Source organism: Micromonospora polyrhachis (genome assembly GCF_014203835.1).
In the GTDB taxonomy this organism is placed as follows: Bacteria; Actinomycetota; Actinomycetes; order Mycobacteriales; family Micromonosporaceae; genus Micromonospora_H; species Micromonospora_H polyrhachis.
Genome location: NZ_JACHJW010000001.1, coordinates 1,095,759 through 1,557,131 on the forward strand (window position 1 = coordinate 1,095,759; position 461,373 = coordinate 1,557,131).

401 protein-coding genes, 3 tRNA genes and 14 pseudogenes (1 of these 418 cut by a window edge) are annotated in these 461,373 nt (G+C 69.8%); 156 read left to right on the forward strand and 262 right to left on the reverse strand.

Going from position 1 to position 461,373, the window contains the following annotated elements:
• Both FHR38_RS04190 and FHR38_RS04195 read right to left on the reverse strand, forming a co-directional pair.
• A protein-coding gene (locus FHR38_RS04190) for a WXG100-like domain-containing protein (RefSeq protein ID WP_184532934.1) crosses the window boundary here: on the reverse strand, positions 1–1,211 show its 5' portion. The gene continues 40,252 nt to the left of window position 1, outside the view; the window shows 1,211 of its 41,463 coding nt (coding positions 1–1,211); it begins with the start codon at positions 1,209–1,211; its stop codon lies beyond the left edge, outside the window.
• A gap of 11 nt (positions 1,212–1,222) precedes the next feature.
• On the reverse strand, positions 1,223–1,534 hold the full coding sequence (locus FHR38_RS04195) for a hypothetical protein (RefSeq protein WP_184532936.1): 312 nt from the start codon (positions 1,532–1,534) through the stop codon (positions 1,223–1,225).
• Positions 1,535–1,803: 269 nt separating this feature from the next.
• Between FHR38_RS04195 and FHR38_RS04200 the strand changes: the two genes are divergently transcribed.
• The 4 genes from FHR38_RS04200 (at position 1,804) to FHR38_RS04215 (ending at position 5,997) form a co-directional block, all read left to right on the forward strand.
• Entirely contained in the window at positions 1,804–2,379 is a 576-nt protein-coding gene (locus tag FHR38_RS04200; protein WP_184532938.1) for a hypothetical protein, read from the forward strand.
• Positions 2,376–3,026 carry an SUKH-4 family immunity protein gene (locus FHR38_RS31930; protein ID WP_184532940.1) on the forward strand — a complete coding sequence of 217 codons (651 nt, stop codon included), beginning with the start codon at positions 2,376–2,378 and terminating at the stop codon, positions 3,024–3,026. Before FHR38_RS04200 ends, FHR38_RS31930 begins: the two co-directional genes overlap by 4 nt.
• A gap of 773 nt (positions 3,027–3,799) precedes the next feature.
• On the forward strand, positions 3,800–4,345 hold the full coding sequence (locus FHR38_RS04210; protein WP_184532942.1) for a hypothetical protein: 546 nt from the start codon (positions 3,800–3,802) through the stop codon (positions 4,343–4,345).
• Positions 4,342–5,997: a right-handed parallel beta-helix repeat-containing protein gene (locus FHR38_RS04215; RefSeq protein WP_184532944.1), complete on the forward strand. Its 1,656-nt coding sequence runs from the start codon at positions 4,342–4,344 to the stop codon at positions 5,995–5,997. Before FHR38_RS04210 ends, FHR38_RS04215 begins: the two co-directional genes overlap by 4 nt.
• 81 nt (positions 5,998–6,078) lie before the next feature.
• Here the strand turns inward: FHR38_RS04215 and FHR38_RS32765 are convergent, their stop codons facing one another.
• Genes FHR38_RS32765 through eccCa form a run of 3 tightly spaced genes read right to left on the reverse strand, consistent with a single transcriptional unit; the run spans position 6,079 to position 13,982 of the window.
• Positions 6,079–8,163 (reverse strand): WXG100 family type VII secretion target, encoded by a 2,085-nt coding sequence (locus tag FHR38_RS32765; protein ID WP_184532946.1) that lies wholly within the window; start codon positions 8,161–8,163, stop codon positions 6,079–6,081.
• Positions 8,153–10,006, reverse strand: a complete 1,854-nt coding sequence (locus FHR38_RS04225) for a hypothetical protein (RefSeq protein WP_184532948.1) — start codon at positions 10,004–10,006, stop codon at positions 8,153–8,155. Before FHR38_RS04225 ends, FHR38_RS32765 begins: the two co-directional genes overlap by 11 nt.
• A gap of 31 nt (positions 10,007–10,037) precedes the next feature.
• Positions 10,038–13,982 (reverse strand): type VII secretion protein EccCa, encoded by a 3,945-nt coding sequence (eccCa, locus tag FHR38_RS04230; protein WP_184532949.1) that lies wholly within the window; start codon positions 13,980–13,982, stop codon positions 10,038–10,040.
• 68 nt (positions 13,983–14,050) lie between these two features.
• On the opposite strand from eccCa, the gene eccD reads away from it, so the two are divergent.
• The 4 genes from eccD to FHR38_RS04250 all read left to right on the forward strand — a co-directional run bounded on the left by eccD (position 14,051) and on the right by FHR38_RS04250 (position 17,574).
• Positions 14,051–15,421: a type VII secretion integral membrane protein EccD gene (eccD, locus tag FHR38_RS04235; RefSeq protein WP_184532951.1), complete on the forward strand. Its 1,371-nt coding sequence runs from the start codon at positions 14,051–14,053 to the stop codon at positions 15,419–15,421.
• Positions 15,422–15,424: 3 nt separating this feature from the next.
• Positions 15,425–16,810 carry a type VII secretion protein EccB gene (eccB, locus tag FHR38_RS04240; RefSeq protein ID WP_184532953.1) on the forward strand — a complete coding sequence of 462 codons (1,386 nt, stop codon included), beginning with the start codon at positions 15,425–15,427 and terminating at the stop codon, positions 16,808–16,810.
• A gap of 120 nt (positions 16,811–16,930) precedes the next feature.
• Entirely contained in the window at positions 16,931–17,272 is a 342-nt protein-coding gene (locus tag FHR38_RS04245; RefSeq protein WP_184532955.1) for a WXG100 family type VII secretion target, read from the forward strand.
• A 2-nt stretch (positions 17,273–17,274) separates the two neighbouring features.
• Positions 17,275–17,574, forward strand: coding sequence for a WXG100 family type VII secretion target (locus FHR38_RS04250; protein ID WP_184532957.1), 300 nt, complete (start codon positions 17,275–17,277; stop codon positions 17,572–17,574).
• 130 nt (positions 17,575–17,704) lie between these two features.
• Here FHR38_RS04250 and FHR38_RS04255 read toward each other — a convergent pair whose 3' ends face one another.
• The gene (locus tag FHR38_RS04255) at positions 17,705–18,103 is read right to left on the reverse strand and encodes a YbaB/EbfC family nucleoid-associated protein (RefSeq protein ID WP_184532959.1); all 399 of its coding nucleotides are present in this window, start codon (positions 18,101–18,103) and stop codon (positions 17,705–17,707) included.
• A gap of 58 nt (positions 18,104–18,161) precedes the next feature.
• Here FHR38_RS04255 and FHR38_RS04260 point away from each other — a divergent pair, with 58 nt between their 5' ends.
• Positions 18,162–19,301 (forward strand): S8 family serine peptidase, encoded by a 1,140-nt coding sequence (locus FHR38_RS04260; RefSeq protein WP_184532961.1) that lies wholly within the window; start codon positions 18,162–18,164, stop codon positions 19,299–19,301.
• Between the two features lie 88 nt (positions 19,302–19,389).
• Here the strand turns inward: FHR38_RS04260 and FHR38_RS04265 are convergent, their stop codons facing one another.
• A complete protein-coding gene (locus tag FHR38_RS04265) occupies positions 19,390–20,196 on the reverse strand; it encodes an alpha/beta fold hydrolase (protein ID WP_221449369.1) in 807 nt (268 codons plus the stop codon).
• Between the two features lie 316 nt (positions 20,197–20,512).
• Between FHR38_RS04265 and FHR38_RS04270 the strand changes: the two genes are divergently transcribed.
• Positions 20,513–21,472, forward strand: a complete 960-nt coding sequence (locus FHR38_RS04270) for a sigma-70 family RNA polymerase sigma factor (RefSeq protein WP_184532965.1) — start codon at positions 20,513–20,515, stop codon at positions 21,470–21,472.
• A gap of 8 nt (positions 21,473–21,480) precedes the next feature.
• Here FHR38_RS04270 and FHR38_RS04275 read toward each other — a convergent pair whose 3' ends face one another.
• From FHR38_RS04275 to FHR38_RS04290, 4 genes are all read right to left on the reverse strand, one after another.
• Positions 21,481–22,140 carry a DedA family protein gene (locus FHR38_RS04275; RefSeq protein ID WP_184532967.1) on the reverse strand — a complete coding sequence of 220 codons (660 nt, stop codon included), beginning with the start codon at positions 22,138–22,140 and terminating at the stop codon, positions 21,481–21,483.
• A gap of 253 nt (positions 22,141–22,393) precedes the next feature.
• A complete protein-coding gene (locus tag FHR38_RS04280) occupies positions 22,394–24,070 on the reverse strand; it encodes an ABC-F family ATP-binding cassette domain-containing protein (RefSeq protein WP_184532969.1) in 1,677 nt (558 codons plus the stop codon).
• Between the two features lie 74 nt (positions 24,071–24,144).
• Positions 24,145–25,782: a ribosomal protection-like ABC-F family protein gene (gene abc-f / locus FHR38_RS04285; RefSeq protein WP_184532971.1), complete on the reverse strand. Its 1,638-nt coding sequence runs from the start codon at positions 25,780–25,782 to the stop codon at positions 24,145–24,147.
• A gap of 576 nt (positions 25,783–26,358) precedes the next feature.
• Positions 26,359–27,336 (reverse strand): helix-turn-helix transcriptional regulator, encoded by a 978-nt coding sequence (locus tag FHR38_RS04290; RefSeq protein ID WP_184532973.1) that lies wholly within the window; start codon positions 27,334–27,336, stop codon positions 26,359–26,361.
• A gap of 130 nt (positions 27,337–27,466) precedes the next feature.
• Between FHR38_RS04290 and FHR38_RS04295 the strand changes: the two genes are divergently transcribed.
• The gene (locus FHR38_RS04295) at positions 27,467–27,868 is read left to right on the forward strand and encodes a RidA family protein (protein WP_246446297.1); all 402 of its coding nucleotides are present in this window, start codon (positions 27,467–27,469) and stop codon (positions 27,866–27,868) included.
• 217 nt (positions 27,869–28,085) lie between these two features.
• Here the strand turns inward: FHR38_RS04295 and FHR38_RS04300 are convergent, their stop codons facing one another.
• From FHR38_RS04300 to FHR38_RS04310, 3 genes are all read right to left on the reverse strand, one after another.
• On the reverse strand, positions 28,086–29,381 hold the full coding sequence (locus tag FHR38_RS04300; RefSeq protein WP_184532976.1) for an NYN domain-containing protein: 1,296 nt from the start codon (positions 29,379–29,381) through the stop codon (positions 28,086–28,088).
• Between the two features lie 129 nt (positions 29,382–29,510).
• Entirely contained in the window at positions 29,511–30,005 is a 495-nt protein-coding gene (locus tag FHR38_RS04305; protein ID WP_184532977.1) for a cupin domain-containing protein, read from the reverse strand.
• A gap of 25 nt (positions 30,006–30,030) precedes the next feature.
• A complete protein-coding gene (locus tag FHR38_RS04310) occupies positions 30,031–30,402 on the reverse strand; it encodes a DUF4267 domain-containing protein (protein ID WP_184532978.1) in 372 nt (123 codons plus the stop codon).
• 86 nt (positions 30,403–30,488) lie between these two features.
• Here FHR38_RS04310 and FHR38_RS04315 point away from each other — a divergent pair, with 86 nt between their 5' ends.
• Entirely contained in the window at positions 30,489–31,067 is a 579-nt protein-coding gene (locus FHR38_RS04315) for a TetR/AcrR family transcriptional regulator (protein ID WP_184532979.1), read from the forward strand.
• Between the two features lie 134 nt (positions 31,068–31,201).
• On the opposite strand, the gene sigJ is transcribed toward FHR38_RS04315, so the two are convergent.
• Entirely contained in the window at positions 31,202–32,119 is a 918-nt protein-coding gene (sigJ, locus tag FHR38_RS04320) for an RNA polymerase sigma factor SigJ (RefSeq protein ID WP_184532980.1), read from the reverse strand.
• Positions 32,120–32,219: 100 nt separating this feature from the next.
• Between sigJ and FHR38_RS04325 the strand changes: the two genes are divergently transcribed.
• On the forward strand, positions 32,220–32,588 hold the full coding sequence (locus tag FHR38_RS04325; protein WP_184532982.1) for a hypothetical protein: 369 nt from the start codon (positions 32,220–32,222) through the stop codon (positions 32,586–32,588).
• 133 nt (positions 32,589–32,721) lie between these two features.
• Here the strand turns inward: FHR38_RS04325 and FHR38_RS04330 are convergent, their stop codons facing one another.
• Entirely contained in the window at positions 32,722–34,266 is a 1,545-nt protein-coding gene (locus tag FHR38_RS04330) for a hypothetical protein (RefSeq protein ID WP_184532984.1), read from the reverse strand.
• A gap of 269 nt (positions 34,267–34,535) precedes the next feature.
• Here FHR38_RS04330 and FHR38_RS04335 point away from each other — a divergent pair, with 269 nt between their 5' ends.
• From FHR38_RS04335 to FHR38_RS04345, 3 genes are all read left to right on the forward strand, one after another.
• The gene (locus FHR38_RS04335) at positions 34,536–35,630 is read left to right on the forward strand and encodes a lysylphosphatidylglycerol synthase domain-containing protein (protein WP_184532986.1); all 1,095 of its coding nucleotides are present in this window, start codon (positions 34,536–34,538) and stop codon (positions 35,628–35,630) included.
• Positions 35,631–36,057: 427 nt separating this feature from the next.
• On the forward strand, positions 36,058–37,074 hold the full coding sequence (locus FHR38_RS04340; RefSeq protein ID WP_184532988.1) for a glycosyltransferase family 2 protein: 1,017 nt from the start codon (positions 36,058–36,060) through the stop codon (positions 37,072–37,074).
• 37 nt (positions 37,075–37,111) lie between these two features.
• Positions 37,112–38,977 (forward strand): AfsR/SARP family transcriptional regulator, encoded by a 1,866-nt coding sequence (locus FHR38_RS04345; protein ID WP_184532990.1) that lies wholly within the window; start codon positions 37,112–37,114, stop codon positions 38,975–38,977.
• A gap of 411 nt (positions 38,978–39,388) precedes the next feature.
• Here the strand turns inward: FHR38_RS04345 and FHR38_RS04350 are convergent, their stop codons facing one another.
• Together FHR38_RS04350 and FHR38_RS04355 are read right to left on the reverse strand one after the other, a co-directional pair.
• Positions 39,389–40,444, reverse strand: a complete 1,056-nt coding sequence (locus tag FHR38_RS04350; RefSeq protein WP_184532992.1) for an MFS transporter — start codon at positions 40,442–40,444, stop codon at positions 39,389–39,391.
• A gap of 52 nt (positions 40,445–40,496) precedes the next feature.
• On the reverse strand, positions 40,497–40,754 hold the full coding sequence (locus FHR38_RS04355) for a hypothetical protein (protein ID WP_184532994.1): 258 nt from the start codon (positions 40,752–40,754) through the stop codon (positions 40,497–40,499).
• A 298-nt stretch (positions 40,755–41,052) separates the two neighbouring features.
• On the opposite strand from FHR38_RS04355, the gene FHR38_RS04360 reads away from it, so the two are divergent.
• The 4 genes from FHR38_RS04360 (at position 41,053) to FHR38_RS04375 (ending at position 45,308) form a co-directional block, all read left to right on the forward strand.
• Positions 41,053–42,003 (forward strand): UbiA prenyltransferase family protein, encoded by a 951-nt coding sequence (locus tag FHR38_RS04360; RefSeq protein WP_312881822.1) that lies wholly within the window; start codon positions 41,053–41,055, stop codon positions 42,001–42,003.
• Positions 42,004–42,093: 90 nt separating this feature from the next.
• Positions 42,094–43,218: a glycosyltransferase family 4 protein gene (locus tag FHR38_RS04365; protein ID WP_184532996.1), complete on the forward strand. Its 1,125-nt coding sequence runs from the start codon at positions 42,094–42,096 to the stop codon at positions 43,216–43,218.
• Positions 43,219–43,233: 15 nt separating this feature from the next.
• On the forward strand, positions 43,234–44,247 hold the full coding sequence (locus FHR38_RS04370) for a glycosyltransferase family 2 protein (RefSeq protein ID WP_184532997.1): 1,014 nt from the start codon (positions 43,234–43,236) through the stop codon (positions 44,245–44,247).
• A complete protein-coding gene (locus FHR38_RS04375; RefSeq protein ID WP_184532998.1) occupies positions 44,244–45,308 on the forward strand; it encodes an NAD-dependent epimerase/dehydratase family protein in 1,065 nt (354 codons plus the stop codon). The genes FHR38_RS04370 and FHR38_RS04375 overlap by 4 nt, the downstream gene beginning before the upstream one ends.
• A gap of 49 nt (positions 45,309–45,357) precedes the next feature.
• Here the strand turns inward: FHR38_RS04375 and FHR38_RS04380 are convergent, their stop codons facing one another.
• Entirely contained in the window at positions 45,358–46,353 is a 996-nt protein-coding gene (locus FHR38_RS04380; RefSeq protein ID WP_246446299.1) for an SDR family NAD(P)-dependent oxidoreductase, read from the reverse strand.
• A 90-nt stretch (positions 46,354–46,443) separates the two neighbouring features.
• On the opposite strand from FHR38_RS04380, the gene FHR38_RS04385 reads away from it, so the two are divergent.
• The 7 genes from FHR38_RS04385 (at position 46,444) to FHR38_RS04415 (ending at position 55,439) form a co-directional block, all read left to right on the forward strand.
• The gene (locus FHR38_RS04385) at positions 46,444–47,622 is read left to right on the forward strand and encodes an exonuclease/endonuclease/phosphatase family protein (RefSeq protein WP_184532999.1); all 1,179 of its coding nucleotides are present in this window, start codon (positions 46,444–46,446) and stop codon (positions 47,620–47,622) included.
• Positions 47,623–47,800: 178 nt separating this feature from the next.
• Entirely contained in the window at positions 47,801–49,894 is a 2,094-nt protein-coding gene (locus FHR38_RS04390; protein ID WP_184533000.1) for a thiamine pyrophosphate-binding protein, read from the forward strand.
• A gap of 79 nt (positions 49,895–49,973) precedes the next feature.
• The gene (locus FHR38_RS04395; protein ID WP_184533001.1) at positions 49,974–51,185 is read left to right on the forward strand and encodes a glycosyltransferase family 2 protein; all 1,212 of its coding nucleotides are present in this window, start codon (positions 49,974–49,976) and stop codon (positions 51,183–51,185) included.
• Positions 51,186–51,327: 142 nt separating this feature from the next.
• Positions 51,328–52,227 carry a gluconeogenesis factor YvcK family protein gene (locus FHR38_RS04400; protein WP_184533002.1) on the forward strand — a complete coding sequence of 300 codons (900 nt, stop codon included), beginning with the start codon at positions 51,328–51,330 and terminating at the stop codon, positions 52,225–52,227.
• Positions 52,228–52,263: 36 nt separating this feature from the next.
• Entirely contained in the window at positions 52,264–53,058 is a 795-nt protein-coding gene (locus FHR38_RS04405) for a glycosyltransferase family protein (protein ID WP_184533004.1), read from the forward strand.
• Positions 53,059–53,076: 18 nt separating this feature from the next.
• Positions 53,077–54,093 carry a GDP-mannose 4,6-dehydratase gene (locus FHR38_RS04410; RefSeq protein WP_246446937.1) on the forward strand — a complete coding sequence of 339 codons (1,017 nt, stop codon included), beginning with the start codon at positions 53,077–53,079 and terminating at the stop codon, positions 54,091–54,093.
• 5 nt (positions 54,094–54,098) lie between these two features.
• The gene (locus FHR38_RS04415) at positions 54,099–55,439 is read left to right on the forward strand and encodes a UDP-glucose dehydrogenase family protein (RefSeq protein ID WP_221448905.1); all 1,341 of its coding nucleotides are present in this window, start codon (positions 54,099–54,101) and stop codon (positions 55,437–55,439) included.
• 26 nt (positions 55,440–55,465) lie between these two features.
• Here FHR38_RS04415 and FHR38_RS04420 read toward each other — a convergent pair whose 3' ends face one another.
• From FHR38_RS04420 to FHR38_RS04470, 12 genes and pseudogenes are all read right to left on the reverse strand, one after another.
• Positions 55,466–56,368, reverse strand: coding sequence for an IS982 family transposase (locus FHR38_RS04420; RefSeq protein WP_184533005.1), 903 nt, complete (start codon positions 56,366–56,368; stop codon positions 55,466–55,468).
• A gap of 160 nt (positions 56,369–56,528) precedes the next feature.
• Complete coding sequence (locus tag FHR38_RS04425; protein WP_184539218.1) at positions 56,529–58,385, reverse strand: ABC transporter ATP-binding protein; 1,857 nt, start codon at positions 58,383–58,385, stop codon at positions 56,529–56,531.
• A 661-nt stretch (positions 58,386–59,046) separates the two neighbouring features.
• Positions 59,047–59,568 carry a hypothetical protein gene (locus FHR38_RS04430; protein WP_184533006.1) on the reverse strand — a complete coding sequence of 174 codons (522 nt, stop codon included), beginning with the start codon at positions 59,566–59,568 and terminating at the stop codon, positions 59,047–59,049.
• Positions 59,569–59,874: 306 nt separating this feature from the next.
• Positions 59,875–60,587: pseudogene (locus FHR38_RS04435) on the reverse strand (DUF5996 family protein).
• 21 nt (positions 60,588–60,608) lie between these two features.
• Positions 60,609–61,127: pseudogene (locus FHR38_RS31940) on the reverse strand (transposase family protein); the annotation flags it as partial.
• Between the two features lie 128 nt (positions 61,128–61,255).
• Positions 61,256–62,866 carry a hypothetical protein gene (locus FHR38_RS04440; RefSeq protein ID WP_184533008.1) on the reverse strand — a complete coding sequence of 537 codons (1,611 nt, stop codon included), beginning with the start codon at positions 62,864–62,866 and terminating at the stop codon, positions 61,256–61,258.
• Positions 62,863–63,624: an ABC transporter ATP-binding protein gene (locus FHR38_RS04445; RefSeq protein WP_184533009.1), complete on the reverse strand. Its 762-nt coding sequence runs from the start codon at positions 63,622–63,624 to the stop codon at positions 62,863–62,865. The genes FHR38_RS04440 and FHR38_RS04445 overlap by 4 nt, the downstream gene beginning before the upstream one ends.
• Positions 63,625–63,970: 346 nt before the next feature.
• Complete coding sequence (locus FHR38_RS04450) at positions 63,971–64,849, reverse strand: alpha/beta fold hydrolase (RefSeq protein ID WP_184533011.1); 879 nt, start codon at positions 64,847–64,849, stop codon at positions 63,971–63,973.
• Positions 64,850–64,852: 3 nt separating this feature from the next.
• Positions 64,853–67,552, reverse strand: coding sequence for an ATP-binding protein (locus tag FHR38_RS04455; protein WP_184533013.1), 2,700 nt, complete (start codon positions 67,550–67,552; stop codon positions 64,853–64,855).
• Between the two features lie 438 nt (positions 67,553–67,990).
• Positions 67,991–68,065: transfer RNA gene (locus tag FHR38_RS04460), tRNA-Val, on the reverse strand.
• Positions 68,066–68,079: 14 nt separating this feature from the next.
• Positions 68,080–68,150: transfer RNA gene (locus FHR38_RS04465), tRNA-Cys, on the reverse strand.
• Between the two features lie 33 nt (positions 68,151–68,183).
• A tRNA-Gly gene (locus tag FHR38_RS04470) sits at positions 68,184–68,256 on the reverse strand.
• A 226-nt stretch (positions 68,257–68,482) separates the two neighbouring features.
• Between FHR38_RS04470 and FHR38_RS04475 the strand changes: the two genes are divergently transcribed.
• The 7 genes and pseudogenes from FHR38_RS04475 to FHR38_RS04505 all read left to right on the forward strand — a co-directional run bounded on the left by FHR38_RS04475 (position 68,483) and on the right by FHR38_RS04505 (position 74,934).
• A complete protein-coding gene (locus FHR38_RS04475; protein WP_184533015.1) occupies positions 68,483–69,085 on the forward strand; it encodes a TetR/AcrR family transcriptional regulator in 603 nt (200 codons plus the stop codon).
• Between the two features lie 151 nt (positions 69,086–69,236).
• Positions 69,237–69,818, forward strand: a complete 582-nt coding sequence (locus FHR38_RS04480) for a TIGR03086 family metal-binding protein (protein ID WP_184533017.1) — start codon at positions 69,237–69,239, stop codon at positions 69,816–69,818.
• Positions 69,819–69,912: 94 nt separating this feature from the next.
• On the forward strand, positions 69,913–70,599 hold the full coding sequence (locus tag FHR38_RS04485; RefSeq protein ID WP_184533018.1) for a class I SAM-dependent methyltransferase: 687 nt from the start codon (positions 69,913–69,915) through the stop codon (positions 70,597–70,599).
• A 9-nt stretch (positions 70,600–70,608) separates the two neighbouring features.
• A pseudogene (locus FHR38_RS04490) lies at positions 70,609–71,766 on the forward strand (cytochrome P450); the annotation flags it as partial.
• A 219-nt stretch (positions 71,767–71,985) separates the two neighbouring features.
• The gene (locus FHR38_RS04495; RefSeq protein ID WP_184533020.1) at positions 71,986–72,927 is read left to right on the forward strand and encodes an ATP-binding cassette domain-containing protein; all 942 of its coding nucleotides are present in this window, start codon (positions 71,986–71,988) and stop codon (positions 72,925–72,927) included.
• Positions 72,920–74,083 carry an alpha/beta hydrolase family protein gene (locus tag FHR38_RS04500; protein ID WP_184533021.1) on the forward strand — a complete coding sequence of 388 codons (1,164 nt, stop codon included), beginning with the start codon at positions 72,920–72,922 and terminating at the stop codon, positions 74,081–74,083. Before FHR38_RS04495 ends, FHR38_RS04500 begins: the two co-directional genes overlap by 8 nt.
• Positions 74,080–74,934, forward strand: a complete 855-nt coding sequence (locus FHR38_RS04505) for an ABC transporter permease (RefSeq protein WP_221448908.1) — start codon at positions 74,080–74,082, stop codon at positions 74,932–74,934. Before FHR38_RS04500 ends, FHR38_RS04505 begins: the two co-directional genes overlap by 4 nt.
• A gap of 83 nt (positions 74,935–75,017) precedes the next feature.
• On the opposite strand, the gene FHR38_RS04510 is transcribed toward FHR38_RS04505, so the two are convergent.
• The 4 genes from FHR38_RS04510 to FHR38_RS04525 form a co-directional block, all read right to left on the reverse strand.
• Positions 75,018–75,638: a response regulator gene (locus FHR38_RS04510; RefSeq protein ID WP_221449376.1), complete on the reverse strand. Its 621-nt coding sequence runs from the start codon at positions 75,636–75,638 to the stop codon at positions 75,018–75,020.
• Between the two features lie 138 nt (positions 75,639–75,776).
• Positions 75,777–77,522 (reverse strand): sensor histidine kinase, encoded by a 1,746-nt coding sequence (locus FHR38_RS04515; protein ID WP_246446301.1) that lies wholly within the window; start codon positions 77,520–77,522, stop codon positions 75,777–75,779.
• A 101-nt stretch (positions 77,523–77,623) separates the two neighbouring features.
• Positions 77,624–78,592, reverse strand: coding sequence for a helix-turn-helix domain-containing protein (locus FHR38_RS33105; protein ID WP_221448909.1), 969 nt, complete (start codon positions 78,590–78,592; stop codon positions 77,624–77,626).
• Positions 78,593–78,600: 8 nt separating this feature from the next.
• Positions 78,601–78,756 (reverse strand): hypothetical protein, encoded by a 156-nt coding sequence (locus FHR38_RS04525; protein ID WP_184533023.1) that lies wholly within the window; start codon positions 78,754–78,756, stop codon positions 78,601–78,603.
• A gap of 199 nt (positions 78,757–78,955) precedes the next feature.
• Between FHR38_RS04525 and FHR38_RS04530 the strand changes: the two genes are divergently transcribed.
• Entirely contained in the window at positions 78,956–79,543 is a 588-nt protein-coding gene (locus FHR38_RS04530; RefSeq protein WP_184533025.1) for a TIGR03086 family metal-binding protein, read from the forward strand.
• A 57-nt stretch (positions 79,544–79,600) separates the two neighbouring features.
• Here FHR38_RS04530 and bioD read toward each other — a convergent pair whose 3' ends face one another.
• Both bioD and FHR38_RS04540 read right to left on the reverse strand, forming a co-directional pair.
• Positions 79,601–80,332 (reverse strand): dethiobiotin synthase, encoded by a 732-nt coding sequence (bioD, locus tag FHR38_RS04535; RefSeq protein WP_184533027.1) that lies wholly within the window; start codon positions 80,330–80,332, stop codon positions 79,601–79,603.
• 34 nt (positions 80,333–80,366) lie between these two features.
• Complete coding sequence (locus FHR38_RS04540; RefSeq protein WP_184533028.1) at positions 80,367–81,590, reverse strand: 8-amino-7-oxononanoate synthase; 1,224 nt, start codon at positions 81,588–81,590, stop codon at positions 80,367–80,369.
• A 137-nt stretch (positions 81,591–81,727) separates the two neighbouring features.
• On the opposite strand from FHR38_RS04540, the gene bioB reads away from it, so the two are divergent.
• Positions 81,728–82,723: a biotin synthase BioB gene (gene bioB, locus FHR38_RS04545; RefSeq protein WP_184533029.1), complete on the forward strand. Its 996-nt coding sequence runs from the start codon at positions 81,728–81,730 to the stop codon at positions 82,721–82,723.
• A 10-nt stretch (positions 82,724–82,733) separates the two neighbouring features.
• Positions 82,734–82,910: a biotin synthase auxiliary protein BsaP gene (bsaP, locus tag FHR38_RS33715; protein ID WP_446685666.1), complete on the forward strand. Its 177-nt coding sequence runs from the start codon at positions 82,734–82,736 to the stop codon at positions 82,908–82,910.
• A gap of 40 nt (positions 82,911–82,950) precedes the next feature.
• Here the strand turns inward: bsaP and FHR38_RS33110 are convergent, their stop codons facing one another.
• The 3 genes from FHR38_RS33110 to FHR38_RS04560 form a co-directional block, all read right to left on the reverse strand.
• The gene (locus FHR38_RS33110; RefSeq protein WP_184533030.1) at positions 82,951–84,582 is read right to left on the reverse strand and encodes a DUF4132 domain-containing protein; all 1,632 of its coding nucleotides are present in this window, start codon (positions 84,580–84,582) and stop codon (positions 82,951–82,953) included.
• A 105-nt stretch (positions 84,583–84,687) separates the two neighbouring features.
• Positions 84,688–86,241 (reverse strand): carboxylesterase/lipase family protein, encoded by a 1,554-nt coding sequence (locus FHR38_RS04555; protein WP_184533031.1) that lies wholly within the window; start codon positions 86,239–86,241, stop codon positions 84,688–84,690.
• Positions 86,229–87,863: a DUF1349 domain-containing protein gene (locus tag FHR38_RS04560; RefSeq protein WP_221448910.1), complete on the reverse strand. Its 1,635-nt coding sequence runs from the start codon at positions 87,861–87,863 to the stop codon at positions 86,229–86,231. Before FHR38_RS04560 ends, FHR38_RS04555 begins: the two co-directional genes overlap by 13 nt.
• Before the next feature lie 112 nt (positions 87,864–87,975).
• Between FHR38_RS04560 and FHR38_RS04565 the strand changes: the two genes are divergently transcribed.
• From FHR38_RS04565 to FHR38_RS04575, 3 genes are all read left to right on the forward strand, one after another.
• The gene (locus tag FHR38_RS04565; RefSeq protein WP_184533032.1) at positions 87,976–89,187 is read left to right on the forward strand and encodes a sensor histidine kinase; all 1,212 of its coding nucleotides are present in this window, start codon (positions 87,976–87,978) and stop codon (positions 89,185–89,187) included.
• Positions 89,184–89,843 (forward strand): response regulator transcription factor, encoded by a 660-nt coding sequence (locus FHR38_RS04570; protein WP_184533033.1) that lies wholly within the window; start codon positions 89,184–89,186, stop codon positions 89,841–89,843. Before FHR38_RS04565 ends, FHR38_RS04570 begins: the two co-directional genes overlap by 4 nt.
• Before the next feature lie 112 nt (positions 89,844–89,955).
• Positions 89,956–91,290 carry a hypothetical protein gene (locus FHR38_RS04575; RefSeq protein ID WP_184533035.1) on the forward strand — a complete coding sequence of 445 codons (1,335 nt, stop codon included), beginning with the start codon at positions 89,956–89,958 and terminating at the stop codon, positions 91,288–91,290.
• Here FHR38_RS04575 and FHR38_RS04580 read toward each other — a convergent pair whose 3' ends face one another.
• Genes FHR38_RS04580 through FHR38_RS04590 form a run of 3 tightly spaced genes read right to left on the reverse strand, consistent with a single transcriptional unit; the run spans position 91,291 to position 93,616 of the window.
• On the reverse strand, positions 91,291–92,526 hold the full coding sequence (locus tag FHR38_RS04580; protein ID WP_312881833.1) for an RNA polymerase sigma factor: 1,236 nt from the start codon (positions 92,524–92,526) through the stop codon (positions 91,291–91,293).
• A gap of 39 nt (positions 92,527–92,565) precedes the next feature.
• Positions 92,566–92,937 carry a YciI family protein gene (locus FHR38_RS04585; RefSeq protein ID WP_184533039.1) on the reverse strand — a complete coding sequence of 124 codons (372 nt, stop codon included), beginning with the start codon at positions 92,935–92,937 and terminating at the stop codon, positions 92,566–92,568.
• 31 nt (positions 92,938–92,968) lie between these two features.
• Positions 92,969–93,616, reverse strand: a complete 648-nt coding sequence (locus FHR38_RS04590) for a DUF998 domain-containing protein (protein WP_184533041.1) — start codon at positions 93,614–93,616, stop codon at positions 92,969–92,971.
• Between the two features lie 280 nt (positions 93,617–93,896).
• On the opposite strand from FHR38_RS04590, the gene FHR38_RS04595 reads away from it, so the two are divergent.
• Positions 93,897–95,477 carry an aldehyde dehydrogenase family protein gene (locus FHR38_RS04595; protein WP_184533042.1) on the forward strand — a complete coding sequence of 527 codons (1,581 nt, stop codon included), beginning with the start codon at positions 93,897–93,899 and terminating at the stop codon, positions 95,475–95,477.
• Positions 95,478–95,581: 104 nt separating this feature from the next.
• Positions 95,582–95,923, forward strand: coding sequence for a hypothetical protein (locus FHR38_RS04600; protein WP_184533045.1), 342 nt, complete (start codon positions 95,582–95,584; stop codon positions 95,921–95,923).
• A gap of 53 nt (positions 95,924–95,976) precedes the next feature.
• On the opposite strand, the gene FHR38_RS04605 is transcribed toward FHR38_RS04600, so the two are convergent.
• The 8 genes from FHR38_RS04605 to FHR38_RS04640 all read right to left on the reverse strand — a co-directional run bounded on the left by FHR38_RS04605 (position 95,977) and on the right by FHR38_RS04640 (position 105,117).
• Positions 95,977–97,116 carry a GNAT family N-acetyltransferase gene (locus FHR38_RS04605; protein WP_184533047.1) on the reverse strand — a complete coding sequence of 380 codons (1,140 nt, stop codon included), beginning with the start codon at positions 97,114–97,116 and terminating at the stop codon, positions 95,977–95,979.
• Positions 97,113–97,868, reverse strand: coding sequence for an ACT domain-containing protein (locus FHR38_RS04610; protein WP_246446304.1), 756 nt, complete (start codon positions 97,866–97,868; stop codon positions 97,113–97,115). The genes FHR38_RS04605 and FHR38_RS04610 overlap by 4 nt, the downstream gene beginning before the upstream one ends.
• Before the next feature lie 318 nt (positions 97,869–98,186).
• On the reverse strand, positions 98,187–99,233 hold the full coding sequence (locus tag FHR38_RS04615; RefSeq protein ID WP_184533049.1) for a LacI family DNA-binding transcriptional regulator: 1,047 nt from the start codon (positions 99,231–99,233) through the stop codon (positions 98,187–98,189).
• A gap of 85 nt (positions 99,234–99,318) precedes the next feature.
• Positions 99,319–100,737, reverse strand: coding sequence for a GH1 family beta-glucosidase (locus tag FHR38_RS04620; protein ID WP_184539226.1), 1,419 nt, complete (start codon positions 100,735–100,737; stop codon positions 99,319–99,321).
• Positions 100,738–100,775: 38 nt separating this feature from the next.
• On the reverse strand, positions 100,776–101,600 hold the full coding sequence (locus FHR38_RS04625) for a carbohydrate ABC transporter permease (RefSeq protein WP_184539228.1): 825 nt from the start codon (positions 101,598–101,600) through the stop codon (positions 100,776–100,778).
• Positions 101,601–101,725: 125 nt separating this feature from the next.
• On the reverse strand, positions 101,726–102,721 hold the full coding sequence (locus FHR38_RS04630) for a carbohydrate ABC transporter permease (protein WP_184533050.1): 996 nt from the start codon (positions 102,719–102,721) through the stop codon (positions 101,726–101,728).
• Between the two features lie 159 nt (positions 102,722–102,880).
• Positions 102,881–104,185 (reverse strand): ABC transporter substrate-binding protein, encoded by a 1,305-nt coding sequence (locus tag FHR38_RS04635; protein WP_184533052.1) that lies wholly within the window; start codon positions 104,183–104,185, stop codon positions 102,881–102,883.
• 383 nt (positions 104,186–104,568) lie between these two features.
• Complete coding sequence (locus FHR38_RS04640) at positions 104,569–105,117, reverse strand: plasmid pRiA4b ORF-3 family protein (RefSeq protein WP_184533055.1); 549 nt, start codon at positions 105,115–105,117, stop codon at positions 104,569–104,571.
• A 147-nt stretch (positions 105,118–105,264) separates the two neighbouring features.
• Here FHR38_RS04640 and FHR38_RS04645 point away from each other — a divergent pair, with 147 nt between their 5' ends.
• The gene (locus FHR38_RS04645; RefSeq protein ID WP_184539230.1) at positions 105,265–106,008 is read left to right on the forward strand and encodes a pyrimidine reductase family protein; all 744 of its coding nucleotides are present in this window, start codon (positions 105,265–105,267) and stop codon (positions 106,006–106,008) included.
• Here the strand turns inward: FHR38_RS04645 and FHR38_RS04650 are convergent.
• Positions 105,985–107,253, reverse strand: a complete 1,269-nt coding sequence (locus tag FHR38_RS04650) for an RNA polymerase sigma factor (protein WP_184533057.1) — start codon at positions 107,251–107,253, stop codon at positions 105,985–105,987. The two genes, FHR38_RS04645 and FHR38_RS04650, sit on opposite strands and share 24 nt — an antisense overlap.
• Positions 107,250–107,612 carry a YciI family protein gene (locus FHR38_RS04655; RefSeq protein WP_184533059.1) on the reverse strand — a complete coding sequence of 121 codons (363 nt, stop codon included), beginning with the start codon at positions 107,610–107,612 and terminating at the stop codon, positions 107,250–107,252. The genes FHR38_RS04650 and FHR38_RS04655 overlap by 4 nt, the downstream gene beginning before the upstream one ends.
• Before the next feature lie 188 nt (positions 107,613–107,800).
• On the opposite strand from FHR38_RS04655, the gene FHR38_RS04660 reads away from it, so the two are divergent.
• From FHR38_RS04660 to FHR38_RS04685, 6 genes are all read left to right on the forward strand, one after another.
• Positions 107,801–109,399, forward strand: coding sequence for an MFS transporter (locus FHR38_RS04660; protein ID WP_184533061.1), 1,599 nt, complete (start codon positions 107,801–107,803; stop codon positions 109,397–109,399).
• Between the two features lie 44 nt (positions 109,400–109,443).
• The gene (locus tag FHR38_RS04665; RefSeq protein WP_184533063.1) at positions 109,444–110,244 is read left to right on the forward strand and encodes an alpha/beta fold hydrolase; all 801 of its coding nucleotides are present in this window, start codon (positions 109,444–109,446) and stop codon (positions 110,242–110,244) included.
• 170 nt (positions 110,245–110,414) lie between these two features.
• A complete protein-coding gene (locus tag FHR38_RS04670) occupies positions 110,415–112,169 on the forward strand; it encodes an ATP-binding protein (RefSeq protein ID WP_184533065.1) in 1,755 nt (584 codons plus the stop codon).
• A 12-nt stretch (positions 112,170–112,181) separates the two neighbouring features.
• Positions 112,182–113,327: an exonuclease SbcCD subunit D gene (locus FHR38_RS04675; RefSeq protein ID WP_184533067.1), complete on the forward strand. Its 1,146-nt coding sequence runs from the start codon at positions 112,182–112,184 to the stop codon at positions 113,325–113,327.
• Complete coding sequence (locus FHR38_RS04680) at positions 113,327–115,801, forward strand: AAA family ATPase (protein WP_184533069.1); 2,475 nt, start codon at positions 113,327–113,329, stop codon at positions 115,799–115,801. Before FHR38_RS04675 ends, FHR38_RS04680 begins: the two co-directional genes overlap by 1 nt.
• A gap of 17 nt (positions 115,802–115,818) precedes the next feature.
• Positions 115,819–116,784 (forward strand): hypothetical protein, encoded by a 966-nt coding sequence (locus FHR38_RS04685; protein WP_184533071.1) that lies wholly within the window; start codon positions 115,819–115,821, stop codon positions 116,782–116,784.
• A 21-nt stretch (positions 116,785–116,805) separates the two neighbouring features.
• On the opposite strand, the gene FHR38_RS04690 is transcribed toward FHR38_RS04685, so the two are convergent.
• Positions 116,806–118,332: an RtcB family protein gene (locus tag FHR38_RS04690; RefSeq protein WP_184533073.1), complete on the reverse strand. Its 1,527-nt coding sequence runs from the start codon at positions 118,330–118,332 to the stop codon at positions 116,806–116,808.
• Positions 118,333–118,609: 277 nt separating this feature from the next.
• Between FHR38_RS04690 and FHR38_RS04695 the strand changes: the two genes are divergently transcribed.
• From FHR38_RS04695 to FHR38_RS04705, 3 genes are all read left to right on the forward strand, one after another.
• Positions 118,610–119,467: a spermidine synthase gene (locus FHR38_RS04695; protein ID WP_184533075.1), complete on the forward strand. Its 858-nt coding sequence runs from the start codon at positions 118,610–118,612 to the stop codon at positions 119,465–119,467.
• Positions 119,468–119,543: 76 nt separating this feature from the next.
• Entirely contained in the window at positions 119,544–120,464 is a 921-nt protein-coding gene (locus FHR38_RS04700; protein WP_184533078.1) for a DNA-3-methyladenine glycosylase family protein, read from the forward strand.
• Between the two features lie 353 nt (positions 120,465–120,817).
• Entirely contained in the window at positions 120,818–122,371 is a 1,554-nt protein-coding gene (locus FHR38_RS04705; protein WP_184533080.1) for a hypothetical protein, read from the forward strand.
• Positions 122,372–122,523: 152 nt separating this feature from the next.
• Here FHR38_RS04705 and FHR38_RS04710 read toward each other — a convergent pair whose 3' ends face one another.
• Positions 122,524–122,952, reverse strand: a complete 429-nt coding sequence (locus tag FHR38_RS04710; protein ID WP_184533082.1) for an SRPBCC family protein — start codon at positions 122,950–122,952, stop codon at positions 122,524–122,526.
• Between the two features lie 99 nt (positions 122,953–123,051).
• Complete coding sequence (locus FHR38_RS04715; RefSeq protein WP_184533084.1) at positions 123,052–123,264, reverse strand: hypothetical protein; 213 nt, start codon at positions 123,262–123,264, stop codon at positions 123,052–123,054.
• Between the two features lie 279 nt (positions 123,265–123,543).
• Here FHR38_RS04715 and FHR38_RS04720 point away from each other — a divergent pair, with 279 nt between their 5' ends.
• Entirely contained in the window at positions 123,544–124,635 is a 1,092-nt protein-coding gene (locus FHR38_RS04720; RefSeq protein WP_184533086.1) for an ATP-dependent DNA ligase, read from the forward strand.
• Positions 124,636–124,687: 52 nt separating this feature from the next.
• Positions 124,688–126,301, forward strand: a complete 1,614-nt coding sequence (locus tag FHR38_RS04725) for an alpha/beta hydrolase (RefSeq protein WP_312881837.1) — start codon at positions 124,688–124,690, stop codon at positions 126,299–126,301.
• An 8-nt stretch (positions 126,302–126,309) separates the two neighbouring features.
• Here FHR38_RS04725 and FHR38_RS04730 read toward each other — a convergent pair whose 3' ends face one another.
• Entirely contained in the window at positions 126,310–126,618 is a 309-nt protein-coding gene (locus tag FHR38_RS04730; RefSeq protein ID WP_184533090.1) for a hypothetical protein, read from the reverse strand.
• A gap of 62 nt (positions 126,619–126,680) precedes the next feature.
• Between FHR38_RS04730 and FHR38_RS04735 the strand changes: the two genes are divergently transcribed.
• Positions 126,681–127,139, forward strand: coding sequence for a GNAT family N-acetyltransferase (locus FHR38_RS04735; protein WP_184533092.1), 459 nt, complete (start codon positions 126,681–126,683; stop codon positions 127,137–127,139).
• A 79-nt stretch (positions 127,140–127,218) separates the two neighbouring features.
• Here the strand turns inward: FHR38_RS04735 and FHR38_RS04740 are convergent, their stop codons facing one another.
• From FHR38_RS04740 to FHR38_RS04775, 8 genes are all read right to left on the reverse strand, one after another.
• Entirely contained in the window at positions 127,219–127,590 is a 372-nt protein-coding gene (locus FHR38_RS04740; RefSeq protein WP_184533094.1) for a hypothetical protein, read from the reverse strand.
• Positions 127,591–127,628: 38 nt separating this feature from the next.
• Positions 127,629–127,847 carry a DUF6767 domain-containing protein gene (locus tag FHR38_RS33115; RefSeq protein WP_184533096.1) on the reverse strand — a complete coding sequence of 73 codons (219 nt, stop codon included), beginning with the start codon at positions 127,845–127,847 and terminating at the stop codon, positions 127,629–127,631.
• 158 nt (positions 127,848–128,005) lie between these two features.
• Positions 128,006–129,934 carry a LamG-like jellyroll fold domain-containing protein gene (locus tag FHR38_RS04750; protein ID WP_184533098.1) on the reverse strand — a complete coding sequence of 643 codons (1,929 nt, stop codon included), beginning with the start codon at positions 129,932–129,934 and terminating at the stop codon, positions 128,006–128,008.
• 230 nt (positions 129,935–130,164) lie between these two features.
• Positions 130,165–130,845, reverse strand: a complete 681-nt coding sequence (locus tag FHR38_RS04755; RefSeq protein WP_184533100.1) for an ABC transporter ATP-binding protein — start codon at positions 130,843–130,845, stop codon at positions 130,165–130,167.
• On the reverse strand, positions 130,842–131,840 hold the full coding sequence (locus tag FHR38_RS04760; protein ID WP_184539232.1) for an ABC transporter ATP-binding protein: 999 nt from the start codon (positions 131,838–131,840) through the stop codon (positions 130,842–130,844). Before FHR38_RS04760 ends, FHR38_RS04755 begins: the two co-directional genes overlap by 4 nt.
• 5 nt (positions 131,841–131,845) lie before the next feature.
• Positions 131,846–134,527 carry an ABC transporter permease family protein gene (locus FHR38_RS04765; RefSeq protein WP_184533102.1) on the reverse strand — a complete coding sequence of 894 codons (2,682 nt, stop codon included), beginning with the start codon at positions 134,525–134,527 and terminating at the stop codon, positions 131,846–131,848.
• Complete coding sequence (locus FHR38_RS04770; protein WP_184533104.1) at positions 134,524–137,712, reverse strand: FtsX-like permease family protein; 3,189 nt, start codon at positions 137,710–137,712, stop codon at positions 134,524–134,526. Before FHR38_RS04770 ends, FHR38_RS04765 begins: the two co-directional genes overlap by 4 nt.
• Before the next feature lie 236 nt (positions 137,713–137,948).
• On the reverse strand, positions 137,949–138,158 hold the full coding sequence (locus FHR38_RS04775; protein ID WP_184533106.1) for a hypothetical protein: 210 nt from the start codon (positions 138,156–138,158) through the stop codon (positions 137,949–137,951).
• 159 nt (positions 138,159–138,317) lie between these two features.
• Between FHR38_RS04775 and FHR38_RS04780 the strand changes: the two genes are divergently transcribed.
• Positions 138,318–139,301: an LLM class flavin-dependent oxidoreductase gene (locus FHR38_RS04780; protein WP_221448912.1), complete on the forward strand. Its 984-nt coding sequence runs from the start codon at positions 138,318–138,320 to the stop codon at positions 139,299–139,301.
• Between the two features lie 245 nt (positions 139,302–139,546).
• Here the strand turns inward: FHR38_RS04780 and ligD are convergent, their stop codons facing one another.
• Positions 139,547–140,575: a non-homologous end-joining DNA ligase gene (gene ligD, locus FHR38_RS04785; protein WP_184533108.1), complete on the reverse strand. Its 1,029-nt coding sequence runs from the start codon at positions 140,573–140,575 to the stop codon at positions 139,547–139,549.
• 112 nt (positions 140,576–140,687) lie between these two features.
• Between ligD and msrB the strand changes: the two genes are divergently transcribed.
• The 7 genes from msrB to FHR38_RS04820 all read left to right on the forward strand — a co-directional run bounded on the left by msrB (position 140,688) and on the right by FHR38_RS04820 (position 147,440).
• Entirely contained in the window at positions 140,688–141,101 is a 414-nt protein-coding gene (gene msrB / locus FHR38_RS04790; RefSeq protein ID WP_184533110.1) for a peptide-methionine (R)-S-oxide reductase MsrB, read from the forward strand.
• A 171-nt stretch (positions 141,102–141,272) separates the two neighbouring features.
• The gene (locus tag FHR38_RS04795) at positions 141,273–141,533 is read left to right on the forward strand and encodes a metallothionein (protein WP_184533112.1); all 261 of its coding nucleotides are present in this window, start codon (positions 141,273–141,275) and stop codon (positions 141,531–141,533) included.
• Positions 141,534–141,578: 45 nt separating this feature from the next.
• Entirely contained in the window at positions 141,579–142,139 is a 561-nt protein-coding gene (locus tag FHR38_RS04800) for a GNAT family N-acetyltransferase (RefSeq protein WP_184533114.1), read from the forward strand.
• Positions 142,140–142,168: 29 nt separating this feature from the next.
• Complete coding sequence (locus tag FHR38_RS04805) at positions 142,169–142,618, forward strand: helix-turn-helix transcriptional regulator (RefSeq protein WP_184533116.1); 450 nt, start codon at positions 142,169–142,171, stop codon at positions 142,616–142,618.
• A gap of 5 nt (positions 142,619–142,623) precedes the next feature.
• Positions 142,624–143,034, forward strand: a complete 411-nt coding sequence (locus FHR38_RS04810) for a VOC family protein (protein ID WP_184533118.1) — start codon at positions 142,624–142,626, stop codon at positions 143,032–143,034.
• 244 nt (positions 143,035–143,278) lie between these two features.
• Entirely contained in the window at positions 143,279–145,675 is a 2,397-nt protein-coding gene (locus FHR38_RS04815; protein WP_184533120.1) for an ATP-binding cassette domain-containing protein, read from the forward strand.
• 241 nt (positions 145,676–145,916) lie between these two features.
• A complete protein-coding gene (locus FHR38_RS04820; RefSeq protein WP_184533121.1) occupies positions 145,917–147,440 on the forward strand; it encodes a glycerophosphodiester phosphodiesterase in 1,524 nt (507 codons plus the stop codon).
• 82 nt (positions 147,441–147,522) lie between these two features.
• Here FHR38_RS04820 and FHR38_RS04825 read toward each other — a convergent pair whose 3' ends face one another.
• Entirely contained in the window at positions 147,523–147,720 is a 198-nt protein-coding gene (locus FHR38_RS04825) for a DUF397 domain-containing protein (RefSeq protein ID WP_184539237.1), read from the reverse strand.
• 47 nt (positions 147,721–147,767) lie between these two features.
• On the reverse strand, positions 147,768–148,643 hold the full coding sequence (locus tag FHR38_RS04830; protein WP_184533124.1) for a helix-turn-helix domain-containing protein: 876 nt from the start codon (positions 148,641–148,643) through the stop codon (positions 147,768–147,770).
• Positions 148,644–148,919: 276 nt separating this feature from the next.
• On the opposite strand from FHR38_RS04830, the gene FHR38_RS04835 reads away from it, so the two are divergent.
• Complete coding sequence (locus tag FHR38_RS04835; RefSeq protein WP_312881840.1) at positions 148,920–149,774, forward strand: MerR family transcriptional regulator; 855 nt, start codon at positions 148,920–148,922, stop codon at positions 149,772–149,774.
• A gap of 222 nt (positions 149,775–149,996) precedes the next feature.
• Positions 149,997–150,896, forward strand: a complete 900-nt coding sequence (locus tag FHR38_RS04840; protein ID WP_184533126.1) for a TrmH family RNA methyltransferase — start codon at positions 149,997–149,999, stop codon at positions 150,894–150,896.
• Positions 150,897–150,986: 90 nt separating this feature from the next.
• Here the strand turns inward: FHR38_RS04840 and FHR38_RS04845 are convergent, their stop codons facing one another.
• The 4 genes from FHR38_RS04845 to hemE form a co-directional block, all read right to left on the reverse strand.
• Positions 150,987–152,195, reverse strand: a complete 1,209-nt coding sequence (locus FHR38_RS04845; RefSeq protein WP_376771379.1) for an IS30 family transposase — start codon at positions 152,193–152,195, stop codon at positions 150,987–150,989.
• 82 nt (positions 152,196–152,277) lie between these two features.
• Positions 152,278–152,982, reverse strand: a complete 705-nt coding sequence (gene hemQ, locus FHR38_RS04850) for a hydrogen peroxide-dependent heme synthase (protein WP_184533128.1) — start codon at positions 152,980–152,982, stop codon at positions 152,278–152,280.
• A gap of 4 nt (positions 152,983–152,986) precedes the next feature.
• Positions 152,987–154,453, reverse strand: coding sequence for a protoporphyrinogen oxidase (gene hemG / locus FHR38_RS04855; protein WP_184533130.1), 1,467 nt, complete (start codon positions 154,451–154,453; stop codon positions 152,987–152,989).
• A gap of 114 nt (positions 154,454–154,567) precedes the next feature.
• Entirely contained in the window at positions 154,568–155,653 is a 1,086-nt protein-coding gene (hemE, locus tag FHR38_RS04860; RefSeq protein ID WP_376771380.1) for a uroporphyrinogen decarboxylase, read from the reverse strand.
• Positions 155,654–155,789: 136 nt separating this feature from the next.
• Between hemE and FHR38_RS04865 the strand changes: the two genes are divergently transcribed.
• Positions 155,790–156,362 carry a DUF3000 domain-containing protein gene (locus FHR38_RS04865; protein WP_184533134.1) on the forward strand — a complete coding sequence of 191 codons (573 nt, stop codon included), beginning with the start codon at positions 155,790–155,792 and terminating at the stop codon, positions 156,360–156,362.
• 230 nt (positions 156,363–156,592) lie between these two features.
• Here the strand turns inward: FHR38_RS04865 and FHR38_RS04870 are convergent, their stop codons facing one another.
• Entirely contained in the window at positions 156,593–157,417 is an 825-nt protein-coding gene (locus FHR38_RS04870; RefSeq protein WP_184533136.1) for a hypothetical protein, read from the reverse strand.
• A gap of 77 nt (positions 157,418–157,494) precedes the next feature.
• Positions 157,495–158,649, reverse strand: a complete 1,155-nt coding sequence (locus tag FHR38_RS04875) for a S1C family serine protease (protein ID WP_446685684.1) — start codon at positions 158,647–158,649, stop codon at positions 157,495–157,497.
• Positions 158,650–159,126: 477 nt separating this feature from the next.
• Between FHR38_RS04875 and FHR38_RS04880 the strand changes: the two genes are divergently transcribed.
• Positions 159,127–160,449, forward strand: a complete 1,323-nt coding sequence (locus FHR38_RS04880; RefSeq protein ID WP_184533138.1) for a ribonuclease D — start codon at positions 159,127–159,129, stop codon at positions 160,447–160,449.
• Between the two features lie 60 nt (positions 160,450–160,509).
• Here the strand turns inward: FHR38_RS04880 and FHR38_RS04885 are convergent, their stop codons facing one another.
• The 6 genes from FHR38_RS04885 to FHR38_RS04910 form a co-directional block, all read right to left on the reverse strand.
• A complete protein-coding gene (locus FHR38_RS04885; RefSeq protein ID WP_184533140.1) occupies positions 160,510–161,877 on the reverse strand; it encodes an SGNH/GDSL hydrolase family protein in 1,368 nt (455 codons plus the stop codon).
• Positions 161,878–162,037: 160 nt separating this feature from the next.
• The gene (locus tag FHR38_RS04890) at positions 162,038–162,541 is read right to left on the reverse strand and encodes an SRPBCC domain-containing protein (RefSeq protein ID WP_184533142.1); all 504 of its coding nucleotides are present in this window, start codon (positions 162,539–162,541) and stop codon (positions 162,038–162,040) included.
• Positions 162,542–162,807: 266 nt separating this feature from the next.
• Positions 162,808–165,642 carry an ATP-binding protein gene (locus tag FHR38_RS04895; RefSeq protein WP_184533144.1) on the reverse strand — a complete coding sequence of 945 codons (2,835 nt, stop codon included), beginning with the start codon at positions 165,640–165,642 and terminating at the stop codon, positions 162,808–162,810.
• A gap of 108 nt (positions 165,643–165,750) precedes the next feature.
• On the reverse strand, positions 165,751–167,385 hold the full coding sequence (locus tag FHR38_RS04900; RefSeq protein WP_184533146.1) for a flagellar basal body L-ring protein FlgH: 1,635 nt from the start codon (positions 167,383–167,385) through the stop codon (positions 165,751–165,753).
• On the reverse strand, positions 167,382–168,284 hold the full coding sequence (locus FHR38_RS04905) for an ATP-binding cassette domain-containing protein (RefSeq protein ID WP_312881842.1): 903 nt from the start codon (positions 168,282–168,284) through the stop codon (positions 167,382–167,384). The genes FHR38_RS04900 and FHR38_RS04905 overlap by 4 nt, the downstream gene beginning before the upstream one ends.
• An 11-nt stretch (positions 168,285–168,295) precedes the next feature.
• On the reverse strand, positions 168,296–169,120 hold the full coding sequence (locus FHR38_RS04910) for a DUF4097 family beta strand repeat-containing protein (protein WP_184533148.1): 825 nt from the start codon (positions 169,118–169,120) through the stop codon (positions 168,296–168,298).
• A gap of 168 nt (positions 169,121–169,288) precedes the next feature.
• Between FHR38_RS04910 and FHR38_RS04915 the strand changes: the two genes are divergently transcribed.
• Together FHR38_RS04915 and FHR38_RS04920 are read left to right on the forward strand one after the other, a co-directional pair.
• Positions 169,289–170,614, forward strand: coding sequence for a sensor histidine kinase (locus tag FHR38_RS04915; protein ID WP_184533149.1), 1,326 nt, complete (start codon positions 169,289–169,291; stop codon positions 170,612–170,614).
• Positions 170,605–171,285, forward strand: a complete 681-nt coding sequence (locus FHR38_RS04920; protein WP_312881844.1) for a response regulator transcription factor — start codon at positions 170,605–170,607, stop codon at positions 171,283–171,285. The genes FHR38_RS04915 and FHR38_RS04920 overlap by 10 nt, the downstream gene beginning before the upstream one ends.
• Positions 171,286–171,359: 74 nt before the next feature.
• Here FHR38_RS04920 and galE read toward each other — a convergent pair whose 3' ends face one another.
• Positions 171,360–172,373, reverse strand: coding sequence for a UDP-glucose 4-epimerase GalE (gene galE / locus FHR38_RS04925; protein ID WP_184533153.1), 1,014 nt, complete (start codon positions 172,371–172,373; stop codon positions 171,360–171,362).
• Between the two features lie 220 nt (positions 172,374–172,593).
• Between galE and FHR38_RS04930 the strand changes: the two genes are divergently transcribed.
• Together FHR38_RS04930 and FHR38_RS04935 are read left to right on the forward strand one after the other, a co-directional pair.
• Positions 172,594–173,814: a thiolase family protein gene (locus tag FHR38_RS04930; protein WP_184533155.1), complete on the forward strand. Its 1,221-nt coding sequence runs from the start codon at positions 172,594–172,596 to the stop codon at positions 173,812–173,814.
• A complete protein-coding gene (locus FHR38_RS04935) occupies positions 173,811–175,907 on the forward strand; it encodes a 3-hydroxyacyl-CoA dehydrogenase NAD-binding domain-containing protein (protein WP_376771381.1) in 2,097 nt (698 codons plus the stop codon). Before FHR38_RS04930 ends, FHR38_RS04935 begins: the two co-directional genes overlap by 4 nt.
• Before the next feature lie 64 nt (positions 175,908–175,971).
• Here the strand turns inward: FHR38_RS04935 and FHR38_RS04940 are convergent, their stop codons facing one another.
• From FHR38_RS04940 to FHR38_RS04950, 3 genes and pseudogenes are all read right to left on the reverse strand, one after another.
• Positions 175,972–176,361 (reverse strand): VOC family protein, encoded by a 390-nt coding sequence (locus tag FHR38_RS04940; protein WP_184533156.1) that lies wholly within the window; start codon positions 176,359–176,361, stop codon positions 175,972–175,974.
• Positions 176,362–176,635: 274 nt separating this feature from the next.
• Positions 176,636–177,808 (reverse strand): annotated as a pseudogene (locus FHR38_RS04945) (sensor histidine kinase); the annotation flags it as partial.
• The gene (locus tag FHR38_RS04950; RefSeq protein ID WP_184533160.1) at positions 177,805–178,491 is read right to left on the reverse strand and encodes a response regulator transcription factor; all 687 of its coding nucleotides are present in this window, start codon (positions 178,489–178,491) and stop codon (positions 177,805–177,807) included. The pseudogene FHR38_RS04945 and the gene FHR38_RS04950, both read right to left, overlap by 4 nt.
• Positions 178,492–178,720: 229 nt before the next feature.
• On the opposite strand from FHR38_RS04950, the gene FHR38_RS04955 reads away from it, so the two are divergent.
• A complete protein-coding gene (locus FHR38_RS04955; RefSeq protein ID WP_312881845.1) occupies positions 178,721–179,908 on the forward strand; it encodes a C39 family peptidase in 1,188 nt (395 codons plus the stop codon).
• A gap of 142 nt (positions 179,909–180,050) precedes the next feature.
• Here the strand turns inward: FHR38_RS04955 and FHR38_RS04960 are convergent, their stop codons facing one another.
• Positions 180,051–181,361: an outer membrane protein assembly factor BamB family protein gene (locus FHR38_RS04960; protein WP_184533162.1), complete on the reverse strand. Its 1,311-nt coding sequence runs from the start codon at positions 181,359–181,361 to the stop codon at positions 180,051–180,053.
• Positions 181,362–181,464: 103 nt separating this feature from the next.
• Here FHR38_RS04960 and FHR38_RS04965 point away from each other — a divergent pair, with 103 nt between their 5' ends.
• Positions 181,465–183,309: a hypothetical protein gene (locus tag FHR38_RS04965; protein WP_184533163.1), complete on the forward strand. Its 1,845-nt coding sequence runs from the start codon at positions 181,465–181,467 to the stop codon at positions 183,307–183,309.
• A gap of 71 nt (positions 183,310–183,380) precedes the next feature.
• Here FHR38_RS04965 and FHR38_RS04970 read toward each other — a convergent pair whose 3' ends face one another.
• Together FHR38_RS04970 and FHR38_RS04975 are read right to left on the reverse strand one after the other, a co-directional pair.
• On the reverse strand, positions 183,381–185,300 hold the full coding sequence (locus tag FHR38_RS04970; RefSeq protein WP_184533165.1) for a DUF6311 domain-containing protein: 1,920 nt from the start codon (positions 185,298–185,300) through the stop codon (positions 183,381–183,383).
• A 57-nt stretch (positions 185,301–185,357) separates the two neighbouring features.
• Positions 185,358–187,286: a DUF6311 domain-containing protein gene (locus FHR38_RS04975; RefSeq protein ID WP_376771382.1), complete on the reverse strand. Its 1,929-nt coding sequence runs from the start codon at positions 187,284–187,286 to the stop codon at positions 185,358–185,360.
• A 202-nt stretch (positions 187,287–187,488) separates the two neighbouring features.
• On the opposite strand from FHR38_RS04975, the gene FHR38_RS04980 reads away from it, so the two are divergent.
• The gene (locus FHR38_RS04980; protein ID WP_376771383.1) at positions 187,489–188,679 is read left to right on the forward strand and encodes a hypothetical protein; all 1,191 of its coding nucleotides are present in this window, start codon (positions 187,489–187,491) and stop codon (positions 188,677–188,679) included.
• A 99-nt stretch (positions 188,680–188,778) separates the two neighbouring features.
• Here FHR38_RS04980 and dxs read toward each other — a convergent pair whose 3' ends face one another.
• From dxs to FHR38_RS05000, 4 genes are all read right to left on the reverse strand, one after another.
• A complete protein-coding gene (gene dxs / locus FHR38_RS04985; protein ID WP_184533170.1) occupies positions 188,779–190,746 on the reverse strand; it encodes a 1-deoxy-D-xylulose-5-phosphate synthase in 1,968 nt (655 codons plus the stop codon).
• Between the two features lie 216 nt (positions 190,747–190,962).
• The gene (locus FHR38_RS04990) at positions 190,963–192,132 is read right to left on the reverse strand and encodes a right-handed parallel beta-helix repeat-containing protein (protein ID WP_246446318.1); all 1,170 of its coding nucleotides are present in this window, start codon (positions 192,130–192,132) and stop codon (positions 190,963–190,965) included.
• A 108-nt stretch (positions 192,133–192,240) separates the two neighbouring features.
• The gene (locus FHR38_RS04995) at positions 192,241–193,599 is read right to left on the reverse strand and encodes a class I SAM-dependent RNA methyltransferase (RefSeq protein WP_184533171.1); all 1,359 of its coding nucleotides are present in this window, start codon (positions 193,597–193,599) and stop codon (positions 192,241–192,243) included.
• Entirely contained in the window at positions 193,596–195,686 is a 2,091-nt protein-coding gene (locus tag FHR38_RS05000; RefSeq protein WP_184533173.1) for an APC family permease, read from the reverse strand. Before FHR38_RS05000 ends, FHR38_RS04995 begins: the two co-directional genes overlap by 4 nt.
• A 201-nt stretch (positions 195,687–195,887) precedes the next feature.
• On the opposite strand from FHR38_RS05000, the gene FHR38_RS05005 reads away from it, so the two are divergent.
• Positions 195,888–196,553 (forward strand): potassium channel family protein, encoded by a 666-nt coding sequence (locus FHR38_RS05005; protein ID WP_184533175.1) that lies wholly within the window; start codon positions 195,888–195,890, stop codon positions 196,551–196,553.
• Positions 196,554–196,555: 2 nt separating this feature from the next.
• Complete coding sequence (locus FHR38_RS05010; RefSeq protein WP_184539255.1) at positions 196,556–197,248, forward strand: potassium channel family protein; 693 nt, start codon at positions 196,556–196,558, stop codon at positions 197,246–197,248.
• A 52-nt stretch (positions 197,249–197,300) separates the two neighbouring features.
• On the opposite strand, the gene FHR38_RS05015 is transcribed toward FHR38_RS05010, so the two are convergent.
• From FHR38_RS05015 to dut, 4 genes are all read right to left on the reverse strand, one after another.
• Complete coding sequence (locus tag FHR38_RS05015; protein WP_184533177.1) at positions 197,301–197,978, reverse strand: DUF3159 domain-containing protein; 678 nt, start codon at positions 197,976–197,978, stop codon at positions 197,301–197,303.
• Positions 197,979–198,066: 88 nt separating this feature from the next.
• A complete protein-coding gene (locus FHR38_RS05020) occupies positions 198,067–198,447 on the reverse strand; it encodes an OB-fold nucleic acid binding domain-containing protein (protein ID WP_184533179.1) in 381 nt (126 codons plus the stop codon).
• Positions 198,448–198,693: 246 nt separating this feature from the next.
• On the reverse strand, positions 198,694–199,431 hold the full coding sequence (locus FHR38_RS05025) for a DUF3710 domain-containing protein (protein WP_184533181.1): 738 nt from the start codon (positions 199,429–199,431) through the stop codon (positions 198,694–198,696).
• A gap of 19 nt (positions 199,432–199,450) precedes the next feature.
• Entirely contained in the window at positions 199,451–199,936 is a 486-nt protein-coding gene (gene dut / locus FHR38_RS05030; RefSeq protein ID WP_184533183.1) for a dUTP diphosphatase, read from the reverse strand.
• A gap of 84 nt (positions 199,937–200,020) precedes the next feature.
• Between dut and FHR38_RS05035 the strand changes: the two genes are divergently transcribed.
• Positions 200,021–200,521, forward strand: coding sequence for a DUF3093 domain-containing protein (locus tag FHR38_RS05035; RefSeq protein ID WP_184539257.1), 501 nt, complete (start codon positions 200,021–200,023; stop codon positions 200,519–200,521).
• Positions 200,522–200,576: 55 nt separating this feature from the next.
• On the opposite strand, the gene FHR38_RS05040 is transcribed toward FHR38_RS05035, so the two are convergent.
• The gene (locus tag FHR38_RS05040) at positions 200,577–201,455 is read right to left on the reverse strand and encodes a hypothetical protein (protein WP_246446320.1); all 879 of its coding nucleotides are present in this window, start codon (positions 201,453–201,455) and stop codon (positions 200,577–200,579) included.
• A gap of 171 nt (positions 201,456–201,626) precedes the next feature.
• Entirely contained in the window at positions 201,627–201,923 is a 297-nt protein-coding gene (locus tag FHR38_RS05045; protein ID WP_184533185.1) for a DUF4193 domain-containing protein, read from the reverse strand.
• A 439-nt stretch (positions 201,924–202,362) separates the two neighbouring features.
• Here FHR38_RS05045 and FHR38_RS05050 point away from each other — a divergent pair, with 439 nt between their 5' ends.
• Complete coding sequence (locus FHR38_RS05050) at positions 202,363–202,878, forward strand: LytR C-terminal domain-containing protein (RefSeq protein ID WP_184533187.1); 516 nt, start codon at positions 202,363–202,365, stop codon at positions 202,876–202,878.
• Between the two features lie 95 nt (positions 202,879–202,973).
• Here FHR38_RS05050 and FHR38_RS05055 read toward each other — a convergent pair whose 3' ends face one another.
• Positions 202,974–203,801 carry an inositol monophosphatase family protein gene (locus FHR38_RS05055; protein ID WP_184533189.1) on the reverse strand — a complete coding sequence of 276 codons (828 nt, stop codon included), beginning with the start codon at positions 203,799–203,801 and terminating at the stop codon, positions 202,974–202,976.
• Between the two features lie 288 nt (positions 203,802–204,089).
• Between FHR38_RS05055 and FHR38_RS05060 the strand changes: the two genes are divergently transcribed.
• Positions 204,090–205,670 carry an RNA polymerase sigma factor gene (locus FHR38_RS05060; protein WP_184533191.1) on the forward strand — a complete coding sequence of 527 codons (1,581 nt, stop codon included), beginning with the start codon at positions 204,090–204,092 and terminating at the stop codon, positions 205,668–205,670.
• A gap of 244 nt (positions 205,671–205,914) precedes the next feature.
• Positions 205,915–206,148: a DUF7455 domain-containing protein gene (locus FHR38_RS05065; protein WP_184533193.1), complete on the forward strand. Its 234-nt coding sequence runs from the start codon at positions 205,915–205,917 to the stop codon at positions 206,146–206,148.
• Positions 206,149–206,425: 277 nt separating this feature from the next.
• On the opposite strand, the gene FHR38_RS05070 is transcribed toward FHR38_RS05065, so the two are convergent.
• The 3 genes and pseudogenes from FHR38_RS05070 to FHR38_RS05080 form a co-directional block, all read right to left on the reverse strand.
• Positions 206,426–208,150 (reverse strand): DEAD/DEAH box helicase, encoded by a 1,725-nt coding sequence (locus tag FHR38_RS05070; protein ID WP_184533195.1) that lies wholly within the window; start codon positions 208,148–208,150, stop codon positions 206,426–206,428.
• A gap of 454 nt (positions 208,151–208,604) precedes the next feature.
• Positions 208,605–209,219: pseudogene (locus FHR38_RS05075) on the reverse strand (trimeric intracellular cation channel family protein); the annotation flags it as partial.
• A gap of 40 nt (positions 209,220–209,259) precedes the next feature.
• Complete coding sequence (locus tag FHR38_RS05080; protein WP_184533199.1) at positions 209,260–209,496, reverse strand: DUF3039 domain-containing protein; 237 nt, start codon at positions 209,494–209,496, stop codon at positions 209,260–209,262.
• A 70-nt stretch (positions 209,497–209,566) separates the two neighbouring features.
• Between FHR38_RS05080 and FHR38_RS05085 the strand changes: the two genes are divergently transcribed.
• Positions 209,567–210,499, forward strand: a complete 933-nt coding sequence (locus tag FHR38_RS05085; protein WP_184533201.1) for a pseudouridine-5'-phosphate glycosidase — start codon at positions 209,567–209,569, stop codon at positions 210,497–210,499.
• Complete coding sequence (locus tag FHR38_RS05090; RefSeq protein ID WP_184533203.1) at positions 210,499–211,419, forward strand: carbohydrate kinase family protein; 921 nt, start codon at positions 210,499–210,501, stop codon at positions 211,417–211,419. The genes FHR38_RS05085 and FHR38_RS05090 overlap by 1 nt, the downstream gene beginning before the upstream one ends.
• Before the next feature lie 263 nt (positions 211,420–211,682).
• On the opposite strand, the gene FHR38_RS05095 is transcribed toward FHR38_RS05090, so the two are convergent.
• The gene (locus FHR38_RS05095; RefSeq protein ID WP_184533205.1) at positions 211,683–212,039 is read right to left on the reverse strand and encodes a DUF3099 domain-containing protein; all 357 of its coding nucleotides are present in this window, start codon (positions 212,037–212,039) and stop codon (positions 211,683–211,685) included.
• A gap of 109 nt (positions 212,040–212,148) precedes the next feature.
• Between FHR38_RS05095 and FHR38_RS05100 the strand changes: the two genes are divergently transcribed.
• Both FHR38_RS05100 and FHR38_RS05105 read left to right on the forward strand, forming a co-directional pair.
• Complete coding sequence (locus FHR38_RS05100) at positions 212,149–212,436, forward strand: hypothetical protein (protein ID WP_312881850.1); 288 nt, start codon at positions 212,149–212,151, stop codon at positions 212,434–212,436.
• A 13-nt stretch (positions 212,437–212,449) separates the two neighbouring features.
• Positions 212,450–212,761 (forward strand): YlcI/YnfO family protein, encoded by a 312-nt coding sequence (locus FHR38_RS05105; RefSeq protein ID WP_184533209.1) that lies wholly within the window; start codon positions 212,450–212,452, stop codon positions 212,759–212,761.
• 138 nt (positions 212,762–212,899) lie between these two features.
• On the opposite strand, the gene FHR38_RS05110 is transcribed toward FHR38_RS05105, so the two are convergent.
• The 3 genes from FHR38_RS05110 to FHR38_RS05120 form a co-directional block, all read right to left on the reverse strand.
• Complete coding sequence (locus tag FHR38_RS05110; RefSeq protein WP_184533211.1) at positions 212,900–214,165, reverse strand: DUF6395 domain-containing protein; 1,266 nt, start codon at positions 214,163–214,165, stop codon at positions 212,900–212,902.
• Positions 214,162–214,407: a hypothetical protein gene (locus FHR38_RS05115; RefSeq protein WP_184533213.1), complete on the reverse strand. Its 246-nt coding sequence runs from the start codon at positions 214,405–214,407 to the stop codon at positions 214,162–214,164. Before FHR38_RS05115 ends, FHR38_RS05110 begins: the two co-directional genes overlap by 4 nt.
• A 90-nt stretch (positions 214,408–214,497) precedes the next feature.
• Positions 214,498–215,073, reverse strand: coding sequence for an HhH-GPD-type base excision DNA repair protein (locus FHR38_RS05120; protein WP_184533215.1), 576 nt, complete (start codon positions 215,071–215,073; stop codon positions 214,498–214,500).
• 165 nt (positions 215,074–215,238) lie between these two features.
• Between FHR38_RS05120 and FHR38_RS05125 the strand changes: the two genes are divergently transcribed.
• Together FHR38_RS05125 and dtd are read left to right on the forward strand one after the other, a co-directional pair.
• On the forward strand, positions 215,239–216,720 hold the full coding sequence (locus tag FHR38_RS05125) for a DUF7782 domain-containing protein (RefSeq protein WP_184533217.1): 1,482 nt from the start codon (positions 215,239–215,241) through the stop codon (positions 216,718–216,720).
• 220 nt (positions 216,721–216,940) lie between these two features.
• Positions 216,941–217,363, forward strand: a complete 423-nt coding sequence (gene dtd, locus FHR38_RS05130; protein ID WP_184533219.1) for a D-aminoacyl-tRNA deacylase — start codon at positions 216,941–216,943, stop codon at positions 217,361–217,363.
• A gap of 135 nt (positions 217,364–217,498) precedes the next feature.
• Here the strand turns inward: dtd and FHR38_RS05135 are convergent, their stop codons facing one another.
• A complete protein-coding gene (locus FHR38_RS05135; protein WP_184533221.1) occupies positions 217,499–218,287 on the reverse strand; it encodes a sporulation protein in 789 nt (262 codons plus the stop codon).
• Between the two features lie 300 nt (positions 218,288–218,587).
• Between FHR38_RS05135 and sigB the strand changes: the two genes are divergently transcribed.
• Positions 218,588–219,577: an RNA polymerase sigma factor SigB gene (sigB, locus tag FHR38_RS05140; protein WP_246446954.1), complete on the forward strand. Its 990-nt coding sequence runs from the start codon at positions 218,588–218,590 to the stop codon at positions 219,575–219,577.
• Positions 219,578–219,658: 81 nt separating this feature from the next.
• The gene (locus tag FHR38_RS05145; RefSeq protein WP_184533225.1) at positions 219,659–220,048 is read left to right on the forward strand and encodes a YrdB family protein; all 390 of its coding nucleotides are present in this window, start codon (positions 219,659–219,661) and stop codon (positions 220,046–220,048) included.
• Here the strand turns inward: FHR38_RS05145 and FHR38_RS05150 are convergent, their stop codons facing one another.
• From FHR38_RS05150 to FHR38_RS05160, 3 genes are all read right to left on the reverse strand, one after another.
• Positions 220,049–222,607, reverse strand: a complete 2,559-nt coding sequence (locus tag FHR38_RS05150) for a bifunctional acetate--CoA ligase family protein/GNAT family N-acetyltransferase (RefSeq protein ID WP_184533227.1) — start codon at positions 222,605–222,607, stop codon at positions 220,049–220,051. It lies immediately after the preceding gene.
• A 102-nt stretch (positions 222,608–222,709) separates the two neighbouring features.
• A complete protein-coding gene (locus tag FHR38_RS05155; RefSeq protein ID WP_184533229.1) occupies positions 222,710–223,891 on the reverse strand; it encodes an acetoin utilization protein AcuC in 1,182 nt (393 codons plus the stop codon).
• Positions 223,892–224,038: 147 nt separating this feature from the next.
• A complete protein-coding gene (locus FHR38_RS05160) occupies positions 224,039–224,905 on the reverse strand; it encodes a sulfurtransferase (protein ID WP_184533231.1) in 867 nt (288 codons plus the stop codon).
• A 97-nt stretch (positions 224,906–225,002) separates the two neighbouring features.
• On the opposite strand from FHR38_RS05160, the gene FHR38_RS05165 reads away from it, so the two are divergent.
• On the forward strand, positions 225,003–225,686 hold the full coding sequence (locus tag FHR38_RS05165) for an iron-dependent transcriptional repressor DtxR (RefSeq protein WP_184533233.1): 684 nt from the start codon (positions 225,003–225,005) through the stop codon (positions 225,684–225,686).
• A gap of 64 nt (positions 225,687–225,750) precedes the next feature.
• Here FHR38_RS05165 and FHR38_RS05170 read toward each other — a convergent pair whose 3' ends face one another.
• From FHR38_RS05170 to FHR38_RS05180, 3 genes are read right to left on the reverse strand one after another with little or no spacing between them, the layout of a single operon-like run.
• Positions 225,751–226,401: a hypothetical protein gene (locus FHR38_RS05170; protein WP_184533235.1), complete on the reverse strand. Its 651-nt coding sequence runs from the start codon at positions 226,399–226,401 to the stop codon at positions 225,751–225,753.
• Positions 226,402–226,432: 31 nt separating this feature from the next.
• A complete protein-coding gene (gene lhgD / locus FHR38_RS05175; RefSeq protein ID WP_184533237.1) occupies positions 226,433–227,632 on the reverse strand; it encodes an L-2-hydroxyglutarate dehydrogenase in 1,200 nt (399 codons plus the stop codon).
• Between the two features lie 11 nt (positions 227,633–227,643).
• Positions 227,644–227,937, reverse strand: a complete 294-nt coding sequence (locus tag FHR38_RS05180) for a C1orf53 family protein (protein WP_184533239.1) — start codon at positions 227,935–227,937, stop codon at positions 227,644–227,646.
• A 225-nt stretch (positions 227,938–228,162) separates the two neighbouring features.
• Here FHR38_RS05180 and FHR38_RS05185 point away from each other — a divergent pair, with 225 nt between their 5' ends.
• Positions 228,163–228,825, forward strand: coding sequence for a C39 family peptidase (locus tag FHR38_RS05185; protein ID WP_312881854.1), 663 nt, complete (start codon positions 228,163–228,165; stop codon positions 228,823–228,825).
• On the opposite strand, the gene FHR38_RS05190 is transcribed toward FHR38_RS05185, so the two are convergent.
• A complete protein-coding gene (locus FHR38_RS05190; RefSeq protein ID WP_184533241.1) occupies positions 228,813–229,925 on the reverse strand; it encodes an outer membrane protein assembly factor BamB family protein in 1,113 nt (370 codons plus the stop codon). The two genes, FHR38_RS05185 and FHR38_RS05190, sit on opposite strands and share 13 nt — an antisense overlap.
• Before the next feature lie 207 nt (positions 229,926–230,132).
• On the opposite strand from FHR38_RS05190, the gene FHR38_RS05195 reads away from it, so the two are divergent.
• Complete coding sequence (locus tag FHR38_RS05195; protein WP_184533243.1) at positions 230,133–235,721, forward strand: ATP-binding protein; 5,589 nt, start codon at positions 230,133–230,135, stop codon at positions 235,719–235,721.
• A gap of 137 nt (positions 235,722–235,858) precedes the next feature.
• On the opposite strand, the gene FHR38_RS05200 is transcribed toward FHR38_RS05195, so the two are convergent.
• Positions 235,859–236,647: a hypothetical protein gene (locus FHR38_RS05200; protein ID WP_184533245.1), complete on the reverse strand. Its 789-nt coding sequence runs from the start codon at positions 236,645–236,647 to the stop codon at positions 235,859–235,861.
• Positions 236,648–236,821: 174 nt separating this feature from the next.
• Positions 236,822–238,285 carry a hypothetical protein gene (locus FHR38_RS05205; RefSeq protein ID WP_184533247.1) on the reverse strand — a complete coding sequence of 488 codons (1,464 nt, stop codon included), beginning with the start codon at positions 238,283–238,285 and terminating at the stop codon, positions 236,822–236,824.
• A gap of 54 nt (positions 238,286–238,339) precedes the next feature.
• Between FHR38_RS05205 and FHR38_RS05210 the strand changes: the two genes are divergently transcribed.
• Positions 238,340–238,522, forward strand: a complete 183-nt coding sequence (locus FHR38_RS05210) for a hypothetical protein (protein WP_184533249.1) — start codon at positions 238,340–238,342, stop codon at positions 238,520–238,522.
• Between the two features lie 207 nt (positions 238,523–238,729).
• On the opposite strand, the pseudogene FHR38_RS33120 reads toward FHR38_RS05210, so the two are convergent.
• The 4 genes and pseudogenes from FHR38_RS33120 to nrdR form a co-directional block, all read right to left on the reverse strand.
• Positions 238,730–241,138, reverse strand: a pseudogene (locus tag FHR38_RS33120) (vitamin B12-dependent ribonucleotide reductase); the annotation flags it as partial.
• A gap of 177 nt (positions 241,139–241,315) precedes the next feature.
• Positions 241,316–242,197, reverse strand: a pseudogene (locus tag FHR38_RS33125) (LAGLIDADG family homing endonuclease); the annotation flags it as partial.
• Positions 242,198–242,665: pseudogene (locus FHR38_RS33130) on the reverse strand (vitamin B12-dependent ribonucleotide reductase); the annotation flags it as partial.
• A 67-nt stretch (positions 242,666–242,732) separates the two neighbouring features.
• On the reverse strand, positions 242,733–243,284 hold the full coding sequence (nrdR, locus tag FHR38_RS05220) for a transcriptional regulator NrdR (RefSeq protein WP_184539262.1): 552 nt from the start codon (positions 243,282–243,284) through the stop codon (positions 242,733–242,735).
• A 265-nt stretch (positions 243,285–243,549) separates the two neighbouring features.
• On the opposite strand from nrdR, the gene FHR38_RS05225 reads away from it, so the two are divergent.
• Both FHR38_RS05225 and lexA read left to right on the forward strand, forming a co-directional pair.
• Positions 243,550–243,726 (forward strand): hypothetical protein, encoded by a 177-nt coding sequence (locus FHR38_RS05225; protein ID WP_184533253.1) that lies wholly within the window; start codon positions 243,550–243,552, stop codon positions 243,724–243,726.
• Between the two features lie 256 nt (positions 243,727–243,982).
• Entirely contained in the window at positions 243,983–244,768 is a 786-nt protein-coding gene (gene lexA / locus FHR38_RS05230; RefSeq protein ID WP_376771384.1) for a transcriptional repressor LexA, read from the forward strand.
• 66 nt (positions 244,769–244,834) lie between these two features.
• On the opposite strand, the gene FHR38_RS05235 is transcribed toward lexA, so the two are convergent.
• Positions 244,835–246,505 (reverse strand): hypothetical protein, encoded by a 1,671-nt coding sequence (locus tag FHR38_RS05235; RefSeq protein ID WP_246446323.1) that lies wholly within the window; start codon positions 246,503–246,505, stop codon positions 244,835–244,837.
• 64 nt (positions 246,506–246,569) lie between these two features.
• On the reverse strand, positions 246,570–248,006 hold the full coding sequence (gene hflX, locus FHR38_RS05240) for a GTPase HflX (protein WP_184533255.1): 1,437 nt from the start codon (positions 248,004–248,006) through the stop codon (positions 246,570–246,572).
• Between the two features lie 341 nt (positions 248,007–248,347).
• Here hflX and FHR38_RS05245 point away from each other — a divergent pair, with 341 nt between their 5' ends.
• Entirely contained in the window at positions 248,348–249,829 is a 1,482-nt protein-coding gene (locus FHR38_RS05245) for an NAD-dependent malic enzyme (protein ID WP_184533257.1), read from the forward strand.
• A gap of 111 nt (positions 249,830–249,940) precedes the next feature.
• Here the strand turns inward: FHR38_RS05245 and dapF are convergent, their stop codons facing one another.
• The 3 genes from dapF to FHR38_RS05260 are packed head-to-tail and all read right to left on the reverse strand — an operon-like array spanning position 249,941 to position 252,638.
• Positions 249,941–250,894 (reverse strand): diaminopimelate epimerase, encoded by a 954-nt coding sequence (gene dapF / locus FHR38_RS05250; RefSeq protein WP_184533258.1) that lies wholly within the window; start codon positions 250,892–250,894, stop codon positions 249,941–249,943.
• A gap of 47 nt (positions 250,895–250,941) precedes the next feature.
• A complete protein-coding gene (gene miaA / locus FHR38_RS05255) occupies positions 250,942–251,859 on the reverse strand; it encodes a tRNA (adenosine(37)-N6)-dimethylallyltransferase MiaA (protein ID WP_184533260.1) in 918 nt (305 codons plus the stop codon).
• Positions 251,844–252,638, reverse strand: coding sequence for a class III extradiol dioxygenase subunit B-like domain-containing protein (locus tag FHR38_RS05260; RefSeq protein ID WP_184539266.1), 795 nt, complete (start codon positions 252,636–252,638; stop codon positions 251,844–251,846). Before FHR38_RS05260 ends, miaA begins: the two co-directional genes overlap by 16 nt.
• Before the next feature lie 211 nt (positions 252,639–252,849).
• On the opposite strand from FHR38_RS05260, the gene FHR38_RS05265 reads away from it, so the two are divergent.
• Entirely contained in the window at positions 252,850–254,058 is a 1,209-nt protein-coding gene (locus FHR38_RS05265; protein WP_184533263.1) for a DUF349 domain-containing protein, read from the forward strand.
• A 209-nt stretch (positions 254,059–254,267) separates the two neighbouring features.
• Here the strand turns inward: FHR38_RS05265 and miaB are convergent, their stop codons facing one another.
• Positions 254,268–255,767 carry a tRNA (N6-isopentenyl adenosine(37)-C2)-methylthiotransferase MiaB gene (gene miaB / locus FHR38_RS05270; RefSeq protein WP_184533265.1) on the reverse strand — a complete coding sequence of 500 codons (1,500 nt, stop codon included), beginning with the start codon at positions 255,765–255,767 and terminating at the stop codon, positions 254,268–254,270.
• Between the two features lie 170 nt (positions 255,768–255,937).
• Here miaB and FHR38_RS05275 point away from each other — a divergent pair, with 170 nt between their 5' ends.
• On the forward strand, positions 255,938–256,198 hold the full coding sequence (locus FHR38_RS05275) for a DUF2277 family protein (protein ID WP_184533267.1): 261 nt from the start codon (positions 255,938–255,940) through the stop codon (positions 256,196–256,198).
• Here the strand turns inward: FHR38_RS05275 and FHR38_RS05280 are convergent.
• Entirely contained in the window at positions 256,147–256,629 is a 483-nt protein-coding gene (locus FHR38_RS05280) for a hypothetical protein (protein WP_184533268.1), read from the reverse strand. The genes FHR38_RS05275 and FHR38_RS05280 overlap by 52 nt on opposite strands.
• A 313-nt stretch (positions 256,630–256,942) precedes the next feature.
• Positions 256,943–257,959, reverse strand: a complete 1,017-nt coding sequence (gene selD, locus FHR38_RS05285) for a selenide, water dikinase SelD (RefSeq protein ID WP_184533270.1) — start codon at positions 257,957–257,959, stop codon at positions 256,943–256,945.
• 235 nt (positions 257,960–258,194) lie between these two features.
• Here selD and FHR38_RS05290 point away from each other — a divergent pair, with 235 nt between their 5' ends.
• The 4 genes from FHR38_RS05290 (at position 258,195) to FHR38_RS05305 (ending at position 261,483) form a co-directional block, all read left to right on the forward strand.
• Positions 258,195–258,923 (forward strand): amino acid ABC transporter ATP-binding protein, encoded by a 729-nt coding sequence (locus FHR38_RS05290; RefSeq protein ID WP_184539268.1) that lies wholly within the window; start codon positions 258,195–258,197, stop codon positions 258,921–258,923.
• Between the two features lie 58 nt (positions 258,924–258,981).
• On the forward strand, positions 258,982–259,833 hold the full coding sequence (locus FHR38_RS05295) for a glutamate ABC transporter substrate-binding protein (protein WP_184533272.1): 852 nt from the start codon (positions 258,982–258,984) through the stop codon (positions 259,831–259,833).
• Positions 259,834–259,915: 82 nt separating this feature from the next.
• Entirely contained in the window at positions 259,916–260,590 is a 675-nt protein-coding gene (locus FHR38_RS05300; protein ID WP_184533274.1) for an amino acid ABC transporter permease, read from the forward strand.
• Positions 260,590–261,483, forward strand: coding sequence for an amino acid ABC transporter permease (locus FHR38_RS05305; protein ID WP_184533276.1), 894 nt, complete (start codon positions 260,590–260,592; stop codon positions 261,481–261,483). The genes FHR38_RS05300 and FHR38_RS05305 overlap by 1 nt, the downstream gene beginning before the upstream one ends.
• Before the next feature lie 692 nt (positions 261,484–262,175).
• On the opposite strand, the gene rny is transcribed toward FHR38_RS05305, so the two are convergent.
• The 10 genes and pseudogenes from rny to FHR38_RS05345 form a co-directional block, all read right to left on the reverse strand.
• The gene (gene rny, locus FHR38_RS05310; RefSeq protein ID WP_184533278.1) at positions 262,176–263,945 is read right to left on the reverse strand and encodes a ribonuclease Y; all 1,770 of its coding nucleotides are present in this window, start codon (positions 263,943–263,945) and stop codon (positions 262,176–262,178) included.
• Positions 263,946–264,394: 449 nt separating this feature from the next.
• Entirely contained in the window at positions 264,395–265,099 is a 705-nt protein-coding gene (locus tag FHR38_RS05315; protein ID WP_184533280.1) for a 3-keto-5-aminohexanoate cleavage protein, read from the reverse strand.
• Positions 265,100–265,158: 59 nt separating this feature from the next.
• Complete coding sequence (locus tag FHR38_RS05320) at positions 265,159–265,878, reverse strand: regulatory protein RecX (RefSeq protein WP_184533282.1); 720 nt, start codon at positions 265,876–265,878, stop codon at positions 265,159–265,161.
• A 23-nt stretch (positions 265,879–265,901) separates the two neighbouring features.
• A pseudogene (locus FHR38_RS32775) lies at positions 265,902–266,354 on the reverse strand (recombinase RecA family protein); the annotation flags it as partial.
• A gap of 222 nt (positions 266,355–266,576) precedes the next feature.
• Positions 266,577–267,131 (reverse strand): annotated as a pseudogene (locus FHR38_RS32780) (LAGLIDADG endonuclease); the annotation flags it as partial.
• Between the two features lie 60 nt (positions 267,132–267,191).
• A pseudogene (recA, locus tag FHR38_RS32785) lies at positions 267,192–268,043 on the reverse strand (recombinase RecA); the annotation flags it as partial.
• A 184-nt stretch (positions 268,044–268,227) separates the two neighbouring features.
• Positions 268,228–268,428 carry a DUF3046 domain-containing protein gene (locus FHR38_RS05330; protein ID WP_184539270.1) on the reverse strand — a complete coding sequence of 67 codons (201 nt, stop codon included), beginning with the start codon at positions 268,426–268,428 and terminating at the stop codon, positions 268,228–268,230.
• A 2-nt stretch (positions 268,429–268,430) separates the two neighbouring features.
• Positions 268,431–269,747, reverse strand: coding sequence for an MFS transporter (locus tag FHR38_RS05335; protein ID WP_221448916.1), 1,317 nt, complete (start codon positions 269,745–269,747; stop codon positions 268,431–268,433).
• 213 nt (positions 269,748–269,960) lie between these two features.
• A complete protein-coding gene (locus FHR38_RS05340) occupies positions 269,961–270,746 on the reverse strand; it encodes an ABC transporter permease subunit (RefSeq protein WP_184533287.1) in 786 nt (261 codons plus the stop codon).
• Positions 270,739–271,656, reverse strand: a complete 918-nt coding sequence (locus FHR38_RS05345) for an ABC transporter ATP-binding protein (protein WP_184533289.1) — start codon at positions 271,654–271,656, stop codon at positions 270,739–270,741. Before FHR38_RS05345 ends, FHR38_RS05340 begins: the two co-directional genes overlap by 8 nt.
• A gap of 85 nt (positions 271,657–271,741) precedes the next feature.
• Here FHR38_RS05345 and FHR38_RS05350 point away from each other — a divergent pair, with 85 nt between their 5' ends.
• Together FHR38_RS05350 and FHR38_RS05355 are read left to right on the forward strand one after the other, a co-directional pair.
• Positions 271,742–272,197 carry a GbsR/MarR family transcriptional regulator gene (locus tag FHR38_RS05350; RefSeq protein WP_184533291.1) on the forward strand — a complete coding sequence of 152 codons (456 nt, stop codon included), beginning with the start codon at positions 271,742–271,744 and terminating at the stop codon, positions 272,195–272,197.
• A gap of 310 nt (positions 272,198–272,507) precedes the next feature.
• The gene (locus tag FHR38_RS05355; protein ID WP_221449414.1) at positions 272,508–272,921 is read left to right on the forward strand and encodes a TrmH family RNA methyltransferase; all 414 of its coding nucleotides are present in this window, start codon (positions 272,508–272,510) and stop codon (positions 272,919–272,921) included.
• Positions 272,922–272,959: 38 nt separating this feature from the next.
• On the opposite strand, the gene FHR38_RS05360 is transcribed toward FHR38_RS05355, so the two are convergent.
• Positions 272,960–273,661, reverse strand: coding sequence for a UdgX family uracil-DNA binding protein (locus FHR38_RS05360; protein ID WP_184533295.1), 702 nt, complete (start codon positions 273,659–273,661; stop codon positions 272,960–272,962).
• Between the two features lie 144 nt (positions 273,662–273,805).
• Positions 273,806–275,146, reverse strand: a complete 1,341-nt coding sequence (locus tag FHR38_RS05365) for an aminotransferase class I/II-fold pyridoxal phosphate-dependent enzyme (RefSeq protein WP_184533297.1) — start codon at positions 275,144–275,146, stop codon at positions 273,806–273,808.
• Positions 275,147–275,185: 39 nt separating this feature from the next.
• On the opposite strand from FHR38_RS05365, the gene FHR38_RS05370 reads away from it, so the two are divergent.
• The gene (locus tag FHR38_RS05370) at positions 275,186–276,433 is read left to right on the forward strand and encodes a bifunctional pyridoxamine 5'-phosphate oxidase family protein/GNAT family N-acetyltransferase (RefSeq protein ID WP_184533299.1); all 1,248 of its coding nucleotides are present in this window, start codon (positions 275,186–275,188) and stop codon (positions 276,431–276,433) included.
• Positions 276,430–277,101 (forward strand): leucine efflux protein LeuE, encoded by a 672-nt coding sequence (gene leuE / locus FHR38_RS05375; RefSeq protein ID WP_184533301.1) that lies wholly within the window; start codon positions 276,430–276,432, stop codon positions 277,099–277,101. Before FHR38_RS05370 ends, leuE begins: the two co-directional genes overlap by 4 nt.
• A 14-nt stretch (positions 277,102–277,115) precedes the next feature.
• On the opposite strand, the gene FHR38_RS05380 is transcribed toward leuE, so the two are convergent.
• The 11 genes from FHR38_RS05380 to FHR38_RS05430 all read right to left on the reverse strand — a co-directional run bounded on the left by FHR38_RS05380 (position 277,116) and on the right by FHR38_RS05430 (position 287,834).
• On the reverse strand, positions 277,116–278,042 hold the full coding sequence (locus tag FHR38_RS05380) for a sporulation protein (protein WP_184539272.1): 927 nt from the start codon (positions 278,040–278,042) through the stop codon (positions 277,116–277,118).
• 62 nt (positions 278,043–278,104) lie between these two features.
• Positions 278,105–279,169 (reverse strand): hemolysin family protein, encoded by a 1,065-nt coding sequence (locus FHR38_RS05385; protein ID WP_184533304.1) that lies wholly within the window; start codon positions 279,167–279,169, stop codon positions 278,105–278,107.
• The gene (locus FHR38_RS05390; protein WP_184533306.1) at positions 279,166–280,494 is read right to left on the reverse strand and encodes a hemolysin family protein; all 1,329 of its coding nucleotides are present in this window, start codon (positions 280,492–280,494) and stop codon (positions 279,166–279,168) included. The genes FHR38_RS05385 and FHR38_RS05390 overlap by 4 nt, the downstream gene beginning before the upstream one ends.
• A 206-nt stretch (positions 280,495–280,700) precedes the next feature.
• The gene (mnhG, locus tag FHR38_RS05395; protein WP_184533309.1) at positions 280,701–281,057 is read right to left on the reverse strand and encodes a monovalent cation/H(+) antiporter subunit G; all 357 of its coding nucleotides are present in this window, start codon (positions 281,055–281,057) and stop codon (positions 280,701–280,703) included.
• On the reverse strand, positions 281,054–281,314 hold the full coding sequence (locus FHR38_RS05400) for an MrpF/PhaF family protein (protein WP_184533311.1): 261 nt from the start codon (positions 281,312–281,314) through the stop codon (positions 281,054–281,056). Before FHR38_RS05400 ends, mnhG begins: the two co-directional genes overlap by 4 nt.
• Entirely contained in the window at positions 281,311–282,024 is a 714-nt protein-coding gene (locus FHR38_RS05405; protein WP_376771385.1) for a Na+/H+ antiporter subunit E, read from the reverse strand. The genes FHR38_RS05400 and FHR38_RS05405 overlap by 4 nt, the downstream gene beginning before the upstream one ends.
• Complete coding sequence (locus tag FHR38_RS05410; RefSeq protein WP_184533313.1) at positions 282,021–283,526, reverse strand: Na+/H+ antiporter subunit D; 1,506 nt, start codon at positions 283,524–283,526, stop codon at positions 282,021–282,023. Before FHR38_RS05410 ends, FHR38_RS05405 begins: the two co-directional genes overlap by 4 nt.
• On the reverse strand, positions 283,523–284,005 hold the full coding sequence (locus FHR38_RS05415) for a Na(+)/H(+) antiporter subunit C (RefSeq protein ID WP_184533315.1): 483 nt from the start codon (positions 284,003–284,005) through the stop codon (positions 283,523–283,525). Before FHR38_RS05415 ends, FHR38_RS05410 begins: the two co-directional genes overlap by 4 nt.
• Positions 284,002–286,797, reverse strand: coding sequence for a Na+/H+ antiporter subunit A (locus tag FHR38_RS05420; RefSeq protein WP_184533317.1), 2,796 nt, complete (start codon positions 286,795–286,797; stop codon positions 284,002–284,004). Before FHR38_RS05420 ends, FHR38_RS05415 begins: the two co-directional genes overlap by 4 nt.
• A 168-nt stretch (positions 286,798–286,965) precedes the next feature.
• The gene (locus FHR38_RS05425) at positions 286,966–287,367 is read right to left on the reverse strand and encodes a hypothetical protein (protein ID WP_184533319.1); all 402 of its coding nucleotides are present in this window, start codon (positions 287,365–287,367) and stop codon (positions 286,966–286,968) included.
• Between the two features lie 137 nt (positions 287,368–287,504).
• Positions 287,505–287,834, reverse strand: a complete 330-nt coding sequence (locus FHR38_RS05430; protein WP_184533321.1) for a hypothetical protein — start codon at positions 287,832–287,834, stop codon at positions 287,505–287,507.
• Between the two features lie 213 nt (positions 287,835–288,047).
• On the opposite strand from FHR38_RS05430, the gene FHR38_RS05435 reads away from it, so the two are divergent.
• Positions 288,048–292,664 (forward strand): ATP-dependent helicase, encoded by a 4,617-nt coding sequence (locus FHR38_RS05435; protein WP_184533323.1) that lies wholly within the window; start codon positions 288,048–288,050, stop codon positions 292,662–292,664.
• Between the two features lie 83 nt (positions 292,665–292,747).
• Here the strand turns inward: FHR38_RS05435 and FHR38_RS05440 are convergent, their stop codons facing one another.
• Complete coding sequence (locus tag FHR38_RS05440; protein ID WP_184533325.1) at positions 292,748–293,104, reverse strand: MerR family transcriptional regulator; 357 nt, start codon at positions 293,102–293,104, stop codon at positions 292,748–292,750.
• Positions 293,105–293,162: 58 nt separating this feature from the next.
• Here FHR38_RS05440 and FHR38_RS05445 point away from each other — a divergent pair, with 58 nt between their 5' ends.
• Positions 293,163–294,431 carry an MFS transporter gene (locus FHR38_RS05445; protein WP_184533327.1) on the forward strand — a complete coding sequence of 423 codons (1,269 nt, stop codon included), beginning with the start codon at positions 293,163–293,165 and terminating at the stop codon, positions 294,429–294,431.
• A 298-nt stretch (positions 294,432–294,729) separates the two neighbouring features.
• Here FHR38_RS05445 and FHR38_RS05455 read toward each other — a convergent pair whose 3' ends face one another.
• The gene (locus FHR38_RS05455) at positions 294,730–295,254 is read right to left on the reverse strand and encodes a GNAT family N-acetyltransferase (RefSeq protein WP_312881862.1); all 525 of its coding nucleotides are present in this window, start codon (positions 295,252–295,254) and stop codon (positions 294,730–294,732) included.
• A 136-nt stretch (positions 295,255–295,390) separates the two neighbouring features.
• Complete coding sequence (locus tag FHR38_RS05460; protein WP_184533329.1) at positions 295,391–296,677, reverse strand: DUF6236 family protein; 1,287 nt, start codon at positions 296,675–296,677, stop codon at positions 295,391–295,393.
• 262 nt (positions 296,678–296,939) lie between these two features.
• Between FHR38_RS05460 and FHR38_RS05465 the strand changes: the two genes are divergently transcribed.
• Positions 296,940–297,185 (forward strand): CPCC family cysteine-rich protein, encoded by a 246-nt coding sequence (locus FHR38_RS05465; RefSeq protein WP_312881863.1) that lies wholly within the window; start codon positions 296,940–296,942, stop codon positions 297,183–297,185.
• 161 nt (positions 297,186–297,346) lie between these two features.
• A complete protein-coding gene (locus FHR38_RS05470) occupies positions 297,347–298,150 on the forward strand; it encodes an Fpg/Nei family DNA glycosylase (RefSeq protein ID WP_184533331.1) in 804 nt (267 codons plus the stop codon).
• A 63-nt stretch (positions 298,151–298,213) separates the two neighbouring features.
• On the opposite strand, the gene FHR38_RS05475 is transcribed toward FHR38_RS05470, so the two are convergent.
• Entirely contained in the window at positions 298,214–299,047 is an 834-nt protein-coding gene (locus FHR38_RS05475; RefSeq protein ID WP_184533333.1) for a DUF8814 domain-containing protein, read from the reverse strand.
• Positions 299,048–299,208: 161 nt separating this feature from the next.
• Between FHR38_RS05475 and FHR38_RS05480 the strand changes: the two genes are divergently transcribed.
• A complete protein-coding gene (locus FHR38_RS05480; protein WP_184533335.1) occupies positions 299,209–299,703 on the forward strand; it encodes a type II toxin-antitoxin system PemK/MazF family toxin in 495 nt (164 codons plus the stop codon).
• Positions 299,704–299,916: 213 nt separating this feature from the next.
• Positions 299,917–303,573, forward strand: coding sequence for a hypothetical protein (locus FHR38_RS05485; RefSeq protein WP_376771386.1), 3,657 nt, complete (start codon positions 299,917–299,919; stop codon positions 303,571–303,573).
• A 27-nt stretch (positions 303,574–303,600) separates the two neighbouring features.
• Here the strand turns inward: FHR38_RS05485 and pspM are convergent, their stop codons facing one another.
• The 7 genes from pspM to FHR38_RS05520 form a co-directional block, all read right to left on the reverse strand.
• A complete protein-coding gene (gene pspM, locus FHR38_RS05490) occupies positions 303,601–304,401 on the reverse strand; it encodes a phage shock envelope stress response protein PspM (protein ID WP_312881864.1) in 801 nt (266 codons plus the stop codon).
• A 29-nt stretch (positions 304,402–304,430) separates the two neighbouring features.
• On the reverse strand, positions 304,431–305,294 hold the full coding sequence (locus tag FHR38_RS05495; protein ID WP_184533339.1) for a PspA/IM30 family protein: 864 nt from the start codon (positions 305,292–305,294) through the stop codon (positions 304,431–304,433).
• 216 nt (positions 305,295–305,510) lie between these two features.
• The gene (locus FHR38_RS05500) at positions 305,511–306,074 is read right to left on the reverse strand and encodes a helix-turn-helix domain-containing protein (RefSeq protein WP_184533341.1); all 564 of its coding nucleotides are present in this window, start codon (positions 306,072–306,074) and stop codon (positions 305,511–305,513) included.
• A gap of 251 nt (positions 306,075–306,325) precedes the next feature.
• Complete coding sequence (locus FHR38_RS05505; protein ID WP_184533344.1) at positions 306,326–306,832, reverse strand: CinA family protein; 507 nt, start codon at positions 306,830–306,832, stop codon at positions 306,326–306,328.
• A 10-nt stretch (positions 306,833–306,842) separates the two neighbouring features.
• The gene (gene pgsA / locus FHR38_RS05510) at positions 306,843–307,436 is read right to left on the reverse strand and encodes a CDP-diacylglycerol--glycerol-3-phosphate 3-phosphatidyltransferase (RefSeq protein ID WP_184533346.1); all 594 of its coding nucleotides are present in this window, start codon (positions 307,434–307,436) and stop codon (positions 306,843–306,845) included.
• 4 nt (positions 307,437–307,440) lie between these two features.
• Positions 307,441–308,949, reverse strand: a complete 1,509-nt coding sequence (rimO, locus tag FHR38_RS05515) for a 30S ribosomal protein S12 methylthiotransferase RimO (RefSeq protein ID WP_184533348.1) — start codon at positions 308,947–308,949, stop codon at positions 307,441–307,443.
• A 63-nt stretch (positions 308,950–309,012) separates the two neighbouring features.
• Positions 309,013–309,936, reverse strand: a complete 924-nt coding sequence (locus FHR38_RS05520; protein ID WP_184533350.1) for an ornithine cyclodeaminase family protein — start codon at positions 309,934–309,936, stop codon at positions 309,013–309,015.
• A 320-nt stretch (positions 309,937–310,256) separates the two neighbouring features.
• Here FHR38_RS05520 and FHR38_RS05525 point away from each other — a divergent pair, with 320 nt between their 5' ends.
• Positions 310,257–310,571 carry a DMT family transporter gene (locus FHR38_RS05525; protein WP_184533352.1) on the forward strand — a complete coding sequence of 105 codons (315 nt, stop codon included), beginning with the start codon at positions 310,257–310,259 and terminating at the stop codon, positions 310,569–310,571.
• Between the two features lie 90 nt (positions 310,572–310,661).
• Here FHR38_RS05525 and FHR38_RS33500 read toward each other — a convergent pair.
• Positions 310,662–314,678 (reverse strand): annotated as a pseudogene (locus FHR38_RS33500) (DNA translocase FtsK 4TM domain-containing protein); the annotation flags it as partial.
• Between the two features lie 116 nt (positions 314,679–314,794).
• On the opposite strand from FHR38_RS33500, the gene FHR38_RS05535 reads away from it, so the two are divergent.
• From FHR38_RS05535 to FHR38_RS05545, 3 genes are read left to right on the forward strand one after another with little or no spacing between them, the layout of a single operon-like run.
• The gene (locus FHR38_RS05535) at positions 314,795–315,265 is read left to right on the forward strand and encodes a type III secretion system chaperone family protein (RefSeq protein WP_184533356.1); all 471 of its coding nucleotides are present in this window, start codon (positions 314,795–314,797) and stop codon (positions 315,263–315,265) included.
• A 26-nt stretch (positions 315,266–315,291) separates the two neighbouring features.
• Positions 315,292–317,172, forward strand: coding sequence for an HSP90 family protein (locus tag FHR38_RS05540; protein ID WP_184533358.1), 1,881 nt, complete (start codon positions 315,292–315,294; stop codon positions 317,170–317,172).
• A 25-nt stretch (positions 317,173–317,197) separates the two neighbouring features.
• Positions 317,198–318,796 (forward strand): type III secretion system chaperone family protein, encoded by a 1,599-nt coding sequence (locus tag FHR38_RS05545; protein ID WP_312881866.1) that lies wholly within the window; start codon positions 317,198–317,200, stop codon positions 318,794–318,796.
• A gap of 20 nt (positions 318,797–318,816) precedes the next feature.
• On the opposite strand, the gene FHR38_RS05550 is transcribed toward FHR38_RS05545, so the two are convergent.
• Complete coding sequence (locus FHR38_RS05550; RefSeq protein ID WP_184533361.1) at positions 318,817–319,911, reverse strand: TetR/AcrR family transcriptional regulator C-terminal domain-containing protein; 1,095 nt, start codon at positions 319,909–319,911, stop codon at positions 318,817–318,819.
• Positions 319,912–320,009: 98 nt separating this feature from the next.
• On the opposite strand from FHR38_RS05550, the gene FHR38_RS31965 reads away from it, so the two are divergent.
• On the forward strand, positions 320,010–320,687 hold the full coding sequence (locus FHR38_RS31965) for a GNAT family N-acetyltransferase (RefSeq protein ID WP_184533363.1): 678 nt from the start codon (positions 320,010–320,012) through the stop codon (positions 320,685–320,687).
• On the opposite strand, the gene FHR38_RS05560 is transcribed toward FHR38_RS31965, so the two are convergent.
• Positions 320,645–321,682, reverse strand: a complete 1,038-nt coding sequence (locus FHR38_RS05560; RefSeq protein ID WP_312881868.1) for a threonine ammonia-lyase — start codon at positions 321,680–321,682, stop codon at positions 320,645–320,647. The two genes, FHR38_RS31965 and FHR38_RS05560, sit on opposite strands and share 43 nt — an antisense overlap.
• A gap of 86 nt (positions 321,683–321,768) precedes the next feature.
• On the opposite strand from FHR38_RS05560, the gene FHR38_RS05565 reads away from it, so the two are divergent.
• Complete coding sequence (locus FHR38_RS05565; protein WP_184533366.1) at positions 321,769–322,683, forward strand: LysR family transcriptional regulator; 915 nt, start codon at positions 321,769–321,771, stop codon at positions 322,681–322,683.
• Here FHR38_RS05565 and FHR38_RS05570 read toward each other — a convergent pair.
• From FHR38_RS05570 to FHR38_RS05595, 6 genes are all read right to left on the reverse strand, one after another.
• Positions 322,671–323,060 (reverse strand): DUF2784 domain-containing protein, encoded by a 390-nt coding sequence (locus FHR38_RS05570; RefSeq protein ID WP_184533369.1) that lies wholly within the window; start codon positions 323,058–323,060, stop codon positions 322,671–322,673. The two genes, FHR38_RS05565 and FHR38_RS05570, sit on opposite strands and share 13 nt — an antisense overlap.
• A gap of 63 nt (positions 323,061–323,123) precedes the next feature.
• Positions 323,124–324,812, reverse strand: a complete 1,689-nt coding sequence (locus FHR38_RS05575; RefSeq protein WP_184533371.1) for a ribonuclease J — start codon at positions 324,810–324,812, stop codon at positions 323,124–323,126.
• 163 nt (positions 324,813–324,975) lie between these two features.
• Positions 324,976–325,902, reverse strand: coding sequence for a 4-hydroxy-tetrahydrodipicolinate synthase (gene dapA / locus FHR38_RS05580; RefSeq protein WP_184533373.1), 927 nt, complete (start codon positions 325,900–325,902; stop codon positions 324,976–324,978).
• A gap of 69 nt (positions 325,903–325,971) precedes the next feature.
• A complete protein-coding gene (gene thyX, locus FHR38_RS05585; protein WP_184533375.1) occupies positions 325,972–326,724 on the reverse strand; it encodes an FAD-dependent thymidylate synthase in 753 nt (250 codons plus the stop codon).
• Positions 326,725–326,865: 141 nt separating this feature from the next.
• Positions 326,866–327,507 (reverse strand): DUF2752 domain-containing protein, encoded by a 642-nt coding sequence (locus FHR38_RS05590; RefSeq protein ID WP_184533377.1) that lies wholly within the window; start codon positions 327,505–327,507, stop codon positions 326,866–326,868.
• Positions 327,508–327,538: 31 nt separating this feature from the next.
• On the reverse strand, positions 327,539–328,768 hold the full coding sequence (locus tag FHR38_RS05595) for a winged helix-turn-helix domain-containing protein (RefSeq protein ID WP_184533379.1): 1,230 nt from the start codon (positions 328,766–328,768) through the stop codon (positions 327,539–327,541).
• A 181-nt stretch (positions 328,769–328,949) separates the two neighbouring features.
• Here FHR38_RS05595 and FHR38_RS31970 point away from each other — a divergent pair.
• A pseudogene (locus FHR38_RS31970) lies at positions 328,950–329,327 on the forward strand (GNAT family N-acetyltransferase); the annotation flags it as partial.
• Between the two features lie 12 nt (positions 329,328–329,339).
• Here the strand turns inward: FHR38_RS31970 and FHR38_RS05605 are convergent.
• Positions 329,340–330,719 carry a glycosyltransferase 87 family protein gene (locus FHR38_RS05605; RefSeq protein WP_246446962.1) on the reverse strand — a complete coding sequence of 460 codons (1,380 nt, stop codon included), beginning with the start codon at positions 330,717–330,719 and terminating at the stop codon, positions 329,340–329,342.
• 35 nt (positions 330,720–330,754) lie between these two features.
• Here FHR38_RS05605 and FHR38_RS05610 point away from each other — a divergent pair, with 35 nt between their 5' ends.
• Positions 330,755–331,345 (forward strand): GNAT family N-acetyltransferase, encoded by a 591-nt coding sequence (locus FHR38_RS05610; RefSeq protein ID WP_184533383.1) that lies wholly within the window; start codon positions 330,755–330,757, stop codon positions 331,343–331,345.
• Here the strand turns inward: FHR38_RS05610 and FHR38_RS05615 are convergent, their stop codons facing one another.
• The gene (locus FHR38_RS05615) at positions 331,346–331,999 is read right to left on the reverse strand and encodes an RBBP9/YdeN family alpha/beta hydrolase (protein WP_312881870.1); all 654 of its coding nucleotides are present in this window, start codon (positions 331,997–331,999) and stop codon (positions 331,346–331,348) included. It abuts the gene before it with no gap.
• Between the two features lie 54 nt (positions 332,000–332,053).
• Here FHR38_RS05615 and FHR38_RS05620 point away from each other — a divergent pair, with 54 nt between their 5' ends.
• Positions 332,054–332,407 carry a MerR family transcriptional regulator gene (locus tag FHR38_RS05620; RefSeq protein ID WP_184533385.1) on the forward strand — a complete coding sequence of 118 codons (354 nt, stop codon included), beginning with the start codon at positions 332,054–332,056 and terminating at the stop codon, positions 332,405–332,407.
• Here the strand turns inward: FHR38_RS05620 and dapB are convergent.
• The 8 genes from dapB to truB form a co-directional block, all read right to left on the reverse strand.
• The gene (gene dapB / locus FHR38_RS05625) at positions 332,404–333,195 is read right to left on the reverse strand and encodes a 4-hydroxy-tetrahydrodipicolinate reductase (RefSeq protein ID WP_221448918.1); all 792 of its coding nucleotides are present in this window, start codon (positions 333,193–333,195) and stop codon (positions 332,404–332,406) included. The two genes, FHR38_RS05620 and dapB, sit on opposite strands and share 4 nt — an antisense overlap.
• A 39-nt stretch (positions 333,196–333,234) precedes the next feature.
• On the reverse strand, positions 333,235–333,729 hold the full coding sequence (locus FHR38_RS05630; RefSeq protein WP_184533389.1) for an SRPBCC family protein: 495 nt from the start codon (positions 333,727–333,729) through the stop codon (positions 333,235–333,237).
• 4 nt (positions 333,730–333,733) lie between these two features.
• Positions 333,734–334,078, reverse strand: a complete 345-nt coding sequence (locus FHR38_RS05635) for an ArsR/SmtB family transcription factor (RefSeq protein ID WP_184533391.1) — start codon at positions 334,076–334,078, stop codon at positions 333,734–333,736.
• Positions 334,079–334,204: 126 nt separating this feature from the next.
• A complete protein-coding gene (locus tag FHR38_RS05640) occupies positions 334,205–335,644 on the reverse strand; it encodes a M16 family metallopeptidase (protein ID WP_376771466.1) in 1,440 nt (479 codons plus the stop codon).
• Between the two features lie 94 nt (positions 335,645–335,738).
• Positions 335,739–338,114 carry a polyribonucleotide nucleotidyltransferase gene (locus tag FHR38_RS05645; RefSeq protein ID WP_184533395.1) on the reverse strand — a complete coding sequence of 792 codons (2,376 nt, stop codon included), beginning with the start codon at positions 338,112–338,114 and terminating at the stop codon, positions 335,739–335,741.
• 230 nt (positions 338,115–338,344) lie between these two features.
• Positions 338,345–338,614, reverse strand: a complete 270-nt coding sequence (gene rpsO, locus FHR38_RS05650) for a 30S ribosomal protein S15 (protein WP_184533397.1) — start codon at positions 338,612–338,614, stop codon at positions 338,345–338,347.
• Positions 338,615–338,870: 256 nt separating this feature from the next.
• Entirely contained in the window at positions 338,871–339,833 is a 963-nt protein-coding gene (locus FHR38_RS05655) for a bifunctional riboflavin kinase/FAD synthetase (RefSeq protein ID WP_184533399.1), read from the reverse strand.
• Positions 339,834–339,917: 84 nt separating this feature from the next.
• Positions 339,918–340,802 (reverse strand): tRNA pseudouridine(55) synthase TruB, encoded by an 885-nt coding sequence (gene truB / locus FHR38_RS05660; RefSeq protein WP_184533401.1) that lies wholly within the window; start codon positions 340,800–340,802, stop codon positions 339,918–339,920.
• A gap of 142 nt (positions 340,803–340,944) precedes the next feature.
• Here truB and FHR38_RS05665 point away from each other — a divergent pair, with 142 nt between their 5' ends.
• Complete coding sequence (locus tag FHR38_RS05665; RefSeq protein WP_184533403.1) at positions 340,945–341,994, forward strand: hypothetical protein; 1,050 nt, start codon at positions 340,945–340,947, stop codon at positions 341,992–341,994.
• 18 nt (positions 341,995–342,012) lie between these two features.
• On the opposite strand, the gene FHR38_RS05670 is transcribed toward FHR38_RS05665, so the two are convergent.
• Both FHR38_RS05670 and FHR38_RS05675 read right to left on the reverse strand, forming a co-directional pair.
• On the reverse strand, positions 342,013–343,344 hold the full coding sequence (locus FHR38_RS05670; protein ID WP_184533405.1) for an MATE family efflux transporter: 1,332 nt from the start codon (positions 343,342–343,344) through the stop codon (positions 342,013–342,015).
• A 135-nt stretch (positions 343,345–343,479) separates the two neighbouring features.
• On the reverse strand, positions 343,480–344,958 hold the full coding sequence (locus tag FHR38_RS05675) for a S41 family peptidase (protein ID WP_184533407.1): 1,479 nt from the start codon (positions 344,956–344,958) through the stop codon (positions 343,480–343,482).
• An 87-nt stretch (positions 344,959–345,045) separates the two neighbouring features.
• On the opposite strand from FHR38_RS05675, the gene FHR38_RS05680 reads away from it, so the two are divergent.
• Positions 345,046–345,699 carry a response regulator transcription factor gene (locus FHR38_RS05680; RefSeq protein WP_184533409.1) on the forward strand — a complete coding sequence of 218 codons (654 nt, stop codon included), beginning with the start codon at positions 345,046–345,048 and terminating at the stop codon, positions 345,697–345,699.
• Entirely contained in the window at positions 345,699–346,829 is a 1,131-nt protein-coding gene (locus FHR38_RS05685; protein WP_184533411.1) for a HAMP domain-containing sensor histidine kinase, read from the forward strand. The genes FHR38_RS05680 and FHR38_RS05685 overlap by 1 nt, the downstream gene beginning before the upstream one ends.
• 502 nt (positions 346,830–347,331) lie before the next feature.
• On the opposite strand, the gene FHR38_RS05690 is transcribed toward FHR38_RS05685, so the two are convergent.
• The 9 genes from FHR38_RS05690 to rimP form a co-directional block, all read right to left on the reverse strand.
• The gene (locus tag FHR38_RS05690; RefSeq protein WP_184533413.1) at positions 347,332–347,550 is read right to left on the reverse strand and encodes a DUF6186 family protein; all 219 of its coding nucleotides are present in this window, start codon (positions 347,548–347,550) and stop codon (positions 347,332–347,334) included.
• Positions 347,547–347,957: a hypothetical protein gene (locus FHR38_RS05695; protein ID WP_184533415.1), complete on the reverse strand. Its 411-nt coding sequence runs from the start codon at positions 347,955–347,957 to the stop codon at positions 347,547–347,549. Before FHR38_RS05695 ends, FHR38_RS05690 begins: the two co-directional genes overlap by 4 nt.
• 53 nt (positions 347,958–348,010) lie before the next feature.
• Positions 348,011–349,087 carry a DHH family phosphoesterase gene (locus FHR38_RS05700; protein ID WP_376771467.1) on the reverse strand — a complete coding sequence of 359 codons (1,077 nt, stop codon included), beginning with the start codon at positions 349,085–349,087 and terminating at the stop codon, positions 348,011–348,013.
• Between the two features lie 5 nt (positions 349,088–349,092).
• Entirely contained in the window at positions 349,093–349,569 is a 477-nt protein-coding gene (rbfA, locus tag FHR38_RS05705) for a 30S ribosome-binding factor RbfA (RefSeq protein WP_184533416.1), read from the reverse strand.
• Positions 349,570–349,724: 155 nt separating this feature from the next.
• Positions 349,725–350,018, reverse strand: coding sequence for a DUF503 domain-containing protein (locus FHR38_RS05710; protein WP_184533418.1), 294 nt, complete (start codon positions 350,016–350,018; stop codon positions 349,725–349,727).
• A gap of 88 nt (positions 350,019–350,106) precedes the next feature.
• Positions 350,107–353,115 carry a translation initiation factor IF-2 gene (gene infB, locus FHR38_RS05715; protein WP_184533420.1) on the reverse strand — a complete coding sequence of 1,003 codons (3,009 nt, stop codon included), beginning with the start codon at positions 353,113–353,115 and terminating at the stop codon, positions 350,107–350,109.
• 82 nt (positions 353,116–353,197) lie between these two features.
• Positions 353,198–353,545 (reverse strand): YlxR family protein, encoded by a 348-nt coding sequence (locus FHR38_RS05720; RefSeq protein WP_184533422.1) that lies wholly within the window; start codon positions 353,543–353,545, stop codon positions 353,198–353,200.
• 15 nt (positions 353,546–353,560) lie between these two features.
• Positions 353,561–354,616, reverse strand: a complete 1,056-nt coding sequence (nusA, locus tag FHR38_RS05725) for a transcription termination factor NusA (RefSeq protein ID WP_184533424.1) — start codon at positions 354,614–354,616, stop codon at positions 353,561–353,563.
• On the reverse strand, positions 354,613–355,272 hold the full coding sequence (gene rimP, locus FHR38_RS05730; protein ID WP_184533426.1) for a ribosome maturation factor RimP: 660 nt from the start codon (positions 355,270–355,272) through the stop codon (positions 354,613–354,615). The genes nusA and rimP overlap by 4 nt, the downstream gene beginning before the upstream one ends.
• Before the next feature lie 288 nt (positions 355,273–355,560).
• Between rimP and FHR38_RS05735 the strand changes: the two genes are divergently transcribed.
• From FHR38_RS05735 to FHR38_RS05750, 4 genes are all read left to right on the forward strand, one after another.
• Positions 355,561–355,992 (forward strand): hypothetical protein, encoded by a 432-nt coding sequence (locus FHR38_RS05735; protein ID WP_312881873.1) that lies wholly within the window; start codon positions 355,561–355,563, stop codon positions 355,990–355,992.
• Between the two features lie 91 nt (positions 355,993–356,083).
• On the forward strand, positions 356,084–356,506 hold the full coding sequence (locus tag FHR38_RS05740; protein WP_184533428.1) for a ferritin-like domain-containing protein: 423 nt from the start codon (positions 356,084–356,086) through the stop codon (positions 356,504–356,506).
• A 126-nt stretch (positions 356,507–356,632) separates the two neighbouring features.
• Positions 356,633–357,133 carry a nitroreductase family deazaflavin-dependent oxidoreductase gene (locus tag FHR38_RS05745; protein ID WP_184533430.1) on the forward strand — a complete coding sequence of 167 codons (501 nt, stop codon included), beginning with the start codon at positions 356,633–356,635 and terminating at the stop codon, positions 357,131–357,133.
• 8 nt (positions 357,134–357,141) lie between these two features.
• Positions 357,142–358,707, forward strand: coding sequence for an ArnT family glycosyltransferase (locus tag FHR38_RS05750; protein WP_184533432.1), 1,566 nt, complete (start codon positions 357,142–357,144; stop codon positions 358,705–358,707).
• A gap of 87 nt (positions 358,708–358,794) precedes the next feature.
• Here FHR38_RS05750 and FHR38_RS05755 read toward each other — a convergent pair whose 3' ends face one another.
• The 10 genes from FHR38_RS05755 to FHR38_RS05800 form a co-directional block, all read right to left on the reverse strand.
• A complete protein-coding gene (locus tag FHR38_RS05755; RefSeq protein ID WP_184533434.1) occupies positions 358,795–359,511 on the reverse strand; it encodes a VIT1/CCC1 transporter family protein in 717 nt (238 codons plus the stop codon).
• Positions 359,511–360,368 carry a type I methionyl aminopeptidase gene (gene map, locus FHR38_RS05760; protein ID WP_184533436.1) on the reverse strand — a complete coding sequence of 286 codons (858 nt, stop codon included), beginning with the start codon at positions 360,366–360,368 and terminating at the stop codon, positions 359,511–359,513. Before map ends, FHR38_RS05755 begins: the two co-directional genes overlap by 1 nt.
• A 100-nt stretch (positions 360,369–360,468) precedes the next feature.
• A complete protein-coding gene (locus FHR38_RS05765; RefSeq protein ID WP_184533438.1) occupies positions 360,469–361,236 on the reverse strand; it encodes a 3-oxoacyl-ACP reductase in 768 nt (255 codons plus the stop codon).
• A gap of 13 nt (positions 361,237–361,249) precedes the next feature.
• Positions 361,250–362,620: an aldehyde dehydrogenase family protein gene (locus FHR38_RS05770; protein ID WP_184539289.1), complete on the reverse strand. Its 1,371-nt coding sequence runs from the start codon at positions 362,618–362,620 to the stop codon at positions 361,250–361,252.
• Positions 362,621–362,666: 46 nt separating this feature from the next.
• Positions 362,667–364,097 (reverse strand): glutamine synthetase family protein, encoded by a 1,431-nt coding sequence (locus FHR38_RS05775; protein WP_184533440.1) that lies wholly within the window; start codon positions 364,095–364,097, stop codon positions 362,667–362,669.
• A complete protein-coding gene (locus FHR38_RS05780) occupies positions 364,094–365,650 on the reverse strand; it encodes an amino acid permease (protein ID WP_184533442.1) in 1,557 nt (518 codons plus the stop codon). Before FHR38_RS05780 ends, FHR38_RS05775 begins: the two co-directional genes overlap by 4 nt.
• A 747-nt stretch (positions 365,651–366,397) precedes the next feature.
• Positions 366,398–366,784 carry a hypothetical protein gene (locus tag FHR38_RS05785; protein ID WP_184533444.1) on the reverse strand — a complete coding sequence of 129 codons (387 nt, stop codon included), beginning with the start codon at positions 366,782–366,784 and terminating at the stop codon, positions 366,398–366,400.
• A 556-nt stretch (positions 366,785–367,340) separates the two neighbouring features.
• Complete coding sequence (locus FHR38_RS05790) at positions 367,341–367,799, reverse strand: hypothetical protein (RefSeq protein ID WP_446685667.1); 459 nt, start codon at positions 367,797–367,799, stop codon at positions 367,341–367,343.
• A 63-nt stretch (positions 367,800–367,862) separates the two neighbouring features.
• Entirely contained in the window at positions 367,863–368,168 is a 306-nt protein-coding gene (locus FHR38_RS05795) for a DUF397 domain-containing protein (RefSeq protein WP_312881876.1), read from the reverse strand.
• Positions 368,155–369,003, reverse strand: a complete 849-nt coding sequence (locus FHR38_RS05800; RefSeq protein WP_184533446.1) for a helix-turn-helix domain-containing protein — start codon at positions 369,001–369,003, stop codon at positions 368,155–368,157. The genes FHR38_RS05795 and FHR38_RS05800 overlap by 14 nt, the downstream gene beginning before the upstream one ends.
• Positions 369,004–369,237: 234 nt before the next feature.
• On the opposite strand from FHR38_RS05800, the gene FHR38_RS05805 reads away from it, so the two are divergent.
• The gene (locus tag FHR38_RS05805) at positions 369,238–369,585 is read left to right on the forward strand and encodes a hypothetical protein (protein WP_184533448.1); all 348 of its coding nucleotides are present in this window, start codon (positions 369,238–369,240) and stop codon (positions 369,583–369,585) included.
• Positions 369,586–369,883: 298 nt separating this feature from the next.
• Here the strand turns inward: FHR38_RS05805 and pcaF are convergent, their stop codons facing one another.
• Positions 369,884–371,086 (reverse strand): 3-oxoadipyl-CoA thiolase, encoded by a 1,203-nt coding sequence (gene pcaF, locus FHR38_RS05810; protein WP_184533450.1) that lies wholly within the window; start codon positions 371,084–371,086, stop codon positions 369,884–369,886.
• Positions 371,087–371,191: 105 nt separating this feature from the next.
• On the opposite strand from pcaF, the gene FHR38_RS05815 reads away from it, so the two are divergent.
• From FHR38_RS05815 to FHR38_RS05830, 4 genes are all read left to right on the forward strand, one after another.
• Entirely contained in the window at positions 371,192–372,157 is a 966-nt protein-coding gene (locus FHR38_RS05815; protein ID WP_184533452.1) for a glutathione S-transferase family protein, read from the forward strand.
• Positions 372,158–372,165: 8 nt separating this feature from the next.
• Positions 372,166–372,897: a DUF998 domain-containing protein gene (locus tag FHR38_RS05820; RefSeq protein ID WP_312881878.1), complete on the forward strand. Its 732-nt coding sequence runs from the start codon at positions 372,166–372,168 to the stop codon at positions 372,895–372,897.
• Positions 372,898–373,102: 205 nt separating this feature from the next.
• Entirely contained in the window at positions 373,103–374,437 is a 1,335-nt protein-coding gene (locus FHR38_RS05825) for a dicarboxylate/amino acid:cation symporter (RefSeq protein WP_184533454.1), read from the forward strand.
• 142 nt (positions 374,438–374,579) lie between these two features.
• Positions 374,580–375,200 carry a PadR family transcriptional regulator gene (locus FHR38_RS05830; protein ID WP_184533456.1) on the forward strand — a complete coding sequence of 207 codons (621 nt, stop codon included), beginning with the start codon at positions 374,580–374,582 and terminating at the stop codon, positions 375,198–375,200.
• A 173-nt stretch (positions 375,201–375,373) separates the two neighbouring features.
• Here the strand turns inward: FHR38_RS05830 and FHR38_RS05835 are convergent, their stop codons facing one another.
• From FHR38_RS05835 to FHR38_RS05870, 8 genes are all read right to left on the reverse strand, one after another.
• The gene (locus FHR38_RS05835; protein WP_184533458.1) at positions 375,374–376,213 is read right to left on the reverse strand and encodes a GNAT family N-acetyltransferase; all 840 of its coding nucleotides are present in this window, start codon (positions 376,211–376,213) and stop codon (positions 375,374–375,376) included.
• 91 nt (positions 376,214–376,304) lie between these two features.
• Positions 376,305–377,534 (reverse strand): MFS transporter, encoded by a 1,230-nt coding sequence (locus FHR38_RS05840; protein WP_184533460.1) that lies wholly within the window; start codon positions 377,532–377,534, stop codon positions 376,305–376,307.
• A gap of 123 nt (positions 377,535–377,657) precedes the next feature.
• Positions 377,658–378,833 carry a flavodoxin-dependent (E)-4-hydroxy-3-methylbut-2-enyl-diphosphate synthase gene (gene ispG / locus FHR38_RS05845; protein ID WP_184533462.1) on the reverse strand — a complete coding sequence of 392 codons (1,176 nt, stop codon included), beginning with the start codon at positions 378,831–378,833 and terminating at the stop codon, positions 377,658–377,660.
• Positions 378,834–378,841: 8 nt separating this feature from the next.
• Positions 378,842–380,086 carry a M50 family metallopeptidase gene (locus FHR38_RS05850; RefSeq protein WP_184533464.1) on the reverse strand — a complete coding sequence of 415 codons (1,245 nt, stop codon included), beginning with the start codon at positions 380,084–380,086 and terminating at the stop codon, positions 378,842–378,844.
• Positions 380,086–381,297, reverse strand: a complete 1,212-nt coding sequence (gene dxr / locus FHR38_RS05855; protein WP_184533467.1) for a 1-deoxy-D-xylulose-5-phosphate reductoisomerase — start codon at positions 381,295–381,297, stop codon at positions 380,086–380,088. Before dxr ends, FHR38_RS05850 begins: the two co-directional genes overlap by 1 nt.
• A gap of 75 nt (positions 381,298–381,372) precedes the next feature.
• Positions 381,373–381,915, reverse strand: coding sequence for a GNAT family N-acetyltransferase (locus tag FHR38_RS05860; RefSeq protein ID WP_184533469.1), 543 nt, complete (start codon positions 381,913–381,915; stop codon positions 381,373–381,375).
• A gap of 110 nt (positions 381,916–382,025) precedes the next feature.
• Complete coding sequence (locus FHR38_RS05865; RefSeq protein ID WP_184533472.1) at positions 382,026–383,303, reverse strand: alkaline phosphatase PhoX; 1,278 nt, start codon at positions 383,301–383,303, stop codon at positions 382,026–382,028.
• A 64-nt stretch (positions 383,304–383,367) separates the two neighbouring features.
• A complete protein-coding gene (locus tag FHR38_RS05870) occupies positions 383,368–385,602 on the reverse strand; it encodes an MMPL family transporter (RefSeq protein WP_184533474.1) in 2,235 nt (744 codons plus the stop codon).
• Between the two features lie 108 nt (positions 385,603–385,710).
• Between FHR38_RS05870 and FHR38_RS05875 the strand changes: the two genes are divergently transcribed.
• On the forward strand, positions 385,711–386,433 hold the full coding sequence (locus FHR38_RS05875) for a TetR/AcrR family transcriptional regulator (protein ID WP_184533476.1): 723 nt from the start codon (positions 385,711–385,713) through the stop codon (positions 386,431–386,433).
• A gap of 27 nt (positions 386,434–386,460) precedes the next feature.
• Here the strand turns inward: FHR38_RS05875 and FHR38_RS05880 are convergent, their stop codons facing one another.
• Positions 386,461–386,670: a hypothetical protein gene (locus FHR38_RS05880; protein WP_184533478.1), complete on the reverse strand. Its 210-nt coding sequence runs from the start codon at positions 386,668–386,670 to the stop codon at positions 386,461–386,463.
• A gap of 376 nt (positions 386,671–387,046) precedes the next feature.
• On the opposite strand from FHR38_RS05880, the gene FHR38_RS05885 reads away from it, so the two are divergent.
• Positions 387,047–388,645, forward strand: coding sequence for a phytoene desaturase family protein (locus FHR38_RS05885; RefSeq protein WP_184533480.1), 1,599 nt, complete (start codon positions 387,047–387,049; stop codon positions 388,643–388,645).
• A gap of 27 nt (positions 388,646–388,672) precedes the next feature.
• Here the strand turns inward: FHR38_RS05885 and FHR38_RS05890 are convergent, their stop codons facing one another.
• The 3 genes from FHR38_RS05890 to FHR38_RS05900 are packed head-to-tail and all read right to left on the reverse strand — an operon-like array spanning position 388,673 to position 391,270.
• The gene (locus FHR38_RS05890; protein ID WP_184533482.1) at positions 388,673–389,113 is read right to left on the reverse strand and encodes a hypothetical protein; all 441 of its coding nucleotides are present in this window, start codon (positions 389,111–389,113) and stop codon (positions 388,673–388,675) included.
• 48 nt (positions 389,114–389,161) lie between these two features.
• On the reverse strand, positions 389,162–389,647 hold the full coding sequence (locus tag FHR38_RS05895; protein WP_184533484.1) for a hypothetical protein: 486 nt from the start codon (positions 389,645–389,647) through the stop codon (positions 389,162–389,164).
• A gap of 9 nt (positions 389,648–389,656) precedes the next feature.
• On the reverse strand, positions 389,657–391,270 hold the full coding sequence (locus FHR38_RS05900; RefSeq protein ID WP_184533486.1) for a Rieske 2Fe-2S domain-containing protein: 1,614 nt from the start codon (positions 391,268–391,270) through the stop codon (positions 389,657–389,659).
• A gap of 181 nt (positions 391,271–391,451) precedes the next feature.
• On the opposite strand from FHR38_RS05900, the gene FHR38_RS05905 reads away from it, so the two are divergent.
• Positions 391,452–391,673, forward strand: a complete 222-nt coding sequence (locus tag FHR38_RS05905) for a DUF2631 domain-containing protein (RefSeq protein ID WP_184533488.1) — start codon at positions 391,452–391,454, stop codon at positions 391,671–391,673.
• 112 nt (positions 391,674–391,785) lie between these two features.
• Here the strand turns inward: FHR38_RS05905 and FHR38_RS05910 are convergent, their stop codons facing one another.
• The 8 genes from FHR38_RS05910 to FHR38_RS32790 form a co-directional block, all read right to left on the reverse strand.
• A complete protein-coding gene (locus FHR38_RS05910) occupies positions 391,786–393,096 on the reverse strand; it encodes a DivIVA domain-containing protein (protein WP_184533490.1) in 1,311 nt (436 codons plus the stop codon).
• Between the two features lie 46 nt (positions 393,097–393,142).
• Positions 393,143–394,282, reverse strand: coding sequence for a dual-specificity RNA methyltransferase RlmN (rlmN, locus tag FHR38_RS05915; RefSeq protein WP_184533492.1), 1,140 nt, complete (start codon positions 394,280–394,282; stop codon positions 393,143–393,145).
• A 116-nt stretch (positions 394,283–394,398) separates the two neighbouring features.
• Positions 394,399–395,649, reverse strand: a complete 1,251-nt coding sequence (locus tag FHR38_RS05920) for a phosphatidate cytidylyltransferase (protein ID WP_184533494.1) — start codon at positions 395,647–395,649, stop codon at positions 394,399–394,401.
• On the reverse strand, positions 395,649–396,206 hold the full coding sequence (frr, locus tag FHR38_RS05925; protein WP_184539297.1) for a ribosome recycling factor: 558 nt from the start codon (positions 396,204–396,206) through the stop codon (positions 395,649–395,651). Before frr ends, FHR38_RS05920 begins: the two co-directional genes overlap by 1 nt.
• Positions 396,207–396,461: 255 nt before the next feature.
• Complete coding sequence (gene pyrH / locus FHR38_RS05930; protein WP_184533496.1) at positions 396,462–397,229, reverse strand: UMP kinase; 768 nt, start codon at positions 397,227–397,229, stop codon at positions 396,462–396,464.
• Between the two features lie 174 nt (positions 397,230–397,403).
• Entirely contained in the window at positions 397,404–398,234 is an 831-nt protein-coding gene (gene tsf / locus FHR38_RS05935; RefSeq protein ID WP_184533498.1) for a translation elongation factor Ts, read from the reverse strand.
• A 144-nt stretch (positions 398,235–398,378) separates the two neighbouring features.
• Positions 398,379–399,206: a 30S ribosomal protein S2 gene (rpsB, locus tag FHR38_RS05940; RefSeq protein WP_184533500.1), complete on the reverse strand. Its 828-nt coding sequence runs from the start codon at positions 399,204–399,206 to the stop codon at positions 398,379–398,381.
• A 447-nt stretch (positions 399,207–399,653) separates the two neighbouring features.
• On the reverse strand, positions 399,654–399,788 hold the full coding sequence (locus FHR38_RS32790; RefSeq protein ID WP_281384814.1) for a hypothetical protein: 135 nt from the start codon (positions 399,786–399,788) through the stop codon (positions 399,654–399,656).
• Between the two features lie 148 nt (positions 399,789–399,936).
• Here FHR38_RS32790 and FHR38_RS05945 point away from each other — a divergent pair, with 148 nt between their 5' ends.
• Both FHR38_RS05945 and FHR38_RS31975 read left to right on the forward strand, forming a co-directional pair.
• Complete coding sequence (locus tag FHR38_RS05945) at positions 399,937–400,125, forward strand: hypothetical protein (protein ID WP_184533502.1); 189 nt, start codon at positions 399,937–399,939, stop codon at positions 400,123–400,125.
• 412 nt (positions 400,126–400,537) lie between these two features.
• Complete coding sequence (locus tag FHR38_RS31975; RefSeq protein WP_246446970.1) at positions 400,538–400,837, forward strand: hypothetical protein; 300 nt, start codon at positions 400,538–400,540, stop codon at positions 400,835–400,837.
• 130 nt (positions 400,838–400,967) lie between these two features.
• Here the strand turns inward: FHR38_RS31975 and FHR38_RS05955 are convergent, their stop codons facing one another.
• Complete coding sequence (locus FHR38_RS05955; protein WP_184533504.1) at positions 400,968–401,855, reverse strand: helix-turn-helix transcriptional regulator; 888 nt, start codon at positions 401,853–401,855, stop codon at positions 400,968–400,970.
• A gap of 159 nt (positions 401,856–402,014) precedes the next feature.
• Here FHR38_RS05955 and FHR38_RS05960 point away from each other — a divergent pair, with 159 nt between their 5' ends.
• The 6 genes from FHR38_RS05960 (at position 402,015) to FHR38_RS05985 (ending at position 409,981) form a co-directional block, all read left to right on the forward strand.
• Positions 402,015–403,577 (forward strand): MFS transporter, encoded by a 1,563-nt coding sequence (locus FHR38_RS05960; protein WP_184533507.1) that lies wholly within the window; start codon positions 402,015–402,017, stop codon positions 403,575–403,577.
• 88 nt (positions 403,578–403,665) lie between these two features.
• On the forward strand, positions 403,666–404,025 hold the full coding sequence (locus FHR38_RS05965) for a YraN family protein (protein ID WP_184533509.1): 360 nt from the start codon (positions 403,666–403,668) through the stop codon (positions 404,023–404,025).
• Between the two features lie 691 nt (positions 404,026–404,716).
• Complete coding sequence (locus FHR38_RS05970) at positions 404,717–406,234, forward strand: YifB family Mg chelatase-like AAA ATPase (protein ID WP_184533512.1); 1,518 nt, start codon at positions 404,717–404,719, stop codon at positions 406,232–406,234.
• Complete coding sequence (locus tag FHR38_RS05975) at positions 406,234–407,502, forward strand: DNA-processing protein DprA (RefSeq protein ID WP_184533514.1); 1,269 nt, start codon at positions 406,234–406,236, stop codon at positions 407,500–407,502. Before FHR38_RS05970 ends, FHR38_RS05975 begins: the two co-directional genes overlap by 1 nt.
• Positions 407,492–408,493, forward strand: a complete 1,002-nt coding sequence (locus FHR38_RS05980) for a tyrosine recombinase XerC (protein WP_184533517.1) — start codon at positions 407,492–407,494, stop codon at positions 408,491–408,493. Before FHR38_RS05975 ends, FHR38_RS05980 begins: the two co-directional genes overlap by 11 nt.
• A gap of 297 nt (positions 408,494–408,790) precedes the next feature.
• Positions 408,791–409,981, forward strand: coding sequence for an aminotransferase class V-fold PLP-dependent enzyme (locus FHR38_RS05985; protein WP_184533519.1), 1,191 nt, complete (start codon positions 408,791–408,793; stop codon positions 409,979–409,981).
• Positions 409,982–410,082: 101 nt separating this feature from the next.
• Here the strand turns inward: FHR38_RS05985 and FHR38_RS05990 are convergent.
• The 12 genes and pseudogenes from FHR38_RS05990 to FHR38_RS06045 form a co-directional block, all read right to left on the reverse strand.
• Positions 410,083–410,628, reverse strand: a pseudogene (locus tag FHR38_RS05990) (murein hydrolase activator EnvC family protein); the annotation flags it as partial.
• Positions 410,629–410,982: 354 nt separating this feature from the next.
• On the reverse strand, positions 410,983–411,306 hold the full coding sequence (locus FHR38_RS05995; protein ID WP_184533524.1) for a DUF2469 domain-containing protein: 324 nt from the start codon (positions 411,304–411,306) through the stop codon (positions 410,983–410,985).
• A 165-nt stretch (positions 411,307–411,471) separates the two neighbouring features.
• The gene (locus FHR38_RS06000) at positions 411,472–412,194 is read right to left on the reverse strand and encodes a ribonuclease HII (protein ID WP_184533526.1); all 723 of its coding nucleotides are present in this window, start codon (positions 412,192–412,194) and stop codon (positions 411,472–411,474) included.
• Positions 412,188–412,772, reverse strand: coding sequence for an NUDIX hydrolase (locus tag FHR38_RS06005; RefSeq protein WP_312881885.1), 585 nt, complete (start codon positions 412,770–412,772; stop codon positions 412,188–412,190). The genes FHR38_RS06000 and FHR38_RS06005 overlap by 7 nt, the downstream gene beginning before the upstream one ends.
• Before the next feature lie 42 nt (positions 412,773–412,814).
• Positions 412,815–413,456, reverse strand: coding sequence for a signal peptidase I (lepB, locus tag FHR38_RS06010; protein WP_184533528.1), 642 nt, complete (start codon positions 413,454–413,456; stop codon positions 412,815–412,817).
• Complete coding sequence (lepB, locus tag FHR38_RS06015) at positions 413,453–414,376, reverse strand: signal peptidase I (protein WP_184533530.1); 924 nt, start codon at positions 414,374–414,376, stop codon at positions 413,453–413,455. Before lepB (FHR38_RS06015) ends, lepB (FHR38_RS06010) begins: the two co-directional genes overlap by 4 nt.
• Positions 414,377–414,562: 186 nt before the next feature.
• Complete coding sequence (rplS, locus tag FHR38_RS06020) at positions 414,563–414,919, reverse strand: 50S ribosomal protein L19 (RefSeq protein WP_184533532.1); 357 nt, start codon at positions 414,917–414,919, stop codon at positions 414,563–414,565.
• A 204-nt stretch (positions 414,920–415,123) separates the two neighbouring features.
• A complete protein-coding gene (gene trmD, locus FHR38_RS06025) occupies positions 415,124–415,903 on the reverse strand; it encodes a tRNA (guanosine(37)-N1)-methyltransferase TrmD (protein ID WP_184533534.1) in 780 nt (259 codons plus the stop codon).
• Between the two features lie 6 nt (positions 415,904–415,909).
• Positions 415,910–416,473 carry a ribosome maturation factor RimM gene (gene rimM / locus FHR38_RS06030; protein ID WP_184533536.1) on the reverse strand — a complete coding sequence of 188 codons (564 nt, stop codon included), beginning with the start codon at positions 416,471–416,473 and terminating at the stop codon, positions 415,910–415,912.
• Entirely contained in the window at positions 416,473–416,706 is a 234-nt protein-coding gene (locus FHR38_RS06035; RefSeq protein WP_184539299.1) for an RNA-binding protein, read from the reverse strand. The genes rimM and FHR38_RS06035 overlap by 1 nt, the downstream gene beginning before the upstream one ends.
• A gap of 1 nt (position 416,707) precedes the next feature.
• The gene (gene rpsP, locus FHR38_RS06040; RefSeq protein WP_184533538.1) at positions 416,708–417,199 is read right to left on the reverse strand and encodes a 30S ribosomal protein S16; all 492 of its coding nucleotides are present in this window, start codon (positions 417,197–417,199) and stop codon (positions 416,708–416,710) included.
• Between the two features lie 227 nt (positions 417,200–417,426).
• Entirely contained in the window at positions 417,427–418,533 is a 1,107-nt protein-coding gene (locus FHR38_RS06045) for an NADH:flavin oxidoreductase/NADH oxidase (protein ID WP_312881888.1), read from the reverse strand.
• Positions 418,534–418,653: 120 nt separating this feature from the next.
• On the opposite strand from FHR38_RS06045, the gene FHR38_RS06050 reads away from it, so the two are divergent.
• Positions 418,654–419,028 carry an ArsR/SmtB family transcription factor gene (locus tag FHR38_RS06050; RefSeq protein ID WP_184533540.1) on the forward strand — a complete coding sequence of 125 codons (375 nt, stop codon included), beginning with the start codon at positions 418,654–418,656 and terminating at the stop codon, positions 419,026–419,028.
• Positions 419,029–419,163: 135 nt separating this feature from the next.
• Here the strand turns inward: FHR38_RS06050 and FHR38_RS06055 are convergent, their stop codons facing one another.
• Entirely contained in the window at positions 419,164–419,811 is a 648-nt protein-coding gene (locus tag FHR38_RS06055) for a ribonuclease FAU-1 family protein (RefSeq protein WP_184533542.1), read from the reverse strand.
• Positions 419,812–420,092: 281 nt separating this feature from the next.
• Between FHR38_RS06055 and FHR38_RS06060 the strand changes: the two genes are divergently transcribed.
• The gene (locus tag FHR38_RS06060; RefSeq protein WP_184533544.1) at positions 420,093–421,634 is read left to right on the forward strand and encodes a molybdopterin-dependent oxidoreductase; all 1,542 of its coding nucleotides are present in this window, start codon (positions 420,093–420,095) and stop codon (positions 421,632–421,634) included.
• Positions 421,635–421,792: 158 nt separating this feature from the next.
• On the opposite strand, the gene proS is transcribed toward FHR38_RS06060, so the two are convergent.
• Entirely contained in the window at positions 421,793–423,199 is a 1,407-nt protein-coding gene (proS, locus tag FHR38_RS06065; protein ID WP_184533547.1) for a proline--tRNA ligase, read from the reverse strand.
• 35 nt (positions 423,200–423,234) lie between these two features.
• Positions 423,235–424,266 carry an SDR family NAD(P)-dependent oxidoreductase gene (locus FHR38_RS06070; protein WP_184533549.1) on the reverse strand — a complete coding sequence of 344 codons (1,032 nt, stop codon included), beginning with the start codon at positions 424,264–424,266 and terminating at the stop codon, positions 423,235–423,237.
• Between the two features lie 179 nt (positions 424,267–424,445).
• Between FHR38_RS06070 and FHR38_RS06075 the strand changes: the two genes are divergently transcribed.
• Together FHR38_RS06075 and FHR38_RS06080 are read left to right on the forward strand one after the other, a co-directional pair.
• Entirely contained in the window at positions 424,446–425,681 is a 1,236-nt protein-coding gene (locus FHR38_RS06075) for a sensor histidine kinase (RefSeq protein WP_184533551.1), read from the forward strand.
• A complete protein-coding gene (locus tag FHR38_RS06080) occupies positions 425,678–426,328 on the forward strand; it encodes a response regulator (RefSeq protein WP_184533553.1) in 651 nt (216 codons plus the stop codon). Before FHR38_RS06075 ends, FHR38_RS06080 begins: the two co-directional genes overlap by 4 nt.
• Positions 426,329–426,426: 98 nt before the next feature.
• Here FHR38_RS06080 and FHR38_RS06085 read toward each other — a convergent pair whose 3' ends face one another.
• The 7 genes from FHR38_RS06085 to FHR38_RS06115 all read right to left on the reverse strand — a co-directional run bounded on the left by FHR38_RS06085 (position 426,427) and on the right by FHR38_RS06115 (position 434,759).
• Positions 426,427–427,506 (reverse strand): amidohydrolase family protein, encoded by a 1,080-nt coding sequence (locus tag FHR38_RS06085; RefSeq protein ID WP_184533555.1) that lies wholly within the window; start codon positions 427,504–427,506, stop codon positions 426,427–426,429.
• Between the two features lie 18 nt (positions 427,507–427,524).
• Positions 427,525–428,103, reverse strand: coding sequence for a Uma2 family endonuclease (locus FHR38_RS06090; RefSeq protein ID WP_184533557.1), 579 nt, complete (start codon positions 428,101–428,103; stop codon positions 427,525–427,527).
• 73 nt (positions 428,104–428,176) lie between these two features.
• A complete protein-coding gene (ffh, locus tag FHR38_RS06095) occupies positions 428,177–429,739 on the reverse strand; it encodes a signal recognition particle protein (protein ID WP_184533559.1) in 1,563 nt (520 codons plus the stop codon).
• 180 nt (positions 429,740–429,919) lie between these two features.
• On the reverse strand, positions 429,920–432,220 hold the full coding sequence (locus FHR38_RS06100) for a [protein-PII] uridylyltransferase (RefSeq protein ID WP_184533561.1): 2,301 nt from the start codon (positions 432,218–432,220) through the stop codon (positions 429,920–429,922).
• A 4-nt stretch (positions 432,221–432,224) separates the two neighbouring features.
• Complete coding sequence (locus tag FHR38_RS06105; protein ID WP_184539304.1) at positions 432,225–432,563, reverse strand: P-II family nitrogen regulator; 339 nt, start codon at positions 432,561–432,563, stop codon at positions 432,225–432,227.
• A gap of 24 nt (positions 432,564–432,587) precedes the next feature.
• Complete coding sequence (locus FHR38_RS06110; RefSeq protein ID WP_184533563.1) at positions 432,588–434,000, reverse strand: ammonium transporter; 1,413 nt, start codon at positions 433,998–434,000, stop codon at positions 432,588–432,590.
• Between the two features lie 153 nt (positions 434,001–434,153).
• Complete coding sequence (locus FHR38_RS06115; RefSeq protein WP_184533564.1) at positions 434,154–434,759, reverse strand: TetR/AcrR family transcriptional regulator; 606 nt, start codon at positions 434,757–434,759, stop codon at positions 434,154–434,156.
• Between the two features lie 85 nt (positions 434,760–434,844).
• On the opposite strand from FHR38_RS06115, the gene FHR38_RS06120 reads away from it, so the two are divergent.
• Both FHR38_RS06120 and FHR38_RS06125 read left to right on the forward strand, forming a co-directional pair.
• The gene (locus tag FHR38_RS06120) at positions 434,845–435,480 is read left to right on the forward strand and encodes an NAD(P)-dependent oxidoreductase (RefSeq protein ID WP_184533566.1); all 636 of its coding nucleotides are present in this window, start codon (positions 434,845–434,847) and stop codon (positions 435,478–435,480) included.
• 55 nt (positions 435,481–435,535) lie between these two features.
• Positions 435,536–436,510, forward strand: a complete 975-nt coding sequence (locus tag FHR38_RS06125; RefSeq protein WP_184533568.1) for an SGNH/GDSL hydrolase family protein — start codon at positions 435,536–435,538, stop codon at positions 436,508–436,510.
• 72 nt (positions 436,511–436,582) lie between these two features.
• Here the strand turns inward: FHR38_RS06125 and FHR38_RS06130 are convergent, their stop codons facing one another.
• Both FHR38_RS06130 and ftsY read right to left on the reverse strand, forming a co-directional pair.
• Complete coding sequence (locus FHR38_RS06130; protein WP_184533570.1) at positions 436,583–437,395, reverse strand: phosphotransferase; 813 nt, start codon at positions 437,393–437,395, stop codon at positions 436,583–436,585.
• A 23-nt stretch (positions 437,396–437,418) separates the two neighbouring features.
• A complete protein-coding gene (gene ftsY, locus FHR38_RS06135; protein ID WP_184533571.1) occupies positions 437,419–438,624 on the reverse strand; it encodes a signal recognition particle-docking protein FtsY in 1,206 nt (401 codons plus the stop codon).
• Between the two features lie 139 nt (positions 438,625–438,763).
• Between ftsY and FHR38_RS06140 the strand changes: the two genes are divergently transcribed.
• The 3 genes from FHR38_RS06140 (at position 438,764) to FHR38_RS06150 (ending at position 441,691) form a co-directional block, all read left to right on the forward strand.
• Positions 438,764–440,584, forward strand: coding sequence for an alkaline phosphatase D family protein (locus FHR38_RS06140; RefSeq protein ID WP_184533573.1), 1,821 nt, complete (start codon positions 438,764–438,766; stop codon positions 440,582–440,584).
• Positions 440,574–441,005, forward strand: coding sequence for a MarR family winged helix-turn-helix transcriptional regulator (locus FHR38_RS06145; RefSeq protein ID WP_184533575.1), 432 nt, complete (start codon positions 440,574–440,576; stop codon positions 441,003–441,005). Before FHR38_RS06140 ends, FHR38_RS06145 begins: the two co-directional genes overlap by 11 nt.
• A gap of 155 nt (positions 441,006–441,160) precedes the next feature.
• Positions 441,161–441,691 carry a DinB family protein gene (locus FHR38_RS06150; protein WP_184533576.1) on the forward strand — a complete coding sequence of 177 codons (531 nt, stop codon included), beginning with the start codon at positions 441,161–441,163 and terminating at the stop codon, positions 441,689–441,691.
• A 76-nt stretch (positions 441,692–441,767) separates the two neighbouring features.
• Here the strand turns inward: FHR38_RS06150 and FHR38_RS06155 are convergent, their stop codons facing one another.
• The 3 genes from FHR38_RS06155 to FHR38_RS06165 form a co-directional block, all read right to left on the reverse strand.
• A complete protein-coding gene (locus FHR38_RS06155; protein WP_184533578.1) occupies positions 441,768–442,388 on the reverse strand; it encodes an HAD family hydrolase in 621 nt (206 codons plus the stop codon).
• The gene (gene smc, locus FHR38_RS06160) at positions 442,388–445,969 is read right to left on the reverse strand and encodes a chromosome segregation protein SMC (protein WP_184533580.1); all 3,582 of its coding nucleotides are present in this window, start codon (positions 445,967–445,969) and stop codon (positions 442,388–442,390) included. Before smc ends, FHR38_RS06155 begins: the two co-directional genes overlap by 1 nt.
• A gap of 436 nt (positions 445,970–446,405) precedes the next feature.
• The gene (locus tag FHR38_RS06165) at positions 446,406–446,600 is read right to left on the reverse strand and encodes a hypothetical protein (protein ID WP_184533582.1); all 195 of its coding nucleotides are present in this window, start codon (positions 446,598–446,600) and stop codon (positions 446,406–446,408) included.
• Positions 446,601–446,978: 378 nt separating this feature from the next.
• Between FHR38_RS06165 and FHR38_RS06170 the strand changes: the two genes are divergently transcribed.
• On the forward strand, positions 446,979–447,812 hold the full coding sequence (locus tag FHR38_RS06170) for a CAP domain-containing protein (protein ID WP_184533584.1): 834 nt from the start codon (positions 446,979–446,981) through the stop codon (positions 447,810–447,812).
• Between the two features lie 76 nt (positions 447,813–447,888).
• Here the strand turns inward: FHR38_RS06170 and FHR38_RS06175 are convergent, their stop codons facing one another.
• Positions 447,889–448,764 carry an alpha/beta fold hydrolase gene (locus FHR38_RS06175; RefSeq protein ID WP_221448921.1) on the reverse strand — a complete coding sequence of 292 codons (876 nt, stop codon included), beginning with the start codon at positions 448,762–448,764 and terminating at the stop codon, positions 447,889–447,891.
• 143 nt (positions 448,765–448,907) lie between these two features.
• On the opposite strand from FHR38_RS06175, the gene FHR38_RS06180 reads away from it, so the two are divergent.
• The gene (locus FHR38_RS06180) at positions 448,908–449,759 is read left to right on the forward strand and encodes an endo alpha-1,4 polygalactosaminidase (RefSeq protein ID WP_184533586.1); all 852 of its coding nucleotides are present in this window, start codon (positions 448,908–448,910) and stop codon (positions 449,757–449,759) included.
• Positions 449,760–449,887: 128 nt separating this feature from the next.
• Positions 449,888–450,253 (forward strand): nuclear transport factor 2 family protein, encoded by a 366-nt coding sequence (locus FHR38_RS06185; RefSeq protein WP_184533588.1) that lies wholly within the window; start codon positions 449,888–449,890, stop codon positions 450,251–450,253.
• 208 nt (positions 450,254–450,461) lie between these two features.
• Here the strand turns inward: FHR38_RS06185 and FHR38_RS06190 are convergent, their stop codons facing one another.
• The 11 genes from FHR38_RS06190 to rsmD all read right to left on the reverse strand — a co-directional run bounded on the left by FHR38_RS06190 (position 450,462) and on the right by rsmD (position 459,309).
• Positions 450,462–450,788, reverse strand: coding sequence for a DUF4333 domain-containing protein (locus FHR38_RS06190; protein ID WP_184533590.1), 327 nt, complete (start codon positions 450,786–450,788; stop codon positions 450,462–450,464).
• 831 nt (positions 450,789–451,619) lie between these two features.
• Positions 451,620–452,540, reverse strand: coding sequence for a hypothetical protein (locus FHR38_RS06195; RefSeq protein ID WP_184533592.1), 921 nt, complete (start codon positions 452,538–452,540; stop codon positions 451,620–451,622).
• Entirely contained in the window at positions 452,537–453,547 is a 1,011-nt protein-coding gene (locus FHR38_RS06200) for a trypsin-like serine peptidase (protein ID WP_184533594.1), read from the reverse strand. The genes FHR38_RS06195 and FHR38_RS06200 overlap by 4 nt, the downstream gene beginning before the upstream one ends.
• Before the next feature lie 239 nt (positions 453,548–453,786).
• Positions 453,787–454,647, reverse strand: coding sequence for a bifunctional DNA-formamidopyrimidine glycosylase/DNA-(apurinic or apyrimidinic site) lyase (gene mutM, locus FHR38_RS06205; RefSeq protein ID WP_184533596.1), 861 nt, complete (start codon positions 454,645–454,647; stop codon positions 453,787–453,789).
• On the reverse strand, positions 454,640–455,500 hold the full coding sequence (rnc, locus tag FHR38_RS06210) for a ribonuclease III (protein WP_246446332.1): 861 nt from the start codon (positions 455,498–455,500) through the stop codon (positions 454,640–454,642). The genes mutM and rnc overlap by 8 nt, the downstream gene beginning before the upstream one ends.
• A gap of 22 nt (positions 455,501–455,522) precedes the next feature.
• Positions 455,523–456,497: a phosphate acyltransferase PlsX gene (locus tag FHR38_RS06215; protein ID WP_184539308.1), complete on the reverse strand. Its 975-nt coding sequence runs from the start codon at positions 456,495–456,497 to the stop codon at positions 455,523–455,525.
• A 115-nt stretch (positions 456,498–456,612) separates the two neighbouring features.
• The gene (rpmF, locus tag FHR38_RS06220; RefSeq protein WP_184533598.1) at positions 456,613–456,786 is read right to left on the reverse strand and encodes a 50S ribosomal protein L32; all 174 of its coding nucleotides are present in this window, start codon (positions 456,784–456,786) and stop codon (positions 456,613–456,615) included.
• A 5-nt stretch (positions 456,787–456,791) separates the two neighbouring features.
• Positions 456,792–457,355 (reverse strand): YceD family protein, encoded by a 564-nt coding sequence (locus tag FHR38_RS06225; RefSeq protein ID WP_184533600.1) that lies wholly within the window; start codon positions 457,353–457,355, stop codon positions 456,792–456,794.
• Between the two features lie 118 nt (positions 457,356–457,473).
• On the reverse strand, positions 457,474–457,971 hold the full coding sequence (locus FHR38_RS06230) for a F0F1 ATP synthase subunit B family protein (RefSeq protein ID WP_184539310.1): 498 nt from the start codon (positions 457,969–457,971) through the stop codon (positions 457,474–457,476).
• A 277-nt stretch (positions 457,972–458,248) separates the two neighbouring features.
• Positions 458,249–458,749, reverse strand: a complete 501-nt coding sequence (gene coaD, locus FHR38_RS06235; RefSeq protein ID WP_184533603.1) for a pantetheine-phosphate adenylyltransferase — start codon at positions 458,747–458,749, stop codon at positions 458,249–458,251.
• The gene (gene rsmD / locus FHR38_RS06240; protein WP_184533605.1) at positions 458,746–459,309 is read right to left on the reverse strand and encodes a 16S rRNA (guanine(966)-N(2))-methyltransferase RsmD; all 564 of its coding nucleotides are present in this window, start codon (positions 459,307–459,309) and stop codon (positions 458,746–458,748) included. The genes coaD and rsmD overlap by 4 nt, the downstream gene beginning before the upstream one ends.
• A gap of 300 nt (positions 459,310–459,609) precedes the next feature.
• Between rsmD and FHR38_RS06245 the strand changes: the two genes are divergently transcribed.
• Positions 459,610–461,109, forward strand: coding sequence for a cell wall anchor protein (locus tag FHR38_RS06245; RefSeq protein WP_184533607.1), 1,500 nt, complete (start codon positions 459,610–459,612; stop codon positions 461,107–461,109).
• The last annotated feature ends 264 nt before the right edge of the window (positions 461,110–461,373 follow it).

Here is a 461,373-nt window from a genome sequence, read left to right on the forward strand (position 1 = left end):
GTCGTGGCGTTGTTACCGGCGATGTCTATGGCGTTGTTATGGGCAGCGGTGGCAGCCTCTTCAAGCTGCCGGGTGATCGTGGAGACCTCATCCGCCCGACGGGCGGCGATGTCAGCCGCCTCCCGGGCGCGGCTAGCAAAGTGCTCCGCTCTACTCTGGGCCTGCTGCGCAGCTTCCTTGGCCGATTCGCGGGTCTCCAACTGTTGCCGGCTCTCGAACCCGAACTTCGTGCGGATCCAACCCTCCGTGCGCGGAGTGAGCCCGGCACCCTCGCTGACCTTGTCACGGACCATGCCGGCGGCGACCCGGTTGTGCAGGTTGTCGAGGTTGAGTTCCCACTTCCCGTAGACAAACCCGTTGGCAATGCTCTCCGCGCCGACCTCGGTGACAGCCTCGTCGACGGCTCGTGTGAAGGTATTGCCGGCGAACCGGATTGCCCATGAGTCGGCCCTCTTGGCCAGGGTGTGCCCGATCGGCGACAAGAACGACAACCCGGCACCTGCGGCGCCACCTATCGCCGCTGCCTTGAACTTGTCCACGTCGTATCCGGTACGGGTTTTCAGGACCTTTCTCTGGTATTCCTCAGTGGCAAGCTCGACGCCGCCCTCGGCAGCAACTTCGTTGAGCGCCTGACGGGGAAGACCCCAGGCGAACGCCTTCAGGGCGGTCCGAATGAGGCCCTTGACGCCCTCCTCTGCGAACGATTGGCCAGCCCGATCCACCAGGATCTGGAACATCTTGGCGATGGCCTCACGAGTGAAAGCGATCCGACCACCGGCGGCGACCACCGCCATTCCGAACGTCAACCACGCCGCCACGGCGAAGAAGAAGATCTCCAGAATCAGGACACAGGTCTCGATAAGCATCGATATTTTGCTGTGCTCGACGTCGAGCGCCGCCTGCTCGATACCGGAAATGATCTTCGACATGTCGGCCAGGACATCGTTGGGTACCTTGACCCCGATGTCCTGCCACGACTCGGCAAACGCAGAGCCCGAGTCGCCGCCCCAGGCACCCTGCAACGAAGCGGCGGCGACCTGCGCGGTGGCGATCTCGCTCTCCAGTTGGGCGCGCATCACCTTCCAGTCGGCGGCGAGCTGCCGGATCTGGTCCTCGTTACCCTCTGGCCACCCCTGTCCACCCGATCCGGCCCAGAGGACCGCGTCGCGAATCTGGTTCCAGGGATCGCCGAAGTCCGGTCGCTCGATCACTGAGCAGCCGGTCAGTTGGTGAAGTAACGAGGATCGTCAGCCTCCGCGATAGAGGTCACCGCGGTCTCTACCGACTTTCCGAGTTCGCCCAGCCCAGCGGCGAGCTGCACGATGTTCGGCCGAAGCTGCGCACCGAAGTCCGTGTAGTTCTGCCGAAACCGCCGCCCGCTCTCGTCGTTTCCCCACAGCGGTGCCATCTGCTCTGTCCGGGCGACAAGCGATGCCGCGCTGGAGACGGTATCGTTCAGTGCCGTCAGGGAAGCCATCAGCCGATGTGCCGCCGTGAGCGCGCCGACAGGGTCTCGGAGATCTGATTCAGCCATCTCTGCTCCAAAATGGAGTAACAGCCGAGGGCCCTGCCATCGACGTCTGTTACGCCAAGGTACGACACGTCTGCCTTCCACGGAACCCCTGAGCGCCCCGCGACGAGTCACACGTACGACTCGGTTTCGTAACCACCACGACGCCTGCGCTCGCACCTGGTGATCGACAGCGCGGGTCGCGGCGGCGGGACAACTTCCGTTGGGTGCCGGTAACAGTGAAGATGTGCAGTGCCATGGTCCCAGTGAATCGAGATCAGCGGGAGGACACGATGCTGCGAGCACGATCACCGGAGGAGTGCCACCTCTACATGGGCCTGCACCCGTGCACATGCGGGGCCGAACGGTTCGCGTGGCAGCGGCACTACCTGATTCCCGGCGCAGAGCAGACCTCCGTGTACGAGGGGGAATGCCCAGGCTGCGGTGAGGCACGCGAGTTCCGCTTCGCCGTACCGGACACGCTGGCTCCGCCGTTCACCTTCGGCGGCGACGAGCCCTCTCAGGTCCTCGATCCGTACCAGTTTCTGACGCGCTACCATCTGACGACGCGTGTGGTGCCGAGCGACCCCGCTGTCCTGCCCGAGTCGCAGCGGGCGCGCTACTACGCCGAGCTGCGCACCGGGATCGCGGCGCTGCGGGAGGTGCTGAAGTTCATCCCCGCCGACGCGGCTGCCATGCCAGCTGACGCCTTCACCTCAGAAGCGGGGCGCGCGGCGTTCGAAGCCGACCCCGAGCAGTTCGCGCGGGAGCGGCTCGAAGGGTTGCTCGATTCGCATCAGGAGACGTTGGCCGCGTACCAGGCGGCGGTGCGGGGAACGACCCCGGGCCAGTCGCCAGCCTCGTCGTGATCACTCCGGAGCAGGCAGAGGCGATCGCCGACAAGTGGGCACACGCGCTCCACCCAGATTCCACCGTCCAACTGGAACGCTTCGACCTCGGCTTCGTGGCACGACGGACGCTGCCTGAGCTGGCCGGGGTCACCGGCATAGTCATGGACGCGCCCGCGACTATGATCATTGACGGGACCACCGGTGTCACGACGCCCTGCCCCAACGTCGATACGGCCTCGCTGGTGCGCCTCTATACCGCTCAGGCTGCGGCCAGAGACCGATTCTCCGCACCGTTGTTGGGCCTGCTGCGCATGGCGGGCTGGCAGCCCGGCCGCGAGATGGGTGGCATCGCCGACGCGTGGTGGGCCCGCTGCGCGCCGGCCGGTGCCCCCTTCCCCGCCAGCGTACGAGCGGTCGTGTCCGAGTTCGGCGGAATCAACCTCCGGCCGGCGCGACTGTGGCTGGCACCGACCCCGGTCGACGTACCCGTCACATTCGTCCCGGTCGACGGTGGTGTCGCCGCCGGGGTCGGTGCCATCGGCGATCGGATCATCGCGGTCGACGAGCATGGCGGCATCCACCTGAGCCAGGACGGCACCGTCGAACGGGTGGGGGACACGTTCGACGCCGGACTGGCGCGGATGTTGAACCTTGCCGAGCGGTAGGCATCGCTGGAGTGGTGTCACGCATCCTTACGCGTGCCACAATCAGCCGCATGCAGAAACTGAGCTGCGTCGCGTGTGGACATACCGAGCATGGCGAGAGTTCATACTGCATGAATCCGAGCTGCGGTCAGCTGCTGCCCGTGCCGACCCGGGCCGCAGGCCAGCGCCCCACCCCCGCCGCACAGACGCGGTCTGTCGATGCCACCAAGACGGTCAAGGTGCGACCGGCCGAGCCGGCGAACGGAGCGCCGACCGAACCCGCATCGACACAACCAACCGAGCCCTGGACGGCGAAGCTGACCACGCTGGCGAAGGGGAGACTGACGAAGCGAGCAAAGACGGTCGCCACTGACCCAGCGACCAGCGCACCGCCTGGATCGGTCACCACCACGACCGACGAGCCTGAGCATCCGGCACCGGCACCGGCAGTGCCGAACGACTCAGGGACAAGGCAGGAGGCGAAGTCAGGCTCCGTGATGTCGTCGCGGCCGGTGCCCACCGAACTTGCGGCAGCGGATATCGCCAAAGCAGAAGAATCCGAGCCCACGCAAACCACCGAGCCGCGATCCGCCCTAGCTACGGACTCGACGATCGTGGAGCCGCTGCCTGCGGAGCCCACCGCACCCGCATCCGCAGAAGCGGCGCAGTCGTCGCCCGGGAGGCCAGCCAAGGCGCCGGACAAGCCCGTAAAGGCACCGACCGAGCTGCTGAAGCCGCCCCCCGAGCCGGTCAAGGCATCTGCTGATCCAAGGAAGGTGATCGACTCACCGCCGATGGCGACAACCGCCGCCCCGTCGAAGCCCGACGTCCCTGCGAAGATCGCACCACCCGCGCCACCGCCGGCCCAGCCGGTACCCGCCCCACCAAAGGCAGGCGATGCCGTCGCCTCCGTGATGAGGGCCCGACGGCTACTGCTCGGCGGCGCAGCACTGCTGGTGCTGATCGCCATCGCTGTCGCGTTCACCCGGGGTGTCGCCACACCCGAGGCGAAGTCGACCTCCCCTTCGGATTTGCCGCAGGCATCCCAGGCCACCGACCGTGCCCCGGAAATCACCAATATCCAGGACGAGCGGATCGCCGTGACGCTCACCTTCGTCGACCGTAGCGAGGGGGTCGCCGCCTTCTATGTCGTGGGCGGTCCCACCGGTCGGCAAGCGACGACGCTCGCCGAGGCACCGCGCGCATCGACATCCGTACGCGTCAACGCGGTCAATCCCGATGTCGACTACTGTTTCGTCGTGGTAGCTGTGCTATCGGTGGACAAGGTTGCTCCTTCGGTGCAGGTCTGCACCTCGCGATTCGGGACGGCGAAGCCATGACGACGTACTTCGTGTCGGCCGACCAGGCCGGTGCCTACCCCCGGATCAGCGACGCGCTGGCCATGGCCGGGCCGGGTGACCAGATCGTGGTCGGCCCCGGCGAATACCGGGAGAACCTGACACTGATCTCCCGGTCAGTTGCCATCGTGGCCGCCGAGCCCGACACCGTGACCCTGATCGCGCCAGACGGCCAGCGCCCGGCGGTGCAGTGCGAACGCAGCACAGTCGAGCTACGCCAACTGCGCATCGTCGCGGTCGACGCCGCTGCGGTGAGCGCAACGGACACGAAGCTCACCATGGCGGGTTGTGAGTGCTCGGCCGCCTCGGGCGCGGGCATCCAGCTCGGTGCCCGTACCGAGTTCGACCTCGACGGCTGCAAGGTCGTCGGTGCCCAGCTCGGCATCCAACTCGACGACTGCGCGGGCTCGATTTCCAACTGTACGGTGACGCAGATCGTCTCCGACGGCATCCTGGTCCGTTCGGCCGACCCGACCCTGCGAAACTGCCTGATCACCGATGCCGGCTATCGCGGTGTCTACGTGTACGACTACTCCCGCCCGACGCTGGAGAACTGCACCATCTCCCGTACGGGCGACATCGGTGTCGCCGTCGTCCAGGAGAGCAACGTGGTGTTGCGCCGGTGCCGGATCTCCGAGGCGGTCGGGGTGGGCATCAGCGTCGGTCCGGACTGCGGCGGCCAGATCACCGGCTGCACCGTCGAGCAGACCGCAGCACCCGGCATCCTGCTGGCCCCGGGCAGCCGGGTCGAGATGCAGGAGGCCGGCCGCCCGGCGGCCCGCGCCGAGCCGGTGACGATGCGTGCTCAGGACACGGTGCGCTCCGAGGAGCTGCTCGGCGAACTCGACGCGCTGGTCGGCCTGCCCGGTGTGAAGGCCGAGGTGCACGCCATCATCGACGAGTTGCAGGTCAACGAATGGCGACGCCGGGGTGGCCTGACCGTCGCTGCATCGACCAACCATCTGATCTTCGCGGGCTCCCCGGGCACCGGTAAGACCACGGTGGCCCGCATCTACGGAAAGCTGCTGGCCGCGCTGGGCATCCTGCCGCGTGGCGAGTTCGTCGAGGTGGCCCGGCGGGACCTGGTGGGTCAGTATCTCGGCCACACGGCGGAGAAGACGGCGGCAGCCTTCGAGAAGGCACTGGGCGGCGTGCTCTTCATCGACGAGGCGTACACGCTGTCCCGGTCGTTCGGGTCCGGCGGCGACTTCGGCCAGGAAGCCATCGACACGCTGGTCAAACTGATGGAGGACCACAGGCACGAAATCGCCGTGATCGCCGCCGGCTACACCGGCGAGATGGTGGAATTCCTGGACGCCAACCCTGGCCTCGCCTCCCGGTTCAACAAGACCATCGTCTTCGAGGACTACTCCCCACAGGAACTGGTCAACATCCTCGCCACCATGGCCGAGGCGCATGAATACCGGCTCTCCGACGAGTTGCACGCCTCGATCGGCGGCTACTTCGCGGCGATGTCCAAGGACCGCAACTTCGGCAACGCCCGCGAGGCGCGCAAGCTCTTCGACGGCATCCGCAAGGCCCAGGCGCAGCGGCTCCGGCAGCTACGCCGCGTCCCCAGCGGTGACGAGTTGCAGTTGCTCATCCTCGACGATTTGGCCGCCGTCATCGCGTAGCCAGCTCTGGCCGGTTCTCCACCGGTCAGAGCCACACCCTCGGCCGGTGGTCGCCCGACCGAGGGTTTCTTCTCGGACTACTTAAACCGCACCCGGTGTGGGCCGCACCTGCTGCTGCCGGGGTGCCTGCGCGGGCTCCTGCTCGGGGGTCCAACTCTCGGTCTCCACCTTGACGACCTTCGGCTGGTCGCGACGCTGATCCCGAGTTCGTCCACTGAGCGCGGACGGGCCGTTGCCCGTGTCCTGGTCGACGAGGCGCGGCCCACCACGGCGTACGGCACGCGGCGGCTGACCGCCTCCGCCGCTACCAGCAGCGGCACCCGGGTTCATGCCGCCCATCGGTGGCATGAACGGCATACCGCCGCCCCCGCCGCCGTCACCCGGGGCAAGGTTGGCCGCCTTTGGCCCGACGGTCAACGGGGTCTCCGGATCGGTGCCGTTGGCGGCGATCGGCAGCAAGCTCGTCTGGTCGTTACCACCGGGCCCCGGACCGGTCAGGCCTCCGCCTCGGCCCGGCAGTGTCACGCCACCGCCACCACCCGGGTTGGCGGAGAGCGAAGACGGTGTCCGGGTCCGACCGGTCAGGCTCGGCACATCCGGGCTCGTCGACGACCGGCCTGGAAGGGTGGGGATGACTCCGGGCGTGAGGGGGGTGGCTCCCGGACCGCTGAGCCCCGGGAGGTCATTCGCGCCTGGCAAGGTAGGACGAGTCAGTTCAGGCACCCCTGCCGGCATGGCGGTCGGGCCACCCGGCAACTGCGGCGATCCGGCGAGTGGATTCGCACCAAGCGACGGCGTGGGCAGTTGGGGAGTAGCGAGTTTCGGAGTCTGACTGGGGTTCGGAATCTGATTGGGGTTCAGGTTGGGAAGCGTGGGTTTGGCGAGGTTGGGGTTGGGAAGCGTGGGCTTGGGAAGATTGGAGTTGGGAAGGTTGGGCTTGGGGAGGTTGGGGTTAGCGTTTGGATTCTGCTTCGGACCGCCCGGCGGAGTGGACGGCCCAGGACCGGGACCAGCACCGGGACCAGCACCGGGACCGCCACCTGGGCCCGGACCTGGGGTAGCGAGCGCTCCCGCTATGATCAACCCTTCGTAGGGGCCGGTCTTTTTCCACTCGGAATTCTCACTCAACGCGGTGGAGAGTGTCCCGCCAATCTCGCGAAGCCTTCTGGCATGCTTGTCCATGGAGCTATGCACAGCATCGTTGTAAGACTTTCGGACGTCATCGGCCGAAACCCAGTTGGGGGTAGATTGATGACCCGATAGATCATCCATCATTTGTTGGTGACTTTTGGTAATTCTGTCGATATCGGCGGAGAGATCGTCGGCGACATCATTGGTTTCACTGCGAGCTTTCTCGATGGAAGCAGCGACTCTCGCGACCCTTTCACTGGCATCTTCGAGGCTCTCTGCCCAGTTTCGCATAAGCGAAGACGTCTTTTCAGCGCTCATCTTGAACGCAGTGGCCGCATCCCCCTCCCAATCATTTGGACCCACCGCGTCTACAACATAACGCATGAACTGTTCCTGATTATCCCGCATGGAATTGCTAATATTTCCAAGTCGAATCCCAGCGTCCCGGACCGACTCCGGGTGAGACTTCATGATCAGATAGTACGCCTGGACGTAATCGTACTGATTCCAGTCCGTCTTTGGCGGCACACCGACGGCATCGACATTTCCGAAGGTGGCATAAGCGGCCGAACTGGTATACGTAAGCGAGTCTTCTTTGAACAAAGGGTTTTTATCCGCGAATCCCACCTCGGCATACTTGGCACCCATGCGCTCCATCAAGCGTTCGTCAAGCTTCTCGAACTGCTTGCGAGCCAATCTCTCGTTCTCGTCGTAGGTATCGGCAGCAAACTCGACTGCCTTCCGATACGACGCGAGTCCCTCCCTGAGCGCCCGCACAATCCCCACAAGGCCCTTGCTCTCGCCGCCAACCAAGGCGCCGACCGCGTTCGCGAAATGGTGGAGCTCGGCAAGTTCAGAATCACCCTTGATTCTCGCACCGAACTCGGTGATATCTCCGACAGTGCCTGGCAGACCGCCGCCGAGCGCCCTGTCGATGCGCCTGGTAAATCTGTCTTCAACTCCACCGATCCCTTTGGCGGTGGTCAGTAAACCCTTGTTGGAAGGTGCCTGGACCAAGTCTTTCTTATCGCCCATATGCTTCCCCCTCGGACATCGTTGGAACGGTCCCGGCGTTACGCTGTGCGGGGGTTTCAGCTTCGGTTCGCGACCTGCCGGCAGTGGCGGGCGCAGTGTGAGTACCAGTTCCCAACTCACCTCGACGGGGCGTCCGTGGTGCCCGGATTGGCGAACGCCGGTCCGGCTCGTCGGATGCGCCCACCCGGGTCGGGGCCTCGCGTCCGGAGAGGTGAGTCGGCGCGGCCTGGGACTTCGTGCCGCGACGGGCGGACGTGGTCCGGGAAGCCGGTGGGTCCGACTGTCCCCGGCCGTACAAGCCGGGAACCATGGGCGGCATGACGCCGTCGTTCTCCCGCGCCGCCGCCGCCAGATCCTTCCGCGAGCCAAGCGTGGGCTCCCGAGTGTCGGTGCCCTCGGGCGCGGCGAGTTGCCGTACCGGAGGGTCACGGTCCGGCATCCGCCCGAGGGCCGGCACCCCCTGCCCCGATCCGGAGAGGGCATAGCCGCCGGCCAACCCGCGACCGGGCGGGACGGGGCCGAGCACACCGCCGGGCCCGAGCAGCCCGCCCGGCCCCGGGGCGGTGGGCAGCACGGCTGGCGGGAGCGCGGTGACCGGTCGCGGGGTCAGCGGGACGATGCCCGTACCCGGTGTGCCGGACGGAAGCGCGGCGGGCCGGAAGGCTCCCAGCGGACCAACACCCGGACCGGTGGGGCCGCCTCCCAGACCCGGCGGAACGCCGCCCGGACCGGGACTGGGCCCGATGCCCGGCGGCGCGGTAGGACCGAGGCCGGGGGGCGCGGTGCCCGGCGGCTCATCGAGTCCCGCTTCCGTCAACGGACGAACACCCCCGGGCTCGTCGGCCGCCGTCGGACCGCCGCCGGCTGTGGCGAGGCCGAGTAGACCCTGATACGGCGTGGCTGGCTGCCACTCGCGGAGTGCTTCCACCAGCTCTCCGCTGAGCCGTACCGCGATTTCCCGGGCCTCCCGGTCCGCCGTGTCCTCGACGCCTTTGATCTGCTTCTGGACGCCCGCCTGCCCCAGCGGGGAGATGGCGACTGCCAGGTCGATCCGCATGCCCTCCAACGCCGTGTCCCGGCGACGGATGACAGCGCGAAGGTCGTCCTGGGCCGTGCTGAGCGCCTTGGCCGCCGCCTCGTACCCGACGGCCCGGCTCCTCGTGTTCGCCTGCCACCGCTCGGTCGAGTCCACCGTACGCGTGACGGACCGACGAAACTCCCGGCCCCCCTCGCCGTACCAGTGCAGGGTCTTTGCCCGCGCCGCCAAGAGGTCGCCGGCGAGGCCGATCGACGCGCCGGCCGCACGCCAGTCGGTGGCCAGCTTCTCGGCACGCTCCGGCCGGGCGCCGATGACGAGGGCGAAGATCTGGTCGGCGTCGAGTCCGGCCCAGTCGGTGCGCTGCGGGCCCGGCCGGGCGTACGGGTAGCGTCGGCGGCCGGTCGTCGAGCCGGTGACCTGCGCTGTCGTACCGTCGCCATAGGACGGACCGGCGATGTCACCGTCCCGCAGCGACTCCTGGATGCGGCGGAGTTGCCGGGCGGAGCTGTCCTCGATCCCCTCGTACCACTGGGACGCCAGCTCCGCGCCACGGGCGGTGCTGGCCATGCCGTCGACGAGATCGTCCGAGAACGCGCGGAGCGCCGTCAGGTCGGTCCCGGCCAGCTCCGCGAACCACTGCATCTCGGCGAAACCGGCCGGCTGGCCGAGCTGCGTGGCGACTGCGGTGGCGGCGTCGAGTCGTGCTCGGGCGTCGCCCGCGTAGGCCGTGCCGGCGCCCGCCACCGCATCGGCGAAGGTCCGCAGGCCGGCCGACTCCACCTCGAGCAGGTCACTGTCGCCCACAATCGGTGAGCGTAAACGGTGGTTCGACGCATCACAATGGGTTGTCCAACCACGCCAGTTGCACCAGCCGGGCACCTTCCTTGCGGGTCACCATCCAGGCCCGGCCGGGCGGCAGTGCGCTCGGCCGGACCCCGCCGAGTAGCGGTCCCTCGTTGCGGTCGCCGGACATGACGAGCCCGGGGGCGTTGAGGTCGCGCAGCCGGCCGAGAACCGGGTCGTACATCGCTCGGGAGGCACCGCCGCTGCGCCGGACGACCACGATGTGCAGCCCCACCTCGCGGGCCTGTGGCAGCAGGCTCTGTAGCGCCAGCAGGGGGTTTCCGTCGCCCGCGACGAGGTCGTAGTCGTCGACGAGGACCCACAGTTCGGCGCCGCTCCACCAGCTCCGGGCGCGCAACTGCTCCGGGCGGATGTCGGGGCCGGGCAACCGCTCGCGGAGGGCGAGTAGGGCGTCCTTGAGCAAGGCGGTGCCGTACTCGGCGGTGGTGGCGGAGGCCATCAGATACTGCTCCGGTACCGCACCGAGCAGGCTTCGCCGGTAGTCGATGGTGATAATGCGCGCCTGCTCCGGTGTGTACCGCTGCGCGATGCCGGCCGCCACCACACGCAGGAACGACGACTTGCCGCACTCGGTGTCACCGAAGACGATGAAGTGCGGGTCGCTGTCGGGGTCGATGAAGACCGGGCCCAGGTCGGCTTCCGCGATGCCGATCGGCAGGCCAGGTTGGTCGACGCCCAGCCGGGACACCTCGGCGAGGGGGATCTCCGCGGGCAGCAGCCGTACCGGCGGCGCGACCGGGCCGGACCACGCTGCCCGCACGGCGGCGACCGCCTCGCTCACGGCGGTGTCCGTCGAGGTGGCCGAGTTGAGCTGCGGGCGGCTGGCCAGGAACTGGTACGTCTCGGGTGTGATGCCGCGTCCCGGTGCCTGCGTGGGGACGTTGGCGGCGGCCCGGCGGCCGATGGTGGAGTCGGAGGGGTCACCGAGGCGCAGTTCGAGGCGGCTACCGAAGGCGTCCCGGATGGCCGGTCGCAGGTCGAACCAGCGGCTGCCGGTGATGACGAGGTGCACACCGTAGGCGAGGCCACGGTTGGCTACCTCGATCGCCTTCTGCTCCAGGTCGTCGAAGTCGTTGCGCAATGTCAGCATGCCGTCGATGACCAGCAGTACGTCGGCGCAGTTCGCGGTGCCGAACTCGCCGGCGGCCGCCCGACGGCGGAACGCCGCGATCGAGTCGATCTGGTGGTCGAGGAAGAACTTCTCCCGCTCGACCAGCAGGTTCACCACCTCCGCGACGACGCGGCGCACCAGGTCGGGGTCCTGCCGGCTGGCCACCGCCGACACGTGCGGCAGGTCGGCGAGGACGGCGAGACCACCACCACCGAAGTCGAGGCAGGCGAACTGCACCTGTGCGGGGGTGTGCGTCAGCGCCAGGCTCAGCACCAGCGTGCGCAGCAGGGTGCTCTTGCCGGACTGCGGTGCGCCGATGAAGGCGGCATGCCCCGCCGCGCCGGCGAGCTGCAGTCGCAGCGCTTCCCGACGCTGCTCGAACGGGCGGTCCACGACGCCGACCACCACGTCGAGCGTGCCCCGCAGGCTCGGGTCGACCGTGGTGAGACCGAGATCGGGGTCGGTGACCAGGTCACCGAGAAGGTCGTGGAGGGTGTCCGACTCGCTCAGCGGCGGCAGCCACACCTGGTGTGCGGGCACACCGTGACCGACCAACCGTTCGGTCACCAGGTCGAGTAGCGTCTCGCCGGTCACCTCGTCCGGCACCTCCTCGGGCTCCTCCTTGGCCTCGACCCGCTCGGTGGGCTCGGCCACGTACGCCGACGTGAAGGCCGTCACGGCGCTCTCCTCGGTGGTGAGGGCCACCGGTGCGGTGTGGCGGTAGACGCCGGAGACGTACGCCGCCCGGAACCGCTCCAGCGTGTCGCTGCCGTACTTGAGGAACCCGTGGCCGGGGGCGCGCGGCAGCTCGTACGCGTCAGCGACGCCGAGGACCGCCCGGCTCTCCATCGGGGAGAACGTCCGCAACCCGATCCGGTACGAGAGATGGGTGTCGAGGCCGCGCAGTCGGCCTTCCTCCAGCCGCTGGCTCGCGAGCAGAAGGTGCACGCCGAGCGATCGACCGAGCCGTCCGATCTGCACGAACATGTCGATGAAGTCCGGCTTGGCGGAGAGCAGTTCGCTGAACTCGTCGCAGACGATCAGCAGGCTGGGCACCGGGCCCAGCGGTGCGCCTGCCGCCCGCGCTCGCTCGTAGTCGCGCAGCGACGCGTAGTTGCCGGCCCGACGCAGCAGTTCCTGGCGGCGGACCAGTTCGCCGTTGATGGCGTCGGCCATACGGTCGACCAGCGGCAGCTCGTCGGAGAGGTTGGTGATGACGGCGCTGGTGTGCGGTAGCCGGTCGAGCTTGGTGAAGGTCGCGCCGCCCTTGAAGTCGATGAGGACGAAGTTCAGCACCTCGGGTGAGTGCGTGATGGCCAGCGCCAGCACCAGCGTGCGCAGCAGTTCGGACTTGCCCGAACCGGTGGCACCGATGAGCAGGCCGTGTGGGCCCATTCCGTCCTGCGCGGCTTCCTTGAGGTCGAGTTCGATCCGTTCTCCGTCCGACAGCACGCCGATCGGCACCCGCAGGCGCAACCGGTTGGGCCGTGGCTGCCAGGTGCGCGCCGGGTCGACCTGCTCCGGCCCGTCGAGGTCGAGCAGGTCGGTGAGCTCGTGGGTGTAGTTCATCGACTGCTCGGCCCCGCCGGACTGGGCCAGCCGCAGTGGGGCGAGTTGGTGGGCCAAGCTCTCCGCCACCACCAGCGGCATCTGGTCGCCTCGCCCGAGCACCTGCTCACCGCCGTGGGTTATCGCGGTCATGGTGCCGTCCGCTGCCAGGTCGAGCACGAGACACGAGCGGTCGGGATGGCGGGGCGGCTCGCCGCAGACGTGGACGACGGTGACCCCTTCGAGCCCGACGTCGGCGACGAGGTGGTCCGAGCCGGCGCTCTCGGCCCCGTCGATGACGGCCACCAGGTGCGGCCCCTCGAAGCTGACCTCGCTCGCGCCCGGATTGAACCGGGGCCGGGCCACGAGCAGGTCCTCCACCATCGCCTCCAGCGCCACCACGGACGGGGCGATCAGGCGCAGCGGCCCCAACGCGTCGGTCTGTGACGGATGCGCGGCGTGCGGCAGCCACTTGCACCATTCCCAGAGGTACCGCCGCTCGTCGCCGACACAGGCCGCGATCATCATGTCGTTGGGCGCGTGGCCGAAGGCCGCCTGCGCGACGAGGGCGCGAGCGACCGCCCGGGCCCGGTCCGGGTCGCCGCAGAGGTGGATGGTGGCGAAACCGTCGAGCGCCACGACCACCGGCAGATCGTCCACCTGCCGGTACGTGGTCAGGAACCGGCGCAACGCCCCGGCGCTGACCGGTTCGGCCTTCTCCACCGGGACGAACGGCGGTGCCACCAGTGGGGCGGTCAGCTCGCGCGGACCCAGACCGATGCGGATCTGCCCGAAGTCCTGGTCACCGGGGAGCCGCTCCCACAGGCGCGTGGTGTCCACCATCGACCAGAGCATGCCGGGGTCGATGTGCCGGAAGTACTCCGCCGCGCGCTGGACCCGGATGGCCTCGCGCACGTTGCGCCGTACCCCGGAAAGCTCGAACAGGTAGGCTCGCCGCAGCCGGTTCATTTCGCCCTTGCCGGCACCGGAGGCCCGGCCCAGCTGGCTGCCGACCATGCCGAGCATGGCCACCCCGAGCAGCCCGCCGGTGATGATGCGCAGCATGCCACCGGAGTTGCCGGCAAAGAGCAGCATCATCGCGGCCGCGCCCGCGACCATCGGCAGGATCATCACCAGACGTCCCGCGAGTCCACCCTCAGGGTCGGGGATCTCCGAGGGCGGCTCCAGCATGATGTCGCCGGCGGGGAACGGAGGCGCTGCTCGGCGCGACCGGCGCCTGCGGATTGTGGTCGCCACCGGGCCATAGTAGTGACGCGGAAACCCGTCTTGTCTAACGTGGACATCGATCGAGGGGAGACCGAGGAGTGCAGCAGACCGGACTGGCACGCATCATCGTCATCGCGCCGGATCGCCGGATGGAGATGACCGTGCCGGAGCATGTCCCACTTGCCGGGATATTGCCGACGTTACTGCGTCACGCGGGCCCGACACTGGCCGAAGACGGGGTGGAGCGGGGTGGCTGGATCCTGCGTCGGGTCGACGGACGCCGGCTCGACAGCGCTCAGTCGTTGGCCATGCAGGACGTGTTGGACGGGGAGACCCTGGTCCTGTCACCCAACGACGCGACCTGGCCGGAACCCGCGTTCGACGACGTCGCGGAGGCCATCGCGCACGGTGCCAGCGGGCTCGGCGCGCAGTGGTCGCCGCACGCGACGCTGCGGGTGAGTCGCGGGTTCGCCGCGGCTGTCGTCGTCGCCGGCGCGGCGGCACTCCTCACCGGGCCGGCGTCCCCGCAGGCCGGCACCCTCGCCCTCGTCGGCGCGGCGGTGCTGTTGGGGGCCGCGGCGTTCGCGGAGCGCGTTCTCCGCGACCCACGGACCGCCCGGGTGGCCGACGCTCTCACCCTGCTGTACGCGGTGGTGGGCGCACTGCTGCTGGGCTCCGACGGTGACACCGTCACGTTGAACGCGTGGTCGATCGCCGGCGCCGCCGGTGCGCTGCTGTTCGTGTCCCTGGTCGGCCAACTCCTGCTGCCGGGCGTGACGTACGTGGCCGGCAGCGCCCTCGCGGTCGGCGCTGGCGCGATCACCCTGCTCGCCGCGACCTCCCTGACGACGGTCGAGGGTGCCGCCGCGGTCGTCGTCGGGCTCGTCGTCCTGTCGCTGTTCGCGCTCCCGCGCCTGGCCATGAGCATCGGTGGTGTCCCGACACCAGCCGTCCCATCCATCACCGGGGAGGTCGAGGGTCCGCCGCCGCCGGCCGCCGAACTGTCCGGGGCGGTCCGCCGCTCCGACGAACTGTTGACCGGTCTACTGCTGGGCACGATGGCGGTGGTCGCCGCCGGTCTCGTCCTCCTCGCCGACGCGCACACCACCAGCGGGCTGCTGCTCGTCGGCGCGGTCACACTCATCTGTGCCCTGCGGGCCCGGGCCTTTGCCGCCTCGCGCCACCGGGTCGCGCTGATCAGCGCCGCCATCACCGGTCTACTCAGCCTCGTCTGGTACGCCTGGACCGGCCCGATGCGCGCGCCGGTGCCGACGGCCCTGCTCGTGACCGCGCTGCTCGTCCTGGCGTTGTCCGCGCTGGCGCTTGGTCACCGGCTGTCCCGCCGGGCGTTTCCGCCCCGCCTCGGTCGGCTCGGCGACCTGCTGTCCCTGGTGCTGACGGCGGCGGTCCCGGTGCTGGTCGGGCTCGTGCTGGGGCTGTTCGGCTTCTTCCGTGGGTTGGGAGGCTGAGGCATGCTCAGCCGGCGCGATCTCATCCAGTCGCAGCAGTACCTGACGCTTCGCCAGGTGAAGGCCCTGCTCGCCCATCGCCCCGACCCGCTGGACTGGGCGGGACGCCACGGTGCGGCAACCGCCTTCGCCGGGGTCATGATTCTGGTCATCGCCTTGGCCGCAGCCGCGGTGATCGGCCTCATCTTTCCGGGCGGCTCGAAGAAGTGGCAGAGCTGCGACAGCATCATCGTCGAGCGCGACACGGGTGCCACCTATGTCTGCGACGCGACCTCGCGGACCCTCTACCCGGTGGCGAACTTCGGCTCCGCCGCGCTGATCATGGGATCGAGCACCTCGGTCCGGATCGCCAGTGAGTCGCTGACCTGGCCGCGTGGGGCCCTGCTCGGACTTCCGGGCGCGCCCGACGAGCTGGTGTCCGCCAAGAAGTACCTCAGCGGCGCGTGGAGCCTGTGCTCGGTGTCGCGCTCCGGTGCCGCCGCGCGCGGTGGTCCCGCCACCATCATCCTGGCCGGTGCGCAACCGGCCGCCGCCCAGCCGGTCGACGAGCGCGCGGTGTTGCTCGTCGGACCCGACGGCACCCGTTATCTGTTGTGGTCCGGGCACCGCTATCCGATCCGCGAACCGGAGCACGTGCTGCCGGTGCTCGGTTTCGCCGCCCAGGACGGGTTGGCGGTGGCCGATGCCTGGCTCGCGCCGATCCCGCTGGGTGCCGCGCTCGGTCCGATCGACGTGTCCGACCGGGGCGCCCGGCTCTTCGGGTTTCCGCACGCCACGGTCGGCCAACTGGTGCGCCTGCCCGGCGGCGACGGCGCGGACCGCGTCTATCTCGTCCGTCGGGAGGGCCTACAGGAGGTGACCCCGCTGCAGCAGGCGCTGGTCCGCGGCGGTGGCACGCCGCCGGTGGCGCTCACCCCCGCCGCGCTCGGCGGCACGCCCATCGTCGCGCGGATGTCGCTGGCCGGATTCCCCCCGCCGGAGAAGGTACCCGCCTTCGTCCGTCCGCAGGAGGGGCTGCTCTGCGCGGCGATGCTCGCCGACACGGTCACGGTCACCGTCGACGGCACGCTCCCGTCCAGCGCCGCCGGTGTCCTCGCCCGGCGCGGCGCCGCCCAGGGGGTGCCGCTCGCCGACGCCGTGCTTGTAGCCCCCGGGCATGCGGTGCTGGCCCGCAGCATGGCCAGCCCCGGCGCGACCGGCGGGCCGCTCGTGCTGCTCACGGACGTGGGCGTACGCCATGCCTGCGCGAACGACCAGGTGCCGAAGATGCTCGGCTTCGCCGGCACGCCCGTGTTGTTGCCTGCCGCGCTGTTGGAACGGGTGGAGGAAGGCGTGGCGCTCGACCCGGCGCAGGCCAGGCTTGCGGTGCCGCCGCGACCGCGTGCGTGATCAACGGTCGTACGCTCGTGATCAACCGTCGCAAATGGACACTGTTGCGCATGTCGAAGTGCCGCTATCGTCTCAGCTGAGCGGTCGATACGCACCCCGCCGACACTAGAAGGAGGCGCGATGGCCATTACCCAGGTAACCCCCGACGAGCTCAATGCGGCAGCCAAGGCGGTCTCGAACAGCTGGCAGAAGCTGACCGGCATCCAGAGCGCTCTCAACAACAATCTTCAGCCGGTCCTGTACGGCGGCTCTTGGGTGGGTAGCGCACAGAACGCGTTCGCCCAGCTCCACGTGGACGTCAACAAGCAGCTCACGAGGCTGCTCGAGTCGCTGGACGACCTCGGAAATCGAGTCCGTGGCGCGGGTGGCAACTACGAGAGCGCCGAGCAGGAGAACCAGCGTGCCTTCACCACCGGGGTGGACGTTCGCGGCGGGCTGGCAACACGGCCAGGATTGGGGTAGGCATGATCCGCTATGAGTTCGACGAGATCGACCGTTGCGCCCAGGCCATGAACCAGGCCATCGCCGACACGCAGGCAGAGGTAGACGCACTCCGCAACCAGCTGAACGGCTTCCTCGCCGGCTGGGAGGGTGACGGTAACTACGCCTACGCGGACGCGAAGCGCGCCTGGGACGAGGCAGACACGGCACTGCGCGAGGTTTCTGCAGGGATCGCGCAAAAGGTCCAGGTGGTCAACAACGCCATGCGGGACAACGAGGGCGGTATCACCAAGACCTTCCGGGACTTCACGCCGATGGCCTGACCGAGAGGTTCGTTTCCACGCCGGCCGCGGCCATCCAGCCGCGGCCGCGTCGTGCCTGTCATGTCCTCTCCCGCTGTTGGCACGGCCCAACCCTGCTGGTAGTGCCGGTCACCCTGCTGGTAGTGCCCGGTCAGCGCTCGCGGAGTTGGTCGGTGAAGCCGCCGATGATGCCGTCGGCGTCGCGGTTGAGGTGCGCGTCGATGAGCTCTTCTGGCACGTAGTCCTTCAGTACCGTCCTGACGCGATCCTGCGCACCGTTGACGGCGACCTCGATCGTCTCCTCGATGGTGCGCGCCAGGTGGTCGGCGTCAGACTGACGATAGATGGCGGGATCGAGCACGAGCCGACGCAGCCGGCCCTCGGCACCGACGGTGGCCGTCACGAGCCGATCCGCCGACACCGCTGTCACCTCCAGCCGACCAAAGTCCTCGGTGATCTTGTGAAAGGCACCGGTGGCACGCTCGACCTGGCCTCGCAACCGCTCGGCGCGCGCGCGAAGTGCCTCAACCTCTTCCGGCGTGGGTGACATGCGGTCAGCCTACCCGGACGATGACACTGTGGACATGGATCGGGGATACCATGCGGGCGTGCGACGGAGTCTCGTCTGGGTGGTCGCGGCGCTTGCCGCGTTGTGGCCGCTGACCGCCCCCGGCCCTGCGGCCGCCGCCGAGCCCTGCTCCCGAGGCCGGGCTGAGGGCACCGGACCCGCCCCGGGTGTTCCCTGGGAGCGTCAGTGGCTCGACCTCGACCGGGTCTGGGCAATGACCGGCACGGCACCGTCGGTGCTGGTCGCGGTCGTCGACACCGGGGTCGACCGGCGACACCCGCAGTTGCGGGGGGGCACGGTGACCGGCACCGACCTTGTGGACGGGGGTGACGGCAGCACCGACTGCACCGGTCACGGCACGGCGATCGCCTCCCTCATCGGTGCCCGCCACGACCGGACGGTCGCCTTCGCGGGTATCGCCCCGCAGACCAGGATCCTTCCGGTACGGGTTGCCGAGCGCATCGACGACGACATGAACCCCCGGTTGGTGGCCGCCGGGGTGGACTGGGCGGTGTCAAGGGGCGCGCAGATCGTGGTCATGGCGTACACGCTGCCCGCCGACAGTCAGGCCCTCCGCGCCGCGGTCGCCCGCGCGGTGGCGCGTGGCGTCCTGGTCGTCGCCTCCGCCGGACTGGTCGCGAACGGCGACGGGCCACAGGGCCCACCCGTCCCGGCGATCTACCCGGGGGTCCTCGGGGTGAGCGCCGTCAACGGCACCGGCTCCACCCACGAGGGGACACTGCCCGGTTCGCACGTCGACCTTGCCGCGCCGGGCGCGGACGTCACCGCCGCCGCACCGGTACGCGGCCACACGAACTACTCAAGCCCCGACATGGCCGCCGCCATCACCGCCGGTGTCGCCGCGCTGGTGTGGGCCGACCATCGGGACGCCGACGCGGTCACGGTGGTGCGGCGCCTGACCGCCACCGCCGACCCGTCCCCGGGCGGCTGGGGCAGCCCGTCCTACGGTGCCGGCATCCTCAACCCGGTACGCGCCCTCAGCGAGCCGATCGCTACCGCCGAGAACCGGGCAGCCACCGGCTTCACCCCGGTGGCTGCCCCGACCGAACCAAACCGCGCGCCTGGCCTCCTGGTGGGTGTCGGCTTCGCCATCGCCGCACTGGGAGCGCTCGGCATCGGCATTCTCCGCCGCGCCCGCCGACGCGCGACCGTTGACTAGCCTGGCTGGTCGACACCCACCGCGGACCAACCTGGCTGGTCGACGCGCACCGCCCCGGGGACCTGATCGATCTCGTCCCGCCCCGGATTCAGCCCTGCCGCTCGTCGAGGAAGGCAAGGGTGGCCGCGGCGAACAGCGGCGACAGGAACAGGTTGTAGTGGGTGCAGCCGGGCAGGATAGCCAGTGCGTGGCCGCCCTTCGGTCGGTTCTCGCCCATCCAGCCGCCGTCGCGCTGGCCGCCGTCGAGCAGGGCGAAGATCTCGACGAAGTGGCCGGGCGGAGCCATGTCGGCGTCGCCGGCCACGATCAGGGTGGGCACCTGGAGGCCGCTGATCTCCTCGGTGAGGTCGAAGTCCTTCGCCATCGATGCACCGATCTTGTCCAGTAGCCGAGGGAAGTCCTCCGGGCGCGGCGCGACCCGCTGGTACAGCTCGTACATCGGGGTGCCCTGCATGAACTCGGCGGCGGCCGCGTTCATCTGGCCCTGCTGCCCACGGATCTCCGGGTAGACGGCGTCCGACCGGATGTACGCCGAGGCCGCGACGATCCGGCCGATCTTGCTCGGATACCGGGCCGCGACGCGCAACGCCACCCCACCGCCCAGCGAGTAGCCGACGACGTCCGGGCGGTCCAGCCCGAGGTGGTCGATCAGTGCCGCTACGTCGTCGGCCATGAACTCCGGCTCCAGCGGCCGGTCGATGTCCGCGGTGCGCCCGTGCCCTTGCAGGTCGACGGCGATCACCTGGTGACGCTCGGCCAGCGTGGGCAGGATCGGGCCGAACATCTCACCCGAGCCGAGCCCGCCGTGCAGCAGGATCAGGGGGCTGCCCGTACCGCGCGTCTCGTAGTACAGGTTGACGCCGTTGACCTCCGCGTACCGGCCCGTACCCTGCATGTCGCCGCTCCACTCCGTCATGACGGTGCTCCTATCTCGTTCGTTGTTGTTGTCATACCGTCAGACCCCGGGTCCTTCCGAAACTCATCGGCGGTGCGCCAAGAAATTTTCGGCAATCGTCTCTTGTGCCGTGGCCCCGGCACACGAGCCCGCGCTCTGCGGCGTCTGGGCGCACGACCCTGCCGGCCATGGAGATCCGCACCGAAGTCGGCCACGGCACCCCACCGAAAACGTCATCGAAGGATCGGCCCGGGAGGTCGTACGCGGCCGGACGGCGGGTCCGAGTTGCTCCTGGCGTGTCGGGTACGTTGAGCCGATGAGCGGCGTGACGATCGCGGCCGACGAGCCGGCTGAGCTGCGCCTGGAGGCATTCCGAGGCGAGCTGACCGGCTACTGCTACCGGATGCTCGGCTCGGCGTTCGAGGCCGAGGACGCCGTACAGGACACGATGGTCCGGGCCTGGCGCGGCCTCGGCCGGTTCGAGGGCCGGGCAGCGCTCCGGTCCTGGTTGTACCGGATCGCGACCAACGTCTGCCTCACCATGCTCGGCAGCGCGCAGCGGCGCGCCCGCCCGATGGATCTCGGCCCGGCCGGCTCCGCCCGGTCCGCACCCGGCCAGCCGCTGCCGGAGAAGGTGTGGGTGGGTCCCATCCCGGACGCGCTGGTCGCCGCCGGCGACCCGGCCGAGGTGGCCGTCGCCCGGGAGTCCATCCGGCTCGCCTTCGTCGCGGCGCTCCAGCACCTGCCGGCACGGCAGCGAGCGGTGCTGATCCTGCGGGATGTGCTCGCCTGGTCGGCCGCCGAGGTGGCCGAGCTCCTCGACACGTCGGTCGCCTCCGTCAACAGCGCCCTCCAGCGGGCCCGCGCCGCGCTGGCCGACGCCGACCTCGGTGGGGACACCCTGCGCCGGATGGACCCGGACCAGTCCGAGTTGCTGGAGCGCTACGTCAGGGCGTTCGAGGGGTACGACATCGCCGCGCTCACGTCACTGCTGCACGAGGACGTCACGCTGAACATGCCGCCGCTGCCGCTGTGGCTGCGCGGGCCCGCCGACATCCGGGAGTGGATGCTCGGCACCGGCTGCGGGTGCCGCGGCTCCCGCCTGGTGCCCACCGTGGTGAACGGAACGCCCGCGTTCGGCCAGTACCGCACGACCGGACCGTGGGCGCTCATCGTCCTGGAAATCTCGGCCGGCCGGATCCGCACGATCACCAACTTCCTCGACGTGGAGCGACTGTTCCCGCTGGTCGGCCTCCCGATGCGGTTCGAGGGCTGAATGCGGGCTCAGCCCCGCCCTGCTGTCACCAGTTCACGCTCGGAAGCCTCGACCCGGGCAGGCTCGGGATCGGCTGGTCGGGCCGCGGCTCGCCGCTTCTCCACGGCGGCGTACAGGCCGGCCAGGATCATGCCGATCACCAATCCGAACACGGTTCCCAGCAGCGGCGAGTCGGCGAAGGTGGCGCCGCCCAGCCGACCCAGGCCAATCGCGTACGCGGCCCAGGCCGTGCTCGCCAGTGCGGTGAACAGCCGGAACCGACCCAGCGCCAGGGACACCGATCCGGCCGTCACGGCGGTGGCGGTGCGCCCGTACGGGAGGAACCGGCCAACCAGGATGGCCACTCCCCCGTACCGCAGCAGCGCCCGTTCCGCCTTTCCCCTGGCCTCCGCCAGCCGGCCGTTCGCCACGTGGAAGCCCGCCTTCCGGCCGAGCAGATACGAGATCCGGTCACCGGCGATCCCGCCGGCGACCACAGCCGTGGCCAGTGCGACGAGGTTCGGTGAGCCGGTCGCCGACATCGCGCCCAGGCCGATCACCATGACCTCGGACGGCATGACCGGGATGAACCCGTCGATCGTGACGGCCACGAAGACGATCAGGTAGAGCCACGGTGAGGAGAGCAACGGCATCAGGTGGTCCAGCATCGTCGTTGTCCCCTCCTCCATCGGTTGGCTGCCGTCAACGCTACGGATCCTGACGGCGCCACACGATAGTGCGAGCCCGTCGATTGGGGGTGGGGACAGCACCACCCCCGGGTCACGCCGGAACGTAGCGAACTCCCCCACAGAACGCGTAGCTACGCCGCAGGCAGCACCTTCCTCAAGAACGCCGGTGCGGGGATCTACACCGCCCAGATCGGGACCGATAGGCCGCTCACGGGCAGACCCAAAGCGGGTTCAGATCCTGGTGGGCACATGTTCAGGTGCCGCGTAGCTGGATCTCGCGGCCGGGCCACCTGGAACGCAGCCAGCGGTCATGGCTGGCTACCACCACCGCGCCGGGGCTGCCGCCAAGGGCGTCCTCCAACTCGTCGCAGAGTCGGGGCGAGAGGTGGTTGGTGGGCTCGTCGAGCAGCAGCAGGTCGGGTGGGTCGGCCACCAGCAGGGCCAGGGCGAGCCGGCGCCGCTGGCCGACCGACAGCTCGCCGATCGGTCGACGCGCGTCGTGGGCGGTGAGCAGGCCGAGGTCGTCCAGCGGTACCGCGTCGGCACGCGGATGTCCCAGCACGTCGGCGTAGATTTCCTCACCGGTGCGCGCGAGCCGGTCGAACACCGTGTCCTGCGTCAATGTGCCGATGCGTAGATCGGGGCGACGCCGGATCTGACCGGCCGGCTCGAGCCGGCCGGCGAGGACGGCGAGGAGCGTGGACTTGCCCGCACCGTTGGCCCCAGTGACCAGTAGCCGGTCGGTGGCGGTGAGGTCGAGACGGTCGAGGGTGAGTCGGCCGGGTATCCGCACCTGACGCAGGCTGACGACGGGCGCGTCGGTGGCGGCGGTCGAAATGGTGCTGGTGGTGGCGGCGAGCACGGTGGCGGCGAGCATGCTGGTGCTGGTGGTGGCGGCGAGCACGGTGGGACGAAACCGCAGCGGTTCGGGTGGCGACGGGACGGCGGTGCGTTCGAGTTCGTCGAGCCGGCGGCTGGCGGCGCGTACCCGTCGGGCGATCTGGTTCTGCACCCGGCCGGCGGTGTGGCCGTATCCCATCTTCTCGTTGTCGCGCCGGTCGCGCCCCGGCGCGACCTCGTGCGCGGTCACCGCGATCTGCCTGCGTAGCTCGGCCAGTTCCTCCTGCTGTTCGGCATGACGTCGGTACCAGCGCTCCCGCTCGTTGCGCTGGTGCTCCACATAGTCGCGGTAGGTACCGCCGAAGCGGACCGGGCCGGCGACGGCGGGGTCGAGGTCGATCAGGTCGGTACAGACCGCGTCGAGGAAGGCCCGATCGTGGCTGGCTACGACGACGGTTCCGGGCAGGTCGCGCAACTGCTGTTCGAGAAAGGCCGCTGCGGCGTCGTCGAGGTGGTTGGTGGGCTCGTCGAGCAGCAGCGCCGAGGGGAGGCGGATGAGCAGGGCGGCGAGCGCAAGGCGGCCGCGCTGGCCGCCGGAGAGCGCGGCGAGCGCCCGTTCCGGTGCCACATCACCGAGGCCGAGTGCCGCGAGGACCAGGCCAGCGTGTCGCTCGGCGTCCCAGGCATCGATGTCCTGGGCACGGTCGAGCAGGTCACCGTACTCGGCGAGCAGCCGTTCGTGGTCGGGTGTGTCCTCGGCGGTGCGGGCGAGTTGGTCGGCGAGCCGATCGAGGGTGGCGAGGACGGACCGGGCCTCGCGCAGGGCGTCGTCGCGCACCTGTGCCACGGTCGCGGTCGGGTCGTAGAGAGCTTCCTGCGGCAGGTAGCCAAGGTCTGCTGGACGGACGACGGTGCCGGCGTCCGGTTCGTCCGCACCGGCGAGCAGCCGGAGCAGGGTGGATTTGCCGGTGCCGTTCTCGCCGATCAGGCCGATACGGCGACCGGGGGCTGCGGTGAGGGAGACCCCATCCAGCACGCGGCGGCCGCCGAGGGTACGGACGAGGTCGTGAGCGAGCAGTGCTTCGGGCATGGAGGGTCACCTCGGGGTGCTCCGGGCCACCGGCCGTGCCGGCCGCTGGCCCAGAGCGGGACGGAGTCGGTGGTTCAGGCGTGGTCGGGTGCGGGAATCTCACGCAGGTGACCGCCGTCGAGGCGGAGCCACCGCTGCACACCGATATCGGTGAGGAACCGTTCATCGTGGCTGACCACCACGAACGCACCCCGATAGGCGGTAAGGGCGCTTTCCAGTTGGCCCACGCTGACCAGGTCGAGGTTGTTGGTGGGTTCGTCGAGCAGCAGCAGGTGGGGTGCCGGTTGGGCGTAGAGGACACAGGCGAGGGTGGCGCGCAGCCGTTCGCCGCCGGAGAGCACACCGGCCGGGAGATGGGCCCGGACACCGCGGAACAGGAACCGGGCGAGCAGGTTCATCCGTTGCGCCGGCGGCCGGTCGGGAGCGTACGCGGCGAAGTTCTCCGCCACCGTCCGGTCGAGATCCAGCAGGTCCAGGCGTTGCGACAGGTACGCGACGCGGCCGTCGGCGCGGTGCACCTGCCCGGCGTCCGGGGCGAGGTCACCCTGCAACAGGCGCAGCAGGGTGGACTTCCCGGCACCGTTGGGGCCGGTCAGCGCGATCCGCTCGGGTCCCCGGATGGTCAGGTCGACACCGTCGGTGGCGAAGACGGCCCGGTCGCCGTGGTGGACCTGCATCCGCTCGCCGGCAACCACCGTACGGCCGGCGGGGACGCTGGTGTCGGGCAGGTCCAGGGTCAGGGCCTGGTCGTCGCGCAGTGTCCGACTGGCCTCGTCGAGCCGGGCCTGGGCCTTGCCGACCCGGTCGGCGTGTGCCTGCTGTGCCCTGCCGGCCGACTCCTGGGCGCTGCGCTTGAGCCCACCGGCGACGATGCGGGCCAGGCCGGCGTTGCCGAGGTTGCGGGCCGCGTTGCTGGCGCGGCGTTCGGCTCGCTCGCGGGCCTGCTGCATCTCCCGCTTCTCCCGCTTCACATCCTGCTCGGCGCTGCGCACGGTCCGCTCCGCCGCCTCACGTGCCGCACGCACCGCCTCCTCGTACGCGGTGAAGTTCCCGCCGAACAGGCGCACCTCGACACGGTCGAGTTCGGCGACCCGGTCCATCCGGTCCAGCAGGGCCCGATCATGGCTGACCACCAGCAGACACCCGGACCAGCCCTCCAGTACCTCGTACAGCCGGTGCCGTGCGTCGATGTCGAGGTTGTTGGTCGGTTCATCCAGCAGCAGCACATCCGGACGCCTGAGCAGCTGCGCCGCCAGGCCGAGGGACACCACCTGCCCGCCGCTGAGCGTGTGCAGGTGGCGCTCCAACGCCACGTCACCGAGGCCCAGCCGGTCGAGTTCGGCGCGGCTACGCTCCTCCACGTCCCAGTCGTCGCCGACAGCCGTGAAGTGCTCCTCCGCCGCGTCACCCGCCTCGATGGCGCGCAGTGCCGCCAGTACCGCATCGATCCCGAGCACCTGCGCAACGGTCAGGTCACCGGCCAACGGCAGGTCCTGCGGCAGGTAGCCGAGGACACCCTCGACCGTCACGCTGCCACCCGTCGGAGTGAGGTCGCCCGCGATCAGGCGGAGCAGGGTCGTCTTGCCGGCGCCGTTCGAGGCGACCAGGCCCGTACGGCCGGGCGGCACGGTAAAGGACAGATCCCGGAAGACCGGAGTGTCGTCCGGCCAGGAAAAGGACAGGTTCGTACACACAATGCAGACGTCAGACATCGGGAGAAACCCTTGGGGAGAAAGCCGGGGACGCAACAGACACCCCGGTCAGGCAGACAGGGCTACGACAAGACAGGCCGCCGGCGGTGCAGGCCGGTAGGCGGCGGGGCCGCTCACCCCGAGATGTCGTCGTCCCCCGTCACCATGATCGCTCCCTCGCGTCCTCATCGCGGTCTCTCGCCGCGCGGCACTAGCCTAACAACTTCCTGGGTGCCACCGGCACGGCAACCGCCTCGCGCCCAGGGGTGACCGATGGGTCGCGTCCTGCGCGACCGGCGGCCGGCAACGGCAGCGCTGAACCTGGCGCTGTGATACGCCTTTGCCGTTCGGGCTGGGCGCGGTCAGGCACAGGCCGGTCGCGGTGACGGTGGGCGTCCGCCGAGCTATCGCCCACACCGAGCGGTTCGTCGGCGCCGCACGTCGCGAGGTTCCCCCGCCCAGTACGCTCCCCTGCAACCGGCGAGGATCACACCAGGCACTGAAAACGCCGCCCTAACGGTCCCACCGCCCCGCCGTCGATCTCATCCACGAACGGTTTGCAGCACGTCGGTGGCGGCCCGCAGAGGGCGACCGCTCTCAGGATGGCAGTCCGTAGCGGGTGGCGATCGCGGCGGCGCGGTTACGCAGGGAGGTGCGCAGCCACTGGGGCGCCAGGGCTTCCGCGTTCGTGGCGAGCTGCCACAGCGCCCATTCGGCGTGTCGCGAATCCTGGAAGGTGACCTCCAGCCGCAGCCAGCCGTCTGCGTCGGTTTCTTCGGCGAGTACGGCCAGCGCGGTGCCCACCAGGTCTCCCCGCCGCGCCGGGTTCACCCGTACCAGCACGGTGACTTGGTCGTCGCCGCCGGTCCGAAACTGTGTGCTGCGTTCCTGCCAGGCCCGGTCCAGATCGACCCGGTCTGGTCGCTGTGCGGGTTCGGCGAGTTCCTTGGCGGCCACGAGCCGGGACAGCCGGTAGGTGCGGTCCGCGCCCGATCTCGTGGCCAGCAAGTAGCCCTGGTCGCGTACCGTGACCAGGCCGATCGGGTCCACCGTGCGCCACTTCGGGGTCTGGTTCACAGCCGCGTAGTGGATGCGCAGCTTGTGTCCGGCGAGCACCGCGCTTCGCACCTCGGCCATTATGGTGTCGGGCACCTCCTCGGCGGCCAGCCGGCGCGAGAGGAGGTCGATCTCCGGGTCGATGAGCAATCGCTGGGCCGCGCCGGCTGCGGTGGCCCGATAGCTTTCGGGCAGCGCCTCGACCACCTTGCGCATGGCCGAAGCGAGCGCCGAGCCGAGACCGAATGCCCGCGCGCCGCTCCGCGATCCGGCGACCAGCAGGGCGAGCGCTTCGTCGTGGTTCAGTCCGGTGAGTTCGGTCTGAAAACCGGGCAACAATGCGAAACCGCCGTGCCGACCGCGTTCGGCGTAGACCGGAACACCGGCTGTGGACAGCGCCTCGATGTCGCGGAGCACCGTGCGAGTGGACACCTCCAGCTCACGGGCCAGCGTGTCCGCAGTCAACCGGCCACGCTGGCGGAGCAGTAGCACCAGCGAAACCAACCGGTCAGCACGCATCCGAGAACCTTATCGAAATACACGACACAGGATGTCGTGATTCGTTGGAAGGCTGATCAACACGACGTCAAGGATGGCGGCTACCGAGCCGATCGACGTCCGCACGCTCGATTGATCGAATGGAGCTGATATGGCGATGCAACGAACGGCAGTCAACCCGACAGCATGGTCGGTGGAGATGGGATTCAACCAGGGTGAGATCGTCTCCGGGCATAGCCGGACCCTGTACTGCTCCGGACAGACCGCGATGAGTGGCGACGGCAAGCCCCAGCATGACGGCGACATGGCGGCACAGTTGGCGCTGAGCCTCGACAACCTGGAGGCCGTGCTCGGCGAGGCTGGCATGTCCCTCGCGAACCTCGTCCGGCTCAACGTCTACACCACCGACGTCGACCTACTGTTCCCGCACTACCACGTGCTCGCGTCGCGGTTGGGTGCCGCCGGGGTGGCACCGACCACCACGATGCTCGGCGTGACACGACTGGCGATCCCCGGCCAGATGGTCGAACTCGAGGGAACCGCCGTCGCGTAGTACGGCCTCGCCGCCTCCGCTGCTCGTGCCGGTTGAAGCCGGCACGAGCAGCGGAAACGGGTTGTTCCGGTGTTCAAAGCTAGCCGAGTTACACAGCCTCGTGAACGTCGAGGACGACTTCGAAATGCTCTATACGACGCGATGGCAGACCACGGGGCCGAGCGAACCCGGACCCGGACTGGCGCGACGCGTCCCGGCACCCCTGTCCGACCGCCGCTCAGGACGCGAACGGGGGCTCACTGTCGGAGAACGCACCCAGCCAGGTCCGAATCGTCGTGATCTCGTCGTCGGAGAACGTCATCTCCGCGGCCTCGGCACGGCTGAGGACGTTACTGGCGAAGGCCTCACCGATCTCTACTCGGGTCGGCGGTGGCTGGCGATGCAAGGGGCACCCGCCGAAGGACGCCCCGCGCACGACGAACCCGACGGCACCGCGGCTGACGGGCAGTCCCTGATCCCGAAGCTGGTCTCGGGACCAGCCAGTGCACTGGGTCAGGTTGAACCGGTGGGAATGGGCATAGTCCGATAGCGTCTGGTAGATCGCCGGCCACCACGACTGGGGCAGCCGCGGCAGGTCAAGCTGGTCAGCCAGGCGCTCGATGGGCTCGGGAAGCGCGCTGCGTTGGGGCAGGGTGGCGGCGGGCTCGGGGGCCAGGTGGCGGCTGGTATCCCACAACAGGTGTTGCGACATCTGAAGGTTCGGCAAGTCCAGGCTTACCATGGCGCGGGCGAAACTGCCGAAACCAAACCAATTGCTGTCGCTCACCGAACGACCCAACTGAGTCCGCAGCCGGGACGCGAGCGAAGCCATGTTCAAGGGCTCCAACGCCTCGTTGTATTCGCGGGTGACGACCGCCCGGAACGCGTCGTACGCCTCACTCTGGCCCGCTGCAGCGGCGTGGACGACACGTTCGTCGAACTCGGCGTCCACCTCGTTGTCCGCATCCCCGTCGAGATCGACCGACTCGCCCTGGACCAGTGCCAGCAACTGATGGCTGTCAAGTACCTGGTCAGCGATCGCGGTAAAGGCCTCTGCCGCGTCAGCCGGTGACACGATCATGGTTCGTCGGTCAGAGCGGCGCAGCCTTTGCAGTAGCGGGGTCATGTCGGAGTCACCAGATGCGATGACGAACTCGTCGTAACGGGTGTCGACGGACAGAGCGTCGACGGCATCGACGACGATCCTGATGTCGGCTGCGTTCTTCGTCCCGCTGTAGCGGGGGCAGTCGATCACCTCGAAGCCGGCACGGACGAACCAGGGCCGGAACTTGGAGAAGAACAACCGTGTCTGCTCCCCAGCCGGGTCCGAGTGATAAACCCAGCCGGCGGGATTGAGGTAGCACCGTAGGAGCAACCAGCGGCGCGGCGCGTCTGTCGTCGGCATCGTCGCCAACCGCCGCAGCCACGCTCCCGGATCGCTTGCGAACTGGACCGCCACCTCCGGGTCCAGCTTGTAGAGCCCGCCGAAGACGTTGTCGAAGTCGAGGTAGAGCGCCGCTCGGACGTGACCCATGAGCGCAACCTACCAACGGACAACAAGTGTCGCCGTTACACCCCATGCCGAGCCGTCAGGTTCGGTCCGTCGCTGTCACGAACAGGCCCAGTGGCTGTGGCGGACGTTCCCCGCCGATATGGTCGCCAGTCAACGACGGGCGGCATCCCAGGCTGGGCTGCCCCGAAAGTACGTGTCGTACAACTCCTGCACCTCCAGCAGGCTCTCCGGCGGCACCTTGCCGTAGGCGATCCGCTCCAGGTGCCGGAAGTACTCGAACCGTTCAACGCCGGGGGTGATGACGATGAGGATGTCGGCGTTCTCGCCCGGGGCGGCGGCAAACGCGTGCGCCACGCCGGGCGGCACGATCACCAGGTCGCCGCGCCCGGCGGTGACGACCTGTTCACCGGAGAGCAGTTGCGCGGTGCCGTCCAGCAGGTAGAACAGTTCGGCCGAGTTGGCGTGGTGGTGCGGCCGGGCACCGTCCGCGCCGCCGGTCAGCGTGACCCGCTGGGTGGAGAGTGCCCCACCGGTGGCACTGCTGTCGGCGAGCAGCCGGATCGTGGTCGGGGCGCGTCCCACCACCTCGGCGTCCGCGTCACGGACGATGACGGATCGGTCGAAGTCGGGCGTGATCAGGGACATCGGTAACTCCAGTCGTCGGTTCGGGCTAGAGGGCGAACAGCAGGACGGCGTCGAGCAGGACGACCACTGCGGTGGCGAAGTGGATGCCGAAGGCGACGGCCTTCGTGCCGCCGTGTCGCAGCACGACGACGGTGTCTCCCAACGGGTTGAGCGCGACGATCAGCATGTACCACGCGACCGCGTCGGCGGTGGTGAAAGCGATCAGCGCGAGCCCGAGCAGGCCATAGCTAAGGTCGCGCAGGCCCTTGATCGTGAGGTAGGCGGGGTCCCCGTCCGGTTTGGCCGGGACGCCGTAGCCGGCGGCCGAGGCCCGGGGCACCAGAAGGAACCGGGCTCCGATGAAGACACAGAAGAGGCTGAGGACGACGGCGAGCCCGTAGGCGACGACGCTGAGCATGTTCGACTCCAGTTCTAGCGCTGCTAGGTTCGGGAGCGAAGCTAGCATAGCCACGACAGGTTGGCTAGCAGTGCTAGAGTCACGCCATGTCAATTCAGGCGCGGCGGGAGCGTGAGCGGGCGGAACGAGAGCGAGCAATCGTCGCCGCAGCCCGCGAGCTGGCCGAGTCGGAGGGCTGGGACGCGGTCACCACCCGTCGGCTCGCCGCCGAGATCGAGTACAGCCAACCCGTCCTCTACAGCCACTTCAAGGGCAAGGACGCCATCATGGCGGCGGTCGCCGTAGAAGGCTGCGGCGACCTGGCTGACGAACTCGCCGCCGCCCGGGCCGCCGCGACCGACCCGCGGCAGGCGGTGGCCGGCATCGCCACGGCGTACGCCGCGTTCGCCGAACGGCGGCCCGCCCTCTACGACGCGATGTTCAACCTGGCCGTCGAGCTGCCCTTCGCCAGCCGGGACGTACCGGTCGACCTGGCCCGGGCCTTCGCCGAACTGGCCGAGACCCTGCGCCCCTTCGCCGGCAACGACGACCTGGAGGCGTTCACCGAGACCTTCTGGAGCGGGCTGCACGGCCTCGTCACGCTGATGCGAAGCGGCCGGCTACGGCGGGAGCAACACGAGCAGCGGTTGGCCCTCCTGGTCGACCGGTTCGCCCGGCCAGAGTGAGCTGACCGCCAGGGACGCGTGCACCCGATGGCCGACCACGCACCCGTCACCGTCACCGTCACGACCGACACGCTGCTGCTCAGCTACCAGCAATTCTGGGACTGCCGTAGGCACCTCGGCGAACGGGCGCTGACTTAGCCCTCCCCCGCCCACGGACGCAGCTTCTCCGGGTTACGGACCGCCCAGATCCGCGTGACGCGCCCGCCGGCGACGTCGAACGAGGCCACGGTCACGACGACGCCGGCACGCTGGGCCACCAGGCCCGGCACACCGTTGACCGACCGCTCCAGGAGTTCGAGCCCCGGAGCCATATCGGCAATGGCGACCATGTACTGGCCGATACGCGCGCCACCCTCGACCGGACGCAGGACGGTGCCGACCATGCCGCCGCCATCGGCGGTCATCACGGCGGCCGGGTCGAGAAGGTCGACGAGGGCTGCGATGTCCTTGGTCTCCCATGCCTCCTTGACGTGCCGCACCACGTCGGCCTGGCCGGTCGCCGCCACCGGAGCCCGCGCGGCACGCACCCGCCGCCGGGCGGAGGCCGCGAGCTGCTTGCAGGCCGCAGGGGTCCGGCCGAGAATGCCGGCGACCTCGGCGAAGGGGTACCGGAAGACCTCGTGCAGGACGAACGCCACCCGCTCGGCGGGCGTCATCGACTCCAGGACGACGAGGAAGGCCATGGCCACCGACTCGTTCAGGACGATCTGGTCGGCGGGGTCTGCCCAGCCGGTGGGATCGACGCTGCCTGCGTGGTCCCACTCGGTACGGTCGGGCAGCGGCTCGGGCAGCCACACGCCGACATAGCGTTCCCGGCGGGCCCGCGCCGAGCCGAGCAGGTCCAGGCAGATCCGGCTGGTCACCGTCGTCAGCCAGGCACCGGGGGACAGGATCTCCTCCTGCTGGCTTCGCGGCAGCCCGTACCAGCGTGCGTAGGCATCCTGTACGGCGTCCTCGGCCTCGGTCAGGGAACCGAGCAACCGGTAAGCAACATTGATCAGTTGGCGTCGCTCGCCGACTGTCCCATCCGGGCTGGTCGCGACAGTCCCCATGCTTCCGGCCGCCCCCTCGCCTTACCTTTCGCAGGCCCGCGTCGTCGGACTGGTGAGACCTTATCGACCTACTGCCCAAGGGCGGAAAAGGAGATGTGACATGGCCACCCAGGTGACGGCCAATCCACGACGCAGTTCCTCGTTCCTGCGGATCGCGATCGCACTACAGACCCTGACCATCTTCCTTCAGGCCGTCTCCGCCGGACTGCTGTTGACCTCGACCTACGGAGAGACGCTGCACAGCGTCGGAGCCCGTGTGATGTACGGGGCGTCGATGCTGTACGTGCTCGCGGCGGTGCTGGCGTGGAAGCCGGGCGGCGGCTCGCCCCGGCCTGTCTGGTACGCGTCAGGATTCCTCGTACTCGCCTCGGGCCAGGTTGTGCTGGGCATCGCGCACGTTCCGTCGATCCACCTCCCCCTGGGAGTCCTGATGTTCGGTCTGAGTGTGCTGGCGCTGGCCCGGCGCTGAGGTGATCCTCGGCTGCGCCACCGACGCCGAGGACGTCATTCCCGCAGGAGGCCTGGATGTTGTGGGTGGGCGTCGACCTCGACACGGTGCTGGACCAGCGCGCGGTAGAGCAGGTCGACGCCCAATCGGAGGCTCACCGCAGGGCGGTGTGGGCGTCGACGAGAAAACGGTCGCGGTCGTCGCCGTGGGCGATTGCCGCGTTGTAGACGGCGTCGATCGCGGCGACCAGCGGACTGTCATGTGCCAGGGCGATCAGGGCGGGGAACGCGACGGCCTGCTGGAGCATCTCGGTGACGCCGCGTGGTCCGAACGCTCTTGGGCCCAGGCGAAGTGGGACGGTGGTGTGCGGCACCTCGGGATCGGACAAGAGCCGGTGGAAAGCGGCGCTGCCGCTCTGCTCGGTGAAGGATCGGGGCAGTGGGCGGTTGGCCTCGGCGGCGGCGAGCGCGCCGGCGATCCACCCGATCTGCTCTAGCCCGGCTACCCGCATCGCGCGACGGGCCGCCCAGCAGGCTGCCTTCCGCTGGCGGACGGCGGGCAGCGCGTCGATGCGGTCGAGCAGCGGGCGATCGATCCGGGCAAGGGACTGTGCCTGGCTGAGGAGCCCTCGGACACGATCCGACGGCGGAGTGCCTCCCCACCGCTCGGCGTCGCGTTCGGCCCGCAGGCGGCGGCTCTTCTCGGCCAGCGCGGTCGCCTCGGCGGCCTGCTTACGCAACGTCTCCAGCCACGGATACGACCCGGCGGTGTCGAGCAGATGGTCCCAGATCAGGCCGAGAGCGAAGGCGTGCCGGCCCAGCATTCCCTCGTGCCGCAGCGTGAAGCCGTCGGGGCCGGACGTCAGCCGTACGGTACTCGACTCGTCGTCCGGGAGTGTGGCCAACGGATCAGGGAAGATCGGCTCGTCGGCGGTGGCCCACGACCAGCCGAGAGTCTCACCGTCGACCCGCTCCAGCCGGACCTCCAAGTCGCCGACGGGCAACACTCCCATCGAGACCTCGACCGGCGCGGGCCGGTGGCGAATCACCGCCACCCGGGACAGCCCGCTGTCGTCCTCGTACGGGTCAGGTGGCAGCGGCGGCAGGATGGCCGGGCGGCCCGACGGGCGCGGCACCAGCGACAGCATCGCCCACTCGGCGGCCTTCGCCGGTTTCTGCTCCCAGTCGCGGCCCCCCGGGTCGGCCAGCACGGTACGCCATGGTGTCTCCTCGGACACCGCCCAGATGTGCAGCTCGTGCCGCTCGGGCGGGTCGTCGTCGGTGCGTACGGTTTCGTGCAGGCGGTCGCGCGCGTGCACCCGCACGCGGATCAGCCCGCGCGGGACCGCGACATCGGTGAGAGCCGCCGCGGTGCCGCCCATCAGGCCGGTGACCGACAGCCGGCCACTGGGACTCCAGAGAGTAGCCTCGCTGATCGCGTCCCAGTCGACGTCGACCTCCGTGGGAGGTCCGGGCAAGACACGGACGCGTGCCTCGATCCAGCCGGTGTGTATGCCGCAGAACCCGGTGAACTGACTCGACCCGCCGACGTGCAGCAGGTTGTCGCCGAGGGTGTAGATCTCCACGCCGGATACGCCCGGCACGGTGGACACCTCGTACTGGCAGTAGCTGACGGACAGCCGCGCCCAGTCGGTCACGGATATCGGAGTTCGATGATCCGCGCCATGCAAATCGTCCACTCCCGGATCCTACGACTGTCGTCATAGGACCCGTGAGGCACCGAGAAGTCCTTGCCGGCGCTGTCCGACCGGGCCAGGCGGCCGAACCGGTGCTCACGAGCGCCCGGGACAGGAGAGCATCCTGCCCTCACCTGCACGGTCACGTCTCGAGTTTGACCACCCTCGGCGCGGTCCGGCGGGTCCAACTCCGGAATCAAGGAATCGACAAGCTGCCCCGCAGTAGCGTGACAAGCGTCCGGGATCTATCGACGACATGGAGTCGAGGTCGCGTGTTGGTGCGGGAAGCAGGGGACGGTTCGGACACCGATGCCGGGCCGGCGGCGTCGAACGCACCGCCCGGCCGGCGTGGCTGGCGCGCCACCGCCCACCGGTCGCTGATGGTTCTGTTCCTGATGGTGGTCGCAGCCGCCGTGGCGCTGGCGCTGCGCGGCCAGGACTGGTCGGTGCTGCCGTCGGCGGTCGGCGATCGTCCCCCGGTCTCCTTCGCGTTGCTCGTCGGGATCGCCTTCCTGCTCAACGCCGCGTCGGTGGTGCTGACCATGGTGTCCTGGCGGGAGATGATGTCGGGAATCGGCGAGCGGCTGAGCCCGGTGGCGGCGACGCGGATCTTCTTTGTCGGCCAGTTCGCCAAGTTTGTCCCGGGCAAAGTGCTCGGACTCATCGTCGCCATCAGGATGGGCAAGGCGACCGGGGTGTCGGCGGGCCGGATGACCTACGCCTGGCTCCTGTCGCTGGTTGTGGTCATGCTCACCGGTACGACGGTTGGGCTGGCCGCCGGGCCGGATGTCTTCGGGGCTTCGGCCGGTTGGCTGGCGCTGGCGGCGGTGCCGATCGTGGCTGTTCTGGTCCGCCCGGACCTGGTTGGCCGGGCGGCGGCCATGGCGGCCCGGGTGCTGCGCCGACCGTCGCCGACGGCGGACGTCTCCGGCCGAGGAGTCCGTCTGGCTGTGCTCCTGCAGTTGCTGGCATGGCTGCTTGGCGGGCTCCATCTCTGGGTGCTCGCTGTGGCGATGGGCGCCGCGCCGGCCCGCTCGTTCCTGCTCTGCGTCGGGGCGTTCGGCCTCGGCGCGGTCACCGGGATGCTGGCCGTGTTCGCCCCGGAGGGCATCGGGGTGCGTGAGGTGGTCCTGCTGGCAGCGCTCGGCGTGACGCTGCCGCTGCCGGTGGCCGGCGTGGTGGTGGTGGCGAGCCGATTGGTGGTCACGCTCAGCGAGCTTTCCACGGCTGGGGTGGCTCTGCTGGTGAGTGAAATCCAGCTCCGGGGGCGGCCGGTGCATCGGCCTGAGGTAGCCGTGGTTCCAAGGTGTGCGGAGGTCGGCAATCGGAGGGAGGAGCAGGCTCTGTCAAACCGGGACAATGAATGATCGTTTTTTCATCGACGATTGACCGATATTGGTTAATGTCGCCACAATATTGAACTGCTTTCCGTTATTCGAGGAATCTTGACGACGCGGTCGAGTCGCGGTCCGGTGAGCGGCGCATGGCGACCGAACATGTCTTTGGCCTCCACGAGGAATTCCGTGTGCGCAGGGTCGGAGACATCACGGAAACGTGCGTGGCCTGGCAGCTCTCGACGGGATTGCCGCCTCGTCCGCAGCGACTCGGACGCCGCTCACCGAGCGTGAAAACCGTTCATATCGAAGGACTTGACGACACCTGCCAGGTGGCGCAGTCGAAAGCGTTGCGCCGCGTTGAATGCAAAGGGATTCATGCGAGAAGCCTGTGGAACATGGGAGCGTGACCATGCATACTGAATCACGCTGATCGATGTGCATACAACGGGGAGTGTTCATGAACGAGTCCAGACCAGCGCTGGTGTCGGTGATTGTGCCCAGTCTCAACACTGCGAAGACCATCGGGCTGTGCATCGAGGCGGTGCTGGCGCAGACGTACCCCGCGATCGAGATGATCGTGGTGGATGACGGGAGCACCGACGGGACGGCCGACATCGCACGGGCGTATGGCTGCACGGTGATCCGACTGCCGCGCAACGTGGGGACCGGCCCGGCCCGCAACCGTGGAATCGAGGCGAGTCACGGTAGCGTCTTGTTCTTCCTCGACGCCGACGTGGCGCTCGCTCCGGACGCGGTCGAGAACGCGGTGCGGATCCTTGACGAGAACCCGACCTACGGCGCGGTGTGGGGCGTCTACGCCGACCGGCCGCTGGTCGATGACGGCTTGGTGAAGCGAGTCCAGGTGCTCCACGCGCACTACCGGCAGATCCGCAAGCTGGGGCCGGCCCGGACCGGGCACTTCGCTGGCGGTGCGATCCGCCGGAGAGTCGTCGACGAGGTCGGCATGTTCGACGAGCGACTGGGACCGATCAACGAGGACACCGAATACAGCCTGCGCATCGCCGAGCGCTTCCCGATGGTCCGGACCACCGAAGTCGTCGGATACCACGACGACGATGACGAGGTGTCGTCGGTGATCAGGAAGTGCTTCAAGCGAGCGGTCCGGTTGGTGCCGCTGGTCCTCACACGGCGCGGCTCGCGATTCGAGAAGGAGGCGACCTACCAGCCACAGGAGGTCGCGGCGGTCTTCCTGGCCACTGCGACGATCCCACTGGCGATCTTCTCGCTCTATCTCCTGGCCGTGCCACTGGCCTTCCTGGCCTGGTTCATCCTCGCGGACCTGCGCCGGCTGGGCTTCGTGCGCAGGAACGCGGGCTGGCGGCTGGTGTTTCCGTGCATGGCGCTGAACTACACCTACAGCTTGACCATCTCGCTCGCTGCCCTCAGTGGTGCCCTGTGTTACCTCGTCGATCCGCGGTTCCGCCGCCGGTGGTCTGGGGCGGTCGCCCGTTGACGTGCCGCTCAGGACTGCTTCACGGGAGGGAATACAGGTGAGAATTCGACTACTGGGTCCTGTCGAGGTGGAAGTCAACGGGCGACCGTTGGACGTGGGTCCGCGGCAGCGGCGGGCGGTGTTGGCGGCCCTGGCGGTGGACGCCGGAACACCGGTGTCGAGCGACACGCTGGCAGACCGGCTCTGGGGTCTGACCGCGCCGGAGGCGTCTCGCAGTTCGCTCTACGCCCACGTGACCCGGCTGCGGCGGGCGCTCAGCGAGGCCGACGACGACCGAGAGGGGCCGGTCAGCCTCCGTCGCAACGACGACGGTTACGTACTGAACATCGACCGACGCCTGGTCGACCAGCATCGCTTCCAGGAACTGGTGGAGTCGAGCCGGGCGGCACCGCAGTCCGGCGACGAACGCATCGAGCTGCTACGCGAGGCGATGAACCTGTGGCGCGGAACGCCACTGTCCACGCTGACCAGCGACTGGGCGCTGCGGGTTCGCCGGAGCATCGAGTACCAGTTCACCGGGCTGGCAGGAGCCTGGGGGGCCGAGGAGCTTCGGCGGGGGAACGCGGAGGCGGTCGCCGACCGGTTGGCCCAACTCGTGGGCGCCTACCCGCTCGCGGAGCCGCTTGTCGCGCTCCAGATGCGTGCCCTGTGCGCGGTAGGGCGGGTCTCGGAGGCGCTGCAGTGCTACGCCGAGGCGCGCGCCCAGATCGTCGAGCAGATCGGCGCCGAGCCTGGGCCGGAGCTGCGCCGTACCCACCTGGCTGTGCTGCGGGGCGAACTCGACCAGGAACCGGGCCCGAACACCTTGGGCCGCTTAGTCCTGCCGCCCCGGGACGTACCGCGGCAACTCCCCGCCGACCTGTCGAGATTCGTCGGCCGTTCCCACGAGCTGGCCCAGGTGCTGGACTCGTTCACGCCGACCGGGCACCGCGGATCCACTCCGGTCGTGAACATCTACGGCGCGGCCGGGGTCGGCAAGTCCACGTTGGCCATTCACGCCGCGCACCGGCTAGTCGCGCGGTACCCGGACGGTCAGGTCTACCTCGACCTGCGGGGCTCCGCTTCGGGGGGGTCGCCGCTGAGTCCGGCCGACGCGCTGGCCCGACTCCTGCGCACCCTGGGGGGTGTCGCAACGCCGTACAAACCGGTCCAGGTCGACGAGGCCGCCGCACTGTTGCGGTCGCTGATGGCCGGTCGACGGCTGCTGCTGGTGCTGGACAATGCCGCCGACGCGGCCCAGGTGTACCCGCTGCTGCCCAGCGCGACCGGTTGCGGGACCCTGGTTACCAGCCTCCAGCCCCTCGCCGGCCTGGGAGACGCCGGCCAGGTGTGGGTAGGCGCGCTCTCCGTCGACGATGCCGTGACACTGCTCTGCCAGTGGGTCGGCGCAGACCGGATCGCAGCCGAGCCGGAGGCGGCGGCCGCGATCGCCCGGTGGTGCGAGTACCTGCCGCTGGCATTGCGGATCGCCGGCGCCAGGCTGGTCGCCCGACCCCGCTGGCCGCTGGCCGAGTTGCGTGACCGCCTGGCGGACGAGCGGCGCAGGCTGGACAACCTGGAGCTGGACGGCATGGGGCTGCGGGCCAGCATCGGTGTCTCGTATCAGCGGCTGTCACGTAGCACCGACCTGACCGAACGCGCCATCGCTGAGGCGTTCAAGCTGTTGGGCGCCTCAGCCGAGCCTGAACTCGATCGCTCGGCGGCTGCCCGGGTGCTGACCCGTTCCGAGGAGGACGCGGAACGGATGCTGGAGCGTCTGGTCGACGTCCAACTCCTGGAGACGTCATCGCCGGGCAACTACCGGATGGGAGCGTTGGTGCGCCTCTACGCCAGGGAGCGGTTCGCGGGCCGGCACGAGGAAGAATCTCGGCTGAGGGTGTCGGGACCAGCCGGAACAGCATGATCCGCGATGGTTGGCCCAGACGGCGTACGTCGTAGGCGGGCAGATTCCCAGCATCAGCCGTCACAGGCGAGGCCGAGTTGAGGAGTCGAATCGGTGAAGCGGATCGAGTTACCGGTCGGGGTGGCAGGGCGGTACGGGCGACGTCTCGTGAACGGGGCGGGTCGGGACGGCCCCGATACGATCGGCGGGCCAGGACGCGAGGACTCACCTGTGCCGCAGGGCCGGAGGTCACCCGAGGTGTCCACGGGTGGCGAGGTGTCCGGTCTGGCCGTCGGCAGGCCCCTGTTCCGGGGCCGACCGACCCCGGCGCCCGGCATCCGATCCGGGGCCACCCAACCTCGGCTCGATCATCACCGCGGCGAGGGCGGCCAGACTGAGCGCACCGCCGACGAGCGCGGTGCTCCGGACTCCTCAGATGGGCAGCAGCAGGCCGCCGGCCAGTGCGCCGACGGTGATTCCAACATTGATGGAGGTCGAGATTCCGGCGGCGGCGAGGTCGGTCCTGCCGGGCGCCACCTGCAGGATGCGGCTGCCCAACACGGTGGTCAGGGCGGAAAACGCCGTACCGGCCAATGCGACCAAGACGACCGCCGCCACGGGGACGGTTCCGAGCGTGAAGAGCCCGAGCAACGCGACAGCCTGCAGCAGCACCGGGGCCAGCGTCGCCACCCAGGGATCGCGGTCGACCAGTACACCGCCAGCAAACACACCACCGATACCGGCCACGCCACGGGCGAGCAGCAGCGCACCGGTCGCCGCGGCGGCGAAACCGCTGACCGTGACCAGAAAGGACGTGACATAGGTGAACGACGCGAACGCTCCGGTAACGGCAAGGGCGGACAGCACGAGGAGCAGCCGGTACCGGCGAGCATCGGGCGCGCTGCCACGGGCCGATGACGCCTCGTCGGGTGCTTCGGTCGGCACCAGCGCGACGATGGCCAGTGCGGCGACGAGCCCGATCCCGCTCAGGACAAGAAACGGCGTCCGCCATCCGACCTGCTCCCCCAGCCAGGTTCCGGTCGGCACGCCCAGCACTGCGGCCAGCGAGGTGCCGGCCATCACCACGCTGATCACGCGACCGCGGATCCGGGTCGGAAACAGAGCGCTGGCGGTGGGGATGGCCAGCGCCCAGAACAGCGCCTGACTCAGTGCGGTGACCAGCCGGGCGGTCAGAAGGACACCGTATCCGCTTGCGGCCGCAGTGACACCGGTCGACACCACGTATACGGTGACCAGGCCGGCGAGCAGGAAACGGCGGGGAATCCGGCCGGTGAGCCGGGTGAGTGGGATCGTCGCGAGCACGACAACCAGGCCGTACGAGGTGACCAGCAGCCCGACCTGGAACGGTGACACGTCGAGGTCCTCGGAAATCGGCAACAGCAGGCCGATCGGCAGCGTTTCGGTCGTGACAAAGGCGAATGCGCACATCGACAACGCGATCAGTGCGCCAACAGGCCGACCCTTCACAGCGTTTCCCCCGCCATCGGATTGATCGGCAACACACTGCCGCCGCCGACGCTCACCCGGAGAAGCACATCCCGGACAGGCGGAGTCGGGGCCGGCCGGCCGAGTCGTGCGCGGGCCACTCCCGATGGCCGGCGTCGACGCGGAGCCGGCCCTCCCCGACCTGGCCACCGAGGCGCAGAAGGTCGACGCGGAGGTGGGTGGGGTGAGCGGGGCCGCCCGCCACGAGCCGGCTCAGCTCGCTGGCCCGGATGAGGTTCTCCGTCTCAGTCAGTCCAAGCGGTGGGCGCGGGGCCGGACGCTCGCCTGGCATCGCGTTACTCGGCAATCTTCACGCGGTTGGCGGTCATTCCGTTCCCCCATATGTCACCTTGTTCGGTTCCACGTCGCTTGGTGCAACTCGTGGCCAGACCGTAGGCCATCAGCAATCTACATGCGCCGCTGCCACAGGCGGTGCGTTTTCGATTGTCGCCTCGACGGAGAAAGCCAGATCCGGACAAGACATCGTCAAGGTGGGTGCCGCGGTCAGGCGGCTAATGTCCGTCCCGTGCGCCTCGTAACGGGTCGCATGGCAGCCCGGACGGAGGGTGACCGTGATACCGGAGCCGACAGTGGTCGACAAACCTGAAAAGACGTTCGGGCCGATAGCGACCGTCGAGGAGCGGTCGGTAAGAGCCATCCGGAACGTCGGCCGGGGCCTGATCTCCCTGCTGCGCCCTGGGCAGTGGCCGAAGAATGTCCTGGCGGTCTCGTTGCCGCTCCTCGACCTCGAGATCTGGAGCCTGGCCGCCCTCTGGCGCGTGGCCTGGGCGGTGGCCGCGTTCACCGTCGCATCATCCATCGTGTACGTGGTCAACGACCTCGCCGACCGCAACCGGGACCGGACCCACCCCACCAAGCGGTACCGCGCGATCGCCTCAGGCCTCGTCTCGATCCCTGAGGTGCTGTTGTTGCTGACGGTCCAGTTCGGGCTGCTGGTCGGACTACTCAGTCTCCAGCCGCTGTCGTCCTCGTGGCCGATCGGTGCCTACCTGGTGTTGACCACGTGTTACTCGGCCGCGCTCAAGCACGTGCCGCTGGTCGACGTGTTCGTGGTCGCCTTCGGCTTCGGACTGCGCATGATGCAGGGCTATGTCGCGGTCGACACCGAGGTGTCCGGCTGGCTGCTGACCAGCGTGTTCCTGCTGTGCCTGCTGCTCATCCTGGGCAAGCGGCGCCAGGAACTGGTCACCACCGACGGTGCGCACCGGCCGGCGCTGCGCGGCTACACGATCCCGCTCACTGATCAGCTCATGCTGCTCAACGCCGTCCTCTCCGTCGGCTCGTACCTGCTCTACCTGCGGACCGAGGCACCGCTGGGCAACTACGCGCTCGCGACCGCGGTGCTTACCGCACCGCTGGCGATGTTCGGGATGTTCCGCTACCTACAAATGGTCCTGGTCCACGATGGCGGGGAAAATCCGGTCCGCATGCTCCTGCGGGACCCGGCGCTCGTCATCAATGCGCTGTTGCTGGTCGCGGTGTCCGGCGGATTCATGCTCGCCGCCCATCTGGCGGCGTAGTACCGACGCCTGACGTCATCGACACACAGCCCCTGCCTCACGAACGGAACCCGGAGAAGTCATTGCCGTCGAGAGATTGCGACTAGGCCGATGGACAGCAAATACGATCTCACCGTCGCGCTCACCTACTACGAGCCGTACATCAGTGGGTTGACCCACACTGCCCGCAGCATCGCCGAGGGCATGGTGGAGCGGGGTTGGCGGGTGGCGGTGGTCGCAGCCCAGCACGAGCCCGATCTGCCCACCCGGGAGACCATCGCGGGGGTCGACGTCTACCGGTCCCCGGTGCTGATGCGGGTCAACCGTGGCTTCGTCGCACCGCGCTATCCGGCGCTCGCCGTCCGGCTGGCGCGCAACTCCTCGGTCATGCTCCTCAACCTGCCGATGGCGGAGGCGGCCCTGGTCTCGGCGGCGTGCGGCCGTACGCCGGTGGTGAGCATGGTGCACATCGACCTGTACCTGCCGCCGAGCCGGCTCAGCCGGACACTCATGCGTCTGTCGGACTTCACCTCGCGGGTAGCGATCCGGCGCTCCGCCGCCGTGGTGGCCTACAGCCAGGACCAGGCACTCGCCTCGCAGCTCTGGCCAGACATGCAGAGACGCCGCTTCACGCCAATCGCCGCGCCGTGCCTCGATCGGCGCGACGGCCAGCCCCGCTACCGGGAGACCAGAGCCCTGCACGTCGGTTTCCTGGGCCGGGTCGTGGAGGAGAAGGGCATCCAGTATCTGGTCCGGGCCTTCCAGCGGATCACGGACCCGGATGCCCGATTGCTGATCGCGGGTAACTACCACGCGGTCGCCGGCGGAAGCAACCTCGCCGACATCCAGGCCGAGATCGCCGGCGACAGCCGGATCCGGGTTCTCGGGGAGCTGCGCGGCAAGGAGGTGGACGACTTCTACGCGTCCATCGACGTCTTCGCGCTGCCCTCGGTGGCCGAATCGTTCGGCATCGTGCAGGCGGAGGCGATGATGTGCGGCATTCCGTCGGTCACCACCGACCTTCCCGGGGGCCGCTACCCGGTGACCGCCACGGGATTCGGGCGGGTGATACCGCCGCGCGATCCGGTGGCGCTGGAAAAGGCCATCCTGGAGCTGGCGGACACCACCCAGAAGTGGCGAGACATCAAGGCGAAAGAGGCACGCGAGCAGTTTTCGCTGGCGGCATGTCTGGATGCATACGAGGCGTTGTTCATCTCGTTGCGCGAGCGGCGGTGACCTATGGGAGAACACATGAATGAGCAGCCACTGGTCTCAGTGATCATTCCGAACTACAACTACGCTCGGACGCTCTCCGCATGCATCGAGGCGGTGCAGCAGCAGACCTACCCCTCGATCGAGATTCTCGTAGCGGACGACCACAGCACCGACGACTCGGTATCTATCGCCCGCCGACACGGGGTCACCGTGTTGGAGACCCCGACGAACAGCGGTGTCTCCATCGCCCGCAACCTCGGCGCCGAGCACGCCAACGGCCAGATCCTGTTCTTCCTCGACTCCGACGTCGCCTTGGACCCCGACGCCGTCGCCAACGCGGTGGCGGCGCTGAACGCCGATCCCAGGCTCGGGGCCATCTGCGGCATGTACCGGGCCGAGCCGCTGTTCCCGGCCGGGCTGATCAAGCAGTACCGGGCGATCCAACAATACGTCTGGTTCGGCGAGGTCGAGGGCCGCATCCCGGGCCTGCACTCCGCGTTGTGCGCGATGCGGGTGGAGGTATTCCGCGAAATCGGCCCGTTCAACCACCGGCTGCGTTGGACCGAGGAGCAGGAGTACGGCTTCCGGCTCAACACCCGGTACGAGGTCCGGGCCACCCGAGAGATCCGGGGCCGGCACGACCACGACGCCACCGTCGGCGTCCTGCTGCGCAAGGTCTTCCAGCGGACCCGGCTCGGTGCGCCCAACTGGATGCGGCTGAATCGGCTGCCCGGCGGAGCCGCCACCGGACTGCGCGCGATCGGTAGCGGGTTCGTCTTCGCCGCCGTGCTGAGCCTGCTGCTGGTGCCGTGGCTTGGCCCGTGGGCCCTGCTCGGCACGGCGGCGCTGCTCGGAATCGGCATCGTGTTGGACGCCCGGACCTACCTCTACGCGTACCGTCATCACGGAGTTTTATTCGGACTTCAGTTCACCGTGTTGCACCTGATGGTGATGTTCACCTCGGCGCTGGCCGCCGGCCTCGGTATCGTGCAGGGGCTGCTCTTCCCCAGCTGGGTTCGTCGGCTCTACGGGACGGAGATGACGGCGTGACACGGCGCGTCCTGGTGACCGGTGGGGTGGGCGTGCTGGGCAAGGCGCTGGCCACCACCCTCGCCGAGCGGGGCGATCAGGTGTCCACGGTCGACATCCGGTCCTGGCCGGTCGCTCCGCCCGGGGTACGGCATACGGTCGGTGACATCCGCGATCGCGACCAGATGCGTTCTCTGACCGACGGCGTCGATGTAGTTGTCCACTGTGCGTCCGGGCTGCCGAGTTACCCGGCGTCCACGATCCGCGAGGTGATCGTCGACGGCACCCGGTCCGTGCTCGACGTGGCGAAGAGTGCCAAGGTGCCCCGGGTCGTCTACATCTCGACGACCTCGGTCTACGGTCTGCCCACGGTGGTGCCAACTCCCGAGACGTACCCCCGTCATCCGGTGGATCCATACGGCGTCTGCAAGGTCGAGGCGGAACAGATGTGCGAACGGCTGCGCGAGGAGGGAATAAGCATCCCCATCCTGCGGCCGAAGACCTTCCTCGGCCCGGGCCGGATGGGACTCTTCGCGATGCTGTTCGAATGGGCCGACGAGGGGCGCGGCTTTCCCCTACTCGGTGGCGGCCGGGCACTGACCCAGATGTGCGCCACGGAGGACGTGGTGGCTGCCGTCCTGGCCGTGGTCGAGGCGCCCGACGACGTCGCCAACGACACGTACAACATCGCGGCCGCCGACTTCGGCCCGCTGCGGGACGATTTCCAGGCCGTGCTCGACGCGGCAGGTCATGGCAAGCGGGTGGTGCCGATCCCGGCCCGGTCGGCCGCCGCCGTCCTCAACGTGCTGTCCACGCTGCGACTGTCGCCAATCTACCGCCGGCTCGCCTACAAACTCATCGCCGACTCGTACGTCAGCATCGAGCACGCCCGCAACCGGCTGGGGTTCCAGCCACGCTACTCCAACCGGGAGGCGATCCTCGCGGCCTACCACTGGTGGCGCGCGCACCGGGACACCTCTGCCGGCCAGCTCGCGCACCGGTCCGCCGATCGACCGACCGGACGGACCAGCGACGACCCTTGGCGTCAGGGGGCACTCGCCCTGGCCAAGGCCTTCTTCTGAACGCCTACACTCCGGCCCCTGATCAGTGGTCCGGACCGAACGCGTCTGATCAGTGGTCCGGACCGAACGCGTCGATTCCGGTGAGCTCCGCCGAGAGCGTCCAGAGGCGTTCAGCCTCCTCGTCGGAGCTCACCGAAGCCTCAGCGATGTCACAGTCCACACAGTAGACGCCACCCATGCCGGCCAGCGCGGGTGAGGTTGCGGCCCACACCTGGGTCGCCGCCCCTTGTGCGGGTGCCTTGAAGATCGGCATCGCGGCGTTGCCGTCCTCGTCGATCCAGCCGGCCGCGATCATCTCCTCCTTCGGAAGATGGCGCTGGAGCGGAGTGAGGATGTATCCGGGGTTCACCGAGAAGGCGCGCACCCCCACGTCCCGCCCGAGTACGTCGAGTCGCGCGGCGAAGAGCGCGTTTGCCTTCTTCGACTGGATGTACGCCGGCCACTTGGAATAGCCCTGCTTGAAGTGCACGTCGTCCCACTGGATCTGCGCGGACTCGTCGAGGCCTGTCGACAGGACGACGACGCGCGCCCCACCGTTGCCGGCGATCGCCGGCCAGAGTCGGTTGACCAGCGCGTAGTGGCCGAGGTGGTTGGTTGCGAACTGCGCCTCCCAGCCCGGACCGACGCGGGTCTCGGGGCAGGCCATGATCCCGGCATTGTTGATCATAATGTCGACTGGCCGGTCCGATGCGAGGAACCGCTTCGCGAACCCGGTGACGCTCTCCAGATCGGCCAGGTCGAGCTCGTCGATCTCGATGCCGTTGATGCCGCCAACCGCCTGCTGAGCCGCCGCCGGTCGCCGAGCTGGCACGACGACGCGTGCCCCAGCGCGGGCGAGTGCGCGAGTCGTCTCCAGCCCGAGGCCCGAATAGCCACCCGTGACGATAGCGAGCTTTCCCGTCAGATCGATCCCGTTCAGAACGTCGTCCGCGGTGTTCCCGGCATCGAAGCCTGACCCGATCTTACGCTGAGGCGTTTTCATACCGAAAAGTATAAAGCTCTGACTGCGGTCGACCGAGCCTCTCGCGCCTCCGCCAAGATTCAAACAAGGTGCTGCGCCGTAGCCTTCCTGTCAATGGCAAGGCCCTGACGTGGGGGTGTCGTAATGGCAGCAGGCGTGCGCAGAGTCGGTGTCATGACCGAACCGGAGTACCCGCCCAGCCCTTCCGACGGAGCCGTAGGTCTTCCGGCCCGAGACCGGCATCGGCGGCAGTGGTGGTCCCGCCTGGCGGCGCTTCTCTGCACGTTCTGGCTGGTGTTCGTCGTCCTGCATCTCGCGCTCAGCGGGCGGTTCTACTGGTGGGGTCCGTTCGACCTGCTGCCGCCGTTCGTGTTCGCGGCGGTCCCGCTGGTGCTGCTGCCGGTGGCCCAACTCGCCCGACGGGTGCGCTGGCGGCTCTCCCTGCTGCCGGTGGCCGCCCTGGTGCTGGGCCTGGGGCTGAGCGGGATCAACTTCGGCACCGTCTTCTACGCCCCGTCGCCAGCGCCGCCCGGTGCGGTCAAGCTGGTCACCTGGAACACCGAGTACTGGGACCAGGACGTCAGGGAGAGTGGCCGCGACACCGCCGACTTCTACCGATTCCTCCACGGGCTGGACGCGGACATCTACCTGCTCCACGAGTATGCCCACGCCGACTTCACCCTGCCGGACGTCTTCGCGCAGGCGTTGGTCATCGACCAGATGACGGAGCTACGCCAGAACTTCCCCGGCTACGAGATCGTGCTCGAAGGCAGGAACGTCACGCTGTCCAAACTCCCGGTCGTCGGGCACCAACCGCTCTACTCGACTCCCTGGCTGCCGGACGACCTGAAGCCACTCCCGCCCGCGTTCGACGGGCATCCCCTGTTCTACACCTCTCAGGTGCTGCGCACCGACATCCGCGTAGGGCACCGGGTCGTCTCCTTCTACAACGCGCATCTGTTCCAACCACCACGCCGGATGCTGATGATGAAGGGCGAGCCGGGGCAGAGCGTCTTCCAGGTCGATCGCTTCAACTTCTCCATGCGCCGCGCGAGCGTCGAGTCGATCCGGGCGGACGTCAAGGACAACCCGAACCCGATCGTGCTCGCCGGCGACCTGAACACCTCGTCGTCGATGGGGATGCTCCAGATGCTGCCCGACCGGCTGGTCGACCACAGTCGGGCGCTTTCGTCGCTCTATCCCACCACGTGGGAAGTGGGAAAACGCAGTTACTGGCGGATCGACTGGCTACGCACCACGTCGGACGTCAATGTCCATCGCTACGAGTTCCTCGACCCCGAAGGCCTTTCCGATCATCGCGTCCAGCGGGCGCTACTGACGATGAAGGACTGACGGGACACAACGACCACCCATGCGTGACGGCAATACGGACATACGAGCGGAAGGACGCACCGCCCCCGAGTTCCAGTCGAGGTCGTGCGAAATCCCTGACGCCGTCGACACACGAAGACGTCCCATGCTTCCGCAGCCTGACGGCCAGTCAACACCCCGATCGGAAAAGGCGTAGCCCATGAAGACGCAGTCACTTTCGTTCGTGGCCGACACACTCGCCACGTCCGGCCCCGTCGACGCCAGAAGCGTCCTGCGCTGCTTCCAGCACCCTGACGGAAGCCCGGACACCCTCCGCTGTGCGCTACTGCTCGCCGGTGGGCGGACACACAGCGAGCACCTTCTCGGCGAGGCGCTGCTGGGGCGGGTCGACCACGAGGAGGCCGCCGGCGCCGTTGCCAGGAACGTGGTGAGTCAGATCCTCGGCTGGCGAACGCGGTTGACCGGAGCTGAGGTCGTGGCCGGCCTGCTCGCCGCGGCCGGCGTGGCCAGGATCTTCATCTACGCCGGCACCTCGGAACTTGCCCTCGGCGACGCCATCGACCGGGTCGACGGGCTTCAGCTCAGCAACGGCCGAGGTGACAAGGAGTCCGCATTCATGGCGGCCGGTGCCTCGCTGCTGGAGCCAAACCGGGGCGTGGCCGTGCTGCACGGAGCCCGTGGCCTGACCAACGCCATGGGCGCCGTGGCCGACGCTCGGCGCAGCGAGGTCGGCACCCTCTACATCGTCGGGCTGCCCTCCACCGGCTCGGCCCGCTTCCTTCCCCCGCACGGCGAATCGGGCCTGCTGGCCGGGTTGAGCGGTCTGGTCGACTGGCACTGGCAGGCCGGACCGGTCCCCGCCGATCCGGAGGGGTGCGGTCGGGAGGCACGGCACTTCGTCCACCAGTTCCGCCAGGCCCTCGCCTTCTCCGCCCGGGCACCGTACCGACCGGCGGTGTTCGGCATCCCGCAGGACGCCGCGGAGCAGCGATGGCTGCCCCTCGACGCACTGGTGTCCCCGGCCACGGCCGAGCCGCCGCCCACCGTCGATCGGTCCGACCTCAAGGATGCCGTCGAGGAGATGATGAGGGCCGACCTCAAGGATGCCGTCGAGGAGATGATGAGGGCCGAACGTCCGCTGTTCATCGTCGACGACTACGCCCTGCGCCACACCGGGATCCGACCCGCGCTCGACCAGATCAGCACGGACCTTGGAGCCCCCGTGCTCCAGGTACGGTACCGCCGCGGCCCGATGCTCTTCGAACGGCTCAGGCAGGACGAGGTGCGCAACTTCGTCGGCTGGCTCGATCCGTTCCACCCGGCCCACCGGGACCTGCTCGACCAGTGCGATCTGGTGGTGACGGTGGAGGACCGCAACATCTACGAGCGGGTCGTGGGCGCACTGCCCGAGTGCCGCAAGATCGCCGTCAACACCGACCCCGGCAAGGTGCTGAAGAACGAGTACCTGCAAGAAAAGGACCTGCTTGTGGTCGGCGACCCGGCCCGGGTGTTACGCGATGCGACAGAACTGTTCCAGGAGCGACGTGCCGCCACCCGCGCTCCGTGGTTCGGTCCGGATGCCCGAACTCCAGCTCCGGCCACCGTGGAGCCGGTATCGGCGAGTGTTCAACATGGACGACGGGCGGTGGTGCGGGCCCTGGCCGATGTCCTCGCCGGGTGGGAGCGGCCGGCGCTCGTCGACGACAGTCAGATGTTCGGCGGGCTGATCGCGGAGCACTACGACGATCTGCCGAGCGGGTTGCGGGTCTTCGGCGGGCACGGCGCCTTCGTCGGCAGCGGGCTGTCGTACGCGACAGGGCTGGCCATCGCCACCGACGGGGTCCGGGTGATGTGCACCCTCGGCGACCAGGCCTTCACGAACTCCTTCCAGGGTCTCGTCGCGGCGGTACAGGAACGAGCCCGGATCTTGTACATCGTATGTAACAACGGTGAGTCCGTGTCGCTGAAGAAGCAGGGAGTCGCGTCGTACGGTGATCTTTCGCGGACGTACCTGTCGAACGTGCAGGGCCTGCGCTACCACGCGGTCGCCCAGGCGATCGGCGTCCACACCGAAGAGGTCGCCGTTCCGATCGGTGGCCCAGCCGAGGAGGTCGACGCCGGCCTCCGGCGGCTCTCCGAGGCGCTGGGCAAGGCGGCGGCTGTTGACGGCCCCAGCCTGGTCGAGCTGGTGCTGCCGTCGGCACCCGAGGTGTGGGCGGGTATCTGGCTCACCCAGGGCTTCGAGCAAGCGCGGGCAGGCAACCGGGACCCGGACCCGGCACGGGCCCGATGACCACCGTCCGGCCGGTCGTCGGCACCTGGCGGCGATCACGCCTCTCCTCGCACCACGTTCCGTCCAGAAAGGAAACACCATGCTCGGTGTACGACCCTCGGATCCCGAGGTCCTAGCGACCGCCGTCGCCGACATCCTGGTTGTCGCGGCGGACCCGGAATGCGCCCGGTCCTGCCTGTTCCTCTGGGAAAAGGCCCGCCCATGGGTGGAAGCAGCCGTCGACAGGGTCAAGGCGAACAAGGACGAGGAGGTCCGGTCGCTCGGTGAGCGACTGCTGGACGCTCCGGCCGACCCGGCGCGCTACCACGCGTTCAAGCAGGCGCTCCTGGCCAGGAGCGAAGACCCCACGATGACGGAGGTCTTCGAGGCGGCCTGGGAGGCGGAGTGCGTCAACCGACTGGGTCACCACCTCGGCTCGCGCTACGTCGACGACGGCGCGCCGCAGGTAACCGCCGATGACCTGCGTAGTTTGTCACCGGTGGCCCCGCCGGCGAGCGGTCCGGAGGCGGACGTTCTCATCGTCATCCCGTTCCAGGATCGCGACACCGGCGAAGTTCGCCTGCGGAACCTGCTGGCCTGTCTGCTCACGCTGCGCGATCAGTCCTACCCTCGGGACCGCTACCGGGTCGTGGTGGTCGAGTCGGACGACGTGCCCCGATACCGGGACCTCATCGAGCCCCTCGTAGACGAGTACGTCTTCGCCCCGAAGTCGGGGATCTTCAACAAGTCCTGGGCGGTCAACGTGGGCGTGATGAACGCCGCGGGCCCGACCAAGGTGGTCTGCATCCTCGACGGCGACGTGCTGGCCGACCGCGAGTTCATCGCGCGCAACGCGGCCCGCTTCCAGAACCCGGGCACCGGGGGTCATCTGACCTACCGGAACATGTTCTGCCTCAGCGATGTCGCCACATCGATCGCGATCCGCCAGCGGCTGGTGCACGGCGCCGGGCAGGCCGACCCCGAGACGTTGCGTGGCTTCATGCTACGCCGCCCACCGGGCTGCTGCGTCTGGGCGCGGATCAGCACGTTCCGCCGGATCGGTGGGATGGACGAGCGCTATGAAGGGTGGGGCGGCGAGGACAACGACTTCGCCTACCGGATGGACATCAACAGCAGCTTCGACACCTATCAGGACTGGCTTCTGCACATGGCCCATCCGGCGGCGTCCGTCCTGACCGAGGACGGCGAGTTGCCCAACTCCGCCATTCCCGGGCTGAGCTGGCGTCCGACGGAGCCCATCGGACGCATCGACCGGTTCGTGGCCGCCGACCTCTCGGGCACGCCCAACTGATCGGTGCCGGCCACGGCTGATCGGTGCCGACCGCAGCTGTCGCAGGCCGACCGACCGTTCCGCGAGTGCCGACCGTTCCGCCGACCGTTCCGCGAGTGCCGACCGTTCCCGAGTGCCGAGCGTTCACCGAGGAGGTGTAGGAGTGACCAATCCTGGAGTTGCGAACGAACGACCGCGAGTCGTCGTCATCGGCGGTGGCCGCGGACTCACCGCGGCGGTGCGGGCGGCACGGATGTACGCGGGTCACGTCACCATGGTGGTGTCTACCGCCGACGACAGCGGATCGAGCGGGCGGCTGCGCGGTTCGATGGGGATCGCGGCCCCCGGCGACCTGCGGCGATGCCTGGTCGCGATGGCCGGGCGTGAGGACGATCCGGTCGGCCGAGCGTTCGAGTACCGCTTTGACGGTACCGACATCGACGGGCACGCGCTGGGCAACCTGCTGCTCGCCGGCCTGACCGCGGTCTGTGGCGACTTCCTCGGGGCCATCGAGGAGACCAGCCGGCTGCTCGGCATCGATCCGGCCGTCGCCCAGGCGTTGCCGTCCACGGTCGACCTGGTCGACCTGCACGCGACAACCGTCGACGGCACCGAGGTCGTCGGGCAGTACGCCGTATCGAAGACGGCGGGGATCGAGCGGGTGGCACTTTACCCGAAGGACGTCAGGGCACCGGAGAGTGCCGTCGCGGCGATCCTGGGGGCCGACCAGATCGTGCTGGGGCCCGGATCCCTTTACACCTCGGTCCTGGCGGCGGCGCTGGTGAAGGACATCCAGAGCGCCCTGGCCGCGACCACGGCCCGGATGGTCTACGTCTGCAATCTGGAGCCCGAAGACGCGGAAACTCGCGGCTACGACGTGGCCGAGCACGTAGCCGCACTGATCACGCACGGTGTCGAACCCGATGTCGTACTGGTCAACCGCGACTGCGTCCTGCCGATGGGAAACGTCACGATCGACGTCGTCGAGGCCGCTCTGGCGCGGCCCGACAGCGACGTCCACGACAGCGACAAGTTAGCCGCCGCACTGACCGTGCTGACGTAGTCAGCCGACAGCAAACGATGAACGGAGGTATGAGCGTTGGTTATGTTCACGCTGGCCTGCGCATTCCACAACACCGACCGGTTGCTCGAACGGACGCTGCCACTCGCGCTGCGCTCGCTCACCCAACCAACCCGCCACGAGTTCGAGGTCCTGCTGGTCGCCGACCGCTCCCCCGACGAGACGGTCGCCCGGTTGTTGCCGAGGCTGGCCGAGTTCGGCGTGGACGAGTTGCGGTTCCGCAGAACCAACCGGCTGTCCTATCCCGGACTCGGGTCGAACAACTTCCACGCCAACAACTTCACGACCACCAGACCGTATCTGGTCTCGTTCACCGACGACTCTTTCATCTGGAAGACCGACGAATCGTTCGACGTGTTGGACGCGATGGCTGGGATATTCGAACGGCACCCGGCGGTAACCCTCATCAACAAGGTCGACGACCACGATGAGTGGGACTCGCCGCTGATCGACCTCGGCCCCGAGATCGAGAGCGGCGTGCGCTCGGTCAACCGGGTGATCGATCAGCTCATCGCCTACGACACTGGCCGATTCGAGCCGGTCGCACGACAGTTCGGTGCCTGGGACCGGGAGACCTTCAGCGGCGACATGGGCATCCGCTACCACTGGGAACACCTCGCCAGCCACGTCGGGCGGACCGCCGGTCGCAAGATCGCCCGGCCGGAGACGTGGCCGCTCCGGGTTCGGCACTGTGACCTGCGGCTGGATCCGGACAGTATCCACGGCACCCAGGACGAGGATGTGAAGCTGAAGTGCTTTGACAACCTCCTGCGCAGCCAAGGCCTGAACAAACACTCCGGACCGGCAGACTAGTTGAGGAGCAGCCACGTGTTGGACAACAGCATTCGGGACGGGTCGCTGAGCCGCTTTCGGCGAGCTGTCGTCACCGGAGGAGGCGGCTTCGTCGGCTCGTACGTCGCCGAGCAGCTCCTCGACTCCGGCCTGGACGTCATCTGCGTCGACAACTTCTCCACCGGGCACCCCAGCTACATCGAGCACCTGCGGGACCGGCCCGGCTTCACACTGTTGGAGGCCGACGTCACCGAGGAGTTCGAGGCGCCGGAGGGAATCGACCTCGTGCTTCACCTCGCCTCACCCGCGTCGATACCGGAGTTCGCGCGGCTCCCCATCGAGACGATGCTGGTGGGCAGTGCCGGCACCTACCACACGTTGCGCCTGGCGCACCGACACGGGGCGAGGTATGTGCTCGCGTCGACCTCGGAGATCTACGGAGATCCGCAGCAGCACCCCCAGAGCGAACAGTACTGGGGAAATGTCAACCCGATCGGCGCCCGTTCGGTCTACGACGAGGCGAAGCGTTATGCCGAGGCGATGACCGTCGCGTACGGCAGCAAGTTCGGCGTGAGTGTGGGAATCGCCCGCATCTTCAACAGCTACGGTCCTCGCATGCGGCCCGACGGCCGGGTGATCTCAGGCTTCGTCGCGCAGGCCGTCGCGGGCCTGCCGCTGCGGATCCACGGCGACGGCGCGCAGACCCGATCGCCCTGCTTCGTCGAGGACACTGCCCGCGGCATCCTCGCGATCGCGGCGAGCGACTACCAGCGGCCCATCAACATCGGCAACACCGAGGAGGTCACGATCCACGACCTGGCTCTCATGATCCGCAAGGTCGCCGGCAGTTCCTCGCCGATCGAGTACGTCGCGGCGGACGAGGACGACCCCCGACAGCGCTGTCCCGACATCACTCTGGCGAAACAGGAACTGGGCTGGGAGCCGCAGGTTCCGCTCGCCGAGGGGCTTCGGCGCACGGTCGACGACGCGGTGCAGGCACGGCGGTCCACGAACCCGGGCGTTTCCACCGGCGAACAAGAACGCGAGGAGGGATAGTGCACGTGATCTCCGTAGTGGGATGCGGGTATCTGGGCGTCACGCACGCCGCGGGCATGGCGGAACTCGGGCACGACGTGATCGCCGTCGACGTCGACGCCGCCAAGATCTCGGCGCTGGCCAGCGGCCGTGTGCCGTTCTTCGAGCCCGGCCTCGACGAACTGGTCGGCCGGCATCTCGCCTCAGGAAGACTGCGGTTCACCACGTCGTACGAGGAGGCCGCGACCGCCGACGTCCACTTCATCTGCGTCGGCACGCCCCAGCAGAGCAACGGCACCAGCGCCGACCTGAGCCATCTGGACGCCGTGGTCGAGCAGTTGGGCCCGCACCTGGTAAGCGAGTGCCTCGTCGTCGGAAAATCGACGGTTCCGGTGGGTACCGCAGCGCGTCTGGCCGCCAAGCTCCACGCCGTCGCTCCGGCCGGCGAGAACGTGTCGGTCGCCTGGAACCCCGAGTTTCTCAGCGAGGGCAAGGCGATCTCCGACACGCTGCACCCCGAACGGCTCGTCCTCGGCGTCCCGCATGCCCGGGCCGAGCAGATGCTGCGGGAGGTCTACGCCCGGATCATCGACGCGGGAGTTCCCGTGGTCGTGGCGGACCTGCCCACCGCCGAAGTGATCAAATCGGCGGCGAATTCCTTCATGGCCACCAAACTCTCGTTCATCAACGCGATATCCGAGTTCTGCGACGCGAGTGGCGCCGACATCACGGTCGTCACCCAGGCACTCGCGTACGACACGCGAATCGGCGGCAAGTTCTTCACCTCGGGGCTCGGATTCGGTGGCGGCTGCGTTTCCAAGGACATCCGGGCACTCCTGGCCCGAGCGGACGAACTGGGGGTCGGCCACGCGCTGGCCTTCCTCGCCGAGATAGACGCGGTGAACATGCGCTGCCGCGACCGGGTGGTGGAACTCCTTCGCAAGCAGTGCGGTGGATCCTTCACCGGCCGACGTATAGCGGTCCTCGGGGCCGCCTTCAAGCCGGGCACCGACGACATCCGGGACTCCCCCGCGCTGCATGTGGCGAATGTGATCCACCGCGAGGACGGCGAGGTCGCCGTCTACGACCCTCGGGCGATGGACAATGCTCGGCGGGCATTCCCGGAGTTGGGCTACGCGCCCACGCTGTTGGACGCCGTGCGGGGTGCAGACGCCGTCGCCCTGCTCACCGACTGGGACGAGTTCGCGGTAGCCGATCCGTACCTCCTCGGCGAGGAGGTCAAACAGCGCAACGTCGTCGACGCGCGCCACCTGCTCGACACGGCCGGGTGGCAGGCGGCCGGCTGGAACTACGCAGCGCCCGGACGCCCCGCACTCCAGCAGCGAGTGCCCGCGCCGTCGATCTAGATGATTGAGTCCTAAATTCTTGCTGGTCAATGGTCGTATGCGATGAGTGATCTTGGGTTGGGTGCGCCGATGTTGGTGTTGTGCCAGATCACGGCGGCCAGGGCGAGTAGGCGTTGACCGACGCGGGCGAACAGGCCGTCGTGTCGGCGGGCTCCGTGTCGTTCCAGGGAGAGCTGGCCTTTCAGGCTCTGGAAGATCGACTCGATCCATTGGCGGGCGCGGAGCAGGGCTTTCTCGGCCGGGGTGCGTGGGGCGTCGGCTGTGGCGTTGGCGCGTTTCGGGCGGACCAGGTGGATGCTGCGCAGGTCGCAGAACTGGTCGAACTCCGGGCTGGCGAAGCCACGGTCGGCCAGGATGACCTGCCCGTCGGCGATCAGGTGGTGGTCGGCCTCGATGAGGGCGGCCATCACCTCCCGTTCGTCGAGTTTCGGGTTGGCCAGGCACCACAGCACGGGCATGCCCTCGGCTGTGGCCAGTAGATACAGGCGCATGCCCCAGAAGTAGCGGGAGTGTGAGGCGCTGTAGCCGTAGCTGGCATGCCCGGCCAGGTCCGAACGTTTCGTGGTCTCCCGTGAGGTGCCGCACGGTACCGGGGTGGAGTCGATCAACCTGAGGATCGGGGCACTCGAAGGGGTGACCTGGGCCAGGGCCCGGAGCACGGTGGCGATGAGCTGACCGCTGCCGCGGACCCGTTTGCCGTAGCCGGACGCGGTCGGCAGGTACGGGAACATGCCTTGCAGGTGGGTGCCGGCCCAGCGGATCCAGTGCCGTTCACGAGGGAAGTCGAACAGGACCTGGGTGATCATCAGGCAGACCAGTTCGGCGTCGGACAACTGCTGGGGCCGGCCGGGACGGCGGCGACGCGGTACCAGGTGATCGTCTACGAACACGTACAGTGCGGTCAGAAGGGTGTTGATGTCAGCTGTCACGAGCAGACAACGACACCCTTCCCTATTTCAGTACGCCAGCACCTCCCACCAGCAAAGATTTAGGACTCAATCATCTAGTAGCGCGGTCCGCAACTCCGGTGCCGGATGTCAGGCACCGGAGTAGGGGACCTGGTATCGGGTGCCCACCCAGGCAGCAGGGTCACGAGTGCTGGGCAGTCCTCGAGGATGCATCGGACAGGTAGCCGCTGGCCTGGAGGTTGAACAACTCCTGGTAGAGGCCGCCCTGGGCCATCAGCTCGTCATGGTTGCCCTGTTGGACGAGTTGGCCGTCACGCATGACGTAGATCTGGTCGGCGTGGCGGACGTTGGCGAGCCGGTGAGTGATCAGGACGATCAGCCGGTCGGGGTGGCGGCGCAGGTGTTGGAACATGGCGTGTTCGGCACGGGCGTCGAGGGCGGCGGAGGGTTCGTCGCAGACCAGGAGTCGGGCGTCGCGGTAGAGGCTGCGAGCGGCGACGAGACGTTGCCACTGGCCGCCGGAGAGGTCATGGCCGTTCTTGAACTCGCGGTCAAGCAGGGTGTTGTACCCGTACGGGAGGTCGAGGATCATGTCGTGGGCGGCGGCGGCCCGGGCGGCGTCCTCCAGGCTCGGTCCCGGCCCGTGCGCTGGGCGGTCGTGGCGGCCGATGCGGATGTTCTGGCGGACGGTGAAGGGAAACTTCCACCAGTCCTGGGTCATGACGGCGATGTGTGAGCCGAGGCTGTGCGGGTCGAGGTCGGCGGTGTCGACGCCGTCCCAGCGGATGGTGCCTGAGGTGGGCCGGTAGAGGCCAGCGATGAGTTTGGCGAGGGTGGTCTTGCCAGAGCCGTTCTCACCGACCAGCGCGACCACTTGGCCGCGGCGCAGGGTCAGGCTGACCTTGTCGACCGCCGGGGTGTCGGTGTCCGGGTAGCGCAGACTGACCTGGTCGAGTTCGATGGTGTCGAATCCGGCGGCGGGCTCGCCGCCGGCGGGCAGGGTACGCAGCCGGGCCCGGTCGAGGAAGTCCCGGTAGTCCTGGTAGTAGAGGGCGTCCTCGTAGAGCGAATTGGTCGCGAATACCGCCACCCCGAGGCTGGTGTGGGCGGTCTGCAGCGCCAGCAGGGCGGTCGCGGCAGCCGCAAGGGCGACCCAGCCGGTGAGAAGCAGGCCACCGAGGACGGCGTAGACGGCGAAGCTGGCCAGCCCAGCTGCGGAGGCGCCGAGCACGCGGGTCGCGGTCTGTGAGCGGACCAGGTCGAGGTCGGCCCGGGTCTCGGAATTCATCATCCGCCGGTACTCGCCGAGCAGGAACTCGCGCATCTGGTAGGAGCGGACCTCAGCGGCGGTATGCCGATTGGCCATCAGGTTGGCGAGCATCCACATCCGGCGGCGCCGCGTGATCCGGGCCAGCAGATTCAGGTACTGGCGGCGGGCGACCCGCACGGCGGTGATCGCCTCGGGGACGGCCGCGAGCAGCAGGCAGGGCAGCAAGATCGGTTGGATCACCGCGACCGCAGCGGCGGTGGCGAGGACACCGACCACGCCGGTGATGAGGTTGACCGTGTGGTCAACGATCGAGGCGGCTTCGCGCATCCCGCGGTCCCGAGCTCGGTCCATTTCCTCGGCGAACCCGGCGTCGTCAAACGCGGCCAGGTCGACCGCCGTGGTCACCTCGAACATCCGCAGTTCCACCCGGTAGTTGATCTGCGGAACCAGGCGGGCCTGGGCCCAGCCGGCCGCGATCGTCAGGCCCCCCTTCGCCATCACCGCCGCGGCGGCCAGCAGCAGAGCGGGCAGCGCCGCGCGGACCCGGTCCGGGGTGGGACCAGCGGCGAACAGCTCGGTCAGCACTCTGGTGGTGGCAAGCAGCCCGAATGTGGTCATCACCCCGGCGGCGATGTTCAGGCCGATCGACGTGATCGTGTCCCGGCGGCTGGTCGCCCACGCCACCCCGATCGCCTCTCCCACCAGGCGGGGCAGGCGCCGCGCCACCGCCCAGAAGCTGGTCTGCGCGATCTGCCGGGCGTGGTGCATCCAGTCGGGATCCTCCAACTCCGGCAGCACCAGCTCGGCTTCGTTGCTGGTTGTCTCGTCCTGGTTGAGTACCTGTGGGGGGCGGATCACGGTCTCCACACAGTCTCCTCGGGGAATGGCGGCCTCGGCCGGCGGGACAGATGAGTTCGGGCAGCAGGGATCGCCCGGTTGGTGCCGGGAAACAGGTGTTGAACGAAGCGGGTCTCAGCCCTCTGCGGGTGGAAATACGCCCGGAGCGTACGTTGCGCAATCAGATCGAGTCACGCAGTTACCGGCGTGTCGAACAGGCGTTTCAATCGGTGCCCTGCCCTCGGTGCCGGGCCCCCATTCACACCTGGGCAGAGCAGACCTCTGGCCAACCCCCTATGTCTATGTCGTCGACACTCGGGCAGCCAGGCCACCATGTAGCGCGAGCCGCGTCGACGGCAGCTCCGAAGTCGACGTTTGCCCGATCCTGAGCCAACCCATGATCACATCTGCTGATCTGCCGCCGACCGTACGCGCCGAAGTATCGACGGGCACGACAGTTCGCTAACCGTGCACCCGTGCGGGCCGCCCATAGGAGTTGAGCTGGCGGCGTGCGAATACGTGTCAGAGCCGGCCCGGGTGTAATGATCGTAGCGGTGGGGTGACCTGCCCGGATTATCTGTAACGGTGCGCCTCAGCGCACGACGAGGTGATACGTCGCCGTGACGCTGAATCCGTGCCCGTCCGTGCCGTCCAAGCAGACTGTGTGCTCGCCGGATGGCAACTGGTCGACCATGGCCCAGATGCCCCAGACCCACATCGGGACGGCTCGCCGGACGCGGGTGACGGGGTTGAGGAACGCGCCGCGGACGTCGAACAGCTTCGCCGCGTCGATGGTGACAACGGGGTGTTGCTGCCCATCGACGTGGACCGTGCCCCGCGCTTGGGGTAGCGGCGGAATGTACGTGCCGTCCGGACACCACATGTTGAACGCGGGCATGAACAGCGGACGGTCCGAAGGAATGGTGCACCGACGTTCGACGGCCCCGCCGAAGCAGCCCGCGAGAAACCACACGTCCTTCGGCTGACGCACGTGCGCGTAACGGCCGGTCCGGTCCAGCACCGGATTTCTCCACGGTCCGGTGGCCGCAGCCCACTGCACCCAGCGCGCCGCGAGCCCCTCGGGACCGTACAGCTCGTACGGGAAGATCGACACGCCGGAGATGGTAGCCGTCGACGGGCTGAAGCACCGCGCCGCCGTTGGCCGTCAAAGCGACAGCTCAATCGACCGTGGCTGAGCAGATAAAGCCGTTCCGAATCGTTGAGGTGCATCCGGCCGTTGGCCGTGACAGAGCGGCTGGCGTCCAGGTAGATGTCACCACCGACCGATGAACGCCACCAGCTCCCCCCGGTGCTCCCGAACGGCGCGGTGCCGTGGATCGTCTTCGCACCACCGTCACCACGGACGAAGTCCGCTGACGCGGCCACTCCCGGTCCGGAGGCCGACACTCCGGGGGCTTAGTCACCCAGTTAGACACTGCCGCCCAGCGATGGTCTGGCAGCCGGCCAACCCGGCCACCAGCACCGCCACCACGACAACCAAACGGATACACCGGGTCACCGGCACAAACCTCCAACAGCCGGCGCTGATCACCTCGTGCGAGTACGCCTCCCGGGTCACCGGGTCGACGGTGTCCGGCTGCTGCGCCTGTCGGCCGGAGAATCGCATGACCGCGATGTCGATGGTGTGCCCGAGGTGGTGCACTCCTCCAGCACCAGCCCCACCTGGCTGAGTACCTGCCAGCACCGGTTGACACAGTAGGGGTCGTACGCGGCGTGCGTGGTGTCCTCGGCGAACGGGGTGCTGTCGGCCAGATCGTAGGGTTCGGCCTCGATGTGTACCTGGATGCCGAGGTGCGAGAGCGCGGTGAACAGTCGTTCCTGGAACGCCGCGACGGACAGGCCGGGTAGGAGGAAGGTGGCCGTCTGGCCGGCCAGGGTGTTGATGACCAGCCGGTGGTCGACGAAGTCGAAGTCGATGGCGAACATCATGTCCCGGCCCACGGGCCGGGACATGATGCCGCGGCCGGTCAGATGGAACGGTACGTGCCACCAGTGGTTGCGCGGCGGTGCCTGGTCCAGCCGGATCTTGCTGACGATCTGCTCGAACCGGTGGACGGTTTCCGTCGAGTCCGCGCAAGCGAAAATCGGGATCGGCGGGAACAACTCGGTCATCCGGACCGAGCGCGTTTACGTCTTGAGGGTGGAGACGGCGCGTTTGCCGAGTGCTCGGATCTGGCGGGGTGCCGGTTGGCGAACTTCTGCCGGCGGGACAAGTGGGTGCGGCGGCGTTTGAACGGGGTCCAGATGATGCCGCAGGCGTCTTGGGAAGCCCTTATCGACGAAGGTCAGCACGTTCACGCTGGCCAGGGCGTCGATCAGGTCGTGGCTGCGAGCGGTGGTCAGGTCGTGAACGGAGCCAGGCAGGCGGGTGAGGCCCAGACCAGCCGCCCGGCGGCGTCGGTTAGGACCTGCACGTTCACCCCGTGGTGCTTGTGCTTACCCACTTAGTAGGGACGCTGGTCAGCAACCCGGTCGATCGGAATCAGCGTGCCGTCGAGGATCGCGTACGCCAACCGGGCTGCCCGGCGCATCGCCGTATCGAGGTCGTCAGCGCAGGCGGCGAGCAGGTCGACGGCCTCACGCAGATAGCGGCCACACGGTGGTCACCGACACCGCGAAGCCGGCCGGGAGGCGGGTGAGGGTATCGCCGTCCGGCGGTGAACGACGACCATGAGCTGTGTGCGGGGTAATCGCATGCACGGTCCGAAGCGGCGGGAGTTGGAAGCTGTTGTTGGCGGGTGCGGTCCCTGGCAGCCGGGAAATCAAGTGATGTTGGAGTATCAGGGTGCTCTCTTTGGAGGTCGGTGTAGCTGGGCGGCGTCGCGGGAGACCATCACGTCGAGCAGTCTGGTGCCATGCCGCCGCAGCAGACGCACGGTGAGAGTGGGGGGCAGGGAGAGGCTGACCGCGGCCAGCAGGAGGGCCGCGAGCGCCGACGCCCACAAGTGACCGCCGGTGGTGGCGCCAATGATGCCGGGGAGAATGGCGCCCAGCAGGACCACGGGAAAGATCGTCATTTGTCCACCGGTCGGATCGCCTGCTTGTTGGCCAGGGTAGCGGCGATCGCGGGCATCGGTGCCGACAGCTGGCATCAGGAGCGCGATCAGCGGTGCCACGGCGCAGGCCACGGCGGCTGCGGCGATGGCGCCGCTGATGGCGACAACGCCCAGCGGAGAGCGGGTCACGGCCCACAACACAGCCGCCAGCACGATCGACGGTGCGCCGAATAACAGGAACCATGCCGCCATCCGGCCGCGTACGTCGGCCTGGAGGGCGCCCGGCGTGGTGAGCAGCTGCCACAGGGCCGTGCCGTCCAGGGCGTAGGTGTTGACCGCGACCATCGCGCCGAACACCGCCGCTGCGGGACCCACCAGGGGCAGCGCCCAACTCCAGTCGGTGACCGCGATGATGAGCGCCATCAGCAGCGGGGTCAGCCAGGCGCTACGCAGTTCCACACCGCGCGCGGGATCCCGCGACCAGGTGGCCAGCTCTCGCGAGACGACAGCGGACACCTGCGGCGTCGTGAACGGAAGCGACAGCCCACGACCTGGTGCGTTGGGCCGTCGCGGCGTCGCGTGGCGAGGTGGGCGGCGTAGGGCACGAGCCGTCAGGGTGGTCCAGCCCAGTTGCAGCAGTGCGCCCATGGTCAGGAGGCCCATCAGTGGCACGATGACCGCGTCCGTCCCGGCGCTGTCACGGGCGGCGATCGCGGCGCGGTATCCCCATCCCGTGGGCAGGAGGGCGAGCACGTCGATGACCGACGCGGGTAGCTGCCCGAAGCTGGGGGTGACCAGGGTGGTGTCGCCCTGACCGAGGCGGGGCAGCAACCAGGCCGCGATCGGCACCCACCCGGCGAACGACAGCGCGAGCATGATGGCGGTTTGGGTGGCGGCCAGCGTCATCCCGGCCCGGGTCTGTAGCAGCCATGCCGTGATTGCCGCCACCGTCTTACCCGCCCAGACCAGCAGGTACAGCTGTGCCACCATCGCCACCACGCCGATCGTGGCCGCCGTCAGGCCGCTCGGCGCGGCCAGCGCGACCAGGGACGACAGACAGGTCAGCGTGACCAGCGGGCCGACGCCCAGCAGCTCGGTCCAGGACAAAGCCAGGGCCGCGCGCCATGGCCGCAGCGGATAGCCGCGTAACCAGTCGCGCGAGATGACCGACGGATCGTGGCGTGGCTGGGCCAGAGGGCCGAACAGCCACATGGCGCCCCATCCGGTGAGCGCCACGGCGATCCAGCCTTCGTGGAGCAGTCCACGGTTGGCCACTGCTGCGGCGACGACCACCAGCGCGGCCAGGGCCATACCGGTGACCAGGCTGAATCCGCGCTCGTTGTGCGGGCCGTTGCGGAACAGGCGTAGCTTCAGCGCGAACAGGGCGCGGGTCATGTCAGCCACTTCAGCGGACGGACCGGATCGGCGCCGACCAGCTCGACGAAACGTTCGTTGAGCGTCCCGCCCGCTGCCACCTCGTCAACCGGCCCCTCGACCAGCACCCGGCCACCGGCCACCACCGCCACCCGACGGCAGTTGCGTTCGACGAAGTCCATGATGTGGCTCGACATGACCACCGTGCCACCGGCGGCGGCGTGCTGTGTGAGCACCTGTTCGATGGATCGGGCCGAGACCGGGTCGATCGCCTCGAACGGCTCATCGAGGATCAGCACTCTGGGGCGGTGCAGCATCGCCAGCGCCAAGTTGATCTTTTTGCGCATGCCGGTGGAATACTCCACGATCAGCGTGCGTGGGGCGGCGTCGAGTCCCAGGATCTCCAGCAGGTCGTCGGCGCGGGCCCGCCAGCTGTCATCCAGCCCACGCAGCCCGGCGCTGTACCGCAGCACCTCCGTGGCGGTCAGCCGTTCGGGTAGCGACAGCCCGTCCATCATGATTCCGAGCTGGGCGAGCGCGTTTACCCGATCGGTTCGCAGGTCATGACCGGCGATCCTGATCGCGCCGGAGGTCGGCTCCCGCAACCCGCACATTGCCGTCAGCGTGGTGGTCTTACCGGCCCCGTTCGGGCCGACGATGCCGTAGCACATTCCCGGTGGGATGCTCAGGCTGAGCCGGTCGACGGCGAGCACTGTACCGAAACGCTGGGTGAGATCGGTTACCTCGACGGCGGGGATGGTGGAATCGAACACTTGCATCGTCTCTTTCCAGCAAGTCATGGCAAAACGGTCAATTCTCTATCCGATCATCGACCGCGCTATTCGTCGATCAGGCCGCGGATCTCGTCAGTCCCCGGGCCAGGGAGGACAGCAACGCCGGGGCCCGCCGGAGCGGACGAGCACGCTGACGTGGCTGACATCAGGCGACAGGACGTCGAAGCGGCTTGCCGGGGGCAGCGATTACACAACGAGATGCGCCGGCCGTCGAGCGGCCATCCACATAACGGCACGGCCGGCAGTCACCCCGCTGCTACAGCAGAGCGAAGCTCGTTCAGCCCCGCTCCCACACCCCCAGTTCACCGTTCTTGTGCAGTTGGATGAGCTATCACTCGGCTGTGTGCATGAGGATGGCGGTGGCCAGTTCCTCGTGCACCTCCGGCGGCAGCGTGTGCCCCATGCCCGCCGTGATCATCAGCCGCGCTCCCGAGATCTGCTCGGCGATGATCGCGCCGTGACCCCTTTTGACCGGCTCGTGGCTGCCTTCGATGACCAGCGTGGGCGCCTTCAGCTGATGCAGCACGCCCACTGGCTCGAAGTCCGGGTTCGCCGCTGCGGCCAGCCGGTGGTTGGCCACCGACGACAGGTCGCGGGCCCGGTCGTAGATCCGTTCCTGTAGCCGACGCGCCGCGTCCTCGTCGAACGGCAGCCCGGTGCCGTGCAGCACGCGCTGTTCGGCGATCATGCTGTTGATCTGGGCGCGCCGGTCCTCCGGCGGTGGGGCGGTCATCAGCGCCCGGTAGAAGGCCACGAACTCCGGTGCCGGCTCAGGCAGGCTGCCCTCAGGCTGGGGCTGCCCCAGCAGAGCCCGCATGATCACCTGACCTTCGCCGCCACCGAGCGGTGAGGAGCCGATAATGGTCAGCGAGCGCACCCGCTCGGGCCGCTCCAACGCGATGAACTGGCCGAGTAGCCCGCCCGCCGAATGGCAGACCAGGTGCGCGCTCTCCATGCCGTGGGCGTCCAGCACGCGGTACACGTCGTTCTTGATGTCGTCCCACGTGTACGGCTCCACCGCGAAGTCAACCGTGTCCGACATGCCGGTGTCACGGTGGTCGTACCGGACCACCCGGCGGCCTCCGGCGACAAGGCGGCCGACGAACTCGTCCGGCCACAGGACGCCCTGCGACATCGACCCCATGATCAACAGGATCGGCGCATCCGTCGCGGCGCCGAACTCTTCACTCCAGATGTTCACCTCATGCATGTCTCAAAGCATGTCCTCTGCCGCCGCAGGCGCCTTCTGTAGAACTACTAGTCGCGCCAGTTCCGTGCGGGAGCCGACGCCCAGCTTCGGATAGATCTTGTACAGGTGATACTCGACCGTCCGGGGGCTCAGGAACAGTTGGGCAGCGATCTGCTTGCTCGACAGCCCGTCGGCGACCAGCCCCGCGATGCGCAACTCCTGCGGGGTCAGCGCGTCCAACGCGGCCGAGCTTGGGGCCTGCCCGCTTTCGCCCGCCGCCCGCAGCTCCCCCTGTGCACGCCTCGCCCACGGCCTCGCGCCTGCCCGCTCGAATGTCTCCCACGCCATCCGCAGCTGCGTCCGCGCCTCGCTCGGCCGCTGCGTGCGGCGCAGGCGCTCGCCCAGCAGCAGCGCCGTCCTGGCCGCCTCGAAGGGATTGGTATGCAGCCGCAACGCCTCGCCGAAGGCCTCCTCGGAGGACTCGGTCAAGCCCCGACAGCGGGCCAGCAGGGCGTGCGACTCGGGCGTCGCGGCGTACGCCGACCACCGCTCGTATGCCTCGAGCGCCGCCCGCGCGCCCACCTCGTCGCCCGCGCCCACGGCGGCCTCAACGCGATCCGGCGCCGTCCGCCACACCACGGTGGGATGCCCGACACCCGGTCCCGCCGCGGCGATGGCCGTGAAGCGGTCGTGCGCCGTCGCGTAGCGCCCCAGGCACAGGTCGAGCAACGCCAGCGCGTACGCGGCGACCCCTGCGCGCAGACCCACCCGATGCGGTATGGCGATGGCCAGCGCCTCGCGGGCCTGCCGTTCGCAGGTCTCCTCCTCGCCTCGTAGCGCCGCCAGGACCGCCAGGTTGGCCAGGTGCGCGGCCACGGTGTTCTCGTAGCCGGCCTCGCGGGCCAATTCCAGGCCCTCCTCGGAGATGGCCTGGCTACTTGCCAGCCGCCCGGCGATGCGTTCGGCCGTCGCCACGAACTCCAGCACGACCGGCAGCTGCCCGGTCATCCCCGACACCCGGGCCACCCTTCCGGCCCGCTCGGCCATCTCGGTCGCCAGGTCCGACTCGCCCAGTTGGCTGGCCACAGCCACCGCCCACAGGTACTCCGCCGCCTCCCCCAGCTCGCCGACCCGCGCCAACGCCCGCCGCAGCAGGCCCGGCCCAGCAGCGTCCCCATCCAGCGCCAGGCCGATCCCCGCCACCGCATCCCGCAAGAATCCCTCGCGGTGCGCTGCTGCCCTCCGCCCGAGCTCGATGATGGCGGCCGTGTCGCCGACGTACGAGGCGGCCTCCACTGCATCGGCCAGCATCTCCAGGCTGTCGCCCGCCGCCAGGATCCGCACGGCCTCGGCGGCGTTGCCGGAGTTCAGCTCGAACCGGCCTCGCAGCTGGGCGATCTCCATGTCAAGGCCGGCATCCACGCCAGCCTGGTCACGGGCTTCAGCTAGCAGCGACTCCGCCTGACCCGGGCGGCCACCTAGCCAGGCCGCGACGGCGGCGTCCTTCAGACGCGCAGCACGGGCGCGCGGCTCGGCGGTCAGCTCCGCGGCCCGGGCCAGGGCGGCGGCCGCGGTGCCGTACCCACCGCGGTCACGTGCGAGCTCCGCGGCAGCCACCAACTCGGTGGCAGCCCGCTCGTCCTGACCCATGGCAGCCCCGGCCAGGTGCCAGGCGCGCCGGTCACCCTCGGTGACTTCCGCCAGTACGGCATGCACCCGGCGGATCCCGGCCGGGGTGGCCGCCTCGTGCACCGCCGACCGGACGAGCGGATGACGGAAGCGCACGCGCGTACCCGAGAGCTCGGCCAGCCCGGACTCCTCCAGCTCGGCCAGCGCCATCCGCCCAGTCCACGATCCCATGTTCTCGCCGGGCCATACCGTTCGCTCTGCGGACAACCGGTCGGTGGCGCGCAGGACCAAGTCGAGGTCAGCCTCCACTGCGGCGACCAGAGCGAACAGCCGGGCAGAGGCGGACAACGCCGCCACCCGATCGCCGAACAGCCGGGCCCCACCGGGAAGCGGGTCGGGCAGCGGTTCGCGTCCGGCGAGCTGCGCGGGCGTCAAGCGGGCGGCGATCTCGCCCAGCGCGAGCGGATTCGCGCGGGTCAGCGTGACAAGTTCCCGCGCCACACCGGGCTGCACACCGCAGCGGGACTCCAGCATCTCGGCCGCGGCGGCTCCGGGCAGGCCACGCACCTCCACCGTCAGGGGAACACCCTTGACCGGAGCGTCCCCGCGCACGGCGAACAACATCGCGATCTTTTCTGTCTCCAGGCGCCTGGCGGCGAACAGCAGTGCGTCGGCTGATGCCTGGTCGACCCACTGGAAGTCGTCGACCACACAGATCAGCCCGTCCGGCGCGGCGGCTTCGGCCAGCAGCGAAAACACGCCAGCGCCCAGCAGATACCGATCGCCGGCTGTGCCCGCGGCGAGACCCAGCGCCGCGCGCACAGCGTCGTGCTGCGGTTCGGGCAGCGCGTCGAGCGAGCCGGTTACCGGCCACAGCACCTGGTGCAGCGCTGCGAACGCAAGGTCGGTCTCAGCCTCGACGCCGGTGGTCCGCAGCACACGCATCGCGCCGCCTCGCACTGCCGCCGCGTCGAGCAGGGCCGTCTTGCCCACGCCTGCCTCACCCCGCAACACCACCGCACCGCCAGAGCCGTCGCGAGCCCGTGCGATCACCTTGTCGAGTGCGCTGACCTCCGCCGATCTGCCGTAAAGCACGAACACCCACTCTAGCCTCGGCCCTTCGTGAGCGGCCCGGCTGCTCGCCGACCTCGCTGATGTGACCGGGTTGACCAGCGCATTCAGTCAGGCCCTGGCTGGGCTGCGGCAACGGCAGCGCGGACACGCCCCGGGCCGGCAGCCACCGAGGCACGACACCTCCGCGCGGCATGACCACCCCATCAAGGACGTCGGGGCGGCATCGGTGGGGTGCCGTCCCGAACGTTCTTCAGCCAACAGGTAGAAGCCCACCACCAACCGCGGACCAGCCGACCACCCACACGACCGCCACCACGGACAGGACGCGACGGGATCACCGCCACCCACCAGGAACACGAACGATCACGTGCTCCCAATCTGCTCCCAACGTAAGGAGCAACAACAAAGTGGCTCGTTACCGGAATCCCGGCAACGAGCCACATGACGTGCTGATATACATGGTGGGCGATACTGGGTTTGAACCAGTGACCTCTTCCGTGTCAAGGAAGCGCGCTCCCACTGCGCCAATCGCCCTCGTTTACTTGCCGAGGTGGAGACGGGATTTGAACCCGTGTACACGGCTTTGCAGGCCGTTGCCTCGCCTCTCGGCCACTCCACCGAGGTTGCCCCCGCTGTCGTGGCGGCATCTCCGAGCGGACGACGGGATTCGAACCCGCGACCCTCACCTTGGCAAGGTGATGCGCTACCAGCTGCGCTACGTCCGCTTGTCTCCGTTTGTTTCCGGCGTTTCCCGGTGACAGGTGAGAACTTTAGCCGAGCTGCGGAGCCAGTGCCAAATCGGGGTGCCCACGACGCGCCAGAAAGCTCGGGTAGCCCCATAACACCCAACACACCCCGGAGATCATCCTAGGAACCTGAGCTAGAGGTGACACAGACCGGACGCCGTGTCGGTAACTCCTCGTGCTCGAAGGCATGGGTTACCGTAGCCGCGTGACGAGACGCGCGGCCGAGGTCCGCCTGGATGCCCTGCTGCGTACCGCATGTGACGTGATTGTCGAACGTGGGCTGGCGAACACCCGTACCGCCGATGTCGCCCAGGCCGCCGGGGTCAGCCAGGCACTCGTTTTCTACCACTTCTCCACCAAGGAACGGCTGCTCGCGCAGGCTTTCGCGTACGCGGCCGAGCAGGATCTGGCCCGGCTGGATGCGGTCGTCCGCTCCTCTGCCCCGCCGTTGACCAAGCTGAAGCGGGTCCTGAGGCTGTACGCCCCGACTGGTCGCTCCAACTCCTGGGCGATGTGGATCGACGGCTGGTCGGAGTCGCTGCGTACCCCGGAGTTGGAGAAGGTGTCCCGGCGGCTGGACCTGCGCTGGAAGGAAGACCTGACCGAGATCATTTCGGCCGGCGTCGCCGAGGGGACGTTCACCTGTGCCGACCCGGCCGGGGCGGCCTGGCGGATCAACGCACTGATCGACGGGCTCGCCGTACAGGTGGCGGTGCACGACCGGGTGATCACCCGCCGGCAGTTGTCCGACTGGATCCGCCTGACCGCTGCCCGGGAACTGGGTCTGGACCCCACCCAGTTGGAGTAGTCGACCGAGGACCGCGTACGGCCTCGCCGAGGACCGCGTACGGAGTCGCCGGGGACCGCTAGGGAAGGCAGACCGAGAACCGCGTATGGAGCCGGCGGGGAACCGTGCATCGAGCCGGCGAAATCACTGCCACCGGTGAAGAATCGGACGCATGGCCCTCTTAGCGACCTACCGCCGCAGTCTCACCGAATTCACCGACCGGGTCGGCCAGGTCGGCTCCGGCCAGTGGACGATCTCCACCCCATGCGCCGACTGGGACGTACGGACCCTGGTCAACCACGTGGTCGGCGAGGACCGATGGACCGTACCGATGTTCTCGGGCGCGACCATCGCCGAGGTGGGTGACCGGTTCGACGGCGATCTGCTGGGCGTGGACGCGGCCGGCGCGGCCCGGGACGCCGCCGCGCAGGCGGACCTGGCGGTCAGCGAGCCCGGTGCCCTGGACCGCACCATCCACCTCTCCGCCGGGGACACTCCGGCCCGGGAGTACCTGCACCAACTGCTCGCCGAACACCTGGTGCACGGCTGGGACCTCGCGATGGCGATCGGCGCCACCCCACGGTTGGACGCCGCCGCAGTGCGGCTCTGCCTCGACTGGTTCACCGACCGGGTCCCGCTCTACCGGGACAACGATCTGATCAGCGCCCGGATCGAGGTACCCACCGATGCCAGCGACCAGGACCGGCTGATCGCCGGGTTCGGGCGAGACCCGAACTGGCGTCCCCCGCGTTGACCATCGACGGCACACAACGCCAACTCAGTCTGCCGAGCCACCGATCGGACCACCGGGCGGTGAAGGCCAATCCGGGTACGGGCACAATCGCGGGGTGTCCGACACCTCGACGGCGTTCGTCCGCACCTACGCCCGGTTGGCCCCGGTGGCCCACGTACCCGAGATCCAGCTCCATCAGGCCGAGGAGCCGATCGGCCTGTGGGAACTGACCGAGGGTGAGTTCCGCAGCGAGCAGCCACCACCGTTCTGGGCCTTCGCCTGGGCCGGGGGGCAGGGGTTGGCCCGGTACGTGCTCGACCACCCGGAGACGGTGGCCGGTCGACGCGTCCTCGATGTGGCGTCGGGTTCCGGTCTGGTGGCGATCGCCGCGGCCCGTGCCGGCGCGGCAGAGGTACGGGCGGTGGACGTGGACCCGGTGGCGGTCGCCGCGATCGGGATAAACGCCGAGGCAAACGGGGTTGCGGTGACCTCGCTCGCCGCCGACGTCCTCGACGGGGACGCGGACGACGCGCAGGTCGTGCTGGTCGGGGACGCCTTCTACAGCGAGGCGATGGCCAACCGGATGCTGCGGTTCCTGCTCCGCGCGACCCGGGGTGCGGCCCGGGTGCTGGTCGGTGACCCGGACCGGGCGTTCCTGCCCCGGACCCGGTTCCGAAAGCTCGCCGAGTACGACGTACCGGTTCCGATGGCGCTGGAGAGCGTACGGGTCAAGCCCACCACGATCTGGGAGTTGACCGCGCCGGTCGGTGCCGCACCGACTCGTGATCGCGTCGCTGGGTAGCGTGGCGGCGTGCTGTTTCGCAGTTGGCAGGGGACCGTTGACCAGCAGTGGCCGGACGTCGTCCGGGTCGCCGACCACGTGGGGGTCCAGCATTTCGTGGTGACCCGGCACGCCCTGGTCCGCCAGGTGCTCGCCGATCCGGAGATGTTCCGCCCTGACAACGCACTGGACGCGGTGACCCCGATGCCGGTGGCCGCCCTGCGGATCCTCGCCCGGCACGGTTTCCGGCTGCCGCCGACGTTGGCCAACAACGGCGACCCGACCCATCCGGCGATCCGGTCCATCGTCGCCGACGCGCTACACCCGACGCGGGTCGAGGAGCAGCGCCGGTGGTTGGCGGGGGTCGTACGCGAGCGGGTGGCTCACCTGTCGGCCGTACTGGCTGCCGGGAAATCAGTCGACCTGTACGCCGATCTGGCCGCCGATCTGCCGCTGCTGGTGCTGGCCCGGCTGGTGGACCTGCCAGACGAGCAACTCACGTTGGTCAAGGAGTTCTCGCGGGCCGCGTTGGAGTTGTTCTGGGCACCGGTGGACGCGCAACGGCAGCTGGCCCTGGCCGACACCGTCGGGCAGTTCCACGCCGTACTGAGTGGATTCGCCGAGGCCGGTACCGGGCTGGTCGCCGATCTGAGGGCAGCCGGACATCCCCGTGACGTACGGGTGGGCGCGTTGTTCTTTCTGCTGGTGGCCGGGCAGGAGACCACCTCGCAGTTCCTCACCCTGTTGCTGCACCGGTTGAGCACCGAGCCGGCGGTTCTGGCCGGCCTGCGTGCCGGCACGGTCAAGGTGGTGGACGTGGTCGAGGAGGGGTTGCGGCTGGACCCGCCGATCGTGACCTGGCGGCGGGTGGCCGCCCGGGACACGGTGCTCGCCGGCACGGCCGTGCCGGCGGGGAGCAGCGTCGTGCTGTGGCTGGCCCGGGCTGGGCGGGACTCGGCGATCGTTGCCGCCCCGGCCGACTTCCGGCCGGGGCAGCGCGGCTCGCGTCGGCACCTGGCGTTCGGGGCCGGTGCGCACCGGTGTGTCGGAGCCCAACTGGCCAGGATGGAGGCCGGGGTGGTGGTGGGCGAGGTGGCACCGCTGCTGGCCGGGGTGACCGTGGAACGCGCCCCGTGGTGCCCGGACAACCTCTCCTTCCGGATGCCGGACGCCTTCGTGGTCCGGCGCTCCGCCTCGGCGAACACCTCCCGGCACGCCTCGCCGAGTGCCGGCCATCCCGAGCCGGCGAGCGCCGGTCTTCCCGAATCGGCGAGCGCCTGCCGTTCCGATCTGTCCCGTACCTGACGAAAGTCAGGGTGGGCCGTTCCCGTTCGGGTGCTGTGCCGTACCTGGCCGGATTTCTACCGTCGATGCACCACGACGGGGGAGATCCCCCAGGGAGGCTTCATGATCACGTTACGCGGGCTGACGAAGCGCTTCGGCGCGGCGACAGCCGTCGACAATCTGTCCCTGGACATCGCACCGGGCCGGGTTACCGGCTTCCTCGGCCCGAACGGGGCCGGCAAGTCCACCACCATGCGCATGATCCTCGGGCTGGACCGGCCCACCGCCGGGCAGGCACTGGTCAACGGACGGGCGTACCCGACGCTGCGGCATCCGCTGCACGAGGTCGGGGCGCTGCTCGACGCCAAGGCCATCCACCCGGCCCGGTCCGGGCGTAGCCACCTGCTGGCGATGGCCCGCAGCAACGGTATCCCGCCCCGCCGGGTGGACGAGGTGCTGGCCACCGTCGGGCTGGACAACGCCGCCGCCGGCAAGCGCGGCAAGACCCTGTCGCTGGGCATGGGCCAGCGACTGGGCATTGCCGGTGCACTGCTCGGCGATCCGCCGGTGTTGATGTTCGACGAGCCGGTCAACGGGCTCGACCCGGACGGGGTGCGCTGGATCCGCCAGTTGATGCGTTCGCTGGCGGCCGAGGGCCGGACGGTCTTCGTCTCCAGCCACCTGATGAGCGAGATGCAGCTCACCGCCGACCAGCTGGTGGTGATCGGTCGGGGCCGGCTGATCGCCGACGCCCCGATCACCGAGGTGATCGCCGCCAGTTCGGCGACGGCGGTCCGGGTGCGCAGCCCGCAGCCGGCCGGGCTGGCGGCCCTCGCCGAGCGGCTCATCGCCCGGTCCGCGCGGGTCGAGGCCACCGGCGACGGCGAGGTGACCGTGACCGGTGCCAGCGGCGAGCAGGTCGGTGACCTGGCCCACGAGCTGGGCGTACGGCTGCACGAGCTGAGCATCCGCTCGGCGTCGCTGGAAGAGGCGTACCTGGAGTTGACCGCCGGCAGTGTCGAGTACGCCGGCACGACCACGTCGGTGGGGAGTCGTCATGCGTAGTTTCGGATCGCCGGTCCTCGCGGGTCGGCGCGGCGGTCGGGCGCTGGCCGTACTGGTGGCGTCGTTGGCGCTGCTCGCACCGGGCGGGGTCGCTGCGGCCTCCCCCACGGCGGTGGCCGGGACCCCGGCACTGTCCCTGCCCGCTCCGACCGGCCGTCATCCGGTCGGGACCACCTCGCTGCACCTGGTCGACAGTGGACGGCCGGACCCGTGGCAGCCGGGCACGGACCGGGAACTGATGGTGTCGCTCTGGTATCCGGCGGTCACCGACCGGGGTGGGCCCGCGCCGTACACCACGGCCGCCGTCTCCGCGCGGATCGTCGCCGCCGAGGGACTGCCGCTGCCGTCGGAGATCCTGACCACGGTACGCACCAACGCCCGACGGGACGTCCCGGTGCGGCGGACCGCCGGCGGCTGGCCGCTGGTGGTGCTCTCCCCCGGGTTCAGCCTGAGCCGCGAGTCGCTGACCGGGCTGGCCGAGGAGTTGGCCAGTCGCGGGTACGTGGTGGCCGGGGTCGACCATCCGTACGAGGCGCGCGGGGTCGAGTTCCCCGACGGCCGGGTGGTCGAGTGTCTGGCCTGCGACCTGTGGGGGCCGGGCACGGCTGAGAAGGTCATCGAGGGCCGGGCTCTCGACGTGTCGTTCCTGCTGGACCGGCTGACCGGGCCGAAGCCGGCCTGGCGGGGGGCGTGGGCGATCGACCGGAGCCGGATCGGCATGGTCGGCCACTCCATCGGCGGCGCCTCGGCGGCGCAGGTGCTACGTACCGACCGTCGGGTGGCCGCCGGGGCGGACCTGGACGGCACGCTCTTCGTACCGGTCCCGGCGGGTGCCCTCACCAAGCCGTTCCTGCTGGTCGGTGCGGAACGGCCGGCGGACGCCAGTTGGCTGCGTGACTGGCCGGGACTGGCCGGGTGGAAACGCTGGCTGACGGTCACCGGCACCGGGCACATGTCCTTCACCGACCGGCCGGTGCTCGGCGCGCAACTCGGCATGGACCCGGGTCCGATGCCGGCGGAGCGGCAACTGCTGATCACCCGGGAGTACGTCGCGGCGTTCGTGGACTGGCATCTGCGCCACCAGCCACGGCCGCTGCTCGATGGCCCGTCCGCTACCTATCCCGAGGTCCTGTTCCGGAACGAGGCCACCTCATGACCACGCTCTCCTCCCCCAGCCATCGAACCGGTCCGACCGGTCCGCCTCGGTCGGCCGGTTCCCGGGTGGCCCGTACCGCTCCGACCGGCGGCGGGTTGACCGGGGCGATCGCCAGCGAGTGGACCAAGCTCTGGTCGGTGCGTACGACGTGGTGGGCACTGTTGGCCAGCGTGCTGTTAATGGCGGCCACCGCCGGGCAGCTCGCCATCTATGCCGCCAACGCCAACACCAACGACGACCCGGCCGACGATCCAGGCGTGGTCGGCGTGGGCCGGATCGTGATCGACTCGATGGAGCTGACCCAGTACGCCGTCCTGGCGGTGGCACTGCTGGTGATCACTTCCGAGTACGCCACCGGCACGATCCGCGCCACGTTGCAGTGGACTCCGTCACGGACCAAGATGCTGCTGGCCAAGGCCACCGTCGTCGGCGCGGTCACCTTTCCGGTCGGCCTGCTGCTCGGTGTGGTCGGAACGGTCGTGGCCCGACCGGTGCTCGGCAAGTGGGGCACCATGCCGGTCGGCGAGACGGTGGGTGACATCGCGGCCGTCGCCGCCTACCTGACCCTGATCGGGGTGTTCACCCTCGGTCTCGGGGCGGCGCTGCGCAGCGCGGTACTGACCCTGACTATTCTCTTCCTGAGCCTGATGATCATCCCGCTGTCGTTGCAGGAGCCGGACATTCCGGTGCTCACCTGGATCGCCGACCTCTTCCCCGGGGTGGCCGGTGCGCACTTCATGCGCGGCGACACCGACCCGTACCCGCCCGTTGTCGGCCTGCTGCTGCTCACCGGCTGGGCGATGGTGGCGCTGTTCGCCGGCCGGCTGGTGTTGCGGCGGCGCGACGCCTGACGGTTTGTCGTCGACGAGTCGACCGGCGGCGATATCGGGCCGCCGGTCGACTCGTGCGATATCCGGCCGCCGGGTCGACGGGCTCACGCAGCGTCCACCAGCCCGGCCTCGTACGCGATGATCGCCGCCTGGACCCGGTTCCGGACACCCAGTCGGCTGAAGATCGTGCTCAGGTAGCTCTTCACGGTGCCCTCCACCAGGAACAGCCGCCGGCCTATCTCGGCGTTGGACAGCCCAGCACCGACCAGTGCCAACACCTCACGTTCCCGTTCGGTGAGTGTGGCGGTGCGGTCCCGCGCCGCCGGCCCCCGGGCCATCCGTTCACCGCCCAGCGCGAGCACCCGGCGGGCCACCCGGGGCGACAGGTACGCTGCCCCGGCGGCCACCGCCCGTACCCCGGCGATCAGTTCCCGGGGGTCGCCGGACTTGAGTAGGAATCCGCTCGCCCCGTCACCGAGCGCCCGGGCGATGTAGTCGTCCTCGCCGAACGTGGTGAGCATGACCACGGCGGTCTCCGGCACGAGCTGCCGGATCTGCGCAGCGGCGGCCAGCCCGTCGAGCCGGGGCATCCGGATGTCCAGCAACGCCACCTGCGGCCGGTGCGCACGGACCAGCGCGACCGCCTCCCGCCCGTCGGCCGCCTCCGCGACCACGTCGATCTCCGGATCGGCGGCCAGAATCGCCTTCACCCCGGCCCGGATCATCGCCTCGTCGTCGGCCAACAGCACCGAGATCACTCTCTGCTCTCCTGAGGTGTGTAAGGAAGGGGCCCTCGTTATCGCTTTCCGCAGCGGAAGGGGCCCATCCTGTCCTCTCCGCGCGGGGGGTGTGGGAAGTGACGGTCAGCCGGTCAGGTGGTGTTTGGCCGTCAGGCGACCGTCGGCGAAGCACAGCCGGTAGGTCGGCTGGGCGAACGGGAAGTTGCCGTCGGTGTAGTACTCGCAGACCGAGCCGGCCGGCGGTACGGGTAGGTGTTCGCCGGTCGGTGCCGCCACCTGCCGGCCCGGCAGCACCTCCCGCAGGTCCACCCGTTGCTCGCCGAGCCGCAGCCGATCGAAGTCTCGTTGCTCCAGGACGGCGTTGAACGTGGCGAGCGGGTAGTAGACCAGCGACAGCACCGCCGCGATAGCCAGCGGGACGGCGACCGCCACCAGCAGGCTACGTCGTACCCGCCGTCGGGCGTGGTGCATCCGGAACGCCGCATCGGAGGACAGGAGCGGCGCAGCCACGTCGAGCAGCGGCTCATCGTCCACACCGGACACCCGTTCGACGCCGCCGTGTGGTAGTCGGGCGGTCACCGCGAATCCGCCGCCGCACGGGCCCGCCGAGAGGGTGCCGCCGGCCAGCCGTACCCGCTCCCGCAGGGCGAGCAGGCCGGAGCCGGTGGACGCCCGAGCTGGTAGCGGTCCGGCCGGGGGCGGCTCGTTGCGTACGCTCACCTCGGTCCACTCCCCCGTCCCGGTGACCCGGACCACGACCGGCGCGCCCGGGGCGTACCGGGCGGCGTTGGTCAGCGCCTCCTGCACCACCCGGTACGCCGCCCGGTCTGCCATCGGGGACAGTTCTCCGCCGGATCGAGGGCCGGCGAGCAACGGATCGTCAGCCGGCTGACCGTCGAGCAACGGATCAACAGCGGGGTGACCGTCGAGCAACAGGTCTGTCGCTGGCCGTTCCCTCGCCGGATCGGCAGCGGGCGGGCCGTCGAACGGTGGTTGGCCCACCAGCTGGACCGACATACCCGCGTCGCGGGCCCCGGCGACCAGATCGGGGATGCTCTCGTCTGCCGGCCGGGTGGCCGACGGTCCGGTGTCCTCGCGGAGCACCCCGATGATGTCCCGCAGCCGGTCGGTGGCGGCGGCGACACTGACCCGCAGTTCACCGGCAGCCCGGCGGTGTCGTTCGTCCAGGCCCGGCGTCAGCTCCAGGGCACCGGCCCGCAGTGCGATCAGGCTCAGGTCGTGCCCCAGTGAGTCGTGCATGTCCTGGGCGATCCGGGCGCGTTCCCGCATCCGGATCCGCTCGGCGGCCCCACGCTGCTCGCGTTCGAGCAGGTCGGCCTGCTCCCACCCGGCCAGGACCAGCGCCTGGTGCTGCCGTCGGTAGCGGCCCAGCAACCAGGGGAACACGCCGGCGAACAACAGTACGGTGGCGATCAGGAACCAGCTGCTCACGTCCAGGTCGAGCACGCCGAGGTTGAGTACCGTGCCGCCGAGCGCGATCACGGCGAAGATCCACACCGCTGGCCGGGCCCGCGCTGCTCGCAGCCCCAGCAGATAGCTCATCACCGGAATGCCGAAGACGAAGTTGCCGTCGAAGATGGTGGGCAGCACCACCAGCACCAGCGACACCGCCGGGTGGCGCCGACTCAACACCACCGCGACGCCGACCAACGACAGCGACCCGGCCAGGCGGAGACCGGTCGGCAGGTCCGGCCAGGGTACGAGCAGCGCCCAGGTGATCGGTGCCGACAGTGCCGCCCAGAGCAGAACGTCGAACAGCCGTTCCTGCCGGTTTCGCGATCCGGCCCGCACCAGCCCACCCCCGATGTCGCGCCACACCGCCATCCGGCCACACCGCCATCCGGCCATCCGGCCAGGCTACCGGCGCTCCGACCTGCGGCGTTACTGACGAAAGTCAGGTAGCTGCCGATGGTGCCGACCCGACGACGCGTCACGGGGTGGTACCGGGCCTACGGCACGTCACGGGGTGGTCGTGGCGTTCCGGCGGCACCCTGACGGGCGTACCGGGCGGGTGGCGCACCTACCTGCGCGGTGAAGTCGCGAACAAGGTGGGCCTGATCGCTATAGCCCAGTTCAGCGGCGAGCGCCGCCCAGCTGACCTTCTCACCGCTGGCGGCACGGTCGGCCGCCTCGTGCAGGCGGTAGAGCCGGATCACCCACTTCGGGCTGGCCCCGACGTACTCGGCGAACAGCCGCTGAAGCTGACGCGGGGTGGTGCCGGCCTGGCGGGCCAGCTCGTCGACCCGGGCGATCGCCGGATCGACCGCGATGCGGGCGACCACGCCGTCCACCTCCGCCGCTGTCGGGTCGATCACCGGTCCAGCAGCGAGTAGCAGGGCGTCCAGCTGGTTCAACAGCGCCTGGCGACCGCTGCCCGTATCGTCGGCGTCGTCGCCGGGGGTGTGACCGAGGTCGATGGTGAGCTGCCGGACGGCTGCCTCACCGGCCGCGAAGACCTCGGTCAGCGGCAGGAACCTGTCGGTGATGGTGGCCACCGGCATACCGAGGAACGGGCGGAAGCCCCCCGGCCGGAACCGTGCTCCGACCACCCAACCGGTGTCACGCAGCGTCTCGTCGTAATGGCCACGGATGACCCCGGCGATCCAGGACCGGGTCGGCCCGGCCGCCGTCGGGCGCGCTCGCCCGTCGGTGACGACGAGGTTGACCGACGGGTGCGGCAAGATCCGCTGACGGTACGGCGACTCGCCACGCAGGTCGTACTCCACGATCCAGTAGTGCGCCACGAACGGTGCCAGCTCGGGCGCGGGCCGCCACCGGGCGTAGCGGAGCCTCTCCCGGGCCGCCCGGACGTGGACGAAGCCTCGATCATCGGGCCAGCCCAGCGCCGCTCGGCCCGGCTCACCCCGGGGTGCAGCCAGCATCGGATCCGCTGTCGGCCGGGTCTCTCCGGTCGGCACCGGCGTGCTCAGTTGAGCCAGTGCAGCGTGCTGATGACCAGCCACACCGCCAGGCCGACCAGGGCCAAGCCGATGAGTGTGCACAGGGCGAACCACAGCTTGATGCCGAACGGAATCTTCGGGTCCCCGGTGGTGGCGGGGTGCTGGCCGGCAAGAGGGCGCAAGGATTCTCCTTGGGGAGGTTCGGGTGCTCCTTCGGGCTCAGTCTGACGATGTCCACTGAACCACCACCGGGTGGGTGGTCGACAGGGCCGACGGACTCTCCTGCCGACGACAAGGTTGAGGTAGAGCACGGGTACGGCATCACCAGATCCGTCGCGTTTCTTCAAGAGTCAGCGTCAAACCGTGCCTACTGTCACGTACATGCACGAATCACTACCCGAGGCCATGACCGAGGCGATGCGACGGACAGCGGAGATCGTCCACGCCGTACGACCGGACCAGCTCACCCTGCCCACTCCCTGTGCGGAGTTCGACGTGGCAGCGCTGGGCCGCCACCTCACGTACTGGGGGGTGCTCTTCTCGGAACAGGCCGCCCGTAAGCAGCAACCAGCGCCCGACGCGGGACCGGACGATGTCGGTACCGACTGGGCCGAGACGTTCACCCGGCACGCCGACCGCACCGCGGCAGCCTGGTCGATCCCCGACGCCTGGACGGGTACGACCTTCCTCGCCGGTGCTTCGATGCCCGCCCCGCTGGTCGGCTCGCTGATGCTGGCCGAGTTGGTGTTGCATGGCTGGGATCTGGCCGTGGCGACCGGGCAGCGGCCGACCTACTCCGAGGCGGTCGCCAACACAACATTGGAAATCATCGAACGGATGGCTGGCCAGGGGCGGGCCGCCGGAATCTTCGCCGATCCGGTGCCGGTGCCGGACTCCGCGTCATCGCTGGAGCGGGCGCTGGGGCTCAGTGGCCGTGACCCGGTGTGGCCGACTCGCCGCTCGGACTGATCGCCTCCGTCGGCACCGCCCCCCTGGCCGCCGACGTCAGCCGGATTGGACCTGCCCTCACTGGATGTCCTCGGCCCAGCTACGCCAATCGTCGAGGACGCCGTAGAGCGCCGGGGTGAGCCAGCCGGGCGCGGAGCGTTGGAACACCCCGGGCTCCAGGGTGCCGGCCCCGTCGGGCAGCGCACCGACCATGTTGGGCACCAGGTCGGTCAGGTTGGCCCAGTGCACCAGTTGCGGTTCGACCGGCCAGGCACCGAGCACCACCCCGGCCGGGATGGCGCGCCGGTCCAGCGCCTCCAGGGTGAGTGCGGTGTGGTTGAGCGTCCCCAGCCCGGCCCGGCAGACGACCACCGCTGGCGCGCCGAGGGAGACCGCCAGGTCGGCCACGGTCCACGGCTCCCCGGAGGGGCGGACCCCCATCGGCACCAGCAACCCACCGGCCCCCTCGACCAGCACCAGATCGTGCTTCTCCGCCTGGGCGCGGACCGCGTCGACGACGGTGTACAGCTCCAACGGCTCCAGCCCGGCGACCCGGGCGGCGGCCAGTGGGGCGAGCGGGTCCGGATAGTCGGCCAGGGTCATCGAGGTCACCGGCGCGGCCAGCCGCTCGACCACGTCCACGTCGGTCGGCGCGCCACCGGCCGTACCGGTCTGGCCGGGTTTGACCACGGCGACCCGCAGGCCGGCGGCCTGCGCCGCCGCGGTGATGGCGGCGGTCACCACGGTCTTGCCGACGTCGGTGTCGGTGCCGGTCACCACGATCGGGCCGGACCAGGCGGCGGCGGTCATCCGGTCTCCTCCGGTGCGGTCCGGGCAGCGCCAATCATCCGGTCTCCTCCATTGCGGTCCGGGCGGCCGTCGGGGCAGTCGCGACGATCACGTCGAGCGCCCGGTCGAAGTCGGCCGACGGCACCCCCACGTTGATCGTCAGTCGCAGCCGGGACCGGCTGTCCGGGGTGGACGGCGGGCGGAAGCAGCCGACGGCGACGCCCCGGTCGAGGCAGCTCGCCGCCCATGCCACCGCCGACTCCGCATCGGGTGCGGCGACCGACAGCACCGCGCCGGCCGGCGTGGAGACCACCAACCCGGCTGCACGCAGTCGCTGTACCGCGTGGTCGGCCCGTCGGGCCGACTCGGCCCGCAGATGGTCACCGGTCCGCAGATGGTCGCCGGAGCGCGGGCGGTCACCGATACGCAAGGGGTCACCGACGCGGGCGAGTCGGGTCGCGGCGAGCACCCCGGCGACCACCGCCGGGGGCAACGCGGTGTCGAAGATGAAGGTACGACCGGTGTCGACCAGGTGTTGGATCAGCTCGGCCGGTCCGGCGACCAGCCCGCCGGCCCCGCCGAGCGCCTTCGACAGGGTCGCGGTCACCACCACGTCCGGCTCGCCGGCCAGTCCGGCGGCGGCCACCGACCCGGCCCCGCCGGGACCGGCCACGCCCAGCGCGTGTGCCTCGTCGACCAGTAGTTGTGCGCCGTACTCCCGGACGACGGCGTGCAGCGCGGCGAGCGGGGCCAGGTCACCGTCGACCGAGAAGACGGACTCGGTCACCACCACGGCCGGCCGGCCGCGTGCCGCCGCCAGCGCCGCGTCGACGGCGGCGACGTCCAGGTGCGGGGTGACCAGGGTCTCCGCACCGGAGAGTCGACAGCCGTCGATGAGTGAGGCGTGGTTGTGGGCGTCGGAGACCAGCAGGGTGCGCGGCCGGACCAGGGCCCGTACGGCGGCCAGGTTGGCCAGGTAGCCGGAGGAGAAGACCAGGGACCGCACCGCGCCGAGCCAGGCGGCGAGTTCCGCCTCCAGTGCGTCGTGCAGGTCGGTGGAGCCTCGGACCAGGCGGGAGCCGGTGGCCCCCAGCCCGTACTCGGACAGCGCCCGCGCTGCCGCGGCCGTCACGTCGGGATGGTGGGACAGGCCGAGATAGTCGTTACCGGCCAGGTCGACCGCGCCATCCGCCGCCCCGCGCGGGCGTAGCCGCCGGGTCAGTCCCGCCCGGGCGCGCAGCTGGGCCCGACGATCGAGTGTTGCCAGCCAGTTCGCCACGGTCACCCCCTCGGCTCGGTGGCGGACCGCCGGACACCGGCACGGCCTCCCGTACGAACGCCCCCGACCGGCGAAAATACCACTTCCGACATGGTCGGCCGGGTCGGCATGCCGACCGCACCTAGTAGGGTACGACCATGTCAGAGATCCTCGATCAGGCTCGTACCCAGGTGCTCGAAAACGGTGTCGGGCTCGATGAGGCCGGGGTGCTCGCCGTACTGCGCCTGCCCGACGAGCAGCTGGCCGCCGCCCTGCAACTGGCCCACGACGTGCGGATGCGCTGGTGCGGACCGGAGGTCGAGGTCGAGGGGATCGTCTCGCTCAAGACCGGCGGCTGCCCGGAGGACTGTCACTTCTGTTCGCAGTCGGGCCTGTTCGCCTCCCCGGTGCGCTCGGTCTGGCTGGACATCCCCTCCCTGGTGAAGGCGGCGAAGCAGACCGCTGCCACCGGGGCGACCGAGTTCTGCATCGTCGCCGCCGTCCGCGGCCCGGACGAGCGGCTGATGAAGCAGCTACGCGAGGGGGTCGCCGCGATCCGGGCGGAGGTGGAGATCCAGGTCGCCGCCTCGCTCGGCATGCTCACCCAGGCCCAGGTCGACGAGCTGGTCGAGATGGGGGTGCACCGCTACAACCACAACCTGGAGACCTGCCGCTCGCACTTCCCCAAGGTGGTCACCACGCACTCCTGGGAGGAGCGTTGGGAGACGCTGACGATGGTGCGCGCCTCCGGCATGGAGGTCTGCTGCGGTGGCATCCTCGGCCTGGGTGAGACGCTGGAGCAGCGCGCCGAGTTCGCCGCCCAGCTCGCCGAGCTGGAGCCGCACGAGGTGCCGCTGAACTTCCTCAACCCGCGCCCGGGCACACCCATGGGCGACCTGCCGGTGGTCGAGGCACGCGACGCGCTGCGGGCCATCGCCGCGTTCCGGCTCGCGATGCCCCGGACCATCCTCCGGTACGCGGGCGGCCGGGAGATCACCCTCGGTGACCTCGGCACCCGGGACGGGCTGCTCGGCGGCATCAACGCGGTGATCGTGGGCAATTACCTGACCACTCTGGGTCGCCCGGCCAACGCCGACCTGGAGTTGCTGGACGACCTGAAGATGCCGGTCAAGGCCCTGTCCGCGACGCTCTGAGAGGGACAGCATGTGGTGTGACCGGTGCGGGCAGCCGGCTACGGAAGGCTCGCACGACAGTTGCCGGGCGGCCCGAGAGCTGGAGCCGCCCCGCTTCTGTACCCGTTGCAAACGGCGGATGAAGGTGCAGGTCCTGCCGGTCGGCTGGGCGGCGACCTGTGTGGAGCACGGCGAGTTCCGGGGATGACCCGAACACGGTTGGCCGGTCGGAGCGTCAGGACGATCGTCTAGACCGGACGGACAACCGGCAGGTCCACCTGCGCGACCGGCTGACCGATGTCGTGCCGGTGCAGCCAGCTACGCCAGGCCGCCACCTCGTCCTCGGTGTGGTGCGCCGGGTGCCAGAGGCGGACCGGCGCGTCCGGGGCGGGCGTCGGTGGCGCGTCGTCGAGCCCGCGTAACGCCCCGTCCGCGTAGCCACAGGACTGTCCATCGACCGTCCAGATCAGCCCACGGGCGAGCACACCGACCAATGGATGGTCGAGATAGTGCTCGCACCAGCGGTCGTACCGCCAGGCCCGCCCGGCGGTCATCTCCCGTGCCAGCCGGTCGACCTGGGCGGCGAGTGCCTGGTCGATCCGCCTGGTCTGCGACCGTAACCTCCCCATCTCGTCGGCGTGCCCCCGACGTACCGCCGGGGGTGGGGCCTTGAGCAGGTTGCCGGCGGTGTCGCGCCAGGCGAGGACGACTCGCACGCCGCTCACCGTCAGGGTGGCGGTCACCCCGCCGATCGACAGCACCCGGCGACCGACCTCGACGAAGCCGTACGACGGAATGCCCGTTTCCTCGGCCTCCGCGCGGGGGATGCCCAGCGCGGCGGTCTGCCGGTCGATGGCCGCGTCGATGTCCTTCCGCACGCTCCGGACGGTCACCCGGTGGGTCAGCCGGGCGAGTTGCTCCACCGCCACCAGCCCGGTCATCCGGGACAGCGCGTACACGGCCGCTTTCGCGGTCGGCAGGCTGAGCAGGTTCTCGGTCACCGGTGTCCGGCGCAACGCGATCGGCACCAGCTCCCCCAGGGTACGGGCGCTGTCCGGATCTGCCGGCGTGAACCCGAGCAGCCAGATCAGTCCGCGGAGCACGATCTCGTTGTGTGGGTCGTACCGGTACTCCCCCAGTTCCCACCAGTAGTCCTGCCACAGCGGTATCGAACGGGGTTGGCCGACCAGGCGGAGCCAGCCCTCGATGATCCGAGCCGCCCGGTTCGGGCCGACGACGTCCAGTAGCTCCCGGCCGTGCCGCTCCCAGCGATCCGACGGCTTCGCGGCGGTCGCCGTGCCGGCGTGGGCCAGCAGCCGCTGCCAGTCGACGCCGAGATCGGGCAGGTCGGCGAGTACCCGGTCGGCCCACACCTCGCCGGGGTCGACCGGTGGTAGGTCGGTCAGCTCGCTGAGCAACGCCGGTAGCACCGGAGCCGACCGGTCGAAGGTGAGTTCGGTGTGTGCGGTACGGCGCAGTACGCCGACCAGCATCACCGGCAGCTCCGCTCCGGTGGCGAGCCAGGCGCGGGCCAACTCGGCCAGGTGCTCGAACGGGTAGTAGGAGAACTCCTGGCCGATGTCTTCCAGGATCTCCCGGAGCACACCGGTCGGCGCACTCTCCGGCATGGTCTCGCGGACGGCGCGCCACAGTTGGTCCTCCGGTGACCGGGGCTGGTCGGCCCGCGCCGCAGCGACCCGTCGGTACACCGCCAGCCACCGGTCGGCCGGAGCACTCCCCAGCAGATCCCGCAGGTCCCGGTCCGTGCTGCGGAGTTCGCCGATCTCGACCAGCCCGGCGACGAACTCGTCGACATCGCCGGCGTCGGTCAACGCCTGTACCCGGTCGTAGAGCGCCTGGGGAATCCTCGGATGCGTCACGTAACCCCCACCTCGGTCATCGCCCGGAACCCTATCGACGGCCGGCGACATCCGTGACGCGCCCCCGGTGGGCCGGGCCGCCCGATCGGGCGGCCCGGTTCCGGATCAGATCCCGTCCCAGAAGGTCAACCGGTGCGTGGTGGCCCGGTCGAACCGGCCTACCCGGTCGAGGTCCAGGCCCTGGACGTACGGGTGGTGCCGCCATGTCGGTAGTCGGTGGCCGTTGGGGTTACCCGTGGCGGCGAACCGTGCCCAGTAGCCGATCATCAGGTCGCCGAGTCGACGCTGCTTGGCGGTGAGCGGGGTCGACTCCCACGACGGGTCGAAGAGGAACGGCAGCTCCGAGCCGTGCGAGGCCAAGGGTTTCAACTGGTCGTCGGAGTACGGGAAGAGTTGCGGTGCGGTCCGGTCGAGGAACTCGTAGGAGTAGACCGGGACATACCGGGCCAGCAACCGGTCGGTGTCCCGCGCCGCCCTCGCCCAGTCGAGGTCGCTCATGATGGCGGCAGCGGTCTGGATGGGCACCTCACCGGGCGGATAGGCAGCCAGGACGGCTGGTGCCCGCTCCCCGAAGATCTGGGTGATGCCATCGACGTACTGGGCGGCGGTGAGCCCCGGAAACAACATCGAGGCGAACATGGTGCCCTCGTCCCGGGTGATGCCGGACAGGATCGGCACCCGGTGGAAGCGTCCCTCGGCGAAGACCGTCGCCGGGTCCTCGGGCAGTACGGCGTTGCCGTATCCGGGCAGGGGCAGGGCGGGCTGTGCGAGGAGTTCCGCGACGGGCTTACTCCTCAGGCAGGCGATGTCCGGGCACGAAAGCTGGCCGGCGATCATCTGCCCGTGTCCCTCGTGCACCGCGGTCGGCACCCAGAGTGGCACGGCCATGACCTGCGGCAGGTCGTTCTGGCTCCAGCATGGGGAACTCTGGGTGATCGCGCGGTGGAACAGCCCGGCCGCGCCCGGGGAGACAAGCTGGGCGCAGACCGAGTGTGAGCCCGCCGACTCGCCGGCGAGCGTGACGTTGCCGGGATCACCGCCGAACGCGGCTGCGTTGCGCTGCACCCACCGCAGCGCCGCCTGCTGGTCCTCCACCCCGAACGCGCCGCTCTCCGGCAGCTCCGGATGGCCGAAGAAACCGAAGATCCCCAGCCGGTAGTTGACGGTCACCACGACGACGTCACCACGCGTGGCAAGGCGGGTGGCGTCGTAGTCGCTGCCGGCTCCCTTCGTCAGGCTGCCGCCGTGCAGCCAGACCAGCACCGGCTTGGGGTGGCGGGGTGAGGCACCGCGCGGCGCGGTCACATTCAGGTAGAGGCAATCCTCACTGTCGCTGGCCGGCAGGCCCCAACTGTCGGCCGTCTGGGCGCACCGAGCGCCGGGCCGGGTCGCATCGCGGATGCCGGTCCACGGCTCGACGGGCTGCGGCGAGCGCCAGCGCAGTTCGCCGACGGGGGCGGCGGCATAGGGGATGCCCTGGAAGAGCCGATGGTCACCACGTGACATGCCAGCTATCCAGCCCGTGTCGGTACGTACCTTGCCAGAGCCGGCGGGCTTGGCGGTCGCAGCGGGCTTGGCGGTCGCAGCGGGCTTGGCGGTCGCAGACGCTGGCAGCGCCAGGAGCGCGAAGACGGTCGCGATGGTCGTCAGGAATCGCATACGTCCACGGTGTCATCTGACATCAGCGCCCGGAATGAGGTTTCCTGCCCGCTGCGGGGTGGGCCTACCTCCACCCCCCTGCTGTCGTCGCTGCCGGCACGGCGGGTCCGCGCGATGGCCATCCCGAATGCCACCAGAGCGTAACCACAGAGCACGGCAAGGCCCGCCCACCAGGCCAGCGGGAAGTAGCCGGTTGATGGGACGTAGTGGGCGACGACCTGCGGGTACTCGCGGATCGTCTGCTGCACCGCGAACCCGGCGGCGGGGGTGAGGCGCAGCAGCCACCGGGACACGTCGTCGGGTAGCAGCGGCAGCGCACCGAGGACGTACGGCAGGACGACCATCGAGGTCGCGACCAGGATCGCCGCCCAGCTACGGCGCACCAGCGCACCGAGGGACAGCGCGAGGACAGCGGTGACGGCATACAGCGCGGCGACACCGACGACGAGCCGTAGCTCGGTCAGGGTGGGCACCGCGACGGTGGGGGTACCGGTGGCGCGCATAACCTGCGCGCTGAGCGGGACGGTGATCCCGGCGGCAACCAGTCCGGCGAGGAAGGCGGCCGGGCCGACCACGCCGGCCTTCGCCACCAGGTCCCGCCCGCTCAGCGATGCGACGCCGGTGCGCCCCGGTCGGAGTCCCCTGGTCGCGAACCGTACCGCCAACACGATCACGATCATCAGCCCGATGGCCAGGCCGACGAGGGTGTCCTCCGGGGTACGGCCGCCCACCGCACCGATCGGCCCGATGTCACCCGAGCCGGTGACGGTGAGGGTGCCGTCCGACTCGACGAGCCCGGGTGCCCGGTGATACCGCTCCCAGTCGGTCTGGACGTCCGTCCCGGCGTGCTGCCACTCGCCGGCCGATGCACCGCCGGCCAGACTGACGTTGTCGAAGACCGCGGTCGCCTGGGTGAACCGCACCTCGGAGGTGCTCGCCCCCAACCCCGTACGGCGTAGTGTCAGGTCTCCCGGGGACGTGGCGAAGAGCCCGACCTGCACGGTACGGGGCAGCCCGGGGAGACGGGCCACACCTACCTTCGTCCACTGTGCGCCGTCGTTCGACTCGTGACCGGTGATGGTGTCACCGGTGCGGGTCAGGCGCAGCCAGCGCGGCGCTTCGGCCGAGACCCCGCCCGAGCGGCCGGCGATGTCGTGGACGTAGTCGTACTGCATCCGTACGCCGTGTTTACCGGTAAGCATCAACGCCGCGTACGAGGATCCGGGGGTCGTGCCGTCCTTGATCATGATCCCGGCCTTCGCCCAGGGTACGAGGCCGGAGACTATCTCGTCGTGGTTTGGCGGCGGGTAGGTGATGATGCCGGTCAGGTCGGTCATCCGTACGGTGATGCTGCCGTCCCCGTCCAGTGGCTGGTGCGCGAAGTAGGAATGATCGGTCACCGCCTGGCCGTTCGGTCCCACCGGATCGGTGGGGCAGGCGATCGCCACGTCGCCCTCGCTACAGGATGACCGGCCGCCGACCGCGGCCAGCAGACCGAGCAGTACGGTGACCAGCGCCGCGGCCGTCAGGGCGAGCACCCGACCCCGACTCCGGAAGACGGACCATTCCCGGCGTACGGCCACGCCCAGGGGCACACCGGTGACTTCGTTGGTTTCTGGCATGCCTCCGGTTCTACGGAGCCGCCCATGACACGGCCCGAACGACCGCTGTCATCCCGCTGTTAGGTCCGGCACGGCATCCTGGGGGTCCGGGTGTGGACGGGGGAGAAAACTGATGGACCAACTGCGACGCCTCCCGCGATCGGGCCGGACCATCCGGAACCGGATCACCGTCCTGTACGCCGTCGTGTTCCTGGTCTCCGGTGCCGGTCTGCTGGCCATCACCAATCTGCTGGCCGGGAGTCAGGTGACCCAGGTCGCGCCGGGTGGGCGCCCACCCGTCGAGCGGGCCGACCTCGCCGCCGCCCGGACGCACATTGAGCAGCTCGAAGCCCAACTCGCCGACCTCCGGGCAACACAGTCGCGGCAACTCCTGGTGGGCTCGCTGATCGCACTCGCCGTGATGGCGGGAATCTCCATCCTGTTGGGACGGGTCCTCGCCGGTCGGGTGTTGCGACCACTACGGACGATGACCGCCGCGACCCGGCGGATCTCGGCCGAGAACCTGCACCGACGGCTGGCTGTGTCGGGCCCCGACGACGAGGTCAAGGACCTCGCCGACACCATCGACGGGCTGCTGGAACGCCTGGAGACGTCGTTCGCCGCCCAGCGCCGGTTCGTCGCCAACGCCTCCCATGAACTACGGACACCGTTGACCATCATGCGGGCGTCGCTGGACGTCGCCCTGGCCAAACCGGAGCCGGTACCACCGCAGACACTCGCGCTGACCGGCCGGCTCCGTACCGAACTCGACCGGGTCGACGGACTGCTGGAGGGCTTCCTCGTCCTGGCCCGAGCGCAGCACGGCGTGCTGCCCGACCGTGCCCCGGTCCCGCTCGGCGGCCTGCTGTCCGAAGCCGTGACCGCCCGTGCCGCCGACATCACGGCGAAGGACCTGACCGTCGAGGTCGACATCCGCGATCGCGGGTGGACCCGGGGCAGCCCGACGCTGCTGTCCCGGATGACAGCCAACCTGATCGACAACGCGATCGTCCACAACCGGGACGGCGGCTGGATCCGGGCCACCGCCCGAACCGAAGACACCTCGGCCCAACTCGTCGTGGCAACGGGCGGGCCGGTTCTCGATCCGGAACAGGTCGCCCGGCTGGCCGAGCCGTTCCAGCGGCTGGCCGCCGACCGTACCGGCTCCGAGACCGGAACCGGTCTCGGCCTGTCGATCGTCGCGGCCATCGTCGGCGCGCACGACGGCCGCCTGGAGTTGCATGCCCCCAGCGAGGGCGGACTCCGCGTCACCGTCTCCGTCCCCTCGGTGCCGGCACCGTCGATGGCCGCCGGCTCCCGCGGCGCGGTGGGTGGTACGCGGTGAGGGTCCTGGTGGTCGAGGACGCGTACGCGCTCGCCGAGGTGCTGGTGGAGGGACTACGGGACCAGGGCATGGCCGTCGACGTCGCCCACGACGGCCTGACCGCCGCCGCGAAACTCGACCTCAACGCGTACGACGTGGTCGTCCTCGACCGTGACCTGCCCGGACTCCACGGCGACGTCATCTGCCAGATGATCACTGAACGCGACGGGCGGGCGATGGTCCTCATGCTGACCGCGGCCGGCTCACCCGACGACCGGGTCAGCGGCCTCACCCTGGGTGCCGACGACTACCTGGCCAAACCGTTCCACTTTCCCGAGTTGGTCCTGCGCATCCAGGCCCTGGCCCGGCGGCGACCCGCTGCCGGGCCCCGGACCCTGCGGGCGGCCGGCATCGAACTGGACCCGGTACGCCGTACGGTCACCCGGGACGGTTGTCAGCTCAGCCTCTCGGTCAAGGAGTTCGCGCTCCTGGAAGCCCTGCTGCGGGCCAGCCCGGCCTTCCTCAGTGCCGAGGCGCTCCTCGAACAGGTCTGGGACGAGAACGCCGACCCGTTCACCAACACCGTCACGGTGACCATCGGGCGGCTGCGCCGCAAACTGGGGCCGCCGACGGTCGTCACCACGACACCCGGGGTGGGCTACCGCATCGCCCGTTAGGAAGGGCCCGTCCGGACGCTTCCCGCCTTGCAAGAGGCCCTTCCTAACGCCACATTCCGGGCGACTCCGGCTCGGGCCGGGACAAGTGGACCGGACAAACTACCGTGCCGGCGTGTCCGCCACCGTCCACTCACGTCGCCTCGGCCGCAGCGTCGGCCGTATCACGCTCGTCACCGGCGCAGCCATGGTGGCGCTGGTCGCCACCCTGGCGGCCACGATCCTCACCGTACGACTGCACGCCCGTACGCCGCTGGATCGCTCGGATGCCGAGGTGGTCGCCGACGCCGTACCCCGGTTGACGTTCCTGCGCCACGCCATCGACCGTGGTGCGGATGAGGAGATGCAGCAGCTCTTCCCCGAGGGCCACTTCTTCCTGCACGTTCTCTATGGACTCTCCTGGGTGGATGTCGGCACCCGCGACCCGGACCAGCGGGACCGGGCACTCACCGAGTCCCGGCGCGCGCTGGCCGCCCTCGACTCCACGGCGGGGCGGGCACCGTTCTCCCCCAGCCTCGACCCGCCGTACGGCGTCTTCCACGCCGGGTGGAGCAGCTGGCTGCGCGGCGGGGTGGTCCGCCTGGCCGGCGGGCCGACCGCCGCACCGACCGAGGCGACCCGCCTGACCAGCGACATCGCCGCCCTCGCCGCCGCCTTCGACCGACAACTCACCGCGACCGGCTCGCCGTTCCTGCCCGCCTACCCGGGGCAGGCCTGGCCGGTGGACAGCACGGTCGGGATCGCCGCCGTACGACTCGCCGACCACCTGACCGGCGGTACGACGTACACCGAACTGACCCGCCGCTGGCTCACCGCCGCCGACGCCCGACGCGACCCGGCCACCGGCCTACTTCCGCACCGGGTCGACCCGGCGGACGGTCAGCCCGTGGAGGGGGCGCGGGCCACCTCGCAGACGATGGCCCTGCGGTTCCTGCGCGAGGTGTACCCGGTCGAGGCCACCCGCGACTGGGCCCGGTTTCGGGACCTGTTCGTCTCGAACGTGCCCGGGGCACCCGGGCTCCGCGAGCATCCGCAGGGTGTGGACCTGCCCGGCGACGTGGACTCCGGGCCGCTGATTTTCGGGCTGTCCGCGTCGGCCAGTGCCGTGGCGCTCGGCGACGCGGTGCTCTTCGGTGACCGGCGCAGCGCCAACGCGCTCACCGGGCTGGCCGAGACGACCGGCCTGGCCATCGAGTACGACAACCAGCGCCGCTACCTCGGCGGTGTGCTCCCGGTCGGGGACGCCTTCCTCACCTGGTCGCTGACGGCCACCGGCTGGATCGTGCCGACCGCCGACACAGTCGCCCCGGCCGGCGGCCCGTCCCCGTGGTGGCGGCTGCCCTGGCTACTGGCCGTCGCGCTACTGCTGCCGCCCTGGTGGTTACTGCTCTGGCTGATCCTTGCCGGTACGCGGGCATCGCAGGTCCCGGCCGGGCGTCGGCTCCGCTGACTACCGGTCGTCGAGTGCGGCGGCCCGCGCTTCGAAGAGACTCCGCTCTCGGGCGTTGCGAGACATCGCCGAGGCCCGCTCGAACTCGGTCCGGGCCTCGGCGATGCGGCCCAGTTTCGCCAGCAGGTCACCACGGACCGCCGGGGCCAGCGGATAGCTGGACAGCACGAGGCCGTCGACGATCTCCAGTCCACGGGCGGGTCCGTACGCGTTGCCAACCGCGACCGCACGGTTCAGGTCCACCACGGGGGACGGCGAGACGTAGGCCAGCACCTCGTAGAAGGCCGCGATCCGTTCCCAGTCGGTGTCCTCGGGGCGGGTCGCGCGGGCGTGGCAGGCCGCGATGGCGGCCTGTAGCGCGTACGGCCCGATGGTGCCTTCCGTTCGGGCGAGCGCCGCCAGCCCGCGCCGGATCAGCAGCCGGTCCCAGCGTCGACGGTCCTGATCCGGCAGCAGGACCGGCGCGCCGTCCGGGCCGGTGCGGGCCGGAATGCGAGACGCCTGGATCTCCATCAGCGCCACCAGTCCGTGCACCTCCGGCTCCTGTGACGCGAGCAGGGCCAGGATCCGGCCCAGACGCAACGCCTCCTCGCATAACGCCGGGCGCATCCACTCGTCCCCGGTCGTCGCCGAGTACCCCTCGTTGAAGATGAGGTAGATGACCTCCAGAACGGAGGCCAGCCGTTCGGCAACCTCGGACGGCGGCGGAAGTTCGATCGCCACTTTCTTGTCTGTGAGCGTGCGCTTGGCGCGGGTGATGCGCTGACCGACCGTGGGTTCCGGGACCAGATAGGCCCGGGCGATCTCTTCGGTGGTCAGCCCGCCGAGCAGCCGGAGGGTCAGGGCCACCCGGGATTCGGTGGAGAGCACCGGGTGGCAGGTGGTGAAGATGAGCCGCAGCAGGTCGTCGCCCACGTAGTCGTCGGCCTGCGCCGCGAGGTCGGGGTCCTGCCGGTCCGGGGTCGCCCTCCCGATCTCCTCAAGTTTCTGCTGGTAGCGACCCTGCCGGCGCAGCATGTCGATCGCCCGATGTTTGGCCGTCGCCATGAGCCAGGAACCCGGATGGTCCGGCACCCCGCTCTCGGGCCACTGCTCCAGCGCGATGACGAGCGTGTCCTGGGCGAGTTCCTCGGCCAGACCGACATCACGGACGATACGGGCCAGGCCGGCGACAATCCGGGCTGACTCGATACGCCAGACCGTCTCCACCACGCCGCGAGGATCGGTAGCCGTCACGGCTACCGATCCTCGCATCTGTTGATGGGGCCAGAGATCTCAGGACTGGTTCTCGAAGTCCTCCGGTCCCATGACCTTCAGCACGTCGGCCTCGCCTTCCCACCCCTCCCACAGGTCACGGTGCAGTTTGATGAACCGGGAGGCCCACTCGACCGCCTCCTCCCTGGACCGCACCTCATAGAGCGCGTAGCTGATGGTTTCCTTGGCCTCGGCGAACGGACCGTCGGTGACGCTCAGCTTGCCGCCGTAGAGAGCCACCCGGGCTCCGGCGACGCTGGGGGCCAGCCCCGCGGTGTCCAGCAGCGCACCGGCCACGGAGGCTTCCATGCCGAGTTTCATGATGGCGTCCATCAGCCCCGGCGGTGGCGGGGTCGCGGGCTGGTTCCCCTTCAGCAGAATCATGTAGCGCATGATCGACTCCTCTTCCTATCGATGGTTAGAACTAGCGGACAGTACGGTAGAAGTGCCGGCAGACCGTGGTGAACCAGGCCCAGACCAGCAGGACCGCGGTGACGAAGGCCAGCGTGGTGGGGCCCTGTGAACCGCTGGCGATGCCGGCGAACCCGGCGAAGAAGGCCACCCCGGTGATGCGCGAGAACCAGGCAAGCCCACCCCGGCCCTCGCGGGAGAAACGGGTAGCGAGCACAAAGCAGGCCGCGATAAGGCACAGGAAGCCAATGCCACCGGCCATGAGGTGCATCATGCCGTGCCAGCTGATCGATGTGGAATCGGGCGCACCGACCGGGAAGCCCTGCGCCGGGTCGGCGCGGAAGATGCCCGCTCCGATCAGACTCACGCCGTAGATGCCGATCAGCAGCGGAGCCCAGGTGCGACCGTGACCCGGGGTCAGCGCACGACGCAGACCGTACGCGCCGGCGATGGTCATCAGCCCGGTGAGGACGAAGTTGGCAATCTGGATCCAGCCCAGGTCGCCGTTGCTGAGCAGGCTCCAGGCGTGCCGGCTCGGATCGAAGCCGTCCCGGGTGAGCGCCTGGGCCAGGGCCACCACGGCGTAGAACGGGCCGGCGACGACGCCGTAGCCGAGCAGCGACTTGGTGATCCGTCCGGCCGGGGTGCAGTCCGCGCTCATCTCGTGTCTCCTTCGTTCGGGTCTCTACCTAGGCCTCGAACGGGGCGACTCGGATCCGACACGGACCTTCAAATTTTTTTGGGAATCTTCGTTTTCCCTGGCGGCGGCCGTTCCGTGGCTGCCGCTCAGGCAGCGGCGAGGGTGGGGCGGAAACCACGCCGTTCTGTCCTGGGATACGGGCGTACGGTTGCCGACCCGGGCCCGGCTGGGGGACAGTACCGGCAGATCAGCGGTGCCATCGACGCCGCCGCTTCCACTGGTCACATCCAAGGAGGCAGCGATGGCATTACGCCTTGCCGACGGCACGAGCTGGCCGGAGACCCTCGCCCGTGCGGTCGCCGCGACACCCGAAGCATTCGACCGGGAACCAGCCGATGGAGCGGCACACCCGACCACCCTGCGCAACCTGGTGCAGGGTGCCTGGCAGTCGATCGGCATGCCGGCCCCGGTGCGTACCCCGGTGGACGGCACCATCCTGGTCAACCTGCCCCGAGTCGACGCCGGCTCGGCGCTGGCCGCCGTCCGGTTCGCCGCCGCCGAGCACCGCGACTGGGCGGCCACCCCGCTGGCCGAGCGGAAGGCCCGGGTGACCGGGGCCCTCGACGACCTGGCCGCCCACCGGGACCTGCTGGCCCTGCTGCTGGTCTGGGAGATCGGCAAGCCGTGGCGGCTGGCCTGCGCCGACGTCGACCGGGCACTGGACGGGGTGCGCTGGTACGTCGGGGAGATCGACCGGATGCTCGCCGACGGCCGCGAGCCGCTGCCCGGCCCGGTCAGCAACATCGCCAGCTGGAACTACCCGATGAGCGTGCTGGTCCACGCCGAGCTGGTGCAACTGCTGGCCGGCAACGCGGTGATCGCCAAGACGCCGTCCCAGGGCGGGGCGGTCTGCCTCACCGTGGCGCACGCGCTGATGCGGCGCGCCGGACTCCCCGCCACGCTGCTCTCCGGCGGCGGCGAGGAGCTGTCCGAGGTGCTGGTCCGGGCCCCCGAGGTGGGCGCGGTCGCGTTCGTCGGCGGCCGGTCCAACGGCGGCAAGGTCGCCGCCGCCCTGCTCGACTCGGACAAGCGCCACTTCATCGAGCAGGAAGGGCTCAACGCCTGGGGCATCTGGGACTTTTCCCAGTGGGACTCCCTCGCCGCCCACCTCAAGAAGGGCTTCGAGTACGGCAAGCAGCGGTGCACCGCGTACCCGAGGTTCGTGGTGCAGCGAGACCTGGTCGACCAGTTCCTCGACATGTACCTGCCGGTGGTCCGCTCGGTACGCTTCGGCCACCCGCTCGCCGTCGGCGACGACTGGACCACCGGTGACCCGCTGCCGGAACTCGACTTCGGACCGCTGATCAGCACCGCCAAGGCCGACGAGCTGCGCCGCAAGGTCGAGGAGGCGGTACGCGGTGGCGCGGTCCCACTACACCGGGGCCGGCTCGACGGTGCCCCGTTCCTCGACGGGCAGGACACCTCGGCGTACGTGGCCCCGTCGGTGCTGCTGGCCCCGCCCGGCCGGTCCCGACTGATGCACGCCGAACCGTTCGGCCCGGTCGACACGATCGTGGTGGTGGACACGAAGGACGAGCTGCTGGCCGCGATGAACGCCTCCAACGGCGCACTGGTGGCCAGTCTCGCCTGTGACGACGAGGAGTTGGCGGCGAAGTTGGCCGTCGACCTTCAGGCGTTCAAGGTGGGCATCAACAAGCCCCGCTCCCGGGGCGACCGCCAGGAGCCGTTCGGCGGCCGGGGCGCGTCCTGGAAGGGCGCGTTCGTCGGCGGTGACCTACTGGTCCAGGCGGTCACCGTGGGCGGATCCGATGACCGGCTCTACGGCAACTTCCCCGACTACAACAGCTACCCGTCGACCTGATCTCCGACTGCCGCGCTCCACCGGCCGACCACTGGGATTGGTCGGCCGGTGGGGCCAGGTCTGGGCACTGGTGCGAAACCCCGGAATTGAGCACAATCGACGCCATGGACCGGGACCAACGTGCGTTGCCGCCACATCACGAGACGCTTGAGGCGTACGCCGAGCAGTTGGCCGACGTGGAAGCGCGGGAGCGGGCACGACTGGCTCGCTGGAATCCGCTGACTCGGATCGCCCGGCGACGGATCGACCGGATGACCTCGCAGCTGATCGCGACGGGCATCCTCGACGAACTCGGTGCGGTCTATGTGCGCGCCTACATCGACGCTCTGTACAAGGCGATCAAGGACCAGATGATCCCTCACATGACGATCCATCTGGCGACCGAGGCCAGCAGTGGCGAGGAGAGCGCGAACGTGATCCGGCGGTCGCAGGGCAGTCGCGACTGACCCGACCGGTGGTCCGGCCCCGAACCGGGACCGGACCACCGGAGGCCAGCCCGCTACGCCTCGACGGCGGCAGGTGCCTGGGTACGGCTGCGCAGGTCCCGGGGCACGATGCCGCCGCCATCGGACAGCGCGACGGTCATGGTGAGTAGCGGGCCGTCCCGCTCGATCTGTCGGGGTCCGGCCAGCCGGTGCAGCGTCCGCAGCATGGCGACGTTGTCAGCCTGGGTGTGCGCCACGAGCGCGGCGTACCCGGCCCGGTCGGCGTGCGCGGTCAACCGGCGCAGCAACGCGCCGCCGAGCCCTCGGCGCTGCCAGGCGTCCGTCACCAGCAGCGCCAACTCCGCCATCGCCCCCTCGGCCACCAGGTTGGCCAGCGCCACCACCCGCTCCGACTCTCCCGCTGTCGCGGGCACCACGGCGACCAGGCTCAGCCCGGACGCTGGTTCGAGCAGTCGGCGCAGTTGCGCGTCGGTGGGCCGGGCCCCGCCGGTGAGATAGCGCCGGTACCGGCTGGCCGGCGAGCACCGCTCATGCATGTCGCGTACGGCCGGCAGGTCGTCGACGGTTGCCGGTCGTACGGTCAGCTCCGCCCCGTCGGGCAGGACCAGGGTGACCCGGTCGGCGGCACCGCGTACCACCGTCGCCGCCAACTCCACCAGGGCCTGGGCCCGGGCGAACTCGGCCGGGGTGAAGCTCGGCCCGGTGCGCCGTACCTCGAAGCAGCCACCCGCCGGGTCGGCCAGCCACATCGCCTGACCGTCGACGTGGCTGGACCGCCCGACCCCGGGGGCGGGCGAAGCGGAGCCGCTGCCCTCGCCGCCCGGGACTACCTCCGGTCGCCAGGTCACCACGCGGGCCGCCAGCAGGCTACGCAGTAGTTCCCCCAGGATGTCCGGGTCCCGGACCAGCCGGTTGGCCAGGCCCAACACCCGGGTCGGCTGGTCGACGAGCCCCCGGGCCTCGCTGCGGGCCACCCAGCAGTCCCGGCCGCGACCGCGTTCGACCGCCGCCATCAGGTCCCGCTCGGTCAGCGTGTCCGGCGCGTCGACCAGGAAGTCGTCCACCGCGCCGCTCTCGGTGGTGTGCACCTGCACGGTCAGGATGTTCACCCCGCGCAGGGCGAGGCTGGCGGTGAGCACAGACAGGTATCCGGGGCGGTCGTCCACGGTCGCCCTGATCCGCCACAGCGTCACGACGGCTCCTTCCACGAGTCGGGGTCGAACCTGGCGGAGAGCGCCGTCGCCGCCGCCTCGGGCGTCGCACTGACCAGGTCGAGCCGATCACCGAGGATCACCGCGGCGGCTCGGACCAGCTGCGCCACCCGGTCGACCTCGGTCAGGTGGAAGGCCGCCGCCGGCAACTCCGGGCGGTCGACCCGGGCCACCAGCAGCACCATCCCGGCCCGGCCGAACGGCGCGGCGGCATAGTGGGTGCCGGCCGGGCCGTCCAGCGGCCGGGGCCGCAGCGGGGTCACCTCCGGCAGGTGCGGGGGGACCGGCATCTGCCAACTCGCGTACACCACGGTCGGTCCCTCGCCGCCGGCGGACCCGCTGCGGGCCGCCCAGTCCGTCGGGACCACCACCGCCGCCGCCCAGTCGGCCGCCAACAACCCGGGTACGGCGTCCACCAGGGTCGCCAGTCCCTCGTTCGCGTTACCCGCCACCTGGGCGAGCAGTTCCGCGTCCTGGCCGCCGCTGGACGGGGCCCCGATCGCCCGCCACACGCCGTCGACCCGTACGCCGGGGATGGCCGCGAGCCCGGCGAGCAGACGCTCCATCCGGGCCATGCCGGGCCACACCACGGTGAAGTCGTCGACCGCCCGGCCGCCCAGTCGTTCCAACACCACCACCTGGACGATGTCCGCTCCGGCGACCCCCAGTGTCCGGGCCACCTGGCCGAGCGAGCCCGGGCGGTCCGGCATCGTCACCCGTACCCTCAGCAACATGTCTGCCCCTCCGGTCGACGGACCGGCGCGGTACGCCGGTGAGCCTGGGAACAAGGCTGCCCGTTGACCATTTCGTCCCTGTTGCCGCAGCATGTCCCCACCGCAAAAACTCAGCCCTGACGCTGTGGCACACCTCCCCCTTGGGCGCCACTACGCGACGAGTGGCTATTCCACGTGGAACAGCCACTCATGCCGCGACAGCGGGTGGGTCTTGTGAGGTGGGGCGGGTGGAGAACGGTGGGGCGGGCGGGACAAGCAGGGGACCAGCGGGGCGGGACCAGCAGGGCGGGACAAGCAGGGTGGGACCAGCGGGGCGGGTCAGGCGGACTCGCGGGGGACGAGGTGGGTGTCGAGCAGCACGTAGGGCGGTTGCTCCTCCTCGCCCCGGATCCGGGCCACCAACAGCCGCGCCATCTGCCGGCCCATCTCCTCCACCGGTTGGAAGACGGTGGTCAGCGGCGGCTCGGCCTGCCGGGCGATCGGGGCATCGTCGAAGCCGACAACGGCCACGTCGTCCGGCACCCGTCGCCCCGCCTCCCGTAGTGCCCGCAGCGCGCCAAAGGCCATCAGGTCACTGGCGGCGAAGACCGCGTCGAGGTCCGGGCAGCGGGTCAGCAGGTCCCGCATCGCCGCCGTACCGCTGCCCTCACTGAAGTCGCCGAATGCGATCAACTCGTCGGTGACCGTACGGCCGCTGACCGTCACCGCCTCCTGGTAACCGGTCAGTCGGGCCAGCCCGGCCCCCATGTCCTGCGGCCCGGCGATGGTGGCCACCCGGGTCCGCCCCCGCGCGAAGAGGTATTCCACCGCCTGCCGGGCACCCCCGGTGTTGTCCACGTCGACGAAGTGCACCGGCTGGGCACCCGGCCGCAGCATCCGGGCCGGCCGTCCGCCCAGCACGGTGGGCAGGCCGCGTTCGGCGAGCAGGGTCGGCAGCGGATCGGCGTCGTGCAGTGACAGCAGCAGCACCCCGTCGATGTGCTGGCTGGTCAGGTGGTGCTCGACGCGTTCCCGTTCGGCCGGCGACTGGGCCATGGCCAGCCACAGCTGCATCGGCGTCTCCAGCAGCCCGGAGCTGATGCCGCGCACGATGCCGGCGAAGAACGGCTCGGTGAAGACGCGGTCCCCCGACTCGGAGACCACCAGGGCCACCGAGTCCGTACGCTGGGTCACCAGCGCTCGGGCCGCACGGTTCGGCACATAGCCCAACTCCTCGATGGCCTGCTGCACGGCCGCCCGGGCCTCCGGGCTCACCTGCGGCGATCCGTTGACGACTCGGGACACGGTGCCCCGGCCGACCCCGGCGCGGGCGGCGACCGCATCGAGGGTGGGACGCCCGAGCGAGCGGGTGCGCTGGGTTGTCATCGGTTGCTCCTCCGACGTCCGGCAGCCGGCACCGACCCGAGTCTCGGACCGGCACCGGCTGCCCTGCTTGCTGACCGGCTTCGCCCTATTGTGCGGCCAGACCGTTACGCCGGATCACGTCGGCGTACCATTTGGCGCTCGATTTCGGGGTACGCAGCTGGGTGTCGTAGTCGACGTGCACCATGCCGAACCGCTTCGTGTAGCCCCAGGCCCATTCGAAGTTGTCCAGCAGGGACCAGGCGAAGTAGCCGCGCAGCGGCACCCCGCTGGCGATCGCCTGATGGCAGGCGCGCAGGTGGGCGTCGAAGTAGGCCAGCCGGTCGAGGTCGTCGTATCCGCCGTCGGGCGAGCGCTCGTCGACGAAGGCGGAACCGTTCTCGGTGACGTAGATCGGCAGGTCGGTGTACTCCCGGCGCATCCGCTGCAGGATCTCCAGCAGTCCCGACGCGTCGATCTCCCAGCCCATGTCGGTCACCGGCCGCCCGGCGGCGCCGAATCGCACCCACTCGCTCCCCGGCCAGCAGGACGGCTTGCGGTACGCCTCGGCCGGCGCACCGTCGGCGGGGTCCGCCCCGGCCACCACGTACCGGTTGTAGTAGTTGACGCCGAGCAGGGACAGCGGGGTGGAAATGATCTCCATGTCGCCGTCGGCCACGTGCCCGAAGTCGGTGACCCCGCGCAGGTCGTCCAGCACGTCGGCCGGATACTCGCCACGCAGGATCGGGTCCAGGAAGATCCGGTTGGCGAGGCCGTCGATCCGGCGTACGGCGTCGAGGTCGGCCTCGGTGGTCGCGCCCCGCTGCGGCGACACCGGGTAGAGGTTGAGCGTCACCCCGAGGTCGTGTTCGGGGTGGGTCGCCCGCATCGCCCGTACGGCCAACCCGTGGCCGAGCATCAGGTGGTGGGCGGCTCGGATGGCGTTCCCGCCGTCCTCCCGACCCGGGGCGTGCCCCCCGGAACCGTAGCCGAGGAAGGCCGAGCACCAGGGCTCGTTGAGCGTGGTCCAGTAGCGCACCCGGTCGCCGAGCGCGGCATGGGTCAGCTCGGCGTACTCGGCGAACCGGGCGGCGGTGTCCCGGACCACCCAGCCGCCGGCGTCCTCCAGGGCCTGGGGCAGGTCCCAGTGGTAGAGGGTCACCCACGGCTCGATGCCGTGGTCGAGCAGTTCGTCGACCAGCCGGCGGTAGAAGTCGAGTCCGGCCTGGTTGGCCGGGCCGGTGCCGCCGGGCTGCACCCGGGGCCAGGCCACCGAGAACCGGTACGACTTCAGACCCAGGTCGGCCATCAGTTTCACGTCGTCGCGGTACCGGTGGTAGTGGTCGCAGGCCACGTCCCCGGTGTGGCCTTCCTTCACCCGGCCCGGGGTGTGGCTGAAGGTGTCCCAGATCGACGGGAGCCGACCGTCCGCACCGGCCGCCCCCTCGATCTGGTAGGCCGCCGTGGCCGCCCCGAAGAGGAAGCCGTTCGGGAAGACGAGGTGGTCGGCGGGGGCGGAGCCGGCCAGCCCGGTGGGCGGAACTGGCTGCGGGCGTACTAGCTCGGTCACGATTTGACGGAACCTTCCATGATGCCGCCGATGATCTGACGGCCGAAGACGATGAACACGAGCAGCAGCGGCACGATCGCCAGCGCCGTACCGGTGAAGACCTGGGCGTAGTCGGTGGTGTAGTTACCGGTGGACAGGATCTTGAGCGACACCTGCACGGTCGGGGTGTTGCTGTCCAACACGATGTACGGCCACAGGAACTCGTTCCAGGTCTCCATGAAGGTCAGCAGACCCAGCACGCCAGCGGCGGGACGCAGCACCGGCAACACGATGTTCCAGTAGATCCGCCAGGTGGAGCAGCCGTCCACCCGGGCCGCCTCGATCAGCTCGTCGCTGATCGCCGACTGGGCGTACTGCCGGATCAGGAAGACCCCGAACCCCTTGACCAGGAACGGGACGATCACCGCCTGGAGCGTGCCGATCCAGCCCAGTTCGATCATGACCATGTAGAGCGGGATCAGACCGAGCTGGGTGGGCACCATCATCGTCAGGACGATGACCAACAGCAGCGCGTTGGCCCCCCGGAACCGCAGCTTGGCGAAGGCGAACCCGGCCAGGGTGGAGAAGAACACCACCGAGATGGTCACGACGGTGGAGACGAACAGCGAGTTGACCAGCCCGATGAGGAACGACGCCTGCTCGTTGGCGAGCAGCCGGGACGTGTTGTCCAGGAAGTTGCCGCCCGGGACGAGTGGCGGCGGGATGTCGTAGATCGCGCTGTTGTCGCGGGAGGCGACGATGAACGACCAGATGATCGGGAAGATCGACAGCAGGCAGGCGACGACCAGCGCCAGGTAGGTCAGCGGGCTCGCCTCCCACAGCCGGCCCGAGCCCCGACGGAACCGATCGGCACCGCGACGGAACCAGCCGGCGCGTCCGCCCGGGTGCCCGCCGTCCCGGGACGAGGGTGGCGGCGGGGCCGGAGTTGGCTTGGCGGTCACTGTGGTCACTTCGTCGACCCCCTCAGCGAGCGGCGTACCGCCAGGAAGTTGCCGAGCGCGAAGAGGATGATCACTAGGAACAGCGTCCACGACATCGCCGAGCCGTAGCCGTAGTCGTAGTTGCTGTCGAAGGTGCGCTCGTAGATGTACATGGCGATGGTCTGGAACTCGTTCAACGCCCCGCCCTGGATGCGGCCGTAGCCGAACAGCAGTGGCTCGGTGAAGAGCTGCATGCCGCCGATGGTGGAGATGATGGCGGTGAAGACGATCGTCGGCTGGATCAGCGGTACGGTCAGCCGCCAGAACTGGCGGCTGGGTGAGGCCCCGTCCAGCGACGCGGACTCGTAGATGTCCTTGGGGATCGCCTGCATCGCCCCGAGGTAGATCAGCGAGTTGTAGCCGATCCACCGCCAGTCCACCATGATCGAGATGGCGGTCCAGGCCGCCGGACGGCTGTTACGCCACTCGATCGGGTCCAGCCCGACGACGTCCAACAGCCAGGTGAGCAGGCCGAACCGGTCGGCGAAGATGAAGCCGAAGACGATGCCGACGGCCGCCACCGAGGTGATGTTGGGAAGCAGGATGCCCATCCGGAACGCCGTACGGAAACGCAGCTTCTTGTTCAACCAGTTGGCCAGCAGCAGGGCGAGCAGCAACTGCGGCACGGTCGCCACGATGAAGATGCCGAAGGTGTTGAACAGGGCGTTCCAGAACCGGTCGTCGGAGAGCATCTCCGAGTAGTTGGCCAACCCGACGAAGCCGTTGTCCCCACCGGTCAGCGTCCAGTCCCGGAACGACACGTACGCCGTGTAGATCAGGGGGAAGAGACCGAAGAGGCCGAACAGGACGAAGAACGGCGCGATGTAGAGGTAGGGCGACGCCTTGGTGTCGAACTGGCCGAAGCGACCGGCCCGGCGGGCGGTACGTCGGGAACGTTTCGGTTGCGCCGGCGGCGCGGTGGCGCGGGGTGGAGACTCCGCGGTACGGACGGGGTCGGGCATGGGAACGTTCCTTCCGTGAACGCTCTCGGGGCGGCAGCAACGTCTGGCCGGGATGGCGACGAGCCGGCCTAACCGGCGACGGCCACCCTCAACGGGCGGGCGGGCGGACGGCCGGTGGCGCCCGTACCGGCACGGGTACGGACGCCACCGGACGACGGCCTAGCCCTCGGCCAACTTCCGGCCCTCCTCGACCGCCTTCTGCCAGGCGGCGTCAGCCGGCGACCGGCCCTGCTCGGCGGCCTGCATCTGCGGCTCGAAGATGTTCTCCCACAGTTGCTGGTGCTTCGGGCCGAGGTAGATCGGCTTGAGCTGCTTCACGCTGGTGCCGAAGATCGTCCCGGTCGGCGCGTTGCTGAAGTACACGTTGGTCGAGTCCTTGAACTGCGGGTCGTCCAGCGCCGGAACGTTGGAGGGCATGTTGCCCTTCTCCTTGAAGTTCGCCAGGCTGCCCTCCTTACCGGTGAGGTACTTCAGCAGCTCGAAGGCCTGCTTCTTCTTCGTGCTCTGCTCCGGAATGGCCAGGTAGGAACCACCCCAGTTGCCGCTGCCGCCGGGGATGGCGGCCACGTCCCACTTGCCCTTGGCCTCGTCACCGGCCCGCTCGGCGATGACGCCGGTCATCCAGGCCGGGCAGGGCAGGGTGGCGAAGGCGCTCTTCTTGAACGACGCGTCCCAGTCCGGCTGCCAGCGGGTGAGCTTGCTGGTCAGGCCGTCGGTGCCGAGCTTGAGTCCGTACTCCCAGGCCTTCCGGACCACCGGGTTGGTGTCACCGATGAACTTGTTGCTGGTGTCGTAGAACCAGGTGTCGGAGTTCTGCATGATGTACGGCTGCATGATGCTGGTCGCGCTGTCGATCCAGGCCGCGCCGGTGTTCTTGGCCTTGAACTCCGCGCCCTTGGCCGCGTACGCCTCCCAGGTCGGCCAGAGCTTGCTGACCTCGTCCCGGTTGGTGGGGAGCCCGGCCTTGGCGAACAGGTCGGAGCGGTAGCACATGGCCAGTCCCCCGATGTCGGTGCCCAGCCCGACGAGCTTCTTCTTGTCGGCGGTGAACCCGTTGGCCCACTTGTACGGCAGGAAGCTGCTCTCCAGCTCGGCGGCACCGAGGTCGAGCAGGTTGGCGAAGTTCTTGTGGTCCTGGAGGTAGCCCTGCAGCGGCCCCTCCTCCAGCATCACCACGTCGCCCGCGCCCTTGCCGGTGGCCAGCCACTGGACGAGCTTGGGCTGGAAGTCCTTGAGCTGGCCCATGTTCTGGGCGTCGACCTTGATGCCGGGGTTCTTGGCCTGGAAGTCGGCGACCGCCTGGTCGAAGCCGGGCGAGCCGAAGTACTGCAGGACCACCGTCACCTTGCCGTCCGCGCTGTCACCGCCCCCGCTGTCCTTGCTGCACGCCGCGGTGCCGAGAGCCATGCTCGTGGCAAGAGCGACCACGGCGATACCGCGCACGCCGCGCCTGGTAACGCTCATCCTGACCCCTCTCAGGTGTCGTTTTAGATGGTGTGTGGTGGTGCAACCCATAGGCGCCACACCGCTTCGCTGGGCATCCATGACTCACACCACAGACCAGCCGGGAGCGCTCCCATGAAGGGTGCCCGGGAGGTCGCAGGGGTGTCAATGAGCCGCTGGGAGCGTTCCCATTTCGTTACCGGCCGGCAACCGGCAGGATCACTTTCAGGTGGCAGGGCTACTCGGGCGACGACAGACGCCCGCCACTGCCCCGTTGATCATGAAGTTGCAGCTCGGATTTGGGCGGCGATTGTTCAGCTACAACTTCATGATCAGCAGGCTCACGGCAGCCAGCCGGGGAACCGGTCAGGCGGGCCAACATCGTCACGCGAGCGGGGAACCGGTCAGGCCAACCGACGGGCCAGCGTCGTCGCGCGACCGACGTCGAAAGCGGCCCGGTCGAACTCCCGGCCGTCGATCCAGCCTCGCATCAGTTCGTGATCGGGGTGGGTCGGATCAGCGATCGCGGCCAGGAAGACCCGGTAACCAAAGGGACCGCCGACGTCCTCCGGCGGACAGGCCTGGGCCCCGTCGACGCAGACCGGGTAACGCTCGTCGGGATCGGCACCGAAGACGTCCTCGACGACGACCCCGTGCTCCCACCAGTCACCGAAGTCGTAGGTGTAGCGAAACCGGCCGCCCTTGCCCACCACCGCGTCCAACCGGGCGTCCAACTCGTCGAGCAGGGCCGACTCACCGTCCGGATCCGGCTCGCCGTACTGCGATCCGTCGATGTCGAAGCAGTGCAGGTGGCAGTCCCGCCACCCCATCACGTGCTGGATCACCCGGTGCACTCGGTCCAGGGTGTAACCGCCGGGCACCAGCACCCGCCGCCACACGGCTGGCGTGACATCGGTCAGGGACACCTTCAGTTGGAAGATCTGACGCGGCATGGTCTCCCATCCTTCGGGCTAAGCTTCCCGCATGATCTGCCGCGCGTGCCAAGACAGGCGGCACGACGACTGCCGGGGCCACAACTGGTGCGACTGCCAGCACCGTACCCCCGTACCGACGCCTCCGGTCACTGGTCCGGCCAGCGAATGACCGGAAATATCCCGATCGGCCAACTTATGCCCGATCCAGCGGGTCCGCTCGACGAGGCCGACCTGATCAACCGGTACGGCCGCACCACACATCCCCACCTGCGGATCAACTTCGTGTCGAGCCTCGACGGCGCGGTGACCATCGACGGCTACTCCGCCGGGCTCTCCAGCGAGCCGGACAAGCGGGTCTTCGGGATCCTGCGGATGGTCTGCGACGCCCTGCTGGTTGGTGCCGGCACGTTACGGATCGAGGGCTATCGGGCATTGCGCCTCGATCCACGCCGTCGAGCCTGGCGCCAGGCACACGGGCTGCCCGAATATCCCACGCTGGTGGTGGTCTCCGGTTCCCTGGACCTCACCCCCACCCTCGCCGCCTTCGCCGACGCCCCGGTCCGGCCGCTGGTGCTCACCTCCGCATCCGCCACCGCACCGCCCGGCCTCTCCGACGTCGCCGACCTGGTCCGCTGCGGTACGGACCGGGTCGACCTCACCACCGGGCTGGCCGAGTTGCACCGACGCGGACTGCGACAGGTGCTCTGTGAGGGCGGACCGCTGCTCTTCGGCACGCTCACCGCCGCCGACCTGGTCGACGAGGTCTGCCTGACCGTGGCCCCGATCCTGGCCGGCCCGGGGGCCGGTCGGATCACCGCCGGACCAGCCGGCCCACCGCGCGGTCTGTCCCTCCGGCACGCCCTGGCCACTCCGGACGGCACCCTGCTACTGCGCTACGCCCGTCCCTGACCCGGCCACCAGTCGGGCGGCCCGATCGTCGAGGTAGCGCTGCTCGGGGAGGCTGGTCGTACGCCGGGCCGCCCGCCGGTAGGCGTCCCCGGCCGCCGCCACCTCCCCCACCATCTCCAGCAGATGGGCTCGGACCGCGTCGAGCCGGTGCTGCCCCGCCAACCCACCGTCGGCATCCAGCATCACCAACAGGTCGAGCCCGGCCCGAGGGCCATGCACCATGGCCACCGCCACCGCACGGTTGAGCCGCACCGTGGGGCTGGGCGAGATCGCCTCCAGCAGCCGGTACAACGCCAGAATCTGCGGCCAGTCGGTCTCCTCCGGGTGCCGCGCGTCCGCGTGCACCGCCGCGATCGCCGCCTGCAACTGGTACGGCCCGACCGGCGACCGGGCCAGCGTCCCGGCGATGAGGGCACGGGCCTCGTCGATGGACGCGGTGTTCCACCGGCTCCGGTCCTGCTCCGCGAGTGGCACCAGGCTGCCATCCGGTCGGGTCCGGGCCGGGCTACGCGCCTGGGTGAAGAGCATCAGGGCCAGCAGCCCGGCCACCTCACCGTCGTCGGGCAGCAACCGGTGCACCGCCCGGGTCAGCCGGATCGCCTCGGCGGACAGCTCGACCCGTTCCAACTGCGGCCCGGACGTGGCGGTGTATCCCTCGTTGAAGATCAGATAGAGCACGTGCAGCACCACGCGCAGCCGGTCGTCCCACTCGGCCGGCTCAGGCATCCTCAGCGGCAGATCGGACATCCGGATGCGCTGCTTGGCCCGGCTGATCCGCTGGGCCATGGTGGCCTCCGGCACGAGAAACGCGGCGGCGATCTGCGCCGTGGTCAGCCCGCCCACCGCCCGTAGCGTCAACGCGACCTGCGAGGCCGGGGAGAGCGCCGGATGGCAACACAGGAAGAGCAGGATCAGCGAATCGTCCCGGTCCGCCGGATGGCCGACGTCAGGACCCGCGGTAACGAGTTCGTCGGCCGGCATCCGTACGGCGGCGCTCTCCTCCCGACGGCGCCGGGCCGCCACTGCCCGCCACTGGTCGGTCAAGCGGCGGCTCGCGACCGTGATCAGCCAGCCCCGGGGATTGTCCGGCACCCCCTCGGTCGGCCAACCGAGAGCGGCGGCGAGCAGGGCCTCCTGGACGGCGTCCTCGCACTCCTCGAACTGTCCGTGCCGCCGGACGAGCACGCCGAGGACCTGGGGTGCGAGTTCGCGTAGCAGGCCCTCGACGTGACCGTCCGTTCTCACATCTCCGCCCCGGAGTGCCCCATCAACGGCCGCAGCTCCACCCCGGCGTAGCGCGCGTCCGGCCAGCGCGAAGCGATCTCAGCCGCCCGCTGCGGGCTCTCGAACTCCAGCAGGCAGAAGCCGGCCAACTGCTCCTTGGCCTCGACGAACGGTCCGTCGGTCAGCACCGGTACGCCGTCGCGGGACCGGAAGGTCCGGGCCTGGGACGGGTCGGCCAGCCCATCCCCGCTGATCCACTCGCCGGACTCGGTGAGTTCCTTCATGATCGCCTCGGCCTCGGCAATCGCCCCGAGACGCTCCGCCTCGGGCAGGGCGTTCCAGGAATCCCGGTTCTGATAGATCAGCAGCAGGTACTTCACTCGTTACTCCTCGTGACGACAACGCCCGGGATGGGCGCCTTCCACAGTCAGGTCGGAGCCGGGGACCGGCTTCTCGACATCCGACCAGAAAAAGTTGGCGGCCCCTGTCGAGGCGACCCGGTCCGCTCCGACCTGTCCATGCGGTGCCGGACCAGGCACCGCGCAAACGGATCATCGGAAGGAACCCAATGTACGACCCGACCGGGCCGGAACCCGGCCCCCGCGCCGGGCGCCGGGAGTGGATCGGGCTGGCCGTACTGGCCCTGCCCACCCTGCTGGTGTCCCTTGACATGAGCGTGCTGTTCCTGGCGCTACCGCAACTGAGCGAGGAGTTGGGGGCCGGCGGCAACGAGCAGCTGTGGATCCTGGACAGCTACGGCTTCCTGGTCGCCGGGTTCCTGGTCACCATGGGCACGCTCGGTGACCGGATCGGCCGACGCCGGCTGCTGCTGATCGGGGCGAGCGCCTTTGCCGCCGCCTCGGTGCTGGCCGCGTACGCCCCCAGCACCGAGCTGCTGATCGCGGCGCGGGCCCTGCTGGGCATCGCCGGGGCGACGTTGATGCCATCGACACTGGCCCTGATCAGGAACATGTTCCACGACGACCGGCAACGCGGGGTGGCCATCGCGGTCTGGATGAGCTGCTTCATGGCCGGCAACACGATCGGGCCACTGATCGGTGGCGTACTACTGGAGTGGTTCTGGTGGGGCTCGGTCTTCCTGCTCGGCGTACCGGTGATGGTGTTGCTGGTGCTGACCGCGCCCGCGCTGCTGCCCGAACACCGTGACCCCGATCCCGGCCGGCTGGACCTGATCAGTGTGGCGCTGTCGTTGGGCGCGATCCTGCCGGTGGTCTACGGCCTGAAGGAGCTGGCCACGGAGGGCTGGCGCCCCGGCCCGGCGGCGGCCGTCGTGCTCGGCGTGGCACTGGGCTGGCTGTTCGTACGCCGCCAGCACCGGTTGCCCCACCCGCTGCTGGACCTGCGGCTCTTTGCCGATCGGACGTTCCGCGCCGCGCTGGGCATCAACTTCCTCGGCGCGGTGCTGATGTCGGGGACCTTCCTGTTCATCCCGCTCTACCTGCGGTTGGTGGAGGGGCTGTCCCCGTTGCAGGCCGGGCTCTGGCTGGTGCCGCAGTCACTGGCGATGATCGCCAGCACCCAGCTGACCCCGTACCTCGCGGGGCGGTTCCGTCCGGCGTACGTGATGGCGGGTGCGCTGGTGGTCGCCGCCGTCGGTGGCCTACTGCTCAGCCAGGTCGGACCGGTCGGTGGTCGGACGCTGCTGGTGGTCGGTTTCCTGCTGGCCTGTGTCGGTGTCGCCCCGCCCTCCGCACTGGCCACCGGCCTGGTCGTCGGCTCCGCCCCGCCGGGTAAGGCCGGGGCGACAGCATCCGTGTCGGAGACCAGCGGGGAACTCGGGGTGGCGCTCGGCCTGGCCACCCTGGGCAGCCTCGGTGCGGCCGCCTATCGTGATCAACTGGTTCTTCCGGATGGGGTGCCGGGTCGGCTCGCCGAGACCGCCCGGGAGAGCCTGGCGGGAGCGATCGCCGCCAGTGGTCAACTGTCCACCGGCTCGGCCGCCGCGCTCGTCGACAGTGCCCGGGGAGCCTTCACGAGCGGGCTCAACGTCGTGGGCGGGGTCGGCGCGCTCCTCTTCCTCGCCCTGGCCATCCTGGCGGTCGCCACCCTGCGGCGGGTGGATCCCACTGGTCAGTCCCACGTGGATCCGCCGCAGACCGACTCCGGCTCCGACTCCGGTGAGGCGGTCCGGTCCGCCCCGGTCTGACCCGTCACGCCATGCCACCGCAGCACACACGAACAGGGAAACAAATGAACAAGGTAACTTCCGCTGACGGCACCACCGTCGCCGCCGCACACTCAGGGGACGGTCCGGCCGTCGTCCTGGTGGGCGGTGCCCTCCAGCACCGGGCGATCGACCCGAGTACGCAGCAACTGGTCGCGCTGCTCGCCCCGGACTTCACCGTCTGGCACTACGAACGTCGGGGGCGGGGCGACAGCGGCGACACCCTGCCGTACGCGGTCGACCGGGAGATCGAGGACCTCGCCGCGGTGATCGCGGCGGCCGGCGGCTCGGCGGCCGTCTACGGGATGTCCTCCGGCGCGGCGCTCGCCCTGCGGGCCGCCGCCAGCGGTTTGCCGATCACCCGCCTGGCGCTCTACGAGCCTCCGCTCATCGTCGACGAGAGCCGGCCCCCGCTGCCGGCCGACTACCTGCCCCGGCTCGCCGCGCTGCCGGCGGCCGGCCGCCGGGGCGACGCGGTCGCGCTGTTCATGACCGATGCGGTGGGCGTCCCCGCCGAGGAGGTCGCCGGAATGCGCCAGGCACCGGTCTGGTCGGCGTTCGAGGCAGTGGCGCACACGCTGGCCTACGACGGTGCCGTGATGGGCGACACCATGTCGGGTCAGCCACTGCCGACCCAGTGGGCGACCTCGGTCACCGTGCCCACACTGGTCATCGACGGTGGGGCGAGCGAGGGGTGGGCGCGGACCTCGGTGGCGGAGTTGGCGGAGCTGCTGCCGGCGGGGCAGCGGCGCAGCCTGGACGGTCAGACGCACGCGGTGGACCCGGCGGTCCTCGCTCCGGTGCTGGCGGAGTTCCTGCGCGGCTGAACCCGCCGGCCGGGGCGGGCCGGACGGTGGCCCAGCCCGGCCCCGCCAGCGGGCCGCCAGGCTCGGCGAGCGGGCCGGCACCGCGAGTCACTTGGCGGGCTGTCGTACCGGTGGGGCAGGATGCAGGGCGTGTGCCGTGACCTGACGCCGACCGCGACCGGAGTGACCCGATGATCGCCGACGAACCGGGAGGGCCGGGCGAGGAGGTCGGCAAGGTGCTCGGCACCGCCGACGCCACCCCACTCCAGTTCTGGACCGCGGTCACCCCGGGTAACTACCTGCAACTCGACGACGTGGTGGTCACCCGCCGTGACCTGCCCGATCGGGAGCCGGTCACCATCGCCGGGGTGGTGACCCAGGTCCGGGCCCGACACGAGGGGGCCCAGTTCGACTCGGACGTCTTCGCCATCGCCGACGGCACGCTGCCGGCGATGGTGCAGGAGGCCGCCGAGATCACCACCACCCGGGTGGACCCGGAGTTCTACGTACCGCCCGCCCCGGGTGCGCCGGTCTACCGGGCCGAGGGCGACGCCCGGGCGCGGGCGCTGCACTTCGACCGGATGGAGCGGCGGATCCCGATGGGCACCGGCCGGGACGGGGTGCCGGTCTACCTCAACGCCGACTTCCTCGACGGCACCCGGGGCGCGCACGTCTCCATCTCCGGCATCTCCGGGGTGGCCACCAAGACCAGTTTCGCCACCTTTCTGCTCTACTCGGTCTTCCGCTCCGGACAACTCGGCCCCGACGGGATCAACTCGAAGGCGCTGATCTTCAACGTCAAGGGTGAGGACCTGCTCTTCCTCGACCATCCCAACACCCGGCTGGACGCGACGACCACGGCGGCGTACGCGAAACTCGGCCTGGCCGCCGGGGCCTTCCCGGACGTCCGGGTCTACGCCCCGCCCCGGGCCGGCGACGCCTCCGGCACGCCCGACGTGAGCAGCCGGCCCGCCGGGGTGGACAGCTTCTACTGGACCCTGAGCGAGTTCTGCGCCGACCGGCTGCTGCCGTACGTCTTCGCCGACGCCGACGACGAACGCCAGCAGTACACGATGGTGGTGCACTCGGTCACCGCGCACCTGGCCCGCTACGCCCAACCGGCCGACGGTGGGGTGAGCATCGACGGGGTCCGCCTCGGCTCCTACCCCGACCTGGTGGACCACATCGTCGAGCAGCTCACCGACGAGGAGACCCGCTCCGACTGGGCCGGCAGCGCGATCAACACCGGCACGGTCAACGCCTTCGCCCGCCGGCTGATCGGCAGCAAGCGGGACCTGGCCCGGCTGATCCGGGGCGACCTGGCCACCCGCCGGCCGCACCGGATCAACACCGACGAGAGCGCCCAGGTCACCGTCGTCGACCTGCACAACCTGCCGGACCGGGCACAGCGCTTCGTGGTCGGCGTCACCCTCAAGACCGAGTTCGAGAACAAGGAGAAGAAGGGCGCCAAGCCGCTGCTCTTCGTCGTACTCGACGAGCTGAACAAGTACGCCCCGCGCGACGGCTCCTCCCCGATCAAGGAGGTGCTACTGGACATCGCCGAACGGGGCCGTTCACTCGGGGTGATCCTGATCGGCGCGCAGCAGACCGCCAGCGAGGTCGAGCGGCGGATCGTCACCAACTCGGCGATCCGGGTGGTCGGCCGGCTCGACCCGGCCGAGGCGTCCCGACCGGAGTACGGCTTCCTGCCGCCGGCCCAGCGGCAACGCGCGCTGCTGGCCAAACCCGGCACGATGTTCGTCAACCAGCCGGACATCCCGGTGCCGTTGTGCCTGGAGTTCCCCTTCCCGGCCTGGGCGACCCGGGTCTCCGAGGCCGGTCCGGCCCCGTCGGGGACGCTGCGTTCGATCACCCAGGCCGCCGACCCGTTCGCGGTGGTCGGTGCCCGGTCCGGCGCGCTCACCGACGACGACATCCCGTTCTGATCGGGGCAGCTCATGAAGATCCTGCACACCTCCGACTGGCACGTCGGCAAGGTCCTCAAGGGACAATCCCGGCTCCGGGAGCACGTCGACGTGTTGGCCCAGGTGGTCGAGATCGCCCGCGCCGAACGCCCGGACCTGGTCGTCGTCGCCGGTGACCTCTACGACACGGCGGCACCCACCCCGGATGCCACCCGGCTGGTCACCCGGGCGCTCTCCGCGCTGCGCAACACCGGGGCGCAGGTGGTGGCGATCGGCGGCAACCACGACAACGGGGCCGCCCTGGACGCGCTGCGCCCCTGGGCCGACGCGGCCGGGGTGGCGCTGCGCGGCACCGTCCGGGAGACCGCCGCCGAGCACATCGTCGACGGCGAGACCGCCGACGGCGAGCGGTGGCGGATCGTCGCCCTGCCGTTCCTGTCCCAGCGGTACGCGGTCCGCGCGGTCGAGATGTACGAGCTGACCGCCGCCGAGGCGGTGCAGACCTACGCCGATCACATGAAACGGCTGATCGGACGGCTCGCCGAGGACTTCTCCGCCCCCGACCGCGTGCACCTGTTCACCGCCCATCTGACCGTGGTGGGTGCCCGGCTCGGCGGGGGCGAGCGGGAGGCGCACACGGTGATGAACTACGCCGTACCGGCCTCGGTCTTCCCCACCAACACGCACTACGTGGCGCTCGGCCACCTGCACCGCGCCCAGCAGGTGCTCGGCCCGTGCCCGATCCGCTACAGCGGCAGTCCGCTCGCCGTCGACTTCGGCGAGGAGGAGAACACCCCGTCGGTCACCATCGTCGAGGTCACCGCCACCACCACCGCCAAGGTACGCGAGGTGCCGGTCACCGTCGGCACGCCACTGCGTACCGTCCGGGGCACCCTCGACGAGCTGGCCGCCATCGACGACTCGGACGCCTGGCTGCGGGTGTACGTCCGGGAGACGCCCCGCGCCGGGCTGCGCGAGGAGGTGCAGGAACTGCTCCCCCGGGCCCTGGAGGTACGCGTCGACCCGGAACTGCTGGCCGCCGCCGGGCCCCCACGCACCGCCCAGCGGGCCGGCCGCTCGCCCCGCGACCTGTTCGGCGACTACCTGACCAGCCGGGGCCACACCGACGACGACGTACGTGACCTGTTCCACCAGCTCCTGGAGGAGGTGGAGAAGTAGTGCGCCCCCTGCGGCTCGACATGTCCGGGTTCACCGTCTTCCGCGACGACACCACGGTCGACTTCACCGACGCGGACTTCTTCGCCCTGGTCGGCCCGACCGGCTCGGGCAAGTCGACCGTGTTGGACGCGATCTGCTTCGCCCTCTACGGCACGGTGCCCCGCTGGGGCGGTGCCCGGGGCATCGCCAACGCGCTGGCACCGTCGGCGACCGAGGCCCGGGTCCGGCTGGTGTTCGAGTCGGCCGGTGCCCGCTATGTGGCGACCCGGGTGATCCGGCGCGACGGGCGGGGCAACGTCAAGACCGGCAACGCCGGTCTGCAACTCATGCCCGCCGGCTTCGACGTGACCAAACTGGACACCGGGATGAGCCCGGACGACCTGGGTGAGGTGATCGCCGGCACCCCGGCCGAGATGGAGCAGGCGGTACTCGACGCGGTCGGGCTGCCGTACGAGCAGTTCACCAGTTGCGTGGTGCTGCCGCAGGGGCAGTTCGCCGACTTCCTGCACGCCAAGCCGGCGGCCCGGCAGGAGATCCTGGTCAACCTGCTCGGGTTGGGCGTCTACGAGAAGGTCCAGAAGCAGGCCACCGCCCGGGCCACCGAGGCCGAGGCGCGGGTCACCGCCGTGGACCGGCTGCTGGGCGGGCTGACCGGGGTGGACAACGAGGCTCTGGCTGCGGCGGAGGCACAGGTCACCGCGATGCATACCCTCGCCGCTGCCGTCGAGGACGCCGTACCGGAGCTGCACCGGGCACAGCGGACGGCGGCCGAGGCGACGGCCGGGCTGACCGCCCTGGACGCCGAGATCGCCGAACTGGACGCGGTTCGCCCCCCGGCCGGGGTGGACGCCGTCGCCCGGGCGGTGGCGGTGGCCCGGGGCGAGATCGCCGACACGTCCGCCGCCGTCGCGCTGGCCGAGGAGCGGGAGGAGAAGGTCCGGGGCGAGCTGGCCGGGGCCGGCGATCCGGCCGCGCTGCGGCTGCTGCTGCGGGCGCACACCGACCGGGACCGGCTGGCCGGCGAGGCGGACACCCTGCGGACCGGGCTGGTCACCGCCGAGGCCGAGCACACCCGGGCGGTCGAGGCGCTCGGGCAGGCCCGGACCAAGGCCGACCGGGCCACCGATGCGTTGGAGGAGGCCCGCCGGGCCTACCAGGAGGCACAGACCGCCGACCGGGCCGCCGCGCTGCGCGCCCAGCTCACCGCCGGAGACGACTGCCCGGTCTGCACCCAGCCGGTGCACACCGTGCCCGCCGTACCGGCCGGAGCAGCGGTGACCGCCGCGGAGGCCACCGGCAAGGCGGCCCGGGCCACCGCCGACGCCGCCGCCCGACTGGTCGCCGAACGGGACGCCGCCGCCCGGGAACTGCAACGCGCTTTGGACCGGGCCCGGGACCGGCACGACCAGCTCGACGCCCGGCTGGCCGACCTGGATGCCCAACTGGCCGACTCCCCCGGGTCGGCGGCACTGGAACGGGAGTTGGCGGCGGTCTCCGCGTTGCAGCGCGACCTCGACGAGGCGGGTACGGCGGTGCGGGCGGCCCGGGAGTCCGCCCGGCGGGCCCGGGACGGCTTCGACACCGCCGAGGACCGGCTCCGCGCGGCGTGGCGGGACTTCGACACCGCCCGGGACCGGGTGGCCCGGCTGGGTCCGCCCGCCGCCGACCGGGACGACGTGGCGGCGGCCTGGGCCGCGCTCTGCGACTGGGCCACGGTGCAGGTGCTGCGCCGCCGGGCCGACCGGGTCGACGTGGCCGGGGCGGTCACCGAGGCGCATGCCGCCGCCGAGGCGGCCCGAGATCGGATCGCCGGGCTCTTCACCGCCGCCGGACTGGCTCCCGACGACGACCCCGCACGCGGCGCGGCGGTGGCGGTGGAACGCGCCGAGGCCGAGCAGCGGCGGCTGACCGAACGCCGCGACCAGGCCCGACAGTTGACCGAGGAGCGGGCTGGGCACGAGCACGAGGCTCGGGTCGCCAAAACCCTCGCCGGGCACCTGCGGGCCAACAACTTCGAGCGGTGGCTGTTGGCCGAGGCGCTCGACCTGCTGGTCGAGGGGGCGTCGGGGATCCTGCGGGAGCTTTCCGCCGGGCAATACGAACTGGCCCACGACAAGGGCGAGTTCTTCGTGGTCGACCACCACGACGCGGGGCTGCGCCGGGCGGTGCGGACCCTCTCCGGCGGGGAGACGTTCCAGGCGTCGCTCTCCCTTGCGCTGGCCCTGTCGGAGCAGTTGGCCGGTATGTCCACCACCTCGGCCAGCCTGGAGTCGATCGTGCTCGACGAGGGGTTCGGCACGCTGGACGCGGCCACCCTGGACACGGTGGCGGCGACGTTGGAGAGTCTGGCCGCCCGGGGTGACCGGATGGTGGGCGTGGTGACCCACGTACCGGCCCTGGCCGAACGGGTGCCGGTCCGGTTCGAGGTACGCAAGGATGCCCGCACGGCCCACATCGAACGCGCTGGCCTATAGGGCTACCAGGAGGCATTGTGACCCGCTGGCATGTGGACGGCTGGAACCCGGCCTACGGCACGTCGTTCGACCAGGGCGAGGCCGCTGGTGGCCCCACCACCGAGAGCAGCGCACAGGTCGACACCGACGTCGAGCTGAAGTCCGATCAGTGGCGTCCGCTGTCGGCCCCGGCCGGGCTGCTCCCGCCACCGGTGGTGCTGCTCGTCGACGGGGTACGTCGCATCGACGCGGGACTGTGGAGCCGGGAGTCGGACGGAACTTCGTACCCGGGGATCGCCGCCTCGTACGCGGCCGGTGTGGTCCGCTGTGACCTGGCCCGGGGGGCGGCCGAGCTGGTGACCCGCCGGGTCGACCGGGGGTTGTTCACGGCGAGCCAGGAGGCTCCGGAGCTGATCGCCGGCACGGTCCGTTACCGGGTGCACCGGGTCGGCACCAGCGACGCGGCAAAGCTCAGCCAGACCGTGCAGGGGCCGCTGACCGAGCTGGAGGTGGAGGTCTCCACCGAGGCCCGCCGGGGCACGGTGGGTGACGACGATCTGCTCATCGTGGACGGGCCGCTACGGCGCCGGCGCAACCTGCCGCGCACCCTGGGCTACGTCAAGACACAGCAGGGAAAATACCTGTCGGCACAGCTCGCGGCGGTGGTGACCGCGCTGGAGCCGGGCCAGCGCTGCCCGGTGTTCCGGGTCGGTACGGCCTGGGGCGGCTACTCGTGGTATTTGCGGCTGCCCGGCCCGTCCGGTGCACCCTGGGCGGGCATCGTCCGCGTCGAGTGTTCCACCGAGCTGGAGGTGGCCGAGGCGATCGCCCTGGCCGATCTGTCCCTGGTGACGCTGCCGCCGTTCGCCTCCACCTCGTACAAGGATCCTCGGGCCCCGCAGAACCTGATTCCGATCGCCGGGCTGGAGCGCCGACTGCGCAGTCTGCTCGGCGACGCCCGCCTGCTGCACCGCGCGCTGACCATCGGCGCCGCCCGGCGTTGATGTGGGGGAAGGACCCCTTCCTCACCCCTTGACCGTCAGGATCGGTCGGAGTTCGGCGACCGGCTGGGCAGCTTCCGCCCGGCTCAGGCTGCCCACGACCGGTCCGACCTCCTTGTACGCCCATGGTGCTTCCTGTTTCAGGTCGCGACGCCACGCATCGATGATGTCGCGGCGGCCCGCCACCGTCGGGTCCCGATGGTTGAGCGGAGTCACCACCCGGAACTCCCGAAGGAAGGCGTCCAGCTCGGCGTCGCTACCCCGGGCGGCCACGCCTCGCGGAACGCTGCGGCCGGCACCGTGGCAGGCGCTGGCCAGCGCCCGGGGGTTGCCCAGCCCCCGGAGCAGGAAGCTGGGTGCGCCCATCGACCCGGGTACGATCACCGGCTCGCCCCACAATCGGCCCGGTTCCGATCCGTCGTCACCGGGTCCACCGGCCGGGGTGGCTCCCTTGCGGTGCAGCACCGCGCCGTCCTCGCCCGGCCACAGCAGGTTGTGCGGGGCGTCGTAGATCAACTGCGAGCGCAGCTCACCGGCGATGCTGGCGAGTCCGGCGCGCATCATCAGCGACAGGAAGAACCGATTGCCGATGGCGAAGTTCGCCGCGTTGGCGAGGGCGGTGAGGTAGCGCTCCCGGGCTGGCGCGCTGCGCTCGTCGAGCAGGATCGGCAAAATCCGGTTACGGGGCATCGGCACGGTACGGGGCCATACCGCCCGGGCCTGGTCCTGCCCGGTGGCGTTGGCCTGGTGCCCCAGGGACAGCGAGCCGCTGTGCACCATCGACACCACCCGGCCGGGGGCCAACCCCCAGGCGTACGCCGTCGGTCCATCGTGGATGGCGGAGACGTACTGTAGCTCGGCGAAGTGGTTGCCGCCGCCGACGCTGCCGATGATGCTGTCGAAGCTCGTGCCGCCGCCGCTGGTGATCCAGTCACGGAAACCGTCGGCGGAGTCGACCGGATAGCCGGCGGCGTGCAGCCGGTCGCCCACCTCGATGTCCGATGGGACGACCTGACGCCAGGCCCCGTCGGCACCGGCCGGAACCCCCTCGGCGAGCAGTCCGGGCAGCCCGTCGCGCAGCAGGCCCGCACGCTGGTCAGCGGTCAGCCCGATTCGGCGTCCGCCCTCGAAGAACAGGTGGCGCAGGTGGCGTTCCAGCCGGTCCAGGTGCGGACGGACCTCCTCGATGGTCAACGAGGTGACCTCGACCCGCATCCCGCAGTTGATGTCGTTGCCGACCGCCTGTGGGACCAGCGCGCCGACGGTACGCAGCACCGTGCCGATCGGGATGCCGGCTCCCTTGTGGAAGTCGGGGGTGCAGACGACCCGATCGATACGAGGTGTGACGTCGCTGGCCGAGCCGCCCCTGGCGAGTGCGGCCAGGGTGTCGGCGGTCTCCAGCACGGTCAACAGTTCGTCGACCGCCGCGGTTTCGATCGGGACGTCGGGCCCGGCGCAGATCTCGACCGGGATGTTCGCCGGATTGGGGAGGGTGAGCCAGGAGTCGTCGGTACGAATCAGGCGCGGATCGAGCCGCTTGGAAACGGACACAGGGGTGCCTTTCATGGCTGCCGAGAGGTGGGTACGAACGAGCGACACGTGCACCGGCACGGGTCGACAAGACGGGCCGACAAAACCGGTCGACGAAACGATCGATGGAACCGATCCACGAAACCGATCGATGGAACCGATCCACGAAACCGATCGAGCGGCCCGTAACTGTGTGGTGGTGTGCCCGACGGTTCAGCAGCCGCGAGGTCGGGCCCCAGCATAGAGATCCGCTCCATCCGCCGCGACCCGGTTTCCGCAGCCGGGGATACTGGCACGCGTGGCACGTAAACGGGGGTCTGACCGGGTGGTCGGCGAGGTCGACACGGGTCTGGCCGAACTGGTGCCCGACCCGGACCGGCCGCACTCGTTCACGCTGCTGCTGGACGGGACCCCGCAGTCGCACGTCGACCTGTCCGACCCGACGCACCTGGAGTTCGAGTACGTCCGCCGGATCGCCGCCGCCATCGATCTGCTCGCCCCACCCGGTCGGCCGGTGCGCGTACTGCACCTGGGCGGTGGGGCGCTGACCCTGCCCCGGTACGTCGCGGCCACCCGCCCCGGCTCCAGTCAGCGAGTCGTCGAGATCGACGGTCGGTTGGTCGAATTGGTTCGACGGGAGCTGCCGTGGTCGGCGCAGGCCCGGATCCGGGTCCGGGTGGGCGATGCACGCCAGGTGCTCACCGAGGCCCGCGACGGGGCGTACGACCTGATCGTGGCCGACGTCTTCGCGGGTGCCCGTACCCCGGCGTCGCTGACCTCGGTGGAGTTCGCCGGTGAGGTGGCCCGGGTGCTGGCCCCCGACGGCGGCTACCTGGCAAACCTGGCCGACGGGCCGCCGCTGCGGTACGCCCGCGCGCAGGTCGCCACGGCCCGTGCGGTGTTGCCCCGGGCCTGCCTGATCGCTGACGCCCCGGTGCTGCGCGGCCGGCGCTACGGCAACCTGGTGCTGGTCGCCAGCCGGGTCGAGCCACCGGTTCCGGAGCTGACCCGGCGGGCGGCGGGCGACTGGTTCCCGGGCCGGGTGTTGGCCGGCGAGGACCTGGACCGGTTCGTTGGCGGGGCCCCGGTGGTGGTCGACGCCTCCGCCCAACCCTCGACCCCACCACCACCCGGAGCGTTCGGCGTCACCCGTTGACCGCGCCGCGCACTACCGGCGGTCGCCACTCCCACCCAGCCCCGCTGATCGACTGTGGGCGTGACAGAGTGGGCCGGTGACCGAGACCGAGCCGGTGCTGGACCGGACGTTGCGTCCGCCGGACGGCTACCGGTTCGCCGCTTCGGTCCGGCTGTTGGCGATGGGCGCGCACGATCCGTGTGCCCGATTCGTCGACGGGGTGTTCTGGTGGGCCACCCGAACGCCGGACGGCCCCGGGACGTTGGCCCTGCGGCGAACCGGTGGGGATCTGGTCGCGGCCGGATACGGGCCGGGCGCGGCCTGGGTGGTCGAGCATGCCGACGCGGTGGCCGGGCTGCGCGACGACGTGTCGGGGTTCGCGGAGTTGGCCGCCGGCCATCCGGTGGTCGCCCGTCTGGCCCGCGACCATCGGGGGCTTCGGCTGCCCGCCACCGGCCAGGTCTTCCCCCGGCTGCTGCGGGCGATCTGCGAGCAGAAGGTCACCGGCACGGAGGCGTTCCGGGCGTACGCGGCGACGGTCCGGCACTTCGGCCGTCCCGCTCCCGGACCGGTACGGTCGCTGTGGGCACCGCCGAAGCCGGCCGACGTGGCGGCAGCGCCGTACTGGGTGTTCCATCCGTTCGGTCTGGAGCAGCGACGGGCCGACACCCTGCGGCGGGCGGCGGCGGTCGCCGGCCGGCTGGACGCCTGCACCACCTCGGCCGAGGCGACTCGGCGGATGACGGCGATCCCGGGTATCGGCCGATGGACGGCTGCGGAGGTGGTCCGGGTCGCGTTCGCCGACGCGGACGCGGTGAGTGTCGGTGACTTCCACGTCCCGAACATGGTGGCCTGGTCCCTGGCCGGCGAGGCCCGGGCGGACGACGCGCGGATGCTCGGGTTGCTGGAGCCGTTCCGGGGGCATCGTGGCCGGGTCTGCGTACTGCTGGCGGCTGCTGGGCGATATGCGCCTGCCTTTGGGCCTCGAATGCCATTACGGTCGTTCGCCCGTTTCTGAGCTGACCAAAAGCTGTCTGGGATATCCGCCCCGATTATGCGACGTCCGGGGCGGGCTGCGCGCTATGTACGATTCCTGTCCGTAACGAAAATGCGACTCTGCACGGTTTGTCCAGCCGAAAGATACTGCGGGCCGGACCCGGCATTCTCGTCCGTGGAGTCAGGACTCATGGTCTTTGCCCGATCCCTCCGCAAAGAAAAATGAACCCGATGTGTAGTTGATTCACGAACGCCCTCGCCAAGCAGAACACCGCTTTACGGTGACTGTTAATGGCTACAGCCTATTTGTAGCCTTGCGCACCATCTGAGTGGTGCGGCCGTGTCTCGTATGGAAGTAGAGCAGGAGGACGTCCGATGTCCGAGCAACGCGGAAACCCCAAGGACTCCGGCCAGCCAGCAGCACGGAAGAACAGGCGACGGTCCCGGTGGTTCTTAACCGGGGGTCTGGTGGCCGGAAGCCTGGTGGCCGGGGCGGCCGGCCTGACCGGCGTACTGGCGCTGGGCGGACCGGAAGGCACGAAGAACCTGGGGCTACCGAACCTGCCCGACGTCTTCAACAGCGCCCGCCCGGCGGGCGACGAAGAGGGCGGCCAGGGGCAGAAGAACAAACACGCCGACAACCAGGGCGACGAGCGCCGGGGCGGCGAGGGCAGCCACGAGAACGGCGAGGACTCGCGCAAGGGCGGTAACGGTAGCAGTGGCGGCGAGTGGAAAGGCAAGGGCAAGGGCCCGAGCCAGGGTGGCCAGGGCCACGACTCGAACCGCGGCGACGAAGAGGACAAGTACGCCAAGCCGGTGCGCTGCCACACCGATGACCTCATCGCTGCCATCGTCAGGGCGAACGCGGGTGACGGTGCCACGCTCAAGCTCGCCGAGAAGTGCACCTACACCCTCACGGCGTACCAGAACGGTGGCGGTCTCCCGACGATCGTTCAGCCCATCACCATCAAGGGCAACGAATCGAAGATCGTCCGCGCGGCCAACGCCGCCGCGTTCCGGATCTTCACCGTCGGCAGTGGCGGCCAGCTCACCCTGGTCAAGACCACCGTGGAGGGTGGTTCCGACACCACCGCGGACGGTGGCGGCGGGATGCTGGTCCAGACCGGCGGCAGCGCCAAGCTGATCGACAGCACCTTCAAGCGCAACACCACGGTCACCTCCGGGGGCGCGATCGCCAACCAGGGGACCACCACCCTGGTCAAGACCGCCATCGCCAACAACAGCGCCTCCGTCTCGGGTGGCGGCGTCTTCAACGGTCGCGGCGGCCTGTACGTCGAGGACTCCTGGCTGACGTCCAACAGCACCGGCGGTAACGGCGGTGGGTTGGCCAACAACGGCGGGGTGGCCACGGTGAGCAAGACCGAGATCATCCACAACAACGCGAGCACCGGCTTCGGTGGTGGTCTCTTCAGCGGCAATGGGGCCACCAGCACCGTCAAGCACAGCAACCTCGGCAACAACACCGGTCTCACCGGCGGTGGTCTCGCCAACCTCGGCTCGACCACGACGCTGCAGGACAGCAAGGTAACCCGCAACACGGGCACGGCTGCTGGTGGCGGTGTCACCAACAACGGCACCTTCGTGGCCGTGAAGAGCGAGATCAATGGCAACACCACGCGGGGCGACGGCGCTGGCATCAACAGCAGCGGCGGTAGCGTCATCCTGCGGGACAGCCAGATCGAGTACAACAGCGCGAACGGTACGGCCTCCCGGGCGGGCGGCATCTTCAACTCGAACAGCGCGCTCTCGCTCACCCAGACCAAGGTGATCGAGAACAACGCCAACAACCAGCCCGGTGGCATCTGGACCAACGTCGCGCCGACGGTGGACCAGAAGTCGGTCATCATCAAGAACCGGCCCACCAACTGCGTCGGTAGCCCCGTCGCGGTGCCCAACTGCTTCGGCTGAGCCTGCTCACCGGGGTACGCCGGTGGGATGGGACCGCCGAACAGGACGGTGCTACCACCGCACGAGCAACAGGCGCATCCGGCTCCGTCCGGGCTGATCAGCCAGATCGGCCCGTCGGCGGAGCCGGATGCGCCGTTTCGCGTACGACCAGGTCACCCCGCCAGGGATTCGCAACGGCGCTTCAGCCCCGCCGCCTCCAGGTGCAGATAGCGCCGGGTCAACGAGGAGACCAACCAGCCGACCAACGGGGCGAGCAGGCCGGAGTGTTCGATCGTCAACTCGGCGCGTACCCGGTCGGAGGCGGCCGGCACGATCCGATGGCCTGCCACGGTGGTCACCCCGCCACTGGTGGCGGTCCAGACGAAACTGTTCTCCGGATCCAGTTCGGTGACCCGCCAGACTGCCGGGCGAAGTCGGGGCTGCTCCAGCCGGGTCCGACTCCCCACGGCCAACGGCCCCTCGTCGAGGCGTCGAACCCGGGAGACCGATCCGGACCACTCCGGCCACCGCTCGACCTCGGTCCAGACGGCCCAGACGACCTCGGCGGGCGCAGCGATGTCGACTGACTCCTCCGCTCGCATATCCATAGACTAACGTCGCAGAATCGAAGCCGGCCGACGGGGCAGCCGACCTCACGCAGACTATTCAGGCTCAGCCGACCTCACGCGGACCGGTCAGGTTCAGCCGACCTCACGCAGGTCGGCCAGGGTCAACGGCGTACGGGCCCGTAGCAGCGCCTCCAGGTCGGTGACCGTGGCAACCTCGCCCAGCACGTCCCGACCACCACCGACCTCGACCCGGTAGAGCCGGACCAGGCGGTACAGGTATCGACCATGGATGCGCTCGACGCTGATCTGCCAACGTCCGCAACAGTCGCAGACCCATCCCCGCATCCGGCGAAGATAGCTCCGACCAGCGCTTCTACCGACCAGCGTCGGTTAGCTCAGTGACTTTTGGGGCTGCCGGGGCAGGTGTGACAGGTGACTTGGCACACGTCGCACGTCGCACGTCGGCCGGTCCGAGTCGGCGAGCGATGCTCTCCGACCACGACCACGACCAACGACCAACGACCAACGACCAACGACTAGGGCCACGACCAGGACCACGACCAGGGCGCGAAGGCTGGCCTGTCGATGGCTTTCTGTGACGTACCTGTCTGGTTGACTGACTGAATGCAGCTGCCGATCAACCCACCGGTCGAACCGATGCTGGCCAAGAGCGTGCCGCAGCTTCCCAGCGCCGACGGCATGACCTACGAGCCGAAGTGGGACGGGTTCCGGTGCATCGTCTTCCGCGACGGTGACGAGGTCGAGCTGGCCAGCCGAGGCGGCAAGACCATGACCCGCTACTTTCCCGAGGTCGTCGCCCAGGTCAAACGGCAGTTCCCGACCCGGTGCGCGATCGACGGCGAGCTGATCCTGATCCGGCGTGACGGTCCGGACGGCGCTCCCCGACTCGACTTCGAGCTGCTCAGCCAGCGCATCCACCCGGCCGCGTCCCGGGTGCGCATGCTGGCCGAGACCACCCCGGCCGACTTCGTCGCCTTCGACGTGCTCGCCCTGGACGACGAGTCCCTGGTCGACCTGGAGTACCCGGCCCGCCGGGCCCGCCTGGCGGCCGCGCTGAAGGATACCGTCGCGCCGGTGCACCTCACCCCGGTCACCACCGACCCCGAGACCGCCCGCCGCTGGTTCGAGATCTTCGAGGGTGCCGGCCTGGACGGGGTGATCGCCAAACCGGCCGACCTGCCGTACACGCCGGGGAAGCGACTCATGTTCAAGGTCAAGCACGCCCGCACCGCCGACGTGGTGGTGGCCGGGTTCCGCTGGCACAAGTCCGGCCCGGTGGTCGGTTCGCTGCTACTCGGCCTCTACGACGAGGCGGGCACCCTGCACCACGTGGGGGTCTGCGCCTCGTTCACCGCAGCCCGCCGTGCCGAACTGCTCGACGAGTTGGCCCCCTACCGCAGCGACGTGGTCGACCATCCGTGGGTGGGTGGCGACGAGACCAGTGGCCAGCGAATTCCCGGCGCGCCGAGCCGGTGGACCGGCACCAAGAACCTGGAGTGGGTGCCGCTGCGGCCGGAACTGGTGGCCGAGGTCGGCTACGACGCGATGGAAGGCGACCGGTTCCGGCACACCGCCCAGTTCGTCCGCTGGCGGCCGGACCGCCAGCCGCGCTCCTGCGGGTACGCCCAACTCGACCGCCCGATCCGCTTCGACGTCGACCACGTGCTCGCCGGTGATCCGACGGCGACGGCCTGACCAACCGGCAGCACCGGTTAGCCTGATGATCGAGATGATCTGGAGGAGTCAGGTGTCCTCAACCCGCCGTACCCCCCGTGGTGGGCAGCCGCGTACCCGCCCTGGTGCCCGGTTTGCGCTGGCCGGCGTGCTTGCCGCCACGCTGGCCGTCTCCGGCTGCACCCTGCCGAAGCTCGGTCGCGACGACGGGGACTCCCACTCCCGCCCGCAATCCGGAAACGGTCCGCAGTGGCGACCGTGCCCGGAGACCGCCCGGGAGCTGACCGGCCGCACCGCACCCGACATGACGTACGAGTGCGCCACCATCGCCGTACCCCGGGATTGGCTTGCCGCCGGCGCGGCCGGGGCCACCGCGAGCCCCGGCGCTCCCAACACCTTCGACATCGCCCTGCTCCGGGCCCGTTCCGGTAAGCAGCGGGACCGGATCGGTTCGCTGGTGGTCAACCCGGGCGGTCCGGGCGGCTCGGGCGTCGACATGGCGGTCTACCTGTCGTTCGGCCCCAACTTCGGCGGGCTGCCCGACGAGGTGACCCGGCGGTTCGACATCGTCGGGTTCGACCCACGGGGTGTGAAACGGTCCAGTCCGATCAAGTGCATCCCGGACGCCGACCTGGACGCCTCCTTCGGTGCCGACCCGGACCCGGCCGACCGGGCCGAGTTCGACGAGCAGCTGGCGCTCAACAAGCGGGTCGGCACCGGCTGCGCCGACAAGTACGGCGACACACTCCGCCTCTACTCCACCGAGCAGGCGGCTCGGGACATGGACGCGGTACGCACCGCGGTCGGCGACGAGAAGTTGACCTATCTCGGCTACTCCTACGGCACCCTGCTCGGCGCGACGTACGCCCAACTCTTCCCGCGCAACATCCGGGCGATGGTGCTCGACGGCGCGATCGACCCGCAGGAGGACTTCCTCGCCGGTTCGGAGGGTCAGGCCAAGGGCTTCGAGCGGGCCTTCGACAACTTCGCCAAGTGGTGCGCGCGGACGGCGGGCAGTTGCCCGATCGCTCCGGATGCCCGCGCCGCGGTGACCAGCGCGATCGACAAGGCACGATCCTCGCCGGTGCGGGGTGCGGGCGGCCGGGAGGCCACCGCCGGTTGGGTCTTCTACGCGGTGATCTCGTCGCTCTACAACGAGGCGACCTGGCCCCGGCTGGCCACCGCCATCAAGGACCTGGACGACGGCGACCCGAAGGGCGTGTTCACCCTCGCTGACCAGTACGCCGAGCGCGATCCGGACGGAAGCTACTCGAACATGTTCGACGCCAACCTGGCGATCAACTGTGCTGACGAGGATGCCAAGCCGACGGTCGCGCAGGCGCGGGACCTCCAGTCCCGCTGGCGACAGAAGTACCCGCTCTTCGGCCCGTCGCTGGCGGTGGGCATGCTGGGCTGCGCCCAGTGGCCGGCGCAGCGGGACCCGTACCCGACCGGTCCGGCCACCGGAGCACCGCCGATCCTGGTTGTCGGCACGACCGGTGACCCGGCCACGCCGTACGAGCAGACGCCGAAACTCGCCGACATGCTCGGGGTCGGACGGGTCCTCACCTGGGAGGGTGAGGGACATACCGCCTATCCGCAGACCAGATGCATCACGGAGGCAGTCGACGCGTACCTGGTCGACCTGACGGTCCCCCGCGAAGGGCTTCGCTGCCCGCCCCGGTGATGGTCGGCTCAGGACTTGCGTCGGGCATCTCCCTTCGGAAGCCGGAATCCGCGTTGGGCGAGCCACCCCATGAGGCCCAGTCCGGCGGCCACGAACAGCAGCGTGACCGGGCCGGGCGGCACGATCTGGGCCACCGCCAGGAAACCGAACGCCGCCCCGAAGACCAGCAAGTGGTATCCGTACGCCCGCGCGGAGCCGAACGAGGCCAGCCACCGCTGGGGAGCCCGGCCGGAGACCAGCACGAAGGCCCCCCAGAGGAGGCTGGCAGCGGCCCAGGCAGAGGTGGCCAGCAGTGCGATCTTGTTGATTGGCTCCATATCGCTTCCCCAATCCCGGTGGCGGAACCATCAACATACCTAGCTGTGCCAGGCTCTAGATCATGGAGAAGCTCATCTTCCGGACCGCCCAGCGGGCCGACGTGCCGGCGATCGTGGCGATGCTGGCCGACGACGGCCTCGGCAAGGGCCGCGAGGTGGTGGGTGAGGAGGTGGACGCCGCCTACTGGGCCGCCTTCGCCGAGATGGCCGACGACCCGAACAACACGCAGGTCGTCGTGGAGGTGGGCGGTGAGGTGGTCGGCACCCTGCAACTGACCTACATCCGCTCCCTCACCCGCCGGGGTGGGTTGCGCGCCCAGATCGAGGGCGTCCGGGTACGCGCCGACCAGCGCGGTGCCGGCCTCGGCCGTACGATGATCAAGTGGGCGGTGGACCAGGCCCGCGAACGCGGCTGCAACCTGGTCCAACTCACCACCGACAAGCGCCGGGCCGATGCGCACCGGTTCTACGCGTCGCTGGGGTTCCGGGCCAGCCACGAGGGCATGAAGCTGGTCCTGTAGTCATCGCGAACTCGTGGTTCCCGGTGAAGGGCCACGCTGCTCGGCCCGGTCCCGGTGGCCAACGGGGTCGTCGGTGACATCAGCCCGGAATGTGCCGGCAGCGCTCCTGCTGTCGGCAGCAGGTGTCGGGCCGACCCCAACGGCCGGGCCGGTCCCAACGGACCGTCCGTAGGTAGGGCAACATCCGCCAGGTGAGCCAGAACAAGATCCCGAACCCAGCAACAAAGAACAACAGCGCGTACGGGCCGGGTCGCACGGCTTGGGACAGCCAGACAAAGCCAAACGCGGCGCTGAGCTGCAGATAGTGGAGGCCGTACGCCCGCACTGACCGGAATGGAACGAGCCCACGCTGGGGAGCCCACCCGGAGATCAGCACGAACACACCCCACGCGGCCAGAAACATGCTCAAAAGCAGATTTCCGAAGAGCGCGATTTCCTTCATCCCCGCCATAGCTGCCCCCGTACGGGTGGTGGTGAGCTACCGGGACTCTACCTACCGGCATCAAGGAGGCTTGCTCGCTGCAGCGATGGGCGACGGCTGTTCAGCCGGGCCTGCCGCAACCCCTCGCGCAACTCGTCGTCGGTCATGACCAGATAGACGAGACCGCAGTCCTGCGGACCGGTCACGTCGACCTGGCACAGGGTGCATGGCTCACCCGGTCGGATGGGGCACCTCGCATCCGGCCGGATCCCCGAACGACTACCCATGCGGCTACGGTGCCAGGCGAGTCTGCCCTGGTGGTAGGGCCTATCGCCCCCGACCTTCGGGCAGCCAGGCCCAGCGCCTTCCGGCCGGAAGCTCCTGAGTCGGGAAGCTCCTGAGTCGGGAAGCTCCTGAGTCGGGAAGCTCCGATCGGGCCGGCCGGTTACGGGAAGAGGTAGATATCAAGCCACTGGCCGCTCTGTCCCTCGATCGTCACCTGGCTACTGCTGGACATGCCGCCGTAGGTGCAGGACAGCTCGTACGTCCCAGGGACGACACCACGGAAGGTGTAGACCCCGTCGGGACCGGTAACGGCCTGCATTCCACCTGGGGCGAGCTGGACGACGGCCCCGGCCACCGGCATGAAGGTCGACGTGTCGAACACCGTGCCGGAGAGGCTCACGTCCGTTGTCACGGTGAACTGCCCTGCGGAGATGCGGCCAACGCGGTTCCCGTCGTCAACGGCGACCGCGTACAACGAGCGCTGACCGATGACGCTGCCAACATCGATCGTCACGCTGGCGCTGCCACCGGGCGTGGTCGGTGCCACCTCCGTGTTCACGGTGGCGCCGCCGACGCTGTAGCGGAACTTCGTCACGTTGCTGTCGCCGCCGGCGTCGAATACGACGGTGAGCTGACCACCCACCGAAACGATGTTGCCGTTGGGGAACGAGATCGACGGTTGCAGTGGCACAGCCAGTTGGGCAAGGTTGTTCTGGGTCTCGACGTAGCTGTAGATCCGTACGTCGTCGACAGCCCCGTCGAAGTAGCCGGCATCGACGCCGTTCCACCTGCGCTTGCCGATCGTGACGTCGCCGGTGGCGTTGAACCCACCGGTCAAGACCGGTGTTGAGCTCTGGGCCACGCCGTTGACATAGAGGGTCAACCGCCGGGTGGCCGCGTCGTACACCGCCGCCAGGTGGGTCCATTTTCCGGCCGCCGGCACCGCATCGGACAAAACGGTGAACAGCGGCGAACTGTCCGCGTCCGCACCGGCCATGTCGAAGCGCCACCGGTTGTCCGACCCCGAATAGCCCAGGGCGTAGGCGGCCGTCCGGGAACCGTTGGCCGCCACGACCGTGGACTGCCCGGCCCCACCGGTGGCGGCAAGCCGTACCCGAGCGGTGACAGTGAAGCTGGTGTCGGTACGCACCGGCGTCATCACCGCAGTGTCCGGATGTGGAGTCATTGCCGGCCCGGTGGTGGTCGCGTACGCCGTCGATCCGTTGAGTGACAACGCGCCACCCACGCCGCCCCGGCCGGTTGTCCGGGTCGCGCCACCGGTCAACGTCGCAGTGTTGCCGTGCTGCTGCCCGTCGATAGCGTCACCACTGGCCTCGTCGAAGTTCCAGGTGGCTGCCGGGCCAGCCGGGGCCCGTACCGTGAAGGTGTAGGTCTGCGGGGTCGTCGAGAATCGACCGGCATCGTCCTTCGCCCACACCCGAAGCGTGTTGATTCCGTCGTGCACGGGGTTGATCGTGATCGTCGCACCATGGTCCGTGGGGCGCGCGGGCACAGTTGGGGCGCCGGCGAACACACCCGAGTCAAGCGTCCAGGCGTACTCCTTCACCTCATCTGCCCGCTCCGACGGCGGGGCCACCTCGAAGGCTCCGGGAAGCCCCACCCCGCCGCGCGGCACTCCGTCGGCCGGATAGTCGACCGACGTCACGGTTCCTGGCGCCGGCGGCGGCGTCGTGTCCACGGTGAACTCGCAGATGCCCGACCAGTCACCGAATTCGGACCCATCCCAGGTGCGGGCCTGCCAAACATAGGTCGAGCCGTCGGTGAGCCGCCCCGACGGGATCGTCACCGACACCGACGACGGATTGCCGGCCGACTGGGACACCTTGTCCGTCTCGTTACGTGCCCCACCCTGCGGCCACCAGTAGAACGACGTGGTCAACGACTGCTGACCGGAATCCGGGTCGCCCTGCATCGCGGCCAGGACCGGAGTTGCGGTCAACACATAGGGCCGGGCGGCACCGGTGGCACAAGGCATCCCGTCGGACAGCTGACTGGTGGGTGTGTTCGGAACGGATGCTGCCGCAGGCAAAGCCGGCAGCAGCACCGCGCCAGCCGTGGCGAGGACCATCAGTGCTGCTCGTCCTCGGCCGATCCGCAGGAAGGAACAAGACATCCGGGCACGTTCGCGGAGCATGCAGTCCCCCATGGTCCATCTACAGCACGATGCGGCCACACTACCCGAGAGAGCGACGCGTTCCGATGTTTAAATTGATCAGCCCGGCGCCCGGTCTCGACCGCGGGCGAGCCCCTCCGCCGGGCCCGGTGCTCCACCCGGCGAGGAGAGCACGGGCCCCGCCGCTATCCCTCGACCAGCCGGCCGTCGCGCAGCACCAGGGTCCGGTCGGCCAGGTCGATCAGCGCCGGGTCGTGCGTGGCCACCAGGGCGGTCATCTTCCGGGCGTGCACCACGGCCCGCAGCAGGTCCATGATGGCCCGCCCGGTCTCCGAGTCGAGCTGGCCGGTCGGCTCGTCGGCGATGAGCAGATCCGGATCGTTGGCCAGGGCCCGCGCCACCGCCACCCGCTGCTGCTGACCGCCGGAGAGTTCGTTGGGCCGCTGCGCCGCGTGCGCACCCAACCCCACGAGTTCGAGGAGTACGGACACCCGTTCCTCCCGCTGCGTCGGGGGCACCTTCGTCAGCCGCAGCGGCACGCCCACGTTCTCGGCTGCCGACAGGATCGGGATCAGGCCGAATGTCTGGAAGACGTAACTGACCCTGCTCCGGCGCAGCTCCAGTAGTTCCGACTCACTGGCGGCGGTGACGTCCTGCCCGGCCACCACCACCCGGCCGGTGTTGGGCCGGTCCAGCCCACCGATCAGGTTGAGCAGCGTGGTCTTGCCCGCACCGGACCGGCCCCGGACCGCCACCAGCTCCCCCTGCCGGGCGGTGAAGGACACCTCCCGTACGGCGTGCACCGCTCGTTCACCGCTGCCGAAGGTACGGCTGACCTTCTCGACGCAGACCATTTCCGTGCTCATGCTGTTGTCTCGTTTCGCTCGCCGGGTCGTACGTCGTCCCGCTGACCGGGTCTTACCTCAACGTGATCGGGTTCCAGGTTCAGCCGGACCCGGTCGCGCAACGACAGCGCGTCGACGAAGGCCGCCGGCAACTGCAGCCGCCCCGTCCGGTCGAGCACCGCGTACTCCTCGCTGACCAGTTCGGTGCTGCCGTCGGCGGCCGTCCGGGCGGTACGGCGTACCTCGGAGGCGGTCCGACCGTCGCGGATCGCGACGGTCCGGCGGACATGGTCGGCCACGGCGTGGTCGTGGGTGACCACGACGACGGTGACCCCCAGCTCCGCATTGATCATCTGTAGTGCGCCGAACACCTCGGCACCGGTCGCCTCGTCCAGTTCCCCGGTGGGTTCGTCGGCGAAGAGCACCTCGGGATCGTTGGCCACCGCTACCGCCACCGCGCACCGCTGCTGCTCACCACCGCTGAGCTGGCCCGGCCGACGGTCGGCGCAGTAGCCCACGCCGACCAGGTCCAGCAGCTCCCGGGCCCGCTCCCGGCGGACCCGGCGGGACCGCCGGCCAGCCAGTTGCATCGGCAGTTCGACGTTCTCCACCGCCGTCAGGTAGGGCAGCAGGTTTCGGCCGGTCTGCTGCCAGACGAACCCGACGGTGTGCCGCCGGTAGCGCAGTCGGCTCTTGGTGGACATGGTGAGCAGATCGAAGTCGGCCACCCGGGCGATCCCGGCGGTGGGGGTGTCCAGGCCGGAGAGGATGTTGAGCAGCGTCGACTTGCCCGATCCGGAGGCACCCACGATGGCCAACAACTCACCCCGGTCGATCACCAGGTCGAGCCCCTGAAGGGCGACCACCTCCACCCCCTCGGTCTTGAATATCCGCACCAGGCCGTCGCAGACGATGTGTCCCCGCAGCCGGTCGGCCCCGCCGGCCCGCGCCGCGGCCTGCTCCGCCGCGCGCTGCTGTAGAGAGGCGAGATCGGGTACGGCATTTCGCTCAGCGATGGTTGTCACGGTGTCTCCTCTCCGAGCCGGAGCACGTCACCGAGACGCATCCGACGGTTGATCATGGTTTCCAGCACGGTGGCGACGAGCAGGGCGAGTACGCCGAAGACTCCGATTCCGACCAGCAGCGACGGTTCGAAACCGATCCGTACCGGTAGGCCGTCGGTGAAGGTGGACAACCCGAGCACCGGGGTCAACACCAACGGCAGCAGCGTGCCGACCGCCGCCCCGGTGAGCAGCGAGACTCCCAGCAGTGGAGCGAGCTCCATCAGCAACAGGCCCCGCCACTGCCCGGGAGACAACCCCATGGTCCGCAGCCGGGACAGCACCCGTCCCCGGGCCCGGGCCCCGGCGAGCACCACGAAGGCGACGGCCAGCAACCCGAGGACTCCGCCCCCGACCACCCCGGCACCGAACCCGAAGAAGAGCAGCCCGTTGGCCCCGCCCGCGGCCAACTCGGCACGGACCGTGGACCATTCCGTGAGTACCGCGGGACGTCCCGGCAGCCGGCCGGTTCCCAGGCCACTGCTGTAGTAGCGCTGCTGCCCCGCCGCGCCGGCCTGCTGCAGTGCCGCCGGGTCGTAGCCGTCCCCGGTGACCAGGAAGCCGGTCGGCACGAGTTGCTGGTCCGGTGTGGACGGCAACGCCTGCGCGGGTAGCACCAGGAACCGATCACTGGTTCGGGCGATCATCGGGAAGGTCTCCTCGACCGCCGCGACCTGGAACGGGTACCGCCGGTTCTGGACGGCGATCGCGGCGGGTCCGGACAGTTCGGAGAGTTCGGCGGCGACCTCGGGCGACACCAGGGCGGGCACCGGCCCGGATCCGGCAACCGCCCCGGTCAGCGCTGCCGGCAGTTCGACGGTGATGCCGGCCTCGGCCGCCAACCGACGGAACGCCGACGGGTCCAGCACCAGCACGTGCACCTCGTCGAGGCCGCTCACCCCACCGTCGAGGCGCACGATCCGCTGCCCCGGCTGGCTGGTCAGCCCGGTCACCGCCTGGACGCCCGGCACCGCGGCCAACTCCCCGGCGGTGTCCGGGGCGAACCGGTCGCCGGTGAGCAGCGCACTGGCCGGCACCACATGATCGGCGGCCCGGTCCCGGCCGTCCTCGATGGAGGTCCTGGCGATCGCACAGAACCCGGTGGTGGCCACCGCGAGGATCACCACGACCAACGGGGTGCTGGCGACCGACCGTCCGGCCCGGGCCAGGCCGAGGAAGGCGACGGTGCCCCGACCCCGCGCCGACAACCGCCCGAAGAGTCGTACCGGCCAGGGATAGAGGCGCAGCACGACCAAGGCCACTGCGACGGCGAGCAGCACCGGCACCGAGACCAGCAACGGATCTATGGCTCCGCTGGTCAGCCCGCGTCGATAGAGCAGGACGGTGCCGAGTACGGCGAGCACCAGCACGGAGATCTCCGTCGTCAACCGCCGGGTCAGCCCGGCCGGCCCGCGCGTCTGGCGACGCTGGACATGGCTGGGCCGGCTCAACCCCACGGCCAGCGGTACGGCGGCCGTGATCAACACTGCTCCGAGTGCGACGGACCAGACCGTGCCGCTGGCCCGTCCCGGTACAGCGAGCCCCACCGCCCAGCCGAGCGCCATCGCCAGTGGAACCACCAGTAACGCTTCGGTGAGGCTACGGCCGGCGACCGAGCGCCACCCGCCACCCCGGGCCCGGAGCAGGCCGAACTCCTCGCGACGACGGCGGACGATCAACCCGGCGGATAGCCCGATCAGGCCGGCGAGGGTGGCCAGCACCCCGGCCGAGATGATCACGAGCACGGTCCGCGCCGAGACGAGCGCGGCCAGGAACTCGCGCAGCATCCTGTCGACACCCTGGGTCACCTTCAGGTCGCCCGGCAGGCTGCGGTCCAGCCGCGCCAGGGCGTCGACCAACGTTTCGGTCCGGGTCGCGTCGAACCGGGCCGGGTCGACCCGATAGCGCCACTCGAAACTGGTCGGCAGGACGTTCATCAACGCTTCAAGCCGGACGAAGTTGGTCACCACCACGGCGGTGTGGGGCTGTCCGTCGCCCGGTGGCGGGACCGCCCGCAGGGCGGGTGGCAGCGAGTCCCAGACCCCGTTGCCCGGATCGATCGGCCGGAAGAGGCCGACGATCCTCAGGTCCAGCGAGGGTACGCCGGCCTTGTCTGTCCGTAACCGGTGCCCGACCCGCATGCCCAACTCGGCGGCGGTGCTCTCGGCCATCGCCACCTCGACCGGCGTACCGGAAACCGGGTTGGTGTCCGGCCAGCGACCGTCGACGATAGTGGCGGCCGCCTCGATCCCACTCGACGCGCGCAGCGCCAGCTCGGTCCAGAAACCCTTGCTGTCCGGGTCGAGTCGCGCGACCACGCTCGGCGGGGTCTGGGCGGTGAACCACTCCTCCCCCACCAGCCGACTCAGCTCCGGCGGCATCTGGTTGCGCAGCACCGCCAACCGCTCCGGTCCCTCCTGACCCCGCATCGGCATCGCCATCGTGTAGGTGATGTCCCGACTGGTGGGTGTCTGGGCGGCTATCTGCTCGCGCAGTCCCTGGTCGGTCAGCCGGTTGGCGATCCGGGGCACCGAGGTCACCAACAGGGCGACCGCCATCGCGAGCACCGCCACCAACAGGTAGTGCCCCCGGAACGCCCAGACCCGGCGTAGCGCGCCCATGCCGCCCCCACGCCCCGTCATCGTTCTCCCCCGATCCGTAGTTGCGCAGCGGCGACGCGCTGGCGGACAGTGGCGGCGATCAGGCCGCTGAACAGCATGGCGACCAGCAGCAGCCCGATTCCGATCGCACCAACCGGCAACCACGGCAGTTCGAACGCCGGTTCCGGTATCGGCCGGCCGGCGGCCGGGGTCAGGATCACCATCGGTGCCACGGTCGCGCTGACCACGCTGCCGACGACCAACCCCACCACGACCCCGATGCTGGCTAGGAACGCCTGCTCGGTGACGAGGGCCCGGGCCAGCAGCCGAGGTCCCGCCCCGAGGGTGTGCAGCACCGTCAACTCGGCCAGCCGCCGGCGAGCGGTCGCCCACACGTCGACCCCGAGCCCGACCAGGGCGAGCAGGACGGCACCGAGCGCGGCGGTGAGCAGGCCGCCCCGGGCCCCCAGCCAGTACGGCTGCTGCCCGGCCTCGCGGGCCACCGCCAGCCGGTCCTGCACCGTCGCCTCCGCGAGTTTCGCCACCGCCTCGGCGGCCTCGGTGTGCTGCTCCGGGTTGGTGGCAAGCCACCACTCCGACGGTGGCCGCACCGTCATGCTGCCGTGCAGCATCCGGATCACCGCCGACGGCAGGTCCAGCAGCAAAGCGGCCGGGTCGTCATCAGTGCCGGGAAGTGCCTCCGCCACGCCCAGCACGACGATGGGCACCGCTGCCCCGGAGAGCCGCAACGTCAGGGTCTCGCCCACCTTCGTGCTCAGGGCACTGAGCACGGCCGGGGTGACCACTGCCGGCACCGGGGTCTCCCCCGGGTCACCGGTCACCACGAACCGGATGTAGCCCGGGTTCCGACCGGGGTCGACGATCGGCACGGAGTAGTCGGCGTTCACCACGCCCGGGGTGCCACCGGTCAGCGCGATGTCGTACTGCTTTCCGTCCACCACGGACCACTTGCCGGCCTCAAGGTCGACCGGCCGGCTCGTGCCGTCCGACCGGGACAGGCTCAGCTCGGTCAGGCGTAGCCCGTAGCCGCGGGCCAGCGCGACGCCGACATCGATGTCGAACCCGACGAGTCGCAGCGGCTGGCCCCCGGCGTCGGGTAGGTCGACGGCGAACCGGACCTTGGCACCGGCGCTGTCGGTACGGGCCAGCGGGGTACGCAGGAGCTGGCCGTCCGGGGTGGTGAAAAGGGCACTGGTGGTCACCGACTGCGACTGCCTGGCATCCGACGCGACGATGCTCGCCACGCCGGTGATTTTCCGGTCCTCCCGGGAGAGGTCGATCCCGGCGGCGGCGACCCGGGCCGCGGTCATCCGGTCGAACAGCGCCTGGGGGGTGCCGTCGACCAGCCGCTCGCTGAGCCGCATCACCTGGTTGGCGGTGGCGGTGTCGAGCGCCAGTACGGTGGCCGGGCTCTCCGTCGGGCCGAGCCGGACACTGTCCCGCCAGGCCGGTGCCGTGGCCCGCACCCCGGGCAACGCGGCGAGCTGGGCGGAGCGTTCGGGGCGCGCGACGCCGCCCCGCTCGACGATCCGCAGATCCGCGCCGACCCGGTGATCGGCCTGGTCGGTCAACGAGCGTTCCCAGGTGGCGCTCAGGGAGAAGGCCAGGGTGCCGCTGCCGACGGCGAGTGCCAGCAGGAGCACCGGACCGGCATGTGGCCGGCGACCCGCCTGCCACATGCCGATCATGGTCGCGGTCCAGGGTCTCCGGTCCACGAACCGCTCCGCGAACCGGGTCGCCGGCGGCAGCAACCGCAGCGCGATCACCGCGCCGGCGAGCACGCCCAGGATGGGTGCGGCGGCAAGCAGCGGGTCGATCCCGAGGCTGTCCCCGGTACCGGCCAGCGGGGAGGAGTACTGCCGCAGTTGGAACCAGGCCAGGACCGCCAGCGCCACCAGCGCGATGTCGACACTTGCCCGCTGGACCGTCGCCGACCGGTCGGGCCGGGACCGGGCGGCCAGATCCGCGATGTAGGTGGTACCGCGCCGCAACGCCGGGCCAAGCATCATCAACAGGCACCCGCCCCCGGCCACGCCCGCCACCAACCAGGTGAGCAGGGTGAGCTGCGGGTCGAGCGACAGCCCGGAGAGCAGGCTGCTGCGGTCGGCGTACCGCAACGCCTGTCCGGTCAGCAGCGGGGCGAGCAGCGCACCGGGCAGCACCACCAGCGCCGCTTCCCGGGCGGCGAACCCGGCCAGTTGACGGCGGGCCGCCCCCCGGGCCCGCAGCAGGGCGTTCTGCGCCCGTCGGTCCTCGTTGAGCAGTGCCGCGACGAGCAGCAGCGCATACCCGCCGATGACGACGATGAGCAGCAGCGGGGTGAGCAGGGCGGACCGGCCGACCAGGTCGGCCCGGGCCAGCCGCTCGCTGAGCTGACCGATGGCGGTGAGCGCCTGCCCGGAGGAGTCGAGGCCAGCCTTGGCCGGCAGGTCGGCGGCGGCGGCCTCGGCGTCCCGTACGACGTCGGCGAGCACGGCCGCAGCGGCTCCCCGAAGGTCCGGCTCCACCAGCCAGCTCACCGAGGTCGTACCGGTGAAGGTCTTGACGAAGTCGGCCGAGTCCAGCACGAACGGCCCGTACGCGGTGGACGAGCTGATCACGTCCGGGGCGAGTAGCCAGTACGGGTCCTGCACGTCCCGGGGGCGCCAGATGCCGGCCACCACGACCTCGCTGGCCTGTTTACTGGCTCGGTCGGTGAGCGGAATCCGGCCGCCGACGGTCACCTCCAGCCCGGCGGCGACCCGCTCCGGCAGCGCGACCTGAGTCGGGGTGCCGCCGGGTGCCGGCCAGGTACCGGCTACCAGTTCGGCGTGCTCCGGCAACCCCTCCAGGGTCACCATCGCGGCGAAGACCGGTTCGCCACTGCTGGGTGCTCCCGCGCCGAGGTCACCGGTCAGCTCCCGACCGGTGCCGTACCGGGCGGTGGTCACCGTCGCCGGCAGGCCACCCAACCCGGCGGTGAACCGGGCCCGGACCGCCGTGTCCCGACCAGCGAAGTCCGCCGGGGTCCGGCCGGCGGATCCACTGATCAGCAGGCTCCGCTCCGCTGCGGGCGCGGACCGCACCACGTTGGCCTGACCGGCTTCGATCGCCTGTTGGTTGTAGCTGGCCAAGCCGGTGACCAGCACGGTAGCGACAGCCGCCGCCACCCCGGCTGCCAGCAGAAGTCCCCTAGCCTGGCGTGCCCGTCGTAAGACCAGCCTCATGAACGCCTCTCCGGGCTCCCCACGGAGCCGACGCCGAAGAGACTCGGCATCCGTCCGGGAAGGTTGGACGCGTTACTTGATCGTTACCTATCGGCATCCCCGTCAACTCCACCAGGGCTCGGACCAGGTCGTTGGGCGCGGTAATGCGGGCTGAGCGCGGTAATGCGGGCTGAGCGCGGTAATGCGGGCTGAGCGCGGTAATGCGGGCTGAGCGCGGTAATGCGGGCTGAGCGCGGTCATGCTCGGTGGCGGATCAGTCCGGTGGTGGGCGCGAAGCTGAGGTCGCTGTGGTCGTAGCCGGGGTATTCGTTGGCGAGGGCGGCTGCTCGGTCGGCGAGGTGGCGGGCGGTGGTCGCGTCGTGGTGGGTGGCGGCGGAGATGGCGGCTTCGACCAGCAGGGTTCCGGCCAGGGCGGCATCGTCGGAGGCGCGGGCTTGTGGAGCCATCCCAGCCCTACCTCAACGGGAGGCTCAAGGCCGAGTCGACTTGACCTGTTCGAGGGACGCCCATCGACGCCTGCCGCCTTGGCTATTCGTGTGTCTACTCGAATCCGCCGCATCAGAGATATTGTCCGGGTCCGACTAGATTGATCATCAGGAGTGCCAGTGATTCGGCCCAAGATCGGATTCCAGATCCCGTGTCGGCTGCCAGCACCGGAGATCGCCGCGTTTGCGAGCTCGGTTGAGCAGGCTGGGTTCGATGAGGTGTGGGTGGTCGAGGACTGCTTCTTCGCCGGCGGGATTGCCGCCTCGGCGATGGCGTTAGCTGCGACCACACACATCACGGTCGGCATCGGGATTCTGCCGGCGGTCACACGTAACGCGGCCTTCACCGCGATGGAGGTTGCCGCGCTAGCCGAAACGCATCCGGGCCGGCTCGTCTGTGGACTGGGTCACGGAATGCGAGACTGGATGCGCCAGGTCGGCGCGGCACCCGCCTCGCCGCTGAGCGCGCTCGGCGAGCACCTGGACGCGGTCCGCCGGCTCCTCGCTGGCGAGAAGGTCACCGCACAGGGCCGCTATGTGCGGCTGGACCATGTGGCCCTGGAGTTCCCACCCCGACAGCCGCCGCCGGTCATTGCCGGGGTACGCGGTCCCAAGTCGCTTGAGGTGGCGGGCCGTTACGCCGACGGAACGCTGCTGGCCGAGCCTGTCACGCCGGCCTACCTTGCGGCGGCTCGCGCCTCGATCGAGCGTGGGCAGGGCGGCGACCGGCGCCCGCACCGGATCACCGCATACGCGTTATGCCACCTTGACGAGGACGCGGCGACAGCCCGCGACGCTGTGCGTCCGCTTCTGGCCGACTCAATCACCGAGCCGGCGTGGTCAGCCCATCTCAACCCGTTGGAACTGGCCGGGCAGCTCGCTGAGATTGCCGCGCTCCCCGAGGCCGAACGCGCCGCAGCCGTACCGGATTCGTGGGTCGACGAACTCGCCGTAGTTGGTACTCCGGCCGACTGTGTCCGCCGGATTCGCGAACTGCACGCTGCGGGTGCGAACAGCGTCGTACTCTCTGCGGTCGGCGACCCTCGGAAGCAACTCGACCGCGCAGCGGCAATGGTCGGCATGCTGACCGATACTCCGTCCTGACTGCACCGAGGGCACGGCGTCCAGGTCCAAATTCGGGTCAGTGGTCATAGGCGATCACGGATCGGGTGCGATTTGGTCGGCTCCGTGGCCCTGGTCGGGTGGGTACGCCCGCTGCCGCTTCCCCGAGCGCCGGTGATCATGAACCTATGTACGTTAACGGCCCGTTGTGACGCACATAGGCTCATGACCACCTTGTCGGGTCTGGCGGGCTGTTGGCCGGGCCTCGGGACGTTTCGGCCTACGACCTACGGCCTGCGGTCGCGGGCCTTCGACGGCTGGACCCGCTTTGGTTCGCCAGGCATCTTCGGATGGTCCGGCGGGTAGGGCAGGTCGCCCGATCCGGCCTGGTCGTCACGCTCGGCCCACTCCAGCAACGGGGTGATGTCCCACGGGGTGTCGTCGATGCCGGCATGCGGGTCACCCGTCTGCGCGAGCCGTTGCGGCACCGTGACCAGGTCGAAGTCGTCCGGCTCGACCTCGGTCAACTCTTCCCAGGTGATCGGGGTGGAGACGGTGGCGCGGGCGTTGGCGCGAAGCGAGTACGCGCAGGCGATGGTGCGGTCCCGAGCCATCTGGTTGTAGTCCAGGAACACCCGCTCGCCGCGCTCCTCCTTCCACCAGGCGGTGGTCACCAACTCCGGGCGGCGGCGCTCCACCTCCCGGGCGAACGCGATCACCGCCCGGCGCACCTCGACAAAGGTCCACCGGGGGTGGATGCGGACGTAGATGTGCACCCCGCGCCCGCCGGAGGTCTTCGGATAGCCGGTCGCGCCCAGCTCGGCGAGGAGTTGGCGTACCTCACCGGCGGCCGTCACCGCGTCGACGAAGTCGGTGCCCGGTTGGGGGTCCAGGTCGATGCGAAGCTCGTCGGGGTGGTCTACCGCGGCGGCCCGCACCGGCCAGGGATGGAACACGATGGTGCTCATCTGCACCGCCCAGGCCACATGTGCCAGGTCCACCGGACACAGCTCGTCCGCGGTACGACCACTCGGGAACCTGATCTCCGAGGTGCGCAGCCACGGCGGGACGCCCCGGGCCGGCACCCGCTTCTGGAAGAACATCTCCCCGCCGAGCCCGTCCGGGAAGCGTTGCAGCATGGTGGGGCGGTCCCGCAGGGCTCGCAGGATCCCGTCCCCCACCGCCAGGTAGTAGTCGAAGACGTCCCGTTTGGTGAAGCCGCGGTCCGGGAACACGACCCGGTCCGGGCTGCTCAGTCGTACGGTGTGCCCGGCCACCTCGACCTCGACGGCCTGCGCCTTCGTGCTACCACCCATTTCGCGACCATAGGTCACGGGTGGGACAGAAACCAGGCAACGCCCGGCAGCACCGACCGACAACTGGCCCGCCTCGCCAGCCGATGATCACCGATCGTCGTACCGTTGGGGCATGGCTGTTGACCGCAACGATCTGCCCACCTCTGAGAACGAGTGGCGGGTACGGCTCGCCCCGGAGGAGTTCCGGGTGCTGCGCCAGGCCGGTACCGAACGTCCATGGAGCGGCGAGTACGTCGAGACGAAGACTCCCGGTATCTACCACTGTCGGGCGTGTGGCGTGGAACTGTTCGCCAGCGACACGAAGTTCGACTCGCACTGTGGCTGGCCGAGTTTCGACCAGGCGCTGCCGGGCGCGATCCGGTACGTCGAAGACCGCTCGCTCGGCATGGTCCGGACCGAGGTGCGCTGCGCCAACTGCGACTCGCATCTCGGCCACCGGTTCGAGGGCGAGGGCTATACGCCTCGGGACATGCGGTACTGCATCAACTCCGTGTCCCTACGCCTCGAACCCGGCGAACCCGCCTGAGCTGTTTCCCGCCGTTCGCCCTCGAACCGCAGCCGATTCCAGCGTTCGCCCTCGATCGCAGGCCGGTTCCGGTGTCTTCGCCCTCGACGGGCTGATTTCGCCGTTCCGGCCCTCGATCCCGCTCCGGTACCGCACCCTTGACACAGGTTGCGGTGAATCGGGGGTTTTGTCATGGCTACCTGCGAGGTCTGCGGTAACGACTACTGGATGTCGTTCGAAGTGCACACCGTCAGCGGCGACGTGCACGTCTTCGATTCGTTCGAGTGCGCCGCCCACCGGTTGGCGCCAATCTGCGAGCACTGCCAGTGCCGCATCCTCGGACACGGTGTCGAGGTCTCCGGGCGGTTCTTCTGCTGCGCGCACTGCGCCCGCAGCGTGGAGACGGTCGAAGGTGCCAAGATCCGCGACGCGGTCGGGGCCCACCCGGTGTGAGGTAAGGAACGACCCGGGCACTCCACCACCGCCTACGATCGCGGAATGCCCTCCCAGCCCGCCCAGTTTCACGTGGCGCACTTCGCCGACCTGGACACCCGTACGTGGCACGACCTGCTTCGACTCCGAATCGACGTGTTCGTGGTGGAACAGAAGTGCCCATACCCGGAACTCGACGGGCGGGACGTCGAGCCGGGCACCCAGCATCTCTGGCTGTCTCAGGACCGGGACAGCGTCCCGGTGGCCTGCCTGCGCCTGCTCACCGATCCCGGGGGCATACGACGGATCGGCCGAGTCGCGGTGGCGAAGGCGGCCCGTGGCCACCGACACGCCGACCGGCTGATGACGGAGGCGCTCGCCCTGGTCGGAGCGGACCCGTGTGTGCTGGACGCCCAGTCGTACCTGGTCGCCTTCTACCAACGGCACGGGTTCGCCGTCACCGGCCCGGAGTACGTCGAGGACGGCATCCCCCATCTGCCCATGCGCCGCGACCCGCAGCCCGGCCTCCCGAACACGTCGTCGCCGACCTCACCGACCTCGCTGACCTCGCCGGGGCCACTCCCGAACGCTCCGCAGACCAGCAGTGGGACGTGCCTATCCGGGTGAACAACCGCGACTGTGGCACGATCGGGCAGGTGAGCAGCAGTCCCCTCTCGGCGCAGCGGCTGAGCGACCTCGTCCGGCTGCGCCGCGTCCGCGACCGGATCGACCGGGAGTATGCCCAGCCGTTGGACGTCGAGGCGCTCGCCCGTGGGGCACACATGTCGGCCGGGCACCTCAGTCGTCAGTTCCGGCTCGCCTACGGCGAGTCGCCGTACTCCTATCTGATGACGCGGCGTATCGAGCGTGCGATGGCGCTGCTGCGACGTGGCGACCTCAGCGTCACCGAGGTCTGCTTCGCGGTCGGCTGTTCGTCGCTGGGCACCTTCAGTAGTCGCTTCACCGAACTGGTCGGTGTGCCGCCGAGTGTCTACCGGCGTCAGGCGACACGCACGATGGCGGGGCTTCCGTCCTGCGTGGCGAAGCGGGTGACCAGACCGATCAGGAATCGAGAAGCACCGGCCATCGGGGGGTTACTAGCGTGATTGCCATGAACCTCACCATTCACTCGAGCTTCCTCCCGCACACCGACCCGGACGCCTCCCTGGCCTTCTACCGCGACGTCCTCGGCTTCGAGGTCCGCGGTGACGTGGGCCAGGGCGAGATGCGCTGGATCACCGTCGGCCCGGCGAACCAGCCAGACACGTCGATCGTCCTGCACCCGCCGACCGTCGACCCCGGCCTCACCGACGACGAGCGCCGCACCATCCTGGAGCTGATGGCCAAGGGCAGCTACTTCGGCGTCAACCTGGCCACCAAGGATCTTGACAGCACCTTCACCCGGCTCCAGGCCAGCGACGCCGAGGTCGTCCAGGAGCCGACAGAGCACCCGTACGGCGTCCGCGACTGCGCGTTCCGCGATCCTGCGGGCAACATGATCCGCATCCAGGAGTCGCGCTGAGCCGTCCGGCGGTCTAGCCATGCTCCTCTGCCGCACTCGGTAGCCATGCCGTGCCTGGCGGCACGTTCGTCGGCTTCGCCCCGCGCCGTGACCGGGCGTGGGGCGAAGTGCACAGGGCTCGACCACGCCGACAACGGCAAACCCGACAACGGCAAACCAGGCGTACGGCTTGGAACTGGTTAGATCGAGCAAGGCGACGTCAGCGGGGACCGTGAAGGCGGCCCGCGTAGCAGATGGAGACACGATGAACACGGCCACGGGGACGGACACGCAGTCACCTACGCGACATATTGCCGACTGCCACGACCTGATCCGCGTGCAGGGCGCGCGCGAGAACAATCTCAAGGACGTCACCGTCGAGATTCCGAAGCGTCGGTTGACGGTCTTCACCGGTGTCTCCGGCTCGGGCAAGAGTTCGCTGGTGTTCGGCACTATCGCCGCCGAGTCGCAGCGGATGATCAACGAGACCTACAGTGCCTTCGTACAGGGTTTCATGCCGACGCTGGCCCGGCCGGAGGTCGACCTGCTGGCGGGGCTCACCACGGCGATCATCGTCGACCAGGAGCGCCTGGGCGCCAACCCCCGCTCCACCGTCGGCACCGTCACCGATGCCAACGCGATGCTTCGGATCCTCTTCAGCCGGCTCGGGCAGCCACACGTCGGTTCAGCCCAGGCGTTCTCCTTCAACGTCCCCTCGGTGAGCGGCAGCGGTGCGATCACCGTCGAGCGCGGCGGTAAGACGAAAGCCGAGAAGGCGACCTTCAATCAGATCGGTGGCATGTGCCCGCGCTGCGAGGGCATGGGCAAGGTGACCGACTTCGACCTGTCCGCGTTGTACGACGACAGCAAGTCGCTCAACGAGGGTGCGCTCACGATTCCCGGCTACAGCGTGGACGGCTGGTACGGCCGCATCTTCAGCGGCTGTGGGTTCTTCGATGCGGACAAACCAATCCGGAAGTTCACCAAGCGCGAACTGCACGACCTGCTGTACAAGGAGCCGACCAAGATCAAGGTCGAAGGGATCAACCTGACCTACGAGGGGCTGGTCCCGAAGATCCAGAAGTCGATGCTGGCCAAGGACCGGGAGGCGATGCAGCCGCACATCCGGGCCTTCGTGGACCGGGCGGTCACCTTCACCACCTGTCCCGATTGCCGCGGCACCCGACTCAGCGAGGCGGCCCGCTCGTCGAAGATCAATGGGATCAACATCGCCGACGCGTGCGCGATGCAGATCAGCGACCTCGCCAAGTGGGTTCGCGGCCTCGACGAGCCGAGCGTGGCACCGCTGCTCACCACCCTGCAGCACACACTCGACTCGTTCGTGGAGATCGGGCTGGGCTACCTCTCCCTCGACCGGCCATCCGGAACGCTCTCGGGTGGCGAGGCACAGCGTACGAAACTGATCCGGCACCTCGGCTCCGCGCTCACCGACGTCACCTACGTCTTCGACGAGCCCACCATCGGCCTGCACCCCCATGACATCCAGCGAATGAACGACCTGCTGCTGCGGTTGCGGGACAAGGGCAACACGGTGCTCGTCGTGGAGCACAAGCCGGAGACGATCGCGATCGCCGACCATGTCGTCGACCTCGGCCCCGGTGCCGGTACGGCGGGCGGCTCCGTCTGCTTCGAGGGCACCATCGAGGGGCTACGGGCCAGCGGCACTCTCACCGGCCGGCACCTCGACGACCGGGCCACCCTCAAGGAGACCGCACGGACCCCCACCGGCAGGTGGGAGATCCGCGGCGCGAACACCCACAACCTCCAGGACGTCGACGTCGACATTCCGCTCGGGGTGCTCACCGTCGTCACCGGTGTCGCCGGATCCGGCAAGAGTTCGCTCGTACACGGGTCGATCCCCGGCCGCGCGGGCGTGGTGTCGATCGACCAGGGCGCGATCCGCGGCTCGCGACGGAGCAACCCGGCGACGTACACCGGTCTGCTCGAGCCGATCCGTAAGGCGTTCGCCAAGGCCAACGGCGTGAAGCCGGCCCTGTTCAGCGCCAACTCCGAGGGTGCCTGCCCCACCTGCAACGGCGCTGGCGTCATCTACACCGACCTGGCGATGATGGCCGGCGTCGCCACCACCTGTGAGGAGTGCGAGGGGCGGCGGTTCCAGGCGTCGGTGCTGGAATACCACCTCGGCGGTCGCAACATCAGCGAGGTGCTCGGGATGTCGGTGGCCGAGGCCAAGGAGTTCTTCGGCACCGGGGAGGCCCGGGTGCCGGCGGCGCACGCCATCCTCGACCGGCTCGCCGACGTCGGTCTCGGCTACCTCAGCCTCGGCCAACCGCTCACCACGCTCTCCGGCGGCGAACGGCAGCGGCTCAAGTTGGCCACCCACATGGCCGAGAAGGGTGGCGTCTACGTCCTCGACGAGCCGACGACCGGCCTGCACCTCGCCGACGTGGAGCATCTACTCGGCCTTCTCGATCGGCTCGTCGACGCGGGTAAGTCGGTCATCGTCATCGAGCACCACCAGGCGGTCATGGCGCACGCCGACTGGATTATCGACCTCGGCCCCGGTGCCGGCCACGACGGCGGCCGGGTCGTCTTCGAGGGCACTCCCGCCGAGCTTGTCGCCGCCCGCTCCACTCTCACCGGCGAGCACCTGGCGGCCTACGTCGGCACGGACGACTGAGCCGGGGGAACACACCCTCGACTGAGCTGGCCAGACTCCACGGAAGTTGAGTCGGCAGGAGCTGACACAACGATTCGTCGAGCACCGGGACCATCCGATGCTGGGTGGCCCGGTGCCGGCAATCGTCAGCCACCCGACCCGCCGGCGATCGTCAGCCAGCCGACCCGATGGCGGTCGTCAGCCAGTCGGATTCACCCAGCAGGATAGTTTCATTCATGAATGTCACATAGCATTATGATTCATGAAGAACCTCTATGTTCGGGCCACCGGTCGGGGACCGACGCCCGGGTCGTCGACGCGGGATCGGAGCCGGTCGCTCCGGGCATCCATCGCCCTCGCGGTGCTCGCCGCGTCGGCCGCCACGGTCACCGCCTCCGTCGCCACACCGGCTTCCGCCCTCGCGCCCACTCCGACCTCCGCCGCCCCGACTCTTGCCGCCGCCGAGCCGGGCAAGGTGCACGTCTCGGAAAATTTCGACTCCGGTGGCATTCCGGCGGGTTGGCGGGTGGTCGACGGCACCTGGAAGGTCCAGAACGGACGGCTCGTCGGCACCTCCCCCGCCTCCGGCAACAACTTCAAGATCACATTCGGCTCCTATCTGGAGCACTTTCGCGTCGACGCGACCGTCCGCTTCGACTCGGTCCTCTCCAGCACCAGGTGGACCTCGGTCGGCATGGACGTGCCAGCCAACGGGAGCACCCCGTGGTGGATCGCCACCATGCGCAGCGGCACCACCGCCGCCAACGGGCTCGAATTCGGTGAGCGCACCACCAGCAACACCTGGAACGTGACCAACACCGGTGCCGCTCCGACCGCCGCCGGCACGGGCCGGGACGTACAGGTCACCATCGAGGTGCACGGCAGCCAGGCCCGCTGGATCTACAACGGGCGGGAGGCGCTGCGCACCAGCAGCCTGCGCCGCTCCGGCACCGGCGGACAGGCGTTCTTCGTCAACGGGGCCACCGTCTCGTTCGACAACGTACGGGTCACCGAACTCGCGCCGAACACCTTCATCCGTACGCCGGGCAGCCCGTTGACGGTGATCGCCCACCGGGGCGCGTCCTCGGCCGCCCCGGAGAACACCCTGATCGCGCAGGACGTCGCCCGCCGGGGCGGCGCGAACTGGATCGAGACGGACGTACAGCCCAGCAAGGACGGCGTGCCGTTCATCCTGCACGACAGCACCGTTGACCGGACCACCAACGGCACCGGCGCGATTCGTACGCTGACCAGCACGCAGCTCAAGGCGCTGGACGCGGGCAGTTGGTTCGCGCCGTACTACGCCGGAGTTCGGCTGCCCACCCTGGCCGAGCAACTGGCCGACCTGCGCACCCGGGGCGGCAACATGTTCCTGGAGATCAAGAGTGGGCACAGCAAGGCCGAGGTGTCGCAGATCGTCTCGGTGATCCGCCAGCAGAGCATGACCAACCGGGTGCTGGTGCAGAGCTTCGACGTCGACGCCCTGCGCTACGCCCGGGAACTGGCCCCGGAGCTACCGCTCGGGTTGATCCGCAGCACCCTGGACGCCGACCCGGTGGCCATTGCCACGGAACTCGGGCTCACCGCGTACAACCCGTCCAACGCCGCGCTGCTCACCCGGCCGGCGGTCGTCGCGGACCTGCACCGCGCGGGCGTCGCGATGATGGTGTGGACGGTCGACGCGGCCGGGTCCTGGCAGCAGCTCGAACAGCTCGGCGTCGACGGGATCGTCACCAACCGTCCCGCCGAGTTGGCCGGCTGGAACGCGGCCTTCCTACAGCGGTAATGATCGCCCGTCGTCCCGGTCGGATGCGCTTGGCGGAGGTCCGAGCACGCACCTGACCGGGACGACGAAAAGCCGTGCCGGCTCAGGCGAGTGTGGTAGCGCGGACGCCCGCCACGAACCGGGCCCAGTGGGTCGGGGCGAAGGCCAGCACCGGACCCGCCGGGTCCTTGCTGTCCCGTACGGCCACCAGGCCGGGCAGGTTCTCCGCCACCTCGACGCAACTGCCGTCGGCCCCGCTGCGGCTGCTCTTGCGCCAGACTGTGCCGGTCAGCTCGGTCAGCTCGGTCGGCTTGGTCGGCTTGGTCGGCTTGGTCATCGTGCCTTCGGTCATCGTGCCTCCCCTGCGAACGATGCGATCAGTTGACGGGATTCTTTCTCGTCCAGCGTGACCGCCGCTATCCCCGACCAGATCGCCTCGTAACGTTCCAGCTCCTGGGGCCGGTCCAGATAGAGCGCCCCGGTCGGCCCCTCCTGGTAGACGACGCTCGGCTCTCGCTCGTGCAGCCTCGGCTCCGGGAAGTCCAGCACGGCGAAGGTGCCGGCGACCGAGGCGGCGTGCGGCCCGGCCCAGAGCGGCAACACGCGCAGGCTGATGTTCTCCTGCTCGCTGAGCCGGAGCAGGTGCCGGAACTGTTCGACCATCGCGGCGTGGTCGGCGAGCGGCCGGCGCAGCACCGCCTCGCTGAGCACGAACTCCAGGCTCGGCGCGGTCACCCCCCGCCGACGCAGCAACCGCTGCCGCCGCTGGCGCAGCCGCAGCCGCCGTTCCCGCTTCTCGTCGGTCAACTCCGGTCGGCCGACCCGGATCACCTCCGCCGTGTAGGCCGGTGTCTGGAGCAGCCCATGCACCAGCTCACCGTCATAGAACCGGATCCTGGCCGCCTCCGACTCCATCACCACGTACGGTTCGAACCACTCCGGCATGATGTCGTCGTACGCCTGCCACCAGCCCTTGGCCGTGCCCTGCCGGGCCAGGTCGATGAGCATGGCGGTCAGCGGCGGCGGCGCGTTGTAGAGATCGCAGAGCGTCTGTACGTCGAGCGGGCGTACCGTGCCGAGCCCCTGTTCGATCCGCCAAATCTTCTGCCGGGTGCAGTCCAGGGCGTCGCTGACCGTGTTGAGCGACAGATTGCCCTCGTCCCGCAGTCGCTGGAGATAGCGACCGAGTTGCCTTCTCGGCATGCCCGAGGCCGTCTGTTTCATGACGCGATCCTCCGTGTTACATCGCGCAACGTGGAGACGTTGCAGGATGGGGTTCACCACCGAAATCAGGCCGTCAAGCAGGCCAAAACACGGTCGGTGACCAGTTCGTCGCGCGGAATGTTAGTGGCTGTCGCGCCGTTTGGGAGGGGCCAGCAACAGCGCGTTTTCGGCATACGGAAAGCGTCCGGACTTCGGAAGACCCCGCTCTGTTGGCCGGAACTTGACCCTCACGCGACGTAAGGGTCGACAGTCAGGCAGGTGAGACATCCTGGAGTGGTGACCACACCGTTCCGACACCGCGACACCGGTCCGATCCGCCAGGCGGCCGACACCGGCACCGACGTGCCCGACGACCTGACCGTCGGGCAGGCCGCAGCACTCGTCGGGGTGAGCGTGCGGACGCTGCACCACTGGGACGAGATCGGCCTGGTACGCCCCAGTGGGCGTACCCGCGCCGACTACCGGGTGTACTCCGCCGGTGACATCACCCGCATCCACCGGGTGCTCGTCTACCGCGAGTTGGGGTTACACCTGGCCGAGGTCGCCCGGCTGCTCGACGACCCCGAGGTCGACGAGGTCGCCCACCTGCGTCGGCAACGCGAGTTGCTCACCGACCGGATCTCTCACCTGCACGAGATGGTCTCGGCAGTCGATCGCATGTTGGAGGCGAAGAAAATGGGCACCCCACTCACCCCGCAGGAGCAGAGCGAGATCTTCGGCACCGAATGGCGCCCCGAGTGGGCCGAGGAGGCCGAGCAACGGTGGGGGGACACCCCGCAGTGGGCGCAGTCCCAACAGCGTATGGCGGCGATGTCCCGGGAGGAACGCCAGCAGGCCCGGGCGGACGGCGAAACACTCAACGCCGACCTGGCTGCCGCGAAGCGCGCCGGTGTCCAGGCCGGATCGGCCGAGGCCAACGCGCTGGCCGAGCGGCACCGCACCATGATCAGCCAGGCGTACGACTGCACGCACTCGATGCAGGTGTGCCTGGCCCGGATGTACGTCGAGGACCCTCGCTTCACCGCCTTCTACGAGAAGATCGAGCCGGGCCTGGCGGTCTGGCTGCGTGAGGTGATCGGGGCCAACGCCCGCGGTCACGGCGTCGACCCGGAAACGGCGACCTGGGAGTGACATCCGCTCCGCCGGCCCGACGGCAAGGGTGTCGACGGCGAAGTTGAGCGTCCCGGTCATGGGCCTGCCCACATCCGCAGGTCCACGGCCGGGACCTTCAACGGAGGCAATGCCAGACCGTCGTGTGCCTTCCGGCTCAAGCTCGGCCGGACTGCCCATCGTGACACGGGCAAGCTCCATCGGCTTGACTCTGACGTCGCGTCATGGCGAAGCCTGGGCGCCATGACCGAGCCGACACATCCCCGGCGACCGCCGACGAGGCAGCACGCGACTCCCTCCGGCGCGGGCAGCGAAAGCTCAGTAATCGACGGCATGGTCGTCGACGAAGCACGCCACCCCGTGGCACGCAGGATCGCCGACGTCCTCCGGGCCTCCGGGGGAAACCAGCGGATCTTCCTGGTCGACGACCAGGAGAACATCGAACAGGCCATCCGATGCGGGGTACGCCTCGACAGTGTCTACCGCACGATGGGTCAGGCAGCCATGGACGACTCACTGTGCGCGGCGATCCCCGCCGGAATCCCGTGCCACGTGCTCGCCGACGACGTGGCACGGGTGCTCTTCGGGGCCGACCGGCGGTCACGTGTCTTCGCCCTCGCCCACCGGCCGCCCCGGCCGGAACTGTCCGACCTGACGGATCGGCCCGGCGACATCGTGGTGCTCGACGGGGTACGACTGCCGGGCAACATCGGCGCGGTGACCCGTACCGCGTGCGCGTTCGACGCGGCTGGGGTCGTACTCGTCGACAGCGGTCTCACCTCGACCGTGGACCGCAGACTGGTCCGGGCCAGCCGGGGCATGGTCTTCGCGGTGCCCGTCGTCCTTGCCACGGGCCAACAGTTACGCAGCTACCTGCACCGACACGACATCCCGCTGGTGAGCCTCAGCCCTCGCGCATCCGCGCCGCTGAGCGCGGCGGGTCGCATCGGCCGACGCCTCGCCCTGCTGCTGGGCAGCGAGAAGCGCGGTGCCTCGGCGAGCCTGGAGAACAGTGCGAGCCGCCGGTACCACGTGCCGACGAGCCCCGACGTCGAATCGCTCAACGTCTCCGTCGCCGCCGCGATCGCGCTCTACGAACGCCGGAACCGGACGTCGCACGACCGGCCGAATGCCAGGCGTTAGGAAGGGCCCCATCCTGTCCGGAAAGCGATAAGAAGGGCCCCATCCTGTCCGAAAAGCGGCGGATTCCAGGGGTCGTTGCAACACAGGTGATCAACTGGCTTCGGTCAGAAGCTTAGCGATGCGCTCGGCTGGGGTGTCCCAGCCGAGTGTTTTGCGTGGTCGGCCGTTGAGTTCGGCGGCGACGGCGGCGAGGTGCTCCGGGGCGTGGACGGCGAGGTCGGTGCCTTTGGGGAAGTACTGGCGAAGCAGACCGTTGGTGTTCTCGTTGGAGCCGCGTTGCCAGGGCGAGTGTGGATCACAGAAGTAGACGGGAATGTCCGCAGCGGTGCTGAACTGGTGGTGCAGGGCCATTTCGGCGCCTTGGTCCCAGGTCAGGGATCGTTTGAGGTGGGCCGGCAGGGTGGCGACGGTGGCCTGCAGCGCGTCACGGACACGCTCAGCGGTACGACCGCGACCCAGGTGCACCAACAGGACGTAGCGGGTAGCGCGTTCCACCAGGGTGCCGATGGCCGAGGCGCTGTCCTTACCGATGATGAGGTCGCCTTCCCAGTGGCCGGGCACGGCCCGGTCGTCGGCTTCGGCGGGCCGGTCGCTGATCATCACCATGGGCGCGGTGAAGCGAGGCTGACGTTGTCCGGGTTGGCGGCGCGGGCGGCGGACCGCGCGGCCGGTACGCAGCGCCCGAGTCAGCTCGCGGCGTAGCTCACCGCGTCCCTGCACGTAGAGCGCCTGGTAGATCGTTTCGTGGGTCACGTGCATCCCTGGCTGGTCGGGGAAGTCTCGCCGCAACCGTTGCACGATCTGTTCCGGGCTCCACTTACGGTCCAAGCCGTCCTGCACTGCCTGGCGTAGCCGCGGGTTCGCGGCGAGCTTGCCCGTCTTCGGCCGTGGGCGCCGCTGTTCGGCCCGTGCCTGAGCCGCGTGAGGGCGGTAGTCCCCTGTCCCGGGATGGGCATTACGGCGCAGTTCACGGCTGATCGTGGACGGATCCCGCCCCACCTCGGCTGCGATCGACCGAAGCGACCTGCCTTCGCGCCGCAGGTCAGCGATCAGGATCCGGTCGTCCACGGACAGAAACCGACCGGAGGAAGTCCCGGGCCGGGCAGGAGGTTGCGCCTCCTGCCCGGCCCGGGACTTCCGCCCGTGCCGCCAACGATGGCCAGTACGCCGGTTGACCCCGACGATCCGACACGCCTGTGCGGTACCTACACCCTGCGCCACAAGATCAAGATAAGCCTGACGCTCAGCATGCAACTTCTTCCGGCCCTGAGGCGCCCGGTCCTTACGGATCTCGAACACTGCAACTCCTGAACAGATCAGGTGTTGCAACCACCACTAGAACTCAAGAGCAACAAGAAGGGCCCTTCCTAACCGCAGGAAGCTACGGCAGCGTGGCGACCAGGTCGGCGACGGAGCGGCGACGGCCGGTGAAGAACGGCGTCTCCTCGCGGACGTGCCGGCGTGCCCGAGAAGCCCGCAGGTCGCGCATCAGGTCCACGATCCGGTGCAGTTCGTCCGCCTCGAAGGCGAGCATCCACTCGTAGTCGCCGAGTGCGAATGAGGCGACCGTGTTGGCTCGTACGTCCGGGTAGCCCCGAGCCTGCCGGCCGTGCTCGGCCAGCAACTCCCGGCGCTCCTCGTCCGGCAGCAGATACCACTCGTAGGAGCGGACGAACGGGTAGACGCAGACGTAGTCGCGGGACGGCTCACCGGCCAGGAACGCCGGAATGTGGCTCTTGTTGAACTCCGCCGGTCGGTGCAGCGCCATCTGCGACCAGACCGGGGTCAGGGCGCGGCCCAGGGCGGTCCGCCGCAGCAGCCCGTACGCCTCCTGGAGGGCGTCGCTGGAAGGCGAGTGCCACCAGATCATCAGATCCGCGTCGGCCCGCAGCCCGGACACGTCGTAGGTGCCGCGCACCACCACGTCCTTGCTGGCCAACTGCTCGAAGAGCGACTCGACCTCGGAGGCGACGCCGTCACGCAGCGCGGGCAGCGGCTGGCTGGCCCGGAACACCGACCACATCGTGTAGCGGATGCTGTCGTTCAACTCACGCAGCCGGGCCGCGTTGGTCTGTTCCGCACTCATGCTCTCATCCTTCCAAGGCTTTGATGATCTCGTCGGCCGCTGTCTCGCCGGAGCGCACGCAGATCGGGATGCCCACGCCGTCGTAGCCGGCACCGGCCAGGGTGAGCGTGGGGTGGTCCGTCCGCAGGGTGGCCCGCGCGGCGGCCACCCGGTCCGGGTGTCCCGGCGGGTACTGCGGCAACGCGCCGCCCCACCGTTGCACATGGGCGGCGACCGGCGCGGGCAGTCCGGCCCCGGCGGCCGGCGAACCGGCGGAACCGAGCGCCCGGGCCACGATCGTCGACAGTTCCGCGTGCACCTCGGCGACCAGCTCGTCGTCGGCGCGTTGGAGCAGGTGCTCCTCGCCGTAGCGGCCGATCGAGGCACGGACCAGGATCATGCCGTCCGGCCGGCTCAGGTGCGCCCACTTGGTGGTGAAGAAGGTGGCTGCCTTGATCAGGGTGCCTTCGGTGGCCGGCACCAGGAAGCCGGAGAGCCCCGGCAGCGGCGTCGCCGGCAGGGCCATGGCTACCAGCCCGACGCTGGCGTAGTCGAGCCCGCCGACCAGGGCCGCCACCCGAACGTCGACCCCGGCGAGCAGGCGACCGGCCGGGCGGGCCGGCAGGGCGAGCACCACCGCGTCGACCTCGACCAACTCCGGGTCGCGGGTCGGGCCGACCACCAGCCGCCAGCCGCCCTCCGGGGTGGGGGCGAGTTCACGTACCGCCGCGTCCAGCCGGATCTGCGTGTCGACCCCGTCGCCGGTGTCCTGTGCCTCGAACGCGTCGACGGCAGCGGCGACCAGTCGGCTCAGGCCGCCGGCCACGGTGGCGAAGACCGGAGCGCCGGTGGGGCGGGGGGCAGCGGCCTGCGCCGCCCGTACCGCCCCGGTCAGGGTGTGCTCGGTGCGCGCGGCGCGGGCCAGGGCGGGCATGGTCGCGGCCAGCGACAGGCTGTCGGCCCGCCCGGCGTACACCCCGCCCAGCATCGGGTCGACCAGCCGGTCGACCACCTCGTCGCCCAACCGCTGCCGGACCAGCTCACCGACGGACAGGTCCTCGTCCGGGCCGAGCAACGGCCGACCCTCGTCGAGGTCCCGGTCCGCCGCCGGCCGGGCGACCGTGGCCACCTTCGCCAGATCCCCGGGTACGCCGACCAGGGTGCCCCCGGGTACGGGCTTGAGCTCCCCGTCGATCAGCAGTCCGGCCTGTCCGGTCGTCGGGTGCACCAGCGCGTCCGCCAGCCCGAGTCGACGGGCCAGGGTGACCACCGCCGAGTCCGCGCCGGTCGGGTCCCGCATCAGGAACGCCTCTGCGCCGGTCTCGACCGGTGACCCGGCCAACGAACCGGTGCGCAGCTTGCCGCCGAGCGCACCGGACTGCTCGTAGATGGTGATCCGGGTTCCGGTGGGCGCGTGGTCGCGCAGCCGAAGCGCGGCGGCCAACCCGGTGATACCGCCACCCACCACTGCGATCCTGGACGGTGTCCGCATGCTCACCAGCCTGTCAGGTCCGATGTCCGGCTCCGCACCCGGGCACGCGGTTGTGACATTGGCGGCCCGGGACCAATGGCCCTTGTCAGTGGAGCTGGCCAGCGGTGTGCCGGGTCATCCCCGGGTGGTGACCCGGTGCACCAGGTCGACCACACGGGTCAGCACCTCGGGGTCGGTCTCGGGGAGTACCCCGTGTCCGAGGTTGAACACGTGCCCCGGGGCGGCCTGTCCCTCGATCAGGATGCGCCGCACCTCGGCCTCGATCACCGGCCACGGCGCGAACAGCAGGCACGGGTCCAGGTTGCCCTGGACCGCCTTGTCCGGGCCGATCCGTACGGTGGCCGCGTCCAACGGCGTACGCCAGTCGACGCCGACCACGTCCGCGCCGGCCTCCCCCATCGCGCCGAGCAGTTCGGCGGTGCCCACCCCGAAGTGGATGCGGGGCACGCCGGTGTCGGCCAACCCGGTCAGCACGGCGGTGGAGTGCGGCAGCACGTAGCGACGGTAGTCGGCCTCGGAGAGGGCACCGGCCCAGGAGTCGAAGAGCTGGACCGCAGAGACACCCGCCCGGACCTGCACCCGGAGGAACTCGGTGGTGATCTCGGCCAGTCGGGCGCAGAGGGCGTGCCAGACCTCCGGCGCGCCGTACATCAGAGCCTTGGTCCGGGCGTGGGTACGCGAGGGGCCGCCCTCGACCAGGTAGCTCGCCAGCGTGAACGGCGCACCCGCGAAGCCGATCAACGGGGTGTCCCCGAGTTCGGCGACGAGCAGCCGGATCGCTTCGTCCACAAAGGAGACATCGGCGATGGTGATCGGCCGGAGGCGCTCCACGTCGGCGGCGGTGCGTACCGGTTCGGCTATCACCGGGCCGGTTCCAGGCACGATGTCCAGATCGATTCCGGCCGCTGCCACCGGTACGACGATGTCGCTGAAGAGGATGGCCGCGTCCACGCCGTGCCGGCGTACCGGCTGCATCGTGATCTCGCACACCAGATCCGGCCGGCGGCACGACTCCAACATCGGGATACCGGCACGGATCTCGCGGTACTCCGGCAACGACCGGCCGGCCTGCCGCATGAACCAGACGGGCGTGTGGGGAACCGGCTCGCGCCGACAGGCCCGCACGAACGGTGAATCTGAGGGTCCGCCCGGTGACGCTTCTCCGCCCTGGGCGGCCGGGCCGGTAAACATGTTGGTCATCGGCGCCATCGTGCCACGTGATCAGATCGGCGCGACGGGCACCGCCGGCTTTTGTGACGCCCGTCCGAGGGTTGTGGCGCAGGTCGGCCGGCGCGGCGATCCGCCACCTCACCGACAGTCGGCTTAGGCTGCGGACATGGTGCCCCCGACCGTGCTTCCCGAGACCTTCGCCCGTGCGGTGGCCGGGTTACGGAGCGTGGCACCCCGCCCGGAGATCGTGCTCGAAGAGGTGGGTGCTCCGAAGCGACTGGCACCGTACGCCTTCGCGCTGAGCGCGACGGTGCTGCGCGACGGCGAAGAGGTGGCCACGGGCCGGCTCATCCTGCTTCACGATCCGGCGGGCCACGAGGGCTGGCAGGGCACCCTGCGGATGGTCACCTACGTGACCGCCGACCTGGAGGTCGACCTGGCCGCCGATCCGCTGCTCCCGACCGTGGGCTGGGCCTGGTTGACCGATGCGCTCGACGCGCAGGACGCCAGCTATCAGGCGGTCGGCGGCACGGTCACCCAGACGATGTCGACGCGGTTCGGCGATCTGGCCGGGCCACCCCCGGCCGGCGACATCGAGATCCGGGCATCCTGGACACCGTTGGACGACGACCTCGGTGGCCATCTGCTGGCCTGGTGCGCGCTGCTGGCCTCCACCGCCGGTCTGCCGCCACCCGGGATCACCGCGCTGCCCGAAACGCGCTCCATCGGCACCCACTGACGCGGGCCCGACCGGGTCAACAACCGGCACGCCCCGGACACCCGATCTGCAACAACAACCGGCACGCCCCGAACGCCCGACCTGCACAACAACCGGCACCCGTCGGCCCGACGACCGGCATGCGGCCAACGGTGGCAGGTAGGCGATGTCAGGTAGGCAACCGGGCCGGCGGCAGAAAGGCCGAGGGCCGCCCCGCGAAACAGGACGGCCCTCGGTACGAACGGACTCGGTTAGAGGTACTTCTCCGCCTCGTTGCAGATCGTGTTGAGGCCCTTCATCGCCTGGTCGTAGGCGGCCTTGTTGTTGGCCGCCGCCGCACTGAGGGCAGCGGTCAGCTGGTTGAGGCACTTACCGATGACCTGCTTCTGCCGTGCCTGCTCGTCCCGGTCGTTCTTGGTGCCGGTCAGGTCCTGCTCGACGCTCTTGACCTTGTCGTTGGCGGTCTGCAGGTCCTGCTTGAGCTTCTCGATCTCCTTGGTGTTCAAGTCGATCTTGCCGTCCCGGTCGGCGACCTGGGCGGTCAACTGCTTCTCGGTGCGGCTCAGCTCGTTCGACTTGGCCACGAAGAGGCCAGTCATGACGCCACCGATCACGAAGAGCAGCCCGGCGACGATCGCCAGGACGAGGACCTTCCGACCCGCGCCCCCACCACCCGCGCCCGAAGCCGGGGTGCCGTACGAGGTGGGCGGGCCGGACATCGGCTGGCCGAACGGTGGCGCCGAGGCCTGGCCGGTCGGGTAGGTCTGCTGGCTGGGGACTGGCGGGCTGGAGACCGGCCCACCGCCGAACGGGGGCGTGGAGACCGGACCGGCCGTCCCGGGGTAACCGCCCGAGGCGGGAGCGCCCGGATTCTCCGCCGGCGGGTAGGCGGTCTGGTGGTAGGCCGGCATCGGTGCCGTGGGGGCCGGCGTCCCCGGGGCCGGTGCGCCGGAGGCCGGTGCGCCGTAGACCGAGCCGGCGTTGGGGGGCGGGTACCCCTGGCCGCCGGGTGTGCCCGGCTGCGAGGGGTTGCCCGGCGGCGTGGTGCCGCCGTACCCGGGCGGTGGGTAGGACATCTTGTTCCTCCAGTGAAGGCGGCACGCCGCAGTGGTCCTGGGGTCGCCGGGATGGGAAGGCCCACCCGACTGGTGGGTCAGCAGATTCGGAACTTGTCGCAGGCGATCTTGATGGGTACGGCCAGGCCGATGCCCTCGGCATTGCGGGCCTTGGCGGTGGCGATACCAACCACCTCCTTCGATCCGTTGATCACCGGGCCACCGGAGTTACCCGGGTTGATCGGCGCGTCGAACTGGATCACCGAGCTGTTGCCGTCCTTGCGGGTGGCACTGACCACACCGCTGGTCACGCTGTCCTCAAGGCCGAGCGGGGCACCGACCACCACGATCTGCTGACCGGACTTCACCGCCGCCTGCGCCGTCACCAGCCCGGTGAACTTGGCGTCGGTCCTCAGGTGGGCGACGTCGTTCTCCTTGTCGACGTCCACGATCGTGGCGGGATACCGCTGGTCCGTACGCTCCAGGAAGACCTCTCGGCCGCCGCTGTTCCATACCGACTCGACGACGTGGAAGTTGGTGAAGAGGTTCGCGCCGCCGTTGGCGGTCGGCTGGCCTACCGCGAAGGCGGTGCCGGTGAACTGGCCGGCCCGGACCCGGAAGACACTCGGCAGCACCGCGGCAGCGATCGCCTCCGGGTTGAAGATGTTGCCGGCGTGCTTCTCCAGGACCTCGGTCCGCCCCTCCAGGCCGTCGAGCCGCTGGGTGTCACCAGCCTGCGCCTGGGCCTGCTTCCGGTCGGCCTTGTCGAGCTGGTCGGAGAGCTGGTAGATCTGGAAGGCCTGGACGCCGGCCACCACCAGCAGGACGAAGACCAGCACCAGTGCGGTCACCCCGGGCCACGCTGGGCGACGCCCCGAGCCGGGCGAGGTTCCGGCGGGTGCGGGGAAGACGGGCGGACCGCCCGACATCCCGACGCCCACCGGACCGGACTGCGGTGGCACACCGGTCGTCCCGCCAAAGCCCGGCAGACCGGGCGGAGAACTCTGCGGCGCTGCGGACACGGCCGGCACGGCACCCGAGTACGGGGCAGCGGCGGGCGGGGCGCCAGCCGAATGCGGCGCGGAAGCGACCGTTGCGGCACCCGACTGCGGTGGTGGGACGACCGGTCCCGCGGACGGTACGGACGGTTGGTACCCCGGCCAGCCGGCTCCCGGTGGGGGCGGGGTGGGGACGCCGGGCTGGTGACCAGGCACGGCTGCCACCGGTCGGGTCCCTGGAACGCCGGTGGTCATCGGCTGGGGCGGTGCCATCCGCGGCGGCATCGGGCCCGGCCGCACCTGGGCGTGCCCGTCGTCACCGGGGCGCGGCACCGGCATCGACGGCTGGCCCGACGCCACCGGCTGTCCCGGCATGGCGGGATGCGATGCGCTCGGCGGCGGGCCGTCGGCTGCCTGCGGCGTACCGGGATTCGGTGTTCCGGGCTGCCCCGTGTACGGCTCGTACCCAGAGGTCATGAATGGACGCCTCCCGTAGTCATTGGTTTCTACGATCGCACCGCTGGACAACCCGCCCAGAGGGACCTGTAGCACGAGGCACCGTACCCGCACCATCTGTCTTTGTCTTCCCCGATGTCCGACCTTGCGAGCCGCTCGGCGACCTGCTCGGCGAGCCGTTGACACGAGGGCCGGGACCGCTCGTTACCGAGCGCGCCACCCGACGCGCCGGCCCGGCTGCACGAGGGGGTCAGTGGCGCACACTAGGGTTGTCAGGTGACCGACGAACCACCCCTGCGCCGTCGGGCCGCGCAACGCCGAGCAGGGGACGAGCCGCACAGCCTGCCGGCCTCCGCGCCGGAGCCCGAGACCGTGGGGCACGACCCAACGCCTGGCGGGCCCGTCCCGCTCCTCGCCCCTCGTGACGGCACGCCTGACCCGGTGGAGACCCCGGGTGAGCTGGCCGATGTAGTAGCCCGCATCACCGCGGGCACCGGCCCCGTCGCCATCGATGCCGAACGTGCCTCTGGATACCGTTACAGCCAACGTGCCTATCTGGTCCAGCTCCGGCGGGCCGGTTCCGGTACCGCGCTGATCGACCCGCTGCCGCTGGCCGATCTCAGCTCCCTCGACCAGGCCATCGCCGACGCCGATGCCGAGTGGGTGCTGCACGCGGCCAGCCAGGATCTGCCCTGCCTGGCCGAGCTGGGTCTTCGACCACGCCGCCTCTTCGACACGGAACTGGCCGCCCGGCTAGCCGGATTCGAGCGGGTCGGACTGGCCGCCCTGACCGAACAGTTACTCGGTTTCACCCTGGAGAAGCACCACAGTGCGGCCGACTGGTCGAGCCGACCGCTGCCCGAGTCCTGGTTGACCTACGCCGCCCTCGACGTGGAGATGCTCACTGACCTACGGGACGCACTCGCCGTCGAGTTGGCCCGACAGGGCAAGGAGGGCTGGGCCGCCGAGGAGTTCGCCGCGTTGATCCGGTGGGGCGCCCAGCCACCCCGACTCCGGCCGGACCCGTGGCGGCGTACCTCCGGCATCCACCGGGTCCGGGGCGCGCGTGCCCAGGCCCGGGTCCGGGCCATGTGGTACGCCCGGGACGCGATCGCCGCGCGACGCGACTCGGCCCCGGGGCGGGTACTGCCGGACGCCGCGATCATCGCCGCCGCCGAGTTGGACCCGAAGGACGAGCACACCCTGCTCACCCTGCCCGGTTTCGGCGGTCGATCAGTACGTCGGCTCGCCCGGACCTGGCTGGAGGCGCTGAACGAGGCCCGCCGGCTGCCGGACTCCGCGCTGCCGGTCAGCCCGCCGATCGACGGACCGCCCCCACCCCACCGGTGGGCGGAACGCGATCCGGTGGCGGCGGCCCGACTGGCCCGGTGCCGGGAGGTGGTGACCCGGCTCGCCGCCGAGCACACCCTGCCCCCGGAAAACCTGATCACCCCGGACTCGGTACGCCGACTGGCCTGGCTCCCGCCTTTGGAGATCACGCCGGAGAGCGTCGCCGAGACGCTCGGCGGCTACGGTGCCCGGAACTGGCAGATCAACCTGATCGCCGAGGAACTCACCGTCGCGCTACGCGAGCCCTGACGGCAGGTCGCACGAGGCCGTGCCGCCCCTGACGTCAGGGGCGGCACGGCCGGCGGCAGCTCAGCCTCGGAGCGACTCCGACCGGTCGGGACATGGGCCGTTCCCACCGACCAACGGCGCGACGATCGCCGCGATCGCAGCCGCACCAGCGTCGTTGGGATGCAGGTGATCACCCGAGTCGTAGGCAGGCCGGAGCGCGTCCCGGTCTTCCGGATCGGCGAGTGCGCGGTCCAGATCTGCCACGGCGTCGTATTCGCCACTGGTCCGAATCCACTGGTTCACCGCGTCCCGGACCGCCTCCCGACCGGGAACCCCGTCCTCGTTGGTCGGGGTGTCGTCGCCGACCCCACCCTTGATCGGCAGCATGGTGGCACCGACGATCCGGACACCACGAGCGCGGGCGGTGCGGATCAGCCGCCGGTGCCCGTCGATGAGCTGCTCAGCGCTCACCACGCCGGAGGACCCGCAGCCGAAGTCGGGATAGCCGCCCCCGATGATGTCGTTGACCCCGGCGAGGACGACCACCGCCCGTACGCCCGGCTGATCGAGGACGTCCCGGTCGAACCGGGACACGCCCGCCGCACCGAAACAGGTCGAGTCGGCGAGCAGCTTGTTGCCACCGATCCCGGCGTTGACCACGCTCAGCGGTCGACGACCGGTCGACAACCGCTCAGCCAACTCGTCCGGATAGCGGTTGTCGGCGTCCGGCGTGGTGCCGTACCCATCGGTGATCGAGTCCCCGAACGCCACCACCACCCCGTTGTCCCGTGCCGGTCGACCGGTGGTCTCCACCCCGGTCAGGAAGTACCAGGACTGGCTGGTCTGGTCGAACGCGCCGGCCCCGGTCACGGATCGCCGGTCACCGGAAGCCCGATAGGCGGTGGCGTTCGCGTTCTCGTGGAGGGTCGCCGGACCGGTGGCATCGGCGAAGTACAACGTCACCGCCAGCGAGTCCAGCGCCCGTGTCGACAGCGACGCCGCGTCGGAAACGATCTCGGCACCAGCGGGGATGGTCACCGATGCCGACCGGTGGAAGGTCAGCGGGCGTAGGCTGCCCGGCTGGACGGCCGCCCCGACGCCGGCCCGGCCGACCGTCGCGCCGGTCACCCGGATCGGGCGGTCACCGAAGCGGTTGGACAACCGCACCCGCGTCGATGAACCGCCGACACCGACCCGGACCACCTGCCGCAGGGTCTGGTCGGCGAAGCCGGCGGGTGACCAGTTGGGAGTCCCGAACCCGGCGAACGGGTGGTGCATCGAAGCGGTCCAGGCAGCTCGCCAGTCCGGGTGCACGGGCCGTCCGGTCTGGTCGGTCTGGGCGGTCTGCCGTACCGGCTGCGCTGCCCCGGCCGCCGCCGGCGGGAACAGGGACACCGCCAGCGCTGCGGCCGTGCCGGCGACAAGCAGGCTTCGTTTCTGTACTGCCATTGGATTTGGCCTCGGCTCTCGATTCGATGATGGACTGGCTGGCGAAGGCCCGGCCAGTTGCATGTCGTGCGGTTGGCACGCCCACCAGGTGGGCGGCGCGCTACCACGTGGGTAGCGCGCCAACCAGGTGGGTAGCGCGCCGAGTGGGGGCTGACCCGGTTCAGCTGGCGAGGCCGGTGCCCGTCTCCAGCAACGACTTCAGGTCACTGAGGACGTACGACCAACCCCCACCAGTCCCGGCGATGGCGCCGCTGACCAACGCGGCGGTCTGCGGCGCATCGGTGACGTCGTGGGTGACGGTGAGGACGGTCAGCCCGCGCTCGTCCTGGCTGATGTCGTAGGTCAGTCGCGTGGCCGGCTCGGCCGCCATGGCCGGGTCCGCAGTCATCCGCCAGGTCATCGCCAGGCGTGTGGCGGGCTCGGCCTCGACGATCTCGCCCTCGACGATGACGATGCTGACGCCCGGGCCGACCATGGCCTCACTGGCGTAGCCCCGGTAGGCCCCGCCGGGCCGGACGTCGATGTCGATCCGACCGGCATACCCGTAGCGCCTGGTCCAGTCGGACGTGGTCAGGGCGGTCCAGACCTGCTCCGGGGTGGCCTTCAGGTAGACGCGATAGGTCTGCACATCGGTCTGCACGTCGGTCTGCGTACGGATGCTCATGTCCGCTACTCCTTGCCTGGGGCGGCGCGTCGGCCAGCGCCGCTGTCCTCATCAGGCTCCGCCACGCCGCCGGTCGGTACATCCGTGCTCAGCACGGAACCGGACACGGATTCCACTCGGGGTTTTCCACTCACGAGGGGTTTTCCACTCACGAGCTTCGCCCCCGGCAATGGTCGGGGCGGCTGGCAGCCGCCGCGCCGTCACCCGGCTGGGAGATGCGGGAGCGGGTGCCCGGCAGCGCCGTCGGAGCCGGCCACCGACGCCGCTCAGTGGCCCAGCGTCACCAGGCCCAGCGCCGCCAACCGGGCCTGGGCTTCGACCTCGTGTCCGGGCAGCAGCCCCAGGGTGCAGGCGTACTCGATGCGGGCACCGAGGCGCTCCCAGTCGGTCGACGCCGCTTCGAGGGCGTGGGAGTCCCGGGTCAACCGGCCCCGGGCCCGACCCAGGCAGGCAATGGCCCAGGCGTTGTCGTTGATCGTCTCCTCGGCCCTGACCAGCCACCGAGCCGCGTCCGGCAGCCCGGCCGCGACCGCCAACTCCGCGCCGACGGCTCGGGCGTACGTCTCGTAGCGGAACCCGGGGAAGTCGGCGAAGCTCTGTTCGACCAGTTGTACGGCGTTGGTGAAGTCGCCGAGGTGAATGGCGATCCGGCACTCGGCGAACGCCACCGAGGCGAGACGTGCGACGTCGATGCCCGCCGCACGGGTGCTCCCAATCAACCGCTCCTGCCACCGCAGCAGGCCGGCCCGGTCGCCCTGGAGTCCGCACGCGAGCATGGCGAAGGCGGCAGCCCCGACCACGTCCCCGGTCGGCGGTCGCCCGACCCGCTGCCAGCCGTCCCACATCGCTTCCGCCTGCGACAACGACTCACCCAACTCGCCACTGAGCACCAGCGCCGGCACCAGCGTGCCGACGGAACGGTAGGAACGGTTGCCGAGTAGGTCGTCGTCGACCATCCGCCACGCGACGTCGAGGGCACCGGGCAGGTCACCGGTCCGAAACGCCACGGTGGCCGCGACGTGGAAGGTGTCCTCGATCTCCGGTGCCGCGCGTGGGTCGGTACGGTCGAGCCGGTCCAGCAGGGCGAAGCGTTGGGTGCCGATCCGCCGCGCCTCACTCGCCCGACCGGCCCGGGCCGCAACCCCGCCCAGAGCATCCAGAGCCGCGCTCATCAGCACCGGGTCGCCGCTGCGCCGCGCCGCCTGCTCGGCGACGACCGCCAGCTTGGGTTCCGGGCAGAACCGCCGACCGTTGGCGTGCCAGACCCGGGCGATGGCCACCGCGGCCGCGACCTCAGGGTCCGTCTCGTCCCCAGCGGCCTGTGCCCGGTCGAGCAGACCTGTCAGCCGCTCGTGCGACATGTCGCTGGCGATGCGGCCCTCGAATCGGTTGACCAGCTCGACCACCCGGCTCAGGGCGATCGCCCGGGTGTTGCCGTCACCGCCTTCCCCGGCGCGGTCGGCGCAGGCGAGCAGCAGTTCCACCACCCGCTCGCCCGGTTCGGTGCCGATCAGGGCGCAGTCGGCCGCGCTCCGTAGGTCCTGGGCCGCCGTTGCCGCATCCGGTGCCAGGGCGGCGGCTCGCCGGTAGTAACCCAGTGCGGCTGCCAGGAACCGTCGGGCGTACGTCAACCGGCCAAGCGCCCGCGCCAGTTGGTGCGGCACGGGGCCGCTGCCGCCGACGTAGCCGAGCAGTGCTGCGTGCAGGTCGTCGGCGACCAGGTCGTAGTCGTCGCGCCACCGGTCGGTCAGCCGCTCGACCAGCTCTACCGCTGTCGAAGCGGCCCAGTCGAGGTAACGGCCGAAGACGTCCCCACGGTCCGGATCGACAGCGAGATGCTCCCGCGCGTACGCCCGGACCGTGCCGAGCAACCGCCAACGGTTCGGACCTCGATCGTGGGTCACCAGACTCTTGTCCACCAGCCGGCCGAGCAGGTCCGCGGTCTCCGCCAGGTCACGCAACCCGGACACCCGCATCGCCGACTCCAGGTCGAAGCCACCGGCGAAGATGGACAGCCGCCGGAACAGTGACTTCTCGGTCTGCTCCAGCAGCTCGCAGCTCCAGCTCAGGACGGCCCGTAGGGACCCGTGCCGGGGATCGACACCCCGGGCACCGGAGAGCATCCGCAGGGGGTCGGTAAAGGCAGCGAGTAGTCCGGCGGGCCCGAGCGAGACGCTCCGCGCAGCGGCGATCTCGATCGCGAGGGGCATGTTGTCCAACCCGGTACACAGCTCGCCGACGGCTGCCGGGTCACCGGAGAGCACCGCCCCGGCGGCCCGGGCCCGCTCGTCGAAGAGCGCGCGGGCCTCGGGCTCCGCCAGCGGCAACACGCCTATCACCCGCTCCCCTGGCACCGCCAACCGCTCCCGGCTGGTCGCCAGCACCGTCACACCGGGGCATCCGGACAGGATCTCCTCGGCGAACGCCGCTACCGCGTCCAGCAGGTGCTCGCAGTTGTCCATCACCAGCAGTGACCGCCTCGGGCCGAGTTCACTCTTGATCGCCTCGATCAGGGGTTGGCTCGGTGCGGGTGTAACCCCGAGCACGGCGGCCACCGCTGGCGCGACGAAGTGGTCCCGTACCGGCACCAGGTCGACGAAGGCGCCACCATCGGCGAACCGCGGCGCGATCTCGGCGACCAGTTCGACCGCGAGGCGGGTCTTGCCCACCCCGCCCGGTCCCACCAAGGTGACCAGCCGGGCCTCAGCGAGCGCCCCCGACAGTGACTCCCGCTCCGGTAGTCGACCGACGAAGGCGCTCCGGGGCAGGGGCAGACCGACGATGCCGCCGTCGGGGCGGGGTGTCGTCGGCGCTACCACCACGGTCGCCGCGTGGGCCGCCAGGGCACGGCGGCTGGCCACGCCGTACTTGCGCAGCAACGACGAGACGTGGCTTTCCACGGTACGGACGGAGATGAACAACCGTTGGGCGATCTCGGCGTTGGTGCATCGTTCGCCCAACAGGGCCAGCACCTCCGCTTCCCGGGCCGACACCTCCGCTTCCCGGGCCGGCACCTCTGCTGCTCGGGCCGGCACCTCTGCTGCTCGGGCCGACACCTCTGCTGCTCGGGCCGGCACCCCTGCCTCTGGCGAGAGTCTCACCGTTCCATTTTCGCTGATCTCTCGCGATTCGTTGCGCCCGTGCCCGTGCCCGTCCCGGCGCGTTCGACGGCGAGCTGGGCGTCCCAGCGACGTGGCCGCCCGCGCCGCTCATCTCCTGGCCTGTCGGGCCGTCTCGACGGCGAAGCCCACCGTGAGCAGGACCAGCGAAACTCCTCCGACCAGCAGCGGGGACGGCCCGGCCGGCTGCCCGTCGACCCGTACCGCGCCCAGGTAGTCGACGGCGGCGACGCCGTTCACCAGCAGGAACCAGAGCGGAAGGTAGATCGCCTGGAAGAACCGGCTGGTCCGGCTGACCAGCCCCAGCACCAGCGCGAGCGACGGAATGAAGACCGCCCCGCCGGCCCAGGCCGCCACGCCCGGCCAGTCAGCGGCCATCGCCAACCGCAGCACCGGTCCGAGCCCGACCAGCGCGGTGAACCCGACCCCGGCCGCCCATTCGGCGAGGAACCGGCGGTGGGCGAGGGGGTACGCACCGAGCAGTGGGGCGACCCCGTTCTCGTGCCGTTGGGTGCCGAGTCGGGACCAGACCAGAATCGGCCAGACCCAGACCAGGAGCAGTAGCGGGGTGGCGGCCACGGTGACCGGCACCAGGAGGCTGACGACGGTCAGCGCCGCGACCCCGAGCCACCACCAGCGGGACCCGCCCCGGGCGAGGATGCGCAGTTCGCCGGCGCACAGCCGACCGAAGGTGGCCCCACGCCGGACCTCGCCACGCGGCAGCCCGCCGTAGGCAGCCGGTCGCCTCGGCACCGCTGTCCCGGGCGACGCGGCCACCAACCCGGGCGGCACGGGCGCAGTCCCGGGCGACGCGACCACCAAACCGGGCGGCACGGCCCCGGCACCGGGCCGGACTCGCAGCCGCCCCCGGGCCGGGTCGAACCGGCCGAACCACAGTGCCCCCAGCATCGCCAGCACGACCGCGAAGAGGATGAACACGATCCGCCCCCCGACGAAGCCGGCGGAGAGGTCCAGCCCGGACCATTCGAACGTCCGCAGCGGATGGTCCAGGTACATCAGTCCCAGGGCGAACTCGCCATTAGCCCGGCCGCCATGTTGCGCCACGATGTCGGCCCGCATCGACTCCCGGATCTCGCCGATGCCAAGTCCGCCGAAGAGGGCGTCGGAGCCCTGCCCCACAAAGACGAAGACCAGCCACCCGAAGAACCAGACGACGTTGCCGAAGCCGCCACGCAGCGGCCGGACCGTCTCGAAGAACACCGCCGCAGCGGCGGCCACCGCCAGGACCGGCAGCGCGATCAGCACGAACGGCAACACCAACGCGACCGGATCGACGGCCCGGGACTCACCGCGCAGCATCTGCATCACCAGCGCCGTACCGGCCAACGCAAGCAGCATCGAGCCGAAGACCAGCAGGTTGCTGAGCCACTTCCCGGCCAGGTAGGTGGCCATCCGCAGCGGCGTCGCGGCGAGCAGTTGGCCGACCCGGGTCTGCTCGTCGCGGGCGACGGCGTTGCGTACGACGTAGAACCCGCCCAGGGTGAGCCAGAGCATGCCGGCGAGCGCGGTGACCGTACCGACGTAGGCGCTGTCGTAGACGCCTCGGAAGTTGCCGGCGTTCAGGATCACCCAGCGTCCGTCCACAGCCGGCGCCGCCAGGTAGCCCAGGCCGATCGCCGACACCAGGATCGCCAGGTACGCCGGACGGCGTACCCGCTCGCGGAAGTCGGCAATGGCGAGCGCGCCGAGTACACCGAGCCTCATCGGGGCACCGCCGGCAGTTCGCCGGTCCGCGCACCGGGCCCGGGGACCACACCGAGGTAGACGTCCTCCAGGTCCGGTGGCACGGCGATCGCGTCCGCAGTGGGCGGTCCGCTGGACAGCAGCCGGACCCGTACGCCGGCGGTGGTCCGTACGGTGCGGCTGATGACGTACCGGGCCTGGAGCTGGGCCGCCTCGGCCGGACCGACCACCGTCTCCCAGACCTGCCCGGTCATCGTGCCCAGCAGTTCCTCCGGGGTGCCCCGTCGCCGTAGCCGCCCCTGCGCCATGATCGCGATGTCGTTGGACACCGACTCGATGTCGGAGACGATGTGTGTGGAGAGCAGTACGATCCGGTCCGCCGCCAGATCGCTGAGCAGGTTGCGGAACCGCACCCGCTCCTCCGGGTCCAGCCCGGCGGTCGGTTCGTCGACGATGATCACCCGAGGGTCGGCCAACAGTGCCTGGGCGATGCCGACCCGACGCAGCATCCCACCGGAATACCCGCCGAGCGGGCGCTTGGCCGCCTCGGTCAGGTTGACCAGTTCCAACAGTTCGTCGATGCGGCTCCGGGCGGACCGGGCCGACAGGCCCTTGACCGCCGCCAGGTAGGACAGGAACTCCCGAGCCGACAGATGGGGATAGACACCGAAGTCCTGCGGGAGGTAGCCCAGGGTCTGCCGGAGCGGGTCGGGTCTGGCCACCACGTCTTCGCCGTTGAACAGGACCTTTCCGCTGCTCGGTCGGGTCACCGTCGCAGCGATCCGCAGCAGGGAGGACTTACCCGCCCCGTTGGGCCCGAGCAGGCCCAGCAGTCCGCTGCCGATCTGGAGCGTCAGCCCGTCGATGGCGCGCTTCTGCCCTCGATACACCTTCACGACATCGATCAGTTCCAGTTGCACGTTTCTGCTCCCTATCCGGCTTTCCGTACCGTGGCGTTGCCGTTCTCGGCTATCGCGTTGATCACCCGGGGGCTCGCCGGGTCGTTGGGCACGGCCGACTTCGCCGTGCCGGTGTCGCTGGAGGTGGTGACCCGATAGGTCTCGGCCCCCGCCGGAAGGGTGACCTTGACCGGCCCGGTGCTGGACCGGGCCTCGACCCGGGTCGGCGCGGCGGCGAACGACAGGTCGATGCCGCCATCCGTCGCCTCGGCGGCGACCTCCGCCGACCGTGATCCGGTGACCGTGATGTTCGCTCCGGAGCCCGTCAACCGCAGCTTGCCGGAGGGGTCCTCGACCCGGATCCAGTTGTCCGTCACCTTGACCGTCAGCTCACCGGGGATTGCCACGGCCCGTACCGGTGCATCGCTGCGCACGTCCACGGTGACCCCCGGCGGCACCTTGACGATGTGCCGCCCACCGCAGTTCAGGACCAGGCCACTACAGGTGATCGACAACTTCAGGGTGCCGTCGGTCAGTGACCAGGTCGCGTTCTTCCCGGTGGCGGCCTTGCCGGTGAGCGAGCGCTCCACCTCGACCGCGTCGCTCGTACCGGCCACCAGGCGCAGGTCGGCGAGGCTGTTGTCGATGGTCAGCTTCGGGCCGGAGAACGGGAAGCTCTGGGTGTCCTCCCGCTGCTCGTCCCGCGCCGCCAGGTCACCGCAACCGGCCGCGCCGACCAGGGCCGCCACGACGGCGGGGACCAGCAGCAGTCGCCCTGCCCCGCGTCCTACCGGCAGACCGGTACGTCCCCGCGTTCGAACCGGCGGTCGCCCCCGGCCCACTGTTGTCTCCGGCATCACCGATGCACCCTTTCCGCTGCTCCAACATCGCCGGTTCAGCAGACCAGTCGGGGGAGGGGGTGGGCACTACCAGCAGTTCCCCAAGGCGAGGTAGGGCCAGGCATACCCGGTGACTACGCGCAGGTGGCTGGGCGGTGGGCCGGACTGCCGCCTAACCTGCATCGGGTGACCACCCCGTATCCGAGGACAGCACTGGAAGCGATCGGTAGACGACGCTTCCTGCGCACCGTATGGCCCTGGCGGTCGCTGGCCTACCTGTCGACCACCCTGCCTTCGGCGCTCACCGCGCTCGTCCTGCTGACGCTCCTCGGGCTCCCCTGGGTGGTGCTCCTGCGCTGGTTCACCACCCGCGCCGACCAGCCCCTCGGCAAAATGCTCTTCCTCGCCCTGCTCGGCACCGGGCTGATCATGGCCGTTGGTCCGCTGGGTGCGATGCCGTTGGCCACGCTGGAACGGTTGCGGCTACGCCTGATCGACGATCGGCCGGTCACCGCCGGGCATCGCCCGCCGTCGGAGGCCACCCCCTGGGCGTGGCTGCGGACCCGCTACGCCGAGGCGGCCACCTGGCGCGAGCTGGGTTACCTCTGTCTGATGGCCACCGTGGTCCCGGTGCTGTACGGCGTCGTCGGGCTGGTGGTGCTCCTGCTCGGGGTGTACGCGGCGAGCCCGGTCCTGGTCCAGGACGGCGAGACGGTGACGCTCGGCTTCGGGGAGGTCGCCACCGTCGGTGAGACCCTGCCGTACGCGATCATCGGCCTGCTGCTGCTTCCCACGCTGGTGCCCTACCTGTTGACCAGCCTCGCCGGGGTGCACGGCGCGTTGGCGCGGGCCCTGCTGCACGGCGGCTCCGACGAGCGGCTGCGTGCCGAACTGGTCGAGGTGTCCCGTTCCCGGGCCCGGCTGGTGGCCGCCTTCGAGGCGGAACGCCGCCGGATCGAGCGGGACCTGCACGACGGGGCCCAGCAGAGGCTGGTCGGTCTGACCCTGCAACTGGGGCTGGCCCGGCTCGACCTGCCGCCCGGCTCCGCCTCGGCGCAGGCCGTGGCTACCGCACATGAACAGGCCAAGCAACTCATGGCCGAGTTGCGCGAATTCATCCACGGCATCCATCCGCAGGTGCTCACCGATCGTGGGCTCACCGCCGCGGTACAGGAACTCGCCAGCCAGGCCGCGATCGAGGTGGTGGTGCACGGTGAGCTGACCGGGCGGTTGCCGGACCACATCGAGGCGACGGCCTACTTCGTGGTCGCCGAGGCGCTGACCAACGTCGCCAAGCACAGTGCCGCCACCCGGGCGGCGGTGACCGTACGGCAGCAGCACGACCGGTTGATTGTCGAGATCGACGACGACGGTCGGGGCGGGGCCGACCCGGCAGGCGGCACCGGCCTCACCGGCCTGGCCGACCGGGTCGCGGTGGTCGACGGGAGAATGTTGTTGTCCAGTCCGGTCGGGGGACCGACTCGAATATGTGTGGAGCTGCCGTGCGGTTAGACCAGACCTCGGTACGGGTGGTCCTCGCCGAGGACGGTGTGCTGTTGCGGGAGGGGCTGGCCGGTCTGCTGAGCCGGTTCGGGTTCGAGGTCGTGGCGGCGGTCGGCGACGCCGATGCCCTCTTGGACGCCGTCGCCGAGCACCGTCCCGACCTGGTGGTGACGGACATCCGGATGCCGCCGGACCACACCGACGAGGGACTGCGGGCCGCCGTGTGGCTACGTCGCGCCTATCCGGGGCTGGCCGTGGTAGCCCTCAGCCAGTACGTGCAGCAGGGCTACGCCGCCGACCTGCTGGACTCGGGTGACGGACGGCGGGTCGGCTACCTGTTGAAGGACCGGGTGGTCGACGTCGAGGAGTTCGTCGCCGCGCTCCGTCAGGTGGTCGATGGCGGCACCGTGGTCGACTCGCAGGTCGTACGCCAGTTGTTGCGCCGCCGCAACGATCCGGTGGCCCGGCTGTCGGCCCGTGAACGGGAGGTCCTGGCGCTGGTCGCCGAGGGGCACTCCAACGCGGCCATCGCCCGCCTGTTGGTCGTCTCGGAGGCGGCGGTGGGCAAGCACGTGGGCAACATCCTGGCCAAGCTCGACCTGCCGCCGACTGATGACAGCAACCGGCGGGTCCTGGCGGTGCTGACCTACTTGCGTAGCGGCGGCACCCCAGACCGGTAGCGCCTGCCGATCGCGCGCCGCGGTGCTGTCGCTCCGCCACTCAGGCCGGCTGCGGGTCCAGCCGGTTGCGCCGCTCAGACCGGCTGCGGGTCGGCCAGGATCCGGTCCCGCTGGGCGGACCACTCCAGCGAGTGCCGGATGCCGTCGACGATGGAGTACTCCGGCTTCCAGTCGAGCAGGGTCCGCGACCGGGTGCTGCGGGTGTAGGAACCAGCCGAGTCCCCAGGCCGGGCGGCTGTCTCCCGTACCCGCAGTGGCTGGTCCGCGACGGCCCGGAAGGCATCGACGAACTCCCGCACCGTGGTGCCGTTGCCGGTGCCGAGGTTGATCACCTCGTAGGAACGGTCACCGCCGACCGGCAACACGTCGTCGAACCGGCGCAGTGCCGCCACGTGCGCGCGGGCCAGGTCCCAGACGTGGATGTAGTCGCGGATGCCGGAGCCGTCCCGGGTCGGCCAGTCGATCCCGGTGATCTGGAACTCCTCGTTCCGCTCGACCGCGGTGATCAATTTTCCGAGTACGTGACTCGGCGTGCGGATCTGCAGCCCGGTCCGCAACTGCGGGTCGGCCCCGATCGGGTTGAAGTAGCGCAACGACAGTGCCCGCAGGCCGGTGGCGGTCGCGGTGTCCGCGAGCACCTGCTCCATCATCGCCTTTGTATGCGCGTACGGGCTGGTCGGCGCGAGCGGGGAGGTCTCGTCGACGGAGAAGTCGTCGCCCGGCTGGTAGATCGCGGCCGACGAGCTGAACAGGTAGCGCTGGCAACCGTTGCGCAGCACGTGCTCGATGAAGTCGACCGACTTGGCGACGTTCTCCCGGTAGTAGCGCAGTGGCTGTGCCACCGACTCCGGCACCACGATCAGCGCCGCCGCGTGCACCACCGCCGTGATCTCGGGGTGCTCGGCGAAGATTCGGTCGATCAGCGCACCGTCGGCGATGTCCCCCTGGTAGAAGATCCGGTCCCGGGTGAACTCGATCCGCCCGGTACACAGGTTGTCCAGGATCACCGGTTGCAGACCGTCGTCCAGGCAGGCCGAGGCCACCGTACTGCCGATGAAACCGGCGCCCCCCGCAACCAGAACCTTCAACGCCCACCTCCGGGTCACTTCCGACGTTCCGCGCTCAACGTACCGGACCGACCGGTGCCCCTCGACCCACTCCATGTGTCCTGGACCACAGACCGCGCTTGCACACCCCTAGTTACCGGCGAGTAGCATTCGAGGGAACGCCACTGTCGGCGACCTTCATTCGGTCCGCAGTGCCGCCTGTCGGCGCGGAGGTCGAATTATGGTCGAAAGGGAGGCTCCAGTGCCCCGTGAAGTTCGGGATGTCGTCTTCGTGGACGGCGTCCGCACTCCGTTCGGCAAGGCGGGTGGCATGTATGCCAACACCCGCGCCGACGATCTCGTCATCCGCTGCATCCGCGAGCTGCTGCGACGCAACCCGCAGCTGCCGCCCGAACGGGTCGAGGAGGTGGCCATCGCCGCCACCACCCAGATCGGCGACCAGGGCCTGACCCTCGGCCGTACCGCCGCGCTGCTCTCCGGCCTGCCCAAGACGGTCCCCGGCTACTCCATCGACCGGATGTGTGCCGGCGCGATGACCGCGGTCACCACCGTGGCCGGCGGCATCGCCATGGGTGCCTACGACGTCGCCATCGCCGGTGGTGTCGAGCACATGGGCCGACACCCGATGGGCGAGGGAGTCGACCCCAACCCGCGCATCCTCGCCGAGAAGCTGGTCGACCCGTCCGCGCTGGTCATGGGCGCGACCGCGGAAAACCTGCACGACCGGGTCCCGCACATCACCAAGGAGCGCACCGACGCGTTCGCGCTCGCCTCCCAGCAGAAGACCGCCAAGGCGTACGCCAACGGCAAGCTCCAGGGCGACCTGGTGTCGATGGCGGTCCGCGACCCGGAGACCGGCTGGGGCCTGGCCACCGTCGACGAGGCGCCCCGCGACACGTCACTGGAGAAGCTGGCCACCCTCAAGACCCCGTTCCGCCCGCACGGCAAGGTCACCGCAGGCAACGCCGCCGGCCTCAACGACGGTGCCACCGCCAGCCTGCTGGCCGCCGAGGACGTCGCCCGCGAGCTGGGCCTGCCGATCGCGATGCGGCTGGTCTCGTACGGCTTCGTCGGAGTCGAGCCCGAGGTGATGGGCGTCGGCCCGATCCCCTCCACCGAGAAGGCACTGCGGATCGCCGGGCTGAGCATCGACGACATCGGCCTGTTCGAGTTGAACGAGGCGTTCGCCGTGCAGGTACTCGCCTTCCTCGACCACTTCGGCATCGCCGACGACGACCCCCGGGTCAACCAGTGGGGCGGCGCGATCGCCATCGGCCACCCGCTGGCCTCCTCCGGCGTACGGCTGATGACCCAGCTCGCCCGGCAGTTCGCCGAGCACCCCGAGGTGCGCTACGGCCTCACCGCCATGTGCATCGGCATCGGCATGGGCGGCACGGTCATCTGGGAGAACCCTGCCTGGACGGGGTCCAGCCAGCAAACTCTGCGGGAGGGCAACAAGTGAGCGACACGTCTCCCTCGAACGCGGCGACCGCCGCAATCCACAACCCGAACGAGGTCGTGACCAAGGCACTGGTACGCCTGGTGAACGTACCCGGGTTGGACCGGCCAGCCGCGTTGATCACGCTGGACAACGGCTTCGACCACAAGAAGCCCAACTCGCTCGGTCCGGCCGGTCTGGTCAGCCTGGACAACGCGATCACCGAGGCGCTCGCCGCCGAGCCGGCGTTCGTCGCGGTCACCGGTAAGCCGTACATCTTCTGCGTCGGCGCGGACCTGACCGGCATGCCGCTGATCAACACCCGCGAGCAGGCCCTGGAGATCGGCCGGCTGGGCCACCGGGTCTACGCCCGGCTCAAGGACAGCGCTGTGCCGACGTTCGCGTTCGTCAACGGCGCGGCGCTCGGCGGTGGTCTGGAACTGGCGCTGCACTGCCACTACCGGACGGTCTCCGGCGGCGCGGCGGCGTTGGCCCTGCCCGAGGTCTCCCTCGGTCTGGTGCCTGGCTGGGGCGGCACGCAGCTGCTGCCCAACCTGATCGGCATCCCGATGGCCGCCCAGATCATCATCCAGAACCCGCTCACCCAGAAGACGCTCAAGCCGAAGCAGGCCGCCGAGTTCGGCATCGCCGACATCCTGCTGGAGCCGGCCGACTTCCTGGAGCGCTCCCTGGAGTGGGCCGCAGGGGTGGTCAAGGGCGAGATCACCGTGTCCCGGCCCGAGGTCGACAAGGACATGTGGGACGGCGTGCTCTACTTCGCCAAGCAGCAGCTCGACCAGCGGCTGCACGGCGCGGTGCCGTCCGCGAACCGGGCGCTGGAACTGCTCGGCCTGGCCAAGGAGGCGTCGTTTGCCGACGGCACCGCCGCCGAGGACGAGGCTCTGGCCGACCTGCTGATGAGCGAGGAGCTGCGCAGCAGCCTCTACTCGTTCGACCTGGTGCAGCGGCGGGCCAAGAAGCCGGTCGGTGCGCCGGACAAGGCGCTGGCCCGTACCGTCACCAAGGTGGGCATCGTGGGTGCCGGCCTGATGGCCTCCCAGCTCGCACTGCTCTTCGCGCGTCGCCTCCAGGTGCCGGTGGTCCTCACCGACCTGGACCAGGCCCGGGTGGACGCCGGCGTGGCGTACGTGCACAAGGAGATCGACAAGCTGCTCGGCAAGGGCCGGCTCGACGAGGGTACGGCGGCCAAGCTGCGCGGCCTGGTCACCGGTTCGGTGGACAAGTCCGTCTTCGCCGACGCGAGCTTCGTCATCGAGGCCGTCTTCGAGGACCTGAAGGTCAAGAAGCAGGTCTGGGCCGAGTTGGAGCAGATCGTCTCCCCGGAGACGGTGCTCGCCACCAACACCTCGTCGCTGTCGGTCACCGCGATGGCGGCGGACCTGAAGCACCCGGAGCGGGTGGTCGGCTTCCACTTCTTCAACCCGGTCGCCGTACTGCCGCTGCTGGAGATCGTCCGGGGCGAGCAGACCGACGACGCCTCGCTGGCCACCGCCTTCGCGATCGGCAAGCAGCTGCGCAAGTCCTGCGTACTGGTCTCCGACGCCCCGGCGTTCGTGGTCAACCGGCTGCTGACCCGGTTCCTCGGCGAGATCTTCGCCGCCGTGGACGCCGGCACACCGCTGGCGGTGGCCGACAGCGCGTTGGACCCGCTGGGTCTTCCGATGCGGCCGCTCGCGCTGCTGCAGTTGGTCGGGCCGGCGATCGCGTACCACGTCGGCGGGACCCTGCACGGGGCGTTCCCGGACCGGTTCGGGGTCAGCGAGAACCTCAAGCGGATCGCCGAGGCCGGCAAGCCGATCATGGTGGACGACGAGGTCAACCCCGAGGTGGCCGCGCTGCTGGAGGTCGGCGACCAGCCGCTCACCGCCGAGCAGGTACGTCAGCGTGCCCTGGACGCGCTCGCCCAAGAGGTCCGGCTGATGCTGGACGAGGGCGTGGTGGCCGAGGCACAGGACATCGACCTGTGCATGATCCTCGGTGCGGGTTGGCCGTTCCACCTGGGCGGCGTGACGCCGTACCTGGACCGGACCGGCACCGCCGAGCGGGTCACCGGCCAGCGCTTCCTCCCGCAGGGCGTGGCCAGCCTCCCCGCCTGACGTGCTGCTGTACGGAAGGGCCCCTTCTTAGCGCTTCTTGCCTAGGAAGGGGCCCTTCCTACCCTCAGAGCGAGGCGGCCCGCTCCACGGCGCTGCGCAGTACGCAGAACTCGTTGCCCTCCGGATCGGCGAGCACCGCCCAGCCGGTCCCGTCCGGCCTACGCTGGTCGCTCACCGGCGTCGCGCCCAGCGTGATGATGCGCTCGACCTCCTCGTCGCGGGTCCGGTCGTCGGGCTGGAGGCACAGGTGCAGCCGGTTCTTGACCGACTTGCCCTCGGGGACCTGCTGGAAGAAGATCATCGGCCCCACCCCGTCCGGGGGCAGCAGCATCGCCTCCGGGTCGCCGGGGCGGTCGTCGGCCTGCCGGGGGTAGCCAAGCACCTCGGCCCAGAACCCGGCCAACGCGTATGTATCCGCGCAGTCGATCGCGATGTTGTAGATACGGGAACTCACGGTAGATCCTCCACGGGGGTGGACGTGCGCCCCGCGGAACGGATACGTCAGCGGTGGTCGAGGCGGGGCGCGGGACTGGTAGTCGTGAACATCGACCGCACCTCCTCTCCTCCGTCAGGCTGACCGGCGGTCAGCCTGACACGTGGTCGGCCGAGGACGCAACCGCACTTCAGCCCGCCGGTGTCTCCCGGTTTCCTGGCGACGACAGCAGTTGCAGGTGCGGGTCGGTGGGAGCCGCACCGGTCGTGCCGGCGCCCACCGGCGCCGAGGCGGCCACGACCGGGGTGGCCCCGACGGCCGGCAACGTCACCGTGACCTCCAGTCCACCCCCCGCCTGGGCGACCACGTTCACCGTGCCACCGTGCGCGTCACAGACCGCTCGTACGATCGACAGCCCCAGGCCGGACCCGCGCGCACCGGTACGCTCCCGGCCACCGCGCCGGAACGGCTCGAACAGCCCGGGTACGTCCGCCTGTTCCACCTCGAAGCCGGTGTTGCCGACCACCAGCCACACCTGCTCGTCGTCCGAGCCGGTACGCACCCATATCCGCCCGTGCAGGTGGTTGTAACGCACCGCGTTCTCCACCAGGTTGCCGGCCAGCCGCTCCAACAGCCCCGGGTCGCCGGCCACCGGGGCCGGCTCCAGTGTCCGGCGGATGTCGAGCTTGAGCCGGGTGGCCTCATGCCGTACCGCGGAAAGCGCGGCGGCCACCCCGTCGGCCAGGTCGACGGGGACCTTACGCCCCAACCGCCGCCCCGTCTGGGCCTCGCTACGGGCCAGCACCAGCAACGCGTCGACCAGGCCGTTGGCCCGCTCGGAGGCGTCCCGGACCACGGTCGCCATCCGCCGGAACTCGGCCACGTCCGCCTCGTCGTCGGAGAGCGTCACGTCGATCTCCGTACGCATCACCGCCAGCGGGGTACGCAACTCGTGCGAGGCGTTGGCGACGAACCGCTTCTGTGCCTCGAACGCCTCGGCTATCCGGTCCAACATCGCGTCGAAGGTGCCCGCCAGCTCCGCCACCTCGTCGTCCGCGCCGGAATACCGGATGCGCTGGTCCAGGGTCTCCTCGCCGAGCCGCCGAGCGGTCGCGGTGACCTGGTGCAACGAGCGCAGCGAGCGACCCGCCACCGCGTACGCGCCAGCCACCCCGACGACGCTGATCGCCAGCAGCGCCACCAGCCCTTTGGCCAGCAGTTCGCTGGTCGCGCTCGCCGCCAGCCGCTGCTGCCACTGTCGGGCGTCCATCGTCGCGCCGTCGGCGAGCACCACCGTGGTGCCCGGCTGCAACTCGTCGGTTGGCCGCAGCGCGTCGCCGACCAGCAGCCAGGCGAGCAGGATCAGGGTTGCCCCGGCACCCACCAGCAGGACACCGTTGAGCATGGTCAGTCGCAACCGCAACGTCGGCCGCAGCCACGGCCGCCGGTTGGTCAGATACACGGTCATGCGATCACCTGGCCCGGCAGGCCGTCCACGGGCATCCGATATCCGGCGCCGACCACGGTCTCGATCAGCGGTGGGTCGCCGATCTTCTTACGGAGGGTCCGCACGGTGACCCGTACGATCGTGGTGAACGGGTCGGTGTTGGCGTCCCAGACCCGTTCCAGCAGTTCCTCGCTGGAGACCACCCCGCCCCGGGCCTTGAGCAGCTCCTCCAGCACACCGAACTCCTTGCGGGTCAACTCGACCGGTGCGCCGGCCCGGGTGGCCATCCGACGGGCCGGGTCGACGACCAGGTCGGCGACGGCCAGTACCGGCGGCGCGGGCGGGGTGGCCCGCCGTCCCAGGGCCTGGACCCGGGCGACCAGCTCGTCGAAGGCGAACGGCTTGGGCAGATAGTCGTCGGCCCCGAGTTGCAGCCCTTCGACCCGGTCGGCGACGGTGCCGCTCGCGGTGAGCATCAGCACCCGGGTCAGCGTGCCCGAGCTGACCAGGTCGGCGCAGATCTGGTCACCGTGCATGCCGGGCAGGTCCCGGTCGAGGACCAGCACGTCGTACCGGGTGACGAAGGCCATTTCGTGCCCGACGGAGCCGTCGTAGGCGACGTCCACCGCCATTCCTCGGCGGCGCAGGCCGCGCGCGATCGCGTCGGCGAGGTTCCGCTCGTCCTCGACCACCAGTACCCGCACCGCGATCCTCCTGAATCTATGCCCGTCGAGCACCGGCCCCGACCCGGGGCCGACCCCGCCCCACACGCTAGTGGGTGGTGGAAAACAACCTAGTCACCGCCGACAAAACCCAGGTCGCTCGCGGGACCAAGGACCATTGCTAAAAACTTTCCGGTACGGAAAGCTTCGCGACGTCCATCTCCGCGATGGAATCGGTCGCACCAATCCGATTGTTCGAACAGGAGACACGGTGGAGCCGGTCTGCCCGCACATCGCCTACCGGGGCTTTCGCACAGCGCCGGAGTTCGGGACCGGTGTGCTCTCCGGGGCGACACTGCGCCCCGACGGTGTCGCTCTCAGTGCCGCGGTGGACCAACTCGTCCACACCGACCCGCACACCGGTGCCACCGGGACGTACGACCTCGCCACCTGGACCTCACCCTCGATCGACCCCGGTTTCGTGGCCACCGAGGTCATTCCCTCCTGGACCGGGGACACCCCGGACGGCTGCTGGCTCCAGATCGACGTACGCGGCAGCACGGAAGCCGGCACGACCACCGACTGGTACACGTTGGCCCACTGGGCGGCCGACGACAGCACCCTGCGCCGGACCTCGGTCCCGGACCAGACCGACGCTTACGGCTCGGTCGCCGCCGACACCCTCACCATGGCCAAGGGCTACGGTCTGACCAGTTGGCAGCTGCGGGTCATCCTGCTCCGCCCGGCCGGTACGAACCTGACGCCCGTCCTGCGTTCGGTCGGTGCCGCCGTCTCCCGACCGGCGGGGACCGTCGACGCCACCACCGAGGTCGGCTCGCCGACCGCCCGGGGGCGGATCCTGGACGTCCCCCCCTTCTCCCAGCGCACCCACATCGGGCACTACCCGCAGTGGGACGGGGGCGGGGACTCGTGGTGCAGCCCCACGTCGACGTCGATGGTGCTCGCCTACTGGGGGGTCGGTCCGGCTCCCGACGACTACTCCTGGGTCGATCCGAACGATCCCCGACCACTGGTCGACCACGCCGCCCGACAGTGTTTCGACTACGCCTACCAGGGCGCGGGCAACTGGCCCTTCAACACCGCCTACGCCGGGCGGTACGGCCTGGATGCCTTCGTCACCCGGTTGCGTTCGCTCGCCGAGGCGGAGTCGTTCATCGCCGCCGGCGTACCGCTGGTCGTCTCCGCGTCCTACCGCCGGGGTGACGTGCCCGGGCTGGACTACGACACCAAGGGTCACCTGTTGGTGCTGGTCGGGTTCACCTCGACCGGCGATCCGGTCCTCAACGACCCGTACTCGCCGGACGACCAGGCGGTACGCAAGCCGGTGAACCGCGCCCGGTTCGAGGCGCGGTGGCTCACCGCCAACGGTGGGCTGGTCTACGTGATCCGCCCGGCCTCGGTGCCGCTCCCCCCGGCACCGGCCCAGGCGAACTGGTAACCAAAGCCGGCACCAACCAACGCGGACGAACCGGCACCAACCAACCCGGACGAGCCGGCAGCCAGCCCGACACCTGCACCTGCACCTGCACCTGCACCTGCACCTGCACAATCGAACCGGGATGGCGGGTCCCACCGGCAGGTCACCCCGGCAGTCGCCACAGCCGAAACGCCCAGTCCGGCCGGCGGCAGACGAGCACCTCGGCATCTCCCCCCGCACGGATCTCGCAACCGCCGATGCTGCCCCTGGTCACCAGCTCGATCCGGGCGGTCACGGTGGCCGGGTCCAGCCGGGCGAACCAGACCTGACCGTCGGTGGTGTAGCGCACCCCGAGTAGCGACCGAGACCCGGGCAGCCCGGGAAGCATGCCCAGCACCGCCCAGCGACCCAGGCCACCCAGTCGCCGACCGGTGGCCGGGTCGAGCACCATCAGCGAATCGGCGGCAGGGAAGCCCGCCTCACTGGCCACCAGCCGGTCGCCGACCGGCCAGGCTACGGGCAGTTGCGGCAGCACCCAGCGGGTCTGACCGGTTGCCGGGTCGATCCCACGCAGGCCAGCCTGTAGTGACAGATGGCACAGGATCGAGCCGCACGCGAAGAAGCCGTCCGGCGTCAACCCGCTTTCCCGTGCCGTCCAGCGATGATCCAGCCGATCCAATCCGTACGCGACGACCTCGTCCGGGCCACCGGCAACGAACAGCAGGTCACCGACGACACCCGGAAACCGGCTGTGGTCGTCCGGGGCCTGCGGCTGTCGTACCGGCGGACCGATGGCCTGGACCAACCGCCCGGACGACCCCTCCCGCACCTCCGCCCGCCTCCCGGACAGGCCGAGCACGATCCTCGACGAGGTCACCGCATCGTCCTGATGGACGGGCTCCGCCCCGCCGGGAATAGGCTGCGACCATCTGATCCGCCCCGAATCCGCCGCCACCGACACGAGGGTGACCGGCTCCTGGTCCGACGGCTCGGTCCGCAACAGCAGATCACTCTCGACGCCCCAACCACGAAAGGCAGCCAGGTGACGCCAGGACACCGCTCCGGTCGCCGGGTCCAGCGCCATGGTCTCGCTGGGGCCCTCCACCTCGGGTGTGGCGAGCACGATCAGCCGCTGCGCCACCACACCGATCACGGACAGCACCACACCCGCCGGTGCGGGTAGCCGCCACAAGCGGCGGCCGTCGCCAGCCCGCAGCGCCGTGATCCCCCGGTCGGGGCTGCTGAGTTCGGTCAGGAACAGCCGATCCTCCGCCACCGTGAGGGACGCTTCCCGCCCGGCGGGGACGACCAGCTCCGGCACCGGCTGCCGTGGGGGCGCTCCGGCGGTGACGGTGACCAACAGGAGGGCCAGCACCACGCCGACCCGAAAGCCCCTGGTGATACGCCAGCCCCGCCTCGGTTCGGCATCAAGGGACAACTCGTCGTAGTGCTCCCCCAGGTCGATGACCGCCATCGCGCACCGCCTCCTCCAGGTCGGGCCAACCCGGTGCCCGTACCCCCGGCAACCGCACCGGTCCCGGCAAATCGCCCCACCCACGCCTGTACGATGGCGCGTCGTGGCTGTCCCAGTAATCGACAATTCTTCGGATGCCGAGTCCACCCCCGTCGAGTCCACCCGACCCGGCTGGCGACGGATCCTCCGCGCTCCGGCGCGCGCCGATCTGCTGGCCATCGGAGCGTACGTCCTACTCGGTGTCCTCGTGTGCGCCAACTACTGGGCGGACATCGACCACCGGGTGTCGTCCCACCTGCCCACCGACCACAGCTGGTTCGAGTGGCTGTTCTCGCACGGGGCCTACTCGGTGCGCCATCTGGAGAATCCGCTGTTCTCCCTACGGCAGAACGCACCCGACGGCGTCAACATGATCGCCAACACCTCGATCCTGGGCGTCACCATCCCGATGGCCCCGATCACCATGCTCTTCGGGCCGCAGGTCTCCTACACGCTCTACCTCGGTGGCGCGCTGGCGGCCACGGCGGCCACCTCCTACTGGATGCTCTCCCGCTATCTGGTCAGCTCGCGGGTGGCCGCGTTCATCGGTGGCGGCTTCCTCGGCTTCGCCCCCGGTGTCATCCATCACGCCAACGGCCAGCCCAACTTCGTCTCCAACTTCCTGCTTCCGGTGATCGTCGCCCGGGTGCTGCGGCTCGGTGAACCGGGTCCGAAGCGCTGGGTACGAAACGGCATCGCCCTCGGCCTGCTCGTGACGTACCAGATCTTCGTCAACGAGGAGATGCTGCTGCTCACCGCGCTGACCATGCTGGTCGCGGTCGCGGCGTACACCGTGTTTCGGTGGTCCGACGCGCGGGCCAAGATGCGCCCGTTCCTGCTCTCCCTCGGGCTCGGCGGCGGCGTGGCACTGCTGCTGACCGCCTACCCGATCTGGTTCCAGTTCAACGGCCGGCAGTCCTCCCGGGGACTACAGGGCGGGGTCTTCCACAGTTGGGGTGAGGACCTGAAGGCGTACGTGACCTATGCCCGGGACACCCTCGCCGGCACCCCCGAGGTGGAGAAGACCATCGGGGTGACCGAGCAGAACTCCTGGTTCGGCTGGCCACTGGTCATCCTCGCGCTGGTGGCGATCGTCGTCCTCTGGCGGGTCTCGCTGGCCGCCCGGATCGCCGGGATCGTTGCCCTCTTCTTCACCTTCGTCTCGCTCGGGCCGTACCTGCGATTCGACGGTCAACTGACCGAGATCGCGGGTCCGTGGCACTACCTGCCGAAGGACCTGCCCCTGGTCGAGATGATGATGCCGACCCGGATGGCGCTGGTCGTCACCGGTGCCGTGGGCGTGCTGCTGGCCCTGGCCTGGGACCGGGCGGCTACCGTCCAGCGGGCCGCCACCGTCCAACAGACCGGCGACAGTCCGGGCCGCCGCTGGCGGATCTTCCTGGCGTACGCGGCCGTGCTGATCGCCGTGGTGCCGCTGATCCCCCGGCCGCTGCCGGCCGAGCACGTCGACTCACCCCCGAAGTTCATCACCTCGGACGCGTGGCGGTCGTACGTGCCGGAGGGCCGTACGTTGGTGCCGGTGCCCATCCCCAGCAACGTGCACGGCCTCTCCACGCTGCGCTGGAGCGCCCTGACCCAGCACGAGTTCCCGGTGCCGGGCGGCTACTTCATCGGTCCCGGCCCAGAGGGTGAGGGCATCTTCGGAGCCCCGCTCCGGCCGACCAGCGGCCTGATCTACACGACCATGGACACCGACCAGGTACCGCCGATCACCGAGGAGAACCGTCGGCAGGCGATCGAGGACCTACGCTTCTGGCGGGCCTCGGTGGTGGTGCTCGGCAAGCACCCGGACGACCAGGTGCTGCACCAGTTGCTGACCGAGTTGATCGGCCCTGGGCAGCGTGTCGACGACGTCTGGCTCTGGGACGTCCGACCGCTGGTGCCCTGAGCCCCGGCGCTGCCCGGACCGGGCCAGTCGGCGCGGATCGGACCGGGTCAGTCGGCGCGGATCGGACCGGGTCAGTCGATGCTGACCCGGTCCCGCACGTCCCACACCCAGGCACCGGCGATCTCCTGACCCGGGCCGAGTAGCAGGTCGACGGTCTCCTTGACCGGGTAGCCCCGGTGCAGTCCGCCCTGCACCACGATCGCCGCCCGCCAGTGCCGCAGGTCCTCGATCGCCTGTCGGCGATGCTCGTCGGTGATGGGCGGGATCTGACCGGTGCGGGCCACCTCGTTGAGTAGTACCGCGGTGGGCCGGTCGACCGGTCCCCAGCGGCCGGTCGGGTCGTCCGGGCTGGTGGGACCGATGAAGTAGCCGCCCGGTGCGGTGAAGGCCAGCCGGGTCCGCGCCGACCAGTACATCCCGGCGGTCGCCTCCCCTCCTCCGGAGGGCGGCACCGGCACCAGGGACCGGCCCGGCGGGACGTACGACCGCCACTGGCCGCTGGTCACGAACTCAGGCACCGGCCACACCGGGTCGGTCCGGATCGGGGTTGGCACCAGTGGCAACAGTACGGCGAGGACCGCACCGGTCCAGAGCAGCCGGACCGGCACGCGCTCGCCCTCGCCCGAGGTCGCGCTGATCGCCGGGGTGCCGCCGGGCGGAGTACCGCCGCCGGCCGAGCCGGCTCTGGAGACTGGCGTGGATCGGAACACCCGGTCGAGGGAGAGGGCCAGCAGGATCGCCACGACCGGAATGCAGATCAGGGGAAAGCGGGCCGGCACCGCCAGGTCGATCAATGGCACGGCAGAGATCAACCGGTACGGCCCGGGCAGATCGGTCAGCTTGCCGTCGAGCCGGACCTGTACGCCCAGGGACAGCACCGCGAAGGTGAACCCGCAGACCGCGAGCGCCTTGACCATCGGGCGGCGCCACAGCCAGACCGCCACCACCGCGCAGAGCACGATCAGGGCCAGGCCGAAGAAGGAGTTCTCCTCGGTCGCGTTCGGCGCCAACAGCCGCGACGCCTGCTCGTGACCGGTGATGGACTGCTGACCCGAGGTGGCGAACGAGCCCAGGTCCAGCGCGTACGACTCCTTGTTGAACGGCAGCCCGCGATAGTGGCCCGGCCCGAAGAACTGGTACCACAGCGGATAGGCCAGCAGCACCAGGGCGGTCCCCGCGCCGACCGCGATCCGGCCGAGGAACGCGCGAGCCAGTCGCCTTGCCCCGGTCCGGTCGGCCAGCACGTGCACGACCGTGAACAGTCCGCAGGCCAGCACCAGGAAGAGCAGCACTTCCTCGGCGAGGAACACCTGGTAGCTGACCAGCAGGCCGAGCAGCACCCCCTGCCGCAGGATCCGGTCGGTGACCGGGCTGAAGACGATCCACAGGATGGCCGGCACCAGGAACTGGGCGACCATGTGCAGGTGCCCGCCGGCCTGCGAGATCATTCCGGGGGCGAAGCCGCAGAACAGCCCGCCGAGCGCGGCGGCGAACCGGGACCGGACCAACCGGCGGGACAGGAACAGGTACCAGGCGGCGGCGGTGCCGCCCAGGGAGAGGATCAGCGAGAGCACGAACGTGGTCTGCGAGCCGAACAGCACCGTCACCGGGGTCAGTGGGATACCGAACCCGAGCACCGAGATGTTCGCCATCAGGTTGATCCCGTCCGGCGCGTTGAGCTGGGTGCTGTAGAAGGGGTTCTCCCCCTGGGTCACCGCCTGGGCGGCCCGGGCCAGCATCCACTCCAGGAGCATCTGGTCGTTCTCCATGTGGACCATCCGCTCGGGATGCCACAGCCGGCTGGTGACGTAGAGCGCGACGAGCAGGTAGCCCCCGATGACCGCCGCATCGAACCACCACGGCCGATGCCACCATCGGGCACCGAACCGCCGCCGACCACCAACCCTCGCTCGGTCCCCGGTCGGGTCGGCTCCGGCGAGGGAGGCATCGACCCGACCGGCGGGCTCGGTGGTGGCGCCCGCTTCAGCCACGATCACCCGTACGGGAAACCGCCACCACCGGTGGACGTACGGCGTCCGGCCGACTCATCAGGCTTTCCTACTGGTCAACGGGCGGACGTCCCAGACCCAGACGTCGGACTCCTTGCGGCCGGGGCCGAGCAACTGCTCGACCGTCTCGCGCAGCGGCTCCACGTGGTGCTGCCGCAGCGGCAGGACCAGGATCGCCGCGTTCCAGTGTCGCAGCTCGTCCAACGACCGGCGTCGCTGCTGCTCACTCAGCGTGGGGGTGTGACCGGTGGTGGCGACGTCGTCGAGGATGCCTTCGAGGCCCTGGGGACGGCCACCGAAACGACCGGGATCCCCGGTGTTGCCGTTGCGTGGCGCCAGGAAGTAGCCGCCCGGGATCTTGAAGTCCAGGTTCACCGCCGCCGCCCAACGCATGCTGTGCGTGGCGCCCATGGCGGGGATGGGCACCGCCACCAGCGTCTGGTCCTCGGCGACGTAGGGCCGCCACTGGCCCGAGGTGATGAACTTGGGCACCGGCGGCCGGGAGGTCACCTTCAGCGGCATGGGCACGATCGGCACCAGTGCGATGGCCAGGGCGGCGACCGTCACACCGCGTACCGCCCGCCGGTCGACCGTCTCCAGCTTCTTCGCCCGGTCGACGGCCACGGCCAGCAGCAGTCCCACGAACACACTGGTGATCATCCCGAACCGGGTGGGCACCACGGCGTCCAGCAGCGGGGCCTTGACCAGCAGGTCCCACGGCCCCCAGAGGAGGTCCCGGTCCCAGTAGCTGATCCGCTCGCCGAGGGAGAGTACGGCGAAGAAGAGGCCGGTGAAGGCGAACGCCCGGACGAGCACCTCCCGGCGCAGCCAGACCACGATCGCCACGACGAGGACCACCAGCCCCCAGCCGAAGAAGGCGTTCTCCTCGGAGTAGTTCGGTGCGAGACCGGCATTGGCCCGCTCGTTGCCGCCGATCGTCGGCGAGCCCGGGGTGAAGAAGGCGGCGAGGTCGTTGCCGTAGTCCTGCACGGCGTCGCTCAGGCCGTGATACGCCTGCGGGCCGGCGAACTGCACGTACAGGGGGAAGGCCAGCAGTGCCCCGGCCACGACCGCGCACACCGCGACACTGACGGCAAGTGGCCGCCAGGCGGTGCGCCACCGCCCGGGCTGCTGGGCCAGCACGGCGACCAGGAACACCCCGCACGCCATGGCGGTGAAGAGCAGGATCTCCTCGTTGATGAAGGCCTGGTAGGCGACCAGCAACGCGAGCACCACGCCGTCGCGGATCGGCCGGGTGGACCGGGTCATGACCATGACCCGCCAGACGATGAACGGCAACAGGAACTGGGAGATGATGTTCGGGTGCCAGTTGGCGTGCGACAGCATCGCCGGCGAGAACCCACAGAACCAGCCGCCCACGATCGCGGCAACCGGCGCGCTCACCAGGTGTCGCGAGATCACGTAGTACCAGGCGGAGGCGGTGCCGGCGAGACCGAGCGTGACCAGGACCGCGAACGAGACCGCGGGGCCGAAGAGCAGGGTCACCGGCACCATGGGGATACCCAGCGCCAGGATGGCGGTGTTGGCCATCAGGTTGACGCCGTCGGGGTAGTTGAGCTGCTCGGTAAAGAAGGGGAACTCACCGTGCAGCACCACCCGTACCGAGTGGGCGAGGAAGTACTGCACCTGCGCCGGGTCACTGCTGTAGAGCGCGGCAACCCGACCGGCCGGGTTGATCCAGATCTGGCTGGTCACCCAGAGCGCGGCGAGCAGGAAGAAGCCGTACACCGCGAGGTCCCGTCGCCAGGTGGGCCAGCGGCGTCTCCGGGCGGGCGGGTGTTGGGTCCCGTCAATCTCCGGCGCGGAGCCGGCGGTGGCCTCGGTGCGATTCGTCGTGGCCTCCGCATCAGGCTCCGACGCGCTGTCGGTATCGGTGGCCGAGCGGTCGCCCGAGTCGGGCATTTCCGGACCGGGCGTGGAATCTAGACGGGACTCGGGAGGCGTCACAGTCGGCGGAGTCTACCCGAGCACGGACTGCCCACCGGAGCCGCACGGAGCCTCCCCAGACGCGCGGAGAAGGCTGGTGTACGGCCTGCAACGGCACGCTTACCCACCATGGGTCGAGCTTACCTAGGTCGCCCCGGTCCGCTGCCGGAGATCTCGTACGATGTGGGCTCCGCTTTGGCAGTCGAACCGATCGGGGGCGCAGGTGCGTTCAGTCCGTCGCGGCATGTTGAGCGTCGCGTTGACGCTGGGACTACTCGCGACAGGCTGCGGCCCGCTGGAGGAACGAAAGGACCCCACCCTCCGCGTCGGCTACGACACCCTCGACGGGACCCTGCCGGTCTGGCCCGCCCGGGGCGGGCTCGTCGCCGACGCCCAGGCGACCGCGGCGGTCACCGAGGCCGTCCGGAACTGGCGGTCCCCGATCGACGACCGGGTCCACCTTCCGTCCTCGGGCATCCTCTGGCTCGGCGAAGCCGAGGGCGCACCACTGGCCCTGGTCGCGGCGAGTGTGCCCGGCGAGTCGGCCTCCTGGCTGTTGCAACTGACGGGCAAGGGTACGACGTACGAGGTCACCCACTCGACCGAGTACACCGATCCGGGATACCTGGTCTACTCCGACGTACTGCCGGTACAGCTGGCCAACGGTCGGCGTTATCTCACCTCCAACCGGGTGCAACGGCTGGTCGGTCCGGGTAACACCACGTTGGCGATCACCGACGGGCTGAGCGCCCCGGCGGACGTACCCGGCTGCACGGCGACCCCGCTCACCGCGACCCTGGCCACCACCGAATCGCTCCCCCAGGGCGGGTCGAACCGGTTCCTCGACCTCGGCACCGCGATCACCGGTCCGCGCTACCCGCTAGTGGGGGACGAGTCCGGCACCGGCTACAAGGTCCTCGACGGGCTCGACACCTGCGCACTGGCCACGGAGACCGGCCCGTTCGGCAGCATCCTGGAGCGCTGGCACAACCGGGACGCGCCCGGTCTCGTGCCCGCGTCGTGGCCGATCGACCGGATCACCAGCCGATCCCTGGGGGACGTGTCCCTGCCAGGACAGCCCGCCGGCAAACTCGACCAGATCACCTGGCACACCGACGCCGGCAACATGAGCGCCGTCATCTTCCGCCCGGAGGAGGGTGCGCCAGTGGTCTCGGCGGCGGATCGGCTGAACGTGCTCCAGGCCTATGTGCTGCGCTTCCCGGACCAGCCGCTCGTCGTACTCACCTGGCGGCCCACCACGGACAGCTCCCTGTCCGTACCGGCCGGCGCGAACCGGCTGGTCGACAAGCCGGGGCTGCTGGTGACCCCGAGGCCGGCGAAGAAGGAGAGCTTCAGCCTGGCCACCCCGGACAAGACGCACTACCGCTCGCTGGGAGGCGAGGGCAAGGACTGACCGCGCGGGCAGAAAGCGGAGAGCGGGTCGGGGCCGACCGGGCCAGACAGTGACGCGCCGGGTGGATTACCACCCGGCGCGTCCGTGATTCGTACGGGCTCAGCCGCGCCCAGCGCCGTGTCGGCTCCCGTTGCCGTTGGCCGAGACCGGTACCGGCTCGATCTTCTCGTCGAGGCGGGAGAGCCAACCGGTGACGTCCCGGGCCACGTCCTGGGCGGTCAGCCCGAGGTCACCCAGGATCTGGGCCCGGGTGCCGTGCGGCTGCCAGACCGGGGGCACGCCCAGGTCCCGCATCGGGACGTGCAGGTCGGCGTCACGCATCGCCTTGGCCAGCGCGTCGCCGACCCCGCCAGCGCGTACGCCGTCCTCGACGGTGACCACGAGCCGGTGCGCGCCGGCCAGCTCGACCAGTTCGTCGGCGACCGGCCGCACCCAGCGCGGGTCGACCACGGTCACCCCGTAGCCGTGTTCGGCGACCCGGGCGGCCACCTCGACACCGAGGTGGGCGAACGCCCCGACCGCCACCAGCAGCACGTCGGTACGGTCCGACTCGGCGAGCACGTCGACCTGGCCGACCCGGCGGACGGCGGGCAGGTCCTTGGCGACCGATCCGGTGGGGAAGCGCAGGATGGTGGGCCCGTCGTCGACGGCGACCGCCTCACGCAGCTCCTCGCGGAGCGTGGCGGCGTCCCGGGGGGCGGCGATCCGCAGGCCGGGCACGACCCCGAAGACCGACATGTCCCAGATGCCGTAGTGGCTCGGCCCGTCCGGGCCGGTGATGCCCGCCCGGTCCAGCACGAAGGTCACCGGCAGCTTGTGCATCGCGATGTCGAGCAGTACCTGGTCGAAGGCGCGGTTGAGGAAGGTCGCGTAGACCGCCACCACCGGGTGCAGACCGCCCAGCGCGAGCCCTGCCGCCGAGGTGGCGGCATGCTGCTCGGCGATGCCGACGTCATAGACCCGGTTCGGATACTTGCGGGCCAACGCGGCGATGCCGGTCGGCTCCGCCATCGCGGCGGTGATCCCCACCACATCGGGCCGCTCGTCGGCGATCGCCACCAGCTCGTCGGAGAAGACATGCGTCCACTTCACCGACGGGGCGGCGAGCAGCTTGCCGGTCTCGACGTCGAAGGCGCTGCCCGGGCCGTGCAGGCAGTCGGCCTCGTCCTCCTCGGCCGGGCGGTAGCCGTAGCCCTTGCGGGTCACCGCGTGCACGATGACCGGGCCGCCGAAGTTCTTCGCCGCGCGCAACGCCGACTCGATCGCGGCCTGGTCGTGGCCGTCGACCGGGCCGACGTACTTGATGCCCAGGTCTTCGAACATCGCCTGCGGGGCGACGACGTCCTTGATGCCCTTCTTGACGGCGTGCAGCACCTCGTACATCGGCTTGCCGACCAGCGGGGTCGACCCGAGCGCGTCCTTGACGGTGTCGAGGATCTTCTCGTAACCGGGGTTGAGACGCAGGTTCGACAGGTGGTCGGCCAGGCCGCCGATGGTCGGCGCGTACGACCGGCCGTTGTCGTTGACCACGATGACCAACGGGTTGCGGGCGGCGGCGATGTTGTTGAGCGCCTCCCAGCACATGCCGCCGGTCAGCGCCCCGTCCCCGACTACGGCGACGACGCTGCGCTGCTCACCACGCAGGGCGTACGCCTTGGCCAGCCCGTCGGCATAGGAGAGGGCGGTCGAGGCGTGTGAGTTCTCGATGATGTCGTGTTCGCTCTCGGCCTGGCTCGGGTAGCCGGAGAGGCCACCGCGCTGGCGGAGCTTGTCGAATCCGTCCAGCCGCCCGGTCAGCATCTTGTGCACGTACGCCTGGTGCCCGGTATCGAACAGGAAGCGGTCCCTGGGCGAGTCGAAGACCCGGTGCATCGCGAGGGTCACCTCGACCACTCCGAGGTTGGGCCCGAGGTGCCCACCGGTACGGGACACCTTGGCGACCAGAAAGTCCCGGATCTCGGCGGCGAGGACGTCCAACTCCTCGGCGGACATCCGCTTGACGTCCTGGGGACCGCGGACCGTGGCCAGCAGTCGGCCGTGGTTGGCCGAACCCTCTTCAACACTCATGACGGGAGAGTCTATCGGCCCTGGAGAGCAGCGCAGCCCGAGCCGAGATCGTCTTCACCAGTTCATCACGTTTCGGCGACGATCGGCCTGGGCAGCGCTGCGCCGATCACCGCCGCCTTCCCGGTCACAAGCCCGATGCGTTCCCGGTCACAGACCCGACGCGTTCCCTGCCACAAGTCCGACGCGTTCCCTGCCACAAGTCCGGCGCGTTCCCGGTCACAGACCTGCGGTGACGGTCACCCCGGTGCCGACCGACCGGGTGGTGCCGACCTTGTCGACCAGGTTGCCGGTGGAGGTGACCCGCAGCGCCGGGCCGTTGCCCTTCTGGTAGCTCAACCCGATCTCCCGGCCGGCACCGGTACCGGTTCCCAGGATGGCGTTTCCGGTGACGGCTACCTGGCCGGTGCCGTAGTTGACCCCGTCCACCCCGAGGTAGACGAAGTTGCCGGCGGCGGGCAACGCGGCGAACTGGTGGACGCGGTTGCCCAGGATGGTGTTGGTGACGTCGCCCTGGACCGTGCACCGGATACCGAAGTAGGTCGTGCCGCTGGCCCCTTCCAGGCCGAAGTCTTCGATGTAGTTGTTCTGGATTCCGGTCGCGAAGCAGCGCTTGGCATCGATGGCGTGCCGTCGTACCCCGTACAGGTGGAGGTCACTGACCACCCAGCCGGCGCTGTTGTCCAGATCCACGGCGCTGGTGCCACTGGTCGAGATCCAACTGCGTTGCAGCATCCAGTCGGTGACCTGGTTGTCCGGGTCGAGCACCCGGAACCCGGCGCCCCCGCTGTTCTCGATGAACACGTCGCTCACCACGCTGTTGACCATCGTGCTTCCCGTCAGGTGCGTGCCGTTGCTCGACAGGCTGGACACCCGGATCCCGTCCGACGGGGCATTCCTGATCTCCACGTCGTACACCCGGCTGTTCCAGGTCCGCAGCATCAGCGGCACGGTGCCGGTGTTGGCGGCCCGGTTGCCGTCCAGGGTGAGCTTCTCGATCCGCACGTTGCTGGAGACCCACGTCACGTTGTCGACCCAACTGTCGGAGGCCAGCATGGCGGGCAGGTTGGCACCGTTGGCCTGGGTCAGGACGGCACCGCCACGCGAGTCTCCCCGGTAGGTCCGGTCGTCGAGCAGCTTGATCGTCGCGTTGATCAGGCATGGGCCCTTGATCACGATCTCGTCCCCGGCCTGGGACGAGTTGATCGCGCCCTGGATGGCTCCCGCGTCGGCGGTGGTGTTGGCACAGGTGGCGTTCACCCGTGCCGCGTGCGCCGGGGGAACGTCCCCCACCAGCGCGACGCCGAGTCCCCCGGCGATCAGGGTGGCCGCCGCGAGGGAGGAGGCCAGCCGCCGAGACGGTACTTTACTGCCCAAAGTCGTATGCATGAAGAAAACCTTCCGCATCCGACACCCGGACCACAAGAGTTAATTTGCATCTATCTATAACTGCCAGTCCGGTCACACCCGGTCGGCCGCCGCCCAGCCGGGGAGAACCTAACTGGGCAGAAACAGCCCGACCAGCTCCACGTGCTGGGTCATCGGGAACAGGTCGTATCCACGCAGCCCGGTAAGACGCCACCCGGCCTCCCGGAAGGTGCGGACATCTCGGGCGAAGGCCGCCGGGTCGCAGGCCACGTACGCCACCGCGCGCGCACCGGAGGCCGCCACCGCGCGCGCCACCGGGCCACCCGCCCCGGTCCGGGGCGGATCCAGCACCACCAGGTCGACCGGTCCGATCACCCGGCGACGGGCCAGCGCCGTCTCCACCTTCGCCGACACCACCTCGACCCCGGGTAGGTCCCGCAGGTTGTCCCGGGCGGCGGAGACGCCCAGCGCCGCCGCCTCGACCAGGGTGACCCGCCCGGTCGGGCCGACCCGCTCGGCGAGCGCCCCGGCGAAGAGCCCCGCCCCGCCGTAGAGGTCCCAGGCGGACTCCCCCGCCACCGGTTTGAGCAGCTCCAGCACCGCCGCCACGAGGGTGTCGGCGGCGGCCGGATGCACCTGCCAGAACGCCTCTGCCGGGAGCATCCACTCCCGACCGGCGGCCAACTCCCGGACCAGGGCGGTCTCCGCGTCGACGAGCACCTCGTCCCCGACGTCGACCCGCCGAGGACCGGCACCGACCTCCCGGGAACCACCACCGGCCCCTCGGGGACCGCCACCACCGGCACCGGCGGCGTCACCGAAGTCACCACCGCCGCCGAGCAGGTCGCCGAAGCCGGCGAGCCCGGCGGTGATCTCGCTCACCACGACGTCCCCTCCGGAGGAGGCGACCACCTCCACCGCGTCCGCCGCCGGCCAACGCCGGCCGCTGGCCGCCAACACCGGCAGTTCCTGGATCGCGGGGTGGGCGATCAGGCACCGGTCGACCGGGACGACCTCGTGCGAACGATGCTTGAGCAGGCCAGCCCGGCCGGCAGCGTCCACCGCGTACCGAACCCGGGACCGCCAGCCCGTCATCCCGCCGGGCAACGCCTCGACCCGTACGCCGAGCTGGTCCACCTCGTCCGCCGAAAGACCGCCGAGGCGGCGCAACTGCTCACGTACGACGGTCTCCTTCCACTCCCGCTGGGCGTCAGGCGCGACGTGCTGGAGATCGCAGCCACCGCACCGGTTCGGGCCGGCGTACGGACAGGGCGGGGTGACCCGCTCGGGGGCGGCGGCAAGGATCTCCACCGCGTCCGCCCGCAGGTAGCCCCGATGCACCTCGGTGATCTCGGCCACGACCCGTTCCCCGGGCAACGCGTGCCGGACGAAGACGACCTGACCGTCCAGCCTGGCCACGCAGTGCCCACCGGGGGCCACCACGTCGACGGTCAGCTCGACCCGGTCGGCCTCGTACCGCTCGGTCATCGTTCGTCTCCCTCGGTGCGGGGGGTCGGTTGGCCGCCACCGGTGGCCACACCGGTCGGCGCCGGTGGCGGGGTCGGGGCCGCGAGCTGTCCGCCCAGGCTCGCGCTACGGGGCCCCCGGGCCGGGCCCTGGCTGAGGGTGGCGTCGAACCGGTCCAGGTTCTTGTTGGCGGTGGAGGCCAGCTGCCAGGGCACGCTGGTCACCATCACACCCGGTTCGAACAGCAGCCGGGTCTTGAGCCGCAGCGCACTCTGGTTGTGCAGCAGGTTCTCCCACCACCGTCCGACGACGTACTCGGGAACGAAGACCGTGACCACGTCCCGGGGTGCGTCCCGGCGGGTCCGCGCGACGAAGTTGAGGATCGGCTGGGTGATCTCCCGGTACGGCGAGTCGACGACCGTCAGCGGTACCGGTATCCCGCGCCGCTCCCACTCCTTCTGCAGCGCCCGGGTCTCCGACTCGTCGACGTTGACGGTCACCGCGGTCAGGCTGTCCGGTCGGGTGGCCTGGGCGTAGGCCAACGCCCGCAGGGTCGGCTGGTGCACCTTGCTGACCAGCACGATCGCGTGGTTGCGGGCGGGCAGCACCGGCCGCCCGTCGGCCGGGGCCAGTTCGGCGGCGACGGTGTCGTAGTGCCGGCGGATGCCGAGCATGAGCAGGAAGATGACGGCCATCGCGACGATCGCGATCCACGCACCGAGCAGGAACTTGGTGACCAGCACGACGATCAGGACCGCGCCGGTGAGCACCATGCCGAAGGTGTTGATCGCCCGGGACCGGAACATCCGACGTCGCGCCACCGGGTCCCGCTCGGTACGCAGCAGCCGGTTCCAGTGCCGGATCATGCCGGCCTGGGAGAGTGTGAATGAGACGAACACCCCGACGATGTAGAGCTGGATGAGCTTGGTCACCTCGGCCTGGAAGGCCACGATCAGCACCACCGCGAAGAGGGCCAGCAGGACGATCCCGTTGGAGAACGCCAGCCGGTCGCCCCGGGTGTGCAGTTGGCGGGGCAGGTAGCGGTCCTGGGCCAGGATCGAGCCGAGCACCGGGAACCCGTTGAAGGCGGTGTTGGCGGCCAGGAAGAGGATCAGCGCGGTCATCCCGGCGACCACGAAGAGCAGCACCGAGCCGGAGCCGAAGACCGCCTCGCCGAGCTGGGTGGTGACGGTCTTCTGGACATAGCCGGGTGGGCCGGAGACGATCTGCCACGCCGGGTCCTCGACGAACTGCAGTCCGGTCAGCCGGGCCAGCCAGATGATGCCGACCAGCATGGTGATCGCGATCACGCCCAGCAGGAGCAGGGTGGCGGCGGCGTTGCGGCTCTTCGGTGCCTTGAACGCCGGTACGCCGTTGGAGATCGCCTCCACACCGGTCAGCGCGGCGCAACCCGAGGAGAACGTCCGGAGCAGCAGGAAGACCAGCGCGAAACCGGTGACGCTGTGTTCGGCCCGGATCTCCAGCCCGGCGCTGGGTGCCTGGAGGTCGTGGCCGAGCACGAAGACCCGGACCAGCCCGGTCAGGATCATGCCGACGATGACGATCATGAACCCGTAGGTCGGGATGGCGAACGCGGTGCCGGACTCCCGCAACCCGCGCAGGTTGACCGCGGTCAGAATGATGACCGCCAGGACGGCGATGCCCACCTTGTGGGTGGCCACGAACGGCACCACGGAGCCGAGGTTGGCCACCCCGGAGGAGACCGACACCGCGACGGTCAGCACGTAGTCGACCATCAGGGCGCTGGCCACCCCGACCCCGAACTTCGGCCCGAGGTTGACCGTGGCCACCTCGTAGTCGCCGCCGCCGGAGGGGTAGGCGTGCACGTTCTGCCGGTAGCTCGCCACCACGGTCAGCATGACCACGACGACCGCCAGAGCGACCCAGGGTGAGAAGACGAAGGCTGAGGCACCCGCGATCGACAGGGTCAACAGGATCTCGTCCGGCGCGTACGCCACGCTGGACAGCGCGTCGGAGGCGAAGACCGGCAACGCGATGCGCTTCGGCAGGAGGGTGTGCTTGAGCCGGTCGGACCGGAACGGTCGCCCGACGAGCAGCCTCTTCAGCAGGGAGGTGGGACTGGCCACAACCGCTAAGCGTACGACCGCGACGATCGCGCCGCCGCCGGGTGCCTGGCCACCGCCGGCCCGGCGGCCGTGGGTGCCTGGCCGTAGCCAGGAACCACACGACCGGTACGGTCGGTCGGCGGGCCGAGCGGCGGCGTGGCACGCTCTTGGTGACAGTCCCACCGGTACGGCTGGGCGCACGCGGTCTGTGGGAGGAGCACCGTGCACATCGTGATCATGGGTTGTGGCCGGGTCGGCTCGACGCTCGCCCACAGCCTGGAGTCCCGAGGGCACACGGTCGCCGTCATCGACCAGGACGCGGACTCGTTCCGCCGACTCGGTGCCGACTTCGGCGGTCTCACCGTCACCGGTATCGGCTTCGACGGCGAGGTGCTCCGCCAGGCCGGCATCGAACGGGCCGACGCCTTCGCCGCGGTGTCCAGCGGCGACAACTCCAACATCATCTCGGCCCGGCTGGCCCGGGAGACGTTCGGCGTGCCCCGGGTGGTGGCCCGCATCTACGACCAGCGGCGGGCGCAGGTCTACGAGCGGCTCGGCATCCCGACGGTCGCCACCGTCCGGTGGACCGCCGACCGCATGGTCCGACATCTGGTGCCCGAGGGCAACGTGGAGATCTTCCGAGATCCCACCAGCACCATATCGATCATCGAGGTGCCGATGCACGACGACTGGATCGGGCGACCGCTGCGGCTGCTGGAGGAGACGACCGGCGCGCGGACGGCGTACCTGATGCGGTTCGGCATCGGCACACTGCCCACGGCGTCCACCGTCATCCAGGAGGGTGACCAGGTATTCATGCTGGTCACCGACGACATCGCCGGGCCGGTCACGTCGGCGGCGGGGGCACCGCCGGAAGGAGGACGGTGACCATGCGGGTCGCCATCGCGGGGGCGGGCAACGTCGGGCGATCGATCGCCCAGGAACTGATCGAGAACGGCCACCAGGTGATGCTCATCGAGCGCCAGCCGAAGATGCTGCGCCCGGACCGCGTACCGGCCGCCGAGTGGGTGCTCGCCGACGCGTGCGAGCTGACCAGCCTGGAGGAGGCCGACCTCGCCGGCTGTGACGTGGTGGTGGCCGCCACCGGTGACGACAAGGCGAACCTGGTCGTCTCGTTGCTGGCCAAGACCGAATTCGCCGTTCCCCGGGTGGTCGCCCGGGTCAACCGGGCCGAGAACGAATGGCTCTTCACCGACCAGTGGGGCGTCGACGTGGCGGTCAGCACGCCCCGGGTGATGGCGGCCCTGGTCGAGGAGGCGGTCACCGTCGGCGACCTGGTCCGGCTGATGACCTTCCGACAGAGCGAGGCCAACCTCGTCGAGATCACCCTGCCGCCCTCCGCGCCCTACGTCGGGCACCCCATCCACGCCGTACCGCTGCCGAGGGACGCCGCCCTGGTGGCGATCCTGCGCGGCAAGCGGGTGCTGGTACCGAGCCCGGACGATCCGCTGGAGGTCGGCGACGAACTGATCTTCGTCTGTACGGCGGAGACCGAGGACGCGGTCCGCACCGTCATCCTGGGTGCCGACAGCGTCGAACGGACCCGCAACAACGCCGGCTGAGCCTCGGCAAGGCGAGGCGAGGCGAACCGCCCGGCCGTGCGGCGGGTACGCCTCAGCCGGCCAGCGGGGTGGGCACCGTCCGGGTGACCCGGCGCACCGTCCAGCCGGTGATGGCCAGCAGCAGCGCGTACGGCGGGTAGCCCAGCGCCAACCGGGCGATGCCCAGTGCGGTGTCCATGTCTGCCAGGTAGAGCCCGGCCTGCACGCCGACCTTGGCCAGCCAGACCACGCCCCACAGGACGGTGAGCCAGGTGAAGGTACGGACCAGGCGGGGATCCTGCCGCCAGCGCGAGCTGCCGCCGGCCATGAGCACCGACCAGAGCCAGCCGACCAGCGGCTGACGGATCGCGGCCGACCCCAGTAGGGCCAGCCCGTAGCCGATGCCGTAGAGGATGCCGGGTAGGTGGAAGTCCTTCTCACTGCCGGTCTTCCAAGCGATCACGGCACCGATACCGATGCCGAACAGGCCGTTGATCGCATGCCGGACGGGCCGGCGCTGGATCAGCCGCAGTACGGCGATCCCCACCGCGACGGTGACCGATGCGATCAGCGCCGGACGCAGCTCGGTCAGGATGTTGACCAGCACGAAGACGGCCACCGGAATGCTCGACTCGGCCAGCCCGCGCCAGCCGCCCAACTGCTCGGCGACCTGCTCGGCGATGGTGGGCAGCGGTGCCTCATCCTGCGGATCGGTGTCGACCTCGGCGTCCCGATGCTGTCCGGTCGTCATCTGCGCCTCTCCCCTGTACTGGCCGTCTCCCCTGTCGGGCGGCGGCCGTGGAGACGGTTGCCCGCCGATCGGTGGGCCGTCGGCGCCTTCACCGGGGCATTTCCAACTCGTAGTACGGGTTGTAGATGACCTTACGGTCGTCCCGCACCGCCACCCGGCCCCGAGCGGTGAGCTGCCGCCCCGGTTCGATACCAGCGATGTGCCGCCGGCCAAGCCAGACCAGCGTCACCACGTCGCTGCCGTCGTAGAGGTCGGCCTCCAGGGTGGGCAGATTGGTACGTGGCGTGTAGACCACGGTGCGGAGCCGTCCGGCGATCGACACCACCTGACCTCGCTGGCACTGCCGGGCCGGCGTACCACCGGACTCGGCGCTCTCCCGCTGCAACTCCTGCGCCTCGATCTCGGCCTCGCTCGCGGTCAGCCGCTGCAGCATCCGCCGCAGCGACACCCGAGCCTCGTCGGTCGCCATGACCTCGGTGTCACCCTTTCCCGGCGTGAGCCGCAGTTGCCGGCATCAGCCAGTTGCCGACGCGACCTGCACCTGGCGGCGCGAGCCGCAGTTCCCGGCACGAGCCGCAGTTCCCGGCACGAGCTGCACCTGCCGACGTGAGCCGTCCGGCCCGGTCCCGGTGGGAGCCATGCCGAAAGCGTACGCCGAACAGCCGGCTCCTCGCAGTGGCACCTGCGGGGCCGGCCGGCGACCGGGAGATACGGATCAGCTCGACCCGCGTGGTCGCGGCGACGGTTTGTCGCGATGCGGGGTCTGATGTCCGGACACCATGCCGTTGACCGGAGCAGCGTTCGGCTGTGCCTCGGCACCCGGATCGGCCTGCTGGGCCATCTCCCGGGGCAGCCGCAACGGCAGTGGCTCACGCACCGGCTTCGCCTCGTTGCCCCGGTCGACCACCAGGCCAGCGAGGCATTCGGCGAGCGGGCCAGCCGCCGCCGGGCTGCTCGCCGCGGTGCCCTGGTACACCCCGCGCACCATCCACCGGGGCCCGTCCACCCCGACGAACCGCAGTTCGGTCGGGCCGTCCGGGGTGTCGACCCGAGCCAACAGTTCGACGCCGTACTCGCCGTCGGTCTCCTGCGTGGTAGCGCCGTCCTTGGTCAGGGATGTGCGGATCTCGTCGCGCACCTCCGGCCAGATCCCCTCCGACCGGGGAGCGGCGAAGACCCCCAGTTGCAGGGCGCTCTCCCCGTGCACCAGCACGACCTGTTGGATCGTGCCATCGGGGTCGGCCTGGACCCGGACCTCCACTCCCCCCACCGCCGGTATCCGCAGGCTGCCCAGGTCGAGTCGCTGCACCTCAGGTGCCGCCTCGGTGACGTCGTACGGGCCGCGCCCGGCGGACTCCGCCCCCACCTCGTCGTCGTGGGCCACCGAATCGATGTCCGGCCGCCCCGACTGGGCATGCCGCCCGGAGTCACGGCGTCCTCGGGAGAAGATCACTTTGCCCGCCTTCCGTCTCTCAGCTCTTGTCGCTCGCGCCACGTGGCGCGAGCAGGTCCGCGTGCCCACCGGTCGATCCGTGCCCGCCGGTACCCCGAGGGGAATCGGGCAGTTCGTCGACGACATGGAACCGGGCCCGCTCCACCCGCTGCACCACCAGCTGGGCGATCCGATCGCCACGGGAGATCTTCGCTGCCCTCACCCGATCATGGTTTATCAGGTTGACCAGAATCTCGCCACGGTAGCCGGCGTCGACCGTACCGGGGGCGTTGAGCACCGTCACGCCCAGCCGCGTGGCGAGTCCGGAGCGGGGGTGCACCAGCCCCACGAACCCGTCCGGTAACGCGATCGCCACACCGGTGCGGACCAGCACCCGGGCACCCGGCGGGATCTCCACGTCCTCGGCGGACACCAGGTCGGCTCCGGCGTCACCAGGGTGGGTGTACGCCGGCAACGGCAGATCCGGGTCCAACTGCCGTACGGACACAGGCACGTCGTGGGTCACGGTCTCCTACTTCCATCCGGGAGTTCGGTGGTCGTCTCCATCCTGCCGGGTACGACCGTCCCGCCGCGCCGTACCCTCGACAGGGTGACACCGTCCCGCTCTCAGTCCACCGCGGTTTCGACCGCACCGGCCACCCACGGGTACGCCGAACGGCTACGTCTGCCCTGGTGGGCGTGGCTGCTCGGGATCGGCTTCGCTGCCTTCATGGCGGTGGAGATCTGGATGGGTGCGCCCGGGATGCGTGCCTGGCTGCCGTTCGCGATCCTGCTGCCGCTGACCGGAATCGGCCTGTGGTGGCTCGGTCGGATCAGGGTCGCCGTGCAGGACGGTGAGTTCCTGGTCGACGATGCCCGGCTGCCGGTCCGGTTCGTCGCCGACGCCATCGCGTTGGACGCCAACGGACGGCGCGAGGTGCTGGGGGTGGGCGCCGATCCGCTGGCATTCGTCGTGCAGCGCCCCTGGGTGCCCGGTGCCGTCCAGGTGGTCCTCGACGACCCGGCCGACCCCACGCCGTACTGGGTGGTTAGTTCGCGCAATCCGGTCCGGTTGGCCACGGCGATCCTCGCTGCGCGGGACGCGGCCTGAGCCGGCGTCCACCAGGTCCGTGCCGGGCCTGCGTACGACGGGCTCGTCAGGCCGCTCAGCGGTCGTCGGCGGCCCGGCCGGTGATCACCCCAGCCGGCCCGGTGACGCCGGCCGCTCCGATCACGCCGGCCGCTCCGATGATGCCGGGCGGACCGGCGGCCTCGATGCCAGACCCAACCCGCAGGTCGGTACGGATCTGGTCCCCCAACTTCCGGGTCGCACGACGGTTGAGGTAGCTCGCGACCGCCGCGCCGGTGAGGAAGGGCCCCAACGTGCTGAGGTTGCGACCGAACCGGCGCAGCAGGGTGTCCCGTAGTTCGTTGCGGGCCGCCGTGCCGAGCACGGTGCCCACCCCGACCCCGGGCACCATCGGGTTGATCCCACGTCGACTCGCCCAAGAATGGACCATGCTGGCCGCGCGCTGGGTTCCGGTGCCCGGGAGCCGCGCGCCGTAGACCTCGTGCAGTTCACCGATCAGCTTGATCTCGATCGCGACGACCGCCACCGTCTCGGCGGCCAACAGCACGGGCGCCGACAGCAGAGCCGGCGTGGCCGCCCACTTCACCGCCGCCACCCCGCCACCGGCGGCACCGATTCCGGCGGTGGCCCGGGCGGCGTTGCGGATCAGCCGCTCGGCGAGCGCGTCGTCGTTCAGGCCGTCGAAGTGCCGGCGTAGCGTCTCCCGGTCGCGGATCGGAATGTGCGGCACGACGTCGCTCACCGTGTCGGTGAGCCAGCGAATGGCCGCCTTCGGCTTGAACAGGTCTGCCAGCCCACGGCCACGCACCTGACCGACAAGGGCACGCAACAGCCGCCGACGTTGGGCCTGCCCCAGCTCACCATCGCTGAGGGCGACAACAGTCGCGCCCAGGTCCCCGTCGACTCCAGCCGGTGCCGCAGGCGGGGTTTCCGGCTTCCCGTAAGGCCCGTCCATGGTTTGACCTCCAGCACGAATCGCTCCGGAGCACATCGAGGCTGCCGGATCGCGCCGTCCAGCATCGAGCTGCCTGAATCAAGTCAAGCAGCTCGACACCCCCCGCGCATGCCGAGTCGGTTGCGGCGACCTCCACCGCCGAGGCCGCCGCTCGAGCCCCCCTGCTACAAATCAGGCGCACTCACGACAAATCAGCTCGCCGTTGCGCTCAATGGCAAGCTGGCTGCGGTGATGCACGAGGAAGCAGCGTCCGCAGCGGAACTCGTCCGACTGCATCGGCAGCACCTTGACCGTGAGCTCCTCATCGGCCAGGTCGGCACCCGGTAGCTCAAAGCTCTCGGCAACCTCGGCCTCGTCGACGTCCACGGCGCCGGACTGTGAGTCGACTCGCCGTGCCTTGAGCTCTTCCAGGCTGTCCTCGCCGAGGTCGACCTCGTCGCGACGCGGGGCGTCGTAGTCGGTGGCCATCGGTTTCACTCTCCCATATCGATATAGTCGCTTCCGGTTGTAACGCCGGACGACACTGTTTCGGTTCCGCTGGCCGGCCTTCTTTTTTCCGGACCTGCACCCCGACCTGTTACAGCCGGGTCACAGCCGCCAGGGAACTCCCCCGGCGAGCGCGGTACCTTACCCCCCTCGGGCAGGGCATGTATACCGCCCTCGTGGCATGGTTGTACGCCCGAGCGCGCGGAGTTGTTCCCAATGTGACTCAGGCGACACGAAGATAGGGGCAGGAGTAAGCTGATCGCTGTCGGCGCGCCGGCACTATCGGCGGTTTCCACACAACGAACCGGCACCCGCTAGCCTCAGCGGCATACGCGGTAGCCGGCACAGGCGGGCCCACCCCCGCCCCCGGCAGCCGACCATCACACTGCATGGGGAGCCCCCGAATATGAGCTTTGCGCGCGTGCGAGCGCTCGTTGTCGTCGGCGCACTGGTGGTGCTCGCCCTGGTCTTCGTCGTGATCGCAATCGTGCGGGACACCCAGAGCGGACGAGCCGGGGCAAAGGGGTGCCCGGACGGATACGTCCTGGTCGACGTCAAACTGAGGATGGCCCAGGACGTCAAGGTCAATGTCTACAACGCGACCGACGAACCAGGGCTGGCGGGTAGCGTCGCCGACGATTTCCGCAACCGCAAGTTCCAGGTGCTGAAGTCTGGCAACGAGAAGCCCGTGGACGAGGTCGCGGTGCTTCGGTACGGCCCCAAGGGCGTCGGATCGGGGCATCTGCTGCGGGCCTACTTCCTCAACGAGGCGAAGCTGCAGTTCGACCCGAAGCGCGAGGATGACGTGGTGGACGTGGTGATCGGCGGCGGTTTCCAGCAGCTGGCCACCACGACCGAGGTCAACCAGTCGCTGGGCGAGATCGGCGGCCAGCCGGAGCTGCCGGCAGGCACCTGCGCCGCCCCGAAGGACGAGTGAGGTAGTCAGCCGGCCGGCTGGGGGATCGCGCCACGGTCCGACCTCCCAGCCGGCCGGAACGCCCTCCAGCGGCAGCAGCCAGCTCCGGCGGCGGGTCACGGTCCGCCGGCAGCATCCAGCTCCGCCAGCCGGGCGTGCAACGGCTCGAAGAGCGCCGGCGGGGCGGCGATGACCAACTCGGGACCGGGCGGCGCACCGGCCAGACCGGCCACCCGCAACCCGGCCTCGGCGGCGATCAGCCCGCCCGCGGCAAGGTCCCAGGCGGCCAGCCCCTTCTCGTAGTACGCGTCGACCGCACCCTCGGCGGCCAGGCACAGATCGAGCGCTGCGGCACCGAACCGGCGAATGTCCCGGACCTGCGGGATCAGCTGAGCCAGTACTGCCGCCTGGTGGGCCCGCCGGCCCGAGTCGTAACCGAACCCGGTGGCGACCAGGGCCTGCCCAAGATCTGTCTCCGTGGAGCACCGCAACCGCTGACCGTCACGGAAGGCACCGTCACCCCGGGTGGCGGTCCATTCGGCGCCGGTCGCCGCGTTCCGGACCACCCCGGCGACCACCACCCCGTCGATCTCCGCCGCCAGCGAGATCGCGTACTGGGGTAGACCGTAGAGATAGTTGACGGTGCCATCGATGGGGTCCACGATCCACCGCACCGAACCCGGGGCGGCTGGCCGGTTGGAACCGCCAGAATCGCCGTATTCCTCGCCGAGGACGGTGTCCTGGGGGCGAATCGCCCGCAGCGCCGCCACGACCTGTCGCTCCACCGCCCGGTCCGCCGCCGTGACCACGTCGGTCCTGGTGCTCTTCGTGGTTATCCCGGAAACCCCCTCGGCCCGCATCGACCGTGCGGTGTTGGCCGCGTCACGGGCCACCGCCAATGCGACTTCCAGCAGCTCGCCCGGTGTCGGCCCGGTGCCCCGCATGTCGTCCCCTTCCCGCACGGCTACGGCAAGACGAGCCGGGCGCGAGTATCATCCTTACAAAGTCCACATTCGCTTCGAGTCGGCGGCCCTGGCCGCCTCTCTGGCGTGCGGCGGGGGATGATCGCCGCAGACGGCGTTACAATTCACGCCTGCCCACGCGCCACGGACCGCCAACGACCGGCCGGCCCGCGACACGGGGGTACCTCAACCACATCGGCCCGGCACGACGCCTAGCGCTGCGCTGGCCGATCACGGCCGTGCTCGCTCATCGCCTCCGGAAGGTCATTCGTGACAGAACCCCGCCACACCGGCGTCGACGTACGCTCGCTCACCGACACTCTGATCGCCCATGCGCAGAACGCTGGCGGCCAGCTCACCTCGGCCGAGCTTGCGCGCACGGTCGAGACCGCTGAGGTGACTCCGGCCCAGGCCAAGAAGATCCTGCGCGCGCTCTCGGACGCGGGTGTCACCGTCGTCGTCGACGGATCGGCAAGTACCCGCCGCCGGGTCGCAGCCGCACGATCGGCCACGCCGGCATCCCGCGCGACCACCGCCAAAACCACCAAGAAGGCCGCACCCCCGGCCCCGAAGCAGGCATCCGGCGGGGACGAGGCGGTGCCGGCCCGCAAGGCCGCTCCGCGTAAGGCCAGCGCGACCGCTGGGGTGGGCGCGAAGTCCACCGAGGCGGCCGCCAAGGCCCCCCGTGCCAAGTCCGCCGCTCCGGGCACCGGCCCCGCCAAGGCGACGAAGGCCACCAAGGCCAAGAACGGGGAGCCCGGCGTCGACGGGGACATCGATCCGGAGGAGCTTGCCGCCGAGATCGAGGACGTCGTCGTCGAGGAGCCGGCCGAGCTGACCCAGGCCGCCGAGGCGGGCGGCACCGACTTCGAGTGGGACGACGAGGAGTCCGAGGCGCTCAAGCAGGCCCGTCGGGATGCCGAGCTGACCGCGTCGGCCGACTCCGTCCGGGCCTACCTCAAGCAGATCGGCAAGGTCCCGCTGCTCAACGCCGAGCAGGAGGTCGAGCTGGCCAAGCGGATCGAGGCCGGGCTCTACGCCGCCGAGCGGTTGCGTGCCGCCGACGAGGGCGAGGAGAAGCTGGTCCGGGAGATGGTCCGGGACCTGGGCTGGATCTCGCGGGACGGCGAACGGGCCAAGAACCACCTGCTGGAGGCGAACCTGCGGCTGGTGGTCTCGCTGGCCAAGCGCTACACCGGGCGGGGCATGGCCTTCCTCGACCTCATCCAGGAGGGCAACCTCGGCCTCATCCGCGCCGTCGAGAAGTTCGACTACACCAAGGGCTACAAGTTCTCCACCTACGCCACCTGGTGGATCCGCCAGGCCATCACCCGCGCCATGGCCGACCAGGCCCGCACCATCCGCATCCCGGTGCACATGGTCGAAGTGATCAACAAGCTGGGCCGGATCCAGCGGGAGTTGCTCCAGGACCTGGGCCGCGAGCCCACCCCGGAGGAGCTGGCCAAGGAGATGGACATCACGCCGGAGAAGGTGCTGGAGATCCAGCAGTACGCCCGGGAACCGATCTCACTCGACCAGACCATCGGCGACGAGGGCGACAGCCAGCTGGGCGACTTCATCGAGGACTCCGAGGCCGTGGTCGCGGTCGACGCGGTCTCGTTCTCGCTCCTGCAGGACCAGCTCCAGCAGGTGCTCCAGACCCTGTCCGAGCGTGAGGCGGGCGTGGTACGCCTCCGCTTCGGGCTCACCGACGGCCAGCCCCGTACGCTGGACGAGATCGGCCAGGTATACGGAGTGACCCGGGAACGGATCCGGCAGATCGAGTCGAAGACGATGTCGAAGCTCCGCCACCCGTCCCGGTCGCAGGTGCTTCGGGATTACCTGGACTAATCCGTCCGGTCAACCAGTTGTGTCACTTTGATCACCAGGTGTACAACAGCTGATAGTGATCGGCCGGTTTCGCCCCGGCGATCGTTGACGTGGCACCCTGGGTGCACGGCACACTGTGCCTACCATGTGTGACCTCGGTCCCCCGGGGGCACACTGGGAAGGCCGCACCCCTCCGGGGTGTTGCACGATAGGTGAGCAATGACCGAAGAGAGTGTTCATCGGTGACGACCCGAGGAGGAAGGCGATGACCCCGACCCTCACGCCGCCGCCCGAGACGGTGGCTCCCCCAGCCGCCGATGAACGGTGCGACCGCTGCAATGCTGCTGGCAAGCTCCGGATCACTCTGGCGGGTGGGAGCGAGTTGGTGTTTTGTGGTCACCACGCGAACAAGTACGCCGAGGATCTGGTGAAGATCACCGTACGGTACGCGGCCGACCCGGAATTCAGCTGGCGTGGCGCCGATCTGATGGCGAACTAGATAGACATAGGTGACCGGAGGTACCCGAACTGGGTGCCTCCGGTCACCTATTTCGTGGTCACCTGTTTCGCTACGGAACGACGTGTGGCGATGGACGCGATCGGCGGCGGCTCAACAGCAGGGCGTACGGCGTGTCACACAGCTCAGCGGTCACCGATCATGTGCACGGGGCAAACCGGACGGCGGTGATCGACGACGGCAGACCGGCCCAGGGTGCTCGACCTCGACCGACCGGGTCAACGCCGCGCCGAGCGAGAGGAGGGTCGCCGGAAACCCCTCAGAGGGTCTGCACGGTGGCGATACGTTCCTCAAGCTGTTCGATGGTGGCCTGGGCACTGGGCGGACCTCCGCACAACCGGCGCAGCTCAGCGTGGATTTTGCCGTGCGGCAACCCGGTGCTGTGGTGCCGGGCCGCGACAAGCGTGTTGAGCTGCCGACGCAACGCCACCCGCCGCTCCGCGGCGCTTCGGGGCCCGGCTGGCTCGCGGGTCGCTGGCGGTGCCGATTCGTTGCTCCTGCGCCGTCGCTGGGCCGCCAACTGCTCGGCTTGCCGCTTGTTGAGCAGCAACGCCACCTGATCGGCGGTCAGCAGCCCCGGTAGGCCCAGGTATTCCTCCTCCTCCGGGGTGCCCGCCTGGGCGGCCGTGCCGAAGGAGGTGCCGTCGAAGATGACCTGGTCGAGTTCGGCGGTGGCCGACAGCGCCTCGAACCGCTTCTCCAGCTCCCCACTGGCCTGCTCGTTGCGTTGCGCCCGCTCCAGCAGGTCGTCGTCGAATCCCTCCCGCTTCTTCGGCTCACCCAGGACGTGGTCGCGTTCCGCTTCCAGTTCACTGGCCAGCCCGAGCAGGTGCGGCACGCTGGGCACGAAGACCGACGCGGTCTCACCGGGGCGCCGGGCCCGGACGAAACGACCGATCGCCTGCGCGAAGTAGAGCGGCGTGGAGGCGCTGGTGGCGTACACCCCGACGGCGAGCCGGGGGATGTCGACGCCCTCGGAGACCATCCGGACGGCGACCAGCCAGCGCTGCTCCGAGGCGGCGAACGAGGCGATCCGGGCCGACGCGCCGTCGTCGTCGGAGAGCACCACAACGGCCTTCTCCCCGGTGACCCGCTCGATCAGCCGGGCATAGGCCCGGGCCGCCTGCTGGTCACTGGCGATGACCAGGCCACCAGCGTCGGGCATCCCGCCCGAGCGCAGCACCTGGAGCCGCGCGTCAGCGGCGCGGAGCACCTGGGGCATCCAGTCGCCCACCGGGTCCAGCGCGGTCCGCCACGCCTGCCCGATCAACTCCTGGGTCATCGGCTCGCCCAGCCGAGCGGCCAGTTCGTCGCCGGCGCTGGTCCGCCACCGGGTCTCCCCCGAGTAGGCGAGGAAGATCACTGGGCGGACGACGCCGTCACGGAGCGCGTGGGAGTAGCCGTACACCGAGTCGGCTCGGGAGCGTTGCAGGCCGTCCTGGCCCCGTTCGTAGTCCACGAACGGGATCGGGTTGTCGTCGGACCGGAACGGCGTCCCGGTCAACATCAGCCGGCGTACGGCCGGCTCGAACGCGTCCCGGACTCCGTCGCCCCAGGTGCGCGAGTCTCCCGCGTGGTGGATCTCGTCGAGGATGACCAGGGTGCGTCGGGTCATGGTGCGCCGCCGGTGCACCTGCGGGGCCATTCCGACCTGGGCGTAGGTGAGTACCGCGCCGTGGAAGTCGGCCGACGAGTGCAGGTCGGAGTTGCGGAAGGCCGAGTCGAGTTGGATGCCCACCCGGGCCGCCGCGAGCGCCCACTGCGTCTTGAGGTGTTCGGTGGGGGCGACGACGGTAACCGCCTCGACGGTGCCGTCGACGAGCAACTCGGCGGCGATGCGTAGGGCGAAGGTGGTCTTGCCGGCGCCGGGGGTGGCGACGGCCAGGAAGTCGTCGGAGCGGCGGCGCAGGTATTCGACCAGTGCCTTGCGCTGCCATGCCCGCAGCGCCGGGAAGGAATCTATCGACGGTGGCGAGGCGGCCATGCGAACTCTCCTCCTCAGCCCGAAGGGCGGCGATCACAGCGGACCGGTGGCATCGGTTCGGGAGCCCTTACGATCACGACACCCACCGCTGTCCGGACCGGTCACCAGGTCCATGAAAACGCCTCCGCGACCGGTGGCCGGCGAAGGCCGTCCCAGCATAACCAGGAGTCGCCTGCCACCCCAGCCGACACCGGCGCCCCGCAGGTCGCCCGGGTGCGTCGCCCGGCCGCCCGGAGACTACCGGGTCATCCGGCGGGCCGCCCAGGTGCGTCGCCCGGCCGCCTCGAGGCTGCCAGGCCAGCCGGCTGGTCGCCGGTCAGCCCGTCGGTCGCCGTCGGTGCCACCGGGAGAGCGGGGTCCCGGTCGACTGCTCCGAACCTCCGGCCGACAGGGCCTTCCCGCTCCGATAGCCCGGGCGGGGTATGCGCCAACCACGCGAAACCGAAGCGGACTCCCGAAGGCCGGCTACCGGGGCCGACCAGCTTCGGCGCAGGGCCACCAGACGTACGACGAAGACCAGCACCGCCGCTCCGACGAGTGCGACCGGTCCGGTGACGCCGGCGTAGTCCAGGCCAGCCACCACGACCGCCCCGGTGAGCGCCGCCACCGCGTAGATCTCTCGCCGCAACACCACCGGGATCTCCCCGGTCAGCAGGTCACGACCGAGGCCGCCACCGATGCCGGTGAGCATCCCGATCAGGCAGGCACCGACGGGTGGTACGTCGACCGAGAGCGCCTTGAGCGTGCCGGCGACGGTGAACAGGCCCAGCCCGGCGGCGTCCAGGACCAGTACGGTGGTCCGCAGGCGGGCCAGTTGTGGATGTAGCCAGAACACGGCTGCGGCGGTGACCACGGCGGTCGTGGCGTACCGCCAGTCGGCGAAGGCCAGGGGCGGCACCTCGTTGATGGCGAGATCCCGGAAGATCCCACCACCGAGGGCGGCGACGAACCCGACGAAGACCACGCCGAAGAGGTCGAGTCGCTTGGCCACCCCGGCCGAGGCACCCGAGGCGGCGAAGACGGCGACACCGGCCAGGTCGGCCAGGAGCAGGGCGGTGGAGGTGGTCACCGCCGAAGGTTACGCAGCGGACCGGGGACTCGGCACCAGCTCAGCCGGTCATCGAGTCGTAGATCTCCTTGCACTTGGGGCAGACGGGTGAGCCGGGCTTGGCCGCCTTGGTGACGGGGAACGTCTCGCCGCAGAGGGCGATCACGAACGTACCCATGACCGCACTTTCGGCGATCTTCTCTTTCCGGACGTAATGGAACATTTCCGGCCCGGTGTCGGCGTCCTTCTGTTCGGGACGCTCGAGAACCTGTGTGCTCACGTCTACACCTCCGGTCATCCAGTTTGGCAGGTCACTACCGCATGGTCCACCGCGCCCCCGCCCGAGCCGAGCCCGTACGGTGTCAGATGTGACCGACTTTCACATCCGGTACGGCGCCGAGGTAGCCGACGCGCGACGCGACGGGCGACCCGTCGTGGCGCTGGAGAGCACGATCGTCTCGCACGGTCTGCCCCGGCCCGACAACCTTCGGGTCGCGCGGGAGATCGAGCAGGCGGTACGGGCCGCCGGAGCGGTCCCGGCGACCATCGGCATGGTGGGTGGCGAACTCGTCGTCGGCCTCGACGACGACCAGTTGACCCGACTCGCCAGCACCGACGGGGTGGCCAAGCTCTCCGTACGCGACCTCGCGATAGCCTCCGCCACCGGCGCGGACGGGGCGACCACGGTAGCCGCCACCAGCGCGGTGGCCGCCGCCGCCGGGATCGGGGTCTTCGCCACCGGTGGGCTCGGCGGGGTACACCGGGAAGCCAGCCAGACCTTCGACGAGTCGGCGGACCTGACCACCCTGGCCCGTACGCCGATCACGGTGGTCTGTGCCGGAGTCAAGTCGATCCTCGACGTAGGAGCCACCCTGGAGCGGCTGGAGACCCTGGGGGTGGCGGTGCTCGGCTATCGCACCCACCGCTTCCCCGGCTTCTTCATCACCGACAGCGGCTTCGGCCTCGACTGGTCGGTGGACTCCCCCGAGCAGGCCGCCGCCGTGCTGACCGCCCAGGCGGCGCACGGCGCACACCTCGGTGGCGTGATCGTGGCGAACCCGCTGCCGATCGACGAGCAGCTCGACCCGGCGCTGCACGACCGTACGCTGGCCGAAGGACTGGCCCGGATGGAGCGCGAGGGGGTCACCGGCAAGGCCGTCACACCGTTCCTGCTGTCTCACTTCCACTCCGCCACCGAGGGCGCCAGTCTCGCGGTGAACGTCCGGATCATCCTGCGGAACGCCACGCTGGCGGCCCAGATCGCGGTCGCCCTGGCAGCGCGTCCCAGCCTCGCCGGCTGATGGCCGTACCGCCACGGATCATCACCGTCGGCGACGTGATCACCGACGTACTCGCGGTGTTGTCCGGACCACTGGCCACCGGCTCGGACGCCCCGGCGGCCATCCGGTTCACCGGAGGTGGCCAGGCCGCCAACACCGCCGCCTGGCTCGGCTGGCTGCGCAGCCCGGTGACCCTGGTCGGGGCGGTCGGCGCGGACGACGCCGGCCGGGCCCGACTGGCGGAGCTGGCCGACCTCGGGGTGCACTGCGCGGTGCGACAGTGCCCGGACACACCGACCGGCACGGTGATCGTGCTCGCCCACGACGGTGAACGGACCATGATCACCGAACGGGGTGCCAACCTACGGTTGACCGCGGCAGACGTGGACGCAGCGCTGGCCGAAGCACCCGACGCGCGGCATCTGCACCTGTCCGCGTACACCCTGTTGGACGCCGGGTCACGCGACGCTGGCCTGCGGGCGTTGGCCGCCGCCCGCGAACTCGGGCTCACCACCAGCGTCGACGCGGCCTCCGCGGCACCGTTGCGGCAGGTCGGGGCGGTGGCGTTCCTGGACTGGGTACGTGACGTCGACCTGTTGCTCGCCAACTCCGACGAGGCCACCGCCCTGGCCGGCGAGCAGGAACCCGAGGCGCAGGCCCGGGCGTTGGCCACGACGGTCCGCAACGCCGTGGTGAAGCGCGGGGCCGACGGGGCGGTCTGGGCCTGCCAGGGTGGGCCGGTGATCGGGTCGCCGGCCCAACGGGTGCCGGTGGTCGACGTGACCGGAGCCGGTGACGCGTTCGCGGCCGGACTGCTGGCCGCCTGGGTGGCCGGGGCCGCGCCGGCCACCGCGTTGACGCGAGCCGGGGAGACCGGCGCGGTGGCGGTGTCGACGGTGGGCGCCCGCCCGGCTGTCGGTGCGACCGGACAAGGAGACTGACGGCGGCACGCCGTCTAGCTGGCGAGGGGAGATCACCAACCGGACGCCCGATATGCCTCGTCGCCAGCCCCGATCGACTCGCGGCCGCACTCGAGCAGCGGCCTGGTCCGTTCGGTGGCGGAATCCTCGAGTTCGCTGAGGCCTTCGGCATCGCGCCGCTCCCCGACTAGCTGCGCAGCGCCTCGTCCCCCGAGTCAGTGAGGGGTGGATCGGGCCGCCGAGTCAGTGAGAGGTGGATCGGGCCCTTTCCGACACGCGGCGGATCAGGGCTCGGCGTCGATGATCGGATGTGGTCGTTCCTCGGCCGACAGGCTGCGTGGTGCGCTTCCGGTGGCGGCGCGGTGCCGGAACCGGTAGGCGAGGCGGTGCTCGTCCTTGGGCGGACGATCGTTGACCAGGATCACGGCCAACCACGGCAGAAGGATCATGCCAACGCCACAGAGCGGTAGCCAGAGCCAGAGCATCGGGGCCTCGACCACGACCAGGACCGCCCCCAGCACCAGGCAGAGGAGGCGGATGCCCATCATGACGAGGTAACGCACCTGGCGGCTCTGCAACTGGTCATCCTGGCTGCGCGAGGCATCGGTGATCAGAATCGGCTCGAACGCCTGACGCTTCACCACGGTCCTCCTCGGGGCTGCCCGTCCATCCTCGCACCTCCCGTGGCCGCTCGTACCATCGGCAACCAGTTCGGTCCGAACCGTGTTACGTGCGTGGTACGCTCCGGCGGTGGGCAGGAGGTTCAGCTTCACCGATGAGGCACTGGGCAACCTGAAGGTCTACGACGTTACCCCGGCAGAAGTCTGGGAAGCCCTGCACAGCGCACGACGGATCATCCGACACCTCGGTGACGACGTGATGATCGTCTACGCGACCGCACACCGGGGTCGGCGACTGGCCATCCTGCTCGCCGAGGCGGACCGGGTCGACCACGACTGGGACATCCTCTCCGCACGGGACCTGAGCGACAGCGAGTCCAAGCGCTACGACGAGGCGATGCGGGGCTGGCGGCGATGAGGAGGCGACACAGATGAACCGGCAGGACGCGACCAAGCAGTTCCCCGACGGTGGCGAGCGGCTCGCCGAGCTGATCGACGGCAGCCAACCGGTTGAGCTGCCCACCCCGGACACCGATGTGCCGATGGTCAGCCGCTCGGTACGGCTACCGCTGGACACCTACGAGCGGGTCCGGGCCGCCGCCGACGCCCGGGGCATCGGGGTCACCACGCTCATGCGGCAATGGATCGAGGCCGGGCTCGCCGACCTCGACGAGTCCGCGACGGTGTCCCTGGCCGACGTACGCCGGGCACTGGCGGCCCTCGCACAGCCCACCGCCGCCTGAGCCGACCCGCCAAGTCCGGGGTGAACCGGCCAGCACCACGCCGACCAGCGCCCGCCAACGCCGCGCCGAACCAGCGCCCGCCAATGCCGAGCGCGTCGACCTCCGTCGGCACGGTGGCCGAATGGTCTGGAATCGCCGCTAGCGCAGGACGTTGGCGAGTGCCGGCCGGCTGGCGGCGTCCCAGGTCTGCACGGTCGTCACCTCATCCGCCGTCATCAACCCGATCCGGTCAGCGACGAACCGGGCGATCGTGGGCCGCCACGGCGGAGGTACCTCCAGGTCCAACGTGGGCGGATAGTAGTGCTCGGCCCACGCCGTACCGGCGATGGTGGGGGAAAGCCGATCCCGCAGTGCGGCGAGAAAGGTGCCGTCGACCCGCGCACGGGCCAAGCCGTACTCCAGCATGTCCTGGAAGTAGAACGGAGGGCCACCGTCGAGCAACTCCCGGGCCACCCGGTGCGTCGCGGGGATCCGGCGCAACAGTTCGGCGGGCAATGGCCCCCGGCGCAACGCCGCGAGGATCAGCTCCTTGCGGAGGCACTTGACACAGGCCAGGCAGGGGCTCTGGTTCGTTCCGAGCAGACACGACCGGGCCAGATCGCCAAGGTCCGAACCGGCGGCCAGCCCCAAAGTCAGCACCTCGGTCATGCCCGCTGCCGGACGCAGCATCGGCAGACCGGCGGCGGCGAAGGGCTGGGCCCATGCGGAGACGCCGTCGCGGCTGAAGCGTCGGCCGTTGTGCAGGAACCGCGACTCCAACACCGTGCCGAAGGCGATCGCCCCCAGATCCAGCCGGTCGGCGAGCAGTGTCAGGCCGATCGCGAAGGCCGGCCAGGTCGGCAACATGGGAAACGGCAGGGTCAGATACTCCAGGTCGGAGCGTACGACGGCGACTCGACGGCCCCGCCCCCCGGCTTCCTCGACCAGCCGTTGGGCCACGTCGAACTTGACGTGGGTAGCCCGGTTCGGCACCCGAGGATGCGGCACCCGACGAAAGAAGAGGTGCGGTGTCTCCGGCGGCAACATCAGGCTGACCGCGAGGGAGTCGTACCCCCCGCTGTAGGAGAGCCCAGCCACCGGCCCCGCCGCACGCGGGGCCAGCCCCGGATCGACCGGACCGGCCACCACCCCCCAGCCGGCCTGGATCGCCTCGGCGAAGTACGACGAGACCGGTTGGTCGAACGACACCCGACGCCCGGCCCACGGCTGGAGGATCAGCCAGGCCGCCAACGCACGTAGGTCGGGGTGGACCCCGCCGGCCGGCTCGGGCAACTCAATCCGGCACCGGTCGGTGAGCAACTCGATCGCCCGGCCATCCTGCCCGGTCGCGGTGAGGGTGTCCTCCGGGTCCAACCTCAGACGCAGCCGCCAGGTCGTCCCGTCGATCTCCCAGGCGGTCCTCATCGGACCCGCTCCCGGTCGGCCTCGCGCGGCGCGCCATCGCCCATCACGAGCGCACGCAACGCGGCCAGTTCGCGTTTCAGTTCCAGCTCGCTCTGCAACAGGCTCTCCACCGCGCGCGCCGACTCGGTCGCCAGCCGCAGCGCCTCCTCCGAGGTACGTCTGGTGCTACGCATCTCCCGATACAGCCGCCGGACCCCAGGTGTCGAGCCGAGCACCCGGCGCAACATGTGCCTGACCGTCATCGTCACTCTCCCCAGGTTCTCCGGTTCGCCCGACACCCCCCGGCTCAGGTCGTCCAGGGCTAGACGCATTCGGCCCTCGCCGGGTTGCGTTCACGCTTTCGAATTCTTGGCGGCGGCCTTCATCTGTTGCTTGTACTCCCGCACGCTCAGCAGCGCCGCCTGGTCGGTGATGTCGGCGACCGAGCGGTACACCCCGTCCTCGCCGTACGACCCGGCGGCCTCCCGCCAGCCCGGCGGTCGTACGCCGAATCGCTTGCCGAGCAGGGCCAGGAAGATCTGCGCCTTCTGCATGCCGAACCCGGGCAGTTCACCGATCCGCCGCAGCGCGGTCGCTCCGTCCGGCGCATCGATCCACACCTGCGCCGCGTCCCCGGCGTGGCGCTCGACGAGCAGCCGACACATGTCCTGGACCCGAGCAGCCATCGCCTTCGGAAACCGGTGCAACGCGGGCCGCTCGGCGAAGATCTTCACCAGCTCTTCCGGGTCGAAGTCGGCCAACTCGTGCGCATCCGGTTCGTGGCCCAGCCGCCGTACCAGGTCGTACGGCGCGGAGAACGCCTTCTCCATCGACACCTGCTGGTCGAGCAGCATCCCGATCAACAAGGCCAGCGGGTTGCGTCGGAGCAATTCGTTGGCCTCGTCCCCGATCGGCAGCGAGAGCGTCATCCGCACATCCTGCCGCTGGATGACACCTCGGACATGGTGACCCGCCGTCACGAATTGAACACAATGAGACCGCGTTGCCGATGGGGAGACCGCTCGACCCACGCCGCCAGGTGAGTCGAACGGGGTTGCACCGGTGCGGCGGGACACAGCCGGCAGTATGGGGGCGTGGACGTACATGACATGCTGCTCTCTCCCACCGGGGTCGACCAGCTCAGGGACGCGCTGATCAGCGCCGGATACACGTCGAGCGGAATCGCCGAGCGGCTCGGACCGGTAGCCACGGGGGCGCTGGCGGGAAACGACTACCGGGCGGCGCTACGGGCCACCGAGGGCGGGGACCGGCTCGACACCCTGATCCGGCTCTTCGTCTGCGCCCAGACCGAACCGGAGCCGGCGGTCGCCGCCGCGCTCGCGCCGCTGCCGCTGGCTGACGCACTCGCTGGCGGGCTGGTCGAGCGGTACGGCGACGGGCTACGTCAGGCCGTCGACCTGGAGCCGTACGGCGACACCTGGTGGGTGCTCTCCGACCTGCCCGCTGGCAGCCGACCCGGACCGCTGGCCAGCGACCACGTGCTGGGCGTGGGAGGTGCCTCCACCACCCTGGTCGGTGCGGCGATCCGCCGGCCGGTCCGCACCGCGCTCGACCTGGGCACCGGTTCCGGTGTGCAGGCACTGCACCTGTCCACCCACGCGCAGAAGGTCACCGCCACCGACCTCTCCCCCCGCTCGCTGCGGTTCGCGGCGACCACCGCCCGGCTGAGCGGACAGGACTGGGAACTGTTGGCCGGGGACCTGGCAGCACCGGTCGCCGGCCGGCGCTTCGACCTGGTGGTGAGCAATCCCCCATTCGTGGTCGGGCCGGGCACCACCACGCACACGTACCGGGACTCCGGTCGGGTCGGTGACGGGGTCGGGGCGGAACTGGCCGCCGCGGCACCGGGCCTGCTCACCGAGGGCGGCACCATGCAGTACCTGGCGAACTGGGTGCACGTCGCCGGCGAGGACTGGGACGAGCGGGTGGCCGGGTGGTTCGCCGGCACCGGGCTGGACGCCTGGGTCATCCAGCGGGAGGTGGCCGACCCGAAGGCGTACGTGGACCTGTGGCTGGCCGACGCCAGCGAGGCCACCGACCCGCAGCGGGTGGTCGACTGGCTGGACTGGTTCGACGCGCACAAGGTCGAGGCGATCGGCTTCGGCGTGATCAACTTGCGCCGCAGCGGCCACGACGTCCCGGTGGTCCGGGTGGAGGAACTACGACAGCCGGTGCAGCCACCGCTGGGCGACCAGGTCGCCGCCTGGTTCGACCGCCAGGACTGGCTCCGGGTACGCGACACCGACGGGCTGCTCTCCGCCCGCTACCAGGCGGCCGACGGCCTGCGGCTACGGCAGGAGGCGACCATGGGCGAGGAGGGCTGGGCGGTCGACCGGCAGGTCCTCGTCATGCCACACGGGCTGCGCTGGTCCGAAGAGGTCGACCCGCTGGTGCTGGCGCTGGTGGGCGGTTGCGACGGGCGGCTGCCGCTGCGTGACCAGCTGGCCCTGCTCGCCGCCGCCCACGAGGTACCGACGGCCGACCTCGCCGAGGCGGCCGGACCGATCATCGCCCATCTGGTCGAACGCGGACTGATCGAACCGCTGCCGGCCTGACCCGGGCCGATCCGGACCGCCCTGCCTGCCTGTCTGCCGAAGCGTCCGGCCCGGACTGCCTGTCTGCCTGTCTGCCTGTCTGCCTGTCTGCCTGTCTGCCGAAGCGTCCGAACCGCCCGGACTGCCCTTGCCCGGTGACCAGCGGGCGCGCACCGCCACCACGCCGCCCGCTGGTCGGGTCCGACGATCGGGCCCGACCGGGTGTGGCAGTCTGCTCCTCATGCGTGCGGTGGTACAGACGGTGAGCCGGGCAAGCGTCACGGTGGACGGTGCCGTCGTGGGGGCGATCTCCGATGGCCTGCTGGTGCTGCTCGGCGTTACCCACGCCGACACGGACACCACCGCCACGACCATGGCTCGCAAGGTGCATGAACTGCGCATCCTCGACGACGAGCGGTCGGCTGCCGATACCGGTTCACCGATCCTCGTAGTCAGCCAGTTCACCCTGTACGGGGACGCCCGCAAGGGGCGACGGCCGAGTTGGGGTGCGGCGGCCCCGGCCGAGGTGGCCGAACCGCTGGTGACTGCCTTCGCCGAGGCGTTGCGAACACGCGGCGCACAGGTGGAGACCGGCCGGTTCCGGGCGCACATGCTGGTCGAGAGTGTCAACGTCGGTCCCCGGACCGTGCTGCTGGAGCTATAGACCAGGATTGCGCTACCGAAGCCACGGACCAGGACCCCATGCTGCTGGAGCCATGGACCAGGCCGGACCTACTGGCCCGCACCGACCGGCGGCCAGCGGGCCCGCCCCGCCCGTAGACGGGCCCACCATTGAGGATCAGAAGAACAGGCCGCGCTTCTGGATGGACTGCCGCAGCCAGCCGTCGAGTTGGGCCACCCAGTCGGTCTGCTCGACCGCGGCGTAGCCCACGGTGAACCGGCCGAACGCGTCCCGCCCCTCGGTGAACACGCCACCCCGCTTGTCGATCTCCAGTACGACCTGGAGGTGTTGGGGCGTACCGATGAAGGTCAGTTCCAGCTGGTTGATCGCGCGGGCGTACTGGGGTGGCGGGTAGAACTCGATCTCCTGGTAGAACGGCAGTGTCTGCTGCACGCCGTAGATGTGGCCCCGTTCGACGTCGGCCCGGCTGAACCGGAAACCGAGCCGCAGCAGCGCGTCGAGAATGCGTTCCTGGGCCGGCAGCGGATGCACCGCCACCGGGTCGAGGTCCCCCTTGTCGAGGGATCGGGCGACTTCGAGTTCGGTCCGCAGCCCCATCGTCATGCCGTGCAGGTGCTGACCGTAGACCTCGGTGATCGGCGTCTCCCAGGGCACGTCGAACCGGAACGGGATGTCGTGGCGCTGCCCCGCCTCCAGGCGGAACGGGCCGGTCACCCGCTGGCGGTGGAATTCCTGGGTGGTGTCGTACTCGCTGTCGCCGCTCTCGACCTCGACGCGGGTTACCAGGCCCAGCGCGACGTACTCGATGTCCACCGCGTGGTCGCCGCCGGCAACATGGATCTGCCCTTCCAGGTATCCGCCGGGCCGGCAGTTGGGGTTGCTCAACACGGTCTCCACCGACGGACCGCCAACGCCCATCGCCTGCATCAATCTCTTGAAGACCATTACGTCCTCCGTTGCTTTCATGTGGTGCCTCAGTGGCGAACGGGTGGCAGAGTAATCGGCGACGGCAAGCCGGAATCTTCGCTGGACATTACCCGGATACACCACCAGAACGGACGAATGACCTCCGGTCTGATCCCGGATTCATGCCACGTCGGCCGTCTCCTCACCTCAGCTTCACGCCCCACCGGCCAAGCTGGTATCCACCAGCGCGGTTCGCGCTGGCGCGTGCCACTTGTCGACGCGGGGAGGCGACTGGAGATGGTCCTGCAGATGACCGAGAAAGAACTCAAGCCGGCCGTCATGGTGGGATCGGCGGTAGCCGCCGATGCCGGCAGGATCGCCAACGAGCAACTGGTCGACCTCGACGCGACCGACGAGCGCGGTGTCTCGGCCGATCTGGTCCGGGCCTACCTCAACGGCATCGGCCGTACCAAGCTGCTCACCGCCGTGCAGGAGGTCGAACTCGCCAAGCGGATCGAGGCCGGCCTCTACGCCGAGGAGAAGCTCACCGAGCCGGTGGCCGAGCCTCTGCGTACGGAGCTGGGCATCGTCGTCGACCAGGGACGCGCCGCCAAGAACCACCTGCTGGAGGCGAACCTGCGGCTGGTCGTCAGCATCGCCAAGCGCTACACCGGCCGGGGCATGGCCTTCCTCGACCTCATCCAGGAGGGCAACCTCGGCCTCATCCGCGCCGTCGAGAAGTTCGACTACACCAAGGGCTACAAGTTCTCCACCTACGCCACCTGGTGGATCCGCCAGGCCATCACCCGCGCCATGGCCGACCAGGCCCGCACCATCCGAATCCCGGTGCACATGGTCGAGCAGGTGAACCGGATGGTGCGCACCCGGCGGGACCTCGCCACCACCATGGGCCGGGAGCCCACCGTCGCCGAGATCGCCACCGCCCTCGGCGTCGCGGAGTTCCAGGTGATCGAACTCATCTCCTACGACCGGGAGCCGGTCAGCCTGGACCAGGCCGTCGGCGAGGACGGCGAGAGCGCGCTCGGCGACTTCGTGGCCGCCGTGGATCCGAGCATCGACCCGGGCGAGTCGGCCGCCCAGGGCCAGCTCCGTAACGAGGTGGAGATCGTCCTCGCCACCCTGTCGCAGCGCGAGCAGGCGGTGATCCGGCTGCGCTTCGGGCTCGACGACGGTCGGCAGCGCACCCTGGACGAGGTGGGTCGCGAGTTCGGGCTCTCCCGCGAGCGGATCCGCCAGATCGAGAAGGTGACGCTGCTCAAGCTCCGCCAACCGTCGCGGGCGCAGCGGCTGGAGACGTACGCCAGCTGACCCTGGAACCGAACTGGTGGCGGCCCCCGCTCTCCCCGGCCGGGGCTGCCCGACAGTTCCCCTGCCAGACTGCTGGGCATAATGACCGTCGCCCTGGGCCTCCGCTTCCTGCTGGAGCTGGCCGCACTGGCCGCACTGGCGTACGGCGGCTGGCAGGCTCCGGCCCCGATCTGGGTCCGGCTGTTCCTCTCCGTGCTGCTTCCGCTGGCCGCCGTGGCCATCTGGGGCCGCTGGGTCGCCCCCAAGGGGCGGAAGGTGCTGCCCGACCCGCTCCGCCTGATCCCGGAGTGGTGTGTCTTCGGCGGCGGCGCACTGGCCCTGGTCGCCGCCGGTCACCCCTGGCTCGGGGTGGCACTCGCCCTCCTCGCCGCCGGCGACCGACTGGCGCTCTGGTGGCTGGACCGGAACTCGGGCGACGCAGCCCCCACTGATCAGACGACACCACTCCGCCCAGGCGACACCACCCGCTGATCAGAGGCGCCGGGGGCCGGTGTCCGGACGTATCGCCGCCGCGTCCACCCGTACCGATGCGTGCAGCACCGACAGTCCCCCCGGCCGGACCAGCACCGGATTGAGGGTCAGTGTCCGCACCTGCGGGTGCTCGTCTACCAGCCGGCCCACCCGCAGCAGCAGGTCCGTCAGCGCGGCCCGGTCGACCGCCTCGGCCCCCCGGTAGCCGTGCAGCAGCGGCGCGGCCCGTGGCTCGTCGATCAGGCCAGCGGCGTCCCGGTCGGTCAGCGGTGCCGCCCGCCAGGCCCGATCCCCGAGCAGTTCGCTCGCCACCCCGCCCAGCCCGAAACCGACCACCGAACCGAACGCCGGGTCCTCGACCATCTCCACCACGCACGCGACGCCCGGGGCCACCATCGGCTGCACCAGCACGTCGGTGCCGAACAGCCCGGCCAGTTCGTCGTACGCCCGGCGTACCGCCGCCTCGGTGGCCAGTTCCAGACGGACCGCGCCCAGGTCGAGCCGGTGCCGCAGCCCCTCCCGGGCCGCCTTGAGCGCCACCGGCAGCCCCCACTGTCGAGCCGCCGCGACGGCCTCCGCAGCCGAGCCCGCTCGGGTCGACGGTACGACCGGCACGCCGTACGCCCGCAGCAGCCGCTCGGCCAGCCCGGGGCCGTCCTCGGCCAGCGCCCGACGGGCCACGGCCGGGTCCATGTTGGACAGTTCGGGCAGCTGGCCCGGTGGCCGCCGCAGCCAGTCGGCGTAGCCGGCCACCCGGGCCAGGGCCCGTACCGCCTCCTCCACCGAGGGGTACGCCGGCACCCCGGCCGGCAGTCGGTCCACCAGGGAGGCCGCCACGATGGGTTTGTCCCCGGTCAGGGCCACCCCGGCCAGCGCCGAGGCGAAGTCGACGTCCTCGTCAACGGCGCGGCCCGGCAGCGGTGGGGCGAAGACCACGACCAGGGCGTCGACACCGTCGTCGGCCATCGCGGCGTCGAGCGCGGCGGCGAAGACCGGGACGCCCGCCTCGGAGCCGACATCCAACGGATGCCCCTCGGCGACGGTCAGCCCGCCGGCCCGACAGGCGGTCGCGGCCAGCCGGGACAGTGCCGAGGAGTTTCCGACGATGCCGACCCGCCGGCCGGCCGGTAGCGGCTGGTTGGCCAGCAGCACCCCGGCGTCGAACAGTTCGGCGACGGTGTCCACCCGGATCACCCCGGACCGGGCGAACAACTCCGTCACCGCCTTGGCGTCCGGCCCGACGGCCGACCCCGGTTCCGGGCCCGGCTCGCGCGCCGGGGAGGCGAGCGCCACCACGGGTTTCGTCCGGCTGATCCGCCGGGCCAACCGGGCGAACTTGTGTGGATTTCCGAAGCTCTCCAGGTAAAGCATGATCACGTCGGTGCCCGGATCGTCCTGCCAGTACTGCAGCAGATCGTTGCCGGAGACGTCGGCCCGGTTACCGGCCGACACGAAGCTGGACAGGCCGAGCCCACGCCGGTCCGCCTCGGCCAGCAACGCCACCCCGAACGTGCCGGACTGGCTGAAGAAGCCGACTCGCCCGGCACCGGGCAGCGCCGGGGCGAGGGTGGCGTTGAGGCGTACCCGCTCGTCGGTGTTGGCGATGCCCAGGCAGTTCGGGCCGACCACCCGCATTCCGGCGGCGTGCGCCTGCCGGAGCAGGGCCGCCTGTGCGAGCGCACCCGCCGGGCCGGACTCGGCGAAGCCGGAGGAGATCACCACCAGGCCGTGCGCGTTGGCGCTGCCGGCGTCGGCGACCGCGTCGGCCACCGCCTCGGTCGGCACCGCGACGACCGCCAGGTCGATGTCGAACCCCACGTCACCCGCCGACCGGTACGCCGGCAGCCCGCCTACCCGGTCCGCCTGCGGGTGTACGGGCACTATCTCGCCGGTGAAGCCACCGTCCCGCAGGTGGCCCAGGACCGCCGCACCTACCCCCTGTCCACTACTGCTGGCCCCGTAGACGGCCACCGCACGCGGATTCAGCAGCCGGGCGATCGACCGGGCCTCGGTACGGTGTTCGCGGTCCCGCTGCACTTCCAGCGACTGCTCGGTGGGGGCGATCGGGAAGGTCAGGTGCACCACCCCGTCGGCGTACTGACGCGTCACCTGGTAACCGAAGTCGGCGAAGACCCGGAGCATCTTGGCGTTGGCCGGTAACACCTCGGCGACGAACCGGGTGATCCCCTCCTGCCGGGCGGCCTCGGCCAGGTGCTCCAGCAGTACGGACCCGATGCCCCGCCCCTGGTAGGCGTCCTCCACCACGAAGGCCACCTCCGCCTCGATGGCCTCCGGCCCGAGCCGGTCATAGCGACCGACGGCGATGATGTCCACGCCGGAGAGCACCACGAACGCCTCCCGGTCGCGGTGGTCGACGGTCACGAACCGCCGCAGGTCCCGGTCCGGGATGCGTGGGTACGGCGAGAAGTAACGCAGGTAGCGGGTGCGCTCGGAGAACCGGGAGTGCATCGCCACGATGGCGGGGGCGTCGTCGGGGTGGATCTGCCGCAGGTGGACGGTGGTCCCGTCGCTGAGCAGGACGTTCGCGGAGCGGTCCATGGCGGATTCGGCCTCCGGTGGCCATGGTCGGGGGTACGGGGTGTACGGGGGCGGCTGGTTCCAGGCTGGGACGATCAGTCCCGGGAGCGTGGGCTGGGACGATCAGTCCCGTGGGTCGTGCGGGTCGAGGCCGAGCAGCGGGAACACCTCCTTACGGGTGGCGATGATGGCGCGGTCCACCGCATCCGGCTCACCGCTGGGCTGCCACGGCTCGAACGAAAGGTCCACGTCGTCGGTCATCCGCAGCGGCACCTCCCGGTGTGGTCGGCGCACCTGGGCCAGTTTGCGCCAGTCCGGTGGGGTCAGTGTGGCCGGGTCGAGGGGCTCACCGGTGGCCACCGCGAGCAGATGGGTCCAGGCCCGGGGCACCACCTCGACCAGGGCGTACCCACCCCCTCCGGTGGCCACCCACCGGCCCTCGCACAACTCGTCGGCGAGTGCCCGCAGTGCCAGGTAGCTGGCGCGCTGCCCGTCGACCGATAGGCGCAGGTCGGCCAGGGGGTCGGCACGATGGCTGTCCGCTCCACACTGGGTCACCAGGATCTGCGGCCGGTACGCCCGCAGCACCGACGGGACGACGGCGTGGAAGGCACGCAGCCACCCGGCGTCTCCCGTACTCGGTGGCAGGGGCAGGTTGACCGCGCTGCCCTCGGCACCGGGGGCTCCCGTCTCGTCCGGGAAGCCGGTGCCCGGGAAGAGGGCGAGCGGCGTCTCGTGCAGGCTGACCGTCAGCACTCGGGGGTCGTTGTAGAAGATCTGCTGCACCCCGTCGCCGTGGTGCACGTCGATGTCGACGTAGGCGACCCGCTCGGCGCCCAGGTCCAGCAGCCGGGCGATGGCCACCGCCGGGTCGTTGTAGACACAGAATCCAGCTGCCCGGCCGGCCATGGCGTGGTGCAGCCCACCGGCCACGTTGACCGCCCGCCGTGCCTCACCGCGCCAGACCAGTTCGGCTGCGGTCAGGCTGGCCCCGGCGATCAGGGCACTCGACTCGTGCATCCCGTCGAAGATCGGGTTGTCCGCCGTACCGAGGCCGTAGCCGGAGAAGAAGGGGTCGTCCGGCGCGGCCCGCACCGCGTCGAGGTACTCCGGTCGGTGCACCCGGCTCAGCGCCGCCTCGTCGGCCGGTGACGGTGTCATCACCTGCACGCCGGGCCGGTCAAGGACGCCCAACTCCTGGGCGAGTGCGATGGTCAGCTCGACCCGGACCGGATCGAGTGGATGGTCACCCAGGTCGTAGGCCAGCAACGCCTCGTCCCACATCACCACTGTGCCGTCCGACATGGCCACATCGTCGCACGTCGGGCCGATGACCCCGGGTGTACGCCCCGCCGCCGGGCGATGCGTCGTGGCGGCGCGTGGCGCCAGGTGGTCGCGTGGCGCGGGTCGCTGGGTGGCGCGGGTCGCTGGGTGGCGGGGCGGTGTGAGTCGCTAGGTGGCCGGCGACTCGTCGGCTGGTCCGGTGGCCACCGGACGGGACGGGTCGGTGACCCAGTCGCTCCACGAACCGACATAGAGGGCGGCGTCCAGCCGGCCGGCCAGGTGCAGGGCGAACACGGTGTGCGCGGCGGTCACCCCGGAGCCGCAGTACGCGCCGACGCGTACCTCGGGGGCGACCCCGACCCGGGCGAACCGGGACCGGAGGTCGTCGGCGTCGGGCCAGCGGCCCTCCGCCCCGGTCAGCTCGTTCGCCGGCAGGTTGACCGCGCCCGGAATGTGCCCGGCGACCGGGTCGATGGGTTCGGTCTCCCCCCGAAACCGTTCGGGTGCCCGCGCGTCGATCAGTACGGCGTCCGCGTCGACAGCCAGGTCGGCGGCGGTCCGGGCATCGAGCACCGGCAGCGCGCCGGGTCGGATCTCGATGTCGCCCGGTACGGGCTCCGGCAGGTCGGTGCTGATCAGCAGCCCCGCCGCCCGCCAGGCCGGATATCCGCCGTCGAGGATGCGGACCTGCCGGTGTCCGGCCCAGCGCAGGGTCCACCAGAGCCGGGCCGCCGGCAGCCCCTCACCACCGTCGTAGACCACCACCGGGTGTTCGGCCCGTACGCCGGCCGCCCGCAGCACGTCGCGCAGCGTTACCGGATCGGGCAGCGGGTGCCGCCCGCCGACCCCGGCGGGGCCGCACAACTCGTCCAGCTCCACGAAGACCGCCCCCGGCAGGTGCCCGACGGCATACTCGTCGCGCCGGGACGGACCGCCGAGCCGCCACCGGACGTCGAGGAGGGTGGGCGAATCGGCAGCGACCAGCTCCGGGGCAAGGGCGCTCGGGGAGACCAGAAGGTCAGCGGATTCGGACACGTTGTCCAGTCAACACCATCGGCGCGCGCAACCCCGATTTGGCTGCGGGTTTATGTCCGTACCGCGAGGTAGCATCGACGGCTAGGAGGCCGCTGACGTGAACGACCTTGTCGACACCACTGAGATGTACCTGCGCACCATCCTTGAGCTGGAAGAGGAGGGGGTGCCGCCGCTGCGTGCCCGGATCGCCGAGCGGCTGAGCCAGAGCGGGCCCACCGTGAGCCAGACCGTCGCCCGCATGGAACGGGACGGCCTGCTGACGGTGGAGGACGACCGCAGCCTGCAACTCACCGACCTCGGCCGGGCCAACGCCGTGGCTGTCATGCGCAAGCACCGCCTCGCCGAACTGTTGCTGGTCAACGTGATCGGTATGCCCTACGAGGAGGCCCACGAGGAGGCCTGCCGCTGGGAGCACGTGATGAGCGACGCGGTGGAGAAGAAGGTCTACGACCTGCTCAACCGCCCCACCCGGTCGCCCTACGGCAACCCGATCCCCGGCCTGGAGGCGCTCGGCGATTCGGTGCCGCCCAGCACCGAAGCCGCCGACGGCGAGCGCAACCTGGCCTTCCCGGGGCTGTCCGGCCCGGTCGTGGTGCGTCGCATCTGCGAGAGTGTGCAGACCGATGCCGACGTGCTGCGGCAGCTGCACGCCGCAGGCGTCGACCCGGGCGCGACCGTGACCGTCGCCCAGGAGCGCGACGCGGTGACAATCAACCGCTCGGGCGACAAGATCCGGCTCCCCCGCGAGGTCGCGTCCCGCGTCTTCGTCGCCGCCCACTGATCGGGAGAGCCGCCGCCCACTGATCAGCGTGGTCACCGCCCGCTGACCCGTCGACGGCGCGCGGCTAGAGGTTACTGGTGTCGATCTTCTTGGCCAGGGCCACGAGACCGGCCACCAGTTCCTCGGCCGCGTCCCGTCCCTGGCCGGTGGGAAGGGTGTACCGGAGGCTGGCGGCCCGACCGTCCGTGCCCAGCCAGCCGATCTCCGCCGTGGCACCATGCTCATCGGCCGGTGCCGCGGTCAACTGGTACGCCGCCTTGCCCAGCCCACTGACGGACCGTCCGCCCCCGGGCACCAGGTCGGTCTTGAACCCGGCGGCGTCCATCGAGATGTCGATGACCGACAAGGTCAGGTCGGGCTGGTGGGCCGCTTCAGTCCGGAACACACAGGTGTACGTCTGCTTGAGCCGGCTGGCCGCCGCCACATCGAAGCGGATGCCGAGGTCCTGCTCGACGGTGGGATAGTCCAGCAGCTCGCATGCTCCGCCCGCGGTGGACGCCGGCAACTCGACGACCGGTGGCGCGGGCACGGCGACCCTGGTGGGCGACGCGTCCTCACCACCACACCCGGTCAGCATGAGCACCCCGGCACCGATCAGACAGAGCCGCCCGCGCACACGTACCTCCCGCTCGTTCCGGCCACGGCGGTCGCCCGTGCCGGTGGTCCGTGGCACACCGTACGGGTTGCCCGGCGACAGCGAAAGCCCGGTCGCCACGCCCCTACCGGTCGTCGGGCAGCCGCCCTGCTCAGCCAGGTGACCGGTCGGTGGGCAACCGGGACACGACGTGGCGGGCGATCTCCAGCGAGCTGGTCGCCGCTGGCGACGGTGCGTTGAGCACGTGCACCTGCCGGGGGCCGGCGACGACGAGGAAGTCGTCGACCAGCGCGCCGTCGGCGGTGACCGCCTGGGCGCGTACCCCGGCGGGGGCGGGCAGCAGGTCCCGCTCGGTCAGCTCGGGCACCAGCCGGGCCAGACTGCGCGCGAACCGGCGGCGGGACAGCGAACGGCGTACCTCGGTGAGTCCGTAGCGCAGGTGACGGCGGGCCAGTCGCCACAACCCCGGGTGGCCGACCAGTTCGACCACCGCGCGCGGGTCGACCCGCCCCCACGAGTAGCCCTCCCGGGCCAGCGCCAGTACGGCGTTCGGACCGGCGTGCACCCCGCCGTCGATCATGCGGGTGAGGTGTACGCCGAGAAAGGGAAACCTCGGGTCCGGCACGGGATAGATCAGACCCCGGACGAGGTCCCGCCGCTCTGGCCGCAGTTCATAATATTCACCCCTGAACGGGACGATCGACGCAGAAGGCGTCACACCGGCCAGTCGGGCAACCCGGTCGGCGTGCAGCCCAGCGCAGTTGACCAGCACGTCGGCGACCACCTCGCCGGCTGTGGTCCGGACCACCTGCTCACCGCCCCGGGTCACGATCCCGGTAACCCGAGCCCATAACCGGATCCGGGCACCGGCCTGTTCGGCCCGCCCGGCCAGGGCCCGGCTGACCTGGGTGAAGTCGACGATGCCGGTCGAGGCGACGTGCAGCGCCTCGACACACCGTAGGGCCGGCTCGTGCTCGCTGGCCTCGGCCGGGCTGACCAGGCGTACCGGCAGCCCGTTGGCGACCGCCCGCTCGTGCAGTGCCCGGAGCCGGGGCAGCTCGTCCTCTTCCGTGGCCACGATGAGCTTTCCGCACACCCGTACCGGAATGTCGTTCTCCGCACAGAACTCGACCATGGACCGGCTGCCCGCCGCGCAGAGCCGCGCCTTCAGGCTGCCCGGCCGGTAGTAGACCCCGGCATGGATCACCCCGGAGTTGCGCCCGGTCTGGTGCGCGGCCAACCGGGGCTCCTTCTCCAGCACGGTCACCTCGGCGTCCGGCCGATCCAGGAGGATCCGGTGCGCGGTAGCCAGCCCGACGATGCCCCCACCGATCACCACGTACCTCGCCATGCGCCAGGACGCTACCGGTCCGGCGGGGCGGTGACTGTCCCCTCACCGACCGGCCCGTCGTCGACGTACGGGCAATGTCGGCACCCCCGACCGCAGCAGGTCCCACGGTGCGCCAGAAAGCTGGCGGTGAGGACGAAGAGCCCGGTGTCCGGATCGGGATAGCCGGCCTCCTCGGCGGCGAGCGCCGCGGCGTGGGCCGCCAGGATCCGGTCTCGGGCCGGGTGGTCCGGTGCCAGCCGGCCCGGATGTGGCTGGTCCAGCGGCCGCGGTGCCAGCGGCAGTCGCCGTCCCTGCTCGCCCCGCATGTCGCCAACCGTACGGTATGTCCTCGACCGCTCCACAGCCTCGCAGTCGACGACCCGCGCCCGCCACTTCCCGACGCTTTCTGATCACTACTTTGCGCGACATTCCTGGAATGTCGGACCGCTCCTGCTGGTTGCACTTTCCATGCCGCCCGAGCACCCGCCCGGGCGGTCGCCGCACCCGGACCAGTTCCCAGTTCCCCACCCCCGGACGGAAGGGCAACCATCGTGACCAGCCTCACCCGGTGGCTCCCGGCCATCACCAGGACCACCAGCGCCAAGACCGCACTGACCGCCGCCGGCATCGCCGTCACCGCCGCCGCACTCGCCGGCCCGGCCGCCGCGCACGCCGCACCGACCATGACCACGGCGAAAAAGCCGGCCAAGGACAAGGAACTCCAGTACCAGTACCGGGCCCAGGAGAACTACTACTACTGTGGCCCCGCCGCCGCCCGGATCGCGGCCAGCACCAACGGCCAGACCCCCAGCCAGGACGACATGGCCCGCAAGCTCGGCACCACCACCAGCGGCACCAACTCCGCCGAGGACACCAGCCGGGTGTTGAAGGAAGTCACCGGCAAGGACTACAAGACCACGGCCATCCGAGGGCCGTGGGCCACCCCTGCCGAGATGGACCGCCTCCAGGCCGACGTCGCCGAAGCCATCGACAAGGACAAGGCCGTCATCGCCAACGTACGGGGTAGCGGCACCGACACCTACGGGACCACCCGTTCCTACCCGGGCGGCCACTACGTCACCGTGGTCGGCTACCAGGACGAGGGGCGCAAGGTACGGGTCGCCGACCCGGCCGACCCTCGGGGCGACGGTACCTACTGGATGAGCACCATCAACCTGGCCAACTGGATCGCCGAACGCGGCTACTCCTCCTGAGCCACGCCGGGCCGACGCCCGTCGTACGACGCCCCGCGACCGGGGAGCCGGCTGCCCGCCGGCTCCCCGGTCGCTCTTGTTCGCCCCAGGCACGCTTCTTCGCCCTGGTCACCGGCCCGAGGGGCGTACGACTCGACGGCCCGCAGCGTTCCCTTGGTCACCATGACCAGCCCACCTGTACCAAGATCGGCCAGGGCGGCAATCCGGCGGGTCACCGACAGTCGTCCCACTACCACACCATCAGCCCCGACGCGATATAGCGTGCCGTTCTCGCCAGCCAGCACGAACCCCGGTCCGGTGGGGACGATCCCGCCGACCAATGGCTGCCCCACATCCACCCGGCACATCGTCGAACCACGTACCGGATCGACGGCCAGGTAACCGGCGCGGCGCTCCCGCACCCAGACGATGCCGGCGGTGAACTCGGTGGCGGTGACCACGAGGTCGACGTGATGGTCGAAGAACCGGTCCACGGCACCGGAGGAGAGTCGAAGGGCCACGATGGACCGAGGGCCGCACGGCACCAGGCAACGGTCCGGACCAACCGCCGTGAACGTCGCGGCGTCGCTCACCGCCATCGGCTCGGGCAGCCGCCACCGCCCCAGTTCACTCCCGTCCCGGGGGTGGAGCAACCAAGCCTCCCGCGCGCGGCCGAGCAGCACCCCACCGCCCCAGGCCAGCGGAAGCATCGCCGCCACCGACGTGGACGTACGCCACAGCGGTCGCCCGTCGTACAGATCGAACGCGACCAGTGGGGTGTAGTCCCGCCAACCACCCACCAGGACGGTGTCTGCTGTCGCAGTGACGTGCCCGGTGTAAACCGGCAGGGAAACACGCCACAGTGTCGTCCCGGTCACCAGGTCGAGGCAGATCAACTGGTGGCTGCCCGACGTCAGGACCAGGCAACGATCACCCGCGATGACGAAGCCACGCGGCCAGTCCCCCACCGGGGCATCCCAGTGGACCGTACCGTCCCGGCTGTCCAGGCAGACGAGTCGGCTGCGCCGCTCATGCACGACGATCCGCCCCTGCGCCACCGCCACGTCCGCAGCGACCCCGCGCTGATGTAACTGTCGCTCCCAGCGGAACTCCCCAAGCATGGACGAAGCCCATCAGGCCGGCACCGGACGTCGCCACCACCGGGCGTAGACAGCCAACGATTTTTGGTCGATTCCTACAACATGGGCCGGGCAGCATTCGCTGTCCGCGACATGGTGCTGCCAGCCGGTAGACGGAAGGGTGAACAGTGCTGGGGGCCGCCGTGTCACGGCGCGCACATCGTTGGTCTACCGGAGGGGCTCGTTCGGGTGTTCACTCGTGTCGCCATCGTCAACCGTGGTGAGGCCGCCATGCGGCTCATCCACGCCGTCCGGGAGCTGGCTGCCGAAACCGGGACCCGGATCGAGACCGTCGCCCTGCACACCGACGTCGACCGAACGGCCACGTTCGTCCGCGAAGCGGACCTGTCGTACGACCTCGGGCCCGCCTCCGCACGGCCGTACCTCGACCTGAAGGCCCTGGAACGGGCGTTGGTGGAGACCCGGGCCGACGCCGCGTGGGTCGGCTGGGGCTTCGTCGCCGAGGACCCGGCCTTCGCCGAACTCTGCGACCAGATCGGCGTCACCTTCGTCGGGCCGAGCGCCGAGGCGATGCGCAAGCTGGGCGACAAGATCGGCGCGAAGCTGATCGCCGAGGAGGTCGGCGTACCGGTCGCACCATGGAGCCGGGGCGCGGTCGAGACCCTTGACGCCGCCCTGGCCTCGGCGGCCCAGGTCGGCTACCCGCTGATGCTGAAGGCGACCGCGGGCGGCGGCGGACGCGGCATCCGGGTAATCACCAGTGACGCCGAGCTCGTCGACGCATACGAGCGCACCAGCCAGGAGGCGGCGCGGGCGTTCGGCAGCGGCGTCGTGTTCCTGGAGCGCCTGGTCACCGGCGCCCGGCACGTCGAGGTCCAGGTGATCGCCGACGGCGAGGGCACCGCCTGGGCGCTCGGCGTACGCGACTGTTCGGTACAGCGGCGCAACCAGAAGGTCATCGAGGAGTCGGCGTCCCCGGTACTCCGCCGGGCGCAGGTAGCCGAACTCAAGGCGTCGGCCGAACGCCTGGCCGTCGCGGTCGGCTACCGCGGGGCGGCGACCGTCGAGTTCCTCTACCACCCGGGCGACAAGCTGTTCGCCTTCCTCGAGGTCAACACCCGCCTGCAGGTCGAGCACCCGATCACCGAGGCCACCACCGGATTCGACCTGGTCAAGGCGCAACTCCGAGTGGCAGCCGGCGCCCGGCTCAAAGGCAAGCCGCCGGTCGAGCGCGGACACGCCATCGAGGCCCGGCTGAACGCCGAAGACCCCGACCGCGACTTCGCGCCCTCCCCCGGACGCATCGCGCGGTTGGACCTGCCCGCCGGGCCGGGTATCCGGGTGGACACCGGCGTCAGCGAGGGAGACACCATCCCCGCCGACTTCGACTCGATGATCGCGAAGATCATCGCGTACGGTCGCGACCGCGACGAGGCGCTCGGCCGGCTGCGCCGGGCGATGGCGCAGACCACGGTGGTCATCGAGGGCGGCGCGACCAACAAGAGCTTCGTACTCGATCTGCTCGACCAGCCCGAGGTGATCGACGCCAGCGCGGACACCGGCTGGATCGACCGGGTACGCGGCGAGGGCCGACTCGTCTCGCACCGGCACTCCGCCGTCGCGCTGGCCGCCGCCGCCATCGAGGCGTACGAGGAGGAGGAGCGCGTCGAACGGCAGCGGTTGCTGTCGACGGCGGCCGGTGGACGGCCCCAGGTGCAGCACGCCAGTGGCCGTCCGCTGGACCTCAAGCTGCGGGGCGTCGGCTACCGCGTACGCGTCGCGCGGATCGGTGCGCACCGGTTCCGCGTCGGTATCGAGGTCGGCGGCGAGGTCCACCCCGCCGACGTCGAACTGGACCGCTTCGACCGGCACACCGGGCAGATCGTCGTCAACGGCAGCCGATACCACCTGCTCACCGGCACCCACGGGCCGATCCACCTGGTCGAGGTGGACGGTGTCACGCACCGGGTCAGCCGGGACGAGGGCGGCGTCCTCCGCTCGCCCATGCCCGCCCTGGTCGTCGCCACGCCGTTGAAGGTCGGCGACGAGGTCGAGGCGGGCGCGCCGGTGCTGGTGGTGGAGGCGATGAAGATGGAGACGGTGCTGCGGGCACCGTTCAAGGCACGGCTGAAGGAATGTGCCGTCTCCGTGGGCAGCCAGGTGGAGGCCGGCAGTCCGCTGCTCCGGCTGGAACCGCTCGCCGACTCCGATGCCGAAGCCACCGACGATCCGCAGACCGCCACCGTCGAACTGGACCTGCCCACCGCGCCCGCAGTGGTCCCGGCGCGGGCCCGCACCACGCGGGGCCAGGAGGACCTACGCAGCCTGCTGCTCGGCTTCGACGTCGACCCACACGACGAGCGCCGGGTGCTCGACGGCTACCTCGACGCGCGCCGGGCCACCATCGCCGACGGCTACCGGCCGCTGGCCGAGGAACTCGAACTCGTCGACCTCTTCGCCGACCTCACCGAGCTGAGCCGTAACCGACCGGCCGGCGACGACGGCGGTGACGGGCACGTGCACAGCGCCCGCGAGCACTTCCACACCTACCTGCAGTGCCTCGACGTGGAACGGGCCGGGGTGCCGGAGACGTTCCAGGCCAAGCTCGCCAGGGCGCTCGCGCACTACGGGGTCACCGAGTTGGAGCGCTCGCCCGAACTCGAAGCCGCCGTGTTCCGGATCTTCCTCGCCCAGCAACGCGCGTCCGTTGACGCCACGGTGGTCGCGGCGTTGCTGCGCGCCTGGCTGCGGGAGTCGCCACCGGACGAGGTGCTGCGCGAGCCGGCCGGGCTCGCGCTGGAACGGCTGGTGGCCGCCACGCAGGTCCGCTTCCCCGTCGTGGCCGACCTCGCCCGGGGCGTGGTGTTCGCCTGGTTCGCCCAGCCACTGCTGCGCCGCAACCGGGCCCGGGTCTACGCCGACGTCCGCCGGCACCTGCGCCACCTGGACACGCACCCGGACGCACCGGACCGCGCCGACCGCGTCGCCGAGATGGTACGCAGCACCGAGCCGCTGGTACGGCTACTCGGCCAACGACTGGTCCGTACCGACCTGGACAACGCGGTGATGTTGGAGGTGCTGACCCGGCGGTACTACGGCAACAAGGGTCTCGTGAGCGTCCGCACCAGGGCGGTCGCCGGCTGCACCTTCGTGGTCGCCGAGCGCGCCGGCTCGTGTGTGGTCTCCGCCGCGGTGAGCTTCGACGCGTTGGGCAGCGCGCTGCGTGGCCTCGCCGAGTTGGCCAGCGGCGAGGAGCCCATCGACGCCGACATCTATCTGGCCTGGGAGAAACAGCCGGCCGACTTCGACGCGATGGCCGCCGCCCTGCACGAGGTCATCGACGCCTGCCCGCTGCCACCTCAGGTCCGCCGGCTGACCACCACCGTCGCGGGTCGCAGCGGCGCGGTGATGCACCACCACTTCACGTTCCGCCCGTCGAGCACCGGGATGACCGAGGATCGGCTGATTCGTGGCCTGCACCCGTACATCGCGCAGCGGATGCAGTTGGAACGGCTGAGCAAGTTCGACCTCACCCGGCTGCCCTCCTCGGACGAGGAGGTCTACCTCTTCCAGTGCGTGGCCCGGGAAAACCCGTCCGACGACCGGCTCGTCGCCTTCACCCAGATTCGCGACCTGACCGAGCTGCGCGAGCACGACGGTCGGCTCATCGCCCTGCCGACCGCCGAGGACACCATCGCCACCTGCCTCGACTCGATCCGCCGCGCGCAGGCGCAGCGCCCGTCGAAGAAGCGGTTCCACACCAACCGGATCGTGGTCTACGTGTGGCCACCGAGCGACCTCACCCGCGAGGAGATCGAGATGATCGCCGGGCGGGTACGACCGACGACCGCAGGTGCCGGGTTGGAGGAGATCCTGTTCATCGCCCGGCAGCGCGGCCCGACGACCGGCGAGCTGACCAAGACCGCCATCCGGATCTCCTTCGACGCCACCGGCGGTGCCGAGTTGACCATCGGCGAGCCGTCGGACGAGCCGGTCCAACCGCTCGACGGCTACCGGCAGAAGGTGCTGAGCGCCAGCAGTCGTAACGCGGTGTACCCGTACGAACTGACCGGCCTGCTCGGCGACTTCGTCGAGTACGACCTCGACGACGACCACGTGGCGGTACCGGCTGGACAGTGCTCGTCTCCGCCCAAGACCGGCTCCGACTCCGCTCAGTCGCTGGTACCGGCTGGACAGTGCTCGTCTCCGCCCAAGACCGGCTCCGACTGCGCTCCGTCGCTAGTACCGGTCGACCGGCCGAAGGGGCGTAACAGCGCGGCGATCGTCGCCGGGGTGGTCACCACGCCGACCCCGCAACACCCGCAGGGCGTCACCCGGGTCGTACTGCTCGGTGACCCGACAAAGTCGCTCGGCGCACTGTCGGAACCGGAGTGCCGCCGCGTGATCGCCGCCCTGGACCTGGCCGAGCGGATGCGGGTGCCACTGGAGTGGTACGCGCTCTCCGCCGGGGCCCGGATCTCCATGTCCTCGGGCACGGAGAACATGGACTGGGTGGCCGCCGCGCTCAAACGGATCGTCGAGTTCACCCAGGACGGCGGCGAGATCAACATCGTGGTCGCGGGCATCACCGTCGGCGCGCAGCCGTACTGGAACGCCGAGGCGACGATGCTCATGCACACCAAGGGCATCCTGGTGATGACGCCGGAATCGGCGATGGTGCTCACCGGCAAGCAGTCGCTCGACTTCTCCGGTGGCGTCTCCGCCGAGGACAACTTCGGCATCGGCGGCTACGACCGGGTGATGGGCCCGAACGGGCAGGCCCAGTACTGGGCACCGAACCTGGCCGCCGCCCGGGACGTGCTGATGGCGCACTACGAACACACGTACGTCGCCCCCGGCGAGGACGCGCCCCGGCGGGCGACCACCGTCGACCCCGTCGACCGCGACATCTCCCACTTCCCGCACGTCGTGGCGGGCAGTGACTTCACCACCGTCGGTGAGATCTTCTCCGCCGAGGCCAACCCGGACCGCAAGAAGCCATTCGACATCCGTACGGTGATGCGGGCGCTCTCCGACCAGGACCACCCGGTGCTGGAGCGCTGGGCGGGCATGGCCGACGCGGACACCGCAGTGGTGCAGGACGTACACCTGGGCGGTATGCCGGTGTGCCTGCTCGGTATCGAGTCCCGTGCGGTGCCCCGGCGTGGCTTCCCGCCCACCGACGGCCCGGACACCTACACCGCGGGCACGCTCTTCCCGCAGTCGTCGAGAAAGGCCGCGCGGGCGATCAACGCGGCCAGCGGCAACCGGCCGCTGGTGGTGCTGGCCAACCTGTCCGGCTTCGACGGCTCACCCGAGTCGATGCGCAAGCTCCAACTGGAGTACGGCGCCGAAATCGGCCGCGCGATCGTCAACTTCCGTGGGCCCATCGTGTTCTGCGTGATCTCCCGTTACCACGGCGGCGCGTTCGTGGTCTTCTCGAAGGCGCTGAACCCGAACATGACCGTGCTCGCGCTGGAGGGGTCGTTCGCCTCGGTGCTCGGCGGTGCCCCCGCCGCCGCGGTGGTCTTCTCCGGCGAGGTGAACGCCCGCACCGCGGCCGACCCCCGGGTACGGGAGTTGGAGGCCCGCATTGCCGCCGCTGCCGGGGCCGACCGAGCCGCGTTGACCGCCGAACTCGACGAACTCCGGTCGTCGGTCCGCGCGGAGAAGCTCGGTGAGGTGGCCGCCGAGTTCGACCGGGTGCACAACATCCAGCGGGCCGTCGAGGTCGGCTCGGTCGACGCCGTGATCCGGGCCGCCGAACTCCGCCCGCGCGTCATCGAGGCGATCGAGTCCCGCCTACGGCGGCAGTAACCGGTACAGGGCGGTGCCGTGCTCAACCAGCACGGCCACATCCGTCCTCCGCTGCTGGGAACGGTTGTTGTTACCGGAGGAACAACAACCGTTCCCAGTCCGGGTAGATCCGGTCCAATGAGGAGCGTCTGCGGCGGTCATCGGTCGACCGTGCCCTGGCCATCCGCGTCGATGATCTCCGGAAGGCGCAGCAGTTCGTCGGCAGAGGCCAGCGACTCACCGGCCGAGACAAAGGTGAGCAGCCTGATCGGGGCGTCGTTGGCCGCCGCAGATGCGGTCTTGTGGTGACCGTCGAGCAGGAAGTGGAACAGGCCCCAGTGCCGCTCCTCCCTGAAATATGGGCCTTCAATGTCGAGAAGACCGAATGCGACGGCTGTCGGTCGGCCAGCCGCATTGGAATACCGCTCGACGGTTCCGGTGTCCAGGTCGGTCGGATCTACCATCGGGACGGCGAACTCGAAGAGTTCGTCATGGTCGCCGACATCGCGACGATCGAGCCGGTAATAGCTGGCGTTGGCAGGATCGATGGGATACTCAAGCTCTTCGTCGCGCCAGCCTGCCGGCCCCTCGACGGCGAAGTAGTCACCCGCCGAACCCGGCGTGACGAGCGTCGGCAGCGTGTCCAGGAGCATCACCTGATAGTCGCCGCGCGGCAACTGGGCAGCGAATGCCTCGACGACCTCCGCATCGAGCCCATCCAGGCCGATGTTGAGACGATCTCGAACGGCGGCTGCGGAGAGCAGTACGTTCGCAGCCGCCGGCTCCCGACGCAGCACAAGTCCGCAGGTGCCGCATCCATAGGCGATCTGGTAGGCGGGCACGCCATCGACGGTCAGGTAGCGGCTGGGGCGTTTCTCCCAGTCGATTCCGATACGGGGGTTGTCGCTGCCGAGCGTCATCAGCTTGTACGCGACGAGTCGGCTCACGTGAGTTCTTCCGGTAAGGCGGCGGACCGCTCTCCCGACATCAAGGCCTCAACGCGTACTCCATCTGCTGTCACGTGGCCATTATGGATCGCATCGGGTAGGCCGTCGCTGCATCGCCCACCCGATGCCGGTCGGACCCGACCCTACTGGTGCAGGGCGAATATCCGAGAAGCACTATTCCTGGTCGTTGGCCAGCTCCGGTGAGGCAGCGAGGGAGCAGACGAGTACACGACCGTCCAGGGTGCCGATCGCGAGACGTCCTGGACCCAGCCGGACGAGTGAGAGCGGGACGACGCGGTGGCCGTTGACGCGTAGCTCATGCCGCGCGTGCATCGCGCCGTCCTCCGCGCGCAGGAGCACGAGTTCCCCTGAATTGAACGTGACGTAGACAAAATCACCGTCGACGTCGAGCGCAGTGGCCTGATGGTCGGCCGTGAAGACCCATTGCAGCTCACCGGTCGGGTAGGCACGGCGAACCACGAAGGCGTTTCCCGGCAGCAGGCCAGCACCATCGTGGACTGCTCCGGTGTGCACGAGCGCCGGTCCGGCCCGGTCGTCGAGGTACGCACCGCAGCCGCCGAACAGATGCCCGCCTCGCGGCTCGTCCCATTCGAGGGGGAACAGGCGTCGCATCGAGCCCCCGGGTACGTCGACGGAAACCACCCACTTGTCTTGCCAGGGCTTGTCCTCTTGGCCTTGGAGAAACAGCAGGTCCGGGGCGTAACGGATATCAAAGAAGTGGTTGAACAGGTCATACCGGCCGAGCTTGACAGTTGTTGTGTTCACGCCATCCGAGGATTGAAGGATGATCTCTCCAGTAGCGGCACCAGTGCGGTACTCGGTGTCACGTAGCGCCCACCAGCCATCGGCCCGAGACACCAGGACAGCGGAGAAGGCAGGCTCGTGGATTGTCCGAACCTCAGCGTCGTCCAGGTCGACCTCTGCCACGACACTCGGATCGAGTGTCCAACCCCCGCCCTCGAACCTGGGCGGCGTCTGCGTCAACACCAGAGCTGTTCGTCCTTCCGGCAACACCTTCACCTGGCATCCCGCGCCGTCAACCGGAAGTCGCCACAACGACTCCCCGGACGTCGAAGACCAACACTCAAGGCGGACACCTTCGAGAGCAGCGACGATCCGACCATCAGACAGTGAATCCACCGCCCACACCCCACGTCGGTTCACCCAACGCAGTCCGCGTTCCTGGCAGAGCCTCTCGATGATGGTCACGGCGACCGCCGGCTCGGTCCGCGGTCTGTCCGGAACCGGTGCCTCCCCATACGGCATCCGTAGCATCCCCGCGGCAGCACGGTCCCAGTCGTCGCGGCGAATCGAACAGGCCAGGGACGTGGTACCGAACCGCTCCTCGTCCTCGTCGCAAGGAATGGCCAACACCAGGTCAAGCGTCTGCGAATCGCGCCAAACGAGCTGCCGCACCTCGCGGGGATCCGCGAGCAACGACACGGTGGTACCGGTGGTCAGGTCCAGCAGCAGCAGTTCGCCCTCGTAGAACCACCCGCCGTCATATGAGCCTGTGCCGATGGCCGCTAGCGGCAGAGTCGGATGGCAGGCGATCACGTTCGTCGGCCAGCGTGTGGTGATGTGACGTAGGCAGGTCAGGTCAGCGGACTCGTACACCGCCAGTGGGTACCAGCCCGGGTGCGGCCGTGATCGGCTGGAGACATCGCGGCCATGCTGCTGCGGCCGTTTCAGTACACCACCGATCACGATGAGATCACCGTCAGGCGAGACGGCGATGGCACGGGGCTGGCCGATCTCGCAAAACGGGCCGGCGCCCAGCACGCGGTCCACTCGGACCTCGACGGCGCTCAACGAACCGGATCGGGGTCGATTTCTTCGATCACGAAGCGATGATGCCGTCCCGACCGACGGTCGGCAAGGCAGCGAGGGGAACCCGGCAACACCACATCCCGCCACAGCGACCGCCCGACCCTCTACAGGATCGGGCGGTCGCTGCCCTTCAGCCGCTGGCCGGCTCCGCGACCGTCATTGTCACGGGTCGCCAGCCATCAGCCGCCGCCGTCCAGCACTCCTCGTTGCGGCAATGCGATTCGCTCGTTCTCAGCTGCAGCCGGAGGTAGAGCCGCAGCCCTCACAGACGTAGCAGCTACCGGCCGGGCGCATCTTCGTACCGCAGGTGAAGCAGAGCGGCGCGTCGGCGGCCTTGCCGATCACCGCCTCCAGCAACTCGGTGGACGAACCCACCTGCGGTGCCGGCTTGGCCGCGACCACCTCGACCTCGACCGGCGAATCGGACTTCTCCGCCACCGGTGCGGAGGCGGCCATCGCGGTCAGGTCCAACCCGCTCTCCGCCTCGGCCTCCGCCCGGATCTGTGCGGCCCGCTCGGCAGCGGTGAAGATGCCCAGCTCGGCCCGATCGTCGTACGGCAGGAAGTCCAGCGCCAGCCGACGGAAGATGTAGTCCATCACCGAGGCCGCCATGCGGATGTCCGGGTCGTCGGTCATGCCGGCCGGCTCGAAGCGCATGTTGGTGAACTTGCTGACGTACGTCTCCAGCGGCACGCCGTACTGAAGGCCGATCGAGATGGCCACCGAGAAGGCATCCATCACCCCGGCCAGCGTCGAGCCCTGCTTGGACATCTTGAGGAAGACCTCGCCCAGCCCGTCGTCCGGGTAGGAAGACGCGGTGAGGTAACCCTCGGCCCCACCGACCGAGAAGGACACCGTCGACGACGGGCGCTTCTTCGGCAGCCGCTTGCGCACCGGCCGGTATTCGACGACCTTCTCGACTGTCTTCTCCGCCCCGGCCGAGACCACCTCGGTCGTCTTCACCGTCTCGGCGGCCTTCGCCGGCTTGGCAACCGACAACGGCTGTCCGACCTTGCAGTTGTCCCGGTAGATCGCCAGCGCCTTCAGGCCCAGCTTCCAGCCCTCGAAGTAGATCTGCTCGACGTCCTCGACCGTCGCCGCCTCCGGCATGTTGACGGTCTTGGAGATGGCCCCGGAGATGAACGGCTGCACCGCTGCCATCATCCGCACGTGGCCCATCGGCGCGATCGAGCGCTCGCCCATCGCACAGTCGAAGACCGGGTAGTGCTCGGTCTTCAGGCCCGGCGCGTCGACGACGTGACCGTGGTCGCCGATGTACTCGACGACCGCCTCGACCTGCTCCTCCGGGTAGCCGATGCTGCGCAGGGCGCGCGGCACCGTCTGGTTGACGATCTGCATCGAGCCGCCGCCGACCAGCTTCTTGAACTTGACCAGCGCCAGGTCGGGCTCGACCCCGGTCGTGTCACAGTCCATCATCAGGCCGATGGTGCCGGTGGGGGCGAGCACTGCGGCCTGCGAGTTCCGCCAGCCCGACTTCTCACCGATCTTGTTGCCGAGCTGCCACTGCTTGGTCGCCTCACGGACGATCTCGGTGGCCACCACGCCGGTCGGCTTGATCTCGTCGTTGGCGGCGGCGTGCTTGCGCATGACCCGCTTGTGCGGCTCGGCGTTACGGGCGTAGCCGTCGTACGCGCCGACGACGCCAGCCAGCTCGGCGGAGCGGCGGTACGCCGTACCGGTCATCAGCGAGGTGATCGCGGCAGCCAGCGAGCGACCGGCCTCCGAGTCGTACGGCAGGGCCGAGGCCATCAGCAGCGCGCCGAGGTTGGCGTACCCGATGCCGAGCTGGCGGTAGGCCCGGGTGGTCTCACCGATCCGCTCGGTCGGGAAGTCGGCGAAGCAGATCGAGATGTCCATCGCGGTGATGACGAACTCGACCGACCTGACGAACTTCTCCACCTCGAACCCGCCGTCGGCCCGCAGGAACTTCATGAGGTTCAGCGAGGCCAGGTTGCAGGAGGAGTTGTCCAGGTGCAGGTACTCGGAGCACGGGTTGGAGGCGGTGATCCGACCGGTCTCCGGGCAGGTGTGCCAGTCGTTGATCGTGTCGTCGTACTGGAGACCCGGGTCGGCGCACTCCCAGGCGGCCTGCGAGATCTTGCGGAACAGGTCGCGGGCGTCGATGGTCTCGATGACCGAGCCGTCCAGCCGGCCGCGCAGGTCGAACTTGCCGTGCTCGTCGACGGCCCGCATGAACTCGTCGGAGACCCGGACCGAGTTGTTGGCGTTCTGGTACTGCACGCTGACGATGTCCGAACCGCCGAGGTCCATGTCGAACCCGGCGTCCCGCAGCGCGCGGATCTTGTCCTCCTCGCGCGCCTTCGTCACCACGAACTCCTCGATGTCCGGGTGGTCGACGTCGAGGATGACCATCTTGGCGGCCCGCCGGGTGGCTCCACCGGACTTGATGGTGCCGGCCGAGGCGTCCGCACCACGCATGAAGCTGACCGGACCGGAGGCGGTGCCACCGCTGGAGAGCAGCTCCCGGGAGGAGCGGATCCGGGACAGGTTGACCCCGGAGCCGGAGCCACCCTTGAAGATCAGCCCTTCTTCCTTGTACCAGTCGAGGATCGAATCCATCGAGTCGTCGACGGAGAGGATGAAGCAGTTGTGCACCCGTAGGCTGCCGGCCAGGAACTCGCCGGACTCGGTCTGGATGTCGTAGACCTCCATCGCGCCGAGCGGTTCGACCCGGTCGATCTCCAGCCGCTTCACCTCGGCGGCCGGGCGACCCGGCTTGGCGAAGCCCGCTTCGAGCTTGGCCATCTTCTCCGCGCCGATGAAGCCGATGTGCGTGGCGAACAGCTCCCGATCCCCGTCGTTCTGGATCCGCAGCGACCAGCATCCCTTGCGGTCGGCACGCTCATCCTTCTTGTACGACACCCGGGCGAAGATGCCGTACCGCAGCAGCAGGCTCTGCATGCCGCGGATCACCTTCTCCGAGATCATGTCAACGGCGACAAGGGTCGAGGCCTCGCGGGCCGAGACGTAGCCCTCGGCCTGGAAGATGCTGCGCAGGTACGCCGTCACCACCGGAAGCGGCGCGGTGAAGAGCTGCTTCGGCACCTCCATCTCGGTACCGCGGGGCGACAGGTCCCACTTCTCGACGAAGGAACGCAGGTGCTCGCCGTACAGGCGGGTGCGCCGGCAGTCCAGTTCGTCGCTCTGCGTCGACACCGCACGCTCGTGCCGGTGCGCCTCGGGAAAGACCTCGTCGAGGAGGGTGGTGACCCACTCCAGTTCGTCGTCGTTGACGGTCATCGCCTCGATGGTCAACGAGCGGTTCGTCCCGTGGTCGTACTGACCCACGAATCCGTCCGACTGCATCCAGCCGGCGAGCGCGGCCTCGCGGATCTCCCGCAGGTCGATCTCAGCTTCGCCGTAGGCGTCCCGGCGGTGCCACTCAAGCTTGTCTCCCGGCCGGAGGGTGCCCGCCTCGACCCACTGACCCGTACCGGCTCCGGTGCTCTTCCACACGGTGTGGTCCGGCGTGACGTCCAGGGTGTATCCGGCCTTGGTATGCAGGCGGATGACCTCGCGCACCCCGTTCGCCTTGACGGCGAGAATCTTGGTCAGGCCGTGGGCGTCGTACACCTTGGCCCCGACCGCGTTCGTCTCGACCAGCTCGCCGATCGGCACCAGGCCAGCCGGTGTGCTGACCAGGGAGTCGTAGGGCAGGCACGCGGATACCTGCTGGGGTGAGGTGGTGCCCACGTTGAACCAGACCGGCGAGTTGAAGCTGAACACCTGGTGCAGCAGCATCCAGGTCAGCTCCTGCTCGAACACCTCGGCGTCGGCCGGGCCGGCGAAGTAGCCGTGCTGCTCCCCCGCCGCCCGGTAGGTCTTGACCACCCGGTCGATGAGCTGTCGCAGCGACCACTCCCGCTCCGGCGTGCCGACGGCCCCCCGGAAGTACTTGGTGGTGACGATGTTGGCCGCGTTGACGCTCCACACCTCGGGGAACTCGACCCCACGCTGCTCGAAGTTGATCGAGCCGTCCCGCCAGTTGGTCATCACGACGTCGCGACGTTCCCACGCCACCTCGTCGTACGGGTGCACTCCCTCGGTGGTCCAGACCCGCTCGACCTTCAGACCCGTCGCGGCCCGGGATCGTCCCTTACTCGTTGTCACGCCTTCCCCCGCCATCTCATTCGCCCCCTCGCGTGCGCACGGCCGACCGCCGCGCAACTGACTTGATCAAAAAGAACGGAAACTAACTGGTGCGACCGGCGGCCGATGCCGTGGCGGCCGGCTCGCTCCCGGCGTCGGGCCCGGCCGGTGGCGCGGTCTCCTCGGCCGAGCTGGCCTGGACTCGGGCCATCGCGGCGGCCCGCAACATCTCGATCTCGCGCTCGAAGTCGGCCAGCGAGTCGAAGGACCGGTAGACGCTGGCGAATCGTAGATAGGCGACCTCGTCCAGCTCGCGCAGTGGTCCGAGGATCGCCATGCCCACATCGTGGCTCGGGATCTCGGCGGCCCCCTTGGCCCGAATCGTCTCCTCCACCCGCTGGGCGAGCAGGGCGATCGAGTCCTCGTCCACGGGCCGCCCCTGGCACGCCTTGCGGACCCCCCCGGCTATCTTGGTCCGGCTGAACGGCTCGGTGACCCCGCTGCGCTTGACGACGGCGAGCACCGCCTCCTCGACGGTGGTGAACCGCTTGCCACATTCCGGGCAGGCCCGGCGGCGGCGGATCAGTTGGCCGTCGTCGGCCTCGCGCGAGTCGACGACCCGGGAATCGGCATGGCGGCAGTACGGGCACCGCATCATCGACCTCCTCGCTCCGCGCACGGCGTACCGCCCGCCGGGCAGCCGAAAGCCTCGGCGACACCGGTATGGTGATACGCCGTCGGGCTGGACTCTACGCGGGAGCGGTGGGTAGTTGACCCCAACCAGTGGGCAACTTACACGCCTGTGACTACTACATCTTGGGTTTGACCGTAGGCCGCAGAGGACGTCCGGTCAAGTTGACCCGCGTGGGCGTGACGCGCCTTTCACCCTCCCAACACCCCGGGCCGGCAAGCGGTTACCCATGGCCACAACCAACCCTGGCCCACCACCGCAGACCAGCCTCGGCCGACCGCAGGACAAGCGGGCCGAGCCGGTATGGAGCTGCGCGCTGGCGGAATGGATCCGGGGCGACGACCTGCCTCACCCGACCTACAACGATCACACCAAATACCGCCTATCGGACAGCGACGTACGATAGGCCTATCAGAACGGGTGTTCGAAGGTGGGACTTTGACCAGCGACACGCCGAGGCAGGTCGTACAGATGTTTGAAAATAGCCGATCTCACCTATACGGTCGTGAACAACCAACGTTGGTCGCCAGTTCGACGATCCGACGTCAGGTTGTCATTACGCAACAGAGCCCCATCAGGCAACAGAGCCCCGTTATGCATCAGAGCCCCATCACGCACCACGAGCCGCCGAGGCATTCCATCGCCGACCAGGGAGGACGGACGTGTCGACCGACGACCGGACGAGCCGGCAGGACCACTCACCGCAGACCGTCGCCGACACCGTGACCACACGCCGTCGGAGCGGAGGTCGAGTCCGGAGCACCGAGCCGGCTCTACGTGCCGTCACCCCGGTGGTGAGCACGTTCCCCGACCCGGTCAGCGCCGACCTGACCACCCGGCAACGCCGGATCCTGGAGTTCATCCGGAGCTGGGTGGAACGGCACGGCTACCCGCCGAGCGTCCGAGAGATCGGCGAGGCGGTCGGCCTGGTTTCCCCGTCGAGCGTCGCCTACCAGCTCAAGGAGTTGGAGCGGAAGGGCTTCCTGCGACGCGACCCCAACCGTCCCCGGGCGGTGGACGTACGCCCGCCCAGCGACCTGCTGGACGACGAGAACGGTCGGTCGCAGCGCCCCAAGCCGGCGTACGTGCCGATGCTGGGTCGGATCGCCGCCGGCGGGCCGATCCTCGCCGAACAGGCGGTGGAGGACATCTTCCCGCTGCCGCGCGAACTCGTCGGCGAGGGCGAGGTCTTCATGCTCCAGGTCAAGGGCGACTCGATGCTGGATGCGGCGATCTGCGACGGTGACTGGGTCGTGGTGCGTCAGCAGCCGACAGCCGACGTCGGAGACATCGTCGCGGCGATGCTCGACGGCGAGGCGACGGTCAAGACCTACCGCCGCCGGGATGGACACGTCTGGTTGATGCCACAGAACGCGGCATTCGACCCCATTCCCGGCGACGACGCGACCATCATGGGCCGGGTGGTGGCGGTACTACGCCGCATCTGACCGGCTACCCCGCATCTGACCGTCACGGCGCGCCAACACCGGCTGCTGGCGCGCCGTAACCAGATGTCAGCGATAGCGCTCGTCGCGGTAGCCGCCCGGCTCGGGTTGCCGGTTCGGCCCACGCCGGCCACCGTCATCAGGAACGCGGCTGTCACCCGGTCGCCTGGCCCCGGCCCGACCCTCGCCGGGGGCCTGCCCCCCGCCAGCCGGCCGGCCGTCGCCGTAGTAGCCGCCCGAGGACGTACGTCCCGACGCCTGGTTGCCCCCGTACACCGCGCCGGACGCCGATCCACCGCCGTAGACCGCACCACCGTCGGAATGGCCGCCGTACACCCCGCCACGCTCTTCTGGCCCTGGGCGACGCTGGCGCTGGCTCTCCGCCGCTTCGGGTCGTTGCGCCGCGCCCCGAACGTTGCCGCCACGGCTCGGCACGAAGGACGATTCCGACTGGTCACCCCGGCCGGCCTGCCCCCCGAACCAGGCATCCCGGTCGTCCCGCTGGTCGGGCGTACCGCCCCGCTCGTTACGCCGGTCCGGTTCCCCGCCCCGGTTACGGCCGTCCCGCTCGCCACGCCGGGTCGACGGGTCACCGTCGCTGGCCGCGCCCTGCGGACCGGACCCGTCATCCTTCTTGCCCCGCCGACTCGAATCGGGACCCCGTGGTTTGCGTCGGGACCGGATGATCCCGAAGACCCCGAAACCGACCAGCACCACGCCGAACAGACCCACTCCGATGATCAGATAGGTGATGTCGTCGAGGTCCAGTTTGTCGATCCATGACCGGCCGTCGGCGGGTTCCTCCGCCTCCGTCTTGGCGTCCACTGCCAACGTCTTCGACGGCGTGTAGCTCAGGATGGTGACCGGGGTGTCGTCGCCCAGGTTGCCGACGTCGGAGACGGTCAGGAAGGTGGCCCCATCCGGGGTGTAGCTGATGGATTCCCCGAACGGGTCGCCGAGCGGGGTGACCCGGGGGCGGCCCGTGGTCAGAGCCTTGACGACGTCGCCGTTGGTCACGTCGTACTCGAAGGCGTCCGCATAGGTGCGTACGACCACCCGGGACCCGTCGGGCGAACGCGCGGCCCCGGTGACGGCGATCCGACCGGCCGCCTGCAACGGGTTTTCCGTGGCCGTCTTCGGGACGGTCAGCTCCCCGACCGCCTTCATAGCGACCGGCTCGGTGTTGTTGGTCGGCAACTGCTCGGCGACGGTGAAGATCTCCGCCTTGCCGGTCGACTTGGTGATGATGATGGGAAGGTTGTCCTCGCCCATGATGAGGGCTTCCGCGTCCCGGGGCTTGTCGTCCGGGTAGCGGAGCCGGTGCAGTACCGGCTTCTTGGAGCCATCCACCGGCATGCTCCACAGCGCCACCCTCGTGCGGCGCTCGCTGTTGGTGGCGTTGTCCCCGATGTCGGCAATCCACAGCGTCTTACGGTCGGCCGACAGGGCCAGATCCTCGGTGTCGAACGGACCGTTGCCGCTGTATCCGACCGATTTGCTGCCCTTGCAATTGCTGTCGAGGTAGAAGACCTGCTTGCGGCTTTCGATCTCGGTGCCGTCGTTGACGACGATGTACCCGTCTTCGGTGGCCACCAGACCCGACAGCTCGCGCAGCCGGGGATCGTTGATCGTGCAGACCTTCTTGCCAGGTTCCACAGCGAACACGGGTGTGCCGGTCGCGACCAGGGTCACGCCAATCAGGCCGAGGGATAACGCGATCGAGGACACACTACGTCGCATTCGCTCAGTGTCGCACGATGCCCTCGATCGCCGGGGCGCAGCGTGATCCATAACCGTGGGTGCGTTACCGGGCACTCTCCATCACTCGATACGGTGCCAACTCCGCCGCCAGTGCCTCGTCCACCCGTACGTGCAGCACCGTCCCCTCGCCGGTGTGCGTACTGCCGAGCACCTCACCCCGCTGATGCACCCGGGCCACCAGGTCGCCCCGGTCGTACGGGAGGACCGCTCGTACCTCCACCGCTGGGCGGGGCAGCCGGCTCTCGATCGCCGCGCGTAGCTCGTCGATGCCCCGGCCGGCTCGGGCGGAGACGAACACCGCCTCGGGCCACTCCCGCTTGAGCCTCAGCAGGGTTTCCTCGTCGGCCGCATCGGTCTTGTTGACCACCAGTAGCTCGGGCAGTCGGTCGGCCCCCACCTCGGCGAGTACTTCGTGGACCGCCCGGACCTGCTCCTCCGGGTCCGGATGGGCCCCGTCGACCACGTGTACGACAAGGTCGGCGTCGGCCACCTCCTCCAACGTCGAGCGGAACGCCTCGACGATCTGGTGCGGAAGGTGCCGGACGAACCCGACCGTGTCGGAGAGGGTGTAGATGCGGCCGTCGGCCGCGTACGCCCGACGGGTGGTCGGGTCCAGGGTGGCGAAGAGGGCATCCTCCACCAGCACGCCGGCACCGGTCAGCCGGTTCAACAGGCTGGACTTGCCGGCATTGGTGTAACCGGCGATGGCCACCGCGGGCACCGCGTTACGGGAGCGTCGGGAGCGCTTGGTCTGGCGTACGGTGCGCATGCCCTTGATCTCCCGCCGCAGGCGGGCGATCCGGGTGCGGATCCGTCGGCGGTCGGTCTCCAGCTTGGTCTCACCGGGACCACGCAGACCCACGCCACCACCGGCACCACCGACCCGCGCACTACCACCGCTCTGCCGGGACAGGCTCTCACCCCAACCACGCAGCCGGGGCAGCAGGTATTCGAGCTGGGCCAACTCGACCTGCGCCTTGCCTTCCTTGCTCTTGGCGTGCTGGGCGAAGATGTCCAGGATCAGGGCAGTCCGGTCGACCACCTTGACCTTGGTCCGCTGCTCCAGGTTGCGCAGCTGGGACGGGGACAACTCGCCGTCGCAGATCACCGTGTCCGCTCCGGTGGAGAGGACAACCGTGCCCAGGTCGTCGACCTTTCCTCGGCCGATGTAGGTGGCCGGGTCGGGCCGGGTACGCCGTTGGATCAGCCCTTCCAGCACCTGGGATCCGGCGGTCTCGGCGAGCGCGGCAAGCTCGGTGAGCGAGTTCTCCGCGTCGGTGACCGACCCCTCGGTCCAGACGCCGACCAGAACGACCCGTTCCAGCCGCAACTGCCGATATTCGACCTCAGTGACGTCCGTGAGCTCGGTGGACAGGCCGGAAACGCGGCGCAGCGCGTTGCGATCCTCCAGCTCCAGCTCACCGGTGGTGGCGGCGAGTTCTTCGTCCGCCGTGGGAACGAAGCTCTCCTGGTGTCGCAAGCTGCTCTCCTGTCCGTTTGGTTCCGTGCCGATCAATCCTGACACGCATGGTCGCCAGACGCACCCGCTATATTCGCCCGGCCTCCCCGGGTGCTGAAGAGTTTCCCCTGTTGGCGGAGGGCAAAGCTCGGCTGCGCGACCTAGTCGGCTGTCCCGTCCCGGCGGACCTATGACAACACGGGGCGGCGAACCGGCGCCCCGTAGCCGATTCTCGGACCAGCAGCGCCCGAGATGCCCGAATTTCGCGATTGACCCGGGGTGCTGACAAGGCGCAAACGGTGCCGGGGAAGAATGCCAGGGCGGCGGCCGACCGACCGCCCCACCACAAACGGAGGGATCACGTGGCGACCACCCGCCTGCCGAGCGCCGGATTCTCGATCACCATCCGAATCGGCGTCACCGCCGACGCTTCGGCCATCGGCCGGCTGACCACCTGCGTAGGGGAAGCTGGCGCGATCGTCACCGCGCTGGACGTGGTGGACTCCGATCCGACGACCGTGATCGTCGACCTCACCTGCGACACCGCCGACTCTGGTCACGCCGACCAGGTGGTCGCGGCGTTGTCCGCCCTGGACGGGGTGGATGTCCGCAAGGTCTCCGACCGGACGTTCCTGCTACATCTCGGCGGCAAGATCGAGGTCGCACCCAAGGTAGCGCTGCGTACCCGGGACGAGCTGTCCCGGGCGTACACCCCGGGGGTCGCCCGGGTCTGTCTGGCCATCGCGGAGAACCCGGCCGACGCCCGCCGGCTGACCATCAAGCGCAACACGGTCGCGGTCGTCACCGACGGCACGGCCGTGCTCGGCCTGGGCAACATCGGCCCGGCGGCGGCGTTGCCCGTGATGGAGGGCAAGGCGGCGCTGTTCAAGCGGTTCGGCGGGGTGGACGCCTGGCCGGTGGTACTGGACACCACGGACCCGGACGAGATCGTCTCGATCGTGCGCGCCATCGCCCCCGGGTACGGCGGAATCAACCTGGAGGACATCGCCGCGCCGCGCTGCTTCGAGATCGAGGCGCGACTGCGGGAGCAACTGGACATCCCGGTCTTCCACGACGACCAGCACGGCACCGCGATCTGCGTCCTGGCCGCACTGACCAACGCGCTGCGGGTGGTGGGCAAGCAGCTCGCCGACGTACGGGTGGTCGTCTCCGGTGCCGGCGCGGCCGGTACGGCGATCATGAAGCTGTTGCTGCGCCAGGGTGTCGGCGACATCATCGCGTACGACCGGCAGGGTGCCCTGCACCGTGGGCTGCCCGACCTCAACCCGGCCTGGCAGTGGCTGGCCGAGAACACCAACAAGGACAACTACTCCGGTGACCTGGCCGGGGCGGTTCGGGGTGCGGACGTGTTCATCGGGGTGAGCGCCCCCAACCTGCTCACCGGCGACGACATCGCCGCCATGGCCAAGGATTCGATCGTCTTCGCACTGGCCAACCCGGACCCCGAGGTCGACCCTCGGGAGGCCCGTAAGCACGCGGCGGTGGTGGCCACCGGCCGGTCCGACCAGCCCAACCAGATCAACAACGTGCTCGCCTTCCCGGGTGTCTTCCGGGGCATGCTCGACGCACACGCCGAGGAGTTCACCGAGGAGATGGCGATCGCGGCGGCTCAGGCGATCGCCGACGTGGTGGGCGAAGACAAGATCAACCCGACGGTGATCGTGCCGAGTGTCTTCGATTCGCGGGTGGCTCCGGCGGTCGCCGCCGCGGTCCGGGCCGCCGCCCAGGCGCCGGCTCCCCCGCCGGCCGCCGACCCGGGTCCGGCCGACCTACCGGAGATCGCCGCCGAGAACGCAGCTCCGGCCAACCCGCTCTCCAACTGACCCAACCCGTTTGTCGAACTGACCGACGGCCGCCCCACTCACGCCGCCATTCGGCGTTGATCAAGAGGTGTGCGTCACGGTGGACCACAGAACGTGACGCACACCTCTTGATCAATCAGAGAGGACGATCGGGTCGATCTCGCCGTGGGCGACCAGCACCGCCGGGCCGGCGAGCCAGCAGCTTCCCGAGTCGAGGGTGATGGTCAACCGGCCCCCGGGCACGTCCACCGCCACCACCGCGGCGGTCATGCCGGCGTCCCGCGCCACCACCGCAGCGACGGCACAGGCCCCCGACCCGCAGGACAACGTCTCGGTCGAACCCCGCTCGTAGACCCGCATCCGCACGTGCAGGTCGGCACCCTCGACCGGTGAGGCCGGAGTGACGAACTCGACGTTGGCCCCGGCGGGGAAGAGCGCCGGGTCGAATCCCGGTGCGCGGGTGAGATCCAGGTCCGCCAACTCGACACCATCGGGCAGGACACACACCAGATGCGGGTTGCCGCAGTCCACCGCCGTACCGGGCAGGGTCAGCCCGTCGACAGTAGCCGCCCCCTGGTCGAAGAGCCGGGGCGACCGCATGTCGACCGCGATGTCCTGCTCGCGAACCAGCGCGCGCACCATGCCGGCCCGGGTGAGTACCGGAAGGCCACCGTCGACCGGCTCGGCGAGCTTGGTGTCGACCAGATAGCGGGTGAAAACCCGTACCCCGTTGCCGCACATCTCGGCGATCGAGCCATCGGCGTTCCAGTAGTCCATGAACCACTCCGCCGTACCGGCGTCGGCGTCGGCGTCGGTGTCGGTGTCGGTGTCGGTGTCAGTGTCGGAAGCGGAGGCGGCGTCAGAGGCGGAGGAGGCGGCGTCGAAGGCGGCGGCGTGCGAAGCGGCCAGCCGGGCTGCTTCCGGATGGTGTGGGACGCGTACCACGCGGAGCACGCCGTCGGCACCGATCCCGCGCCGCCGGTCGCAGAGCGCGGCGACCAACTCCGCGGTGAGCGGAAGCTGCCCCTCCGGATCGGGCAGGATGACGAAGTCGTTGCCGGTGCCGTGGCCCTTGGTGAACTTCACGGCTCCATCATCCAGGACCACTCTGCCCGCCCCGCCACCGTCCCCGATCAGCGAACCGGTGCGTCCAGTGCCTCGAGCGCGGCGTCGAGCAGGTCCGGACGGGCCGCGTCGAGCCAGACGATGCCGGGATCACGGCGGAACCAGGATCGCTGGCGACGGACGAACCGGCGGGTCGCCCGTACCGTCTCGGTGTGCGCCTCCGGCTCGGTCAGCTCCCCGTCGAGGAAGCGCAGCACCTGCTGGTAGCCCAAGGCCCGACTGGCGGTACGTCCCTCGCGCAGTCCCCGGTCCACCAGTGTCCGGGTCTCGTCGACCAACCCGGCCGCCCACATCCGGTCCACCCGGGTGGCGATCCGCTCGTCGAGCAGGGCGGTGTCCAGGTCGACGCCGATCCGCACCGACTCGTAGTACGGCTTCGGATCGGGCAGGGACGCGGTGAACGGCGCACCGGTGAGCTCGATCACCTCCAGCGCCCGTACGATGCGTCGACCGTTGCCGGGCAGGATGTTCGCGGCGGCAGCCGGGTCGGCGGCGCGCAGCCGCTCGTACAACGGTGCCGGACCGACCTCGGCCAGCTCCGCCTCCAGCCGCGCCCGCACTCCGGGGTCGGTGCCGGGGAACTCGAACTCCTCCAGTACCGCCCGGACGTACAGCCCGGAGCCGCCGACCAGCAACGGGACCCGACCCCGGGCCAGGATGTCGTCCACGGCGGCGCGGGCCAGGCGCTGGTATTCGGCCACGCTCGCCGGTTCCGTGACGTCCCAGATGTCCAGCAGGTGGTGCGGCACCCCCTCGCGCTCGACCGGGGTCAGCTTGGCTGTGCCGATGTCCAGGTCCCGATAGAGCTGCATCGAGTCGGCGTTGACCACTTCACCGTCGAGCGCCTGGGCCAGGGCGATGCTCAACGCCGACTTGCCGGCCGCGGTCGGGCCGACGACCGCCACCACCGTCATGCCGGCAGCCATTCGGCGACGAAGTAGGCGACCCCGTAGGGCACCGCGTAGTAGGTAAGCTCGCCCCGCCACGCTCCACCGGCCGCCCGGACCGCACCGGCCAGCACCTGCCAGGGGGCACGACCGGCCACCAGCAGCTCCGCCGAGAGTCCCGGGTCCAGGCTGAGCAGGGCGTCCGGGTCCGCGCCGGCCAGGGCCGAGGCAACCCCGTCGTCGTACGACCGAGCGCGCGGGTCGGCGTACCCCGGTGCCTTCTCACCGCGGCAGGCAGACCCGTCCCCCATCACCAGCAGCGCCACCCGACGGTCGGAACCGGCGGCGCGGCCGGTCGACTCGGTGGCATGGTCGGAACCGGCGGCGCTGCCGGGATTGGCCGCGTTGCCGAACTCGGCGGCGAGCTGCGCCCCGATCCGGGCGCACGCGATGGCCGGCTCGTCCGGCGCGACCGCCTGCCCGAGCCGCAGGCACTTCGCCCCGCCCCGGTGCATCAACCAGGCACCGATCTGCACGCTCAACGGCAGGCGCGGGCCACCAGCACAGTTGACCTTCGACAGGTGGATGCGCCGGTCCAGCCCGTACGGCCGCAGGCTGCCGTAGTCGGCCGCCCGCAACCTGATGGTCTCCGGCCCACCACCCACCACGAAGACGACATCCGGTTCGGCGGCCAGTAGCCGGCCGACGGCGGCGGCGCAGGCGGCGCGAAGATCGTCCAACTCCGGGGCCGCCGTTCCGGCGATCTCCGGAACGATCAGGGGCGGATGTGGACAGACTGCGGCGGCGACCAGTGGCACGCTCCCACCGTAGCCGGCAGCGACCGACACCCCGACTCCTACCACCCGGCACCGGTCTAGGACACCGTATGGTCACGGTCGACCTTAGGCGCTCGACGCGGACCGGGTTGGACCTGTGACAATGCCGGGAGAAACTTTACGGTAACTGGCTGCGCAACGGCGGTGATCGTCGGGACTTCCCCGACGGCGCCGGGAGAACGAGGATGGGCACATGAGCGACTGGACTGCCTTCGGACGGGTGGACGCGGACGGCACCGTGTACGTCAAGACGGCCGAGGGTGAGCGTGTGGTCGGTTCCTGGCAGGCCGGAGCGCCGGAGGAGGGGCTGGCGCACTTCGCCCGCCGCTTCGCCGACCTGGTAACCGAGGTCGATCTGACCGAGGCCCGGCTCAACTCCGGGGCCGCCGACGCCGCGCATTCCCTGACCACCGTCCGCCGGATCCGCGCCTCGCTCGCCGAGGCGAACGTGGTAGGCGACATCGACACCCTCGCCGCCCGGCTGGACAAACTGGCCACCATCGCCGAGGAGAAGGCCGGCGAGGCACGGGCCGCCCGCGAGGTGGCCCGTACCGAGGCCCTGGCCCGCAAGACGGCCCTGGTCGAGGAGGCGGAGAAGCTGGCCGCCGAATCCACCGGCTGGAAGACCGCCGGGGACCGGCTCAAGGAGATCCTCGACGAGTGGAAGAGCATCCGGGGCGTCGACAAGAAGACCGACGGTGAGCTGTGGAAGCGGTTCGCCGCCGCCCGGGACGGCTTCACCCGTCGGCGCGGTGCCCACTTCGCCAGCCTGGACGCCCAGCGTAAGCAGGCCCAGGGTGTGAAGGAGGAGCTGGTCACCGAGGCCGAGGCCCTGTCCGAGTCGACCGACTGGGCGGTGACCGCCAACCGGCTCAAGGAGCTGATGACCCAGTGGAAGGCGGCTCCCCGCGCGGCCAAGGAGGCCGAGCAGAAGCTCTGGGAGCGGTTCCGCGCCGCCCAGGACGCATTCTTCACCCGGCGTAGCGAGGTCTTCTCCGCCCGGGACTCCGAACAGCGGGGCAACCTGGAGCGCAAGCAGGCGCTGCTCGCCGAGGCCGAGGCGCTCGACGTCGACAGCGACCCACGGGCGGCGCAGAACAAGCTGCGCGAGATCCAGGGACAGTGGCACGATGCGGGCCGGGTGCCGCGCGAGGCTGCCGCCACCCTGGACCGGCGGATGCGGGCGGTGGACGAGAAGGTCCGGCAGGCGATGGACTCCGCATGGCGGCGTACCGAGCCCTCAGCCAACCCGCTGCTGGCCCAGATGCGGGACCAGGTAGCCGAGGCCGAGCAGCGGCTCGCCCGGGCCCAGGCGGCCGGTGACGCGAAGCGGATCCGCGAGGCCGAGTCGGCGCTGGCCGCCAAGCGGCAGTTCCTCCAGCTTGCGGAGAAGACCGCCTAGCACGTTTCCGGGTTCGGGGCGGTGCGCGGTTGGTTTCGAGTGGAGTGCCCGCTCAGGGCGGTCAGGCTTGATCCCTTCGCCGGGCACTCCGCCCCGAACCCCAAGCCGGAGTCCGTACCGCACCTCAGCTCAGCCTGCGTAGAACGGCGGCTGGGCCAGCATCGGATGCTGGCTCAGCCGCCGTTGGCGTTTTCGGCTGTCGCGCGTGCTCAGCTGTCTACGGAACAGGCGGGTGCGGGGGCCAGCGATACGGCCGGTGCGCCGATCGTGGGCAGTCCGAGCAGCACCCCTGGCGTACGCGGGGTCCGGCCCGCCTCGGCGGCGTCACCGGCCCGGGTACGCCGGTGCGACAGCGGCTCACCGTCGGCGTTGAGGTGGTGCGGGGCCGCATAGGTCACCGTGGTGTGCACGATGTCGCCGGGGCGGATCTGCCCGGCGAACGAGCCGGCGTCGAAGTGCACCAGTCGGCCGTCCCTGGCCCGGCCGGAGAGCCGCCCGGTCCGCTCGTCCTTGCGCCCCTCGCCGACCGCGACCAGGACCTCGACGGTCTCGCCGACCAGCTTCTTGTTCTCCGCCCAGGTGATCTCCTCGACCGCCGCGATCAGCCGCTCGTAGCGCTCCTGGACGATTTCCTTGGGCAGTTGGCCGTCCATGGTCGCGGCGGGGGTGCCGGGGCGCTTGGAGTACTGGAAGGTGAACGCGGAGGAGAACCGGGCCTGGCGTACCACGTCCAGGGTGCGCTGGAAGTCGGCCTCGGTCTCGCCGGGGAAGCCCACGATGATGTCGGTGGTGATCGCCGCGTCGGGCATCGCGGCGCGGACCTTCTCGATGATCCCCAGATACCGTTCGGCCCGGTACGACCGGCGCATCGCCCGCAGTACGTCGTCGGAACCGGACTGCAACGGCATGTGCAGCGAATGGCAGACGTTGGGTGTCTCGGCCATCGCCGCGATCACGTCGTCGGTGAAGTCCTTCGGGTGCGGGCTGGTGAACCGGACCCGTTCCAGCCCTTCGATGTCGCCGCAGGCACGCAGCAGCTTGCCGAAGGCGAGCCGGTCGCCGAACTCGACGCCGTAGGAGTTGACGTTCTGGCCGAGCAGGGTCACCTCCGAGACGCCCTCGGCGACCAGTGCCCGCACCTCGGCGAGGATGTCGCCGGGGCGGCGGTCCTTCTCCCTGCCCCGCAACGAGGGCACGATGCAGAAGGTGCAGGTGTTGTTACAGCCGACGGAGATCGACACCCAGCCGGCGTAGGTGGACTCGCGTCGGGCCGGCAGGGTGGACGGGAAGACGTCGAGGGATTCGAGGATCTCCACCTCGGCGGCGGCGTTGTGCCGGGCCCGGTCCAGCAGGATCGGCAGCGACCCGATGTTGTGGGTGCCGAAGACCACGTCGACCCAGGGTGCCTTCCGGACGATCTCCCCTCGGTCCTTCTGCGCCAGGCATCCCCCGACCGCGATCTGCATCCGGGGGTTCTTGTCCTTGACCGGGCGCAGGTGGCCGAGGTTGCCGTAGAGCCGGTTGTCGGCGTTCTCCCGTACCGCGCAGGTGTTGAATATCATCACGTCGGGCTCGGCCGACTCGGCGGCCCGGACATAACCGGCCTCTTCCAGCAGGCCGGAGATCCGCTCCGAGTCGTGCACGTTCATCTGGCAGCCGTAGGTGCGCACCTGGTAGGTGCGGGGGCTGTCGGGGGTTGCGGTAGTCATGGCCCTGACAGAGTATCCACACCATCGGGGATCCGTCCGGGCCGAGGACCGGTGAACGACCACGAGCCCCGCGACAGGCGGTCGCAGACTCCGCGACCGGGCGAGCGACCGCAGGCTGAGCCGGACCCGCACGAGGCCGGCAACGAGGAACACCGGGCGAGGAGACGATCATGTGCCGGAGCATCAAGACGCTACGTGAGCCCTACGTCGACGAGGTCACCGACGTCGACATCGAGGCCGCCGCGTTGCAGTACGTCCGCAAGATCAGTGGGTTCCGGGCACCGGCGGCACACAACGCGGCGGCCTTCGATGCCGCCGTCGCCGCGGTCGCCGCCGCCACCCGGACCCTGCTCGACCAGATCGAGGTACGTGGCCGGGGTCACGCCGCAGCGAGCGCCGGCACGACCGAGTCTGGTGCCCATCGGGACTGATGACACTGTGACCAGCCCCGACATCGTGGGCTGACGTTGGTGCAGAGGCGGCGGTTGGTCAATGCCTCGCCCTCCTCGGTGTCCCGCACGTCCAGATGCACCGGCCGGGTCATTCCGTCCGGGGCGACGAGCAGGTAGCGGCCGGGGTCGAAGGTGTCGTCCGGCAGCAGGCAGTGTCGGTCCAGTCGCCGGGCGAACGCCGCGATTGTCGCCGGCTCGGACCGACCGGCCGGCACGCCGTAACAGTCCACCGCGGTCGGGAACTCTCCTGGTGGTTGCCAGACGTCGCAGAGCACGGCGTCGAGCGGAAAGCGCGCCGGGTCGGCCGCACCGAGCGGCATCACCGGCAGGCCGAATAGATCGGCGAGTGCGGAGTAGATCTCCATAGGAGCGACATGGCCGTCGATCCTCCAGTTCCACAGCTCGGTCACGCTGCCTCCTCGCTGTGCTCAGTCACGGTCTCCGAAGCGGGCCCCACCTCACGATGGTGACCGGCGAACGGGACCGAGTGGGGCCAAGTTACCGGTCTGTGACCATTTCCGCCGAAATCCGACTGTGACCCCACCAGTCCGGCACCACTGTGGGTGATCAGAGACTGACACCGTATCGCGAGCGAAGCACTCGATTGCATATCTCGATTCGGCGATTTCCTCACGTTGTGCAGCAAAATACCCAGAACCGCGATGTTGCTGGTGGACAGTGCGGCTCGCCGGGCACCTGCGCACAGCCGGTACGGCGTGTCCGTCAGCGTACGAGCACCATCGACTCCCCCCGGGGAAGCAGTTCGCCCACGACCGTCCCACCCGGAACCTCGCCCACGAGCAGCAGCCCACCGGAGGTCTGCGCGTCCGCCAGAAGCAGCCGGTCCGCTTCGGAAACCCCGTCGAACTCGGTCCACGGCGAGACCCAGTCGAGGTTGCGCCGGGTGCCCCCACTGACGAAACCATCCCGTACGGCCTCCCGGGCACCGTCGAGGTAGGGCACCCGGGCCGACTCGATCACCACGGTCAGTCCGCTGGCCCGGGCCAGCTTGGACGCGTGACCGAGCAGCCCGAACCCGGTCACGTCGGTGCCACATCGGATACCGGCCGCCACCGCCGCCCGTGCGGCTTCCCGATTCAGGGTGGACATCGCCGCCACCGCCTGCGGAAACGGCTCACCGGTCGCCTTGTGCCGGGAGTTGAGCACCCCGACTCCCAACGGCTTGGTCAGGGACAGTGGTAGGCCCGGCCGCCCCGCGTCCAGCGTGATCAGCTCGTCCTGCCGGACCGTACCGGTCACCGCCAGGCCGTACTTGGGGCCGTCGTCGTCCACGCTGTGCCCACCGGCGAGATGGCAGCCCGCCTGCCGAGCCAGGTCGTGGCCACCCCGGAGCACCTCGGTAGCCAACTCCAGCGGCAGCACCTCCCGGGGCCAGCAGAGTAGATTCAGCGCGACCAGGGGACTCCCGCCCATCGCGTACACGTCGGAAAGGGCGTTGCAGGCGGCGATGCGCCCCCAGTCGTACGGGTCGTCGACGACCGGGGTGAAGAAGTCGACGGTGGCCACCACCGCGGTCCCGTCGGCCAGGGCGACCACCGCCGCGTCGTCGCCGTGGTCCAGCCCGACCAGCAGGCTGCCGCTCGTCCGACCGTCGACACCGAGGACGTCCGCCGGCGGGGTGAGCCCCAGTCCGGCGACGATGGTCTCCAACTCCCCGGGCGGGATCTTGCACGCGCAGCCACCGCCCCGGGCGTACTGCGTCAGGCGTACCGGTTCCATACACGGCTCCAATCCGGTGACCGATGGTTACCACCATCAGCTCCTGTCCCAGAAAACGGCTATTCGACGCAGCCGGCGACGTTCCTCAACCAGCAACCGATGGTGTTACCGCTCCGTGACCAACTTAGGTCGCGTTCTGACATGCGGGCCCGCCTAGAGTTGCCCCACCAGAGGTGAACCACCTCAGAATTGGCCCTTGACAGGATGGTGGAAGACGGTGACGACGGGCGACCCACTGATCGTGCTCACGGCGGTCAACAAGTGGTACGGGCCGCTACACGTGCTTCGCGACGTCGATCTGACGATCGGCAGGGGTGAGGTCGTAGTGGTGATCGGCCCGTCCGGCTCCGGCAAGTCGACCCTCTGCCGGACGATCAACCGGCTGGAGACGATCAGCTCCGGCTCGATCACGTTCGACGGGCAGCCGCTGCCGGCTGAGGGGCGGGCTCTCGCCCGGCTACGCAGCGAGGTCGGCATGGTGTTCCAGTCGTTCAACCTCTTCGCGCACAAGACGATCCTCGAGAACGTCACGCTCGGTCCGATGAAGGTCCGCAAGGAGAAGCCAGCCGCCGCCCGGGAGCAGGCGCTCGCGCTGCTCGACCGGGTGGGCATCGCCAACCAGGCGGACAAGTTCCCGGCCCAACTCTCCGGCGGACAGCAGCAGCGGGCGGCGATCGCCCGTGCCCTGGCGATGAAGCCCAAGGCGATGCTCTTCGACGAGCCGACCAGCGCGCTCGACCCGGAAATGGTCGGTGAGGTGCTCGACGTGATGACCTCCCTCGCTCGCGAGGGCATGACGATGGTGGTGGTGACCCACGAGATGGGGTTCGCCCGGCACGCCGCCAATCGGGTCATCTTCATGGCCGACGGCCAACTGGTCGAGGACGCTCCCCCGACCGAGTTCTTCGCCAACCCGCGCAGCGAGCGGGCGAAGGACTTCCTGTCCAAGATCCTGACGCACTAGGCGTCCGTTGCGGAGCACGTCATCCCCCGACGGGCTCCTCCGAAGAAGGAGAGAAGGAATGCGGATCAAGCGCGTGGCGGCGATCGCCGCGATCGCGGCACTTTCGCTCGGCGTTACGGCCTGCGGCGGCGGTGACGAGGGCGGCACCGGCGCAAGCGGGATCGTCGGCAAGGCGCAGAAGGACAAGAAGCTGGTCATCGGCGTCAAGTCCGACCAGCCTGGCCTGGGCTTGCAGACCGGCAGCAACTACGAGGGCTTCGACATCGAGATCGGGAAGATCATCGCCAAGGGCCTCGGCGTCGACCCGGCGAACATCGAGTGGAAGACCACGGTCTCCAACAACCGTGAGCCGTTCATCCAGCAGGGCACGGTCGACCTGGTGATCGCGACCTACACGATCAACGACGACCGGAAGAAGAAGGTCAACTTCGCCGGGCCGTACTACATCGCCGGGCAGGACCTGCTGGTGAAGGCGGACTCCACCATCGCCGGGCCGGAGGGCCTGGAGGGCAAGAAGGTCTGCTCGGTCAGCGGCTCCACGCCGGCCAAGAAGATGCAGACCGACTACCCGAAGGTGCAGCTGCAGCAGTTCGACTCGTACTCGAAGTGCGTCAACGCGCTTGAGGGCGGGCAGGTCGACGCGGTGACCACCGACGACATCATCCTGGCCGGCTACGCCGCCCAGTCGCAGTACGCGGGCAAGTTCAAGGTCGTCGGTAAGCCCTTCACCAGCGAGCCCTACGGCATCGGCCTGAAGAAGGAAGACAAGGCCGGCTGCGAGAAGGTCAACGAGATCCTGAAGACCGCTGCCTCGGACGGCTCCTACAAGGCCGCCTGGGACAACACCCTCGGCAAGAGCGGCACCCCCGCGCCGACGCTGGACACCAGCAAGCTGACCAACTGCGGCTGAAGTTAGTTTCCCCGGGGTCGGCGGCCATCGGCCGCCGACCCCGACCCTCGACTGGCGAAGATATGCTCCGGGGAGCGAAGGCATGCATGTATTCACCGATCCGGTGAACCTCGACGCCTATCTGTCGGGTTTCCTGTGGATCCTCAAACTGACCGGCGCCTCGGCGCTCTTCTCGCTGGTCATCGGCGTGCTGTTGGCCGCCGCACGGGTGTCCCCCATTCCCGTCCTGCGCGCCTTCGGCGCCGCCTGGGTGAACATTTTCCGCAACACCCCGCTAACGCTGATCATCTTCTTCTGCTACTTCGGCCTGTACACCACGCTGGGCTTGGTGCTCTCCGACGACCTGAACCTGAACAACTACTGGCTCGGTGTACTGGGTCTGTCGGTCTACACGGCGGCGTTCGTCTGTGAGGCCATCCGGTCCGGCATCAACACGGTCAACGCCGGTCAGGCCGAAGCCGCCCGGGCCATCGGCCTGACCTTCGCCCAGACGCTGCGGATCGTGATCCTGCCGCAGGCCGGGCGGGCGGTCATCGCGCCGCTGGGCAGCGTCCTCATCGCGCTCTGTAAGAACGCCACGATCGTCGGCACCATCGGCGTCATGGAGTCGTCGAACGTGATGAAGGACCTGATCAACGAGAACGGCGACGCGGTAATCCCGATCTTCCTGGTCTTCGCCGGCACCTTCGCTGCGGTGCTGGTGCCGACGGGCTACTTCTTTGGCTGGCTGGCCAACCGACTGGCGGTGAAGCGCTGATGAGCAGCAACACGGTCCTCTACGACCACCCCGGACCTCGGGCACGGGTACGCAACGCGGTCCTCACCGTCGTCTTCAGCATCGCCATCGCGGGCCTGCTCTGGTGGATCTACTCGAAGTTCGATGAGAAGGGCCAGTGGGAGGCGCGGCTCTGGGAGCCGTTCACCGAGCCGACCACGTGGACCCAGTTCATCCTGCCCGGTCTCCAGCAGACCCTCATGGCCGCGGCGACCGGCATGGTGCTCTCGCTCGTCTTCGGCATCGTCTTCGCCGTCGGCCGGCTCTCCGACCACAGGTGGGTCAGCATCCCGGCCGGCGTCGTCGTGGAGTTCTTCCGCGCCGTGCCGCTGCTGCTGATGATCTTCTTCATCTTCTACGGCGTGCCGTTCCTGACCCAACAGCCGATGTCCGCCTTCTGGTCGGTCGTAATCGGTCTGACGCTCTACAACGGATCGGTGCTGGCCGAGGCGTTCCGCGCCGGCATCCACTCGTTGCCGCGGGGACAGTCCGAGGCGGCATTCGCGATCGGTTTGCGCAAGGGCCAGGTCATGCAGATGATCCTGATCCCCCAGGCGGCCCGGGCCATGCTGCCGGTGATCGTGAGCCAGCTCGTGGTCCTGCTCAAGGACACCGCGCTGGGCTACATCGTCGCCTTCCCCGAACTGCTCCAGCGCGGCGTCAACGACCTTGGTGCCAACTACGGCAACATCGTCGCCGCCGCGATCGTGGTCGCCGCGATCTACATCGTCATCAACTCGATGCTCACCATGCTGGCGGGCTGGCTCGACCGGCGTAGCAAGCGCCGGGCCTACCGGATCAGCAAGACCACGACCGTTCCGATGCCGGCCGTGGCCCAGGTGGGTGGTGCCGGCGAGAAGGCCGGCGACGACTGACCCTGGCCGTCCACACGGCCCGATCAATGCGGGGAACGCCCCCGACGCTCTTCTTCCACAGGGCGTCGGGGGCGTTCCTCATCTACTGGCACGACGTTGCTAACCGCATCAACGGCAGTTGACCGGCGAGGCGCGGGAATCACACCCGCTCAACCACGAAACACTAGGGCTATCAGCGAAATTCGACCCAGTGGTCCACGACCCACGAGCCTTCGGCACAAATCGTCTTGGAGATAGCCGGAGCGTTCACCCAACCGCCGTACCTGCTATAGCGGCTCCCATTGTTCTCCTCGCACCTGGCGACGATCCGGTACTGGCTGATAACGGTACCCTCAGCACAGTGGGCCCATGCTTCCCGGTCGTTCGTAAGAACAAAGTTGTAGCATTCTGGAGCCGCACTGGCCGGCGCTTCGGCGAAAACTCCCACCGCCCCGGTCGCCGCAAGGCTTAGAGCGACAAAGGTGCCTGCGACTGCACCCTTTTTTCTAGAGGACATGCTCGCGCTCCGTTCGCGATTAAACATAATGGAATAGACATTCCGCGCGGTCGCTGGGCTTCGTTGCCAAACCCATTTACTTCCTTGATCTTGCCGGCTTCAAAAAGTTTAAAGATCAGCCTCATTGATGTCAATGCGCTGTCGCGTCCGCACTGTCCGTACAGGGGCGGGCCTGTACCACCCCGGTGGGGTCCGTTCAGCGGGCGATCTCGGTGGCGCGGGACTCGCGAACCACCGTCACCCGGATCTGACCGGGATAGGTCAGCTCCTCCTCGATCTGCTTGGCCACATCCCGGGCCAGCACCGCCGCCCCGATCTCGTCGACCTCCTCCGGGCGGACCATCACCCGGATCTCCCGTCCCGCCTGCATCGCGAAGACCTTCTCCACCCCGGCCTTCTGGCCGGCGATCTCCTCGATCCGCTCCAGGCGCCGAACGTACGCCTCAAGGCTTTCCCGGCGCGCGCCCGGCCGACCACCGGAACACGCGTCGGAGGCCTGGGTCAGCACCGCCTCGATGGTCTGCGGCGGTACCTCGTTGTGGTGCGCCTCGATGGCGTGCACCACCTCCTCGGACTCACCGTACTTACGGGCCAGGTCCGCGCCGATGAGCGCGTGGCTGCCCTCGACCTCGTGGGTGAGCGCCTTGCCGATGTCGTGCAGGAACGCACCCCGCTTGATCGTGGTCGCGTCCAGGCGCAGTTCTGCCGCCATAATTCCGGCAATATGCGCCGTCTCCACCAGGTGCTTGAGCACGTTCTGCCCGTACGACGTCCGGTAGCGCAAGCGGCCGAGCAGGGTGACCAGCTCCGGGTGCATTTCGGTGATCCCCACCTCGACCAGCGCGTCCTCCGCCGCGCGCAGGCAGAGACGTTCCACCTCGTGCCGGGCAGTGTCGAAAACCTCCTCGATGCGGTGCGGATGGATCCGGCCGTCCAACACCAACTTCTCCAGGGTCAGCCGGCCGATCTCCCGACGCACCGGGTCGAAGCAGGACAGCAGCACCGCCTCCGGCGTGTCGTCGATGATCAGGTTGACTCCGGTCACCGATTCGAAGGCGCGAATGTTGCGCCCCTCCCGACCGATGATCCGGCCCTTCATCTCGTCACCGGGCAGGTGCAGCACGCTGACCACGCTCTCCGCGGTCTGCTCGCTGGCCACCCGCTGGATCGCGTCCACCACGATGTGCCGGGCCCGCTGCTCGGCGGTGGCGCGCGCGTCGGACTCGATGTCCCGGATCAGGATCGCCGCTTCCCGCTTGGCCTGCCCTTCGACCGCCTCGACCAACTCGGACCGGGCTGCTTCAGCAGTCAGGCCGGCGATGCGTTCCAACTCGCGCCGGCGCTGCTCCTCCGCCTCGGTCAGGGCGGTCTCCCGTTCGGCGAGCGCGGCTTCCCGGGCGGCCAACTCGGCGGAGGCTGCGGCCAATCGCCGGTCGCGTTCGGCGAGCCGTTCGACCTCCTCGGTGTGTAGCCGTTCCCGCTCGTCCATCCGCTGGGCTCGGCGCTCCACCTCGGACGCCTGTTCCTTGATCGTGGAAGCGAGGAGGGCGACTTCTCGCTCTCCGCTGCGCCGGGCCGCCGCGCGGACCTGGTCGGCGTCGGCCTCGGCCTGACGGTGTGCCCGCTCCAGTACGGTGTCCGCCTCTGTCCGGGCGGCGTCGAGCACCCGCCGGGCCTCGGCGCGGGCGGCGCTCGCCTCCGCCTTGGCGGCGGCGACCTCGGCGCGGGCCATGGCCACCTCGGACTTCGCCACATCGGCGGTGGAGGTCGCCTCGTCCGCGGCGGTACGCAGTGCGGCCAGTGATTGTTCCTGGCGATCCTTCTCGGCGACGAAGTCGCTGTTGTCGGCCGTGGTCGAGGTGGCGGTCAACCGGCGCAGGGCTCGTAGGCCGGTGAACAGTCCCACCAGGACGAGGGCGGCCAGGAGCACGGTTGTGGTGAGCAGGCCCACGTCCAGCGCGCTCATGCTGACGGCCCGCCTCGGTCGAACCCGATGCTGCCGGTCCCGCTACCCCTCATGGCCGCCTCCCCCTACCGCCCACGCCGTAGGGCCGACCCTTGTGGGATGGCCCGGTGGCTGGCTGTCGAGACGCCCGACCGAGGCGGCTGGCCGGGGCAGCACGTAACCATCGACGACCCCCAGCGGAGACCATCGATAGCCGATTGCCAATGTCACGCCTCTCCGGACCGGCCTCCGGTCGGCGCAGTTGGCCCACAGAGCTGGTCAACTTGTTGTCGTACTGTTACGCGATCTATGTTGTGCCGTTAGCTGCGAAGGTCGGTCGTACTCGTTGTATGGCGAGGCTAGGTCGCAAGGTGCCATTCGGTCAAGGAGGCATGATCGACCACATCGCCAGACTCAGCGCATGGGCTTGCTCACCGGCAGCTGATGACTTATAGGATAAAAGCTCGATTTCACCCTGCCCCGAGGGCCACCGCCGCCGCCACCAACTCCGCGTTTCCCACCCCTGTCACCCCGTCCGGCAGCACCGTTGTGTCCTCCAGCCCTATCCGGGTGGAAAGGCCACGCCGGACCGCTTCCCGCAGCACATCCCACGTCATCGGGCCCTCCCCGTGCAGCAGCACCGGCGGCCCGGCCGGCGGCAGATCCGCCAACATCCGCTCCGCGTCGGCCAACGCGTCGGTCGGATCCGGGCGTACACACTCGACCAGAATCCGCTCGACCGGCACCGTCCAGCGTCGATACCACTCGACCGCCTCCGGAGCCCAGAGGCCAGCCTCCACCGCCACGCCCCGCTCCCACAGGGTCGCCGCCACCCGCTCTGCACCGGATTCGTGGGCGTTGACCGAGGCGAAGTCGGGCAGCACCGGCCATGCCCGGATCGCCGCGACCCGGGCGTCCGGGTCCGGCTCGATCCAGTCCCCGGTGCTGACCCCGACCGGCAACTCCGGGCAGGCCTGTCGCAGACCGGTCACCGTGGCGGCGATCACCATCGGATCGAGGCTCTCCCGGCCACTGTCGTCACGCGGATGCACGTGCACCGCGGCCGCGCCCGCCGCCCGACAGCGCAGCGTGTCAGTGACCACCTCGGCTACGGTGATCGGAAGCGCCGGATGTTCGGCGCGCGTTCGCCCACCGTTGAGACAGACCTTCAACATTTCGCTCCTCCGCCTGGGCCCTCCGGTCCTCGGTTCTCCGTTCCCCGGGCATCGGCGGTCTAGTCGAACGAACTGCTCTCTCGGTCCAACTCCATCTCGCTGTCCGCCAACGCGTCCGCGTCGATGTGCTCGGCGAACTCCGCCGCCTCGGCACTCTGCGCGGCCAACGCCTCCTTGACGGCCCGAATCGCCACCCCGGCCGGGTAGCCCTTGCGGGCCAGCATCGCCACCAGCCGGCGGAAGACCGCGTCCGGCTCGCCACGTGCCGTACGAAGCTTCCGGTCGACCAGCGACCGGGCAGTGGCCGCCTCGGTCGTCTCGTCCAACTCCCCGAGCGCCTCGCTGGCGATCTCGCCGTCGACGCCGCGCTGACGCAACTCGTTGGCCAACGCCCGGCGGGCCAGACCGCGCCCCTGGTGCCGGCTGCTCACCCAGGCCCGGGCGAAGGCGGCATCGTCGATGATCCCGACCTCGTCGTAGCGGTCGAGCACCTGCTCGGTGGTCTCCTCGGAGATGCCCCGACGGGCCAGTGCGGTGGCCAATTCGGCCCGGGTACGGGGTCGTACGGCGAGTTGGCGCAGGCAGATCTCCCTGGCCACCTCCGCCTCGTTCCGGGGCGGGCTGGCGGTTTCGCCGCCGGTAGCGTCGAGGCCGGTGCCGGCGGAATCGCCATCGGCACTTCGGTCATGCCGAGGGCGTCCGGTGGAGGTGGCGCGCGGTCGGGGCGGGGCCGCATCCCAGCCCCGCCCCGACCGCGCGCCCCGACGTCGTCCAGTCACGTCGATGTGGCGTCAGTCGACAATCAGAAGTCCACCGGCGGCAGCTCCGGGCCACCGGCGGCGTCGCCAGCCGCACCCGCGCCAACACCGAGCTTTTCGAGGATCTTCTTCTCGATCTCGGCCGCCACGTCCGGGTTCTCCCGCAGGAACTCGCGGGCCTTCTCCTTGCCCTGACCGAGCTGGTCACCGTCGTAGGTGTACCAGGCACCCGACTTGCGGATGATCGACTGCTCCACACCGACGTCGATCAGCGAGCCCTCGCGGGAGATGCCCTTGCCGTACATGATGTCGAACTCGGCCTGCTTGAACGGAGCCGAGACCTTGTTCTTCACGACCTTGACCCGGGTCCGGTTACCGACCACGTCGGTGCCGTCCTTGAGGCTCTCGATCCGGCGCACGTCGAGGCGGACCGAGGCGTAGAACTTCAGCGCCCGACCACCGGTGGTGGTCTCGGGGCTGTTGTGCACCATCACCCCGTCGACGAAGTAGTTGTGGTTGCCCTCGACCTCGATGTCGAACCGGTTCATCGAGCGGGTCTTGGGCTTCACCCGTACGTCGATGATCCGGGCCGGCACCGGGCGCATCTCCGCTGACACGAACTCCGGCTCGACGACGCACTGGCCACGGAAGCACGGAAGCAGCTTGGCCTCCATCGCCGCTGGGACGTACGGCGCGACAAGCTCCTGGAACCTCGCCGACGCCTCCGTCGTGAACTGGATGACCGGCATGCTCCGCGCGCCCCGCGCCGTCAACTTCACGTCCAGCCCGTGGCTGTCGCGCAGATATTCGACGAGGCGCTCACGGGTGCCTTCGGCCATCGCCTCGACGCAGATCTCGATGCGACCGGAACCACCCTCGGTACGCTGCTGAAGCCCCTTGGAGCGCACGGTGAAACCACCGTCGTCCATGTACCACACCGCCAGCGCCAACGGCGTCAGCGCCTTGAGGTAGTCCCAGCTCAGGTGCTTCTTGCCGTCGCCCAGGTAGACCGCTCGCCGCAGCTCGTCCAGCTCGGGAAGCGGTGTGAAGTCGGCGAAGACCGCGCCTCGGGCGTCGGTCCGGCGCGAGTTCGGGACGTTACCGAGCAGCGCCACCTTCCAGTCGAGGTAGTCGGCCTGCTTGGCACCATGGCCCAGCCGGAACCGGACCCCTGCCCGATCGCGGCGGTTGGGCGAGAGGTTGCCGTCGCCCATCAACGAACCGAGCACGACCTGCCACTGCTGGTCGCTGAGTCGGCGTTCCTCGGCCAGCATCACCCGGTCGCCGGCGATCAGCTCGCCGGCCTCGCGCCACCCGCCCGGGGTACGGACCAGGTGGTTGGCGGTGGCGGCGAACTGTGCCCGCCCGTTCCCGCCCGACTTGGCGACCGTGAACTGGAGGAACTGCTCCGCCGGACCGTTGTTGAACCAGTTGGTGATCTTCTTTGGCTCGACCCGGTCGGTCTCCGGGTTGTACGACAGGACCTCGACCGCCATCCGCTGGTTGACGATCTTGCCGATCTTCTCCTGCGTCCCGTCGGCGAGGGTGACCCTCGTCGAGTAGGACATGCAGCCGAACATCACACCGATCTTCTCGCGGAGCTGGTTGATGAAGATCGCGGTGGTGCCGGTGCTGTTCAGCACACCGGTGATCTTCCGCAGCGCCTGGCTCATCAACCGAGCCTGGAGACCGACGTGACTGTCGCCCATCTCACCCTCGATCTCGGCGCGCGGCACCAGCGCGGCGACCGAGTCGATGACGATGATGTCCAGCGCACCGGATCGGATCAGCATGTCCGCGATCTCCAGGGCCTGCTCACCGGTGTCCGGCTGGGAGACCAGCATCGCATCGGTGTCCACGCCCAGGGCCTTGGCGTACTCCGGGTCGAGCGCGTGTTCGGCGTCGATGAACGCGGCGATGCCACCGGCCCGCTGGGCGTTGGCCACCGCGTGCAGTGCCACGGTGGTCTTACCGCTCGATTCCGGCCCGTAGATCTCCACCACCCGCCCGCGCGGTAGACCACCCACGCCGAGCGCCACGTCGAGCGCGATCGAGCCGGTGGGAATCACCGCGGTCTGGATGACCGGTCGGTCCCCCAGCCGCATCACCGAGCCCTTGCCGAACTGCTTGTCGATCTGAGCGAGAGCAAGGTCGAGTGCCTTCTCCCGGTCAGGTCCTGCCGCCATGGTCGCCACCCCTGCCTTTGCCGGCGTCTTTGCTGATCCCTTAGTCACGCGGACACGCTAGGCGCTGGGTCCGACAGAAAACAGCTGACCGGCTGTGATCTGTGGACGGGCACCCCCGCTGTGGACAATAGCCGAACAGGTGTACGAGCCGACGACCGACACGCCCCTGTCACACATTCGCAGCTCAGCGTAGTTGCGCCGGCACCCGATCGGGGTAGGCGGCACACACTGCCCGCCACACCACCAGCGTCGATTCGCCCTCCGCGAACGCCTGTTCGATGGTGCGACCCCCGAGTTGGGTGAGCACCTGGTCTGCGGCGATACTGCCGGCGTACGCAGGCCCGAACGTCTGCTCCAGACGCGTCCAGAAGTCGGTCAGCCGCACCCTCACGCCCCCTCTGTCGTGGCTCCGCTCGGAGCCGGACGCAACGCTAGCGCCACCAGCGGCACCACCGCGAGCGCCGCCAGCAGATTGAGCACGGGGTAGCCGGCGAACTCGACGACAAACCCGCTGACCGCACCGGCCGTCGCCCCGGCCAGCCCCATGATCAGGTCGGACAGCCCCTGGGCAGCCGGCCGGACGTCGACCGGCACAGACTCCGACAGCAGGGTCGAGCCGGTGACCATGGTGCCGGACCACCCCAGGCCGAGCAGGGCCAGGCCCAGCGTCAGGCGGGTCGTGTCGTGCCCGGCGGTGCCGGCGACCGCACACGCGGCGAGCAGCAGGCCGACCCCGCCGAGGATGACCGGTCGACGGCCGTACCGGTCGGTGAGCCAGCCGACGACCGGGGACAACGCGTACATGCCGGCGATGTGCACGCTGAGCACGATGCCGACCACGTGCAGCACGTCGGCGTCGCCGTGCGACTCGCCGAGGCGTACCGGGGTCATCGACATCACCCCGACCATGACCAGGTGCCCGACGGCCACGGCGGCGATGCCGAGGCGGGCGGCCGGGCGGTTCACGACCACCCGCAGCGCCGCCCGCAGACTGCCGCTGCGCTTCCCGGCGGGGGTGACCATCGCCGGGGTACGGCCATCCGCCAGCCGCCGAGCGGTGAGCAACGGGTCCGGGCGGAGGAAGACGAAGAGCACGGCGCCGGCCAACACGAAGGCGACCGCACTGAACGCGAACGGGCCGGAGAGTGCGGGTAGGCCCAGGTCGGTGGTGAACCGGTCGGCGCTGGCGGCGAAGTTGGGAGCCGCGACCGCCCCGATCGTGGTGGCCCAGACGATCAGCGACAGTTGCCGTCCCCGACGGGCCGGTTCGGCGAGGTCGACGGCGCTGTACCGGGCCTGGAGGTTGGCGGCGGAGCCGCCGCCGAAGAGCAGCATGCCGAGGAAGAGCAGGGGGATCCAGCCGGTCACGGCGGCGAACACGACCAGTACGCCGCCCAGCGCGCCGGTCAGGTAGGCGACGACGAGGCCGGGGCGTCGACCGGCGGCGCTCATGATCCGGGTGACCGGTATGGCGAGTAGCGCGCCGCCGACCACGGCAGCGCTCTGGGCAAGCCCCGAGACGGCGGTGCCGACCAGCCGGGCGGCGAGCAGCGCGCCGACGGAGACGCCGATGGTGGTGCCGATGCCGCCGATGATCTGGGTGCCGAAGAGCAACCTGAGGGTACGACGCTGGACCCGGGCGATGGCGGGGTCCTGATTGTCGGTCGCGCTCCCGGGTGGGGGCACGGTGGCGGCAGTGGCCATCAGAGGCTCCATCGGCGGTAAGAGGTGATGGGGTGGCTACATCCTTACTGCCGATGCGGCCTGGCCCTCAGGGTACGCCGCACGACCGCCCCGACGACCGGGCCCGGATACGCCGCTGGCGGAATCGATGGGGTGGTCGATGTGCAGCGGCCCCCGCATCTGGTTGCCTGCTGTCGGGGGCCGCTGACACATCGCTCGCTCGTCGGCTGACGGTCAACTGGTGAGGTCGCGTCGATTGAACGCGGCGGTGGCGACCAGGAGGAGCACGATGCTCGCCATCGCGAGAACGCCGAAGTCAGCCCAGTGGAAGCCGTTCTGGAGCGGCTCGTTGCCGATGTAGTAGTGGAACGGAGAGGCGTAGCGAATCCCGTCGACGATCTGGGGAAGGAAGGTGTTCGCGGCGTACCCGAGAACACCGACGGTGGCACTGCCGGCGAGGGTGGCCACCCGACTGCCGGTGACCGCTCCGATGGTGACGGCGATGATGCCGAACAGGGTGGCCAACAGTGCGAGCGCTACGCACTGTGCGGTGAACTGGCCGATGCTGATGGTGTCGAGTTGGGCACTGCTGCGGATGGCGAGCATGGCGAGCAGCACGGTGGCGGCGAGACCGAAGGCCCCGAGGGTGAGTGCACCACAACGGTGCAGCAGGAGTCGGGTACGACCGACCGGATAGGCGAGGAGCAGGTCGAGATAACCAGCCTCCTCGTCGCCGGCGACGGCCCTGGTACCGGCCGTGATGCCGTAGCTGACGGCGATCAACGGCACGAGGATGCCGAAGACGCTGGAGCCGAGATAACCGGCGGCGCTGGCAAGATCCTCCATGTTCAGTGCCTCACGGATCGCCGGGGAGAAGCCCTCGACGGCCTGTCCCATCGCACCGTCGGCGACCTGCGGATAGAAGCCGGCGTACATGGCCGCCACCAGGGCGGTGCCGGCGGCGAAGCTGGCGAGGCTTCGGCGGGAGTCCCACAGGGTCTTGGTGAGGACGTTAGGCATGGCTGTTCTCCCTGCTGCCGGCGTCGGTTGGTTGGTAGTAGGCGAAGAAGAGTTCCTCCAGGTCGGGTTTGCTGGCACGCAGGCTGGCGACCTGGTGGCGGGCGAGGACCTGGATCAGCGTGTCGGGGCCGGTGGCCAGGGCGAGTCGTACGGTCGAACCGTCGACGGTGAGATCGGAGATGCCGGGAAGCGCGGCGAGGGCCGCATGGTCGACGGATCCGGTGAAGGTGATCTCGAATCGGTGTACGGCGTGGTCACGGAGCCGGGCGACGGTGTCGAGGGCGACGAGCCGGCCCTCCCGGATGATCCCGACCCGGTCGGCGACCGCCTCGACCTCGGCCATGATGTGCGAGGACATGAGGACGGTCTGTCCGGCGGCCTTGGCCTCTCGTACGAGGTCCAGAAAGGTCTGCTGGACCAACGGGTCCAGACCGGAGGTCGGCTCGTCGAGGATCAACAGGTCGGGCTGGTGCATGAACGCCTGTACCAGGCCGACCTTCTGCCGGTTGCCCTTAGAGAGGGTCTTGATCCGGGCGGACAGGTCCAGGTCCAGCCGAGTGGCCAACTCCGCGATACGGGTCTTCGGGACGCCGCCGCGCAGGGCGGCCAGGAACGTCAGGCACTCTCCCACCCGTTGGCGGGGGTCGACCACGAAGTCGCCGGCAAGGTAGCCGATTCGGCGGTGTAGGTCCACCGCGTGCTCTCGTGGGTCGCGGCCGAACAGCAGGGCCCGGCCGCCGGTTGGTCTGATCAGGTCCAGCAGCAGTCGAATGGTCGTCGACTTCCCGGCGCCGTTCGGACCGAGGTAGCCGAAGACCTCCCCCTCGGACACCGTCAGGTCGAGTTCGACCAGGCCACGGCGGGACCCGTACGTCTTGCTCAGCTTCTCCAGCTGAATCACGTCTCCCATGACGCCGACACTAATGAATTTTCAAAGAACTTTGAAGATTCGAAGGTGTTAGGATTTCGTCAAGATTTGCGACAAGAGGAGCCTGATGCCAGCGCTGAGCGACCCCGCGGAACGCCTCGCCCTGAGCCTCGCCCAGGGGGGCATGCAACGGATGACAGCCCGGGTGCTCGCGGCACTGCTCTTCACCGAGCAGGAAACCCTCACGGCCGGCGAGATCACGGAACTGCTCACCAGCAGCTCCGGAAGCGTCTCGATGGCGTTGAAGTCGCTCACCTCGGTCGGACTGGTCGAACGGGTGCCGGCCCCTGGCAGCCGCCGGGAACACTTCCGCGTCCGCAGCGACGCATGGGCCACGCTCATGTCGGACCAGAACCAGATGGTGCGGGTGATGCGCGAGGCCGCCGAAGAGGGCATCGCGGCCACCGGCGAGAACAGCACCGCCGGTCGACGTCTCGCGGAGATGCGGGACTTCTACGACTACCTGTGGCGGGAACTACCCGCCCTGATCGACGCGTGGAGAACCCGACGGCCGGCCCCCTAGGTTTGGAGTCTTCGTCCCTGAACCAGCACCCGCCGCCCCATCACCACGACGCCGCCGTCCGAAGTTTCCATCCACGCGCGCTAGGCAATACCCTTGGCCCTGACGCTTGTTGTCCCACACTCGTTCTCCGTCGATGGCCCGGGTACGCCGCGAAGTACCTCAAACTGATGCGTTTCAACGCTTGGAGCCAGACCGCTCCCGTCCGGTGAGTCCCGTGATCAGGGTTCGCTCCCGCAAGGATCTGCGAGCCGTCCGCCGCCCCCGCTCCCACCCCTGTTGGGGACACCTCGTCGCTGCGGCTCTCTGGCCAATGCACGGGGCGAACCTCGGCACCCTGCTACGCACCTGCGACGCAGTCGGCGCTTGCCTGGTGGTTCCACCTTTCCGCTGGGTCGACGAGGCCGTTGCCAGGGGAAACACGCTGCGCCGGCCCAGTTGCGTACATCGGGTCGGGAATCCGGTCCGCTGGCTGGAGAGTGAACGCGCCAACGGCTCGCATATCGTCGGCGTGGAACTGGCCGACGAGGCGATCCGCTTGGCCGATCTCCCGGCGGCCGACCGCCGGACCATCATGATCCTCGGCCACGAGGCTTCCGGCATCCCCTCCGAAGCCCTGGACCTGCTCGACCGCGCGGTGGAGATCCCCATGGTCGGCACCGGCCACAGTCTCAACGTCGCGGTCGCCGGCTCGCTTGTCCTGTACAAACTCGCGGGACTGCTCTGACCCACCTCGGTCCACCGCTGGCGGACCGAGGTGGCATCTCAGGCGGCGAGGGCACCGGCGACGACCTTCAGGTCGTCGACCAGTCCGGCGTACGCGATCTCGCGGTTGTCGGCGCGCAGCACCGCCGACGGGTGGATGGTGGCAACCAGTTGGGCTGGCGGCACCGACCCGAGCTGGCCGGTGGCGTCGGTCGGCACTCGGGTGAAGTCCTGCGGCCGCTGGGCCGAGTCGGGCCAGGGCATCAACACGCCCCGGGACCGGGTGACCCGAAACGACGGGCCGAGCAGGGCCTTGGCGGCGGTCGCACCGAGCACCACGACGACCTCCGGTTGCAACTGGGCGAACTCGGCGACCAGCCAGGGCCGACAGGCCACTATGTGCACCTGGTCGGGGGTCTGGTGGATGCGCCGTTTGCCCCGCAGCTCGAACCGGAAGTGCTTGACGGCGTTGGTGATGTACAGCTCGCGAGGGTTCAGGCCGGCGTCGTCCACCGCCCGACGAAGCAGGTGTCCGGCCGGCCCGACGAACGGCAGTCCCTTCTGGTCCTCCACGTCACCCGGCTGCTCGCCGACGAAGACCACCCGGGCGTTGGCGTTGCCTCGCCCGAAGACGGTCTGGGTGGCGTCCTGATAGAGCTCGCAGCCCCGGCAGTCGGTGGCGGCGGTGCGTAGCGCCGCCAGGTCGTCGGCGTCCGGTGGGATGAAGTGCTGGGCACCGGGCGCGGTCGTGGTTTCGGCCATGGCGACCTTTTTACCCCCTACCACCGACACGAGTACGGCGGGTCGGAGATTTCGCCGCCGGCCGGCGGGATTCACGAATCAGGCGCTGAACGGGACGGCCGGCGCCACACATCAGGCGCTGAACGGGACGGCCGGCGCCACACATCAGGCGCTGAACGGGACGGCGGTGTCGGCGGCCATCGCCCGGGTCACCGCGTCGACGAATGGCGGAATGTCCTTATCGGTCAACGGGCTGATGGTGATCCGTACCCCCGGGCCGGTGGCCAGCCGGTAGAGCGAGGAGGGGGCGACGGCGTACCCGGCGTCGCGCAGCATGGTGACCACCCGAGTCTCGTCGCGTACCGGCAGCCAGAGGTTGATGCCGGTACGCCCGTACGCGATGACCCCCCGGTCGGCGAGCGCGGTGCGCAGGGCATGGCGGCGGCGGTCGTAGCTGTCCCGGGCCTCGGCCAGTTGCGCGGTCACGGCCGGGTCCTGCCAGAGTCTGACGATCAGCTGTTGCAGCAGGGTGGAGACCCAGCCGGCGCCTACCCGCATTCGGCCGGCGACTCGGGCCACGGTCGCCTCGTCGCCGGCCAGCACCGCCAGGCGCAGGTCAGGCCCGTAGGGCTTGCTCGTCGAGCGGAGGAACGCCCAGCTACCGGTGGACCCGGCCAGGCTGTGCAACGGTACGGGGGCCAGCTCGGCCGCGTGGTCGTCCTCGATCAGCAGCAGCTCGGGGTGGGCGGCGAGCAGGGTGCGCAGTTCCTTGGCCCGGTCGGCGGTGACGGCAGCACCGGTCGGGTTCTGCGCACGAGTGGTGACGATCAGCGCCCGGGCCCCGGCGGCCAGGGCGGCGCTCACCCCGGTGACGGTGGGTCCGTCGTCGTCCACCGGTACGCCGATGGGGCGCAGCCCGAGGGCGGCGACCAGGTCGAGGAGGTTGGCCCAGCCGGGGTCCTCCACCGCCACCGGGTCACCGGGGCGCAGGTGGGCGGCGAGCAGCCGGTCGATGCCGTCCAGCGCCCCGCTGGTGACGGTGATCGCGTCCGCCGGGACGCCGTCGGCGGTGAGCCGGGCCCGGGCGCGATCGGCCAGTTCGGGGAGCACGCCGGCGGTGGCGTAGCCGACCGGCGGCTCGTCCCGGGCGGCGATGGCGGCCAGGTGGGGTCCGAGCCGGGGCAGCAGCCGGGTGTCGGGTTCCCCGGCGGAGAGGTCCCACCCGCCGGGGGGCGGGGGCAGGCGCAGCGCGGAACGGTGGGCGGCGACCGGGGGCCGGGGGCGGATCCGCGTGCCGTGGCGACCGGCGGTCTCGACCACGCCCCGCTGTCGGAGCCCCTGGTACGCCTTGGCGACGGTGGCCGGGCTGACGGCGAGCTGCTCGGCCAGCGCACGGACGGCCGGTAGCGCTGCCCCGGGTTGCAGTGCTCCGGTGCGTACGCCGGTTTCCACGCTGGCCGCTATCGCGGCTGCCGTACCACCGATGATCTGATAATGTGCTGCCACAGTTGCGAAATTGTACTAGAACAAATACGGGAGCGCGACATGTACCCGAAGACGGAACGGACCACCGCCCACCGCGACCGGGGCCGGATCGGCTACCAGCGGGCGGTGGTTCACGCGATCCTCGACGAGGCATACCACTGCGTGCTGGCCTTCACCGTCGACGGCGAGCCCCGAGCACTGCCCACCCTGCACGTACGCGTAGACGACACCGTCTACCTGCACGGCTCCACCGGCAGCCGGCCGCTGCTGGCCGCCCGAGGCACCGACGGGCTGGCCGTCTGCCTCACCGTCACCCTGCTCGACGGGCTCGTCTACGGCCGCTCCCAGTTCCACCACAGCGCCAACTACCGCTCGGTGATCGCGCACGGCACCGCCCGACTGGTCACCGACGAAGCCGAGAAGCAGGCCGCGATGACCGCCCTGGTCGAGAAGGTGGGTCGGGGCCGGGCCACCGACAGCCGGCCGCCGACCCGCAAGGAACTCGCCGAGACGGCGGTGCTGGCGCTGCCCCTGCACGAGGTGTCGACCCGGGTCCGGATGGGTGGGGTCGACGACGATCCTGCCGACCACGACCTGTCGTACTGGGCCGGGGTGGTGCCGCTACGGCTGGTGCCAGGCCCCCCGGAACCCGACGCCGGAGTCTCCGCCCCGCTGCCCGCGTACCTGCGGCCGGCGCACTCGCCGTGGCTGACCGCCGCACCGATGCGGGGCGAGCACGTGATCCTGGAACCGCTGGACCTGTCCCAGGTCGACGGCCTGTACGCCGCCACCGCCGCGCCTGAGGTGTGGCAGCATCTCGGCAACCCGATGCCTCGTAACCGCGACGACGTGGCGGCGATCGTGGCCGAGGCGCTGCGCGCCGCCCACCGGGGCGACCGGGTGCCCTGGGTACAGCGTTGCGCGACCACCGGCCAGGTCGTCGGCAGCACGTCCTACTACGACGTCGACGAGGTCCGGCGCACGGTCGCCATCGGCTACACGTTCCTCGGTCAGCCCTGGTGGCGTACCGGTATCAACACCGAGGCCAAGCTGCTGCTGCTCACCCGGGCTTTCGAGGAGTTGGGCGCGGTACGGGTGGTCTGGCACACCGACATCCGCAACGCTCGCTCACAGCGGGCCATCGAGCGGCTCGGGGCGCAGCGGGAAGGTGTGCTGCGGATGCACAAGCAGCGGCCGGACGGGTCGTGGCGGGACACCGTCGTCTACTCGATGACCGCCGACGAGTGGCCATCCGTACAGGCCACACTGCGGGACCGGCTGCGTCGAGGCGTACCCGTGGCCGGATGATGTCGCCTGTGCTAGGGATTACCGACATCTGGACGTACGTGCTGGGAACGATCGCGATCGTCCTGCTACCCGGCCCCAACTCGCTCTTCGTGCTCTCGGTCGCGGCCCGACGCGGAATCTCGACCGGTTACCGGGCCGCCGCCGGGGTGTTCGTCGGCGACACGGTGCTCATGGTGCTCTCCGCCGCCGGGGTCGCGTCGCTACTCAAGGCGTACCCGCCGATCTTCCTGGTGATCAAGTACGCCGGTGCGGCGTACCTCGGTTATGTCGGTCTGACCATGCTGCGCGGGGCCTGGCGGCGCTGGCGGACCCGCAACGATCTCGGCACGCCGCGGCTGATCGACGCCGCCGAGCCGGCGATGGTACGCAGCCCGTTCCGCCGGGCCGCGGTGATCAGTTTGCTGAACCCGAAGGCGATCCTGTTCTTCGTCTCCTTCTTCATCCAGTTCGTCGACCCGCACTATGCCTACCCGGCCCTGTCGTTCCTGCTGCTCGGGCTGATCGCCCAGGTCACCAGCGCCCTCTACCTGAGTTTGCTGATCTTCGCCGGTGCCTACCTGGCGGCGCAGTTCAGTCAGCGCCGGCGGCTGGCCGCCGGGATGACGACCGGGATTGGTGCCCTGTTCCTCGGCTTCGGCGTGAAGCTCGCCACCGCCAGCGCCGGCTGACCCGTTCACACCGGTCACGTGCCGTCGCCGCCGCCTCCACCGCCGATCCCGGCGCCGCCGCCAGCGGTGCCCTGCTCGGCGGCCTTGGCCGAGTGGCTCTCCTGAGGGTCCTCCGGCGGATGGGTGACGTGGGCCGACTCCACGATGGGGGTGGGGTTCCGATAGCCGGACGCCGCATAGGCGTGCCGGTTGATCGCCTGCCGCAGCCAACCGTCGATCAGGTTCACCCAGTCGTCGCCACCGCTGGCGGAGGTGTGCCGCACCAGGAACCGACTCAGGCTGTAATGCCCCGCCCCGGCCATCGCCGCCCGCCGGTCGAGCCCGAAGATGGCCTCCACCCCGTACCGGTTGGTCAGCAGGGTCACCTCCAGCTCGGAGAAGGGCCCGGCGTAGAGCGGCGGTGCCCAGAACCCGATCTTCTGGTGGAACGGCAGTGTCTGGGCCACCCCGGGCAGCCGGCCCGACTGGAGTCCCGCCTGCCGTAGGCGGAACTCCAACGCGGCCAACGCCGAGAAGATCCGTTCCTGGGCCGGCAGCGGATGTACGTACACCGGAAGCATGCCGCCCTGGTCGAACATCGGGTCGACCCCGACCTCGGTGCGCAACCCCATTCGCAGGGTGAGCGGCCGCAGGCCGTTGATCACCGTTATCGGGGTCTCCCAGGGCATCGCCAGGGCGAACGCCACCGCACGCCGCTGGCCCGCCGGCACCACGAACGGACCGGCCACGGTCACCCGGTGAAACTCCATCAGGACCCGGCCGGCGGCCAGGTCGTCCGGCTCCACCTGGGTGACCAGCCCGAGCACGACCTGCTCCACCGGTACGTCCGCAGAGCCGGCCGTGAGGACCACCCGGCCGGGCAGGCGCAGCCCCGGCCGGGTACTCGGATTCGTCAGGACGGTGTTGACGGACAGGCCCGTAGCACCGAGCCCGGGCGGCATCCCCCCGAAGGCCACCGGCGTCCCCCTCTCCTCTGCCGCCCGCGACAGGGACGCCCCGCAGGTCAGCGCATCCGTCGCCCGCGCGGCACCGGGTCGGTCTCGTCGTCGAACTCGCCGATGACCTCCTCCAGCAGGTCCTCCAGCGCGACGAAGCCCACCGGTCGGCCGGTGCCCGCGCCGTTGGTCACCATGGCGAACTGCACCTGGTCGGCCCGCATCGCCGCGACCGCCTCGGTCACCGACGCGGTGGTGGCCAGGCTGAACGCCGGAGTCATCAGCTCCTGCGCCGTCGCCAACCGCCCCGTCGTCGTGGCCCGGACCGCCTCCCGTACGTGTACCACACCCAGCACCTCGCCGGGCCCGTCCAGCACCGCCAGCCGTGACCGGCCGCTGTCCCGGGACACCTGCTCGATCCGCTCGGCGGTGTCGTCCCGGCGCACCGCGACGATCCGGTCCACCGGCTCCATCACGTCGGCAACCAGGGTTCCCTGCAGTTCGAGCATGCTGGTCAGCATCTCGTGCTGGTCGGCGGCGAGCAGCCCGTGTTCCCGGGACTGTTCCAGCAGCATCCGCAGCTCCTGCGGCCCGTGCGCCTGCGCCAGCTGGTCCTGCGGGTTCACCCGGACCAGCCGCAACGTGGCGTTGGCCATGCCGTTCAGCGCCCAGAGCACCGGCCTCGCCAACCAGGCGAAGGCCCGGAACGGCAGCGCCAGCAGCAACGCCGAACGCTCGGGATGGGTGATCGCCCAGGACTTCGGTGCCATCTCGCCGACCACCAGGTGCAGGAAGGTCACCAGGGCCAGCGCGAACACCAGGGCGATGACGTGGCTGGTCGCCGCCGGCAGCCCCACAGCGGTCAGTGCCGGGCTGAGCAGGTGCTCGATCGCCGGCTCGGCGAGCGCACCGAGACCCAGGGTGCAGATGGTGATACCGAACTGCGCGCCGGCCAGCATCAGCGACAACTCGCGGTTGCCCGCCAACGCCGCCCGGGCCGCCCGGCCACCGGTGGCGGCGGCCTGCTCCAGGCGGTAGCGCTTACTGGCGACCAGCGCGAACTCGGCCGCCACGAAGAAGGCGTTCAGCGCCAGCAGGGCCAGGGAGGTCAACAACGCCCAGGTGGTACTCATCGGGCCACCTCCAGCCGTACGGAGTCGGCCACGTGCCGGTCGACGGCGAGTACCTCGACCAACGCCCTCGGTGGCAGCTCGGCGTCCAGTTCGGCGGCGAGAGTGATCTCCAGCCGGTCACCCACCTCGGGTACCCGGCCCAACTCCCGCATCACCAGTCCGGAGATGGTGTCGTACTCCGGCGCCTCGGGCAGCGCGATGCCGGTGCTGTCGGCAACCTCGTCGATGCGCCAACGGGCGGGTACCACCCAGGAACCGTCGGCCTGCCGGGTCGGGGCCCGCTCGGGCGGATCGTCCTCGTCACGGATCGGCCCGACCAGTTCCTCGGCGATGTCCTCCAGGGTGATCACACCGGCGAAGCCGCCGTACTCGTCCACCACGCAGGCGAGCTGCCGGTGGCCGGACCGTAGCCGGTCCAGCACCGTTGGCAGTAGCAGCGTCGTGGGCACCAGCAGCGGTGGTCCGGCCACCGCACCAACCAACTTCCTGCCCCGCTGCTCCGGCGGGACCCCCAGCACGTCGGCGATACCGACCACGCCGACCAGGTCGTCCACGCCCTCCGTGCCGCGTACCGGGAACCGAGAGTGTCCGGTGTCCAGCAGCTCGACGACCCGGCTGACCGGCTCGTCGGCGCGTACGGTGTGCACGTCGACCCGGGGCACCATCACCTCGCCAGCGGTGAGCTGACGGAAGTCCAGTCCTCGGTCGAGCAGGGCTGACATCTCCGCGTCGAGGTGCCCCTCCTGCCGAGACTCCGCGATGATCTGCTCCAGGTCCTCCGGAGTGGCCCCGCTCGGCAGTTCCTCGACGGGTTCGATGCCCACCCGGCGCAGTAGCCGGTTGGCGGCCATGTCGAAAAGCTTGATCACCGGTTTGGCGACAGTCAGGTAGATCAACGTCGACCGGCTGAGTGCCCGCGCAACGGTCTCGGCTCGGGCGATGGAGAGGTTCTTCGGGGCGAGTTCGCCGAACACCATCTGCACGATGGTGGCGATGACCAGGGCGAGCGCCACGGAGAGCGGCAGACTCACGGACCGCGGCATCCCGGCCAGGCCGAACAGGTCGGCCAGCCCGTCACCCAGGAACGGCTCGGCGACATAACCGACGAGCAGTGCGGTGACGGTGATGCCGAGCTGGGCACCGGAGAGCATGAAGGACAGCCGACCGGTCACCCTCAGAGCCCGTTCGGCTGCCGGGTCGCCCTGGTCGGCGAGCTGCTGAAGCTTGCCCCGGTCGACGGCGATGTAACCGAACTCCTGGGCCACGAAGTAACCGGTCGCGGCGGTCAACAGGATGATCAGAAGAAGGCCAAGCGCGATCAACACGGATTGCTCAGGGCTCCCTGCGACGGCACCTGGACCTCATGTGGCCGGGTCCGACCCGGCTGGCTATAACTGCCCTCCTGGGCAGTGGATTCGATCATTCGGCCAGTCTATCGGCACGACCTGGGGATTCGCTGTACGAGCAAGGAAGGGCCCCTGGTTGTCGCCTTGTACGTCGGAAGGGGCCCTTCCTCACCTCCCAGCGAGGGTCAGTCACCGTGGTGGCGGACCGGCTGGTCGGCGAGTTCGTCCACGACCAGGCGTTCCTTCTCGCACCGGCCGCCCCGGTAGGCGGCCCGCCCGACCAGATGTGCGGCGATCGGAGCGGTCGCCAGTTGGAAGACTCCCACCAGCAGCAGCGTGGTCAGGTCCGCCCCGCTACGCAACCGCAGCCCCACCCCGATCAGGATGAGCAGCAGTCCCAGCACCTGTGGTTTGGTGGCGGCGTGCATCCGGGACAGCACATCGGGGAAGCGCACCAGCCCCACTCCGGCGATGAGGCTCAACAGCGCACCGGCGATGAGGCAGACCGCCGCCAGGAGGTCCATGATCTCGCCCCCGGTCACGATTCCTCCCGCGCCACGAACCGGACGACGCCCACCGAACCGACGAAACCGAGGATGGAGAGGACGACCATGATCGGCAGGGTGGTGGCGTGCCGGTTGATCGCCGCCTCCGCACCGAGGGCGCCCACCACCACGGAGAGCAGGACGTCGGTGGCGACGACCCGGTCGAGCAGGGAGGGACCCCGGGCGATCCGGATCAGGGCGAGCACCGCCGCGATGGCGAGCAGAGCGGTGACGATCACGACGACGGCGGTCATACGATGGCTCCTCGGTCGGGGGGAGACTGCTGCAGCTGGCGCAACTCGGCCTTCGAACCGACCGCCCGGAGGATCCGGGCCTCCAGGTCCAGCACGTCCTGACGGGCACGCTCAATGTCCTCGGGGCCACGGACGTCCAGCACGTGGACGAAGAGCACGCCGGCCTTCCGGTCCACCTCCACGATGAGGCTGCCCGGGACCAGTGAGACCGCCTCGGCGGTCAGTGTGAGGTTGAGGTCCGAACGGACCCGCAGCGGTACGGCGATGATGGCGTTACGTGGCTGGTAACCCGGGCGCAGGGCGGTCCAGGCGACATGCACACTCGCGGTGACCAGGTCGTAGATGAACCGTACGGCGAACCGCACCAGGCCGACCGGGCGGAGCCGCCCCTCGAAGGTCACCGGTGGCAGCGGGAAGAACAGCAGCACCATCAGCGCCACGGCCAGGCCGCCGACGATGTTGCCCCAGGTGAACTCCCCGAACAGCAGATTCCACACGAGCACCAGCCAGCCCACCGCGACCGCCTGGTCCCGCCACCGGGTCCGCGGCGGGACGAACCGTGGCGTCTCCGGCTCCAACTCGGTCAACGGTGATTCGATCACCGGAGTCTTCGACAACTCCGATCTCTCCCGTTCGTCGGCAACGGGTGGCACCAGCGGCTCCCCCGCCGATGGTGGCTGCGCCGGTGGTTCGGACGGTGGCGGGGTCACGGCGTACCTCCCGGGAAGACCGCGTCGACGTACGGGGAGCGTGCTCGCAGATGCTCGGCGGCGTCGGCGCTGACCCGGTAGAGCGGCCCGGCGACCAGGGTGAGCGCCACCCCGAGCGCGACCAGGGCCAGGGTCGAGCCCACCATCAGCCGGGGTAACCGGGCCGGCGCGTCGGGCGAGTCCAGTTTGGGTGCCCGCCAGAAGGCCGCGTTCCAGACCTTCATGATCGCGTAGAGGGTGAGCAGGCTGGTGATCGTGCCCCCGGCGACCAGCAACCAGGGCAGCACCCCGCCCGCCGACACCCCGGCCTGCAACAGGCCGACCTTGCCGAGGAAGCCGGAGAACGGCGGAATGCCGGCGAGGTTGATGGCGGGTAGGAAGAACAGCACGCCGAGCAGCGGCGCTATCCGGCCGAGCCCACCGATCCGTTCCAGGTTGGTGCTGCCGGCCCGCCGTTCCAACAGCCCGGTGGCCAGGAAGAGGGTGGTCAGGATGATGATGTGGTGCACGACGTAGAAGATCGCCCCGGCCAGGCCGGCGGTCGTCGCCAGCGCCACCCCGAAGATCAGGTAGCCGATGTGCCCCATCAGGGTGAACGACAGCAGTCGTTTGATGTCGGACTGGGCGACCGCACCCAGGATGCCGACCAGCATGGTCAGCAGCGCCACCACCATCAGCACGTCGGCGACCCGGCCCCCGGGGAACAACAGGGTCTCGGTCCGGATGATCGCATAGACACCGACCTTGGTGAGCAGGCCGGCGAAGACGGCGGTGACCGGAGCGGGCGCGGTCGGATAGCTGTCCGGCAACCAGGACGACAGCGGGAAGACCGCCGCCTTGATCCCGAACGCCAGCAGCAGCATCAGGTTCAGCACCAGCCGTAGGTTGTCCGGCAGCGCGTCGAGGCGGTCGACCAACTGGGCCAGGTTGAGGGTGCCGGTGGCTGCGTAGATCAGCCCGATCGCGCTGAGGAAGATCAGCGACGAGAGCAGGCTGACCACGACGTAGGTGGTGCCGGCTCGGATCCGCACGTCGGTGCCGCCCAGGGTGAGCAGCACGTAGCTGGCCGCCAGCAGAATCTCGAAGCCGACGAAGAGGTTGAACAGATCCCCGGAGAGGAAGGCGTTGGTGACGCCGGCGGTCAGCACCAGATAGGTCGGGTGGTAGATGGCCAGCGGGGTGCCCTCGTCACCGTCCGCCCGCCCCTCGCCGATCGAGTAGAGCAACACGCACAGGGTCACCGCGGCGGAGACCACCAGCATCAGCGCCGAGAGTTGGTCGGCGACCAGCACGATGCCCACCGGTGCGGGCCAGCCACCGACGTTCACCACCAGTGGGCCGTCCCGGTAGGCCGCCACCAGCAGCCCCGCAGCGACCGCGAGGGTGGCGGTGAGCACGAGTACGCTGACCACCCGCTGGGCGCGGGGCCGCCGGGCCAGCACCAACGTCAGCGCGGCCCCCAACAGTGGCATGACCACCGGAAGCGGTACGAGAGAGTTCACTTGGTCGCCTCGTTCCCGCCCTGCCACCGGGTCGTCGGCCCGGGGTCGAGCTTCTCCAGGTCATCACCACTGTCGTCGATGCCTTCGTCGTCGGTGTCTTCGAGGCCGGAGGCGGCGTCCCGCTCGGCGCGTTCCGCGATCCGCCGGTCCTCCAGGTCGTCCTGGACCTCGTCGTGGCCGAACAACTGCCAACTGCGGTACGCCATGGCGAGCAGGAAGGCGGTCATCCCGAGCGTGATCACGATGGCGGTCAACACCATCGCCTGGGGCAGCGGATCGCTCATCTCCTCTTCCGGGGTGACCCCGACGATCGGCGCACCGCCGTTCGTGCCGCCCACCAGGATCAGCAGGTTGACCCCGTTGCCGAGCAGGATGATGCCGAGCAGCACCCGGGTCAGGCTGCGTTCCAGCAGCAGCGACACGCCACAGGCGAACAACACCCCGATGACGACCACCAGGACCAGGTTCGGGCTGTTCATTCCGCCTCCTCGATCTGCCGGTCCACTTCGGCACCCAGGCTGCGCAGGATGTCCAGCACCAGGCCGATCACGATCAGATAGACCCCGATGTCGAAGAAGAGCGAGGTCACCAGGTGGATGTCGCCGATGACCGGCAGGTGCAGGTCGACAACGGCGCTCTGCAGCACGTCACCACCGAGCAGCATGGCCACGACACCCGTACCGACGGAGAGGAACAGGCCGGCACCGAGCACCAGGCCGGCGTCCACCGGTGCCGCCTCGTCCAGTTCGTACCGTCCCCCGGCGAAGTACCGGACGGTCAGCGCCAGCCCGGCCACCAGGCCACCGGCGAAGCCGCCGCCGGGCGCGTTGTGCCCGGAGAACATCAGGTAGATGGAGAACAGCACGATGGTGTGGAACAGCAGTCGGGTGACCACCTCGAAGACGATCGAGCGACGCCGTTCCCGCAGCGTCGGGCCGCCGCGCAGCCAGACCCGGTAGCCCCGGGGCCGGCGGCTGGGCGTGGGTAACTCCGGTCGACGGGGCACCGGGCCACCACGCGGCCGGAGGAAGATCAGGCTGGCTACCCCGGTGGCCGCCACCAGCAGCACCGAGATCTCGCCCATCGTGTCCCAGGCCCGGATGTCGACCAGGGTCACGTTGACGACGTTGCGTCCGTTGCCGTACGAGACGGCCAGCTCGGGGAAGTCGACCGAGATCGGTATCGCCTCGCGGCCTCCGGCGGCGGCCAGCGCCAACGCCGACATGACCACGCCGACCGCCACGCCGATGGCGATCCGGACCCACCGGGTACGACGCAGCGGCCGGGCCGAGAACTTGATCGGCAACCGGCGCAGCACCAGTACGAACACCACGATGGTGACGGTCTCCACCAGGAACTGGGTGAGCGCCAGGTCGGGTGCCCCGTACAGGACGAACATCATCGCGGTGCCGTAGCCGGTCACGCCGACCAGCACCATCGCGGCGAGCCGCCGGGTGGCGCGTACGGCGAGCACGGCGGCGGTGGCCAGCACCAGCCCGACGACCAGTTGCAGTGGGCTGTCCCAGAGGTCGACCCGCTGCGGCCAGACCCGCCCGAGCAGCAGTGCACCGCCGGGACCGACGACCAGGACCAGCAGGATGATGCCCAGGTACTGGGGCAGGGAACCGCGCTGGGTGGCGGCGGTGACCTCGGTGGCGAACCGGTCCAGCCAGCCGGTGACCCGCTGGTACGCGCTCACCCCGTCGATGGGGGCCCGGACCCGCCGGACCACGGGGGTGACCCGCTCGCGGAACGCGAAGAGCAGACCGCCGCCGAGCAGCGCGATGGCCGACAGGGCCAGCGGCGGCGTGGCACCGTGCCAGAGCGCCAGGTGGTAGCCGGTCGGACCGACCCAACCGGCGTACGGGGTGAGCAGCTTGTCCACGATTGCGGCCAGCGGGCCGAGGGCGAATCCGGCCAGCGCGAGCAGCCCGATCGGGGCGAGCATGCTCACGCCGGCTGGCCGCGGTTGGATGGGCTCGACATCGGGCTTGCTGGCGAAGGCCCCCCAGACGAACCGGATGCTGTAGCCGGCGGTGAGGGCGGAGCCGAGCACCAGTGCGGCGAGCACGATCCAGTTGTCGGCGAACGACTCGAACACCGCTTCCTTGGCGACGAAGCCGAAGAACGGCGGGAGACCGGCCATGGAGGCGGCGGCGAGGGCGGCCCCGCCGAAAAGGACGGGCGTACGGCGCCACAGCCCGGACAGGGCCCGCAGGTCCCGGGTGCCGGCGGTACGGTCGATGGCACCGACGGTGAGGAAGAGCGCCGCCTTGAACAAGGCGTGGGCGAGCAGCATGGCGGCACCGGCGAGCGCGGCGTTGCGGTGCCCTGCACCGGTGACCACGATGAGCAGGCCCAACTGGCTCACGGTGCCGTACGCCAGCAGCAGTTTCAGGTCGGTCTGGCGCAGCGCGGCCCAGCCGCCGGAGAGCATGGTGATCACCCCGGCGACGGTGACGATCACGGTCCAGCCAGTGGTGAGTGCGAAGACCGGGGCGAGCAGCGCGACGAGGTAGACACCGGCCTTGACCATGGCGGCGGCGTGGAGGTAGGCGCTGACCGGGGTGGGGGCGGCCATGGCGGCGGGCAGCCAGAAGCTGAGCGGGAAGATGGCCGATTTGGACAGCGCGCCGACCAGGATCAGTACCAGTGCGGTGGTCAGGTAGCCGGCACCGGGCCGGGGCGCGTCGACCAGTTCCGACCAGCGGTAGGTGCCGGCGTGCTGGCCGAGCATGATGAAGCCGATCAGCATCGCCAGGCCGCCCAGGGTGGTCACCACCAGGGCCTGGAAGGCGGCCCGCCGGCTGGCCCGCTTCTCCGGGTTGTGCCCGATCAACAGGTAGGAGAAGACGGTGGTCAACTCCCAGAAGACGTAGAGCAGGAGCAGGTCGTCGGCGACGACCAGGCCGAGCATCGCGCCGGCGAAGCCCACGAAGACCCCGGCGAAGCGGCCGAGGCCGGGTTCGTCGGCATCGAAGTAGCGGGCGCAGTAGACCAGTACCGCCGCGCCGACCCCGCCGACCAGCAACATCATCAGCCAGGAGAGGGTCGTGACGCGCAGGGCCAGGTCGAGGTTGATCTCCGCGATCCAGGGGTACGTCTCGACGACCGCGCCGCCGTCACTCGTCACCTCGGTCTGCGCGACGGCCCAGACGAAGGTGGCGGCGGGGGCCAACGCCAACAGGTAGAAGGCACGCCGACCCCACCATCGGACGAAGAGCGGTGCGCAGATCGCCACGGCAAGGTGGAGGGTCAGCAACAGCAGCACACGTACTCCAGGTAGACGTCAGCATGGGCCCTTGTCGAGGGTCCATGACTGCGGCGGATCAGACGGCAGAAAGCCGGAGATATGGATGAGCCGGGCCGGTAGACCGGGCGGCGGTACGGTGTCGGAACCGGTCGGGACGACCGGTGGGCGGGGCCGTGGGGAGGGGCGTCAGGCGGGCGGTGCGCGGCTGGGGTTGCCGGGCACGGCGCGCGAGGACAACGCCGGTTCGGAGCGGCCGATCAGGACCGGTTCCGATGATTCCAGCGGGGCGACCCACAGTGCGGCTGGCCGGGTGGCGGCGGGTAGCTGCCCGTCCCGGGGCTGATGCCGCTCCTCGAAGCTGTGTTCGCGGGCGGATGCCTCACCCCCGGCCGCCTTCTCGTCGTCCCGACCCACGGACGGGGTGGGGTGGAAGAGTGCGGCACCGATGGAGGCGGGCCCGGCGGCGATGGCGACGGCGGGCGCGGCGGCGAAGCCGGCACCGAGCACCGAGGTGATGGAGAGGATGACGAAGAGGGCTGCGGCGAGCAACCAGCCGACGGGTCGACGCGTCAGGTGCCCTCCGCCCACATCGCCTCCCGCATTCGCTCGCCGAGGAGAAAGTGTAACCGGTCGGGTGGGCCGTTACCGGTCGTCGATGTTTCGGGCCCCATGACATGGATCTCGCCGCACCGGCCTGGCTACGGCCGATCGTCCCGGTCCGGACGTTACGACTCGACGATCAGGTCCGGGCGTCCGAGTTGCACGACGATCTTGTTGACCACCCGCTGCGTCGCGGCGAGTGAGCCCACCGGGAGAAGATGGTCCCGGCTCTCCCGGCGCAGGACGAAGTAGTGCACGGCGGCTCGTACTCGGGCCCGGTCGGCGGCGCTGGCAGCGGTGGTGACGACGACCAGCTCACGAAGGGCGGCCGCGAGTTGCTCGGCGAGTTGGAGATCGGCGCCGCGCAGGCCGGGACGCACCGAGGCGAGGTGGCTGTCCACCTTACGAATGAGGACGTCGGTGCCGTGCTGGTTGCCCCGCTCGACGACGGCCATCTGGTCCTCCTCGGCCTCGGCCCGCCATTGCGAGAAAAGTTACTTTACGTTGCCCAGCCAAAGCAAGCAGTTAAGTAAGACTTAAAGCCACAGAACGGGCAGACCACAGCTGTTCTTCATGTTGTCGCCTGATGCACCGCCAGCGCCTGCGGATCTTGTCCCACCCCCGAGGCAGGATGGACCCGTGGTCAACGTACTGGTGGGGTGGGGCTGATGACCCAGCCTGACGTGACGGCCCGGTTCGCACCCGCGACCCGGGAGTGGTTCGCTGCCGCCTTCGCCGCCCCCACCGATGCTCAGGCCGGCGCGTGGCAGGCGATCAGCGCCGGACACCACGCGCTCGTCGTCGCGCCGACCGGCTCCGGCAAGACCCTCGCCGCGTTCCTGTGGTCGCTGGATCGGCTGGCCCGTGAGACACCACCCGAAGATCGGCAACACCGTTGCCGGGTGCTCTACGTCAGCCCGTTGAAGGCCCTCGCGGTCGACGTCGAACGCAACCTGCGTGCCCCGCTGACCGGCATCCGGCACGCGGCGGCCCGGCTCGGCATCCCACCGCCGGAGATCACCGTCGGCATGCGTACCGGCGACACCCCGGCCGACGAACGCCGCGCCTTCGCGCGTACCCCACCGGACATCCTGATCACCACGCCCGAGTCGCTGTTCCTGCTGCTCACCTCCGCCGCCCGGGACGCCCTGCGCGGCGTCGAGACGGTGATCATCGACGAGGTGCACGCCGTGGCCGGCACCAAACGCGGTGCCCACCTGGCGCTCTCCCTGGAACGCCTGGACGCCCTGCTGCCCCGACCGGCCCAGCGGATCGGGCTCTCCGCCACCGTACGGCCGGTCGACGCCACCGCCCACTTCCTCGGCGGCGCGCAGCCGGTGACGGTCGTCGCCCCGCCCACCGCCAAGACGATCGAGGTCAGCGTCCAGGTGCCGGTCGAGGACATGACCCGGCTGGATGAGGCGGACGAGTCGGTCGACGACGAGCTGGGCGGTCCGCCCCGCCGGGCGTCGATCTGGCCGGCGGTCGAGGAACGGGTACACGAGCTGATCCGGGCACACCGCTCCACCATCGTCTTCACCAACTCACGGCGCAGTGCCGAGCGGTTGTGCGCCCGGCTCAACGAGCTGGCCGCCGCCCACGACGGCACACCGGTGCCGGCCCCGACCCGGCCACCGGCCGAGCTGATGGCCCAGTCCGGTACGGCCGGCGGCGCGGCCCCGGTGATCGCCCGCGCCCACCACGGCAGCGTCTCCCGGGAGGAGCGCAAACACATCGAGGAGGCGCTCAAGTCGGGGCAGCTCCCCGCCGTGGTGGCCACCTCCAGCCTGGAACTCGGCATCGACATGGGCGCGGTCGACCTGGTCGTACAGATCGAGGCACCGCCCAGCGTCGCCGCCGGTCTGCAACGGGTGGGCCGGGCCGGGCACCAGGTCGGCGCGGTCTCCCGGGGTGTCGTCTTCCCGAAGCACCGGGGCGACCTGCTCTCCTGTGCCGTGGTCGCCGACCGGATGGCCGACGGTGGGATCGAGGAGCTACACAGTCCACGCAACCCGCTCGACGTGCTCGCCCAGCAGATCGTGGCCATGGTCGCGCTCGACCAGTGGCGGGTCGCCGACCTCGCCACCCTGGTCCGCCGCGCCGCCCCGTTCGCCGAACTGCCCGACTCGGCGCTGCACGCGGTGCTGGACATGCTCTCCGGCCGTTACCCCTCCACCGCCTTCGCCGAGCTGCGCCCCCGGCTGGTCTGGGATCGGGCCGCCGACCTGCTCACCGGCCGACCCGGCGCGCAGCGGCTGGCGGTGACCAGCGGCGGCACCATCCCCGACCGGGGCATGTTCGGGGTCTTCCTGGCCGGTGCCGAACGGGCCGCCCGGGTCGGCGAACTCGACGAGGAGATGGTCTACGAGTCACGCGTCGGCGACGTCTTCCTGCTCGGCTCCTCGTCGTGGCGGATCGAGGAGATCACTCCGGACCGGGTGCTGGTCTCCCCCGCCCCGGGGCAGGCCGCCCGAATGCCGTTCTGGAAGGGCGACTCGCTGGGCCGCCCGGTCGAGCTGGGGCGGGCCATCGGTGCGCGGGTCCGCGCCCTGGCCCGACAGGACGACGAGACCGCCACCACGGCGCTACGCGCCGCCGGGCTGGACGACTGGGCGGCCGGCAACCTCGTCGCCTACCTGCGCGAACAGCGAGCCGCGACCCGGTCCCTGCCCGACGACCGTACCGTGGTGGTGGAGCGGTTCCGCGACGAGCTGGGCGACTGGCGGCTGGCCGTGCACTGCGTGCTCGGGGCCCGGGTCAACGGTCCGTGGGCGCTGGCCATCGGCCGCCGCCTCGCCGAGCGCTACGGCGTGGACGCCCAGGTCATGCCGGGCGACGACGGCATCGTCGTACGCTTGCCCGACACCGCCGACGAACCGCCCGGCGCGGAGCTGGTCGCCTTCGACCCGGACGAGATCGCCCAACTGGTGGAGGAGTCGGTCGGCGGCTCGGCCATGTTCGCCGCCCGGTTCCGCGAGTGCGCCGCCCGCGCGTTGCTGCTGCCCCGACGCGACCCACGCCGTCGCCAGCCGCTGTGGCAGCAGCGCCAGAAGGCCAGCCAACTGCTCGACGTGGCCCGGGACCATCCCGACTTCCCGATCACCCTGGAGGCGGCCCGCGAATGCCTCCAGGACGTCTTCGACGTACCCGGGTTGGTGATGCTGATGCGCGAACTGGCCAGCCGCCGGGTCCGGCTGGTCGAGGTGGAAACCTCCCGGCCGTCGCCGTTCGCCCGGTCGCTGCTCTTCGGCTACGTGGGTGCCTTCCTCTACGAGGGGGACGCGCCACTGGCCGAACGCCGGGCCGCCGCGCTGGCGCTCGACTCGACCCTGCTCGGTGAACTGCTCGGCCGGGTGGACCTGCGCGAACTGCTCGATCCGGCGGTGCTCGCCGAAACCGAGCGGCGACTGCGCTGGCTGACCGACGACCGTCGCCCCAGGGACGCCGAGGACGCCGTCGAACTGCTCCGGCTGCTCGGTGACCTCTCCGACGCGGAGTTGACCGAGCGTGGGGTGCAGTCGGAGTGGCTGACCGAGTTGGCCCAGACCCGGCGGATCCTGCCGGTACGCATCGCTGGTGAACAGCGTTGGGTCGGCATCGAGGACGCCGGCCGGCTGCGCGACGCGCTCGGTGTGGCGCTGCCGGTCGGGGTCGCCGAGGCGTACCTGGCCCCGGTGGCCGACCCGCTCGGTGACCTGGTCGCCCGGTACGCCCGTACCCACGGCCCGTTCCCGGCCGCCGCCTGCGCCGCCCGGTTCGGGCTCGGGGTCTTCGTCGTCGAGCAGGCGCTGCGCCGGCTCGCCACCACCGGCAGGGTGGTCTCCGGCGAGTTCTCCCCCGACCGGGCCGGGGCCGAATGGTGCGACGCCGAGGTGCTGCGCCTGCTGCGCCGCCGGTCACTGGCCGCACTGCGCCGGGAGATCGAGCCGGTGTCGCCCCGGGCGCTGGCCGACTTCCTGCCCCGTTGGCAGCAGGTCGGCGCGTCGAGCCGGGGCGTCGAGGCGGTCGCCGCCGCCGTCGAACAGTTGCAGGGCGTCGCCGTGCCCGCATCCGCGCTGGAACGGCTGGTCCTGCCCGCCCGGGTCGCCGACTACTCCCCCGCCTATCTGGACGAGCTGTGCGCCAGCGGCGAGGTGGTGTGGGCTGGTTCCGGTTCGATCAGCGGGGGCGACGGCTGGATAACCCTGGCGTACGCCGACACCGCGCCACTGCTGCTTCCCCCGCCGGACGAGGCGCTGGCCCTGACCCCGCTGCACGAGGCGGTGCTGGCCGCGCTCGCCGACGGCCAGGCCCTCTTCTTCCGGGCCCTGGCCGACCGGGTTTGTGGCGCAGGGGATCCGGGCCTCGGGCCGGTCGACGACGCGGCGCTGGTCGCGGCCATCTGGGACCTGGTGTGGGCCGGGCGGTTGACCAACGACACCCTGGCCCCGCTGCGGGTGACCCTCGGTGGGGGTGGTGCGCACCGGTCCCGCCCAGGTGCGCCACGCACCCGCTACCGGCGGCCGGGACGGGTGGCGCTGCCCAGCCGTACCGGCCCGCCGACCGTCGCCGGACGCTGGTCGCTGCTGCCCGACCGGGACACCGACCCGACCCGACGTGGCGCGGCGCTGGCCGACACACTGCTCGAACGGCACGGGGTGGTCACCCGGGGCGCGGTCACCGCCGAAGGGGTCACCGGCGGGTTCGCCGCCGTATATCCGGTGCTGTCGGCACTGGAGGAACGCGGGGCGGCCCGGCGCGGCTACTTCGTCGAAGGGCTCGGGGCCGCCCAGTTCGCCGTACCCGGGGCCGTCGACCGGCTCCGGGCCCTGGCCGAGCCAGGTGGCATCGACCGCAGTGACCGGTCGGACGGGACCGACGGGTGGGACGGCACCGGGCAGCGCGGTGGGCGGGCCCTGGTGCTGGCCGCCACCGACCCGGCCAACCCGTACGGCGCGGCGCTGCCCTGGCCGGAGCGGGTGGTCGACTCCGGCGACGGCGTCGAGGTGCCAGCCGGCGGGCACCGGGCCGGACGGAAGGCGGGTGCGCTGGTCGTACTGGTCGGCGGTGAGCTTGTCCTCTACGTCGAACGCGGTGGCCGTACCCTCCTGTCCTTCTCCGACGACGAGCGGCTGCTCACGGCGGCGGCCCGCGCACTCGGCGACGCGGTACGCACCGGGGCGCTCGGGGCGATGTCGGTCGAGCGGGCCGACGGCGCGGCGGTGGGACGGTCGTCGCCACTGCACGCCGCACTGACCGCCGCCGGATTCCGGGCCACCCCGCGTGGCCTGCGGCTACGCGGCTGACGCACGCACTCGTAGTGCGTCGGTCGATGGTTCCGCGGTGGCATCCGCCTCGCTGCCTGAGATGCTGCCGGCACGCCGATGACTCAGGTGGAGCGACGTTGAAGGTCCTTCGACACGGTGCGCAGCACCCGCTGGACCTTCTCCAGGGCTGCGAGTTGTCCTTCCAGGCTCTGCAGGCGGCTGTCGACCAGTTGGCGTAGCGCCTCACTCGGTTGGAGCTGGCCTTCACTGCCGATGAAGGGAAGGATCTCCCTAACTTCGTCAAGGTTGAACCCGGCATCGAGTAGGCAGCGAATCCTTGCTACCTCACGGACGGCACGATCCGGAAAGTCACGGTAACGGTTCTGGGCGCGGGTCGAGGTGAGCAGACCAGCCCGGTCGTAGTGCCGAAGCGACCAGGTGTTCACACCGGTCCGTCGAGCGAGTTCACCAATGATCACGTCCGCTTCCGATCTATGGCTTGACCTTGATACGGGTGTCAAAGTTTACGGTCTGGGCGTGCCCACCAGCTCCGCTCATCCATCACTGATCGCCGTCACCCGATTCTCGATCCTCACCTTCGGGATCACGTTCGTCATCGGTACTGACACGTTCCTCGTCGCGCCGCTGTTACCCACACTGTCCAATGAATACCGGATCGGTACTGAGGTGTCCGGGTGGCTGGTCAGCGGCTACTCCATCGGCTATGCGGCCTTCGCGCTGGTGGCGGGGCCGATCTCCGACCGCGTGAACCGTAAGGCCGTCGTCATCGCGGGACTCGCTGCTTTCGCCCTGTCCACTGCGGCCTCCGGGCTGGCACCGAACTTCTGGGCGATGATCGTGCTCCGGGCGCTCGCGGGGATGGCCGCATCGCTCGTCGTGCCGCAGATCTGGGCGACGATCCCCGTCGCGGTGCCGGCCGACCGGGTCCTGTCCACGATGGGATACGGGACGGCTGGCCTGTCCATCGCCCAGGTGGTTGGGGTACCGGCCGGCAGCATCCTGGCCGCGACGAACTGGCGGATACCGTTCTTCGTACTCGGCGCTGTGTCGCTGCTCGTCATGGCGGCCGTGGCCGTCTGGTTTCCCTCGGTGCCGTCTGTGGCCGCGGGTAACGGCCGCATCCTGTCCTCCTACCGCAGCGTCCTCGGCCTACGGCGAGCGGCGTGGTACCTGGCCGGCTACCTCGTGTTCGGGATCGGCCTCTACACCGTGTTCACCTTCATCGGCACCTGGTACACCCGTGCCTTCGGACTCTCGGTCACCCAAGTCGGCCTCGCGATCATCGGGCTGGGTGCGGGTAACGCGATCGGATCGATGTTCGCCAGCCGCCTCGCCAACCAGCTCGGACTGCCCAAATCCGTGCTGCTCGGTGGATCCGTCCTTGCGGTGCTGTGTGTCGCCCTGCCCTTCGCGCCAGTACTACCCGTGGCAGAGGCCACGCTCATGCTGATCTTCCTGGTGAGCGGATTCGTGTTTCCCGTACTCATGACGGTCATGCAATCACTGTCCACCACCGCGCGCGGGACCGTCGCATCGCTGGCGAACGCGGCGCTGTACACGGCGGCGAGCATCGGCGGCGTCATCTCGGGCGTTCTGTTCACCACATTCCACGGGTTCTACGGTGTCGCCTTCCTCAGCGCGGTCGCCTTCGTGGCCGCGCTGCTGTTGTACGTCCGTGGCGGGTTGCGCACGGCTCCCACACAAGCTCAACCAGTGGCTACAAGCACGAAACCACCGGAGTCGGTGACCCCGGCGGCTCACCCGATTGCGGACCATGACGAATGACACTCAGCCTGGCCGTACCCCTATGCCGTGAGCAGGTCACGCTGCGGGTTCGGCTCAGGGCCGTCCAGCAGACACTTGACGTACGTCGTGGGGAACTCGCCGAGCGAGTGGGCCAGCACGGCCGGTTCGGTCAGCATGGCCCCCGGGTGTGGCGTCGTGCCGGCCAGAACCGCTCAATCTGCTCGTCGGTAAGGCCCCGGCCACCAACCGGAGGCGAACGACTCGCCGTCGACCGGGACCTCGGAGTCGACGAAGATCACCCCGGGTCAGCCAATCGCCGATCCGCTCGGCGGCCTGGCTAGCCGGTGACGATCGGCTGTTCGTACTCGCCGCCGCCCGCGGGGCGCTCGAAGACGAGTTCGAGGCCGTCCTCCTCGTCCCACTGTTCGCCTACCTGGCTGAAGCCGAAGCCGGCGAGTGTGGCCAGGGAGGCCGCGTTGTCGGGACTGACCGATGCCCGTACGGTCCGGACGGCCGGTTCGACGGCGGCCCGACGCAGCAGTTCGGTGAGCATGGCCCGGGCGTAGCCCTGGCGACGGTGGGTGGGGTCCACCGAGTAGGCGACCTCCACCATGCCCGTCTCGTCGGGCGGTCCGTGGAATCCGGCGTGGCCGACGACGATTCCCTCCGGCTCGGCGACCGCCGCCCGGGCGATCCACCGGCCACTGTCCGGGTCGGCGGCCACCTGGTCGACGCGGATCCGCCACAGCCAGCACGCATCGTCGGTGACGAAGTAGTCGGTGAGGTCGACGCCGGCCTCGGCGCTGGCCCGGGGCAGGTCCCGGTCCAGCAGCGCGGTCATCGTCACGCGGTTCAGTTCCACGAAGCGCACTGATCGGGGACTGTTCGAGGTACGCGGCTCTCGACCGCCTTCGTTCGGCACAGCACGGATGATCGCGCTGTTCCTTCCGGGTGACCAGTGAATTTCCGTTGCGGGACGGTGCTCGCTGTGACCGGCCTCATCGCGGCCGTGGTGCTCCAGGCACCGCCCGCCGAATGGCAGACCGGATCTTCGCGACCGCGTCGGCGGGGCCCAGTTCGCGCCGTAGGTCCAACAGATAGCCGGCGGGATGGCTGGCGACGACCTGCCTTCGCTGGTCGAGGGCACTGCCTACCGTCCCGACCAGGCACCCCGCGACCACGCCCGCGCTGGTGACGACCGGCGGTAGGTGGGCGGCGTTGGCCAGCACACCCAACGCCGCCGGTGGTGCGAGCGTCTGAAGGCTGAGTACGGCTCGGACCGGTGCCAGGCCGAGCCGACCAAGCGTACGTTCCATCTCCTCGAGCGGGTGCCGGACCTTGCTCTCCACGTGGTTGCGCAGTTTGGCCGCTCGGACGTCCGGATCCCGGACCTCGCTGATCGCCACGAAGTCCGGGGTGAGCGAGCCGAGGAACTCGCGATAGCGCATGAGCTGCGGCAGCAGCCTTCGTCGCGCCTCGATGATCCGCTCGACCGGCACCTCGGCCAGGTCGCGCGGAAGTACCGTCTGTAGCGCCAGCACCGCGAACATCTGGCTGTAGTCCGTCGGACCCGCCGGTGCCGTCTCGGCGTTGTCGGCGAGCAGGATCTGTGCCATCGCCTCGATCGTCCAGCCCGAGGTAGCGGCGGTCAGCAGTGGCTGATCGGTGACCGGCGTCATCCCGTTCTGACGGGCGACGACATCTGCCAGAATCGCCAGGTAGACCCGGGCCAAGTACGAGTGCATCGCCAGGTCGCGGATGCGAAGCGTCTTTCCGTCGGACGCCCGACGCCATTGGTAGCTCCTGGACACCAGCAACCCGTCGTCCGCCAACCGATGCGCCAGCCCGTAGGACATCTTGCCCGGATGGACCTCTTGCAGACGGGGATCGAGCGGCAGGAGTTCGTCGTGGACATCCCAGGTACGGAGGGATTCGACACCGAGCGCCTCGGCCCCGTACCGGGGTGTCAGCTCGTCCTTGTATCGGTCGAGGAAGTCGTAGAACAACGCGTTGACCTGGTCCTCGGTGTCCGCCCCGTAGCGTTCGGCTCCCGCCCTCGCGAGAACGTCGTCGTCCACCCAGGACTGCTGGCGTCCCCAGTCGGGTCTCACCTCGATGACGAAGTCAAGCTCGTCCCGGAGCCGCTTCACCGTGTCGGAGTCGCGCAGACCGTAGTAGCCGAACGGATGGATCCGGCCCAGTTGGGGCCAGTGCAGGGCGGCAGCCTTCACCCAACTGTCGCCGGGCAGGTTGACGTACGGGAAATAGAGGGCGACGTCGCTCATAGCGGCCACGATGCCCTGTTGACGCTACCGCCGGAAAGTGGCCTGCGGTGGGTGGGGTGGGTCGAGCCCGCCGGCCCCGAACTGGCCAGCGTCGGTGAACAGCTCGACGGCCACCACTGCAATTGCTTCTGGTCCGGAGGCAACCGGCAGGGCTCTACCTGCGAAAAGCAACAAGAAGGGGACCGTCGTCACCATCACCGACGGGTTTTCAGATCCTGGGTGCGAGGTGCCGGCTCACCGATCGCTGTGAAATGCTTACCGAGTGAACAAGCATTCGATTGATATCGATGCATGCCCCTGTTGTGGCTACCGAACCGGCTGTGAGACCTGCCCCGTTTGTTTCTGGACCGACGACGGCCGACGCGACCAGGAGGCCGACATCGTGCGGGACGGCCCCAACGGCGATCTGACCCTCTCCCACGCTCGGCTCAACTTCGCCATCTACGGCGCCTGCCATCCCCGTTACCAGGACACCGTCCGCCCGCCGAGGCCCGACGAGCTGCCCTGACGATCCCCCCACCAGCCCCACCATCCGCCCCGTCGGCCGGAGCACCTCCGGCCGACGCCGACACCAGCGCCGGCACCGCATCGACGCCATCGAGACGTACGACGACGAGGCGACCCGCCCGTTTCGTGGCGGAACCGACGGATCGCGGCCAGGATGGACGGATGCCCGAGGGTGACACGGTGTGGCTGACCGCCCGCGTACTACAGGACACGCTGGCCGGCTCCCGGTTGACCGGATCCGACTTCCGGGTGCCGCGACTGGCCACCGTCGACCTGGCCGGCTGGCTCATAACGGAGTCGACCAGTCGGGGCAAGCACCTGCTCCTACGCCTGGCCGCCCCGGACGAGCGGCGGATGACCCTGCACTCGCACCTGCGGATGGAGGGCGCGTGGCGGACGTACGCCCCGGGCGAACGCTGGACCGGCGGCCCGGCCCACCTGATCCGGGTGGTGCTGCGTACCGCGGCGCGGGTCACTGTCGGCTACCACCTGCACGACCTGGCGCTGCTGCCAACCGCGACCGAGGCCGACCTGGTCGGCCACCTCGGGCCTGACCTGCTCGGCCCCGACTGGGACCCGGACGAGGCGATACGCCGACTCGCCGCCCACCCGGACACCGAGATCGCCGACGCCCTGCTCGACCAACGGAATCTCGCCGGCATCGGCAACGTCTACAAGTGCGAGGTGTTGTTCCTGCGCGGTGTCTCGCCGTGGGCTCCGGTACGCGACGTACCGGATCTGCCCGCCCTGGTGTCGCTGGCCCACCGACTGTTGACAGCCAACCGGAACCGGTGGACTCGGAGCACCACCGGCTCCACCCGACCCGGCCAGGCCGCCTACGTGTACGGCCGCCGGGGCCGCCCCTGTCTGCGCTGTGGCACTCCGATCCGGTCGACGGGACAGGGCGAGCGGATCACCTACTGGTGTCCGGTCTGTCAGCCGTCATCGGCCAACACCGCTTCTTGATCCACAGGTTGGGCAGGGCCCCTTCCTGCGCGGAGGGCGACAAGAAGGGGCCCTTCCTTGCACCTAGCAGGTGGGGACGGTGCCGCCGGTAACGGTGGAGATGTACGAGTGGCTCACGTACTGCCCGGTGGCGAGACGGTTCCACCGGGTCGTGGTGCCGTACGGGCCGCTGACCGACTGGCCGGTCACCCAGCACTCGATTGGCACCATGGCGTACGTCGCCGCGAATCCCTTGCTCGCGTAGCTGGTGCCCGGTCCACTGCGGATGTTGAGCGGGCCGCTGCCGATCCGCCCTCGGGGACCGGTGCCGGTCCACAGGTAGGCGACGTCGACCCAGGCGTTGTCGGTCAGCAGCAGCCCGTCCCAGAAGGTGCCGTCGGCCAGGTCGATGCCGGCCGGGCTGGCCACCGTACGACCGCGTTGGTCCTTGCCACCGTTGTAGCCGTCCTGGTAGGCGGCCTGCGCCTCGGGTTTGCCCTGCGGCAGGTCCTGCCACGACTCGCGGACCTCCGGCGGGTTCCAGTAGTCGTCCGTGGTGTTCCACGGCCCGACGTCCCAGACCGGCGCGTACTCGCATCGGCTGCCGCTGGTGGTGCAGACCCGAACGGTGTAGTCACCGGTGTTCTTCGGGGACAGGCCCCGCCGGGAGGGCAGGGCGACGAAGTGGTCCCGGGACGTGATCACGTGCCCGTTCGCGGTGGTGCGGCCGACCAGGCCCTCGCGAGTGGCGTACACCCGGTAGGTCAGGCCCGGGGTCGCGGCGGCCGTCACCGTCACCGTGTCGACGGCAGCCGGCCCCGTACCGGTGGCGGCGGTGGCAGGTGCCGCGGCCAGGACCGCGACGACGACGCCGGCCACCGCGGCGACCAGGCGTGGATGGGATCTGCGGTACGTCATGGCACACTCCTCGGGGGCCGACGGCCGACGTCAACCATTCGACGAATACAGAAACGTCGATCTGTTGGCCGTAGGGAACCACCGATGCAGTCAGCAGTCAAGAAGGAAACCTTCACAGGTGGGCCCAGCGGACCGGCACTACGGAGAATAGGCTGCCCGCCGTGGCACATCTCTTGAGGAACGTGGCGGCGACGATCAGCCGGCTGACCAGGAACCGCACTACGACCACCGGCACCCCGGGTGCCATTCCGGCGCAGATCGCCCGACGTCGCCAGGTCGGGGCACTACAACGCCGTCGCCTGATCTACGCCCCGGAACTGGACGGGCAGGCCGATCCGGGTGAGATCGTGTGGACCTGGGTGCCGTACGAGGACGATCCCCGCCAGGGCAAGGACCGTCCCGTACTGGTCGTTGGACGCCACAGCCGGACCCTGTTCGGCCTCATGCTCTCCAGCCAGAGCGACCGGGACGGCCAACGGCACTGGTTCGCCCTCGGCCCGGGCGAGTGGGACCGTGACAAGCGGGCCAGTTGGGTCCGGCTCGACCGGGTGCTCACCATGCGGGAGGACAGCATCCGGCGGGAGGGCGCGGTGCTGGACCGAGCCCGATTCGACCGGGTCAGCCAGGCACTGCGCGCTGGCTACGGCTGGTCCTGACTCCAGCCGTCACCTAACGTCGCCGTCGCCGTCACCGCCTGGGGGGCGGTGACGGCGACGACCAACTCCTCCACCGTATCCACCCGACACTTTCGGCAGTTATCCACTTACGGATAGTCGGCATTGCCGACTGGTGGTGGCGACCGCTCCGGCTGGGACTAGCCGTGCTCGGGCTGGTCCCCCGTGCCGACGAGCCGTCGCCCGGGGAGGAGCATGCTCATGTTCAAGAGGCTCGCGGCGATCCGCTCCGCGCGTACCGCGCAATCGACGACGCAGGGTGACCGGGCGATGGTGCCCTCGGCGCGCGCCACCACCGAACGTCCCACGGAACCGCCAGCGGCCCTGGACCCGGGCGCGCCCCCGGACTACTTCGGGTTCATCCCGAACTACGCCAACAGTCCCCTGCCCCGTCTCGATCCAGCCGGCCGAGCGGTGCCCGGCACCGGGATTCGCAAGTTCGTCGACTCGCTACCCGGCCTCGGCCCCGGACGGCAGAACGACCTGGGCAACTACCTGCCGATCGCGGTGCCCGACACCATCACCTACCCCGGCTGCGACTACTACGAGATCGGGTTGCAGCAGCACAGCCAGCAGTTGCACCGAGACCTCCAGGTGACCCGGCTCCGTGGCTATCGTCAGGTCAACAACGGTACCGACGCCAACGGCCACAACACGGTGACGCCGCCCGGTCGGGCACACCACCTCGGGCCGGTGATCATGGCGCACCGCAACCGCCCGGTACGGATCAAGTTCATCAACCAGTTGCCCACCGGCCCGGCCGGCAGACTCTTCCTGCCGGTCGACCCCACCGTGCCGGGTGCCGGCATCGGGCCGCTGAACGGAGCCGGACCGTTGGGCGGCACCGGGCCGCTGGCCGGGGCCGGGGCCGAGACCTATCCGCAGAACCGCGCGGTACTACACCTGCACGGCGGAGCCGCGCCGTGGATCAGCAGCGGGACGCCCGACCAGTGGCTCACCCCGGCCGGGGAGGCGACGCGGTACGCCACCGGGGCGGGGCTGGTCAACGTGCCGGACATGACGGAGCCGAACCAGGGCGCGGTGACCCTGTTCTATCCGAACCAGCAGAGCGGCCGACTGCTGTGGCTACACGACAACACCGCCGGCATCAGCCGGCTGACCGTCTACTCCGGACAGATTGGTCTCTATCTGCTCGACGACCCGGCGGAGCAGCGGCTGGTGGCCGACGGCATCCTGCCCACCGAGCAGATTCCGCTGGTGATCCAGGACAAGACGTTCGTGCCCGACGACGACCAACTGGCCGCCCAGGACCCGACCTGGGACCGGGCCGCGTGGGGGGCGCGCAGCAACCTGTGGTTTCCGCACGTCTACATGCCCAACCAGAACCCGTACAACGAGTCCGGGTCGAACCGGATGGGCCGCTGGGACTACGCACCGTGGTTCTGGCCGCCGTCCACCGGCACGGTGCACGGGCCGGTGCCCAACCCGTACCACGACCCGGACGCGGCCCCCTGGCAACCGCCGGTCGCCCCGGGCACGCCGAACCCGTCCATCGTGCCCGAGGCGTACCTGGACACCCCGCTGGTCAACGGCTGCGCCTACCCGTACCTGCGGGTGCTGCCGAAGGCGTACCGGTTCCGGATCCTGAACGCCTGCACCGACCGTGCGCTCAACCTCCAGCTCTACTACGCGGCCTCCAACGCCACGATGTGGAATCCGGACGGTTCGCTACACGACGGCGACGCTGGCGAGGTACCGATGGTGGAGGCGGCTGCGACGTCCGACTTCCCCCCGGAGTGGCCGACCGATGGCAGACCGGGTGGGGTGCCCGACCCGGCGGCGTCCGGGCCGGAGATGATCCAGGTCGGCAACGACGGCGGTCTGCTCCCCGCCCCGGTGGTGCTACCCAACCAGCCGATCAACTACGCCTACCACCGGCGGGAGGCCACGACGCTGAACGTCTCCGCCCATACCCTGCTGATCGGGCCGGGTGAACGTGCCGACGTGGTCGTCGACTTCTCGTCCGCACCCCCCGGCTCGAAGATCATCCTCTACAACGACTGCCCGGCACCGATTCCGGCCTTCGACGCCCGCTACGACTACTACACCGGGGCCGCCGACCAGACCCCGTACGGCGGGGCACCGACGACGCTGCACGGCTTCGGGCCGAACACCCGAACCCTCCTGCAGTTCCAGGTGGGCGGCACCCCGTCACCCCCGTTCGACCTGGCCGCGTTACAGGAACGGTTACCCCAGGCGTACGCCGCCAGCCAGCCGCCGCCGATCGTGCCACAGCAGGCGTACGACCGGGCGCTGGGCACCCGGACCGAGCGGAACACCTACGTGCCGATCCAGGACACCTCGATCACCTTCACCCCGCTCGACGGTATCGGGCCGGTGACCCTGCCGTTGCTACCGAAGGCGGTCGCGGAACAGTTCGAGTCCGAGTACGGCCGCACCTCCACCCGCCTCGGTGTCGAACTGCCCAGCACCAGTGCCCTGGTCCAGACGACCATCCCGTTTGGCTACGCCGATCCGCCGACGGAGACGCTCTTCGCCTCGGACCTCTCCACCCCGGTCGGGTCCGACGACGACGGCACCCAACTGTGGAAGGTCACCCATCACGGGATGGCCACCGAGTTCGTCCATTTCCACCACGTCAACGTCCAGCTCGTCAACCGGGTCTGCCGCAACGGGGTGATCCGACCGCCCGACCCCAACGAGTTGGGCTGGAAGGACACCGTACGGCTGAACCCGCTGGAGGACACCATCTTGGCGATGCGCCCAGCACTACCCGAGCCGCTGCCCTTCAAGATCACGGACAACGTACGGCTCGCCGACCCGACCCGGATCGCCGGCACCACCCAGGGGCTCGTACAGGTCGACCCGCACAGCGGCGAGCCGGCGTTGGTCACCAACCGAGAGGTCAACCTCGGCTGGACGTACGCCTGGCAGGGCCAACTCCTCGGCCACGCCGACGGGGAGATGGCCCGGCCACTGGTGCTACGGGTCTCACCCGCCGCGCCCACCGGGCTGACCGCCACCCCATCCCCCGGGTCGGCCACTCAGCTACCGGCGATCGCACTCGTCTGGACCAACAACGCCACTCGACCGGCGGCCACCATCAACCTGGTCCAGCGCGCCACCGACGTCACCTTCAGCACGAACCTCACCAACCTCAACGTCCCGGCCACCGCTGGTTCGCACACCGACTCGACGGTGACCCCCGGGGTGACCTACTACTACCGCATCCGGGCCGAGAACGCCGTCAGCTGTTCCGCCTGGTCCGGCACGGTCTCCACGGTGGTACGTCTGCTCGCGCCCACCAGCCTCACCGTGGCCGTGCCGGCAGCAGCACCGCTGCGGGCGAGTCTGGCCTGGACCAACCGTTCCTTTGCCACCAGCATCGACGTGCAGCGGGCCACCAACCCGACCTTCAGCGCGGGCCTGGTCACCCGGTCGATCCCGGTCACCGGCACCTATCTGGACAGCACCGTCGCCGGAAACACGACCTACTACCACCGGGTCCGCACCAGCTACCTCGGTGCCACGTCGCCCTGGTCCAACGTGGCCTCGGCGGCCACCCCCGCACCGCCGGCGACCCCGACGAATCTCACCGTCACCGCCGTGGCAGCCGGTACGGACGCGGCCACCGTCGAACTGGGCTGGATTGAGCCGAGCGGCGGCGTGGTCGGCGGCTGCACCATCCAACGGGCCGCCGATCCGAGCTTCACCACCGGCCTGGCGACCTTCAGCGTCAGCGGCGCGAGCCGCTGTTTCAGCAACACGGGCCTGACCCGCGCTACGACGTACTACTACCGCATCCGGGCCGGCAATGCCGCCGGGCTCTCCGCCTTCACCGCACCGGTCTCCGTCACCACTCCGCCGTGACCACTTCGGCCGGCACCACCGGTGCTCTCAGTGGCTCGCCTGGGGTGTGCTCCGGCCGGTTGGTGGCCCCGACGCCGGATCACCCCACACACGCAGCTCAGCCAGGCTGGTGGCAACGCCGTGCAATAGCGCGGTGGCCTCGTCGAGCTGCGCGGCGGCAGGATGTTCCTCGGCGATCCGGCCCTCCTCGGCCAGATAGCCAGCCGCCGCCGCGACCAGCTTCTCGTAGGCCGTCACTCCCCTGTCGAGCTGCTCGGCCAGGTTGCGGTGGGCCGCTCTCAGCGCGGAACGGGACTCGTCCGGGGCGCACCGTAGCGACTTCTCCACACCGGCCACCCGGTTGGCCAGCTCGCGTAGCGACCGTTCCGCGACGGCGGCCTCCAGCACCGCAGGCGCGGCGGGACCGGTCAGCCGGTCGGCGAAGCCGGCCAGCGTCGAGGTGGCCCGATTCAGCCGGGCCCACGGACGGGCGGCGGCGGATCCGCGCAACGCCAGCCGGGACCGCCCCCGACGTACCCCGGTCAGCACCCCGCGGCCGACTGGCAGCCGTTCGACCGCCGCGACCAGCCGCTGCTCGGCCGACCGTTGGTCGGGGGGCGGCGGCGCCGGCTGCGCGGCGAGCGCCCGCAGGTCGGACCAGCGCCACAGGGCCAGGGCGATGGAACCACCGGCGGCAGCGGCCCAGGCCGCGTCCGGCAACCCCAAACCGCTGTACGGAGTGAGAATCGCCGTGGCACCGCCCAGTCCACCGCCCAACACACTCCATCGCCGGGCGGACCGGCGAAGCTTGCGCAACCGCCGAAAGTAGCGAGCCCGCTGGTCCGCCACGACTGCCCTCCTGCCTCAGTCCGGCAGCCTCAGCTGGCGGCGCTGGTGTCGCCCGTGCCCTTCTCCCGGGCCATGCTGGCCCGGATCTCGTCCAGCCGGGCGACGCTGGCCGGGTCCGTGGCCGGTGCGTTCTGGGCGATACCGGCCTGGGCCGGAGCGCCGGCCAGCTTCTCGCCCGCCATGCTCGACCGGATCTGCTCCAACCGGGATGAGCCGGCCAGGTCCAGCGTGCTCTTCTGGACCTCCAGCATCCGCCCCTCGACCGAGTTACCGGCCAGTTCGGCGCGACCCATCGCGTTGGCGTACCGCCGCTCGATCTTCTCGCGTACCTCGTCCAGGGACGGGGTGTTGCCGGGAGCCGCCAGTGACGACATCGACTCCAGCGAGCGGGCCACGCTCTCCTGCATCTTGGCCTGTTCGAGCTGGCTGAGCAGCTTGGTGCGCTCGGCCAGCTTCTGCTGGAGGATCATCGAGTTGTTCTCCACCGCCTGCCGGGCCTGGGCGGCGGCACCAATGGCCTGATCGTGCAGGGCCTTCAGGTCCTCGGCCGACTGCTCGGCGGAGACGAGTTGGGTGGCGAGGGTCTGGGCTGTCTGCTCGTACTTGGTGGCCTCCGCCTCGTCACCGGCGGACCGGGACCGGTCGGCGAGCACCAGCGCCTGCCGGGCCATCGCCTGAAGGCGCTCGACCTCGGACATCTGCCGGGACAGCCGCATCTCCAGTTGGCGCTGGTTGCCGATGACCGCAGCAGCCTGCTGGACCAATGCCTGGTGCTGGCGCTGCGCCTCCTCGATGGCCTGCTGGATCTGCACCTTGGGATCGGCGTGCTCATCGATCTTGGCGCCGAACAACGCCATCAGGTAACGCCAGCCCTTGACGAACGGGTTCGCCATATTCGCAGTATCCCCTCAGTGTCATCGCCTCTGCCGAGCGCGCCGGATCGACCTGGCGAACGGCGCGTGGCTTCCCATGGTCCCAGCCTGACGCCACCCCCCGGCAAAAAACCGTGGGGGGATACCAGTCGGATGGGTGCCGTGCCGCCACCCTACGCGGGCCGGAACGCGCACAGCCACCGTCGGCAGGGGTTGTATCGGTGCTGCGGTGGGGGCTCAGGCGGCGCGAACGACGGCGCGCGGCTCGGAGTTGGCCGACCGGACCCGGCGGGTCGTTCGCAGCGTGGCCTTCAGCGGCGACTCCTGGCGGACCGAGACGGAGACGTTGCCGTCGGTCGTCACCCGATGCACCGGCGCGGTCGGTGTCACCCGACGTGCGCCCAGGCCGGCACCAGCGCTGGCCATCGCTGGTTCGGGTGCGGCAGGGGTGGCCGCCGTCGAAGTGGCGGGGACGGCCGATGTGCCAGAGGTGGCCTGCTCGGCGACCGTGCTGGCGGTGCCGGACGTCGGCTGTTCGGTGACCGGCACGAGCACGCCGGCCATCTGCTCGGCTAGGGCGACGGTGTCACCGACCTCGCGCAGCAACTCGGAGAGCTGCGCACCGAGGGCGGCGCAGATGGCGGCGAGCAGTTCGCTCGACGCCTCCTTCTGCCCCCGTTCGACCTCGGACAGATAGCCCAGGCTCACGTTGGCCGCGGAGGAAACCTCACGCAGGGTCCGGTGCTGGCCCTGTCGGCGGGCGCGCAAGGCGTCACCGATCACCCGGCGTAGCAAGATCATCGCACCTCCCCCTCACGCGGGACGACTTCCCCGCACCAGCAACGGCACCGGCTACCGCCAGAGCCTTTCCGCAACCGTACCCGGTACCGACCACCGCGACATCCCAGCGCCGCACCGAATCTGCCCGCGGCTCCCGTTCGTCCCGGGTCCTTCCCGTCGTGCCGATCCGATCAGCGTGCCGGCCGGCGCAGCGGTCGCCATGTGCCGGCCGTCTCCAGCGGCACCGGCGGGTCATCCCGCACGATCGACCGTCAACCGGCCGGAGCAGCGTGGATCTGGTCTGCGAGCAGTCGTAACGCGTCGGTCACCGTGTCGGTGCGAATCGCCAACCGATCACCGTCGAGGTCGAGTTCGCGGACCACCGCGCCGGTGGGGCCGGACACCGCCACGAAGACCATGCCGACGGGCTTGCCGCCCTGCGGTTCGGGACCGGCCACGCCGGTGGTCGCCACCCCCCAGTCGGTCCCGCACCGCTGCCGGACCCCCTCGGCGAGTGCCAGCGCCACGTCCGGATCCACCGGGCCCCGTTCCGCCAGCAAACCGTCCGGTACGCCGGCCAGGGAGGCCTTCAGATCGGTGGCGTAGACCACCAACCCGCCCCGGAAGACGGCGCTGGCCCCGGCGACATCCACGATCGTGGCGGCCAGCAGCCCACCGGTGAGCGACTCGACGACGCCGAAGGTCTCCCCCCGATCGACGAGCGCGTGTACGACGGCTGCCGCCGGGCTTCCCACCGGTGGCTCGACACTCTCTGCCATCTTCGCTACCTCATCCCGCCCGCCGCCGCAGGCGCAGCGCCCGCACCACGTAGTCGAGGCCGGTCAGCAGGGTCACCACGACGGCGGCTCCCATGATCCACGGCCCGATCCAGGCCACCGCCGCCGGAACCGGCCACAGGTACCAGACGATCGCCAGGATCTGCACCGCCGTCTTGATCTTGCCGCCGTGGCTGGCGGCGATGACACCATGCCGGATCACCCAGAAGCGGATCAGGGTGACACCGAACTCCCGGGCCAGGATCACCAGGGTGACCCACCAGGGGAGCTGGTCGTACCAGGACAGCAGCACCAGTGCCGCCCCGGTCAGCGCCTTGTCCGCAATCGGGTCGGCGACCTTACCGAAGGAGGTCACCAGCCCGAACCGACGGGCGATCCACCCATCCGCCAGATCGGTCATCGAGGCGAACGCGAAGGTCAGACAGGCGGCGATCCGACCACTGGAATCGGCCATGCCGGAGACGACGACCAGCGCCATGAAGACCGGCACCAACAGCAGGCGCAATGCGGTAAGGGCGTTGGCCGCATTGACGACCGGCACCGTACGGACCGTGGCAGCCGGCGCGGGGTCGGTCGCCTCGGTCACGGTCTCACCTCGTTCCACCCGGGGCCGCCGCCGCCGAGATCATCTCCTCCGGTACGGCGATCAGGTCGACCCCCTCGGTGCCGGTGACGGTGGCCCGAACCAGGTCACCCGGGCGCAGTGCGGCCAGGTCGACCCCGCCCTCGGCCGGGGCGACCAGGGTGGTCGAACCATCCACCTCCGGCGCCTGGTGGGCGGCCCGCCCCTCCACGACGCCGTCGCTGATCGAGTCGACCAGCACCTCGACGGTGGACCCGAGACGTTCCTCGGCCCGCTGGGAACACAACTCGTCGGCCAACGCGCTCAGCCGGTCGTAGCGCCGTTTGATCGTCGCCGCCGACACCTTGCCCGGCAGCCCGGCCGCCTCGGTACCGTCCTCGTCGCTGTAGTCGAACATGCCGATCGCGTCGAGCCGCGCCTCGGTCAGGAAGCGGACCAATTCTTCGACGTCGCCGCGGGTCTCGCCCGGAAAGCCGACGATGAAGTTGCTCCGCGCTCCGGCCTCCGGCGCCAACGCCCGCACCGAGGCGAGCAGGTCGAGGAACCGGTCGGTCGACCCGAAACGGCGCATCCGGCGCAGCACCGGCTCGGCGGAGTGCTGGAACGAAAGATCGAAGTAGGGGGCGACGCCCGGCGTGGTGGCGAGCGCCTCCACCAGCCCCGGGCGGGTCTCCGCCGGTTGCAGGTAACTCGCCCGGACCCGGACGATCCCGGACACGGCGGCGAGCTGCGGCAGCAGCTTCTCCAGCAGCCGGGGATCGCCGAGGTCCTTGCCGTACGAGGTGGAGTTCTCGCTGACCAGCACCAACTCCCGTACCCCCGACTTGGCCAGCCATTCGGCCTCGGCGAGCAGTTCGTCCGGGGTACGGGAGACGAACGCCCCACGGAACGCCGGAATGGCACAGAACGCGCACCGGCGGTCGCAGCCACTGGCCAGCTTGAGCGACGCGACCGGGCCGGAATCGAGCCGATGTCGCAACACCGGTCGCAGATGGGCCGGAGTGTGCTCGTCGGCGACCAGCCCTTCCCGCGTGGGCGCACCGCCACCGTGGCCGGGCACCACCACGGCGCTGCCGTGCCGGGACACCGGCGTCAGTGGCAACAACTCCCGACGGTCCCGGGGGGTGTGCGCGTCGAGTCGCTCCCCGGCGACCACCGCGTCGAGTCGGGCCGAGATGTCGGGATAGTCGTCGAAGCCCAGCACCGCCTGCGCCTCGGGGAGACTGTCGGCCAGCTCCCGCCCGTAGCGCTCGGCCATGCAGCCGGCGGCCACCACCTTGGCCCCGGTGTCGGCGGCGGCGAGCAGGGTCTGGATCGAATCCTGCTTGGCCTTCTCCACGAACCCGCAGGTGTTGACCAACACCACGTCGGCGCGTTCACCGTCGGTGGTCACCTGCCAACCGTCGGCGTGCAACCTGGCCGCCAGCTCCTCCGAGTCGACCTCGTTACGGGCACAGCCCAGGGTAAGCAGCGCGACCCGGCGGCCGTCGGTCGAGGAAGAGGAAGTGGCAGACACCTCCCGAGGGTACCGGGCCGCACCGACGATCCGATCGGGTGTGCGCCCTGGCAGCCGGAGAGATCACAGTCGGACCGCCGCCTCCCGGGCCAACGTGTCCAGCAGGAACACCTCGGTACCGGCCAGCCCGACCGAACAGAAGACGCTCACCTCTCCGGGTGCGGCCCGGCCGGGAACCGCGCCGGCCAGCACCGCCGCCAGGTCACGGAGGTTGTCGGCGTACGGGGGGTCGGTGGCGAGCATCGGCGGGTCGTACGCCCCGGCCTGCGCCAACGAGTCGGTGGCGAGTACGTCCGCCCGATCCAGCAGGTCCAGCCCGAACTCGGCCCGGCCGCGCTGTTTGAAGCCGACGGTGTTGACGTGGGTGCCCGGGTCGAGGTCGGCGGCGGAGATCACCGGAGTGGGACTGTCGGTGGCCAACACCACGACGTCCCGGCCGCGTACCGCCGTCTCGGGGCGATCCACCGCCCGGGCCGGGATGCCCAGTTCGGCGCGAACCCGGTCGGCGAACGCCTCCCGGCGGGCCCGGGTACGGCAGTACACCGTCACCTCCCGCAGCGGGCGTACCGAGGCTGCCGCCCACACCTGCGCCCACGCCTGTCCGCCGCAACCGATCACGCCGAGGGTGCTGGCCTCGGGGCGGGCCAGCAGATCGATCGCCACCCCGCCGATCGCCCCGGTTCGCCGCGACCCGATCTCGGTGCCGACCGCGATCGCCCGCACCCGCCCCGACCGGGCGTCGTGCAGGACCACCACCTGTTCCGCCTCCGGGTGGCCGAAGGTGTCGTACGTCCGGAAGCCGTACCACTCGTCGGTCAACTGGCCGGCGGTGGTCACCAGCCGTCCCCCGGCCAGCGGTGCGGAGCCGCGTGGGGGCGCGACGAGCCGACCGGCGTGGGCGGCCAGCAGGGCGGCCCGGGTGGCCCCGATCGCGGTGGGCGCATCCAGTTGGGCGGCCACCTCGGCGTCGCTGAAGAGCAGGGTCATGTCGCCCATCCTGATAACTGAACCTCACTTCAGGTCAAGTCGCCGGTGACCTTCCCCACCGCTGGCCGCCAGCGGCCCGCCCTCACCACCGCCGGGGCCACCTTTCCCGCCTGCGGCTGTCCGACCCGCGCAGGTGCTAACGTCGGCCCCGACGGCCGAGTTCGTTGGCCCGTCCCGGACGAGTGCGAGTCGTACCCGGTGGTGCGAAGACGACCGCGATATGACCATGACCGAGGTCGTGGGACAGTCGCTCCGGCCGTCTTCCACTGGCACCGCGCTTCCCCACGCCGACGTCGCCGTACGTATCGAAGGTGAGTGCCATGGCCTGGGTAGTGCTTGTCGTTTCCGGTTTCCTGGAGACCGTCTGGGCGATCGCCCTGGGGCGGAGCGCGGGGTTCACCCGGCTCGTCCCCTCGGTGGTCTTTCTCGTCGCACTGGTATTGAGCATGGTCGGTCTCTCCTGGGCGCTGCGATCGATACCGATCGGCACCGGTTACGCGGTGTGGGTCGGGATCGGGGCGGTCGGCACCGCCGTGGTCGGGATGGTGGCCCTGGGCGAGTCGGCCAGCCTCCCCCGGCTGCTCTGTCTGCTGCTGGTGGTGGCCGGGGTGGTCGGCCTGAAGTTCTTCCACTGAGCGGTACGGAAGGAGTTCCTTCCTGTTCGTCTTCCGCCCGGAAAGGGCGCGCCCCCCTGACCCCAGCGCCGGGGGTCAGTCGTCGGCGCGGAGACCAGCCAGGGTCTCCTCCAGCTCGTCCGGCTTGACCAGCACCTCACGTGCCTTGGAGCCCTCGGACGGCCCGACGATGCCCCGGGTCTCCATCAGGTCCATCAGCCGACCTGCCTTGGCGAACCCGACCCGGAGCTTGCGCTGCAACATCGAGGTGGAGCCGAACTGCGAGGTCACCACCAGCTCGATCGCCTGCACCAGCAGGTCGAGGTCGTCCCCGATGTCCTCGTCGATCTTCTTCTTGCTGTCCTGCGCCGGGGCCAGCACATCCGGCCGGAACTCCGGCTCGCGCTGGTCCTTGCAGAACTTGACCACGGAGTTGATTTCCGACTCGGAGACCCAGGCCCCCTGGATCCGGATCGGCTTCGACGCGCCCATCGGCAGGAACAGCCCGTCGCCCCGGCCGATCAGCTTCTCCGCGCCGGGCTGGTCGAGGATGACCCGGGAGTCGGCCAGCGAGGAGGTGGCGAAGGCCAGCCGGGACGGCACGTTGGCCTTGATCAGACCGGTCACCACGTCGACCGAGGGACGCTGGGTGGCCAGCACCAGGTGGATGCCGGCGGCCCGGGCGAGCTGGGTGATCCGGACGACCGAGTCCTCCACGTCCCGGGGCGCGACCATCATCAGGTCCGCCAGCTCGTCGACGATCACCAACAGGTACGGGTACGGCCGGATCTCCCGCTCGCTACCGGGCGGGGGTTTGATCTGTCCGGCTCGCACCTTGCGGTTGTAGTCGTCGATGTGCCGTACCCCGTTGGCGGCGAGGTCGTCGTAGCGCATGTCCATCTCGCGGACCACCCAGTCCAGCGAGTCGGCGGCCTTCTTCGCGTTGGTCACGATCGGCGTGACCAGATGCGGGATGCCCTCGTAGCCGGACATCTCCACCCGCTTCGGGTCGATCAGCAGCAGCCGCACCTCGTCCGGTGTGGCCCGAGCCAGAACCGAGACCAGCAGGGAATTGAGGCAACTGGAATTGTGTGTCGGGATGCAGGCACGGCTGGCCAAATACAGGTGGCTGGGGCTGTCGACCTCGATACAGCGAACGGGTACGGACCGGATCGGCCGCACATCCACGATGAAGCGCAGCGACGTGGAGGGGCGAACGCTGCTCACCTGACGGCTCAGCTTGCGCGTCAACCGGAACACCTTCTCCGGCGGCGTGAAGTGAATCCGATAGCAGGTGGAGCTCATCTCGTCACGGCCCTTGACCGGCTTCGTCGTCATCGTCGCCTGATAGCCAAGGCTGATGATCAGCTCCAGGGTGTCGCGAGCAAGCCGTTCGTTGGTGACCGCGAACTCGACGCCGCCCCGCTTGGAGACCGTGCCATCCGTATCGAGCAGGCCAGCCAGCAGGTCTCGGCGCTGCTGTTCCGACGCCCGCAGGTAGACCGCGGGAATGTGCTTCGGACCGATCTGCCGGAACAGCGCCCGCATGGTGTGATAGCGCCGCTGAGGAGGGGTGGTCGGCATGAGGCCGATCCTCCGGCGATTTCGAAGTCTGCCTTTGGCTGCACGACACACCGCCGAGAGGCCCACCCCGAGGTGTCTTGCCGCCTGAGCCAGCGTGACCCCCTCAGCAGCCAGGTCCACCGCCTCAGCGATGCGTCGGTCGCGTTCCGGGGAGTTCGAGATCGTGTATGCGAGCTGGTTGCGGGGGTGCTTCGTGATGGCATACCCATCCAGCCGAATCTGATCGAGGATCTCCTCGTCAGCACACGTGAAAGAAGCCGATCCGGTCGTGCCGTCGCCGAGCCAGCAGCCCAGGGTGTACGGCGCGATCGGGAGGTCCTGCTCCGGACAGTCGAGTGGTCCGCTAACTGGAATCGCATGGTTGGTCCAGGTGCCACCAGTTCCCGACACCCGTAGCGATGCGGCAATCTCCGCTGTCGTCACCGGCTGATCGTCGAAGACACGTCTCTGACTCGAACGCCCTGGGGCCGAGACACGCTCGCGCAATGCCTGGTAGAGACGGTGACGTGAATAGGTTTGGACGGCTCGCGTCACGGTCTGCCCACCACGGTGGTACGTCGCGCTACCGCTCCTCCCGCCCTTCGGAATGCCCCTGTCCCTAACGGATTGGTACAGCACATTCCGGAACTGCGGACCAACATCCGACACGACCTCGGCTGTCGTTACCAGACGGTCGGGCTCGGCAAGGACGTCGGCTGTCCGATCGGCGACAAGCGCGACATCGCTCGCGGACCAGTACGAGCCGTCCTTCCACCGATGAGTTCGTTGCGAGCGGCCTGCTCTCGTCGTCGTACACCACTGGTGTTGCGCGTCGGCAACGATCACCGTGCCATCTGAGAACTCCACCTCGTAACAGGGGCGATCCGACATGACGGGGGTGGCCCCGATGATCGTGCATGCCCGACCACGCTCGTCGAAGACCTGGTCACCAACCTGAAGCTCGCCCATCGTGGACCAGCCACCGGGTGTGGGGATCGGTGTGTCCAGGGCAAGCGCCTTCCCGGCCCCAGTTGCCCCCGCTATCAGGATGTGCGGCATCTTGGCCAGGTTGGCCACCACGAAGCCGCCCTCGATGTCCTTGCCGAGCGCCACCACCATCGGGTGATGGTCGGCCGCGGCCACGCGAGAGCGCAGCACGTCGCCGAGGGCCACGTCCTCCCGGTCGCTGTTCGGGATCTCCACCCCGACCGCGCTCTTGCCGGGAATCGGACTGAGGATCCGTACGTCCGGCGACTTGACCGCGTAGGCGATGTTGCGGGACAGCTGGGTGATCCGCTCCACCTTCACGCCGTGGCCCAACTCGACCTCGTAGCGGGTGACGGTCGGGCCCCGGGTGAAGCCGGTGACCGCCGCGTCGACGTCGAACTGGTCGAACACGCCGGCGAGCGCGGTGATCACCTCGTCGTTGGCCTTGCTCCGGGTCTTGGCCGCACCGCCGGGGCGCAGCAGGTTGGCCGGCGGCAACGTGTAGTCGCCGGCCATGCCGGTGATGGCGAGCTGCTCGGCCCGGGTCGGTGCGACGGAGTGCTCGGGCGGTTCCGGTGCGCGGCGGGTGGCCGGCACCTTGGCCGCAGGCTTACGGGGCAGCGGGATGGTGTCGTGCACGATCTCGTCGTCGGCGGCCTCGTCGTCCTCGATGAGGCTGGCCTGCCGTCGCCGGGCGGGTCGGCGCGCGCCTCGGCCCGCACCGGCCTTCGCCGCGCCCGACCGGGCCGCGCCCCGCGCACCCTCCTCGTCCTCGTCGTCGTCATCGTCGTCGTCGGAACCGCCGCCGACCGGCCTGCCCAGCACGGTGCCGGCCAGCAGGCCGAGCCGTTCCGGGATCTTGTTGACCGGGGTGGCGGTGACCACGAGCAGCCCGAAGAAGAGCAGCAACAGCAGCACCGGAACGGCCACCCAGGCGCTGACCGTCTTCACCAGCGCCGCGCCGACCCCGGCCCCGATCAGGCCGCCGGCGTAGTCGCGCTGCACGTTGTCGACCGGGTTCTGTCCGATGTGCAGTAGTGCGGCGGTGGCGACGACCAGCGCCGACCAGCCGACCACCCCGCGCCCCCGGTGCTCCGGCTCGCGTGGCTCGCGCATCAACCAGATCCCGCCGAAGAGCAGCAGCACCGGCAGGGCGGCGGCCACGGCCCCCACGAAGAGCCGGATGCCGTCGGCCACCCACTCTCCCAGCGGACCGGCGGAGGAGAACCACACCGCGAGACCGGTCAGGATCGCCATGGCGATCAGGAACAGGCCGGCTCCGTCCCGGCGGTGTTCCGGGTTGAAGTCCCGGGCGGTGGCCGCCTGCCGACCGGCTGCGCGAACCAGCCAGCCAAGCCCGTGCGCCACGCCCATCCAGGTGCCTCGGGCCGCCTGACCGACGATCACCGCCAGGCCGGAGCCGCCACCGGTACGCCGTTTCGGCGCCGACCGAACCGGGCTCGACTTACGGCCACCGGACGACTTCCCGCCGGTGGACTTACGGGCGCGCGCGTTGGCGGCGCCACGCGGTGACGACGCGCCGCGACGCCGGCTCGCCTGTGGGGTACGGCCCGCCATAGAGTCACACCGTAGCGGCGTGACTCGACCAATCCCCGCTTTTGCGAGTCGTGTCCGCGTGCGACACGCGTGTTGTGCGAGAATCCGTGATCTTTGACACTATGAAGGGACGCCGCATGTCACCCCCCGGCTTCGAGGACACGTCGGACGAACCTGGAGTTGGTGGCCAGTTGCAGACCCTGCAACCGTTGACGAACGAACTCATCGCCTCGGTACTGACCGGCCACGACTACAACTTCCACACCGATTCCGACGGTGACCTGTTCGGCAAGTGGGACGACAGCCTGATCTACTTCTTCCGGGTCGGCGCCAACGGCGAGGTGTTCCAGGTTCGTACGATGGCCGCCACCACGTTCTCGATCGAGAACGTGTCCGCCCTGCACGAGTTCTGCAACGCCTGGAACCACGAGCGCCTGTGGCCCAAGGCATACGTGCACGTCGACGACGACGGCAGCGTACGGGTCTGCGGTGAGGTGGTCACCGACCTCGAACGGGGCGTGACACCACAGCAACTCGACCAGCTGATCAGCTGTGGCATCGCCACCGGCTGCCAGATGTCCGAGGCCGTCGCGGAGCTACGGCCCTGAGCTACCGCCCGGAGAGGGAGTCCGCTATGGAACGGCGGTTCCAGGTCGACCTACGCGGCATCGTCGACCTGCTCAGCCACCACCTCTACGCCAGTCCCCGGGTCTACGCCCGGGAACTGTTGCAGAACGCCGCCGACGCGATCACCGCCCGGCGTGCCGCCGACCCGGACGCCGCGCCGGGTCGGGTGGTCGTCGAGCCGGCCGTCGACGGGTCGCTACGCGTACACGACAACGGCATCGGGCTGACCGAGGAACAGGTGCACACCTTCCTGGCCAGCGTCGGGCGTACCTCCAAGCGCGACGAGTTGGGCTTCGCCCGGCAGGACTACCTCGGCCAGTTCGGCATCGGGTTGCTCTCCTGCTTCATGGTCGCCGACACCATCGAGGTGGTCTCCCGCTCGGCCGGCGGTGGGCCGGCGGTGCGGTGGACCGGCTACGCCGACGGCCGGTACGCCGTCGAGGTGGACGAGACCGCCCGGGAGTCCGTGGGCACCACCGTCGTCCTGCGGCCCCGGCCCGGTGGCGGGCACTGGCTCGCCCCGACGCAGGTACGGGAACTCGTCCGGTCGTACGGTCACCTGCTCGACGTCGACGTCGTCCTGACCGAGCCGGATGGCGGTCCGGAGAGCGAGCCGGAACGGCTCACCGACCCGCAGGCCCCGTGGGAGGTCGCGTACGACGATCCCGAGGTCCGCCGGGCCGCGCTGCTGGACTACGGGGCGCAACTGCTGGGCAGCCGACCGATGGAGGTCGTCGACCTGAAGGTGCCCGAGGCCGGGCTGGTCGGGGTCGGCTTCGTGCTCCCCTCGGCGGCAGCCGTCGGCCAGGGCGGGCACCGGGTCTACCTGAAGCGGATGCTGCTCAGCGAGGACGCCCGCGAGTTGGTGCCGGACTGGGCGTTCTTCCTTCGTTGCGTCGTCGACACCGCCCTGCTGCGGCCGACCGCCAGCCGCGAGGCGCTCTACGCCGACGACCTGCTCGACCGGGTACGCGAATCGCTCGGCGAGCAGATCCGGGGCTGGCTGCTCGACCTGTCGGTGCACCACCCCGACCGGCTGGCCGCCTTCCTGCGCGTACACCATCTCGGGGTAAAGGCGCTCGCGGTGCGCGACGACGAGATGCTGCGGCTGGTCGACGCCTGGCTGCCGTTCGAGACCAGCCGGGGCGCGATGCCGTTGCGCACCTTCCGGCGCGGCGCTTCGATGATCCGGTACGTGAACACGGTCGACGAGTTCCGCTCGTTGGCCGCGATCGCCAGCGCCGCCGGCACGCCGCTGGTCAACGCCGGCTACGCGTACGACGCGGAGATCCTCGAACGGCTCTCCCGGCTCGATCCGAAGATCACGGTACGCCGGCTCGATCCCGGTGAGCTGGCCGCCCGACTCGACCCGCTCAGCGAGGAGCAGGAGCGTAGCGTCGCCGGTTTCCTGGAGACCGCCCGCCGGGCCCTGGCCGATCTCGACTGTGTACCGCTGATCCGCCAGTTCGACCCGGTGACCGTGCCGGCGCTGTACATCGCCAGCCAGCAGGCCCGGGAGCAGGACAACGTACGACGTAACCTGGCCGGTGCGGACGAACTCTGGTCCGACGTGCTCTCCGCCTTCGCCGACGTCGAGATCGAACACCGACCGGAGTTGGTCTTCAACTGGCGGCATCCGCTGATCCGCCGGATCGCCGGCAGCCCGTCCGGTCCCGCGCTGCGTAACGCGGTCGAGGCGCTGTACGGGCAGGCGCTGCTCGCCGGCCACCACCCGCTGCGTGCGGCGGACACCGCCGCACTCAACCGCTCGTTCCTCGCCCTGCTGGAACGATCCTTCGCCGCCCCGGAGACCGGTGGCGGATCCACTCCGACGTCCGGCGGCGGACCGGCCCCGGCGGCGGACACCCCATCCGAGGAGATGCCATGAGGCTGCTGGCCGGTGAGGCGACGTCGTGACCGACCGAAGTGAACTGCTTGAGGCGCTGAACGACGCGAAGGACCTGCCCGACGGCGAGGCCAAGGTGGTGGAGCTGGAACGGCTCACCGCACACGCCGACGCCGCGCAGGACGTACGCCTGGGCTTCGACGTCCGGATGGAACTGATCGACGCGTACAACAACCACACCGAGCGGTGGCGGATGCTGCCGGCGTTCGGGTGGTGCCTGGCCACCTTCGACCGTGAGCCGGAGCTGTTCGACGACTGGGACGCGGAACTGCTGCGCTGGTACCACAAGTGGGCGGTGGCGACGCTGCGTGGTACGCCCCGAGTGGGACTGGCCCAGACCAACGCCGCCCTCGACGACATGGAGCGGCGTTTCCGCGAGGGCGGGCACAGCCTGCACGCGATCTACAACCTGCGCTGCCGGATCGCCGACCATCTCGGTGACGAGGCGGAGGCCCGCAAGTGGCTGGCCCGATGGCGGGCCGCCCGTCGGGACGAGAACAGCGACTGCGCCGGTTGTGATCCGTCCCGCCAGGCGGACCTGCTGGCCGGCTGGGGTGACTGGGAGGAGGCGATCCGGGTCGTCGAGCCGGTGCTGACCGGGGTGCTGGGCTGCACCGAACAGCCGGAGAAGGCGATGGTCACGGCGCTCACCCCGTACCTGCGCCTGGGCCGGTACGACGAGGCCGCCAAGGCACACGTGCGGGCGTACCGGCGGCATCGCCACGAGCGGGACTCCTTCCCGTACCTGGCCGAGCACCTGCGGTTCTGTGCGTTGACCGCGAACTACGACCGGGGCCTGGACATCCTCGCCGAGCATCTCGGCTGGCTGGACCGGCCGTACGACGAGATGTCGGCGATGGAGTTCACCGCCGCGGGCGCGCTGCTCTGCCGGCTGGCGGCCGAGGCCGCAGCAGGCGGCGCGAGCGCGCCCGCCGATCGCACCATCACCCGCCCGGCGTACGGGGACCGACCGGCCGAGGAGCTGAGCGTCCCGGCCGTGGGGGCGCTCCTGCTCGGCATCATGGAAGACCTGGCCGGGCGGTTCGACGCCCGAAACGGTACGACACACCAGTCCGGCCGGATGGCCGCCTGGCTGGCGGAGCGGCCGCTCGACGAGCCGATCCCGTTGCCGGTCGACGAGCCACCGGCCGGCGGCTGGTCGGACGAGTTGGCCGACCTGCCGGCGGACCGGCTCGACGTGGTGGCACCGCTGCGGGTCGAGGCCCTCGTCGCGGTGTTGCACGAGCGCGGCGACCACTACGTCGTCCATGAGGACGGCACGGTGGGCGGCCGGTGGGGCAAGGCGATCGTCCAGTTCGAGCAGTTGGGCGAGCGGGGGGAGATCCTGCACGCCCGGATCGTCGCCGAGCGCCAGCTACCGGCCGAGCGGCTGGCCGACGCGTACGAGTTCTGCAACAGCTGGAACCACGACCGGCTGCTGCCGAAGGCGTACGTGCACGACTCCGGCGACGGCAACCTGCTCCTGGCCGGGGACGTCAGCACCGATCTGGAGCACGGGGTGACCGGACAGCAGCTCGCCGTCCTGGTCAACGCGACAGTCTCGTCGGGTGCCACGTTCGCCGAAGCGGCGGCCGAACTGCCGTGACCGGGCTTGGCCCCGCCCGATCAACCGGGCGGGGCCGGGTCGGCCTGGGCGGGCGGGGCGGGGACGGTACCAGCCCAGGCGTGGATCTGTTCGAGTGCACCACGCAGGCCGGCGCCCCGCTCGGTGAGGGCGTACGTCACCCGGCCGGCATCGTCACGGCGGTCGACCAGGCCCGCCTCGGCGAGCTGGCGTAGTCGTTCGGTGAGGATCCGGCGGGAGATGCCGGGAATGGCGCGGGCCAGCTCACCGAACCGGGCCTCGCCCTGAGAGAGCAGGTAGAGCAGTTCGGTGGTCCACCGCCGGCCGAGTAGTTCCAGCGCGGCGGCGGTGGCTACGGGTATCTCCCCGATGTCGGATGGCCTGGCAGGGCGGAACTCCGGCTGAATGGTTACTTTTGACAACCCCCGGCTGGTCCCCGCAGTCGCCTCACCGAGTAACACGGCAAGACCGTCCAGCATCCGTCGGAGTCCGAACTCGAAGTCCTTACCGGCGCTCCGCCGCTGAGCCGGGGCCGCCGTCAGCAGCCGGGAGAGCGTCGGGAACTGGCCGGTCGCCGTCAGGCCGGTCAGGCTCTCCGCCCGCGCCGCCCACCACTGTTCGCTCGTTACTCCGGTACGCCGCTCGTCCTCGGCCTCGTTACGTAGATAGAGTGCCGCGCCCTGTACGTAGTCGCTGACCGTGAGGTATGCCTGCGTCATCGACTCCGGATCCAGCCCGTGCCTGTCGAGGGCGGACAGTATCCACTCGATGTTCGCCAGCACGTTGCGGCCCAACGGTGGCCGGTGGGTGCCGGCGACGATGGGCAGGACCCAGGGGTGCCGGCGATACATCGCCCACTCCTGTCGGGCGGCAAGCTCGATCCGGGCCCGCCAGCCGGCCGGTCCGGGTTCGGGGTAGTGGATCTCGCCGAACGCCACGTCCACCATGAGGTCGACCAGTTCGGCGCGACCGGGCACGTGCCGGTAGAGCGACATCGTCCCGGCACCGAGGGCGGTGGCGACCCGGCGCATGGACAACCCGTCCAGCCCGTACGCGTCGGCGACCTCGATCGCGGTCCGCACGATCCGGTCGAGGTTCAACCCCGACTCGGGCTCGGGGCCACGGCCTATGTCCATCCGCTCTCCTCCACAGTTGCCGCACCAGTGTCCGCCCGGACTGGCCGTACCTTCGTCGCCGTGCGTACAGTGTACGCAGCCGACGACGGGAGGTGCTCATGACCGAGACCATCACGGTACGACCGGGGCAGCCAGCGGACGTGCCAGCAATCGTGACGACCATCGACGAGGCCGGCTTCGACGAGGCGGTCTTCAGCTGGGTGATCCCGGACGAACAGGCCCGGCGGGAGCGGCTCGCCACCGGCGCCGAACAGCAGACCGCCTGGGTGACCAGTACCCTCGCCACCGCCGAGATCGTTACGGCCGGCACCCCGTCCCGAGAGATCGCCGGGGTGGCGGTGTGGCAGTTCGAGGATGGCGAGCCGGAGACCGCACCCGCCGACCTCACCGACTTCTTCGCGCAGGCCTACGGCCCATACGCGGCACGCATGATGCTCGTGCTGGAGCTGACCGGGCAACGCCATCCCCGCCACGAACCGCACTGGTACCTGCAACAGATCCTGGTCGTGCCCGCGTTGCGGGGGCACGGGCTCGGCGGTGCGCTGCTGCGCCACCAACTTGCCCGAGCCGATGCCGCCGGTGTGCCGGCCTACCTGGAGGCAAGCAGCCCGCGCAACCGCGCGCTGTACGAACGGTACGGATTCCAGCCGCTGGGCGACTCGATCGCACTGCCGGAAGACGGACCACGGCTGCAACCAATGTGGCGGCCCCTGAGGATAGGAAGGGCCCCTGCCTATCGCCTTTCGGGGTCTACCGACGTCGTCGTGGGTTCATGATCCGACGACCTGCTCGACCCACCCACGACGACGTCACAGGATCCGCTCAATGCAGCGATCTCGGCGGTGGAGGCGTTACCGCCGGTACAGACCACGGCGAGGCGCTGGCCGGCGAACCGGTCGGGGCGGGCGAGCACGGCGGCGAGCGCGGCGGCCCCGGCACCTTCGGCGAGAGTGTGCGCGTGGCTCGCCAGTATCCGTTGTGCCGTCGCGATCTGCGCGTCGGTCACCAGGTGGAAGTCGCTCAGCCCGGTGCGCATCAACTGTTGTGGCAGGGTGAACCCTCGCCCGGTGGCCAGTCCGTCGACCCTGGTGTGGTTGGGTCGCGTGACACAGGTGCCGGCCCGCCAGGAGTCGTGGGCTGCCGGGGCGGCCGACGACTGCACGCCGATGATGCGGCAGCGCGGGGCGAGTTCAGCGGTGACCAGGCCGGCTGCGGCGGCACCGGTGCCGCTGCCGACCGGCACCACGATCGCGTCCAGGTCCGGGCAGGCTTCGAGTATCTCCAGGTACAACGTGCCAACACCCGCCAGCAGCGCCCCGGTGTCGCCGGGACTGATCAGCAGACCGGCGTCCTCGGTTGCCAGTCGCTCCGCCGCGCGCTGCGCGGCGGTCATGTCCGCCCCGTCGAGCACCACCGTCGTGCCGAGCCCGCGCACGGCCCGAACCTTCTCCTCGCTGGCTGATGTCGGCATGACGACCGTGCACCGCACCTGGAAGCGGGCGCATGCGTACGCCAGGGACTGGGCGTGGTTACCGGTCGAGTACGTCACCAGGCCACGGGCGCGCAGCTCGGCCGGCAAGCCGGCCAGCAGGGTCAGCCCGCCACGGACCTTGAACGCGCCGATCGGCTGCACGTTCTCGTGCTTGACGTACACCGTCGCGCCAGCGAGTTCGTCAAGCGCGGGATACGACCACATCGGCGTGGCCGGCAGGTGGTCAGCCAGCACGTTGCGGGCAGCAAGGATGTCGGCGAAGGTCGGCGCGTGTTCCACGGAGACCATCCTCGTCGGCCGTCATCCAATCGGTCCAATGCCAATCTTCGTCGTCACTCATCGACAGGATTGATAGGTTGATGCGCGTGTTGGACGTGACACGCCTACGGGTCCTGGCCGCGGTGTCCCGGTACGGCTCGGTCACCACCGCCGCACGCGCCCTGGGCTACGCCCAAGCCTCGGTGAGCCACCACCTTGCCCGGCTGGAGGCCGAGACGGGCTGCCAGCTGACCCAGCGGGTCGGCCGCGGTATCCGGCTCACCGAAGCAGGACAGATGCTGGCGCAACGAGCCGAGGAGATCCTCGGGCGACTCGACGTGGCAGAGGTCGACCTTGCGGCGTACACGGGGCTACGCGCCGGACGCGTCCGGTTGGCCGCCTTCCCGTCCGCGTTGGGAACCTTCGTGCCGGCCGCCGCCGCCGCGTATCTCACCGCGCACCCCGGCGTCGAGGTGCGCTTCACCGAGGCCGAACCACCGGACGCGATCCGACTGCTACGCACCGGGCAGGTCGACGTCGCCGTCGTTTTCAGCTATCCGGACGCGCCACCGGGCGACGGGCTGCGGCACACCCCTCTGCTGACCGAGGACATCTTTCTCGTAACGCCGACCGGGATGACCGGTGATCAGCTGTCCGACCACGCCCGTCAACGATGGATCGGCGGCTGCGAACGATGCCGGGATCATCTTCTCCGCCTGTGCGCCACAGCCGGATTCCAGCCTGAGATCGCATTCACCACCGACGACTACGTCGCCGCCCAATCACTGGTCGCCGCCGGCTTGGGTGTCACCACACTGCCCGCTCTGGCCCTGGCCGCGCAGCGGCACGATGGCGTACGAACCGTCCAGATCCCCACGGCGCAGCGGCGTGTCGACGCCGTCGTGTACGGCGAACCACCCGACCCGCCGGCCACCGCCGCACTGCTGACCCAGCTGACCCGAGCCGCCGCGACCCACCGACCGATGAACCTGATCGGAAGGAAAGCGGTTCACCGCCCCTGAGACGATCGGATGCGCCCCCGGTCGCCACCACGGCGTCGGAGCAGCCACCAGCCGAGCCAGGAGGCGACCACCACGATCGCCACCAAGGCCATCACCCACTCGCTGTAGCGCTCGGGATAGAGCACGCCCTCGACGTACCGGTCGATGAAACCGCGCATCGCGCCGGTTTCCCCGGCCCGCCGCCGGGACCAGTGCTCGGCGTAGGTCAACGGGCAGTCCAGGCCGGCCGCGACCACGGCGGCCCCCCAGCCGGCGGCGGCCACGTGCAGCCAGCCGGTCCGGGGCCACCGCCAGGCCAGGAAGCCGCCGACCACCAGGTACACCAGGAAGCCGAAGTGCAGCACCAGGATCAGCGTCGTCAACAGCCGGTAACCCATGGAACCTCCCACCGGCCAGGTTAGTTAGCCAGCGGCCCGATGCCATGGGTACGCGAACCTAGGTCAGACCTCCACCACCGTGGGTACGATCATCGGCCGTCGGCGGTAGGCATCGTTCACCCAGCGCCCAACGGTCCGGCGGACGATCTGCTGAAGCTGGTGCGGATCGGTGATGCCGTCGGTGGCGGCCCGGCCGAGCGCCTCGGTGATCAGCGGAATGACCGGACTGAACGCCTCCGGATCGTCGGAGAAACCCTTCGCGGAGACGGTGGGGCCACCGACGACCTTGCCGGTCACCGAGTCGACCACCACGGTGGCCGAGATGAAACCACCGTCGCCGAGCATCCGCCGTTCGGTGAGCAGCGACTCCCCCACGTCCCCGACAGCCAGCCCGTCGACATAGACGTACCGGCTCTTGACGTGGCCGACCAGCGCCGCCCTCCCCTCGACCAGGTCGACGACGTCGCCGTCCTCACAGAGCACCACCCGGTCGGGGGCGACCCCGGACTCGATGCCCAGCCGGGCGTGCGCCCGCAGGTGGCGCCACTCGCCGTGCACCGGCATCAGGTTGCTCGGCCGTACGACGTTGAGCAGGTAGAGCAGTTCGCCAGCGGGGGCGTGCCCGGAGACGTGCACCTTGGCGACGTCCTTGTGGATGACGTTCGCACCGGCCCGGGAAAGCTGGTTGATCACCCGATAGACCGAGGTCTCGTTACCCGGCACCAACGAGCTGGCCAGCACCACCGTGTCGCCGGGGGCGATCGTGATGTGCCGGTGGTCGCCGGTGGCCATCCGACCCAACGCGCTCATCGGCTCGCCCTGCGAACCGGTCGACATCAGCACGATCCGGTCTGGCGGCAGGGCCGTCGCCTCGTCGATCCCGACGACCAGACCGGCCGGAATGTTGAGTAGACCCAGGTCCCGGGCGATGCCCATGTTGCGTACCATGGACCGGCCGATCAGGGCGACCTTGCGGCCGTGCTCCTGGGCCGAGTCGAGCACCTGCTGCACGCGGTGCACGTGCGAGGCGAACGAGGCGACGATGATCCGGCCGGTGGCCTTGGCGAAGATCGAGTCGAGGATCGGTCCGATCTCCCGCTCCGGGGTCACGAACCCGGGGATCTCCGCGTTGGTCGAGTCGGAGAGCAGCAGGTCGACACCCTCGGCCCCGAGCCGGGCGAACCCGGCAAGGTCGGTGATCCGACCGTCCAGCGGCAACTGGTCCATCTTGAAGTCGCCGGTGTGCAACACCAGACCGGCCGGGGTACGGATCGCCACCGCCAGCGCGTCCGGGATCGAGTGGTTGACCGCGAAGAACTCGCACTCGAACGGGCCCAGCCGCTCCCGCCGCCCCTCCCGTACGGTGAGGGTGTAAGGCTCGATCCGCCGCTCGGCGAGCTTGGCCTCCACCAGGGCGAGGGTGAACTGCGAGCCGACCAGCGGGATGTCCGGTTTATGAGCCAGCAGGTACGGCACCGCACCGATGTGGTCCTCGTGTCCGTGGGTCAGCACGATCGCCTGCACGTCGGCGAGCCGGTCGAGAATCGGCGTGAAGTCCGGCAGGATCAGATCGACGCCGGGCTGCTCGACATCGGGAAAGAGCACCCCACAGTCCACGATCAGTAGCTTGCCGTCGTATTCGAAGACCGTCATGTTGCGGCCGATCGCGCCCAACCCGCCCAGCGGAATGATCCGCAGACCACCCTCGGGCAGCGCGGGCGGCAGATCCGCCTCGGTGTACGTCACGGTCATGCCGCCCCCTCGCTACGCTCGCTCATGCCGTCTCCTCGCTCCGCTGCGGGACGACATCACACCTGCGCCGACCGATTCACTCGCCACGCTCGCTCATGCCCCTCCTCGCTCCGCTGCGGGACGACATCACACCTGCGCCGACCGATTCGCTCGCCACGCTCGCTCATGCCAGTTCCAGGCCCGCGTCTGCACAGTCCCGCCGCAACTGCTCGATCTCAGTGTCCGTGGCCGCCACCAGCGGCGGACGAACCGGACCAGCCGGCAGGCCATTGGCCGCCATCGCGGCCTTGACGAGGATGGTGCCCTGGGTCCGGAAGATCCCGGTGAACAGTGGCAGCAGCCGTCGGTGCAGTGCCAACGCCGTACCGGTGTCACCAGCGTCGTACGCCTCGATCATCTGCTTGGTGAGCGCGCCGGTCAGGTGGGTGGAGGTGCCGACCAGGCCGACCGCGCCGACAGCCAACGCGGGCAGGGTCAGCGAGTCCTCACCGCTGTAGAAGGCCAGGTCGGTCCGGCTGGTGACCCAGGAGCTGGCGGTCAGATCGCCCTTGGCGTCCTTCACCGCGACGATCCGGTCATGCTCGGCGAGCCGCACCAGGGTCTCGGTGGCGATCGGCACACCCGACCGCTGCGGAATGTCGTAGAGCATCACCGGCAGACCGGTGGCGTCGGCCACCGCCGTGAAGTGCGCCAGCACGCCGGCCTGCGGTGGCTTGTTGTAGTACGGCGTCACGACCAGGAGCCCGTCCGCACCCGCCTTCTCGGCGGCGGCGGCCAGCTCGATGGTGTGCCGGGTATCGTTGGTACCGACCCCCGCGACGACCTTGGCCCGACCGCCGACCGCCTCGACCACGGCCCGGATCAGCTGTTCCTTCTCCGCATCGGTGGTGGTCGGCGACTCACCGGTGGTGCCGTTGATCACGAGCGCGTCGTTGGCCTGCTCGTCGACCAGGTAGTTCGCGAGCCGGGCCACACCGTCGAAGTCCACGGAACCATCCGTGGTGAACGGCGTGACCATGGCCGTCAACAGGCGCCCGAAGGGACGCGGAAGTGCCCGCCGGTCGGAGCCGGCGGGAAGGTCGTGGGTCATGCAACCAACCTAGCGGAAGGACGCGGCAGCGCCGCTGGGGAAGGACTCAGGACTGTCGCCGAGGAAGGCTCAGGACTGCTCGGCGTACGACGTCGTCGCGATCTCGGTACCGTCGGGCAACGCGGAGATCGTGAAATCGGCGAAGATGTTCGGAGCGACGCGCTGGAGCTGGCGAAGGCACTCGACGGCCAGCTCACGGATCTCCACGTCGGCCTGCTCGGTGGCGCGCATCTCGATGAAGTGCCGCCAGGCCCGGTAGTTACCGGTGACCACGATCCGGGTCTCGGTGGCGTTGGGCAGCACCGCCCGGGCCGCCTGGCGAGCCTGTTTGCGGCGCAGTGTCGGATTCTCCACGTCGGCGAACCGCTGCTCCAACCCCTCCAGCAGTTCGTTGTAGGCGCGCACACTCGCCTCGGTGGCGGCCACGAACTGCTTGTGCAGCTCCGGGTCGGCGGCGATGACGGCCGGCTCGACCATGGCGGCGTCCCGCTCGGGGACGTAACGCTGGGAGAGCTGGGAGTAGGAGAAGTGCCGGTGCCGGATCAGCTCGTGGGTGAACGAGCGGGACACCCCGGTGAAGTAGAAGGTCACGCTGCCGTGCTCCAGCACGGAGAGGTGACCCACCTCCAGGATGTGCGCCAGGTAGCCGGCATTGGTCGCGGTGGCCGGGTTGGGCTTGCGCCACGACTGGTAGCAGGCCCGGCCGGCGAACTCGGCGAGCGCCTGCCCACCCTCAGCGTCGGTCGACCACGGTACGTCTGCGGGCGGCTCGAAATGCGTCCATGCGATGAGGCTGACCTGGGGCGGCACGATCTCCGGCATTCCTGAAACTCTAGTTGCCCCGGTTCCGGCCGGCATAACTGCCACCCGGGTGACCTCGGCCGCACCGGCTGCCGGCCGTACGACACCCAGCCTCGACGTCGATCAGGTTGGATGGATTCGACGGTCCCCTGCCAAGGCAGGTCAGACGTAGAACCAGGTGAACGGGGCCCAGGGCACGTTACGGGCGACGCTGAAGACCATCCAGACGGCCAACACCACACCGATCGTCTTGTTCGAGACCGGCAACTGGGGCAGCCGTCGACCCGACATGTGCTGGACGGCCCACGCCACGTAGAGGTAGAGCAGGAACGGCAACACGAAGACGAACAGGAGATGGTGGCGAGCGGCGGCCGGCAGGTCGCCGTGCAGGACGTACCACATCGCCCGGGTGCCACCACAGCCCGGACAGTCCAGCCCGGTGGTCATCTTGAGCAGGCAGGTGGGGATGGCGTCGGCGCTGCTCCGAGTCGGATCGACGAGCAGCGTGTAGCCCACCCCGGCGGCCATGCAGGCCAGCGCCGCCACCGGGGCCGCCCATCGGGGCGAGCGGGTGTAGAGCCGGGTGAAGAAGCGGGTGAACCGGTCCGGTTCGACCGGCTCGTAGACCACGCCGGGGTACTGGCCGTCGGCGTAGGCGGGATACGGATATCCCGCAGGGTGCGCCCCGGCGGGTGGGGCTGCGGTGTCGCCGTCGGCGGTAACGTACGACGATGTGGCTGGCGATTCCTGCTGCGTCGAGACCGTCGCCGTGGACTCGGCCGCCGGGCCACCAACGTTCGTCATCGTCGCTCCACCCCATCGTCCGCCGGTCGTCTCACCGTACACCGGTGATGCCGGCCAACGCGGCGGCGAGCGGGCCGGCGAGATCGCCCGCAACGGGCGGTGCCACCGCGCTCAACCCGAGCCACCCGGCGAGCCGGTGCAGTTCGGCGGCGAGCGCCAGCGCGGTGTCGGCCACATCGACGCCGGGCTCGATCCAGGCGGCCGGCACCAGCAGCACTCCCGCCTTCCGGTCGGCCTTAAGGTCGACTCGCGCGGCGAGCCGGTCGCCGTGCAGGAACGGCAGCACGTAGTAGCCGTACACCCGTTGCGGGGCCGGCACGTAGATCTCGATCCGGTAGGTGAAGCCGAACAGCCGCTCGGTCCGGCCCCGTTCCCAGATCAACGGGTCGAAGGGGCTGACCAGGGTGCTGGCTCGGACCCACCGGGGCAGTCGGGCCTGGGCGTGCAGGTAGGTTGGGCTCGGCCAGCCCGGCACCCGCACCCGCAGCAGTTCGCCGGCCTCGACCAGCTCGGCGATGGCGACTCGGGTGCCGGCCAGCGGCAGCCGGAAGTAGTCCCGCAGCTCGGGCTCGGCCGCGACCCCCAGCGCGCGGGCGGCCACGGCGACCAACTGCCGGTACGCGGCGGCCGGAGCCAGCGTCGGGGCGTCCAGCACCGTCGCCGGCAGCACCCGCTCGGGGAGGTCGTAGCGTCGGGCGAAAGCGGTGGTACGGGTGGCGGCGGTCACCTCGCCGGACCAGAACAGGAACTCCAGGGCCTTCTTGACCGCTGACCAGTTCCAGCCCCAGTTGCCGGTCTCCCGGGGGGCGTCGTGTTCGATCTCGGCGGCGGTCACCGGACCCCGGGCGCGCACTTCGTCGCGTACCCACTCGACCAGTTGCGGTTGCTCGGTGGCGATCTGCCGCATCCCGCCCCAGGCGGACGTGCGGGCTGCGGCCATCCGCCAGCGCAGCGCCGGGTGTGTCTCGACCGGCAGTAGGGACGCCTCGTGTCCCCAGTATTCGAACAGCTCGCGCGGCCCCCGGTAGGCGGCTCGGTCCAGCAGCGAGGTCGGGTAGGGACCGAGCCGACTGTAGAGCGGCAGGTAGTGCGCCCGTTGCAGCACGTTGACCGAGTCCATCTGGAGCAGGCCGATGCGCCCGAGTACGCGGCGTAGGTGCCGCCGGTCGGGCATGCCGGTGGGCATCGGGTCGGCAAACCCTTGGGCGGCGAGTGCGATGCGGCGGGCCTGGGCGGGGGAAAGGGATTCGGGCATGACCATCGGCCAGCAGGCTAGCCGACGGGTACGACAGCGACGCCAGTTCCCGGCGCGGAGGCTGGACCGGCCGGTGGACCTGACGGAAAATATACGGATGGTAGCGATTCGCCTGGAACGTCCTGATGACGCGCTGGCGATCGCCGGGGTACACGTACGCGCTTGGCAGGCGGGCTACGCCGGAATCATGCCCGCCGAGGTGCTCGATCGGCTCAACGTCGCCGCCTGGGCGCAGCGCCGCCGGGAACGAGGCACCGCCGAGCCGGAGCACCCGTTCCGCACGCTCGTCGCCACCGCCGACGACAGCGACAGCGACAGCGACAGCGACAGCGAGGAGATAGTCGTCGGGTTCGCCACCGTCGGCCCGTACCGCACCGGGCAGGACCCGGAGGATCTCGACCACCGGTACGGCGAGATCCTGACCATGTACGTCGAGCCGACCCGCTGGGGCACCGGTATCGGCCGGGCGCTGCTGGCGGCGGCCGTGACCGAGCTGGCCGGTCGCGGCTGGACCGAGTTGCGACTGTGGGTGCTGGCGGAGAACAGCCGGGGTCGCCGCTTCTACGAGCGGGCCGGACTAGCGCCCGACGGGGACCGGACGGTGTTCAGACTTCAGTGGTCGCGGGGACGGCCGCCGGTGGGGCTGGTCGAGCTGCGCTATGCCGCCCGGCTCAGCGCCCTGGCCACCACCGGTGGCCGAGGACCGATCTCCGACGTCCGGCCGGTCGACGGTGCCCGGACCGTCGACGGGTCGAGCAGCCCCGCCACCCGAACCGATCCGATCGTCGAGCGGTGACCACCGCCGGATCGGCAGGGCGAGCAGGGCGAGGCTGATCCAGACGTAGACGTTGCTGCCCAGAAAACCGGATACGCCGCCGAAGTCCCATTCCCAGATCCAGACGATCCGGCTGATCAGGAAGCCGTACGCGACGACCGCGCCGGCCAACAGCCAGCGGCGTCGGCGGCTACGGGCGGGGGCCGCGTAGGCGTTGTCGACCAGCAGCACCAGGGCCGGGAGCAGCCAGACCAGGTGATGCACCCAGGTCACCGGGCTGACCAGGCAGCCGAGCACGCCGGTCAGCGCCAGCCCGGTGGCCTCGTCCCCGGCGGCCACCGCCGCCCGGCAGCGCCATGCCCAGACCGCGACGACCACGACGACCAGCGCCAACCAGGCCAGCGTGCTCGGTTCGCTCGGGTTCAACCGGGCGACCACGCCACGTAGCGACTGGTTGGAGATGAACGTCAGCTCACCGACCCGGTCGGTGTTCCACAGCGCCTCTGTCCAGAAGGTCCGGGACTCGTTCGGCGCGACCGCACCGGCGAAGAGGGTGGCCGCAGCGGCCGTACCCATCGCGGTGACCGCCGCCCGCCACCGACCGGTGACCAGGAGGTAGATGATGAAGACCCCGGGGGTGAGCTTGATCGCGGTGGCCAGCCCGATGCCCACCCCGCCCCATCGGCTGCCCCGACCGACCAGGCGCAGCAGGTCAGCCCCGACGAGGAAGAGCAGCAGCATGTTGACCTGGCCGAAGTCGACCGTCTCCCGCATCGGTTCGAAGGCCGCCGCCAGGCAGAGCGCGATGGCCAGGGCGAACCACCGCGTCCAGCCGACCCGGCGGGCGATCGGGTCGACCAGCCACCACAGCAGCAGGGCGCTGGTCACCACACTGGCGGTCACGCTGATCACGATCGCCGCCAGCCACGGGACGTACGCCATGGGCAGCATGATGAGCGCGGCGAACGGCGGATAGGTGAAGCCGTACTTGCTGTTGGGCTTGAGCCAGTCGTAGAGCTGCCCGTCGTCGATGACCCAGTGACGCATCGCGCCGTAGTAGACCTTCAGATCGAAGAACGCGTGTCCGACCGCCGCGATGGCGAGGAACGCGGTCACCCCGACGACCAGGGCGATCACGAAGATGACCTGATGCCGGGTACGCCATCGGGCACCCTGCGGCATCCTTGCCTCCCTCACGTTGCGTAGGCTCACCAGTCATGGCTCTCGGGTACGTCCGCCCGGCGCGTCCGGAGGACGCCGCCGATATCGCACGCATTCAACTCGCGACCTGGCGGGTCGCCTATCGCCGCATGCTGCCCCGACACGTGCTCGACAATCTGGACGAGGCGTGGCTGGCCCGCAGGTGGAGCGCTGCGATCGAGGCACCACCGTCCCCCCAGCACCGGGTGCTGGTCGCCGTCGAGCAGGCCGAACAATCGTATCTGGTGGGTTTTGCCGCATCCGGTCCGGCCGACGAGGAGGCCCTGGCCCCCGGCGAACCAGCCGAGGCCCTGGCCGACCGGGTGGTCGCGGTGACCGACCTGCTGGTCGAGCCTCGCTGGGGTCGTCGCGGCCACGGCAGCCGACTGCTCGCGGCCAGCGTGGACCTGTGGCGCGAGGACGGTCACGCCACTGCGGTGGCCTGGGCGTTCGACGGTGACCAGGCCACCCGCAAGTTCCTGACCAGCACCGGCTGGGAGCCGGACGGGGCGGCTCGGGCCCTCGATGTCGACGACATGCTGGTCAACCAGCTCCGTCTGCACGTCTCGCTGATCCCGGCCACCGACGGACCTACCCCACCGGAGTGATCACTTCGCGCCGCTGATGACCGGGGATCCGAGCGCTTCAGCAGCTCCGAGAAGCTCGGCTAGCACCGGCAGGGTGGTGACGCCCTCGCTGCCCAGGAAGTGGCCGGCACCTGGGACGACGTGGACCTGGGCCTTCAGCCGATCAGCTAGGGCAGCGGAGGCAGCGGGAGGGACGACGGTGTCGTCGTCAGAATGGATCACGTGACGCTGCCGGATGTTCGGTACGACCGCCGTGAGGTCCACGCCGTCGGCGAGGAAGTCGTCCAGGACGGGAAGCACATCGAGTCGGCCGGTGAAGCCCGAGACCAGGATCGCGCCACCGAGGGTCCACGGCTGCGGCAGTACCGCCAGACGCCGTAGCACGGTGATCGCGCCCAGGCTGTGCGCGACGATCCAGGTCTGCTCGTCGACGTCAGGCAGTGCGGCGCTGACCGCCTCGTGCCAATCCGCTGCGGAGGGCGCCTGCGGCTCGGGCAACGACAGGACTGTCACATCGACGCCCCGTGCGGTGAGCAGGTCCCGTAGCCACGGGAACCAGTGGTCATCGGGTGTTGCCCCGTAGCCGTGGACGACGAGCAGCCGCTTGATCTGCGCATCCGACATGGGCGGTACGGCTGGAACATCCGACGCGATCGGTGCGGTTGGAGTAGGCACGGCCAAGACCGTAAGGGTTGACGCCGACGTCAAGGTCAAGTCCAGGGAGGGCGAATGCGGATCGGGGAGTTGTCGGCGAAGGCCGGGGTCAGCCGGCGCGCGCTTCGCTACTACGAGGAGCAGGGGCTACTCGCCGCACGGCGAGAGGCCAACGGCTATCGGGAGTACGCCGAAGACGCGCCCCTGGTGGTGCGCCAGATCACCGGGCTGCTGGCATCGGGACTCAACTCGGACGCCATCCGCCGCTTCCTTCCCTGCGCCCGTGGGGTCGAGCCCGAGCTACGGATGTGCCCAGAACTGCGGGCCCAACTGGAACAGCGCAGGGATGAACTGAACCGGCAGCTGAACCAGCTCACCGTCCAGGTGGGCCGGCTGACGGCACACCTGGACCGAAGCAGTACGGCCTAGTCGAGCAGGGCGTCCAGACCGACGGTGAGACCGGGTCGGTTCGGCACCGAGCGGACGGCCAGCAGCACCCCGGGCATGAACGAGGCACGGTCGAAGGAGTCGTGTCGGATGGTGAGGGTCTCGCCGGTCGTACCGAAGAGCACCTCCTGGTGGGCGACCAGACCGGTGGCGCGTACGGCGTGTACGCGTACGCCGTCGACGTCGGCCCCCCGCGCGCCCGGCACCTCGTCGGTGGTGGCGTCCGGCGACGCGCCCAGCCCGGCCTCGGCGCGGGCCTGGGCGATCAGCCGGGCGGTGTGCGTCGCGGTGCCGCTGGGCGCGTCGAGCTTCTTCGGGTGGTGCTGCTCGATGATCTCGACGGACTCGAAGTAGCGCGCGGCGCGGGCGGCGAACTGCATCATCAGTACCGCCCCGATGCCGAAGTTGGGGGCGACGACCACCCCGACCTCGGGCTTGTCGGACAGCCAGCCGCGCACCTGGTCCAGGCGCTGCGCGGTGAAGCCGCTGGTGCCGACGACCACGTGGATGCCCTGGTCGATGCACCAGCGCAGGTTGTCCAGCACCGTGTCCGGGGTGGTGAAGTCGACCACCACGTCAGCACCGGCATCCACGAGGGCGGACAACTGGTCACCCTGGTCGATCATCGCCACCAGTTCGAGGTTGTCGGCGGCCTCGACGGCCCCGCACACCTCGGTGCCCATCCGACCCCGCGCGCCCAACACCCCGACTCGCAGCGGTTCCGTCGACGCCCTGCCCGCCAGCTCACGCTCGTCACTCACGGGGCACAACCTATCCCAACGGCAGTCGCCCCACCTGGGTAGGCACGGTCAACGGGAGGGGTTGGTCAGCAGGTTGTCGATCTGCCCCATCGCCAGGCGCATGCCTTCATCCATACCCATGCTCAGCAGCTGCTCAAAATCCTCAAGGCTGCTGAACCGGTTGACCGTCGTCATCCGCGCCCCGGTCTCGGTCCCTTCGATGGTGACGGCGATCGAGACCACCGGTGCGGAGGCATCGGGTTCGCCGTCCTCACCGGCGAAGCCATCGTCGAACGCCAGCCGGAACGGCGCCTCGATCGCGGTCATCGTCCACCAGCCATGCGCCAGCTGCCCATCCGGGCCGGTCATGTGGTAGCGCGACTGCCCACCGACCACGAAGTCGTGCTGTTTGAAGGTGGCTGGCCAGGTCGGCGGCCCCCACCACCGTTCCAGCTGTCGCGGGTCCTCCCACACCTGCCACACCCGTTCGACACCGGCATCGAACTCGGCGACGAAGGTAAGCGTGAGCGCCTGCTCGTCCTTGTGGACACTGATCACGGCCATCGGGTCACTGCCTTTCTCGATCTTCTGCCAGGAGTTGTTCGATACCGCCAACGCGGTCCCGCCAGAGCTTCTCGTAGGCCGCGAGCAGCTGCGCCGCACGTCGAAGCGACGTGACGTCTGCGTGTACGACCTGCTCCCGCCCGCGTCGTTCTTTGCTGACCAGGGCGGCCCGCTCCAGGACCGCGACGTGCTTCTGGACTGCCGCAAAGCTCATCGAATAGTGCTGGGCCAGGGCAGACACCGACTGCTCCGCGCGCAGGACACGGGTGATGATGTCTCGACGCGTGGCGTCCGCCAGGGCGTGGAAGATGAGGTCCACGTCTGCGGTATCCGACTTATCTACAACCATTTGGTTGTACGTTAGCGTGCGCGAGCGCCGAGCACAATCAGTATCGACAAGTTCGACCAAACGTTACCCGACGCCCGCCCGCAGCAGCAGGGCACGGCAGTCGGATCCGGATCCGGATGTAACCGCCTAGGCCGGTTCGACGTCGGCGAAGTCGCCCTCGCCGAACGGGCCGACCACGGCCAACGACATCGGGCGGGCCAGCAGCTCGGCCGCGAGGGTGTTCACCTCTTCGGCGGTCACCGCGTCCACCCGGGCCAACAGCTCGTCGACCGAGAGCAGGTCGCCGTAAAGAAGTTCACCCTTGGCCAGCCGGCTCATCCGGGACCCGGTGTCCTCCAGGCCGAGCACGTACGAGCCCTTCGCCATGCCCTTGCCTCGGGCCAGCTCGGTCTCGGTGATGCCGTGTGCGGCGACCTCGGCCAGCCCGGCGCGGACCAGCTCCAGCACCTCGTCGACCTTGCCCGGCGCGCAGCCGGCGTAGACGGCGAAGACGCCACTGTCGGCGTACTGGCTGGCGTATGAGTAGACCGAGTAGGCCAGGCCGCGCTGCTCGCGGATCTCCTGGAAGAGCCGGCTGGACATGCCGCCGCCGAGCACGTTGTTGAGTACGCCGAGGGCGAACCGCCGCTCGTCCAGCCGGTCGATGGCGGGGCAGCCGAGTACGACGTGCGCCTGCTCGGTGTCCTTGCGCTCGACCAGGGTCCGGGCCGGCAGCGTACGGACCGGTGTGCCCGCCGGCCGGGGCGTGCCCGGCTGCGCCGGTTCGGTGTCCAGCGGAGTCCCGCGCAGCGCCTGCCGGACCTGCTTGACCACGGTGGTGTGGTCCAGGTTGCCGGCGGCGGCGATGACGATCGTCGGGGGCGTGTAGCGACGCCGGTAGAAGCCCTGGATCTGCCGCCGCGTCATCGGGGTGATGGTCTCCTCGGTGCCGGAGATGAGCCGGCCGAGGGGATGGTCGCCGTAGATGGCCTGGGCAAAAAGGTCGTGCACCTCGTCGCCCGGCTCGTCGTCGTGCATGGCGATCTCTTCGAGGATCACGCCGCGCTCGGTCTCGACGTCGGCCGGATCCAGCACCGAGTCGGCGACCAGGTCGCACATCACGTCGATCGCCAACGGCAGATCGGCGTCGAGTACTCGGGCGTAGTAGCAGGTGTATTCCTTCGTGGTGAAGGCGTTGGTCTCCCCGCCGACCGCCTCGATCTGGGCGGAGATCTCCAGGGCACTCCGTTTCCGGGTCCCCTTGAAAAGCAGATGCTCCAGGAAGTGGGAGACACCGGAGAGGGAGCCGGTCTCGTCCCGCGAGCCGATCCCCACCCAGATCCCGAACGACACACTGCGCATCGCCGGGATCGCCTCGGTGAGCACCCGCAACCCGCTGGGCAGGACCGTACGGCGTACGGTGCCGCCCAGCGGATCGGTGGTCAGGGTACGGGTGACCGCCCGGGCCGGTGCGTCAGCGCCGGCCCCGGACGATCCGGTCCCACGGGCCCGATGGGACGTCCCCTGCTGTCCTGGTCCTCGATGCGCGCCGGCCGGAACCGGCCCCGCCGTCCCACGTTCCTCCAGGGAAAACGGTGACCGGTTCGCCCGACTCAAGAGACCACGACTCCTAGCTCGACAGGACAGCGGGGATTACGAAACGGGGAACGACCCGATGGGGTCAGCTGTGCCGGCTACGGCGACGACGGGGACCACCCTCGCCGCCACCCTCGCCGCCACCCTCGCCGCCCTCGCGGTCGCCCCGGCTCGGCCCCCGCTCGCCGCGCTCCCGGTCACCCCGGTCGCGCGGGCCCCGGTCGCCCCGGTCCCGGCTGGCCGGACGCTCGCCGCCGGCTGCCTCGGCCGGTGCCTCCTCGCCCTCCGGCCGCACCTTGTCCAGGTAGATCTTGCCCCGGGCGTCGATGTCGGCGATCTGCACCTCGACCTTGTCGCCCACGTTGAGGTAGTCCTCGACCCGCTCGACCCGCTTGCCGTCGCCCACCTTGGAGATGTGCAGCAGGCCGTCGCGGCCCGGCAGCAGCGAGACGAAGGCACCGAACGCCGCCGTCTTCACCACGGTGCCGAGGAACTTGTCGCCGACCTTCGGCAGGGTCGGGTTGGCGATGGCGTTGATCCGCTCGACCGCAGCCTCGGCCGACGGGCCGTTGGTCGCGCCGACGTAGATCGTGCCGTCGTCCTCGATGGAGATCTCGGCACCGGTCTCGTCCTGGATGGCGTTGATGGTCTGTCCCTTGGGGCCGATCACCATACCGATCTTGTCGACCGGGATCTTGACCGTGGTCACCCGCGGCGCGTAGTCCGACATCCTCGCCGGCGACTCGATCGCCTGCTGCATGACGCCGAGGATGGTGGAGCGGGCCTCGTGCGCCTGCTTGAGCGCGGCGGCCAGCACGTCCGACGGGATGCCGTCGAGCTTGGTGTCGAGCTGCAACGCGGTAACGAACTCGGGGGTGCCGGCGACCTTGAAGTCCATGTCACCGAAGGCATCCTCGGCACCGAGGATGTCGGTCAGCGTGACGTACTCGGTCTTGCCGTCCACCTCGTCGGAGATCAGCCCCATCGCGATGCCGGCGACCGGTGCCTTCAGCGGCACACCGGCCGAGAGCAGCGCCAGGGTGGAGGCGCAGACCGAGCCCATGCTGGTGGAGCCGTTGGAGCCGAGCGCCTCGGAAACCTGGCGGATGGCGTACGGGAACTCCTCCCGGGCCGGCAGGACCGGGATGAGGGCCCGCTCGGCGAGCGCCCCGTGGCCGATCTCGCGCCGCTTCGGCGCGCCCACCCGGCCGGTCTCGCCGACCGAGTACGGCGGGAAGTTGTAGTTGTGCATGTAGCGCTTGGACTTCTCCGGGGAGAGGGTGTCCAGCGACTGCTCCATGCGCAGCATGTTGAGTGTGGTGACGCCGAGGATCTGCGTCTCGCCCCGCTCGAACAGCGCCGAGCCGTGCACCCGGGGCAGCACCTGGATCTCGGCGGTCAGCGGCCGGATGTCCCGGGGGCCCCGGCCGTCGATGCGGACCTGCTCGCGCAGTACGCGGGAGCGCACCTCGGACTTGTTCAGCGAGCGGAACGCCGCGCCGATCTCCTTCTCGCGGCCCTCGAACTGACCGGCGAGCTGCTCGTACACCTTGTCCTTGATCCGGTCCAGGGCGTCCTCGCGCTCCGCCTTGCCGGCGATCTTCAGCGCCTCGGCGACCTCGTCCCGACCGGCGGCGGCAACCGCCTCGTAGACGTCGTCGGAGTAGTCCAGGAAGACCGGGAACTCGCCGACCGGCTTCGCCGCCACCTCGGCCAGCTCGCTCTGCGCGCGGCACAGCTCCCGGATGGCCGGCTTGGCGGCCTCCAGGCCGCTGGCGACGACCTCCTCGGTCGGCGCGGTCGCGCCACCGGCGACCAGGGCGACGGTGTGCTCGGTCGCCTCGGCCTCGACCATCATGATCGCGACGTCGCCGTCCGGCAGCGTACGGCCGGCCACGACCATGTCGAAGGTGGCCCGGCCCAGCTCCTCGTGGGTCGGGAAGGCCACCCACTGGCCGTCGACGTGGGCCATCCGGGTCGCCCCGATCGGGCCGGAAAACGGCAGGCCGGAGAGCTTGGTGGAGAGCGACGCGGCGTTGATCGCCACCACGTCGTACGGGTGTTGCGGGTCGAGCGCCAGGACGGTCTCGACGACCTGGACCTCGTTACGCAGGCCCTTGACGAACGACGGGCGCAGCGGCCGGTCGATCAGGCGGCAGGTGAGGATCGCGTCCTCACTGGGCCGGCCCTCGCGGCGGAAGAACGAGCCGGGGATACGGCCAGCGGCGTACATCCGCTCCTCGACGTCCACGGTCAGCGGGAAGAAGTCGAACTGCTCCTTCGGCTGCTTGCTGGCCGTGGTGGCGGAGAGGACGACCGTCTCGCCGAGCTGGGCGAGGACGGAGCCGGCGGCCTGGCGGGCCAGGCGGCCGCTGGAGAAGACGATCTCACGGGTGCCGAAGGACCCGTTGTCGATCACTGCCTTGCTGTGCTGGGTGCCGAGATTGGTCTGCTCGGTCATGAGTGTTTCGCACTCCTTCGGTCATGGGGCTCACGACCTGTGGAGCGATTCAGGCGGCCGGTCTTCGATTGAAGCGCCCGGGGTGGGCCGGCATGGCGCCGGCCGGCCCGGAGGCCACTACCGGAGACCGGTGCGCTGACTGCTCCCCATCGGGTGGTCGCGCTGGCCCCTGTTATGGGTGGTCATGCCAGCGGGGGGAGCGGCTTTGTCAGCCGCTCCCCCCGCTCACGTCACCTCCGCAGGCCGAGTCGCTCGATCAGCGACCGGTAGCGGTTGATGTCCTTCTTCTGCATGTAGTTCAGCAGCCGCCGGCGCCGACCGACCAGCAGCAGCAGACCACGGCGGCTGTGGTGGTCCTGCTTGTGCACCTTCAGGTGCTCGGTGAGGTCGGCGATCCGCTTGGTCAGCACCGCGACCTGCACCTCGGGCGAACCGGTGTCACCCTCGGCGGTTGCGTAGTCCTGCCGGATCTTGGCCTTGGCTTCTTGGTCGAGCGCCATTTTCTCCCTGTTTCGGTGGGTTCGTCATTGCGATCCGTGCCCGGGCCGAAGACCGCCGCACGGATGACCCCGCACCCGCGGCGTCGTGCAGGCACGCGGGGCCCCGTCGGTGACCCGACGTCCCCGTCAGGTTACCAGCTCCCGGCTGAGCGGCCATTCGAAGGGCACGGCGTGGCCCGTCGACCGGCTCGCCAGCGCAGCACCACCACGCCGGCGACCAGCTCAGGCAGCAGCAATCTGGGCCCCGCCGACCGGCTCAGCAGAGCACCTGACGGGCCTGCTCGACATCCTCGTTCATCTGGGCGATCAGCGGTTCGATGGTGTCGTACCGGCGCATCTCCCGCAGGTGCGCGACGAAGTCCAGCGCGAGCCGCTCGCCGTAGAGGTCACCGTCGAAGTCGAGCACGTACGCCTCGACCCGGCGCTCCCGCCCGGAGAACGTCGGGTTGGTGCCGATCGACACCGCTGCCGGCAGCGACACCGACCCACCGGCTGCCGCCCGACCGTCCGCCGTCCGGTTGGAGGGCCGGATCAGCCGGGCCGCGTACACGCCGTCGGCCGGCACGGCCGCGTGCCGGTGACAGAGCAGGTTGGCCGTCGGGAAGCCCAACTCGCGTCCCCGCTGGTCCCCCCGGATCACCACTCCCTCCAGCCGGTGCGGCCGCCCCAGGGCCGCTGCCGCCGCCACCACGTCCCCGGCATCGACGCAGGCCCGGGTGTACGTCGAGGAGAAGACCGTGCCGTCGTCGGCCACCAGCGGTGGGGCCTCGACCCCGAACCCGAAGGTCCGGCCCAGCCGTTCCAACAGCGCCACGTCACCGGCCGCCCGGTGCCCGAAGCGGAAGTTCTCCCCCACCACGACCAGCGCGGCGTGCAGGTGTTCGACCAGGATGTCGTGCACGAATGCCTCGGGCGACAGCCGGGAGAACTCGGGGGTGAACGGCACCACACAGAGCACATCCACGCCGAGCGCCTCGATCAACTCCGCCTTGCGAGCCGGTTCGGTCAGCACGGCCGGATGCGAGCCGGGCCGGACCACCTCCGCCGGGTGCGGGTCGAAGGTGACCACCACCGACTGCACCCCCAGGTCCCGGGCTCGCTTCACCGCGTGCCCGATGGTCGCCTGGTGGCCCTTGTGCACGCCGTCGAAGACGCCGATGGTGACCACCGACCGGCCCCAGCCGCCCGGCGCCGCCTCGTACCCCCGCCACCGCTGCATGCGCGTGTCCCCCTGCCCTGTTTTCGTTCCCACCGGCCGGTCGCCGGCGCTCCCCGTCGTTGCGCGTACCGTCGCCGCCGCTGGTCAGGCCGGCGCGAGCACGATCTCGGCCCGGGCCCGGCCGCCCCGCTCCCGGACGATGGCGATCAGGTCGCCGTCCGGGCCGAAGACCGCGTACGGCCCGTCGATGCCGACCGGATCCAGCGGGCCGCCGTGGGAGAGCACCTTCGCCTCGTCGGTGCTGGCCTCGCGGACCGAAAAGAACCGGCGGGCCGCCGCCCCGATCGGCAGGTCGACCACCTCCGGGGACCGTTCCTCCAGCTCGGCCAGGGTCGCCGCCTCGGCCAGGGTGAACCCGCCCACGGCGGTCCGGCGCAGCGCGGTGAGATGTCCGCCGACCCCGAGCGTGACCCCCAGGTCGCGGGCAATCGCCCGGATGTACGTCCCGGACGAGCAGGTCACGTCCACGTCCACGTCCACCACGTCCGGCGTGTCCCGTCGGATGGCGAGTACGTCCAGCCGGGAGATGGTCACCCGGCGGGCGGCCAGGGCGACGGTCTCGCCGTCGCGTACCCGTTTGTAGGCCCGCTGCCCGTCGACCTTGATGGCGCTGACCGCGCTGGGCACCTGGTCGATCTCCCCGGTCTGCGCCGCGAGCCCGGCCCGGATGGCCTCGTCGGTGACCCCACCCGCCGGGGTGGTCGCGGTCACCTCGCCCTCGACATCATCGGTGATCGTCGCCTGCCCCAACCGGATGGTGGCGGTGTAGGACTTGCCCGCCCCGATCACGTACGTGAGCAGCCGGGTCGCCCGGCCCACTCCGATGATCAGCACCCCGGTGGCCATCGGATCCAGCGTGCCGCCATGGCCCACCCGCCGGGTCCGGGCCAGCCGGCGGATCCGTGCCACCACGTCGTGCGACGTCATGCCGCCGGGCTTGTCGACCACGATCAGACCGTCCGAACTCACGTGGCAAGCCTGCCAGACGTCCCGCCGCCCACCGCGTCGGCCCGGAAGTACCGGCGTTCAGGGCTGATCGGACCTACCCCGACACATCGATCTCGAACATGATCATTGATTTGTGCAGCCCCACCCGACGGAGACGGCCCAGATGAACACCGAGACCGACCCGCCCGCCGATCGTCCGGATGGCCAGCCGATGGGGACACCGACGCCACCGACCGGCCGGCCAGAAGTTCTGGCCGTGGCCACCAACGACGAGCCGCTGCGGGTCCCATCCTGGATGCGTGAGCCAGAGGTCCAACAACCGCTGGGGTTCGGAAATCGGGTCCGGCTGACCTGGGAACGGGTCGGCGGCGGTCTGCTCACGGTCGTGGGTATCGCGCTGGCCGTCGGGCTGGTCGGGATGCTGGGCTGGGCGGCGACGGACGGCTGGTCGAACTACGTCAGTTCCCGCCAGCCCGACCCCACGAACGAAGTGGTGCCGACCAGCGCGGTCGGATTCGGGGGCCAGACCGGCTTCTTCGCCGGCACACCGGCCGAGTCCTACGCTGAGGGAGAGGCCGCCATCGTCCTACCGACGGCCACGCCGCAACCGCCCTTCACCGCGAGGCAGGTCGGCGACGGCCTGGCCAAGGTCCGGCAGGCCCTCATCCTGGGCCGGCTCGACACCGCCATGCAGCACGGTGACCCGGACAAGTTCCTGGTTCTCTTCGCCGAGGACGCCCGCAGTGAACTACGTCGGGACTTCCAGACGGGGCAGTTCGCCAGCTACGCCACCCGGTTCCGACCGCATGCCCTGCGGGCGAGCGTGGAAGCCCGCGCCAAGGGCCGGATCACCTATCGGGCCACCCGGGCCGCGAACGGAATCCGGGTGCTGGAGGTGACGACGAACTTCGTCTGGGTCTACCCCTTCCGGGTGCCGAACGTGAACCCAGGAGACGCACTTGTCGTGATACACGACGAGGTGGTCTGGCAGGTGCCGCACCCGGACGACGTACCTCCCTCATCGGCCGGGCTCTGGCTGGCCACCAGCCAGTCCTATGCCTCGAACATCGACTGCGCGTCGCTCGCCCAAGGGTTGATCGACGTCAGCAGCCGCCTCAAGTTCGACCTGCGGCCCGGCACGGCGGGGGACGACCCGGACCCCGACCGGATGTACGACCCAGACCAGTCGCTGGACCTGCCCGACACCTGTTAGCCGAGGTCAGAGCAGGGTTCAGCGGACGGCGCCGACGACCGCCCACCGGCCGGACCGGATCCGCCAGAGCAGGGTGGCCAGGCGGACCACCATGAACAGCGAGAGACCAGCCCAGATCCCGCCCAGCCCGAGGTCGAGGAGATAACCCGTCCAGATTGCCGGCAGGAAGGCACCGACTGCGGCGGCGATGGTGACATTGCGCAGGTAGCGGACGTCACCGGCACCGATCAGCACCCCGTCCAGGGCGAAGACGAGACCCGCCACCGGCAGCATCGCCACGAACCAGGGCCAGGCGATCATCGCCTGGTCCCGTACCAGTGGGTCGGCGCTGAACCAGGACGGGATCACCGCGGCCCCGGCAGCGACGACCACCGCGAAGGCGATCCCGCAGATGCCGCTGATGAGGGTGATCCGGCGGGCCAGCCAGCGCGCACCGGCCGCGTCGTCTCCACCGAGTGTGGCACCTATCAGGGACTGGGCGGCGATGGCCAGGGCGTCCAACACCAGGGCGATGAAGAACCACAGCTGGATGGCGATCTGATGGGCGGCGACGGTGGCCGCACCGAACCGGGCCGCCACGGCGGTGGCCGAGAGGAAGCTGGCCTGGAAGGCGAGTCCCCGCACCAGCAGGTCTCGGCTGAGCACGAGCTGCCGTGCGATCACCCGGGGCTGGGGGCGAAGCGACACCCGTTCGGCGATCAGCGCCCCGACGAAGAGCAATCCGGAGAGGGTCTGGGCCACCGCGTTGGCGACGGCCGACCCGATCAGCCCGAGGCCGACGGGATAGACGAGCAGCGGACAGAGCACCGCGGAGAGCAGGTTCGGCCCGAGGACGAAGAACAGCGGCCGGCGGGTGTCCTGCACCCCCCGCAGCCAGCCGTTGCCGGCGGCGGCCAGCAGTAGACCGGGAGCACCCAGGGAGGCGACCCGGAGCCAGCGCGCCGCCGTCTCGGCGACGTCGGGATCGGTGCCGGCGATGGCCCGCGCCAGCGGCTCGGCCCCGATCTGGATGCCGAGGACCAGCACCAGGCCCGCCGCCAGCGCCAGCCACGATGCCTGTACGCCTTCGGCCACGGCCGCTGCCCGATCACCGGCCCCGAACCGGCGGGCCGCCCGACCGGTCGTGCCGTACGCGACCACGGTGCCGATCCAGGCCGCGATGGTCATGACCGTGCCGCCGATGGCGAGGCCGGCCAATGGGATCCGGCCGAGGTGGCCCACCACGGCGGTGTCCACCAGCACATACAGGGGTTCGGCGGCGAGCACCACCAGCGCTGGCAGGGCCAGCCCGACGATCCGGCGTACGGATGCGTCGCTGCCACGGTCGAGCGGCGTGGTGAGCTGTCCCATGAAGGATCATCATGACACGCCTTGGTAAGGGATGCAATGCTTCACGGCACTTACCAAATGTGCTGTCTGGGGACTCGCCAGCACCCACTCGTGCTGGCGAGTCCCGGTTTCGACATTCGGACAGCCGGACGGTGCCTACTTGAGCAGGGTCAGCGCCTTGGCAACGCCCGGGTCACGTCCGGCGGACAGATCCGCAGCGGTCATCGGGGCCACGTGGTCCGGGGCCACGCCGATGGTGTTGACGATCTCCCGGTTCGCCCCGATCTCGTGGCGCTTGGGCAGCATGATCATGCTGTCGTCGTTGAGCTGGAACGGCTCACCCGGGCCGGACACGGCACCCGCGGTACGGGTACCGACCAGGGTGCCAAGGCGAAGATCCTTCACCGCGCTGGTGAAGGAGTCGCAGGCCGAGGCGCAGTTCCGATCGGTGAGCGCGACGAGGGGCAGGTTCAGCAGCGGCACCGAGTCGTCGGTGCGGTTGGCCGTGCACTCTCCGCGCACATCGCACCAGTAGCTGGTGGTCTTGTCGTGCGCCCATGCGCCAAGCAGTCTGGCCACCTCCGTCGGGCTGCCACCACCGTTGCCGCGCAGGTCGAGGACAACCCCCCGCAACGTCCTGCCCGCCCGCAGGTCCGCGATCGCCCGCAGCACCTGGTCAGCCATCCCGGGTGCGAAGGCCGGCATCCGGACGTAGGCGATGTCACCGGGCAGCAGCCGGGACTCGACCGTCGGAGTTTCCCGCGGGATCGGGACGGGTGTCACCGTGACGGTGAAGGTCTTTCCGGTGACCAGGCGGCGCAGAGTGAGCCGTACCGGATTGTCCTTCGTGGCTGTCCTGAACCAGCCGATGACGCCATCAGACACCACCCCGTTGACGATCAGCGGTACGCCGTTGACGGCGACAACCTCGTCGCCCGGCTTGACCCCAGCGATCTCCGACCCACTGCCCGGGGCGACCGCCGTGACGAATATCGGCGGCGTGCTCGCCGGATCGGGACCATCGGGCTGCAGGCCGGAGAGCCGCAGACCGACCGGTGCCGCTTCCGTCGATGACGACGACGGACGCATCCAGCGTGCGTGGTTGTCATCGAGGCTCTCCACCATGCCCTGGATGGTGGCCTCCGCGACAGCCTGGCGAACCGTCGGATCGGCTGGCAGTCCTGCGGTGATCTGCTCGTAGACGCGGCGGAACGCGGCCCAGTCGGCGTCCTTCCTGCCGGTCAGCGCCGGCATCGTGGCCTGCGGCTGGTCCAGTCCACGACGTTGTAGCTCCTGGGTGAGCGCCGCGAAGGCCGGAACCAGCAACGTACGAGGATCCCACACCGGTCCGCCGTAGTAGTTGTCGAAGATGCAGTAGTACGCCGACCCGATGGTGGTGACCGTGGTGGGCTTCGCCGGCGGCGAGGACGGGACAGACGGTGACGGCGAGGAGGGCGAGGACGGTGCAGGTGACGATGGCGCGGATGGCGGCGGCAGGGTCGCACATGCTGGTGGGCGGTTGCTGGCCGGGTTGGCGGTAGTGGCCGTCGCGGCCACGGTGGTTATGCCGTAGCCGAAGACTGCGGCCGACACGACCAACACCGCCGCGACGGCGAACGATTTCTTGTTCCTCATGCCGCTCACATTCGCCGTTGTGCCGTTGCAGGCGCGTGAACGCAACCGTTAACGCCGCTGTAGCGGCACGCCTGGTACAGAGATGGCATGCGCATTCTGGTGGCCGAGGACGAAAAGATGCTCGCCGATCTGGTAGCCGAAGGGCTACGCAGACACGCCATGGCGGTGGACGTGGTCTACGACGGCGCAGCCGCATCGGAACACCTTGCCGTGCACGACTACGACGTACTCGTACTTGATCGTGACCTGCCGGAAGTGCACGGCGACCTGGTCTGCCGGGAGTTGGCGCAGGCTGCCGCGCGTACCCGGATTCTGCTACTGACCGCCGCCGCCTCGGTACCCGAACGGGTCGCAGGGCTGGCGCTCGGTGCCGACGACTACCTGCCCAAACCGTTCGACTACAGCGAACTCGTGGCCCGGGTGCAGGCCCTCGGACGACGTAGCCAGGCCCCGCTTCCGCCGGTCCTGGAACGAGCCGGGATCGTGCTGGACACTCCGCGCCGCCAGGTCAGTCGCAACGGACGCCACCTGTCGCTCTCGGTGAAGGAGTACGCCGTACTGGAGGTGCTGATGCGAGCAAACGGTGCCGTCGTCAGCGCCGAGACCCTGCTCGAACTGGCCTGGGACGAGAACGTCGACCCGTTCACGACCGTGGTCCGTGTCATCATCAGCCGGCTGCGCGCCAAACTGGGAGATACGCCGTGCATTCACACCGTCCCGGGCGTCGGATACCGGCTGTGATGCGCCGTACGGTGCGGGTACGACTGACCGCCGTCTACACGGGGCTCTTCCTCGCCACCTCGACAGTTCTGCTCGTCACAACCAACCTGCTGTTGAAAATCAACCTGCAGAAGCGGTTCGAGGGCATCTTCGTCCATACCCCGGAGAAGCTGGCAGGGGCACCAGCCGGCCTACCGACCGATCCGCCGGCTGTGCCCCCGCACCTACCGACGGGAGAACTCCGGGTTCTACCCGCCGAGGTGCTCGCGTACCAGTGGACCATCGCGGGGGTCACGATCGTCGTACTCACCTTCGCCTCGATCGTCATCGGCTGGTGGCTGGCCGGCCGGCTGCTGCGTCCGCTGCACCACATCACGGCCACCGCACGGCGGCTGTCCCTGTCCAACCTGCATGAACGGATCGCGCTCACCGGCCCCCGCAACGAGCTGACCGAGTTGGCCGACACCTTCGACACCATGCTGGAGCGCCTGGAACGATCCGTGGAGAGCCAGCGCCGGTTCATCGCCAACGCCTCCCACGAACTGCGCACCCCGTTGGCCATCCAACGGGCAGCAATCCAGATCGGACTCGATGCTCCGTCGCCGGAACGGCTGGCCCGGGTCCGGGCGGAACTACTGGAGGTCAATCGACGCAACGAACGCCTGATCGACGGCCTGCTCCTGCTCGCCCAGGGCGAGCACGGGCTGACCACGGTCGAGCCGGTAGCCCTCGATCTTCTCGTACACCGAGCGGTGGGTGAAACGCCAGCAAATGGCCGCACGATCAGGCGGGTGATCGAGCCGGTCATGGTCACCGGTGACCTGGTGCTGTTGCACCGGCTCGTGGCCAACCTGATGGACAACGCCGTCAAGTACAACCGAACCGATGGCGTGGTCGACGTCCACGTCACCGCCGCCGGTCGCCTGACCGTCCGAAACAGCGGCCCGGAGATCCCCGAGAACCGGATCGCCGAACTGTTCGAACCGTTCCGCCGCCTGCACGCGGCGCGAACCGGCTCAGCCGACAGCGCCGGACTAGGGCTGTCGATCGTCGCCGCCATCGCACACGCCCACGGCGCCAAAATCACCGCTCGCCCCAATCGGGGCGGCGGCCTGGAGTTGACCGTGCAGTTCCCGCCACCACCGGGCTGACCCGCAGGCTACCGCCGTGCCGGGTCACCACCGGGCTGAACAGCAGGCAACGCCGTGCCAGGCCACCGCCGGAGTAGCTGCCTACTGGCGGGTGTCCATCGACGTCTGCAGGGCACGACGGGCCTGCTCGCGGGCCTCATCGGTGGCCTCTGGCTGGGGCTTTTCAGACATGACGATTCTCCTCTGTCCAGGGTGGGAACGGGCACGACGATCCACGTGATCCGCGACGGACGGCGCTGCACGGCATCGCGACGGCCGGTCCGGGGTCGCCGGAACGCTGGCCGGGAGCCGGCGTGAGCCCGGGTCGATCCGACCCTGGCGGGCAAACGGCTGGTTGTGCACCGTCACCGGTGGTACGCCGTCACCGCGACAAGAGCACGGGTGCGGCAAGAGCACGAGTGCGGCGCATCACAAACCAAGTTAGCGTTAAGTCAACCGGCACGGCGCCCAGTTCCCGGGATACGGAACAGTCACCCCGTGGGGACGCTGGCGAGGCACCGGGTCAGCGGGCGAAGAAGTGCCACCCCACCCACCACCAGAAGCCAAAGACGCCGATCCGCCCCACCGGCACCGGGCCGACCTCGTACTGCATGACATAGGCACAGACGTCACCGAAGGTGGGGATGCGGGATCCCTCCCGGCGAGCGGCCCACTCGACCACGGCGAACAGGACGATCGCCACCACGAACCCGCCGATGGCCAGCAACCGAAGTCCAGTCATCGCCGTACCAGCCCCCAGAACGCCATCAGCCACCCGAAGTAGGCAGCCGACCGGGCCAGGTCGTCCTCCAGCAGCGGATCGGCGAGGCGGGAGAAGGTGGGAAAGTCGTCCCCGGCGTTGAGGATGAAGGTGGTCCCCTCGAAGAGGCCGAAGATGACGACCGGCAGCAACCACCAGTTGGTGCCCCGCCCCAGCCGGACGGGGGCCGGGCGGCGTGGCATCCGGTTGGAGAGCCCGAGCCAGATCAGTGCCCCACCGGTGCCCAGCGCATAGAGATTGGCCGGCGTGGAGAAGGACGGGAACTGGCCTCCCACCAGGGATAGGCAGGCGATGACCGGAATCGACACGACCGGCCTGTCCCAGGTCCGTGACACCTCGGCGGCGGCGATCTCTTGCGGCTGCTCCATCAACCGATTGTTCCCGAGGCCGGAGGCACCGGAAAGGGCGACACTCCCCGGGATTACCTCTGATCTTCGGTCGGAACGACCGCCCGGTCCAGCTCGTCACGGATGGCGTCGACCACCTCGGTAGCGGAGCCGCGCCCGGTGAACCCGGCCGCGAACCGGTGTCCCCCACCGCCGAGTACGACGGCGACCTGGCTGACGTCGACACCGCCCTTACTGCGCATGGAAACCGCCCACTCGTCCTCGGCGATCTGCTTGACTACGCAGCTCACGTCGGCTTCGGCCGCGCAGCGCACCGAATCGATCAAGGGCTCCAGGACGTACGGGCGCTGCCCGTGCCGGGTCAGGTCGTCCAGGGTGGCGTAGGTCCAGACCAGCCCCAGACCGCAGGCGGCATCCGGGGCGAGTTGCACCCGACTGAGCACGTCCCCGTAGAGCCGGATCGCGCCGAACGGACGAGTGTCGAATATCCGACGCGAGATCTCGCCCGGTCGGATTCCGGTGGCCAGCAGCCGCGCGGCCATCTCGTGCACCGCCGGGGTGGTCATGGCGAACCGGAACGAGCCGGTGTCGGTGGCCAGCGCGACATAGAGGCATTCGGCGATCTCGGCATCCAGTGGCACCCCGAGCCGGGCGAGCAGCTCCTCGGCTACCACCGAGGTGGCCGCCGCCGCCGGGTCGATGACGTTGATCCCACCGAAGCGGGTGTTGGAGGCGTGGTGGTCGAGCACCACGGTCGTCGTACCGACCCGGTCGAGCCGACCGGCCAGCGTCCCGAGTCGCGACGCACTCGCGGCGTCGAAGCAGATCACCAGGTCCGGGTCGAGCCACGCCTCGTCGGCCGGAACCAGCAGGTCGAGGCCGGGAAGGCCACGCAGCGGCTCGGGCACCTCCGGCGGTCCCGGGAAGGTGGTCTGCAGGTGCCGAACGCCCAACCGGCGTAGGCCGAACGCGAAGCCGAGCATGCTGCCCAGGGCGTCCCCGTCGGGGTTGACGTGGCAGATCAGCAGCACCCGGCTGTCCGGTGTCAGATCCCGTACGGCCGCGACCGCCGCCGCCCAGTCCGCCTCGCTGGGGCCGGTCCCGTCCGACACCGGCCGTTCGGCGAGGGCCGCCCCGGCGGCACGACCGATCTCGGTCACCGCCGGTCCTCGGCGGCACCCGAGGAGGGGGGCTCCTCGCCCTCCTCCTCTTCCTCGTCCTCGGTCCGGTACGGCTGCGCCCCGCCGGCGTACTCCGCCTTGGCGGCCAGTCGTTGCACCTCGGCATCGGCGTTCCGTGCCGCGGCGAGCAGATCGTCGATGTGCTTGACCTGGTCCTGCACGTTGTCGAGCACGAAGGTCAGGGTCGGCGAGTGACGCAGGCCCAGGGCCTTGCCGACGGTGCTGCGCAGCATCCCCTTGGCGCTCTCCAGCGCGGCGGCGGTGCCCGCCTGGGCCGCCGCGTCGCCGAGCACGGTGTAGAAGACCGTGGCGTCGCGCAGATCGGGAGTGATCCGCGCGTCGGTGATGGTGATCATGCCGAGCCGAGGGTCCTTGATCTGGGTACGCACCACCGAAGCCACCAGTTCACGCACGCGTTCCGCGTGCCGGCGCACCTTGGCAGGGTCCGTCATTTCCGCACCTCCACGGCATCTTGCTCCCGGCCGGAACCGGCGACGTCAACGCGTCGCCGGAGCCGGACCGGCCATCGTCTGGAACACTACCCGCGTCGTGGCGGGGCACGCGCATCCCGCCCACCGGTCGATCCGGTGGGTTTACCGGCGCGCAATCAGTCGTCGGCGCCGTGTAACCGGCGTCGCACGGACAGCAATTCGATCTCTGGTCGCCCCGCCACCAGCCGCTCGCAATTGTCGAGCACCTCGCCGACGTGGCTGGCTTCGGCCGCCACCACCGCCACCGCGATCTCGGCTCGCCGGTGGAGGTCGAGCGCGCCCACCTCCGCGACGGAGACCTCGAATCGGCGCAGGGCGGCCACGATGGGCCGTACGTACGATCTCTTCGTCTTGAGCGATTGCGAGTCGCCTGGCAACAGAATGTCGAAAACCGCGGTTCCGGTAAACATCGTGACGAAGGATACCCGCTGTATGTGACACATGATCAAGGGGTTTACGCCCGCAGGCGTAAACCCCTTGATCAGTTAGACCCTACCGTCAGCTGCGGGGCTTCTCCCGCATCTCGAAGGTCTCGATGACGTCACCGACCTGGACATTGTTGTAACTACCCAGGGTCAGACCGCACTCGAAGCCCTCGCGGACCTCGGTGGCGTCGTCCTTGAACCGCTTGAGCGAGCTGATCGTGAGGTTGTCCGCCACGACCGCCCCGTCGCGCAGCAGCCGCGCCTTGGCGTTGCGGCGGATGACGCCGGACCGCACGATACATCCGGAGATGTTGCCGATCTTGGACGAGCGGAAGACGTCGCGGATTTCCGCGCTGCCCAGCCCGACCTCCTCGTACTCCGGCTTGAGCAGGCCCTTGAGCGCCGCGTCGATCTCCTCGATGGCCTGGTAGATAACGGTGTAGTACCGGATCTCCACGCCCTCGCGGTCGGCCATCTCGCGGACCTTGTTGGAGGCCCGCACGTTGAAGCCGATGATCGTGACGGCCTCGGTGGACGCGCTCGCCAGGTTGACGTCGCTCTCGGTGATCGCGCCGACGCCCCGGTGGATGATCCTGAGCTGGACCTCCTCCGGAATGTCGATCTTGAACAGCGCGTCCTCGAGCGCCTCGACCGAACCCGAACCGTCGCCCTTGAGCACCAGGTTGAGCGAGGTCTTCTCGCCCTCCTTGAGCTGCTCCATGAGCGTCTCCAGGGTCGCCCGACCCCGCGAGTTGGCGAAGCTCGCCGCCCGCCGCCGGGCCTGACGCTGCTCGGCGATCTGCCGCACGGTCCGGTCGTCCTCGGCCGCGAGGAACGTGTCCCCCGCGCCCGGCACGGCGGTCAGACCGAGCACCATCACCGGGCGGGACGGACCCGCCTCAGCGACCGGATTGCCGTTCTCGTCGAGCATGGCCCGCACCCGACCGTGCGCCCCACCGGCGACGATCGAGTCACCTGCCCGCAGCGTGCCCTTCTGGACCAGCACCGTCGCCACCGCACCGCGACCCTTGTCCAGGTGCGCCTCGATGGCCACACCCTGAGCCGGGCCGTCGATCGGAGCGGTCAGCTCCAACGACGCGTCGGCGGTCAGCAACACCGCTTCGAGCAGTTCGTCGATGCCGATACCCGGCTTCGCCGCCACGTTGACGAACATGGTCTCGCCGCCGTACTCCTCGGCGACCAGGCCGTACTCGGTCAGCTGCTGGCGGACCTTGTCCGGGTTGGCCTCCGGCTTGTCGACCTTGTTGACCGCCACCACGATCGGCACGTCGGCCGCCTTGGCGTGGTTGAGCGCCTCGATCGTCTGCGGCATGACGCCGTCGTCGGCGGCGACCACCAGCACCACGATGTCGGTGACCTGGGCACCACGGGCACGCATGGCGGTGAACGCCTCGTGACCCGGGGTGTCGATGAAGGTCACCGCGCGGTCGATGCCCTCGTGCGGCACGTGCACCTGGTAGGCACCGATGTGCTGGGTGATGCCACCTGCCTCGCCGGCCACGACGTTCGCCTTGCGGATCGCGTCGAGCAGCTTGGTCTTACCGTGGTCGACGTGACCCATGACGGTCACTACCGGCGCACGGCTGACCAGGCGGTCCTCGGCGACCTCGGCGTCGAGGTCGATGTTGAACTGCGCGAGCAGCTCGCGGTCCTCGTCCTCCGGGCTGACGATCTGCACGTCGAAACCGAGGTGCTCACCCAGCAGCAGCAGGGTGTCGTCGGAGCACGACTGGGTCGCTGTGACCATCTCGCCCAGGTTGAACATCTCCTGGACCAGCGAACCCGGGTTGGCGTTGATCTTGTCAGCGAAGTCCGACAGCGAAGCACCGCGCGACAACCGTACGACCTGACCCTGACCCCGGGGGGCACCCGAGCTCATGGTCGGCGCGGACAGGTTGTCGAATTCTTGTCTGCGCTGCTTCTTGGACTTGCGACCGCGGGCCGGCTTGCCACCCGGACGCCCGAAGGCACCCGCGGCACCGCCGCCGCGACCACGGCCACCGCCACCGGGACGACCGGCACCGCCGGCACCCGCGCCGGCCGGCGCGCCACCACCGGGGCCGCCACGGTAGCCACCGCCACCGCCGGCACCACCAGGACCGCCACGGTAGCCACCGCCACCGCCAGCACCACCAGGACCGCCACGGTAGCCACCGCCACCGCCGCCACCACCAGGACCGCCACGGTAGCCACCGCCACCGCCGCCACCACCAGGACGACCGGCGCCACCGCCACCGGGGCGACCCGTACCGGCACCGGGGCCGCCAGGACGACCGGGGCGCTGGCTCGGCATCGACGCCGGGCTGGGCCGCGGCGGCATGGACGCCGGGCTGGGCCGCGGCGGCATGGACGCCGGGTTGGGACGGGGACCGCCGGACGCTGCCGGACGCTGACCGCCCGGGGTGATACCGAACGGGTTGTTTCCACCGCTACGCGCCGGCGGCCGACCGCCGGAACGACCCGGGCCAGGCGTGGGCGCACCCGGGGTGCCCGGGCGGGGGGCCGCAGCCGGCGAACCCGGACGCGGCGGGATGGCACCCGGACCCGGCTTCGGCCGAGACGTGCCGTCGGCCGGCGGTTCCCGACGGACGGTGTCCCGCTGCCGGGCGGCCTGGGCGGCCTTCACGGCTGCTTCCTGCTCAGCCTTGAGAGCTGCGGCACGCGCCTCGGCGGCCGCCACCTCGATGTCGTGCGCGCTCGCCGGCTTGGCCGGAGCGGCAGTTCCCGACGGCGGGCCGGGAACCGGGCCCTTGGGCTTGGCCGGGGGCGGACCGGGCCGACGCGGCGGCCCGGGCTTGGCGGAGATCCTCGGCTCGCCGGGGCTCGGCGGCGGAGGCGTCGGGGTGGTCGCCGGAGCCGCCGCCGGTGGGGCGGTCGGCGCCGGGGAACCTGAACCCGACGACGCGACGAACGCACCACGCAGCCGACGGGCGACCGGCGCCTCGACGGTGCTGGATGCGGACTTCACGAACTCGCCCATTTCCTTCAACTTGGCGAGAACGGTCTTACTTTCGACCCCGAGCTCTTTTGCCAGCTCGTGTACGCGGGCCTTGCCTGCCACTGCACTCCTCACTCCGAGGTCGTGCGGGCAGCACCCGCAGCGACCTCACTCGTGCACTTGAAGCCTGATCATTTCTGGGACTTCATCGTGTGCTCATGTCGGTCGTCCTACCTTGCTTGCTGTGCGACCCTCGCCCGGTCGGATGATCGGGCGTAGTGGCTAACGCGTCGATATGCCTGGTCAGCTCACCCATGTCAGGAACACCGGTGATCCGCAACGCCCGCCCGAAGGCTCGACGCCGCTGTGCCAACGCGAGGCAAGCCGGCTCGGGATGCAGATGTGCTCCCCGACCCGACAGTCTGCGGGCCGGATCGGGTCGAAGGCTGTAACCAGCCCCATCGCTGACCGCGACGATCCGCAGCAACTCATGAGCCGGCGCGCGTCGCCGGCATCCCACACAGGTGCGCACCGGCCACGCACGTCGTACCACTGGCAAAGTCTACCCCTAGCCGGCCGAGATCGCTCCGCCCGGTTCAGGAACGTGATCAGCACCGCCCCGGGAAGCGTTCGGCACCGAACCGGCAGTCTGCTCGACATCGGGTCGAATGTCGATTCGCCAGCCGGTCAGCCGGGCCGCGAGCCGTGCGTTCTGCCCCTCTCGGCCGATGGCCAGGGAGAGCTGGAAATCGGGCACCGTGACCCGAGCGGTACGACTCGCCGCGTCGACCACCTCGACCCGCAGCGCCTTGGCCGGCGACAGTGCGTTGCCGACGAAGTTGGCCGGATCCTCCGACCAGTCGATGATGTCGATCTTCTCGCCGTGCAGTTCGCTCATCACCGCCCGCACCCGCTGACCCATCGGCCCGATACAGGCACCCTTGGCGTTGACACCGGGGACCGTCGAGCGTACCGCGATCTTGGTCCGATGGCCGGCCTCGCGGGCGATCGCGGCGATCTCGACAGTACCGTCTGCGATCTCCGGCACCTCCAGCGCGAAGAGCTTCTTCACCAGGTTGGGGTGGGTACGCGACAGGGTGATCTGCGGTCCCCGCAGCCCCTTCGCCACGTGCACCACCACGCACCGGATGCGCTCACCGTGCTCGTACCGCTCGCCGGGCACCTGCTCGGACTGGGGCAGCACCGCCTCGACCTTGCCCAGGTCGACGCTGACGATGCCCTTCTCGGCCCGCGCCTCGTGCGCCTGCACCACGCCGGTGACCAGGTCACCGTCCCGGCCGACGTACTCGCCGAAGTGCACCTCGTCGGTGGCCTCCCGCAACCGCTGGAGGATCACCTGCTTGGCGGTCATGGCGGCAATCCGACCGAAGTCGTGCGGGGTGTCGTCCACCTCGCGTACGACCGTGCCCTCCTCGTCGACCTCCTGGGCGTAGACGAGCGCCACCCCGGTCTTACGGTCGATCTCCACCCGGGCGTGCGCCTGCGCGCCCTCGGTGTGCCGGTACGCGGTCAACAACGCGGACTCGATCGCCGCGAGGATCGTGTCGAGCGGGATCTCCCGCTCACGCTCCAGTGCGCGCAGCGCCGCGAGGTCGATGTTCACCTCTCCTCGCCCTCCACATCTTCGTCGTCGTCGAAGTCGTCGAACTCGTCCAGATCCTCGTCAGCCACGGTGTCCAAGCGGCTGAACTCCACCTGCACCCGCCCGGGCCCAAGATCCGGATAGGTCCATTCATCCTGTTGGCCGTCCAGGTCGAACACGACCCGGTCGTCATCGGCCGCGATCACCCGGGCGGTGATCTGCCGGTCCGTCGATGGCTGGTCCGCAGCACGCTGCCCGGGCACGCCGCCCGCGCCGCGCGCGGTGACCTTCACCAGGCGACCGACATTGCGCCGCCAGTGCCGGGGCAGGGTCAGCGGCCGGTCCACCCCGGGAGAGCTGACCTCCAGCTGGTATTCCCCGGCGACCAGGTCACCACCGGTCTCCTCGGCGGTGTCGAGGGCGGCGGAGACCGCGCGGGACACCTCGGCCACCGCGTCGAGACTCACCCCACCATCGCCGTCGACGATCACCCGTACGACGTGCCGGCGCCCGGCCCGGGTCACCGACACGTCCTCCAGGTCGTAACCGGCGGCGTTCACCACCGGCTCGATCACGGCGCGCAACCGGGCCCGGCGCGCGCCCAGGTCGGACCGGGGACGCCCGCCAGCGCGCGGGCCAGCCGCCGGACGGGCGGCAGCACGACCACGCTGCGTCATTTCCGCACCCCTCTTCACGATCCTCGGCACCCTGACCGGGCAGCCCATGCCAGCACGCCACCGGACCCAACCAATGTCCGGCGGCTTGCGCAGAGCGTAACGCGCTGGACGGAAGAGGTAGCGGCCGGCGCACCGACGCCCCGGGGACGCGCGGGGCCGACTGTCGCCCGACGCCCCGCACGGATGGTGTTGACTTGTCCGGTGCGAAGCGCAGACACGGTGAAGAATCGCGACTTGCGGGAACGATCCGGACCTTCGATCCTGCGATCCCGACGTTCGGTCCTGCGGGTGGCGGGCCTGCTGACACTGGCAGCGGCCACCGGTCCGTTGGCCGCCTGCGGGCTCTTCGACGACTCGGAGCCGGAGCCCGACCCGCTCGCCCCCCTACTCGCCGGGGCACTCGACCTGGCCGCCCTGTACGAAGCCGCGGTCGCCGCCGATCCGACGCTCGCCGACCGGCTCACCCCGATCGCTCAGGCACACCGCGCGCACGCCGAGGAGTTGGCCCGAGTGACTCGGGTCACCCTGCCCAACAGCACGCCGACCGCCGGCCCGACGCTGCCGACCGGTGACCGTAAGAGCATGCTCACCGCCCTACGGAGCGCCGAACAACAGGGGCAGGCCGCCGCCACCACGGCCTGCCTCTCCACACCGGCACACCGGGCCGCGCTCGTCGGCAGCATCGCCGCTGCCCGCGCCACCCATCTGGAACTGTTGTGACGACCGCACGAACTGTGACAACCGTACGAAGTGTGGTGACCGTACGAACTGTGGTGACGACCGCACGAGCCAGGGGGAACGGGACCGCGTCATGAACCAGCAACTCGCCACGGCACTCGCCGCCGAACACGCGGCGATCTTCGCGTACGGGGCGATCGGCGTACGCCTGTCCGGAGCGGCCCGGCGGGAGGCCCGGGCGGCGGAGACGGCGCACCGCAACCGTCGGGACACCCTGGTGACGCTGCTCACCCGGGAAGGGGCCACCCCGCCAGCACCGGAACCGGCGTACACCCTGCCGTTCCCGGTGACCGACCGGGCCAGCGCGCTGCGACTCGCGATCACGGTCGAGGAACGGACGGCCGCCGCCTGGCGGGCCGCTCTGCCGACGACCACCGACACGGAACGGGCCGAGGCGTTGACCGGCCTCACCGACTGCGCGGTTCGGGCCACCCGGTTCCGGAAGCAGGCGGGCGTCACCCCGGCCACCGTCCCCTTCCCCGGCCGAAGCGCCTGACACCAGCCACCGGCCGAACGGGGGCGACGGGCCGAACGGGGGTGACGGACCGGACACCGAGGTGACTGCCCGGCTGTCCCGGGGCCCGGCTCGACGGCCTGCCCTCCGCACCGGCACACTGGTCCGATGTCCGCCTTCGGAAGCCTGGTCCGCCGCCTCGGCCACCAACGATGGTTCGCCGCCACCGGCCGGTTCCTGGTGCCCGTCGACCGCCTGGTGGGGCGGCTCACCCGAGGTCGGGTGGTCGGCCTGGGACTCGTACCGTCCCTGATCATCACCACCACCGGCCGCAAGTCCGGGCAACCCCGCAGCAACCCACTGGTGTGCGTCCGCGACGGCGACGGGTTTGCGGTGGTCGGCTCGAACTGGGGGCAGCGCCACCAGCCGGCCTGGGTGCTCAACCTGATGGCCGACCCGGCGGCCACCGTCACCCTCAAGGGCCGCGACATCCCGGTACGGGCACACTTGGCCACCGGGGCGGAGCGGGACCGGCTGTGGCAACTGCTGATCACCCGCTGGCCGGCCTACCAGACCTATGTGGAGCGTGCTGATGGTCGGCAGATCCGGGTGTTCCGGCTCGCACCGGTGACCGACACGTCTTCCACGGAGGACGACGGTCGTCGATAATCCCGGGCATGCGTAGGCAGGCACGGCGACCCGTAACGCCAACGGAACCGTCCACAGGGGCGGAGGATCCAGCCCCGTCACCGCCGGAGCGGAGAAGCCCACCCCCGATTGCCCGGACCGCACTGGCCACGGTTGCCGGACTCACCGTCGTCGTGTTGCTGGCCGTCGCCGGCCGGTACGGCTACCACCGGGACGAGCTCTACTACCTGTTCGCCGGGCGGCACCTGGCCTGGGGCTACGACGACCAGCCGCCGCTGCTGCCGGCACTGGCCCGACTGACCGACAGCCTGTCGGGTGGTTCGCTGACCGCACTACGGCTGCCCACCGCCGGAGTCGTCGGGCTCACGGTGTTGCTGGTCGGCCTGCTCACCCGCGAGATGGGGGGCGATCGCCGGGCGCAACTGCTCGCCGCGATCACCTGGGCCACCACCGGCGTCACCCTGGTCTCGGGTCACCTGCTCAGCACCACGCCGTACGACATCCTGTGCTGGACCATGATCGCCTGGCTGGTGGTCCGGTGGCTGCGTACCCGCCACGACCGGCTGCTGCTGGCGCTGGGTCCGGTGCTCGGGATCGGGTTGCAGGCCAAGAGCCTGCCCCTGCTGTTCGTCGCGGCCCTCGCCGTCGCTGTCCTGGTCAGCGGTCCACGGGAACTCCTGCGCCGGCCGGCGTTGTGGGTCGCGGCGGCCATCGCCGTCGCGCTGTGGGCACCGAACCTGTGGTGGCAGGCCACCCACGGCTGGCCACAGCTCGAGATGTCCGAGGTGATCCGGGCGGATACCGACGGTCCGCTCGGGGTGCTCGCATCGCAATTCCTGATCATGGGGCCGCCGCTGGCGGTGATCTGGATCGCCGGACTCTGGCGGCTGCTGCGTACCGCTGACGCCCGGCCGTACCGCTTCCTTGGCTGGGCATACCTGATCGTGCTCGGCCTGACCCTGGCCACCGGTGGTCGGGAGTACTACCCGGCCGGGGCGTACCCGGCGCTCTTCGCCGCCGGGGCGATCGCCACCGTCGGTTGGCTCGCCCGGGGCGACCGGGCCCGGCGGGTGGCGCTGGCCGGTGGCCTGGTCGTGAACGCCGTGGCCAACGTCGCCATCGCGCTGCCGATCTACCCGGTCCGGGTAATGCCGCACACGCCGCAGGCAATGATCAACTACGACGCCGGTGAGACCATCGGCTGGCCGGAACTGGTCGCCACGGTGGCGGACGTCCACCGGTCGCTGCCCGCCGCCGAACAGGCCACCGCCGTCATCCTGACCAGCAACTACGGCGAGGCCGGCGCGATCGACAAGTACGGACGACCGCTCGGACTGCCCACCCCGTACAGCGGTCATCTGAACTTCTGGCGGTGGGGTCCCCCGGCGGACAGCACCACCGGGCCGGTGATCGCCGTCGGCGAGCGGGTCGGCCGGCAGTTGGCCCCGCACTGCGGCTCGGCGACCGTGGTGGTCGCCCGCCACGACAACGGGTACGGCGTGGAGAACGAGGAGCAGGGCGAGTCGATCTGGCTCTGCCGAGGGCTCGACCGTCCCTGGTCACAGCTCTGGCCGGAGCTACGCCACCTCGGCTGAGACTCCGTGTCGCGAGCGAATCAGGACACCGGCCCGAACTCGAACGTCGGCTCGAACTCGAACGTCGACTCGATACCGGACGTCGGCTCAGCCGATCGCGCCGCTGACCCCAATCAGCTTGCCCACCCCGTACGTGATGATGGCGGCGGCCCCACCCAGCAGCAACTGCCGGGTGCCGCTGATCCACCAGCTCCGGTTGGTGTAGCGAGCAACGATGGCACCTGCGGCGAAGAGGCCGAGACCACCGACGGCGAGCGCCAACCACAGGTTGGTGAAGCCGAGCAGGTAGGTCGCCAGCGGGATCAACGCCCCGATCGAGAAGCACACGAACGAGGAGATGGCCGCTGCCCACGGGCTCGGCTGGTCATCCGGGTCGACGCCCAACTCTTCGCGGACGTGTACCCGCAGCGCCTCCTCCGGGTTGTTCCTGATCACCGTCGCGACCTCTTCGGCCAGGTGCCGGGGCAGGCCACGCTTGACCCACATGTCGGCCAGTTCCTGCGCCTCGGCCTCGGGGTGGCGCTCCAACTCGCGGCGTTCCTTGGCCACCTCGGCGGCCACCTGCTCGTTGGCCGAGCGGACGCTGGTGTACTCCCCCAGGCCCATCGAGATGGCCCCGGCGACCAGCCCGGCAACGCCGGTCAGCACGATGTTGCGCGGCGAGACACCGCCACCACCCACCCCGGCGATCAGCGCGATGTTGGTGACCAGGCCGTCCATCGCCCCGAACACGGCCGGCCGAAGCCAGCCGCCGGAGACGTCGGCGTGGTGGTGCTCGATCAGGGCCGCAGGAGTTTCGGTCATCATGGCAGGGTCAGGATCTCGTGGCCGTCCTCGGTGACCACGATGGTGTGCTCGAACTGTGCCGTCCACCGGCGGTCCTTGGTGACCACCGTCCAACCGTCGTCCCACATGTCGTACTCGTAGGTGCCCAGGGTGATCATCGGCTCGATGGTGAAGGTCATCCCCGGCTCCATCACGTCGGTGGGCCGCGGGCTGTCGTAGTGCGGCACGTAGAGGCCGCTGTGGAAGGACTCGCCGATGCCGTGGCCGGTGAAGTCGCGAACCACGCCGTAGCCGAACCGCTTCGCGTACGACTCGATCACCCGGCCGATCACGTTGATCTGTCGGCCCGGGGCGACCGCGCGGATGCCCCGCATCATCGCCTCGCGGGTGCGCTCGACCAGCAGGCTGACCTCCTCGGCGACCTCACCGACGCAGAAGGTGGCGTTGGTGTCGCCGTGCACCCCACCGATGTACGCCGTGACGTCGACGTTGACGATGTCGCCGTCCTGGATCACCGTCGAGTCCGGGATGCCGTGGCAGATCACCTCGTTGAGGCTGGTGCAGCACGACTTGGGGTAGCCCTTGTAGCCGAGGGTCGACGGGTAGGCACCGTGGTCGACGAGGAACTCGTGCACCACCCGGTCGATCTCGTCGGTGGTGACGCCCGGCTTACAGTGCTCCCCGGCGAGCTGGGTGGCCTGCGCGGCGAGCCTGCTGGCGACCCGCATCTTCTCGACCGTCTCGGGCGTTTGTACGTGCGAGCCGCGCCACTCCTTGGGCCGCTTCTTTCCCACGTACTCCGGTCGGACGATGTGGGACGGCACCGGTCGCCATGGCGAGAGCGTTCCTGGGGTGAGTGGCGCGCGGACGGTCATGCCGCCAGCCTATCGCCGCCCACCCCGCCCCCTGCGAAGGAAGGGTCTCTTGTTGTCGCTTTCTGCCTTGGCAGGAGCCCTTCCCAACAAGGCAGCCCACTCACAGCGGGGTGACGTACGCGCCGGTGATCCCACCGTCGACGACGAACTGGGCAGCGGTCATGAACGACGCGTCGTCGCTGGCCAGGAAGGCCACGGCAGCGGCGATCTCGGCCGGCTCACCGAACCGGCCCATCGGCACGTGCACCAGCCGGCGGGCGGCCCGCTCCGGGTCCTTGGCGAACAGGTCGAGCAGCAGCGGGGTGGCGATCGGCCCCGGGCACAGCGCGTTGACCCGGATGCCCTCCCGGGCGAACTGGACGCCCAGTTCCCGGGTCAGTGCGAGCACCCCGCCCTTGCTGGCGGTGTACGCGATCTGCGACGTGGCCGCACCCATCAGCGCCACGAACGAAGCGGTGTTGATGATCGAACCCTTGCCCTGCCGTTGCATGTGCGGAATCGCGTACCGGCAGCAGAGGTAGACGCTGGTCGTGTTGACCCGGATCACCCGTTCCCACGCCTCCAGACCGGTGACCAGGATCGAGTCGTCGTCCGGCGGCGAGATGCCGGCGTTGTTGAAGGCGATGTCGACCCGGCCGTGCCGTTCGGCCACCCCGTCGAACAGCTCCCGCACCTGGGCCTCGTCGGCCACGTCACAGGCCACGAACTCGCCACCGACCTCCTCGGCGGCGGCCTGCCCGGACCCGGCGTCGATGTCGACGCACACCACCCGCGCGCCTTCGGCGGCAAACCGCCGTACGGTGGCCAGCCCGATCCCGCTGCCTGCCCCGGTGACCACCGCCACCCGGTCCGCCAGTCGATCCCGCACACTCACTCCCCGGTCACTCGTCGGTTGCGATGAAGACGTTCTTGACGTCGGTGAAGGCGTGCAGCGCGTCCGGTCCGAGTTCCCGGCCCAGGCCGGACTGCTTCATCCCGCCGAACGGGGTCCAGTAGCGCACCGACGAGTGGGAGTTGACGCTCAGGTTGCCCGAATCCACCGCGCGGGCCATCCGGAGCGCCCGGCCCACATCCCGGGTCCAGATCGAGCCGGAGAGGCCGTACTCGGTGTCGTTGGCCAGGGCGACGGCCTCGGCCTCGTCGTCGAAGGGCAGCACCGAGATCACCGGGCCGAAGATCTCCTCCCGCCAGTGCCGGTCGGCCGGTGACCGGGCGAGTAGGACCGTCGGCGGAAACCAGAACCCGTCGCCGGCCGGGCACGAGCCGGTGAAGGCGGTCTCCGCCTCCGTCACGTACGACGCGACCCGGGTCCGCTGGCCAGCCGAGATCAGCGGGCCCATCTCGGTGGACTCCAGCGTCGGGTCGGCCACCCGGATGCCGCGTACCGCTGGTTCCAGCAGCGCCAGAAACCGGTCCAGGACCGGGCGCTGGACCAACAAACGGGTACGGGCGCAGCAGTCCTGGCCGGCGTTGTCGAAAGCGGCGTACGGCGCACTGGCCGCCGCCCGTTCCAGGTCGGCGTCGGCGAAGACGATGTTGGCGCTCTTGCCGCCCAACTCCAGGGTGACCCGCTTCACCTGGGCGGCGCAGCCGGCCATGATTCGCTTGCCGACCTCGGTCGAGCCGGTGAAGCACAGTTTGCGGACCTCGGGATGGCTGACGAAGCGCTCCCCCACCACCGCACCCCGTCCCGGCAGTACGGTGAGCACGTCCTCGGGCAGGCCGGCGTCCCGGGCCAGCTCGCCGAGTCGGATCGCGGTCAGCGGGGTCAACTCGGCCGGTTTGAGCACCACCGTGTTGCCGGCCGCGAGCGCCGGGGCGAACCCCCAGCCGGCGATCGGCATCGGGAAGTTCCACGGCACGATCACCCCCACCACCCCGAGCGGCTCGTGGAAGGTGACGTCCACCCCGCCCGGTACGGGAATCTGCCGGCCGGTCAGCCGCTCCGGTGCCCCGGCGTAGTAGTCGAGTACGTCGCGGACGTTGCCCGCCTCCCAGCGGGCGTTGCCGATGGTGTGCCCGGCGTTGCGCACCTCCAGCCGGGCCAACTCCTCGATGTGCGCGTCGACCTCGGCGGCGAATCGGCGCAGCAGACGGGCCCGGTCGGCCGGGGACACCTTCCGCCAGGTGTCGAAGGCGGTACGGGCGCGGCTGATCGCGACGTCGGTCTCCTCAGCCGTGGTCGCCGGCACACTCGTCACGGACTGCCCGGTGGCCGGGTCGACCACTTCGATCGACGGCTGCGCCTGCATCTGCTCAGCGGCATGCAACACCACTTCAGAGGCGCTCGGATCCAGTTCAGAGGCGTTCGAAGCCACGGAACATCTCCCAGTCGGTCACTGCCGCGTCGAAGGCGGCCAACTCCACCCGCGCGTTGTTGGCGTAGTGCGCGACCAGCTCGTCACCGAAGGCGGCCCGCGCAATCGGCGACTCCTCCCACCGGGCGAGCGCGTCCCGTAACGTCCCCGGCACCCGGGGCGCGGTCGTGTCGTCGTACGCGTTGCCGTTGAACTCGGGTTCCAGCGGGAGGTCCTGTTCGATGCCGTGTACGACCCCGGCGACCAGCCCGGCCAGCGCCAGGTACGGGTTGACGTCGGCCCCGGGTACCCGGTTTTCTACCCGCAGTCCGGGCCCGTGACCGACCAGCCGCAGGGCACAGGTGCGGTTGTCGGTGCCCCAGCGCAGCGCGGTCGGGGCGAACGAGCCCGGCTGGTAACGCTTGTAGGAGTTGATGTTCGGGGCGAACAGCAGACTGAAGTCCCCCATGGTGGCCAGTAGTCCGGCCAGCGCCCGCTGCCCGACCTCGGTGAGCCCCGCTCGGCTGGCCGACGAAGCGGGCAGCCCCGCCCCGCCGGCCGACGAAGTGGGCCGTCCCGGCTCGCCCCTCAAGGAACCGGGCAACACCGGCTGGCCGTCGATGGACCGTAACGAGAAGTGGATGTGGCAGGAGTTGCCCTCCCGGGCGTTGGGCTTGGCCATGAAGGTGATCGCCATACCCTCCTGCGCGGCGATCTCCTTTGCCCCGTTCTTGTAGATCGCGTGGTTGTCAGCGCAGGTCAACGCGTCGGCGTAGCGAAAGGTGATCTCGTGCTGGCCGAGGTTGCACTCGCCCTTGGCGGCCTCGGGCACCAGCCCGGCCCCGGCCATCTCGACCCGGATGCGGCGCAGCAGCGGCTCGACCCGGGCGGTGCCCAACAGCGAGTAGTCGACGTTGTAGAGGTTGGCCGGGGTCAGGTCGCGATAGCCGCGCCGCCAGGCGTCCTCGTACGAGTCGCGGTAGAGCACGAACTCCAGTTCGGTCCCGGCGAAGGCGGTCAGCCCGTGTCGGGCGAGCCGGTCCAGTTGTTGGCGCAGGACCTGCCGGGGTGAGGCGACGACGGCCGACCCGTCCGCCCAGACCAGGTCGGCCAGCAGCAGTGCGGTGCCGGGCTGCCACGGAATCCGGCGCAGGGTGCTCGGGTCCGGCCGCATGGTGAGGTCGCCGTAGCCGCGCGCCCAGCTTGACATCGCGTACCCGTCGACGGTGTTCATCTCGACGTCGACGGCCAGCAGATAGTTACACCCTTCACCGCCGTGCTCGACCACCTCGTCGAGAAAGTGGGGTGCGTGGAAGCGTTTGCCCTGGAGGCGGCCCTGCATGTCGACCAGGCCGAGGACCACCGTGTCGATCTCGCCGCCGTCCACCGCCACCCGTAGTTCCTCCACGGTCAGTGCCGGGGTACGCCTCATGCTGTCTCCTCGTCGTCGACGGTTCGGCGGGGTCCGGTGAACCAGGTACGCGCCGAGGCGTACCACCAGACGGCGACCAGCAGCAGCACCCCGCCGACGGCGAGCGGGGCGTAGTTGACGGCGGACCAGCTGAACCCGGCGGTGCCGGGCACTCCGGCCGGCACAATCGGCATAACGAAGTAGACGGAGATGACGGCGATCTCGATCACGGCGATCCAGCCGAGGATCTTGTATCGGCGACCCAGCGTCCACGGTCCGGGGGTGAACCGGTCGCCGAGCCGTAGGCGTAACGCGATCGGGATGACGAACGACAGGTAGAGGCCGATGACGGCGACGGAGACGACGGCGTAGAAGGCAACCGGGACTCCAGCGGCGCTGGAGTAGAGCGCGGGCAGGGTCAGCACCAGACCGGCACCGGTCGCGCCGATGATCGCGTTGACCGGGGTGCCGTTGCGGTCCACCTTGGACCAGATCCGCCATCCGGGGACGCCCCGGTCGCGGCTGAAGGCGTACGCCATCCGGCTCATGCTGGTCACGCAGCTCATCCCGCAGAAGAACTGACCGACGGTGGAGATGATGATGACCGTCTTGAAGAAGAACGGGGTCAGCGCGCTCTCGAAGATCGCCCCGGAGAATCCACCGGCCGCGTTGACCGCCTCGACGTCGGTGGCCGCGAAGAGGAAGGCCAGCAGCAGGATCCAGCCGCCGATGGCCGAATAGAAGATCGATTTCCAGAGGCCACGGGCCGCCGTGTGTGACGCCCCCCGGGTCTCCTCGGAGACGTGGGCGCACGCGTCGAAGCCGGTGATCGTGTACTGGGTGAGCAGGAAGCCCAGCGGCAGGATGTAGAACCAGAACGTCCAGCCGCCGGTGCCGCCGTCGGCGAATCCCGAGTTGTTGAACCGCTCGGTGAAGACGAACTGGAAGCTCTGGTGATCGTCGGGTACGAACACCAGGATCGCCACCACGACCGTCGCGCCGGCAACGTGCCACCAGACCGAGACGTTCTGGAGCAGGTCGATGATCCGGTGCCCGAAGATGTTGATCAGCCCGTGCAGCACCAGGATGACCACGAAGAGGCCGAACGCCTGCTGGAGTGTGCCCGCCCAACCGTCGAAGAGCGCCGACAGGGTCAGGTTGAGGAAGGTCGCGCAGCCGTAGTCGACCGAGGCGGTGACCGCGACCAGGCCGATCAGGTTGAGCCAGCCGGTGAACCAGCCGTGCACCGGCCGCCCCATCTTCGCCGCCCACCAGTAGATCCCGCCCGCCGTCGGGTAGGCGGACACCAGCTCCGCCAGGCAGAACCCGATGATCAGGATGAAGATTGAGATCAGCGGCCAGCCCCAGGAGATGGCGACCGGCCCGCCGTTGTTCCAGGCCTGGCCGAACGTGGTGAAGCAGCCGGCCAGAATCGAGATGATCGAGAACGAGATGGCGAAGTTGGAGAAGCCACTCCACTTGCGCCGCAGCTCCTGCTTGTAGCCGAGTTCGGCGAGCCGCCGGCTGTCGTCGTCCATCGGCTGTCCCGCGACGGTCTCGGGCGTAACGGCCACCGCGCACCTCCTCACATGGGTCGGCGCATCGGTGCGACTAGGGGAAAGTCTTGACGTAAGGATCAAGATGGTCAATACCCGCCGGCCAGAAACCCGGTAATTGCGTTGCTCCGCGTCGCCGCCGCCGGCATGCTCGTAGGCGTGACACAACAGGCGTACGACACCACGCGCCGCTGCCGAGCGCGGCGGCGTACCGGGGTCGTGGTCCTGCCGGGTGATTCCGCGCCAGACTGAGCGCGCCCCGGCTGGCCCGACCCTCGGGCCCCTCCCCGGGCCAACCCCTCGGACCCCTCCCCGGGTCCACCTTCAGGACCCCTCCCCGGGTCCACCTTCAGGACCCCTCCCCGGGTCCGATGCCGGGTCCTCGGAAGCCCGGCACCGCGCGGCGGCGCGGGGCGTAGTCACCTCTCTCACACCCGCATGGCGGTTCGCCGTGCCGACGCCCCGCCCCGCGCCGCCGCACCTCTACGGTCGTTTTTTGCCAGGGACGCCAACGTCAGGCCGTCAGGGCCTCGGCGGCCCGACGGACCCCATCGCGGATCGGGATCCCGGCAATACACGCCCAACTCGGCCACTTGCTCCCTCCATTGACACCGTCCCGGAAATCCGTCCTGCCCCGCTGTGCCCCGGCCCACCAACGACGGCTAAAGATCCTGGGGGAGGGAAGCGGTCCCGCCAGGGCCAGTTGGCTTCAAGATCTTCCCTGCGGTCGATGTTGGTGGGTTGTCGTCGGGCTCACAGGTCCGGTCAGGCGAGGTTGATAGTGGTGGTCAGGTCGATCGGCTGGGCCGTGACGATGATCCGGACGATGTCGTCGATGCTGGCCCGGGCAAGTCCGCCGTAACGGCCGAAGGTGGTGGTCCACCGTTGCCAGCCGGGCCCGGTGGTGCGTGCTGTCACCTTCGGCTGGACCACCTGGCCGGTGGTGACGGCGGCGAGGATCTGGACGGCATCGACGCCGGGTTCCTTCCATGCTCCTTCCTGGAGGACTCCGGCCTGCCCCTCATCGATGGCCTCTACCACCAGCGACAGTCCGTTCGGGCCGTCGACCACACCCCAGTGCACCAGGGCGACGCCTCCGGCCCTGCCGAGCAGGACCGGAGGTTGCAGCAGACGGGGAGCGGCGATCATCACGGAACGAGCCTAGCCACCTGGCCAGTGAGGCACGGTCACATCGAGCGCCCTGATCTGCGAGCTGGTGGAAGCAGAGCTCCCCGGTCGCCGACGGCCACTGTTCGGCCCTTTCATGGCTCGGCACCAGCCGCCACTGGAACACCAGGTACGTCATCCGCGCCTGATGACGTACCTGGTGTTCCAGTAAGTGAGTGGTTCGGTGGTCGGCTAGGGGCGGCCTTCCGGTCCTGCCCGGTCCGCCTCCTCCTTGCTATCGATGCCACCCTCGGCGAGCATCCGCCGTGTTCGACCAAGTCTGTAGTCGGGACAGCCTGCGGATCACATGGATTTGGTAGCAGTCTCTTGACCTCGGCGATGAGCGCCTCAAGCTGGCTCTCGGTGCACCCCAAGACGGCACCACCATCACCGTGCATGCGGCCGTCCTGCGCCGCACGATCGAAAACGTCGTTCACGATGCCGCAGCCTGAGCGTCTTCCCATCCCCCGCGTTCAACCTACCGGCATCGGCCCTGCGGTCCCGGATACCGCAACTGGCCACGGGTATCAGGAAAGTGCAATCAGGTCGTCAGGGCCTCGGCGGCCTGTCGGACCCCATCGCGGATCATGTCGCCGTAGTCGTCCTCGCCCAGCGCCGACAGGCTCTCCTGGGCGCGGGTCAGATGCTCCCGAGCCTGATCGAGCTGGCCGAGCCGGCGATAGTCCTCGACCAGGTTGAGGTGTAGTGACGGCAGGAAGCCCCGGACCGCCAACGAGTCGTGGTGCTGTCGTACCCGCTCGTCGGTGAGGGTGTCGACCGCTTCGAGGGCGCGCAAATTCCAGGCGAGTTCGTCGGCGGGGTCGTCCTGTAGGTCAGCCAGATAGTGGGCCACCACGCACCGATGGAACGGATCACCGTCCGCCCCGATCCGCTCCCAGAGCGCGGTGAGCTGCTCCCGAGCCGGCCCGGTCTGCCCCGCCCGGCCCAGCTCGACCGCTGCGCTCATCTCGGCGATGACCTCGTCTGCCTTGTCGCTCACTGCTCGCTCCTCCGGTCGGTCGACTCGTCCGGGGAGAGAATCGGGCCTCGACCGGGTCGAGGGTCAAGCCGCCGATCGCCCGCCGGCCACACCCCGATCGGGTACGTCAGCGACAAAGCTCGCCCAGGCGTCGCGCCCGAAGGCGAGCGCCGGCCCGGACGGGTCCTTGGAATCGCGTACGGCGACCGCCTGCACCAGCTCGGCCACCTCGACACAGTCGGCGTCGCCTAAGCTGCGGCTGGACTTGCGCCACGCCGCCGGCACCTCGGCCATCTCCACACAATTGGCGTCGCCTGCGCTACGGCTGGACTTGCGCCACACCGCGTCGGACAGCTCCGGAATGATCATCTCGGGCTCACTCTCGCTCATGCTCGATTGCGACCCGCGCAATAAACTCGACCGACCTGGCCGGGCTGAGCGCCATCCGCGCCAGTCTATCCGCGGTCCGGCGGAAGATGGCCACCTGATCCGGCTCCTCCAGGAACACGCTGGACATCTTCGGCTCCTGGTGCACCACGGACGGCTCGCGCTCGAAGTCCAGGATCAGGAACGGCCCGTCCAGCCCGGGGTGCCCACCGACGCCGAACGGCAACACCTGCAGCCTCACGTGCGGACTCTCGGCTAGTTCAACGAGACGCCGCAACTGCCGGGCCATCACCCGCCGATCACCAAGCACCCGACGCAGTGCAATTTCGTCCACAATGGCGTGCAGCTGCGGCGGTTGCGGACGTTTGAGGATCACCTGCCGACTCTGCCGGGCGGTCACCCGGACCCGCGCCTCGGCCTCTGGGATGCCAATCGCCCGCATCACCGCACGAGTGTAATCCTCGGTTTGCAGCAGGCCGGGCACCAGCATCGGCTCCCAACTGGTCAGCCGGCTGGTCTGCTCCTCCAGTTGGAAGAAGGTCTTCGACCAGGGGGTAAGTCCCGGGCCGAGCCGCTCCCACCAGCCGCGCTCGTGCGCCCGTTCCGTCATGGCGAGCAGCCGTTTGCGTTCCGCCCCGATCACGCCGTAGACCACCAGCAGCGAGGCGACATCCTCGGGCCGGATGCCCTGCTGCCCGGTCTCCATTCTGGACAGCCGCGACGGCTGCCAGCCCAGTTGTTTGCATACCACCAACGCGGTCAGGCTCCGCGCCTTGCGAAGCTGCCGCAACTCCCCACCGAGCCCTCGGCCGACCACCGTGGGCAAAATTTGCCGCACCAATTTTGCACCCTCCGCAATCCGTTGACTCCGATGCGTGCAGGCGAAACTCTAAACAGGAATTGCACGACAACGCAACAGGGCTTTGGTCAGCGATTGGAGGGAGTCAAGTTGCCGATTGATCAATTGGCGTCGGGCGAGCAAAAGGCAGACGGCGTGCCGGTGGCACATGGCGAGCAGGTGGAGAACGACGACCGGACGGCGACGGAAAAGCAAATACCGAGGCGTGTATTGATGCCCTGGGCCGAGCCGTACGATCCGGCTAATTCCCCCGGGCCGATTCCGTCCGTGGTGGAGCGCTTCCGGTGGCGGCCGGATCGGCCGGCAGCGCCGAGCGAGGCGGAGCGGGAAGCGGCACGCTACACGGTGGTGCTCGTCTCCCCCGACGCGGCCGAGTCAATGGGACGCCCTCGGTACGACGTGGGCCTGCGGGTCTACCAGGACGACGACCTGGCACACGACGCGCTCGACCTGGACGAGGCGGTCGACATGATCGAGAAAGCCTGCGGCGAGCCGATCACGTTGGTGGAACACCGCGCCGACCTGACCTACTGGACCGTCCGCGTCCGCCCGTCATCCTGACGCTTCCGCCCTGCCGCTCCCATTCCTGCTCTGCCGCTCCTGCTCCTGCTCCTGACGATCTCGCCCCTGCCGATCGAGCAGCCAATCGAGCGGCATCGTCGAGCAGCGCCACCGCGCGGCAACAACGTGATCAGGACTCCATGGACGTTACAACCGGCAAGGTAAGGTCCATGGAGTCCTGGTCACCAAGACTTTCGGGCGCCTCGGCCGGTGGATACTTCCCGGGGCCTTTCGCCGGGGAATGTTTCCCGGACCTTGGCCAGAGAGGCACCCCGGAGCCTCGGCGGAAGCGAACGGATCAGGCCGATTCGAGTATCAGGGAAATGCCCTGGCCCACGCCGACGCACATGGTGCAGAGTGCGCGACGGGCTCCGCGATTATGCAATTCCAGGGCGGCGGTCAATGCCAACCGGGCTCCACTGGCCCCCAATGGATGCCCGAGGGCGATAGCGCCGCCATTCGGGTTTACGTGCTCGGCATCCACCGGCAGGCCCAATTCCCGTAGCACCGCCACCGACTGCGCGGCGAACGCCTCGTTCAACTCGATTACGTCGATGTCAGCAAGGTTCAGACCGAGTCGGCCCAGCAGCCGATTCGTCGCCGGCACCGGACCCATCCCCATCACCCGGGGCGGCACCCCGGCGGCAGCCGCGCCGACAACCCGGGCCAGCGGAGTCAGGCCATATCGCTGCACCGCCGCCTCACTCGCCACCAGCAGCGCCACCGCGCCGTCGTTGACACCGGAGGAGTTGCCGGCGGTGACCGTACCCCCGTCACGGAACGGCGTGGGCAGCGCGGCGAGGCGCTCCAGCGAGGTCTCCCGGGGGTGCTCGTCGACGCTCACCAGACGAGTGCCCCGACGGCCCTCCGGCACCTCGATCGGCACGATCTCCTGCGCCAGCCGGCCGTTGGCCTGTGCCTTGGCGGCCCGCTGCTGCGACCGCAGCGCGAACGCGTCCTGGCTGGCCCGGTCGACGCCGTACTCGGCCGCCACGTTCTCCGCCGTCTCCGGCATCGAGTCGGTCCCCCACCCCTTGTGCATGAGCGGGTTCACGAACCGCCAGCCGATGGTGGTGTCGTAGATCTCGGCGGTACGGGCGAACGCACTGTTCGCCTTGGGCTGCACGAACGGTGCTCGGCTCATGCTCTCCACGCCACCGGCGATGACCAGCTCGGCGTCACCGGCGACGATGGACCGGGCTGCCGAGGCCAACGCGTCAAGCCCCGAGCCGCAGAGCCGGTTGACCGTGGTGCCCGGCACCTCCTCGGGCAGTCCCCCCAGCAGGGCCGCCATCCGGGCCACGTTGCGGTTGTCCTCGCCGGCCTGGTTGGCGCAGCCCAACACGACGTCGTCGACGCTCGCCCAGTCCACCGAGGGGTGCCGGGACACGAGTTCCCGGATCACGTGGGCCGCCAGGTCGTCCGGTCGTACGCCAGCCAGCGCGCCAGCGTACCGGCCGATGGGGGTGCGTACGCCGGAAACGAGATATGCCGCAGTCACGTCAGGCAGGATAGCCAGGACTTTTCCCGACGTCAGGTCCGGTGCCTGCCGGTGTGGAACCGGTGACGGCGGTATCGGACCGATCGCCGGGATAGATTTGTCGGCATGGCTCAGCCCCAGTTCGCCCGGGAAACGTCGCGCAGCGGTGAGTTCGTCCGGCAGCCCAACCGGTTCACCGGGCGGGTGACCCCCGACTCCCAGTCCCCGCCTGGCGGCGGGCCGGACGAGCAGGGACGCTGGCCGCTGGAGGCAGGCCGCTACCGCCTGATCTGGTGCCGGGCCTGCCCGTGGGCGCACCGTACCCGGATCGTCCGAGGGTTGCTCGGCCTCGACGAGGCGATCTCGATCGGCACGGTCGACCCGATCCGGGACGATCGCGGCTGGCGGTTCAGCCTCGACCCGGACGGACGAGACCCGGTGCTCGGGGTGGAATACCTGGCCGACGTCTACCGGGCCACCGACCCGGACTACGCCGGCCGCGTCACCGTCCCGGCGCTGGTCGACACCGTCTCCGGTCAGGTGGTCACCAACGACTACCCGCAGATCACGCTCGACCTCTCCACGCAGTGGCGGGACCTCCACCGGCCCGGTGCCCCGGACCTCTATCCGGAGGCGCTGCGCCCGGAGATGGACGAGCTGATGGCCCAGATCCACCGGGACGTCAACAACGGCGTCTACCGGTGCGGCTTCGCCACCTCCCAGGCCGCGTACGACGAGGCGTACCAGCGGCTCTTCGCCCGGCTCGACGCGCTCTCCGCCCGGCTGGCCGACCGCCGCTACCTGATGGGCGACGCGATCACCGAGGCCGACATCCGGCTCTTCACCACGCTGGTCCGGTTCGACGCGGTCTACCACGGCCACTTCAAGTGCAACCGCACCAAGCTCACCGAGATGCCGGTGCTGTGGGCGTACGCCCGGGACCTGTACCAGACCCCCGGTTTCGGTGACACCGTCGACTTCGACCAGATCAAGGCGCACTACTACTGCACCCATCCGGCGATCAACCCGACGGGGATCGTGCCGTTGGGTCCCGACGAGTCCGGCTGGGTCACCCCGCACGGGCGTGGCTGACCGCAGGCGTGGCTGACGGCAGCCGTACCCGGGGAGCAGCTGAACCGGCCGGCCGTACCCGGCAGGTTGCTGCGCCGGGCATCCGTACCCGGATCGTGGTCGCGCTGGCCGCAGCCGGCTGCGCGGTCGGCGGCAGCGTCGCGGTGGTGGTCGCGGTGGTCGCCGGTCCGGGTCCGGGCCTGACCGGGTACGTCAGCGAGGCCGGCGTCGCGGCCAGCTCGTACGCGACGACGTTCCGGTTGGGGATCTTCGGCCTCGCCGCCGCCCTGCTCCTGCTCGGTACCGTGCTGTGGCCGGCGGCGCGGCTGGCCGCCGCCCTGCTGCTGACCAGCGGCCTGCTGACGGTGATCTCCGGGGCGGTGACCTGCTCCGACGGCTGCCCCCTGCCACCGTTCGAGCGGGCCACCGTCGCCGACCTGGTACATGGCGGAGCGAGTATCGCGGCAGTGGCGGCGGCGGTACTGGCCATGCTGGCGGTGCTGGTGTCGCCCGCCGCGTCCCGGGCGCTACGCCTGCTCTCCGGCGGTGCCGCCGCCATGGCGCTGCCCCTGTCGGCAACGGTCGGCCTGGGCATCCTGCTGGTCGGCCGAGGCGTGCTGGTCGGTGTGGTGGAGCGGCTGCTGCTGGCGCTCGTCACGCTCTGGGTAATCGCCGCCGCTACGACGGCGGTCATCCAACACCGCACCACGGTGGTCGTACAACACCGGTCGTCGAGTCGGTTGTTCCACGAACCGCCGTAAGGATCATCACGGCCGCCGCTCCTTCCGCCAAGCTGGCCCGACGAGTATGATCACCGACGATGGTCAATGTCTGGTCTCTCACCAACCGCCTGTATGTCGATCTGCGACTGCAGGCCAGCGGCATCTGTCGCGTTCAGCCGCCCCGCTGACCGCTGATCCCGCCGCCTCCGGACGCCCATTTCCGGACCAGACCTCTTGGAACGCCATGTCGACCGCTTCCCGCAGTGTGCCCTCGCTCTCCCGCAAGGTGCCCTTCTCCCTCCAGATCCTGCTCGGCCTGTTGCTCGGCGTCGGCCTGGGCTATCTGGCCCGGGCCAACGACATCTCCTGGCTCGGCACCACCCTCGACACCGTCGGCAGCCTCTTCATCCAGTTGCTGAAGCTCGCCGTACCCCCGCTCGTCTTCACCGCCATCGTGGTGAGCGTGGTCAGCCTGCGTGGGGTGACCAACGCCGCCCGGCTGGCCGGCAAGACCCTGCTCTGGTTCGCCATCACCGCCCTGGTCTCGGTCGGTGTCGGCATCGGCCTGGGCCTGATCACCAACCCCGGCCGGGGCGTCACCCTCGACATCGCCGGTGCCACCGCACCCAAGAAGACCGGGACCTGGACCGACTTCCTCACCGGCATCGTTCCGACCAACCCGGTCGGCGCGTTCGTCGACGGCAACGTGCTCCAGATCGTCTTCCTCGCCGTGGTGATCGGCTTCGCGGCGCTGCTCGTCGGCAAGGCCGCCGAACCGTTCGTGGACCTCAACCGGGCCCTGCTGGAGATCGTTCAGAAGGCGCTCTGGTGGGTCATCCGGCTCGCCCCGCTGGGCACCCTCGGGCTGATCGGCCACGCCGTCGAGGCGTACGGCTGGGATCTGCTCGCCCCGCTGGCAACCTTCACCACCGCCGTCTACGTCGGCTGCGCGATCGTGCTCTTCATCGTCTACCCGGTGGTGCTGATCGCCGCCGGGCGGCTCAACCCGCTGCGCTTCTTCGCCGGGGCCTGGCCGGCCATCCAGTTGGCGTTCGTCTCCCGCTCCTCGGTGGGCACCATGCCGGTGACCCAGCGGTCGGTGGAGCGGCTCGGCGTCCCCCGCGAGTACGCCTCGTTCGCCGTTCCCTTCGGGGCCACCACGAAGATGGACGGCTGCGCCGCCATCTATCCGGCGCTGGCCGCCATCTTCGTCGCCCAGGTCTTCGGCGTGGCCCTGCGCCCGGTCGACTACCTGTTGATCGCCTTCGTCTCGGTGGTCGGCTCGGCCGCCACCGCCGGCCTGACCGGGGCGATCGTGATGCTCACCCTCACCCTCAGCACGCTGGGCCTGCCACTGGCCGGTGCCGGTCTGCTCCTGGCGATCGACCCGATCGTGGACATGATCCGTACCGCCACGAACGTCGCTGGGCAGGCGCTGGTGCCGACGGTCGTCGCCGCCCGGGAGGGCATCCTGGACCGGACCGCGTACGACTCGGCCGGCCGGCGTGGCCTGGACGAGGAGAGCGCGTCGGTCGTCGAGCCCACTCGCCCGGACAGTCCGGCTCCCGTCCCCGCCTGATGTGGGAAAGGGCCCCTTCCTATCGCTTTTGCCTGGGAAGGGGCCCTTTCGTATGCCGTCAGAAGAGTGATGCTCACCCCTTGCGCTCGATGTGTTGGCGATATATCGTCAACACATCGACGACAGAACGGGGAACAGAGATATGAGCTTCCATCGACAACAACTTCACGTCATGCATGACATGAGCGATATGCACGACCGCGCCCGGATGCGCGGCTTCGGCTTCCCACCCGGCCCTGGCTCACACGGCCACGGTGGTCATGGCGGTCACGGCTCCCGGGGAGGCAGTTGGGGCGGCGGCCGTGGCCGAGGCCGAGGTCGCCGGCCCAACGTCCGGGGTGCCGTGCTGGCGCTGCTCACCGAGGGGCCGATGCACGGATACGAGATGATCCAGGAGATCGACTCCCGCACCGGTGGCGCCTGGCGTCCCAGCCCGGGATCGATCTACCCCACCCTGCAACTCCTGGAGGACGAGGGCGTCATCGCCAACGCGGCCGATTCGGCCGGCGGCGGGCGCAAGCGGTTCGCGTTGACCGAAACGGGTCAGGACGAGGCAACGCGAGCAGCGCAGTCCCCACCCTGGGACGACTTCGCCCCGGGCACCGTCAGTAGCTGGCACGAGATGCGCGACGCCGGGTTCCAGGCGATGAACGCGTTGCGCCAGGTCATGATGACCGGCACCGACGATCAGCGGGAACGGGCCGCTCAGGTGCTCGGCGAGACCCGGCGCAAGCTCTATGCCATCCTCGCCGAGTCAGAGTGACCAGTTCGGAGTGATCCGCACTGTGCGGTGATCGCCCAAACCGGGTGACGGCACGACGCGCCCCGACCTATCCCACTGGCACGTCAATTCGCGGGATCAGTGGCTATTCAACGGGGGATAGCCACTGATCCCGGTGACCTTTGTGCGGCGGGCAGTGCGGCTACACCTGCGGCTCAGAACAGCACGGTGGCGAAGGTGCCAGCCGAACGGAACCCGCACCGCTCGTAGACCCGACGGGCCGGGGCGTTGTAGTCGTTGACGTAGAGGCTGACCGTGGGCGCCACCCGGGCCAACGCGTCGCGTACCACCGCCGCCATCGCCGGCCCGGCCAGCCCGCGCCCCCGCCATTCGGGCGCCACCCAGACGCCCTGGACCTGAGCGGTACGCCGGGTGACGACAGCCAACTCGGCCTTGAAGACCACCTGACCGTCCACGAACCGGGCGTATGCCCGTTTCGTACGGACCAGATCGGTGACCCGCCGTCGGTAGCCGATCCCGCCATCCTCCGCGAACGGCGAGACCCCGACCTCCTCGGTATACATTGCCACCGCCGCCGGCAGGAGCAGCTCGACCTCCGTCGACTGCACCAGGCGCACCTCGGGATCCGCAGCGATCTCCGGTACGGCGTCCGTGACCAGCAGCGGCTGGTTGGGCCGGATGTCCCGAGCTGGTCCCCAGTGCGGGGACAAGCGACCCCAGAGATCCAGTACGGCGTCCGCCCGCCCGACGATCGACGAGCAGATCCGCTCCTCGGCGGCGAGCAACTCCGTGAACGCCGCGATCGCTGGCGCGTCGGCGAGCACCGGTGTGAGGTGGCCGCCGAACCAGCAGAGCGACTCCACCCGGCGACGCGCACCGTAGCCGAAGATCCGCCCCTCGGCCCGCCACCAGGACAGGCCATTCGCGGCGACCTGTTCAGCCACCTGGGCACTCGCGATCGGATCGAGATCGAGAAGCTTCTCGACCGCTCCGCGTTCGGTTTCCCCCAACTGCCGTACCGGCACCGTCAGCACTCTCTCAGGGTGCCAGATCGGCAGCGGCCAGACAGGCTCGACGCCATGCTGCGGGACGACAGCATCAACCACACAAGCCCGTCAGGCAACGTCAGGCCACCCCGACCGCCTCTGCCTCCGGCTCCAACGTCCGGGTCCGCGCCGCCCAGCGCACCACCGGCGGCACCAGGAGGCCGAGCCCGACGAACATGACACCAAGCACCAACCAGCCTGGCGCACCCCAGGCGACGGCGAGCGTGGTCACCACGACCGGGGCGACCATTCCGCCCAACTCCATGCCCATCGCGTACGCCCCCTGGTACTGCCCGTGGGCGTGGGCCGGAGCCAGCCCGAACGAGATGCCCCACCCGGCGGCGGAGTGCCAGAGTTCGCCGATCACGTGGGCGAGCGCCCCGGCGACGAGTAGCGCTATGGCGACGCTGGTCGGCACCGAGCCACTGGCGGCGAAGAGCGCGCAGGCGGCGGCGATCGCCAGCCCGGCCCGGCGGGAGGCGCGCGCCGCACCGGTGATCTGCTCGGTGCCCCGCGAGGCCCGAACCTGGAAGAGCACCACCATGGTGGTGTTCACCAACAGCAGTACGGAGATGAGCCAGCGCGGGGCGGAGGTGTGCTGGGCGATCCACAGCGGCAGGGCGATGTTGAGCAGCCCGAAGTGCATCGACATCAGCCCGTCGAGCACGGTGAACGCGAGGAACGGCCGGTCCCGGAGCGCGACCAGTCGGGGGCCGGTCGCCGGGGCCGGGACCGGCGGGATCGGGGCGAGCCGGGTGAGGATCGCCGCTGCGGCAAGCTCGCTGACCGCGTTGACCAGGATCAGTGCCACGAAGCTGGCACGGGTGTCGACGGCGATGCCGATTCCGGCGAGAGCGGCACCGACCGAGATCCCCACGTTGGTGGTGGCCCGCAGGTAGGCCCGGGTACGGACCCGTTGTTCGGCCGGGATGGCGCCGGCGATCACCGCGCCCTGGGCACCGCGATAGGCGGCGCTGGCCAGGGCCGTACCGATGCCGACCGCGAGGAATGCCGGGAACGACCGTACGGTGGTCAGCAGCGCGGTCATCCCGCTACCGGCCAGCAGGGCGACGATCTGGATGCGGCGCGGACCGTGGCGATCGGCGAGGTAGCCCATCGGGGTGCTGGCGACGAGGCCGACCAGTGCGAAGACGCTGAGTCCGAGGCCGACCTGGCCGACCGACAGACCGACCGACCGGGTCAGGAAGAGGGCGCTGGCGGCCAACCAGGTCCCGCGGCCAACGGTGCGGACCAGGGTGGCGAGGGTGAGGACCCGGGCCGGACCCGGTTCGGGTAGGAGTCGTCGCACTCGAGGACTTTAACAAGACGGACGTACGGTTTGTAAAACCGGTCCCAGGATACGAAAGGAGGGCTGGCCCACTCCTCCGGGCCAGCCCTCCTCAAGGCAACCGACAGAACAATCGGGTACGGCTCAGTGCACCGTCACCGTCGCACCACCCGGTACCAGGTCACGAAGGTCGTCGGGCAGTTCGGCACCCATCTCGTCGGCCAGCCGCAGCGCCTCCTCGATCAGGGTCTCCACGATCTGCGCCTCGGGCACGGTCTTGATCACCTGGCCCCGTACGAAGATCTGGCCCTTGCCGTTGCCGGACGCGACACCGAGGTCCGCCTCCCGGGCCTCCCCCGGCCCGTTGACGACGCAGCCCATCACGGCCACCCGCAGCGGCACCGGCAGCCCCTCCAGGCCGGCGGTGACCTCCTCGGCCAGCTTGTAGACGTCCACCTGAGCCCGGCCACAGGACGGGCAGGAGACGATCTCCAGGCCCCGCTCACGCAGCCCCAGCGACTCCAGGATCGCGGCACCGACCTTGATCTCCTCGACCGGCGGGGCGGAGAGCGAGACGCGGATCGTGTCGCCGATCCCCTCGGCCAGCAGCGCGCCGAAGGCGACCGCGGACTTGATCGTGCCCTGGAACGCCGGCCCGGCCTCGGTGACCCCCAGGTGCAGTGGGTAGTCGCACTGCTCGGCGAGCTGCCGGTACGCCCGGACCATCACCACCGGATCGTTGTGCTTCACGGAGATCTTGATGTCCCGGAAACCGTGCTCCTCGAAGAGTGAGCACTCCCACAGCGCCGACTCGACCAGCGCCTCCGGGGTCGCCTTGCCGTACTTGGCGAGCAGCCGCTTGTCCAGCGAACCGGCGTTGACCCCGATCCGGATCGGCACCCCGGCGGCGGAGGCCGCCCGGGCGATCTCCTTCACCTTGTCGTCGAACTGCCGGATGTTGCCCGGGTTGACCCGGACCGCCGCGCAGCCGGCGTCGATGGCGGCGAAGACGTACTTCGGTTGGAAGTGGATGTCGGCGATGACCGGGATCTGCGACTTCTTCGCGATCGCCGGCAGCGCCTCCACGTCGTCCTGGGACGGTACGGCCACCCGCACGATCTGGCAGCCGGCGGCGGTCAACTCGGCGATCTGTTGCAGCGTCGCGTTGACGTCGGCGGTCAGCGTGGTGGTCATCGACTGCACCGACACCGGGGCACCGCCGCCCACCGGGACCGAACCGACCATGATCTGGCGGCTGGCCCGGCGGGGAGCGAGCGGCGTGGGTGGCACGGCGGGCATGCCGAGACTGACTGCGGTCACTGGGGCACTCACCTTGGGATCAGCGTGATCGGATTGATCACGTCCGCGGTGACGGTCAGCAGCGTGAAGGCACCACCGATCAGGATCACCGCGTACGTGAGGGGCATGAGCTTGAAGTAGTCGACCCGGCCCGGGTCGGGCTTGCCGAGCCGGGCATAGATCCAGGACCGCGCCCGCTCGAACCAGGCGATGGCGATGTGCCCACCGTCCAGCGGCAGCAACGGCACCAGGTTGAACGCGCCGAGGAAGAAGTTCAGCGAGATGAAGAGCATCACGAAGATCTCCCAGAGCCCGTGCTGGACCGCCTCGCCGCCCAGCCGGCTCGCGCCGACCACGCTGATCGGGGTGTCCATGTCGCGCTCGGCGCCGGTGATGGCGTCCCAGAGCGCCGGGACCTTCTCCGGGATCCGGGCCATCGCCTGGACGGTGGCCACCGCCATGTCGCCGGTGTAGTCGGCGGTCGCCCCGACCGCGTCGATCGGACCGTACGTCAGCATGTTGGGGGTCTGGATATCCAGCCCGACGCCCATCGCGGAGACGGTGGTGGTCGTCTCCGCGTTGCCGTCCAACGGTGCGCGCTGCACCGACGCCAGGTTGAACTGGGTGCTACCGGCCGTCCCGTCGCGGACGTAGGAGACCGTCGCCAGCCCGGGTGGGGTGGCCCGGACCACCTGAAGCATCTCGCCCCAGTTCGCCACCGGGGTGCCGTTGATCGCGGTGATCCGGTCGCCGTCGCGCAGGTGCTGGGCGGCCGGACTGGCCGGGTCGCCAGGCGCGCAGGCACGGGCGGCGTTCTCCACCACGACGCAATCGGCGATCGAAATCACCGCCGGCTCCTGTCGAGCCTGTGCCTCGGTGGTCGGGAAGTCGGGGTTGGGCAGGCCCATGAAGATCGCGGCGATCCAGAGCGTGACGATCGCAAGGACGAAGTTCATGGCCACCCCGCCGACCATCACGACCGTGCGCTTCCACACCGGGAAGCGCCACATCGCGCGCGGCTCGTCAGCCGGGTCGACATCGTCGTCCTGCGGGGTCATTCCAACGATCTTGCAGAATCCGCCCAGCGGGATCGCCTTGAGCCCGTACTCGGTCTCGCCCCGACGGAAGGAGAAAACGGTCGGCCCGAAGCCGACGAAGTAACGGCTGACCTTCATCCCGAAGCGCTTGGCCGTGATCATGTGCCCGGCCTCGTGCAGACTCACCGAGAGAAGGATCGCCAGGGCGAACGCCACCACCCCGACCAGATACAGCATCAAGCTCCTTCCACCACCGTCTTGATGATCTCCTGGGCGTACCCGCGGGCCCAGGATTCCGCGGCGAGCACATCCTCGACCGTACCCGGTTCGGCATAGTCGGGCGCCGCCTCCAGCACCCGCTCCAGGGTGTCGACGATGCCGAGAAACGGTAGCCGACCCGCGACGAAGGCGGCGACGCACTCCTCGTTGGCGGCGTTGTAGATCGCCGGCCGGCAGCGCCCCTCGATCCCGGCCTGCTTGGCCAGCCGTACCGCCGGGAACGCCGTGTCGTCCAGCGGCTCGAACCGCCAGGTGTGCGCGGTGGTCCAGTCGACCCCGGTCGCCGCGCCCGGCACCCGGTCCGGCCAGCCCAGGGCCAGCGCGATCGGCAGCCGCATGTCCGGCGGGCTGGCCTGCGCGATGGTCGAGCCGTCGACGAACTCCACCATCGAGTGGATCACCGACTGTGGGTGGACCATGACCTCGATGTCGGCATACGGCACGGCGTACAGCTCGTGGGCTTCGATGACCTCCAGTGCCTTGTTGACCAGCGTGGCGGAGTTGATCGTGACCACCGGACCCATGTTCCAGGTCGGGTGCGCGAGCGCCTGCTCGACGGTGACCTCGGTCAACTCGTCGCGCCGCCGGCCCCGGAACGGACCACCGCTGGCGGTGACGATCAACCGACGCACCTCGGCCCGGTCGCCGGAGCGCAGACACTGGGCCAACGCCGAATGCTCCGAGTCGACCGGCACGATCTGTCCCGGTCGGGTGGTCGCGGCCCGGACCAGCGGGCCGCCGGCCACCAGCGACTCCTTGTTGGCCAGGGCGAGGGTACGACCGGCGCGCAGCGCCGCCAGGGTGGGTGCCAGCCCGAGCGAGCCGACCACCCCGTTGAGCACCACGTCACAGGGCCAGCCGGCCAACTCGGTCATCGCGTCCGGGCCGGCAATGATCTTCGGGATCCGGTAGTCGCCGGTGGCGTAGCCGCGTTTCTGCGCCTCGGCGTAGAAGGCCAGTTGCAGATCCTGGGCCACGGAGGCTCTGGCCACCCCGACCACCTCTACTCCCAGCTCCAGTGCCTGGGCGGCGAGCAGGTCGATGTTGCCGCCCCCCGCACCAAGTCCAACCACCCGGAACCGGTCCGGGTTACGCCGGACGATGTCGATGGCCTGGGTACCGATCGATCCGGTGGAGCCGAGCAGGACGATGTCACGCGGAGGACTCATCCGGTCAGTGTAAGGAAGGGCCCCTTCCTATCGTTTTCTGTTGTATAAGGGGCCCTTCCTAACGCCTAACACTGCTCAGGGCCGGGCCAGGCGGAAGGTCTCCACCTCCTCACCGCCGTACCAGTCGGTGCGCCGGCCGATCCCGGTCATGCCCAACCGGCGGGCAACCGCCATCGACGCCTCGTTGCCGGGCGAGACCACCGCGTAGATCTCGGTCAGGCCCTGGTCGAAGCCCCGCTGGACCGCGCCACGGGCCGCCTCGGTGGCGTACCCGTGCCCCCAGGAGTCGGGGTGCAGGTGCCAGCCCACCTCGATATTGTCGGTCAGCTCCCCCTCGTCCCGGCCGGGCAGTGGCTTGAGCATCACCGTGCCGACGATCCGACCGGCGTCCCGGAGCTGGATCGCCCAGATGCCGTACCCGGCGCCGAAGGTGGCGTTGCGTGTGTGCCAGCTCCGGATCAGGTCGGTCGCCCCGGCAGGAGCCGTCAACGGCAGGTACGACGTGTTCAGCCAGCGGCCGACCTCGGGACGGGCGTACATGTCGTAGGCCCTGTCTACGTCCGCCGGATCCTCGGTCCAGTCCCGCACCACCAGACGCTCGGTCTCGTAGATCATCATGCCGGTGACTGTATGCCTCCTTGTTGATCAAGAGGTTTGCGTCAGATAGCGCGCCGACGCTGACGCAAATCTCTTGATCAACCCGCGTGGGGGCAAGAGGGGAGGGGCGGTCAACGAGCGGGGGGCGGGGCGGGGAGTGGGCCGCGCCGGAAGGGGCCGGTCACCTCGTAGGTGATGCCGCCGCTGCCGGCGCTGCTGCCCGAGGTGCCCCGCTGGGAGGAAAAGTAGAGGCGAGACCCATCCGGAGAGAAGGCCGGTCCGGTGATCTCCGACGAGGAGTGCCCCAGCAGGCGCAGGAACGGGGCGACCACGCCGGCCGGGGTGATGACGTTGATCTCCATGTTGCCGCCGTCCTCGGCCACGTAGAGATCCCCACCGGTCGTACCGATGATGTTGTCCACCCCGGTCAGCGGAGCGGCATCCGCCGGCACGAGCGAGTCGTCGTACGCCAGGTCGAGGCGCTGGCCCACCGCGTCGTACGCCCAGACCCGGTTGTCGCCCTTGGTGGTGAACCAGCAGATGTCCCGGTCGTACCAGCAGCCCTCGCCGCCGTCGAAGTGCTTGGCCGCCGCCACCTGGGACCGGGTGGCGACCGGGAAGCCGTCCCGGTCGGGTACGTCCTGCCAGGTCACCGGCCCGGCGGTCTGGTCGGCCGGGGCGCAGAGCACCTGCACCTTCCCGGTACGCAGATCACCCCAGGTGTCCGGGATGAACCGGTAGAAGCAGCCGTCGGACTCGTCCTCGGTCAGGTAGACCACCCGGCGCTGGGGGTCGCAGGCGGCGGCCTCGTGCTTGAACCGGCCCAGCCGGGTCCGCTCCTCGGCCGGGCGGCTACCGTCCGGCCAGGTCTCGAAGACCCGCCCGAGCGGCACCTCCTCGCAGGAGAGCCAGGTGCCCCACGGGGTTGCGCCACCGGCACAGTTGACGTTGGTGCCACCGAGGATCCGGTACGCCGAGGCGATCGAGCCGTCCGCACGGAAACGCACCGCCGAAGCACCACCGGCCAGCGGGATCTCCGAGTTGGAGACGTAGATCCAGCCGTCGCCGGCCGGGAAGCAGGCACCCCCGTCCGGTGCCCAGTGCCAGATGTACGACGTACCCGCGACCCGCTGCCCGGATCGGCCGATCACTCGGCTGGTGAAGCTGATGGGCAACTGGATGCCGTTGGCGTCGGCGGCCAGCAGGTCGCCGTACGGGCTGGGGCCGGGTTGGGCCGGACCGGCGGGCTGCCCCTGCCGATCCGGGTCGGCGAGCTGCCCCTGCCGATCCGGGTCGGCGAGTTGTTCCTGCCATCGCTGGCGGGCGAGCGCCTGCTGCCAGAGCGCTCCAGCGAAGGTAGCGGTGCCCGTACCGAGAATGGCGGTGCGCAGGATCGTACGACGGTCCACGATTACCTCCACAACGGTCGATGTCCCGACGACCCTAGAGCCATCAGGACATCGACAACACCCGCTATCGGGTGAACGCGTGGTGACGGCTCCCCGCATCGGCCTCGGGCTCGGACTCCGGTTCCGTCGTCACGGCCGGCTGCGGTTCGGCGAACTCGTGGATGCCGTACCGCTGGTAGAACCGGGCCAGCGGACCGGGCGCCCACCAGTTCCATCGACCGAGCAGCCGCATCGTGGCCGGTACGAGCAGCGCCCGTACCAGCGTCGCATCCACCACGATCGCCACGATCATGCCGACCCCGATCAGCTTGATCATCATGATGCCGCCGGTGGCGAAGCCGGCCACCACCACGATCAGCAGCAGTGCGGCAGCGGTGATGATCCGGCCGGTGTGCTGCAGACCGGTTGCCACCGAAGCGGTGTTGTCCCCGGTCCGGTCCCACTCCTCCCGCACCCGGGAGAGCAGGAACACCTCATAGTCGGTGGCGAGACCGAAGAGCACGGCCAGCATCAGGATCGGACTGCTCGGCTCGATGAATCCGGACGGGGTGAAGTCAAGCAGGCCGGAGAGGTGTCCGTCCTGGAACACCCAGACCACCACCCCGAACGACGCACCGATCGAGACGAGGTTCATCAGCACCGCCTTGATCGGCAGCACCACCGAACCGAAGGCAAGGAAGAGCAGCACCAGCGTCGCCGTGGCCATCAGCAGTGCCATCCACGGCAGCCGGGAGACGAGTCCGTCCAAGAGGTCCAGGTCGACGGCGGGCCGCCCACCGACGAGCACCTCGGCACCGGGCGGTGCCGGCAGGTCGCGGATCGCCCGGACCGTGTCCTTGGCCGGGTCGCCGATCGGTTCCCCGGGGTAGGCCACCGACAGCAGCGTCGAGTCGGCCCAGGTGCCGGCCACCCGCGTACCGGTCACCCCGGCCACCCCCTCCACCTGCTCGGTGAAGCGCTGGATCTGCTCGGCCGACGCCCCGGAGATCAGCACCTCGATCGGGGCCGCGTTGCCGCCCGGGAAGTCCGTCCGGATCCGTTCACTCACCATCCGTGCCTGAGCCTCGGCGGGGAGCACGCGTTCGTCGAAGCCACCGAAGGTGATCCGCAGGAACGGCGCGGCCAGCACGACGAGCAGCACCACCACCGCGCTGGCGTAGAGCACCGGACGGCGCATCACGCTGTGTGCCAGCCGGGCCCAACCACCGCCAGGTGTGGTCTGACCGCCCCTGGCGGTGCCTTGGCCGCCGCCGGTGGCCCGGCGGCGCAGCCGGGGCAGGGGTACGCGCAGCGCGTTGATCCTCGGTCCGAGCACCGCCAGCAGGGCCGGCAGCACGGTCAGCGAGGCGAGCATGGCCAACAGCACGGCCGCCATGCCACCGAGTCCCATCGACCGCAGGAACGCCTGCGGGAAGATCAGCAGACTGGCCAGCGCCAGCACGATGGTGAGGCCGGAAACCATGACGGTACGACCAGCGGTGACCATGGTCCGGCCGATCGCCACCTCGGTGGCATGCCCGGCGGCCAACTCCTCCCGGAACCGGCTGACCACGAAGAGCGAGTAGTCGATCGCCATGCCGAGGCCGATGAGGGTGACGACGTTGATAGCAAAGATCGATACGTCGGTGACCATGCTGAGCAACCGCATCAGGACGAATCCGCCGACGATGGCCAGTCCGCCGATGAGCAGCGGAGTCGAAGCGGCGACCAACCCACCGAAGATCAGGATCAACAGCACCAGCAGGATCGGCAACGACACGATCTCGGCCCTGGTGATGTCCTCGGTGGTCTGGTCGGTGGCCGTCGCCTGGATGGCCACCTCGCCACCGATCTCGGTGGTCAGCCCCGGGGCGTCCAGCGCCGGGCGGAGCGCGTCGTAGGCGGCCCGTTTGCCGTCCTCATCCCCGGCGTGTAGCACGATCAGGGCGTAGGTGGCGCGTTGATCGGTGGCGACGAGGCTGGGGTCCGGTGTCGTGTACCAGGTGGTCACCCCGGCTACTTCCGGCCGCTGACGAAGCTGGTCCAGGGTCGTGGTCACCGGGTCACGAAAGGCGGGCTGTTCCACCGTGGCCGTGTCGCTGGAGTAGAGCACCACCAGGTCGGCACCGTAGCTGCCCAGCCCTTCGGTGACCCGTTCGCGGAGTTGACTGGACTCACTGGCCGGATCGTCGAAGCCGCCGCCGGTCAACGAGCCGAACACGCCAGTGCCCCAGGTCGCGCCGATCACAGCCAGCAGCACGGCGGCCGCCAGGACAACCCAGCGGAGCCGGACCACGGCTCTTCCCCACCACGTGAACATCGGTCTCCTCAAACCACATGATCAAGACGTAAGCTGTAGCGACAATCAGCTAAGTAAACGCCGTTAACTATCTCAACACCGTTCACCATTGGTCAAGGGAGTGCGTAGATGTCCGTATCTACCCGCCGGGAACGGCTGCGTACCGCCACCCTTGCCGAAATCAAGGAAAACGCACGCCGACTCCTCGTGGCCGGCGGCCCCCAGGCGATCTCACTGCGGGCCATCGCCCGCGACATGGGCATGACCGCCCCTGCCATCTACCGCTACTTCCCCAGCCTCGACGCGCTCGTCACCGCGCTCGTCGGCGACCTGTTAGAGGAGATGCGACAGGCCGTCGCGGCGGCCCGCGACACCGCCGGTGACGATCCGGCCCGACAGCTCGGTGCTATGGCCCGGGCCTTCCGCCACTGGTCCGTCGGACACCCGGTCGAGTTCGCGCTGATCTTCGGCACACCGGTACCCGAGCTGTTTCCCGCCCACGACTACGGCGACCTGGATCAGCCCAGCGCCCGACTCGGCGAGCAGTTCATCCAGCCGATCATCGAGCTGTGGCGTCGTGGCCCGTTCCCCGCCCCACCCCGGGACCAGATCGAGCAGCGGTTGGGCCACCTCCTCCAGCCGCTCCGGCGCAACCATCCGGATCTGCCGGTCGAGGTCGCCTACGTCTTCCTCGCCGGTTGGAGCCGGCTCTACGGTCTGGTCGCCATGGAGGTCTTCCGCCTTTTCGACTGGGCGGTGACCGAGGTCGAAACGCTGTTCGAACTGGAACTGGAGCAGTTCGCGGGCCAACTGATGGCCGACCCACCGACGAGCGAGAACACGCCCTCCTAGCGGGAAGCGCTCATCGATGGAGAAGGGCTATCGCCCTCGCTCCCGGGTACGCGCCCGGTGCTCGCTGCGGTCGAGGCGGCTGATCTGGCCGCCGGGCCTGCGTCGGAACTCACCGAGCCAGAGGTGCGGCACGTACCGGCGGACCACCGCCGCCGCCAGGCGCACGTCGGAGGCTTCGAGACGAAGACGATAGCGGAGGTGGGGAAGCCCGGGGCGGGACGACTCCCCCTCGCGCACCAGCGTCCGCAGAACCGGGTCGTCACGCTCAATGGGACCCGTCGGGTACAGCTCAAGGCTGTAAAACCTGAAGCAGGGCAAGGGGCAGCCCGATCCGGGCACGATGCCGTCCGACCGGAACCACCGTTGCGTCCGGCGCGGGGGTGGGCCTGACGAAAGGTGGTGGCGCCATGGGTCGATAGCCCAACGAGTGCCGCCCCACGCGCGATCTCGCCTGCACTCTGCCTGTGCTTCCGCCTGTGCTTCCGCCTGCACTTTGCCTGCACTTCCGCCTGCACCTGCCCCAACGAGGCGGCCAGCAGGCGGGCCGGCATCGGGAACCATCGACGGTGCAGGGGGCTGACCGGCGGACCCCGGGGCGATAGGCTCCCCCGGCATGGGTGACAAGCTGCCGACCCGCGCCGACGTGGTGATCGTCGGATCCGGGCACAACGGTCTGGTGTCCGCGATCCTGCTCGCCCGCGCCGGGCTCGACGTGCTGGTACTGGAGGCGGCCGACGTGATCGGCGGGGCCACCCGCACCGAGCAGCCGTTCCCGAAGGTGCCGCAGCTACTGCACTCCACCGGGTCGTACCTGCTCGGTCTCATGCCCCCGGAGTTGATCGCCACGCTGGACGTGCACATCCCGGTGCTACGCCGCGACCCACACTACTTCCTGCCCACGCCGGGCGGCCCCGGCTCGCCGTACCTGCTGATGGGGTCCGACCGGGCGGCGACCCGCGCGCAACTGGCGGCCTTCTTCTCCCCCGCCGACGTGGCCGCCGACGACGCCATGCAGGCCGAGCTGGCCCAACTCCGCGACGACCTGGCCCCGGCCTGGCTCGCCGAGCCGCTACCGGTCGAGGAGATCGCCGAGCGCTACCTGCGGCCCTCCCTGCGACAGGTCTTCGTCGACCTGGTTCGTGGCTCGGTCGTCGACTACCTGGCCCGCTTCGACTTCCGCTCCGAACTGCTGATCTCCATGTACGCCGTCACCGACGGCCTCTCCGGGCTCACCGCCGGCCCGGACGACCCCGGCACCGGCAACAACTTCCTGGTGCACAACATGTGCCGGCTCCCCGGTGCCGACGGCACCTGGATGATCGCCGCCGGGGGGATGGGCACCGTCTCCCGGACCTTCGCCGAAGCCGCCCGCGCCGCCGGGGCCAGGATCCACACTGGTACGCCGGTCAGCGCGGTCACCCTGGCCGGTGGCGCGGCCAGCGGTGTCGTCCTGGCCAACGGGCGGGAGATCGCGGCCGAGGTGGTCCTCGGCGCGTGCGACCCGTACCGGCTGCTGGACCTGCTGCCCGACGGCGCGGCACCCGCCGAACTGACCGCACGGATGACGGCGGCCCGCCGTCCCGGCAGCACACTGAAGCTCAACCTGGCGCTGACCGGTCTGCCCCGCTTCACCTGTCTGCCGCCGGACGCGCCGAGCCCGTTCGGCTCCACCATCCACCTGCTGCCCGGCTCGGCCTCGCTGCTGGCCGGTGACGGCGGCCAGTCGCCGCTGACGGCACTGCGCGGGATGTGGGCCGACGTGCAGGCCGGGCGGCTGCCCGACGAGCCGACCATCGAGTGGTATCTGCACACCACCGTGGACCCGTCCCTACAGGACCCGGCCGGGCACCACTCCTCGGCCCTGTTCGTGCAGTCCGTGCCCTACTCGCTGGGCGGTACGACCTGGGACGCGGCCCTGCCGTCCTACGTGGACCGACTGCTGGCCATCTGCGAGCGGTACGCCCCGGGCACCGCCGACCTGGTCGCCGACGCCGTGCCGCTGGCCCCGCCCGGGATCGAGGAACACTTCGGCATCACCGGCGGGCACATCCACCACGTCGACAACACGGTCTCGTTCACCGACCGGATGCCGTACGCCACCGGAGTCGACGGGGTGTACGCCGGCAGCGCCGGTTGCCACCCGGCGGGCAGTGTCATCGGCGCCGCCGGACACAACGCCGCTCGCCGCATCCTGGCCGACCTCGGTCGCTGAGCGGCCACCCGGTTTGTGGACCGGCGATCAGCCGCCGGGGCACCGCGTGTCACCGCCACTGCGCTCGATGCAGTGCTCCGGGGCGGGCGGCGGCGAGGGTGGCGGCTGGAGTGTCCGCCCCGCGTCAAGTGCGAGACACCCCGCCGGCACCGCGAGTAGGACACCGATGATGCCGTAGACAACTGTCGTGATCTTGAATCGTCCCACCGCCGCCAGCACGCCGATCAGCAACGGGCCGCCCGCCAGCAGCACCCCGAACCAGAGTTGCCACCAGGCGAATTCCAGGTCGAGTTGGCGTGCCAGCCTCACATCGTCCCCGGGGTCGTAGAACCACGGCTTGACGCTCGCCCAGGAGCTGAACAGGATGCCCAGGCCGATCAGCCAGCCGAGGGTCAGCAACGCCACGGTCAGCCGCAGGCCGGTCTGCCCCCGTACCGGTGTCGGCTGGGGAGGCGAGGTCGCGGTCATGCCCCAGACCGTACGGAGCGTCGGGCGCACCGCCCACCGTACGGATACTCAGTGGACCTGCCAGAGGCTTTCGTCCACCCGGACTCCGGGCTTGTCTGGCAGAGGTGCCGTAACCACGTCGAGCAGGTACCGGTCGTCGTCCTCGTGCAGCGCGGCAAGCAGGTGGCTGCCGTCGGGCCGGATCAGGCTCCAGAGCCCCGGCGGTTCCGTGTCCCCGTACAACACGTACGTCGCGAAGCACGCAGCGAGCCGGACAGCGAATTCGCGACGGCCGACCCGCTCGGCGAGCCGGCCCTCGATCCCGACGTCGAAGGCCATCGCGAAATGACCACTGACCTCGCGATAGGTGCAGAAGGCGGCGAACCTCGCGTCCGCGGGGATGGCCGCGAGGGCTTCCGTGACCCGGTCAGCGTGGCCGACGAAGAGTTCCTCGTCGCCGAGCGCGAAGCAGTCCCGCAGGAACGCCCGCAGCTCGGACTCGGGAGGTTGACGGGACGACAGCCCGTCATAGCCGGTCGCCGCTGCCCGGGTCACGGTGTTTCCCTACGCGTCGGCTACCTCGCTGGGTACCGACTCACTGGGGACTGACTCGCTGGGGACTGACTCGCTGGGGGCGGGCTCGTCCGCACGACGGGAGCGCAACTCGTGGCCGACACTGGTCAGGCAGCGCCCACTGGGCAGGTCGAAGCGCCAGCCGTGCAGCTGGCAGGTCAGCTGGTCGCCGTCGATGACGCCGAACCGGGTCAGGTCGGCCTTCAGGTGCGGGCAGCGCCGCTGCACGATCCAGTCGCCAAGCTTGATGTCCTCGGCGTCCGGCTTCTGCTCGGCGTACCAGCCCTCGGCGTACTGCAACCGCTCCTGCGACAGGCACTTGAAGAAGGCGTAGACGAACTCGTTGTACTGGCCGATCCGGGCCGCCGAGAATCGGCAGGAGAGGAACAGCGAGTTGACCCAGTCGACCTCTTCGATGTGCAACAGGTGCTCGACCAGCGCCCGCTCGGTACGGAACCGGTAGCGAACCTTCTCGTCGGCGTACGGCCGGACCTGCTTGCCCGGGAAGTCCACCACGATCGACTCGATCGACTCGCCGTCGTAGCCGACCAGGTCGAACCGGACCGGGCCGCCGACGCCCTTGGCGAGGTAGACCGACTCCTCCAGCAGCGGCTCGATCCGCCGCTTCATCTCCTTGAGGACGTCGATCTCCGGATGCCGCCAGGAGGCCTTCTCCGCCTCGATGATCGGCCGCTTGCGCTCCCGCATCTCCTCCAGGTGCGCGACCTTGTTGGCGAAGAACTCGGCCACCGGCATCGGGTGCGTGGTCTCGCAGCCGTCGGCGGTGATCTCGGAGACACTGCCGGGCAGCAGAACCACCCCGTTGGTGCCGCCGACCTTGGCGTACTCGTCGAGGAAGACCTGCTGGTCGGGGAAGATGTTGCCCTCGTCACCGTGGATGTCGTTGAACTGCCACAGCTCGTCGTCGAGGAAGCACGGCGGACCGGCGATCGGGAAGACGTGCGACGCCTTCAGGTCGTCGATGTAGCGCCAGGTCCGGTCGAACTGCCGATCCCGCTTCTGCTTGCCGAACGCGGTCTTCGCGGCCGTGGGCAGCTCGTAGACCATCGGATACCAGATGGCACCGGAGAACTGGAGCATGTGCGCATGCACGTGGCCGAGTTCGGTGAAGACGCTCAGGTCGGTGGGACGGGCATCGTTCTGGTTGAGCAGTCGGATCCCGTCGTGCTCCACCCAGAGCGAGGAGTCGCCGATCGGGCCATCCGTCGGGCTGGTCAGTGCCTGGATCATGACCTTGAGTCCGCCGTCGAGCTCGACGACCTCGTTGGTCTTGGTGCGCAGGAAGCTGGTGAAGCCCAGCTCGCGCAGCTCGTCCTCCAGCTCGGAGGTGGGGTACTCCGGCAACAGCACGGTCGCCTTCTTCGACACGAAGCGCTTCAGGTGTTCCGCGTCGAAGTGGTCCCGGTGCAGGTGGGAGACGTAGAGGTAGTCGGTCTGCCCGAGGGTTTCCCAGTCCAGCTGTGAATTGTCGGGGAATGGGAACCAGGAGGCGAAATAGGCGGGATTAACCCACGGGTCACACAAGATGCTGCCCGCGGCTGTGTCGATCCGCATGCTGGCGTGTCCCGTACCGGTCAGTCGCACCGCACACTCTCCCTCGGAAGAAATCCAGGTGTACGCGACAAACGCTACCGGAGCCGGTTCCCCGCCCGAACCTCGACGCCGGTAGTAGCGCAGCCGACCGAGGTGAGCGGACCCTACGCACCTGGCGGCAGGGGACGTGCCAGACTAGGCCCGAGATCCGATCGCTAGGGAAGGACCGAAAGTGGCAGGAAGCGAGCCGGTAACGTCGCCAGACCAGCGCAAGCCGGGGCACCGCAAGGCGGGCCAAATCGGTGCGGTCGTCACCGCGGTACTGCTGCTGCTCATGTTGATCGGCAACCACGAGGGCAACGTCGAGAACATCTGGCTGGTGGGGATCGCGCTGGGCCTGCTGGCCATTGTCATCGGCGACGTCGTACTGCGCCGCAACGGTCTGCGCTCCTGACGAACCAACGCTCACCGGGGCCAGCAGGACCGGGCTGAGCGGGATCGACTGGACCAAGATGGGCCCGCCCCGGAATTCCGGGGCGGGCCCATCTGTGTGTCGAACGCGTCGGTCAGCTTCGCCGCATGAGCAGGTCCTTGACTTCCTTGAGCGCCGCGTCGACCTCGGCCTCGAAGTAGCCACCCGACACCAGCTCGAACTGAATCGTCTCCAGCTCGGCCGGGTTGACCGGCAGCGGGCCGCGACCCGCCAGGCTCACCAGAATGTCCTCGAACAACTGATCGACCTGTCGCGGGTCGTAGCCGCTGCCGAACCGCCGTACCTGGAAAGTCCGCCGAATATGGTCGATCCGCTGCGCGTCGCTGCCACCGGCCAATGGCGGGCCAGCCATGGGGGGCCCAGCTGCGGGCGGGCCACCGAACCCTGGCCCGCTGGGTGCGCCCCCAGCCGGCGGGCCTGCCATGGATGGGCCACCAAACCCTGGCCCGCCCGACGGCGCTCCCCCTGACGGCGGGCCCGCCATCGGCGGCACGCCCGGCCCCACATTTCGGCCCGGCCCACGCGGGTCGGATTGACTCCGGCCGCCACCCAGACGGCTGCCCGGTTCCGGCAACAGGATCTCGGTCGTCATCTCCGGCTTACCGTGCCGGCCCGGCTCACGCCGTTCGAACTGCTCGAACTGCTCGAACTGGCCATCCGGGCCGGGGCGCCCGTCGTAGCCGCCCGGGCCCCGGGAACGACCCGGGCCACCCTGCCCACGTGAGCCGTCGAAGTCACCATGAGAACCCTCGTAGTCGCCGCCCCCAGACGAGCTGCTGGAGGGCTGGTCGTACCGACCGTACCGCTCCGGCGGGCCGGCCGGAGCCGGCATCTGTCGGGGGGGCATCGGCGGGGCAACCGGGGGGTGACCAACATCGTCGCGCATCGCCGGAGGACCCATCCGCTCTGGCGGACCCATCCGATCCGGCCGATCCGGAGGACCCATCCGCTCTGGCGGACCCATCCGATCCGGGGGGCCCATCCGATCCGGCCGATCCGGAGGACCCATCCGATCCGGCGGACCCATCCGATCCGGCCGATCCGGCGGACCCATCCGATCCGGCCGATCCGGGGGGCCCATCCGATCCGGGGGGCCCGACCGGTCCGCCGGTCGGGAGTCGGCGGACCGCTTCCTTCCGCCGCGCTCCTCCAACTCGGCCAACTGCCGCTCGACCCGGTCCAGATGCAGGTCGACCTGCCACTCGTCATAACCGTTGAAGCGGACGCGGAAGACGACGTCGTGAACCTCCTGGGCAGTGATCGGTGCCCCGGACTGCTCGCCAGCGAGGATGGCCTCGACCCGGTCGAGAAAGTCATCCACCTCGTCGACCTTGTAGCCCCGGCGCAGCGCCTTACGCCGGAAACGCTGACCCTGTTCCGCCACTATGTCTCCTGGTTCGCTTGGTCGTCACGTCGTCCACGACGCAGGCTCACGTCTCCCCCTCCGCAGCGGCCAACTGCCCACACGCACCGTCGATCTCCCGGCCCCGGGTGTCCCGGACCGTGGTGGAGACCCCGGCCGCTCGCAGTCGGCGTACGAACTCCCGCTCGACCGGCTTCGGGCTGGCGTCCCAACGGCTACCCGGAGTCGGGTTGAGCGGAATGAGATTCACGTGGGCCAACCGACCGGCCAGCAACCGACCAAGCAGGTCGGCCCGCCACGGCTGGTCGTTCACATCTCTGATCATCGCGTATTCGATCGACACTCGGCGGCCGGTACGGGCGGCATAATCCCACGCCGCGTCCAGCACCTCGGTCACCTTCCACCGCTGGTTGACCGGGACCAGCTCGTCGCGCAGCTCGTCGTCGGGCGCGTGCAGGGAGAGCGCCAAGGTCACCGAAAGATCCTCGGCGGTCAGTCGACGCATCGCCGGTACCAGCCCCACCGTCGAGACTGTGATGTGCCGCTGGGAGAGACCGAGCCCCTCGGGGGCTGGCGCGCAGAGCCGCCGGATTGCCGCGATCACCCGGGAATAGTTGGCCAGCGGCTCGCCCATGCCCATGAAGACGACGTGCGACAACCGGGACGGAGACCCGGCCACCGCACCGGACGCGGCTACTCCGGCGAGGTAGACGGCCTGGTCCACGATCTCGGCGGTCGACAGGTTACGGGTCAACCCGGCCTGGCCGGTCGCACAGAACGGGCAGGCCATGCCACAGCCGGCCTGGCTGGAGATGCAGACGGTCACCCGGTCCGGGTAACCCATCAGCACGCTCTCGACCATCGAACCGTCGTGCAGTCGCCACAGCGCCTTACGAGTGGCGCCGTCGTCGCAGACCAGCTCCCGTACCGGTCGGAGCAGGGTGGGCAGCAGCGCCCCGGCGAGCCGATCCCGGGTCGCCGCCGGCAGATCGGTCATCTGTGCCGGATCGCGTACCAACCGGCCGAAGTAGTGGGTGGACATCTGCTTGGCACGGAACGCCGGCTCACCCAACTCCTTGACCAGCGCCTGCCGCCCGGGCAGGTCGAGGTCGGCAAGGTGGCGGGGTGGCATCGACGCGCGGGGCGAAGCGATGGTGGCTCCGACGGGGGCGTCCGGACTGATCGGGATCACGGGCAGGCTTGTCATGGCCTGTCCAGTCTCCCACGTTCCCGCACCAAGGTGCGGGGCCGTGTGACCCGAAGCAGGTCAGTTCCTCGGGCCGATGTCCGGAAAGTGTGACTCCACACAGTCATCCTGCCGAGTCAGCCCGCCGGAGCGAAGATCGCCAGGAGCAGATAGGCGGTCGGTACCGCGAACAGCACCGAGTCCAGCCGATCCATCAGGCCACCGTGTCCCGGCAGCAGATTACTCATGTCCTTGACGCCAAGATCCCTCTTGATCATCGACTCGCCCAGGTCACCGAGGACCGCCGCGCCGGAGACCGCCAGCCCGAACACCGCCCCCCACCAGGGTGCGACGTCGAGCAGAAGCCACAGCAGCAACGCGCTGCCCAGCGCGGTCGCGGTCACCGATCCGGCGAACCCCTCCCAGGACTTCTTCGGGCTCACCGTCGGTGCCATCGGGTGCTTGCCGTAGAGCACTCCGGCGACGTACCCGCCGGTGTCGGAGAGCACAACCGCGACGAGGGTGACCAACACTCGCAGGTCCCCATCCGCAGGCTCCGCCAGCAGCGCGGCGAAGCCTGCGAGGAACGGCACGTAGACCGCGATCAGTGCGCTCGCGGTCAGGTCCCGCTGGAAACCCGCTGGTCCGTCACCGAGCCGCCACACCAGTGCCGACAGCACCGTGACCAGGAGACCGAGGCTCAACGCGTCCGGCCCGGCCCACCAGGCCAACCCGACCATCAGCAGTCCGCCCCCGACCAGGGGCACCAATGGTGGATTGGCACCGCTGGTCCGGATCGCGCGAGCCATCTCCCAGATGCCGACGGCGACCGCGACGCCGATCACCGCGAGGAAGGCCGGCTTGTACAGGAAGAGCGGTGCCACGACGAGCGCACCGAGGGTGAGCCCCACGGCGATCGCCGCAGGCAGGTTACGGCCGGCCCGGCTGGCCCGGGTGGGCGGCCTGGAGCGGCTGGCCCGACGTCGACCGGGGCCCCGTCGCGCCGGGGCGGCCTCTTCGGCTGGGTCCGGCATGGAGGCAATGACCGGGTCGGCCCCCGGGTACGGCTCGGCTACGTCGTGGTCGCCGCCAGCCTCGGCGTACGCGGAAGACGACTCCTCGGGTCGGCCGGACCACTCGCCCGGTCCGCCCGCGCCGGTCGGCCCACCCGTCTCGACGCGGAGCTGGACCAGGGTGGGCGGGTCCTCGTCCCAGGAGCGTTCACCCGAGTCGAAAGACGAGTCGGCGGCATAGGGATCGGGCGCGACACCGGCGTGCCGCGCCCGACGCGGAGGCTCGTCATCGCTGTCGTCCCAGTGCCGGACGGGGGTCTCCGGGGGCGGCCAGCCACGAGGCTCGGCCTTACCGTGGGGGTCGGGATATGACATCAGACCTCGAGCAGCTCGGCTTCCTTGTGCTTCACCAGCTCGTCCACGTTGGTGACGTACCTGTGGGTGACGTCGTCCAACTCCTTCTCGGCGCGTCGTCCCTCGTCCTCGCCTGCCTCGCCGTCCTTGACGATCCGGTCGAGTTCCTCCTTGGCCTTCCGCCGGATGTTGCGGATCGCCACCTTTGCGTCCTCACCCTTGCCCCGGGCAATCTTGATCATGTCCCGCCGCCGCTCCTCGGTCATCTGCGGCAACAGGATACGGAGCTGGTTGCCCTCGTTGTTGGGGTTTACCCCGAGGTCGGAATCGCGGATCGCCCGCTCCATCGCGCCCAGCTGCGACGCGTCGTACGGCTTGATGAGCGCCATCCGCGGCTCGGGAACACCAATCGACGCCATCTGGGTCAACGGGGTGGGCGTGCCGTAGTAGTCGATTACGATCTTCGAGAACATCGCGGGGTGGGCACGGCCGGTGCGGATCGCCGCGAACTCTTCCTTGGCGTGCTCGATCGCCCGGTCCATCTTCTCCTCGGCTTCGAGGAGCGTATCGTCGATCACCTTTTCCGTCGCCTCCTTCTTCTGTGCGCCGTCGTCGAAGGCACACAACTCACGTCCGACCCGGCTGGCGGTCACGGACTACACCGCTCCCGCCTGCCGGCCACGATCTACAACCGCTCCCGCCTGCCGGCCACGGACTACACCGCTCCCGCCTGCCGGCCACGATCTACAACCGCTCCCGCCACCGGTCACGACTCACGCCGTGCTCCCGCCACCGGTCACGACTCACGCCGTGCTCCACCAACCGGTCACGACTCACGCCGTGATCAACGTCCCGATCCGGTCGCCGCCGACGGCGCGGATGATGGTGTCGTCCCCCTCGGCACCGAAGACCAGCATCGGCAGGCCGTTCTCCATGCACAGGCTGAAGGCTGCCGCGTCGGCGACCCGTAGGCCCCGGCGCAGTGCCTCGGCGAAGGTGATCGTGTCCAGCTTGCTCGCGGTCGGGTCGGTCCGCGGATCGGCCGTGTAGACCGCGTCCACCCCGTTCTTGCTCATCAGTACCACGTCGGCGCGGATCTCCAGCGCCCGCTGGGCGGCGACCGTGTCGGTGGAGAAGTAGGGCATCCCCGCCCCCGCACCGAAGATCACTACGCGGCCCTTCTCCAGGTGCCGGATGGCTCGCAGTGGGATATACGGCTCGGCGACCTGGGCCATCGTGATGGCACTCTGCACCCGCGTCTCGACGCCCTCCTTCTCCAGGAAGTCCTGGAGGGCCAGGCAGTTCATCACGGTACCGAGCATGCCCATGTAGTCGGCCCGGGCCCGGTCCATGCCGCGCTTCTGCAGCTCGGCACCACGGAAGAAGTTGCCGCCACCGACAACGACGGAGACCTGGATGCCTCGACGTACGACTGTCGCGATCTGACGCGCGATGGCCTGGACCACGTCGGGGTCCACCCCGATGGCGCCACCGCCGAAGACCTCGCCGGACAGCTTGAGGACCACGCGTCGGGCCCGGCCGGGCGGGGGCGCGGTGGGGTCCTCTTCCGCCCGGGGCCGACCATCAACAACCTGCGTCATCCGACCCGCCTCTCCTTCGCGGGGCATGCCCGCTGCACGATGTCACCCAACCTGCCGGTGATGACCCTATGGGACGAGGAGGCCGCGGTGCCTGTCGCGTACACCAGCGGCCTCCTCTACGATGTCGTCCCGGTCCAGGCGCAGTGGTCCCGCGCCCGGCTCATCGGATGCTGATCAGGCCTGCCCGACCTCGAACCGCAGGAAGCGGGTCACGTCGATGCCGGCCTCGGCCAGCACCTGCTTGACCGACTTCTTGTTGTCGGCCACGGACGCCTGCTCGATCAGAACGAAGTCCTTGAAGAAGGCGTTGACCCGGCCCTCGATGATCTTGGACATAGCCGCTTCCGGCTTGCCCTCCTCGCGGGCGGTCTGCTCGGCGATCCGCCGCTCGGACTCCACGATGTCGGCCGGAACCTCGTCGCGGGTCACGTACTTCGGGCGCATCGCGGCGACCTGCATCGCGACGGCCCGCGCGTCGGCGTCGGCAGCCTCGTCGGACTTGCCGGTGTACGCCACCAGCACGCCCACCTGCGGGGGCAGGTCCTGGCTCTTCCGGTGCAGGTAGACCGCGACGGTGCCGTCGAGCACGCCGAACCGGTTCAACACCAGCTTCTCGCCGATCTTGGCGGACTGTTCCTGGAGGAGGTCGGCCACGGTGCGGCCGTCAGCCATCGTCGAGGCGAGCAGCGCCTCGGCGTCGGCGGCACCGATCTGCTCACCGTGCTCGACCAACTGCTGGGCCAGCGCGATGAACGCGTCGTTCTTGGCGACGAAGTCGGTCTCGCAGTTAAGTTCGAGCAGCGCCTTGCCGGAGTGGGCCACCAGGCCGTTGGCGGTGGTACGGCCGGCCCGCTTGCCGACGTCCTTGGCGCCCTTGACGCGCAGGATCTCTACGGCCTTGTCGAAGTCGCCCTCGGCGTCGGTGAGCGCCTTCTTGCAGTCCATCATTCCGGAACCGGTCAGGTCCCGGAGCTTCTTGACGTCCGCGGCGGTGAAGTTGGCCATGACTCTCTCTTCGTGTGTGACGCGGCTGGTTGGGTGGTCGGTGGGGTTACCCGGCAGCGCGGGGTTACCCGGTAGTACGACCGGACAGTCGTACCCAGTCGGTCCGCCGGCCGCGCGAGGCAGCCGGCGGACCGACCAGCGAGATCACTCGGCGGCGGCCACCGCGGGCTCGTCGGCCTTCTTCTCGGTGTCCTCGATCAGCTCCCGCTCCCACTCGGCGAGCGGCTCGTCGGCGGCGACGACACCCGGCTCGGGCTTCTCGTCGGCGCCACGGCGCTTGCCGGAGCGGGCGATCAGACCGTCACCGACGGCTGCCGCGATGACCCTGGTCAGCAGCTCGGCGGAGCGGATCGCGTCGTCGTTGCCCGGGATCGGGAAGTCGACCTCGTCGGGGTCGCAGTTGGTGTCGAGCACCGCGATCACCGGGATGCCCAGCTTGCGGGCCTCGTCGACGGCGATGTGCTCCTTCTTGGTGTCGACCACCCAGATCGCCGACGGCAGCTTCTGCATGTCCCGCAGACCACCCAGCGTACGGCTGAGCTTGATCTTCTCGCGGGAGAGCTGCAGGGTCTCCTTCTTGGTGTAGCCAGCCGCGGTGCCGGACAGGTCGCCCAGCGCCTCCAGCTCCTTCATCCGCTGCAGCCGCTTGTAGACCGTCTGGAAGTTGGTCAGCATGCCGCCCAGCCAGCGGTGGTTGACGAAGGGCTGGCCGACCCGGGTCGCCTGCTCGGCGATGGCCTCCTGGGCCTGCTTCTTCGTGCCGACGAAGAGGATACTGCCGCCCTCGGCGACGGTGTTGCGGACGAACTCGTACGCCTTCTCGATGTAGTCGAGGGTCTGGCGCAGGTCGATGATGTAGATGCCGTTGCGCTCGGTGAAGATGAAGCGCTTCATCTTCGGGTTCCAGCGCCGGGTCTGGTGCCCGAAGTGGACGCCGCTCTCCAGCAGCTGACGCATGGTCACTACGGCCATGGTGGGGTGCTCCTTCGAAGTCCCTGGTTGTCATGCCCGGCGGTGCCGGGCATCCTGGTGCCTGGTCGCCGACAGGGTGGACTCGATCAAGATCGAGACCAGGGAGTCGGCGCCCCACGAAGACCCGGAGAACGGGGACCCGTGGAGAGGGCACGCGAGGTCGACCGCGCGAGGCGGTCGCCAGTCGACCAGTGTACGCCCTCCGCCCGACCCACCCGCGCACAAACCCCTCTTGGCGGCTTCGTCCTGAAATGCGTGATTCATCGGCCCGCGCGACTCGCCTCCGGTATCCCCTCCGGTGACCGCTCCGCCGGCCCTGTGACCACCGCCTTCGATCACCCGCTCGCCGCGTACTACCGATCCTCGGGCCGGGCGCCCACCCGCTGCACCTCGTCGAACTCGGCACCAGCACCGGCTGCTGCTGACCGGAGAACACCGCCGTCACCGTCACCAGGAGAACTCCCACGCGTCCTGCCAGATCGCGTACAGCGGGGTCGGCGCGTTCGACAGCACGGTGGTCGCGTTCGCCGTGATCCTCGGGGCGTTCGCGATCCTCGCCCTGCCCCTCGTGCGGGCCAGCACCGCCCAGCACCTCACCGACACTCAGGAACCGGAGAACGCTCGATGGCTCCCACCAAGACTTCCGCTGCACCGGGCTCGCCGCTGGTGATCGTCGCGCACCCCGATCTGGAACATTCGCCTGTCAACGCCGCCTGGGTTCCTGGCCGGCATGTTCCGCCACTTCGCCCACCACGAGTTCGCCCGCCACGAGTTCGCCCGCCACGAGTTCGCCGGCCACTCCAGCCGGTACGAGCTGCCGTCCGGGTTCTTCGCCGAGCGACCCGAGTTGGCCGCTCGCGCAGGCCGGGCCACCGGGTGCGCTCTCCGCCTGCCAACTCACCGTCGTCGCCTGGCGTGACCGTCGGGCCACCGTCGAGGTGCTGGCTCGGACCGGTCCGCACGGCCGGTGGCTGGAGTGGCTGCCCCAGCGCTACGATCCGGCACCCCACCCCCGATCACTGGTATGACACATACGGGATGCCAGCAACGCATTGCGTTACATCTATGAGCATCCATAGGCTTCCCACATCGTGAACTGGCGGGCCCGCTCGACACGCCGTCCAATCTCACGCCGCCGGGACTGGGGAGAACGATGGTTCGTTGGCGCGGACTCGCCGGTCTGGCTGCTACCGCGTTGACCGCGGTCACCGTAGGCAGCTCCACCCTCGCCGTACCGACATCCGCCACACCGGAAGGATGCGACCACTCCACTCGTCGTCGGCGGCACCCGAGCCGCCCAGGGCAAGTTCCCCTTCATGGCCCCGCTCTCCATGGGTCGCGGTGGCTCGCTCCACAGCTCCCACCTGGTGCTCACCGCCGCACACCGCGTCGGCGCGACCAAAACCAGCACCAACACCACCGCGTACGACAGCGGCACCTTCACCATCGCCCGTTGGAGGGTCGCCCGGGAGGGTGGCACCCCACGGCGCTACCTGCTGAAGGCGAACGTCGGCGTTGGTCAGCAACGCCACCAACACCTGGATCCAGGTCGGTATCACAGCTGGGCAATGGCTGCGCCCGCCCCAACTACCCGGGCGTCTACACCCAGGTCAGCACCTTCGCCCCGGTGATCGCCTCAGCAGCCGCGAGCCTTGGCGGCTGAGCGATCGGCCCGAGCGGCGGCCGAGCCGGGAACCCCCACCGGCCGGCCGCCGCTCCCCGCCAGCCATCCGACCGGCGTTCGCTGACCCCCACCCCCGGTCAGCGAACGGCCGGGGTGAACGCGGGCAGGTCGAGACCCGCCCCGAGCAGCCGAAGCGCCGCCTCCGACCCGGTACCGGGTGCCGCGGTGTGCGTGATGATCCGCTGACCGGAACCGTCGGGCAGGTGCATGACCTCGAAGTCGACCTCAAGACGACCGACGACCGGATGCCGCAGCTGCTTGGTGCCCGACACGCAACTACGTACCGAGTGTTTCGCCCACAGGCCGGCGAACGCCGGGCTCTTCATACAGAGCTCACCGATCAACGCCGCCAGCGCCGGGTCGTCGGGAAACCGCCCGGCGACCAGCCGTAGCGCCGCGACTGCTCGGGCCGCCTCCTCGTCCCACCGGACATGGAGATCGCGGGTGTGCGGGTCGAGGAACAGCATCCGGGTCAGGTTCGGCCGATCAGCCGGCCGATCCGGTGCCGTGAAGTCCTGGTGACCGGCGAGCAGCAGATGTCCGAGCCGGTTCCACGCCAACACCTCGTTCCGAAGTCCCAGCACCACCGCCGGCACCTCGGTCATGGCGTTGACGAGTTGTCTCGTACCCGGTCGGACCACCTCTGGCCGGGGCGGTCGACTCCGGCGACCCGGCTGCGGTCGGGCCAGTTCGTGCAGGTGGGCCCGCTCGTCGTTGTCCAGCGCCAGGGCGCGGGCCAGCGCCTCGATGACCGACTCGGAGGCGTTGGCGCTCTGCCCCTGCTCCAGCCGCGTGTAGTAGGTGGGGCTCACCCCGGCCAACTGGGCCAGTTCCTCGCGCCGCAGTCCGGGCACTCGGCGAGCACCATAGGAGACCAGACCGACCGACTCCGGGGTGACCCGTGCTCGAAGGGTCCGTAGGAAGTCCCCGAGGGTGCCTGAATCAACGCTGCCTGCACTCCGCATGTCCCCATCATCACCCGGTCGCCGAGACCGTTGCCTGCCCCTGTCAGTGCCAGGCAACGCCAGGCTAGGCAGATCGGGGACCTGGTTGCCGTACACCGCCCGGCCGAGGGTGGTGTACGGCCGAGAACGTCACCAGATCTCCGGAAGGCAAGACCGATCATGACCAGCATCGCATCGGATGGGCGGGACCAGCGGCCCCGTCACGACGCCCCGCCGCTGTCGCACGGCGGTACGCCCGCACCAGCCGAACGGCCCCGCACCCGGCTGAACCGGCGGGAGCGGCTCATCCTCGTCGTACTCATGACCGCGAGCTTCACACTCGCCGTGGACTTCTCGATCCTCAACGTCGCGCTACCGGCGATCGGTGCCGACGTCGGCTTCTCGTTGGAGAACCTCCAGTGGATCGCCACCTCGTTCGCGCTCTTCGCGGCCGGCTTCACGCTCCTCTTCGGGCGGGTCGCCGATCTCTTCGGGCGTCGGCGGATCTTCCTGGCCGGTATCGCCCTGCTGGGTGTCTCCTCCCTGATCGGCGGCCTGGCCGAGACCCCCGAGGTGCTGCTGATCGCCCGGGTGGCACAGGGGCTGGCCACCGCTGCGGTGACTCCGGCCGCGTTGTCGTTGCTGACCACCTCCTTCCGCGAGGGGCCGCGGCGCGACCGGGTACTCGGGCTCAACGGCGCGCTGATGGCCGCCGGCTTCACCACCGGAGCCATCCTCGGCGGGATCCTCACCGACGGGTTGAGCTGGCGGTGGGCCTTCTTCATCAACGTGGTGGTCGCCGTCGGGGTGCTGGCCACCGCACCCGCCGTGCTGGCCGAGAGCCGACCGGCCGTGCGGCCCGCGCTCGACGTACCCGGAGCGGTCACCGTGACCCTCGGGCTGCTGGCGATCGTCTACGGCCTGACCACCGCAGGCGAGAAGTCCTGGACCCACCCCGGGGCGCTGCTCGCGCTGGCCGTCGGCGTGATCCTGCTGGGTGTGTTCTGGATGGTCGAGAAGCGGGTCGACTCACCACTGGTCCCGGTCGCGATCCTCCGGCGGTCCAACATCGGCTGGGGCAACCTCGCCGGCCTGCTCGCCTTCGCCACCGAGACCTCCCTGGTGTTCCTGCTCACCCTCTATCTCCAGCAGGTGCTCGGCTACTCGGCCCTGGCCGCCGGACTGTCGTTCGCGGTCCTCGGAGTGGGCACCGTCCTCGGTGGCATCCTCGGTCCGAAACTCATCGGACGAATCGGCAGCAAGAAGACGCTCGTCGTCGGCTTCCTCACCCAAGCCGTCGCCACGCTTCCGCTGGTGCTGCTCAGCCCCAACCCGACCTGGATCATCGGACTGCTGATCGCCACCTTCGCAGGTGGGGTGGCCAACCTGGTAGCGATCGTGGGCTTCATGGTCACCGCCACCTCCGGCCTACCCGATGGGGAACAGGGGCTCGCCACCGGGCTGACCACGATGAGTCAGCAGGTCGGCATCACGCTGGGCACCCCGGTCATGTCCACCATCGCGACCGGCACCATGCACGCTCTCGGTACGCAGACCACCGAGACTGTCCTTACCGGTATCACCACCGCCATCGCCGCCAACGCCGGCCTCGCGTCGATCGCGGCGCTGCTGATCGGGATCTTCCTCCGCCAGCCTGGTCGTGGCCGGGTCCAGCAGGATGTCGTATCGAATGGGGTTCCGGCCGGAACGGCGCGACCGGGGCCTAGCACATCGCCGGCATGATCGTCCGGCCGTCCACAGAACGCCCGGTTGTCCACAGTCCCCACTGACGGGGTAGCTGGGCGACCGGGCACCGGGCATCCTCGCCGCCATGACGACGGTCAGACAGGCGGTCGGCGCGTACGGCGAACGGTGCGCTGTACGGCACCTAATGGCGGCCGGCCTGCGAATCGTGGCCCGCAACTGGCGCAGTGACCAGGGCGAGGTCGACATCATCGCGTGGGACGACGACGTGCTGGTCTTCTGCGAGGTGAAGACGCGGCGCAATGTCCGCTTCGGAACACCGGCCGAGGCGGTGGTGCCGGCCAAGGTGCGGCGACTACGTCGACTCGCCGCACAGTGGTTGAGTCAGCGGACGGCTCAGCCCCGCGAGGTGCGCTTCGACGTGGTCGAGGTGCTCCTGCCCGCACGGGGGCCGGCGCGAATCGACCACACCAGGGGCGTCATCTGAGTCAACCCGCAGATTATGCCGCCGTCGACTCCCCACCAACCCACAAACGGTAGGCAGGGCCTGTCCGCACCGGGCAAGTCCACCAGCCTGACCGGTTTGATCGTGCGGCGTCACGGGTCGCCGTAACCATGGCTGGCGGTCGCAGTCGGCCCCTGCCGAATCCATACCGCCCGATCACCCTGTCGCGGCCGCCCGGAAGCAGTGTCGACCTTGACGGTCACGACAGGGTTGAGACCGGTAGCGTGCCCGCGTTGTCTGCGGCATGGACGCGCACTGGCGCCTGCCACGGCTCGCCCGCACGGCCCAGGGGCGATCAACTGTCGGCCAGGTCCAGCACTGCCGCGATAGATGAGTTCTCCTGCGATCACGTCGGGTCCGGATGTAGCGGCAATGCTATGCGCGACGGGGCGCGCGGCTTCCTCCCCGGCCGGGTCGGCGTAGAGCGGGTGATTGCGTCGCTGATGGCACCGTGTTCTTCCGCTGCTCGAATTTCTCCCACTGGTCGAGTGATGTGGCTGCCGACGGCCCCGCGTCCCAGACATCGCATAGCACACCACTTGCATGATCGTCCGACTGTCCACAGGGCACCCGGTTGTCCACAGATCACGATCGGCGGGTTTCGCAGTCACCGTCGTCACGGCACCGTCGATGCCATGCCCTCACCCCGCACGTCGACCGTCCGGTCGATCCGATGAGCTACGCAAAGGTGCTGTCCGTCGGCCTGATCGGAATGACCGGGCGCCTCGTGGAGGTCGAAGCCGACCTGGCCCCGGGGCTGCCCGCCGTCGTCCTGTCCGGGCTACCGGACACCACCCTCAACGAGGCCCGCGACCGCGTACGCGCCGCCATCGTCAACTCCGGGCAACGCTGGCCCAACCGGCGGATCACCGTCAACCTGCTCCCGGCACCGATGCCCAAGCACGGCTCGGCATTCGACCTGGCCATCGCGGTGGCCCTGCTCGGCGGCTCCGGCGAACTGCCACTCTTCCCCCTCGAACAGGTGGTGGTCCTCGGCGAGTTGGGGCTGGACGGGACGGTCCGACCGGTACGGGGCGTACTACCGATGGTGGCGGCAGCCGCCCAGGCCGGAATCGCCCAGGTCGTCGTACCGCTGGCCAACGCCGCCGAGGCCGGCGTCGTGCCCGGTGTACGCGTCAGCGCGGTCGACACCTTGCACCGGCTCGTCGCCTTCATCCGTGACGACGCACCCCTGCTCGCGCCACCGGCAGCTGTTCCCGATGGGCCGACGATCGGACCGGATCTGTCCGAGGTAGCCGGTCAGTGGCTGGGCCGGCGCGCCCTGGAGGTCGCTGCCGCCGGCGGTCACCACCTCGCCCTGCTGGGCCCACCGGGCACGGGCAAGACCATGCTCGCCGAGCGGCTGCCCTCCATCCTGCCCACGCTCGACGACGAGGCCGCGCTGGAGGTGACCGCCCTACACTCGATCGCCGGCCAGCTACCACCGAGCGGACGCTTGCTCCGCCGCCCGCCGTTCCAGGCACCCCATCACTCGGCCACCGTCGCCGCCCTGGTCGGCGGCGGCACCGGCCTGGCCCGCCCCGGAGCGCTCTCCCTCGCCCACCGGGGCGTGCTCTTCTTGGACGAGGCCCCCGAGTTTGGCAAGAACGCCTTGGAGGCACTCCGCCAACCTCTGGAAAACGGACGGGTGCTGCTGAGCCGGAGCCGAGGCGGCACCGAATACCCCGCCCGGGTGCAACTGGTGCTCGCTGCCAACCCGTGCCCCTGCGCGAAACCCGCGGGCGACACCTACTGCGAATGCACACCGCTGGCTCGGCGGCGCTATCTCGGGCGGCTCTCCGGGCCCCTGTTGGACCGCATCGACGTACGGGTAACCCTCGACCCGATCCGCGCCGCCGACCTGATGTCGACGGGCGCGGAACCCGAATCGTCCGCTGTCGTGGCAAAGCGGGTCGGCCAAGCACGAGACGCCGCAGCCACCCGCTGGGCCGCCTGGCGCTGGAGGGTCAATGCCGACGTCCCCGGGCCCTGGCTGCGACGTCCGCCGTGGCGGCTGCCCGCGCACACCACCAGCGCCCTGCGGCAGCGGCTGGACAGCGGCTCGCTCTCCGCCCGTGGCTTCGACCGGGTCCTTCGCCTGGCCTGGACCATCGCCGACTTGGACGGTCGGGACCGGCCGGACCGGGACGACGTGGACGAGGCCTGCCAACTGCGTACCGGGGAGTCCTGATGACCGAACAAGAAGTGCGCCAGCCCATCCCGATTCCCGTGCTCGACACCGCCCAACCACGGCTGGACGAGGTTCGGCTGGCCCGGATCGCGCTGACCTGGCTGGCCGAACCGGGCACCCGCTCGGTCCACCGACTGGCCAGCCGGGTCGGACCGGTCGAGGCGCTGCACCGGCTGATCCTCGGCGACGTACCCGACACGAAGCTACGCGCGGCCGTACGAGCCAGATTGGCCGCCGGTGACCCCCGCGAGATCGCCGAGCGCGCCGTCGAACACACCGAGCGCCTCGGCGCGAGGGTCGTGATCCCCGAGGACGACGAGTGGCCGAGCCGGGTGAAGGACCTGGTACGCCTGTCGCTGGCCGGTGCCGACCGCCGAGTCGACCAGGAGACGGCACCACCGCTGTGCATCTGGGTACGCGGATCGTGGCCGCTGGGCGAGGCACTGGACCGGTCGGTAGCGGTGGTCGGCTCCCGGGCCGCCACGCCCTACGGCAGCCACGTCGCCACGGAGATCGGCTACGGGCTGGCCGACCGGGGGTGGACCGTCGTCTCCGGAGGCGCGTACGGGATCGACGCCGCCGCACATCGGGGGGCACTCAACGCCGGCGGCCCGACCGTGGCCGTACTGGCCTGTGGCGTCGATCGTCCCTATCCGGTCGGCAACACCGCACTCTTCGACCGGATCGCCGACACCGGCCTCCTGGTCAGTGAGTGGATGCCCGGTGCAGATCCGCTGCGCCACCGGTTCCTGATTCGCAACCGGGTCATCGCGGCAGCCACGGTCGGCACTGTCCTGGTGGAGGCTGCCGCGCGCAGTGGTGCCACCCAGACCACCCACCGGGCCCTGGCGCTACACCGGCCGACGATGGTGGTGCCCGGCCCGGTCACCTCCGCCATGTCGATCGGGGCGCACGAGGTGCTCCGCGAGCATCCACAGGCCCGGCTGGTCAGCGGGGTGGCGCACATCCTGGAGGAGGTCGGTCGGATCGGGGCCGACCTGGCACCAGTGGCCCAGGGACCGCAGCGTCCCCGGGACCGGCTCGACGACGAGGCGGCGCTGATCCTGGAATCAGTGCCCCGGCGCGGGGTGCTGGGCGCGGACAGCCTGGCCGCCCGTGCCGGTGTGGACGTACGCACCACGCTGCGGAAGCTGTCCCTGCTGGAAGGGCTCGGTCTGCTGATCCGCCGGGACGGCGGCTACGCACTGCCACCGGCCAACTTGACACGGCGTGGTGCAGGCAGCACGGTCGGAGGTGATGAAAGGTAGCCGTCGGAGCACCCGGGACCTCCACGAGGAGCTGCCCGTGCCGATGCGTGCCGCCGTGGACGACTTCGCACGCCACCTGGCGCGGGTCGACAACCGGTCCGAGCACACCGTCCGGGCCTATGTCGCCGACATCGTCTCTCTGCTCGACCACGCCGTCCGGATGGGTTGTGCCGGCCCCGGCGAGCTGGACCTCGCCGTGTTACGGAGTTGGCTGGCCAGACTCCGTACCCAGGGGGCCGCCCGTACCTCGCTGGCTCGGCGGGCCGCGTCGGCCCGCACGTTCAGCTCCTGGGCGCATCGCACCGGGCTGCTCGCCACCGACGTGGGTGCCCCGCTGGCCAGCCCCAAGGCCCACCGCGAGCTACCCACCGTGCTCCGCGCAGACCAGGCCACAGCGCTCGTCCTGGCCCCCGGCAACACGGCCCCGCGCACAACCCCTACCGACCCGGCGGCCCTGGACAGTGCGGCCCCGCTCGGCGAGGCCGATCCGGTGCTGCTGCGTGACCGGGCCCTGCTCGAACTGCTCTACGGCACCGGGGTCCGGGTCAGCGAGCTGTGCGGCTTGGACACCGGCGACGTCGACCACGGTCGTCGGGTCGTCCGGGTGCTCGGTAAGGGCGGCAAGGAACGCTCCGTGCCATACGGAGTGCCAGCACAGGAGGCGCTGGACGACTGGCTGCACCGTGGGCGTCCCGCCCTGGCCGGTCCGGGGTCCGGAGAGGCGTTACTGCTGGGGGCGCGGGGTGGACGGCTACAGACCACAATGGCCCGGCGCATCGTCGGCGGTCATGCCCGCGCCGCCGGCCTGCCTCGGACCAGCCCACACGGGTTACGCCACTCCGCCGCCACCCATCTGCTGGAGGGTGGTGCAGACCTGCGAGCGGTGCAGGAGTTACTCGGCCATTCGTCGTTGTCGAGCACGCAGATCTACACCCACGTCTCGGTGGACCGGCTACGCGCCGCCTACCGGCAGGCCCACCCCCGCGCCTGAGACCGCTGGCAGTCATCCTCAGCCGGCCGGCACCGGCATAATCCGTTTGGGGTAGCTCACTCATCGTGCCAACGGTGCTGACCAGCGGACCGGCTCGCAATCGGGTTGTCCGGTGTCGCCGAGCCGAAACCGCTGGTCGCGGAAACGTCGTGCAGAGAAGCTGATCCGAGGCGTGTCCCGATCTGGTCTGGAGGACGGCCAGCGGTTGCGCCGACCTGTGCCTGACTTGCGCTCCCACCCGGCACGCTGGTCTTCACCCGGCCACCACAGCCCAGCGTTGGGGATAGGATCAGCGGGGTGAGCACCGGACAACCGCAGCCACCCGATCCGCTCCCCGGTGCCCGGCTACTCTTCTCTCTCGATCCGGCCGTCGCCCATCTCAACCACGGCTCGTACGGGTCGGTGCCGATCAGCGTACAGCGCGCCCAACAGCGGCTGCGCGACGAAACCGAGGCCAACCCTCAGCGGTTCTTCACCCGGGGGCTGGTCGACCGGATCAGCCACAGCCGGCGACACTTGGCTACCTTCCTCGGTGCCGCCCCGGACAGCACCGCCCTGATCGGGAACGCCACCACCGGCACCGCGATCGTGCTCCAGTCGCTCGGGCTGCAGCGGGGAGACGAGATCGTCTGCACCGACCAGGGCTACGGTGCGGTACGCCTCGCCGTGGAACGCGAGTGTGGTCGTACGGGGGCCGTCTCGCGTACCCTGCCGCTGCCGTTGCGCGCCACGGACACCGAGATCGTCGAGATCGTCCGAGCCGGGCTCCGACCCGGCCGGACCAAGCTGCTCATCGTCGACCAGATCACCTCGCCGACCGCTCGGCTGCTGCCAGTGACCGCGATCGCCGCCACCGCACGTGAGCACGGCGTGGCGGTGCTGGTCGACGCCGCCCACGCCCCTGGCATGTTGTCGATGCCGGTCGACGCGATCGGTGCCGACTTCTGGGTCGGCAACCTGCACAAGTGGGCGTATGCCCCGAGGGGCACCGCCGTGCTGGTGGTGGCGCCCGCGTGGGGGGAGCGGATCGAACCGCTGGTCGTGTCCTGGGAACAGGAGTCGGGCTTTCCGCTGAACGCGGAGTGGCAGGCGACATTGGACTACACGTCCTGGCTGGCCGCGCCGGTCGGGCTACACACGCTACGTACCCTCGGTGTCGACCGGGTACGCACACACAACGCCGCCCTGGCCGCGTACGGGCAACGGGTGGTGGGCGAGGCACTCGGCCTGTCACCGGCCGACCTGCCCGACCCCGGCGGTCCGGAGGTCGCCATGCGGATCATTCCGCTGCCGGCGGGCCTGGCCACCACGGTCGCCGACGCGACGGCGCTGCGGCTACACATCGCCGACGCCCTGGCCACAGAGGTCGCGGTCAACGCGTGGGGCGGCCGAGGGTGGCTACGACTGAGCGGGCAGGTCTACAACCGGGCCGACGAGTACGACCGCCTCGCCCACCGACTGCCGGCCCTGCTCGCCACGCTGACCTGACCGGCGGTATCCCGCCGTGCTGACCTGACCAGCGATGTCCGGTCGTTTGAGGGCCGTGTCCGGTCCGGCGACGGTGTCCTGCGCTGCGGCGATGGCCGGCGGATCGGCAATAGCCGCACCCGGGGGTGTCCGAGTAGGGCAAGCGGGTCCAGATAGTCGTCGCCCCGGCGTAGGCCCCAATGTAGGCAGGCCGCCCTCGGACAGCCCGGATGTCCAGACAGGAGGGTGCCGATCGGGTCACCCCGACCCAGCCTGTCCCCGGTTCGGACGGTCGGCTGTACGGGCTCGTAGGTGGTTCGCAGCCCGTTGGCGTGGAGCACGCTGACCACCGGTCGACCAGCGACCATGCCGGCGAAGAGGACCACACCGGCACCGGCCGTGCGGACCACGACGCCGGGTTCATCGGCCAGGTCGACGCCTCGATGCCCGGGCAGCCAGGGCCTGGGCGGTGGATCGAACCGACGTACCGGTTGGGGCACGCCATCCAGCGGCCATCGGAAGCTGCCCTGGGGGAGGGCGGTGACCGGGCGAGGCCCTGCCGCCGGTATGGCTGCCGCCACCAGACCCGAGTCTGCGGTCCGGCCCGGACCAGGAAGCGCAGCCCGGCCCCGACCAGGAAGCGCAGCCCGGGCCGGACCAGGAACCATAACCGAGGCTGTACCAGGAGGAATCACGCCTGCGGCAACGACCACGACGGGGGCGGGAACGAATACCACCGAAACCCGGACCGCTGGCGTCGACCCGACCAGGGAGACGAGCGTCGTCAGCGCCGATATCAGCTGGGAGATCCGCATGAGCACGAAGCATGCTCGCCACCGACGTAGCTGGCAGCACCCCGCCGACTATCTGTGGACAACCGGCCCGACTGTGGAAAACGCCCACGACCATGGTTGATCTGTTAAGGCGTGCGCTGGGCCACGATCAGCGGCCGATGCCGCCACCGGTTTGGAAAGAGGCCCTTCCTGTGCAGGAAGCGATGGGAAGGGGCCCTTCCTGACATCTCAGCTCCCGAAGCCGGAGTCCGCCGGTAGTGAGATATCGGGCTTCTCCAGCTCTTCGACGTTTACATCCTTGAACGTCATGACCCTGACGTTCTTCACGAAACGCGCAGGGCGGTACATGTCCCACACCCAGGCGTCTTGCATCTCCACCTCGAAGTAGACCTCACCGTCGGAGTTCCGCACGTGCAGATCCACCTGGTTGGCCAGATAGAACCGGCGCTCAGTCTCCACGACGTAGGAGAACTGGCGGACGATATCGCGGTACTCCCGGTAGAGCTGCAGCTCCATCTCGGTCTCGTACTTTTCGAGATCTTCCGCGCTCATCGCACTCCGCCTTCCATGGCCACATCTTCCCCCACCGGCGCTGACGGCCGAGGCTGCTCGCCCAACGCCACGCCGACGGTACTCCCTATCGGGGCTGGTCGCCCCGTTGGCTCGAAGCCGATCGCCCCGCTCCGGCACCCTTCATGCTCCGCACGGGCAATCCGGCTACTGGCTGTGATGACTCACTCTCCCGGGTTCCCCGATCTCCGCCGGCCGTCGGGCCCGAGGCGGGCTGCCGGCTCGGCCGGAGACCGCCGCCACATTGCCGTACGAGAAGCGGTGCTCCCGGCATGGCCCCTGCCGTTGCAGTGCCGCACTGTGCTCGGCCGTGATGTAGCCCTTGTGCTCACCGAACCCGTAGCCCGGGAACCGGGCGTCCAGATCCACCATGATCCGATCCCGGGTGACCTTGGCCAACACGCTCGCGGCGGCGACACAGGCAGCCACCTGGTCGCCCTTCCAGACGGCCAGCCCTGGCACGCCCAGACCGTCCACCCCGAACCCGTCGGTGAGCACGTAGTCCGGCCGGGGCGACAGCGCCGCCAACGCCCGACGCATCGCCGCGAGGTTGCACACGTGCAGTCCACGCGTGTCCACCTCGTCAGCGGGAATGATCACCACGGCGTACGCCAGGACGCGGGACAGGACCTCGTCGTAGATCCGTTCCCGCGCCGCCGGGGTCAGCAGCTTGGAATCGGTCAGCCCTTCGATCTCGCCACGGCGGCCGGGGGGCAGCACGGCCGCAGCGGCGACCAGTGGGCCGGCACAGGCCCCTCGACCGGCCTCGTCGGCACCAGCCACGTGCTGAAAGCCGCGCCGCTGCAACGCGCGCTCCAGTGCGTAGAGGCCACCGTCGCGCCGGACCACGGTGCGGGGTGGGGTCAGCATCGCTCCTCCCCCTCCCGGGCCACCCGACCGTCACCGTCCACCGGCGCGGCAGTGTCCACCGCAGCCTCCGCGTCGACCCGGATACCAAGGCCCGCCGGGGGTACGACCGGGTCCGCCTCGGTGGCACCGTCCAGTGCCCCGCGCAGTATGCCGGTCAGGTCCTCCGGATAGATCCGGTCGACAGTCCGGGCCAACTCCTCGACGGTCCACCATCGGTGGCCCTCGACACAGGCCCGCTCCACCTCCGTGAAGCCCGTCGTGTCCACCTCCCAGGTCGGCACCCGGACCAGAAAGAAGACCTGCTCCTGGCGGTACCACTGGCCGTCGAACGAGAACTCGATCGTCTGCTGCCAGACCGGCTCGCCCAACTCGTCGGGGGTCAGCCGCAAGCCGGTCTCCTCGGCCAACTCCCGGGCGGCACCCGTGGCTGGTGACTCGTCACCATCCAGACCACCGCCCGGGGTAAGCCAGTAGCGGTGCTCAGGTCGCGCCGGATCGAACTCTCGGAACAACAGCACCCGATCGGTGCCGTCGACGAGAAGCACACGGGCGGCGCGCCGAGGGGTGAACGTGGTCACCGGTCAAGCCTAGGAGACCGACCAGCCGGGGCTACCGGCTGGTCAGCTCTTCGGATCGGGCACCCCGCTGAAGGGGTCGGGCACGGACAGCAGGGTGGCCCGGTTGAATGGCCAGAAGATCGTGAAGGCTCGGCCCACCACCGACTTCTCCGGGATCGTCGCCAGATCGATGTTCTGGGACCGTTGCCAGTGTTCGAGCGAGTCACCGGAGGCCGAGCGATGGTCCCCCATCACCCAGAGCCGGCCGGCAGGGACCGTGATGTCGAACTTCTCGTCGGCGACCGGATCGCGCACGCCGTCTTGGGAGAAGATGTACGGCTCGTCGAGCGAGTGACCGTTCACCATGAGCCGCTGCTGTTCGTCGCAGCAGACCACCCGGTCACCAGCGACCCCGATGATCCGTTTGATGAAGTCCTCGTCCTCCCGACCACTCCACTCGACCGGTGCCCGGAACACGATGATCTCGCCCCGCTCGGGGGATCGGAAGTCGTAGACCAGCTTGTTGACGAGGACTCGATCGTTGAGGTCGAGGGTGTGTTCCATCGAACCGGACGGAATGTAGAAGGTCTGTACGACGAAGGCGCGTACCAGGACCGCGACGAGGATCGCCACACCCAGCAGAATGGGCAGTTCCCGCCAGAATGAGCTACGCGGTTTGGGCTTGTCGGTCTGCTCGTCAATCACGAGTGGAGCCTACGGTGTCTGGCTCTGTGCGGCTGCCGCGAACGCGCGGCGATGAGCATCGAGCCCAGAATTGGCAGCACGACGGCGATGCCACCCGATGCGCCCCGGTCAACTGGGGATACCGGACCGCCAACGGGCACCTGCGGACCATCGGTCGACACCGCCGGACGGGCGGGTGCGGCCTCGACCGTGGGCAGATCCTCGAAGAAAGGTGGCACGGACAACGAGGTCCATCGGTCGTACGGCCACACTACGGCGATCGCCCGCCCGATCACGTTGTCGATGGGTATCGGCCCCTGGCATCGGGCGTCCAGTGAGACGAGCCGATGATCGCCCATCACGAAGAGCTGCCCCGGTGGCACCACCACCTCTTCGAAGCGGCGGGACCGGCATTCCTGGCTGTTCGGCGGAATCTCCAACGGGGAGTTCCGAGGGATGTACGTTTCGTCGAGCGGGACGTCGTTGACGGTCACCCGTCCCAGTTCGTCGCAGCAGGCCACCCGGTCACCGGGAACGCCGATGACCCGCTTGATGAAGTCCTTCTCCCCGGGACGGCCGAAGCCGACCAGGTCACCCAGGGTGCGTCCGAGCCGCTTGAAGAATCCGGTCTCCGGTTGGCTGGCCGCCTGCGGCACCCATCGGTCGGTGCCTCGGAAGACGACCACCTCGCCGCGTCGGGGGTCCCGTACGTCGTAGACGATCTTGTTGACCAGCACCCGGTCGCCGACGAGCAGCGTGTCCTCCATGGACCCGGAGGGGATGAAGAACGGCTGCAACAGGAAGGTGCGGATCAGTATCGCGATGCCGAAGGCCACGATGAGCAGGAGCGGCAGTTCCTGCCACAGGGGCAGTTGCCGGCGCGGACGGCGGGCCCGGCGACGTACCGGCTCGACATCGTCGGATTCGTCCACTTCACGCACTACACATCTCCCCGATCCCGGAATACAACGCTACCGCCCGGGGTGCCGGTATCGAGGCTCCCCGAGCGGTAGCGTAGATGTGTCTCGCTGCCACGAATCGCGTCACGACCATCGCATCACGACCATCGCGTCCCGCGTCCAACCCGATGGACATCCGGGTCGACGCGGAGTGGGAGTGGGCGAGGGTCAGCTCGGCTGCTTCTCGCGCTTCTCCTTGATCTTGGCCTTCTTGCCCCGCAGCTCACGCAGGTAGTAGAGCTTGGCCCGACGTACGTCACCCCGAGTGACCACTTCGATCCGGTCGATCACGGGGCTGTTGATCGGGTAGGTCCGCTCGACCCCGACGGTGAAGCTCATCTTCCGTACGGAGAAGGTCTCCCGCAGGCCCGAGCCCTGGCGCCGGATGACGGTGCCCTGGAAGATCTGGACCCGGGAACGGTTACCCTCGACGACCCGCGCGTGCACCTTGACGGTGTCACCGGCACGGAAGTCAGGAAGGTCGGACCGGCGCGACTGGGCGTCAAGGGCGTCCAGGGTGTTCATCGCTGCATCCTCGTAAGGCTCGCGGCGTACCGGTCGTCGGTACGCGAATGGGTGATTCTGAACCCCAGCGGGCCAGCCCACGACCAGCTAGCTCACGACCAACCATCTCGCGACCAGCTAGCTCACGACCGTCCCGACGGGGATCCTCGCAGCCGCTCGCGGCGCGAACGAGCTGCGGCAACCGCAGACGACTGCGGCAACGTACTACTTTGCCACATCCTCGACCGGCACCTGAAATCCGGCCCCGGTGAGTGTCGCGACATCCCGCTTGTCGAGCGTTCCGGGCGGCAGCGCCGCCAGCATGTCCGGCCGCCGGTTGGCGGTACGCAACAGCGCCTCGTCCCGCCGCCAGCGGGCGATCCGACCGTGGTCGCCGGAACGCAGGATCGCCGGTACGTCGTGCCCCCGCCAGGCGGGCGGTTTGGTGTAGACCGGAGCCTCCAGCAGGCCGTGCGCGTGCGACTCCTCGTCCAGTGAGCCGGCGTTGCCCAGCACCCCGGGGAGCAGCCGGGTCACCGCCTCCAAGATCACGATCACGGCCACCTCGCCGCCGAAGAGCACGTAGTCACCGAGCGAGACCTCGGTCACCGGCATCCGGGTCGCCGCGTGGTCCAGGACCCGCTGGTCGATGCCCTCGTACCGGCCGCAGGCGAAGACCAGGTGTGGCTGCGCCGCCAACTCGTAGGCGAACGCCTGGGTGAACCGCCGCCCGACCGGGCTGGGCACCAGCAGGTGCGGCGGTGACCCGTCCGCCGGCACCGGGGCGACCGCGTCGAGCGCGGCCCCCCACGGCTCGGGCCGCATCACCATGCCGGGACCGCCGCCGTAGGGCGTGTCGTCCACCGTACGGTGCACGTCGTGGGTCCAGGTCCGCAGATCGTGTACGGCCAGGTCCAGCGTCCCGCTGGCCCGTGCCTTGCCGATCAGCGACAGGTCCAGCGGGGCGAAATAGTCCGGAAAAATGGATATGACGTCAACGCGCATGACGACTCACAGGTCGAGCAACCCCTCCGGCGGGTCGACCACGACCCGTCCCCCGGCTAGATCCACCTCGGGGACGATCGCCCGGACGAACGGGATCAGGGCGGTACGTCCCTCGGGACGGCGCAGCACCAGCAGGTCCGAGGCGGGCGCGTGGTCGATGCGGGCCACCTCGCCGAGCTGCTCCCCGGCCGGGTTGACCACAGCCAAGCCGACCAACTGGTGGTCGTGGAACTCGTCCGGGTCGCTGGGCGGGGCCACCTGGGCGCTGTCCACCCAGAGCAGGGTGCCGCGCAGCGCCTCGGCGACGTTGCGGTCGTAGACGCCGTCGAAGGCGACCAACAGTCGTCCCTGATGCCAGCGGGCGGCCTCGACGGTCAGCTGCTCGGGCACCCGTACCAGCTCACCAAGGTCCGCGACGGCGGCGGGCGCTCCTTTGACCGGGGCCGCCGGTTCGGTGTGCAACACCGAACCGGCGGCGAAACGCGCTTCGGGCTCGTCGGTCCGCACTTCCACGGTGACCTCACCACGGATACCGTGCGGTTTTCCGATACGGCCAACGATCAGCTGCATCAGTACGAATCGACGATGTCGACGCGTACGCCACGGCCGCCGATCGACCCGACCACCTGGCGGAGCGCCTTGGCGGTGCGCCCGGAACGCCCGATGACCGTGCCCAGGTCCTCGGGGTGCACGCGCACCTCAAGCCGCTTACCCCGGCGCGAATCGATCATCCGGACACGCACATCGTCTGGATGATCGACTATGCCCTTGACCAGGTGCTCCAGCGCTGGCCGGAGGGCCACCTCAGCCCTGCTCACCGGAACCCGCCTCGGCCGGCTCGGCAGCCTTGGCCGGCTCTTCGGCCTTGGCCGGAGCCTCCGCCGCTGCCTCGGTCTTGGCCGGGGCCTCTGCCTTGGCGGACTTCTTCGCCGGCTTCGCGGTGGTCTCGGCCACGCCAGCCGCCGCCTTGGCCTCGGCCTCGTAGGCCGCCTTGCGGTCGGCCCGCTCGGGGGCCACCAGCAGCGGCGGCGGGGCCGGCAGGCCCTTGAACTTCTGCCAGTCGCCGGTCTTCTCCAGCAGACGCTGCACCGGCTCGCTCGGCTGGGCGCCGACGGAGAGCCAGTACTGGGCCCGCTCCGAGTCGATCTCGATCACCGAAGGGTGTTCCTTCGGCTGGTAGATGCCGATGAACTCGATCGCCCGGCCGTCGCGCTTGGTGCGCGAGTCGGCGACGACGACGCGGTACTGCGGGTTGCGGATCTTGCCCATCCGCAGGAGCCGGATCTTAACGGCCACGTGTGTTCGCTCCTGTTGCGATTCTCACCAGCCCAGTCGGGCGGTGCGCGGGTGAGAGCCGGCCAGCTCAGTGGGGTTTGAGCCGGAGACTACTCGGGTGGACTGGCAACGCGCCCGGGTTAGAGGGCGCCGCACGCGTGCCGGATACCAGCCAACCATTCTGCCAGATGTACGCGGCGACCGGTTCGCCCCCTGGCTGACGGCCGGAAACACCGCCCGGAAATCGCTCAGACCGCCCGCAGGTACTGGTCAGGCCAACCGGCGGCCACCCCCAGCTGGTGCGCGGCCTGCCGGGGCCAGTACGGGTTACGCAGCAACTCCCGTCCCAGCAGCACCGCGTGCGCCTGCCCCGACGCGACGATCGCCTCGGCCTGCTCCGGTTCGGTGATCAGGCCGACCGCTGCCACCGGCAGGTCGGTGTCCCGCGCCACCGCCTCGGCGTACGACACCTGGTAGCCGGGACCGGTCGGCACCCGTACCCCCGCCGCGTTGCCCCCGGTGGAGACGTCCAGCAGGTCCACGCCGTGGGCGAGCAGTTCCTTGGCGAACCGTACGGTGTCCTCGCCGGTCCACCCGTCCCCGGCCGGCAGCCAGTCGGTGGCCGAGATCCGGAACAGCACGGGCAGGTCGGCGGGCCAGACCGCCCGGACCGCGTCGACCACCTCCAGGGCGAACCGGGTCCGGTTCTCGAACGAACCGCCGTACGCGTCGGTGCGGCGGTTGCTGTGCGGGGAGAGGAACTCGCCTATCAGGTAGCCGTGCGCGCCGTGCACCTCGACAACCTGGAAACCCGCGGCCAGCGCCCGCCGCGCAGCGGCGGCGAAGTCCGCCACCACCTGCGGGATCTCCCCGACGGTCAACTCGTGCGGCACCGGGTACCGCTCGTCGTAGGCGACCGGGCTGGGGCCGACCGGCTGCCAGCCGCCGTGCTCCGGGGCGAGCGGCGCACCGCCGAGCCAGGGGGCAGCGGTGCCGGCCTTGCGTCCGGCGTGCGCGAGCTGGATACCGGGGACCGTACCGCTGCGCTTGAGGAAGTCGGTGATCCGGACGAACGCCGTCTGTTGGCGGTCGTTCCAGAGCCCCAGGTCACCGGGGCTGATCCGCCCCTCGGGGGCAACCGCGGTGGCCTCGACCAGGATCAGACCGGCACCTCCCACCGCCCGGCTGGCCAGGTGTACGAAGTGCCAGTCGGTCGGCACCCCGACGTCGGGCCCGTCGGCCGCAGCGCTGTACTGGCACATCGGGGCCATCCACACCCGGTTGGGCACGGTGACCGAGCGCAGGGTCATCGGCTGGAACAGGGCACTACCGGCAGTTGCGGTCGACTCGGTCACGACGTACTCCTTGCGCGGAACGACAACGAAAGACCTCTTGGTACGACGAACATCGTAGTACGACGAACATGAAACTACGAGACCTGTCGTACTATCAGACGGTCAGAAACGAGGTGCGTCGTGCCACAGCAAGCCCCCACCCCCGATCCGTATGCCCCCGAAGCTAACGCCGGGCGCGTCCTGACCCATCCCACCCGCGACGAGATCCGGCTGGAGTCGGTGCTACACGCACTGGCCGACCCGACCCGGCTACACATCGCCCACACCCTCGCCCGCCTCGGTACGGAGGTGCCCTGCTCGGTCATCGACCTCGCGGTGAGCAAGTCCACCACCACGCACCACTATCGGGTGCTACGGGAGGCGGGGGTGATCAGCCAGGTCTACCGGGGCACCGCGAAGTTGAACGGCCTGCGCCGCGCCGATCTCGACGCCCGCTTTCCCGGCCTGCTGGACAGCGTGCTCACCGCCGCCGGACGACAGGCCACTGAGGGTTGACGTCGGACGACAGGCCCCCAAGGGCTCACGTCGGACGACAGGCCAGCAAGGGCTCACGTCGGACGACAGGCCAGCAAGGGCTCACGTCGGACGACGGAGCCGGGCCACGCGACGGGGCCGGGCATAGCCCACCAGCTACGGACGGGCCGGCGGCCGGTCCCAGCCGACCGGTAGCGTCGGCACGGTCCAGGTGGGGTCCGGAACGAAGTCGCACCAGGTGCCGTCGAACGGGAACTCCCCCGCCTCGGCCATCTTGATCACCCGCTCGCCCTCGGCCCGTACCGCTGCCTCGTCGGTCACCCAGTAGTGCTCGGGGAAGGCGAGCCGCTCAACGAACTCGTCCTCGTCCTTCCAGCACCAGCTCCGGTCCGGCTCGATCACGACATCGAGATCCTGGTCCACCACGTCGACCCCGGCCACGTCACCGTCGTCCCAGCGGACCCCCGGTTCTTCGAGGTTGACGTACCACCGAGCGAACCCACCGGCCTCGGCCTGGAACCACCAGACCGAGTAGGCACCCTCCGTCGGCAGGAACTTCAGCAGCGGCGGGCCGTTCCAGACGCCCACGGCCAACCGGTAGGACCTGGTGATCCACTCGGTGAACGGCATCATCCGCATGCCCCGACCGTCGTCGGCGACCTCGCTGGCCACCGGGGTACCTCGGGCGATCCAGAGCAGCAGCCCTCGCTCGTCGTCACTGACAACCCGGGCCGGGCGAACCCAGCCGATCCGTCCCCGTCGGACATTGCGGTGCAGGATCAACCGCCCCGGCTCGAAATGCACGCCCCCATCCTACCGAGCAAGCCGTCCCCAGGCTGCCACCGAGGGGCGCGATCCACAGTCTCGAAGTACCCGTCGACCGGGACCGGGACCGGAGCACGGAGCACGGAGGGACCCCGGGCACCCGTCGTCCGCACCGCCGCCCGCCCACCAGAGCCGGATGGAGCGACATAGGTCACTTCCAGGTCGGGACCAAAGTCCTTCTTTACTACATGCGGTAGTAGTTAAAACAAAGACTGACCAGTGGCCACCCCCGATGCCTGATTGGTCCACAGGAGGACCCGATGATCAGAAGTATCGCCCTGTCCGTCAGCCCAGAACTTGGCTTCCCCAGTTGGCTTCGCGTCACCCACCTCATCAATTTCCTGCTCATCGGACTGTTGATCCGAAGTGGGTGGGAAATAATCTCCAGCCACCCTCGGATGTACTGGCGCAACGACTGCGGCCCCGGCACGGAGTGGATTCGGTTCACCAGGAAGAAGGTGCCCGCCGAAGAGGGCGTCTACTTCGCGCGCGACGACGAGTGCAGCCTGTCCCCGTTGATCTCGTTGCCCGGCCGAAAGAACATCGGCATCGCCCGGCACTGGCACGCGATCGTGACCGCACTCTGGACGCTCAACGGGCTCGCATACGTCGGCCTGCTCTTCGGCACCGGCCAGTGGCGTCGGATCGTACCCACGTCATGGGACGTCTTCCCGCAGGCCTGGGAATCACTCAAGATCTACGCCGGCCTCGGCATTCCATCGATCGAGCACTTCCAACCGTACGACGCGTTGCAGCAGCTCATGTACTTCGTGGTCGTCTTCGTCGCCGCACCGTTGATGATCGCAACCGGCCCGGTCATGTCCCCGGCCGTGGTCGGCCGGTTCCCGTGGTACGCCCGACTCTTCGGCGGGCGTCAGGCCGCACGATCACTGCACTTCCTGGGCATGGCCTTCCTCGCAGTGTTCATCGTCATCCACGTGACGCTCGTGTTCGTCGTCCACCCGCGATACAACCTGACCCACATGATGCTCGGCGAGGGCGACCCGGCCCGGTTTGGTCAGGCACTGACCATGGCGATCGCCGGCATCGTCACGGTCGTGGCTCTCTGGCTGGCCGCCAGCTACTGGAGCCTGGCCGACCTACGTCGGGCCCAGGTCGTCCTCAACAACCTCGGCGAACCGCTGCGTCAGGCAACCGTCAACCACTTCTCCTCCCGGCAGCGCCGCAAGCAGGTGTGGGCCGAGAAGGACATCTCGCCCTACCACTGGAGCAATGGCCGGCATCCCGTGGGTGACGAGTCACCCGAGTGGAACGCCCTGATGGCGAACGCCTGGAAGGACTACCGGCTGGAGATCGGCGGCCTCGTCGAGAAGCCGATCTCACTGAGCCTGGAGGATCTGCGGGCCATGCCACGGCAGGAACAGATCACCCTACACACCTGCATGCAGGGGTGGACCGGGATCGCCAAATGGGGCGGGGTGCGGTTGTCGGACGTGTTGGCCCTGGTGGAGAAGAAGCCCAACGCCAGGTACCTGAAGTTCACCTCCTTCGGCCTGGCGCAGAAGATGCACGGCGGCCGGCCGCTGGAGCCGTACTACAGCTGCTTCGGTGTGGACCTCATCTACCAGGACGAAACGATCCTGGCCTTCGACATGAACGACAAGCCACTGCCCCTCACCTTCGGCGCCCCGCTGCGGTTGCGGGTTGAGGAGATCCACGGCTACAAGATGGTCAAGTACCTACGCAAGATCGAGTGGATCGAGGACTACCGCACCGAGGGCGACGGCCAGGGCGGCACCCGCGAGGACTCCAGCTACCAGGTCATCAACGCGCGGATCTGACACAGCGTCTGGACTCCCCCACCGCCGGCGGCGCGGATTCCTGCTCAGTAGAACGATCAGGAACCCGCGCCGCAGCCGTGGTCAAGCTGCCGTAGCCGTGGTCAAGCCGGCACAGCCGTGGTCAAACTGCCGTAGCTACGGGCCGTCGGCGCTGCCGATCAGTAGGCGCGGGCCAGAATGGCCACCAGGTCAGGCTCGTCGGCCGAGTCCGGCACCGAGCCGTCGGCCCGGACCAGACAACGTACGGTGACACCCTTGCCGTTGGCGGTGAGTTCGCCCTGCTCGCCGACCGCCGACCACGGCACCCGGGCCCAGCCGGTGGCCGCCGCCTCGATCGCCTCGTCCAGGGTCGCCACCGTCGTGGTCCGCGACTCGCGCAGGGCCAGTGCCTCGTCGTACAGCGCCTGCTGGTCTGCCTCCAGGGCGGCGAGCACCGAGGCCACCACGTCGGCCACCGGCACCGGAGTCTTCGACCCATTGGTACGGCGAACCACCACCGCGTTACCGGCGGCGAGATCCCGGGGGCCGACCTCGACGCGTACCGGATAGCCCTTGAGCTCGGCATCGACGGCGCGGCGGCCGAACGGGGTGTCGGTCCGGTCGTCGAGCGCGACCCGGACCCCGGCGTCGCGCAGCGCGTCGCGCAGCTTCGCCGCCGCCTCGGTCACCCCGTCGCCGGCCTTCACCACCATGATGTGCGCCTGCACCGGGGCCAGCCGGGGCGGCACCCGCAGCCCGTTGTCGTCGCCGTGCACCATGATCATCCCGCCGATCATCCGGGTGGTGGTGCCCCAGGAGGTGGTCCAGGCGTGCTCGACGCTGCCGGCCGCCGAGGTGAAGGTCATCTCGAACGCCTTGGCGAAGTTCTGGCCCAGCTCGTGGCTGGTGCCCAGTTGCAGCGCCTTGCCGTCACCCATCATGCCTTCGAGGGTGTACGTACTGGTGGCGCCGGCGAACCGCTCCCGGTTGGTCTTGCGTCCCACCAGCACCGGAATGCCCAGCACGTTGACCATGAAGTCCTCGTAGACCTCGTGCAGGATCCGACGGGCATAGGCTCGGGCGTCCGCCTCGTCGACGTGCGCGGTGTGCCCCTCCTGCCAGAGGAACTCACTGGTCCGCAGGAAGATCCGGGGCCGCAGCTCCCAGCGGACCACGTTCGCCCACTGGTTGAGCAGCAGTGGCAGGTCTCGGTAGGAGTCGATCCACTTGGCCATGAACTCGCCGATGACCGTCTCGCTGGTCGGTCGGACCACCACCGGCTCGGCGAGCTGCTTGCCCCCGCCGTGGGTGACCACCGCCAGCTCCGGCGAGAAGCCCTCGACGTGCTGGGCCTCCCGCTTCAGGTAGCTCTCCGGGATGAACAGCGGGAAGTACGCGTTCTCCGCCCCGGTCACCTTGATCCGGGCGTCCATCTCGGCCTGCATCCGCTCCCAGATGGCGTAGCCGGCCGGTCGGATGACCATGGTCCCCCGCACCGGCCCGTTGTCGGCGAGCTTCGCCTTGGCGATCAGGTCCTGGAACCAGCGGGGAAAGTCCTCCGCCCGGGGAGTGAGCACGCGTGCCATAGCCGCACATCCTATTCGCCGACGTACGACCGGCGTTACCCGGCGTACGCCGTCTTGCCGCCGTCGAGCACCATCTGCGCTCCGGTCGCGTACGGGAAATCGCCGGAGGTGAGGGCGACGGCGAACGCAGCCACCTCCTCAGCGGTGGCCAACCGTCCCACCCCCGGCACGCTGGACTTGCCGAACTGGGCCGCCATGACGTCCCACGCCACGTCGGGCAGATCCGCCGCCCCGGCCAGTCGCCGGACGAAGTCGGTCTTGGTGGTGCCCGGCAGCAGGGCGTTGATCCGGATGTTCTCGGCGGCATAGTCGTGGGCGGCGCTCTGCACGAGGCCGACGAGAGCCCGCTTGGAGGCGGCGTAGGCGGCCTTCCCGCCACTGGTGGAGATGGCGTTCGAGGAGGAGGTGACCAGGACGGCACCGCCACCCCGCCGCCGCAGGTGCGGAATCTGGAACTTCAGTGCCAGGAAGACCCCACGCAGGTTGGTGGCGAGCACGTCGTCCCATTCGTTGGCCGTGTACTCGTGCAGTGGCTTCTGGACCGTGATGCCGGCGTTGTTGAAGCAGACGTCGAGGCCGCCGTACCGCTCGGCGACGGTGTCGACGAACTGCCGTACCTGCGACTCGTCGCGGACGTCGGCGCGTACGTAGGTGGCCTCCCCACCGGCCGCGCGGATCTGGCGTTCGACGTCCCGGCCCAGGTTCTCCCGGCGACCGCAGAAGCCGACCTGCCCGCCCTCGGCGGCGTACTGGAGGGCGGCGGCGCGGCCGATCCCGGAGGTGGCACCGGTGATCAGGACGACCTTGCCGGCGAAGCGCTGATTCGCACCCGGGTGGATCTCGGGGCTCGGCGCGGTACGGCCGAGGACCACACCGCCGACCAGACCGGCGACGGCTCCGGCGCCGACCCCGGCCACACCGGTGCCGATCAGCCTTCGGCGGCTGTACCCGGCACGGGCGGTGGCCGGGTCGACGGAGGTGGTCGACTCGCCGGGGGCAGTGGTCGACTCGCCGGGGGCAGTGGTCGACTCGGCGGCCGGTTCGACGTTTTCGTTCGGGGTTGCCATGACGTCCCTTCATCGGCTGGCGGGCGACGTCCACCCGCCACATCCGAGTCTGGTGACGGATGCACGCCGTAACGTCGGCCCGCCGGTCGGTGTGTACGGCCACCGGGCCGGCCTCTCGTAGGAGGCGGCTCCTGCCCGGGGAGGACCATCGGCGCTCCTGCCCTGGCTACCTTTCACGGATGGCTCTCCCCCGGATCAGCGTGCTGTTCGAAACCCGGGCATGGCCGCTCCGGCTGGCCATCCTCGCGGCGTTGGCCATCGGGTACCTGCTGGCCCGTGGCCCTTCGGCGGAGCCGTCGATCGTCGACTGGCTGCTGTCCGCCGCCTCGGTGCTGGTGTACGCGGGCAGCGCACGCTGGCCACTGGCCAGTCCTCTGGTGCAGGCCGTCCTGCTGGCGGTGGCCCTGTGGGCGGGCGATGCCAGCCCGGTCATCGTGAAGGTCGGTGCCGGGGTCGCACTGTTCGAGCTGGCGATGCGCCGCTCCGGCTGGTACTGCGTTTACGGGACGGTCCCGCTGTTGCTGGTGTATCTGGTGGAGGGATCGTGGTCCACGCTGTACCGGGGTGCCGTGGTGACGCTGGTCCCGGTGCTGCTCGGGGCGTACGTCCGATCGGTGCGGCTGCTCTCCGCGCAGGCGGAGCGGCGTGCGGAGGAGGAGCGGCTGCGGCGGCGCTCGGAGACGCGAGCGGCCCGGGCCGACGAACGTACGGCGATCGCCCGGGAACTCCACGATCTTGTCGCCCACCATGTCGCCTCGATGGTGTTACGGGTGGGGGTGGCCCGGCACGTGTTGGACGACGCCGACCCCAAGGTGCGCGAGGTGCTCGACGACGTGCACGCCAGCGGGGTGGCGACCCTGGCGGACCTGCGACGGTTGGTGACCGTACTGCGGGATCCGGCCGGCGGCGGCCAGGTGGGACTGGTGGAGCCCGGCGAGTTGCCGGCCGCGCTCTCCGAGGTGGTGGATCGGGCACAACGCCTAGGCCTGTCGGTGTCCGCACAGATCGACCCCGGCATCGCCGGTCTGGACACGATGCGTGGCCTGGCGATACTCCGGTTGACCCAGGAGGGGCTCGCGAACGTCGCCCGGCACGCGGGTCCGCAGGCCAGGACGACGGTGTCGGTACGGTTGATCGAGGCCGGTATGGCACAGGTCGACATCGCCGACGACGGCGGCCGGGGCCACCCAGAACTGTCGTCAGGCACGAGGGGCAGTCTCGGCCACCCGGAACTGTCGTCTGGGCGGGCGGCGGGTTCGGCGGTCGCGGACGCGACGGGCGGCCACGGGATCATCGGCATGCGGGAGCGGGTCGCGGTGCTGGGCGGATCACTGACGGTGGGCCGGGACGGGCCGGGTTGGCGGTTGTCGGCGCTACTGCCGGCGGCGGGTGGCAGCGGAGGGGACAAGCGGTGATCCGGGTGCTGTTGGTCGACGACCAGACCCTGGTACGGGCGGGACTACGGATGCTGTGCGAGGCGTCGCCCGACCTGGAGGTGGTCGGCGAGGCGCGCAACGGGCAGGAGGCGGTACAGCTCGCGGCCCGCACCGCACCGGATGTGATCTTGATGGATCTGCGGATGCCGGGAATGGACGGTACGCAGGCGACGGCGCGAATCGTCGAGGCTCGACCATCGGCACGGGTGCTGGTGCTGACCACCTTCGACGATGACGACCATCTCTATCCGGCGATGGCAGCGGGCGCGTGTGGGTTCCTGGTGAAGGACGCGGCACCGGACGACCTGCTAGACGGCATCCGGCGGGCCGCCGCCGGGGACAGCCCGTTCAGCCCGACGGTGCTGCGGCGGTTGGTGGCGGCAGCGGTGTCGGTGCACGCCGGTGCGGCGGAGGCGGACCCGCGCCCGTCGGATGTGCGGTTGACGCCCCGAGAGTCGGAGATCCTGGCCCTGGTCGGGGCGGGCCTGTCCAACGCGGAGATCGGTGAGCGGTTGCATCTGGGCGTGACCACGGTGAAGACCCACGTCTCGGCGGCGATGACCAAGACCGGGGCGTCGAACCGGGTACGGCTGGCCGTGTTCGCCGTGCGGCACGGCCTGGCCTGACCGGAGACGCCCGGGAAACGGACGAACGGGCACTGGCCTGACCACCGGAAACCGGGTCAGCGGACGAACGGGCACTGGCCTGACCACCGGAAACCGGGTCAGCGGACGACCCGGCCGCGCAGGACGATCCGGCGCGGGTCGCGTACCACCCGCAGGTCGGCTCGGGGGTCGCTGTCGTAGACCACCAGGTCGGCCAGCCCGCCCTCGACCAGTCCGGGAAAGCCGAGCCAGTCCCGAGCCCCCCAGGACGCGGCGCGCAGCACGTCGACCGGGGACATGCCGGCCTGCTCGTGCAGCAGCAGCATCTCGGTGGCCGCCAGCCCGTGCGCGATACCCCCGCCCGCGTCGGTGCCCAGGTAGATCGGCACCCCGGCCTCGTACGCCGAGCGCACCACCTCGGGGAAGCCGTCGCGCAGGGCGAGCATGTGGGCGGCGTACCCGGGGAACTTCTCCGCTGCCCGCTCCGCGATGGACCCGAACGTCTGAATGTTGATCATCGTGGGCACCAGGGCGGTCCCCCGCCGGGCCATCTCGTCGATCAGATCGAGGCTCAGGCCGGTGCCGTGCTCGACCGAGTCCACCCCGGCCCGGACCATGATGTCGACGGCCGACTCGGAGAAGGTGTGCACCGCCATCCGGGCCCCGGCCGCGTGCGCGGTCTTCACCGCCTCGGCCATCGTGTCCGCGTCCCAGGCGGGGGCGAGGTCCCCGGCGTCGCGTTCGATCCAGTCCCCGACCAGCTTCACCCAGCCGCTGCCGGCCCGCGCCTGCTCGGCCACGGTGGCGGCGACCTCCGTCGCCGGGACCTCCACGCCGATGTCCCGCAGGTAGCGGCGGGGCGGCGCGACGTGCCGGCCGGCACGGGCCAGTCGCGGCAGTTCCGGCTCGTCCGCCAGTTCTGGGTACGGGTACGGCGAGCCCGCGTCCCGGATGGCCAGCACCCCGGCGTCCCGATCGATCGTCGCCAGCCGTCGCGCCTCGTCCAGGGAGCCGATCGGGGCTCCGCCCGGGGCGATACCAATGTGGCAGTGCGCGTCGACCAGGCCGGGCAGGACGTACCCGCCGTCGGCGATGGTCTCCGCCCCGGGGACCGGGGTGTACGTCACCCGGTCGCCCACCAGCCACAGGTCACGTACCTCGTCGTCGGGCAGCACCACGCCACGCACATGCAGAGCCATGTGCACAGTCCTACCCGATCACGCCTCGCCGCGCTCCCGCAGCCCCGTCCGACGGGCCGTGAGCGCCGGCAGGTCGACGGTCACCTTCCACGGCCGCTCGGTGACGAACACGTCGTCGGTGTGCGCGGCTGGTTCGTAATCGCCCTTCGGGCCGAGCACGAACTCGGTGAGCGTCATCCGCTCGTGGAGCGGATCGACCACCCAGTACGTCGGCACACCCGCGTGCGCATAGACCCGCGCCTTGTCGTACATGTCGCGGAAGGTGGACTCCGGGGAGATCACCTCGACCGCCAGGATGGCGTCCCGCACCGGCACCGGACTGCGGTCGACGTGGTCGGGTCGGATCGCGACCACGTCCGGGCGGGGCTCATTACGTCGATCGATCCGCATCGACAGGTCGATGCTCACCACGTACTCCGGCGGGCAGTTGACCTCAAGCGCGAGCAGAATTCGGACACACAGGTCCTGGTGCAGGTGGGTGGGGGACGGCACGATCAACCTTCCGTTGACCAACTCGTAAGGAAGGTCCTTCGGCAGGTCACCGAGGTCGTCGACCGTCCACTCCTGCCGTTCCGGCAGAATCGGCGCCGCAGTCATGGCCTACTCCTTCCAGGGGCCCTGTCACCCTAGGCGATGAGAACGTCGCTCACGGTTGACGACACGCCAAGGGTCAGCCCTTCGACTCGTCGTCCCGCTTGCCCAGCTTGCCGAAGTCGAGCTTGGGCAGCTTGAAGCCCGGCGGCAGGCCTTGGCCGCCGGCCAACGCGCTCGGGTCCAGCCCCGGCGGGAGCTGCGGCATCCCACCGGGCATTCCGCCGGGGAAGCCGCCACCACCCTGCGCGCCGCCGCGCGAACGCCCGCCGCCCTTCGTGCCCTTCCGCTTGTTCTTCGGCGACTTCGTCGCCTTGCGCCGACCGCCCGGCAGGCCCATCATCCCGCCCATCTGCTTCATCATCTTCTGCGCGTCGGCGAAGCGGTTGAGCAGCTGGTTGACGTCCATAACGGTGACCCCGGAGCCGGTGGCGATCCGAGCCCGACGGGAACCGTTGATGATCTTCGGGTTGGTCCGCTCGCCCGGGGTCATCGACCGGATGATCGCGGTGATCTTGTCGAAGTGCTTGTCGTCGACCTCGGCCAACTGGTCCTTGACCTGCCCCATGCCGGGCATCATCGCCAGCACGTTGGCGATCGGCCCCATCCGGCGGACCGCGATGAGCTGGTCGAGGAAGTCCTCCAGGGTGAACTGCTCGCCGCCCATCAGCTTGGCGGTCATCTTCTCCTTCTGATCGGCGTCGAAGGCCTGCTCGGCCTGCTCGATCAGAGTGAGTACGTCCCCCATGCCCAGGATCCGGCTGGCCATCCGGTCCGGGTGGAAGAGGTCGAAGTCCTCCAGCTTCTCACCGGTGGAGGCGAAGAGGATCGGCTGGCCGGTGACCTCCCGTACGGAGAGCGCCGCACCGCCCCGGGCGTCGCCGTCGAGCTTGGAGAGCACCACACCGGTGATCCCGACCCCGTCGCGGAACGCCTCGGCGGTGCGGACCGCGTCCTGACCGACCATCGCGTCGATGACGAAAATGACCTCGTCGGGATTGACGGCAGCCCGAATGGCGGCAGCCTGCGCCATCATCTCCGCGTCGATGCCCAGCCGGCCGGCGGTGTCGACGATGACGATGTCGCGGGCGGCCCGCTTGGCGTGCTCGATCGACGCCTTGGCGACCTGCACCGGGTCACCGACGCCGTTGCCCGGCTCCGGGGCGTACACCTCGACCCCGGCCCGACCACCGAGCACCTGGAGCTGCCCGACGGCGTTGGGACGTTGCAGGTCGGCGGCGACCAGCAGCGGCTGGTGGCCCTGTCCCTTGAGCCAGCGGGCCAGCTTTCCGGCGAGGGTGGTCTTACCCGACCCCTGCAGACCGGCCAGCATGATCACGGTCGGCGGCTGCTTGGCGAACTGCAACCGGCGGTTCTCGCCGCCGAGGACGCCGACCAGCTCCTCGTGGACGATCTTGATGACCTGCTGAGCCGGGTTGAGCGCCTGGGAGACCTCGGCGCTGCGCGCCCGCTCCTTGATCCGGGCGATGAAACCCTTGACGACCGGCAGGGCTACGTCGGCCTCCAGCAACGCCAGCCGGATCTCCCGAGCGGTGGCGTCGATGTCGGCGTCGGTAAGCCGCCCCTTGCCGCGAAGCTTGGTAAAGATCCCGGAAAGGCGGTCACTCAAGGTGTCAAACACGACTTAACATCCCGTTTGTCGAATTCCGGCGGACAGAGCGCAGCCGGCGCGGATAGCCGCCAGGCCACTGCAAGGGTAACCGCCCGTCAACCTCGGCGCGTGGGTGCCGGTCCCGCCCTCAGGCCACACGTTAGGAAGGGCCCCTTCCTAACAGTAGAAGCGATAAGAAGGGGCCCGTCCTTACCCCGCAGCGGCGAGGACGGCGGACTCCAGGCGGGCCCGCTCGTCGTTCGACGGCCAGGCGCCGACGAGATAGAAGGTGTCCACCGCGTCACTGCCGAGGGTGGCGATCCGGGCCGCCCGGACCAGGGCACCAGCGTCGTCCAACGCTACGCACACCCGGTACAGCAGTCCGGGGGCATCGGCGGCACGCAACTCCAGCAGCACCGCGTCGGTGGCCGCGTCCCGGTGCCAGACCACCCTGGGGGCCGCCCCGGTGGAGCCGCCGGTCGGCGTAGGGCGACGCAGCCGGGCCAGCACCGACGGGTCGACGGTCACCGCCCGGCGCAGGTCGGCGGTGAGCGCCATCGGGTCGGGCGGGCTGCCGTAGCGCGGTTGCACCCGACACTCGACCAATGCCCGCCCGTCCACGGTTGCCGCGTCGGCGGCGAGCACGTCGAGCCGGTGCAGGGCAAGACAGCCGGCGACCGTGGCGAGCAGGCCGCGCCGGTCCGTCGCGGCCACCGCCACCCGACCATCCCCCAGGTGTACGGCGGGCAGTGGGCCCGCCACCAGCGCCGGATCGGGTACGGCCGGCGCCGGCGGTGAGCCGGTGTCCAGGGTGGCGCGTACCCGGGCGACGAGTTCGGCGACGAGCCGCCCCTTCCAGTCCGACCAGGCGGCCGGCCCGGTGGCTCGGGCGTCGGCCCGGGTCAACGCGTACAGCAGGTCGAGGGTGCCGGGGTCACCGACCGCCTCGGCGACGGTGGCGATGGTCACCGGGTCGCCCAGGTCCCGTCGGGTGGCCACCTCGGGCAGCAGTAGGTGCAGCCGGACCAGTTTCTCGACCAGCGCCACCTCGGTCGGGGGCAGGCCGATCCGGGTGGCGATCTGCGCCGCGATCGGTGCGCCGACGACGCTGTGGTCACCGTCGAGCCCCTTACCCACGTCGTGCAGCAGGGCGGTGAGCAGCAGCAGATCCGGCCGAGCAACCTCCCGGGTGTGCGCACCCGCCTCGGCTGCGGTCTGCACCAGGTGCCGGTCCAGGGTGAACCGGTGGGCCGGGTTGTGTTGCGGCCGGCTGCGCATCCGGGGCCACTCCGGTAGCCAGCCGTCGACCAGGCCGTACCGGTCGCAGGTCTCCCAGGTGGGCGGCAGGCCGGGACCGGCGCCGAGCAGGGTGACCAGCGCGGACCGGGCCGCCGGCGGCCACGGTGCCGGCAGCGGCGGGCAGTACGCGGCAAGCCATTCGCAGGTGGCCCGGGATATTGGCAGCCGGGTGCTGGCTGCGGCGGCGGCGACCCGCAGCGACAGGCTCGGGTCGGGACGGGCCCCGATGGCGGTACGCGCCAACACCAGTTCCCCGTCGTGTTCGACCACGTCCCGGGCGACGGGCCGGCGTACCGGCCGACCGTCGGCACCGTGACGCACCCGGGACCCGGACCGCAGCCGGTCGGCGGCCCGCCACCCGTCGGTCAGGGCGTGGCTGACGGTACGGGCGTCGCCGGCAACCCGGCGCAGCAACGCGTCCGGATCGTCCAGATCGAGTAGGACCGCAACGGCAGCCCGTTCCTCGGCGATCAGCCGGTCGATCCGGCGACTGGTCGCGATGTGCAGGGCGTCGCGGGTGTCGAGCAGTCGCCGGTGTGCGGCCCGTACGGCGGGACGCAGGGCGTCACTGATCCCGGCGTACCCGATGGCGCGCAGTAGCCCCACGTCGCGTAACCCGCCGGCGGCATCCTTGAGGTCACCTTCGAGCAGGAAGGCGAGTTCACCGTGGGCCTGCCACCGGGCGGTGGTCACCTCGCGCAGTTCCGGCAGCCGCCGCACGGCGGTACGTCGCCACTGCTCCCCGGCGGCGGTGACCAGTCGGGTGGAGAGTTCCCGGTCTCCGGCCACGTGTCGGGCGTCGAGCAGGCCGAGGGCGACCTTGATGTCGTCCCTGGCCACCGACAGTGCCTCGTCGACGGTGCGTACCGAGTGGTCCAGGCTCATCCGGGCGTCCCAGATCGGATACCAGAGCGCGGCGGCGATTTCGTCGACGTCGGCTGCCCCGGTGTGCAGCAGCACCAGATCAAGATCCCCGTACGGCGCGCATTCCCGCCGGCCGAGCCCGCCGACGGCAACCAGTGCCACCTCGGCCCGGTCGGCGGGGAACAGCCCGGCCAGCCAGCGGTCCCACACCGCCGCCCGTTCCGTCCGTCCTGCCTCGCCGATCCGCCCCGCCTCGTCATTCAAGAGGTCCGCCTCGTTGATCAGGGGGTTCGGGTCACCCGGACCGCTGCCGGATGACGCCGGGCCCTTGATCAACGAGGCGGGCATGGGATCAGAGAGCGTCGAGGCCGTGCTCACCGGTACGGACGCGAACCACGTCCTCCACGGCGGTCACCCACACCTTGCCGTCACCGATCTTTCCGGTACGCGCCGCCGTGACGATCGCGTCGACCACCTTGTCGACGTCGATCTCGTCGGTCAGCACCTCGACCCGAATCTTGGGCAGGAACTCCACCGTGTACTCGGCACCCCGGTACACCTCGGTGTGGCCCTTCTGCCGCCCGTACCCCTGCACCTCGCTGACGGTGAGGCCGGCGACCCCGAGGGCCTGTAGCGCCTCCTTCACCCCGTCGAGCTGGTGCGGTTTGATGACCGCGGTCACCAGTTTCATGTCCAGTCCCTCCATGGATAGACGTTAACCAGCGACCTTCTCGCTGACTGGCTCGGCTGGCTCGACCGGTGCGGCTGGCTCCACTTCCTCGACTGGCTCCGCTTCCTCGACTGACGCGGTCGGCTTGCTGCTGGGCGTACCGATGCCGGCCAGGGCGAACGCACCACCGCCGCCACCACCACCGGCCGGCGAGAGGTCGTACCCGCTCTCGGCGTGCTCGGCGATGTCGATGCCGTCGACCTCGGCCTCCTGCGTGACCCGGAAGCCGATGGTCTTCTCGATCGCGAAGCCCAGCGCGTAGGCGATGACGAAGGAGAGGACCGAGACGATCAGGGCGCTGAGCGCCTGGGCACCGAGTTGGGCCAGCCCGCCGCCGTAGAACAGGCCCTCGTTCGCCACCAGCGAGCTGATCTGGCTGGTACCGAAGAGCCCGATCCACAGGCAGCCGATCCAGCCGCCGACGAAGTGCACACCGACCACGTCGAGCGAGTCGTCGAAGCCGAGCCGGTACTTCAGTCCGACGGCCAACGCGCAGACCGCACCGGCGACCAGACCGAGCAGGACCGCGGCCCAGGGGGCGACGAAGGCGCAGGCGGGCGTGATCGCCACCAGGCCAGCGACCGCCCCGGAGGAGGCACCGACCAGGGTCGGCTTGCCGTTACGCAGCCACTCCACGACGATCCAGCCGAGGATGGCGGCGGCGGTGCAGACCTGGGTGTTGAGGAAGGCGATACCGGTGATCGCGTCGACGGTCAGTTCCGAGCCGGCGTTGAAGCCGAACCAGCCGAACCAGAGCAGTCCGGTGCCCAGCGCCACCATCGGTACGTTGTGCGGCTTCATCCCCTCCCGAGGCCAGCCGACCCGCTTGCCGAGCACCAGGGCCAGGGCGAGCGCCGCCGCTCCGGCGTTGATGTGCACGGCGGTACCGCCGGCGAAGTCCAGCGCGCCGATGTCCGCGCCGATGAAGCCACCGCCCCAGACCATGTGGGCGACCGGGAAGTAGACCAGCGTCGCCCACCCGAAGGCGAACAGCAGCCAGCCGGAGAACTTCGCCCGGTCCGAGATCGAGCCGCTGATCAGCGCGACCGTGATGATCGCGAACATCATCTGGAAGGCCATGAAGACGTAGAGCGGGATGCCGGTCTCACCCCACAGGTCGGTCTCGGCCAGGAACGTCTTGGTGCCGAGGTACTGGCCCAGGTTGCCCCAGACGCCGTTGACATCGTCACCGAAGGCGACGCTGAAGCCGTAGAAGAGCCAGAGAATCGAAATGAGCCCTATCGAGGAGAAGCTCATCATCATCATGTTGAGGACGCCCTTGGACCGGTTCAGGCCGCCGTAGAACAGCGCCAGACCCGGTGTCATGAGCAGCACGAGGGCGCTCGACACCAGCAACCACGCGGTGTTGCCGGTGTCGATCGTCGGTGCTTCAGGCACGCTGGCCTCCTAGAGTCGCCGGTTCCCTCCTTCCGGCCCACTGCGGCAGCGCTGCCCGTACGCCGGTTGCGCGGAAGCTTCCTGCGCGCCTGTTTCACCAGGGGGCACGCACCGGTTTCCAACTGGTCACGACTTGTTTCTTACGTGTGACAACTACCGATCTTCGACCGGTCCGGCGATGCCGCTGACGAGGTTGGCGACGATCGTCGTGACATAGCGCTCGGCGGAACCCGGGTCGCGCGGCTCGGTGAAGTGGCCGAGGAAGGCGTACTGGAGGCAGGCCCCGATCAGGAGCGACGCGGCCGCTTCGGGATCGGCGTCGGGCCGAATCCGGCCGCGGTCACGCTCGGCGGCGAGATACGCGGCGACGGCCAGGGGAACGTTCTGCGGGCCGGCGCCGCGTTGGCGAAGGGCGTCGCGGTGGGCGGCCAGCAACTGTGGCTCGGAGAAGAGCGACGCGGCCATGGGGAAGCTGTAGGTATAGAAGTCGATCGCACCGTGGGCGACGCCGCGCAGCGTGGCGGCTACGTCGCCCGTACCGGCGCGACCGGCGAGTTGGGCGAGCAGCATCCCGAACTCGCCGGGCACGCGTTCGTTGAGGACCGCGACGAACAACTCCGTCTTGCTGCTGAAGTGCTTGTAGAGCGTGGCCTCCGAGAATCCGGCCGCAGCGGCGATCTGTTTGGTGGTGGCCCGCGCCAGCCCCTGTTCCCGCATGACCTTCCCGGCCGCATCGAGAATCCGATCTCTGGTGAGCACGGTCATAGTACCTCCGGTTTGACATCAAGTGAGTGCTCACTAACCATAATAGTTAGTGAGCACTCACTAACCACAGGGGGCACCCATGCAACTAACGGTCTTCGGCGCGACCGGCGGCACCGGGCTACAGGTGGTCACCCAGGCCCTCCGGGCCGGTCATCAGGTACGGGCGGTGGTCCGCGATCCCGCCGGGCTCACCATCGACGCCCACCCGAGACTCATCGTCCACCGCGCCGACGTCACCGACCCCGCCGCGATCGCACCGGCCCTGGCCGGCACGGACGCTGCCATATCGGCGATCGGCAGCCGAACCAACCGCCAGCCGACGGCGGTGTGCGCCGACACCGCGGCCAGCATCACCCAGGCGATGCGGGACAGTTCGATCCAACGGCTGGTCATCGTCAGCGCGAGCGGAATCTTCACTGACGGCGACGACCCATTCACCCGGGCGCTAGCAAAGCCGGTACTCAAGCGGATACTCCGACACCCCTTCGCCGACATGCTCCAGATGGAACAGATCGTCCGCGAGACCGATCTGCACTGGACGATCATGCGGCCACCGATGCTCACCAACGGGCCGGCGACCGGCGCGTACCGCACCGAGGTCGGCCGCAACGTCTTCGGCGGCATCCGCCTGTCCCGCGCCGACCTCGCCCACTGCATCCTGCGTGGCCTGGATGAGCCGGCCTGGACCCGAGCCACCGTCGCCGTGGCCCGATAGGGCGGCGACCAGGACGACCCGTCGGACCCACCACAACCCTCCACGAGGAGCAGACGTGCCCACCATCTCGACCGAATCAACCAGCACCAACCCTGCCGACCCCGCCGGCCCTACCGATCCCGCCGGCCCTACCGATCCCGCCGACCCTACCGATCCCGCCGGCCCTGCCGGCCCTACCGGCCGACCGGCTCGGCCCGCCGCCGGTACGCGCCGCCGCTGGATCAAGCCAGCGGTGACCGTACTCGCCGTATCGACGGTTACCCTGCTGGCCGGCGTTTCCACGCTCGCCTATCTGGCCTTCCTCCGATCGCCCAGCCACTCGCCCCAGGAGTTCCTCGACCGAGGTCGAGGCAGCGGCACGAACCAGGTCGTCGTCGCAGCCGGTGCCAGCATGACCCAGGCCTCGCTCAGCGCCGACTGGGTGGGCGCGCTCCGGCACCGGTTCACCTCCGCCGGGTACGAACTCGTCAACGCCGGCAACAACGGCGACACCACCGCCGACCTGTTGAAGCGTCTCGACGACGATGTGGTCGCCTGCGACCCGGACGTCGTCACGCTGCTGGTCGGCACCAACGACGTCCTCAACGGTGTGCCACTGGCCCAGTTCCAGGCCAATCTCACCTCGATCTTCGACCGCCTCGACGCCGGGACCCACGCCAGGGTCGCCATCCTCTCCCTTCCCCCGCTCGGCGAGGACCTGGACTCGGCCCGGAATCGGGAGCTTGCCCGGTACAACTCGATCATCGAGCAGACCGCAGCCGCCCGTGGCGCGACCTACCTGCCCCTCAACGAAACCCTCACCTCGCTCGTCAGGCAGCACGGCGGCAGTGCCCCGCCATACGACTTCAGCTTCGGTCTGACCTTCCGCATCGCCTTCCAGCGGTACGTCCTGCGAAGCGACTGGGACGACATCGCCCGAGGAAACGACCTGCGAGTCCTCACCGACCACGTCCACCTCAGCGACCGGGGCGGTGCCGTCGTGACGGACCTCGTCGCGAACTGGCTGGACCATGGCGGCCAACAGCGGTGACACTGGCGGCCGACAGCGGTGTGCCACGGCCGGGCGACCGGACGCGGGACCGACCGTTGCCCGGCGGTGGGCCTAGCGCAGCGCGTACTCCAGGGTGTGTCGCTCGTAGTCGAGCAGCCGCAGGTCCCGCATCGGCCGGCGCAGGTGGCCCTTGTGCACGATCCGGACGAAGGCCGGTTCACCCGCCGCCGCCATCCGGCGAATCCCTTCGATGTGGTCGACGATCCGCTTCCGGATGGTCCGGACCAGGCGGTGCCGGTCGCGCGGGATCAGCCCGTACGCGTCGGCGAACATCCGCAGCCGGCGCGGCCGGTTGGGCCGCTTCCAGCCCAGTGTGTAGGAGTCCCGGTCGGAGAAGAGCGGCACCCAGGTCCAGGCGGCGTAGGCCACGTCGTAGATCCGTGACCCCGGGGAGGCCAGGTCGAAGTCGATCAGGGCGAGGGTGCCGTCCGGCCGCCAGATCACGTTGTGCGGGGCGGCGTCGTGGTGGCAGATCACCTCGGTGTCCGGGGGCGGCGGTCCGAACGAGCGCCACACCGCGTTGGGTGCCGGGGTGAAGCCGTACTGCGCGTCGTGGAACATACGCAGCATGGTCGCCACGGTGACCAGCGCCTCGTCGGTGACCCAGTGCGGGGCGAGCGGATATTCCCCGCACTCCCCCTCCAGGTACGACAGCACCTCGCGGTTGCGCTCGTCCATGCCCAGGGCGCGGGGCGAGCCGGTGAACCCGACGTACTCCAGGTGGCGCAGCAGGGCGTGCACCGACGGGGTCCACGGGCCGACGTTGCGCCGGACCGTGTCGCCAACCCGTACGACGGTGCTGACGTTCCCGCCGTGCAGCGGGATCTCCTGTGCGGTCACGTACGGTCCCCCGATCGGCGACACCGGCTCACGATGATCACTCCAGGCTACGCGTCAGAGCCAAGCGGTTCGGTGCCGAGCAACGCGTCGACGAACTGTGTCGGCTCGAACGGAGCCAGGTCGTCCGGCCCCTCGCCCAGCCCGACCAGCTTGACCGGAATACCCAGTTTGCGCTGTACGGCGATCACGATCCCCCCCTTGGCGGTGCCGTCCAGCTTGGTCAGCACGACACCGGTGACATCGACCACCTCGGTGAAGACCCGGGCCTGCTCCAAGCCGTTCTGCCCGGTGGTGGCGTCGAGCACCAGCAGCGTCTCGTCGACCGGACCGTGCTTCTCCACCACCCGCTTGACCTTGCCCAGCTCGTCCATCAGGCCGATCTTGTTCTGCAACCGGCCGGCGGTGTCGATGAGTACCGTGTCCACGCCCAGATCGATACCCCGACGGACCGCGTCGAATGCCACGCTGGCCGGATCCGCCGCCTCCGGTCCCCGGACCACCTCGGCCCCGACCCGACTGGCCCAGGTAGCGAGCTGGTCGGCGGCGGCGGCCCGGAACGTGTCGGCGGCACCGAGCACCACGCTGCGGCCGTCGGCGATCAGCACCCGGGCGACCTTGCCGCAGGTGGTGGTCTTGCCAGCGCCGTTGACGCCGACCACCAGCAGCACGGCCGGGGCCCCCTCGCGCGGGGCGGTCCGCAGCGACCGGTCCAAAGTCGGGTCGAGGGCGTTGACCAGCTCGGCGGCGAGCAGCGCGCGCAACTCGGTGGCGGTACGCGTGCCAAGCACCCGGGTCCGCTCCCGCAGCCGGTCGACGATCTCGCGGGTCGCGTCGATGCCGACGTCGGCGGTGATCAGGCTGTCCTCGATCTCCTCCCAGACGTCCTCGTCGAGCCGGTCCCGGGAGAGGAGACTGAGCAGGCCCTTGCCGAAGACGTTCTGCGAGCGGGACAGCCGGGTGCGCAGCCGGATCAGTCGACCGGCGGTCGGTTCCGGTGTCTCCAGGACAGGTGCCGGCACCTCGACCTCGGTGGGCGGGGCCACCTCGACCTCGGGCTCGATCTCGACCGGCGGTACGACGACGTCGGTCGGGGGAGCCACCTCGGTCGGCGGCGGTTCCTCGACCACCACCGGGGGCCGGGTCTGCGCTGGCTCGGGCGGGGCCGGTCGGCGCCGGAGTCGGGGCACCATCAGGCCGATGGTGCCGAGCACCAGCACGCCCAGCAGGATCAGCGCGACGACGAGGTAGTCCATGCGGCAAATCCTGACAGATGGCGGCTCGGGCGGCCCAGCCGGCGCACCCGCCCAGCCCAGTGAACTAGCCGATACCCTCGGCTGGCGTGGCCGCGGAGGGGGTAGGAAGGATGAACCCCCCACCTCTGGAGGTTCGGCCATGTCCAGCACTCGACTTCTCATCGGTCCGCTGTTGCGTCGGGTCGTTGGCACCCGGGCCACCATCTGGGTGGAGACCAGCGCCCCCGCCGTGGTCCGGGTGGAGACCCGCTCCGGTGCCCGTGGCGAGGCACACACCTTCAGCGCGTACGACCATCACTACGCCCTGGTCGTGGTGGACGGGCTGGAGCCGGCGAGCGCGACGTCGTACCAGGTCCACATCGACGACGAGCCGGTCTGGCCGCAGCCGGAGACCGACTTCCCGCCGAGCGTGATCCGGACCCGGGCCGCCGATGACACCGACCAGCCGGTGCAGCTGCTGTTCGGCTCATGTCGGGAGACCACCCAGCACGCGACCGCTCGTCGGCTGCCTCCGGACGCGCTGGACGCGTACGCCCGGCGGCTGATGGCCGCCGACGATCCCGCCGCCAACCTGCCCGACCTGCTGGTCCTCCTCGGTGACCAGGTCTACGCCGACGAGACCTCGCCGACGGTGCGGCACCTGCTCAAGCGGCGGCGCCGCCGGCCCCGAGGGGCCCCGGCCGACCAGGTGGTCAGCTACGACGAGTACACCAAGCTCTACCTGGAGTCGTGGCGTGACCCGGAGATCCGCTGGCTGCTCTCCACCCTGCCCAGTGTCATGATCTTCGACGATCACGAGATCATCGACGACTGGAACACCTCGGCCTCCTGGCGCTCGGACGCCCGGGACTACCCCTGGTGGCAGGAACGCATCACCGCCGGGCTGGCGTCGTACTGGGTCTATCAGCACCTGGGCAACCTCAGCCCGGACGAGATCGCGACCGACCCGGTATACCGCGAGGTCACCACCGTCGAGGACGCCACCGAAATACTGACCGAGTTCGGCCGACGGGTCGACACCGAGTCGGACGTGGCGCACGACACGGAACGCTGGCGGGCCGCGCAGTACCAGTGGAGCTACGCCCTGGACCTCGGTCGCACCCGACTGGTGGTGCTGGACAACCGGTGCAGCCGGGTCCTCGAACCGGGACAGCGGGCGATGCTGCCGCCCGGCGAATGGGCATGGTTCACCGACCAGGCGCACGGCCACTACGACCACCTGGTGGTCGGGTCGTCGCTGCCCTGGTTGCTGCCGCCCGGCATCCACCACCTGGAGGCCTGGAACGAACGGCTGGCCGACTCGTCGCACCGGTGGGTGGCCTGGCTCTCCGAACGGGTAAGGCGTGGGCTGGACCTGGAACACTGGGCCGCCTTCCACCGGTCGTTCGAGGCGCTGGCGGCGCTCTTCGCCCGGATCGGAGCCGGCCATCGAGTCGAAGCCGGCGACCGGGTCGGGGTAGGCGACCAGGACGGAGCCGGCCATCGAGACGGAGCCGGCGACCGGGTCGGGGTAGGGCCGGCGTACGCCGCACCAGCATCGATCAGCGTGCTCTCCGGCGACGTGCACCACTCGTACGTGGCTCGGGCCCGGTTCACCGACCCGGTCGTCACTCCGGTACACCAGTTGACCTGTTCCCCGATCCACAACCAGGTGCCCGCCGCGATGCGACCACTGATGCGCTGGGGCTGGTGGCGTGGCCCCACCGGAGCGACCCAGGCCCTGGCCCGCTCCGCTGGCCTGCGCCGCGAGACCGTACGCTGGCGCAAACTCGCCGGGCCCTACTTCGGCAACGCGGTGGGCACCCTGGTGCATCGGAACCGCGCGGCCGAGGTACTCATCGAGGGCACCGACAAGGACGGCCGCCTGCGTCCCATCGCACAGCAGGCACTGACCGAACCATCGGATCCGACGGTGGACCGGGACAACCTGCGTATGAGGGAGACTGCCGGTGGACGATGACAGCGTCTCGGCGGTGGAGCACGAGCTGGCCGTCCTGCTCCGCAGGGCGCGGGCCACGTCCGGGGAGATCGCCCGCGAGGTCCATCCGGCGTTGGAGCCGACCGCGTACGGGCTGCTGGTCTGGATTCGTCGCTGCGGTCCGGCCCGGCTCACCGACCTGGCCACCGAGATGCGGATGAGCAAGGGCAACCTGAGCCGTCAGATCTCCGCCCTGGAGACGATGGGGTTGCTCCAACGACAGGCCGATCCGGTGGACGGCCGGGCGTTCCGGCTGGACCTGACCGACGAGGGACACCGCCGGTTCAACAGGGCCCGCAAGGCCCGTACCGCACAGTTGCAGCAGATCCTGCGGGAGTGGTCGCCGACGGACCGGGCCGAGTTCGCTCGACTGCTACACCAGTTCAACGACGATGCCCGATAACGCAGCACCGACCGCCTGGTAGCCAGGGTGGCACAGCACCAACCACGATGCCCGCCAGCGTAACGCCGACCGCCTGGTGGCCGGGGTGGCACGGGACGACGCGACCGCCGAATATGCTGCTGCCCTGATCTGTCCCCCCCTGGCACGATGTCCCGATGACATGGACCGCCCCGCAAGTGGACCGGGTCACCGAGCCCTATCTCGGTGACGAACGCATCATGCTGGAGGGTTGGCTCGACTATCACCGGCAGACCCTGCTGCTCAAGTGCGCCGGCCTCACCGCCGAACAACTCAAGATCGCGAGCGTCGAGCCATCGGGGATGACCCTGCTCGGCCTGCTCCGCCACCTGACCGAGGTCGAACGGTGGTGGTTCCGGCAATGCTTCGCCGGCCAACAACTCGACGACGTCTACTGCTCGGAGACCAACGTGGATGGCGACTTCGACGATGTGGCCGAGGCCGACGCCGAAGCCAACTTCGTCGCCTTCCACACGGAGCTGGACGCGTGCCGGGCGGCGGTCGCGGGCCGCGGACTGGACGAGACGTTCCTACGCCGACGCCCCGACGGCACCAGCAACGAGATGAGCCTGCGCTGGGTCTACATCCACATGATCGAGGAGTACGCCCGGCACAACGGCCACGCCGACCTGATCCGGGAACGGATCGACGGCGTCACCGGCGACTGATCGGCCAGCACGCCGAGCGCGGCCGACCGGTCGGCACGTCACCTGACGACCGACCGGTCAGCCGGCCGGCAACACCTCAGGCGGCCAACGCCGCCCGCAGGTACGGCAGGCCCTCCGGGCCACTCCACCGGTACGCGGACAGCCCGGCGACCCGGGCACCCCGTACCGCCCGATCGGAGTCGTCGACGAAGAGCACCTGCTGCGGCGGGGTTTCCACGGCCAGGCACGCCTGCTGGAAGTAGTCCTTGGTCGGCTTGTGTACGCCGAGTACCGAGGAGTTGACCACCACGTCGACCTCGCCGATCAGGCCCAGCGTGGCCAGGTCGGCGTCGAGGGCGTCGGTGGCGTTGGTGGCCAGCCCCACCCGGATGCCGTTGGCGCGTACCGCCCGGACGAAGGCCAGCACCTCGGCGTCCACCGCGCCCCGGTAGATCTCACACTCGTCCACCACTGCCCGGGCCAGTTCTGGACTACCGACGGCCTCGGTCAGGGCGTCGGCCACACTGGCCATCCAGTCCGCGTGGCTCACCTGACCGGTGACCGCCGGTTGCAGCAGCGACCATCGCATGGCGGTGTCGAGGACCGTTCCGGGGGTCAGGCCGTACTTCCGCTCAACCGCAGCACGGACCTCCGGGTCCCACTGCCGAAGCACCCCGTCCATGTCGATGAGCAGCGCGCTCGGGCGTTGCCTGACCATCAGTCCTCCTCCTCGCGGGACAGCCGCTGGCTGATCACCTCGGTGACGCCGCTGCGCATGGTCACGCCGTACAACGCGTCCGCCACCTCCATCGTGCGTTTCTGGTGAGTGATGATGATCAGCTGGCTCTTCTCGCGCAACTGGGCGAAAAGCGTGATCAGCCGGCCGAGGTTGACGTCGTCGAGCGCCGCCTCCACCTCGTCCATGATGTAGAACGGGCTGGGCCGGGCTCGGAAGATCGCCACCAGCATCGCCACCGCGGTCAGCGACCGCTCGCCGCCGGAGAGCAGCGACAGCCGTCTGATCTTCTTGCCCGGTGGTCGTGCCTCCACCTCGATCCCGGTGGTGAGCAGGTTCTCCGGGTCGGTCAGCACCAACCGGCCCTCGCCGCCGGGGAAAAGCACGGTGAAGACCTGCTCGAACTCTCGGGCGGTGTCGGCGAACGCGCTGGCGAAGACCTCCAAGATCCGGTCGTCCACGTCCTTGACCACGGTGAGCAGGTCACGCCGGGTGGCCTTCAGGTCCTCCAACTGCTCGGAGAGGAACTTGTATCGCTCCTCCAGGGCGGCGAACTCCTCCAGCGCCAGCGGGTTCACCTTGCCCAGCAGGGCCAGTTCCCGTTCCGCCTTGGCGGCCCGTTTCTCCTGCACCGGGCGCTCGAACGGCACCGGCTCCGGCACCGGTACGCCATCCCGCTCGGCGGCGGCGATATCCGCCTCCGTCGGCGGCACGAGCTGCTGTGGGCCGTACTCGGTGAGCAGCGTCTCCACGTCCAGGGCGAAGTCCTCGGCGGCCTTGACCTCCAGCTGCTCGATGCGCATCCGCTGCTCGGCGCGGGCCACCTCGTCCCGGTGTACGGCGCTGGTCAGCCGGTCCAGTTCCGCGCCGAGCCGCTTGGCCGCGCCGCGTACCTCCTGCAACTCGGCCTCACGGGCGGCTCGGGCCTGCGCCACCTCGTCGCGGACCTGCTCGGCGGTGGCAAGCGAGACCACCAGCCGGGTCAGCGCCTCTCTGGCCCCGGTCTCGACGGCGCGGGCGATGTTCGCCCCCCGGGCGCGGGCGGCCCGGCGGGCGGCGGCCCGTTCCCGGGCGGCCCGCTCGGCGTTGGCCTGCCGCAGCAGCGAGTCGGCCCGGCCGGCGATGGCGGCGACCCGCTCCTCGGCGGTGCGGACCGCGAGCCGGACCTCCATCTCGTTCTGCCGGGCCGCCGGCAGGTAAGCGGCCAGTTCGTCGCGCTCGGCGGTGGAGGGTTCCTCGTCGATCGGGGTGGCCTCGGCCAGCCGCAGCCGCTCCTCCAGCTCGGCCAGGCCGGCGAGGTCCCGGTCGCGGGCGGCTTCGGCGCGGGCCTGGGACTCGGCGAGCCGATCGGTCTCGCCCTTCGCCGAGCGGGCGGCGGCGCCCAGTTCGGCCAGCCGGCGGGCGGCGGCGTTGCGCTGCCCCTCGGCCTCCCGTTTCACTGCCGCGGCGGCGCTGACCGTGTCCTTGCGCGCAGCCACCTCGGCACGGGCGTCGGCGAGCTGTTCGCGCAGCTCGGCGATGGTTTCCTCGGCGGCGATCCGGTTCGTCCGAGCCTCCTCGACCGCCGCCTGCACCTCGATGAAGCTGGGTGCCTTGGCCGAGCCGCCGGCCGCCGCGTAGGCCCCGACCACGTCCCCGTCGGGGGTGACCGCGCGCAGCTCCGGGTTGTCGGCGACCAGCCGGGTCGCCGCTTCAAGATCCTTGACGAGTACGACGTCACGCAGCGCCCGGTGCACCGCCGGACGGATCTCGTCGGGGCAGCCGACCAGATCCGGTGCCCATCGCGCGTCGTCTGGTAGGGCGGGTCGCAGACTGTCAGCGGATCCTTCCATGCCCGGTCCGGCCGGGCCGCCGACCAGCAGGCTGGCCCGACCCGCGTCCTGGATCTTCAGCAGCCGCATCGCTTCGGCCGCTTCGTCGATCCCGCTGACCGCGACCGCGTCCGCCAGTGTCCCGAGCGCGGCGGCCAGCGCCGCCTCGTGGCCGGGCGCGACGGTGAGCAGCCCGGCCAGGCCGCCGAGCAGGCCGGGCACCTGGTCCGCCCGAGCCAGCAGGGCACCCGCGCCGTCCTTGCGGCGCAGTCCCATGGCCAGGGCCTCCTCCCGGGCCTTCCACGTCGCGGCGTCCTTCTCCGCCGCGCGCTCGGCATCGGACAACGCCCGTACGGTCGCTGAGGCCGCCTCGTGCGCGGCGACCGCCTCGGCGTGCCGGGCGTCGAGGTCGGCGTTGTCCCGATCCGCCTCGCTGGACTGCTCCGCGACCGCGTCCACCTCGGCCTGGGCCTTCTCGGCCCGGGCCAGGGCGTCGGCGTGCGCGGCGGCGAGCCGGGAGATCTCCTCGGCCGCCGAGCCGGTACGGGCCCGCGCCGAGTTGACCTGACCGGTCAGTTTCGCCAGCCCTTCCCGCCGGTCGGCGATCGCCTTCGCGGCGGTGACGAGTGCCCGTTCGGCCTCGGCGAGCTGCCGTTCGAGCTGCTGACGGCCCTCCACCGCCTCGGCCAGGCGTACCTGGTCGTCGGTGAGGGCGTCCCGCAGTTCCTCCTCCTGTTCCCGGATCTGCTCGGCCTCGGCCGCCAACTGGTCGGGGTCCCGCCCGGGGCGCTCGTCGTCCGGGGTGGCGCTGAGGTGACGCAGCCGTTCCCGGGCAAGCTGCTCGGTGGAGCGGAACCGCTCCTGGAGTGCGGAGAGCTTGTACCAGGTGTCCTGGGCCGAGGCCAGCAGGGGCGCGTCCTCGGCGAGCGCGGCCTCCAACTCGGCCAGCCGGTGCTGCACCTCGGTGTGTTCCTGCTCGATGATCCCTCGCCGCTCCCGCAGCGCGGTCTCGTCGGCGATCTCCTTGTCGAGGGTCGAACGCAGGGTGTGCAGGTCGTCGGCGAGCAGACGTAGCCGGGCGTCGCGCAGGTTGGCCTGGATGACGGCGGCCCGACGGGCCACCTCCGCCTGCCGGCCCAGTGGTTTGAGCTGGCGGCGCAGTTCCGCGGTCAGGTCGGTCAACCGGTTGAGGTTGGTCTGCATCGCGTCGAGCTTGCGCAGCGCCTTTTCCTTGCGCTTGCGATGCTTGAGTACGCCGGCCGCCTCCTCGACGAACGCCCGACGGTCCTCCGGTTTGGCGTGCAGTACGGCGTCAAGCTGTCCCTGGCCGACGATGACGTGCATTTCCCGGCCGATGCCGGAATCGGAGAGCAGTTCCTGGATGTCCAACAATCGGCAGGTGTTGCCGTTGATCTCGTATTCGCTCTCCCCGGAGCGGAACATCCGCCGGGTGATCGATACCTCGGTGTAGTCGATCGGCAACGCGCCGTCGGTGTTGTCGATGGTGAGGGTCACCTCGGCCCGGCCCAGCGGTGCCCGGCCGGCGGTGCCGGCGAAGATGACGTCCTCCATCTTGCCGCCCCGCAGGGCTTTGGCACTGTGCTCGCCGAGTACCCAGGCGATGGCGTCGACGACGTTCGACTTGCCGGAGCCGTTGGGGCCCACCACGCAGGTGATGCCCGGCTCCAGCTTCAGAGTCGTCGCGGAGGCGAAGGACTTGAAGCCTCGCACCGTCAGGGTCTTGAGATGCACGTTCCCGATCCTCGTCCGACGTGACCTCCGGCGGCGTCGGCAGCCGGTTGCGGGGCCGGACGCGGGCGGGCGGGTGCCCCAACCAGTGGTCCAACCGCAGGGTAGTCCCGGTCCCGCCGTCACCGGGCGGCGGCACGCGCGACCAGCGTATCCAATGATCTGTTCTGCCACGATCACAGTCGGTGCCGACGGCGATCATGCAAATTGCCGTAACGGCGCGGACAGGACCGGTTACGGATCGCCCGACACAAGACCGACACCCCCGCGCGGATGCCCGGACGCAGATGCCCGGACGCAGATGCCCGGACGCAGATGCCCGGACGCGGATGCCCCGGACATAAAACTGCGCGCCGCCACAGGGTCTGTGTCGGCGCGCGATTCGTTTGGCGCGATCAGGTGTTCAGCTGGATCCGTCGCTCCACCAACGCCCTGAAGCTCAGGTCAGGGCGGGTTCGGCGAGACGTAGCAGGTCGTCCGCCTCAGCCGCCGCAGCCGCGAGCCGATCGTTCTCGGCGCGCAACCGGGTGATTTCGAACTCCAGTGCCTGAACCCTGGCACGCAGTCGGGTGACCTCGTCGAGCATGCGCCGATCGGGCGCCGCACCAACGTGGCCGTAGAGGGCCTTCGCCATATTGTCTCCTTGTAATGCGCTGCCGGAAAGGCCGGCCAACGCGCGCCCACTCGTTCGCGACTATCTTCCCGCAGGCAAACGCGGGCATGACTGGGCGCGACTGGCGACCCTTACATATTGGAGTTGCCCCCGGCCCAAGTCAAGTTAAGCGGGGCGCAGGTCACTCTCGCGGCACCTCCACCCCATTCAGGAGCCGTCACACCACACAAACAAAGATCATTGTTTCGGACACCGAACGTGGTAAGCCGGCAAACCTCCCAGACATCAACGATGATCTTCGGGGCCTTCCTTAGGTCTTTCTTAGCCGCGTTGCCGCAGGCCGGCTGCCCCCCGTAGCGTCACAGCCGCCCACGAAGCCAACTCGACGGAGGCAACGGCGTGTACGACAGGACCGACGGATTCGACCACACCAACAAGGTCGACTGGCCTTCGGCAGATCCGCACGTCGTACCCACGTCCAGCCGGGGGCGGCACCGCATGCCCCGCCGGTTCCCCCACCGACTGGCGTTGGCCGCCGGCGGTACGGCACTGGTGGGCCTCGTCGGCCTCGGCGCGACCCTGTTGCCACCGAACGTCGCCGGCACCACCGCATCATCCACTCCCGCAGACGGCTCGACACTGCCCGGCGGTATGGGCGGCTCCGGACCGCTCGACGGCACCGCTCAGCCGACTGCCGCCTCCTCCGACAGCCCGACGGCGTCCCCATCGCAATCGACCGGCTCCCCCACGACCGCCGCCCCCAGCACCTCGCCCACCCGCAGGACGACACCGGCCACCACCGCTCCGCAGCGCACCCCCAGCCGGACCCCGGCGGCCGTCACCGCCGGGGACAGCCGGGAGGAACAGGTGCTCGCGATCGTCAATCAGGAACGCAGCGCGAACGGGTGCGGCACGGTAAAGATCAACACAAAGCTGGCCACCTCGGCCCGGCAGCACAGCGCCGACCAGGCCGCCAACGACAAGATGTCGCACACCGGCAGTGACGGCAGTTCCTTCGTACAGCGGGCCCAGCGGGCCGGTTACCAGAACGCGATCGGCGAGAACGTCGCCGCCGGCTACCGGACCCCGGCTGCGGTCATGGAGGGCTGGATGAACAGCCCCGGCCACCGCGCGAACATCCTCAACTGCCAGGCCAGGGCGATCGGCATTGGCGTGGTCGCCGCCGCCGACGGCACCCTCTACTGGACCCAGGTCTTCGGTTCCGTCGCCTAGCCAGCCAGCCGGTCGCCAAGACCGCGCGGAGCCGAGCCGGCTACCCGGTGGCCAGGACCTCGCGGAGCCGAGCCGGCTACCCGGTGGCCAGGACCTCGCGGAGCCTCGCGGCGAACTCCTCGGGCTTGCCCGCGTAACCGGACTCGCCACCGACGAAGCCGCCGTGATGGCTCGGGAACACCGTCGCCTGCTGGCCGAGCAGTGCTGCGGTGCCGTGCGCGGTACGCGCCGTGTACGTTGCCCCCGATTCCTCGCCGACCGCGATCACGATCCGGGTAGGTGCCGCAGTGAGTGCCCTCGCGTCGGGACGGTAGTCGGTGATTGCCCAGGAAGCCTTCGACAGCAGCGGGTCGTCGCGGGTGCCGTCGTCGTCGGTTGGCATGCCGAACATCGCCGGGTCGGGGGTGGGCTGGGCGAAGTAGTCATCGGTGAACTCGCCCTGCCAGGACGTCATCGCGACGAACGCGGCCATCCCCGCGCCAAAACCGTTCGTCTGGTACGCCTCGTGGAAGGCGGCCCGGGCCCGCTCGGCGGCTGCGGCATCGGGAAGCACGGCGTTGATCGGGGGCTCGTGCGCCACCAGCGTGGCGACGTCGGCCGGATGGGACGCGACCAGTTCGAGTGCCGTCACCGCGCCACCACTACTCGCGAAGACCTCGACCGGACCGGCATCGAGCACCTCGATCAGTAGGTGCAGATCGGCTGCCTGCTGCTGCGGTGTGTGGTCTGACCGGCCGTCGGCACGAACGCTGCGACCCAGGCCACGCGGGTCATAGGTGACGACCGTACGGTCCGGGAAGTTGTCGGCGAGGGCGGTGAAACCCTCCGCCGTCATCGGCTGACCAACCATGAGTAGCGCCGGCCGACCGCCGGCCGGCGGAAGCGGGCCGCGCACGTCGTAGACCAGCTCGACACCGGGTACGGCAAGCGTGTGTGTCTGGATCGTCGTCATGGTGGTGACCCTAGAGGCCAGCTCCGACATCCACGATCGGCCGGTTTGCGTCGGCGCGCACCCGAGGGTTCCCGTGCCGTCACCGGCCGCCGAATCGTTGTTCCGGCGAGGGGGTGTGCCCGTGCGGGGCGCAACGCACTGAGATGTCGGGCGGGAACGTCGGCCACCGGAACGGCCCGAGGACGGCGACGGCAATCGTCGGGCTGGCCGTACTGGCCCTGCTCGGGGCGCTCGCCGGGTGCCGGATCCCTGGTGGTCGCGCACCCGCGACCCCGTGGCCACACGGTCCTGTCTCCAGTTGGCAGTGGCAGCTCAGCGGTGAACTCGACCCGGAGGCCGAGGCTCGGGTGTTCGTCCTCGACCCGTTCACCACCCCGGCCGAGGACGTACGCCGGTTGGCCGGTCGCGACCGGCGACTCGTCTGCTACGTCGAGGTCGGGACCGCCCGGCCGGACCGTCCGGACGTCGCCCGGTTCCCCGCCCCGGTCCTCGGGGCAGCGACCGGGGTTCCTCCTACCGACGACGACCGGAACGGCGGACGCTGGCTGGACATCCGCCAGTGGTCGGTGATCGAGCCGATCCTGGCCGACCGGTTCCGGCTCTGCCGGGGCAAGGGGTTCGAAGCGGTGATGCCCGCCCACATGGACGGGTACGCCCACCGGTCCGGATTCCCGCTCACCTTCGACGACCAGCTCGTCTTCAACCGCCGGCTGGCCGGGCTGATCCGCTCGTTGCACCTCTCCCCCGGGCTGACCAACGACGTCGACCAGGTCATGGCATTGCAGCCGGAGTTCGACTTCGTCGTCAACGAAGGGTGCTCCCGGCGGCGCGAATGCGCCCGGCTACTGCCATTCGTGGAGGCCGGCAAGCCGGTCCTCCATGTCGAGTACGACCAGCCGACCTCGACCTTCTGTGTAGAGACAGTCGGCTACGGCTTCGTCTCGATGCGCAAGAACCGCATCCTGGACGCCTGGCGTGACCCCTGTCCCGACTGATCGGTTCGAGGCGGCCCGGGTCGTGCTCCATCCGGCTCCTCCGATCAGGTCGACCGCTCGAAGCAGGTCAACCGATCAGAACAGGTTGGCCGATCGGAACAGGTCAACCACGAAGGAGGCAACGCAGCATGTCGAGGAACACCGAGACCGTCGAGACCTACCTGGACGGCTTCCGCAAGGGCGACCATGAGCAGATCCTGTCCTGCCTCACCGACGACATCGGATGGACCGTCTACGGCGCCTTCCAGTTGACCGGCAAGCAGGCGTACGACGAGGCCATCGAGGGCCCGGGTTTCATCGGGCCGCCCCAACTCGAAGTCGTACGCATGGTCGAGCAGGACGATGTCGTCATGGCGGAACTCACCGGCTCGGCGACGCGCGACACCGGCGAGGTGATACGCATGTCCATGGCCGAGGTCTTCGTCATGCGCGATGGCAAAATCGCCGAACGCCGGGCCTGGGTGATCGAGCTGAAGGAGAACGACTACCGCTGAGCCGCCCGCCAACGCTCCACGTCTCATGACCGGCCGCTGCTCGTCGATGCCGACGGTGACCCGGACCGGCTCGAGATAGCCGCGCGGCGAACCGGCTCGGGTGGGGTGCCTCCGACAGCGGCCGCGATCGCCCATGCTCGGCAGATCTTGGCGAAAAATGTCCCACGGCGGGCCAAATCTCACCAAGATTCGCCGAGGCGCAAACCGACTAGTGCGGCTGACCCACCTCGTACTCACCGTTCTGCTCGTTGAGGACCTTGATGGTCACCCGCTTCTCGGCTCCCTTGATCTTTGCCGTGCAGGTGAAGGTGGCATCCTTCTCGACCTTCTGACCGGACGGGCACCGCACGTCGGTGACGTCGCCTTCGCCGAAGTCCTTCGTGATCACCCCGGCGATGCCCCGTTCCATCGCCTTACTGTCGAAGACCGGCGTGCTGAACAGGCGTACGAGCACCACGGCAGCCACGATCACGACCGCCACCGCACCGGTGGTGATCAGCAGCATCTTGCCGATCTTCCGCCGAGGTTTCGCCATGGGCGCTCCGGCCGTCGGTGCCGGCGGTGGGGTGGTCCACTGGGCTGAACCGGTGGCCTGCCCCTGCCGGGCCGCGCCCGGGGGCGGGGCAGGAGCGGAGTACGGGGTCGACTGCTGCCCGCCGGGCGGTCGCTGTCCCTGGGCGGGCTGCTGCGGGATCGCTGAAGCAGCCGGTAGTGGGGGCGGTGGAGGCAGCGAAGTCGGCCGAGCCGCGGGTGATGGGGGCGACGGTGGCAGCGGGGCAGCCGATGGTGGGAGCAGCGGGGCAGCCGGCGGCGGAGGCAGCGGAGTCGGCGACGGGGAAACAGGCGGGGCCGGCGGGTTTGCGTACCGCTGATCTGGCATGGCCGTCGGTGGCTGCCACCCGGTCGGCGGTCCTGGGTGTCCGGGTACCGGCGGTGGCCCTGGGGGCGATGCCCGGTGCGGTCCGGCGAACCCGGCCTGGCCCGGCAGGGGCGGGGCGGGCTGGTACGGGGCACGAGCCGGCTGGTGCGGAGCCGGCTGGCGCTGGTGGGGCTGCTGTTGCCAGCCAGTCGGCGGTTGCGCTGGCCACGGCTGACCAGGCTGAGGGTGGCCCTGCTGCTGACCAGGCTGAGGGTGACCGGGCTGAGGCTGACCAGGCTGAGGGTGACCGGGCTGAGGCTGACCAGGCTGGCCCTGGGGCTGGGGCTGGGGCTGACCAGGTTGCGGCTGACGTTGGCGCTGGCCCGGCGTGGGCCAACCCGGCGGGGGCGGTACGGGTGGCTGCTGCCCGGGATGCGGCGGTACGGGTGGGTGAGGGCCCTGGCCGGGTGGCTGGGTCACGATGCTGCTCCTGTCCTACGTGGACAATTATGCGATCTTGTTCTTGATGTCGCCGAGTTTGTCGTAGAACTCGCGCCTGGCCTTCTCGTCCAAATGGGTGACATCGAAACCAGACGGCAGCGGCGGAAAGTCGGCAGCCGTCGCGGTACCAGTGATGTCGTAGCCGACCTGAACCTCAAGGGGCGACGGCCCGCCCTCCACCACCCCGTTTATCTCGAACATGTCCAGACTGCCGTCGGGAGCGAACTTGATCCGGACCGGCAGCATCTGCGTCATCATGTTGTCGGTCATCTTCTCGCGAAGCACATCCGGAAAGATCATCACCCGCGCTTCCAGGAACGCCTTCAGGGTCACCCCGGTGAGCAGTTCGACCCGCCCATCCGGGTGCTTGGTGTACTTCCGCAGCAACCCGTTGGGGTTCTCCTTCTGCGTCAACTCGATCGCCGTCAGCATCTTGCAGCCGGTCATGACCCCGGCCATGACGCAGATGTAGTAACCCGTCGCCGGGAAACTGGTCCGATGGGAAACCCACGGCGTGGGGGCAAGTGTGCGATACATGCTGCCGAGCAGCAGCAGGTCCTTGTCACTCCCCGCCGGATGATAGGTGTCGATGTTGTCGCCCTCGTGCCCGGAGCGCGACTTGGTCAGCATCGCCGGCGGACTACCGAGCACGAAGGTGTCCATCTCGGATCTGGCCTTCTTTCCCTCGAAACTGCCGAACGAGAAGACCGTGCCCTTGATGTTCGTCGCCTCCCGGAAGTAGCTGACCAGCCCCTGGAGCGCCTCGGTGAACTTGGCGCTCTGGTACTCCCGGGCCTGTTCCTGGCTGGGCAGCGCCAGCCCGTCCTCGGTCGTGCCACAACCGACCAGCAGCGCACACCCCAGCAGCGCCCCCAGGATCCGACTCAGCCGACGGGTACAAAGCCGGCGGTGCGACGATGCCGTCATTTCTTGTCCACCTGGAGATAGAGGTCGTACGCCGTCTTGCCCATGGTGGATCCGTAGAGCATCCGGCCGTCACCGACGGAACTGGTCGACACCACGTAACCCGCCCCCTTGACCGGGTCGAACCGGGTCAGCCATGGCCCGCCGGAGCATCCCGGGGTCATCGAGCAGGCCAGCCCGTAGTCTCCGTAGACCTCCTGTGCCGTGCGCGCACTGGGCGTGGAGCAGTAGCGCATCCGGGTCCCGTCGAACGGTGGAGCGGTCGGATATCCCAGCACCATCAGGCCCTCCGGTGCCTCGCCGAAGGCGATTCCCTGCGCCCCCAACGCCTGCTGGATGGTCTTGCCCCCCTGTGGTCGCATCTTCAGGAACGCGGTGTCGAACTGCCAGCCGGATCCCCGGGTGCCCTTGTCGCTGGAGAAGGCGCCCTTCAGGAACTGCTGCGTGACATGCCCACTCGCAGCGGTCCACCGGCCAAACGGCGCCCGCCCCGCTTCGTCACCCGGCACGAAGAGCACGTTTCGGGCCCACTGCCGCTTCGGTCCGGTGTCGAACAGACAGTGCGCCGCCGTCGACACCACGCTGCCCGACGTCGAGTTGACCACCGCTGCGCTACAGACGTAGTTCCGGCCGTCGAAGGTGAAGTAGAGCCGCCCCACGGTCCGCCGGCTCAGCCCCGCCATCGACCAGGCCTTACCGGCATCACTTGTGCCGTTCGCATCCGGTGCCACCGTGCCCAGCGGACCGGTGGAGGGGTGGACGACCACCGAGATGGGCGGTTCGTTGGTGCCGCCGGTCGAGTCGCCGTCCGGGCGGGGCATGTTCGGCGGCCGGGCGTCCTTGACCCGGTCACTGGTCCAGTAGTCGTTGACCGACTGTGACGAGTCCGCGAAGTCCTTCCGCATGTCGACCCCACGGACCCCCGCCAGCTCGTCCTCAAGGTTCGGCGTGTAGGCCCCGGCCCGAGGGATGCCGGTCTGGGTCGGCGCGCAGGCCGTCACCAGCACCATGCAGAGAACGCCGCCCAAGCTCAGGGCAGCCTTTCGAGACCACCGACGCACGCTGTTCCTGCCCCCCACTCACGAGAATCACGTTGTCGCCGGGACAGCCGTCGCAGTGATGCACAAGGGACGGGGTTCGGCGGCATCGCAGCCTATCGAACGCGCACCAGCCACGACTGACAAGACCGACGGGCACAATGGGTCCGCCAGTGGTGGTGTGTCCCTCAGCGGCGAGCCGGGTCGGGCGGTCAGCTCCTACGGCCCAGCACCCGGGGGCGGGGCTGGCACCGTGGGCAACTGTGCGACGAGCGGTTCATGAACGGCTCGCGTCGGATCGGCGTACCGCACCGGGTGCAGGGCAGGCCCTCCCGGCCGTACACGTTGAGGGCCCGGTCGAAGTAGCCACTCTCCCCGTTCACGTTGACGTAGAGCGCGTCGAAACTCGTACCGCCGACCTTGATCGCCTCACCGAGGACGTCCCGGACGTGCCCGAGCAGTCGACCAACCGCCGGCCCGGTGAGCGTGTCGGTCTGCCGCGCCCCGTGCAACCGGGCCCGCCACAGCGCCTCGTCCGCGTAGATGTTGCCCACCCCGGAGATCAGAGTCTGGTCGAGCAGCGCCCGCTTGACCTCGGTACGTCGGCGGCGCAGCCCGGCCAGGAAGTCGGCGTCGGAGAACTCGGGGTCCATCGGGTCCCGGGCGATGTGTGCGATCTCGGCGGGCAGGGCGGCACCACCCTCGGATACCGCCAAGCCGCCAAAGGTGCGCTGGTCGACGAAGCGCAGCTGCGGCCCATCGTCGTCGAAGGTGAACCGCACCCGTAGGTGCGTCTCGTCCGGCGCCTCCGCCGGCTGCACGAGAAGTTGCCCGGACATGCCGAGGTGCCCGACGATCGCGTCACCGCTGTCCAGCGGCAGCCAGAGGTACTTGCCGCGCCGGCACGCGTCGAGCACGGTCCGCCCGACAAGTACGGTGGCGAAGTGCTCCGCGCCGGGCAGGTGCCGCCGGATGGCGCGCGGGTGGTGCACCTCGACGGTGGCGATCCGCCGGCCGGCCACCCATCTGGCCACCCCCTGCCGGACCGTCTCCACCTCGGGCAGCTCAGGCACCCGGCCCCCCGCGCTCCGGCGACGCCTCCTGCCTGGCCCGCGATCCCTGATCCGGCAGCGTCTCCGGCCCGGCCGGTGACCCCTGCTCCGGCGTCACCAGCCCGGTCGACTCCACCGGCTCCACGGCCCCGGTCGGTTCGGCGGTCTGCTCGGAGAGTGTGCGCCAGGCCGTCTCCGCGGCGCGCTGTTCGGCCTCCTTCTTGCTGCGGCCCTCAGCCCCGCCGTACCGGTTGCCGGCCACCACCACCCAGGCGGTGAACGTCTTCAGGTGATCCGGCCCCGCCTCGTCGATACGGTATTCCGGGACACCGAGCCCCAGGGCGGCGGTCAGCTCCTGGAGGCTGGTCTTCCAGTCCAGCGCCGCGCCCCGACCGGCGGACTCTGCCATCAGCGGGTCGAACAGCCGGTGGATCACGGTCGAGGCGGTGTCCAGCCCGTACTGGAGGTAGATCGCGCCGAGTAGCGCCTCCAGGGTGTCCGCCAGGATGCTCGCCTTGTCCCGGCCGCCGGTGATCTCCTCGCCCCGCCCCAGCAGCAGGTACGACCCCAACCCCTCCGGCCCCAACCCCCGGGCTACGTCCGCCAGCGCCCGCATGTTGACCACGCTCGCCCGGAGCTTGGCCAGTTGCCCTTCGGGCAGGTCGGGATGGTTGTTGAAGAGCGCCGCCGTGATCACCACGCCGAGCACCGAGTCGCCGAGGAACTCCAGCCGTTCGTTGGTGGGCAGCCCACCGTTCTCGTACGCGAACGACCGGTGGGTCAACGCGCGTTCCAGCAGTTCCGGGTCGAGCGAGACGCCGAACGCCGCCTCCAGATGTCCGACGGGCGCTCGCCGCCGCTTGTCGTTGCTCATGCGGTTACCCGCTTGTCGTTGCTCATGCGGTTACCTCGGTGTTGGTCGTGCGGATATCCCGGCCGGAATCGGCGAGCAGCGTGGAGATCGCCGCGGCGGCACCGCGACGATGCAGGTGGGCGGCGAGGGCGATGCCGGAGGCGACGTCGTCGCCGCGGGCCGCCCCGTGGCAGACGACGACAGAACCGGCGATGCCCAGCAGCGCGGCGGCCCGTGGGGCCCCACCGCTCGCCGGGGGGCCACCGGCCATGGCGTACGCCCCTTCGATCGCCTTGAGTAGCACGTTTCCGGTGAATCCGTCGGTGACGACCACGTCGGCGCGCGCGCCGTGCCCCAGTTCGTACCCCTCGACCAACCCGATGTAGCGCCCGCCGACAGGCAGCGGCTGGTCGGCGAGCACCGGGTCGGCCGCCCGTCGGGCCCGATCGCCCTTGCCTGCCTCGGTACCGACGGAGAGCAACCCGATCCGGGGTTCGACGACCGCGTGGGCGACCGATGCGTAGGCAGCACCGAGCACCGCGTGTCGGGACAGGGTGGCCGGGCTCGCCTCCAGCGACCCGCCCACGTCGAGCAGTACGACCGGGCCGGCGAGCGCGGGCAGGGTGGCGACCAGAGCGGGTCGGCGTACGCCGGGCCAGCGCCCGAGCAGGAGCGCTGCGGCGGTCACCGTGGCGCCGGTGGCCCCGGCCGAGACCACGGCGTCGGCGGCACCTTCAGCGACGCTGGCCACGGCAGCCCGTACGGAGGTGTCGGCTCGGCCGGATCGGGCCGGTTGGTCGGCTGCGGCGACGTTGTGGGCGGCCCGGATGGAGATCCGGTGCCGCTGGGTCGGGGGCAGCACGTCACGGACCCCGTCGGCCACCTCGGGTGGCCCGACGAGCACTAGGTGCAGGTCGGGGTCGGCGTCGAACGCCCGCAGAGCGCCGTCAACCACGACGGCGGGAGCCTCGTCCCCGCCGAGGAGGTCAACGGCGATCCGCGCGGTGCCCGGCTCCACGGGAACGCCGGCCGAGAGTTCACGGCCGGCGTTGGTGGAAGCCGGTGCACCGGGCAGTCGCCGGGGCGCGCGAGCCACCCGACCGGTGGTCGGGGGCGTCACTAGGCGTCCGGCGTCAGACTTCGAGAACCTGACGACCGTTGTAGGTGCCGCAGACACCACACGCGGTGTGCGCCAGCTTCGGCGACTTGCACTGCGGGCACGCCACGGTCGGGACCGCCGCAACCTTCCAGTTCGCCCGGCGGGACCGAGTGTTGCTGCGCGACATCTTGCGCTTGGGGACGGCCACGGTTCTTACTCCTCTTGACGGGTCAGTTGCGACAGGCCAGCCCAGCGGGGGTCGATCTGCTGGTGGCTGTGGTCAGCCGGCAGCTCGTCCCAGTGCACCCCGCATTCGGGGCACAGCCCTGGGCAGTCGTCTCGGCACAGCGGGTTGGTCGGCAGTGTGAGCACCACCGCATCCCGCAACACCGGCTCCAGGTCGATCAGATCGCCCTGCATCCGGCCCACCTCGTCCTCGTCGGCCGTCTCGTCCGTGGTGCTGTTCTCGTAGGCGTACAGCTCCTGGATCTTGACAGCCAGCGAGTCCCTGATCGGGCGCAGGCAGCGGCCACACTCGCCTTCGATGGGGCCGGAGACGGTCCCGGAGACGAGCACGCCCTCGGACACCGACTCAAGCCTCAGGTTGAGGCTCAGGTCTGCGCCCTCTGGCACACCGATCAGCTCCAGCCCGAGGTCCGCCGGCGCCGGCACCACCCGCTCGACCGTACGCAACGCGCCAGGTCGGCGCGGCAGTTCCCTCGTGTCGAGGACCAGCGGCGACCTGGGGCTGAGTGTCTTTGGCGAAGGTTTAGGCATAGTCAGACTCCGGCCTGTGTGCGGCCGACATGTCAGGTTACCTGGGCAGGGAGCCCAACGTCGAACCGGGGCACCCTGCCGAGGCAGGCCGAGGGCAACTCAAGACGCCGAGGGCAACTCAGAACGACAGGGGACGCTCGCTCTCCTCGGCGGCGAAGGTCCCGATCTCCCGGAGCGCGTGCATCTTGTCCCGGCCGCGCTCGATCGAGGCAAGCGCCCGGGTGAGGAACTGCTCGAAGTTGGCCAGCGCGGTGTCGACGTAGTCGTCGACCTCCTCGCGTAGCCGCTGGGCCTCGGCCCGCGCCTCCGCGACGATCCGGGCCCCCTCGTGCTCCGCCGATACGGTGATCTCGTTCACCGAGACGAGCCGGGCGTGCTCGGCCTCCGCCTCGCTGATGATCCGGTCGGCCTCCCGCTTCCCGGCGTCCATGATCTTGTCCCGCTCCGCCAGGAGCACAGCGGCCCGACGCAGGTCGGCGGGGAGTTCGGCGCGCATCTCGTCGAGAATGGCGATCATTTCCCCGCGGTCCACCATGCAGTTGTTGCGCGACATCGGGACGGATCGCGCCGCCTCCACCATGGCGATGATCTCGTCGATGCGGTCGAGCGGGTCCACCGGTACCTCACTCCTGCCTGTCATTAGTCAGCCGAACCTCCATGATGCGACGTCCGACCGAGTTGCAGCTCACCCAATGATGCGTCCCGGACACAACCTGGTGGCCAAACCTCTTTCCGCGCGGCGCGTCGCCGCACTGCCCGATCGCCTCGCACCAGACCCCACCGGCGCGGCCCGGCGGGTCGGGCCCACCCGCTGGCCGGGCCCACCGGCTGAGTGCCCCCGGCCGGCTGGGCGAGCCCACCCCCCGCCGGGCGAGTCCACCCGCTGTAGGTGGTCAGGTGGGCTGACCGGGCTCCCGGTTCGCGGTGAGCCGCTGCCGCAGTAGGTCACCGACCAGGTCCGGGACGTGCGCCGAGACGTCTCCGCCCCACTTGGCCACATCCTTGACCAGACTCGACGACAGGAACGAATAGAGCGGGTTGGTCGGCATGAACAGCGTCTCGACCCCGGCGAGCCCGATGTTCATCTGCGCCATCTGCAACTCGTAGTCGAAGTCGCTGACCGCCCGCAGGCCCTTGATCAGGACTGCCGCCTGCTGGGCGCGGCAGAAGTCCACCAGCAGCCCGCGGAAGGATTCGACTCGGACATTCGGGTAGGAGGCGGTCACCTCGCGGAGCATGTCGAGCCGCTCGTCGATGGTGAACAGACCACTCTTCGACTGATTGATCAGCACACCGACGATCACCTCGTCGAACAGTCGGCTAGCCCGACCGATGATGTCCAGGTGACCGTTGGTGACCGGATCGAACGAGCCGGGACAGACCGCACGTCTCATGAGCGGCGACCGTACCAAAGTGTGGTCTCCCCGTACCGCCGGCTGCGCTGCGCAGTGACTCCTTCCACCCACTCGACCGTTCCGCTACGAGTGGAGCGTTCCACCACGACCACGGCGTCCGCCGCCAGCCAGCCACCGTCGGCGAGTGCGGCCAGCATCGCGGCGACCTCCTCGTCGGGTACGGCGTACGGCGGGTCGGCGAAGACCACGTCGTACGGTCCGCCCTCCGGGCCGGCGGCGAGCACCTGCGCCACCTTGCCGGTCGCCAGCTTCGCGGCCGGGGTGGCGCGCAGCGTCGCCAGGTTGTCCCGAATGATCCGGGCGGCCCTGGGATCGGATTCGACCAGTAGTACGTGACCGGCCCCTCGGGACAATGCTTCCAACCCGACCGCACCAGATCCGGCGTACAAATCGAGGAATCGACTGTCCGTCAGGTCGGTCATGGTGTCCAAAGCACTGAATAGCGCCTCGCGCACCCGGTCGGAAGTAGGTCGGGTGTTCGCCCCGGCTGGCGCGACGATGCGCCGACCACCAAACGTTCCGGCGATGATCCGGGTCACCTCTGTCCTCCCTGCATGACCTTGACGTTACGCGAAGGTCGACTGTCGCCTGATCGACACGGGAAGTAGGCAAAAACAGGGTGCGCACTCACGTTCGGTAGAGGATTCATCTCGGCTTCACAACATCATTCTTAAGATTCCCTGAGGGACGTTGCGGCGGGTGCGCAACCGTTAAGGTCTGGCGCTGGGCGGGCACGGTTGGCCGACCGTCCGGCATCGGGCACTTATTCGAAAAGATCCGATCCCCACGTTCGCCGCCTTGTCGCCACGCTTCTACCCCCCTCTCTTCCAGGAGCACGCGTGATCCGTCCAAAGCTGTCGCTAAAGCGACCGCTGGCATTTCTGGGGGCCGTCTTCGTCGGCCTCACGGCGGCGGTAGCCGTCGCCGCGCCCGCGAGCGCCCACCACACCGAGATCAAGGGCACGGTGGTCTGCGAGCCCACCACCGGCAAGAAGGTCATCACCTGGACCGTGACCCACAGCGAAACGAAGAAGTACGCCACCCTGGTCGAGGTCAAGTCCAGCATCGACACTCCGGTCAAGGACATCCAGGGCACCGTTCTCACCCCCAAGGGCAAGAAGGGTGACTCGGTCTCCGGCGTCCAGGAGGTGCCCGGCGACGCAACCGGAACGGTCGAGCTGACCGTCTTCGCCCGCTGGTCCAAGGATGGAAAGACCTCGGAGGGCAAGAACAAGTACGAGAACACCAGCAAGGGCCGGGTCAACCTCGGCAAGGACACCTGCGCACAGACACCGCCGCCCTGCGTCGAGGCCGGTCAGGCGAAGTTCAAGCACACCTTCGACGGTCCCAACGGCGTCGCCACCGTCGAACTCGACGGCGAACTGCCGCTGTGCCAGGGCGTCAAGCAGTCGTTCACCCTGGTGTCGTACTTCGCGCCCCGGCCGGAGTTCTCCGTCCCGCAGTACGTCTATGGCGAACCGGATACGGACACCATCGAGGCCGGCAAGACCAAGATCGAGCTGAAGGTCGAACTGCCGGACTGCAACACCCAGGTCGACCTGATCTGGGGTGGCCGGGACCAGGTCATCGAGGAGATCGTCAAGGACGGCCCGACCTACGGCAACAAGAAGCTGGGCAGCCCGGGTGCGCCGGGCAGCCGGTCCAAGGGCCCGCAGGGCTGGTACAACGGCGGTACCAAGGCCTGCCAGCAGCCGGCCATGGACTTCGTGTCCAACTGCGACGGCACGGTGATCGTCAACCTGAGCAACAACGGCAAGATCAGCAAGTACCCGGTGGAGTTCACCATCACCGCCGGCAACTTCAGCAAGAAGGTCACCGTCGCCCCCAACAAGGCCGAAAGCGTCGAGGTCCCGGCCAGCGACGCCGCCGAGATCGTGGTGACGGCCGACGGCATCGAGCCGAAGACCTACACCTGGCAGCGGCCGGAGGACTGCGCCCTGCCGACCGTGGTCGTCGAGTCCGACTGCGAGAACTTCACCGTCGCGGTGAAGAACCCGGAGGGTGTCACCCCGGCGACCGCGAAGATCGCCTTCGGCGGCAAGACCGAGACGGTGACCGTGCCGGCCGGTGAGACCAAGACCGTCAAGTTCCCAGCCAAGGAAACCGGAACCGCCGCGACCGTCACCTTCGAGGGCCTGGACGTCGAGCCGTTCGAGGCGGTCTACGAGAAGCCGGCCACCTGCGGTGGTGGCGGTGGTGGCCTGCCGGTGACCGGTGCCGCCGCCGGTGGGATCGCGGCAGGTGCCGTCATCCTGCTGGGTGCCGGTGTCGCCCTGTTCCTGGTGGCTCGTCGCCGCCGGCTGCGGTTCACCGCCTGAGGCTGAGCCTGGCCCCCTGAGGCTGCATCTGGCCCAGTGGGACGGTAAGCCTGACCCACTGAAAGCTGAGCCTGGCCCAGTGGGGCGGTAAGCCAGAACCACAACTGAATTGACCGCCCGAGGGCGGGTTGACCGAACCCGGTCAGCCCGCCCTCGGCGCCTTTCCCGACCCTCCGCCCCCGTTCAAGGGCATCCACAAAACACCGCAGACTCCCAAAGTCCCCGGCCACAGGCCCCCAGGAGGGGTTGATCATGAAGTTGTGG

Bases quoted from the DNA above. Each gene is read 5' to 3' on its own strand.
- FHR38_RS04195 (WP_184532936.1), bottom strand. From the start codon at position 1,534: ATGGCTGAATCAGATCTCCGAGACCCTGTCGGCGCGCTCACGGCGGCA.
- FHR38_RS04200 (WP_184532938.1), top strand. From the start codon at position 1,804: ATGCTGCGAGCACGATCACCGGAGGAGTGCCACCTCTACATGGGCCTG.
- FHR38_RS04210 (WP_184532942.1), top strand. From the start codon at position 3,800: ATGGCGACAACCGCCGCCCCGTCGAAGCCCGACGTCCCTGCGAAGATC.
- FHR38_RS04215 (WP_184532944.1), top strand. From the start codon at position 4,342: ATGACGACGTACTTCGTGTCGGCCGACCAGGCCGGTGCCTACCCCCGG.
- FHR38_RS32765 (WP_184532946.1), bottom strand. From the start codon at position 8,163: ATGGGCGATAAGAAAGACTTGGTCCAGGCACCTTCCAACAAGGGTTTA.
- eccB (WP_184532953.1), top strand. From the start codon at position 15,425: ATGCTCAGCCGGCGCGATCTCATCCAGTCGCAGCAGTACCTGACGCTT.
- FHR38_RS04245 (WP_184532955.1), top strand. From the start codon at position 16,931: ATGGCCATTACCCAGGTAACCCCCGACGAGCTCAATGCGGCAGCCAAG.
- FHR38_RS04250 (WP_184532957.1), top strand. From the start codon at position 17,275: ATGATCCGCTATGAGTTCGACGAGATCGACCGTTGCGCCCAGGCCATG.
- FHR38_RS04255 (WP_184532959.1), bottom strand. From the start codon at position 18,103: ATGTCACCCACGCCGGAAGAGGTTGAGGCACTTCGCGCGCGCGCCGAG.
- FHR38_RS04265 (WP_221449369.1), bottom strand. From the start codon at position 20,196: ATGCAGGGTACGGGCCGGTACGCGGAGGTCAACGGCGTCAACCTGTAC.
- FHR38_RS04270 (WP_184532965.1), top strand. From the start codon at position 20,513: ATGAGCGGCGTGACGATCGCGGCCGACGAGCCGGCTGAGCTGCGCCTG.
- FHR38_RS04275 (WP_184532967.1), bottom strand. From the start codon at position 22,140: ATGGAGGAGGGGACAACGACGATGCTGGACCACCTGATGCCGTTGCTC.
- FHR38_RS04280 (WP_184532969.1), bottom strand. From the start codon at position 24,070: ATGCCCGAAGCACTGCTCGCTCACGACCTCGTCCGTACCCTCGGCGGC.
- abc-f (WP_184532971.1), bottom strand. From the start codon at position 25,782: ATGTCTGACGTCTGCATTGTGTGTACGAACCTGTCCTTTTCCTGGCCG.
- FHR38_RS04290 (WP_184532973.1), bottom strand. From the start codon at position 27,336: ATGCGTGCTGACCGGTTGGTTTCGCTGGTGCTACTGCTCCGCCAGCGT.
- FHR38_RS04295 (WP_246446297.1), top strand. From the start codon at position 27,467: ATGGCGATGCAACGAACGGCAGTCAACCCGACAGCATGGTCGGTGGAG.
- FHR38_RS04300 (WP_184532976.1), bottom strand. From the start codon at position 29,381: ATGGGTCACGTCCGAGCGGCGCTCTACCTCGACTTCGACAACGTCTTC.
- FHR38_RS04305 (WP_184532977.1), bottom strand. From the start codon at position 30,005: ATGTCCCTGATCACGCCCGACTTCGACCGATCCGTCATCGTCCGTGAC.
- FHR38_RS04310 (WP_184532978.1), bottom strand. From the start codon at position 30,402: ATGCTCAGCGTCGTCGCCTACGGGCTCGCCGTCGTCCTCAGCCTCTTC.
- FHR38_RS04315 (WP_184532979.1), top strand. From the start codon at position 30,489: ATGTCAATTCAGGCGCGGCGGGAGCGTGAGCGGGCGGAACGAGAGCGA.
- sigJ (WP_184532980.1), bottom strand. From the start codon at position 32,119: ATGGGGACTGTCGCGACCAGCCCGGATGGGACAGTCGGCGAGCGACGC.
- FHR38_RS04325 (WP_184532982.1), top strand. From the start codon at position 32,220: ATGGCCACCCAGGTGACGGCCAATCCACGACGCAGTTCCTCGTTCCTG.
- FHR38_RS04340 (WP_184532988.1), top strand. From the start codon at position 36,058: ATGAACGAGTCCAGACCAGCGCTGGTGTCGGTGATTGTGCCCAGTCTC.
- FHR38_RS04355 (WP_184532994.1), bottom strand. From the start codon at position 40,754: ATGCCAGGCGAGCGTCCGGCCCCGCGCCCACCGCTTGGACTGACTGAG.
- FHR38_RS04365 (WP_184532996.1), top strand. From the start codon at position 42,094: ATGGACAGCAAATACGATCTCACCGTCGCGCTCACCTACTACGAGCCG.
- FHR38_RS04370 (WP_184532997.1), top strand. From the start codon at position 43,234: ATGAATGAGCAGCCACTGGTCTCAGTGATCATTCCGAACTACAACTAC.
- FHR38_RS04385 (WP_184532999.1), top strand. From the start codon at position 46,444: ATGACCGAACCGGAGTACCCGCCCAGCCCTTCCGACGGAGCCGTAGGT.
- FHR38_RS04390 (WP_184533000.1), top strand. From the start codon at position 47,801: ATGAAGACGCAGTCACTTTCGTTCGTGGCCGACACACTCGCCACGTCC.
- FHR38_RS04395 (WP_184533001.1), top strand. From the start codon at position 49,974: ATGCTCGGTGTACGACCCTCGGATCCCGAGGTCCTAGCGACCGCCGTC.
- FHR38_RS04425 (WP_184539218.1), bottom strand. From the start codon at position 58,385: ATGCACCACGCCCGGCAGATCGCGCAGACCAGCTTCTGGGCGGTGGCG.
- FHR38_RS04440 (WP_184533008.1), bottom strand. From the start codon at position 62,866: ATGACCCGCGCCCTGTTCGCGCTGAAGCTACGCCTGTTCCGCAACGGC.
- FHR38_RS04445 (WP_184533009.1), bottom strand. From the start codon at position 63,624: ATGCAAGTGTTCGATTCCACCATCCCCGCCGTCGAGGTAACCGATCTC.
- FHR38_RS04450 (WP_184533011.1), bottom strand. From the start codon at position 64,849: ATGCATGAGGTGAACATCTGGAGTGAAGAGTTCGGCGCCGCGACGGAT.
- FHR38_RS04480 (WP_184533017.1), top strand. From the start codon at position 69,237: ATGGCCCTCTTAGCGACCTACCGCCGCAGTCTCACCGAATTCACCGAC.
- FHR38_RS04495 (WP_184533020.1), top strand. From the start codon at position 71,986: ATGATCACGTTACGCGGGCTGACGAAGCGCTTCGGCGCGGCGACAGCC.
- FHR38_RS04500 (WP_184533021.1), top strand. From the start codon at position 72,920: ATGCGTAGTTTCGGATCGCCGGTCCTCGCGGGTCGGCGCGGCGGTCGG.
- FHR38_RS04505 (WP_221448908.1), top strand. From the start codon at position 74,080: ATGACCACGCTCTCCTCCCCCAGCCATCGAACCGGTCCGACCGGTCCG.
- FHR38_RS04510 (WP_221449376.1), bottom strand. From the start codon at position 75,638: ATGATCCGGGCCGGGGTGAAGGCGATTCTGGCCGCCGATCCGGAGATC.
- FHR38_RS04515 (WP_246446301.1), bottom strand. From the start codon at position 77,522: ATGGCCGGATGGCGGTGTGGCCGGATGGCGGTGTGGCGCGACATCGGG.
- FHR38_RS04530 (WP_184533025.1), top strand. From the start codon at position 78,956: ATGCACGAATCACTACCCGAGGCCATGACCGAGGCGATGCGACGGACA.
- bioD (WP_184533027.1), bottom strand. From the start codon at position 80,332: ATGACCGCCGCCGCCTGGTCCGGCCCGATCGTGGTGACCGGCACCGAC.
- bioB (WP_184533029.1), top strand. From the start codon at position 81,728: ATGTCAGAGATCCTCGATCAGGCTCGTACCCAGGTGCTCGAAAACGGT.
- bsaP (WP_446685666.1), top strand. From the start codon at position 82,734: ATGTGGTGTGACCGGTGCGGGCAGCCGGCTACGGAAGGCTCGCACGAC.
- FHR38_RS04555 (WP_184533031.1), bottom strand. From the start codon at position 86,241: ATGCGATTCCTGACGACCATCGCGACCGTCTTCGCGCTCCTGGCGCTG.
- FHR38_RS04560 (WP_221448910.1), bottom strand. From the start codon at position 87,863: ATGCCAGAAACCAACGAAGTCACCGGTGTGCCCCTGGGCGTGGCCGTA.
- FHR38_RS04565 (WP_184533032.1), top strand. From the start codon at position 87,976: ATGGACCAACTGCGACGCCTCCCGCGATCGGGCCGGACCATCCGGAAC.
- FHR38_RS04585 (WP_184533039.1), bottom strand. From the start codon at position 92,937: ATGCGCTACATGATTCTGCTGAAGGGGAACCAGCCCGCGACCCCGCCA.
- FHR38_RS04590 (WP_184533041.1), bottom strand. From the start codon at position 93,616: ATGAGCGCGGACTGCACCCCGGCCGGACGGATCACCAAGTCGCTGCTC.
- FHR38_RS04595 (WP_184533042.1), top strand. From the start codon at position 93,897: ATGGCATTACGCCTTGCCGACGGCACGAGCTGGCCGGAGACCCTCGCC.
- FHR38_RS04600 (WP_184533045.1), top strand. From the start codon at position 95,582: ATGGACCGGGACCAACGTGCGTTGCCGCCACATCACGAGACGCTTGAG.
- FHR38_RS04610 (WP_246446304.1), bottom strand. From the start codon at position 97,868: ATGTTGCTGAGGGTACGGGTGACGATGCCGGACCGCCCGGGCTCGCTC.
- FHR38_RS04615 (WP_184533049.1), bottom strand. From the start codon at position 99,233: ATGACAACCCAGCGCACCCGCTCGCTCGGGCGTCCCACCCTCGATGCG.
- FHR38_RS04630 (WP_184533050.1), bottom strand. From the start codon at position 102,721: ATGCCCGACCCCGTCCGTACCGCGGAGTCTCCACCCCGCGCCACCGCG.
- FHR38_RS04635 (WP_184533052.1), bottom strand. From the start codon at position 104,185: ATGAGCGTTACCAGGCGCGGCGTGCGCGGTATCGCCGTGGTCGCTCTT.
- FHR38_RS04640 (WP_184533055.1), bottom strand. From the start codon at position 105,117: ATGCCGCGTCAGATCTTCCAACTGAAGGTGTCCCTGACCGATGTCACG.
- FHR38_RS04645 (WP_184539230.1), top strand. From the start codon at position 105,265: ATGACCGGAAATATCCCGATCGGCCAACTTATGCCCGATCCAGCGGGT.
- FHR38_RS04660 (WP_184533061.1), top strand. From the start codon at position 107,801: ATGTACGACCCGACCGGGCCGGAACCCGGCCCCCGCGCCGGGCGCCGG.
- FHR38_RS04665 (WP_184533063.1), top strand. From the start codon at position 109,444: ATGAACAAGGTAACTTCCGCTGACGGCACCACCGTCGCCGCCGCACAC.
- FHR38_RS04670 (WP_184533065.1), top strand. From the start codon at position 110,415: ATGATCGCCGACGAACCGGGAGGGCCGGGCGAGGAGGTCGGCAAGGTG.
- FHR38_RS04675 (WP_184533067.1), top strand. From the start codon at position 112,182: ATGAAGATCCTGCACACCTCCGACTGGCACGTCGGCAAGGTCCTCAAG.
- FHR38_RS04705 (WP_184533080.1), top strand. From the start codon at position 120,818: ATGTCCGAGCAACGCGGAAACCCCAAGGACTCCGGCCAGCCAGCAGCA.
- FHR38_RS04710 (WP_184533082.1), bottom strand. From the start codon at position 122,952: ATGCGAGCGGAGGAGTCAGTCGACATCGCTGCGCCCGCCGAGGTCGTC.
- FHR38_RS04715 (WP_184533084.1), bottom strand. From the start codon at position 123,264: ATGCGGGGATGGGTCTGCGACTGTTGCGGACGTTGGCAGATCAGCGTC.
- FHR38_RS04720 (WP_184533086.1), top strand. From the start codon at position 123,544: ATGCAGCTGCCGATCAACCCACCGGTCGAACCGATGCTGGCCAAGAGC.
- FHR38_RS04730 (WP_184533090.1), bottom strand. From the start codon at position 126,618: ATGGAGCCAATCAACAAGATCGCACTGCTGGCCACCTCTGCCTGGGCC.
- FHR38_RS04735 (WP_184533092.1), top strand. From the start codon at position 126,681: ATGGAGAAGCTCATCTTCCGGACCGCCCAGCGGGCCGACGTGCCGGCG.
- FHR38_RS04740 (WP_184533094.1), bottom strand. From the start codon at position 127,590: ATGGCGGGGATGAAGGAAATCGCGCTCTTCGGAAATCTGCTTTTGAGC.
- FHR38_RS33115 (WP_184533096.1), bottom strand. From the start codon at position 127,847: ATGGGTAGTCGTTCGGGGATCCGGCCGGATGCGAGGTGCCCCATCCGA.
- FHR38_RS04750 (WP_184533098.1), bottom strand. From the start codon at position 129,934: ATGGTCCTCGCCACGGCTGGCGCGGTGCTGCTGCCGGCTTTGCCTGCG.
- FHR38_RS04755 (WP_184533100.1), bottom strand. From the start codon at position 130,845: ATGAGCACGGAAATGGTCTGCGTCGAGAAGGTCAGCCGTACCTTCGGC.
- FHR38_RS04765 (WP_184533102.1), bottom strand. From the start codon at position 134,527: ATGACGGGGCGTGGGGGCGGCATGGGCGCGCTACGCCGGGTCTGGGCG.
- FHR38_RS04770 (WP_184533104.1), bottom strand. From the start codon at position 137,712: ATGAGGCTGGTCTTACGACGGGCACGCCAGGCTAGGGGACTTCTGCTG.
- FHR38_RS04775 (WP_184533106.1), bottom strand. From the start codon at position 138,158: ATGGCTCCACAAGCCCGCGCCTCCGACGATGCCGCCCTGGCCGGAACC.
- ligD (WP_184533108.1), bottom strand. From the start codon at position 140,575: ATGGGTGGTAGCACGAAGGCGCAGGCCGTCGAGGTCGAGGTGGCCGGG.
- msrB (WP_184533110.1), top strand. From the start codon at position 140,688: ATGGCTGTTGACCGCAACGATCTGCCCACCTCTGAGAACGAGTGGCGG.
- FHR38_RS04795 (WP_184533112.1), top strand. From the start codon at position 141,273: ATGGCTACCTGCGAGGTCTGCGGTAACGACTACTGGATGTCGTTCGAA.
- FHR38_RS04800 (WP_184533114.1), top strand. From the start codon at position 141,579: ATGCCCTCCCAGCCCGCCCAGTTTCACGTGGCGCACTTCGCCGACCTG.
- FHR38_RS04810 (WP_184533118.1), top strand. From the start codon at position 142,624: ATGAACCTCACCATTCACTCGAGCTTCCTCCCGCACACCGACCCGGAC.
- FHR38_RS04815 (WP_184533120.1), top strand. From the start codon at position 143,279: ATGAACACGGCCACGGGGACGGACACGCAGTCACCTACGCGACATATT.
- FHR38_RS04820 (WP_184533121.1), top strand. From the start codon at position 145,917: ATGAAGAACCTCTATGTTCGGGCCACCGGTCGGGGACCGACGCCCGGG.
- FHR38_RS04830 (WP_184533124.1), bottom strand. From the start codon at position 148,643: ATGAAACAGACGGCCTCGGGCATGCCGAGAAGGCAACTCGGTCGCTAT.
- FHR38_RS04840 (WP_184533126.1), top strand. From the start codon at position 149,997: ATGACCGAGCCGACACATCCCCGGCGACCGCCGACGAGGCAGCACGCG.
- hemQ (WP_184533128.1), bottom strand. From the start codon at position 152,982: ATGAGTGCGGAACAGACCAACGCGGCCCGGCTGCGTGAGTTGAACGAC.
- hemG (WP_184533130.1), bottom strand. From the start codon at position 154,453: ATGCGGACACCGTCCAGGATCGCAGTGGTGGGTGGCGGTATCACCGGG.
- hemE (WP_376771380.1), bottom strand. From the start codon at position 155,653: ATGACCAACATGTTTACCGGCCCGGCCGCCCAGGGCGGAGAAGCGTCA.
- FHR38_RS04865 (WP_184533134.1), top strand. From the start codon at position 155,790: ATGGTGCCCCCGACCGTGCTTCCCGAGACCTTCGCCCGTGCGGTGGCC.
- FHR38_RS04870 (WP_184533136.1), bottom strand. From the start codon at position 157,417: ATGTCCTACCCACCGCCCGGGTACGGCGGCACCACGCCGCCGGGCAAC.
- FHR38_RS04875 (WP_446685684.1), bottom strand. From the start codon at position 158,649: ATGACCACCGGCGTTCCAGGGACCCGACCGGTGGCAGCCGTGCCTGGT.
- FHR38_RS04885 (WP_184533140.1), bottom strand. From the start codon at position 161,877: ATGGCAGTACAGAAACGAAGCCTGCTTGTCGCCGGCACGGCCGCAGCG.
- FHR38_RS04890 (WP_184533142.1), bottom strand. From the start codon at position 162,541: ATGAGCATCCGTACGCAGACCGACGTGCAGACCGATGTGCAGACCTAT.
- FHR38_RS04900 (WP_184533146.1), bottom strand. From the start codon at position 167,385: ATGAGGCTCGGTGTACTCGGCGCGCTCGCCATTGCCGACTTCCGCGAG.
- FHR38_RS04910 (WP_184533148.1), bottom strand. From the start codon at position 169,120: ATGCCGGAGACAACAGTGGGCCGGGGGCGACCGCCGGTTCGAACGCGG.
- FHR38_RS04960 (WP_184533162.1), bottom strand. From the start codon at position 181,361: ATGGCGGTCATCGACCTGGGGGAGCACTACGACGAGTTGTCCCTTGAT.
- dxs (WP_184533170.1), bottom strand. From the start codon at position 190,746: ATGAGTGTTGAAGAGGGTTCGGCCAACCACGGCCGACTGCTGGCCACG.
- FHR38_RS04990 (WP_246446318.1), bottom strand. From the start codon at position 192,132: ATGCATACGACTTTGGGCAGTAAAGTACCGTCTCGGCGGCTGGCCTCC.
- FHR38_RS04995 (WP_184533171.1), bottom strand. From the start codon at position 193,599: ATGACCGAGCGGTACGAGGCCGACCGGGTCGAGCTGACCGTCGACGTG.
- FHR38_RS05010 (WP_184539255.1), top strand. From the start codon at position 196,556: ATGCGGGTCGCCATCGCGGGGGCGGGCAACGTCGGGCGATCGATCGCC.
- FHR38_RS05015 (WP_184533177.1), bottom strand. From the start codon at position 197,978: ATGACGACCGGACAGCATCGGGACGCCGAGGTCGACACCGATCCGCAG.
- FHR38_RS05020 (WP_184533179.1), bottom strand. From the start codon at position 198,447: ATGGCGACCGACGAGGCTCGGGTGTCGCTGCGGCGGATGCTGCAGCGG.
- FHR38_RS05040 (WP_246446320.1), bottom strand. From the start codon at position 201,455: ATGGACGGGCCTTACGGGAAGCCGGAAACCCCGCCTGCGGCACCGGCT.
- FHR38_RS05045 (WP_184533185.1), bottom strand. From the start codon at position 201,923: ATGGCCACCGACTACGACGCCCCGCGTCGCGACGAGGTCGACCTCGGC.
- FHR38_RS05055 (WP_184533189.1), bottom strand. From the start codon at position 203,801: ATGCGGGGCACCGGGCCGACACCGGGCGAGCTGCTGGAAGTCGCATTG.
- FHR38_RS05065 (WP_184533193.1), top strand. From the start codon at position 205,915: ATGACCCCGACCCTCACGCCGCCGCCCGAGACGGTGGCTCCCCCAGCC.
- FHR38_RS05070 (WP_184533195.1), bottom strand. From the start codon at position 208,150: ATGGCCGCCTCGCCACCGTCGATAGATTCCTTCCCGGCGCTGCGGGCA.
- FHR38_RS05080 (WP_184533199.1), bottom strand. From the start codon at position 209,496: ATGACCGGAGGTGTAGACGTGAGCACACAGGTTCTCGAGCGTCCCGAA.
- FHR38_RS05090 (WP_184533203.1), top strand. From the start codon at position 210,499: ATGGCCGTACCGCCACGGATCATCACCGTCGGCGACGTGATCACCGAC.
- FHR38_RS05105 (WP_184533209.1), top strand. From the start codon at position 212,450: ATGAACCGGCAGGACGCGACCAAGCAGTTCCCCGACGGTGGCGAGCGG.
- FHR38_RS05110 (WP_184533211.1), bottom strand. From the start codon at position 214,165: ATGAGGACCGCCTGGGAGATCGACGGGACGACCTGGCGGCTGCGTCTG.
- FHR38_RS05115 (WP_184533213.1), bottom strand. From the start codon at position 214,407: ATGACGGTCAGGCACATGTTGCGCCGGGTGCTCGGCTCGACACCTGGG.
- FHR38_RS05120 (WP_184533215.1), bottom strand. From the start codon at position 215,073: ATGACGCTCTCGCTGCCGATCGGGGACGAGGCCAACGAATTGCTCCGA.
- dtd (WP_184533219.1), top strand. From the start codon at position 216,941: ATGCGTGCGGTGGTACAGACGGTGAGCCGGGCAAGCGTCACGGTGGAC.
- FHR38_RS05135 (WP_184533221.1), bottom strand. From the start codon at position 218,287: ATGGTCTTCAAGAGATTGATGCAGGCGATGGGCGTTGGCGGTCCGTCG.
- sigB (WP_246446954.1), top strand. From the start codon at position 218,588: ATGGTGGGATCGGCGGTAGCCGCCGATGCCGGCAGGATCGCCAACGAG.
- FHR38_RS05145 (WP_184533225.1), top strand. From the start codon at position 219,659: ATGACCGTCGCCCTGGGCCTCCGCTTCCTGCTGGAGCTGGCCGCACTG.
- FHR38_RS05150 (WP_184533227.1), bottom strand. From the start codon at position 222,607: ATGGACCGCTCCGCGAACGTCCTGCTCAGCGACGGGACCACCGTCCAC.
- FHR38_RS05155 (WP_184533229.1), bottom strand. From the start codon at position 223,891: ATGTCGGACGGCACAGTGGTGATGTGGGACGAGGCGTTGCTGGCCTAC.
- lhgD (WP_184533237.1), bottom strand. From the start codon at position 227,632: ATGGCGAGGTACGTGGTGATCGGTGGGGGCATCGTCGGGCTGGCTACC.
- FHR38_RS05180 (WP_184533239.1), bottom strand. From the start codon at position 227,937: ATGCGGGGCGAGCAGGGACGGCGACTGCCGCTGGCACCGCGGCCGCTG.
- FHR38_RS05190 (WP_184533241.1), bottom strand. From the start codon at position 229,925: ATGCTTGGGGAGTTCCGCTGGGAGCGACAGTTACATCAGCGCGGGGTC.
- FHR38_RS05210 (WP_184533249.1), top strand. From the start codon at position 238,340: ATGCTGCTGCGGCCGTTTCAGTACACCACCGATCACGATGAGATCACC.
- nrdR (WP_184539262.1), bottom strand. From the start codon at position 243,284: ATGCGGTGCCCGTACTGCCGCCATGCCGATTCCCGGGTCGTCGACTCG.
- FHR38_RS05225 (WP_184533253.1), top strand. From the start codon at position 243,550: ATGGCCACAACCAACCCTGGCCCACCACCGCAGACCAGCCTCGGCCGA.
- FHR38_RS05235 (WP_246446323.1), bottom strand. From the start codon at position 246,505: ATGCGACGTAGTGTGTCCTCGATCGCGTTATCCCTCGGCCTGATTGGC.
- miaA (WP_184533260.1), bottom strand. From the start codon at position 251,859: ATGGCTGCCGGCATGACGGTGGTGGCGGTCGTCGGCCCGACCGCGGCC.
- FHR38_RS05265 (WP_184533263.1), top strand. From the start codon at position 252,850: ATGAGCGACTGGACTGCCTTCGGACGGGTGGACGCGGACGGCACCGTG.
- miaB (WP_184533265.1), bottom strand. From the start codon at position 255,767: ATGACTACCGCAACCCCCGACAGCCCCCGCACCTACCAGGTGCGCACC.
- FHR38_RS05275 (WP_184533267.1), top strand. From the start codon at position 255,938: ATGTGCCGGAGCATCAAGACGCTACGTGAGCCCTACGTCGACGAGGTC.
- selD (WP_184533270.1), bottom strand. From the start codon at position 257,959: ATGGAACCGGTACGCCTGACGCAGTACGCCCGGGGCGGTGGCTGCGCG.
- FHR38_RS05295 (WP_184533272.1), top strand. From the start codon at position 258,982: ATGCGGATCAAGCGCGTGGCGGCGATCGCCGCGATCGCGGCACTTTCG.
- FHR38_RS05300 (WP_184533274.1), top strand. From the start codon at position 259,916: ATGCATGTATTCACCGATCCGGTGAACCTCGACGCCTATCTGTCGGGT.
- FHR38_RS05305 (WP_184533276.1), top strand. From the start codon at position 260,590: ATGAGCAGCAACACGGTCCTCTACGACCACCCCGGACCTCGGGCACGG.
- rny (WP_184533278.1), bottom strand. From the start codon at position 263,945: ATGAGCGCGCTGGACGTGGGCCTGCTCACCACAACCGTGCTCCTGGCC.
- FHR38_RS05315 (WP_184533280.1), bottom strand. From the start codon at position 265,099: ATGTTGAAGGTCTGTCTCAACGGTGGGCGAACGCGCGCCGAACATCCG.
- FHR38_RS05335 (WP_221448916.1), bottom strand. From the start codon at position 269,747: ATGGCCACTGCCGCCACCGTGCCCCCACCCGGGAGCGCGACCGACAAT.
- FHR38_RS05340 (WP_184533287.1), bottom strand. From the start codon at position 270,746: ATGCCTAACGTCCTCACCAAGACCCTGTGGGACTCCCGCCGAAGCCTC.
- FHR38_RS05345 (WP_184533289.1), bottom strand. From the start codon at position 271,656: ATGGGAGACGTGATTCAGCTGGAGAAGCTGAGCAAGACGTACGGGTCC.
- FHR38_RS05350 (WP_184533291.1), top strand. From the start codon at position 271,742: ATGCCAGCGCTGAGCGACCCCGCGGAACGCCTCGCCCTGAGCCTCGCC.
- FHR38_RS05355 (WP_221449414.1), top strand. From the start codon at position 272,508: ATGCACGGGGCGAACCTCGGCACCCTGCTACGCACCTGCGACGCAGTC.
- FHR38_RS05360 (WP_184533295.1), bottom strand. From the start codon at position 273,661: ATGGCCGAAACCACGACCGCGCCCGGTGCCCAGCACTTCATCCCACCG.
- FHR38_RS05370 (WP_184533299.1), top strand. From the start codon at position 275,186: ATGTACCCGAAGACGGAACGGACCACCGCCCACCGCGACCGGGGCCGG.
- leuE (WP_184533301.1), top strand. From the start codon at position 276,430: ATGATGTCGCCTGTGCTAGGGATTACCGACATCTGGACGTACGTGCTG.
- FHR38_RS05380 (WP_184539272.1), bottom strand. From the start codon at position 278,042: ATGCCGCCCGGGCTCGGTGCTACGGGCCTGTCCGTCAACACCGTCCTG.
- FHR38_RS05385 (WP_184533304.1), bottom strand. From the start codon at position 279,169: ATGAGTACCACCTGGGCGTTGTTGACCTCCCTGGCCCTGCTGGCGCTG.
- FHR38_RS05400 (WP_184533311.1), bottom strand. From the start codon at position 281,314: ATGACCGCCGTCGTCGTGATCGTCACCGCTCTGCTCGCCATCGCGGCG.
- FHR38_RS05415 (WP_184533315.1), bottom strand. From the start codon at position 284,005: ATGAACAGCCCGAACCTGGTCCTGGTGGTCGTCATCGGGGTGTTGTTC.
- FHR38_RS05430 (WP_184533321.1), bottom strand. From the start codon at position 287,834: ATGGCCGTCGTCGAGCGGGGCAACCAGCACGGCACCGACGTCCTCATT.
- FHR38_RS05435 (WP_184533323.1), top strand. From the start codon at position 288,048: ATGACCCAGCCTGACGTGACGGCCCGGTTCGCACCCGCGACCCGGGAG.
- FHR38_RS05460 (WP_184533329.1), bottom strand. From the start codon at position 296,677: ATGAGCGACGTCGCCCTCTATTTCCCGTACGTCAACCTGCCCGGCGAC.
- FHR38_RS05470 (WP_184533331.1), top strand. From the start codon at position 297,347: ATGCCCGAGGGTGACACGGTGTGGCTGACCGCCCGCGTACTACAGGAC.
- FHR38_RS05475 (WP_184533333.1), bottom strand. From the start codon at position 299,047: ATGACGTACCGCAGATCCCATCCACGCCTGGTCGCCGCGGTGGCCGGC.
- FHR38_RS05485 (WP_376771386.1), top strand. From the start codon at position 299,917: ATGCTCATGTTCAAGAGGCTCGCGGCGATCCGCTCCGCGCGTACCGCG.
- FHR38_RS05495 (WP_184533339.1), bottom strand. From the start codon at position 305,294: ATGGCGAACCCGTTCGTCAAGGGCTGGCGTTACCTGATGGCGTTGTTC.
- FHR38_RS05500 (WP_184533341.1), bottom strand. From the start codon at position 306,074: ATGATCTTGCTACGCCGGGTGATCGGTGACGCCTTGCGCGCCCGCCGA.
- FHR38_RS05505 (WP_184533344.1), bottom strand. From the start codon at position 306,832: ATGGCAGAGAGTGTCGAGCCACCGGTGGGAAGCCCGGCGGCAGCCGTC.
- FHR38_RS05520 (WP_184533350.1), bottom strand. From the start codon at position 309,936: ATGACCCTGCTCTTCAGCGACGCCGAGGTGGCCGCCCAACTGGATGCG.
- FHR38_RS05525 (WP_184533352.1), top strand. From the start codon at position 310,257: ATGGCCTGGGTAGTGCTTGTCGTTTCCGGTTTCCTGGAGACCGTCTGG.
- FHR38_RS05535 (WP_184533356.1), top strand. From the start codon at position 314,795: ATGTCACCCCCCGGCTTCGAGGACACGTCGGACGAACCTGGAGTTGGT.
- FHR38_RS05540 (WP_184533358.1), top strand. From the start codon at position 315,292: ATGGAACGGCGGTTCCAGGTCGACCTACGCGGCATCGTCGACCTGCTC.
- FHR38_RS05550 (WP_184533361.1), bottom strand. From the start codon at position 319,911: ATGGACATAGGCCGTGGCCCCGAGCCCGAGTCGGGGTTGAACCTCGAC.
- FHR38_RS31965 (WP_184533363.1), top strand. From the start codon at position 320,010: ATGACCGAGACCATCACGGTACGACCGGGGCAGCCAGCGGACGTGCCA.
- FHR38_RS05570 (WP_184533369.1), bottom strand. From the start codon at position 323,060: ATGGGTTACCGGCTGTTGACGACGCTGATCCTGGTGCTGCACTTCGGC.
- FHR38_RS05575 (WP_184533371.1), bottom strand. From the start codon at position 324,812: ATGACCGTGACGTACACCGAGGCGGATCTGCCGCCCGCGCTGCCCGAG.
- dapA (WP_184533373.1), bottom strand. From the start codon at position 325,902: ATGACCCACGACCTTCCCGCCGGCTCCGACCGGCGGGCACTTCCGCGT.
- thyX (WP_184533375.1), bottom strand. From the start codon at position 326,724: ATGCCGGAGATCGTGCCGCCCCAGGTCAGCCTCATCGCATGGACGCAT.
- FHR38_RS05590 (WP_184533377.1), bottom strand. From the start codon at position 327,507: ATGACGAACGTTGGTGGCCCGGCGGCCGAGTCCACGGCGACGGTCTCG.
- FHR38_RS05595 (WP_184533379.1), bottom strand. From the start codon at position 328,768: ATGGTCATGCCCGAATCCCTTTCCCCCGCCCAGGCCCGCCGCATCGCA.
- FHR38_RS05605 (WP_246446962.1), bottom strand. From the start codon at position 330,719: ATGCCGCAGGGTGCCCGATGGCGTACCCGGCATCAGGTCATCTTCGTG.
- FHR38_RS05610 (WP_184533383.1), top strand. From the start codon at position 330,755: ATGGCTCTCGGGTACGTCCGCCCGGCGCGTCCGGAGGACGCCGCCGAT.
- FHR38_RS05620 (WP_184533385.1), top strand. From the start codon at position 332,054: ATGCGGATCGGGGAGTTGTCGGCGAAGGCCGGGGTCAGCCGGCGCGCG.
- FHR38_RS05630 (WP_184533389.1), bottom strand. From the start codon at position 333,729: ATGGCCGTGATCAGTGTCCACAAGGACGAGCAGGCGCTCACGCTTACC.
- FHR38_RS05635 (WP_184533391.1), bottom strand. From the start codon at position 334,078: ATGGTTGTAGATAAGTCGGATACCGCAGACGTGGACCTCATCTTCCAC.
- FHR38_RS05645 (WP_184533395.1), bottom strand. From the start codon at position 338,114: ATGACCGAGCAGACCAATCTCGGCACCCAGCACAGCAAGGCAGTGATC.
- rpsO (WP_184533397.1), bottom strand. From the start codon at position 338,614: ATGGCGCTCGACCAAGAAGCCAAGGCCAAGATCCGGCAGGACTACGCA.
- FHR38_RS05655 (WP_184533399.1), bottom strand. From the start codon at position 339,833: ATGCAGCGGTGGCGGGGGTACGAGGCGGCGCCGGGCGGCTGGGGCCGG.
- FHR38_RS05665 (WP_184533403.1), top strand. From the start codon at position 340,945: ATGAACACCGAGACCGACCCGCCCGCCGATCGTCCGGATGGCCAGCCG.
- FHR38_RS05670 (WP_184533405.1), bottom strand. From the start codon at position 343,344: ATGGGACAGCTCACCACGCCGCTCGACCGTGGCAGCGACGCATCCGTA.
- FHR38_RS05675 (WP_184533407.1), bottom strand. From the start codon at position 344,958: ATGAGGAACAAGAAATCGTTCGCCGTCGCGGCGGTGTTGGTCGTGTCG.
- FHR38_RS05680 (WP_184533409.1), top strand. From the start codon at position 345,046: ATGCGCATTCTGGTGGCCGAGGACGAAAAGATGCTCGCCGATCTGGTA.
- FHR38_RS05685 (WP_184533411.1), top strand. From the start codon at position 345,699: ATGCGCCGTACGGTGCGGGTACGACTGACCGCCGTCTACACGGGGCTC.
- FHR38_RS05690 (WP_184533413.1), bottom strand. From the start codon at position 347,550: ATGACTGGACTTCGGTTGCTGGCCATCGGCGGGTTCGTGGTGGCGATC.
- FHR38_RS05695 (WP_184533415.1), bottom strand. From the start codon at position 347,957: ATGGAGCAGCCGCAAGAGATCGCCGCCGCCGAGGTGTCACGGACCTGG.
- rbfA (WP_184533416.1), bottom strand. From the start codon at position 349,569: ATGACGGACCCTGCCAAGGTGCGCCGGCACGCGGAACGCGTGCGTGAA.
- FHR38_RS05710 (WP_184533418.1), bottom strand. From the start codon at position 350,018: ATGTTTACCGGAACCGCGGTTTTCGACATTCTGTTGCCAGGCGACTCG.
- rimP (WP_184533426.1), bottom strand. From the start codon at position 355,272: ATGACGCAGCGTGGTCGTGCTGCCGCCCGTCCGGCGGCTGGCCCGCGC.
- FHR38_RS05740 (WP_184533428.1), top strand. From the start codon at position 356,084: ATGAACCAGCAACTCGCCACGGCACTCGCCGCCGAACACGCGGCGATC.
- FHR38_RS05745 (WP_184533430.1), top strand. From the start codon at position 356,633: ATGTCCGCCTTCGGAAGCCTGGTCCGCCGCCTCGGCCACCAACGATGG.
- FHR38_RS05750 (WP_184533432.1), top strand. From the start codon at position 357,142: ATGCGTAGGCAGGCACGGCGACCCGTAACGCCAACGGAACCGTCCACA.
- FHR38_RS05755 (WP_184533434.1), bottom strand. From the start codon at position 359,511: ATGACCGAAACTCCTGCGGCCCTGATCGAGCACCACCACGCCGACGTC.
- map (WP_184533436.1), bottom strand. From the start codon at position 360,368: ATGACCGTCCGCGCGCCACTCACCCCAGGAACGCTCTCGCCATGGCGA.
- FHR38_RS05770 (WP_184539289.1), bottom strand. From the start codon at position 362,620: ATGCAGGCGCAGCCGTCGATCGAAGTGGTCGACCCGGCCACCGGGCAG.
- FHR38_RS05775 (WP_184533440.1), bottom strand. From the start codon at position 364,097: ATGAGGCGTACCCCGGCACTGACCGTGGAGGAACTACGGGTGGCGGTG.
- FHR38_RS05795 (WP_312881876.1), bottom strand. From the start codon at position 368,168: ATGAGCGAGAGTGAGCCCGAGATGATCATTCCGGAGCTGTCCGACGCG.
- FHR38_RS05805 (WP_184533448.1), top strand. From the start codon at position 369,238: ATGCCCTGGGCCGAGCCGTACGATCCGGCTAATTCCCCCGGGCCGATT.
- FHR38_RS05815 (WP_184533452.1), top strand. From the start codon at position 371,192: ATGGCTCAGCCCCAGTTCGCCCGGGAAACGTCGCGCAGCGGTGAGTTC.
- FHR38_RS05825 (WP_184533454.1), top strand. From the start codon at position 373,103: ATGTCGACCGCTTCCCGCAGTGTGCCCTCGCTCTCCCGCAAGGTGCCC.
- FHR38_RS05830 (WP_184533456.1), top strand. From the start codon at position 374,580: ATGAGCTTCCATCGACAACAACTTCACGTCATGCATGACATGAGCGAT.
- FHR38_RS05850 (WP_184533464.1), bottom strand. From the start codon at position 380,086: ATGCTGTATCTGGTCGGGGTGGTGGCGTTCGCCCTGGCGATCCTTCTC.
- dxr (WP_184533467.1), bottom strand. From the start codon at position 381,297: ATGAGTCCTCCGCGTGACATCGTCCTGCTCGGCTCCACCGGATCGATC.
- FHR38_RS05860 (WP_184533469.1), bottom strand. From the start codon at position 381,915: ATGATGATCTACGAGACCGAGCGTCTGGTGGTGCGGGACTGGACCGAG.
- FHR38_RS05870 (WP_184533474.1), bottom strand. From the start codon at position 385,602: ATGTTCACGTGGTGGGGAAGAGCCGTGGTCCGGCTCCGCTGGGTTGTC.
- FHR38_RS05875 (WP_184533476.1), top strand. From the start codon at position 385,711: ATGTCCGTATCTACCCGCCGGGAACGGCTGCGTACCGCCACCCTTGCC.
- FHR38_RS05885 (WP_184533480.1), top strand. From the start codon at position 387,047: ATGGGTGACAAGCTGCCGACCCGCGCCGACGTGGTGATCGTCGGATCC.
- FHR38_RS05890 (WP_184533482.1), bottom strand. From the start codon at position 389,113: ATGACCGCGACCTCGCCTCCCCAGCCGACACCGGTACGGGGGCAGACC.
- rlmN (WP_184533492.1), bottom strand. From the start codon at position 394,282: ATGACAAGCCTGCCCGTGATCCCGATCAGTCCGGACGCCCCCGTCGGA.
- FHR38_RS05920 (WP_184533494.1), bottom strand. From the start codon at position 395,649: ATGTCATATCCCGACCCCCACGGTAAGGCCGAGCCTCGTGGCTGGCCG.
- pyrH (WP_184533496.1), bottom strand. From the start codon at position 397,229: ATGACGCAGGTTGTTGATGGTCGGCCCCGGGCGGAAGAGGACCCCACC.
- tsf (WP_184533498.1), bottom strand. From the start codon at position 398,234: ATGGCCAACTTCACCGCCGCGGACGTCAAGAAGCTCCGGGACCTGACC.
- rpsB (WP_184533500.1), bottom strand. From the start codon at position 399,206: ATGGCCGTAGTGACCATGCGTCAGCTGCTGGAGAGCGGCGTCCACTTC.
- FHR38_RS05945 (WP_184533502.1), top strand. From the start codon at position 399,937: ATGTTCCGCCACTTCGCCCACCACGAGTTCGCCCGCCACGAGTTCGCC.
- FHR38_RS31975 (WP_246446970.1), top strand. From the start codon at position 400,538: ATGGGTCGCGGTGGCTCGCTCCACAGCTCCCACCTGGTGCTCACCGCC.
- FHR38_RS05955 (WP_184533504.1), bottom strand. From the start codon at position 401,855: ATGCGGAGTGCAGGCAGCGTTGATTCAGGCACCCTCGGGGACTTCCTA.
- FHR38_RS05960 (WP_184533507.1), top strand. From the start codon at position 402,015: ATGACCAGCATCGCATCGGATGGGCGGGACCAGCGGCCCCGTCACGAC.
- FHR38_RS05965 (WP_184533509.1), top strand. From the start codon at position 403,666: ATGACGACGGTCAGACAGGCGGTCGGCGCGTACGGCGAACGGTGCGCT.
- FHR38_RS05970 (WP_184533512.1), top strand. From the start codon at position 404,717: ATGAGCTACGCAAAGGTGCTGTCCGTCGGCCTGATCGGAATGACCGGG.
- FHR38_RS05975 (WP_184533514.1), top strand. From the start codon at position 406,234: ATGACCGAACAAGAAGTGCGCCAGCCCATCCCGATTCCCGTGCTCGAC.
- FHR38_RS05980 (WP_184533517.1), top strand. From the start codon at position 407,492: ATGAAAGGTAGCCGTCGGAGCACCCGGGACCTCCACGAGGAGCTGCCC.
- FHR38_RS05995 (WP_184533524.1), bottom strand. From the start codon at position 411,306: ATGAGCGCGGAAGATCTCGAAAAGTACGAGACCGAGATGGAGCTGCAG.
- FHR38_RS06000 (WP_184533526.1), bottom strand. From the start codon at position 412,194: ATGCTGACCCCACCCCGCACCGTGGTCCGGCGCGACGGTGGCCTCTAC.
- rplS (WP_184533532.1), bottom strand. From the start codon at position 414,919: ATGAACACCCTGGACGCCCTTGACGCCCAGTCGCGCCGGTCCGACCTT.
- trmD (WP_184533534.1), bottom strand. From the start codon at position 415,903: ATGCGCGTTGACGTCATATCCATTTTTCCGGACTATTTCGCCCCGCTG.
- rimM (WP_184533536.1), bottom strand. From the start codon at position 416,473: ATGCAGCTGATCGTTGGCCGTATCGGAAAACCGCACGGTATCCGTGGT.
- FHR38_RS06060 (WP_184533544.1), top strand. From the start codon at position 420,093: ATGATCAGAAGTATCGCCCTGTCCGTCAGCCCAGAACTTGGCTTCCCC.
- proS (WP_184533547.1), bottom strand. From the start codon at position 423,199: ATGGCACGCGTGCTCACTCCCCGGGCGGAGGACTTTCCCCGCTGGTTC.
- FHR38_RS06070 (WP_184533549.1), bottom strand. From the start codon at position 424,266: ATGGCAACCCCGAACGAAAACGTCGAACCGGCCGCCGAGTCGACCACT.
- FHR38_RS06075 (WP_184533551.1), top strand. From the start codon at position 424,446: ATGGCTCTCCCCCGGATCAGCGTGCTGTTCGAAACCCGGGCATGGCCG.
- FHR38_RS06085 (WP_184533555.1), bottom strand. From the start codon at position 427,506: ATGGCTCTGCATGTGCGTGGCGTGGTGCTGCCCGACGACGAGGTACGT.
- FHR38_RS06090 (WP_184533557.1), bottom strand. From the start codon at position 428,103: ATGACTGCGGCGCCGATTCTGCCGGAACGGCAGGAGTGGACGGTCGAC.
- FHR38_RS06100 (WP_184533561.1), bottom strand. From the start codon at position 432,220: ATGCCCGCCTCGTTGATCAAGGGCCCGGCGTCATCCGGCAGCGGTCCG.
- FHR38_RS06105 (WP_184539304.1), bottom strand. From the start codon at position 432,563: ATGAAACTGGTGACCGCGGTCATCAAACCGCACCAGCTCGACGGGGTG.
- FHR38_RS06120 (WP_184533566.1), top strand. From the start codon at position 434,845: ATGCAACTAACGGTCTTCGGCGCGACCGGCGGCACCGGGCTACAGGTG.
- ftsY (WP_184533571.1), bottom strand. From the start codon at position 438,624: ATGGACTACCTCGTCGTCGCGCTGATCCTGCTGGGCGTGCTGGTGCTC.
- FHR38_RS06140 (WP_184533573.1), top strand. From the start codon at position 438,764: ATGTCCAGCACTCGACTTCTCATCGGTCCGCTGTTGCGTCGGGTCGTT.
- FHR38_RS06150 (WP_184533576.1), top strand. From the start codon at position 441,161: ATGACATGGACCGCCCCGCAAGTGGACCGGGTCACCGAGCCCTATCTC.
- FHR38_RS06155 (WP_184533578.1), bottom strand. From the start codon at position 442,388: ATGGTCAGGCAACGCCCGAGCGCGCTGCTCATCGACATGGACGGGGTG.
- FHR38_RS06165 (WP_184533582.1), bottom strand. From the start codon at position 446,600: ATGGCGAAGGCCCTCTACGGCCACGTTGGTGCGGCGCCCGATCGGCGC.
- FHR38_RS06175 (WP_221448921.1), bottom strand. From the start codon at position 448,764: ATGACGACGATCCAGACACACACGCTTGCCGTACCCGGTGTCGAGCTG.
- FHR38_RS06180 (WP_184533586.1), top strand. From the start codon at position 448,908: ATGTCGGGCGGGAACGTCGGCCACCGGAACGGCCCGAGGACGGCGACG.
- FHR38_RS06185 (WP_184533588.1), top strand. From the start codon at position 449,888: ATGTCGAGGAACACCGAGACCGTCGAGACCTACCTGGACGGCTTCCGC.
- FHR38_RS06190 (WP_184533590.1), bottom strand. From the start codon at position 450,788: ATGGCGAAACCTCGGCGGAAGATCGGCAAGATGCTGCTGATCACCACC.
- FHR38_RS06195 (WP_184533592.1), bottom strand. From the start codon at position 452,540: ATGACGGCATCGTCGCACCGCCGGCTTTGTACCCGTCGGCTGAGTCGG.
- FHR38_RS06200 (WP_184533594.1), bottom strand. From the start codon at position 453,547: ATGGTGCTGGTGACGGCCTGCGCGCCGACCCAGACCGGCATCCCTCGG.
- rnc (WP_246446332.1), bottom strand. From the start codon at position 455,500: ATGAGCAACGACAAGCGGCGGCGAGCGCCCGTCGGACATCTGGAGGCG.
- FHR38_RS06225 (WP_184533600.1), bottom strand. From the start codon at position 457,355: ATGCCTAAACCTTCGCCAAAGACACTCAGCCCCAGGTCGCCGCTGGTC.
- coaD (WP_184533603.1), bottom strand. From the start codon at position 458,749: ATGAGACGTGCGGTCTGTCCCGGCTCGTTCGATCCGGTCACCAACGGT.